At 72.4% G+C, this 453758-nt stretch carries 398 protein-coding genes, 4 tRNA genes, 1 other RNA gene, 4 pseudogenes and 1 riboswitch (2 of these 408 only partly in view); of the genes and pseudogenes, 195 read left to right on the top strand and 212 right to left on the bottom strand.

Going from position 1 to position 453758, the window contains the following annotated elements:
* On the top strand, positions 1-1064 hold the 3' portion of the coding sequence (locus DEJ46_RS28795; protein WP_150270979.1) for a cytochrome P450. 133 nt of this gene lie to the left of the window's left edge; the window shows 1064 of its 1197 coding nt (coding positions 134-1197); its start codon lies beyond the left edge, outside the window; its stop codon occupies positions 1062-1064.
* Positions 1065-1126: 62 nt separating this feature from the next.
* Here DEJ46_RS28795 and DEJ46_RS28790 read toward each other — a convergent pair whose 3' ends face one another.
* Complete coding sequence (locus DEJ46_RS28790; protein WP_024758496.1) at positions 1127-1402, bottom strand: hypothetical protein; 276 nt, start codon at positions 1400-1402, stop codon at positions 1127-1129.
* 149 nt (positions 1403-1551) lie between these two features.
* Here DEJ46_RS28790 and DEJ46_RS28785 point away from each other — a divergent pair, with 149 nt between their 5' ends.
* Positions 1552-1920, top strand: a complete 369-nt coding sequence (locus DEJ46_RS28785; protein ID WP_150270977.1) for an arsenate reductase family protein — start codon at positions 1552-1554, stop codon at positions 1918-1920.
* Between the two features lie 22 nt (positions 1921-1942).
* Entirely contained in the window at positions 1943-3403 is a 1461-nt protein-coding gene (locus tag DEJ46_RS28780; protein ID WP_150270975.1) for a PLP-dependent aminotransferase family protein, read from the top strand.
* Here DEJ46_RS28780 and DEJ46_RS28775 read toward each other — a convergent pair.
* Entirely contained in the window at positions 3379-4299 is a 921-nt protein-coding gene (locus tag DEJ46_RS28775; protein WP_150270973.1) for a Gfo/Idh/MocA family protein, read from the bottom strand. The two genes, DEJ46_RS28780 and DEJ46_RS28775, sit on opposite strands and share 25 nt — an antisense overlap.
* Before the next feature lie 200 nt (positions 4300-4499).
* Between DEJ46_RS28775 and DEJ46_RS28770 the strand changes: the two genes are divergently transcribed.
* The 5 genes from DEJ46_RS28770 to DEJ46_RS28755 all read left to right on the top strand — a co-directional run bounded on the left by DEJ46_RS28770 (position 4500) and on the right by DEJ46_RS28755 (position 9205).
* Positions 4500-5897, top strand: a complete 1398-nt coding sequence (locus DEJ46_RS28770; RefSeq protein ID WP_150270971.1) for a hypothetical protein — start codon at positions 4500-4502, stop codon at positions 5895-5897.
* Positions 5894-7063 carry an ARPP-2 domain-containing protein gene (locus tag DEJ46_RS28765; protein WP_150270969.1) on the top strand — a complete coding sequence of 390 codons (1170 nt, stop codon included), beginning with the start codon at positions 5894-5896 and terminating at the stop codon, positions 7061-7063. Before DEJ46_RS28770 ends, DEJ46_RS28765 begins: the two co-directional genes overlap by 4 nt.
* Positions 7064-7205: 142 nt before the next feature.
* A complete protein-coding gene (gene glnII, locus DEJ46_RS28760) occupies positions 7206-8237 on the top strand; it encodes a glutamine synthetase (RefSeq protein WP_150270967.1) in 1032 nt (343 codons plus the stop codon).
* Between the two features lie 164 nt (positions 8238-8401).
* The gene (locus tag DEJ46_RS40560) at positions 8402-8524 is read left to right on the top strand and encodes a hypothetical protein (RefSeq protein WP_263411762.1); all 123 of its coding nucleotides are present in this window, start codon (positions 8402-8404) and stop codon (positions 8522-8524) included.
* Between the two features lie 105 nt (positions 8525-8629).
* Entirely contained in the window at positions 8630-9205 is a 576-nt protein-coding gene (locus DEJ46_RS28755) for a winged helix-turn-helix domain-containing protein (RefSeq protein WP_150270965.1), read from the top strand.
* A gap of 6 nt (positions 9206-9211) precedes the next feature.
* Here the strand turns inward: DEJ46_RS28755 and DEJ46_RS28750 are convergent, their stop codons facing one another.
* Positions 9212-10741, bottom strand: coding sequence for a PepSY-associated TM helix domain-containing protein (locus DEJ46_RS28750; protein ID WP_150270963.1), 1530 nt, complete (start codon positions 10739-10741; stop codon positions 9212-9214).
* Positions 10742-10791: 50 nt separating this feature from the next.
* Complete coding sequence (locus DEJ46_RS28745; RefSeq protein ID WP_223835181.1) at positions 10792-11418, bottom strand: hypothetical protein; 627 nt, start codon at positions 11416-11418, stop codon at positions 10792-10794.
* A 246-nt stretch (positions 11419-11664) separates the two neighbouring features.
* Here DEJ46_RS28745 and DEJ46_RS28740 point away from each other — a divergent pair, with 246 nt between their 5' ends.
* From DEJ46_RS28740 to DEJ46_RS28720, 5 genes are all read left to right on the top strand, one after another.
* Positions 11665-12678 (top strand): NAD-dependent epimerase/dehydratase family protein, encoded by a 1014-nt coding sequence (locus DEJ46_RS28740; protein ID WP_190622946.1) that lies wholly within the window; start codon positions 11665-11667, stop codon positions 12676-12678.
* Positions 12679-12748: 70 nt separating this feature from the next.
* Positions 12749-13549, top strand: a complete 801-nt coding sequence (locus DEJ46_RS28735; RefSeq protein WP_150270959.1) for a tyrosine-protein phosphatase — start codon at positions 12749-12751, stop codon at positions 13547-13549.
* A gap of 62 nt (positions 13550-13611) precedes the next feature.
* Complete coding sequence (locus DEJ46_RS28730) at positions 13612-15981, top strand: hypothetical protein (protein ID WP_150270957.1); 2370 nt, start codon at positions 13612-13614, stop codon at positions 15979-15981.
* Positions 15982-16079: 98 nt separating this feature from the next.
* A complete protein-coding gene (locus DEJ46_RS28725; RefSeq protein WP_150270955.1) occupies positions 16080-16964 on the top strand; it encodes a metal-dependent hydrolase in 885 nt (294 codons plus the stop codon).
* On the top strand, positions 16964-18016 hold the full coding sequence (locus DEJ46_RS28720) for a PDR/VanB family oxidoreductase (protein WP_150270953.1): 1053 nt from the start codon (positions 16964-16966) through the stop codon (positions 18014-18016). Before DEJ46_RS28725 ends, DEJ46_RS28720 begins: the two co-directional genes overlap by 1 nt.
* 27 nt (positions 18017-18043) lie before the next feature.
* On the opposite strand, the gene DEJ46_RS28715 is transcribed toward DEJ46_RS28720, so the two are convergent.
* Positions 18044-18502 carry a hypothetical protein gene (locus DEJ46_RS28715; protein WP_150270951.1) on the bottom strand — a complete coding sequence of 153 codons (459 nt, stop codon included), beginning with the start codon at positions 18500-18502 and terminating at the stop codon, positions 18044-18046.
* A 37-nt stretch (positions 18503-18539) separates the two neighbouring features.
* Here DEJ46_RS28715 and DEJ46_RS28710 point away from each other — a divergent pair, with 37 nt between their 5' ends.
* A complete protein-coding gene (locus DEJ46_RS28710; protein WP_150270949.1) occupies positions 18540-19271 on the top strand; it encodes a TetR/AcrR family transcriptional regulator in 732 nt (243 codons plus the stop codon).
* On the opposite strand, the gene DEJ46_RS28705 is transcribed toward DEJ46_RS28710, so the two are convergent.
* On the bottom strand, positions 19256-19588 hold the full coding sequence (locus tag DEJ46_RS28705; RefSeq protein WP_150270948.1) for a 5-carboxymethyl-2-hydroxymuconate Delta-isomerase: 333 nt from the start codon (positions 19586-19588) through the stop codon (positions 19256-19258). The two genes, DEJ46_RS28710 and DEJ46_RS28705, sit on opposite strands and share 16 nt — an antisense overlap.
* Before the next feature lie 66 nt (positions 19589-19654).
* Between DEJ46_RS28705 and DEJ46_RS28700 the strand changes: the two genes are divergently transcribed.
* On the top strand, positions 19655-20167 hold the full coding sequence (locus DEJ46_RS28700; RefSeq protein ID WP_223835180.1) for a GNAT family N-acetyltransferase: 513 nt from the start codon (positions 19655-19657) through the stop codon (positions 20165-20167).
* Between the two features lie 62 nt (positions 20168-20229).
* On the opposite strand, the gene pulA is transcribed toward DEJ46_RS28700, so the two are convergent.
* The 7 genes from pulA to DEJ46_RS28665 all read right to left on the bottom strand — a co-directional run bounded on the left by pulA (position 20230) and on the right by DEJ46_RS28665 (position 33478).
* Positions 20230-25524, bottom strand: coding sequence for a pullulanase-type alpha-1,6-glucosidase (gene pulA, locus DEJ46_RS28695; RefSeq protein ID WP_150270944.1), 5295 nt, complete (start codon positions 25522-25524; stop codon positions 20230-20232).
* 93 nt (positions 25525-25617) lie between these two features.
* The gene (locus DEJ46_RS28690; protein WP_150270942.1) at positions 25618-27327 is read right to left on the bottom strand and encodes a carbohydrate-binding module family 20 domain-containing protein; all 1710 of its coding nucleotides are present in this window, start codon (positions 27325-27327) and stop codon (positions 25618-25620) included.
* Positions 27328-27461: 134 nt separating this feature from the next.
* A complete protein-coding gene (locus tag DEJ46_RS28685) occupies positions 27462-28541 on the bottom strand; it encodes a LacI family DNA-binding transcriptional regulator (protein ID WP_150270940.1) in 1080 nt (359 codons plus the stop codon).
* Entirely contained in the window at positions 28529-30196 is a 1668-nt protein-coding gene (locus DEJ46_RS28680; protein WP_150270938.1) for an alpha-amylase family glycosyl hydrolase, read from the bottom strand. The genes DEJ46_RS28685 and DEJ46_RS28680 overlap by 13 nt, the downstream gene beginning before the upstream one ends.
* Before the next feature lie 50 nt (positions 30197-30246).
* Positions 30247-31140, bottom strand: a complete 894-nt coding sequence (locus tag DEJ46_RS28675; RefSeq protein WP_150270936.1) for a sugar ABC transporter permease — start codon at positions 31138-31140, stop codon at positions 30247-30249.
* Positions 31137-32150 (bottom strand): carbohydrate ABC transporter permease, encoded by a 1014-nt coding sequence (locus DEJ46_RS28670; protein ID WP_150270934.1) that lies wholly within the window; start codon positions 32148-32150, stop codon positions 31137-31139. Before DEJ46_RS28670 ends, DEJ46_RS28675 begins: the two co-directional genes overlap by 4 nt.
* Before the next feature lie 50 nt (positions 32151-32200).
* A complete protein-coding gene (locus DEJ46_RS28665; protein WP_150270932.1) occupies positions 32201-33478 on the bottom strand; it encodes an extracellular solute-binding protein in 1278 nt (425 codons plus the stop codon).
* A 377-nt stretch (positions 33479-33855) separates the two neighbouring features.
* On the opposite strand from DEJ46_RS28665, the gene DEJ46_RS28660 reads away from it, so the two are divergent.
* Both DEJ46_RS28660 and DEJ46_RS28655 read left to right on the top strand, forming a co-directional pair.
* Positions 33856-34878 carry a LacI family DNA-binding transcriptional regulator gene (locus DEJ46_RS28660; protein WP_150270930.1) on the top strand — a complete coding sequence of 341 codons (1023 nt, stop codon included), beginning with the start codon at positions 33856-33858 and terminating at the stop codon, positions 34876-34878.
* A gap of 107 nt (positions 34879-34985) precedes the next feature.
* Positions 34986-35915, top strand: a complete 930-nt coding sequence (locus DEJ46_RS28655) for a phosphatase PAP2 family protein (RefSeq protein WP_150270928.1) — start codon at positions 34986-34988, stop codon at positions 35913-35915.
* A gap of 47 nt (positions 35916-35962) precedes the next feature.
* Here DEJ46_RS28655 and DEJ46_RS28650 read toward each other — a convergent pair whose 3' ends face one another.
* Complete coding sequence (locus tag DEJ46_RS28650; protein WP_150270926.1) at positions 35963-38950, bottom strand: bifunctional [glutamine synthetase] adenylyltransferase/[glutamine synthetase]-adenylyl-L-tyrosine phosphorylase; 2988 nt, start codon at positions 38948-38950, stop codon at positions 35963-35965.
* A gap of 277 nt (positions 38951-39227) precedes the next feature.
* Here DEJ46_RS28650 and DEJ46_RS28645 point away from each other — a divergent pair, with 277 nt between their 5' ends.
* The 3 genes from DEJ46_RS28645 to DEJ46_RS28635 all read left to right on the top strand — a co-directional run bounded on the left by DEJ46_RS28645 (position 39228) and on the right by DEJ46_RS28635 (position 42455).
* Positions 39228-41378 carry a PIG-L family deacetylase gene (locus DEJ46_RS28645; protein ID WP_150270924.1) on the top strand — a complete coding sequence of 717 codons (2151 nt, stop codon included), beginning with the start codon at positions 39228-39230 and terminating at the stop codon, positions 41376-41378.
* A gap of 70 nt (positions 41379-41448) precedes the next feature.
* Positions 41449-42003, top strand: a complete 555-nt coding sequence (locus DEJ46_RS28640; protein ID WP_150270922.1) for a pyridoxamine 5'-phosphate oxidase family protein — start codon at positions 41449-41451, stop codon at positions 42001-42003.
* A 20-nt stretch (positions 42004-42023) separates the two neighbouring features.
* Entirely contained in the window at positions 42024-42455 is a 432-nt protein-coding gene (locus DEJ46_RS28635) for a VOC family protein (protein ID WP_150270920.1), read from the top strand.
* Here DEJ46_RS28635 and DEJ46_RS28630 read toward each other — a convergent pair.
* The 3 genes from DEJ46_RS28630 to DEJ46_RS28620 form a co-directional block, all read right to left on the bottom strand.
* On the bottom strand, positions 42382-43044 hold the full coding sequence (locus DEJ46_RS28630) for a histone deacetylase (RefSeq protein WP_223835179.1): 663 nt from the start codon (positions 43042-43044) through the stop codon (positions 42382-42384). The two genes, DEJ46_RS28635 and DEJ46_RS28630, sit on opposite strands and share 74 nt — an antisense overlap.
* Positions 43045-43128: 84 nt before the next feature.
* The gene (locus DEJ46_RS28625; protein WP_150270916.1) at positions 43129-43617 is read right to left on the bottom strand and encodes a GNAT family N-acetyltransferase; all 489 of its coding nucleotides are present in this window, start codon (positions 43615-43617) and stop codon (positions 43129-43131) included.
* 101 nt (positions 43618-43718) lie between these two features.
* Positions 43719-45080, bottom strand: coding sequence for a glutamine synthetase family protein (locus tag DEJ46_RS28620; RefSeq protein WP_093876415.1), 1362 nt, complete (start codon positions 45078-45080; stop codon positions 43719-43721).
* A 278-nt stretch (positions 45081-45358) separates the two neighbouring features.
* Between DEJ46_RS28620 and DEJ46_RS28615 the strand changes: the two genes are divergently transcribed.
* The 4 genes from DEJ46_RS28615 to DEJ46_RS28600 all read left to right on the top strand — a co-directional run bounded on the left by DEJ46_RS28615 (position 45359) and on the right by DEJ46_RS28600 (position 47682).
* A complete protein-coding gene (locus DEJ46_RS28615; RefSeq protein ID WP_223835169.1) occupies positions 45359-45700 on the top strand; it encodes a hypothetical protein in 342 nt (113 codons plus the stop codon).
* 80 nt (positions 45701-45780) lie between these two features.
* A complete protein-coding gene (locus DEJ46_RS28610) occupies positions 45781-46428 on the top strand; it encodes a DUF3105 domain-containing protein (protein WP_190623278.1) in 648 nt (215 codons plus the stop codon).
* Positions 46429-46499: 71 nt separating this feature from the next.
* Positions 46500-47135 (top strand): DUF305 domain-containing protein, encoded by a 636-nt coding sequence (locus tag DEJ46_RS28605; RefSeq protein ID WP_150274859.1) that lies wholly within the window; start codon positions 46500-46502, stop codon positions 47133-47135.
* 127 nt (positions 47136-47262) lie between these two features.
* The gene (locus tag DEJ46_RS28600) at positions 47263-47682 is read left to right on the top strand and encodes a CBS domain-containing protein (protein WP_150270914.1); all 420 of its coding nucleotides are present in this window, start codon (positions 47263-47265) and stop codon (positions 47680-47682) included.
* 12 nt (positions 47683-47694) lie between these two features.
* On the opposite strand, the gene DEJ46_RS28595 is transcribed toward DEJ46_RS28600, so the two are convergent.
* Both DEJ46_RS28595 and DEJ46_RS28590 read right to left on the bottom strand, forming a co-directional pair.
* Complete coding sequence (locus DEJ46_RS28595; protein ID WP_150270913.1) at positions 47695-48597, bottom strand: alpha/beta fold hydrolase; 903 nt, start codon at positions 48595-48597, stop codon at positions 47695-47697.
* The gene (locus tag DEJ46_RS28590) at positions 48594-49268 is read right to left on the bottom strand and encodes a DUF998 domain-containing protein (protein ID WP_150270911.1); all 675 of its coding nucleotides are present in this window, start codon (positions 49266-49268) and stop codon (positions 48594-48596) included. Before DEJ46_RS28590 ends, DEJ46_RS28595 begins: the two co-directional genes overlap by 4 nt.
* 257 nt (positions 49269-49525) lie before the next feature.
* Between DEJ46_RS28590 and DEJ46_RS28585 the strand changes: the two genes are divergently transcribed.
* On the top strand, positions 49526-51286 hold the full coding sequence (locus DEJ46_RS28585; protein WP_190622945.1) for an NAD+ synthase: 1761 nt from the start codon (positions 49526-49528) through the stop codon (positions 51284-51286).
* Here DEJ46_RS28585 and DEJ46_RS28580 read toward each other — a convergent pair.
* From DEJ46_RS28580 to DEJ46_RS28570, 3 genes are all read right to left on the bottom strand, one after another.
* The gene (locus DEJ46_RS28580; protein ID WP_150270910.1) at positions 51252-52505 is read right to left on the bottom strand and encodes an MFS transporter; all 1254 of its coding nucleotides are present in this window, start codon (positions 52503-52505) and stop codon (positions 51252-51254) included. The genes DEJ46_RS28585 and DEJ46_RS28580 overlap by 35 nt on opposite strands.
* 99 nt (positions 52506-52604) lie before the next feature.
* On the bottom strand, positions 52605-53633 hold the full coding sequence (locus DEJ46_RS28575; protein ID WP_150270908.1) for an endonuclease/exonuclease/phosphatase family protein: 1029 nt from the start codon (positions 53631-53633) through the stop codon (positions 52605-52607).
* A 246-nt stretch (positions 53634-53879) separates the two neighbouring features.
* Complete coding sequence (locus DEJ46_RS28570) at positions 53880-54212, bottom strand: TetR-like C-terminal domain-containing protein (protein WP_150270906.1); 333 nt, start codon at positions 54210-54212, stop codon at positions 53880-53882.
* Between the two features lie 57 nt (positions 54213-54269).
* Between DEJ46_RS28570 and panB the strand changes: the two genes are divergently transcribed.
* The 3 genes from panB (at position 54270) to DEJ46_RS28555 (ending at position 57128) form a co-directional block, all read left to right on the top strand.
* Complete coding sequence (gene panB / locus DEJ46_RS28565; protein ID WP_150270904.1) at positions 54270-55133, top strand: 3-methyl-2-oxobutanoate hydroxymethyltransferase; 864 nt, start codon at positions 54270-54272, stop codon at positions 55131-55133.
* 148 nt (positions 55134-55281) lie between these two features.
* Positions 55282-56277, top strand: coding sequence for an ATP-binding cassette domain-containing protein (locus tag DEJ46_RS28560; protein ID WP_150270902.1), 996 nt, complete (start codon positions 55282-55284; stop codon positions 56275-56277).
* A complete protein-coding gene (locus DEJ46_RS28555) occupies positions 56274-57128 on the top strand; it encodes an ABC transporter permease (RefSeq protein ID WP_150270900.1) in 855 nt (284 codons plus the stop codon). The genes DEJ46_RS28560 and DEJ46_RS28555 overlap by 4 nt, the downstream gene beginning before the upstream one ends.
* A gap of 24 nt (positions 57129-57152) precedes the next feature.
* Here DEJ46_RS28555 and DEJ46_RS28550 read toward each other — a convergent pair whose 3' ends face one another.
* The gene (locus DEJ46_RS28550; protein WP_150270898.1) at positions 57153-60518 is read right to left on the bottom strand and encodes a BTAD domain-containing putative transcriptional regulator; all 3366 of its coding nucleotides are present in this window, start codon (positions 60516-60518) and stop codon (positions 57153-57155) included.
* 147 nt (positions 60519-60665) lie between these two features.
* Between DEJ46_RS28550 and DEJ46_RS28545 the strand changes: the two genes are divergently transcribed.
* Positions 60666-61460, top strand: a complete 795-nt coding sequence (locus DEJ46_RS28545; RefSeq protein ID WP_150270896.1) for a site-2 protease family protein — start codon at positions 60666-60668, stop codon at positions 61458-61460.
* A 19-nt stretch (positions 61461-61479) separates the two neighbouring features.
* Here DEJ46_RS28545 and DEJ46_RS28540 read toward each other — a convergent pair whose 3' ends face one another.
* Together DEJ46_RS28540 and npdG are read right to left on the bottom strand one after the other, a co-directional pair.
* Positions 61480-61719, bottom strand: a complete 240-nt coding sequence (locus DEJ46_RS28540; protein WP_190622943.1) for a hypothetical protein — start codon at positions 61717-61719, stop codon at positions 61480-61482.
* Positions 61720-61780: 61 nt separating this feature from the next.
* Positions 61781-62512 (bottom strand): NADPH-dependent F420 reductase, encoded by a 732-nt coding sequence (npdG, locus tag DEJ46_RS28535; protein WP_150270892.1) that lies wholly within the window; start codon positions 62510-62512, stop codon positions 61781-61783.
* A 106-nt stretch (positions 62513-62618) separates the two neighbouring features.
* On the opposite strand from npdG, the gene DEJ46_RS28530 reads away from it, so the two are divergent.
* Positions 62619-63221 carry a hypothetical protein gene (locus DEJ46_RS28530; protein WP_150270890.1) on the top strand — a complete coding sequence of 201 codons (603 nt, stop codon included), beginning with the start codon at positions 62619-62621 and terminating at the stop codon, positions 63219-63221.
* A 92-nt stretch (positions 63222-63313) separates the two neighbouring features.
* Positions 63314-64636: an MFS transporter gene (locus DEJ46_RS28520; protein WP_150270888.1), complete on the top strand. Its 1323-nt coding sequence runs from the start codon at positions 63314-63316 to the stop codon at positions 64634-64636.
* A gap of 106 nt (positions 64637-64742) precedes the next feature.
* On the opposite strand, the gene DEJ46_RS28515 is transcribed toward DEJ46_RS28520, so the two are convergent.
* Positions 64743-64976, bottom strand: coding sequence for a hypothetical protein (locus DEJ46_RS28515; RefSeq protein WP_150270886.1), 234 nt, complete (start codon positions 64974-64976; stop codon positions 64743-64745).
* A gap of 61 nt (positions 64977-65037) precedes the next feature.
* On the opposite strand from DEJ46_RS28515, the gene map reads away from it, so the two are divergent.
* Positions 65038-65895, top strand: a complete 858-nt coding sequence (map, locus tag DEJ46_RS28510; RefSeq protein WP_055643907.1) for a type I methionyl aminopeptidase — start codon at positions 65038-65040, stop codon at positions 65893-65895.
* A 114-nt stretch (positions 65896-66009) separates the two neighbouring features.
* Positions 66010-66660, top strand: coding sequence for a heme oxygenase (biliverdin-producing) (locus DEJ46_RS28505; RefSeq protein ID WP_150270884.1), 651 nt, complete (start codon positions 66010-66012; stop codon positions 66658-66660).
* A gap of 45 nt (positions 66661-66705) precedes the next feature.
* Here the strand turns inward: DEJ46_RS28505 and DEJ46_RS28500 are convergent, their stop codons facing one another.
* The 3 genes from DEJ46_RS28500 to DEJ46_RS28490 all read right to left on the bottom strand — a co-directional run bounded on the left by DEJ46_RS28500 (position 66706) and on the right by DEJ46_RS28490 (position 70705).
* Entirely contained in the window at positions 66706-67374 is a 669-nt protein-coding gene (locus DEJ46_RS28500; protein WP_150270882.1) for a PhzF family phenazine biosynthesis protein, read from the bottom strand.
* 96 nt (positions 67375-67470) lie between these two features.
* Positions 67471-69126, bottom strand: coding sequence for an HtaA domain-containing protein (locus tag DEJ46_RS28495; protein WP_150270881.1), 1656 nt, complete (start codon positions 69124-69126; stop codon positions 67471-67473).
* Positions 69127-69265: 139 nt separating this feature from the next.
* Positions 69266-70705, bottom strand: coding sequence for an HtaA domain-containing protein (locus DEJ46_RS28490; protein WP_150270879.1), 1440 nt, complete (start codon positions 70703-70705; stop codon positions 69266-69268).
* Positions 70706-70832: 127 nt separating this feature from the next.
* On the opposite strand from DEJ46_RS28490, the gene DEJ46_RS28485 reads away from it, so the two are divergent.
* From DEJ46_RS28485 to DEJ46_RS28455, 7 genes are all read left to right on the top strand, one after another.
* Positions 70833-71858, top strand: coding sequence for a hemin ABC transporter substrate-binding protein (locus DEJ46_RS28485; protein ID WP_223835167.1), 1026 nt, complete (start codon positions 70833-70835; stop codon positions 71856-71858).
* On the top strand, positions 71855-72946 hold the full coding sequence (locus tag DEJ46_RS28480) for a FecCD family ABC transporter permease (RefSeq protein ID WP_150270875.1): 1092 nt from the start codon (positions 71855-71857) through the stop codon (positions 72944-72946). Before DEJ46_RS28485 ends, DEJ46_RS28480 begins: the two co-directional genes overlap by 4 nt.
* Complete coding sequence (locus DEJ46_RS28475; RefSeq protein WP_223835165.1) at positions 72943-73818, top strand: heme ABC transporter ATP-binding protein; 876 nt, start codon at positions 72943-72945, stop codon at positions 73816-73818. The genes DEJ46_RS28480 and DEJ46_RS28475 overlap by 4 nt, the downstream gene beginning before the upstream one ends.
* A 115-nt stretch (positions 73819-73933) precedes the next feature.
* Positions 73934-75091, top strand: coding sequence for an iron uptake system protein EfeO (gene efeO, locus DEJ46_RS28470; protein ID WP_150270873.1), 1158 nt, complete (start codon positions 73934-73936; stop codon positions 75089-75091).
* A gap of 19 nt (positions 75092-75110) precedes the next feature.
* A complete protein-coding gene (efeB, locus tag DEJ46_RS28465; protein ID WP_150270871.1) occupies positions 75111-76376 on the top strand; it encodes an iron uptake transporter deferrochelatase/peroxidase subunit in 1266 nt (421 codons plus the stop codon).
* Positions 76377-76413: 37 nt separating this feature from the next.
* Positions 76414-77307, top strand: coding sequence for an iron uptake transporter permease EfeU (efeU, locus tag DEJ46_RS28460; RefSeq protein WP_150270869.1), 894 nt, complete (start codon positions 76414-76416; stop codon positions 77305-77307).
* Complete coding sequence (locus DEJ46_RS28455) at positions 77264-78301, top strand: hypothetical protein (RefSeq protein WP_150270867.1); 1038 nt, start codon at positions 77264-77266, stop codon at positions 78299-78301. The genes efeU and DEJ46_RS28455 overlap by 44 nt, the downstream gene beginning before the upstream one ends.
* 30 nt (positions 78302-78331) lie before the next feature.
* Here the strand turns inward: DEJ46_RS28455 and DEJ46_RS28450 are convergent, their stop codons facing one another.
* Positions 78332-79111 (bottom strand): bifunctional DNA primase/polymerase, encoded by a 780-nt coding sequence (locus DEJ46_RS28450; RefSeq protein WP_150270865.1) that lies wholly within the window; start codon positions 79109-79111, stop codon positions 78332-78334.
* A gap of 232 nt (positions 79112-79343) precedes the next feature.
* Here DEJ46_RS28450 and ddaH point away from each other — a divergent pair, with 232 nt between their 5' ends.
* Complete coding sequence (gene ddaH / locus DEJ46_RS28445) at positions 79344-80204, top strand: dimethylargininase (RefSeq protein WP_359686180.1); 861 nt, start codon at positions 79344-79346, stop codon at positions 80202-80204.
* On the opposite strand, the gene DEJ46_RS28440 is transcribed toward ddaH, so the two are convergent.
* Positions 80201-81190 carry a small ribosomal subunit Rsm22 family protein gene (locus tag DEJ46_RS28440; RefSeq protein WP_150270863.1) on the bottom strand — a complete coding sequence of 330 codons (990 nt, stop codon included), beginning with the start codon at positions 81188-81190 and terminating at the stop codon, positions 80201-80203. The two genes, ddaH and DEJ46_RS28440, sit on opposite strands and share 4 nt — an antisense overlap.
* 156 nt (positions 81191-81346) lie before the next feature.
* On the opposite strand from DEJ46_RS28440, the gene DEJ46_RS28435 reads away from it, so the two are divergent.
* On the top strand, positions 81347-82006 hold the full coding sequence (locus DEJ46_RS28435; RefSeq protein ID WP_150270861.1) for a hypothetical protein: 660 nt from the start codon (positions 81347-81349) through the stop codon (positions 82004-82006).
* A 19-nt stretch (positions 82007-82025) separates the two neighbouring features.
* Here the strand turns inward: DEJ46_RS28435 and DEJ46_RS28430 are convergent, their stop codons facing one another.
* Positions 82026-83321 (bottom strand): multidrug effflux MFS transporter, encoded by a 1296-nt coding sequence (locus DEJ46_RS28430; protein WP_150274851.1) that lies wholly within the window; start codon positions 83319-83321, stop codon positions 82026-82028.
* Positions 83322-83405: 84 nt separating this feature from the next.
* On the opposite strand from DEJ46_RS28430, the gene DEJ46_RS28425 reads away from it, so the two are divergent.
* Positions 83406-84407, top strand: coding sequence for a Gfo/Idh/MocA family protein (locus DEJ46_RS28425; protein WP_150270859.1), 1002 nt, complete (start codon positions 83406-83408; stop codon positions 84405-84407).
* Here the strand turns inward: DEJ46_RS28425 and DEJ46_RS28420 are convergent.
* The gene (locus DEJ46_RS28420) at positions 84394-86040 is read right to left on the bottom strand and encodes an alkaline phosphatase D family protein (RefSeq protein ID WP_150270857.1); all 1647 of its coding nucleotides are present in this window, start codon (positions 86038-86040) and stop codon (positions 84394-84396) included. The two genes, DEJ46_RS28425 and DEJ46_RS28420, sit on opposite strands and share 14 nt — an antisense overlap.
* Before the next feature lie 102 nt (positions 86041-86142).
* Between DEJ46_RS28420 and DEJ46_RS28415 the strand changes: the two genes are divergently transcribed.
* Entirely contained in the window at positions 86143-86919 is a 777-nt protein-coding gene (locus DEJ46_RS28415) for an SDR family oxidoreductase (RefSeq protein ID WP_150270855.1), read from the top strand.
* An 80-nt stretch (positions 86920-86999) separates the two neighbouring features.
* On the opposite strand, the gene DEJ46_RS28410 is transcribed toward DEJ46_RS28415, so the two are convergent.
* The gene (locus DEJ46_RS28410) at positions 87000-87323 is read right to left on the bottom strand and encodes a nuclear transport factor 2 family protein (protein WP_150270853.1); all 324 of its coding nucleotides are present in this window, start codon (positions 87321-87323) and stop codon (positions 87000-87002) included.
* 153 nt (positions 87324-87476) lie between these two features.
* Between DEJ46_RS28410 and DEJ46_RS28405 the strand changes: the two genes are divergently transcribed.
* On the top strand, positions 87477-87911 hold the full coding sequence (locus DEJ46_RS28405; protein ID WP_150270851.1) for a hypothetical protein: 435 nt from the start codon (positions 87477-87479) through the stop codon (positions 87909-87911).
* 71 nt (positions 87912-87982) lie between these two features.
* On the opposite strand, the gene DEJ46_RS28400 is transcribed toward DEJ46_RS28405, so the two are convergent.
* From DEJ46_RS28400 to DEJ46_RS28370, 6 genes are all read right to left on the bottom strand, one after another.
* Positions 87983-89329 carry a dihydrolipoamide acetyltransferase family protein gene (locus DEJ46_RS28400; RefSeq protein ID WP_150270850.1) on the bottom strand — a complete coding sequence of 449 codons (1347 nt, stop codon included), beginning with the start codon at positions 89327-89329 and terminating at the stop codon, positions 87983-87985.
* A 32-nt stretch (positions 89330-89361) separates the two neighbouring features.
* A complete protein-coding gene (locus DEJ46_RS28395; RefSeq protein ID WP_150270849.1) occupies positions 89362-90342 on the bottom strand; it encodes an alpha-ketoacid dehydrogenase subunit beta in 981 nt (326 codons plus the stop codon).
* A gap of 2 nt (positions 90343-90344) precedes the next feature.
* Positions 90345-91649: a pyruvate dehydrogenase (acetyl-transferring) E1 component subunit alpha gene (pdhA, locus tag DEJ46_RS28390; protein ID WP_223835508.1), complete on the bottom strand. Its 1305-nt coding sequence runs from the start codon at positions 91647-91649 to the stop codon at positions 90345-90347.
* A gap of 920 nt (positions 91650-92569) precedes the next feature.
* The gene (locus DEJ46_RS28380) at positions 92570-94072 is read right to left on the bottom strand and encodes an MFS transporter (protein WP_150270846.1); all 1503 of its coding nucleotides are present in this window, start codon (positions 94070-94072) and stop codon (positions 92570-92572) included.
* A 142-nt stretch (positions 94073-94214) separates the two neighbouring features.
* A complete protein-coding gene (locus tag DEJ46_RS28375; RefSeq protein WP_150270845.1) occupies positions 94215-94439 on the bottom strand; it encodes an acyl carrier protein in 225 nt (74 codons plus the stop codon).
* The gene (locus DEJ46_RS28370; RefSeq protein WP_223835161.1) at positions 94436-96340 is read right to left on the bottom strand and encodes an HAD-IIIC family phosphatase; all 1905 of its coding nucleotides are present in this window, start codon (positions 96338-96340) and stop codon (positions 94436-94438) included. Before DEJ46_RS28370 ends, DEJ46_RS28375 begins: the two co-directional genes overlap by 4 nt.
* A 305-nt stretch (positions 96341-96645) precedes the next feature.
* Between DEJ46_RS28370 and DEJ46_RS28365 the strand changes: the two genes are divergently transcribed.
* Together DEJ46_RS28365 and DEJ46_RS28360 are read left to right on the top strand one after the other, a co-directional pair.
* Entirely contained in the window at positions 96646-97449 is an 804-nt protein-coding gene (locus tag DEJ46_RS28365) for an AfsR/SARP family transcriptional regulator (protein ID WP_150270841.1), read from the top strand.
* A gap of 50 nt (positions 97450-97499) precedes the next feature.
* The gene (locus DEJ46_RS28360; RefSeq protein WP_150270839.1) at positions 97500-97853 is read left to right on the top strand and encodes a YrdB family protein; all 354 of its coding nucleotides are present in this window, start codon (positions 97500-97502) and stop codon (positions 97851-97853) included.
* A gap of 7 nt (positions 97854-97860) precedes the next feature.
* On the opposite strand, the gene DEJ46_RS28355 is transcribed toward DEJ46_RS28360, so the two are convergent.
* From DEJ46_RS28355 to DEJ46_RS28290, 14 genes are all read right to left on the bottom strand, one after another.
* Positions 97861-98898, bottom strand: a complete 1038-nt coding sequence (locus DEJ46_RS28355; protein ID WP_150270837.1) for a ketoacyl-ACP synthase III family protein — start codon at positions 98896-98898, stop codon at positions 97861-97863.
* Positions 98899-98953: 55 nt separating this feature from the next.
* Positions 98954-99742, bottom strand: a complete 789-nt coding sequence (locus tag DEJ46_RS28350) for a thioesterase II family protein (protein WP_150270835.1) — start codon at positions 99740-99742, stop codon at positions 98954-98956.
* The gene (locus tag DEJ46_RS28345; RefSeq protein WP_150270834.1) at positions 99739-102129 is read right to left on the bottom strand and encodes a type I polyketide synthase; all 2391 of its coding nucleotides are present in this window, start codon (positions 102127-102129) and stop codon (positions 99739-99741) included. The genes DEJ46_RS28350 and DEJ46_RS28345 overlap by 4 nt, the downstream gene beginning before the upstream one ends.
* 75 nt (positions 102130-102204) lie before the next feature.
* Positions 102205-111249 carry a type I polyketide synthase gene (locus tag DEJ46_RS28340; RefSeq protein ID WP_190622941.1) on the bottom strand — a complete coding sequence of 3015 codons (9045 nt, stop codon included), beginning with the start codon at positions 111247-111249 and terminating at the stop codon, positions 102205-102207.
* A 68-nt stretch (positions 111250-111317) separates the two neighbouring features.
* Positions 111318-117602, bottom strand: coding sequence for a type I polyketide synthase (locus DEJ46_RS28335; protein WP_190622939.1), 6285 nt, complete (start codon positions 117600-117602; stop codon positions 111318-111320).
* On the bottom strand, positions 117595-118932 hold the full coding sequence (locus DEJ46_RS28330; RefSeq protein WP_150270830.1) for an FAD-dependent monooxygenase: 1338 nt from the start codon (positions 118930-118932) through the stop codon (positions 117595-117597). Before DEJ46_RS28330 ends, DEJ46_RS28335 begins: the two co-directional genes overlap by 8 nt.
* Positions 118929-119684, bottom strand: a complete 756-nt coding sequence (locus tag DEJ46_RS28325; protein ID WP_150270828.1) for a 2-oxo acid dehydrogenase subunit E2 — start codon at positions 119682-119684, stop codon at positions 118929-118931. The genes DEJ46_RS28330 and DEJ46_RS28325 overlap by 4 nt, the downstream gene beginning before the upstream one ends.
* The gene (locus DEJ46_RS28320; RefSeq protein WP_150270827.1) at positions 119681-119974 is read right to left on the bottom strand and encodes an acyl carrier protein; all 294 of its coding nucleotides are present in this window, start codon (positions 119972-119974) and stop codon (positions 119681-119683) included. The genes DEJ46_RS28325 and DEJ46_RS28320 overlap by 4 nt, the downstream gene beginning before the upstream one ends.
* Positions 119964-121847 carry an HAD-IIIC family phosphatase gene (locus tag DEJ46_RS28315; protein ID WP_150270825.1) on the bottom strand — a complete coding sequence of 628 codons (1884 nt, stop codon included), beginning with the start codon at positions 121845-121847 and terminating at the stop codon, positions 119964-119966. Before DEJ46_RS28315 ends, DEJ46_RS28320 begins: the two co-directional genes overlap by 11 nt.
* Positions 121847-122899: a 3-oxoacyl-ACP synthase III family protein gene (locus DEJ46_RS28310; RefSeq protein ID WP_150270823.1), complete on the bottom strand. Its 1053-nt coding sequence runs from the start codon at positions 122897-122899 to the stop codon at positions 121847-121849. Before DEJ46_RS28310 ends, DEJ46_RS28315 begins: the two co-directional genes overlap by 1 nt.
* Entirely contained in the window at positions 122896-123162 is a 267-nt protein-coding gene (locus DEJ46_RS28305; protein WP_150270821.1) for an acyl carrier protein, read from the bottom strand. Before DEJ46_RS28305 ends, DEJ46_RS28310 begins: the two co-directional genes overlap by 4 nt.
* A gap of 195 nt (positions 123163-123357) precedes the next feature.
* A complete protein-coding gene (locus DEJ46_RS28300) occupies positions 123358-124236 on the bottom strand; it encodes a 4'-phosphopantetheinyl transferase family protein (protein ID WP_150270819.1) in 879 nt (292 codons plus the stop codon).
* Entirely contained in the window at positions 124233-126014 is a 1782-nt protein-coding gene (locus DEJ46_RS28295) for an acyl-CoA dehydrogenase (protein WP_150270817.1), read from the bottom strand. The genes DEJ46_RS28300 and DEJ46_RS28295 overlap by 4 nt, the downstream gene beginning before the upstream one ends.
* 127 nt (positions 126015-126141) lie before the next feature.
* Positions 126142-126867, bottom strand: a complete 726-nt coding sequence (locus DEJ46_RS28290; protein ID WP_150270815.1) for an alpha/beta fold hydrolase — start codon at positions 126865-126867, stop codon at positions 126142-126144.
* Between the two features lie 283 nt (positions 126868-127150).
* On the opposite strand from DEJ46_RS28290, the gene DEJ46_RS28285 reads away from it, so the two are divergent.
* Entirely contained in the window at positions 127151-127609 is a 459-nt protein-coding gene (locus tag DEJ46_RS28285) for a DUF6059 family protein (protein ID WP_150270813.1), read from the top strand.
* 14 nt (positions 127610-127623) lie between these two features.
* Here the strand turns inward: DEJ46_RS28285 and DEJ46_RS28280 are convergent, their stop codons facing one another.
* Positions 127624-128865, bottom strand: a complete 1242-nt coding sequence (locus tag DEJ46_RS28280; protein WP_190622937.1) for a histidine kinase — start codon at positions 128863-128865, stop codon at positions 127624-127626.
* A gap of 354 nt (positions 128866-129219) precedes the next feature.
* Here DEJ46_RS28280 and DEJ46_RS28275 point away from each other — a divergent pair, with 354 nt between their 5' ends.
* From DEJ46_RS28275 to DEJ46_RS28250, 6 genes are all read left to right on the top strand, one after another.
* Positions 129220-129537 (top strand): hypothetical protein, encoded by a 318-nt coding sequence (locus tag DEJ46_RS28275; RefSeq protein WP_150270809.1) that lies wholly within the window; start codon positions 129220-129222, stop codon positions 129535-129537.
* 37 nt (positions 129538-129574) lie between these two features.
* The gene (locus DEJ46_RS28270) at positions 129575-131824 is read left to right on the top strand and encodes a TOMM precursor leader peptide-binding protein (protein WP_150270808.1); all 2250 of its coding nucleotides are present in this window, start codon (positions 129575-129577) and stop codon (positions 131822-131824) included.
* A 217-nt stretch (positions 131825-132041) separates the two neighbouring features.
* Positions 132042-132647, top strand: coding sequence for a DNA-binding response regulator (locus tag DEJ46_RS28265; protein ID WP_150270806.1), 606 nt, complete (start codon positions 132042-132044; stop codon positions 132645-132647).
* Between the two features lie 165 nt (positions 132648-132812).
* Positions 132813-133589 (top strand): AfsR/SARP family transcriptional regulator, encoded by a 777-nt coding sequence (locus DEJ46_RS28260; RefSeq protein ID WP_150270804.1) that lies wholly within the window; start codon positions 132813-132815, stop codon positions 133587-133589.
* A gap of 104 nt (positions 133590-133693) precedes the next feature.
* On the top strand, positions 133694-134656 hold the full coding sequence (locus tag DEJ46_RS28255; RefSeq protein WP_150270802.1) for a nucleotide disphospho-sugar-binding domain-containing protein: 963 nt from the start codon (positions 133694-133696) through the stop codon (positions 134654-134656).
* Positions 134657-134825: 169 nt separating this feature from the next.
* Entirely contained in the window at positions 134826-135083 is a 258-nt protein-coding gene (locus DEJ46_RS28250; RefSeq protein WP_150270800.1) for an acyl-CoA carboxylase epsilon subunit, read from the top strand.
* Between the two features lie 125 nt (positions 135084-135208).
* On the opposite strand, the gene DEJ46_RS28245 is transcribed toward DEJ46_RS28250, so the two are convergent.
* From DEJ46_RS28245 to rnpB, 3 genes are all read right to left on the bottom strand, one after another.
* Positions 135209-136180, bottom strand: a complete 972-nt coding sequence (locus DEJ46_RS28245) for an aromatase/cyclase (protein WP_150270798.1) — start codon at positions 136178-136180, stop codon at positions 135209-135211.
* A 25-nt stretch (positions 136181-136205) separates the two neighbouring features.
* Complete coding sequence (locus DEJ46_RS28240; protein WP_150270797.1) at positions 136206-137354, bottom strand: acyltransferase domain-containing protein; 1149 nt, start codon at positions 137352-137354, stop codon at positions 136206-136208.
* Between the two features lie 171 nt (positions 137355-137525).
* An RNA gene (gene rnpB / locus DEJ46_RS28235) (RNase P RNA component class A) lies at positions 137526-137924 on the bottom strand.
* A 78-nt stretch (positions 137925-138002) separates the two neighbouring features.
* Here rnpB and DEJ46_RS28230 point away from each other — a divergent pair.
* Complete coding sequence (locus DEJ46_RS28230; protein ID WP_150270795.1) at positions 138003-138803, top strand: MerR family transcriptional regulator; 801 nt, start codon at positions 138003-138005, stop codon at positions 138801-138803.
* Positions 138800-139651, top strand: a complete 852-nt coding sequence (locus tag DEJ46_RS28225) for a hypothetical protein (protein ID WP_150270793.1) — start codon at positions 138800-138802, stop codon at positions 139649-139651. The genes DEJ46_RS28230 and DEJ46_RS28225 overlap by 4 nt, the downstream gene beginning before the upstream one ends.
* Here the strand turns inward: DEJ46_RS28225 and DEJ46_RS28220 are convergent.
* Positions 139596-141038 (bottom strand): RNB domain-containing ribonuclease, encoded by a 1443-nt coding sequence (locus DEJ46_RS28220; RefSeq protein ID WP_150270791.1) that lies wholly within the window; start codon positions 141036-141038, stop codon positions 139596-139598. The genes DEJ46_RS28225 and DEJ46_RS28220 overlap by 56 nt on opposite strands.
* Before the next feature lie 95 nt (positions 141039-141133).
* Here DEJ46_RS28220 and yaaA point away from each other — a divergent pair, with 95 nt between their 5' ends.
* Together yaaA and eda are read left to right on the top strand one after the other, a co-directional pair.
* Positions 141134-141901, top strand: coding sequence for a peroxide stress protein YaaA (yaaA, locus tag DEJ46_RS28215; protein WP_150270789.1), 768 nt, complete (start codon positions 141134-141136; stop codon positions 141899-141901).
* A gap of 61 nt (positions 141902-141962) precedes the next feature.
* Positions 141963-142595, top strand: a complete 633-nt coding sequence (gene eda, locus DEJ46_RS28210; RefSeq protein ID WP_150270788.1) for a bifunctional 4-hydroxy-2-oxoglutarate aldolase/2-dehydro-3-deoxy-phosphogluconate aldolase — start codon at positions 141963-141965, stop codon at positions 142593-142595.
* 14 nt (positions 142596-142609) lie between these two features.
* Here the strand turns inward: eda and DEJ46_RS28205 are convergent, their stop codons facing one another.
* The 4 genes from DEJ46_RS28205 to DEJ46_RS28190 all read right to left on the bottom strand — a co-directional run bounded on the left by DEJ46_RS28205 (position 142610) and on the right by DEJ46_RS28190 (position 146941).
* On the bottom strand, positions 142610-144166 hold the full coding sequence (locus DEJ46_RS28205; RefSeq protein ID WP_150270786.1) for a bifunctional RNase H/acid phosphatase: 1557 nt from the start codon (positions 144164-144166) through the stop codon (positions 142610-142612).
* Positions 144166-144909, bottom strand: coding sequence for a zinc ribbon domain-containing protein (locus DEJ46_RS28200; RefSeq protein WP_190623276.1), 744 nt, complete (start codon positions 144907-144909; stop codon positions 144166-144168). The genes DEJ46_RS28205 and DEJ46_RS28200 overlap by 1 nt, the downstream gene beginning before the upstream one ends.
* Positions 144906-145739, bottom strand: coding sequence for a Nif3-like dinuclear metal center hexameric protein (locus DEJ46_RS28195; RefSeq protein WP_150270785.1), 834 nt, complete (start codon positions 145737-145739; stop codon positions 144906-144908). The genes DEJ46_RS28200 and DEJ46_RS28195 overlap by 4 nt, the downstream gene beginning before the upstream one ends.
* Before the next feature lie 164 nt (positions 145740-145903).
* Positions 145904-146941: an ABC transporter substrate-binding protein gene (locus DEJ46_RS28190; protein ID WP_150270783.1), complete on the bottom strand. Its 1038-nt coding sequence runs from the start codon at positions 146939-146941 to the stop codon at positions 145904-145906.
* A gap of 230 nt (positions 146942-147171) precedes the next feature.
* On the opposite strand from DEJ46_RS28190, the gene DEJ46_RS28185 reads away from it, so the two are divergent.
* Positions 147172-148311: a hypothetical protein gene (locus DEJ46_RS28185; RefSeq protein WP_150270781.1), complete on the top strand. Its 1140-nt coding sequence runs from the start codon at positions 147172-147174 to the stop codon at positions 148309-148311.
* 354 nt (positions 148312-148665) lie between these two features.
* Here DEJ46_RS28185 and DEJ46_RS28180 read toward each other — a convergent pair whose 3' ends face one another.
* The 4 genes from DEJ46_RS28180 to DEJ46_RS28165 all read right to left on the bottom strand — a co-directional run bounded on the left by DEJ46_RS28180 (position 148666) and on the right by DEJ46_RS28165 (position 152765).
* The gene (locus DEJ46_RS28180; RefSeq protein ID WP_150270779.1) at positions 148666-149610 is read right to left on the bottom strand and encodes a 3-oxoacyl-ACP reductase; all 945 of its coding nucleotides are present in this window, start codon (positions 149608-149610) and stop codon (positions 148666-148668) included.
* Between the two features lie 15 nt (positions 149611-149625).
* The gene (locus tag DEJ46_RS28175; protein ID WP_150270777.1) at positions 149626-150702 is read right to left on the bottom strand and encodes a Zn-dependent alcohol dehydrogenase; all 1077 of its coding nucleotides are present in this window, start codon (positions 150700-150702) and stop codon (positions 149626-149628) included.
* Positions 150703-150734: 32 nt separating this feature from the next.
* Complete coding sequence (locus DEJ46_RS28170; protein ID WP_150270775.1) at positions 150735-151589, bottom strand: MaoC/PaaZ C-terminal domain-containing protein; 855 nt, start codon at positions 151587-151589, stop codon at positions 150735-150737.
* Between the two features lie 633 nt (positions 151590-152222).
* A complete protein-coding gene (locus DEJ46_RS28165; RefSeq protein ID WP_150270773.1) occupies positions 152223-152765 on the bottom strand; it encodes a hypothetical protein in 543 nt (180 codons plus the stop codon).
* Between the two features lie 423 nt (positions 152766-153188).
* Here DEJ46_RS28165 and DEJ46_RS28160 point away from each other — a divergent pair.
* Positions 153189-153818 (top strand): annotated as a pseudogene (locus DEJ46_RS28160) (response regulator); the annotation flags it as partial.
* A gap of 27 nt (positions 153819-153845) precedes the next feature.
* Here DEJ46_RS28160 and DEJ46_RS28150 read toward each other — a convergent pair.
* From DEJ46_RS28150 to DEJ46_RS28135, 4 genes are all read right to left on the bottom strand, one after another.
* Positions 153846-155177, bottom strand: coding sequence for a phospholipase D family protein (locus DEJ46_RS28150; RefSeq protein WP_150270770.1), 1332 nt, complete (start codon positions 155175-155177; stop codon positions 153846-153848).
* A gap of 10 nt (positions 155178-155187) precedes the next feature.
* Positions 155188-156669, bottom strand: coding sequence for an MFS transporter (locus DEJ46_RS28145; protein WP_190622935.1), 1482 nt, complete (start codon positions 156667-156669; stop codon positions 155188-155190).
* A 153-nt stretch (positions 156670-156822) separates the two neighbouring features.
* Positions 156823-158025, bottom strand: coding sequence for a lipid-transfer protein (locus tag DEJ46_RS28140; RefSeq protein WP_150270766.1), 1203 nt, complete (start codon positions 158023-158025; stop codon positions 156823-156825).
* A gap of 26 nt (positions 158026-158051) precedes the next feature.
* A complete protein-coding gene (locus DEJ46_RS28135; protein WP_150270765.1) occupies positions 158052-160256 on the bottom strand; it encodes an acyl-CoA dehydrogenase in 2205 nt (734 codons plus the stop codon).
* Between the two features lie 207 nt (positions 160257-160463).
* Here DEJ46_RS28135 and DEJ46_RS28130 point away from each other — a divergent pair, with 207 nt between their 5' ends.
* Positions 160464-161558, top strand: coding sequence for a teichoic acid biosynthesis protein C (locus DEJ46_RS28130; RefSeq protein ID WP_223835159.1), 1095 nt, complete (start codon positions 160464-160466; stop codon positions 161556-161558).
* Between the two features lie 8 nt (positions 161559-161566).
* Here the strand turns inward: DEJ46_RS28130 and DEJ46_RS28125 are convergent, their stop codons facing one another.
* Both DEJ46_RS28125 and DEJ46_RS28120 read right to left on the bottom strand, forming a co-directional pair.
* Positions 161567-162592 (bottom strand): GlxA family transcriptional regulator, encoded by a 1026-nt coding sequence (locus tag DEJ46_RS28125; protein ID WP_150270763.1) that lies wholly within the window; start codon positions 162590-162592, stop codon positions 161567-161569.
* A gap of 232 nt (positions 162593-162824) precedes the next feature.
* A complete protein-coding gene (locus tag DEJ46_RS28120) occupies positions 162825-163151 on the bottom strand; it encodes an FKBP-type peptidyl-prolyl cis-trans isomerase (protein ID WP_150270761.1) in 327 nt (108 codons plus the stop codon).
* Between the two features lie 126 nt (positions 163152-163277).
* On the opposite strand from DEJ46_RS28120, the gene DEJ46_RS28115 reads away from it, so the two are divergent.
* Positions 163278-163679 (top strand): cupin domain-containing protein, encoded by a 402-nt coding sequence (locus DEJ46_RS28115; RefSeq protein WP_150270759.1) that lies wholly within the window; start codon positions 163278-163280, stop codon positions 163677-163679.
* Between the two features lie 94 nt (positions 163680-163773).
* Entirely contained in the window at positions 163774-164178 is a 405-nt protein-coding gene (locus DEJ46_RS28110) for a DUF4259 domain-containing protein (RefSeq protein ID WP_150270757.1), read from the top strand.
* A 4-nt stretch (positions 164179-164182) separates the two neighbouring features.
* Here the strand turns inward: DEJ46_RS28110 and DEJ46_RS28105 are convergent, their stop codons facing one another.
* From DEJ46_RS28105 to DEJ46_RS28085, 5 genes are read right to left on the bottom strand one after another with little or no spacing between them, the layout of a single operon-like run.
* Positions 164183-165475, bottom strand: a complete 1293-nt coding sequence (locus DEJ46_RS28105; protein WP_150270755.1) for a hypothetical protein — start codon at positions 165473-165475, stop codon at positions 164183-164185.
* Positions 165475-165897, bottom strand: coding sequence for a hypothetical protein (locus DEJ46_RS28100; RefSeq protein WP_150270753.1), 423 nt, complete (start codon positions 165895-165897; stop codon positions 165475-165477). The genes DEJ46_RS28105 and DEJ46_RS28100 overlap by 1 nt, the downstream gene beginning before the upstream one ends.
* Positions 165884-166279 (bottom strand): hypothetical protein, encoded by a 396-nt coding sequence (locus DEJ46_RS28095; protein WP_150270751.1) that lies wholly within the window; start codon positions 166277-166279, stop codon positions 165884-165886. The genes DEJ46_RS28100 and DEJ46_RS28095 overlap by 14 nt, the downstream gene beginning before the upstream one ends.
* Position 166280: 1 nt before the next feature.
* A complete protein-coding gene (locus tag DEJ46_RS28090) occupies positions 166281-166550 on the bottom strand; it encodes a DUF397 domain-containing protein (RefSeq protein WP_150270750.1) in 270 nt (89 codons plus the stop codon).
* Complete coding sequence (locus tag DEJ46_RS28085) at positions 166519-167358, bottom strand: helix-turn-helix domain-containing protein (RefSeq protein ID WP_150270748.1); 840 nt, start codon at positions 167356-167358, stop codon at positions 166519-166521. The genes DEJ46_RS28090 and DEJ46_RS28085 overlap by 32 nt, the downstream gene beginning before the upstream one ends.
* An 84-nt stretch (positions 167359-167442) precedes the next feature.
* Here DEJ46_RS28085 and DEJ46_RS28080 point away from each other — a divergent pair, with 84 nt between their 5' ends.
* The 3 genes from DEJ46_RS28080 to DEJ46_RS28070 all read left to right on the top strand — a co-directional run bounded on the left by DEJ46_RS28080 (position 167443) and on the right by DEJ46_RS28070 (position 168891).
* Positions 167443-167850: an ATP-binding protein gene (locus tag DEJ46_RS28080; protein WP_223835157.1), complete on the top strand. Its 408-nt coding sequence runs from the start codon at positions 167443-167445 to the stop codon at positions 167848-167850.
* A 57-nt stretch (positions 167851-167907) separates the two neighbouring features.
* A complete protein-coding gene (locus DEJ46_RS28075) occupies positions 167908-168537 on the top strand; it encodes a class I SAM-dependent methyltransferase (protein WP_150270746.1) in 630 nt (209 codons plus the stop codon).
* A gap of 87 nt (positions 168538-168624) precedes the next feature.
* Positions 168625-168891, top strand: coding sequence for a hypothetical protein (locus DEJ46_RS28070; RefSeq protein WP_150270744.1), 267 nt, complete (start codon positions 168625-168627; stop codon positions 168889-168891).
* 83 nt (positions 168892-168974) lie between these two features.
* On the opposite strand, the gene DEJ46_RS28065 is transcribed toward DEJ46_RS28070, so the two are convergent.
* The gene (locus DEJ46_RS28065) at positions 168975-170303 is read right to left on the bottom strand and encodes a hypothetical protein (protein WP_223835155.1); all 1329 of its coding nucleotides are present in this window, start codon (positions 170301-170303) and stop codon (positions 168975-168977) included.
* A gap of 729 nt (positions 170304-171032) precedes the next feature.
* Between DEJ46_RS28065 and DEJ46_RS28060 the strand changes: the two genes are divergently transcribed.
* The 3 genes from DEJ46_RS28060 (at position 171033) to DEJ46_RS28050 (ending at position 174103) form a co-directional block, all read left to right on the top strand.
* Positions 171033-171983 carry an N-acetylmuramoyl-L-alanine amidase gene (locus DEJ46_RS28060; protein ID WP_150270742.1) on the top strand — a complete coding sequence of 317 codons (951 nt, stop codon included), beginning with the start codon at positions 171033-171035 and terminating at the stop codon, positions 171981-171983.
* Positions 171984-172095: 112 nt separating this feature from the next.
* Positions 172096-172968 carry a DUF5336 domain-containing protein gene (locus tag DEJ46_RS28055; protein WP_150270741.1) on the top strand — a complete coding sequence of 291 codons (873 nt, stop codon included), beginning with the start codon at positions 172096-172098 and terminating at the stop codon, positions 172966-172968.
* 124 nt (positions 172969-173092) lie between these two features.
* Positions 173093-174103 (top strand): LLM class F420-dependent oxidoreductase, encoded by a 1011-nt coding sequence (locus DEJ46_RS28050; RefSeq protein ID WP_150270739.1) that lies wholly within the window; start codon positions 173093-173095, stop codon positions 174101-174103.
* Positions 174104-174127: 24 nt separating this feature from the next.
* On the opposite strand, the gene DEJ46_RS28045 is transcribed toward DEJ46_RS28050, so the two are convergent.
* The 4 genes from DEJ46_RS28045 to DEJ46_RS28025 all read right to left on the bottom strand — a co-directional run bounded on the left by DEJ46_RS28045 (position 174128) and on the right by DEJ46_RS28025 (position 178161).
* Positions 174128-174703: a hypothetical protein gene (locus DEJ46_RS28045; protein ID WP_223835153.1), complete on the bottom strand. Its 576-nt coding sequence runs from the start codon at positions 174701-174703 to the stop codon at positions 174128-174130.
* Between the two features lie 101 nt (positions 174704-174804).
* Entirely contained in the window at positions 174805-175884 is a 1080-nt protein-coding gene (locus DEJ46_RS28040) for a prenyltransferase (RefSeq protein ID WP_150270737.1), read from the bottom strand.
* On the bottom strand, positions 175881-176624 hold the full coding sequence (locus tag DEJ46_RS28035; protein ID WP_150270735.1) for a class I SAM-dependent methyltransferase: 744 nt from the start codon (positions 176622-176624) through the stop codon (positions 175881-175883). The genes DEJ46_RS28040 and DEJ46_RS28035 overlap by 4 nt, the downstream gene beginning before the upstream one ends.
* 169 nt (positions 176625-176793) lie before the next feature.
* Positions 176794-178161: a glycosyltransferase family 4 protein gene (locus DEJ46_RS28025; RefSeq protein WP_150270731.1), complete on the bottom strand. Its 1368-nt coding sequence runs from the start codon at positions 178159-178161 to the stop codon at positions 176794-176796.
* 263 nt (positions 178162-178424) lie between these two features.
* On the opposite strand from DEJ46_RS28025, the gene DEJ46_RS28020 reads away from it, so the two are divergent.
* Entirely contained in the window at positions 178425-179057 is a 633-nt protein-coding gene (locus DEJ46_RS28020; RefSeq protein ID WP_150270729.1) for a TetR family transcriptional regulator, read from the top strand.
* A gap of 125 nt (positions 179058-179182) precedes the next feature.
* Here the strand turns inward: DEJ46_RS28020 and DEJ46_RS28015 are convergent, their stop codons facing one another.
* From DEJ46_RS28015 to DEJ46_RS28000, 4 genes are all read right to left on the bottom strand, one after another.
* On the bottom strand, positions 179183-179707 hold the full coding sequence (locus DEJ46_RS28015; RefSeq protein ID WP_150270727.1) for a hypothetical protein: 525 nt from the start codon (positions 179705-179707) through the stop codon (positions 179183-179185).
* A 99-nt stretch (positions 179708-179806) separates the two neighbouring features.
* Positions 179807-180397, bottom strand: a complete 591-nt coding sequence (locus tag DEJ46_RS28010) for a hypothetical protein (RefSeq protein WP_150270726.1) — start codon at positions 180395-180397, stop codon at positions 179807-179809.
* 58 nt (positions 180398-180455) lie between these two features.
* Positions 180456-180689, bottom strand: coding sequence for a ferredoxin (locus DEJ46_RS28005; protein WP_150270724.1), 234 nt, complete (start codon positions 180687-180689; stop codon positions 180456-180458).
* The gene (locus DEJ46_RS28000) at positions 180689-182149 is read right to left on the bottom strand and encodes an aldehyde dehydrogenase (RefSeq protein ID WP_150270723.1); all 1461 of its coding nucleotides are present in this window, start codon (positions 182147-182149) and stop codon (positions 180689-180691) included. Before DEJ46_RS28000 ends, DEJ46_RS28005 begins: the two co-directional genes overlap by 1 nt.
* A gap of 127 nt (positions 182150-182276) precedes the next feature.
* Here DEJ46_RS28000 and DEJ46_RS27995 point away from each other — a divergent pair, with 127 nt between their 5' ends.
* The 8 genes from DEJ46_RS27995 (at position 182277) to DEJ46_RS27960 (ending at position 191369) form a co-directional block, all read left to right on the top strand.
* Positions 182277-183314: an MBL fold metallo-hydrolase gene (locus tag DEJ46_RS27995; RefSeq protein ID WP_150270721.1), complete on the top strand. Its 1038-nt coding sequence runs from the start codon at positions 182277-182279 to the stop codon at positions 183312-183314.
* 124 nt (positions 183315-183438) lie between these two features.
* Positions 183439-183516, top strand: a riboswitch (cobalamin riboswitch).
* A 95-nt stretch (positions 183517-183611) separates the two neighbouring features.
* On the top strand, positions 183612-184865 hold the full coding sequence (locus tag DEJ46_RS27990; RefSeq protein WP_150270719.1) for a prenyltransferase/squalene oxidase repeat-containing protein: 1254 nt from the start codon (positions 183612-183614) through the stop codon (positions 184863-184865).
* Positions 184862-185608 carry an SCO2322 family protein gene (locus DEJ46_RS27985; protein WP_223835150.1) on the top strand — a complete coding sequence of 249 codons (747 nt, stop codon included), beginning with the start codon at positions 184862-184864 and terminating at the stop codon, positions 185606-185608. Before DEJ46_RS27990 ends, DEJ46_RS27985 begins: the two co-directional genes overlap by 4 nt.
* Positions 185609-185615: 7 nt before the next feature.
* Positions 185616-186728 (top strand): energy-coupling factor transporter transmembrane component T, encoded by a 1113-nt coding sequence (locus tag DEJ46_RS27980; RefSeq protein ID WP_150270717.1) that lies wholly within the window; start codon positions 185616-185618, stop codon positions 186726-186728.
* Between the two features lie 6 nt (positions 186729-186734).
* Positions 186735-188462: an ABC transporter ATP-binding protein gene (locus tag DEJ46_RS27975; RefSeq protein ID WP_150270715.1), complete on the top strand. Its 1728-nt coding sequence runs from the start codon at positions 186735-186737 to the stop codon at positions 188460-188462.
* A 98-nt stretch (positions 188463-188560) separates the two neighbouring features.
* Positions 188561-189379 carry an ECF transporter S component gene (locus tag DEJ46_RS27970; RefSeq protein ID WP_150274835.1) on the top strand — a complete coding sequence of 273 codons (819 nt, stop codon included), beginning with the start codon at positions 188561-188563 and terminating at the stop codon, positions 189377-189379.
* Positions 189380-189665: 286 nt separating this feature from the next.
* Positions 189666-190067 (top strand): transglycosylase SLT domain-containing protein, encoded by a 402-nt coding sequence (locus DEJ46_RS27965; protein WP_150270713.1) that lies wholly within the window; start codon positions 189666-189668, stop codon positions 190065-190067.
* A gap of 162 nt (positions 190068-190229) precedes the next feature.
* Positions 190230-191369 (top strand): NAD(P)H-dependent flavin oxidoreductase, encoded by a 1140-nt coding sequence (locus DEJ46_RS27960; protein ID WP_150270711.1) that lies wholly within the window; start codon positions 190230-190232, stop codon positions 191367-191369.
* Here DEJ46_RS27960 and DEJ46_RS27955 read toward each other — a convergent pair.
* Entirely contained in the window at positions 191353-192522 is a 1170-nt protein-coding gene (locus DEJ46_RS27955; RefSeq protein WP_150270709.1) for a steroid 3-ketoacyl-CoA thiolase, read from the bottom strand. The genes DEJ46_RS27960 and DEJ46_RS27955 overlap by 17 nt on opposite strands.
* A gap of 230 nt (positions 192523-192752) precedes the next feature.
* Here DEJ46_RS27955 and DEJ46_RS27950 point away from each other — a divergent pair, with 230 nt between their 5' ends.
* The 3 genes from DEJ46_RS27950 to DEJ46_RS27940 all read left to right on the top strand — a co-directional run bounded on the left by DEJ46_RS27950 (position 192753) and on the right by DEJ46_RS27940 (position 195929).
* On the top strand, positions 192753-194000 hold the full coding sequence (locus DEJ46_RS27950) for a cytochrome P450 (RefSeq protein ID WP_150270706.1): 1248 nt from the start codon (positions 192753-192755) through the stop codon (positions 193998-194000).
* A 133-nt stretch (positions 194001-194133) separates the two neighbouring features.
* On the top strand, positions 194134-195252 hold the full coding sequence (locus tag DEJ46_RS27945; RefSeq protein WP_150270704.1) for a DUF2330 domain-containing protein: 1119 nt from the start codon (positions 194134-194136) through the stop codon (positions 195250-195252).
* Complete coding sequence (locus DEJ46_RS27940) at positions 195249-195929, top strand: O-methyltransferase (RefSeq protein ID WP_150270703.1); 681 nt, start codon at positions 195249-195251, stop codon at positions 195927-195929. The genes DEJ46_RS27945 and DEJ46_RS27940 overlap by 4 nt, the downstream gene beginning before the upstream one ends.
* 15 nt (positions 195930-195944) lie before the next feature.
* Here DEJ46_RS27940 and DEJ46_RS27935 read toward each other — a convergent pair whose 3' ends face one another.
* Complete coding sequence (locus DEJ46_RS27935) at positions 195945-197138, bottom strand: serpin family protein (protein WP_150270701.1); 1194 nt, start codon at positions 197136-197138, stop codon at positions 195945-195947.
* Positions 197139-197274: 136 nt separating this feature from the next.
* Between DEJ46_RS27935 and DEJ46_RS27930 the strand changes: the two genes are divergently transcribed.
* Both DEJ46_RS27930 and DEJ46_RS27925 read left to right on the top strand, forming a co-directional pair.
* Entirely contained in the window at positions 197275-197616 is a 342-nt protein-coding gene (locus tag DEJ46_RS27930) for an antibiotic biosynthesis monooxygenase family protein (RefSeq protein WP_174867422.1), read from the top strand.
* A 29-nt stretch (positions 197617-197645) separates the two neighbouring features.
* Positions 197646-198131, top strand: a complete 486-nt coding sequence (locus DEJ46_RS27925; RefSeq protein ID WP_150270699.1) for a GNAT family N-acetyltransferase — start codon at positions 197646-197648, stop codon at positions 198129-198131.
* 39 nt (positions 198132-198170) lie between these two features.
* On the opposite strand, the gene DEJ46_RS27920 is transcribed toward DEJ46_RS27925, so the two are convergent.
* A complete protein-coding gene (locus tag DEJ46_RS27920) occupies positions 198171-198950 on the bottom strand; it encodes a hypothetical protein (RefSeq protein WP_190622933.1) in 780 nt (259 codons plus the stop codon).
* A gap of 278 nt (positions 198951-199228) precedes the next feature.
* On the opposite strand from DEJ46_RS27920, the gene DEJ46_RS27915 reads away from it, so the two are divergent.
* Positions 199229-200398, top strand: a complete 1170-nt coding sequence (locus tag DEJ46_RS27915; RefSeq protein ID WP_150270695.1) for a peptidoglycan-binding domain-containing protein — start codon at positions 199229-199231, stop codon at positions 200396-200398.
* A gap of 143 nt (positions 200399-200541) precedes the next feature.
* The gene (locus tag DEJ46_RS27910; protein WP_150270693.1) at positions 200542-201210 is read left to right on the top strand and encodes an HAD-IA family hydrolase; all 669 of its coding nucleotides are present in this window, start codon (positions 200542-200544) and stop codon (positions 201208-201210) included.
* 25 nt (positions 201211-201235) lie between these two features.
* Here the strand turns inward: DEJ46_RS27910 and DEJ46_RS27905 are convergent, their stop codons facing one another.
* On the bottom strand, positions 201236-202012 hold the full coding sequence (locus tag DEJ46_RS27905; RefSeq protein ID WP_150270692.1) for an ABC transporter permease: 777 nt from the start codon (positions 202010-202012) through the stop codon (positions 201236-201238).
* A gap of 220 nt (positions 202013-202232) precedes the next feature.
* On the opposite strand from DEJ46_RS27905, the gene DEJ46_RS27900 reads away from it, so the two are divergent.
* The 3 genes from DEJ46_RS27900 (at position 202233) to DEJ46_RS27890 (ending at position 204365) form a co-directional block, all read left to right on the top strand.
* Positions 202233-202883: an HNH endonuclease family protein gene (locus DEJ46_RS27900; RefSeq protein WP_150270690.1), complete on the top strand. Its 651-nt coding sequence runs from the start codon at positions 202233-202235 to the stop codon at positions 202881-202883.
* Between the two features lie 186 nt (positions 202884-203069).
* On the top strand, positions 203070-203582 hold the full coding sequence (locus tag DEJ46_RS27895) for a DoxX family protein (protein ID WP_150270688.1): 513 nt from the start codon (positions 203070-203072) through the stop codon (positions 203580-203582).
* Positions 203583-203735: 153 nt separating this feature from the next.
* Positions 203736-204365: a DedA family protein gene (locus tag DEJ46_RS27890; protein WP_411757788.1), complete on the top strand. Its 630-nt coding sequence runs from the start codon at positions 203736-203738 to the stop codon at positions 204363-204365.
* Here the strand turns inward: DEJ46_RS27890 and DEJ46_RS27885 are convergent.
* Positions 204325-204585 carry a DUF2277 domain-containing protein gene (locus tag DEJ46_RS27885; RefSeq protein ID WP_150270686.1) on the bottom strand — a complete coding sequence of 87 codons (261 nt, stop codon included), beginning with the start codon at positions 204583-204585 and terminating at the stop codon, positions 204325-204327. The genes DEJ46_RS27890 and DEJ46_RS27885 overlap by 41 nt on opposite strands.
* A gap of 38 nt (positions 204586-204623) precedes the next feature.
* Positions 204624-204848 carry a hypothetical protein gene (locus DEJ46_RS27880; RefSeq protein WP_150270684.1) on the bottom strand — a complete coding sequence of 75 codons (225 nt, stop codon included), beginning with the start codon at positions 204846-204848 and terminating at the stop codon, positions 204624-204626.
* A gap of 186 nt (positions 204849-205034) precedes the next feature.
* On the opposite strand from DEJ46_RS27880, the gene DEJ46_RS27875 reads away from it, so the two are divergent.
* On the top strand, positions 205035-205793 hold the full coding sequence (locus DEJ46_RS27875; protein WP_150270683.1) for a GntR family transcriptional regulator: 759 nt from the start codon (positions 205035-205037) through the stop codon (positions 205791-205793).
* On the opposite strand, the gene DEJ46_RS27870 is transcribed toward DEJ46_RS27875, so the two are convergent.
* Positions 205735-206544, bottom strand: coding sequence for an MBL fold metallo-hydrolase (locus tag DEJ46_RS27870; protein ID WP_150270681.1), 810 nt, complete (start codon positions 206542-206544; stop codon positions 205735-205737). The genes DEJ46_RS27875 and DEJ46_RS27870 overlap by 59 nt on opposite strands.
* Before the next feature lie 134 nt (positions 206545-206678).
* Here DEJ46_RS27870 and DEJ46_RS27865 point away from each other — a divergent pair, with 134 nt between their 5' ends.
* Positions 206679-207128 carry a lamin tail domain-containing protein gene (locus tag DEJ46_RS27865; RefSeq protein WP_150270679.1) on the top strand — a complete coding sequence of 150 codons (450 nt, stop codon included), beginning with the start codon at positions 206679-206681 and terminating at the stop codon, positions 207126-207128.
* Between the two features lie 58 nt (positions 207129-207186).
* Here DEJ46_RS27865 and DEJ46_RS27860 read toward each other — a convergent pair whose 3' ends face one another.
* The 4 genes from DEJ46_RS27860 to DEJ46_RS27845 form a co-directional block, all read right to left on the bottom strand.
* Complete coding sequence (locus tag DEJ46_RS27860) at positions 207187-207720, bottom strand: DUF4231 domain-containing protein (RefSeq protein WP_223835148.1); 534 nt, start codon at positions 207718-207720, stop codon at positions 207187-207189.
* Positions 207721-207752: 32 nt separating this feature from the next.
* Positions 207753-207932 carry a hypothetical protein gene (locus DEJ46_RS27855; protein ID WP_150270677.1) on the bottom strand — a complete coding sequence of 60 codons (180 nt, stop codon included), beginning with the start codon at positions 207930-207932 and terminating at the stop codon, positions 207753-207755.
* Positions 207933-208039: 107 nt separating this feature from the next.
* A complete protein-coding gene (locus DEJ46_RS27850; RefSeq protein ID WP_150270675.1) occupies positions 208040-208594 on the bottom strand; it encodes a flavoprotein in 555 nt (184 codons plus the stop codon).
* Positions 208595-208694: 100 nt separating this feature from the next.
* Positions 208695-208769: transfer RNA gene (locus DEJ46_RS27845), tRNA-Val, on the bottom strand.
* 167 nt (positions 208770-208936) lie between these two features.
* On the opposite strand from DEJ46_RS27845, the gene DEJ46_RS27840 reads away from it, so the two are divergent.
* The 3 genes from DEJ46_RS27840 to DEJ46_RS27830 all read left to right on the top strand — a co-directional run bounded on the left by DEJ46_RS27840 (position 208937) and on the right by DEJ46_RS27830 (position 211436).
* Positions 208937-209695, top strand: a complete 759-nt coding sequence (locus DEJ46_RS27840) for a DUF4097 family beta strand repeat-containing protein (RefSeq protein WP_150270673.1) — start codon at positions 208937-208939, stop codon at positions 209693-209695.
* A gap of 129 nt (positions 209696-209824) precedes the next feature.
* Positions 209825-211150, top strand: coding sequence for a hypothetical protein (locus DEJ46_RS27835; RefSeq protein WP_411757838.1), 1326 nt, complete (start codon positions 209825-209827; stop codon positions 211148-211150).
* A gap of 64 nt (positions 211151-211214) precedes the next feature.
* A complete protein-coding gene (locus tag DEJ46_RS27830; RefSeq protein ID WP_150270672.1) occupies positions 211215-211436 on the top strand; it encodes an FmdB family zinc ribbon protein in 222 nt (73 codons plus the stop codon).
* Between the two features lie 33 nt (positions 211437-211469).
* Here DEJ46_RS27830 and DEJ46_RS27825 read toward each other — a convergent pair whose 3' ends face one another.
* Genes DEJ46_RS27825 through DEJ46_RS27815 form a run of 3 tightly spaced genes read right to left on the bottom strand, consistent with a single transcriptional unit; the run spans position 211470 to position 216024 of the window.
* A complete protein-coding gene (locus DEJ46_RS27825) occupies positions 211470-212276 on the bottom strand; it encodes an HAD family hydrolase (RefSeq protein WP_150274827.1) in 807 nt (268 codons plus the stop codon).
* Positions 212277-212293: 17 nt separating this feature from the next.
* The gene (locus tag DEJ46_RS27820; RefSeq protein WP_223835146.1) at positions 212294-214810 is read right to left on the bottom strand and encodes a phosphoribosyltransferase; all 2517 of its coding nucleotides are present in this window, start codon (positions 214808-214810) and stop codon (positions 212294-212296) included.
* A 17-nt stretch (positions 214811-214827) separates the two neighbouring features.
* Entirely contained in the window at positions 214828-216024 is a 1197-nt protein-coding gene (locus tag DEJ46_RS27815; protein WP_150270670.1) for an HpcH/HpaI aldolase/citrate lyase family protein, read from the bottom strand.
* 186 nt (positions 216025-216210) lie between these two features.
* Here DEJ46_RS27815 and DEJ46_RS27810 point away from each other — a divergent pair, with 186 nt between their 5' ends.
* Positions 216211-217107, top strand: coding sequence for a TerD family protein (locus DEJ46_RS27810; protein WP_190622931.1), 897 nt, complete (start codon positions 216211-216213; stop codon positions 217105-217107).
* A 53-nt stretch (positions 217108-217160) separates the two neighbouring features.
* On the opposite strand, the gene DEJ46_RS27805 is transcribed toward DEJ46_RS27810, so the two are convergent.
* The 6 genes from DEJ46_RS27805 to DEJ46_RS27780 form a co-directional block, all read right to left on the bottom strand.
* Entirely contained in the window at positions 217161-217898 is a 738-nt protein-coding gene (locus DEJ46_RS27805) for a Tellurium resistance (protein ID WP_150270668.1), read from the bottom strand.
* Positions 217899-218004: 106 nt separating this feature from the next.
* Entirely contained in the window at positions 218005-219144 is a 1140-nt protein-coding gene (locus tag DEJ46_RS27800; RefSeq protein ID WP_150270666.1) for a DUF475 domain-containing protein, read from the bottom strand.
* 29 nt (positions 219145-219173) lie between these two features.
* Entirely contained in the window at positions 219174-219749 is a 576-nt protein-coding gene (locus DEJ46_RS27795) for a TerD family protein (RefSeq protein ID WP_150270664.1), read from the bottom strand.
* Positions 219750-219832: 83 nt separating this feature from the next.
* Positions 219833-220408, bottom strand: a complete 576-nt coding sequence (locus DEJ46_RS27790) for a TerD family protein (protein WP_024761283.1) — start codon at positions 220406-220408, stop codon at positions 219833-219835.
* Between the two features lie 148 nt (positions 220409-220556).
* Complete coding sequence (locus tag DEJ46_RS27785; RefSeq protein WP_150270662.1) at positions 220557-221015, bottom strand: peroxiredoxin; 459 nt, start codon at positions 221013-221015, stop codon at positions 220557-220559.
* A gap of 156 nt (positions 221016-221171) precedes the next feature.
* On the bottom strand, positions 221172-221594 hold the full coding sequence (locus DEJ46_RS27780; RefSeq protein ID WP_150270660.1) for a DUF3052 domain-containing protein: 423 nt from the start codon (positions 221592-221594) through the stop codon (positions 221172-221174).
* A gap of 437 nt (positions 221595-222031) precedes the next feature.
* On the opposite strand from DEJ46_RS27780, the gene aceE reads away from it, so the two are divergent.
* Both aceE and DEJ46_RS27770 read left to right on the top strand, forming a co-directional pair.
* Positions 222032-224764, top strand: coding sequence for a pyruvate dehydrogenase (acetyl-transferring), homodimeric type (aceE, locus tag DEJ46_RS27775; protein WP_150270658.1), 2733 nt, complete (start codon positions 222032-222034; stop codon positions 224762-224764).
* Between the two features lie 80 nt (positions 224765-224844).
* Positions 224845-225624, top strand: a complete 780-nt coding sequence (locus DEJ46_RS27770; RefSeq protein ID WP_150270656.1) for a potassium channel family protein — start codon at positions 224845-224847, stop codon at positions 225622-225624.
* On the opposite strand, the gene DEJ46_RS27765 is transcribed toward DEJ46_RS27770, so the two are convergent.
* Together DEJ46_RS27765 and DEJ46_RS27760 are read right to left on the bottom strand one after the other, a co-directional pair.
* On the bottom strand, positions 225605-225985 hold the full coding sequence (locus DEJ46_RS27765) for a peptidase inhibitor family I36 protein (RefSeq protein ID WP_150270654.1): 381 nt from the start codon (positions 225983-225985) through the stop codon (positions 225605-225607). The genes DEJ46_RS27770 and DEJ46_RS27765 overlap by 20 nt on opposite strands.
* A gap of 129 nt (positions 225986-226114) precedes the next feature.
* Positions 226115-227740, bottom strand: coding sequence for an MFS transporter (locus DEJ46_RS27760; protein WP_150270652.1), 1626 nt, complete (start codon positions 227738-227740; stop codon positions 226115-226117).
* Positions 227741-227865: 125 nt separating this feature from the next.
* On the opposite strand from DEJ46_RS27760, the gene DEJ46_RS27755 reads away from it, so the two are divergent.
* The 7 genes from DEJ46_RS27755 (at position 227866) to DEJ46_RS27725 (ending at position 235417) form a co-directional block, all read left to right on the top strand.
* The gene (locus DEJ46_RS27755; RefSeq protein WP_150270650.1) at positions 227866-228522 is read left to right on the top strand and encodes a TetR family transcriptional regulator; all 657 of its coding nucleotides are present in this window, start codon (positions 227866-227868) and stop codon (positions 228520-228522) included.
* A 75-nt stretch (positions 228523-228597) separates the two neighbouring features.
* On the top strand, positions 228598-229812 hold the full coding sequence (locus DEJ46_RS27750) for an alpha/beta hydrolase (protein WP_150270648.1): 1215 nt from the start codon (positions 228598-228600) through the stop codon (positions 229810-229812).
* Positions 229813-229886: 74 nt separating this feature from the next.
* Complete coding sequence (locus DEJ46_RS27745) at positions 229887-230822, top strand: DUF4429 domain-containing protein (protein ID WP_150270646.1); 936 nt, start codon at positions 229887-229889, stop codon at positions 230820-230822.
* 129 nt (positions 230823-230951) lie between these two features.
* The gene (locus tag DEJ46_RS27740; protein ID WP_150270644.1) at positions 230952-232298 is read left to right on the top strand and encodes a sensor histidine kinase; all 1347 of its coding nucleotides are present in this window, start codon (positions 230952-230954) and stop codon (positions 232296-232298) included.
* A gap of 43 nt (positions 232299-232341) precedes the next feature.
* A complete protein-coding gene (locus DEJ46_RS27735; protein WP_150270642.1) occupies positions 232342-233022 on the top strand; it encodes a response regulator in 681 nt (226 codons plus the stop codon).
* A gap of 191 nt (positions 233023-233213) precedes the next feature.
* The gene (locus tag DEJ46_RS27730; protein ID WP_150270640.1) at positions 233214-234203 is read left to right on the top strand and encodes an alpha/beta hydrolase; all 990 of its coding nucleotides are present in this window, start codon (positions 233214-233216) and stop codon (positions 234201-234203) included.
* Positions 234200-235417, top strand: coding sequence for an acyltransferase family protein (locus DEJ46_RS27725; RefSeq protein ID WP_150270638.1), 1218 nt, complete (start codon positions 234200-234202; stop codon positions 235415-235417). The genes DEJ46_RS27730 and DEJ46_RS27725 overlap by 4 nt, the downstream gene beginning before the upstream one ends.
* Positions 235418-235431: 14 nt before the next feature.
* Here the strand turns inward: DEJ46_RS27725 and DEJ46_RS27720 are convergent, their stop codons facing one another.
* Together DEJ46_RS27720 and DEJ46_RS27715 are read right to left on the bottom strand one after the other, a co-directional pair.
* Positions 235432-236448: an aldo/keto reductase gene (locus DEJ46_RS27720; protein ID WP_150270636.1), complete on the bottom strand. Its 1017-nt coding sequence runs from the start codon at positions 236446-236448 to the stop codon at positions 235432-235434.
* Positions 236445-236861: a MerR family transcriptional regulator gene (locus DEJ46_RS27715; RefSeq protein ID WP_150270634.1), complete on the bottom strand. Its 417-nt coding sequence runs from the start codon at positions 236859-236861 to the stop codon at positions 236445-236447. Before DEJ46_RS27715 ends, DEJ46_RS27720 begins: the two co-directional genes overlap by 4 nt.
* Before the next feature lie 66 nt (positions 236862-236927).
* On the opposite strand from DEJ46_RS27715, the gene DEJ46_RS27710 reads away from it, so the two are divergent.
* Complete coding sequence (locus tag DEJ46_RS27710; RefSeq protein ID WP_150274821.1) at positions 236928-237746, top strand: serine hydrolase domain-containing protein; 819 nt, start codon at positions 236928-236930, stop codon at positions 237744-237746.
* Positions 237747-237756: 10 nt separating this feature from the next.
* On the opposite strand, the gene DEJ46_RS27705 is transcribed toward DEJ46_RS27710, so the two are convergent.
* The 5 genes from DEJ46_RS27705 to DEJ46_RS27685 are packed head-to-tail and all read right to left on the bottom strand — an operon-like array spanning position 237757 to position 243502.
* Positions 237757-238431, bottom strand: coding sequence for a hypothetical protein (locus tag DEJ46_RS27705; protein WP_150270632.1), 675 nt, complete (start codon positions 238429-238431; stop codon positions 237757-237759).
* Positions 238428-239939 carry a sensor histidine kinase gene (locus DEJ46_RS27700; protein ID WP_150270631.1) on the bottom strand — a complete coding sequence of 504 codons (1512 nt, stop codon included), beginning with the start codon at positions 239937-239939 and terminating at the stop codon, positions 238428-238430. The genes DEJ46_RS27705 and DEJ46_RS27700 overlap by 4 nt, the downstream gene beginning before the upstream one ends.
* The gene (locus tag DEJ46_RS27695; RefSeq protein ID WP_055643751.1) at positions 239936-240619 is read right to left on the bottom strand and encodes a response regulator transcription factor; all 684 of its coding nucleotides are present in this window, start codon (positions 240617-240619) and stop codon (positions 239936-239938) included. The genes DEJ46_RS27700 and DEJ46_RS27695 overlap by 4 nt, the downstream gene beginning before the upstream one ends.
* 49 nt (positions 240620-240668) lie before the next feature.
* Positions 240669-242315: a murein biosynthesis integral membrane protein MurJ gene (gene murJ, locus DEJ46_RS27690; RefSeq protein ID WP_150270629.1), complete on the bottom strand. Its 1647-nt coding sequence runs from the start codon at positions 242313-242315 to the stop codon at positions 240669-240671.
* Positions 242312-243502, bottom strand: a complete 1191-nt coding sequence (locus tag DEJ46_RS27685) for a lipid II:glycine glycyltransferase FemX (protein ID WP_150270627.1) — start codon at positions 243500-243502, stop codon at positions 242312-242314. Before DEJ46_RS27685 ends, murJ begins: the two co-directional genes overlap by 4 nt.
* Positions 243503-243707: 205 nt before the next feature.
* Between DEJ46_RS27685 and DEJ46_RS27680 the strand changes: the two genes are divergently transcribed.
* The gene (locus tag DEJ46_RS27680) at positions 243708-244883 is read left to right on the top strand and encodes an Ig-like domain-containing protein (protein ID WP_150270625.1); all 1176 of its coding nucleotides are present in this window, start codon (positions 243708-243710) and stop codon (positions 244881-244883) included.
* Between the two features lie 13 nt (positions 244884-244896).
* Here DEJ46_RS27680 and DEJ46_RS27675 read toward each other — a convergent pair whose 3' ends face one another.
* On the bottom strand, positions 244897-245583 hold the full coding sequence (locus DEJ46_RS27675; RefSeq protein WP_150274819.1) for a pirin family protein: 687 nt from the start codon (positions 245581-245583) through the stop codon (positions 244897-244899).
* 117 nt (positions 245584-245700) lie between these two features.
* Here DEJ46_RS27675 and fasR point away from each other — a divergent pair, with 117 nt between their 5' ends.
* The 5 genes from fasR to fabF all read left to right on the top strand — a co-directional run bounded on the left by fasR (position 245701) and on the right by fabF (position 250588).
* Positions 245701-246882, top strand: a complete 1182-nt coding sequence (gene fasR / locus DEJ46_RS27670) for a fatty acid biosynthesis transcriptional regulator FasR (protein WP_150270623.1) — start codon at positions 245701-245703, stop codon at positions 246880-246882.
* 89 nt (positions 246883-246971) lie between these two features.
* Positions 246972-247889, top strand: a complete 918-nt coding sequence (locus DEJ46_RS27665) for an ACP S-malonyltransferase (protein WP_150270622.1) — start codon at positions 246972-246974, stop codon at positions 247887-247889.
* An 18-nt stretch (positions 247890-247907) separates the two neighbouring features.
* The gene (locus tag DEJ46_RS27660; protein ID WP_150270620.1) at positions 247908-248939 is read left to right on the top strand and encodes a ketoacyl-ACP synthase III; all 1032 of its coding nucleotides are present in this window, start codon (positions 247908-247910) and stop codon (positions 248937-248939) included.
* A gap of 58 nt (positions 248940-248997) precedes the next feature.
* Entirely contained in the window at positions 248998-249246 is a 249-nt protein-coding gene (locus DEJ46_RS27655; RefSeq protein ID WP_150270618.1) for an acyl carrier protein, read from the top strand.
* Positions 249247-249325: 79 nt separating this feature from the next.
* On the top strand, positions 249326-250588 hold the full coding sequence (fabF, locus tag DEJ46_RS27650; RefSeq protein ID WP_150270616.1) for a beta-ketoacyl-ACP synthase II: 1263 nt from the start codon (positions 249326-249328) through the stop codon (positions 250586-250588).
* 67 nt (positions 250589-250655) lie between these two features.
* Here fabF and DEJ46_RS27645 read toward each other — a convergent pair whose 3' ends face one another.
* Both DEJ46_RS27645 and DEJ46_RS27640 read right to left on the bottom strand, forming a co-directional pair.
* A complete protein-coding gene (locus tag DEJ46_RS27645) occupies positions 250656-252191 on the bottom strand; it encodes a PQQ-binding-like beta-propeller repeat protein (RefSeq protein ID WP_150270615.1) in 1536 nt (511 codons plus the stop codon).
* 65 nt (positions 252192-252256) lie between these two features.
* The gene (locus DEJ46_RS27640; protein ID WP_055643740.1) at positions 252257-252751 is read right to left on the bottom strand and encodes a DUF3145 domain-containing protein; all 495 of its coding nucleotides are present in this window, start codon (positions 252749-252751) and stop codon (positions 252257-252259) included.
* A 258-nt stretch (positions 252752-253009) separates the two neighbouring features.
* On the opposite strand from DEJ46_RS27640, the gene DEJ46_RS27635 reads away from it, so the two are divergent.
* Positions 253010-253933, top strand: a complete 924-nt coding sequence (locus DEJ46_RS27635; protein WP_150270613.1) for an SGNH/GDSL hydrolase family protein — start codon at positions 253010-253012, stop codon at positions 253931-253933.
* 85 nt (positions 253934-254018) lie between these two features.
* On the opposite strand, the gene DEJ46_RS27630 is transcribed toward DEJ46_RS27635, so the two are convergent.
* A complete protein-coding gene (locus DEJ46_RS27630) occupies positions 254019-256454 on the bottom strand; it encodes a glycoside hydrolase family 3 protein (protein ID WP_150270612.1) in 2436 nt (811 codons plus the stop codon).
* 159 nt (positions 256455-256613) lie between these two features.
* Here DEJ46_RS27630 and DEJ46_RS27625 point away from each other — a divergent pair, with 159 nt between their 5' ends.
* Both DEJ46_RS27625 and DEJ46_RS27620 read left to right on the top strand, forming a co-directional pair.
* Entirely contained in the window at positions 256614-257189 is a 576-nt protein-coding gene (locus DEJ46_RS27625; protein ID WP_150270611.1) for a TetR/AcrR family transcriptional regulator, read from the top strand.
* 247 nt (positions 257190-257436) lie between these two features.
* A complete protein-coding gene (locus DEJ46_RS27620) occupies positions 257437-258150 on the top strand; it encodes a carbon-nitrogen hydrolase family protein (RefSeq protein ID WP_150270609.1) in 714 nt (237 codons plus the stop codon).
* A 106-nt stretch (positions 258151-258256) separates the two neighbouring features.
* Here the strand turns inward: DEJ46_RS27620 and DEJ46_RS27615 are convergent, their stop codons facing one another.
* Complete coding sequence (locus DEJ46_RS27615; protein ID WP_263411761.1) at positions 258257-260443, bottom strand: M4 family metallopeptidase; 2187 nt, start codon at positions 260441-260443, stop codon at positions 258257-258259.
* Between the two features lie 146 nt (positions 260444-260589).
* Between DEJ46_RS27615 and DEJ46_RS27610 the strand changes: the two genes are divergently transcribed.
* Complete coding sequence (locus DEJ46_RS27610; RefSeq protein WP_150270607.1) at positions 260590-261552, top strand: LysR family transcriptional regulator; 963 nt, start codon at positions 260590-260592, stop codon at positions 261550-261552.
* A 28-nt stretch (positions 261553-261580) separates the two neighbouring features.
* On the opposite strand, the gene DEJ46_RS27605 is transcribed toward DEJ46_RS27610, so the two are convergent.
* The 4 genes from DEJ46_RS27605 to DEJ46_RS27590 form a co-directional block, all read right to left on the bottom strand.
* On the bottom strand, positions 261581-262396 hold the full coding sequence (locus DEJ46_RS27605; RefSeq protein ID WP_150270605.1) for a pectate lyase: 816 nt from the start codon (positions 262394-262396) through the stop codon (positions 261581-261583).
* Positions 262397-262408: 12 nt separating this feature from the next.
* A complete protein-coding gene (locus DEJ46_RS27600; RefSeq protein ID WP_150270603.1) occupies positions 262409-263248 on the bottom strand; it encodes an EI24 domain-containing protein in 840 nt (279 codons plus the stop codon).
* Positions 263249-263333: 85 nt separating this feature from the next.
* Positions 263334-263756: an organic hydroperoxide resistance protein gene (locus tag DEJ46_RS27595; protein ID WP_150270601.1), complete on the bottom strand. Its 423-nt coding sequence runs from the start codon at positions 263754-263756 to the stop codon at positions 263334-263336.
* 63 nt (positions 263757-263819) lie between these two features.
* The gene (locus DEJ46_RS27590) at positions 263820-264839 is read right to left on the bottom strand and encodes an NADP-dependent oxidoreductase (RefSeq protein ID WP_150270599.1); all 1020 of its coding nucleotides are present in this window, start codon (positions 264837-264839) and stop codon (positions 263820-263822) included.
* Positions 264840-264945: 106 nt separating this feature from the next.
* On the opposite strand from DEJ46_RS27590, the gene DEJ46_RS27585 reads away from it, so the two are divergent.
* Complete coding sequence (locus DEJ46_RS27585) at positions 264946-265380, top strand: MarR family winged helix-turn-helix transcriptional regulator (RefSeq protein WP_150270597.1); 435 nt, start codon at positions 264946-264948, stop codon at positions 265378-265380.
* 33 nt (positions 265381-265413) lie between these two features.
* Here DEJ46_RS27585 and DEJ46_RS39320 read toward each other — a convergent pair whose 3' ends face one another.
* The gene (locus DEJ46_RS39320) at positions 265414-266322 is read right to left on the bottom strand and encodes a hypothetical protein (protein ID WP_190622926.1); all 909 of its coding nucleotides are present in this window, start codon (positions 266320-266322) and stop codon (positions 265414-265416) included.
* 364 nt (positions 266323-266686) lie between these two features.
* Between DEJ46_RS39320 and DEJ46_RS27575 the strand changes: the two genes are divergently transcribed.
* The 4 genes from DEJ46_RS27575 to DEJ46_RS27560 all read left to right on the top strand — a co-directional run bounded on the left by DEJ46_RS27575 (position 266687) and on the right by DEJ46_RS27560 (position 272292).
* On the top strand, positions 266687-267748 hold the full coding sequence (locus DEJ46_RS27575; RefSeq protein ID WP_150270593.1) for a rod shape-determining protein: 1062 nt from the start codon (positions 266687-266689) through the stop codon (positions 267746-267748).
* 54 nt (positions 267749-267802) lie between these two features.
* A complete protein-coding gene (locus DEJ46_RS27570; RefSeq protein ID WP_223835144.1) occupies positions 267803-269449 on the top strand; it encodes a GAF domain-containing protein in 1647 nt (548 codons plus the stop codon).
* A gap of 148 nt (positions 269450-269597) precedes the next feature.
* On the top strand, positions 269598-270782 hold the full coding sequence (locus DEJ46_RS27565; protein WP_150274816.1) for a nitrate/nitrite transporter: 1185 nt from the start codon (positions 269598-269600) through the stop codon (positions 270780-270782).
* Between the two features lie 55 nt (positions 270783-270837).
* Positions 270838-272292, top strand: a complete 1455-nt coding sequence (locus DEJ46_RS27560) for an acyl-CoA synthetase (RefSeq protein WP_150270589.1) — start codon at positions 270838-270840, stop codon at positions 272290-272292.
* A 58-nt stretch (positions 272293-272350) separates the two neighbouring features.
* On the opposite strand, the pseudogene DEJ46_RS27555 reads toward DEJ46_RS27560, so the two are convergent.
* The 4 genes and pseudogenes from DEJ46_RS27555 to DEJ46_RS27540 all read right to left on the bottom strand — a co-directional run bounded on the left by DEJ46_RS27555 (position 272351) and on the right by DEJ46_RS27540 (position 281415).
* A pseudogene (locus DEJ46_RS27555) lies at positions 272351-276048 on the bottom strand (S8 family serine peptidase).
* A gap of 164 nt (positions 276049-276212) precedes the next feature.
* Positions 276213-277472, bottom strand: coding sequence for an MFS transporter (locus tag DEJ46_RS27550; protein WP_150270587.1), 1260 nt, complete (start codon positions 277470-277472; stop codon positions 276213-276215).
* Positions 277469-277915, bottom strand: a complete 447-nt coding sequence (locus DEJ46_RS27545) for a GNAT family N-acetyltransferase (protein ID WP_150270585.1) — start codon at positions 277913-277915, stop codon at positions 277469-277471. The genes DEJ46_RS27550 and DEJ46_RS27545 overlap by 4 nt, the downstream gene beginning before the upstream one ends.
* Positions 277916-277950: 35 nt before the next feature.
* Entirely contained in the window at positions 277951-281415 is a 3465-nt protein-coding gene (locus tag DEJ46_RS27540; RefSeq protein ID WP_150270583.1) for an AfsR/SARP family transcriptional regulator, read from the bottom strand.
* Between the two features lie 146 nt (positions 281416-281561).
* On the opposite strand from DEJ46_RS27540, the gene DEJ46_RS27535 reads away from it, so the two are divergent.
* From DEJ46_RS27535 to DEJ46_RS27510, 6 genes are all read left to right on the top strand, one after another.
* The gene (locus DEJ46_RS27535; RefSeq protein WP_150270581.1) at positions 281562-282335 is read left to right on the top strand and encodes an SDR family oxidoreductase; all 774 of its coding nucleotides are present in this window, start codon (positions 281562-281564) and stop codon (positions 282333-282335) included.
* Positions 282336-282409: 74 nt separating this feature from the next.
* Positions 282410-283015, top strand: coding sequence for an NAD(P)H oxidoreductase (locus DEJ46_RS27530; RefSeq protein ID WP_150270579.1), 606 nt, complete (start codon positions 282410-282412; stop codon positions 283013-283015).
* Positions 283012-284499, top strand: coding sequence for an MFS transporter (locus DEJ46_RS27525; RefSeq protein ID WP_150270577.1), 1488 nt, complete (start codon positions 283012-283014; stop codon positions 284497-284499). The genes DEJ46_RS27530 and DEJ46_RS27525 overlap by 4 nt, the downstream gene beginning before the upstream one ends.
* A gap of 195 nt (positions 284500-284694) precedes the next feature.
* Positions 284695-285981 (top strand): cytochrome P450, encoded by a 1287-nt coding sequence (locus tag DEJ46_RS27520; RefSeq protein WP_150270576.1) that lies wholly within the window; start codon positions 284695-284697, stop codon positions 285979-285981.
* Positions 285978-286478 carry an NUDIX domain-containing protein gene (locus DEJ46_RS27515; RefSeq protein ID WP_150270574.1) on the top strand — a complete coding sequence of 167 codons (501 nt, stop codon included), beginning with the start codon at positions 285978-285980 and terminating at the stop codon, positions 286476-286478. The genes DEJ46_RS27520 and DEJ46_RS27515 overlap by 4 nt, the downstream gene beginning before the upstream one ends.
* Before the next feature lie 113 nt (positions 286479-286591).
* Positions 286592-288268, top strand: coding sequence for a prenyltransferase/squalene oxidase repeat-containing protein (locus DEJ46_RS27510; RefSeq protein WP_150270572.1), 1677 nt, complete (start codon positions 286592-286594; stop codon positions 288266-288268).
* 45 nt (positions 288269-288313) lie between these two features.
* Here the strand turns inward: DEJ46_RS27510 and DEJ46_RS27505 are convergent, their stop codons facing one another.
* Positions 288314-288796 carry a MarR family winged helix-turn-helix transcriptional regulator gene (locus DEJ46_RS27505; protein ID WP_150270570.1) on the bottom strand — a complete coding sequence of 161 codons (483 nt, stop codon included), beginning with the start codon at positions 288794-288796 and terminating at the stop codon, positions 288314-288316.
* A gap of 143 nt (positions 288797-288939) precedes the next feature.
* On the opposite strand from DEJ46_RS27505, the gene DEJ46_RS27500 reads away from it, so the two are divergent.
* The 4 genes from DEJ46_RS27500 to fxsT all read left to right on the top strand — a co-directional run bounded on the left by DEJ46_RS27500 (position 288940) and on the right by fxsT (position 296738).
* A complete protein-coding gene (locus DEJ46_RS27500; protein ID WP_150270568.1) occupies positions 288940-289356 on the top strand; it encodes an organic hydroperoxide resistance protein in 417 nt (138 codons plus the stop codon).
* A gap of 154 nt (positions 289357-289510) precedes the next feature.
* Positions 289511-291031, top strand: coding sequence for an effector-associated domain 2-containing protein (locus tag DEJ46_RS27495; protein ID WP_150270566.1), 1521 nt, complete (start codon positions 289511-289513; stop codon positions 291029-291031).
* Positions 291028-292134, top strand: coding sequence for an AAA family ATPase (locus tag DEJ46_RS27490; RefSeq protein ID WP_150270564.1), 1107 nt, complete (start codon positions 291028-291030; stop codon positions 292132-292134). Before DEJ46_RS27495 ends, DEJ46_RS27490 begins: the two co-directional genes overlap by 4 nt.
* Entirely contained in the window at positions 292134-296738 is a 4605-nt protein-coding gene (gene fxsT, locus DEJ46_RS40555) for an FxSxx-COOH system tetratricopeptide repeat protein (protein WP_150270561.1), read from the top strand. The genes DEJ46_RS27490 and fxsT overlap by 1 nt, the downstream gene beginning before the upstream one ends.
* A gap of 102 nt (positions 296739-296840) precedes the next feature.
* On the opposite strand, the gene DEJ46_RS27480 is transcribed toward fxsT, so the two are convergent.
* Positions 296841-298163: a cation:proton antiporter gene (locus DEJ46_RS27480; protein ID WP_190622922.1), complete on the bottom strand. Its 1323-nt coding sequence runs from the start codon at positions 298161-298163 to the stop codon at positions 296841-296843.
* A 293-nt stretch (positions 298164-298456) separates the two neighbouring features.
* Here DEJ46_RS27480 and DEJ46_RS27475 point away from each other — a divergent pair, with 293 nt between their 5' ends.
* The 5 genes from DEJ46_RS27475 to DEJ46_RS27460 all read left to right on the top strand — a co-directional run bounded on the left by DEJ46_RS27475 (position 298457) and on the right by DEJ46_RS27460 (position 305242).
* On the top strand, positions 298457-299509 hold the full coding sequence (locus tag DEJ46_RS27475; protein WP_223835137.1) for a hypothetical protein: 1053 nt from the start codon (positions 298457-298459) through the stop codon (positions 299507-299509).
* Positions 299506-300642, top strand: a complete 1137-nt coding sequence (locus DEJ46_RS27470) for an effector-associated domain 2-containing protein (RefSeq protein WP_150270556.1) — start codon at positions 299506-299508, stop codon at positions 300640-300642. Before DEJ46_RS27475 ends, DEJ46_RS27470 begins: the two co-directional genes overlap by 4 nt.
* Positions 300643-300725: 83 nt before the next feature.
* Positions 300726-300908 carry a hypothetical protein gene (locus tag DEJ46_RS39315; RefSeq protein WP_167534161.1) on the top strand — a complete coding sequence of 61 codons (183 nt, stop codon included), beginning with the start codon at positions 300726-300728 and terminating at the stop codon, positions 300906-300908.
* Positions 300909-300928: 20 nt separating this feature from the next.
* On the top strand, positions 300929-302872 hold the full coding sequence (locus DEJ46_RS27465) for an HEXXH motif domain-containing protein (RefSeq protein ID WP_190622920.1): 1944 nt from the start codon (positions 300929-300931) through the stop codon (positions 302870-302872).
* A gap of 312 nt (positions 302873-303184) precedes the next feature.
* Positions 303185-305242 carry a phosphocholine-specific phospholipase C gene (locus DEJ46_RS27460; RefSeq protein ID WP_150270552.1) on the top strand — a complete coding sequence of 686 codons (2058 nt, stop codon included), beginning with the start codon at positions 303185-303187 and terminating at the stop codon, positions 305240-305242.
* Between the two features lie 55 nt (positions 305243-305297).
* Here the strand turns inward: DEJ46_RS27460 and DEJ46_RS27455 are convergent, their stop codons facing one another.
* Entirely contained in the window at positions 305298-306638 is a 1341-nt protein-coding gene (locus DEJ46_RS27455) for a hypothetical protein (protein ID WP_150270550.1), read from the bottom strand.
* A gap of 308 nt (positions 306639-306946) precedes the next feature.
* On the opposite strand from DEJ46_RS27455, the gene DEJ46_RS27450 reads away from it, so the two are divergent.
* The 5 genes from DEJ46_RS27450 (at position 306947) to DEJ46_RS27430 (ending at position 310608) form a co-directional block, all read left to right on the top strand.
* Positions 306947-307387 carry a hypothetical protein gene (locus DEJ46_RS27450; RefSeq protein ID WP_150270548.1) on the top strand — a complete coding sequence of 147 codons (441 nt, stop codon included), beginning with the start codon at positions 306947-306949 and terminating at the stop codon, positions 307385-307387.
* A 33-nt stretch (positions 307388-307420) separates the two neighbouring features.
* Positions 307421-307747, top strand: a complete 327-nt coding sequence (locus DEJ46_RS27445; RefSeq protein WP_150270547.1) for a carboxymuconolactone decarboxylase family protein — start codon at positions 307421-307423, stop codon at positions 307745-307747.
* A 191-nt stretch (positions 307748-307938) separates the two neighbouring features.
* Entirely contained in the window at positions 307939-309375 is a 1437-nt protein-coding gene (locus DEJ46_RS27440) for a DUF2252 domain-containing protein (protein WP_150270545.1), read from the top strand.
* A 117-nt stretch (positions 309376-309492) separates the two neighbouring features.
* Positions 309493-309909: an SHOCT domain-containing protein gene (locus DEJ46_RS27435; protein WP_150270543.1), complete on the top strand. Its 417-nt coding sequence runs from the start codon at positions 309493-309495 to the stop codon at positions 309907-309909.
* 18 nt (positions 309910-309927) lie between these two features.
* Positions 309928-310608, top strand: a complete 681-nt coding sequence (locus DEJ46_RS27430) for a GAP family protein (RefSeq protein ID WP_150270541.1) — start codon at positions 309928-309930, stop codon at positions 310606-310608.
* 10 nt (positions 310609-310618) lie between these two features.
* Here the strand turns inward: DEJ46_RS27430 and DEJ46_RS27425 are convergent, their stop codons facing one another.
* The 5 genes from DEJ46_RS27425 to DEJ46_RS27405 all read right to left on the bottom strand — a co-directional run bounded on the left by DEJ46_RS27425 (position 310619) and on the right by DEJ46_RS27405 (position 314490).
* Positions 310619-311347: a hypothetical protein gene (locus DEJ46_RS27425; protein ID WP_150270539.1), complete on the bottom strand. Its 729-nt coding sequence runs from the start codon at positions 311345-311347 to the stop codon at positions 310619-310621.
* A 41-nt stretch (positions 311348-311388) separates the two neighbouring features.
* Positions 311389-311934 (bottom strand): RNA polymerase sigma factor, encoded by a 546-nt coding sequence (locus tag DEJ46_RS27420; RefSeq protein WP_150270537.1) that lies wholly within the window; start codon positions 311932-311934, stop codon positions 311389-311391.
* Positions 311935-311981: 47 nt separating this feature from the next.
* Positions 311982-312443: a hypothetical protein gene (locus DEJ46_RS27415; RefSeq protein WP_190622919.1), complete on the bottom strand. Its 462-nt coding sequence runs from the start codon at positions 312441-312443 to the stop codon at positions 311982-311984.
* Positions 312444-312603: 160 nt separating this feature from the next.
* Positions 312604-313092, bottom strand: a complete 489-nt coding sequence (locus DEJ46_RS27410) for a hypothetical protein (protein WP_150270535.1) — start codon at positions 313090-313092, stop codon at positions 312604-312606.
* A gap of 528 nt (positions 313093-313620) precedes the next feature.
* The gene (locus DEJ46_RS27405) at positions 313621-314490 is read right to left on the bottom strand and encodes an alpha/beta fold hydrolase (protein WP_150270533.1); all 870 of its coding nucleotides are present in this window, start codon (positions 314488-314490) and stop codon (positions 313621-313623) included.
* A gap of 118 nt (positions 314491-314608) precedes the next feature.
* Here DEJ46_RS27405 and DEJ46_RS27400 point away from each other — a divergent pair, with 118 nt between their 5' ends.
* Positions 314609-315193 carry a TetR/AcrR family transcriptional regulator gene (locus DEJ46_RS27400; protein WP_150270531.1) on the top strand — a complete coding sequence of 195 codons (585 nt, stop codon included), beginning with the start codon at positions 314609-314611 and terminating at the stop codon, positions 315191-315193.
* Positions 315194-315325: 132 nt separating this feature from the next.
* On the opposite strand, the gene DEJ46_RS27395 is transcribed toward DEJ46_RS27400, so the two are convergent.
* Entirely contained in the window at positions 315326-315781 is a 456-nt protein-coding gene (locus DEJ46_RS27395; protein ID WP_150270529.1) for an Lrp/AsnC family transcriptional regulator, read from the bottom strand.
* Positions 315782-315904: 123 nt separating this feature from the next.
* On the opposite strand from DEJ46_RS27395, the gene DEJ46_RS27390 reads away from it, so the two are divergent.
* Complete coding sequence (locus tag DEJ46_RS27390; RefSeq protein ID WP_150270528.1) at positions 315905-316450, top strand: RBBP9/YdeN family alpha/beta hydrolase; 546 nt, start codon at positions 315905-315907, stop codon at positions 316448-316450.
* 135 nt (positions 316451-316585) lie between these two features.
* Here DEJ46_RS27390 and DEJ46_RS27385 read toward each other — a convergent pair whose 3' ends face one another.
* On the bottom strand, positions 316586-317182 hold the full coding sequence (locus DEJ46_RS27385; RefSeq protein WP_150270526.1) for a TetR/AcrR family transcriptional regulator: 597 nt from the start codon (positions 317180-317182) through the stop codon (positions 316586-316588).
* An 85-nt stretch (positions 317183-317267) separates the two neighbouring features.
* On the opposite strand from DEJ46_RS27385, the gene DEJ46_RS27380 reads away from it, so the two are divergent.
* Positions 317268-318101 carry an NAD(P)H-binding protein gene (locus tag DEJ46_RS27380; protein ID WP_150270524.1) on the top strand — a complete coding sequence of 278 codons (834 nt, stop codon included), beginning with the start codon at positions 317268-317270 and terminating at the stop codon, positions 318099-318101.
* A 332-nt stretch (positions 318102-318433) separates the two neighbouring features.
* Here DEJ46_RS27380 and DEJ46_RS40125 read toward each other — a convergent pair whose 3' ends face one another.
* The 4 genes from DEJ46_RS40125 to DEJ46_RS27360 form a co-directional block, all read right to left on the bottom strand.
* A complete protein-coding gene (locus DEJ46_RS40125) occupies positions 318434-318616 on the bottom strand; it encodes a hypothetical protein (protein WP_223835135.1) in 183 nt (60 codons plus the stop codon).
* A gap of 820 nt (positions 318617-319436) precedes the next feature.
* Positions 319437-319988 carry a Uma2 family endonuclease gene (locus tag DEJ46_RS27370; protein ID WP_150270520.1) on the bottom strand — a complete coding sequence of 184 codons (552 nt, stop codon included), beginning with the start codon at positions 319986-319988 and terminating at the stop codon, positions 319437-319439.
* Positions 319989-320465: 477 nt separating this feature from the next.
* Positions 320466-320696: a hypothetical protein gene (locus DEJ46_RS27365; protein WP_150270518.1), complete on the bottom strand. Its 231-nt coding sequence runs from the start codon at positions 320694-320696 to the stop codon at positions 320466-320468.
* A gap of 754 nt (positions 320697-321450) precedes the next feature.
* Positions 321451-322038, bottom strand: coding sequence for a hypothetical protein (locus DEJ46_RS27360; RefSeq protein ID WP_150270516.1), 588 nt, complete (start codon positions 322036-322038; stop codon positions 321451-321453).
* Positions 322039-322578: 540 nt separating this feature from the next.
* Between DEJ46_RS27360 and DEJ46_RS40120 the strand changes: the two genes are divergently transcribed.
* The 3 genes from DEJ46_RS40120 to DEJ46_RS27345 are packed head-to-tail and all read left to right on the top strand — an operon-like array spanning position 322579 to position 324867.
* Positions 322579-322848 (top strand): hypothetical protein, encoded by a 270-nt coding sequence (locus DEJ46_RS40120; protein ID WP_223835554.1) that lies wholly within the window; start codon positions 322579-322581, stop codon positions 322846-322848.
* Between the two features lie 31 nt (positions 322849-322879).
* A complete protein-coding gene (locus DEJ46_RS27350) occupies positions 322880-324346 on the top strand; it encodes a hypothetical protein (protein WP_150270514.1) in 1467 nt (488 codons plus the stop codon).
* Positions 324343-324867 (top strand): hypothetical protein, encoded by a 525-nt coding sequence (locus tag DEJ46_RS27345; RefSeq protein ID WP_150270512.1) that lies wholly within the window; start codon positions 324343-324345, stop codon positions 324865-324867. The genes DEJ46_RS27350 and DEJ46_RS27345 overlap by 4 nt, the downstream gene beginning before the upstream one ends.
* Positions 324868-325199: 332 nt before the next feature.
* Here the strand turns inward: DEJ46_RS27345 and DEJ46_RS27340 are convergent, their stop codons facing one another.
* A complete protein-coding gene (locus tag DEJ46_RS27340) occupies positions 325200-325460 on the bottom strand; it encodes a Uma2 family endonuclease (RefSeq protein WP_263411760.1) in 261 nt (86 codons plus the stop codon).
* Positions 325461-325471: 11 nt separating this feature from the next.
* Positions 325472-326137, bottom strand: coding sequence for a hypothetical protein (locus DEJ46_RS27335; RefSeq protein WP_190622917.1), 666 nt, complete (start codon positions 326135-326137; stop codon positions 325472-325474).
* A 526-nt stretch (positions 326138-326663) separates the two neighbouring features.
* Here DEJ46_RS27335 and DEJ46_RS27330 point away from each other — a divergent pair.
* Entirely contained in the window at positions 326664-328604 is a 1941-nt protein-coding gene (locus DEJ46_RS27330) for an FG-GAP-like repeat-containing protein (RefSeq protein WP_150270510.1), read from the top strand.
* A 57-nt stretch (positions 328605-328661) separates the two neighbouring features.
* On the opposite strand, the gene DEJ46_RS27325 is transcribed toward DEJ46_RS27330, so the two are convergent.
* From DEJ46_RS27325 to DEJ46_RS40550, 3 genes and pseudogenes are all read right to left on the bottom strand, one after another.
* On the bottom strand, positions 328662-329246 hold the full coding sequence (locus DEJ46_RS27325; protein ID WP_150270508.1) for a hypothetical protein: 585 nt from the start codon (positions 329244-329246) through the stop codon (positions 328662-328664).
* A gap of 383 nt (positions 329247-329629) precedes the next feature.
* Complete coding sequence (locus DEJ46_RS39310) at positions 329630-330295, bottom strand: terminase large subunit domain-containing protein (RefSeq protein ID WP_190623355.1); 666 nt, start codon at positions 330293-330295, stop codon at positions 329630-329632.
* 195 nt (positions 330296-330490) lie between these two features.
* Positions 330491-330643, bottom strand: a pseudogene (locus DEJ46_RS40550) (sodium-independent anion transporter); the annotation flags it as partial.
* Between DEJ46_RS40550 and DEJ46_RS40115 the strand changes: the two are divergent.
* The 5 genes from DEJ46_RS40115 (at position 330570) to DEJ46_RS27295 (ending at position 335464) form a co-directional block, all read left to right on the top strand.
* Positions 330570-330896 carry a hypothetical protein gene (locus DEJ46_RS40115; RefSeq protein ID WP_223835504.1) on the top strand — a complete coding sequence of 109 codons (327 nt, stop codon included), beginning with the start codon at positions 330570-330572 and terminating at the stop codon, positions 330894-330896. The pseudogene DEJ46_RS40550 and the gene DEJ46_RS40115 overlap by 74 nt on opposite strands.
* A 158-nt stretch (positions 330897-331054) precedes the next feature.
* Complete coding sequence (locus tag DEJ46_RS27310; protein ID WP_150270506.1) at positions 331055-331498, top strand: hypothetical protein; 444 nt, start codon at positions 331055-331057, stop codon at positions 331496-331498.
* Between the two features lie 12 nt (positions 331499-331510).
* Positions 331511-333766: a DUF6571 family protein gene (locus DEJ46_RS27305; protein WP_150270504.1), complete on the top strand. Its 2256-nt coding sequence runs from the start codon at positions 331511-331513 to the stop codon at positions 333764-333766.
* Position 333767: 1 nt separating this feature from the next.
* Positions 333768-334787 (top strand): hypothetical protein, encoded by a 1020-nt coding sequence (locus DEJ46_RS27300; protein ID WP_150270503.1) that lies wholly within the window; start codon positions 333768-333770, stop codon positions 334785-334787.
* An 11-nt stretch (positions 334788-334798) separates the two neighbouring features.
* Positions 334799-335464: a hypothetical protein gene (locus DEJ46_RS27295; RefSeq protein ID WP_150270502.1), complete on the top strand. Its 666-nt coding sequence runs from the start codon at positions 334799-334801 to the stop codon at positions 335462-335464.
* 13 nt (positions 335465-335477) lie between these two features.
* Here the strand turns inward: DEJ46_RS27295 and DEJ46_RS27290 are convergent, their stop codons facing one another.
* Entirely contained in the window at positions 335478-335657 is a 180-nt protein-coding gene (locus tag DEJ46_RS27290; RefSeq protein ID WP_150270501.1) for a hypothetical protein, read from the bottom strand.
* Here DEJ46_RS27290 and DEJ46_RS27285 point away from each other — a divergent pair.
* The 3 genes from DEJ46_RS27285 (at position 335649) to DEJ46_RS27275 (ending at position 336853) form a co-directional block, all read left to right on the top strand.
* The gene (locus DEJ46_RS27285) at positions 335649-336044 is read left to right on the top strand and encodes a hypothetical protein (RefSeq protein WP_150270500.1); all 396 of its coding nucleotides are present in this window, start codon (positions 335649-335651) and stop codon (positions 336042-336044) included. The two genes, DEJ46_RS27290 and DEJ46_RS27285, sit on opposite strands and share 9 nt — an antisense overlap.
* A gap of 31 nt (positions 336045-336075) precedes the next feature.
* The gene (locus tag DEJ46_RS27280) at positions 336076-336405 is read left to right on the top strand and encodes a trypsin-like serine protease (RefSeq protein ID WP_150270499.1); all 330 of its coding nucleotides are present in this window, start codon (positions 336076-336078) and stop codon (positions 336403-336405) included.
* Between the two features lie 166 nt (positions 336406-336571).
* Complete coding sequence (locus tag DEJ46_RS27275) at positions 336572-336853, top strand: hypothetical protein (protein WP_150270497.1); 282 nt, start codon at positions 336572-336574, stop codon at positions 336851-336853.
* 263 nt (positions 336854-337116) lie between these two features.
* On the opposite strand, the gene DEJ46_RS39305 is transcribed toward DEJ46_RS27275, so the two are convergent.
* The 4 genes from DEJ46_RS39305 to DEJ46_RS27260 all read right to left on the bottom strand — a co-directional run bounded on the left by DEJ46_RS39305 (position 337117) and on the right by DEJ46_RS27260 (position 344097).
* Positions 337117-337281, bottom strand: a complete 165-nt coding sequence (locus DEJ46_RS39305; RefSeq protein WP_190622915.1) for a hypothetical protein — start codon at positions 337279-337281, stop codon at positions 337117-337119.
* Between the two features lie 955 nt (positions 337282-338236).
* The gene (locus DEJ46_RS27270; protein ID WP_150270495.1) at positions 338237-340027 is read right to left on the bottom strand and encodes a hypothetical protein; all 1791 of its coding nucleotides are present in this window, start codon (positions 340025-340027) and stop codon (positions 338237-338239) included.
* A gap of 64 nt (positions 340028-340091) precedes the next feature.
* Positions 340092-340271, bottom strand: a complete 180-nt coding sequence (locus tag DEJ46_RS40110; protein ID WP_223835133.1) for a hypothetical protein — start codon at positions 340269-340271, stop codon at positions 340092-340094.
* A 298-nt stretch (positions 340272-340569) separates the two neighbouring features.
* Positions 340570-344097, bottom strand: coding sequence for a DNRLRE domain-containing protein (locus DEJ46_RS27260; RefSeq protein ID WP_150270493.1), 3528 nt, complete (start codon positions 344095-344097; stop codon positions 340570-340572).
* 665 nt (positions 344098-344762) lie between these two features.
* On the opposite strand from DEJ46_RS27260, the gene DEJ46_RS27255 reads away from it, so the two are divergent.
* On the top strand, positions 344763-351974 hold the full coding sequence (locus tag DEJ46_RS27255) for an RHS repeat-associated core domain-containing protein (RefSeq protein WP_150270492.1): 7212 nt from the start codon (positions 344763-344765) through the stop codon (positions 351972-351974).
* A gap of 673 nt (positions 351975-352647) precedes the next feature.
* On the opposite strand, the gene DEJ46_RS39300 is transcribed toward DEJ46_RS27255, so the two are convergent.
* From DEJ46_RS39300 to DEJ46_RS27205, 8 genes and pseudogenes are all read right to left on the bottom strand, one after another.
* Positions 352648-353487: a hypothetical protein gene (locus DEJ46_RS39300; protein WP_190622914.1), complete on the bottom strand. Its 840-nt coding sequence runs from the start codon at positions 353485-353487 to the stop codon at positions 352648-352650.
* Positions 353484-355109 (bottom strand): hypothetical protein, encoded by a 1626-nt coding sequence (locus tag DEJ46_RS27245; RefSeq protein ID WP_223835131.1) that lies wholly within the window; start codon positions 355107-355109, stop codon positions 353484-353486. The genes DEJ46_RS39300 and DEJ46_RS27245 overlap by 4 nt, the downstream gene beginning before the upstream one ends.
* A 777-nt stretch (positions 355110-355886) precedes the next feature.
* The gene (locus DEJ46_RS27240; RefSeq protein ID WP_190622912.1) at positions 355887-356228 is read right to left on the bottom strand and encodes a helix-turn-helix domain-containing protein; all 342 of its coding nucleotides are present in this window, start codon (positions 356226-356228) and stop codon (positions 355887-355889) included.
* A complete protein-coding gene (locus tag DEJ46_RS27235; RefSeq protein WP_223835129.1) occupies positions 356228-357352 on the bottom strand; it encodes a tyrosine-type recombinase/integrase in 1125 nt (374 codons plus the stop codon). The genes DEJ46_RS27240 and DEJ46_RS27235 overlap by 1 nt, the downstream gene beginning before the upstream one ends.
* Before the next feature lie 64 nt (positions 357353-357416).
* Positions 357417-357647 (bottom strand): annotated as a pseudogene (locus DEJ46_RS40950) (tyrosine-type recombinase/integrase); the annotation flags it as partial.
* A 957-nt stretch (positions 357648-358604) separates the two neighbouring features.
* Positions 358605-358681 (bottom strand) — tRNA-Ile (locus DEJ46_RS27215).
* Between the two features lie 165 nt (positions 358682-358846).
* Positions 358847-358919 (bottom strand) — tRNA-Asn (locus DEJ46_RS27210).
* Positions 358920-358924: 5 nt separating this feature from the next.
* Positions 358925-358997 (bottom strand) — tRNA-Asn (locus DEJ46_RS27205).
* A 135-nt stretch (positions 358998-359132) separates the two neighbouring features.
* Here DEJ46_RS27205 and DEJ46_RS27200 point away from each other — a divergent pair.
* The 5 genes from DEJ46_RS27200 (at position 359133) to DEJ46_RS27180 (ending at position 366083) form a co-directional block, all read left to right on the top strand.
* Positions 359133-359444: a YtxH domain-containing protein gene (locus DEJ46_RS27200; RefSeq protein WP_150270488.1), complete on the top strand. Its 312-nt coding sequence runs from the start codon at positions 359133-359135 to the stop codon at positions 359442-359444.
* Between the two features lie 37 nt (positions 359445-359481).
* Positions 359482-360948, top strand: a complete 1467-nt coding sequence (locus DEJ46_RS27195) for an FGGY family carbohydrate kinase (protein ID WP_150270486.1) — start codon at positions 359482-359484, stop codon at positions 360946-360948.
* A 103-nt stretch (positions 360949-361051) separates the two neighbouring features.
* Positions 361052-362785: an ABC transporter ATP-binding protein gene (locus DEJ46_RS27190; RefSeq protein ID WP_150270484.1), complete on the top strand. Its 1734-nt coding sequence runs from the start codon at positions 361052-361054 to the stop codon at positions 362783-362785.
* Positions 362785-364713, top strand: coding sequence for an ABC transporter ATP-binding protein (locus DEJ46_RS27185; RefSeq protein WP_150270482.1), 1929 nt, complete (start codon positions 362785-362787; stop codon positions 364711-364713). Before DEJ46_RS27190 ends, DEJ46_RS27185 begins: the two co-directional genes overlap by 1 nt.
* A 71-nt stretch (positions 364714-364784) precedes the next feature.
* The gene (locus DEJ46_RS27180; protein ID WP_223835119.1) at positions 364785-366083 is read left to right on the top strand and encodes a TerD family protein; all 1299 of its coding nucleotides are present in this window, start codon (positions 364785-364787) and stop codon (positions 366081-366083) included.
* A gap of 21 nt (positions 366084-366104) precedes the next feature.
* Here the strand turns inward: DEJ46_RS27180 and DEJ46_RS27175 are convergent, their stop codons facing one another.
* The 6 genes from DEJ46_RS27175 to DEJ46_RS27150 all read right to left on the bottom strand — a co-directional run bounded on the left by DEJ46_RS27175 (position 366105) and on the right by DEJ46_RS27150 (position 373471).
* The gene (locus tag DEJ46_RS27175) at positions 366105-367157 is read right to left on the bottom strand and encodes an RNA polymerase sigma factor (protein ID WP_411757787.1); all 1053 of its coding nucleotides are present in this window, start codon (positions 367155-367157) and stop codon (positions 366105-366107) included.
* Positions 367158-367231: 74 nt separating this feature from the next.
* Entirely contained in the window at positions 367232-369124 is a 1893-nt protein-coding gene (gene dnaG / locus DEJ46_RS27170) for a DNA primase (protein ID WP_150270480.1), read from the bottom strand.
* A 65-nt stretch (positions 369125-369189) separates the two neighbouring features.
* Entirely contained in the window at positions 369190-370452 is a 1263-nt protein-coding gene (locus DEJ46_RS27165; protein ID WP_150270478.1) for an NAD(P)/FAD-dependent oxidoreductase, read from the bottom strand.
* A gap of 132 nt (positions 370453-370584) precedes the next feature.
* On the bottom strand, positions 370585-371922 hold the full coding sequence (locus DEJ46_RS27160) for a deoxyguanosinetriphosphate triphosphohydrolase (RefSeq protein ID WP_223835110.1): 1338 nt from the start codon (positions 371920-371922) through the stop codon (positions 370585-370587).
* Between the two features lie 35 nt (positions 371923-371957).
* Entirely contained in the window at positions 371958-372911 is a 954-nt protein-coding gene (locus tag DEJ46_RS27155) for a sirohydrochlorin chelatase (protein ID WP_190622910.1), read from the bottom strand.
* An 89-nt stretch (positions 372912-373000) separates the two neighbouring features.
* A complete protein-coding gene (locus tag DEJ46_RS27150; protein WP_150270476.1) occupies positions 373001-373471 on the bottom strand; it encodes a GNAT family N-acetyltransferase in 471 nt (156 codons plus the stop codon).
* A gap of 77 nt (positions 373472-373548) precedes the next feature.
* Between DEJ46_RS27150 and DEJ46_RS27145 the strand changes: the two genes are divergently transcribed.
* The 3 genes from DEJ46_RS27145 to DEJ46_RS27135 all read left to right on the top strand — a co-directional run bounded on the left by DEJ46_RS27145 (position 373549) and on the right by DEJ46_RS27135 (position 377156).
* Positions 373549-374271 carry an aquaporin gene (locus DEJ46_RS27145; protein WP_150270474.1) on the top strand — a complete coding sequence of 241 codons (723 nt, stop codon included), beginning with the start codon at positions 373549-373551 and terminating at the stop codon, positions 374269-374271.
* 38 nt (positions 374272-374309) lie between these two features.
* Complete coding sequence (locus DEJ46_RS27140) at positions 374310-374999, top strand: vancomycin high temperature exclusion protein (RefSeq protein ID WP_150270472.1); 690 nt, start codon at positions 374310-374312, stop codon at positions 374997-374999.
* A gap of 72 nt (positions 375000-375071) precedes the next feature.
* Positions 375072-377156 (top strand): molybdopterin oxidoreductase family protein, encoded by a 2085-nt coding sequence (locus DEJ46_RS27135; RefSeq protein WP_150270470.1) that lies wholly within the window; start codon positions 375072-375074, stop codon positions 377154-377156.
* 75 nt (positions 377157-377231) lie between these two features.
* Here DEJ46_RS27135 and DEJ46_RS27125 read toward each other — a convergent pair whose 3' ends face one another.
* The 5 genes from DEJ46_RS27125 to DEJ46_RS27105 form a co-directional block, all read right to left on the bottom strand.
* Positions 377232-377687, bottom strand: a complete 456-nt coding sequence (locus DEJ46_RS27125) for a gamma-glutamylcyclotransferase family protein (RefSeq protein ID WP_150274804.1) — start codon at positions 377685-377687, stop codon at positions 377232-377234.
* Between the two features lie 17 nt (positions 377688-377704).
* Positions 377705-378031: a divalent-cation tolerance protein CutA gene (gene cutA / locus DEJ46_RS27120; protein WP_150270468.1), complete on the bottom strand. Its 327-nt coding sequence runs from the start codon at positions 378029-378031 to the stop codon at positions 377705-377707.
* Positions 378032-378051: 20 nt separating this feature from the next.
* On the bottom strand, positions 378052-379833 hold the full coding sequence (locus DEJ46_RS27115; RefSeq protein WP_223835503.1) for an ABC transporter ATP-binding protein: 1782 nt from the start codon (positions 379831-379833) through the stop codon (positions 378052-378054).
* Between the two features lie 157 nt (positions 379834-379990).
* Positions 379991-381724, bottom strand: coding sequence for an ABC transporter ATP-binding protein (locus DEJ46_RS27110; protein WP_150270464.1), 1734 nt, complete (start codon positions 381722-381724; stop codon positions 379991-379993).
* Between the two features lie 12 nt (positions 381725-381736).
* Positions 381737-382360, bottom strand: a complete 624-nt coding sequence (locus DEJ46_RS27105) for an NADPH-dependent FMN reductase (protein WP_150270462.1) — start codon at positions 382358-382360, stop codon at positions 381737-381739.
* A 92-nt stretch (positions 382361-382452) separates the two neighbouring features.
* Between DEJ46_RS27105 and DEJ46_RS27100 the strand changes: the two genes are divergently transcribed.
* From DEJ46_RS27100 to DEJ46_RS27090, 3 genes are all read left to right on the top strand, one after another.
* Positions 382453-383232 carry an aminotransferase class IV gene (locus DEJ46_RS27100; protein ID WP_150270460.1) on the top strand — a complete coding sequence of 260 codons (780 nt, stop codon included), beginning with the start codon at positions 382453-382455 and terminating at the stop codon, positions 383230-383232.
* A 460-nt stretch (positions 383233-383692) separates the two neighbouring features.
* The gene (locus tag DEJ46_RS27095) at positions 383693-384232 is read left to right on the top strand and encodes a hypothetical protein (protein ID WP_150274802.1); all 540 of its coding nucleotides are present in this window, start codon (positions 383693-383695) and stop codon (positions 384230-384232) included.
* A gap of 93 nt (positions 384233-384325) precedes the next feature.
* Positions 384326-384943: a class F sortase gene (locus DEJ46_RS27090; protein ID WP_150270458.1), complete on the top strand. Its 618-nt coding sequence runs from the start codon at positions 384326-384328 to the stop codon at positions 384941-384943.
* A 4-nt stretch (positions 384944-384947) separates the two neighbouring features.
* Here the strand turns inward: DEJ46_RS27090 and DEJ46_RS27085 are convergent, their stop codons facing one another.
* The 3 genes from DEJ46_RS27085 to DEJ46_RS27075 are packed head-to-tail and all read right to left on the bottom strand — an operon-like array spanning position 384948 to position 387394.
* Positions 384948-385733, bottom strand: a complete 786-nt coding sequence (locus DEJ46_RS27085) for a sulfite exporter TauE/SafE family protein (RefSeq protein WP_150270456.1) — start codon at positions 385731-385733, stop codon at positions 384948-384950.
* Positions 385734-385770: 37 nt separating this feature from the next.
* Positions 385771-385959, bottom strand: a complete 189-nt coding sequence (locus DEJ46_RS27080; protein WP_150270454.1) for a hypothetical protein — start codon at positions 385957-385959, stop codon at positions 385771-385773.
* Entirely contained in the window at positions 385952-387394 is a 1443-nt protein-coding gene (locus DEJ46_RS27075; protein WP_411757786.1) for a ferric reductase-like transmembrane domain-containing protein, read from the bottom strand. Before DEJ46_RS27075 ends, DEJ46_RS27080 begins: the two co-directional genes overlap by 8 nt.
* A gap of 197 nt (positions 387395-387591) precedes the next feature.
* Here DEJ46_RS27075 and DEJ46_RS27070 point away from each other — a divergent pair, with 197 nt between their 5' ends.
* The 6 genes from DEJ46_RS27070 to DEJ46_RS27045 all read left to right on the top strand — a co-directional run bounded on the left by DEJ46_RS27070 (position 387592) and on the right by DEJ46_RS27045 (position 394608).
* Complete coding sequence (locus DEJ46_RS27070) at positions 387592-388827, top strand: NAD(P)/FAD-dependent oxidoreductase (RefSeq protein WP_150270452.1); 1236 nt, start codon at positions 387592-387594, stop codon at positions 388825-388827.
* Entirely contained in the window at positions 388824-391337 is a 2514-nt protein-coding gene (gene nirB / locus DEJ46_RS27065) for a nitrite reductase large subunit NirB (protein ID WP_150270450.1), read from the top strand. Before DEJ46_RS27070 ends, nirB begins: the two co-directional genes overlap by 4 nt.
* Entirely contained in the window at positions 391334-391693 is a 360-nt protein-coding gene (nirD, locus tag DEJ46_RS27060; RefSeq protein ID WP_150270448.1) for a nitrite reductase small subunit NirD, read from the top strand. The genes nirB and nirD overlap by 4 nt, the downstream gene beginning before the upstream one ends.
* A 50-nt stretch (positions 391694-391743) precedes the next feature.
* Positions 391744-392328, top strand: coding sequence for a TetR/AcrR family transcriptional regulator (locus tag DEJ46_RS27055; protein ID WP_150270446.1), 585 nt, complete (start codon positions 391744-391746; stop codon positions 392326-392328).
* Between the two features lie 86 nt (positions 392329-392414).
* On the top strand, positions 392415-393800 hold the full coding sequence (locus tag DEJ46_RS27050) for an MFS transporter (RefSeq protein ID WP_150270444.1): 1386 nt from the start codon (positions 392415-392417) through the stop codon (positions 393798-393800).
* Positions 393801-393846: 46 nt separating this feature from the next.
* Positions 393847-394608 (top strand): SDR family NAD(P)-dependent oxidoreductase, encoded by a 762-nt coding sequence (locus DEJ46_RS27045; protein ID WP_150270442.1) that lies wholly within the window; start codon positions 393847-393849, stop codon positions 394606-394608.
* 48 nt (positions 394609-394656) lie between these two features.
* Here the strand turns inward: DEJ46_RS27045 and DEJ46_RS27040 are convergent, their stop codons facing one another.
* A complete protein-coding gene (locus DEJ46_RS27040; RefSeq protein ID WP_150270440.1) occupies positions 394657-395070 on the bottom strand; it encodes a VOC family protein in 414 nt (137 codons plus the stop codon).
* 122 nt (positions 395071-395192) lie between these two features.
* Entirely contained in the window at positions 395193-395648 is a 456-nt protein-coding gene (locus DEJ46_RS27035) for a group III truncated hemoglobin (RefSeq protein ID WP_150270438.1), read from the bottom strand.
* A 252-nt stretch (positions 395649-395900) separates the two neighbouring features.
* Here DEJ46_RS27035 and DEJ46_RS27030 point away from each other — a divergent pair, with 252 nt between their 5' ends.
* On the top strand, positions 395901-397061 hold the full coding sequence (locus DEJ46_RS27030; RefSeq protein WP_150270436.1) for an alkaline phosphatase PhoX: 1161 nt from the start codon (positions 395901-395903) through the stop codon (positions 397059-397061).
* Here the strand turns inward: DEJ46_RS27030 and DEJ46_RS27025 are convergent.
* From DEJ46_RS27025 to DEJ46_RS27010, 4 genes are all read right to left on the bottom strand, one after another.
* Entirely contained in the window at positions 397031-398065 is a 1035-nt protein-coding gene (locus DEJ46_RS27025) for an ArsR/SmtB family transcription factor (RefSeq protein WP_190622908.1), read from the bottom strand. The genes DEJ46_RS27030 and DEJ46_RS27025 overlap by 31 nt on opposite strands.
* A gap of 656 nt (positions 398066-398721) precedes the next feature.
* Complete coding sequence (ppdK, locus tag DEJ46_RS27020; RefSeq protein WP_150274797.1) at positions 398722-401433, bottom strand: pyruvate, phosphate dikinase; 2712 nt, start codon at positions 401431-401433, stop codon at positions 398722-398724.
* Between the two features lie 366 nt (positions 401434-401799).
* On the bottom strand, positions 401800-402936 hold the full coding sequence (gene dusB, locus DEJ46_RS27015; RefSeq protein WP_150270434.1) for a tRNA dihydrouridine synthase DusB: 1137 nt from the start codon (positions 402934-402936) through the stop codon (positions 401800-401802).
* A gap of 62 nt (positions 402937-402998) precedes the next feature.
* Positions 402999-403958: a helix-turn-helix domain-containing protein gene (locus DEJ46_RS27010; protein ID WP_150270432.1), complete on the bottom strand. Its 960-nt coding sequence runs from the start codon at positions 403956-403958 to the stop codon at positions 402999-403001.
* Positions 403959-404068: 110 nt separating this feature from the next.
* On the opposite strand from DEJ46_RS27010, the gene DEJ46_RS27005 reads away from it, so the two are divergent.
* Positions 404069-405526, top strand: a complete 1458-nt coding sequence (locus DEJ46_RS27005; RefSeq protein WP_150270430.1) for an MFS transporter — start codon at positions 404069-404071, stop codon at positions 405524-405526.
* Positions 405527-405576: 50 nt separating this feature from the next.
* Here DEJ46_RS27005 and DEJ46_RS27000 read toward each other — a convergent pair whose 3' ends face one another.
* Positions 405577-405768: a DUF6243 family protein gene (locus tag DEJ46_RS27000; protein WP_150270428.1), complete on the bottom strand. Its 192-nt coding sequence runs from the start codon at positions 405766-405768 to the stop codon at positions 405577-405579.
* A gap of 205 nt (positions 405769-405973) precedes the next feature.
* On the opposite strand from DEJ46_RS27000, the gene DEJ46_RS26995 reads away from it, so the two are divergent.
* Together DEJ46_RS26995 and DEJ46_RS26990 are read left to right on the top strand one after the other, a co-directional pair.
* Positions 405974-407017, top strand: coding sequence for an aldo/keto reductase (locus tag DEJ46_RS26995; protein WP_150270426.1), 1044 nt, complete (start codon positions 405974-405976; stop codon positions 407015-407017).
* Between the two features lie 16 nt (positions 407018-407033).
* Positions 407034-407624 carry a TetR family transcriptional regulator gene (locus tag DEJ46_RS26990; RefSeq protein ID WP_150270424.1) on the top strand — a complete coding sequence of 197 codons (591 nt, stop codon included), beginning with the start codon at positions 407034-407036 and terminating at the stop codon, positions 407622-407624.
* A 129-nt stretch (positions 407625-407753) separates the two neighbouring features.
* Here the strand turns inward: DEJ46_RS26990 and DEJ46_RS26985 are convergent, their stop codons facing one another.
* Positions 407754-409136 (bottom strand): glycine--tRNA ligase, encoded by a 1383-nt coding sequence (locus DEJ46_RS26985; RefSeq protein WP_150270422.1) that lies wholly within the window; start codon positions 409134-409136, stop codon positions 407754-407756.
* Positions 409137-409313: 177 nt separating this feature from the next.
* Here DEJ46_RS26985 and DEJ46_RS26980 point away from each other — a divergent pair, with 177 nt between their 5' ends.
* The 4 genes from DEJ46_RS26980 (at position 409314) to DEJ46_RS26965 (ending at position 412554) form a co-directional block, all read left to right on the top strand.
* On the top strand, positions 409314-410333 hold the full coding sequence (locus DEJ46_RS26980; RefSeq protein ID WP_150270420.1) for a metal ABC transporter solute-binding protein, Zn/Mn family: 1020 nt from the start codon (positions 409314-409316) through the stop codon (positions 410331-410333).
* 29 nt (positions 410334-410362) lie between these two features.
* Entirely contained in the window at positions 410363-411139 is a 777-nt protein-coding gene (locus DEJ46_RS26975) for a metal ABC transporter ATP-binding protein (RefSeq protein WP_150270418.1), read from the top strand.
* Between the two features lie 30 nt (positions 411140-411169).
* Positions 411170-412063 carry a metal ABC transporter permease gene (locus DEJ46_RS26970; RefSeq protein ID WP_150270416.1) on the top strand — a complete coding sequence of 298 codons (894 nt, stop codon included), beginning with the start codon at positions 411170-411172 and terminating at the stop codon, positions 412061-412063.
* A gap of 80 nt (positions 412064-412143) precedes the next feature.
* Positions 412144-412554, top strand: coding sequence for a Fur family transcriptional regulator (locus DEJ46_RS26965; protein WP_150270414.1), 411 nt, complete (start codon positions 412144-412146; stop codon positions 412552-412554).
* Positions 412555-412613: 59 nt separating this feature from the next.
* On the opposite strand, the gene DEJ46_RS26960 is transcribed toward DEJ46_RS26965, so the two are convergent.
* Genes DEJ46_RS26960 through DEJ46_RS26945 form a run of 4 tightly spaced genes read right to left on the bottom strand, consistent with a single transcriptional unit; the run spans position 412614 to position 415671 of the window.
* Positions 412614-413120 carry a YcxB family protein gene (locus DEJ46_RS26960; protein WP_150270412.1) on the bottom strand — a complete coding sequence of 169 codons (507 nt, stop codon included), beginning with the start codon at positions 413118-413120 and terminating at the stop codon, positions 412614-412616.
* Between the two features lie 20 nt (positions 413121-413140).
* Entirely contained in the window at positions 413141-413965 is an 825-nt protein-coding gene (locus DEJ46_RS26955; RefSeq protein ID WP_150270410.1) for an isoprenyl transferase, read from the bottom strand.
* 12 nt (positions 413966-413977) lie between these two features.
* Positions 413978-414727 (bottom strand): DNA repair protein RecO, encoded by a 750-nt coding sequence (gene recO, locus DEJ46_RS26950; RefSeq protein ID WP_055643554.1) that lies wholly within the window; start codon positions 414725-414727, stop codon positions 413978-413980.
* Positions 414724-415671: a LysR family transcriptional regulator gene (locus DEJ46_RS26945; protein ID WP_150270408.1), complete on the bottom strand. Its 948-nt coding sequence runs from the start codon at positions 415669-415671 to the stop codon at positions 414724-414726. The genes recO and DEJ46_RS26945 overlap by 4 nt, the downstream gene beginning before the upstream one ends.
* Positions 415672-415742: 71 nt before the next feature.
* Here DEJ46_RS26945 and DEJ46_RS26940 point away from each other — a divergent pair, with 71 nt between their 5' ends.
* A complete protein-coding gene (locus DEJ46_RS26940) occupies positions 415743-416363 on the top strand; it encodes a maleylpyruvate isomerase family mycothiol-dependent enzyme (protein WP_150270406.1) in 621 nt (206 codons plus the stop codon).
* A gap of 31 nt (positions 416364-416394) precedes the next feature.
* Here the strand turns inward: DEJ46_RS26940 and DEJ46_RS26935 are convergent, their stop codons facing one another.
* Together DEJ46_RS26935 and DEJ46_RS26930 are read right to left on the bottom strand one after the other, a co-directional pair.
* On the bottom strand, positions 416395-416610 hold the full coding sequence (locus DEJ46_RS26935) for a hypothetical protein (protein WP_055643552.1): 216 nt from the start codon (positions 416608-416610) through the stop codon (positions 416395-416397).
* The gene (locus DEJ46_RS26930; RefSeq protein WP_150270405.1) at positions 416607-416828 is read right to left on the bottom strand and encodes a hypothetical protein; all 222 of its coding nucleotides are present in this window, start codon (positions 416826-416828) and stop codon (positions 416607-416609) included. The genes DEJ46_RS26935 and DEJ46_RS26930 overlap by 4 nt, the downstream gene beginning before the upstream one ends.
* Before the next feature lie 132 nt (positions 416829-416960).
* Between DEJ46_RS26930 and DEJ46_RS26925 the strand changes: the two genes are divergently transcribed.
* The 8 genes from DEJ46_RS26925 (at position 416961) to DEJ46_RS26890 (ending at position 425376) form a co-directional block, all read left to right on the top strand.
* The gene (locus DEJ46_RS26925) at positions 416961-417794 is read left to right on the top strand and encodes a helix-turn-helix domain-containing protein (protein ID WP_150270403.1); all 834 of its coding nucleotides are present in this window, start codon (positions 416961-416963) and stop codon (positions 417792-417794) included.
* Positions 417776-417967: a DUF397 domain-containing protein gene (locus DEJ46_RS26920; protein WP_150270401.1), complete on the top strand. Its 192-nt coding sequence runs from the start codon at positions 417776-417778 to the stop codon at positions 417965-417967. Before DEJ46_RS26925 ends, DEJ46_RS26920 begins: the two co-directional genes overlap by 19 nt.
* Positions 417968-418084: 117 nt before the next feature.
* Positions 418085-418714 (top strand): RNA polymerase sigma factor, encoded by a 630-nt coding sequence (locus tag DEJ46_RS26915; protein WP_150270399.1) that lies wholly within the window; start codon positions 418085-418087, stop codon positions 418712-418714.
* Positions 418711-419712 (top strand): CU044_5270 family protein, encoded by a 1002-nt coding sequence (locus tag DEJ46_RS26910; RefSeq protein WP_190622907.1) that lies wholly within the window; start codon positions 418711-418713, stop codon positions 419710-419712. Before DEJ46_RS26915 ends, DEJ46_RS26910 begins: the two co-directional genes overlap by 4 nt.
* Before the next feature lie 57 nt (positions 419713-419769).
* On the top strand, positions 419770-420576 hold the full coding sequence (locus tag DEJ46_RS26905) for a hypothetical protein (protein WP_150270397.1): 807 nt from the start codon (positions 419770-419772) through the stop codon (positions 420574-420576).
* Positions 420577-420713: 137 nt separating this feature from the next.
* Entirely contained in the window at positions 420714-422084 is a 1371-nt protein-coding gene (locus DEJ46_RS26900) for an FAD-dependent oxidoreductase (RefSeq protein ID WP_150270395.1), read from the top strand.
* Between the two features lie 63 nt (positions 422085-422147).
* On the top strand, positions 422148-423908 hold the full coding sequence (locus DEJ46_RS26895; RefSeq protein WP_150270393.1) for a LuxR family transcriptional regulator: 1761 nt from the start codon (positions 422148-422150) through the stop codon (positions 423906-423908).
* Positions 423909-424002: 94 nt separating this feature from the next.
* The gene (locus tag DEJ46_RS26890) at positions 424003-425376 is read left to right on the top strand and encodes an FAD-binding oxidoreductase (RefSeq protein ID WP_150270391.1); all 1374 of its coding nucleotides are present in this window, start codon (positions 424003-424005) and stop codon (positions 425374-425376) included.
* A 12-nt stretch (positions 425377-425388) separates the two neighbouring features.
* Here the strand turns inward: DEJ46_RS26890 and DEJ46_RS26885 are convergent, their stop codons facing one another.
* The 3 genes from DEJ46_RS26885 to leuA all read right to left on the bottom strand — a co-directional run bounded on the left by DEJ46_RS26885 (position 425389) and on the right by leuA (position 429629).
* A complete protein-coding gene (locus tag DEJ46_RS26885) occupies positions 425389-426081 on the bottom strand; it encodes a TerB family tellurite resistance protein (protein ID WP_150270389.1) in 693 nt (230 codons plus the stop codon).
* Positions 426082-426212: 131 nt separating this feature from the next.
* Positions 426213-427610 carry a choice-of-anchor A family protein gene (locus tag DEJ46_RS26880; protein WP_150270387.1) on the bottom strand — a complete coding sequence of 466 codons (1398 nt, stop codon included), beginning with the start codon at positions 427608-427610 and terminating at the stop codon, positions 426213-426215.
* A 246-nt stretch (positions 427611-427856) separates the two neighbouring features.
* Entirely contained in the window at positions 427857-429629 is a 1773-nt protein-coding gene (leuA, locus tag DEJ46_RS26875; protein WP_150270385.1) for a 2-isopropylmalate synthase, read from the bottom strand.
* Positions 429630-429922: 293 nt separating this feature from the next.
* Between leuA and DEJ46_RS26870 the strand changes: the two genes are divergently transcribed.
* Complete coding sequence (locus DEJ46_RS26870) at positions 429923-430975, top strand: M4 family metallopeptidase (protein WP_150270384.1); 1053 nt, start codon at positions 429923-429925, stop codon at positions 430973-430975.
* 21 nt (positions 430976-430996) lie between these two features.
* Positions 430997-431248 (top strand): protealysin inhibitor emfourin, encoded by a 252-nt coding sequence (locus tag DEJ46_RS26865; RefSeq protein WP_150270382.1) that lies wholly within the window; start codon positions 430997-430999, stop codon positions 431246-431248.
* 3 nt (positions 431249-431251) lie between these two features.
* On the opposite strand, the gene DEJ46_RS26860 is transcribed toward DEJ46_RS26865, so the two are convergent.
* The 7 genes from DEJ46_RS26860 to DEJ46_RS26830 form a co-directional block, all read right to left on the bottom strand.
* Positions 431252-432598, bottom strand: a complete 1347-nt coding sequence (locus DEJ46_RS26860) for a TerD family protein (protein ID WP_150270380.1) — start codon at positions 432596-432598, stop codon at positions 431252-431254.
* A gap of 169 nt (positions 432599-432767) precedes the next feature.
* Complete coding sequence (era, locus tag DEJ46_RS26855) at positions 432768-433718, bottom strand: GTPase Era (RefSeq protein ID WP_150270378.1); 951 nt, start codon at positions 433716-433718, stop codon at positions 432768-432770.
* 51 nt (positions 433719-433769) lie between these two features.
* Positions 433770-434720 carry a WxL protein peptidoglycan domain-containing protein gene (locus tag DEJ46_RS26850; RefSeq protein ID WP_150270376.1) on the bottom strand — a complete coding sequence of 317 codons (951 nt, stop codon included), beginning with the start codon at positions 434718-434720 and terminating at the stop codon, positions 433770-433772.
* A gap of 65 nt (positions 434721-434785) precedes the next feature.
* Positions 434786-436120 carry a beta-xylosidase gene (locus DEJ46_RS26845; protein ID WP_150270374.1) on the bottom strand — a complete coding sequence of 445 codons (1335 nt, stop codon included), beginning with the start codon at positions 436118-436120 and terminating at the stop codon, positions 434786-434788.
* Positions 436121-436311: 191 nt separating this feature from the next.
* On the bottom strand, positions 436312-436791 hold the full coding sequence (locus DEJ46_RS26840) for a hypothetical protein (protein WP_150270372.1): 480 nt from the start codon (positions 436789-436791) through the stop codon (positions 436312-436314).
* A gap of 199 nt (positions 436792-436990) precedes the next feature.
* Positions 436991-437353, bottom strand: a complete 363-nt coding sequence (locus tag DEJ46_RS26835; protein ID WP_150270370.1) for a cytidine deaminase — start codon at positions 437351-437353, stop codon at positions 436991-436993.
* An 87-nt stretch (positions 437354-437440) separates the two neighbouring features.
* Positions 437441-438262 (bottom strand): helix-turn-helix transcriptional regulator, encoded by an 822-nt coding sequence (locus tag DEJ46_RS26830; RefSeq protein ID WP_150274793.1) that lies wholly within the window; start codon positions 438260-438262, stop codon positions 437441-437443.
* Positions 438263-438420: 158 nt separating this feature from the next.
* Here DEJ46_RS26830 and DEJ46_RS26825 point away from each other — a divergent pair, with 158 nt between their 5' ends.
* Positions 438421-439815, top strand: coding sequence for an MFS transporter (locus DEJ46_RS26825; protein ID WP_150270368.1), 1395 nt, complete (start codon positions 438421-438423; stop codon positions 439813-439815).
* Position 439816: 1 nt separating this feature from the next.
* Here the strand turns inward: DEJ46_RS26825 and DEJ46_RS26820 are convergent, their stop codons facing one another.
* The 5 genes from DEJ46_RS26820 to DEJ46_RS26800 all read right to left on the bottom strand — a co-directional run bounded on the left by DEJ46_RS26820 (position 439817) and on the right by DEJ46_RS26800 (position 444292).
* Complete coding sequence (locus tag DEJ46_RS26820) at positions 439817-440170, bottom strand: MmcQ/YjbR family DNA-binding protein (protein WP_150270365.1); 354 nt, start codon at positions 440168-440170, stop codon at positions 439817-439819.
* 5 nt (positions 440171-440175) lie between these two features.
* Positions 440176-441471, bottom strand: coding sequence for a hemolysin family protein (locus DEJ46_RS26815; protein ID WP_150270363.1), 1296 nt, complete (start codon positions 441469-441471; stop codon positions 440176-440178).
* A 4-nt stretch (positions 441472-441475) separates the two neighbouring features.
* Positions 441476-441973: an rRNA maturation RNase YbeY gene (gene ybeY / locus DEJ46_RS26810; RefSeq protein WP_024757712.1), complete on the bottom strand. Its 498-nt coding sequence runs from the start codon at positions 441971-441973 to the stop codon at positions 441476-441478.
* 12 nt (positions 441974-441985) lie between these two features.
* Positions 441986-443068: a PhoH family protein gene (locus DEJ46_RS26805; RefSeq protein ID WP_150270362.1), complete on the bottom strand. Its 1083-nt coding sequence runs from the start codon at positions 443066-443068 to the stop codon at positions 441986-441988.
* A 105-nt stretch (positions 443069-443173) separates the two neighbouring features.
* Complete coding sequence (locus DEJ46_RS26800) at positions 443174-444292, bottom strand: carbohydrate kinase family protein (protein ID WP_150270360.1); 1119 nt, start codon at positions 444290-444292, stop codon at positions 443174-443176.
* Between the two features lie 256 nt (positions 444293-444548).
* Between DEJ46_RS26800 and DEJ46_RS26795 the strand changes: the two genes are divergently transcribed.
* Together DEJ46_RS26795 and DEJ46_RS26790 are read left to right on the top strand one after the other, a co-directional pair.
* Complete coding sequence (locus DEJ46_RS26795) at positions 444549-445880, top strand: MFS transporter (protein ID WP_150270358.1); 1332 nt, start codon at positions 444549-444551, stop codon at positions 445878-445880.
* A 222-nt stretch (positions 445881-446102) separates the two neighbouring features.
* On the top strand, positions 446103-446849 hold the full coding sequence (locus DEJ46_RS26790; protein WP_150270356.1) for a class I SAM-dependent methyltransferase: 747 nt from the start codon (positions 446103-446105) through the stop codon (positions 446847-446849).
* 21 nt (positions 446850-446870) lie between these two features.
* Here the strand turns inward: DEJ46_RS26790 and DEJ46_RS26785 are convergent, their stop codons facing one another.
* From DEJ46_RS26785 to DEJ46_RS26765, 5 genes are all read right to left on the bottom strand, one after another.
* The gene (locus DEJ46_RS26785; RefSeq protein ID WP_150274791.1) at positions 446871-447866 is read right to left on the bottom strand and encodes an adenosine deaminase; all 996 of its coding nucleotides are present in this window, start codon (positions 447864-447866) and stop codon (positions 446871-446873) included.
* Positions 447867-447891: 25 nt separating this feature from the next.
* Positions 447892-448794 (bottom strand): ribonuclease Z, encoded by a 903-nt coding sequence (locus DEJ46_RS26780; protein ID WP_150270354.1) that lies wholly within the window; start codon positions 448792-448794, stop codon positions 447892-447894.
* A gap of 3 nt (positions 448795-448797) precedes the next feature.
* Positions 448798-449157, bottom strand: a complete 360-nt coding sequence (locus DEJ46_RS26775; RefSeq protein ID WP_150270352.1) for a histidine triad nucleotide-binding protein — start codon at positions 449155-449157, stop codon at positions 448798-448800.
* 80 nt (positions 449158-449237) lie between these two features.
* Positions 449238-450332: a tetratricopeptide repeat protein gene (locus DEJ46_RS26770; protein ID WP_150270350.1), complete on the bottom strand. Its 1095-nt coding sequence runs from the start codon at positions 450330-450332 to the stop codon at positions 449238-449240.
* Complete coding sequence (locus DEJ46_RS26765) at positions 450329-451672, bottom strand: ATP-binding protein (protein ID WP_150270348.1); 1344 nt, start codon at positions 451670-451672, stop codon at positions 450329-450331. Before DEJ46_RS26765 ends, DEJ46_RS26770 begins: the two co-directional genes overlap by 4 nt.
* 93 nt (positions 451673-451765) lie before the next feature.
* Between DEJ46_RS26765 and DEJ46_RS26760 the strand changes: the two genes are divergently transcribed.
* Entirely contained in the window at positions 451766-452230 is a 465-nt protein-coding gene (locus DEJ46_RS26760; protein WP_223835102.1) for a hypothetical protein, read from the top strand.
* Here DEJ46_RS26760 and DEJ46_RS26750 read toward each other — a convergent pair.
* Both DEJ46_RS26750 and DEJ46_RS26745 read right to left on the bottom strand, forming a co-directional pair.
* Positions 452227-452970 (bottom strand): 16S rRNA (uracil(1498)-N(3))-methyltransferase, encoded by a 744-nt coding sequence (locus DEJ46_RS26750; RefSeq protein WP_150270346.1) that lies wholly within the window; start codon positions 452968-452970, stop codon positions 452227-452229. The genes DEJ46_RS26760 and DEJ46_RS26750 overlap by 4 nt on opposite strands.
* Positions 452967-453758: the 3' portion of a nitronate monooxygenase gene (locus DEJ46_RS26745; protein ID WP_150270344.1), read on the bottom strand. The gene runs 291 nt beyond the window's last position; only the last 792 of its 1083 coding nucleotides appear in the window; the start codon falls outside the window, past its right edge; the stop codon is at positions 452967-452969. The genes DEJ46_RS26750 and DEJ46_RS26745 overlap by 4 nt, the downstream gene beginning before the upstream one ends.

The raw sequence follows: 453758 nt of genomic DNA, 5'->3' as shown, positions 1-453758 counted from the left end.
GGCTGGTCTCCTCGTACGAGCTGTGCCGGCAGGTCCTGGAGGACCCGAGGTTCAGCCTGAAGGACACCTCGGCGCCGGGAGCGCCGCGGCAGTACGCGCTGACGATCCCGCCGCACGTGGTGAACAACATGGGCAACATCACCGGCGCCGGCCTGCGCAAGGCCGTCATGAAGGCGATCAACCCGAAGGCCCCCGGCCTGGAGGAGTGGCTGCGGGCGCGGGCCGGGGCCCTGGTGGACGCGATGGTCGCCGAGGGGGCGCCCGGGGATCTGCGGAGCGCCTACGCCGATCCGTACTCGGCGGGGCTGCACTGCCGGATGCTCGGCATCCCGGAGGAGGACGGGCCGCGGCTGCTGCGCAGTCTGGACGTGGCCTTCATGAACGCACCGCACGAGATCGAGGCGGCCCGGCTCCACTGGGACCGGGACATCGCCTACATGACGGAGCGCCTCGACGATCCGGCGACGGGCGGGCTGATGGCGGAGCTCGCGGCGCTGCGCGAGGATCCCGAGTACGCGCATCTGACGGACGAGATGCTGGCGACGGTGGGCGTCACGCTGTTCGGAGCGGGGGTGATCTCCACCGCCGGGTTCCTGGCGATGGCGCTGGTGTCGGTCCTGACCCGGCCGGACGTGCGGGAGGCGCTGACCGCCGGCGGCCCGGGCGTGGTCGCCGGGGCGATGGACGAACTGCTGCGGGTGAATCTGTCGATCGGCGACGGGCTGCCGCGGCTGGCCCTGGAGGACGTGCGGCTCGGCGAGGTCGACGTGCGGGCCGGTGAACTGGTCCTGGTGCTGGTGGAGGCCGCGAACCACGATCCGGAGCGCTTCCCGGACCCGCTGGCCTTCCGGCCGGACCGGGAGAACGCCGCCGACCACCTCTCCTTCGGCGGCGGGCGGCACTACTGCCCGGCGACGGCCCTCGGCAAGCGGCACGCCGAGATCGCCCTGGAGACGCTCCTCGACCGGCTGCCGGAGCTGCGGCTCGCGGTGCCGGTCGAACAGCTGGTGTGGCGCACCAACTTCATGAAGCGGCTCCCCGAGCGGCTGCCGGCGGCCTGGTAGCGGTCGGGATCCGACGGCGGCGCTGCCCGGCCCGACCCGGGCCGGGCAGCGCCCCTCCGGTGTCAGCGGCCGTAGCGGATCAGGGCGCGGACCATGCGGCAGGTGGTGTCGGAGGGCGGGTGGATGCCGATGTCGGCGGCCGTCGTGCGTATCGTCGCGTTCGTGGCCTTCGACGGGACGTAGACGCCGGCGTCGAGGAGGGCGATCGCGAGACGCATGGCCTTCAGACGGCGGTTGTGCGTCACGTACCACTCGCGGGGGCGGCCCGCGGGAAGCGGCTTCCGCTGGAGCGGCTTCCAGGGTTCGAGGGACGGCGTCCGGATCACGGCCAGAGCCATGGGCTACCTCCTGGCGAACGGTGGGGTGCGGGCCCTCCCCGGGACCCTCACCATCACCCCCTATTTTAGAGGCCCCCACTGACAATCGCCCCTGGCCAGACAGGGTTTGGGGGGTGGTGGAGGGCCTGCTGGGGGGTACCGTGTGGGGCATGGAGATCTGGATCAATCCCGCCTGTTCCAAGTGCCGCAGCGCCCTCACCCTGCTCGACGCGGAGGGCGCCGACTACACCGTCCGGCGCTACCTGGAGGACGTGCCCTCGCCCGAGGAGATCCGGCAGGTGCTCGACCGGCTCGGGCTCGAACCGTGGGACATCACGCGGACGCAGGAGGCCGTCGCCAAGGAGCTCGGGGTGAAGGAGTGGCCCCGGGACGAGGCGAACCGGGACCGGTGGATCGAGGCGCTCGCCGGGCACCCCAAGCTGATCCAGCGGCCGATCATCACGGCGGAGGACGGCACGGCCGTCGTGGCCCGGTCGGAGGAGGCCGTGCGGGACGCCCTGTCCCGCCCCGCCGAGTGAAGAGAAGCCTGGAGGACGTGCGGTGAGCGGGACGGTGGACGCGGGGCCGGGCGGGCTCGGGGTCGATCTGCATCTGGAGCTCGGTGCGGGCGGCAGCCGGCGGGCCGTGCTCACCGAGGCCCTGCGCGAGGCCGTGCGCGGCGGACGCCTCGCACCCGGGACCCTGCTGCCGCCCTACCGGTCGCTCGCCGCCGACCTCGGGATCGCCCGGAACACCGTCGCCGACGCCTACGCCGAGCTGGTCGCCGAGGGCTGGCTGACCTCCCGCCAGGGCTCCGGGACCCGGGTGGCCGAGCGTGTCCTCGCCCCCGCCCCCGGACCGGCGCGGCCCGCGGCGCCGGCGGCGCTCCCGTACGACCTCGTCCAGGGCAAGCCCGACCCCGGCGCCTTCCCGCGCGCGGCCTGGCTGACGGCCGCCCGGCGGGCGCTGACCGCCGCGCCCCACGAGGCCTTCGGCGTCGGGGACCCGCGCGGCCGCATCGAGCTGCGCCGGGCCCTCGCCGCCTACCTCGCGCGGGTCCGGGGCGTACGGACCACACCGGACCGGATCGTGGTCTGCTCGGGCACCGCGCACGCCCTGCGGCTCCTCGCACGGGTGCCCCTGGCGACACACGCCCGCGAGAAGCCCGCCCGCCAGACGGCCGCCCGCAAGGCACCGCCCCGGCCCTGGGCCGTCGAGGCCTACGGACTCCCCTACCACCAGGGGCTGCTGGGCGAGGCGGGCATCCACACGCTGCCGCTGGCCGTCGACGAGGACGGGGCCCGCATCGCGGAGATCCCCCCGGAGGCGGGCACCGTCCTGCTCACCCCCGCCCATCAGTTCCCCACCGGCGGGCCGCTCCACCCCGAGCGCCGCGCCGGCGTCCTGGAGTGGGCGCGGCGCTCCGGCGGGCTCGTCGTGGAGGACGACTACGACGGCGAGTTCCGCTACGACCGGCGGCCGGTGGGCGCCGTCCAGAGCCTCGACCCCGACCGGACCGTCCTCCTCGGTTCCGTCAGCAAGAGCCTCTCCCCCGCGCTGCGGATCGGCTGGATGTGCCTGCCGGAAGCCCTCGTCGACGGGGTCGTCGAGGCGAAGGGCCTGCGCGAACCGCACACGTCGGCGACGGAGCAGCTCACGCTCGCGGAGTTCGTCGAATCCGGCGCGTACGACCGGCACGTCCGGCGGATGCGCCAGCAGCACCGCGTGCGGCGCGACCGGCTGGCCTCGGTGCTCGCGGAGCGCGTGCCGCGGGTGCGGGTGACCGGACTCGCCGCCGGGCTGCACGCCCTCGTGGAACTGCCCCCGGGCACGGAGCGGGCGGCCGTCACCGCCGCGGCCCGGCACGGGGTCGCCGTGGAGGGCCTCGCCGACTACCGGCACCCGGAGGCCCTGGGCCCGGCCCTCCCCGACGGGCTCGTCGTCGGCTACGCCACCCCGCCGGACCGGCTCTACCCGGCCGCCCTGGACGCGCTGTGTCAGGCCTTGTCCGCCGCGCTCTGAGCGGCGAGCCGCTCCGCCTCCGTGAGGATCTCGGTCAGCCGCAGGCCGAAGCGGGCGTCGCACGGGTGCGGCTCGCCGGTGCGGGCCGCCGTGAGCAGGGCGTCCACGGCCGAGCCGAAGGCCTCCACCGCTCCTCCCCAGCGGGGCAGTTCGGCCCGGCCCTCGGTGCCGTGCAGGGAGAGCGTCACCTCCGCCGCCTGCGGTGGGGCGCTCAGCGTCAGCGTGGCCGTGCTGCTCGCGCCCGAGCCGTGGCGCAGGACCAGGTGGTGGGTGTCCTCCGGGCCGGCCACGGCCGTGATCGCGGTGACGTCGCCGAGGACCGGCAGATAGACCGAGAGGACGTGCGGGCCGACGTCCCACAGCCCGCCCTTCTCCCGCCGCCACGGGGAGTCCGCGTACACGCTGGCGGAGCCCGGCCCGTAGAGCGAGCCCAGCCAGTGCGCCTCGCCCAGGAACCAGCCGCCCGCCGACCGCCGCTCCTCGATCCAGCGGGCCGTCTCCTCCGCGAAGCGCAGCGTGCAGAACACCACCGAGGCGACCCCGGCCTCCTCGACGGCCTCGGCCACCTCCCGCGCCCCCGCCACCGTCGTGGCGACCGGCTTGTCGAGCAGGACGTGGCAGCCGGCCCGCGCCGCCCGCACCGCCAAGGGGGCCTGGACGTCCGGCGGGAGCGCGAAGGCCACGGCGTCGCTGGCCGCGAAGAGGGCGTCCACGTCGTCGTACGCGCGCGTGCCGGACGCGGCGGCGAGCTCCTCCGCCGCCTCCGCGCGTCTGCCCCACACCCCGCTGAACTCGACGCCCGGATGCCCCGCGAGCGCGGGCGCGTGCGTACGGCCGGCCCAGGGGCCGGTGCCGAGAAGTCCGATACGGGGCTTCGCGCCCAGGTGCTTCACCATGGCCCCCAGTCTGCCGGGTGCCACCGACAGAGGGCGTGGCCAGGGCCCGAAACCAGGTGGCGGGCCTCCCCCCTTCCGGTGTTAGCGTCGACCCGCCGGCCGCGGGACTTCGGCACGACTTCCGGAACCTGCCTCTGAAGCAACGTCTTCGCTGTTCGTGCCCCCATTCCCCGGCCGGCGCCCAAGAGAAGGGGAGAGCCTTGTCCGAGCTCGTCGCCGCCGAGGACGTGCTCCTCTTCGTCAACGCCGCCGTGACCGCCACCGGCCAGCGCGAGTTCCGCTCGACCGCCGCCGCGCAGCACTTCTCGCTGCGGTTCGTCCACGAGTACGTACGGGTCAACTACCGCCCCGTGTACGCGGCCGCGCTCGCCCTCGACATCAACCACCACAACGCCGCCCTGATCGTCGAGCAGCTGCTGCGCACGCCCCACGAGGCGGGCGGGCCCGAGGAGAAGCGGGCCGAGGGCCGGCTGATCGCCGCACGGCTCGCGCTGCTGCCGCCGCAGCGCGTCTACCGGCTGTTCCGCGCGCTGCGCGCCGCCGGCGTCAACAACCGCCGCACGCGCGCGATCGTGCGCGCGTGGCTCGCCGCCCGGCCCGATCCGGCGCTGGACGCCGTGAAGTACCGGCCCGGGCTGAAGGCCGCCCTCCGGCACGTCCACGGCCGGCCCGCCGACGCCGAGACCGGCGACTTCCTCTTCGCGCCGGGCCGGCGCGTCCGGTACGGGAACGCCACCCTCGACGCGTACCGCCGCGCGCACCACGAGCAGGGCGCGCTGTACGAGCTGCCGTTCACGGTCGCCGAGGGCTTCGCCGCCCGGCACAAGGTGCCGCGCGAGGTGTTCCTGGAGCGGATCGCGCCCCGGATGACGCGGCTCGAACAGCTCAGGACGGAGCGGGCCGCAGATCTGACCGTCATGCCGCTCACCCGGCTCGCGCTGTACGTCCTCTCGCTGCCGTTCGGCGAGCGGGTGGAGCGGCGGGCCGAGCTGACGCACGCGCTGCGCGCCGCCGCCCGGCGCGCCGCGGGGTCGTACGCGGGGAGCTGGGGGCGGGTCGCCGCGGTGCTCGACGACAGCTTCTCCTCGTCCGGTTCGGCGGTGAAGCGGCGCCGTCCGCTGGCCGTCGCGCTGGGCTGCCACTTCCTCCTGGAGGCCCTCGCGGCGCCGGGGGCGTACACCGCGCTGTGGACCTCGGGCGACTCCGATCCGCTGCTCGTCCGGCCGCACGGGCCGACGCCGCTGGGCATGCGGATCCTGGACGCCCTGGAGACCGGCCCCGACCGGGTCGTGATCGTCTCGGACGGCTGGGACAACGCGCCGCCGGGGCTCGCGGGAGAGGTCCTGCGAGTGTGGCGCACACGGCTCGACGCCGAGCGCCGGACGAGTGTCGTGCACCTCAACCCCGTATACGACGCCGAGGGCTTCGACGTGCGCCGGCTGGCGCCGAGCGTGCCGACGGCGGGGATCCGGGACGCGGAGGATCTGGCGGCCCTGGTGGAGATCGCGCAGTTCGCGGAGGGGCGGACGGGATTCGCGGAGCTGGGGGCGTATCTGGACCGTCGCGTGGAGCTGTTCCTGACGGAGGCCGGGGGATGACGCGGATCGATCTGACCGGACTCGACGTCCGGCCGGCGCAGGTGTGGGGCGGGGTGCGGATCGTGCCGCTGGTGCGGGACGAGCCGATGGCCGGGCTGCGGCTGCGCCGGGAGCTGTACGAGGGCTCGGGCCTCGCCACCGTGGACCTCGGCGACCGGACGACCTACACGTCGTACGTCCCGCACGGCTTCGTCGCCGACTGGACGGGGGCGGAGGCGGGCGCGGAGAAGGGCGCCGAGTCCGCCGCCTACGGGACCCTGCTCGGCGGCGAGGGCGCGCCCCCGTGCGTGCCCGTGCGCCGCCTGCACCGGCTGGCCAAGCGGCGGCAGGGCGAGCGGCGGCTGCGTTTCCTGCCGCTCCACCTCGCCCTCGACGGCTACCTCGCGCTGCACTTCGGCGGCCCGTCCGTGGTCTGGGACGACTGGTCCCGCAAGGCCCTCGGGCAGGGCCTGTCGCCGCGCGCCGAAGCGGCGTACGCGGGCTGGGCGGTGCCCGGGCTCACCGAGGCGCTGCGGATCTTCGAGCTCCACCCGGGCCAGTGCGGGATGCTCCTGTACGTGGCCGACGCCCTGGCCGCGGCCTTCGTCGTCCCGCACCCGGACGACTACCGCGTGCTGCACCCGACGCTCGTCGAGGACCTGTACGGCGAGCTGGTCCACCACTACGCGTACTTCGGCGGACCGGTGCCGGAGTTCACGGCGCGGATCCGGGACGGCGTCGGCGGCATCCGTACCCTCGCGGACCTGCGGGCGGCGGCGCGGCAGAAGGAGCGTGCCTGGGCGGAGGCGCACGACGGGCTGATGGCGCGGGACCTCCTGGAGACCTCGTACGCCTTCGACCGGGTGTACCGGATGGGGGGCTTCGACCTGTACCGGTTCCTGCCGCCGTTCCTGCGGGACGGGCGGGAGCAGCACATCGGCGAGCTGATCACCGACCACAAGGGGCGGGCTGCCTATCTGAAGACCTTCCGGCTCTCCGACAAGCAGATCCGGAAGGGGCACCTGCTGCAGCGGCTCGCGGACCACGACTGGCACCTGGGGGAGACGGCGGAGGCCCTCGGTACCTCGTACGCGGAGATCGTGCGGCGGATCGAGGCGGCGGGGCTCGGCGGGCTGCTCGACACGCACGTCGTCGCACGGCGCCTGCGGGAAAAAGAGGAAGGCTGAGTAACACGGGGTTCACAAACGGGCAACCGACGGGAAATCCCGTGTTGCGAAGCTGCGACCGGACACCGAACAACACACCGCAGCTCTCGCAGCGCCGCGAGCCGCCGCGCACCCGCAGCAGCACGCCCAAAGGATGAGGCCCGTGACCTTCAAGGCTGAGTACATCTGGATCGACGGCACCGAGCCGACCGCGAAGCTTCGTTCCAAGACGAAGATCATCGTGAGCGGTGGCACCGCGCTCGACGAGCTGCCGATCTGGGGCTTCGACGGTTCCAGCACGAACCAGGCCAAGGGCCACGCCTCCGACCGCGTCCTCAAGCCGGTCTTCGTCTGCCCGGACCCGATCCGCGGCGGCGACGACATCCTGGTGCTGTGCGAGGTCCTCAACACGGACATGACGCCGCACGAGTCCAACACGCGTGCCGCGCTCGCCGAGGTCGCCGCCAAGTACGCCGCGCAGGAGCCGATCTTCGGCATCGAGCAGGAGTACACCTTCTTCGACGGCGAGCGTCCGCTCGGCTTCCCGGTCGGCGGCTTCCCGGCCCCGCAGGGCGGCTACTACTGCGGTGTCGGCGCCGACGAGATCTTCGGCCGTGACATCGTCGAGGCGCACCTGGAGAACTGCCTCACCGCCGGTCTGGGCATCTCCGGCATCAACGCCGAGGTCATGCCGGGCCAGTGGGAGTTCCAGGTCGGCCCGCTGGCGCCGCTGGAGGTCTCGGACCAGCTGTGGGTCGCCCGCTGGCTGCTCTACCGCACGGCCGAGGACTTCAAGGTCTCCGCGACGCTGGACCCGAAGCCGGTGAAGGGCGACTGGAACGGCGCGGGCGCGCACACCAACTTCTCCACCAAGGCGATGCGCGAGCGCTACGACGCCATCATCACCGCCGCCGAGTCCCTCGGCGAGGGCTCGAAGCCGCTCGACCACGTCAAGAACTACGGCGCCGGCATCGACGACCGCCTGACGGGTCTGCACGAGACCGCCCCGTGGGACAAGTACTCCTACGGCGTCTCGGACCGCGGCGCCTCGGTCCGCATCCCGTGGCAGGTCGAGCAGGACCAGAAGGGCTACATCGAGGACCGCCGCCCGAACGCGAACGTGGACCCGTACGTGGTGACCCGCCTGCTGGTGGACACCTGCTGCGAGGCCCTGGAGAAGGCCGGCCAGGTCTGATCCCAGCCCGTCCGATCCCCGTCCCGGATCGACGCGCGCGCACTTCGGAAGAGGCGCCCACCGTTTCGCACGGTGGGCGCCTCTTCCGTCATGTGGGACGGATGACACGGGGTTTGGCCGACGAAAGGCTCGTCGGAGGCATTCCCTTCTGGTTCAATAGGGATATGGCCACGAGGGAGAACGAGACCGCGACAGGTCGTGACGACCTGGAGCCGTTCTGGCCGTCCAGGCAGCACGACGACTTCGACCGGGTCTGTTGCCGCGCGAGGAACGCGTCGGCCCTCTAAAGCCCGGATCGGTACGGTCCGATCCCCGGCCTTCGGCCGACGCGCACGACGACTGACGCACGACGCCTGTCCGTTCGTTTCTCCGCGCGAAAGAGCTGACTTCCCATGGCCCACATCCAGACCGCTCCTCTCACCGCCACCGCCGTCCGTCCCGGCCGGCACCGGCTCCGGGCCGTCGACCCCAACGAGGTCGCCGGTCTCCCCCCGCTCTCGCCGCTCTCCCAGGTGGCGGACCTCCTGCCGCCCGGCGCCACCCTGCTGCCCGCGCCGCAGCACGCGCTGCCGACGCTGCCGGGGCGGCCGCCGATGGTCGGGTACCTCGTGCTCGTACCGGCCGACCAGCAGCCGCAGGTGCCCGTGGCCGCCCCCGTCCCCGCCCCGCCTGCCGCGCCGGAGGAGCAGGGTCCGGTGGCCATCGACGGGGTCCGGCGGATCGCCGTCGTGGACGGGGAGGAGCTCGACCTGACATATCTGGAGTTCGAGCTCCTCGCCCATCTCGTGGCGCACCCTCACCGGGTGCACACCCGCGACCAGTTGGTCACGACGGTGTGGGGGTACGGGCACGTCGGCGACGGTCGCACGGTCGACGTGCACGTGGCCCGGCTGCGCCGGAAGCTGGGCGCCGAGCACCGCCACGCGATCCGGACCGTGCGGCGGGTCGGCTACAAGTACACGCCCTGACCTCGGTCAGGTGGTCCGGGTGGACCTCGCCCGCAGCTTCGCCACCAGGGCGAGGGTGAGGTCCACCGCCAGGAACAGCAGCAGGCTGAGGCCGAGCAGCGGGACGAACCAGCCGACCAGCGCCGTGACCGCCGCGAGCGGCAGCAGCATCGTCACCGGGACCTTGCGCCAGGCCCCGCGCGCCACCGGGCGGCCCGGGCGGCGCTGCCACCACATGCGGTAGCCCCAGAGGATCAGCAGGATCAGGGAGAGCGCGAGGGCCGCGAGCGCCAGCTGGTTGAACAGGCCGAGGAACACGCCGGTGTGCGCGTCGATGCCGATGCGGGTCAGCTTGGCGAGGAGCGGGTAGTCGGCGAAGGCGAGGCGGTCGAGGACCGCGCCGTCCGCCGGGTTCACGGCCGCCGAGTCCAGCTGGAGCGGGAACTGCGTGTCGGTCTCCTTGACCACGTACCCCTTGCCGTCGGCGGGCAGGACGACCGAGATGCGCGGGCTGTCGATGCCGGCCGCGCGGGCCGCCTCGACCGCCTTGTCGACGCCGATGTCCGGGCCCTGCGGGGTGGTGCCGGTCTGATGGCCGGCGCCGTGGCCCTCGTGCTCGGAGCCGCCGGCGGCCGCGCCGCCGAGGGTCGCGGTCAGCGTGGGCGTCGCGCCGCCGAGGCCGTCCTGGACGGCGCCGATGTTCTCGCCCGCGTACCGCGACCAGGTCAGGCCCGTCGCGGAGAGCAGGACGAGGCCGGTCACGGCCCACAGGCCGACCGAGCCGTGCCAGGAGAGCGTGCGGCGGCGGGACTTCGGGCCGCCCTCGGGGACGAAGAGCGCGCGGCGGTTCTTCCTGCGGCGGCCGAGCCAGAGCAGCAGACCGCCGAGGGCTATCACCCACAGCCAGCTGGCGGCCAGCTCGCTGTAGTTGCGGCCGAGTTCACCGAGGTGCAGGTCGGCGTGGAGCCCGTCGATCCAGGTCCGCAGCGGCAGGGCGCCGGAGCTGCCGAAGCTGGGCAGCTGTCCCCGTACCTCCCCGGTGTACGGGTCGACGAAGACGGCGAGCGACGTGCCCTCGGGGACGTCGGGGTCGGCCATCAGGACCCGGGTGCTGGCGTCCGGTTCGGCGCCGGGCCAGACGGCGGTGACGGTGCCGTTCGGGTTGACCTTGCGGGCGATGTTCACCTGCTGCGAGAGCGGCAGGGCGGTGTCGCCGACGGGGACCTCCAGCTCGTGCGCGTAGATCACCTTCTCGGCCGGGAAGGAGAGCGCGTAGAGCAGGCCGCTGGCGGCGGCCACGAGGAGGAACGGGGCGACGAGGACGCCCGCGAAGAAGTGGAGACGCAGGACGAGGGGGCGCAGGGCGCTCCAGGTGCCGGTCCTGCGGGGGGTGTTCGCCGCGGAGCCGGTGGCCCGGGTGGCTTCGGCGCCTTCAGCGCCTTCAGCGCCTTCAGCGCCTTCAGCGGCTTCGGGGGCTTCGGGGGCTTCGGGGGCTTCGGGGGCTTCCGACGGTGGTGCCTCGGTGGTTTCCGGGCGCGCGGGATCGTCGATGGTCATGACTGTCCGTCCTTGGATTCGACGTGGACAACGGGAGGAGACCCCCGGTGTCAGACGTGTGCTCCGAGGGCCGTGGCGCGGGGTAGGGACAGCCGGGGCGGGCCGCGCCGGGAGACGGTGTGCGCGAGGACGACGGTGTGGGGACGGTGGGCGTTCCCGCGCGGCCTGCGGACCGGGCCGCGCGGGGCGTCGGGGACGCGGACGCGCGCGAACAGCAGGCGCAGCGGGGTGAACGCGTACGCCAGGGCGGCCTCGGCGAGCGTGAAGAACGCGGCTTCGCCGTGGGCGAGCCAGAGGCCGCAGAGGACGGCGGCGAGGAGGTGGACGGCGAGCATGCCGACGCCGGAGTCCATGACCGTGGGGCTCATGGGGCCCCCGGGGCTCATGGGCATGGACTCCACGGGGTTCATGGAAGCCATGGGGTTCATGGAACCCATGGACGGGTGTCCGCCGGTCATGGCGTGCGTGTGCGTCGCCGCCTTCGCGTCGCCCACGGCCTGGGCCGCCGGGTGCGCGCCCGTCATCGAGAAGAGCAGGTGCAGCGCGCCCTGGACGACGAGCATGGCGCCCGCGATCGTCGGGGTGCCCCGCCGCCGTCCGGCCGCGGCCCAGGCGGCGACGGCCGTCGCGGCGAGGGCGCCGAGCAGGGCGGGCGCGGGAAGCTGGTGCGCAGACATGGACGAATGCCCCACAGCGGCCAAAGTCACGCACACCACCGCGAAAACTGCGGCTCGCAGGGCGCGCAGCGGCGACCGGGCATCCGTCATCGCCCGCAATGGTGCCATCCCGCCATCCGGCCGAACAGACCGCCCTCCCACCCTCCGTCACACCCTTGCCCGCACCGTCGCGTTCCTCCCCCGGCGGAATCCTCCCGGAGCGGAATCCCCTGGCCTCGGCCGTCGCCTCCGGGGCACTCTTCGATCATGAAATTGCTGATTCTCGGTGGTACGGAATTCGTGGGTCGCGCGATCGTCGAGGCGGCTCTGGGCCGGGGCTGGGAGGTGACGGTCTTCCACCGGGGCCGCCACGCACCCCCGGCCGGCGTCCACTCCCTGCACGGCGACCGCACCGCCGGCCCGGAGGGGCTCGCCGCCCTCGCGACCGGTTCCTGGGACGCCGTCGTGGACACCTGGTCGGCCGCGCCCTCGGCGGTCCGGGACGCGGCGCGGCTGCTCGCGGACCGGGTCGGGCGGTTCGCGTACGTGTCGAGCCGCTCCGTCTACGCCTGGCCGCCGGCCGCCGGGCTGGCGGAGGACGGCCCGCTGGTGGAGGGCTCGCCCGACGCCGGGGACGTGCCCTACGCGGAGGCCAAGATGGGCGGCGAGCTCGCCGCGACGGCCGCCTTCGGGGCGGAGCGGACGCTGCACGTCCGTGCGGGCCTGATCATCGGCCCGTACGAGAACGTCGGCCGGCTCCCCTGGTGGCTGGGCCGGATCGCGCGGGGCGGGACGGTCCTGGCCCCGGGGCCGCGCACGCTCCCCGTCCAGTACGTCGACGCCCGCGACCTCGCCGAGTGGACGCTCGACGCGGTGGCGGCCGGGCTCTCGGGGCCGTACAACCTCGTCTCGCCGCCCGGGCACACGACCATGGGTGAGCTGCTCGACGCCTGCGTCCGGGCGACCGGGGCGGACGTCGAGCTGCGGTGGGCGGAGCCGGAGGCGATCGTCGAGGCCGGCATCGAGCCCTGGACCGAGCTGCCCGTGTGGCTGCCGCCGGGCGAGATGTTCGACGCGATGTACACGGCCGACGTCTCCCGGGCGGTCGCGGCCGGGCTGCGCTGCCGGCCGGCCGAAGAGACGGTCGCGGACACCTGGGCGTGGCTGGAATCGCTCGGCGGGGTCGCACCGCGGCGTCCGGACCGGCTGGCGAAGGGCCTCTCGTCCGAGAGGGAGGAGGAGTTCCTGGCGAAGTACACCTCCGGCGGCGAGGGCCGCTGACGAACTGCCGCATTCCGGGTGATCCACTACGGTCGACAGCAGAAGTGGACGAACCGGAGGAGTCGACGCCATGCCCGCCATCCCCGCCGTCTCCGTCGCCAATCTCCGCGATCTCGGGGGCCTGCCCCTCGGGGGCGGGCGCGCCGTCCGGTCGGGTCTCGCCTTCCGCTCGGCGCACCTCGACCGGCTCGATCCGGCCGAGCCGGAGGTGGCGGCGCTCGGCATCCGGACGGTCGTCGACCTGCGGACGGAGACCGAGCGCGGCGAGCGGCCGGACCACCTGCCGGCCGGCGCGCGGCTGCTCGTCGCGGACGTGCTCGCCGACCGGCTGGCCGTCAGCGGGCTGCCGCCGGCCGCGCGGCTGAAGATGCTGCTCTCCGACCCGGCGCTGGCCGAGGAGCACCTCGGCGGGGGCCGGGTGCGGGCGGCCTTCGCCCGCACCTACCGGACCTTCGTCTCCGGCGACGCCGCCCGCCTCGCGTACGGCGCCCTGCTGACCGAGCTGGGCACGCCGGGCGCCGGCCCCCTGCTCTTCCACTGCTCGGCGGGCAAGGACCGGACGGGGTGGGCGGCGACGGTCGTCCTGTCGCTGCTCGGGGCGGACGAGGAGACGGTGCTGGGCGAGTACCTGTCGGTCAATCCGGCGGTGCGGCAGGCGTTCGCGCCGATGATCGAGGGGTTCACCGCCCAGGGCGGGGACCCCGAGCTGGCGCTCGACCTGATCGGCGTGCTGCCGGAGTACCTGGAGGCGGGTCTCGACGAGGTGGCGGTCCGGCACGGTTCGATGGAGAAGTACGTACGGGAGGGGCTCGGCGTACCGGACGAGGTGACGGCTCTGATCCGCGAGCGGTTGACGGTCCATTCGGCCTGAGGCCCACGGGAGCGGGGCCTTGGCCGGGGTGACCATCGGAAGAATCGCTCGTTCTGCTGAACGTGAGCACCCAGGATCTCGACCCCTCGCCCGTGGGCCCCGTCGACGTCGAGCAGGCCGAGGCCGCGCTCGTCGAGCGCTATCCGCGCCTCGTGCGCATCGCCTATCTCGTGCTGCCGCCGACGCTCGGCCGCAACCGCCGGGTGCTGACCGCGCACGCGCTCGTGCAGCGTTCGCTGCCGCGCCGCCGGGTGCCGGGTCCCGGGGTCCCGGGGCCGCGGCACCCCGAGGACGCGGTGGATCCCGGCTACGCGTACGTACGGGGCGAGGTGCTGCGACAGGCCCTGGTCGCCGGACTCCCGCTGCGGCGGCGCGCGCTGCCGCGGCGGGCACAGTTCCCGCCACTGCTGCCGCAGGTGTGGGGACTGCGGGTCTTCCCCCGGGTGGGCGGCGCGGACGAACTGGCCCTGGACCAGCGCCTGTCCGCCCTCTCGGGCCCGGGCCGTGCGGCGTACGTGCTCCGCGGCCTGGAGCGCCAGGGCGACCCGGAGGTCCTGCGGGTCCTGGCCGCGGCGGGCGTCGTCGACCCGGCGGCGGCGCTCGCGGAGGCGGACGCGGTCGACGCGGCGGAGGACGACCCGCTCACGGAGGGCGCCGGGCTCATGGACGAGGCGCCCGCACCGGGCGCGGGCGGCCCGGCCGAAGGCAAGGGCGACGGCGACCCGGCCGAAGGCGAGCGCACCCGCCGCCCCGGCGACGGAGCCGGGCAGACCGACGCAGCCCGGCAGGCCGGCGGGGACGGGCGCGCCGCGCGGGTCGGCGAGCAGGGCGGGCCCGGCAGGACGGGGACCCCGGGCGGGGCGGGCGGGCCCGGGCGCCCGGCCGCGGCGGGCGGCCCAGGGCGCCTCGCCGGCGCCTGGAACGGCGAAGGCGATGCCAACGGCGGGGGCCGGGACAGCGGGCGGTCCGGAGGCCTCGGGAGGGGCATCGGAAGCGGCGAAGGGCCCGGCGGAGCCAGGGACGGTGGGCGGCCGCACGGGGTCGGCGAAGCCGGGCAGGGCCGGCGGGGCGGTGGGCGGATCAGTGGGGCCGCTCTGCTGGAGTCGCCCGAGTTCGACCCCTGTTCGTTGCAGGCCCGGCCGACCGATCTGCTGCGGCGGCGGCAGCACGGGCGGGCCGCGCTCGTCGCCGTCGCCGCGCTCGTCGTGTGCGGGACGCTGCTCGGGCTGCCCGGGGACGGCTGGGGCAGAAACGGTGCTGCCGCGCCCTCGTACGCCCGGAACCCGGCCGCCGAGGCCGCGCTCGATCCGGGTGCCGTCAGGCGGGTGCCGCCCACCGCCTGGGCGTGGTCGGTCCGTCAGGACTTCTCGGTCTGGCCCGCGCGCGGTGGTCTCACCGGGGACCGGGCGCTGCTGCGGCGGGCGCTCGCCGTGTGGGCGCGGCCGGGGCTCACCGTACGGTCGTCGGCGACGCCCGGGACACCCGTCGGGCCGCCGATGGGGCCGCCGCAGCTGCTGTTCGCGGGGCCGGTGGACGGCGCCCGGGTGGTGCTGTTCCACGACGGGCTGCGGGCCGTGCGGTACGCGGAGCCGGTGGCGGGCCCGGGCGGCGCCGCGCTGGACTTCGCGCGGACGGACGCGGCCGACGCCGTCGGTTCGACCGCCCTCGTCGTCTCCCGCGCCTCGGGCAACGTCCGCTTTCTGACGGCCCCCTGGGTACGGGAGACGGCCGTACGGGACCTGCTCGCGCCCGAGAAGGAGCCGTGGCCGCTGGCCCGGGACGCGCAGGGGGTGACCGAGCCCGTGCCGAGCCCCGCGCAGGCGGAGGAGTGCGCGCGCTGGAACGGCCTCCAGGTGCGGGACGGTTCGGGCACGCGGCTCCTCTCCGACCTGGGCGAGCTGGCGCCCGCCCGGCTCCTGTGGGGCCCGCCCGACGCGCCGGTGGACGTGACGGGGAAGGAGTCGCTGGAGGCGTGGGCGCGGACGGCCTGCCAGTTGCCGGCCGTGCGCGCCCACGGCGTGCGGTCCGTGAACGCCTGGCGGTTCGCGCGCCAGCCGCTGCCCGAGCGCGCCGGACACGGCACCTGGGTGTGCACGCGCGCGGAGACCTGGCGCGGCTCCGGCGGCCGGGTCCTCGCCCAGTTCCTCGTACCGTCGCCGAAGGTGCCGGCGGCGCTCGCCGCCCGGTCCGAGGGCTCGCCCGCGTGCGGCGTGCGGGATCCCCGGGTCCTCGCGGGCGTGCTGTGGCAGGCGCCGAGCGGCGGCTGGTACGTCCTGGCGGCGGGCAGTCCGGACTTCGCCTCCCTGGAGACCTCGGGCGGGGTGAAGGGCCGCGCGGACGGCCCGGTCCTGGCGGTGAAGGCGAAGGCGGGGGCGCGGGCGGATCTGGACGGCACCCTGCGGGACGGCAGGCGGGTAGCCTCGCTGCGGTGAGCGACCGGGGCGCGGGCTGACGCCCGGTGGCGCCCGTACCGGCAAAAAGGCGGTGCGCAGGCCTGTTCCAGCGCCTTACCCCTCAGTACATTGACATCATGTCTAATACGCAGCCTGCCCCGGTGGCGTCGGAGCACGTCGAACTCAAGGCCCGCAAGGTCTCCTTCGACTGGGAGGAGACCCCGCTCCACTGGGTCCCGGGCGACCCCTTCACCACGCACACGATCAACGTGCTGCACCTGCTGCTCCCGGCGGGCGAGCGGTGGTTCGTGCACGTCTACAAGCAGGCGCTGCCGTACATCACCGACGACCGGCTGCGCGAGGACGTCATCGGCTTCATCGGCCAGGAGGCCGTCCACTCCCAGGCCCACGACGACGTCCTCCCCCACCTGAAGAAGCTGGGCCTCGACCCCACCCCGTACACCGCGCAGGTCGACTGGTTCTTCGAGAAGCTCCTCGGGGACCGGACCCTGCCGCCGGGCCGGCCGCGCCGCTGGTGGCTGATGGAGCGGGTCGCGATGATCGCCGCCATCGAGCACTACACGGCCTTCCTCGGCGACTGGATCCTCAACGCCGACGAGCTCGACCGGGTCGGCGCCGACCCCACCATGCTCGACCTGCTGCGCTGGCACGGGGCGGAGGAGGTCGAGCACCGCTCGGTCGCCTTCGAGCTCTTCATGCACCTCGACGGCGGCTACCGGCGCCGCGCCCGCACCTGGGCGCTCGGCCTGGGCGCGCTCCTCTTCCTCTGGCAGCGGGGCGTCCGCTTCTTCATGGAGAACGACCCGAGCCTGCTCGACGGCAAGGCCTCCTTCGGCCAGTTCTACCGCAAGGGCCGGCAGGGCGTGCTGCCCTCCACCCCGGCCATGCTGCGCTCGATACCCCGCTACATGAGCCGCGCCTACCACCCCTCCCAGGAGGGCGACACCGCGCAGGCGCTGGCCTACCTCGCCTCCTCCCCCGGCGCCAACGGAGGCCGCTGATGCCCCGGTTCGCCACCGTCGCCCTCGTCGCCGGGGCCGCGCTGCTCGTCCGCCGCGCCGTCCGCAGCCGGATGTCCACGGCCCCGCTGTGGCCGATGCCCGCCCTCGACGTGCCCGTGTCCGGGTACGGCCGGGGCAGCACGGTCCCCCGCCGGGTCCTCGTGACCGGACGCGCCACACCCGCCGAGGGCGTCGTCGAACTGCGCCTGGAGGGCGCCGGGTTGCCCTCCTGGCAGCCGGGCGCCCATGTCGACCTCGTCCTGCCGTCCGGGCTCGTGCGGCAGTACTCGCTCTGCGGCGATCCGGCCGACCCGTCCTCGTACACCGTCGCGACGCGGCTGATCGAGGACGGGCGGGGCGGTTCGCGCGAGGTGCACGAGCAGCTCCACGAGGGCACGGAGATCGAGATCCGCGGCCCCCGCAACCGCTTCCCGCTGGTCGGCGCCCCCGCCTACGTCTTCGTCGCCGGCGGCATCGGCATCACCCCGCTCCTGCCGATGGTGCGCGCCGCCGAGGCGGCCGGGGCGGACTGGCGGCTCGTGTACTGCGGCCGCAGCCGGGCCACGATGCCGTACCTCGACGAGGTCGGGCGGCTCGGGGGCGACCGCGTCACGGTCGTCGCCGAGGACGAATCCGGCTTCCCCGCCCTGGACTTCCTCGCGCACGTGCCCGCCGAGACGGCGGTCTACTGCTGCGGGCCCGACGGCCTGATGGAGGCGGTCGGCGCGGCGATGCCCGACGGCCGGGCCCCGCGACTGGAGCGCTTCTCCGCCGCCGCGCCGGCCGGCGGCACCGCCTTCGAGGTCGAACTGCGCCGCTCGGGCCGTACGGTGACGGTGGCGGCCGACCGGACGGTGCTCGAAGCGGTCCGCGAGGAGGTGCCCGGCCTCATGTACTCCTGCCGGCAGGGCTTCTGCGGTACGTGCCGGCAGTCGGTCCTGGAGGGGGAGGTCGACCACCGGGACGAGCTGCTCACCGACGAGGAGCGGGACGGCTCGATGCTGATCTGCGTCTCGCGCTGCACGGGGAAGCGGCTCGTCCTGGACCTCTGACCCGCCCCGGCCCGGACCTGTGACCCGCTACGGCAGGATCAGCCAGTCGAAGGCGAGGGCGGCGAGCAGTCCGCTCACCAGGATCCAGGTCGCAAGCCGCGTACGGCCGTTGCGGGAGAGCTCGATGACGACGCCGCAGAGGATCATCGCGAGGCCGTACACCCCGACGACCAGGACGGACGTCCGGCTCGCGAGGCGGATCACCAGGACGACGGCGAGGGCGACGAGGAGGACGGAGGCGGCGGCGACGCGGAGTCTCCTCGCCTGCTTGGGGGTGAGGCCCCCCACCGCGGGGGCCTCATCGGCGTCTTCGGCGTCCTCGGGGTCTTCCGCTTCTTCGGCGGCCTCTTCAGCGGCCTCTTCAGCGGCCTCTGCGGCGTCGGCCTCGGCGGTCTCGACCGCGGTCTCGTCGTTCTCAGGAGCCTCAACGGCCTCGGGGGCCTCCGGGGCCTCGACTGCCTTGGTGTCCTGGTCGGAAGCGCTCATGGACCAGGAGCGTAACGGACCCCGTTAGGCTGTTCGTATGACGACCGGTGTACGCCGCAGGATGGGCGTCGAGGAGCGCAAGCAGCAGCTGATCGGGGTGGCCCTCGAACTGTTCAGCCACCGCTCTCCCGACGAGGTGTCCATCGACGAGATCGCCGCGGCCGCGGGGATCTCCCGACCGCTGGTCTACCACTACTTCCCCGGCAAGCAGAGCCTCTACGAGGCGGCGCTGCGGCGGGCGGCCGACGAGCTGGCGGCGAGGTTCGTGGAGCCGTCCAGGGGCCCGCTGGGGGCGCGCCTGCTGCGGGTGATGGGCCGGTTCTTCGACTTCGTGGACGAGCACGGACCCGGTTTCGCCGCGCTCATGCGGGGCGGCCCGGCGGTGGGTTCCTCCACGACGAACGCGATGATCGACGAGGTGCGCCAGGCCGCGTACGAGCAGATCCTCGCCCACCTGAAGGTCGAGAAGCCCTCGGCCCGGCTCGAACTGGTCGTCCGCTCCTGGGTGTCGCTCGCCGAGTCGACGGCCCTGCTCTGGCTGGACGGCCGCCGGGTCCCGCGCGCGGAGCTGGAGTTGCAGCTCGTGCACGACTTCGCGGCGCTGGCCGCGGTGTCGGCCGCCTACGACGAGGAGATGGCGGAGATCCTGGTCGGGCTCCTCGCCGACGAGCCGGCCGAAGGTCCCTTCGGGGACCTGGTGGCCCGGCTCGTCGCGCTCGTGCCCTCGGCCGGAGCGGCGCCCGCCGTGCCCGATCAGCGCTTGCGATAGGACGATTCGAGGTCGCGGATCTCGACGGAGAGCCGGACGTTCTCGGTCGCCTTGACGAACTGCGGCAGCAGATCGAGGACGGCCTTCGAGAGCCGCGCCTTGGTGTCGTCCGTGCGGCCGGAGAGCAGGGCGATCTCGACGTGCACGATTTCGTCCTCGGTGGCGCCGTCGCCGACGACGGTCTCCTCGACCTCGCGGAAGCGGGTCTTGCAGGCGTCCAGCTCGGTGTCCACGGTTTCGACGACCAGCGGGTGCAGGGCGAGCGCGAAGCCGCGCCGGTCGAGGGGCGCGGAGTAGTCCACGGTGATCTGCGGCATGAGGGTCACTCCCGGCCAGAGGGATACAACTGTCGAATGTCTGGCCACACCTTTACGGTGATCGCCATGACGACACAAGTGACCTTCCGGCAGGCGGACGACCGCGATCCGGACCTTCTGGTGAGGCTGTTCGACGGGGCGGCCGCCTGGATGGTGCGAAACGGGATCGACCAGTGGAAGCCGGGCGGGAAGGGCGCCGAGCACTTCCGGGCGCGCATCGCCGCGGGCGAGGTGTGGCTGGCGTCCCACGGGGACCGGGTCGTCGGCGCGTACGAGCTGTGGTGGGAGGACCGGGAGGTCTGGGGGCCGCAGCCGCCGGTGGCGGGGTACGTGCACCGGCTGATGACCGACCGGGAGGCGGCGCCCGCCGGCGCCGGGCGGATGCTGCTCGCGCACGCGGAGGAGCGGATCGCCGCCTCGGGCCGGACGCTGGCCCGGCTGGACTGCGAGACGCGCAATCCGCGCCTGGGGACGTACTACGAGGGCGCCGGGTACACGGCCCTCGCCCCGCTCCTGGAGAAGGTCGGTCCCGACGGCCGCCGGTACACGGTGACGCTGATGGAGAAGCCCGTGGCGTGACGCCCATGGCGAAGGCCCCGGCGTGACGGGGATGTCACGCCGGGGCCCGGTTCTGCCCGTGATCAGCTCGCGGTCCTGAAGACCGCCACCGTCCGGGCCGGGACCGTGAAGGTGCCCGAAGCCGCCTCGTACGAGGACGACTTCACGACGGCGTCCGAGCCGTTCGCCTGGACCGGGTGGAGGGCGTAGCCCTTGCCCGCCAGGTCGGCGACCTTCTGCGAGGTGCCCTGCGGGGTCGCGTTGAGGACGACGACGAGATCGTCGAGGCGCATGGTGATGACGCCGGGGGTCTCGTCACGGCCGGAGAGCGGGAAGGTCAGGGCGTCCTGCACCTGGCCCGTGGTGGCCAGCGAGAACACCGGCTCGGTCGTACGGATCTTCTGCAGGTCGCGGTAGGCGGCGGAGGCGCCGTCGATCTGCTCGCAGCCGACCGTCAGGGCCGGGTTGACGAGCAGCGGCTTCCCGTAGGACCACTTGGCCTTGTTGTCGGGGGCCGGGGGCAGGCCGCGGCCGAAGCCGTTGCCGTCGCGGCAGTCCCAGTGGATCGCGTTGAACCAGTCGCCGCTGTCGTAGGAGTTGCGGTCCAGGGACTTGGAGCGCAGCAGGTCCGAGCCGGCCTGGGACAGCGCCGGGCCCTGCGAGAGGGTCGCGGTCGCCATGGCGAGGACCTGCATGCGGGCACGGTCCGTGGCCGAGGTGCCCGCCGGGAGCTTGAAGGCCAGCGCGTCGTACAGGGCCTCGTTGTCGTGGGCGTCGGCGTAGGCGAGGGCGTCGCCCGGGACGGCGGCGTAGCCGGCGGGGGCTCCGTTGTAGTCGACCTGGCTGCCCTTGACCGTACGGCCCGAGGTGTCGGTGAAGGAGTAGTCGGCCAGGTTGCCGGACAGGCCGACCTTGATCAGGTCCTGGTAGTGGAGCAGGCGAGCCTTCTGTTCGGCCGGAGTGCCGTTGGCCGTCGAGGAGTTGGGGTCGGTGAAGAGTCCGGAGGCGAAGCCCTGGACGCCCGGGTCCTCGTCGAAGGGTCCGCCGCCGCGCACGGCGTCGCGGGCGCGGTCGGAGAAGGTCGCGATGCCCGTGCCGGCCATGTTCTTCTGGGTGGCCTGGACGAAGCGGGAGTCGTCGGCGATCTCGCCGAAGTTCCAGCCCTCGCCGTAGAGGACGATCGCCTTGCCGTCGACGCCGTCGCGCGCAACGGTGAGCTCGTCGAGGGCCTTCCGCACGGCGAGCATGTTGGCCTTGGGGTGGTGGCCCATGAGGTCGAAGCGGAAGCCGTCGACCTTGTAGTCCTTGGCCCAGGTGACGACCGAGTCGACGACGAGCTTGCCCATCATGGCGTTCTCGGGCGCGGTGTTGGCGCAGCAGGTGGAGGTGGCGACGGAGCCGTCGGCCTGGAGGCGCTGGTAGTAGCCGGGCACGATCTTGTCGAGGACGGACTTGTCGGACTGTCCGGCGGCGACGGTGTGGTTGTAGACGACGTCCATGACGGTGCGCAGGCCGTTGCCGTTGAGGGCCTGGACCATCTGCCGGAACTCGACCGTGCGGCGGGTGCCTTCGGGGTCGGTGGCGTAGGAGCCCTCGGGGACGGTGTAGTGCAGCGGGTCGTAGCCCCAGTTGTAGGCGTCCTTGGCCGCGGCGGCGGCGACGCAGGCCTGCTGCTCCTCGGAGTCGGGGGCGTAGACCTTGAGATCGCAGGCGGGTGCGGTCTGTCCGGACTTCTTCTCGGGAATGGTGCCGATGTCGAAGGCCGGGAGGAGGTGGACGTAGGAGGTGCCGGAGGCGGCGAGCGCCTTGAGGTGCTGCGAGCCCTTGCTGTTCCGGTCGGTGAAGGCCAGGTAGGTGCCCTTGTGGTCGGCCTTGGCCGTGGGGTCCGCGATCGAGAAGTCGCGGATGTGGAGCTCCTGGATCTGGGCGTCCCGCAGCGGCACGGCGGCCGGCTTCTTCAGGGACTTCCAGCCGCCGGGGGCGAGCTTCGGGTCCGTCAGGTCGACGGCGAGGCTGCGGGCGGAATCGGTGGTGAGGGCGGTGGAGTAGGGGTCGGTGACCTTGTTCTCCACGACCTTCTGGACGGTGGGGGCCCAGACCTTCACGACGTACCGGTACGGCTTGCCCGTCCAGGACTTCGGGCCGGTGACGGACCAGACGCCGGAGCTGTCGTCGCGCCGCATGGGCACGGTCCGGCCGTCGAGTTCGAGGGCGACGGACTGCGCGGTGGGGGCCCAGACGGAGAGGCCGACCTTGCCGCCGCGGAAGACGGGGCCGAGGGCGGCGCCGGTGGCCTTCGTCGCGTACAGGTCGTCGAGGACGCCGGCCGTCTGGACGCCGGTGGCGGCGAGCAGGGCGCCGTTGGCGGCGCGCTGGGTGGCGATGAGCTGGCCGCGCAGGGAGTCCCGGACGCGGTCGGCGTCGCGCGCGTCGAGGGTGAAGGCCGGGTAGTCCTTGAGGTGCGGGTGCTCCGCCTTCTGGGCGTCGGTGAGGGCCGTCGGGTTGAGCCGGAGCCACTGGCCCTCGCTGCTGAGGGCCCCGTCGGTGACGGTGATCCCGCCGTTCTTCGCGTACACCAGCTGCTGGCTCGTGGCGTCGGTGGTCTTCACCTTCCAGACGACGGTGTTCCGGTCGATCCACTGGGCCTCGGCCTTGCCGAGGTCGAGGTTCGGGGCGCCGCCGACGGTCGGGAGGAGGTACTTCTGCTGTCCGGAGAGCGCCCAGATCTCGTGGCCGTAGGTGGCGAGGTCGAGGGACTGGTCGGTGGGCAGGTCCTTCTCGTCGCCCTTGTGGAGGATGTACGAGAGGGAGGTCGCGCCCTCGGTGAGCGGCACCTCGTAGACGGCGCCGTACGCGTCGACGCGGACCGGCATGAGCGGCTTGGACCAGTCGGTGGGCTGGGCGGCGCCGGTCCAGGTGTGGAGGCCCCAGCCGTCGTAGTTGCCGTCGGGCCGCTGGTAGTGGATGACGGCCTTGGTCTTGTCCTGCGGGGCCGGTGCCGGGTTCGTGTCGGACTGGCCGTCCTGGCCCTGCGTGATCCAGACCTCGCCGGTGCGGCCGAGGGTGATGCTCCGCTGGGGGCCGTCGGCGGCGCCGTCCTTCTCGACGGTGTACGCGACGGTGGAGGCGCCTTCGGGGACCTTGACCCAGGCGAAGGCGCCGTGGGCGTCGCGGCCGGTGAACGCGGCCTCCTGGCCGGCGGCCTTCAGCTGCCAGCCGTCGTAGTTCCCGTCCTCGCGCTGGTAGTGGACGACGGCGTACGTGCGCTCGACGGCGACGGGCTTCTCCGGCGCGGGGACCTGGCCGGCCGTGGTGGCGGCGGTGGCGCTCGCGGTGCGGCCGGCGCTGTCGACGACGACGGCCTTGTAGCGCAGGGGCGTTCCGGCGGCGGCGGTCACGTGCTGGGTGACCTTGTAGGGGGCGTGGTCGGCGGTGCCGAGCGTCTGCCAGCGGCCGTTGCCGACCTGTGCGGCGAAGACGACGCGGTTGAGGCCGCCGCCGGTGACGTCGGCGGTGAGCTCGACGGTGCCGGTGGCGCCGGCGGCCGGGGCCTTCAGCGAGACGACGGGCTTCGCGGCCGGGGCCGGGAGCGGGGCGTCCGCCCGGAGGACGAGCGAGGAGAGCGCCGGGACGGTGACGGTGACCTTGCCGTCCTTCGCGGCGACGGCGCCCTGACCCCCGTACAGGGCACGGAAGGCGGCGGAGTCGACGGGGATCGTGACGGTCTTGTCGCTGGTGGCGCTGTTGGTGGCGACGAGGTACTCGGTCCGCGCCTTGGCGTCCGTACGGGAGAAGGCGTAGACGGAGCCCTCGGCGAGCCGCTCCTGCTGGACGCCGTCGCGGAGGGCCGGGTGGGCCTTGGTCAGGCGGGAGAGTTCGGCGACGGACGTGTAGACGGGGTGCTTCGTGTCGTACGCGTCGGTGGCGTGGGTGCGGTCCGTGCCGAGCTGGTCGTCGTCGAGGTAGTCGGCGGCCTGGGCGGCGAAGAGGGGCTGCCGGGCGTCCTTGTCGCCGCCGGCGCCGGTGAAGCCCTGTTCGTCGCCGGAGTAGATCACCGGGTTGCCGCGGGACAGGAACATCAGCTCGTTGGCGAGCCGGGCCCGGCGGAGGAGTTCGGCGTCGGAGGCGTTCGGGTTGTCCTGCTTGAGGAAGGTGCCGATGCGGCCCATGTCGTGGTTGCCGAGGAAGGTCACCTGCTCGTAGGCGTTGGCCTTGTCGGTGGTGTAGCGGTAGTCCTCGGCGAAGACCTTCGCGAGGCGGTCGGCGCCGGCACCCTGGGAGGCGAAGGCGCGGGCCGCGTCCTGGAAGGGGAAGTCGAGGGTGGCGTCGAGGCGGCCCCGGGTGACGTAGGGGCTGGTGACGGTGGTGTCGGCGGAGTAGACCTCGCCGAACATGAAGAAGTCCTCGCGGCCGCGCTTCTTGGCGTACGCGTCGAGGGCGGTCGCCCACTCGGTCCAGAAGTCAAGGTCGACGTGTTTGACGGTGTCGATGCGGAAGCCGTCGATCTTGAAGTCGCGGACCCACTTCTCGTAGATCTTCTTCATGCCTTCGACGACCTCGGGGCGCTCGGTCCACAGGTCGTCGAGTCCGACGAAGTCGCCGTACTCGGCGGACTCGCCGGCCCAGGTGGAGTCGCCGCGGTTGTGGTACATCGTGGGGTCGTTGAGCCAGGACGGGACCTTGGTGTTCGCCTGCTCGACGGGGGTGTACGGGAAGGAGCCGGTGTCGACCTTGCCGATCGCGTCCCGGTCGTCGAAGGGACGGCCTGAGGCGTCGAGGTACGGGTAGGCGCCCTTGGGGCGGTAGCCGTACTTCTTCTCGGCGTAGTCGACGGTGTCGGCGGTGTGGTTGGTGATGACGTCGAAGAAGACCTTCATGCCCTTGGCGTGGGCGGCGGCGATCAGCCTCTCCAGGTCCTCGTTGGTCCCGAAGTGCGGGTCGACCTGGGTGAAGTCGGTGATCCAGTAGCCGTGGTAGCCGGCGGAGGCGTCCTTCCCCTCCCCCTGCACGGGCCGGTTCTTGAAGATCGGGGCCATCCAGATGGCGGTGGTCCCGAGGCCCTTGATGTAGTCGAGCCGCTGGGTCAGGCCCTTGAGGTCGCCGCCCTGGTAGAAGCCCTTGTCGGCCGGGTCGAAGCCGGTCCGTGTACGGCTGCCGGTGAGGCCGCCGCGGTCGTTGGAGGTGTCGCCGTTGGCGAACCGGTCCGGCAGGACGAAGTAGAACTGCTCGCGGGTGAGGTCCTGACGGGCGGGCTGGGCCGCGAGCGTCCGGTCGGAGGGCGGGGCGGGGGGCCGGGGCGCGGCGGCCGCGGGGACGGCGGGCACGAGGGCCGCGCACAGGGCGGCGGCGAGCGCGACCGCCGTTCTCTTCGGTGTCACGGAGGTGCTCCCTGGAGGAGGGACGGGGGTACGGGTACGGGTGGGAGGGCCGCCCCGGGTGAGGGGGGCGGCCCTGTGGCAGGAGAGGAGGGCCTAGCTGCGGAACGTGTCGTTCAGGACGAGCTGGCCCGAGGCGGGGACGGTCGCGGTGCGGTTGGCGCCGGACTCCCAGGTGACGTTTCCGGCGGCGTCCTTGCGGATGTACTTGTACTCGAAGGAGGTTCCGGCGGGCAGGCCGACGGTCAGCTTCCAGACGGGGTACGTGGCCGGGTCGAGCTTGAGGGCGGAGGCCGGGGCCCAGTTGCCGAGCTCGGCGCGGTTGCCGGTGACGTAGATGTTCTGGCCGACCACGGTGGTGGCGGTGACATTGAAGGACGCGCCCGAGGTGGCGGGCGGGGTCGTCGGCGGCGTGGTGGGGGTGGAGCCGCAGCCGGTGGCGTTCACGTGCAGGGCCACCGCGGTGTTCGCCGCGAGGGTGGCCGTGAACTGGCCGGACGAGTTCACCGTCACGGGGGTGTTGGACTGGACGTCGCAGTAGGAGCCGGCGGGCAGCGAGGTCTGGAAGGTGCGGGTGAGCGCGGAGGTCTCGTGGTTGATGGCCACGTAGGCCTTGGAGCCGCGGCCGAACGCGATCGCGTTGTTGCCGTTGTCCCACCAGTTCGTGACGGCCTGTCCGCGGGCGGTGTTGCGGAAGGCCACCATGGAGGAGATCTCGCGCCAGGCGTGCTGGCACTTCCAGCCGTCGGTGTAGCAGGCGTTGACCTGGCCGTTGTTGGGCGGTCCGGCGTCCTTGTCGGTCCACTCGTAGCCGGAGTGGACGTCCGGGGAGCCGTAGGGCCAGGCGAGCATGAAGACGGAGGCGAGGGTGTAGTTCGCGCCGTCCTTGTAGGACAGGGTGTCGCCGCCGCGCTCGGTGTCGTGGTTGTCGACGAAGACGCCGGACTGGCCGGAGGGCATGTGGCCCCAGGCCTCGCCGAAGTTCTTCAGGTAGGAGAGCTTCTCGCCCTGGAGGACGCGCTTGAGGTCGCGGGCGTAGCGGAACTCCTGGACGTCTCCGCTGCCGAGGTACTCGCTCGGGGAGACGGCCTCGCCGGCGCCGTGGATGGCCTCCAGCTTCCAGAAGACGTTCGGGTTCGTCAGCCGGGACTTGATGTTCGCGAGGTCGGCGGCCGGCATGTGCTTGGCGGCGTCGATCCGGAAGCCGTCGACGCCCAGCGACGCCAGGTCGTTGAGGTAGCCGGCTATCTTCCCGCGGACGTGGTCCTCGCCCGTGTCGAGGTCCGGCAGCTGCACGAGCTCGCAGTTCTGGACGTTGGCGCGATCCTGGTAGTTGGAGATCGTGGCGCGGCAGTCGTCCATGTCGGAGCCGGAGTAGAGGCCCGGGTAGTCGTACTTGGAGAACGAGGTCCCGCCCGTTCCCGTGCCGGAGCCGTTCGCCATGTGGTTGATGACGGAGTCGGCCACGACCTTGACGCCGGCCGCGTGGCAGGTGTCGATCATGTTCTTGAAGGCGGTGCGGTCGCCGAGACGTCCGGCGATCTTGTAGCTGACCGGCTGGTACGAGGTCCACCACTGGCCGCCCTGGAGGTGCTCCTGGGGCGGCGAGACCTGGACGTATCCGTATCCGGCGGGGCCGAGGCGGTCGGTGCACTCCCGGGCCACCGAGGCGAAGTTCCACTCGAACATCACCGCGGTGACGTCCTTCTCGCCGGGCGGGACGGCCTGCGCCGGGGCGTTGCCCGTGACGGCCACAGCGGCTCCCGCCACAAGGGCGAGTGCAGCTGCCACGGTCTTTCTGGCCATGATTCCTCCTGCTGACTTCACTGTCGCAAGAAGTTGCTGAAAATGTCAGCAACTGTTTTCAGCCGTGACCGTACGAGTGCCCCGACGCCCGGTCAACCCTCCGGACGCCCCCGCGAACCCCACAACGCAAGTTGTTACGAAAGGACTTGCGACACCCTGCCGGGCGGCTGCGCGGTGGAACCGCGGACCACCAGCTCCGGCTGGAAGACGAACTCCGTGCGCTGCACGGGGTTTCCCTCGATCTCCTCCAGGAGCGCGCCGACCGCCGCCGTCGCCATCGCCTGCACCGGCTGGCGCACGGTGGACAGCGGCGGGCTCGTGAAGGCGATGAGCGGCGAGTCGTCGAAGCCGACGACGGAGACGTCCCCGGGCACGTCGAGGCCCCGGGCGCGGACCGCGCGGATCACGCCGAGCGCCATCAGGTCGGAGCCGCAGACGATGCCCGTGCAGCCCTCGCCGAGCAGGATGTCGGCCGCCGCGTGCCCGCCCTCGACGCCGAACAGCGTGGGCCTGATGAAGCGTTCGGCCTCGTCCCGCTCGATGCCCAGGAGCTCGTACAGCTCGGCGGTGAAGCCCTCGGCCTTGCGGCGCGAGGGCACGTAACGGGTGGGGCCGATCGCGAGCCCGATCCGCTCGTGGCCCAGCTCGACCAGGTGCCGCACGGCCATGCGGGCGGCGGCCCGGTCGTCCGGGGAGACGAAGTTGGCGTCGATGTGCTCGTTGTAGCCGTTGATGAGGACGTACGGCACGCCCCGGTCGCTCAGCCGGGCGTACCGCGCGGGGTCGGCGGAGGCGTCCGCGTGCAGCCCGGAGAGGAAGACGATGCCGGCCACCCCGCGCTCCACGAGCTGGTCGACGAGCTCGTCCTCGGTGGCGCCGCCGGGCATCTGCGTGCAGAGCACCGGGGTGTAGCCGTGGCCGGCGAGGACCTGCTCGACGACCTGCGCGAACGCCGGGAAGATCGGGTTGGTCAGCTCGGGCACGACGAGCCCGACGAGGCCCGCGCTGCGGCGTTTGAGCCGTACGGGACGCTCGTAGCCGAGCACGTCGAGCGCGGCGAGCACCTTGTGCCGGGTCGCTCCGGCCACCCCCGCCTTGCCGTTGAGGACCCGGCTGACGGTGGCCTCGCTGACGCCGGACTGGGCCGCGATGTCCGCGAGCCGCGGGCCGCCGTTTCCGGCGCCCCGCGGCAGGGGGATCGTCACACCGCCCACCAGACGGTGGTGTCGGCGGGAACTTCCGCTTCGTCGTCGACGATGCGGATCTCCTCGTTGGCAAGGAGGAACCGGCCGGGCAGCGGGACGGAGATGGCCCGGCCGGTGGTGTTGGCGGTGCAGACGAAGCCGTCGCGACGGAAGGAGAGCACACCCTCGGGTGCCTCCAGCCACTCGACGTCCTCGCCCGCACCGAGTTCGGGGCGCTCGCGGCGCACGGCGAGCGCGCTGCGGTAGAGCTCCAGGGTGGAGCCGGGGTCGCCGGTCTGCGCCTCGACGCTCAGCGCGCCCCAGGTCGCGGGCTGCGGCAGCCAGGAGCCGCCCTCGCCGAAGCCGTACGAGGAGCCCTCGACGGCCCACGGGATCGGCACCCGGCAGCCGTCGCGGAAGCCGTCCTGGCCGCTGGCCCGCCAGAAGGACGGGTCCTGGCGGACCTCGTCGGGCAGGTCGGTGACGTCCGGCAGGCCGAGCTCCTCGCCCTGGTAGACGTAGGCCGAGCCGGGCAGGGCCAGCATCAGCAGGGTCGCGGCCCGGGCCCGGCGCAGGCCGAGCTCGCGGTCGCCGGCCTCGCGGAGCTGGGTGCCGAGGCCCGCCGGGTTGGCGAAGCGGGTGGCGTGCCGGGTGACGTCGTGGTTGGAGAGCACCCAGGTGGTGGGCGCGCCGACCGGGCGCATCGCGTCGAGCGAGGCGTCGATGACCGAGCGGAGCTCCGTCGCGTCCCAGTGGGTGCCCAGGTACTGGAAGTTGAAGGCCTGGTGCATCTCGTCGGGGCGCACGTAGTTCGCGGTGCGGTCGACGGTCGGGGTCCAGGCCTCGGCGACGAGGATGCGCTCCCCGTCGTACTCGGCGAGGATCTGCCGCCAGGTGCGGTAGATCTCGTGGACGCCGTCCTGGTCGAAGAAGGGCATGACGTCGTTGCCCAGCAGCTTCAGCTGGTCGTGGGCACCGATGTCGGGCAGCCCGGAGGCCTTGACGAGACCGTGGGCGACGTCGACGCGGAAGCCGTCGACGCCCATGTCGAGCCAGAAGCGCAGGATGGAGCGGAACTCGTCGCGTACGGCCGGGTGTTCCCAGTTGAAGTCGGGCTGCTCCGGGGCGAAGAGGTGGAGGTACCACTCGCCGGGGGTGCCGTCCGGGTTCTCCGTACGGGTCCAGGCGGGGCCGCCGAAGATGGACTCCCAGTCGTTGGGGGGAAGTTCACCGCTCTCGCCCTTGCCGGGGCGGAAGTGGTAGCGCTCGCGCAGCGGCGATCCGGGGCCCTCGCGCAGCGCCCGCTGGAACCACTCGTGCTGGTCGGAGGAGTGGTTGGGGACGAGGTCGACGATGATCCGGAGGCCCAGGTCGTGGGCCTCGCGGATCAGGGCGTCGGCATCGAGGAGGGAGCCGAACATCGGGTCGATGGCCCGGTAGTCGGCGACGTCGTATCCGGCGTCGGCCTGCGGCGACGCGTAGAACGGGGAGAGCCAGACGGCGTCGACGCCGAGTTCCTTGAGGTAGGGCAGCCGGCTGCGGACACCCTCCAGGTCGCCCATGCCGTCGCCGTTGCCGTCGGCGAAGCTGCGCGGGTAGACCTGGTAGATCACCGCTTCTCTCCACCAGCCCGTGTGCGTGCCGGTGGTGGGGGCGTCGGCCGGGGTGGCGAGATGCTGGGTCATGTCTTCCCTGGGAGGTAAGGAGGTGTTTTCGGGCGGGGTACTCAGGGCCGTCAGCCCTTGACGGCACCGGCCGACATGCCGGTGACGAGGTGCCGCTGGGCGAAGAGGAACACCAGGGCGGCGGGGACGGCGATGAGCACGGAGGCCGCGGCCATCGGGCCCCACTGGGCGCCGTACTGGTTGACGAACTTCTGGAGTCCGCCGGCGAGCGTGAGGTTCTCGTCGCCGACCATGAACGCGGAGGCGTAGGCGACCTCGCCCCAGGCGGTGATGAAGGAGTAGAACGCGGTCACCGCGATGCCCGGCTTGGCGAGCGGCAGGATGAGCCGCCAGAAGGTGCCGAACGGGGTGAGCCCGTCGACGTAGCCGGACTCGTCGATCTCGCGCGGGATGGTGTCGAAGAAGCCCTTCATCATCCAGGCGCAGAACGGGACGGCGATGGTCAGGTACGTGATGACCAGGCCGGCCGGCTCGTTGAGCAGGCCCATCGACGACATGATGTTGTAGATCGGCACGATGAGGACCGCGACCGGGAACATCTGCGTGATGAGCAGGGTCCACATGAGTCCGCGCTTGCCGGGGAAGCGGAAGCGGCTGACGGCGTAGCCCGTGGTGGCGGAGATGAAGACGCCGACGACGGTGGTGAGGGAGGCGACGAGCAGCGAGTTGCCGAACCAGGTGAGGAACGGGGTGTCCCTCAGGAGGTTCGTGTAGTTCTCGAGCGTCGTCTCCTTGACGAAGTCCGTCGTGATCGCGAACTCGGCGGGCTTCAGGGACGTCAGGAGCACCCACAGCACCGGGAACACGGCGATCACGGAGGCCGTGATCAGCGTGAGGTGCAGGGCGACCGAGGCCAGCGGCGAGCGGCGGCCGCGGACCGGGGTGTTGGCCCGGTGGGCGGGGGTCGTGGTGCCGACCCGGCGGGTGGGGGTCGTGGTGGTCACCAGACTTCTCCCTGCTTGCGGAGGACTCGCCGGTAGACCGCGGCGAAGAGCATCAGGAGGACCAGGATCAGGACGCCCCAGGTGGACGACTGGGCGAAGTCCCGAGGGCTGACCTCGAAGGAGAACTTGTACGCCTGGGTGACGAGGATCTGGGTGGCCTCGCCGGGACCCCCCCGGGTGAGCAGGAAGATCACCGGGAACATGTTGAAGGTCCAGATGGTGGAGAGCAGGATCACCGTCGTCGACACCGAGCGGAGCCCGGGCATGGTGATGTGCCGGAAGCGCTGCCAGGCGTTGGCGCCGTCCATCTCGGCGGCCTCGTACATCTCGCTCGGGATGGACTGGAGCCCGCCGAGGAGGGCGACCATCATGAACGGGACGCCGAGCCAGACGTTGACGAGGATGACCGAGAACTTGGCCCAGGTCGGGTCGTTCAGCCACGGGACGGCGTCGATGCCGCCGCCCGCGAGGATCTTGTTGAGCAGGCCGTTGTCCTGGTTGTAGAGGAAGCGCCAGGCGAAGACGGAGACGAAGCCGGGCACCGCCCACGGCAGGATCAGCATCAGGCGGTAGGCGGAACGGCCGGCGATCTTGCGGTTGAGGATGTTGGCGAGGGCGAGACCGAGGGCGAAGGTCAGCGCGACGCAGGACACCGTCCACACCAGCGTCCAGCCCAGGGTGGCGAGGAACTGGCTGCCCGTCAGCGCCTCGGTGTAGTTGTCCAGGCCCACGAACTCGTAGGTGGCCGGGATCTCGTTGACACCGATCGACCGTGCGACGTTCCGCTCGTTGGCGTCCGTCAGCGACAGGTAGATGCCGCGGATCAGCGGGTAGCCGATGATCACGGCGATCACGACGATCACCGGGGCGACCATCGCCCAGGCGTACCAGTGGGTGGAGAGTGAGCGCTTCGCCGCGCCCCGCGGCTTACCAGTCCCGCGGCTCCGGCCGCGGGCGACACTGTCGCCCGCGGCCTTCGCCACCGACTGGCTGGGGGTGTCCACAGCCATCAGCCGGCCTGCCTTCCTTCCTCTTCCTGCGTCTTTCCTGCGTTTTCCTGCTACTTCCAGTCCTTCAGGAGCTTGCGGTAGGCGTCACCCGTCGCCTTGGCGCCCGCGTCCGGGGAGGTCTGGCCGGTGAGGACCTTGGTGTACTCGGTGACGAGCGGCGCGAAGAGGCTGCCGGTCTCCGGGATCCAGGGGCGCTCGACGGCCTTCTCGACGACCGGCTTGAAGAAGCCGATCATCTCGTTGGTCGCGACGTCCGGCTTGATGTAGACGGACTCACGGGTCGGGAGCAGGCTGAGCTCCTTGGCGACGGTGGCCTGGGTCTCGACCGAGGTCATGTACTCGGCGAAGGCGTAGGACGCGTCGAGGTTCTTGGAGCCCGCGTAGACGGCGAGGTTGTGACCGCCCTGCGGGGCACCCTGGCCGGCCGAACCGGCGGGGACCGGGGCGATGCCCAGGTTCGCCTTGTCCTTGAACTCCTTGCCGGCGTAGGTGTCGGCGACGGCCCACGGGCCGTTGATCATCATGGCGACCTTGCCGTCCTTGAAGGCCGTCTGCATGTTGTTCCAGCCGTCGGTGGCGTCGGTCTTGGCGGCGCCGGAGTCGACCAGGTCCTTGACGACCTTGAAGCCCTTCACGCCGGCCGCGTTGTCGACGGTGACCGTCTTCTTCTCGGCGTCGACGAGGTTGCCGCCCTCGCCGTACAGGAAGGAGAGGAACCAGTACGCGTCGTCGCCGCGGAGGTACAGGCCGGTCTTGCCGGTCTTCTCCTTGATCTTGGCGGCGACGGTCTTGAGCTCGCCGATCGTCTTGGGGACCTCGACGCCGGCGTCCTGGAAGATCTTCTTGTTGTAGAAGATGCCCATGGAGTCGATGACCTGCGGCACGCCGTAGGTCTTGCCCTTGTACTGGGTCGAGGCCGAGGCCTGGTCCAGGAAGTCGTCCGCGTTCTTGAGGGCCGGGGTGCCGTCCAGCGGGGCGAGGTAGCCGAGGTCCGCGAACTCGGGGGTCCAGGCGACCTCGGAGCGGATGACGTCGGGCGCGCCGGAGCCGGACTGGGCTGCGTTCTTGAACTTGTTCTGCGCCTCACCGAAGGGCACGTTCACATACTTGACGGTGACCTTGGGGTGCTTCTTCTTGAAGTCCTCGGCGACCTTCTTGAAGACCTTGTCCTCGGAGCCGACCGTGGACGTGTCCCACCAGGTCACGGTGCCGGAGAGCTCGCCCGAGCCCTTCGCGCCGCCGCCGTCCGAACCGCTGTCACTACCGCACGCCGCCAGGGTCACGCCCAGGGCCGCGACCAGCGCGGTGGCCGCTATGCCACGCCGCATGTGAACTCCTTCAGTGATCCCGGGGTGACGAGGGGATGGAACCTTCCTCATGCGACCGCTCCCTCGCGGCGCTCCGGGTTGGCAGGAACGTAACAGGGATGAAATCGAGCCGAAAGAGCTTGCGTGAAATTTCTGCAAGACCCGGGGATCGTTACATCCGCGTGTCCCTAAGGTGTCCGAAGGGCCTGTTGACAGGGGCCGGAGCAGGCCACTTCCGGACAGAACGACCACAGGAGTGCCCAGCGGCCCCACGCGGCCCCCCTTGCAAGTCATGCAAGACCTTGCGAAATCGAGCGGAATCTCATGGAAGCTCGCCCCATCCGCTCCTACGGGCGTTCGGTGGGCAATACGCGCTGTGACCGGTACAGTCCATCCTCATGACCGCGCGGCTTGCCGACATCGCAACCCAGGCGGGGGTCAGTGAAGCCACAGTCAGCCGCGTGCTCAACGGCAAGCCCGGTGTGGCCACCGCCACCCGCGAGTCCGTGCTTGCCGCGCTCGACGTGCTCGGCTACGAGCGGCCCGTACGCCTGCGTCAGCGCAGCGCCGGGCTCGTCGGCCTGATCACCCCCGAGCTGGACAACCCGATCTTCCCCGCGCTCGCGCAGGTCATCGGGCAGGCCCTGACCCGGCAGGGGTACACGCCGGTCCTCGCCACCCAGACCCCCGGCGGGTCCACCGAGGACGAGCTCACCGACATGCTGGTGGAGCGCGGTGTCGCCGGCATCATCTTCGTCTCCGGACTGCACGCCGACACCACCGCCGACATGACGCGCTACGACCAGCTGCGCGGCAAGGGCGTCCCGTACGTCCTCCTCAACGGCTTCTCCCCCAAGGTCCAGGCGCCCTTCGTGTCGCCCGACGACCGGGCGGCGATGCGGCTCGCGGTGACGCACCTCGCCGCGCTCGGCCACACCCGGATCGGGCTCGCCGTCGGTCCCAAGCGGTTCGTGCCGGTGCTGCGCAAGATCGAGGGCTTCCAGAAGGGCATGGAGGAGCGGCTCGGCCTCGCCCCCGAGGAGTCCGAGGCGCTGATCCAGCACTCCCTCTACACCCTGGAGGGCGGCCAGGCCGCGGCCGGTGCGCTGATCTCCCGCGGCTGCACGGCGGTCGTGTGTGCGAGCGACATGATGGCGCTCGGCGCGATCCGGGCGGCCCGGCAGCAGGGACTCGACGTGCCCAGGGACGTCTCCGTCGTCGGCTTCGACGACTCCCCCCTCATAGCCTTCACGGATCCGCCGCTGACCACCATCCGGCAGCCCGTGCAGGCGATGGGACAGGCCGCGGTCCGCGCGCTGCTCGAAGAGGTCGGGGGCACCCCGGCACCGCACTCCGAGTTCGTCTTCATGCCTGAACTGGTCGTTCGCGGTTCGACCGCCTCGGCGCCGTCCCCTTCCTGACGGACGCGCCCCGGGACCGGGGTCATTCCTGAGGGGGACCGGGTGCGACCGGAACCCGACCGGGGGATGATCGGTCGAGGGGGCTGGATCTGGCAAACTCTCTGCCTATGGGTGAAACGACCGTGAAGAGTTTGGACGACCGGACGACCCCGTCGTCACCCACCGTGGCCGACGGCAGGTTGGCGCGCCTGCGCGCCCGCGTGCCGCGGCGCCCCACGATCTGGTTCGAGATCCTGCTCATCGCGGTGAGTTACTGGACGTACTCGCTCATCCGCAACGCGGTGCCGGAGCAGAAGGCCCAGGCGCTGCAGAACGCCGACTGGATCCTGCGGGCCGAGGAGTCCCTCGGCCTCGCCTTCGAGCACGCCGTCAACCACGCCGTGAACTCGGTGACCTGGCTGATCGTCTCGATGAACTACTACTACGCGACGCTGCACTTCGTCGTGACCATCGGTGTGCTCGTGTGGCTGTACCGATGGCAGCCGGGCCGTTACGCGGCGTTCCGTACGGTGCTGTTCGCCACCACCGGTGTGGCTTTGGTCGGTTACTACCTGTACCCGCTCGCGCCGCCGCGGCTCATGCCCGGCCAGAACTTCATCGACACGGTCCTCGTCCACGAGACCTGGGGCTCGATGGCCTCGGGCAATCTGAAGCACGTGTCGAACCAGTACGCGGCGATGCCGTCGATGCACATCGGCTGGTCGCTCTGGTGCGGCGTGACGATCTTCCTCCTCGCCAAGGCGCCCTGGGCGAAGATCCTGGGCCTGCTCTACCCGACGGCCACGCTCGTCGTGATCGTCGCGACCGCCAACCACTTCTGGCTGGACGCGGTCGGCGGCGTGATCTGCCTGGGCTTCGGCTTCCTCGTCTCGTACTTCTGGTACGGCTCCAAGCCGCACCGGCTGCCCAAGCTGGTGGAACCGGCCGTGACCGTGGCCCGGGGCGGTCCGCGCCCCGCGTCGGAGGACGGGGAGCACGGGGACCGCGGGGCGGGCGAGGACACGGACGCGGAGCGTCCGGTCGGTTCCCGCAGATAACCTCACAGGCCGTTCGACTCCGTAGCCCTCTCGCACGTGCGGGAGGGCTACGCCCCGTAGAAGAGCTCCTCGACGATGGCCCGGGCGCGGCGCGTGATGCGGCGGTAGTCGTCGACCATCTCGCCGACGTGACCGGACTCGTACCCCAGGTTCCGGCCGACCGCCGCGAGCTCGCGCGGATCCGAGGGGAAGGTGTCGCCGGGGCGGCCGCGGACCAGCATCACCGCGTTGCGGACCCGGGTGGCGAGGACCCAGGCCTCGTCGAGGGTCTGCGCCTCGTCCGTCGGGATCAGGCCCACCGCGTGCGCGGCCCGGAGCGCCTCGCGGGTACGGGTCGTCCGCAGCCCCGGTTCCGCCCAGCCGTGCCGCATCTGGAGCAGCTGGACCGTCCACTCGACGTCGCTCAGACCGCCGCGCCCCAGCTTGGCGTGGAGCGTCGGGTCGGCGCCGCGCGGCAGCCGCTCGGACTCCATCCGGGCCTTGAGCCGGCGGATCTCGCGGACCGCGTCCTCGCCGAGGCCCTCGGCGGGGTAGCGCAGCGGGTCGACGAGCTCGATGAACCGGTCGGCCAGGTCCAGGTCGCCCGCCATGGGCTCGGCGCGCAGCAGGGCCTGGCTCTCCCAGACGAGCGACCAGCGGCGGTAGTAGGCCTCGTACGACTTCAGGGTGCGGACCAGGGGGCCGCTCTTGCCCTCGGGCCGCAGGTCCGCGTCAATGAGCAGAGGTGGGTCGGCCGTAGGGAGCTGGAGCAGCCTCCGCATCTCCGCGACCACCCGGTTCGCGGCCCGGGCCGCCTCCTGGTCGTCGACGCCCTCGCGCGGCTCGTGCACGAACAGCACGTCGGCGTCGGAGCCGTATCCGAGCTCGTGGCCGCCGAAGCGGCCCATGCCGATGACCGCGAAGCGGGTCGGCAGCTCGTCGCCCCACTCGGCGCGGACGGCGGCCCGCAGGGCGCCGGCGATCGTCGCCGCGTTGAGGTCGGTGACGGCCTCGCCCACCCGGTCGACGAGGGCGCCGGGGTCGGTCTCGCGGGGGTTGTCCTCGGTGCCGTACGAGCCGATGAGGTCGGCCGCGGCGGTACGGAACAGCTCCCTGCGACGGACCCCGCGGGCCGCCGCGACGGCCTGCTCGGCGTCGTCCGCGCGGCCCACCGCCGCCAGGACCTCCTGCTCCAGGTGGTCCCGGCCGCGCGGCTTCAGCCCCTCCGGGTCGCCGAGGATGGCGACCGCCTCGGGGGCGCGCAGCAGCAGGTCGGGGGCGAGGCGGCCGGCGGAGAGCACCCGGGCGAGGTTCTCGGCGGCGGCGCCCTCGTCCCGGAGGAGCCGGAGGTACCAGGGGGTCTTGCCGAGGGCGTCCGAGACCTTGCGGAAGCCGAGGAGGCCGGCGTCCGGGTCGGCCGAGTCGGCGAACCAGCCGAGCAGCACGGGCAGCAGCGTCCGCTGGATCGCGGCCTTGCGGCTCACCCCGGAGGCCAGCGCCTCCAGGTGGCGCAGGGCGGCGGCCGGGTCCTGGTAGCCGAGCGCTTCGAGGCGCTGTCCGGCCGCCTTCGGGCTGAGCCGGATCTCGCCGGGGGCGAGCTGGGCGACCGCGTCGAGCAGCGGCCGGTAGAAGAGCTTCTCGTGGAGGCGGCGGACGACGGACGCGTGCCGCTTCCACTCCTTGTTGAGCTCGGCGACCGGGTCGGTGCGCATGCCGAGGGAGCGGCCGAGGCGGCGCAGGTCGGCCTCGTCCTCGGGGACGAGGTGGGTGCGGCGCAGCCGGTACAACTGGATGCGGTGCTCCATGCCCCGCAGGAAGCGGTACGCCTCGTCGAGCTGGGCCGAGTCCGCCCGGCCGATGTAGCCGCCGGAAGCGAGCGCGGCGAGCGCGTCCAGGGTCTTGCCGCTGTGCAGCGTGGCGTCGCTGCGGCCGTGCACGAGCTGGAGGAGCTGGACGGCGAACTCGACGTCCCGCAGGCCGCCGGGGCCGAGCTTGAGCTCGCGCTCGACCTGGGCGGCGGGGATGTTGTCGACGACCCGGCGACGCATCTTCTGCACGTCGGGGACGAAGTTCTCGCGCTCGGCGGCCTGCCAGACGAGCGGGGAGACGGCGTCGATGTACTGGGCGCCGAGGTCCGGGTCGCCGGCGACCGCGCGCGCCTTCAGAAGGGCCTGGAACTCCCAGGTCTTCGCCCAGCGCTGGTAATAGGCGAGGTGGGAGGAGAGGGTGCGGACGAGGGGGCCGTTGCGGCCCTCGGGGCGGAGGTTGGCGTCGACCGGCCAGATGGTGCCCTCGACGGTGGTCTCGGAGCAGATCCGCATGAGGTGCGAGGCGAGCCGGGTCGCGGCCTGGATCGCCTTGCCCTCGTCGGCGCCCTCGGTGGGCTCCCCCACGAAGATCACGTCCACGTCGGAGACGTAGTTGAGCTCGTGACCGCCGCACTTGCCCATCGCGATGACGGCGAGCCGGCACTGGGCGGCGTCGGCGGGCGCGGCCGTACGCGCGATGGCGAGCGCGGCGCGCAGGGTCGCCGTCGCCAGGTCGGCGAGCTCGGCGGCCGCCTGGGCGACGTCGGTGGTGCCGCACACGTCCCGGGCCGCTATGGCGAGCAGGCAGCGGCGGTAGGCGACCCGCAGCGAGACGGCGTCGGTGGCCTCGGCCAGGCCCCGCTCGAACTCGGCGACGCCCGGGTGCAGGTCGGCCGCCTCGTACGTGACGAGGGACTCCCAGTCGCGGGGGTGCCGGGCCAGGTGGTCGGCGAGCGCCTCGGAGGCGCCGAGCACCCCGAGGAGCCGGTCCCGGAAGGGCTTGGCGGACAGCAGGGTGGCGGTGAGGGTCTGCCGCTCGGTCTCGGGCTGCGCCTCGACGAGCCGGACCAGGCCGCGGAGGGCGAGGTCGGGGTCGGCGGTGGCGCCGAGGGCGTCGAGGAGGACGGCGTCGCCGCGGAGGGCGGACAGCTCCGGGAGATCGAGGAGGCGTTCGGCTCCCGAGGGATCGGTGAATCCGTGTCGCAGCAGACGAGAGAATGTACTGCTCCTGCGCCCCGGCACCGTCATCCGACCGCTCCCTCCAAGCACGCCCAACCCGGGTGTCCGACGGTCGGGTCCGGGAGATCGAGCCTATCCGGATCGGGGGGCGCGGGCGCCCAGGCCTTCGGATCGAAGCGGATCACACGTGACATCTCGCACATTGGTCGCTATTCGGGCCCGATGAACCGTATTCCTTGAAAGTCCGTCTTGTTGTCCGTGCGCACCCGCACGCTTGCCCGTCCCTCGCCGGCCACCCTTCCGGCTGTCCTCTCCACCGCCCTCCTGTGAAAGCGCGCCGCCACCGATGCCCGTCCGTCTCCCCCGCCGTCCCGCCGTCCTCTCCCGCCGCGGGACCTCCCGCCGCAGGGTCGTCACGACGGCCGTGACGACCGTCCTGGTGGGCGGCACCTTCGCCGGTCTGCTGTCGGTGACGACGGCGCCGGACTCGTCGGCGGCCGCGTCGGTCCCGCTGCCCTCACGGGCACCGGCGGAGGCGCCGGTGAAGGTGCGTGGCGTCGAGGCGCCGGCCGCCGCCGACGGCGCGTCCGTGGTGCAGATCGTGGCGCACCCCGACGACGACCTGTTCTTCATGAACCCGGACACCTCACAGTCCATCCACTCCGGCAACCCCCTGACCTCCGTCTACCTGACCTCCGGCGAGTCGGACGGCGTCAACGCCCGTCCGCGCGACGCCGCCGGGGCGCAGCCCGACAAGGCGGGGTACGCGGAGGCCCGGCAGAACGGCATCCGCGCCGCGTACGCCGAGATGGCCACGGGCAGCCGCACCAGCCTCTGGGACCGGGTCGCGATACCCACGGCCGGCGGGGCGACCGCCGAGCTGGACATCCTGCGGGCGAAGCCGCACGTGAAGCTGGTGTGGCTGCAGATGCGCGAGGCCGGGGCGACCAACGGCGACCGCCCCGAGAGCCTCAACGGCCTGTGGCACGGCCGGATATCCGCGCTCGCCTCCCAGCGCGCCTCCGGCACCCCGGTCGCGGCGGACTTCACGTACACCAAGGAACAGGTCGTCGCGACGGTGACCGGGATCCTGGAGCGCTTCCGGCCCACCTTCGTACGGATGCAGGACCCGACCTCCGGCAAGGTCGCCGGTTCGGACCGCTACCAGGACCATCAGGACCACCTGTACGGGGCGCGGTTCGTCCAGGCCGCGCTCGCCCGGTACGCGGAGCTCCCCGGGCACCCGCACGTCGGCGTGCAGAACTACCTCGGCTACCCGACCAGCGTCCTGCCGCACACCCTCGACCCCGAGACGGCGGACGCGAAGCTGAAGACCCTCAAGACGTACGCGTGGATGGACGGCGTCAACGACTGCGGGACCCTCGCGGGCTGCGGCGACCTGAAGGTGGCCGCGCGGCCCGCCGGGCGGGGCTGGGCGCAGACCATCCGGTACGCCCGGGGCACCTCCACCTCCTGGGTGCAGCGCGACCGGGACGGCGGGCTGCACGCCTTCTCCGTCCTCGACGGACGCCTCGCGACCTGGCGGAAGGCGACGGGCTCGGCGGCGTGGCGGGGGCCGGTGCTGCTGCCCGGCGGCGGACTGGACAGCGGGGTCACCTCCGCGCTGCTGCCCGACGGCCGCCTGGCCGTCTTCGGGACCCGGACCACGATCGGCACCGGCCCGGCGGACTACCGGCGCGAGGTGGTGACGGCCGAGCAGACCGCGGCGGGCGGCGGCTTCGGCCCGTGGCGCTCGCTCGGCACGCCCGAGCGGGACGACGCCCAGGGCACCTCCGACATCAGCGCGCCCGCCGTGACCGTGGGACCCGACGGCCGGACGACCCTGGTCCTGCGGGACAGCGGTCACCTGCTCGCGGCGCGCGAGCGGGGCACGGACGGCCTGTGGGGTCCGTGGCGGACGCTCGGCGGCGCCGACGTGCACGGCGACCCCGTGGCGGCGACCGACGCGACGGGCCGCGGCTATGTCTTCGCGAGCACGCCGAACACCGTCCTGGCGTGGGCGGCGCAGCGCCCCGGCGGCCCGCTGGCGGGTCCGGTGCGCACGGGTCTGCCGCCGACGACGCTGGCGCTGAGCGCGAGCCCGGCGCCGGGCGGCGAGGGCGTACGGCTCTGGTTCCGCAAGCCGGCCTCCAACGACCTGCGGACCGCCGACTTCACGGGCGGGGGCCTGATGTCCCCGATGCGCGAGCTGGCGGGCGGCGTCGCGGGCTTCGGCCCGGTCAGCGGGTCGATGGGCGGGTCCACCGGCGGTTCGGTGGGCGGGTCCAGGGGCAGCGCCTCGGTGGACGGCGACGGCATGCTCGCGGTCCGCTCCCGGACGGGCGTCCTGGCGACGGCCCCGCTGGCCCGGGGCGGGACGCGGCCGACGTGGCGGCTGGAGCGGTTCCTGTTCTCCGGAGCGCCGGACGCGGGGACGGACGGGGTCGCGGCGATCGGTCTGGACGGCAAGCTGCACTGGACGCCCGCCGACCGATGAGTTCGGGCGGCCGGACCGGTCTCTTCTGTGTGGCACCTGCTGTGGGGCCACGGAGAAAGGACGGCCGGCCATGGACCCGCGCACCTCACCCGACCCGGGCACTTCACCCGACCCACAGACGACTCCCGACCCGCAGACGACACTCGACCTCCGCTACAGCGACCCGAAGGCGGCGGCGCTGCCCTGGTCCGACGCGGCGGCCCGGCTCGCGGCGGCCGAGGTCTTCTGGCTGACGACGGTCCGCCCGGAGGGCCGCCCGCACGTCACTCCGCTCATCGCCGTCTGGTCGGCGGGGGCGCTGCACTTCTGCACCGGCCCGGACGAGCGCAAGGCCCGCAATCTCGCGGAGAACGCCTCGGTGGTCCTCACCACCGGCTCCGGTGTCCTCGACGAGGGCCTCGACCTGGTGGTCGAGGGCGAGGCGGAGCGGGTGACGGACGAGGACCGGCTGCGGGTCCTCGCGGAGGCGTACGTGGAGAAGTACGGCCCTGATTGGCGGTTCGGCGTGCGGGACGGGGCGTTCGTGGGCGACGGTGGGACGGCCGTGGTGTTCGCGGTCGCGCCTCGTACGGTCTTCGGCTTCGCCAAGGGCGATCCGTTCGGCCAGACCCGCTGGCGCTTCTAGAGGAGTACGGAGGAGTACGCGTGAACTGGACCCTGGAAGTCGTCCCCGTCCCCGTGACGGACATGGACCGGGCCAAGGAGTTCTACGGCGACAGGTGCGGCTTCAAGATCGACCTGGACGACGAGGTGGCGCCGGGGATGCGGATCATCCAGGCGACGCCGCCGGGCTCCCGCTGTTCGATCGCCCTGCTGAGCGGCATGCCGGCGATGCCGGGCGCGAAGGAGATGGCCCCCGGCACCCTGCACGGTCTCCAGCTCTGCGTCACGGACATCGAGGCGGCGCGGAAGGAACTGGTCGGCCGGGGCGTCGACGTCTCGCCCGTGATGCACGTCGGCGCGACGGGCTGGGAGGACGGGAAGGGCGAGACCTGGAACTCGTTCATGAGCTTCGAGGACCCGGACGGCAACGGCTGGGTCGTCCAGGAGGCCCCGTCGGAGCTGTCGGAACGCTGAGGCCCGCCACGGCCGCCGGGGTCCAGTGCCCGGCGGCGCCGGGGCAGCCGGCGAGATAGGCGGCGACCTCGCCGGGCCGCCACGCCCCGGTGGCGTGGAGCCCGGCGGCGAGGAGCCGGAGGTAACCGGCGGAAGGCGCCCGGAGTTCGCCGAGGCCGTCCTTCGACGGTGCGGTGAAGGTGAGTACGGGCAGGCCGCCGCCCCGGTCGGTCCCGACGTCGTCGAGGAACCCGCAGCGGACGAGGGTCTCGTACCGTCCCGGCCCGAGCGTGCAGCGCCCGGTGGCGAGCACCTCCGTGAGGTCGAGGTCGGTGCCGGGCGGCCGGTACATCTCCTGCGCGGCGATGTCGGAGAACTGCCCTGCGGTCAGCAGGTGCGCGACGCCCCAGGCGGTGCCGTCCGCCGCCGGGTCGTAGTAGGCCCGGCCGCCGCCCCACACGGGCGACTCGGTCGCGAAGTACACCTGCCCCGGCAGCAGCAGGGCCACCGACGCCACGGGCCCGCGCGGATCCCGGCACCCGGGAAGCGTCCCCGCGCCGCCGGGCGGCCGGCCACCGGCGAGGTAGCAACCGAGTCGTGCGGCATGCATGTTGGAGCCGTAGGCGGCGTACCACACACGGAAAGAGCGACCCGACACACCGTCAGACGCTAGCGCGGCCAGGCGCCGTCGCCGCTAGAACCCCAGAAAGAAGTGGCGCAGCGTGTCGTCCTCCGCCACGCAGGGCATCCCGGCGGCCTCCATCACACGGTGGGAGTCGGGGTTGGTGATGTCGGCGTCCCCCTTCACCCCGGAGGCCCCGCCCTGCCGGGCCACCTCGATGAGCGCACGCAGGGCCTCGGAGGCGTACCCCTTCCCGCGCACCCCGGGCACGAGCCCGTACCCGACGGTCGCGACCCCCAGCTCGTCCGGCGGCCCGTGGAACCCGATCCCCCCGACGACGACCCCGTCGAGCCGTATCTCGTAGTGCCGGAACACCCCAGGATCGCCCCGCTCGGCGACCCCCCGCAGAAACCCGGTGAGGGCCCGGACGTCCCCGTCCCTGGGATACCCCTCGGCCCACAGATCCGCGTCCCCGGGCTCCTGGGCGACGACCCGCTCGGCGGCGCTCACACTCATCGGATGCAACACGAGCCGCTCGGTGGCGACAGAACTGATCTTCACCGAGGCAGTCTGATCCGCACCCCACCTGTGGGACAACGCATTTCCCCGGGCAGACGTCGGGCCGGCGGCTGACCGCCACCGGCCCGGATCGTCGTCTCCCCCTACAGCACGGGGAGGTTCTTGCGGAGTTCGAAGGCGGTGACCTCGCTCCGGTACTCCTCCCACTCCTGCTTCTTGTTGCGCAGGAAGAAGTCGAAGACGTGCTCGCCGAGGGTCTCCGCGACCAGTTCGCTCTTCTCCATCAGGGCGATCGCCTCACCCAGGTTCTGCGGGAGCGGTTCGATGCCCATCGCTCGGCGTTCCGAGTCGGAGAGGGCCCAGACGTCGTCGTCGGCGCCGGCCGGGAGTTCGTAGCCCTCTTCGATGCCCTTGAGGCCGGCGGCGAGGAGGACCGCGTACGTCAGGTAGGGGTTGGCGCCCGAGTCGATGGAGCGGACCTCCACGCGGGACGAGCCCGTCTTGCCCGGCTTGTACATGGGGACGCGGATGAGGGCCGAGCGGTTGTTGTGGCCCCAGCAGATGTACGAGGGGGCCTCGCCGCCCGAGCCGGCCGTGCGGGAGGAGCCGCCCCAGATGCGCTTGTACGAGTTGACCCACTGGTTGGTGACCGCGGAGATCTCGCCCGCGTGCTTCAGGAGGCCCGCGATGAAGGAGCGGCCCACCTTGGAGAGCTGGTATTCGGCGCCCGACTCGTAGAAGGCGTTCCGGTCGCCCTCGAAGAGGGACAGGTGGGTGTGCATGCCCGAGCCGGGATAGTCGGAGAACGGCTTCGGCATGAAGGTGGCCTGCACACCCTGTTCGAGCGCGACCTGCTTCATGACCAGGCGGAAGGTCATGATGTTGTCGGCGGTCGAGAGGGCGTCGGCGTAGCGGAGGTCGATCTCCTGCTGGCCCGGCGCGCCCTCGTGGTGGGAGAACTCCACCGAGATGCCCATCGATTCGAGCATCGTGATCGCCTGGCGGCGGAAGTCCATGCCGACGTTCTGCGGGGTGTGGTCGAAGTAGCCCGAGTTGTCGGCCGGGGTGGGACGGGTGCCGTCCAGCGGCTTGTCCTTCAGGAGGAAGAACTCGATCTCGGGGTGGGTGTAGAAGGTGAAGCCCAGGTCGGAGGTCTTCGCGAGGGCCCGCTTGAGGACGTAGCGCGGGTCGGCGAAGGACGGCGAGCCGTCGGGCATGAGGATGTCGCAGAACATCCGCGCCGTGCCCGGGGCCTCGGCGCGCCACGGCAGGATCTGGAACGTGCCCGGGTCCGGCTTGGCGATCATGTCCGATTCGTATACGCGGGCGAAGCCCTCGATCGCCGAGCCGTCGAAGCCGATGCCCTCGTCGAAGGCCTGCTCCAGTTCGGCGGGGGCCACCGCGACCGACTTCAGGAAGCCGAGCACGTCGGTGAACCACAGGCGCACGAAGCGGATGTCGCGCTCCTCGAGCGTACGGAGCACGAATTCCTGCTGCTTGTCCATTTCCACACCCATCCTTGCTGGTCAGGCCGCCTGCTCCCACCGCCTCCGATACATCGGGGGGCACCTGAGCATCCCACCACATGGTTTCGCGCACGTTGCACACCCATAGTGCCTGCTCGGGTGTGACGCAGGTAACGGGACGGAGGGGCAGGGGGGACGTTCGGGCATTCGGCCGCAGCCAGTGGTACCCCGTTCGGCCCACAGACGGTCCGCGCCCACTACGATCTCCGCCCATGGGGGCCCCGCGGCTCGTACGCCTGTTCCGACACGCGCGTCCCATGGCACTGGTGAGTGCCGTGGCGACGCTCCTCGCCGCGCTCTTCGTCTGTCTGGGGCCCGGCCCCGGGACCGATCCCCATCACCCGGCGGCCCCGCGGGCCGAGGGCCCGCGGGTGTCGGCGGCCGCGGCCGAGTACATCTGCCCGTACGACCGCGGCGGCTGCTCGCTCGTCCCCTCGCTCTCCCCCGCGGTGCTCAGCGCGCCTCCGCTCGATCCCCCGCTCCAGGCGGAGGGCCGGCTCCCGCGCCTCGACCCGCCCTCCGACAGTGGCCCGGCCCGCCGCTCCGGCATCCGGCCGCGCGCGCCGGACCTGCACGTCCTTCAAGTTCTCCGGACATAGCGGCGGCGGGCCTCCCGCCCGTCCCTCGCATGTCCCGCACCGAACTCAACCCCCCATCCCTGAAGAAGGACGACATCACCATGGCCGCCAACCGCTCCGCCAACGCCGACCGCCGCGCCCGAATAGAGGAGATGCGCCGCGCCGAGCAGGCCCGCGAGCGCCGCAACCGTCTGATCACCATCGGCGTCTCCGGCGTCGTCGTCCTGGGTCTCGTCGGCTTCGGCACCTTCGTGCTGATGAAGAAGTCCGACGAGCAGGACGCGAAGGAGGCCGCCGCCAAGGCGCCGATCAAGGCCGAGCAGAGCTGGGACGCGAAGAAGCTCGGTCGCAACCACGTCGAGACCGCCGTGAAGTACGACATGAAGCCGCCGGTCGGCGGTGACCACCACCCGGTCTGGATGAACTGCGACGGCGTGGTCTACGACAAGGCCATCAACGACGTGAACGCCGTGCACTCGCTGGAGCACGGCGCCGTCTGGGTGACGTACAGCAAGAAGGCCGACAAGGCCGACGTGGAGAAGCTGGCCGAGAAGGTCGGCAAGACCAAGTACACGCTGATGAGCCCCGTGGACGACCAGACCGGGGCGATCATGCTGTCCGCCTGGGGCAAGCAGGTGACCGTGGACAACGCCTCCGACCCGCGCATCGACGCCTTCTTCACGAAGTACGTCCAGGGTCCGCAGACCCCCGAGCCGGGCGCCGCCTGCACCGGCGGGGTCGGTCAGTGACCGGCGCGGGCGAGGAGTCGTCCGATCGCGAGGAGTCCTTCGATCGCGAGGAGGCGGAGTTCGCGGCCGGCGTGCGGCGCCGGGGCACGCGGACGCGGTGGGCGGCGGTCACCGCCGTCGCGCTCGCGCTGCTCTTCGCCGGGGGCGCCGTCACGGTCGCCTCGGCCGAGCGCGAGGAGGCGTCGCGTACCCCCGCCACCGACTCCGCGGACGCCGGCTTCGCCCGGGACATGGCCGTCCACCACCAACAGGCCGTCGAGATGTCGTTCATCGTCCGGGACCGCACCCAGGACGAGTCGGTCCGCCGTCTCGCGTACGACATCGCCAACACCCAGGCCAACCAGCGGGGCATGATGCTCGGCTGGCTGGACCTGTGGGGGCTGCCCAAGCTCCGGTCCGGCGTCGAGCCGATGGCCTGGATGGGCATGGGCGGTTCGGGTGACAGCGGTCCGTCGGACGGCGCGCTGATGCCCGGCATGGCGACCAACGCCCAGCTGGACGCCCTGCGCAAGGCCGACGGCCGGGAGGCGGAGATCCTGTACCTGAAGCTCATGACCGAGCACCACAAGGGCGGGGTCCACATGGCCGAGGGCTGCGTGAGCAGGTGCGTGCCCGGTGTCGAGCGCGATCTCGCGCAGGGCATGGTCGAGGCGCAGCAGTCCGAGATCCTGCTGATGGCGGACATGCTGCGGAAGCGCGGGGCCTGATCTCCCGGTCCCGCGAGGCCGTCCGGCCCCCGTGACCCGCTGCGGTCGCGGGGGCCGTGCCGCGCGCCGACAATGAGTGGGCTCGGGGACGTTCGTACGACGACGTTCGACGAAAGGTACGCAGCTCATGACCACGGCGAAGGACATCATGCACACCGGGGCCCGGTGGATCCCGGCACACGAGACGCTCGACCGCGCCGCGCAGATGATGCGCGACCTGAACGTGGGCGCGCTGCCCATCGCCGACGAGAACGAGCGGCTCTGCGGCATCCTCACGGACCGTGACATCGTCGTCGGCTGTGTGGCCATGGGCCACGATCCGTCGAAGATCACCTGCGGCGAGATGGCGAAGGGCACGCCGCGCTGGGTCGAGGCGGGCGCCGACGTGGGCGCGGTCCTGGAGGAGATGCAGAGCCACCAGATCCGCCGCCTCCCCGTCATCGAGGGCAAGAAGCTCGTCGGCATGATCAGCGAGGCCGACCTGGCCCAGCATCTGTCGGACGAGCAGATCAAGGCGTTCTGCACGAGCGTGTACGCCGCTTCCTGACCCGGGCGGGTCTCAGGACCGTGTCGTGCTCAGTACCGCCCGGGCCACCGCGTCCGGGCGGTCCAGCATGACCAGATGGCCCGACGGCACGACCGCCTCGTAGGTGGCGCCGAGCCGTCGGGCCAGCGCGCGCTGGCGGCGCTCCCAGCGGGCGGAGCCGTCGGGGGCGGCGAGGACGGTGACGGGCAGGCCGGGCGGGAGGGGGAAGCGGTCCCGGAGGTCGAGGAGTCCGGCGGCGACGGCGCCGTAGTGGGCGTTCTCCAGGAGGGCGCCGCGCAGGACGCGTGAGGTGCGGTAGACGCGGCGGACCAGGGCCCTGGACGCCGGGTCGCTCCGCACGGCCGCCCGGCGGACCGCCGGGCCGAGCGCGGCCGGGAGCCCGGCGGCGCAGAGCGCCCCGCCGAGGGCGCGGGAGACCGCGTCCGTACGGGCGGGCCGGGGGTGCTCCTCGACCGAGGAGTCGACGAGGACGAGCCCCGCGGTACGGGTGGGGTGGAGGCGCGCGAAGGCCTCCGCGTGGAATCCGGCGAGGGAGTGGCCGACGACGGTGACGGGGGCCGGGTGGCCGCGGTGGCCGTGATGACCCTGATCGCCCCGGTCTCCTTGGTGGCCCTGGTCGCCCCGGTCGTCGCCCTGGTAGCCCTGATGGCCCCCCTGGTGGCCGCCGTCGAGCGCGTCCAGGAGCGCCGCGATCCTGTCCGCCTCGCCGGCCGCCGTCGGCGGCGCGGCCGCGGGGGCGGAGAGGCCGTGGCCGGGGCGGTCGAAGCGGACGACCGTGCGGTACGGGGCGAGCAGCGGGACGACCGGGTCCCAGTCGAACCAACTGAGCCCGAGCCCGGCGCTCAGGACGCAGACGGGCCCGGAGCCCTCGACGGTCACGTGGTGGGCGACTCCCCCGATGCGTACGAAGGTCATCGCGGCCGCCCCCGGACGAGGGAGACGGCGAGCACGGCGAGCCAGACGGCCACCAGGAGGACCTGGAGCCGCTGGCCCGCGCCGAGCGCCCACGTCCCTCTGCCGGCCTCGAAGGCGGCGACGGCCGCCAGGGTCCAGGCCGTGGCGGCGAGCTCCAGGACGACGAGGGCCGGGCCCGTACGGGCGAGGGGGCGCCAGTGGCCGTACCGGCGGGCGGCCACCGTCAGCGCGACCATCGCGGCGATGGCGCCGGTCACGGCGAGACTCGAACTGACGGCGTGGGCCGTATGGGTGGCGGGCACCAGACCGGCGGTCTCGCGGGCCGCGCACTCCGGGTCGGCGGTGGGGGCGCAGCTGAGCGGGAGCCGCGAGTCGACGGCGGTGGCGGCGCCGAAGACGGCGAGGGCGATCCAGCCGCCGAGCGCCCAGCGCCCACGTCTCCCGCTCGCGGCGAGCCCGGCCAGTGCGCCCGCGAGGACGAGGAGGCCGGCGACCAGGTCGGTGGCGCGGAAGAGGCCTCCGAGGGGCTGGTCGGCGGCGGCGAGTTCGGAGACGTACGTCCGGACGGGGTCGAGACCGGTCCGGACGAGGACTTCGAGGACCCAGGCGGTGTAGGCGAGCGCGCCGAGGCCGAGGAGGGCCGCTGCCGCTTTCGTCACCTTTCCGGGCATGATCGTTCGAACGTCAAGATGTACCGGAAGGTTCCCTGTCGTCGGGACGGCCCCGGCCCGGTGTGCGGTACGTGAGGAGCGCGGCCGGAATGACGGCGCCGCCGAGGACGAGCGCGGCGACCAGGGGCGTCCCGGCTCTGCCGGGGCGTCAGCAGTCGTCATCGGCCCATGATCAGCGAGGCCCGCGCGAGGCGCATGCCGAACCTGCCGGGGCGTTTTCCGGGACATCGCGTCGGTGTGACGATTACACTGGCCGGGTGCCTCAACTACGCCTCGCCCTGAATCAGATCGACTCGACCGTCGGAGACATCGCCGGGAACTCCGAGGCGATCGTCCACTGGACCCGGCACGCCGCCGGACAGGGCGCGCATCTCGTCGCGTTCCCCGAGATGGCGCTGACCGGCTACCCCGTGGAGGACCTGGCCCTGCGGCCCTCCTTCGTCGAGGCGTCCCGGGACGCCCTGCGCGCCCTCGCCCGGCGGCTCGCGGACGAGGGCTTCGGCGAGCTGCCGGTCGTCGTCGGCTATCTCGACCGCTCCGAGCGGGCCGAGCCGAAGCTCGGCCGGCCCGCCGGGTCGCCGGAGAACGCCGCCGCCGTGCTGTACCGCGGCGAGGTGGCGCTGCGCTTCGCCAAGCACCACCTGCCCAACTACGGCGTCTTCGACGAGTACCGCTACTTCGTCCAGGGCGACACGCTGCCGGTCGTCCGGGTCCACGGTGTGGACGTGGCCCTCGCGATCTGCGAGGACCTCTGGCAGGAGGGCGGCCGCGTCCCGGCGGCGCGCTCCGCGCGGGCCGGGCTGCTCCTGTCGGTCAACGCCTCGCCGTACGAGCGGAACAAGGACGACACGCGGCTCGAACTGGTCCGCAGGCGGGCCCGCGAAGCCGGCTGCGTCACCGCGTACCTGGCGTCGACGGGCGGTCAGGACGAGCTGGTCTTCGACGGCGACTCGATCGTCGTGGACGCGGCGGGCGAAGTGGTCGCGCGTGCGCCGCAGTTCGTCGAGGGCAGTGTGATCCTCGACCTGGAGCTGCCGGCCGCCGAGCCGGACGCCCCTGAGGGCATCGTCGACGACGGGCTTCGCATCGACCGGGTGGTGCTCTCCGAGAAGCCGCTCCCGGCATACGAGGCGGAGCTCGCGGGCGGGTACGCGCACCGGCTCGACGACGACGAGGAGATCTACTCGGCCCTGGTGGTGGGGCTGCGCGCGTACGTCGCGAAGAACGGTTTCCGCTCGGTCCTGATCGGCCTCTCCGGCGGCATCGACTCGGCGCTCGTCGCCTCGATCGCCTGCGACGCGGTCGGCGCGGGGAACGTCTACGGCGTGTCGATGCCCTCCAAGTACTCTTCCGACCACTCGCGCGGCGACGCCGCCGAACTGGCCCGCCGCACCGGCCTCAACTACCGCACGGTGTCGATCGAGCCGATGTTCGACGCGTACATGGCCTCGCTGGGGCTCACCGGCCTCGCCGAGGAGAACCTGCAGTCCCGGCTGCGCGGCACGACGCTGATGGCCATCTCCAACCAGGAGGGGCACATCGTCCTCGCGCCGGGCAACAAGTCCGAGCTGGCGGTGGGCTACTCGACGCTGTACGGCGACTCCGTCGGCGCGTTCGGGCCCATCAAGGACGTCTACAAGTCGACCGTCTTCCGCCTCGCGCGCTGGCGCAACCGGGCCGCCGAGGAGCGGGGCATGACCCCGCCGATCCCGGAGAGCTCGATCACCAAGCCGCCCAGCGCCGAGCTGCGCCCGGGCCAGGTGGACACGGACTCGCTGCCGGACTACGACGTCCTCGACGGGATCCTCGCGCTGTACGTGGACGCGGACCGCGGCAAGGACGAGATCGTGGCGGCCGGCTTCGACGAGGAGGTCGTCGCGCGGACACTGCGGATGGTGGACGCGGCGGAGTACAAGCGGCGCCAGTACCCGCCGGGCACCAAGATCTCGGCGAAGGGCTTCGGCAAGGACCGGCGGCTGCCGATCACGAACCGCTGGCGGGAGACGCCGTCCCCCTGACCTCCGGAACCGCCGGGTCCGCCACGGTGGACTCCTGGGGGCTTCCCGCGACGACGCGGGAGGCCCCCTTCGCCGTACCGGCGCGGTCGAGCAGGCCCGCGACCGCCGCGATCGCCAGGCCGACGGCCGTGAGGCCCGCGCCGACGAGGGCCGGGGAGGTCCAGCCCCAGCCGGCGGCGACGGCGGCGCCACCCGCCCAGGCGCCGCCGGCATTGGCGAGGTTGAAGGCGGAGTGGTTGGAGGCGGAGGCGAGCGTCGGGGCGTCCTCGGCCTGCCGCATGACGAGCATCTGGAGCGGGGTGGTGGTCATGAAGCCGACCGCGCCGAGCACGACGACCGTGACGAGGGCCAGCCAGGGCACGTGGACGGTGAAGCGGAAGGCGACCAGGGCGAGGACGAGGGCGGCGAGCGAGCCGTAGAGGGTCGGGCGGAGCGCCCGGTCCGTCAGCGGGCCGGCGGCGAGCGCGCCGCCCGTCATGCCGAGGCCGAAGAGGGCGAGGACGACGGTGACGGCCGACTCGCCGAAGCCCATCACCTCGGTGGTCATCGAGGCGAGGTACGAGTAGACCGCGAAGACGCCCGCGAAGCCGAAGACGGCGGTGAGCAGGCCGAGCAGCACCTGCGGGCGTCCGAGGGCGCGCACCTCGCGGCCGAGGCCCTGCCGCTCGTCCAGGGGCACGTACGGGACGAGGCGGGCGAGCGCGGCCATGGCGAGCAGCCCGATCACGGTGACGACGAGGAAGGTGGCCCGCCAGCCGAGGTGCTGGCCGAGCAGGGTCGCGGCCGGTACGCCGAGGATGTTGGCGACGGTGAGGCCGAGGAACATCGTGGCCACCGCCCGCGCCTGCCGGTCCTCGCGCACGAGCCGGGCGGCGACGACCGCGCCGACGCCGAAGAAGGCCCCGTGCGGGAGGCCGGCGAGGACCCGGCCGGCGACGAGCCAGCCGAAGCCGGGGGCGAGCGCGGAGGCGAGGTTGCCGACGACGAACAGGGCCATCAGCAGGAGCAGCATCCGCTTGCGCGGGATCCGGGAGCCGAGGGTGGTGAGCAGCGGGGCGCCGACGACGACGCCGATCGCGTACGCCGAGACGAGGTACCCGGCGGTGGGGACCGAGGTGCCGAGGTCGTCGGCGACGTTGGGCAGGAGGCCCATCATCACGAACTCGGTCGTGCCGATGCCGAAGGCGGAGACGGCGAGCGCGAGCAGCGCCAGGGGCATGGGGAGAGCCTTTCCCGAAGATAGTTCTTCTTCGGAACAAAGACTCTCAGGTGGATTCTTCCCCATGGCTTCCGGGGGATGAAGGGAAGGTTTCGCGGGTCAGAGCTTCACGCGGGCCGCGATCGGAAGGTGGTCGCTCTTCGTCTCCGGCAGCGCCCAGGACGACATGGGCTCGACGCCCTTCACCATGATCTGGTCGATCCGGGCCATCGGGAACGAGGCCGGCCAGCTGAAGCCGAAGCCGTCGCCCGCCGCACCCTGGGTGGAGCGCAGCTGCGAGGTGACGGCATTGAGCGAGCGGTCGTTCATGGTGCCGTTGAGGTCGCCGAGGAGGACGATCCGCTCGTGCCGGTCGCGGGAGATGGCCTCGCCGAGCGCGTTGGCACTGTTGTCGCGCTGATTGGCGGTGAAGCCGGCGTTCAGCTTGACCCGGACGGACGGCAGGTGGGCGACGTACACCGCGACCTCGCCCTTGGGGGTCACGACGTCGGCGCGCATGGCGCGGGTCCAGCCCATCCCGATGTCCACGGGCTGCGCGGCGCGCAGGGGCAGCTTGCTCCAGAGGCCGACGGTGCCCTGGACGGAGTGGTACGGGTACGCCTCCGCGAGGCCGCGCTCGTAGGTCGGGACCATGTCGCCCTTGAGCTCCTCCAGGGCCAGCACGTCGGCGCCGGACGCGGCGAGCCCGCGGGCGGTGCCCTCGGGGTCCGGGTTGTCGGCGTTCACGTTGTGCGTGGCGACGGTGAGGTCGCCGCCGGCGGCGGACTTGTCGGCGACGAGGCCGCCGAAGAGGTTGAGCCAGACCACGGCCGGCAGGAGCAGGGCGATCAGGGCGGTGGCGGAGCGGCGCAGCAGGGCGAGGACGAGGAGCAGGGGGACGAAGAGGCCCAGCCACGGCAGGAACGTCTCGGTCAGGCTGCCGAGGTTGCCGATCGTGTTGGGGATCTCGGCGTGGAACACCATGAGCAGGGTCAGGGCCACCGCCGCGGCGGCGATCAGGATGCCCCGGCGCCAGATGCCGCGGTCGCGCCGCAGGTTGCCGAAGGCGGTCCGGAACCGGGATCCGGAACCGGGGCGCCCGTTCCCGCCGCCGCCGTACTCGGTCTCCGTCATGTCCACCCGCGCCATCGCACTGTCCTCACTGCTGCCTTGCCGTCTTGCGTGACCCGGTGCCGACACTAGGCGATCCCGGGTCCGTCGTACTCCCCCAGGGACGAGTGCGGATGCGTGGCGGGTTCCTGCAGGTGGCGCGGGGGGCGGGCCTGTGACAGAACGCGCACATTCGTGCGGATCAGGTGCGGGTCGGGGGCGGGTTCGGTGCGGGCCGGGGGCGGGTCGGGGACGGATCGGGTTCGGGCCGGGTGCGGGCCGGATTCAGGTGCGGGGGCGCAGGCCTTCGAGGACGGTGTCGACGATCCGCTCGGCGAGGCCGGGCTCCAGGGTGGCGCCGGGGCGGATGACCGTACGGATCAGCAGGGGGCCGGTGAAGAGGTCGCCGACGAGCTCGACGTCGAGGTCGTCGCGGATCTCGCCCCGCTCCATCCCGCGCCGTACCGCGTCCAGGCCGAGGCGGCGGCGCGGCTCGATCACCGTGTGGTGGTACGTGTCCCACGGATTCGGATGGAGCTGAGGTTGCGCGGGCCGTGCGCGGGTGTGAACAGCGACACTCCGGCCCACTTCCCCGGCCGCCCGGCGAAGTGCCACCATGGATGTGGTCCGGGGACGCCGTCAGGGCGCCTCGAGATGACGAAGGAGCCGTTCCCCATGACGCTTCAGGCTGCCCAGAAACCGCCCGCCGACAGCAGCAAGGCGCTGTACGGCGGCAAGGGCACGCGCCGCATCACCGTCCACGACATCGCCGCCGCCAAGGCCCGCGGCGAGAAGTGGCCCATGCTCACCGCCTACGACGCGATGACCGCCTCCGTCTTCGACGAGGGCGGTATCCCCGTGATCCTCGTCGGCGACTCGATGGGCAACTGTCACCTCGGCTACGAGACCACCGTGCCGGTCACGATGGACGAGATGACCTTCCTGTCCGCCGCCGTCGTCCGGGGCACGCAGCGCGCCCTCGTCGTCGGCGACCTCCCCTTCGGCTCGTACCAGGAAGGGCCCGTCCAGGCCCTGCGCAACGCCACCCGGCTGATCAAGGACGCCGGGGTCCACGCGGTCAAGCTGGAGGGCGGCGAGCGCTCTCTGGCCCAGACCGAGCTGCTGGTCCAGGCCGGCATCCCCGTCATGTCCCACCTCGGCCTCACGCCGCAGTCCGTCAACACCATGGGCTACCGGGTGCAGGGCCGTACCGACGAGGCCGCCCACCGGCTGCTCAGCGACGCCAAGGCGGCACAGGACGCGGGCGCCTTCGCGGTCGTCCTCGAACTCGTACCGGCCGAGCTGGCCGCCGAGGTCACCCGCTCGCTGCACATCCCGACCATCGGCATCGGCGCGGGCGCCGGCACCGACGCGCAGGTCCTCGTCTGGACCGACATGGCCGGTCTGACCGGCGGCAAGGTCCCGCGCTTCACCAAGCAGTACGCCAACCTCCGCGAGACGCTCGGCGACGCCGCGCGCGCCTTCGCGGAGGACGTCTCCGGCGGGGCGTTCCCCGCCGAGGAGCACACCTTCCACTAGTTCACGTTCACGTAGTTCACGGACTCCCCTTCACGGAGAGTCCCCCGGAGCCACTGCGGCACCTCCGACAGCCCGCCGACATCCCCCATCGGCGGGCTGTCGGTCGTCTGTCGGGGGATTGTCGGTGGCGGCTGGTGTAGTGGCTGCCATGACGCGATCACACACCAACGCCGTCGAGGTCCGGGGCCTCGTGAAGCACTTCGGCGCGACGAAGGCCCTCGACGGGGTCGACCTGGACGTCCGGGAGGGCACCGTCCTCGGGGTCCTCGGGCCGAACGGCGCCGGGAAGACCACCCTCGTCCGCTGCCTGTCCACCCTCCTCGTCCCCGACGCCGGTACCGCCACCGTCGCCGGCTACGACGTGGTGAAGCACCCCCGCCAGCTGCGCCGCACCATAGGCCTCACCGGCCAGTACGCCTCGGTCGACGAGAAGCTCTCCGGCTGGGAGAACCTCTACATGATCGGGCGGCTGCTCGACCTCTCCCGCGCCGACGCCCGCCGCCGGTCCGACGAGATGCTGGAGCGCTTCTCCCTCACCGACGCGGCCAAGCGCGCCGCGATGACCTATTCAGGCGGCATGCGCCGCCGGCTCGACCTCGCCGCCTCGATGATCGGACGGCCCTCCGTCCTCTACCTGGACGAGCCGACGACCGGCCTCGACCCGCGCACCCGCAACGAGGTGTGGGACGAGGTGCAGCGGATGGTCTCCGAGGGCGTCACCGTCCTCCTCACCACCCAGTACATGGAGGAGGCGGAGCAGCTCGCGAGCGAGCTGACCGTCGTCGACAAGGGCAAGGTCATCGCCAAGGGCGGGGTCGACGAGCTCAAGTCCAAGGTCGGCGGCCGGACCCTGAAGATCCGCCCGGTCGACCCGGACCAGCTGTCCGCCATGGCCGCCGCGCTCCGCGAGACCGGTCTCGACGGCGTCGCCGGCTCGACCGTCGTGCCCGACGAGGGCGCGCTCTACGTGCCGATCCTCACCGACCAGCAGCTGACCGCCGTCGTGGCGCTGCTCGGCGCGCGCGGCTTCGGCATCGCGCACATCGGGACCCATCTGCCCAGCCTGGACGAGGTGTTCCTGGCGATCACCGGCCAGAAGACCAGCGAGTCCGACGCGATCAGCGAGGAGGTCGCCGCCGCATGAGCACGACCACTGTCACCAAGTCCCCCGTCGACGCGCCGAGGACGGCGCCCGCGCGCCCGGCGCCGACCGCCGAGGGCCGCATCGGGTTCCGGGCCAACCTCCGCCACATCGGCGCGCTGGCCCGGCGGAACGCCCTCCAGATCAAGCAGGACCCGGAGTCGATGTTCGACGCCGTCCTGATGCCGATCATCTTCATCCTGCTGTTCGTGTACGTCTTCGGCGGCGCCATCGCGGGCAAGGGCAACAACGACGTCTACGTGAACTACGTGACGCCCGGCCTGATGGCGATGATGGGCATGAACATCGCCATGGCCGTCGGTGTGGGCATCAACGACGACTTCAAGAAGGGGGTCATGGACCGGTTCCGGACGATGCCGATCGCCCGGTCCTCCGTCCTGATCGCCAAGATCGTCGTCGAGGTCGGCCGGATGCTGATCGCCACCGCGATCCTGCTCGGCATGGGCTTCCTGCTCGGCCTGGAGATCCACACCTCCGTCTTCCACCTCCTCGCCGCCATCGGCCTGTCGATGGTCTTCGGAGCCTCGCTGATGTGGATCTTCATCCTGCTCGGCCTCAGCCTGAAGACGGCCCAGGCCGTCCAGGGCATGGCCATGCTCGTCCTGATGCCGCTCCAGTTCGGCTCCTCGATCTTCGCCCCGACGACCTCGATGCCGGGCTGGCTGGAGACCTTCACCGACTACAACCCGCTGTCGAACCTCGCCGACGCCGCCCGCAACCTGATCAACGGCGGTCCGGTCGCCCACTCGGTGTGGATGACCCTCGGCTGGGCGCTGGTGATCACGGTCGTCACGGCGCCGCTCGCGGTGACCAAGTTCCGCAAGAAGACCTGAGTCCGACACGGGGGCACACGGGGGTCAGGACTCGGCGCGCTCACTGATCGCGTCGGCGGCGCTGCCGAGCAGGGCGGCGGTCTCTTCCAGGGAGAGGCCGTCGCCTTCGGCGTACGCCGCGGCGAACGCGGCCTCGCCGAGGACGGACCGGGTCAGTTCCGTGGCCGCGGCCAGGTTCTCCCGCTCCAGCGGCGGCGGCAGGTGGCCGGGCGGGAGGAGGCTCTCCCTGGCCCCGAGGAGCGTCGCCGCGAGCCGTGCCGAGGGGCCGCCGAGACCGGCGAGCGCCCAGGCCGCGACGACCACGTGGACCGCCGGCATCTGCGGCGCGACCATCATCGACAGCGCGCCCAGGGAGCGCTCGTACGCCTCCGCGGCGAAGGCGAACGCGGAGCCGTACCGTCCGTCGAGGGCGTCCAGCCAGCCCAGACTGCCGAGCGTGAAGCCCTCGAAGATGGAAAGGGTCTCGGAGCCGAACTCCCCCCGCAGCGCGTGCAGATGCTCGCGGGCCTCGGCGGTGCGACCGCTCCGGCCGAGCACCAGCGCGAGGAAGATGCGTCCGCCGAGCAGGGACTCGTGGCCCCAGCCGTGGCCGCCGCCGCCCACGATCTCGCGCAGGATCGCCTCGCCCTCGTCGAGCCGCCCGGTCTCGACGAGCGTCCCGGCGTACCGGGCCCGCAGCAGCGCCATCTGCGACTGGGCGCCGATCCGTTCCGCGTAGCCGATGGCGGCGGCGAAGTCATCGGCCGCGCCCTCGAACTCGAGCTGCCGCTCGCGGGCCTCGGCCCGCGCGGAGAGCGCCTCCGCCGCGCCCCAGGCGTCGCCGAGGCGGGCGAAGATCCCCAGGCTCTCGTCGGCGTTGCCGATCGCCTCGTCGGCCCGGTCGGCCCGGTTGGCGAACATGTTGGCGCGCATCTGGAGCGCGTTGGCGAGCTCCCAGTCGTAACCGTGGCGGCGACAGGACGCCACGGTCGTGTCGAGGAGTTCGCGGAGCCGGCCCGCCTCTCCCATGATGAGGACCGCGAAGACGGCGAAGGAGCCGGGCAGCCGGCAGGTCTGCGGCAGACCGGGCTCGTAGACGGCGGTCATCTCGCGGAGCCTGTGCACACCCTCGTGGCTGGTCCAGCGCCCGGTCTCGTGGTCCATGTTGAGCAGCTCGACCAGCCGCACCCCGCGCCGGGCCTCCCAGCGCTGCTCCTCGGAGAGCGGCGGCGGCGCGGCCGTGCACGGCTCGTGCAGGGGGACGACGGGGGCGGCGGGCGGTGTGAACGGGTCGGGCCCGAGCTCGGCGGCCGCCCGGGCCCAGTGCAGGGCGTCGGTGCGCAGGTCGCGCATCTGCCAGTACCAGAGCAGGGAGTGGACGAGGACGAGCGCCTCGTCCTCGTCGCGGGCGGCGACGGCCCGGCGCAGGGCGGTGCGGAGATTGCCGTACTCGGTCCCGAACCGGGTGATGGCGGCGACCTGTCCGGCGCCGCGGAGCTCGGGGTCGGTACGGCGGGCGAGCTCGCGGTAGTACGTGAGGTGGCGCCGCTCGGTCGCGGCCCGCTCGCCGGCCTCGTCGAGCCGCTCCCCCGCGTACTCGGCCACCGTCTCCAGGAGGCGGTAGCGCATGCCGGCGTCGCCGGGGGCGGAGACGACGAGCGACTTGTCGACGAGGGAGCCGAGCACGTCGAGGACGGCGGGCGTCCCGGCCCCGGGGCCCGCACCGGGTCCGGTAGCGGCTCGGGCTCCGGCAGCGGCCCCGGCCCCGGCTGCGGGGCCGGGGTCCGCGCACACCGCCTCCGCCGCTTCCAGGTCGCTGCCGCCGGTGAACACCGACAGGCGGCGCAGGACGGCCCGTTCGGCGGCGTCGAGGAGGTCCCAGGACCAGTCGACGACCGCACGCAGGGTCTGCTGGCGGGGCAGTACGGTCCGGGCTCCCGAGGTCAGCAGCCGGAAGCGGTCGTCGAGGCGGTCGGCGATCTGGCCCGGGGTCAGCATCCGCAGCCGGGCCGCGGCCAGCTCGATCGCCAGCGGCAGCCCGTCCAGGCGGCGGACGATCTCGGCCGCGGCCTCCGGGTCCTCTGCCGTCCGGAACCCGGGGCGGGCCGCCGCGCCCCGCTCGTCGAGCAGCCGCAGCGCCGTCCCCTCCGGCAGCGGCCCCAGCGGACGCAGCACCTCCCCCGGCACGCCCAGGGGCTCCCGGCTCGTCGCCAGGACCCGCAGTCCGGGGCAGCGGGCGAGGAGGGTCTCGGCCAGCTCGGCGGCGGCCGCGACGAGGTGCTCGCAGTTGTCGAGGAGGAGCAGCATCCGCCGCCCGGCGCAGTGCTCGACGAGCCGGGCGAGCGGGTCGTTCCCGCCGCGCAGCTCCTCGGCGCCGGCGCCGCGCAGCACGGTCTCCCGGGCGCCGACGGCCGCGAGCACGGCCTCGGGGACGGCCTCCGGGTCGGTGACGGCGGCGAGCTCGGCCACCCACACGCCGTCGGGCCAGGCTCCGGCCCCGCGCTCGGCGGCCTCCTGCGAGAGCCGGGTCTTCCCGGCGCCGCCTGGCCCGAGCAGGGTGACGAGCCGGGCCGTCCGCAGGGACTCCTGGAGCGCGGCGATGTCCTCGTCCCGCCCGACGAAGCTGGTGAGCCGGGCCCGGAGGTTCCCGCGCACCGGCGGCCCGGGCTCCGGCTTCCGCTCGGGCGGAGCCGGGGCGAGCAGCTCGGCGTGGAGGGCGCGCAGGGCCGGGGAGGGGTCCGTGCCGAGGCGGTTGGCGAGGACGCGGCGGACCGACTCGTACGCGGCGAGCGCCTCGGCCGCGCGGCCGGTGTCCCGCAGGGCCCGGATGCGGAGGGCCTGGAGGGGTTCGTCCAGCGGGTGGGCGGCGCTGAGGGCGGTCAGTTCGGGGAGGGCCGCGGCGGCCTCGCCCAGGGCCAGGGCGGCGCCGAGCCGGGCCCGGCGGGCGTCGAGGCGGCGGGCCTCCCAGCGGGCGGCCTCCGCGTCCCGGTCCGGCAGGTCGGCGAGGGCGGGCCCGCGCCAGAGGCCGAGGGCCTCGTCGAGGAACGCGGCGGCCCGTACGGCGTCCCCGTCGGACAGGGCGGCCACTCCCCGGGCGGCGAGCCGTTCGAAGCGGTGGGTGTCGACGTCCTCGGGCCGGGCGTCGAGCCGGTAGCCGCCGTCGGCCGAGATCACGGCGGTACGGCCGAGGGCCCGGCGCAGCCGCCCGACGAGGGCCTGGAGCGCGGCGACGGCGTCGGCGGGCGGCTCGTCGCCGTGCCAGACCTCGTCGACGAGGTCCGCCACGGGCACGGTCCGCCCGGCCCGCAGGGCGAGGACGGTCAGCAGTGCGCGCACCCGCGGACCGCCGACGGTCACGTCGGTGCCGTCGGAGGTACGGGCGAGGGTCGGGCCGAGCAGGGAGTAACGCACCCGCCCATTCTCCGTGAGGAGCCGCCCGTCCCCGGTACCAGGGCGCGCGGGGCGGGAGCGGGGCACCCCGGCCTCCCGGCCCGGAACCCGGCGGTCACCCGGTACGTTTCCCGCACAGCAGCCCTCCGGCACTCGGGAGTCCCCTCGATGAGCACGGCCACCACCCGGCGTCACGAACGGCGGATCAGTCCCGTCTTCCTGGCGATCCTCGCCGTCATGGCCGTCACCGGCTGGGCGGTGTGGACGGACTTCGCCGCCTCGCCCGGTCTGGCGGTGTTCCTCTTCGTGACCTCGGCGTGGGTCGTGTCGCTCTGTCTCCACGAGTACGCGCACGCCCGCACCGCCCTGCACGGCGGGGACATCACGGTCGGGGCCAAGGGCTATCTGACCCTGAACCCGCTCGCGTACACGCACGCCTGGCTGAGCATCATCCTGCCGGTGCTGTTCGTGATCATGGGCGGGATCGGTCTGCCGGGCGGGGCGGTCTTCATCGAGCAGGGCCGGATCAAGGGGCGCTGGAAGCACAGTCTGATCTCGGCGGCGGGCCCCCTGGCGAACGTCCTGTTCGCGCTGGTCTGCACGGCGCCGTTCTGGCTGGACGCGCTGGACGGCGTGCCGGTGCCCTTCCGGTACGCGCTGGCGTTCCTGGCGTTCCTCCAGGTCACGGCCGCGCTCCTGAACCTCCTGCCGGTCCCGGGCCTCGACGGCTACGGGATCGTGGAGCCCTGGCTCTCGTACAAGCTGAAGCGGCAGATCGAGCCGTACGCGCCGTACGGCTTCTTCATCGTGATCGCGCTGCTGTTCGTGCCGGCGGTCAACGGCGCCTTCTTCGACGCGGTCGACGCGCTGATGCGGGCCCTCGGTGTGGCGGAGGAGAGCCGGTACTGCGGTTCGCAGCTCTACCGGTTCTGGCAGGAGACGCCGGAGTTCTGCCAGGTCTGATGCCGGGCACGGGCCGGGGTCAGACCTGGGCCGCGGCCTGCTTCTCCGCCTTCGCCCGGCGGAGGTAGTACCAGGCCATGTTGGAGGAGAGGCCCGCCAGGAGGACCCAGATCACGCCCAGGAAGCTGCCCTGGACGAAGGAGACGACGGCCGCGGCGACGGCCAGGGCGCAGACCACGAGGGCGTAGAGGGCGAGGCGGGGCATGGGGGACGGCTCCTGTCCGGGTACGGCTGCTGGTGCCCGTCCAGTGTCCCCCATGCCCGACGCCTCTCCCCCTAGGGCCTGTCCGACGGATCAGGGCCGGGGCCACGGCCCGGGCTCAGACGTCGGTGACCCGGAGTCCGGCGTGGGCCTTGTAGCGGCGGTTGACCGAGATCAGGTTCGCGACGAGCGCCTCGACCTGGTGGGCGTTGCGCAGGCGGCCCGCGAAGACCCCGCGCATCCCGGGGATGCGGCCCGCGAGGGCCTGGACGAGCTCGACGTCGGCGCGCTCCTCGCCGAGGACCATGACGTCCGTGTCGATCTCCTCGATGGACGCGTCCTGGAGGAGCACGGCCGAGAGGTGGTGGAAGGCGGCGGCCACCCGGGAGTCCGGGAGGAGCGCGGCGGCCTGCTCGGCGGCGGAGCCCTCCTCGGGCTTCAGGGCGTAGGCGCCCTTCTTGTCGAAGCCGAGCGGGTTGACGCAGTCCACGACGAGCTTGCCCGTGAGCTCCTCGCGCAGGGACTCCAGGGTCTTGGCGTGCCCGTCCCACGGCACGGCGACGATCACGATGTCGCTGCGGCGGGCGCACTCGGCGTTGTCGGCGCCCTCGACGCCGTGGCCGAGCTCCTCGGCGACGGCCTGGGCGCGGTCGGCGGCCCGGGAGCCGAGGATCACCTTCTGTCCGGCCTTGGCGAGCCGGTAGGCGAGGCCGCGGCCCTGCTCTCCGGTGCCGCCGAGGACGCCGACGACGAGCCCGGAGACGTCGGGGAGGTCCCACGGGTCCTTGGGGGCCGCCTTGGGCGTGGCGGTGGAGCCGGTGGAGTCGGGGGAGGCAGTCGAGGAAGTCATGGCCCCGACATTACCGACCGGTCGGGCCGCCGGGGCCCGTCCCGTACGGGTGGAACCGACCACAACCGGCCACGCGCGTCGCGGCGCTGGGGCAGGATGCCACCCCATGGATGCCGTACGGGTCGCGTTACTGCGGGAAGTGCTCGCCGGGACGGAGTGGCCGGGGGCGGCCCGCCGTTTCGCGGGGGCGCTCCGGTCCTCGGTCGTGCCGCACCGGGGCGGGCTGCTGCTCGTCGGCACGGAGGAGTACGAGCCCTGGCACCTGGCCGCGCACCTCGTCGACGAGGCGGCCTGGTCGGGGCTGCCCGAGCTGGCGCCCACGCTCGTGCGGCACCGGGTGCGGCCGGGCGATCCGGCGCACCTCGCGGTCGGGCTCGGCCGTCTCGAGGCGGCGGGGCGCGGGGCGACGCTGCTGATGGTGGCGCCGGAGCGGCCGGACGCGGGGCTGCTCCAGCGGGTCCACGACGCACGGCGGGCCGGGGTGACGGTGCTCTCGCTCGACTGCGGCGACACGGAGCTGCGGGGGCTCGCCCACGAGACACTGACGGTCGCGGAGGAGGCGGGGGTCGATCTGGACACGGTGCAGCACCTGGTGAGCGCGGCGGCCGGGGAGAACAGTCTGCCGTCACCGCGCGGGAGCCGCCGCTTCCGGGACCGGCTCTCGCACCTCGCCGACCGCCTGACGGCGCCGCCGCCGGCCCGCTGGTAGGAGCAGCGGGGGCCGTGCGGCCGGCTTGCACGGCCCGCCGGCCCGGGATATTCGGTTGCCCCAGGCGCCCGCCGGCCGGAACATGGCCCCTCGTGTCCTCCGCATCCCCCTCCTCCCCCTCCTCCAGGTTGTCGGCCCTCCTGCCCGATCTGGCGCCCTGGCGTACGTCCCGTGACTTCCGGCTCCTGTGGACCCAGGGGCTCGTGACCTACTTCGCCAGTGCGATGGCGATGATCGCCCTGCCGCTCCAGATCAAGGAGCTCACGAACTCGCCGCTCGCGGTCGGTGCGATGGGCGCGGTCGAGCTGGTGCCGCTGGTCGTCTTCGGGCTGTACGGCGGCGCGCTCGCCGACGCCGTGGACCGGCGGAAGGTGATCGTGGGGACGGAGGCGGGGCTCGGCGTGCTCGCCGTGCTCCTGCTGCTCAACGCGCTGCTGCCGGAGCCGATGCTGTGGCCGCTGTACGTGGTCGCGGCCGGTGTGTCCGCCCTCGCGGGGCTCCAGCGTCCCGCGCTCGACTCGCTGCTCGCCCGGATCGTGCCGCACGAGCAGCAGACCGCCGCCGCGGCCCTCAACTCGCTGCGCTGGCAGATCGGCTCGATCGCGGGCCCGTCGGTCGCGGGGCTCGTCGTCGCGTTCGCCGGTCACGCTCCGGCGTACGCGGTGACGATCGCCGGTTTCGCCGCCTCGGTGCTGATGTGCCGCCGCCTCTCCCCCGCGCCGCCCGCGCACGACGCGGAGAAGCCCTCGCTGCGGGGCATCGCGGAGGGCGCGCGGTACGCCTGGTCGCGGCCGGTGCTGCTCGGCACGTACGCGATCGACCTCGCGGCGATGTTCTTCGCCTTCCCGAACACGATCTTCCCGTTCCTCGCGGACGAGCTGGACGCCGACTGGTCGCTCGGCCTGATGTACGCGGCGGGCTCGGTCGGCTCGCTCGTGCTCGGGCTGACCAGCGGCTGGACGTCGAAGGTGCGGCGGCACGGGCTGCTCGTGGTCGGGGGCGCGGCCGGCTGGGGTCTCGCGATCGCGGCGGCCGGCTGGTTCGGGAACATCTGGCTGGTCCTGCTCTGCCTGGCCTTCGCGGGCGCCGGCGACATGCTGAGCGGCCTCGGCCGGTCCACGATCTGGAACCAGACGATCCCGGAGGAGCTGCGCGGGCGGCTCGCCGGCATCGAGGTGCTGTCCTACAGCGTCGGCCCCCAGCTGGGTCAGGTCCGGGCCGGCGTGATGGCCGGGTGGACCGGCACCAGGGCGGCCGTCTGGTCCGGCGGTGTGGCCTGTGTCGCCTCGGTGGGGCTGCTCTGCCTGGCTCTGCCGAAGCTGCTCACGTACGACTCAGAGACGGACGAGGACTCGCTGCGGCGCAAGGCCCAGCAGGAGGCCGTCGGCCGGGAGGAGACCGCCGGCCGGCGGTGAGGCCGCGCCGCCCCGGCGGCAAGGCCTTCCGCCGGGACGGGAGGCTCCGGGCAGGGCCCCAGGGGTCGGCCGGTACCGTCCGATACGGTCCCGGCCACCCCCGGGGTCACGCCTCGGGGTTCTCCTCCGGGCGCTTGCCCTCGTGCCAGCGCGGGTCCGTCTCCCACTCCAGGTTCCGCTCGCGGGCGGTCTCCATGGCGTGGGAGGCCTCCTCACGGCTGGCGTACGGGCCGAATCGGTTCTTCGCCGGACACTCCGGCCCCTCCTCGACCTTCTTGTGCTCCAGGCAGTAGTACCACTCGCCCGGTTTGCCCGCGGTGCGCTTCTTGAACAGGGCCATCGTCGTCGGCTCCTTCCTCCGAGACCATGCTGCCCCAGACGCGGTCGTTAGACTCGCTGACATGTCTGGCCAGTCGCTTCTCGTTCCGGGGGAGCTCTCCCCCCACCGCTCCGTCCCGGGCTCCATCCGCCGCCCCGAGTACGTCGGGAAGCCCGCCCCGGCCCCGTACAGCGGGCCCGAGGTGCAGGATTCCGACACCATCGAACGGATGCGGATCGCCGGCCGCATCGCCGCGCAGGCGATGGAGGAGGCCGCCAAGCACATCGCTCCGGGTGTCACCACCGACGAGCTCGACCGGGTCGCCCACGAGTACATGTGCGACCACGGCGCCTACCCCTCGACCCTCGGCTACCGCGGCTTCCCGAAGTCGCTGTGCGCCTCGATCAACGAGGTCATCTGCCACGGCATCCCGGACTCCACGGTGCTGCGGGACGGCGACATCGTGAACCTGGACGTCACGGCGTACATCAACGGCGTCCACGGCGACAACAACGCCACCTACCTCTGCGGCGACGTCGACGAGGAGTCGAGGCTGCTCGTCGAGCGGACCCGGGAGTCCCTGAACAGGGCCATCAAGGCCGTCCGGCCGGGCCGTCAGATCAACATCATCGGGCGGGTCATCGAGTCGTACGCCAAGCGCTTCGGCTACGGGGTCGTGCGCGACTTCACCGGGCACGGCATCAACTCGTCGTTCCACTCCGGCCTGATCGTCCCGCACTACGACTCCCCCCACCACACCACCGAGATCAAGACCGGCATGACCTTCACGATCGAGCCGATGCTGACGCTGGGCACCCACGACTACGACATGTGGGACGACGGCTGGACCGTGGTGACCAAGGACCGGAAGCGGACCGCGCAGTTCGAGCACACGCTCGTCGTGACCGAGAATGGGGCCGAAATCCTGACGTTGCCCTGACCCCTCGAACGGGTAGGTTTTTACCGACAGGACGTCGGGAACCAGTTGACTTAGGCAAGCCTAACTTGGCAGGATCGTCACTGGTTCCCGTCCCATCGGTCTCGGAGGCACGCCTTGGACACGCCCTTCTCCACGCTCATCCGTACCGCCTCGCACGAGCAGCACACGGAGGCGGAGACCTCGTCCTTCATGGGTGACCTCCTGGGCGGACGCCTGGGCGTCGACGCCTACGCCCGCTACACGGAGCAGCTGTGGTTCGTGTACCGCGCCCTGGAGGAGGGTGCGGAGGCGCTGCGCGAGGACCCGGTCGCCGGGCCGTTCATACAGGCCGAGCTGTTCCGCACGACCGCCCTCGAGCAGGACCTCGCCCACCTGCGGGGCGCCGACTGGCGCGCCGGGGTCTCCCCGCTGCCCGCCACCGTCGCGTACGCGGAGCGGGTCGCCGAGTGCGCCCGCGACTGGCCCGCCGGCTATGTGGCCCACCACTACACGCGCTACCTGGGCGACCTGTCGGGCGGCCAGATCATCCGCGACAAGGCGGAGCGGACCTGGGGCTTCGCACGCAAGGGCGACGGCGTCCGCTTCTACGTCTTCGACGAGATCGGCAACCCGGCCGCGTTCAAGCGGGCCTACCGGGAGCTGCTCGACAGCGTGAACGCCGACGACCTGGAGAAGCAGCGGATCGTCGACGAGTGCAAGCGCGCCTTCGCCTTCAACAGCGCGGTCTTCCACCAGCTGGGAGTCGAGTTCCCGCTGAGCGCGTGAGCGTGCGGGCCCCGCACCAGGGGCCCGTGCGTGCGGATCCCGCACTCAGAGCGTGAAGGTCCTCTCCAGGCGGACGCGTCCGCCCAACTCCACGATGCCGTCGGGGCCGGGGGCGGTGAGCAGCTGCGACCCCCGGCCCTGCGTGATGTTCAGGGCCCGGCCCAGCTCGGCCGTCAGGAGCAGCGCCGCCGCGCCCGTCGCCTCGTCCTCGTCGATGCCGTCGCCGCGCCCCGGGAAGCCCCGCGCCCTGACCCGGCCCGCGGCCTCCTCCTGCCAGGCCCAGGCGTAGATCCACTCACCGGGCTCGGGCACCTCCAGGGCGTCCACCTCGGCGGCGGAGCCGTACTGACGGAGGGTCCGCGGCGGCGCCCACTCGGCGCGCGCCTCGATCCAGGTGAACTCCCCGTCCCCGCGCACCCACACCTCGCCCGCAGGCGGGCAGATGACCTCCAGGTCGAGCAGCCAGGCGGCGCCGACGAGGGGGTATCCGGCGAACGGCAGCCGCGTGCCGGGGGTGTAGATGTCGACGATCCCGCGCTCCGGGTCGTCCACGAACACCGTCTCGCTGAAGCCGAGCTCCTTGGCGAGCGCCTGCCGGGAGGCCTCGTCGGGGTGGTGCCGGGGGTCCCGTACGACTCCGAGGGCGTTGCCCTGGCGGCCGTCGCCCGCACAGAAGACCCGGAGGACGTCGATGTCAGTGGCGGTCGTGTTCATGGCGGAATTCAACCACTCACGTACGGACGGTCAGGGCCGCACCCGGGAATCGGGTGCGGCCCTGCCTGTCGGGGGTGGTGGTAGAGGGGGTGCCGGTCAGGACTCCGTGGCGCGGCGGCGGACGGCGATGACCGCGACTGCGCCCGCGCCCGCGAGCAGACCGGAGGCGGCGAGGAGGAGGCCGGTCGGGGTGCCCGAGCCGGTGGCGGCGAGGGCGCCGGAGCCGCCGACGGAACCGGAGCCGCCGACGGTGCCCGCGACTCCGACGGTGCCCGCGCCTCCGACGGTTCCTGCTCCGCCCGTGGTGGAAGAGCCGCCGGCCGTGCCCGAGCCGCCGGTGCCGGCAGAGCCGCCGGAGGCCGAGGGCAGCGAGGCGCCCTCGTCGGCCGCGAGGGTCACGGTCACCGGGTCCATCTCGGTGCCCGCGGGGTAGCCGCCCTGGCCGCCCGGGGCGCTGAACGTGGCGGAGCCGGCCGCCGTCAGCTTCGCCGGCAGGCCGGCGAGGGTGACGAGCCCCTTGTTCACGGTCCAGTCGGCCTTGGACAGGTCCAGGTCGGCCAGGGCCACGTCGTTCCGCTCGCCCGCGGCGCTGGTGACGTCGGCGGTCAGGGTGCCGGTGGTGCCGGTCGCCCTGACCTTCAGGTCGGTGACGGTCCAGTCGATGCCGTGCGCGGCGCAGACGAAGGCGACCTTGCCGGAGAAGGCGGCCTCGGCCTTGCGGGCGTCGGCGTCCAGGTCGGCCTTGACGAAGCCGAAGTCGTAGGCGGAGCCCCGCTTCACGGCGCCGCCGGAGGCGGTGACGGAGCCGCCGCACATCTCGCCGACGTACCGCTGCCAGCTCTGCTTGACGCCCCAGGTGAGCCGGCCGTCGACGACGCCGGCGGCGGGGTCGGTCGGCGGCCGCGTCGTGGGGGTGGCGGTGGTGGTGGGGGCCGTCGCGGTCGGGGCCGGCGACGTCGGGGCCGTGGTGGTGGGTGCGGGAGACGTCGGCGCCGTCGTGGTCGGAGCGGTCGTCGGGGCCGTGGTCGTCGGCGTGACGGGCGGGGTGGTCGGCGTGGTGGGGGTCCCGGTGGTCGGCGTCGTCGGCGGCGGCGGGGTCGTGGGCCGGGCGCCCGCCTTCACGGTGAGCGTGGCCGCGTCGAGTGCGTCGCCCTCCTTGTAGAAGCCGGCGAACGCCGCGGCGCCGTCCTTCGTCAGCTTCGCCGGTATGTCCTTGAACACCATGGCGCCGCCCGCGCCCTGGGCCGGCCGGACGTTGCTCATGTCGAGCGCCGCGAAGGCGATGTCGTCGCGGGTGCTGACGGAGCCGTCCTTCTCCTTGGTGACGACGTCCGCGAGGATCTCGCCGGTCGGCGCGGCCGAGCCCTTCGTCGTGAGACGGACGTCCGAGATCCGGATGTCGAGGGCGCCCGAGTGGGCCTCGAAGCGGACGCCGCCCTTGAAGGAGTTGGCGGTGGCGTGCGTGCCCGTGTCGTACGTGCCGGTTCCGTCGACGAACGTGAACACGCCGTTGCCGGAGGCCTGCTTCGCACCGCCTTCGAGCGTGGTCTTGCCGTGCGCGAAGGGCTGCGCCAGGTACGTACGGAAGGACTGCTTGATGCCCCAGTCCAGGGTGCCGTCGCTCAGCGCCATCGGGGGCGCGGCGTCGGCCGCCGAGGCGGGCAGGGCCAGGGCGACGGCGCCCGTGCCGAGGGCGGCTGCCGTGGCGACGGCGGCGGCCAGGGTGACGGATCGGCGCAAGGGGGTGGCCATGTCGGGGGTTCTCCTAGGTGGTGCGCGGGGGCGGCGCAAGGGGGTGCGCGCGGGAGGGGCGTGGGGGCGGGGGCCATGCGTGAGAGGGGGCGGTACGTGAGAGGGGGCGGTACGCGGCGGGGTAAGCCCATGGGAGGGGTCAGTCCGTGGGGGTGCCGGTACGGCGACGGCGTACGGCGACGAAGACCGCGAGCGCGGCGGCGAGGAACACGCCCGCGCCGATCGCGACGTACGTGCCGGTGGAGGCCGTGGAGGCCGCGGCCGGCGAGGACGCGGACGAGGCGGACGGGGACGGGGCGGGCACCTTCGTCGGGGCGGAGGAGGACGTGACCCCGCTGCCGAGGTCCGGGAGCGCGGGCAGTTTCGCCGCGGCGTCGACGGTGACGGCGAGCGACACGGGGTCCATCGCGGTCCCCGCCCTGTACATCCCGCCGAAGACCTTGGCGCCGCCCTCGGTGAGGGTGGCGGCGGCCTCGGTGACGGCGGCGAGGCCGTCCTTCGGGGCGAAGTCCCGGGCGGTGAAGGTGACGAGGGGCACGGCCTTCGTGGTCGTCCCGGCGCTGGTGACGTCGGCGCTGAGCGTGCCCTTGCCGCCGGTCACCGTCGCGGTGACCCCGCTGAGGGTGAGGTCGAGGTGGGCGCCGGTGAAGCGGACGCTGCCCGCGAAGGCCGCGTCCAGGGTCTGCTTCCCCGCGTCGTACGTGCCCTTGCCGTCCGGGAAGCGGAAGAGCGCGCCGCCGTCCTGGGCACCGCCCGCGAGGGTCCACTTCCCCTGGGCGATGGCCCCGGTGACGTACTCGCGGAAGGTCCGGCGGACGCCCCAGTCGACCGCGGCGGTCCTGAGGGCGTTGGCGCTCGCAGGTTCGCTGGGGGAACTCGCCGTGGGCGACTGACTCGTGGGGGTTCCTGTCGTCGGCACAACCGTCGGCGCGGTGCTCGGCGCGGCCTGCTTCGGGGCCTGGACGTCGACCGTGAGGCTGACGGGGTCGAGCTGCGTACCGGCCGGGTAGTAGCCGGCGAAGGCCGCGGCGCCCTGCGCGGTGAGCGTGGCGGGCACCCCGCTGAGGGCGACGGGGCTGCCGCCGCCGCGCATGTCGATGCCGCCGAGGTTCAGGGTGGCCAGCGGCACCTGGGCCGTGACGCTCATGCGTCCGCTGCCCTTGGCCTTGCTCGCCATGTCGGCGTAGAGGGTGCCGCGGCCGCCCTGGACGACGATACGGGGGCGGCTGACGGTGAGGTCGAGTTCGTTCGTGCCGTCCGCCTTGCGGTGGCCCGTGAAGCGGACGCCGCCGGTGAAGACGGCTTCGAAGGCGCCGGTCCCGGGGTCGTACGAGCCCTGCGCGGAGTGGAAGCGGAACTGGCCGGTGCCGACCGTGGCGGCGCCGCCGGTGAGGCCCCAACTCCCCTGGGCGATGGGCCCGGTGACATACCTCTGGAAGGAGGACCTGATGCCCCAGTCGAGCCGGCCGCCCTGCACCGTGCGGCTCTCCGCGTGGGCGGGCGAGGCCGGGACGAGCGCGGCGAGCAGGGCCGCGAAGAGGCCCACGGCGAGCACGCGGGCGGGTCTGGACAGCAGCATGGGACCCCTTCCAGGGGGCGTCGCGGGCTAGCAAGTGAGGTAAGGCTAACCTAAGCTGAACCCCGCTTCGGCCGGAACCCCTCCGGCCCGTACGCGACAGACGGAACGAACGACAGGACGGTGTCCGGTGCGCAGAACTCGCCTCGCGGGAGCGCTGACAGCAGTGCTCGCCCTCGCCCTCGCGGCGACCGGCTGCGGTGACGGAGGCGGAAGCGGAACCGGCGGTGGCGCCGCCCCCGGCGGGTCTCCCGCCACCAAGGCCGCCACCGCCACCGACCGGGTCGAGCCGCTCGCCGCCCCGGCCGCGCCCCGACTGCCCGTCACCGTCCCCTCGGCGGACGGGCGCACGGTCACCGTCGCCTCGACCGAGCGGGTCGTCCCGCTCAGCGGCTCCCTCAGCGAGATCGTCTTCACCCTCGGCCTCGGCGGGAAGGTCGTCGCCCGCGACATCACCGCGACCTTCGAACAGGCCGCGGACCTCCCGGTGGTGACCCGCGCCCATGACGTCTCCGCCGAGAGCGTGCTCTCGCTGCGGCCCACCGTCGTCCTCGCCGAGTCCACCACCGGACCGGCCGAGGCCGTCGCCCAGATCCGGGACGCGGGCATCCCCCTCGTCGTCGTGAAGCCCGCCAAGGAGCTCGCGGACGTCGGCACCCGCATCGACGCGGTCGCCGCCGCCCTCGGCGTACGCGAGGCCGGGACCGCGCTCCAGGAGCGCACCCGGGAGCGGATCGACGCCGTACGGAAGGACCTCCCGGACCACGCGGAGAAGCCCCGGGTCGCCTTCCTCTACGTCCGCGGGTCCGCCGCCGTCTATCTGCTCGGCGGCGCCGAGTCCGGCGCGAGCTCCCTGCTCGAAGCGGCCGGAGCGGTCGACGCGGGCAAGGAGTCCGGCCTGACGAAGGACTTCACCCCGCTCACCAGCGAGGCCCTCGCGCAGGCCGCGCCCGACGCGATCCTCGTCATGCGCAAGGGACTCGACTCGGTCGGCGGGGTCGACGGCCTGATGGAGCTCCCGGGCGTCGCCCAGACCCCGGCGGGCGCGGCCAAGCGGGTCGTCAGCGTCGACGACGGCGTCCTCCTCAACTACGGCCCGCGCACCGACCAGGTCCTGAAGTCCCTGGTCCGCCAGTTGTACGGGGAGCCGAGGTGACGGCGCTCCCGGAGGCCCCCGCCACGCCGGAACCCCCGGCGACGCGGCCGCCCGGCCGACGGCGCGGCCGGTCCACCGTCCTCACCCTCTCGCTCCTCGCCGCCCTGCTCCTCCTCTCCCTCCTCTCCGCCGGGACCGGCGCGTACGAGATCCCGCTCGGTGACGTCCTCGCCTCCGGCCGGCACCGGATCGGGCTCGGCGGGCACGCACTCGACCGCACGGCCGAGAGCGTCCTGTGGAACATCCGGCTCCCCCGGGTCGTCCTCGCCGTCCTCGTCGGTGCCTCGCTCGGCTGCGCGGGCGCCCTCATGCAGGGCGTGTTCGGCAACCCCCTCGCGGAGCCGGGCGTCATCGGCATCTCGGCGGGCGCGGCCGTCGGCGCGGTCGGCGCCATCGCCCTCGGACTCACCTTCCTCGGGAACTGGACGGTGACCGTCTGCGCCTTCGTCGCCGGCCTGGCGACGGTGCTGCTCGTGTACGCGATGTCCCGCTCGGGCGGACGCACGGAGGTCGTGACCCTGATCCTCACCGGGATCGCGGTGAACGCCTTCGCGGGCGCGCTGATCGGCCTCTTCCTCTTCTTCGCCGACAACGCGCAGATCACCCAGATCACCTTCTGGCAGCTCGGGTCGCTCGCCCAGGCGACCTGGCCCAGGGTCCTCGCCGTGCTGCCCTGCGCGCTCCTCGGTCTGGCCGTCGCCCCCTTCCACTCCCGCAGGCTCGACCTGCTCGCGCTCGGCGAGCGGCCCGCCCGGCACCTGGGCGTGGACGTGGAGCGGCTGCGGGTCGCGCTGATCCTGGTGGTGGCGCTGCTCACCGCGGCGGCGGCGGCGGTCGCCGGGATCATCACCTTCGTCGGTCTGCTCGTCCCGCATCTGCTGCGGATGGCGAACGGCCCCGGGCACCGCTTCCTGGTGCCGGGCAGCGCGCTGGGCGGCGCGGTCGTCCTCGCGGCCGGCGATCTGGCGGCCCGCACGGTCGCGGTCCCGGCCGAACTCCCCCTGGGCGTCCTCACCGCCCTCCTCGGCAGCCCGTTCTTCTTCTGGCTGCTGCGCAGGACCCGTCGCAGGCAAGGTGGTTGGGCATGACATCCGTGGCATCCATGGCGGCCGTACGGCTCCGGGGGCTGCTTCCGCACCGGCGCGCCCGGTCGCTCCCCTCCCCCGCCGCGCGCGGCGAGCTCGTCGCCGAGGCGGTCGGGGTGCGGGTCGCGCTCGGCGGCCGGGTGGTGCTCGACGGCGTCGGGATCGGGGTGCGGGCCGGGGAGGTCCTGGCCCTGGTGGGGCCCAACGGCGCCGGGAAGTCGACGCTGCTGGCCGCCCTCGCCGCCGATCTCGCCCCGATCGCCGGAGAGGTACGGATCGGAGGTCGGGCCGCCCGCGGCTGGTCGGCCGCCGAACTCGCCCTGCGCCGGGCGGTGCTGCCGCAGGCCGCCGCGCTCACCTTCCCCTTTCCCGTCGCCGAGGTCGTCCGGATGGGCCGGGCTCCCTGGGCCGGTACCGAGCGGGAGGACGAGGACGAGACGGCCGTCGCGCTCGCGATGGCCGCGACCGAGGTCGAGGCCTTCGCCGGGCGGCCGTTCTCCGCGCTCTCGGGCGGCGAGCGGGCCCGGGTCGCGCTGGCCCGGGTCCTGGCCCAGCGGACCGGGCTCCTGCTGCTCGACGAGCCGACCGCCGCGCTCGACCTGCGCCACCAGGAACTGGTGCTCCGGGTCTGCCGGGAGCGCGCGGCGGCCGGGGACGCGGTGGTGGTCGTCCTGCACGACCTGGGGCTCGCCGCCGCCCACGCGGACCGGGTCGCGGTCCTGCACGGCGGCCGGATCGAGGCGGCCGGTCCGCCCTCCGAGGTGCTGGACGCGGAGGTCCTGAGCCGGGTCTACCGGCAGCCGGTGGAGGTCTTCCCGCACCCGCGGACCGGGGCCCCCCTCGTCGTACCGATCCGCGCCGACGCACAGCCCTGAACCCGACAAGTACCTCTCCTTGACCGGCTCTTGACCACGTCTTCAAGTAAGCCTCGACTAAGTTAGGTCCGCCTCACCCCCGGTCTCCCCCGTCCCCGCTTTCCTGGAGTTCCCCATGCGAGCCGTCCGCCTCTCCGTCGTCACCGCCGCCGCGACCGCGGCCGCCCTGACCGCCGTCACGGGCTGCGCCGAGAAGAGCGACGGCAAGGGAGCGGACGGCGCGGTCACCGTGATCGCCAAGGACGACTCCTGCGAGGTGTCGCAGAAGGAGTTCCCGGCCGGCCATGTGACGCTCGCCGTCGAGAACCGCGGCTCCAAGGTCACCGAGGTCTACGTCCTCCACCCCGACGACCGGATCGTCACCGAGCGCGAGAACATCGGCCCCGGCACCAAGGCCACCATCACCGCCGAGATCAAGGCCGGCGACTACACGATCGCCTGCAAGCCCGGCATGGTCGGCGACGGCATCCGTCAGCAGGTCAAGCTCATCGGCACCGGCGCCACGAGCACCGGGCGGTCCCCGGAGAGGGACGCCGCCGTCGCCGCGTACCGCCAGTACGTCCAGGCGCAGGCCGACGCGACCCTCCCCAAGGCGAAGGTCTTCACCGACGCCGTCCGCGCCGGGGACATCGAGGCCGCGAAGAAGGCCTACGCCGAGTCCCGCATCGGCTGGGAGCGCACCGAGCCCGTCGCCGAGTCCTTCGGTGACATCGACCCCAAGGTCGACGTCCGCGAGGACGGCCTGGAGGAGGGCCAGGACCCGGCGAAGGACTGGACCGGCTGGCACCGCCTGGAGAAGGCGCTCTGGAAGGACAAGAAGCTCGGCGCCGCGGAGAAGCAGCTCGCGGACACCCTGGACAAGGACCTCGCGGACTGGGTGAAGCGGGTCGGCAAGGCCGAGATCACCCCGACCTCGATGGCCAACGGCGCCAAGGAGCTCCTGGACGAGGTCGCCACCGGCAAGGTCACCGGCGAGGAGGAGCGGTACTCCCACACCGACCTCGTCGACTTCAAGGCGAACGTCGAGGGCGCGCAGAAGTCCTTCGACCTGCTCAGGCCGGTCGCCACGAAGAACGACCCGAAGCTGGTCGCCGAGCTGGACAGGCAGTTCGCCGCGCTGAACGCGCTGCTCGACAAGTACCGCACGGACAAGACGAGTTACGTCTTCACCTCGTACGAGAAGGTCGGCAAGGCCGAGCGCAAGGAGCTCTTGGACGGCGTCAACGCGCTGGCCGAGCCGCTCTCGAAGCTCGCCGCCGCCGTCGTCAAGTAGCGGGACGGAGGCAGAGGGCATGTCCGAGGAGACCCGGGAGCAGACGGCGGGGGCCCCGCCCTCCCGCCGTACGGTCATCGGCTGGGGCGGGGCCGGGCTCGCGCTCGGTGCCGCCGCGGCGGGCGGCGCCGTGGCGCTGGCCCGCCACGACGACGGCACCTCGCCCGTCGCCGGCACCGGCGGGGCCGTGCCCTTCCACGGCCCGCACCAGGCCGGCATCGCCACCGCCGTGCAGGACCGGCTGCACTTCGCCGCCTTCGACGTACGGACCGAGGACCGCGCTGAGCTGGTCCAGCTCCTCAAGGACTGGACGCGGGCCGCCGAGCGGATGACGGCCGGCGCCGAGGTCGGCGAGGGCGCGTACGGCGGGCTGCCGGAGGCGCCGCCGGACGACACCGGCGAGGCCCTCGGCCTCAGGCCCTCCCGGCTCACCCTCACGGTCGGCTTCGGCCCCTCGCTCTTCGACGGGCGTTTCGGACTGAAGGGCAAGCGGCCCGGTGCCTTGGTGGAGCTCCCCAGGTTCCCCGGCGACAACCTGGATCCGGCGCGCAGTGGCGGCGACCTGTGCGTGCAGGCCTGCGCGGACGACCCGCAGGTCGCCGTGCACGCCGTCCGGAACCTCGCGCGGATCGGCTTCGGCAAGGTCGCGGTGCGCTGGTCGCAGCTGGGCTTCGGCAAGACGTCCTCGACGACGCCGGACGCGCAGACTCCCCGCAACCTCTTCGGTTTCAAGGACGGCACCCGCAACATCGCGGGCACCGAGACCGAGCGGCTCGCGCAGCACGTGTGGGTCTCCGGCAGGGACGCCGAGGGCTCCGCGGCCTGGATGGACGGCGGTTCGTATCTCGTCGCCCGCCGCATCCGCATGAACGTCGAGACCTGGGACCGCACCCCGCTCGGCGAGCAGGAGGACATCTTCGGCCGCGACAAGCGTGAGGGCGCCCCGGTCGGCAAGGCCAAGGAGCACGACGAGCCCTTTCTGAAGGCGATGAAGCCGGACTCGCACGTCCGGCTCGCGCACCCGGACACCAACGGCGGGGCGACGATCCTGCGGCGCGGCTACTCCTTCACGGACGGCACGGACGGCCTCGGCCGGCTGGACGCGGGCCTGTTCTTCCTGGCGTACCAGAAGGACGTCCGGACCGGCTTCATCCCGGTGCAGACCTCGCTCGGCCGCGCCGACGCCCTCAACGAGTACATCCAGCACGTGGGTTCGGCGCTGTTCGCGATCCCGCCGGGCGTCCGGGACAAGGACGACTGGTGGGGCCGGGCGCTGTTCTCGTGACCTGCGTCATCGAGGATCATCGAGAAGGAGAACCGACGTGTTCGGCAACTATCTGATCGGCCTGCGCGAGGGCCTGGAGGCGAGCCTCGTCGTCTGCATCCTCGTCGCGTACCTGGTGAAGACCGGGCGCAGGGACGCGCTGAAGCCGGTCTGGATCGGCATCGGCGTGGCCGTGGCCGTGTCGCTCGCCTTCGGCGCGGGCCTGGAGTTCGGCTCGCAGGAGCTGACCTTCGAGGCGCAGGAGCTGCTCGGCGGCTCGCTGTCGATCGTCGCGGTGGTCCTGGTGACCTGGATGGTCTTCTGGATGCGGCGCACGGCCCGGCACCTCAGGGCCGGGCTGCACGGCAAGCTCGACGCCGCCCTGCAGATGGGCACGGGCGCACTCGTCGCGACCGCCTTCCTCGCGGTCGGCCGCGAGGGCCTGGAGACGGCGCTCTTCGTATGGGCGTCGGTACGGGCCGCCTCGGAGAGCGGCTCGGGCGGTTCGTACGAGCCGTTGACCGGGGTCGTCCTCGGCCTGCTCACGGCCGTCCTCCTCGGCCGGCTGTTCTACCGGGGCGCGCTGCGGATCAACCTGGCGAAGTTCTTCACCTGGACCGGCGGGATGCTGGTCGTCGTGGCGGCGGGCGTCCTCGCGTACGGCGTGCACGACCTCCAGGAGGCGCGCTTCCTCGACGGCCTCGCGGACAAGGCCTTCGACGTCTCGGCGACGATCCCGCCGGACAGCTGGTACGGCACCCTCCTCAAGGGCGTCTTCAACTTCCAGCCGGACCCGACGGTCCTTCAGGTCACGGTGTGGGCGCTGTATCTGGTCCCGGCGCTCGCGCTGTTCCTGGCCCCGATAGGGTCGGGTCCGTCCGTGCGGGTGGAGAAGCAGAAGGCGACCGATGAGCAGGCTGAGGCTGAGGCGAGCGCCGAGACGACCGGCTGAGCGTCTCGCGGCACGACCGGTGAGGGCGCTGGCGGCCACCGCGGCGGCGACCGTGCTGGCGCTGACCGCGAGCGGCTGCGTGACGGTCCACGGCGAGACCGCGCTGCTTCCGGCGGTGACGAAGGACGAGGCCGCGCAGGCCCTCGCCGACTTCACCGCCGCCTACAACCGGGCCGACAAGGCCCATGACCCCGCCCTGGACGCGACCCGGGTGACCGGTCCGCTCGGGGCCATCAACCAGGCGGGGCTGCGCTCGCGGGCGGTCACGAGCCCCGGCGGCAACCCGAACCACCAGCCCCTCGAACTGACCGACGCGCGGTTCGTCGTGCCCCGCAAGGCGGGCTGGCCGCGCTGGTTCGTCGCGGACACCGACTCGAACCGCGACGTCGACCAGGGCCGCACCGACCAGCGCTGGCTCCTCGCCTTCGTGCGCAACGGGCCCGACCAGCTGTGGGAGGTCGCCCACCTGGTGGTCCTCAGCCCGCAGGCGGTGCCCGAGTTCGCCGAGGAGGAGGGGTACGCGGTGCCGGTCGCCGCGGACAGCGACGCCCTCGCCGTCGCGCCCGAGGACCTCGGGGCGGAGTACGTGGCGTTTCTGCAGGACGGGAAGCCGGGGCCGTACGCGGCGGGGCCGCACACCTCGCTGTGGCGCGAGGAGCGGCAGAAGGGCGCGAAGCGGCCGGGGCTCGCCACGCAGTACATCGACCGCGTCGCGGACCAGGGGGACTTCGCCCCGCTGGGGCTGCGGACCAAGGACGGCGGCGGGTTCGTCTTCTTCGCGACCCGGTACTTCGAGCGGCAGACGGCGGCGAAGGGCTACCGGCCGAAAGTCGGCCCGGACGTCAAGGCGCTGCTGACCGGCACGGTGAAGAACACCGTCACCAAGGAGTGGGTGTCGGACCAGGTCGTCCTGGTGAAGCCGGCGGGTGCGGACCGGGACGGGGTCACGATCGCGGGCCGGCTCCAGGGCGTGGTCGGCGCGGTGGGCTCGTAACAGCTCGCGAGGCCTGGTCCCCCGCCCGCCTCAGCGGGTCAGCGGCCAGGCGATCTCGTGGGCCGTGTGCTCCCCGTCGCCCTCGGCCTCCCGCTCGGCCGCGTGCCGCGCGCAGGCGTCGGTGAGGGTCTCCAGGAGGTTCAGCGGGTCCGGCAGCGGGTGCTCGGGGCCGCGGACCCAGGCGACGACCGGGTGGGCGTCCTCGTCCCCGGGCAGCCGGGCCGGCGGTACGAGGACGTAGCTGCCGCGGCAGTGCCAGCGCAGCCCCGGATGCTCGTCCATGGTCTCCGGGTGGCAGTCGAGCTCACAGGGCCACCACTCGTCCTCGTCCTCGGGGGTGCCGCGGGTGGCGGTGAAGAAGAGCATGCGCCCGCCGACCGGGTCGACGTCGGCGGACTCGGCGACCGGTCCGACCTCGACGCCCTCGGCGAGCAGGCGCTCCAGTGCCGCGCGGCCGGCGGCCAGCGGGACGTCGAGGACGTCGTGGACCATTCCGGTGGCGGTGACGAAGTTGGCCTCGGGCTCGTTCCTCGCCCAGCGCTCGATCTGGGCGCGGTCGGTGGTCGACTGGGTCTGCCACGCGAAGGAGACGGGGTGCCGGGCGGGGGTGGGACAGCCGATCCGCTCACAGGAGCAGCTGTAGCCGACGGGATACGCGGCGGGGGCCAGGGGCAGCCCGGCGGCGGCGGTGGCCAGGAGCAGCTTCTCGCGGTCGTTCTCTTCGTCGGCCGCGGTGCGTTTCGGGCGCCTGCGCAGCCACTGTGCGAGTTTGCTCTCCGTGCCGCGGTAGCGGCCGATACCGTCGCCCATCTATCCCCTCACAGCTCATGCTCGCCCGTTCGGCTCTGCCCATGGTCCCACCATCCTGCGCCCCGGGTGACCGGAGTGTGAAAGCGGGGTGCGGAAACGGGGTGCGCGGCGCGCCGGAGGGGGCGGGGCGCGGGAACCACCCGAACGGTCCACAGCGCGGGGCGCGCCGAGGGCGGACCATGGGTCCACCGATCTTCGGTTCTTCCGTCCGCCCGTTCGTGAGGAGCCCCCTTTGCGCCCCACTCCGCGCACGTCCTCGCCCCGCCGTTACCTGATGTGCCCACCCGCGCACTTCTCGGTGACGTACTCGATCAATCCCTGGATGGACCCCACGAAACCGGTCGACCTGCCGCTGGCCCTCGCCCAGTGGGAGGACCTCCGCGACCGCTACCGCTCGCTCGGCCACACCGTGGAGCTGCTGACGCCCGACCCGGCGCTGCCGGACATGGTCTTCGCGGCGAACGGCGCCACGGTCGTCGGCGGCCGGGTGCTGGGCGCGAAGTTCGCCCATGCCGAGCGGTCCGACGAGGCCGCCGCGCACCTGTCCTGGTTCCGCAGGAACGGTTGGCCTGACGACGCGGTCCGGCTTCCGGAGCATGTGAACGAGGGCGAGGGCGACTTCGCCGTCACCGCCTCGTGGATCCTCGCGGGGCGCGGTTTCCGCTCCAGCCCGCTCGCCCACGGGGAGGCGCAGGAGTTCTTCGGCCGGCCGGTGATCGGCCTGGAGCTGGTGGACCCGCGCTACTACCACCTGGACACGGCGCTGTGCGTCCTCGACGACGCCCGGGACGAGGTCATGTACTACCCGGCCGCCTTCTCCCCGGGCAGCCGCGCGGTACTGGCCCGGCTCTTCCCGGACGCGCTGATCGCGACGGAGGAGGACGCGGCGGCGCTCGGGCTCAACGCGGTGAGCGACGGTCTGCACGTGCTGCTGCCGCAGGCGGCGGTGGGCCTCTTCGAGCCGCTGCGGCAGCGGGGCTTCGAGCCGCTCGGGATGGACCTGGGCGAGCTCCTGAAGGGCGGCGGCAGTGTGAAGTGCTGCACGCAGGAGCTCAGGCCCTGGATCCCGTCCGGTCGCCCCGACCGGGCCTAGGCGTCCTGCTCCGGCGGCCAGGAGTCGCCCCACTCGGCGTCGCGGGCCTGCTTGTACAGGGGCCCGTGGCGCTTGGTGACCGTCTCCCGCGCGAGCCCGTCGGGGCCGCACAGTTCCAGCTGGACCAGGCCCTTGCGGATCTGCGGCCTGCGGGTGACGCGGGAGACCGTGGGGGTCACCGGGAAGCGGGCGGCGGCGACGTAGCTGTACTTCTCGTCCTCGTACGGCAGGGAGCCGCCCTTCACCTGGCGGTGCAGCGAGGAGCGGCTCACGCGGGCCGAGAAGTGGCACCAGTCGGTGCCGGGCACGATGGGGCAGGTCCCGCTGTGCGGGCAGGGCGCGGCGACGGTGAAGCCGGCGTCGACGAGCAGGGTGCGGGCGGCGATGATCCGCTCGTAGCCGTCGGGGGTGCCGGGCTCGACGATCACGACCGCCTGCGCGGCGCGCGCCGCCTCGGTCACGAGCGCCGTGCGGTCGGCCTCGGTCAGCTCCTTGAGGACGTACGAGACGGTGACGAGGTCCGTGTCCGCGAGCCGCAGCGCGGTGCCGATCCGCTCTCGCCGCCACTCGGCGTCGAGGGCGCCCGCCGCCAGCTCGCGGCCGAGGGCGAGGGCGGGCTCGGCCCAGTCGAGGACGGTGGTCCTGGGTGGCGCCTCGTCCCAGGCCTCGGCGACGGCCCAGCTGGCGGCGCCGGTGCCGCCGCCGACGTCGGTGTGCGTGGCCGGCACCCAGTCGGGTGCGGCCTCCCGCAGGGCGTCGAGGACGCCCCGTACCGCCTCGAAGGTCGCCGGCATGCGGTACGCGGCGTACGCGGCGACGTCGGAGCGGTCGCGCAGCACGGGGGCGTCCGTCGGGGTGGTGCCCCGGTAGTTGGCGATCAGCCGCTCGACGGCGCGGGCCGCCTGGGTGGGCGGCAGCCCGTCGAGGAGCCCGGCGAGGGCGGCGCGCAGGGACTCGGCGGAGGGCGGGGAGGCGGGGGCGTTCACCGCGACATTCTACGTGGCGGGTCCTCGGCTCCCGGCCGCCCGAAGGTGCTGGTCACGACCGTCCGGGCGGGGCACCGGAGTTGGTTCGCACGACGCGGATGATGTTGAGTGCTCATGCCAAGTTTTGACGAGCATTCGGTCTATCGAGGAGTTCGTGTGAGGTCTGTCGTACGGGGGACTGCTGTGGCGGCGGCGCTGGTGCTGGCGCTGACGGGGTGCGAGGAGGACGTCCCGGCGGCCGGGAGCGAGAAGGCGCCGGGGGTTCCCGGGGAGGCGCGGCCGGGCGCGGAAGTCCCGAAGGCCGTCTGGCTGGACCCGACGGGGCTGATGCACGCGCTGCCGGTCGAGTCCGAGGTGAGCGACGTCTTCACCGGGGGTGAGCCCTTCGTGGGCCAGGGCTCCGAGGCCGTCGATCACTGTGCCGAGGAGACGGGGGTGGCGTGCACCGGTCTCGTCGGCATCTCGGGGAAGGACATGGAGGCCCGGGGCGACTCGGACGGGACGCGCGTGGAGTTCAGGCTCTTCTCGTTCGGGACGGAGGAGCAGGCGGGCGCCGCCATGAAGGGTCTGGCCGCGGAGAAGCGGAAGTCCTCCGCCGAGTACGGAGAGCCGGCGAAGCCGGTGACGGTGGTCACCGTCGCCGACGAGACCGACGCGTTCGCGGACGACAGCTCCGCCGACGTGGTCATGCGCATCGGCACCGTCGTCGCGCACATCAACGCGAACGAGACCGATCCCCGCAACTTGGAGCACGCCTCGAACGTCCAGGTCGAGCGGGTCAGGACCGTCGCCGCGGGCAAGAACCCGGGACACTGACCCGACCCGCGCCGTTCTGTCAGCCGCCCGTGGCCTTCCTGCCCGCCTGCCACGGGCGGCACAGGGCCAGGAAGCAGGTGAGGGACAGGGCGGCGCAGGCGAGCTGGACGACGGCCATCGGGACGGCCGTGTGCTCGCCCGCGATGCCGACGAGCGGGGAGGCCACGGCGCCGACGAGGAAGGAGGAGGTGCCGAGGAGCGCGGAGGCGGAGCCGGCGGCGTGCGGGGTGCGCATCAGCGCCTGGGCGTTGGTGCTCGGCAGGGCCAGGCCCATCGCGGACATGAGGACGAACAGTCCGGCGGCGACGGGCACGAGCCCGACCTCGCCGAAGACGCCGGTCGTCATGAGGACCAGGGCGACGGAGGCGAGCAGGATGGTGCCGATGCCCCAGCCGAGGACCTTGTCGAGGCTGACGCGGCCGACGAGGAGCTTGCCGTTGATCTGGCCGACGAGGACGAGGCCGATCGAGTTGACGCCGAAGAGCAGGCTGAAGGTCTGCGGTGAGGCCCCGTAGATCTCCTGGACGACGAACGGCGAGGCCGAGATGTAGGCGAAGAGGGCCGCGAAGGCGAGGCCGCCGGTCAGCATGTAGCCGGCGAAGACCCGGTCGGCGAGGAGCCCGCGCATGGTGCGCAGGGCGTGGCCGACGCCGCCTTCGTGGCGCCGCTCGGGGGGCAGGGTCTCGCCGAGGAAGCGCCAGACGACGAGGGTGAGCAGGATGCCGATCACGGCGAGGACGTGGAAGACGCCCCGCCAGTCGGTGATCCGCAGGATCTGGCCGCCGATGAGGGGCGCGACGATCGGGGCGACGCCGGAGATCAGCATCAGGGTGGAGAAGAAGCGGGCCATCTCGACGCCGTCGTAGAGGTCGCGGACGACGGCGCGGGCGATGACGATGCCGGCGGCGCCCGCGAGGCCCTGGAGCAGCCGGAAGCCGATGAGGAGTTCGGCGGTGGGCGCGAGGGCGCAGACGGCGGTGGCGAGGACGTACACGACCATGCCGGCGAGGAGCGGCCGGCGGCGGCCCCACTTGTCGCTCATGGGGCCGACGACGAGCTGGCCGAGGGCCATGCCGGCGAGGCAGGCGGTGAGCGTGAGCTGGACGGTGGCGGCCGGTGCGTGGAGGGCGTCGGTGACCTCCGGCAGCGCCGGGAGGTACATGTCCATGGAGAGCGGGGGCAGGGCGGTGAGTCCGCCCAGGACGAGGGTGACGAGCAGCCCCACGCGCCGGGCGGCGGTGACGGGACCCGCCGGGGCGACCGAGGCGCTCTCGGTTATGTTCCCTTGTGTTGTTTTCTGGCCGCTCTCCGGCATCGACTGCTCCATTTCGTTGAATCCTTGCCTATGCTCTCAGCTCGACCGGCATGGTCGAGACCTCTTCGGGACGGGTGGGGAAACATGAGCGGAACGGTGCGCTGGGGGATCCTGGCGACGGGCGGCATAGCGGAGCGGTTCACGACGGACCTGCTGACGCTCGACGGCGCCGAGGTCGTGGCCGTGGCGTCCCGCACGGAGGCGTCCGCGAAGGCCTTCGCGGACCGCTTCGGGATCCCGCGCGCGTACGGGGAATGGGCCGGACTCTTCGCCGACGAGGACGTCGACGTCGTGTACGTGGCGACGCCGCACCACGCGCACCGGGAGGCGGCCGGGCTCGCGCTGGAGGCGGGAAAGGCGGTGCTTTGCGAGAAGGCTCTCACGCTCAACGCCCGTGAGGCGGAGGAATTGGTCACCCTCTCCCGGGACCGCGGCCTCTTCCTGATGGAGGCCATGTGGATGTACTGCAACCCGCTCGTCCTGCGGCTCGCGGAGCTCGTGCGGGACGGGGCGGTCGGCGAGGTCAGGACCGTCCAGGCGGACTTCGGGCTCGCGGGCCCCTTCGCCGCCGACCACCGGCTGCGGGACCCGGCGGTGGGCGGCGGGGCGCTGCTCGACCTCGGGGTGTACCCGGTGTCGTTCGCGCAGCTGCTGCTCGGCGAGCCGGACTCGGTCCAGGCGCACGCGCTGATCTCGCCGGAGGGCGTCGACCTGAACACGGGGATGCTGCTGGGCTGGGACTCGGGCGCCTCGGCGCTGCTGTCCTGCTCGCTCGTCGCGGACACTCCGCTGACGGCAGCCGTGACGGGCACGCTCGGCCGGATCGAGGTGCCGCGCGGCTTCTTCTTCCCCGAACGGTTCACGCTGCACCGCGACGGCCGGGAGCCGGAGGAGTTCGTGGCGGGCGACGACCCGCACTCCTTCCGGCACGAGGCCGCCGAGGTGATGCGCTGCCTGCGGGCGGGTGCGACGGAGTCGCCGCTCGTGCCGCTGGAGGGTTCGCTCGCGGTCATGCGGACGCTCGACGCCGTACGGGAGCGCGTCGGCGTCCGCTATCCCTCCGAGGCGGCGCCTACGCGGGCGTGAGGCCCGGGTTGCCCGCCTCGGTGACGTAGGAGGCGGTGGTGGTGACGGGGGCGCCCGGGTTCGTGACGTACGGGACCGTACGGAAGTCGGCACGGGCGCTGTCCGTGGCGAGCGTGACCGTCACATAGCCGCGCCGCCCGTTGTAGAACCTCAGGTGCGGGTTGGCCTGGGTGAGCCGGTCGTGGTTGGCCGGCCGGTCGGCACCGTCCTTGCCGCTGCTGATCGAGGTGGCGACGATCTCGGTGCCGACGGTCCGGGACCCCGGGTCGCGGAAGTCGGCCTTGATGTCGAGGCCGTAACCGACGTGGACGTCCCCGGTGAGCACCATGAGGTTCTCGACGCCGGCGGCCTCCGCCCCCGCGAGGATCCGCTGCCGGGAGGCCGGGTAGCCGTCCCAGGAGTCCATGGAGAGCTTGAAGTCGGCGGTGGGGCGGTCGCGGCGCTCGGAGAACACCACCTGCTGCGGCAGGACGTTCCAGCGGGCGGCCCGGGAGCCGCGCCAGCCGTCGAGCAGCCAGCGCTCCTGCGCGGCGCCGGTCATCGTGCGGGCCGGGTCCTCGGACTCGGGCCCCGGGACCTGCCAGCCGTCCCCGTACGCCTGGTCCGAGCGGTACTGGCGGGTGTCGAGGATGTCGAACTGGGCGAGGCTCCCGAACCGCAGCCGCCGGTGGAGCGGCATGTCCGGGCCCTCCGGCTGCTGGGGGCGGCGCAGCGGCTGGTGCTCCCAGTAGGCGCGGTAGGCGGCGGCGCGGCGGAGCAGGAACTCCTCCGGCGGGACGCCGTTCTCGGGGGTGCCGCCCGCGTAGTTGTTCTCGGTCTCGTGGTCGTCCCAGGTGACGACGAAGGGGTGGGCGGCGTGCGCGGCGCGCAGGTCGGGGTCCGACTTGTAGAGGCCGTACCGCAGCCGGTAGTCCTCCAGCGTGACGGTCTCGCGGTTGAAGACGGCCGGGAGGGTGCGGTCGGTGTAGGCGCGGGCGCCGCCCGTGGCGTTGACGGCGTACTCGTACAGGTAGTCGCCGAGGTGGAAGACGACGTCGACGTCCTCCTGGGCGAGGTGGCGGTAGGCCGTGAAGTACCCGTCGTGGTACGCCTGGCAGGAGACGGCGGCCAGCTTGAGGCCGGAGTTCCGGGCGCCGGCGGACGGGGCGGTGCGGGTACGGCCGACGGGGCTCGTCCAGTCGCCGACGCGGAATCGGTAGAAGAAGACGTGGCCGGGGTCGAGGTGCTCGACCTCGACGTGGACGGCGTGCCGGAACTCCGGGTGCGCGGTGGCCCGGCCGCGCCGGACGGTCCGGGTGAAGCGCTCGTCGCGGGCGAGCTCCCAGTGGACGGAGACGCGGGAGGCGGGCAGGCCGCCGTCGGGCTCGAAGGGGCGGGGCGCGAGCCGGGTCCAGAGCAGGACGGAGCCGGGCAGCGGGTCGCCGGATGCCACCCCCAGGGTGAACGGGTCCTCCGTCACGCGCCGGCCGTCGAGCTCCGCGGCGGCCGCGGCGCCGGCGGCGGGCAGCTGGGTGGCGAAGGCGAGCGCGGCGGCCGCCCCGGTGACGGTGAGGAACCGGCGCCGGCCGAAGTGGCGTGCGGCGGCGCGGAGTTCCTCGGAATGACCTGGTGCGTGGCCGTGTACGTGGTCCATGTACCCCTCCCCGGACGGATGTTGCGCTTCCGCCATTCGAGGAGGACGGGACGACGACACGTTGTCGGGTACAGAACATCCACGTGTCGGACGGATGAGTTCATGGGGCACGCGTCTCGCGTACGCTGCGCGCCCATGAGCATCGCAGTGGTGACGGGAGCGGGATCGGGCATCGGCCGGAGTGTGGCCCTCGCCCTGGCGGCGGCCGGCTGGTCGGTGGCCCTGGCGGGGCGCCGGGCGGCCGCCCTGGAGGAGACGGCGGCGGCCTCGCCGGCCGGGGACTTCCTGGTCGTCCCCACGGACGTCACCTCGGCGGACGAGGTGGCGGCCCTCTTCGCGGCGGTACGCGAGCGCTACGGCCGCGTCGACCTGCTCTTCAACAACGCCGGTACGTTCGCGGGCGGCGGCGTCCCCGTCGAGGACCTGGATCCGGAGACCTGGCGCGCGGTCGTCGACGTCAACCTCACGGGCGCGTTCCTCTGCGCGCAGGCGGCCTTCCGGGCCATGAAGGAGCAGGAGCCGCAGGGCGGGCGCATCATCAACAACGGATCGATCTCGGCGCACGTGCCGCGCCCGCACTCGATCGCGTACACGGCGACGAAGCACGCCATGACGGGCCTGACGAAGTCGCTGTCGCTCGACGGGCGCCCGTACCGGATCGCCTGCGGTCAGCTCGACATCGGCAACGCGGCGACCGAGATGACGGCCCGCATGCAGAGCGGGATCCTCCAGGCCAACGGGCAGCTGGCGGCGGAGCCGGTGATGGACGCGGCGGACGTGGCGGCGACGGTCGTGCACATGGCGGCGCTGCCGCTGGAGGCGAACGTCCAGTTCGCGACGGTCATGGCGACGTCCATGCCGTACATCGGCCGGGGCTAGGGCCTGTCCGACGCATCAGGGTCGGACAGGCCCCAGGGGGCAGGACACCCCCTGGGCGCCCCGGCCGACGACCTCGGGGGTTACGCCTGGCCGGTCTCGAAGCGGGAGATCTTCCCGCCGTCGACGGTGAACAGCCACTTGGTGCGCATCGCGCCCCAGGTGTCGTTGCGGTAGTCGGCGACGAGACCGCGCCCGCCGTCCGACTCGGACTCGACGTCCATGTGCCCGCGCGAGCCGAAGACCTCCCGGTCGAGCCACTGGTGGACATCGCGGTCGGAACCGTCGTCGGACATGGTCACGTCGGGGGTCATGGCCTCGGTCAGGGCCGCCTGGTCGTTGGCGTTGAGGGCCGTGACGAAGGCGCGCACGGCGGGGTCGCTGAGCTGGTTCACGGGGAGCGTCATGCCCTAGCCGTACACCCGGCGGCCCGCGTGTCCCCGTGACCACGGCCGTACGCGCGCCTGGGATCGCTCGTACGCACCTGCGTGTTCACTGGCCCGCGCCAGGTCCGTGCGGGCAGGATCGGGACAACTGCCGCACTCAGCACAGGAGGCTCGATGTCGGACATCGTCAAGGTCGTCAGGCTGTACGCGAAGGGGGCTCCGGTCGGGGTCCTGGACGGACGGATGGTGGGGCTGCTCGCGCAGCCGGAGCAGTACGCGGAGTGGGCGGTGAGCCCCGAGGGCGACGGGTTCCGGCTCACCGTGAAGGGCACGGAGGAGACCGTCGTCGCGGAGGGCGGCGAGCGCGCCCCGGTCGCCGTCCGGCCCGACGACTCCCCCGCCTCCGTCTGGCGCCTCCAGCGGGTCACCGAGGAAGGCGTCAGGACGGTCGCCGGCCTCGACGACCTCTGGGACGGGGTCTACGTCATCGACCAGAACGGTCTCGCGCTCGGCCGGGACCTCTTCGAGGACCGCTCGCAGCTCCCCAAGCGGGTGTTCGTCCGGACGGACGACCGCGACCCGCAGTGGAGGATCGAGGTCCTCGCCTGAGACGGCTCGGGCGGGGCGAGGACCCCCGGCCTCACGGTCGGGCCCGGGTTCAGTCCCGGTTCAGGACCGGTTCAGGCCCAGGTGACGAGGCGCTTCGGCTGCTCCAGGACCGCGGCGATGTCCGCCAGGAACTTGGAGCCGAGCTCGCCGTCGACGAGCCGGTGGTCGAAGGAGAGGGCCAGCGTGGTGACCTGGCGGGGCTTCACCTTGCCCTTGTGGACCCACGGCTGGAGCTTGATCGCACCGATCGCGAGGATCGCGGACTCGCCGGGGTTCAGGATCGGCGTACCGGTGTCGACGCCGAAGACGCCGACGTTGGTGATGGTGAAAGTGCCGCCCTGCATCGCCGCCGGCGTGGTCCTGCCCTCGCGGGCGGTGGCGACGAGCTGGCTCAGGGACTTCGAGAGCTCGGGCAGGGTCTGTGCGTGCGCGTCCTTGATGTTCGGCACGATCAGACCGCGCGGGGTGGCCGCGGCGATGCCCAGGTTCACGTAGTGCTTGAGGACGATCTCCTGCGCCGCCTCGTCCCAGGCCGCGTTGATCTCCGGGTTCCGCTTCACCGCGACCAGCACGGCCTTGGCGATGAGGAGCAGCGGGTTGACCCGCAGGCCCGCCATGTCCTTGTCGGACTTCAGCTCCTCGACCAGCTTCATCGTGCGCGTGATGTCGAAGGTCACGAACTCGGTGACGTGCGGCGCGGTGAACGCCGAACCCACCATCGCCGCCGCCGTCGCCTTCCGCACACCCTTGATGGGGGTACGGGTCTCCCGGGCGTCCGGCACCACCGCGGCAGGAGCAGGGGCCGGCGTCGGGGCCGGTCGCTCCACGATCTCGCGGGTGCCGATGTCGACCACGGCGGCGGCGTGCACGTCGGCGCGCGTGATCGTGCCTCCCCCGCCGGAGGGGCGCACGGCCGTCAGGTCGACCCCGAGGTCCTTGGCCAGCTTGCGCACCGGCGGCTTGGCCAGCGGGCGCGGTCCTGCGGCGGGCCCGCGGCTGCCGGGGGCCGTGCCGCCGGCGGTCTTGCGGGGGCGGCGCTTCGCGGAGGACTCCACGACGCCGTAGCCGACGAGGACGGGCCGGCGTTCCGGCCGCGCCGGAGCGTCGGCGCCGACGGCTGCGGCGGCCGTGACGGCCGGTGCCGCTGCCACGGCCCGGTCCTGCGGGCCTGCCGCGCCCGCCGTGTCGACCGAGATGATCACGGCGCCGACGTCGACCGTCGCGCCCTCGGGAAAGCCGATCTCCCGGACGACCCCGTCGAAGGGGACGGGGAGTTCCACCGCCGCCTTCGCCGTCTCGATCTCGCACACGACCTGCCCGTCGACGACGGGGTCGCCGGGCTTGACGTACCAGGTGAGGATGTCGGCCTCGGTGAGCCCCTCCCCCACGTCGGGCATCCTGAATTCGCGAATCGCCATGATTCCTTATTTCCTAGTACGCCAACGAGCGATTAGTACGCCAACGAGCGGTCGACGGCGTCGAGCACCCTGTCGAGACCCGGCAGGTACTCCTCCTCCAGGCGCGCCGGCGGGTACGGCGCGTGGTAGCCGCCGACCCGCAGGACGGGGGCCTCCAGGTGGTAGAAGCAGCGCTCGGTGATCCGGGCGGCGATCTCCGCGCCCGAGCCGAAGAAGACGGGGGCCTCGTGGACGACGACCAGGCGGCCGGTCTTCTCGACCGAGGCCTGGACGGTGTCGAAGTCGATCGGGGAGACCGAGCGGAGGTCCACGACCTCGATCGATCTGCCCTCCTCCTCGGCCGCGACGGCGGCCTGGAGGCAGGTCTTCACCATCGGTCCGTAGGCGGCGAGGGTGAGGTCCGTGCCCTCGCGGGCGACCCGCGCCTCGTGGAGCTCGCCGGGGTCGAGATCCGTGTCGACGTCGCCCTTGTCCCAGTAGCGGCGCTTGGGCTCGAAGAAGATGACCGGGTCGTCGCTCCGGATGGCCTGCCGGAGCATCCAGTACGCGTCGGACGGGGTCGAGGGCGACACGATCTTCAGGCCCGCGACGTGCGCGAAGAGCGCCTCGGGGGACTCCGAGTGGTGCTCGACCGCACCGATGCCGCCGCCGTACGGGATGCGGATGACGACGGGCAGGCGCACCTTGCCCTGCGAGCGGGCGTGCATCTTCGCGAGCTGCGTGACGATCTGGTCGTACGCGGGGAAGACGAAGCCGTCGAACTGGATCTCCACGACCGGCCGGTAGCCGCGCAGGGCCAGGCCGATGGCGGTGCCGACGATGCCGGACTCGGCGAGCGGCGAGTCCATGACGCGGCTCTCGCCGAAGTCCTTCTGCAGGCCGTCGGTGACGCGGAAGACACCCCCGAGCTTGCCGATGTCCTCGCCCATGAGGAGGACCTTGGGGTCGGACTCCAGCGCGGCGCGGAGGGCCTCGTTGAGCGCCTTCGCCAGGGGAAGACTCTTCGTGACCATGACTAGTTGCTCCGTCCGGCGTCCACGAAGGACTCCTGGTAGGCGGCGAACCGGGCACGTTCCTCGTCGACGAGCGCGTGCCCGTCCGCGTACACGTTCTCGAACATCACCGACGGGTCGGGATCGGGCATGGTCCTGACGATCTCGCGGACGCGCCGGCCGAGCGTCTCCGCCTCCTCGTCGAGGGCGGCGAACCAGTCCTCGTCGGCGTGGCCCTCGCGCTCCAGGAGCCGGCGGAGCCGCAGGATCGGGTCCTTGGCCCGCCACTCCTCGACCTCGGCCTCGTCGCGGTACTTGGTCGGGTCGTCGGAGGTGGTGTGGGCGCCCATGCGGTACGTGTACGCCTCGACGAGCATCGGCCCGGAACCGGTCCGTACGTGGTCGAGGGCGGCGCGGGTGACGGCCAGGCACGCGAGGACGTCGTTGCCGTCGACGCGGACGCCCGGGAAGCCGAAGCCGGCGGCGCGCCGGTAGAGCGGGACGCGCATCTGGCGTTCGGTGGGCTCGGAGATGGCCCACTGGTTGTTCTGGCAGAAGAACACGATCGGGGCGTCGTAGACCGCGCCGAAGGTGAAGGCCTCCGCCACGTCGCCCTGGCTGGAGGCGCCGTCGCCGAAGTAGCCGATGACGGCGGTGTCGGCGCCGTCCTTGGCGACGCCCATCGCGTAGCCGGTGGCGTGCAGCGCCTGCGAACCGATGACGAGGGTGTAGAGGTGGAAGTTGTTCTCGGCCGGGTCCCAGCTGCCGTTGCTCGCGCCGCGGAAGAGCGAGAGGAGGTGGGCCGGGTCGAGGTTCCTGACCAGGGCCACGCCGTGCTCGCGGTAGCTGGGGAAGGCGTGGTCCTTGGGCCGCAGGGCGCGGGCGGAGCCGATCTGGGCGGCCTCCTGGCCGAGCAGCGAGGGCCAGAGGGCCAGTTCGCCCTGGCGTTGCAGGGTGACGGCCTCGGCGTCGAGGCGGCGGGCCAGCACCATGTCGCGGTGGAGGCCGCGCAGTTCCGCCGCGCTGGGGTCGACGGCGTACTCGGGATGGTGGACCCGGCGGCCCTCGGGAGTGAGCAGCTGGACGAGCTCGGTGGTCATTCGGGGTCTCCGGCTCTCGTTCGGTTCAGTCGGTGCCGCGGCATATGTGGGGCTCTTCCGCCGCGCCCTCGGGCTCGCCCGCGAGGAGGACGAACGGAGGCACCGTCGAGGGGGTGGGCGGCTGGACCGCGGGGGCGAGGGGCGCCGCGGGGAGGGCCGCCGTGCGGCCCAGGGCGTCGTCGTACACGAGGTTGAAGAGCTCGACGCAGGGCAGCGTCCGGGCCAGATGGGCCTGGAGGCCGGGGGCTTCGAGGGTGAGGCGGACGTCCGAGACGGCGATGCCCCGGTCGGTGGCGCGCAGGTCCACCCGGAAGACGCCGAAGCAGAGTCCGAGGTGGAGGACGGCCGCCGCCGCCTCGGCGGCGAGGGCCTGGGGGGTGTGGGGCAGCCCGGTGACGGGGGCCCAGCCGTCCTTGGTGGGCGCGGCGAGGAGGAAGACGTGGGGCCGGCCGGAGACGAAGGCGCCGACGGCGCTGAGCGCGGTGCCTTCGGGGGTCCGGTCGCGGTCCTGGTCGACGAGGAAGCCGCCGGCGGCGAGGGCCGCGAGCCGGGCGCCGGGGTCCTGGACGCGGCGGACGGCGTCCGGGTGGTTGCCGGGCAGGTGCAGTGCGGCAGCGAGGTCGGCGACGGCGAGCTGGACGTCCTCGCGCAGTCCGAGGACGAGGTCGAAGCGGTGGCCGGCGGCGTGCCTGTCGCGGGCCCAGGCGACGCAGGCGTCGGGGTGGACGCCGGCGAGGCCGGTCGCCTCGTCGGAGAGGGTCCGGGCCTCGGGGCCGCGGGCGGCGAGCAGCTCCGCGCGGTCGAGGACCCAGGTGCGTACCCCGCTCGACCAGGCCTCCAGGAGGGTGGAGTTGGCGGCTGCCTCGCTCGGGTGCCGGTGGGGCGCCGCCGCTCCGACGAGGAGGGCGACGGGTCCGCCGGACGTGGCGGGGACGGCGGGGGCGGTGGTGTCCGGGGCGGCGGTGGCGGCGGCCCGGGAGGTCGGGTGCTTGACTGCGGACCGTGCGACGGACCGGTGGCGTTGCTGCAGCATCTGTCTGCCTCTCTGCGCGGAGAGAGCGGGCTGGGGATCTCCTCGGCCCGGTGGGGACGGGGTACGGAGGAGGGTGGGGCCGCCGGGCGGGTGGGGGTCCGCCCGGCGGCACTGGTCAGGACTTCGGCGCGGCCTCGGTCGCCGGGCGGCCGGCGAATCCGAAGAGGCCGATGACCACGTTGGCGGCGACCCAGAGGAACATGACCAGGAAGCCCCGCTGGAGCGCCTCGGTGAAGGCCTGGGCGGTGCCGACACCCTGGGCGGTGAGCTCGGTGAGGCGGGAGCCGACGACGGTGGCGGTGATCGCGAGGGCGAGGGCGCCGCCGATCTCGGAGGAGGCGTTGAGGACGGCCGAGGTGGTGCCGGCGTCCGCGTCCGAGGCGTCCGCGGTGCCGACGACCGGGGCGGTCATCACGCACAGCACCAGGCCGACGCCGAGCAGGGCGGTGACGGGGAGCAGGAGCGCCCAGTAGCTGCTGGTGGTCTCGGCGCCGAGCATCAGGACCAGCATGACGGCGAGCAGGACCGTGCCGATGACGTACGGGACGCGGGGGCCGAACTTGGCGATGAGGACCGGTACGGCGCCGGAGACGACGAGCATGGCGAGGCAGGTCGGGATGTAGGCGAGGCCGACCTCCATCGGGCTGTAGCCGAGGCCGAGCTGCATGTACTGCGGGAGCATGAAGAAGGAGGGCAGCATCAGGCCGGCGGTGATCAGCTGGGCGATGGTGCCGGTGGCGACGGAGCGGCGGCGCAGCAGGCCGAGGGGCAGCAGCGGCGCCTTGGCCTTGCTCTCCACCCGTACGAACACGGTGAGCAGGACCGCGGCGGCGGCGAGCGCGGCGCCGGCGATCGGGTCGGTCCAGCCGTCCTCGCCTGCGGTGACGATGCCGAAGACCAGGGCGAGCAGGCCGAGGGTGCCGGTGGTGCCGCCGAGGACGTCGGCCGGCGGGCGGCTGCCGCTGCGGGCGATCTTCGGGACGTAGGCGTACGCGGCGGCGATCAGCAGCAGGCCGATGGGGAGGTTGATGAGGAAGGCCCAGCGCCAGTTGATGTCGGTGATCGCGCCGCCGAGCAGGGTGCCGAGGCTGGCGCCGACGCCCATGACGGTGCCCCAGATGCCGAGGGCCTTGGCGCGCTCGCCCGGCTCCGGGTAGGTCGTGACGAGGATGGAGAGGGCGGCCGGGGAGAGCACGGCGGCGCCGATGCCCTGGATGCCGCGGCCGGCCAGCAGCATGCCGCCGCTGTCGGCGGTGGCCGCGGCGAGGGAGCCGAGGGTGAACAGGCCGATGCCGGTCACGAGCATGGTGCGGCGGGGGAAGACGTCGGTGAGCCGGCCGCCGAGGAGCATCAGGCCGCCGAAGAGCAGGATGTAGATGTTCATCACCCACTGCAGACCCGAGGTGCTGAGACCGAGGTCGGCGCGGAGCTGGGGCAGCATCACGTTGGCGATGGTCGAGTCGAGCACACAGACGAGCTGGGCGACGGCGACGACGGCGAGGATCAGTCCTCGCTTGCCTGCGGCCGGGGCCTTCGGTGTGACGGGGGACGGCCGGACCGGCGCCTCGGGTGACGCGATCCGGGTGTCCCGAGCGGTTTCCCGGGCGTCGATACTCATGTTCTCTCCTGTTTCTTCTTGGTTCCTCGGCGGTCCGCGCGACGGTTCACGCGGTGGGTCACGCAGTGGGTCGCGCGGTCGGTCGCGCGGTGGATCGCGCGGTCGGGCGCGTAGTGGATCGCGCGGTCGGGCGCGTAGTGGGTCACGCGGCGCTGACGCGCTCGTATATGGCGGCGAGGCTGCGATCGGCGAGCAGCCTGCCGACGGGGACACGGGTGCCGGTCTCGCGCTCGACGGCGGAGACGAGCCGCAGCATGTGCATCGAGTCCCAGCTCACGACGTGGTCGAAGTCCGCGGAGAGGTCGTCGGCCCCGAGGGGCAGGTCGAGTTCGTCGCGCACCAGGTGGATGAAGTCCTCTTTGGTCATGACGCGGTGCCTTCCAGGGAGGAGTCGAGCAGGATGTGAGCGGGGACGGTGGGGAGGTCCGCCAGGTCGTGGTGGAAGCGGGGTCCGTCGTCCGTCGTCGACGTGGTGGCGAAGCCCATGGAGGGCCAGAAGTCCCGGACGTTCCTGTTCTTGGCGGTCGGCCGGTAGCTCGCGTGCACCGTGCGGGTGCCGGTGGCCCTGGCATGGGCGAGGAGGCTCGCGACGGTGGCCTGCTCGATGCCGCGGGCGAAGACCCGGCAGGAGAGCAGCATGTTCTCGACGTGGAGTTCGGTGCCGTCGGCGGTGCGGCGGGCGAAGACGGCTCCGACGACGCCGTTGTCGCCGAATCGGTCGCCCGAGCGGATCGTGAGGACGAGGTGGCCGGGGTCGCCGGCCCGCGCGGTCACGTCCTCGACGCCGAGGCGGACCGTGGTGAGGTTGAACTGGTTGGCGCGCAGGGAGAGTTGCGCGACGCGGTCGATGTCCCCTGCGGTGGCCTCGGCGAGCCGGACGCGGACGCCGAGGCCCTGGAGGTACTCCTCCAGGGAGCCGGAGTTCTCCTGGAGTTCGGCGCGCTCGCTCTCGGTGCGGTAGAGGGCGGCCCGGGCCCGGTCCTCGTCGGTGAGGCGGGCCGTGTCGAACCAGCCGTCGGCGAGCAGCTTCTCGATGTGCAGGGCGGGCTCTTCGTCGAGGCGGACGACGGCGACCTGCGGGAGGCTGTCGGCGACGAGGCCGCACTCGAAGGGCGAGTCGTCGGCGAAGACGAAGCTGTCGATGCCGAGGTTGAGCCTCTCGGCGATGTCCCGCAGATTGTCGTCCTTGGGCTGCCAGTTGGCGTTGACGCGGGCGAAGTCGCACTCGCGGAGCACCATGTCGGGGTGGTCCTTGAGGACCTGGACGACCGGTTCGTGGTCGTTCTTGCTGCTGATCGCGAGCAGGATGCCCTGGGATCCGATCTGCTGGACGGCCCGCTGGAAGGAGCCGAAGGCCTCGCCTCGGAAGGTGGTGGCGGCGGCGATGCCGTCCGGGCCGTCGTCGCCGAGGATCCCGTCCCAGAGGGTGTTGTCGGCGTCGACGACGAGGACCTTCTTCGTCCGGCCGCGCAGCATGCGGGAGAGGTGGGCGACCTCCCGGGCGTAGCCGGCGAGCAGGTCGTCGCCGAGGCTGGCCTTGGCGTAGGCGGCCATGCGGGGTTCGTCGAGCGGGACGCCGGCGGCGACGAGCGGGTCGAGGTCGACGACGTGGATCCGCGGGTTTCCGAGGGCGAGGCGCAGGAGTCCGCAGTTGAAGTCGCGCCAGGCGATGCCGGCACGGGCGCGGGACTCGTGGTCGATGAGCTGGTGGGTGACGCTTCGGGGCAGCGGCACGGTGTTGAGGACGAGCGCGGCCGTGGCGTTCCGGGTGAAGGCGGTGGCGAGGTGCTCGATCTGGGCGAGCTTGCGCTCGGCGGTCCGTACGAGGTCGTCGGCCTGCCAGGGCGTGCCCGTCTCGTCGGTGAGGGTCTGCGGGTCGAGGATCCACAGGGCGAGGTCGACGTCCGGGGCGTGCAGGGCGCTCGTGGGGTCGCACAGGTCGCGGAGGTAGGCGTCGAAGTCGCCGAGCCGGTTCTCGACGAGGACGCCGTGGCGGGCGAACTCGGCGGTCAGCGGGGCTCGTACGCCCCCGATCGTGGAGTGTCCGGTGAGGGCGACGACCGCGGTCTCGGTCTCGGGGCGGGCCGTGAGGACTGCCTGCCGGTCGAGTTGGACGAGGAGGTTGCCGGCCCGCCGGAAGTCGGATTCCGCCCCGCCGGACACCATGGCGGCGAGGAGGGGGGCGACGGACGGGTAGTTGTCGGCGAGCGTGCCGTCGGCGCGCAGCGCGCGCAGTGTCTCCAGCGGAGACTTCCTGGTTTCACGCACCGCCGGGCTGGATACCGTGGTCAATGTCGTCTCCTCACGCGTGCCGCCGGGCCTGTTCCCCCCACGGGTACGGACAGATCGTCGGCGGCGGCGCTTGAGCCGCACTCGCACTCGCGTCCAGCGCTCCGGCCCCGGATCCCGGCCGGGCCCTGCTCCTCCCCCGTCCGGGCCCGTGCATTTCTCATGGATCGGCACGTTCGGAGTTCATGGGAGGCCGGTGACCTGGGCACTGTCGCCCCGACAGGCGGGCGGAGCAGACTCGGTACCACCATGAGGGCTGGCGAGTAGTGGAGGGGTGAAGCTGCATGGACATCAAGGTCCTTGGGTCCTTCGAGGCATCGGAGAACGGGGTCGCGCTCCTGCCGACCGCGGGGAAGCCCCGCCAGATCCTCGCGCTGCTTGCCCTGCAGGCCGGCCAGATAGTGCCGGTGCCCACGCTCATGGAGGAGCTGTGGGACCTGGAGCCGCCGCGGAGCGCGCAGACCACGCTGCAGACGTACATCCTCCAGCTGCGCAAGCGGATCGAGGCGGCGCTGCCGCCGGACGGGCCGCGGCGCGCGAAGGACGTCCTCGCCACCCGGTACGGCGGCTACCTCCTGGACATCACGCCGGAGGAGGTCGACGTCCACGCCTTCGAGCGGCTCGCGGCCGCCGGGCGGCGCGCGCTCGACCTCGGTGACCGGGAGACGGGTTCCCGGCTGCTGCGGCAATCGCTCGCGGTGTGGCGCGGCCGGGCGCTGGTCGACGTGCACCACGGGCTGCGGCTCGGCGTGGAGGTCACCCGGCTCGAGGAGAGCCACCTGTGTGTCGTGGAGTCCCGGGTCGAGGCCGATCTGGCGCTGGGCCGGCACCACGCGCTGCTGAGCGAGCTGGCGGTGCTGACCGCGCGCCACCCGATGCACGAGAACCTCTGCGCCCTGTACATGACGGCGCTCTACCGGTCGGGTCAGCAGTGGCGGGCGCTGGAGGCGTTCACCGCGCTGCGCGGCTGCCTCGTGGAGGAGCTGGGGGTGGATCCCTCGCCGCGGCTCCAGGAGTTGCAGCGGGCGATCCTCAGCTCCGACCCGCGGCTGACCCGCCTCACGTCCCGTACCGATCTGACGGTCTGATCTGCCCACCCGCGCGGAACCCCCCGCCCCGCACGTTCTAGGAGTCCCTCATGCTCTCGTCCCTCAAGGCCTTCAACATGCTGGTCATGTTCCTGCTGGAGCTCTCGGTGTACGCCGCGTCCATCATGTGGGCGCTCAGCACGACGGACAAGCTGTGGCTGAAGACGCTCCTCGCGATCGGCGCGCCGGCCGCCCTGATCGCGGTGTGGGCGCTGTTCGGCTCGCCGAAGGCGACGTACCCGGTGTACGGCGGTGGCCGGGTGCTCCTGGAGGTGCTGTGGTTCGGAAGCGGCGCCGCCGCCCTGGCCGCCTCGGGGAGGCAGGGCTGGGCGGCGGCGTTCGCGGGGATCTTCCTGGTCAACGCGGGGCTGCGGTTCCTCTGGAATCAGTACCCGGGGGCGTGATACGGGGTCACCAGGCGGGCGTCCCGGTGAACTCCAGGACGGCGACGGTCCACATGAAGCCGACGCCGACGCCCATGGTGACGAGGAAGTCGCCGGGCTGCGGGTTCCTGGCCTCCGCCACGTGGTTCATGCCGATGATCTGGTCACCGGCGCCCATGTGTCCGTAGTCCAGGCCCCAGTCGTACGTGGTGGTCTCGGGCTTCACGCCGAGCAGCGAGTAGAACGAGAACTGGACGATCGTCTTCGCGATGTTCGCGTGGACGAAGAACCGGGCGTCGGACAGCGTGATGTCCGCGTCGTCGAGCGCCTCCTGGAGCACCTGGGAGGCGTTCTTCGTCATCTGCCGGATGGCGCGGTCGTAGGCGCCCTCCTCCTTGAGGAGGTAGTCGGCCTTGCGGGTGTGCAGGTCGACCGGCTTGCCGTCGAGGAACGGGCCGTCCGTCCAGCCCTGCGTGCCGCGGTAGATGGGCTCCAGGGAGGAGTCCGTGTAGGTCGCGGTGGACCTCAGGCGGGCGAAGCCGCCCTGGTTGGAGAGGACGAGGGCGCCGGCGCCGTCGCCGTAGGCCTGCTGGCTGTCGGAGCCCCAGCGGTCGAAGTACGGCAGCCGGAAGGCGTCGCCGGTGGTGACGAGCGCCGCGGCGGGCGAGGGGCGGCTCGCGAGGTGCGAGGCGGCGAGCTCCAGGCCGGCGAGGCCGCCGTTGGAGCCCTGCCGGATCTCGACGGCGATGCCGTTGCCGCCGACGGTCTCGTTCTGGACGTAGTTGACGGGGGTCCAGAAGTCCTGGCCCTGGTGGCCCATGCAGCCGTGCAGAACCATGTCGTACTGCTCGTGCGGTATCCCGGCCCGCTCCACCGCCTGGCGTCCGGCGTGCGCGGCCTGGACCGGTCCCGGCTCGTCGGCGCGGGCCACGCGGACGGCGCGGAAGCCGTTGGCCTCCGCCTCCTCCGCGTCGTAGCGGCCGGCGGCGATGGCCTCGGCGGCGGTCTCCACCTGCTCCGGAAGGTAGGCCCCGAGTCCGGCGACGTACAGGTTGTCCCAGCGCATCCGCGTGCTCCCTCAATTCTCGAACGTGTGTGGTGTGACTGCTGTGTTGCGGGGCCTAGGCGACCTGTGCGTCGTCCGCCGGGTCGAGGAAGGTCTCGATCTGGCCGATCACCTGGTCCGTGAGGGCCGGGAAGCCGGAGTCCAGGAAGTAGAAGTGGCCTCCGGGGAAGAACTTCTGGGAGAACCTCGCCCCCGTCTCGCGGCGCCACATGTGCATCGCGGAGGCGGGGGCCCAGGCGTCCTGGGTGCCGCCGAACACGGTCAGGGGCGTGCTCAGCGGCGTACGGCCCGGTGCGGGGCGGTAGTTGTCGACGGCCTTCAGGTCGGCGCGGACGGTCCGCAGGAACCGGTCGAGGAAGTCGGGGGCCTCGGTGACCCCTTCGGGCATGCCGCCCAGCTCCAGCATCACGTCGAGCAGCGCGGCGTCGTCGAGGGTGTGCAGGGGTACGGCCCCGACACCGGGGTGCCGGGGCGCGACGCGCCCCGACACCCCGGTCCACACCGGGTACCGGCCGAGGGCCTCCAGGGCCCTGGCGGTCTCCACGGCCACCACGGCCCCCATGCTGTGGCCGAAGAGGGCGAACGGCGCGTCGGCGTCCGCCCACGGCAGGACGTCGGCGACGACGGTCTCCACCACCTCCGCCATGTCGTCCAGTTGGGGGGCGGTCGCCCGCCGGCCGCGGCCGGGCAGGTCGAGCAGGAGCAGGTCCCAGTCGGCGGGCAGATGGCGGACGAAGGGGTAGTAGACGGCCGCCGATCCGCCCGCGTGGTGGAAGCCGATCAGCCGGACCGCCGGTTCGTCGACCGGTCTCGGCCGTAGGAACGGGCTTCTGCCGACGGTCACTTGTCCACCCCCATGGCGACGCAGACCTGGTCGCTGAGGTGGTCGAGGAGATCGGCGACCGGCATCTCCACCGGGCAGTCGAGGGTGGGCAGGTCCACCCCGTACTGCTGCTCGACGCTCTTGGTGAGGAGCATCGCGGTGAAGGAGTCGCCGCCGACGTCGCAGAACGGCACGTCGGGGTCGAGCCCGCAGTCCGCCTTGAGCACGGCGGCGAGCTCGGTGGTCAGATAGGCGCCGATCTCGGCCCGGTCGAGCGGAACGGTACGGGTGGGGGTGACCGCGACCGCCACGGGGTGCGACGGCTCGGGGGCCGTCTCCTCGATCCAGAACCGCTTGCGCTGGAAGGGGTAGGTCGGCGCGTCGGTGAAGACCGCGCCGGGCGCGCCGAGGCGGTCGAGCCGCAGGGGCGCGCCGCCCCGGTAGAGCGCGGCCAGCGCCTCGGTGAGGAGGCGGGGCGCGTCCTCGGGGGCGTCGCCCACGAGGGTCAGGACCTGTCCGCCGGCCGTGATCCGGGCGCCCGGGGCGGCCGTGTCGCCGCCGGCGAGGGTCGTCTTGATGCCGAGGAGCGTCAGGACGGCCCGCAGCCGGGCGGCGGGCGTGCCCTCCTTGCCGGTCGCCTCGCCGAGCCCGGGGAAGTGGCGGGCCAGTTCGGTGAGCGCGCCGTCCAGGGCGGCGGTGTCGGCGCCGGTCTCCAGGATGACGCGGTCGGCGGAGCGCACGCCGTCCGCCTGCCCCGAGGCGAGCGCGTCGGCGAGGGCGGCCGCGTCGGTGCCGACGACGGCCAGCCGGTGGCCGAAGTGGACGCGGCCGGCGCGCAGGGTGTGGCACAGGGAGGCGACACCGGCGGCGTCGAGTCCCGTCAGCGCCTCCTGCACCCGCCCGGACAGCTCGGCGAGCGCCCGGGGGTCCTTGGCGGACAGGGTGAGCAGCTCCGGGTGGTCCGCCGGTACGTCGGCGGGGGCGGCGGGCGCCGGGCGGTAGGAGGAGAGCACGGCGTGCGCGTTGGTCCCGGAGAGACCGAAGGCGCTGATGCCGGCGGTGCGCTCCTCGGGGGCGCCCGGCCAGGGCGCCGCCTCCCGGGGCACGGTGAGGGCGATCCGGTCCCAGGGGATGAGCGGGTTGAGCCGTCCGTCGCCGGGCTGGGCGCCCGCCGGGACGGTGCCGTCGCCGAGCATGAGGACCAGCTTCAGGACGCCGGCGATGCCGGCCGCGGCCTCCAGGTGCCCGATCCGCGCCTTGACGCTGCCGAGGGCGACGGGGGCCGGCCGCTCCCCCGCGCCGGTGCCGAGGACGGCGTCCAGGGCGCCGACCTCGATGGGGTCGCCGAGGGCGGTGCCGGTGCCGTGCGCCTCGATGTAGCCGACCGAGCCGGGGGCGACCCGGGCGTCGGCCAGGGCCGCGCGGATCACCTCCTGCTGGGCGGGGCCGCTCGGCACGGTGAAGCCGGAGGAGGCCCCGTCGTGGTTGACGGCGCTGCCCCGGACGACCGCGAGGACCGGGTGGCCCTGCGCGAGGGCGTCGTCGAGCCGCATCAGGGCGACCATGCCGACGCCCTCGCCACGGCCGTAGCCGTCGGCGTCGGCGAGGAAGCTCCGGGACCTGCCGCCGGGCGAGAGGGCCTCGCCCTGGCACAGGGAGACCATGAGGTCGGGGCCGAGGATCAGGTTGGCGCCGCCGGCGAGCGCGTAGTCGCACTCGCCGCCGCGCAGCGCCCGTACCGCCTGGTGGATCGCCACCAGGGAGGAGGAGCAGGCGGTGTCGACGCTGGTCGCCGGGCCGGAGAGGCCGAGCGCGTAGCTGATCCGGCCGGCGACGAAGCAGTGGCCGCCGCCGGTGCTGTGGTACGGGTCGATGCGGGTGTAGTCGCCGTCGTGGACGAACCTCCGGCCGTATTCGGAGGCCATGACGCCGACGAACACGCCCATCGGCAGCCGGTCCTGGCGGCGGGCGGCGATGCCGCCGCGCTCCAGTGCCTCCCAGGCCACTTCGAGCAGCATGCGCTGCTGCGGGTCCATGGTCTCGGCCTCGCGCTGCGAGATCCCGAAGAACGCCGCGTCGAAGGAGGCGATGTCGTCGAGGAACCCGGCGCGGTCCACGTAGGAGTGGCCTTCCTTGCCGCGCTCCGGGTGGTAGACGGACCGCAGGCCGGTGCGGTCCTCGGGGATCGGGCCGAGGGCCCGGGTGTCGGGGTCGGGGGCGTACAGGAACGTCCGGTACGCCTCGGGGGTGTCGATCCCGCCGGGCAGCCGCATCGCGGTGCCGACCACGGCCACGGGGGCGTGGGTGCGGGCCTCCAGCTCGGCCACGCGGTCCTTCAGACGGCGGGACAGCTTCAGTTGGTCCTGGATCACCTGCCGCAGTGCTGCGGTGTCGGGGCCGGTCGCCATCACTCTGCTCCTGCGTTCGCGTGCGTCGCCGTGTACGGGGTGGATGTCGGTATCGGTATCGCCTTCATCGCCTGCTCACCGCTCCTGGGAGAGGTCGTCGTGGACGGCAGCGAGCAGATCGTCGAGGGAGAGCTCGTCGAGCTCCTCGGACGACGGCCCGGCCTGCGGGGTGTCGGCGGTGCTGGGCACCAGGGCGGACACCGGCGTCGTCGCCGGTGCGGGGGTGGCGTCGAGGGCGGCCGGCGCGCCGGCGTCCTCGGCCAGGAGGAACTCGCTCATCGACAGGACGCTCGGGTGGTCGATGGCGACGGTGGCCGGGAGGTCCTTGCCCATGGCGTGGGCGAGGGCGGTGCGCAGGTCGATCGCCATGATGGAGTCGAGGCCGAGCTCGTTGAAGCCCTCGGCGTCGGCGGAGCCGTCGGCGGGGAGTCCGTCGTCGGAGCCGAGCATCCGTGCGACGAGCGAGCGGACGGCGGCGCGCAGTTCGTACTCGCGCTCCTCCTCGTCCGTGGCGCGCAGCCGGTCGGTGATCCAGCCGGCGGGTTCGGCGGGGCCGGTCTCGGCGCGCTCCGCGGCCGGGGCGGGGCCGGTGAGTTCGGCGACGAGGGCGGCGCGGGCGTGGCCCGCGTTCTGCTCGGCGTACCGGGCGGGGTCGAGGCCGACGACGACGAGGCGGGCCAGCGGGGCGTCGGTCGCGAAGGCGAGCGGGTTGGCCGCGTCCGCGTCGGACAGGGCGCGGATGCCGAGCCGTCCGGCGGCTCGTTCGACGGCCGCCGCGGCCGCCATGCCGCCCTTGGCCTCCGGGACCCAGGGGCCCCAGTTGACGCTGACGGCGGGGATGCCCCGGTCGCGGAGGTGCTCGGCGAGTCCGTCGAGGTAGCCGTTGGCGGCGGCGTAGTTGGCCTGGCCCGCGGCGCCGAGCACGGCCGACACCGAGGAGAAGAGCACCAGGGCCTGCGGGTCGTGGCCGGTGATCGCCTCGGCGAGGACGTCCGCGCCGCGTGCCTTGGCGTGGAAGACCTTCTCGTACGAGGCGTCGGTGAGGGAGCCGAAGGCAGCGTCGGCGTTGACGCCGGCCAGGTGGTAGACGGTGCCGAGCGGTCCGTCGGCCGTGGCCGCGGCGACGGCGGCGGCGCAGTCGGCGGGGTCGGTGACGTCGCCGCGGACGACGGTGACGCGGACGCCCGAGGCGCGCAGTCCGTCGATGACGCCCTGCTCGGTCTCGCCGGGGGCGGACCGGGCCATGAGGGTGATCCGGTCGCCGCCGCGGGCGGCGTGGGAGGTGGCGACGGCGAGGCCGAGGGCCCCGAGTCCGCCGGTGAGGAGGGCGCCGCCGGCGGGGCGGTCGCCGTCCGGTTCGGCCGGGACCTTGACGAGCCGGGCGGCCCGTACGCCGTCCTCGGTCAGGGCGAGGCGGGTCTCGGTGGGCAGTGCGCCCGCCAGCTTCGCGAGACGCCCGGCCGAGTGCGCGGCGTCGAGCCGGACCCGGGTGAGGCGGCGGTCGGCCTGCTCGGCCTCCAGGGCCGTGGCCATGCCGAAGAGGGCCTCGCGGAGCGGCGCCCGTCCGGCGGAGCCGTCGACGGCCAGGAGGTACGGCAGGGTCTGCGGGAGGGTGCGCAGGCCGGCGGCGAGGGTCTGGGCCGCGTGCAGGGCGTCGCCCGCGTCGCCGGTGCCGGGGGTGGCCCAGCGGGCGTCGAGGACGAGGTCGGCCTCGGGGTGGGCGGGCAGTTCGCCGGTGTGGACGTGGGCCCGGTGTCCGGCGCCGGTCAGCGCGGCGAGCAGTTCGGGGGCTCCGTCGTCGTCCGCGAGGACCAGGACGCCGAGCGTGCCGCCGGCCTCCGGGGTCTCGGGGAGCGGGGCCCAGTCCAGGGTGTGGACGAGGCCGTCGCCGCGGAGGCTGGCCTCCAGGACGGCGCGGGAGGCGTGCCGGATGCGGAACTGGTCGGCGGTGAAGACGCTGTGCTCGGCGCCGGTGACCGTGTCCCTGGCGTACAGGTGGAGGTCGGCGGTCTCGACGCGCAGCCGGTCGTTCGGGAGGGGTTCGGCGCGCAGGACGCGGACCCGGCCCCACAGCTCGCCGTTCTCGGTGAGCGGGCGGCCGTGGAAGGAGAGCTCCTTCGCGGCGAACGGGATGGCGAGCGAGGGGGCCTCGACGGCTCCGTCGTCGACGAGGAAGACGGCGATGCTCTGGAAGCAGGAGTCGATCAGGCCGGGGTAGAGCTCGTAGCCGGCCGGGTCGTCGGGCAGGGCGGGCATCGTGTAGCGGACGAGGGCCTCGTCGCCGCGGATCCACACCTCGTCGATCCACTGGAAGGACGGGCCGAGGGTGTAGCCGAGCTCCCGGAAGTAGTCGTAGAACTCGGTCCGGGTCAGGTGCCGGTCGCTGGACTCGATGAAGGCGGTACGGCTCTCGGCGGGCGGCCGGTGGGCGTCCGGGGTGGCGGAGTAGCGGCCGCCGATGTGCTTCTGCCAGACGCCGCGCTCGGGGTCGAGGAGGCTCTGTACGGAGAGTTCGGCGCCGGCTCCGTCGGCAGGCCGGTCGACGACGATCTGCGCCTCGTACTCCTCGCCGTCCTTGATGACCAGGGCCCGGGGGCAGATCAGGTCGCGGACGACGACGGGGCTGCCGTCGTTGCCGAGGGCGGAGAGGACGGTCGCGAGGTGGGACGCGGCCGGGGTGACGACCGTGCCGTAGAGGCGGTGGTCGGTGAGGTACGCGGGGAAGTCGGAGCTGCGCTCGAAGGAGAAGGCGCGGCCGGTGAGGCCGGGCGAGCGGAGTTCGGCGCCCCAGTGGCGGCCGGCGCCGGCGCGGAGGGCCGGGGAGGCGGCGGTGCCGGTGGCGCGGCTGCCCGCCGTGGTCCAGTACTCCGTGTCGGCGAAGGGGTAGCGGGGGGCGTCGGCCCGGTCGGTGCGTCGGCCGGTGATCTTCTCCCAGTCGAGGCGCTGGCCGCGCTCGTAGAGCGTCTTGGCGGCGCCGAGCAGGACGGCGCGGTCCTGGCCGCCGCGGCGCAGCGACGGGGTGGAGCCGCCGTCGGGGGTGAGTCCTGCGGCCCGGACGAGGTTGACGAGGGTGCGGTCGGGGCCGATCTCCAGGAGGACGTCGACGTCGAGGGTGCCGAGTGCGCGGGCGCCTTCGACGAACCGGACGGGCTTGCGGATGTGGTCGGCGAAGTAGGCCGGGGTGAAGGTGTCGGGCCCGGCCTCGGTGCCGGTGACGTTGGCGATGACGGGGAGCTTCGGGGCGCCGAACTCCAGGCCCGCGAGGGTCTGCCGGAACTCGTCGAGGACGGGGTCCATCAGCCGGGAGTGGAAGGCGTGCGAGACGGTCAGCGGCCTGCACCGAACGCCCTGGTTCCGCAGGCGTTCGGCGAGGGCGTCGAGCCGGTCGGAGGGGCCGGCGACGACGACGGACTGCGGTCCGTTGACGGCGGCGACGTCGACTCCGGCCTCGGCGGCCCAGGCGGCGACGGTCTCCGGGTCCTCCGGGACGGACAGCATCCCGCCGGGTTCGGTGGACTGCATGAGCCGGGCTCGGTGGGCGATCAGCGTCATGCCGTCGTCGAGGCTCATCACCCCGGCGTGGACGGCCGCGGCGATCTCGCCGACGCTGTGGCCCATGACGGCCACGGCCTTGACGCCCCAGGACTCCCAGAGGGCGGCCAGGGCCAGTTCCAGGGCGACGAGGGCGGGCTGGGTGATGCGGGTCTGGTTGACGACGGTCGGGTCGTCGCCGTAGAAGACCAGGTTGAGGAGCGAGTCGCCGAGGTGCGGGGCGAGGGCCTGGTCGCAGGCGTCGAAGACCGCGCTGAACACCGGCTCCGTCTCGTACAGTTCGCGTCCCATGCCGAAGTACTGGGCGCCCTGGCCGGAGAAGAGGAAGGCCACCCTGGGCGCCTTGGCCGGGCCGGAGGCCGGGGTCGCCGAGGCGAGTGCGGCGAGCAGCTGCTCGCGGTCGCGGCCGAACACGGCGCGGCGCACCGGGAGGTGGGCGCGGCCGGCGCCGGCGGTGGCGGTGAGCTGGGCGAGCGCCTCCTCGGGGGTCTCCTCCAGGGTCCGCCGCCACTGCTCGGTGAGCCGGTCGAGGCCGGCCGCGTCGGGGGCGGAGAGGGGCAGGAGGAGTCCGTCGGCGGAGTCGCGCGGCGGGACGGGCTGCGTCTCGACGGCGGGGGCCTCGCCGATGACGATGTGGGCGTTGGTGCCGGAGAAGCCGAATCCGGAGACGCCGGCCAGGCGCGGGACCTCGCTGCGGGCCCAGGTGGCGCGGGAGTCGACGACGCGGACGTTCATGTCGCGCCACGGCACGTGCGGGTTGGGGTTCTCGAAGTGCAGGTCGCCGGGGATGCGGCCGTTGCGCAGGGCGAGGACCGTCTTGAAGACGGAGGCCATGCCGGAGGCGGACTCGCAGTGGCCGATGTTGCTCTTGACGGAGCCGATGAGCAGCGGCTCGCCGGGGCGGCGGCCGGGGCCGAAGACGTCCCAGGCGGCTTCGAGTTCGATCGGGTCGCCGAGCGAGGTGCCGGTGCCGTGGGCCTCCAGGTAGCCGATCTCGGCGCCTTCGACGCCGGCGTCGGCGAGCGCGGCCCGGATGACCTGGCGCTGGGCGGTGCCGTTGGGGGCGGTGAAGCCGGAGGAGGCTCCGTCCTGGTTGACGGCGCTGCCGTGGATGACGGCGAGGACCTGCTCGCCGTCGCGCAGGGCGTCGGAGAGGCGGCGCAGGACGAGGACTCCGCAGCCCTCGGCGCGGACGAAGCCGTCGGCGGAGGCGTCGAAGGTCTTGCAGCGGCCGTCGGGGGCGAGCATGTGGGCGCGGCTGACGGCGACCGAGCAGGAGGGTGCGGCGATGACGTTGACGCCGCCGGTGAGGGCCCGGTCGGTCTCGCCGGAGCGCAGGGAGCGGACCGCGAGGTGCAGGGCGACGAGGGAGGACGAGCAGGCGGTGTCGACGGCGAGGGCGGGGCCCTGGGCGCCGAGGTAGTAGGAGAGGCGGCCGGCGGCGGCGTTCAGCGCGGTGCCGGTCGCGAAGTAGGCGTCGAGGGGTTCGAGGCCGCCGCTCTCCAGGACGCGGGCGTAGTCGGAGTTGGAGATGCCGACGAAGACTCCGGTCCGGCTGCCGGCGAGGGACTTCGGGTCGGTGCCCGCGTCCTCCAGGGCGTGCCAGGCGGCTTCGAGGAGGAGCCGCTGCTGCGGGTCGAGGCTCTCGGCCTCGCGGGCCGGGACGTCGAAGAACGCGGCGTCGAAGCGGCGGATGTCGCTGAGGAAGCCGCCCTGGTCGGTGGAGACGGAGCCGGGGCGGGCGCCGGCCGGGTCGTGGAGGGCGGCGGTGTCCCAGCGGTCGGCGGGGACGGGTCCGACGCCGTCGCGGCCCTCGTCGAGCAGGGACCAGAACTCCTCGACGGAGTCGGCGCCGGGGAAGCGGCCGGCCATGCCGACGATGGCGATGGGCTCCTGGTCGGTGGACGCGGGCTGTTCAGCGGCCGGCTGCGGCGTGACGGCCGGGGTCTGCACGGGGCGGACGGCGGCCGGGGCCTTGCGGGGCGCGGGGGCCGTGGTGCGGCCGGCGAGGCGGCCGGTCAGCTCGGCGGAGAGGCGCTCGACGGTCGGGTGGCCGAAGACGTCGCCGATGCCGACGTCGACGCCGAGCGTCTCGGTGAGCGCGGCGGCCGCGTCCACGGCCATGATCGAGTCGAGGCCGAGGTCGAGGAAGCCGGTGGTCTCGGGCAGGGCGGCCGGGTCGTCGTGGCCGAGGATCCCGGCGAGGACCTCGCGGGTGCGGCGGGTGACGAGGGTGGCGCGGCGGTGCTCGGGGGCCTCGGCGAGTTCCCGGGCGAAGGCGGCGGCCGGGGTCTCGGCCGGGGTCTCCGCGGGGGTGCCGGACGCGGTGTCCGGGGCCGTGTCCGCTTCGGTGAGGCCGTCGAAGAGGGGCCTGGAGCGTACGGAGTTCATGACCGTGCGGAAGCGCTCGGCGTCCAGGCGGCAGGCGACGGTGTGTGCGCCCGTGCCGTTTCCGGCGAGTCCGGCGAAGCCCTCGGCGGGGGCCACGGGGCTGACGCCCATGCGGGCGAGGAGCGCGCGGGCCTCGGGGCTCGCCATGCCGTCGAGGTTCCAGGGGCCGAAGGCGACGCTGGTCGCCGGGATGCCCTCGGTGGCGCAGAGCGCGGCGACGGCGTCGAGGCCTCCGTTGGCCGCGGCGTATGCGCCGTAGCCGTCGGTGCCCCAGACCGCCGAGACGGAGGAGAGGTGGACGAGGAAGTCGAGGGGCCAGTCGGCGGCGAGCAGGCGCAGCCAGGCGGCGCCGGTGAACTTGCCGGCGAGGGCGGTGGCGAAGGTGTCCGCGTCGGCCTCGGCGAGCGGCAGGCGGTCGATGCTGCCGGCGGCGTGCACGACTCCGCGGACGGGCGGCATGCCGTCCAGGACGGCGAGGGCCTCGGTGAGGCGGGCGGCGTCGCCGGTGTCGGCGGGGACGTAGGCGGCCGTGACGCCGGTCTCGGCGAGTTCGGCGAGCAGCTCGCGGGCGTCCGCGGGCAGTTCGTCCTGCGGCCGGCGGCCGAGGAGGACGAGGTGCCGGGCGCCGCGGGCGGCGAGGTCGCGGACGAGTCCGGTGCCGATGGCGCCGAGTCCGCCGGTGAGGAGGTACGTGGCGTCGGGGCGGACGGGCAGCGGGCGCAGCGGTGCGGCGGCGGGCCGCAGCCGTGCGGTGTGGGCGGCGCCGGCGCGGACGGCGATCAGGTCCTCGGCGGAGCCGTCGGCGAGCGCCGTGACGGCGGCCGTGGCGTCGGCGGCGGCCGGGGCGGCCGGCAGGTCGAGGATCCCGCCCCAGGTGTCGGGGAACTCCAGGGCGAGGACCGGCGCGAGGCCGTGCAGGACGCCGTGGTCGGTGGCGGCGATCGGGTCGGAGCCGGTCACCTGGCGGACGCCGGCGGTGACGAGGTGGACCCGGCCGGTGCCGGCGGGGACGGCGCGGACGGCGGTGGTCGCGGCGGCGCAGAGGGCCGCGGCGTGCGCGGTGGGCGCGTCGGCGTCGAGCGTGCCGGGCAGCGGGGCGGCGGCGAGCGCGAGCAGCAGGTCGGCGGAGACGCCGTCCAGGGCCCGGGTCCACTCCTCGGTGGTGGCGGGGAGCGTGTCGAGGGCGGCGACGGTGCGGCCGGCGGTGCGGGCGGCCTCGGCGAGGAGGGCGACGGCGGCGCTGTCGTCACCGGCCACGACGAGCGGGCGGTCGGGGGTCGCGGCCGGGGTGTACGGGATCCACTCGACGCCGAGCGCGGGCAGCGGCTCCGTGGCGTCGGCCGGGGCGGCGGTGCCCGCGGCCTCGGTGGCGGACGCGGTGTCGGCGGTGCGGAGCGTCGCCGGGGCGGCGGTCTCCGGCGCGTACCGGACCCGCTCCCAGGGGTAGGCGGGCAGGTCGGCGACGCTGCGCGGGAGCGCGGCGGCAGGGGCCGTGCCGTCGAGGCGTACGGCCTCGGAGTCGGTGCCGTCGGCGAGGGCGCGCAGGGCGCGGGCGGCGGCGGCCGGGTCCTCGGCGGTGATCACGGCGCGGACGGCGTGGCGGGCGCGGCCCTCGGTGACGGTGTACGCGAAAGCCGGGTAGGCCTCCTCGGTGAGGTCGGCGGCGCGGTCGGCGAGCCGGCCGCCCCAGGCGCGCAGGGAGTCCTCGCTGCGGGCGGTGATCTCGAAGCCGGTCACGGGCGCGGCGGGGGCGGGCCGGTCGGCGAGCTCCTCGGCGGTGAGCGGGCCGAGGACCACATGGGCGTTCGTGCCGCTCATGCCGAACGAGCTGATGCCGAGGCAGTCGCCCGCGCCGTCCTCACCGGTCCACGGGGTCTCGGCGCGCGGGAACTCGATGCCGGTGTCCGCGATGTCGATGCGGGGGTTGAGGGTGTCCAGGTGGACGACGGGCGGGACCGCGCGGCGCTTGACGGACGCGACGCCCCTGATGAGTCCGGCGATGCCTGAGGCGGCCTCCAGGTGGCCGATGCTCGTCTTGACGGAGCCGATGCGCAGCGGCGCGCCGCCGTCGCGGCGGCCGAGGGCCTCGACGATCGCCTCGACCTCGATCGGGTCGCCGAGCGCCGTGCCGGTGCCGTGGGCCTCCAGGGCGCCGATCGCGGCGGGCGTCAGGCCGGCGTCGTCGAGCGCGGCCTGGATGAGGGAGATCTGGGCGCGGACGTTGGGGGCGGTGAAGCCGGTGGAGCGGCCGTCCTGGTTGACGGCGCTGCCGCGGATCACGGCGTGCACCCGGTCGCCGTCGCGCAGGGCCTCGGAGAGGCGCTTGAGGACGACGACGCCGCAGCCCTCGCCGCGGGTGAAGCCGTTGGCGCGGGCGTCGAAGGTCTTGCAGAGACCGTCCGGGGAGAGGGAGTTGGTCTGCTGGATGAGGCGGGTGGAGCGCGGCGACAGGATGAGGTTGACGCCGGCGGCGATGGCGACGTCGCACTCGTCGCGGCGCAGCGCCTGCCCCGCCAGGTGGACGGCGGTGAGCGAGGACGAGCAGGCGGTGTCGACGGCGACGGCCGGGCCCATCAGGCCCATGGTGTAGGCGATCCGGCCGGCGGCGAAGCAGTGGCCGTTGCCGGTGAGCCAGTAGGCGTCCTCCTGGCCGGCGGGCTGCCAGTCGCGGTAGTCCTGGCCGGTGACGCCGACGTACAGGCCGGTCCGGAGGCCGGAGAGGTACTCCGGCGCGAAGGCCGCGTCCTCCAGGGCCTCCCAGGCCACTTCGAGGAGCAGGCGGTGCTGGGGGTCGAGGCTGCGGGCCTCGCGGGGGCTGATGCCGAAGAACCCGGCGTCGAACTCCAGCACCTCGTCGAGGTAGCCGCCCCGGCGCGGGAGGGTGTCCCACTCCGCGGCGAACGGGCCCTTGCGGTGCTCGGGCATCGGGGCGACCAGGTCGCGGCCCTCGGACAGGGCGTCCCAGTAGCCGTCGAGGTCGACGATGCCGCCGGGCAGGCGGAGTCCGACGCCGACGACGGCGAGCGGTCCGCTCTGCCCGGAACGGGCCTCTTCGAGCTCTCCGCGCAGCTTCTTGATGGTGTCCATCGCGCGGCTGAGCGGGGTGGCGCTGGTGGAGCTTCGCCCGGCACCGGTCTTCCGGTCTGCCGATTCCTCATGGGTCGGTTGCGTCGTCACAAGAAGGTCCCTCGCGGTCGGCATGTCGTACTGACTGGTTTTCAGGAGCCGGGCGAGCTCCACTCGTCCTACGGGTGGGCTTCGTCACTCCCGCCGAGGCGTCCGGTGAGCATCCCCGCGAGCGCCGCGGTGGTGCCGTAGGTCCACAGCAGCGTGGGCGACAGCTTCATCCCGAAGGCCATTTCGAGGCGGTTGCGCAGCTCCAGGCTCATCAGTGAGTCCAACCCAAGTGACTTGAAAGGAGCTTCACGGTCGATGGAGCCCGCCTCGAGCCGCAGTACACGGCCCGCGAGTTCGCGGATCTTGCCCTCGACGAGGACGGGTCGCTCCGTGTCGGAGGAGCCGCGCAGCCGGCCGAGGAACTCCTCGGCGCCGCCGCCGGCGGCGGCGCCGTCCTTGGCGAGCTCGGCGATGGCACGCCAGCTGGGCTGTGCGGCCGTCTCCGGGTACGCGTCGAACCAGTGCCGGGCGTCCAGGGGGACGTACGACACGACCTGCCCTGGGGCGTCCAGGAGGTGGAACAGCGCCTGCCAGCCCTCGGCGGCCGTGAAGCCGGTCATGCCGTGGTCGGCGAGGCGTTCGCCGCGGATCGCCTCGTCGGCGGCGAGGCCGATGTCGGCGAAGGGTCCCCATTGGACGGCGAGCGCGGGCCTGCCGCGGTGCCGTCGGGCCTGGGCGAGGGCGTCCATGTAGACGTTGCCCGCCGCGTAGCCCGCCTGTCCGGGGTTGCCGACGAGGCCGGCGACCGAGGAGAAGAGGACGAACAGGTCGAGGGGATCGTCCTCGGTGAGGGCGTCCAGGTGCCGGGCGCCGTCCACCTTGGGGGCGAGGACCTTGTCGAGCTGGGCGCCGGTGAGATTGGCGAGGACCGCGTCGTCGAGGACGCCGGCGGCGTGGAACATGCCTCTCAGGGGTGGTAGTTCGGCCCGTACGCGGTCGAGTACGGCGGCGAGTCCGTCCCGGTCGGCGACGTCCACCGGGAAGGTGGTGACGGTGGCGCCGCGCTCCCGCAGCTCCCCGATGCGTGCCAGGGCCGCGTCGCTCGGCGCCGAGCGGCCGAGGAGGACGAGGCTGCGGGCACCGTGGTCCACGAGGTGCTCGGCCAGGGAGAGGCCGAGCGCGCCGAGCCCGCCGCTGAGGAGGTAGCTCGCGTCCGGACGCAGCCGCCCCTCGGGGAACGGTTCCGGTACGACGGCGGTGACCCGGCCGGGCTCGGTGAGGACCAGCTTGCCGGTGTGCTCGCCGCGCGCCATGGTGCGGAGGACCTCGGCGGCCCGGTCGAAGGCGTACGGGGTGACGGGCAGCGGCGGCAGGGTGCCGTCAGTGACCTTCTGCCACACGGCGTCCAGGAGGCGCGCGAAGCGCTCCGGGCGGCGGGTGATGAGCCCCGCGACGTCGACGGCGGCGAAGCTGATGCCCTTGGCGAAGTCACGGAGGCTGATCGTGCGGGAGGCGTAGATGTCCCGCTTGCCGACCTCGACGAACCGGCCGTCCTCGGCGAGGGCGGCGAGACCGAGGTCGATGGCCGCTCCGGAGAGCGAGTTGAGGACGACGTCCACGCCCCGCCCGCCGGTGACCAGGGCGACGTCCTCGGCCCAGGACAGGTCCCGGGAGTCGAAGACGTGGTCGATGCCCAGGGCGCGCAGTCCGGCCCGCTTGGACTCGGTGCCCGCGGTGGCGATGACGGTGGCGCCGAGCGCCTTGGCGACGCCGACCGCGGCGAGGCCGAGGCCGCCGGCCGCCGAGTGGATCAGTACGGTCTCGCCGGGCTCCAGGCCGGCCTGCTCGGCGAGCGCGTACCAGGCGGTGGCCGTGACGAGGGGCAGTCCCGCCGCCTCGGCGTCGGTCAGGGCCGCGGGGACGGGCCTGACGTGCCCGGCGGGCACGGTGAGGTGGGAGGCGACGGCGCCGAAGCCGCAGGCGACGACCCGGTCGCCGACCGCGAGGCCGGTGACGCCGGGGCCGACGGCGGCGACCACGCCGGCGCACTCGCCGCCGATGAGGCCCGCACCGGCGGAGGTGTCGGGGTAGGTGCCCATCGCCTTCATCACGTCGATGAAGTTGAGGGCGGCGGCGGTGACCTCGACCTCGACCTGTCCGGCGGCGGGCGCCGTCCTGGCGTACGGGCGGAAGGCGAGGCCTTCCCAGAGTCCGGTGCCGTCGGGGCCGAGCCGGAACGGCTGGGCGGGACCGGCCCAGGGAGCGGTGATGCTCTCCTCGCTCTCCTCGCCGCGCACGACCCGGCCGACGTGGCGGTCGGCGCCGCGCAGGACGACCTGGTCCTCCGCGTCGGCGACGAGCAGCTGCCGGGCGCAGGTCCCGGCCCAGTCGCCGTCGGTGGTGCGGACGTCGAGGAGGGTGGCGGCGAGCTCGGGGTGCTCGCGGCGCAGGACGCGGCCGAAGCCCCAGTAGAGGGCCGCGCCCGGGTCGGGCGCCTGGTCGGCGGGGACGGTCTGGGCGCCGTCGGTGACGACGAAGGTCCGCGGGGGCACGGGCAGCGCGGTGACGGCCTTGACCGTCGCGGCGAGGGTGAGCAGTCCGGCGCGCTGGGCGTCCAGGCCCCGGTCGGCGCCGGGTGCGAGGAAGACGAGCCCGGCGGCGCGGTCGCTCTCGCGGAGCGCGGCGGCGAGGGTGTCGGCGTCGGCGCCGTCGGCCTTCAGGACGTCGATGCTGGCGCCGGCGGCGGTGAGCGCGGCGGCGAGCGCGGCGCCCTGACCCGAGGCGTCGCAGACCACCCAGTGCCCGGGGGCGCGGTCGGTGGCGGCGGGCGCCTCCTCGGCGGGCCGGAACGCGAAGCGGTGCAGGCGCGCCGGGTCGACGCCCTCGGCGGTGGCCGTCTCGATGGTCTGGAAGGCGAGTCCGGCCATCCGCAGCAGCGGTCGGGCGTCCTCGTCGTAGCAGACCAGGTCGAAGGTGTCGTCGTCGTTGCGGACGGCGTGCGCCAGGAGCACGGAGACGTGGGCGTCGCGCGGCAGGGCGTAGTCGACGCGCCGGACGGCCGTGGGGACCACGGTCGCGTCGCCGGGCAGCAGGGCCAGGGTGACCTGGAGCGCCGCGTCCCACAGGGCGGGGTGCAGCTCGCCCGGGCGGACCCCGGCGAGGCAGCGGTCCGGGAGCCGTACCTCGGCGAGCGCCTGGAGCTCGGCGACCCGCAGCGTGCGCAGGCCCTGGAAGGCGGGCCCGTAGTTGAGGCCCCGCTCGCCGCAGGACGCGTAGAAGTCCTCCGGCTCGACGTCCCGGGCGCCCGCCGGCGTACCGGGGAAGGCGGGCAGCTCGGGGTCGGTGTCGCCGCCGACGCGGGCGGTGGCGTGCCGGGTCCAGCCGTCGGCCCCGGAGGCGAGCGAGCTGAGGGTGAAGCCCGCCGACGCGGCCCCGTCCTCGCGCCAGACGGCGCCGAGCCGGACGGGCTCGTCGGTGAGGGTGAGGTCGCTGCGGAAGCGGACGGTGTGCAGGGCGCCGGGGTTCTCGCCGGTACGGGCCCGGGCGGCGGCGACGGCGAGCGCCAGCATGGCGGCGCCGGGCAGCACGACGGCGTCGTACACCTGGTGGTCGCGGAGCCACGGCAGGTCGTTCAGGGACAGCTCGGTGCGGCCCTCGTGGACGTCCTGCTCGGTGCTGGCCGGCGCGAACTCGAAGGCGAGCCCGCCGGGTCCGGCGGTGCGGCGCACGGCGTCCGGCAGCCAGAAGCGGGAGCGCTGCCAGGGGTAGGCGGGCACGGGGGCTCCGGCCCGGGCGGGCAGCCCGCCGAAGGGCGCGAGGCCCTGGACGTACGCGCGGGCGAGGGCCTGCGTGAAGTCGCCGAGGGAGCCCTCCTGGCGGCGGAGGCTGCCGAGGACGGCCACCGGCGCCTCCCGGGTGGCGGCGAGCTGCTCGACGGCCGGGGAGAGCACCGGGTGGGGGCTGATCTCGACGACGTGGGTGACGCCGGCGTCGAGGAGCTTGCCCAGGGCGTCCGCGAAGAGCACGGGCTGCCGGAGGTTGGCGGCCCAGTACGCGGGGTCGAGCGAGTCGCCGTCGAGCTCGCGGCCGACGACGGTGGACATGAGGGGGACGGCGCCGCGCCGGGGGCGGATCGGCGCGAGGACCTCGATCAGCTCGTCGGTGAGCTCGTCCATGTGGTGGCAGTGCGAGGCGTAGTCCACGTTGACCAGGCGGCAGAAGGTGCCGTCGGCCTCCAGGAGTTCGCGGAGCATGAGGACGGAGTCGGTGTCGCCGGAGAGCACGCAGGACGAGGGTCCGTTGTTGACGGCGAGCGAGACGGTGTCCTCGAAGCCGTCGAGCGCCTTGAGGGCGCCCTCGACGTCGAGGTCGACGGCGAGCATCCGGCCGCGGCCCGCGGTGCGCTTGGCGAGCGCGCTGCGCACGGCGATGATGCGCGCCCCGTCCTCGTACGAGAGGTGGCCGGCGATGGTGGCGGCGGTGACCTCGCCCTGGCTGTGGCCGATGACGACGTCGGGCTCGACGCCGGCGGCCCGCCACATCTCGGCGATGCCGATGGACATCGCCCAGAGGGTGGGCTGCACCTGGTCGTTGTGTTCGAGCCACTCGTCGCCGGCGGCGCCGGAGAGGACGGCCTCGAGGTCCCAGGAGATGTGCGGGCCCAGGGCCTCGGCGCACCGCCGTACGGTCTCGGCGAAGACCGGCGACCGCGCGTACAGGTCCTGGCCCATGCCGGCCCACTGGGAGCCCTGGCCGGGCAGCACGAAGGCGGTCTTGCCGCGCTCCTTGGCGCGTCCGGTGAAGGTGCCGGGCAGCTCGGCGTCGGGCGCGGCCTCGGTGAAGGCGCGGAGCCGGTCGAGGAGTTCGGCGGCGTTCTCGGCGACGACGGCCGTGCGGGCGGCGAAGTGGTCGCGCTCCCGGCCGAGGGTCGCGGCGAGGGCGACCGCGTCGGCCGTCGTGGCGTCCTCGGGCAGGGCGTCGAGCACGTCGGCGGCGCGCTGACGGAGGGCGGCGTCGTTGTGGCCGGTGAGGGGCAGCAGCAGCGGGCCGGCGGCCTCGTCGGCCGTCGGCTCCTGCGCCGGGGTTTCCCGCGCCGGGGGCGTGCGGAGGACGACGTGGGCGTTGGTGCCGCCCCAGCCGAAGGAGTTGACGCCCGCGTACCAGGTGCCGTCGGCGGGGATGTCGGCCGGCCGGGAGGCGACCTGGAGGTTGAGCTCGCCGAAGGGGATGTTCGGGTTGAGCTCCTCCGCGTGGAGGGTGCGGGGGATCGTGCGGTGCTTGAGCGCGAGGATCGTCTTGACGATGCCCGCGAGTCCGGCCGCCGCCTCCAGGTGGCCGATGTTCGACTTGGCCGAGCCGATGAGGAGGGGGCCGGCCTCGGCGCTGCGCGCGGTGCCGAGCGCGGTGCCGAGGGCCTCGGCCTCGATCGGGTCGCCGCGCAGGGTCCCGGTGCCGTGCGCCTCGACGTAGCGGAGGCGGTCGGGGTGGACGCCGGCGTCGGCGTAGACCCGGCGGAGCAGGCCGGTCTGGGCCTCGACGTTCGGGGAGACGAGGCTGTGGCCGCCGCCGTCGTTGTTGACGGCGCTGTTGACGATGACGCCGTGGATGCGGTCGCCGTCCGCGAGGGCCGTGTCGAGCCGCTTGAGGTAGAGGCTGATGGCGCCCTCGCCGCGGACGAAGCCGTTGGCCTGAGCGGAGAAGGCCCGGCAGTGGCCGTCCGGCGACAGGCCGCCGAAGTGGGTGAGGCCGATGGAGTTGTCGGGCGTCAGGATCAGGTTGACGCCGCCGACGAAGGCGCCTTCGAGTTCGCCGGAGCGCAGGGCGCCGACGGCGAGGTCCAGGGCGACGAGGCCGGAGGAGCAGCCCGTCTGGACGACGAGGCTGGGGCCGCTCAGGCCGAGGAAGTACGAGAGGCGGGCGGCGACGATGTCGAGGCCGTTGCCGACGGCGCTGTGCTGGGTCGTCTGGACCCCGCGCTCCTTGCGGGCGAGCTCGTAGTCGTGCCAGAGGGCGCCGACGTAGACGCCGGTGCGGGTGCCGCGGACCTTGGAGGCGGGGATGCCCGCGTCCTCCAGGGTCTGCCAGCCGACCTCCAGCATGAGGCGCTGCTGCGGGTCGATCTCCTCGGCCTCGCGGGGGGATATGCCGAAGAAGCCGGGGTCGAACTGGTCGACGTCGTCGACGAGTCCGGCGAAGCCGGGGATCTTCTTGACGGGGTCGAGCTGGACGGAGGTGTCCCAGCGCTCGGGCGGTACGGGGCGTACCGCCTCCTCCCCCGCCGTCAGGAGCTTCCAGTAGCGGTCCACGTCGGGGGCGCCGGGGAACTTGCCGGCCATGCCGACGATCGCGATGAGCCGCGAGGGGTCCTCCTGGCCCTCGCCGTGCCCGTCGTCGTTCTGTGGCAGGTCAGTCATGGCTCACCTCGTGCAGGATCGGGCTGACGGTCGCGGGGGCGGCGGCGGACGCGGGCGCGGGCGCCGGGGCGTTCCGGGCGGCGGCGAGGTCGACGGGGTCGATCTCGTGCCGGGCGTTGATGACCTTGTTGAAGAGCCGGTACTTGCCGGGCAGCGAGTTGAGCAGCCGGAAGCGGAGGCGGCGCAGCTTGATGCCGCGCGGGTCGCCGATGGCGAGGAGGCCCTCCTGCATCCGCTGGAAGCCCGTGACGTGGATCTTGTGGGCGCGGCGCTTGGCGACGAAGTCGGCGAGCTCGGCCTTGGTGACGACCCGGTCCTGGCCGCCCTTGGCGAGGGACGCGGCGATCACCGGGACGATCGTGATGGCGTCCTGCATCGCGAGGTTGACGCCCTGACCGAGGATGGGGGTCGCGGTGTGCGAGGCGTCGCCGATGAGCAGCAGGCCGTCGCGGGCCCACTCCTCCAGCTCGGCGGTGAAGATCTCCAGGAAGCCGGTGTCGTCCCAGGTGTGCAGGTGCTCGTCGACGAGCGGGGCGAGCTGCGGGGAGATCTCCATGATGCCGCGCTTGAACGCGTCGAAGCCGGCGGCCCGCAGGTCCCCGAGGCCGCGCTTGGGCAGGTTGTGCCCGATGCGCAGGGAGTCGGGGAAGGTCGGCAGGACCACCAGGTGGCGGTCGCCCTCGATGACGAGCTGGGCCTCGCTGCCCCACTCCGGCGGGCGCGGCACCAGGAAGGAGAGGAAGTCGCGGGCCATCGGCTGGACGTCGGCGACGAGTCCGGAGGCCTTGCGGACCTTGGAGAAGCGGCCGTCGGCGCCGATGACGATCCGGGACCGTACGGTGACCTTCTCGCCGCGCCGGGCGAGGACGGCGCCGCGGACGGTCCCGCCCTCCTCGACGAGGGTGGCGAAGGACCAGCCGGACAGGTAGGTGTGGCCGGGCAGCTCGGCGGTGTGCCGGTTGAAGATGCGGATCAGCCCGGGCTGCGGGATGTCGATGGGCAGCGGCAGGCCGGCGAACTTGGCGTAGTCGACGCGCAGGACGGGGCGCTGCTCGGCGATCGTCGTGACGGCGGTGGTCTCCAGGAAGCCGTGCTCGCGCAGCGAGGGCCCGAAGCCCAGCTGGTTGAGCGAGGCCACCGACGGCGCGGCGATCGTCTCGCCGCGGAAGCTGCGCTCCAGGCTGGTCTGCTTCTCCACGAGGACGGTACGGATGCCTCGGCGGGCCAGCAGGCAGGCGAGCAGGGAACCGGCCGGACCGCCTCCGACGATCAGGACGTCGGTCTCGTCGGGTATTCCGGCGGAGCTGCCCAGGTGGGCGGATTCGGTCATGCCAACTCCCAGTTGTCCAGGCGGTTCTTGATGCCCGCGAGGATTTCGGCGGCCATCGCGCCGTCGAGTACGCGGTGGTCGAAGACGAGCGAGAGGGTGAAGACGGGCGCGACGGCGACGGCGCCGTCGCGCACCACGGGGGCGTCGGCGATGTGGCCGACGCCCAGGCCGAGCGTTCCGGTGATGAGCGGCAGGATCGCGCCGACCTGCTCGTGGCCGATGGAGGTCACGGCGAAGGTGCCCTGGAGGGCGGCACGGCGCACCGGGTTGCGCATCATGGTCCGGTAGACGGCGCGGAAGGCCGGCAGCGGCAGCCGCTGGAGGCGCTTGATGTTCGCGAAGGGGCCCTGGTCGTCGACGTCCGCCGTCTTGTAGAGGTCGATGGCGGACTGGACGGCGGTCACGTCGAGGGCCTGGACGTCCCGCACGATGCCGGAGACGACGCACCGCTGGCCCTCGACGGTCTTGTCGAAGAGCACCTTGGCGTGCACCTCGGGCGAGGTGGTCAGCTTCGGGGAGCGGCCGCCGAGGATGACGGCGCGGGCGTCGGGGTAGTCGGCGAGGACGTCGGCGGTGGCCTTGACGACGTAGCTGACGTAGCTGACCGGTGTGGCGGCCCGGCGGCGGGCGGCCCGGAGGGCGGTGGCGTCGACCTCGGTCATCAGATAGACGTGCGAGGTGCGCCGGGCGTCCTCCAGGAAGACCAGCGTCTGCTTGCGGGCGGCGGGCAGCGGGGCGGTGACCGCGCTCATGTCCGGGCCCCGGCGGCCTCGGTGTCGGCGACGAGGGACGCCAGCTCGCCGAGGGTCTCGGCGGCGGTGAACCGGTCGTAGTCGAGCGAGGCGCCGAGCTCGCGCTCCAGGAAGACGAGGATCCGCAGCTGGTTGACCGAGTCCCAGCCCTCGATGGCTTCCAGGGGGGCGTCGAGGGCGAGGGTGTCCTCGTCGACGTCGAGCAGCTGCGCGACGGCCTCGACGACGAACGCCACGGCGGCGTCCCGGTCGTGCTCGGTGGGCTCGTTGGGGGTCGCCTCAAGGGGCATGGAACTTCCCTTCGCCGGTGCCGATCGCCACCCAGTCGGGCAGTTCGGCGAGTTGAGTGAGGTCGTGGCGGAAGTCGCCGTCCTGCCCGGTGAATCCGAGGGAGGGGTAGAAGTCCGCGAAGCGGCCGTTCTTGGCCGTGGGCACGTGCCGGCCGCGGACGCCGGATGCTCCGGCGTCGCGCGCGGCGCGCAGGACCAGGCCGACGACGGCCTGCTCGATGGAGCGGGAGAAGACCCGGCAGGAGAGGACGAAGTTCTCGATCGCCCAGTCCCCGTCGCCGTCCGGGCCGCCGGTCTCCCGCACGAGGGCCAGCGCGCCGACGAGTCCGTTGTCGCCGAAGGCGTCCGTGGCCCGTACGCCGAAGAAGGCGGCCTGTCCGGTCTCGACCCGCCGGGCGACCTCGTCGGCCCCGTAGCGGATGCCGGTCAGGTTGAACTGGTTGGTCTTGCCGAAGAGCTGGGTGATGCGGGCGCCGTTGAGCGTCCCGTACTCCTCGACGGTGATCTCGGAGGCCAGTTCCCGGAGGTAGTCCTCGACGCTGACGGCGGTCTGCCGCAGTTCGTCGCGCTGGGCGCGCGCCCGGTAGAGGGAGCCGCGGACGCGGTCCTCGTCGGTGAGGGCGAACTGGTTGAACAGGCCGGCGCGGGCGACGGCGGAGGCGTACCCCGCCGGGTCGTCCGGCAGGGCGACGACCGCGACCTCGGGGCGCTGGGCCTCCATGAGGCCGCGCTCGGCCGGGTTGTCGTCGACGAAGACCATCGAGTCGGTGCCGATGTTGAGTTCGGCGGCGATCGAGGCGGCGTTGCCGGGCTTCGGGTCCCAGTTGGCGCGGAAGGCGGAGAAGTCGTCCGGGCCGAGGACCATGTCGGGGTGGGTGGCCACGGCCTCGCGGGCGACGGCGTCGTCGTTCTTGGAGCAGACCGTGAGCAGGACGCCCTGCCGGGACAGGTCCTTGGCGAGCGCCTGGAGTTCGGCGTGGGCGGAGCCCGGGAAGGAGCCGCCGATCTTCAGCGCGGGGATCCCGTCGTCGCCGACGATGCCGCCCCACAGGGTGTGGTCGAGGTCGAGGACGAGGCACTTCCTGGCGCGGCCGAGGCGGGCCAGGACGACCCGGGTGACCTCGCGGGCGTACGCGTCGAGGAACTCCTGGCTCCAGGCGTGGCCCGCGATGTGCCGCATGCGGTCGGTGGCGGCGGCCGAGCCCGCGCGTGCGGCGAGGCCGTCGGTGGCGAGCACCACGACGTTCGGCCGGCCGGCGAGGTCGAGGATCCCGGCGTTCATGCGGTGCCAGGCCGCTTCGACGCGGGCCTTGGTGGCGTAGTCGACGTACCGGTCGCGGCGCAGCGCGGAGAGCGGCAGCGTGTTGAGTACGGCGACGCCGCCGGGCGCGCCCTCGAAGGCCGTCAGCCAGGCGTCGAGCTCGGTGGGGAGGGCGGCGCAGCGCGCCTCGACCTCGGCGGCGTCCAGCGGGTCGGCGACCTTCTCGAAGACGGCGGTGTCGTCGAGGAGGCAGGCGGTGACCGCGGGGGCGAGCTCCTTGAGGTTCGGGGCGCCGGAGAGGATCTCGAACCGCCACTGGTTGAAGCCGGTCGTGCCCGTCTCGGGCTGGACGCCCTCGGCGAGGAGCGCGGCGGTCAGCAGGTGGGGCAGCGGGTCGACGGTGGAGCTCGCGAGCAGCCCGAGGGCCACCGGCGTGTACCGGCCGGTGGCGGCGAGCGCGGTCCGGACGGCCCGGCCGCCGAGGAGCATCCCGGCGGCCTCGCGGTCGAGGGCGTCGTCGAGGGAGCGGAGCAGTCCGGGGACGCGCTCGGCGGAGTCGGCGATGCCCGCGCGCTTGAGGGCGCGGAGTTCGGTGAGGGCGTCGCCGGTCATCACCGGGCTCCGTTCTGGTGGCGCAGCGCGAGGCCCGAGGTGATCCACTTGGAGGACTCGACGTTGGCGACGAGGAGCCGTCCTTCGACACCGAGGCCGGAGCGGATGCGCCGCATGGCCCGGTTGAGCTGGATGAAGGGCACGGCGTTGCCGTTGTTGCCGGTGTCGGCGACGCAGTTGACGGCCTGCTCGGGGCGGACGCCGAGGCGCTTGCGGATGGAGTCCGTCATGACGCCGTTGAGCTGTGGGAGGAGGACGTGCTCGACCTCGTCGAGCTGCCAGCCGGTCTCGGCGCTGAGCTCCTTGAAGATGGACTCGGCGTGCTCGGGCACGTGGTGCTCGATGGCCTTGTAGTCCTCCTCGCCCCAGGACTCGCGGTACGGGCCGTCGGGGCCGTCCAGGAGCGGGGCGCCCTCGACGCCGAACCAGCGGGCGGTCTGCGCGGGCTTGCGGCCCATGCCGGTGGTCCGGAGGAAGAGGTGCTCGACGAGCAGTCCGGGGCCGTCCGGGTCGGCGTCCACGACCGCCGCGCCCGCACCGTCGCCGAAGAGGGCGAAGTTGATGAGCTCGGCCGGCGACATGGCCTCGATCTGCCCGCTGGAGGGGAAGAAGTTGAGGCAGGTGTCGGCGCCGATGACGAGGCCGCGGCGGAGCCCGGAGGCGAGGAGCGCGCGGGCGGTGTAGAGGCCCGTGAGGGCGCCGGCGCAGCCCGACATGAGCTGGAAGGTGGGGACGTCGTTGAGCCCGATGCGGTCGGCGACCAGGTTGACGGTGGCCGGCATCAGGTGGTCGGGCGACGCGGTGGTCAGGACGAGGAAGTCGAGCGAGGCGACGTCCACGTCGGCGTCCGCGAGGGCCGCGGTGGCCGCGGCGACGGCGAGGTCGCCGGTGCTCTTGGGTACGGAGGGTGGGGAGTCCGTCGCGCAGAAGTAGCGCGTCCGGTTCCCCGTCATCATGTCCAGCCACTTCTCGTGCAGGCCGAACCGCTCGGCCATGTCCCGATTGGTGACGGGTTCGCCCGGCAGCACTTCGCTGAATCCGGTGAGCCTCATGCGCTCGCTCCAGTCAATGTGGTGTTGACCAGGTCGAGCAGTGCGCGCGGCGTCTCCGCCGAGGCCACCCCGTCCCGGTCCAGTTCGACGCCGTACTCGCGTTGGATACGGCCGGTGGTCTGGAGCAGCGCCAGCGAGTCGTACCCCAGATCCTGGAAGACGACGTCGAGGCTGCCGGTGTCGAGGACTCCCGGCGAATCCCGGTCCTGGAACTGGAACTCGAGAAGAATCTCGCCCAGCTCCCGCAGGGTGAGTTGTGCCATCGTCAATTACCCCTTCACCACGGCAGATTCATCCGCTCCGGCGCGCGATCGGGGGCGGGGCAGCGAGCTTGTGGCCTACTGCCCCGTCCCGGGCGCCTGCGGTGTGAAACCTCCTCGGATCCCGAGGGGGCCCCACCGGCTCCTCTACCTTGGCGGGGGTGACTCGACGGCCCCTTGAGTGCAGGTAGATCCAGGTCAGGCGGGCCTGGACCGCTTGATGGCGGCCAGGATCTGGCGGTTCAGGGCGGTGCTGGCCCGGGTGTCGGGCCGGCCGGAGCGCCGGGTGTCCTGGAGGGCGACGGCGGCGACGTGGCCCCCGGGCACCGGGCACGTGGCGAACCGCCAGGTGTGGTCCTCGACGAGCGTCCCGTCGGCGCGTTCGAGCCGTGCGTGGCCCGTACGGCCGCCCTCGCCGTCCTCCATGCGGAAGCCGAACTCGGCGAAGGGGAAGCGCAGTCCCTGCCCCAGCGCCTTGCTGTAGGCCTCCTTCAGCGTCCACAGGCTGAGGAGCTGCCCGTTGCGCTCCGCCTCGGGGGCGCGGGCGATCCTCTTGCGTTCCGGTTCGGTGCACATCAGCCGCTCGACGTCCTGGCCGCTGAGCCGGCGGCCGGCCGGCTCGGTGTCGATGCCGACGACGCCGAGGGAGGTGATGCCGCAGAGGAGCAGGTCGGCGGTGTGGCTGAGGCTCACGTCGATCTGGTCGTAGCCCCGGAGGTGGACGCGGCCGTTGAGCCCGTACCGCAGCTCCAGGGCGTACGGTTCCGTGCCCAGGGCGACGGCGGCGGTGTGCCGGATGAGCATGCGGGTGGCGAGGAACCGTTCCCTCAGATGGACGCCCGCGAGTTTGCTGTACCGCTCCCAGTCCCGCCCGAGGAGCTCCTTGCGCTCCTCCTCGGGCGGCAGTTGGGCGCGCCACTCGTCGAGCGAGGCGTGCACCATGCCGAAGCCGGAGCTCTCCAGATCACGCAGCAGATGCGCCCAGGGCCCGGCCGGGCCGCCGACACGGCTCGGCTCCGGCGGGAAGACCCGGTCGGGCGCGGGCGGGAAGCCCCTGTCGGGCGCGGCTGTGCTCATCCCGCGAGTCCGGTGCGCAGCAGGTCGAGGCTCTGCGGGACGCGGACCCGCGCCAGGACCTCCTCGCAGGTGAGGGCCTCGATCTCGCGGGGCAGCGGTGGTACGGAACGGCCGATGCGGCGCAGCAGCCGGTGCAGGGCGAGGACGAGCCAGGTCGGTTCGTCGAGGAACTCGTCGGGGCCGACGCCGGCGTTGAGCCAGACGCCGACGCAGGCCGAGGCGGCGAGCAGCAGCGCGTACCGCTCGCTGAGGGGGAAGGTGCGCGTGTCGAACAGCAGCCCGTCCTCACCGCCGTCGCCGGTGAGCGCGGCGGCCTCCCGGCGGATCTCGGCGGCTTCCTCGCACAGCCCGGCCACGAGGCCGGTGAGCAGGTCGGCGTGCGGGAGGCCGGTGAGCGCGAGGGGCAGCCGCCCGGCGGCGTGCCCGAGGTAGTCGAGGAGCCGGTCGTCGCCGCCGAAGCCGGAGAGCTTCTCGCCGTCGAGCGGCGGCAGCGGCACCTCGAGCCGGAACAGGTCGGCGGGGGTGGTGGCGGCGTCCGGGTCGACGAACGCGAGGGCCGGCAGGTAGGGCGCGATGACCGACTGGCAGATCGCGCTGCTGACGTGCCCGAAGGTGATGGTGGAGAGGTCGCGCAGCTGCTTGCGGAAAACGGCGTCGTGCCCGCTCTCCGCGTGGAACGCGTCGCCCATCACCGCCGACAGGTCGTAGAGCGCCTCGCCGACGATCTTCGGGACGATGTACTTGGTGACCGCCGCGAGGACGTCGCACTGCTCGGGCAGCAGGTGCGTGGAGCGGGCGGCCGTCAGGGACAGGCAGTCCGCGATCAGCAGGTCCGCGAAGGTACCGGCGATCGCGGAGCGCGCCGAGGCGTCGCCCACCACGCCCTGGCTGCCGAAGTCGCGTTCCTGGGCGGCGCGCACGGCGGACCGCAGGGCCGTGTCGGCGAGGCCGATGGCCATCGACGGGAAGGCCGCGTGCACGGCCGGGTAGGCGCGCAGGCTGAGCGCCACTCCGTCGCCCCAGGTGCCGACGAGGGACTCGCCGGGCAGCGGGCAGTCGAGGAACTCGAGGCCGGCGGCCTGGACCCCGCGGACGCCGGTCGTACGGTGCCGGGGCAGCGCGCGCACCCGCGAGGGCGGCACCGAGGCCGGGTCGAACATGAGGATCGAGTAGTCGGTGGCGCCGTCGCCGGTGGAGACGAAGCCGACGATCAGCTCGGCGGTGTGGGCGTTGTTGATGGCGCCCTTGCTGCCGTTGAGCCGCAGCATCCCGTCCTCGGCCCAGGCGGCGGTGAACTCCTGGGCGTGGAACTCGCTCTCGTGCTCGAAGCGCTGGCAGGCCACGCCCACCATGCCGCCGCGCAGGACGACGTTGGCCATCCGGGAGCGCTGGCGGGCGTCCCCGTTGAGCCACACCATCTGCGCGCCGAGGAAGGGCGTGAAGCCGTGGCTGAAGGCGAGGGCCGGGTCGCGGCGGAAGAAGGGCCGCATGACGAGGCCGAGCAGGTCGACACCGGCCATCTTGCCGCCGAGCTCCGCCGGCACCATCTCGGCCGGCATGCCGAGGTTCTGGAACCGTCGGATGCCGATGACGGAGCTCTCCCCCGAGTCGTCGGCGGCGAGGACGGCGGCGAGGCCGACGGGGTTGTCTGGGCTCCAGGGGTCGCCGAGACCGTCTTCGATCTCGGCGAGGCGGGAGCGGGCACGCGTCAGCCGGTCGGGCTGCCACTGCGGATCGGCACCGAGTGCGGCGGCGATCAGTTCATCGGGTTCGTACATGGTCACCCCAGGGCGTCAGAGGGGGCATCGGCGGACAATCCCTCGCACCATGTCGAAAGACGCTGGAGACAGCCTTGACCGGGAGTCGACCCGTTGCGTGGCCCCTGGGGGTTCGGCGGACGGAATGTCAGCGCGCGGGCGGCCCACCCGCTCTCCGCACGCCGTCGACCAGCCAGCGGTGGACGGCCCCGCCGCGCGGCGACGTCCCGCCGGTCGCGCCGAAGGCGTGGAACACCGAGCGCTCCAGGGTCAGTTTCAGCAGGGCCAGGTCCTGGGGGGCGGTGAGCGGGTCGTCGGGGGCGTGACCGACCCACACCTGGCCCCGGATCTCGTACAGCTGCTCGGGGAGCAGCGCCATGCCCTTCAGGAGGTACGGGAGCTGCTCACCGCCCGCCGCCCCGGTGGCGGCCACCAGCGCGTCGACCGTCGCCGGGGGCAGGTCGAGGATCCGGCCCGGTTCCTCGAAGAGGCGGGAGACCGGGGCGCCGACGAGATGGACGGAGGCGATCCGGTGGTCGGTCGCGGCGGCGGCGAGCGCCTGGCGTCCGCCGAGGTCGAAGCCGATCACACGGGCGCGCCGGGTGTCGGCGGTGCGGGCGTGGCGGTCGATCAGCCGGGAGACGGAGGCCGCGGTGCACTCGGCGCACTGCACGGGCCGGGGCAGGCGCGCGGCGACCACCGCGTGGCCGTGGGCCACGAGCCGGCAGAGGAGCCGGGTGCACTCCGGGCCCCCGCCCAGAGCCCCGCCGACGACGAGCACCAGCGGCCTCCCGGGATCCGAACCGCCGCTCCACCAGACCGGGTCGGGACCGCTCGCGGGCACCGGCCCCCGGCGGATGTCGCGCACGGCCATCCCTCACTCCTCTCGGCGGCCACGGCCTGGCATCGGCCTGACAGCGGCCTGTGCGAGGTGTCCGGTCGGCACACGGCAGGACAACCCTGGGGGCATGCTGACATCGGCCGCTCGAATATCGTCGGAGCCCTCGGGCACTCCCTCTGAAGCGTGCCGCCCCGAGGCCGTTCCACCCGCGTTCGAGCCGGACGTGAGCGGCCGGGACGACGCTCCGGGCAGGGCGGCGGCCCGTGGGAACCCCCGACCCCGGCCGCCGCCCACCGACGGAGACGGAGGTCGAGCGGTGCACGGAGTGCTGAACCACGCCCTGCGGCACGTGATTCTGATGGCCCGGGGCTGCTACCGGGCCCTGGTGGCCTTCGGATCCCTCTGGCTGCCGCTGCCCGAGGACCAGCTGCGGCGGATCCTGTACGGGCAGACCGAGGAGCACGCTCCCGGGACCGAGGACCACAGCCCGGAAACCGGACCCGGGCCCGGCACGACGGCCACGGCCGTCGCCACCGCCCCGACCCCGCCCACGCCCGCCGGCCCGTACCGGGACTCGACCGGGAACCCGGCCGGGCACGGGGCCACCGGTCCCGCCGCGGCCAGGACCCCCGCGAGGAGGGCGACCGGGAGGACGGCCGGCTCGCTGAGCCGCACGCCGCCGGGCCCGCCGCCCGGACACCCGGAGCGGCTCTGCGTCGAGGTGCCGCTCAGCGAGCTGGAGAAGGGGCTGGCCCGGCAGTTGAAGGGCGTCTGACGCCCCCTCCCGGGTCAGGCGCTGCGCCGGGACTCCAGGGTGGGTCGCTCGGCCGCCGAGGGCTCGTCGGGACGGACCGCCCGGGGATCCTCCGTCAGGAGGGCTAAACCGTCCTTCACGGCGGCCGCGTCGGCCGGGACCGCGACCACGAGCCGGAAGGTGGTGCCCCCGGGGTCCACCCCGCTGCGCAGCCGGCCGCCCACGGCGGCGGCCCTGGCCGCCAGGTTGGTGAGCCCCGTCCCGGTGCTGTCGGAGGCGACGAGCCCCCGCTGCCCCACCCCGTCGTTGACGATCTCCAGCCGGCAGAACCCCTTGCGCTCGGGGTCCTCGCCCGCCGTGACGGAGCAGTTCCGGGGCTGGCTGTGCCGGAGGACGTTGGTGACGCCCTCCCGCAGCACGGTCGCCAGGATCGTGTTCGCGATCGACGAGAGCCCCGCGCACTCCACCTCGATCTCGGCCCTGATGCCGGCCGCCTTGAGCACCGACCCGGCGGACTCGGCCTCGACGAGGAGCGACATGTCCCGGTAGCCGCGGGCCACTTCGCGGACGTCGGCCAGGGCCTGCCGGGAGATGACGAGAACCTCGGTGACCTCCTCGCAGGCGCGCTGCGGGTTGCTGACGATCAGCCGCTGGATCAGCTCGTTCTTCAGCGTGATGGAGGAGAGGCTGTAGCCGAGCAGGTCGTGCAGGTCCCGGGCGAACCGGAGCCGCTCCCTGGCGACGGCCATGCGGGCGAGCTCGCCGCGCGAGTCGTGGATGGCGGTGGCCAGCATCGCGAGCCGGGCCATGGAGTACAGGACCAGGCCGGTGAGGGCGGTCGAGACGCCCATGTAGGCGATGTCGACGGGCCGCAGCTGTTCGGTCGTCGAGATGGCCATGACGCCGATGACGGTGAGTCCGTAGAGCACCCAGCCCAGGACCGGCGACAGCCGGAGAAGGAACGATCCGGCAAGGAAGCCCGCCATGCCTCCCCAGTGCCATCCGAAGAGGGCGAAGGGGACGAAGGTGACGAGCGCCTGGAGGATCAGGGACCAGGGATGGAGCCGCTGCCTGAGGAGCACGAGATGCGGTGCGAAGTGCACGTACTGGAGAGCGGCGAGCACCGGCGGAATGGCGAGGCAGGCGGCCAGCTCCGGCGTCCCCGGCGCGGCTTCGAGGACGTTGACCGCCTGCATCAGCAGATAGCCGAGGAAGACCACGACGACCAGGACATTGGCGATCCGGGGAGCGGGAGCGGCTGAACTGATGGCCGACAACTCCCTTTTACCACTGGCCCGTTCTGTGGCACATGGCCGCAGCGCGGTGAGTCTCAGGCGAGAGGTGCCCTGTGCTGTCATCGGATCCAGCCCCCCTGTCGGCCCCTCCCCCGGGGCCACCCATGGCCGGATCATAACCACACGGATCCGCTTCATGTCGCTGCGTGCCCGGATTATGGGCGTCCGGATGTCCGAATGACGGTCGGATCCGCCAACAGAAGCGAATTGTCACCGTGGTGAAAATCTCATGTCGGTGAGGGTGAAGCGATCACTTGTGGAGAAGTCGCGAAGTTTCGTCTACTCCTATCGAGCCTCACACGGCCCTCACCAACCGCTGACATCACGGGAGTTGCCATGAACCAGTCTGTCGCCACGGCCCTTGAGATCGGCTCGATCGAGCAGGAGCTGGCCTTCGCCGAGCTCATGCTCCACACCTTCGTGGACCCGGCCTTCGCCGCCCGCTACGCCAGCGACCCGGACGCCGTCCTGAAGGAGTCCGGCATCGACCTCGAGGAAGGTGCCACCGCCCCGGTCATCCCGGCCACCACCGGGCTCGGCGCCGTCACCGAGGAGTACGCCGCGATAGCCCCCGACGGCACCACCCTGCTCACCCTCTGCATCCGCGCCATGCCCGCCTCCGTCCTGGCTCCGCTGCCCTTCGCCGGTCACTGATTCCGTACGTCCGACACGTAAGGGGAGGGGCACACGCATGCGCATGGGGTTCAAGGAGCATCTGCGGGCCGAAGTCGTGCCCGGCGAAGCGACGTACGTCATCTCCGAACGAGGCATCACCGCCTTCGACGACGCGCGGGTCGCGGTCGTCGCTCCGCTCCTCGACGGCACCAGGGACTTCCGGTCCCTCGTCGCCGACGCCTCTCCCCACTGCTCGCCCCGGGACGTGGCCCTGGCGGTCGGCCGTCTCAACGAGGCCGACCTCCTGACCCGCGACCCGGTGCCCGCGAACCCCACGGCGGCGGCCGCCGCCGCCTACTGGGAACTGGCCGGCGCGCCGGGCCCGTTATCCCTCTCGACCGTCCGGGTCCGGGCGGTCGGCGGCGCCGACGCCCGGTCCGCCGAACAGGCCTGCACGGCGTCCGGCCTGCTCGTGGCGGACGGTACGGACGGCGCGGACGGAAGGCAGGGCGGGGACGGAAGGCAGGGCGGGGACGGCATCGGCGGCCGTGTCCCCGCCCAGCTCACCCTCGTCGTCTGCGACAACTACCTCGACCCCGGGCTCGCCGAGGTCGACGCGGAGCAGCGCGCGGCGGGCACGCCCTGGCTGCTCGCGAAACCGCACGGCACCACCCCCTGGATCGGCCCGCTGTTCCGGCCCGACGACGGCCCCTGCTGGCAGTGCCTGTCCCACCGGATCTCGGGCCACCGCGGCGCCGAGACCCATCTGAGCCGCGCGCTCGGCCGGCCGGTCGCGCATCCGCCGGCCGAGACGCCCGCGAGTCTCCTCCTCGGCAATCAGCTCGCCGTCGCCGAATGTGTCAAGTGGCTGGGCGGGCACCGCCATCCCGGGCAGGACGGCGTCCTCACCTTCGACACCATCAGCCTCACCACCCGGGTGCACCCGCTGCGGGCCCGCCCGCAGTGCCCGGGGTGCGGCGACCCCGGCCTGGTGACGCGCCGGGTCCTCTCCCCCGTCACCGTGGACTCCCGCCCCAAGGCCGATCTCACCGGCTCGGGCCACCGCTCCGCCACCGCCGAGCAGACCCTGCGGCGGTACGAGCACCTCATCAGCCCCGTCACCGGCGTCGTCAAGGCCGTGCAGCGCGACGCCCGCGGCCCCGCCGGCCTCAACTCCTTCCGCGCCGGGCACAACCACGCCCGGGGGCCGCGCGGCCTGACCGGTCCCGCCTCGCAGCTGCGCAGCGAGAGCGGCGGCAAGGGCATGACCGAGCTCGACGCCCGGGTCGGCGCCCTGTGCGAGTCCCTGGAGCGGCACTCCGGGATGTACGAGGGCGACGAGCCGACGGTCCGGGCCAGCTGGCGCGAGGTCGCGGACCGGGCCGTCCACCCCGCCGCCTGCCAGCTGTACGACCCCCGCCAGGGCATGGAGCCCTTCGACGAGGAGGCGCCCGTCGACTGGACCCCGGTCTGGTCGCTGACCCGCGGCGAACACCGGCTGCTGCCCACCGCGCTGCTCTACTTCGACGCCCCTCGCCAGCCCGGCCTCGGCCACGTCCGGGCCGACTCGAACGGCAACGCCGCCGGCAGCAGCCGGGAGGACGCGATCGTCCAGGGCTTCCTGGAGCTGGTCGAGCGGGACGCGGTCGCCCTCTGGTGGTACAACCGCACCCGGCACCCCGCCGTCGACCTCGACGCCTTCGACGAGCCCTGGATCGGCCGGATGCGGGCGCTGCACGCCTCGCTCGGCCGCGAGGTGTGGGTCCTCGACGTGACCGCCGACTTCGGCGTCCCGACCTTCGCCGCCGTCACCCGGCGCACCGACAAGCCCGCCGAGGACATCCTGTTCGGGTTCGGCGCGCACTTCGACCCGAAGGTCGCGCTGTGCCGCGCGCTCGCCGAGGCGAACCAGATGATGCCGGCCGTCGCCGAGGTCCGGGCCGACGGCACCGGCTACGGCTGCCAGGACGAGCGGCTGCTGAGCTGGTGGCGGACGGCCACCACCGCGGACCACCCCTACCTGCTGCCGGATCCCGGGGCCCCGTTGCACGGCCCCGCCGACTTCGCGTACGCACCCCGCGCCGACCTCCGCGACGACGTCGCCGCGATCGGGGCGGCGGTCCGCGAGCGCGGCATGGAGCTGCTCGTCCTGGACCAGACCCGGCCCGACGTCGGACTCCCGGTGGTCAAGGTGATCGTGCCCGGCATGCGCCACTTCTGGGACCGCTTCGCGCCCGGCCGGCTCTTCGATGTGCCCGTCGCCCTCGGCAGACTGGCCGCCCCGACCCCGTACGAGGCGCTGAACCCGGTCCCCCTGTTCCTCTGAGACGGACCGGCCGGCTACTCGCCGGTACGTCCTGAAGATCGTGTGAACCCTCGATGACGACGGAGGCGGCCGTGGAGCGGCCGATGAGCGGCCGCCTCCGTCCTTGCAGGAATCCGGCCGTCCCACCCCCGCGCGGCGATCAAAAATAGCCAGTACGCTCCATCCCCGTCGACAGAGTCGACCGAGTCAACGGAGTCCACGGGGGGTGGAACGAAGCTTGATCAGAATTCTGATCGCCGAGGACATGCGCATGCTGCGCCGTGCGCTGGTGGAACTGATTTCCCTGGAGCCCGACATCGAGGTCGTCGCCGAGCTGGAGACCGGCAGCGAGATCGTGGCACGCGTCGAGGAGTTGCAGCCGGACGTGGCGATCCTCGACATCGAACTGCCCGGTGTCGACGGCATCGCGGCGGCCGAGGCCCTGCACCGGCGGGGCGCCGCGGCCCGGGTGCTGATCCTCACCAGCCTGGGCAGGCCCGGAAATCTGCGCCGGGCCCTGGACGCGCAGGTGCGCGGCTTCCTCCTGAAGGACGCGGAGCCCGGCCGGCTCGCCGAGGCGATCCGCGCCATCGCCAAGGGCGAGCGCGTCTTCGACCCGCAGCTGATGCTCGCCGCGCTCGGCGCCGCCGAGTCCCCGCTGACCCCGCGCGAGGCGGATGTCCTGCGGCTCGCGGCCGACGGCGACGACGTCGACGAGATCGCCGCCGCGCTGTACCTCTCGTCCGGCACCGTCCGGAACTACCTCACCGCGGTCGTCTACAAGCTCGGCGCCCGCAACCGCGTGGACGCCATCCGCATCGCGCAGACCTCCGGCTGGCTGTGAGCCCCTCACCGGGTCCGTGAGCCGGGCCGGGACACGTCGTGGACAGGGACCGTGAATCCGTCACGGTCCGACCGTGAGCGGTTCATCCCCGGCCCGTTCCGATCTCACTGGTCCACCGTCACGGGGGCGTGCGACGGTGGAATCCACGACCAGGAGGAGGCATCGATGAAGATCGACATGCTGGGCCCGTTCTCCGCTGCCCTCGCCGGCGTACCGATCGCCCCGAGCGCGGGGAAGCCCCGCCGGATCCTGGCGCTGCTCGCCCTCCACGCCGGCCAGGCCGTGCCGGTCTCCGCCGTCGTCGACGAGGTGTGGGGGGCGGACGCCTCCCCCAAGGCGCACATGACGGTCCAGACGTACGTGCTCCAGCTCCGCACCCTCATCGGCCAGGCGCTCGGCGACCCGCGCGCCGGCCGGGACGTCCTCGTGACCCGGCACGGGAGCTACGCGCTCCTCGCCGGCGAGGGCGCGGTCGACGTCCACGCCTACGACCGGCTGTGCGCCCAGGGGCAGTCGGCCTTCGAGACCGGTGACGACGCGACCGCCGCCGCCCGGCTCCGGGAGGCCCTCGCCCTGTGGAAGGGACGCGCGCTCGACGGCGTCCAGGGCGGCCCCGCCCTCGGCCTGGAGGCGATGCGCCTGGAGCAGAGCCGCACCGACGTGCTGGAGCGGTGCCTGACCGCCGAGTTGCGGCTCGGCGCCGGGGAGCGGCTGCTGCCCGAGCTGTCCGCGCTGGTCGAGGAGCACCCGCACCACGAGGCGCTGCACGGACTCCTGATGACCGCGCTGGCCCGCTCGGGCCGGGTGTCGGGCGCTCTCAGCGTGTACGAGACGGTCACGGCCCGCCTCGACGAGCGCTTCGGACTGCTCCCCTCGCCCGACCTCCTGCGCCTCGGCCGGGAGTTGCGGGAGCTCGCCGGACAGGCCTCCCACCACGGCTGACGCAGCGACTCCACCGTCCCCCTAACGAGGCTGGACCGCCTGGGGGTCCCCTGTTCGGCACGAGCGTGCGCACCAAGCGCACTGCGCGGCCGGAAGGGGAACCCATGCGCGTCCTGTTCACCGCGCGGCAATCCGTTTCGCATCTGCTCGCGATGACGGCCGCCGCACAGGCCTGCGCGGCCGCCGGTCATGAGGTCCGCACCGCCGGGCCGCCCGGCACCCCGCTCTCCTCGGCGCTGCGCGGCACGTCCTCGCCCGGACCCGGCTGGCGCCCCGATCTGGTGGTGTCGGCGGAGGACGGCACGCAGGAGACCGGCGCCCGTGCGGCGTTCCCCGACGGGCGGGTCGTGCGGTGGACGCCGCTCGACCACCGGAGCGCCGACGGACCGGCGCCGGTCCGCATCGACCCCTGCCCGCCGGGGCTGCGCGGCGGGCCCGGGTCCGGCGCCGAGCCGGACGCCCTGTCCGTACGCCAGCCCACCTGCCACGCCGGACAGTTGCCGTACGAGCTGCGCGAGCCGCACCACCTGCTGCGGGTGTGTCTGCGTCCCGGCCCGGCCGGCTCACCGGAGAGCTGGACGCCCGAGCGGCTGCTCCTCGTCGCCCGCGCCGCGCTCGGCCTCGACGTCGAGGTGATCGTCCTCCTCCCCGCCGCCGAACGGGCCCGGGTCGTCGGCGCCCTGGGCTTCCTCGGCGGGCCCGGCTCCCCGCTCCGGTTCGCGGAACCGGAGCTGCTCGGCCCGGTCCTGTCGACCTGTGTGGCCGTCGCCCACGAGGGCGGCCCCGACGTGACCCTGGAGGCCGCGGCCCACGGCGTCACCCAACTGGTGCTCGCCGACAGCCGCCCGGCGGGCGACCGGCTGGACCGGATCGGCGCCGGACGCCGGCTCGTCGCCGCCGAGGAGCCCCGGGAGACCGGGAGTTCGCTGCGGCTGCGCCGCCATCTCGCCGACCTGCTCTACGGCGGACGGGCCCTGGCGACCGCCCAGCGGCTGCGCTCCGCGATCGCCGCCCTGCCCTCGCCGGAGGCCTTCGCCGGCGGCCTGGAGGACCTCGCCGCCCGCTGAGTGCCGGTGCCGGACGGGCCGTGGAGGCCGCCCGGCCCCGCCCCGTACACCCGCCGTCCTTCCCGACCGCGTGCACCTCGCGGGGCCGCCCGTCCCGCACACCGCCCTACCGCCCACCCATCGTGTATCCGCCCGAGGGGCCCGCCCCTCCCCGCAGGAGGCCACCGCCATGAGCGTCACGTCGACCCCGTTCCCGCTTCCGCCGCACCCCGCCGACTCCACCGCCACGCCGGTCCGTCCCCTGCGGATCCTGAGCGGCAATCCCACCCCTGAGGAGGTCGCCGCCGTGACCGCCGCCCTGCTGGCGACGCTGCACCGCGAGCCGCCGCGCGCGGCGAGCGCCAGGACCGACCGCACGGCGCGCTGGAGCAGGTCGCACAGCTCGCAGGCGGCGGGTTCCTGGCGCTCGGTGCCCCGGGGCCGCTGACCGCGCGGCCGGCCGTCCTCCCCCACACGCCGTACGCGCCGTACGGGATGCCCTCGCATCCCGTGCGGCGCGTACGGCGTGTACGGCCCGTACGAAGCCCCTGCCGCCCGGGCGTGACCATCGCGTCACGCCCGGGCGGCTTCGGCGTACGCCTTGGCGTACCGGAGCAGGGTGGAGCTGTTCGTGCCGAGGGCGTGGCGCACCAGGGACCGGGCGTCGGCGAACGTCGCGGCCTCGCCGAGGACCTGCCGGACGCCGGCCGGATCCAGGGTCACGGTGTGCCAGGAGGTGGCCGTGACCTCCTCCCCGTGCTGGACGACGGTCCAGCGCCCGGTGTGGCAGGCCATGACCGCCGGCACCTTGAGCTGCTTGTGGACGAGCAGTCCGCGCTCGGGGAAGCTCACGCGGACGGAACGGGAGTTGTGGAGGGAGCCGTCGGGCCCGCGGGTGTCCATGTCGAGGATCTGGACGCCCCCTTCCTCCTCGGTGAGGCGGGTGACGGCGACGTGCGGCAGCCGCTCGGGCCACCGGTCGGCCCGGTCGAGGAACGCGTACACGTCACGGGCGGAGCCCTGGATCCGCCCGCCGTCGCTGAAGGTGAAGGTCAGCTCGTCCCCCGCGCCGCCCGCGGCGGCGGCCTGCTCGGCGGTGGTGCGCAGGGCACCGAGCTCCGTCAGGCCGGTGGCCTCGACGGCCGCGGCCATCAGCTCGGCGGCCCGGGGGTCGTCGTCCACGACGGAGTAGTCGTGGAGCAGGACCACCCGGCAGCCGCCGGCCGGACCGGCCTCCACACGCCATTCGCCGCCCATCGCGGCCAGCGGCGCCGAAGGGGCGTCCTGACGGAAGGCGATCGTGCGCGCGGTCCGGTCCAGGGTCCGCCGGGAGTTCCAGGAGCGGACCTCGCGGTCGACGAAAACCCAGCTGCGCAGGGCCTGCTCCGTGCCGTCGTCCCGGGTCACCTCGGCGTACACGGTGGGCCCGAACACCTGGGGCCACCGGGTCACGTCCGCGACCAGGGCGAAGACCGCCTCGGGCGGGGCCGCGACGACGGTCTCGTGCCGGGTGACGTGGACGGTCGGGCCGTCGGTGGGGGTCAAGGGGTCTTCCTTCCGGGGACGAGGACTACGCGGCGCCCGCTCTCGCTGTCCATCTCTGGTCCTCTCGCTGCCGTACGGAAGGGGCGGTGGAGCCCTCGGGGCCCCGGGGACCTGCGGGGTTCGCGGGGTTCACAGGATTCGCGGGGGCGGGGGCACGATGCCCGAGCCGATGTCCGCGGTCCCGCAACTTCTGGGCCACGACCGCCAGTTGCCCGACGTCGAGGTGCGAACCCGCCCGTACCGGGGAGAGGGGCACGACGGCCGATCCGTTCCGCGTGACGGCGCGATGGCGGCGGGCGAGCAGGGAGAGTCCCTCCCCGGGGCCCGCCTCGACGAGGAGGAAGGGGCCGCCGCCGACGGGCCCCGCGCTGTCGAGGAGGTGGGTGAGCGCGGCATCGAAGAGGACGGTCCTGGCGGGCTGCATCGCCCAGAACTCCGGGTCGCTCAGCTGCGGTTCGGCGAGCGGGCGCGCGGTGTACCCGGAGACCACGACGGTCCGGGGCTCCTTGAAGTCGATCCGCTCGTACACGGGCCGGGTGCTCGCGCAGGCCGCCTCGACGGAGGGGCTGTGGAAGCCGGTGGTGGCCTTGGCCCGCATCCAGGTCACCGACCCGGCGGTCAGGGCGCCGGTGACGGCGGACAGCTGCGGCTCGGGTCCGGCGATCATCACCTGCAGGGGCGCGTTGACGGCGCCGACGACGACCTGCGAGGTGAGCCAGGGCGTGAGCATCGCCGGGCTGGCGGCCACCGAGGCCATCCCGCCGCGCGGGGCGGTGGCGAGCGCCCGTACGCGGGCGTCGAGCGCGGCCACCGCGTCGGGCAGCTTCATGATCCCGGCGAGGACGGCGGCCGCGTACTCGCCGGCGCTGTGCCCGACGAGCGCGGCGGGACGGACGCCCCAGGAGATCAGGAGGGCGCCGTAGGCGACGTCGAGGGCGAAGATCAGGGGCTGGGCGCGGGTGACGTCGTCGAGGTCGACGAGGGGCCGCTCGGCCAGCCAGTCGTCCCGCACCCGGCGCCCCTCGGCCCCGAGGAGCCCGAGGACCTCGTCGACGACCCGGGTGAAGACGGCTTCGGTGCCGTAGAGGCCGTGCGCCATGCCCGGGTACTGCGAGCCCTGCCCCGGCAGCATGAGGATGACGGGGGTGGGCGGCGGTGTGTCGATGGAGGCCATCGTGGGGATCCCTCTCCTTCTTCACAGCGTCGACTGCTGTGGGGAAGAAGGTCGCGCGGGGCGATAGCGCACCGCTGGAGGGATTCTGAAGCGGAGCCGCCGGTTCTGTCGGAAGCCCACGCGAAAGGGCCCCCGGCCAGTTCTGGCCGGGGGCCCTTCCCCGTCGGCCGACAGACGAGTCGGGCTGTACGCCGGGTTCTGTGCCCCGGGACCTCGCGGTCGTCGGGGCGACGGCCATCCATCTAGGACCGGCGTTGCCGCCGGCCTCCTGCGGTCTACCCGCGGACTCGGGCGAGCAGCCCTCGAACATCCGCGCAGGGACACCGGGGTGTCCCCTCTTGACCTTGCTCCGAGTGGGGTTTACCTAGCCGCCTGAGTCACCTCAGGCGCTGGTGGTCTCTTACACCACCGTTTCACCCTTACCGAGGACCGAGGTCCCCGGCGGTCTGTTTTCTGTGGCACTGTCCCGCGGGTCACCCCGGGTGGCCGTTAGCCACCACCCTGCTCTGTGGAGCCCGGACGTTCCTCGGGAAGATCCGAGGATCTCCACGCGGCCGCCCGCCCGGCTCGTCTGCCGTGCCGACCATGCTACCCGCCGCACCGGAGCTTGCTTGACCTTGCCGCCGCGTCAGGGTTTCTACTGGGGCCATGCGTATCGGCGAGATCGCCGCGCTCGTCGGGGTCACCCCGCGGGCCGTGCGGCACTACCACCAGTCCGGGCTGCTGCCCGAGCCCGCGCGGCGGGCCAACGGGTACCGGGAGTACGGGATCCGGGACGCCGTGCTGCTCGCGCGGATCCGGCGGCTGACCGAGCTGGGGCTCGGGCTCGACGAGGTGCGCGGTGTGCTCGCGGACGACGAGGGGCGGGGGCTCGTGGAGGTGCTGCAGGAGCTGGAGGAGGATCTCGCCCGGCAGGAGGCGGTCATCCGGGAGCGGCGGCAGCGGCTCCGCGCGCTGCTCGGCCGCGCGCGGGACGGGCTGCTGCCCGCCGAGGGGCCCGTCTCGGCGGAGCTCGGCGAGCTCCTGGCGGGGCTCGGCCCGGCGCCCGACTCGCCGATGGCGGCGAAGGACCGCGAGATCCTCGCCCTGCTCGACACCGTCGTCCCGGACGAGGACCGGGCCCGGCTGATCGGGCTGCTGCACGGGACGACGGAGTACGCGCACGAGGTGTACGCGCGGCTCGACGCCCTCGCCGGGGCGGAGCCGGACGACCCGCGGGTGGCCGAGGCCGCCGGGGTGCTCGCCGCCTGCCTGCCGGACGAGGTCGGCATGGAGCTGCCCGCCGAAGGGACGAGCGGGCTCGCGGACGCCTTCTTCGGCGACCTCGCCCCCGCCCAGTCCGCCGCCGTCCGCCTCGCGCTCCGCCTCGTCCGGGACCGGCAGCACCACGACCAGCAGCACCACCACGACCAGCACCAGCACCAGCAGCGACAGGGGGAGGACCGATGAGCGGCTCCGACGACCGGCTTCGTCCCGTCCTGCGCGTGCTGCGGCTCGTCGCGTACGCCGCGCTGCCCGTCGAGGTCGTCCTCGCCGTCTGCCTCGTCGCCGGGGTGCGGATACCCGGAGCCGTCCTCGCCGTCACCGAGGTGGTGACCGTGACCCTCCTGACGGTCACCGGGCTCGTCCTCCTCCGGCTGCGGCGGCGCGGTCTCTCCGCGCGCGAGGCCGTCGCCGAGCTCGTGCCCGAGGCCGTGCTGCGGCTCGTCGGGCACGAGCTGCGGCTGATGACGAGCCTGGTGCGGTGGGCCGCGCGGCGGCCGCACGGGGTCGCCGGCGCGGACGGCGTCTTCCCGCACGCCCGCGACCAGGCCGCGCTCTTCCACGGCTTCGCCTTCGTCTGCCTCGTCGAGACCGTCGGCGTGTCGTATCTGCTCGCCGACTGGCCCGTCGTCCACGCGATCGTCTTCGTCCTCGACGTCTGCACCGTGCTCTTCGTCCTCGGGCTGCACGCGGCCTCCGTGACCCGCCCGCACGTCCTGACCGGTGACGTCCTGCGCCTCCGGCAGGCGGCCCACGTCGACGTCCGCGTACCGCTCGGCCTGATCGCGTCCGTCCGGCGCGAGTCGCTCTTCTCGCACGAGAAGACCGACGGCGAGCTGAACCTCGCCGTCGGCTCGCAGACCTCCCTCACGATCGAGCTGACGGAGCCGGTCGACGCGCCCCGGCTGCTCGGCGCGCCCCGGCCGGTACGGATCGTCCGGGTCCACGCCGACGACCCCAAGGCCCTGGCCGACGCGCTCACGCGGGCGCGAACAGCACCTTCGCCGAGCCCGGGTCCGCCTCCGCGAGCCTGACCCGCAGCCACTCCCCCAGCGGCAGGCGGGAGGTGCCGCCGGCGATGCGGGCGACGACCGCCGGGTCCTCCAGGTGGACGGTGCCTACGGCCGGTTCACGTTCCTTCACGTCGATCACGTACGCGTCGAAGACCTCGCCGACCCGCTCCTTCAGGAGCGCCGCCTCGACGATGTCGACGCTCTCGCGCTCGACGGTGTTGGCGCGGCGGCTGCCCGCCGCCACCTCGTCGGGGAGCCCGGGGAGCGCGGCCCGCACCCACTCGGGCGGTTCGTTCCCCGCGACCGCCGCCACGCACAGCTCGCCCGCGTACCGGTCGACGAGCCGCCGCAGCGGTGCGGTGCAGTGCGTGTACTCGTCGGCGACGGCGGCGTGCACCGCCGGGGTGGGGATGTGGCCGTCGGTGAAGACGGTGTAGCCGGCGCCGCGCAGGAGGGTGGTGCACTCCTGGAGGAAGGCGGCGTGACGCGGGTTCACGGGGTCGGCGGAGCGGACGACGTCCGCGTACGAGACGTGGTGCGGCCAGTCGACGCCGAGGGCCCGCGCGGAGCGGCGCAGCCGGGCGACGGCGCCGTCGGGGGCCGTGGGCAGGGTGCGCAGGATGCCGGTGCCGGCGGCGGTCATGAGGTCGGCGGCGGCCATGCCGGTGAGCAGGGAGATCTGGGCGTTCCAGCCGTCGGCGGGGAGCGGTGCCCGGTAGGCGAGGGAGTAGGTGTGGTCGCTCTCGACGATCTCCTGCTCGGGGACGCTGAGGGAGATCCCGCCGCGCTCGGCTTCGAGGGCCTCGCGGAGCCGCCCGATCTCCCGGAGGAGCGCGAGGGGTTCCTCGGCCGTGCCGGAGTCGATCTGTCGCTGGACGCCCGCGTAGTCGAGCTTGGCGCGGCTGCGGACGAGGGCTCGGCGGACGTCGGTGGCGACCCTGCGCCCCTCGGAGTCGAGGTCGATGCGCCAGAGCAGCGCGGGGCGGGGCTCGCCGGGGAGGAGACTGGCGGCGCCCTCGGAGAGGACGGCGGGGTGGAGGGGGACCTTGCCGTCGGGGAAGTAGAGGGTGAGGACCCGCCGGTGTGCCTCGGCGTCGAGCGCGGAGCCCGGCGTGACGAAGGCCGCGACGTCGGCGATGGCGTAGTGGACGCGGTAGCCGCCGTCGGCCCGCCTGGCCAGGTGCATGGCCTGGTCGAGGTCGGTGGAGGTGGGCGGGTCGATCGTGAGGAACGGCAGGTCGGTGGCGTCGTACGCGGGGAGCCGGGGGTTCTTCGCGGCGGCCTCGGCCTCGGCGAGGACGGCGGGCGGGAAGGCGTCGGGGATCGCGAGCTCGGTACGGAGTGCGCGCAGGGCGGCCCGCAGCGGAGCCTCGGCTGCGCCGGTCACGTGGATGTGGCGGCGTGGCATGGACCGAGCGTATGGCGCGGGAGGGGGCCCGGCACCTCGTACGCTGGTCAGCCGGGGCCGCACCCCCACCCCCGTACGGACGAAGGAGAACCACCGTGCTCGTGCTGTTGCCGCCCTCCGAAGGCAAGGCCTCCTCGGGGCGCGGGGCGCCGCTCAAGCCGGAGGCGCTGTCCCTGCCGGGGCTCGCGGAGGCGCGGGCCGCGGTCCTGGACGAGCTGGTCGAGCTGTGCGCCGCCGACGAGGAGAAGGCGCGTGAGGTCCTCGGGCTGAGCGAGGGCCTGCGCGGCGAGGTCGCGAAGAACGTCGAGCTGCGGACGGCGGGCGCGCGCCCGGCGGGCGAGGTCTACACGGGGGTCCTGTACGACGCGCTGGGTCTGGCGACGCTGGACGCGGCGGCCCGGAAGCGCGCGGGGCGGTCCCTGCTCGTGTTCTCGGGGCTGTGGGGCGCGGTGAAGGTGACGGACCGGATTCCGTCGTACCGCTGCTCGATGGGGGTCAAGCTGCCGGGGCTCGGCGCGCTGGGCGCGCACTGGCGGGGTGCGATGGCGTCGGTGCTGCCGGAGGCGGCCGGGGACGGGCTCGTCCTGGACCTGCGCTCGTCGGCGTACGCGTCGGCGTGGAAGCCGAAGGGCGAGGTGGCGGCGCGGACGGCGACGGTGCGGGTGCTGCACGCGCCGACCCGGAAGGTGGTCAGCCACTTCAACAAGGCGACGAAGGGCCGGATCGTCCGGAGCCTCCTGGAGGCCGGCGCGGAACCGGGCTCGCCGGAGGAGCTGGCCGTGGCGCTGCGGGATCTGGGGTACGTGGTGGAGGAGGGTGGCAAGGCGGGGGCGCTGGACGTGCTGGTGGACGAGATCCACTGACCCGTTGCACCCTGCGCAACGCCCGTTGCGTCTTACGCTCGCCCTGGGCACGATGATGCCCATGACGAGCGTGCTCGACCTTGCCCCGGAAGCCCCTGTCGTCCCCGTGGTGGTGATCGGGGAGACCGCCGACGCCGTCCCCCTGGCCCGCGCCCTCGTCGCCGGCGGCCTCCCGCTGATCGAGGTCACCCTCCGCACCCCCGCCGCGCTCGACGCCGTCCGGGCCATCGCGGCCGAGGTGCCGGGGGCGGTCGTCGGCGCGGGCACGGTGGTCTCCGCCGCCGGCGTCGCGGACGCGGTCGACGCCGGGGCCCGGTTCCTGGTGAGCCCCGGCTGGACCGAGCGGCTCCTCGGCGCGATGCGGGAGTCCGGCGTGCCCTTCCTGCCGGGCGTCGCGACGGCCTCGGAGGTCGTGGCCCTGCTCGAACGCGGCGTGCGGGACATGAAGTTCTTCCCGGCGGAGGCGGCGGGCGGGGTCCCGTACCTGAAGTCCCTCGCGGGCCCGCTCCCGCAGGCCCGCTTCTGCCCGACGGGCGGCGTCTCCCTGGCCTCCGCGCCCGCCTACCTGGCCCTCCCGAACGTCGGCTGCGTCGGCGGTACGTGGATGCTGCCGCCCGAGGCTCTCGCGACCCGCGACTGGACCCGGATCGAGGCCCTCGCCCGCGGCGCGGCGGCGCTCCGGGCCCGCCCTTGAGCAGGTCGGCCCCTTCAGCGCAGGTGCGAGGTGTCGTTGAGGAGTCGTACGGACGCGTTGCCGTCGGCGTAGTACGCCACCGCCGAGATCGAGGCCGCGGACAGCTCCATCCGGAACAGCGACTCCGGCGGGGCGCCGAGTGCGAGCCTGACCAGGGTCTTGATCGGGGTGACGTGGGTGACGAGGAGGACGGTGCGGCCCGCGTGGGCGGCGGTGAGCCGGTCCCTGGTCGCGGCGACGCGCCGGGCGACGGCCGCGAAGCTCTCGCCCCCGCCGGTCGGCGCGGCCTTCGGGGAGGCCAGCCAGGCGTCCAGGTCGTCCGGGTACCGCTCGCGGACCTCACCGAAGGTCAGGCCCTCCCAGGCGCCGAAGTCGGTCTCGCGCAGCCCGCGCTCGACCTGGACGTCGAGCCCGAGGCGGGCGGCGACGGCTGCGGCGGTCTGGCGGCAGCGGGTGAGGGGCGAGCTGACGATCTCCTGGATCGTGCCGCGCGCGGCGAGCGCCGCGGCGACGGCCTCGGCCTGGCGCAGCCCGGCCGCCGACAGCTCGGGGTCGGTGCCGCCGCTGCCCGAGAACCGCTTCTCGGGCGTGAGCGCGGTCTCGCCGTGCCGCAGCAGGACGAACGTCGCCGGCGCCCCCATGTCGGGCCCGGTCCAGCCCTGCTGGGGCGCGGCGGAGGCGGGGGCGGCCTGCGCCGCGGCGGCGGGAGCGATGGTGCCGCCCTCGGACGGGACGGACGCGGCGGTGGGTGCCCCGGCAGGTCCGGGCGGGGCAGACGGCGCGTGGGCACGCGCGGCGCGGCCCGTCGGCGAGTTCGCGGCCGCCTCGGCCTCGAAGTCGCCGGTCGCCTCCGCGTGCGCCGACTCGTGCGACGCGGCCGAGGCGAGGGCGGCGCGCGCCTGGGCCGCGAGAGCCTCGTCGTGGGCGAACAGGCCGTCCTCGGCCTGCCCGGCGGAACCGGACGCCCCGGCCCCGGAGGTCCCTGCCCCTGCGGACGCCGGCGTCCCGCCCGCTCGCGGCGCCAGGGCCGCGCGGGCTCGCGCCGCGCCCGCGGCGGCGTCGCCGGGCGGGCCCGACGGCGGCAGGGCCGCGGCGTTGCGCGCGGCGACGGTGTCCAGCGCGGCCGTCGAGCCGGACGGCTCCCACTGGCGGCCCTGCTTGCCCGCGTCCATCGCCTCGTTGGCGAGCCGGTCCGCGTGCTTGTTCAGCTCGCGCGGGATCCACTCGTAGCGGACCCGGCCCGCCGGGAAGATCCGGCCCGCCTCGGCCGCCAGCGGCTTCATGTCCGGGTGCTTGATCTTCCAGCGGCCGGACATCTGCTCGACGACCAGCTTGGAGTCCATGCGGACGTGGACGGTGGCGTCCGGGAAGAGCGCCCGGGCCGCCGTGAGCCCCGCCACCAGGCCCTTGTACTCGGCGACGTTGTTCGTCGCCACGCCGATGTACTCGGCCGCCTCCGCGAGCGTCTCGCCCGTCACCGGGTCCAGGACGACGGCCCCGTAACCGGCGGGCCCCGGGTTGCCCCGGGAGCCGCCGTCCGCCTCGACGATCAGCTCGCGTGCCGTGGTCATTACAGGCCGGACTCCGAGGTGCGGACCAGGATCCGGCGGCAGTTCTCGCAGCGCACGACGGCGTCACGGGCCGCGGCGCGGACCTCGTTGAGCTCGGTGATGTTGAGCTCGATGTGGCAGCCCTCGCACTTGCGCTGGTAGAGCCGCGCCGCGCCGACCCCGCCCTGCTGCTCGCGCAGCTTCTCGTACAGCTTGAGCAGGTCGGCCGGGACGGAGCCCGCGACGAGCTCGCGCTCCTTGGTGACGGAGGCGGACTCGGCGTCCAGCTCGGCCTGGGCGGCGTCGCGCCGGGCGGTCGCGTCGTCGGTCTTGCCCTGGACGGCGGAGACCCGCTCGGTCAGCTCGGCGACGCGCTCCTGGGCGGACTCGCGGCGCTCCATGACCTCGAGGACGATCTCCTCGAGGTCGCCCTGACGCTTGGAGAGGGAGACGATCTCGCGCTGGAGGTTCTCCAGGTCCTTCGGGGAGGACACGGCGCCGGAGTCGAGCCGCTGCTGGTCGCGCTGGGCGCGCTGGCGGACCTGGTCGACGTCCTGCTCGGCCTTGGTCTGCTCGCGGCCGCAGTCGCTCTCCTCGGTCTGCGCGGCGACGAGCAGGTCGCGCAGCTGCGTGAGGTCCTTGGTCAGCGACTCGATCTCGGCGTGCTCGGGGAGCGACTTGCGCTTGTGGGCGAGCTGCTGGAGTCGTACGTCCAGGCCCTGGACGTCGAGGAGGCGGATCTGGTCGGCGGGCGCGGCGTTCAGTTGGGGGCTCCAGGGGAGGTGTGGTGGAAGGACCAGGGGTCGGTGACCGTCTTCGAGACGTGGACGCGGAGGTCCCAGCCGTGGCGGTCGGAAATCTCGTCGAGCTGGGCGGCGGCCTGCTCGCACCAGGGCCACTCGGTGGCCCAGTGGGCGGCGTCGACCAGACCCAGCGGCCCGGCCGACCGTGCCGCGTGCTGGGTGGCCTCGGAGACCGGGTGGTGGCGCAGGTCGGCGGTGAGGAAGGCGTCCACACCCGCGTCCCGTACGGCGTCGAAGAGGCCGTCGCCGGAGCCGCCGCTGACGGCGACGCGGCGCAGGATCATGTCGGGGTCGCCGGCGACCCGGATGCCCTGCGCGGTGGCGGGCAGCCGCTTCGCGGCGCGGGCCGCGAACTCGGCGAGGGTCTCGGGGTGGTCGAGCTCGCAGATCCGGCCCAGGTTGTTCTCGGGCACGAGGGGGCCGGTGACCCGGAGGTCGAGCGCGCCGGCGAGGGCGTCGGAGACGCCGGGGTCGGCGGTGTCGGCGTTGGTGTGCGCGACGTGGAGGGCGATGTCGTGCTTGATGAGGTCGTGCACGACGCGGCCCTTGAAGTGGCCGGCCGCGACCGTCGTCGTACCGCGCAGGTAGAGCGGGTGGTGGGTGACGAGCAGGTCGGCGCCGAGGGCGATCGCCTCGTCGGCGATCTCCTGGACGGGGTCGACGGCGAAGAGGACGCGGCCGACCTCGGCGTCGGGGTCGCCGCAGACGGTCCCGACGGCGTCCCACGACTCGGCTCGCTCTGGCGGCCAGAGAGCGTCGAGCGCGGCGATGACTTCAGACAGACGGGGCACGGAGGAAAGGCTACCTGGCCGCCTTGTGCGCCTAAACCGGCGCCGCTTTCGCGGAGGTGGCCGGGCGCCGTCGGGGTTGCTCAATGGGTGGCTGCCGCGGTCTCGGGCAGGAGGGCGGGAGCGCGCCTCGTGACCCGTGTCGCGGCACGAGGCGCTCCCGTCGGCTACTTCTTGACGAGGTAGCCGCGCAGGTCGTCGAGGACGCTGTTCGCCGCGGTCACGCCGAGGCCGAGGTACCAGGTCTCGTCCGGGACGTCCTTGGCCTGGCCGGACTTGACCGCCGTCAGGTTCTTCCAGAGCGGGTTGGTCTGGGCGGCGTCCTTCTTGGTGGCCTTGGCGTCGCCGTAGACGCCGGTGAAGATCCAGTCCGCGTCGGCGTCGTCGATCTTCTCCGGGCTGATCTCGGCGGCCAGCTCGTCGATCCGCTGGTTCTCGGGCCGCGGCAGGCCGGTGTCCTCGAGGATGGTGCCGATGAAGGACGCCTTGGCGTAGAGGCGGATCTTGCCGGGGAGGTAGCGGACCATCGAGACGGTCGGCTTGTCCGTACCGATGTCCGTGCCGAGCTGCTTCGCCTTCGCCTCGTAGGCGGAGAGCTTCGTCTTCGCCTCGGCGGTCCTGTCGAGCGCGGCGGCGTTGAGGAGGTAGTTCTCCTTCCAGGTGAAGCCCGGGCGGATGGAGAAGACGGTCGGCGCGATCTTCGACAGCTCGTCGTACTTGTCGGCGGCGCGGAGCTGGCTGCCGAGGATGAGGTCGGGCTGGAGGTTGGCGATGGCCTCCAGGTTGAGGTTGTTGATGGTGCCGACGGACTTCGGGGCGCCGGCGTCCTTCTTGAGGTAGCCGGGGATGCCGTCGTCACCCTCGGAGGGGGCGTAGCCGACGGGCTGGACACCGAGGGAGACGACGTTGTCGAGCTCGCCGACGTCGAGGACGACGACCCGCTTGGGGGCGGCCTTCAGCTCGGTCGTGCCGAGGGCGTGGGTGAGCGTGCGCGGGAACTGGCCGGGCTTCGCGTCCGTACCCATGGCCGCGGTCTTGGCGGCGGCGTCGCCGAAGTCCTTGCCGCCGGTGGCGACGTCCTTCTTCTTGGTCGCGTCCTGCTTCGCGGAGGTGTCGGACCCTCCGTCCCCTCCTCCGCAGGCCGCGAGGGAGAGCGCGGCGGCGAGGGCGACGGCGGCGGCGGTGCCGCGACGGCGGAAGGACATGAGAAGGCTCCTGTACGTGGCTCTGTACGGGGATACGGGCGCGTCCACACCGGAGCCACAGGCTCCGCTTAGGCTCGCCTTACCTTACTCATCACGGGTCACTCCAGCACAGGCACCCCCTCCCCGACGGCCGAACCGCCGGACGACCACCCTTATGTGTGAAGTGACCGGGCTCGTGTTGTTCGGCAGGAAGTGCGAAAACTAGCTTCGTGGCCGGAGGTGACGAGTCGATGACAGCGTGTGCCATCGAGACCGCGGCCGAGGACGACGACCGCGACAAGGACCCCACCGGTTCGGCCGGCTTCACGATCACGGCCAACGGCGCGTACGCGGCCAGGCTCGCGGGCGCCGGTGACGCCCTGTACGTGGAGCGGTGGACGCTCGACGGCCCCGAGCCGTACGCCGTCCCGCTCCCCCTCGGCCAGCCGGAGGAGCCGCACACCCAGTTGCTGCCCCTCGCGGACGGCCGGGTCCTCGTCGCCCGCCGCGTGGACGGGCGGCGGAACACGTTCTCGCTTCTCTACCCCACCGGGCCGGCCACCGGCGAGCTCCAGCTCGGCGCGGTCGAGGCACCCGGCTCCGAGCGGCTGGTCCTGCTGCCGCCCTCGCCGGACGGGATCTGCGCCTACGCGATGTGCGCCGGCCCCGACACGACGACGCTGTGGCTCGTCGCCGGCGGCGCCTTCGGCCCCGAGCAGGTCGCCGAGGTCAGGGGCCACTGCACGGGCGGGGTGTGGCTCGACCGTACGGGCCGGATGCTCGCGCTCGACCGGCGCCTGGACGACGGGCCGGTGAAGGCCGTCGCCGTCGACCTGGAGCGGGGCGGCGAGGTGACGCCGCTGCTCCAGATCACCGAGGAGAGCGACGACCGGCTGCTCCTCGCCGCCCCGGACAGCGGGCTGCTCCTCATCGGCTCCGACGCGCCGTCGCCGGGGCGCGAGCGGCTCGGCTGGGGCGTGCTCGGCAGCCTGCTGCCGGTGCGGTTCCCCGAGTGCCTGAGGCTCGACGACGCGGCGGTGACGCCGTTCGCGGTGCAGCCGGGTCAGGTCCTGATGCCGGAGAGCTGCTCGGTGGCGCTGCGGATCGACGCGGTGGGCGGGAGCTGGGTGGGGACCTGGGAGCCCTCGTCGCGCCGGCTGGTCCAGTCGGCCGCGCCCGCGGGCTGGCTGGCCGGCGCGGGACTGTGGACGGCTCAGGGCGTGCTGCGCCTGCCGTACGCGACGGCCGGGGCGCCGTGCGGCCTCGCGGACCTGGAGGCTCCGCCCGAGCCGGAGCCGGTACCGGTGGCGGTGGCCGTCGACGAGCCCCGGGTGTGCCGCCCGGTGCCCTTGCAGCAGGCCCCGCTGACGGACCGTCGACCCGCGGGCTGAACCGTTCCCTCCTTGTCGGTCCGCATCACTAAACTCTCTGGTTGCACAGCGACACCGAAAGACCGATTCATACGGGGTGAGTTCCAGCATGTCGGAAGCAAGCACGGAGGGTAAGGAGCCGAACGGCTCCGGAAGGCACCGTGGTGAGGCCTCGCCGGCGGAGGACTCGACGTCCTCGCCGCACGGCCGCCACCGTCGCGAACCCGACGGGCAGTGACCGAGCAGTCCAGCAAGCGGTCCAGTGAGCACGGCGATGGGCCCCGGGTCTCCCCGGGGCCCATCGCCGTTCCCCACCTTCCCCGTGCCGCTTCCCCCCTGCCCCTTCCCCCTGCCCCTCCCCCTGTCCCTCCCCTGTCAGCCCTTCTTCAGGCCCAGCACCTCCGCCGCGGCGAACGTCTCGCCCGCGGGCCGGGACGCGTAGTGCGGGGTCAGCACGGAGTCCAGCTCCTCGTACGTGAACGCCTCCTTGGCCGTGTCGAACTTGGCCGACACCTTCGGCCGGTCCACGACCGCCACCATCCCGCCGTGGACGACGAGCAGCTGGCCGTTGACCCCGGCCGCCGCCGGGGAGGCGAGGTAGCCGACGAGCGGCGCCACGTGCTCCGGGGACAGCGGGTCGAGGTCCCCCTCGGCCGCCGGCTCGGCGAAGCCGGCGAAGACGTCCTCCGTCATGCGGGTGCGCGCCCGGGGGCAGATGGCGTTCGCCGTCACGCCGTACCGGGCGAGCGCGAGCGCCGAGGAGGTCGTCAGGCCCACGATGCCGCCCTTGGCCGCCGCGTAGTTGGGCTGGCCGGCCGAGCCGGCGAGGAAGGCCTCGGAGGAGGTGTTGACGATCCGGCCGTAGACGCCGGTCTCCCCCGCCTTGGACCGTCCCCGCCAGTGCACCGCGGCGAAGTGGGTGGTGTTGAAGTGGCCCTTGAGGTGGACCCGTACGACCGAGTCCCACTCGTCCTCGCTCATCGAGAAGACCATCCGGTCGCGCAGGATGCCCGCGTTGTTGACCAGGATGTCCAGCTTCCCGAACTCGGCCACCGCCAGGTCGACCAGACCCCGCGCCGTCTCGAAGTCGGAGACGTCGCCGAGGTGGGCGACCGCCCGGCCGCCGGCCGCGCGGATCTCCGCGGCGACCTCCTCGGCGGGTGCGGCGGAGGCCTCTCCGGAGCCGTCGCGGCCGGCCTGCCCGTAGTCGTTGACGACGACGGCGGCGCCGAGCCGGGCCAGTTCGAGCGCCTCGGCACGGCCGAGCCCCCGTCCCGCGCCGGTGACGATCGCGCTCAGGCCCTCAAGAGGGAGTGACATCTCGCAGCAGTCCTCTCAGATCTCGATGCAGGTGCGGAGTGCCGCGCCCGTACGCATCTGCTCCAGTGCCTCGTTGATCCCCGCCAGCGGTACGCGGTGGGTGATGAGCGACTCCAGGTCGACACGGCCGGCCCGCCAGAGCGCGATGGTCCGCTCGTACGAGGTGAGCACGTCCCCGCCGCCGTACATGGAGGGCAGGATCCGCTTCTCGTCGAAGAACAGCTCGAACATGTTGAGCTGGAGGTGGTCGTCGAGCGCGCCCGCGCCGACGATGCAGAGGGTGCCGCCGCGCCGGGTCGTGTCGTAGGCGGTACGGGCGGTGGCGGACTTGCCGACGACCTCGAAGACGTAGTCGAAGCCCTCCCCCGCGGTGATCCGCTGCTTGGCGTCGGCGAGCGCGTCCGGCGCGATGGCCTCGGTGGCGCCGAAGCGCAGCGCGGCCTCGCGCCGGGACTCGACGGGGTCGACGGCGATGATCTGGGCGGCGCCCTGGAGCTTGGCGCCCTGGATCGCGGAGATGCCGACGCCGCCGCAACCGATGACGGCGACCGACGAACCGGCCTCCACCTTCGCGGTGTTGATGGCCGCACCGAGGCCCGTGGTCACGCCGCAGCCGATGAGGGCCGCGATGTCGAAGGGCACGTCGTCGGGGATGGGCACGGCGCAGCCCGCGTCGACGACGACCTCCTCGGTGAAGGTGCCGGTGCCGGCGAAGCCGAAGAGGTCCCCGCCCGGGCGCTTGAAGTTGGGCGTGCCGGCGTTCATGAAGCCTGCCAGGCAGAGCTGCGTCTGGCCGCGCTTGCAGGAGGGACAGGTGCCGCAGGCGGGCAGCCAGCAGAGCAGGACGCGCTGCCCCGGGGTGAGGTGGGTGACGCCGTCGCCGATGTCGAGGATCTCGCCCGCGCCCTCGTGGCCGGGGATGAAGGGGGCGGGCTGCGGGAGGACGCCGCTCATCGCGGAGATGTCGGAGTGGCAGAGGCCGGTGGCCCGGACGCGGATCCGTACCTTCCCGGGCCCAAAGCCCACCGCCTCGACGTCGTCGAGGACCTCGAGTTTGTCCTGGCCGATCTCGTGCAGTACGGCTGCGCGCATGGGTGCGGCTCCAATCGGTACGGATCTACGGATCAGGAGTGTTCGACGACGGTGTCGGCGAGTACGGGGGCGTCGTCGCGCTCCGCGGCGGTGACCGCCACCTGGACGCGGCCCTCGTCCGCCCACATCCGCAGGCGCAGGGTCTCGCCGGGGAAGACGATCCCGGCGAAACGCGTGCGGTACGAGCGGACCCGGGTGACGTCCCCGTCGAGCAGGGTGTCGACGACGGCCTTGAGGGTCATGCCGTACGAGCAGAGGCCGTGCAGGATCGGCCGGTCGAAGCCGGCGAGCTTGGCGAAGTCGGGGTCGGCGTGGAGCGGGTTCCAGTCCCCGGAGAGCCGGTAGAGCAGGGCCTGTTCCTCGCGGATCGGGCGCTCGACGGTGGCGTCGGGCTGCCGGTCCGGGAGCGCGAGGCGCTCGGAGGGCCCGCGGTCGCCGCCCCAGCCGCCCTCGCCGCGGACGAAGATCTGGGCGTCGCTGGTCCAGAGCGGGCCGTCGGCGTCGGAGGCCTCACTGCGCAGGACGAGGACGGCGGCCTTGCCTTTGTCGTACACGGCGGCGACGCGGGAGGTGGAGACGGCGCGGCCGCTGACGGGGACGGGCCGGTGGAGCGTGACCGACTGGCCGCCGTGCAGGACGGCGGCGAGGTCGATGTCGATGCCGGGGGCGGAGAGCCCCCCGACGACCCCCATGCCCGCGCCCGCGACGGTGGCGAAGCTGGGGAGGACGTGGAGCCTGGACTCCAGGGTGTAGCGGAGCTCGTCGGGGTCGGTCGCGGGCACGCCGGCACCGAGTCCCAGGTGGTAGAGCTGGACGTCCTTGTGGTCCCAGGAGATCTCGGCGCTGCGGGGTTCGGCGGCGACGGCCTTGGCGGGGTCGATCGGCATCGGGCTGCTGCTCCTCGTGGGCGAGAGTTCCTCGTGGGCGAGGTGGCGGGGAAAGACCTCGATGCGACCGTCCGCACCGTCGGTCGCACCGAGGCCGTGCGGGACCGTCCCGGACGCGGCCGTTCTAGAACGCGTTCTAGGTCGGTGGATCTCATGTATAGCCGAGGCGTGGAGAGTTGGGAACCCTCCCCGCGCCACCCAGCTGACGAGCCGTCAGCACAGTCCTCCCGGACCGCCTTCCAGGACATTCGGACGGGACGGGGTCAGCGGATGAGCCACCACAGGCCGACGTCCGCCAGGGGCCGAAGCAGGCCAGCAGGACGATTCCCCCGAGGAGTTCGGTCCACGAACTCTCACTGAACGTCTCGGGACGGCGGGTCCGTAGTACACGCTGATCGCGTCCGGAGGCGTGTACTCGTTGATGCGGGCGTGCGTCTCCCCCCGGACCGGTGCGCCGCCCGGCGGTGTCCGGTGTGCCGCCCGGCGGCGTGAAGAGCATCATCGGGTAGAAGTGCGCGCCGCCGTCCATGTCCTCGCACTCCCGCACCCCGACGACCTCGGTGTCGATACGTACGGCCCGGCGCATCAGCCCGATCCCGGTGCAGGTCCACAGCACCCCTGCCACCGTGGCGGTCAGGGGACGATTATCACGCCCTCGTCTTCCGGACTACCGACCTGCCCCTTGCACTCCTTCAGCTTCAGAACATCCACCTGATGACTGAGAGCGTTGATTGCGGCGGTCTCCTGCTCTCCGTATGCCTCATCCTGATATTCGTCGAGGTATATTGCCGACGAGAAGCTCGCGTACGCTTCACTGAAAGCGGCACCGGCTGAGTGAAGTTTATCGATCTCGCTTCGCTGTTCGTCTGGCTGCTCCAGTGCGCGCCAGCTCCCCACAAGGTGCCGCATGGACGCGGAGACCTCCTGTGCCGCGTCCGACGCAGCGTTTCGATCAGTTTGCACGGGATTGGTCTTCCGTATGAGCGAAAGAAAAGACTCGTCCGAAGCACGCATTTTCTGAAGAACGCCCGGAAACTCCTGCTCGCAGATCGCATCCGCCTTGGCTCGCCACTCGCTGAGACTCGGGGCCCCGCTCTCGCATCGCGTCAGGAAGAAGGCCAAGATGCCGATGACTGCCGAACAGATGCCTACCCACCAGCCGATGTGGGTCCGCATCCTACTTCCTCGTGATTCCGCCGCAGGCTCACCACCCATGAATGCCTCCTAGGCGCGGAGCACGGTTTTAGTGTCCCCCTACATGGATGCACACGCACGTCGGCAGAAGAATTCACGTTCCCCTTTCAACTGCCTGTCGAAACAAGTGGCGAGCTTGAGGTGATGCCACGCCCCGACGCCCCTGCCCCCGTGCTCGACACCCGGGCCTGCCCCGCCGGCGGTGGCGACCAGCGCGACGAGCCACCCTCGGACGCGCTGGACGATCAAGTGCAGCCCACCAGAGCAGAGTTCTGCCCGGGTTCCGGCGGCTCGGTGGCAGTGAACTGCCGACCAAGGAGATAGTCGGCAAGCCCACCGTCGTCCGATGGCCTTCTGGGGGCGCCCCAACAGGCCATCCGTCCTACGCTGTTCTTCGTGGACGAGATGCCGCAGGACCACCGCCCAGCAAGGTGTACAAGAGTCCTCCTCGCCGAGGACCAGGGGACGATGCGCGGGGCGCTGGCCCTGCTGCTCGGGATGGAGCCCGACATCGAGGTCGTCGCGCAGGTCGGGCGGGGCGACGAGATCGTGGACGCCGCGCTGCTCTCGCGGCCCGACGTGGCGGTCCTCGACATCGAGCTGCCCGGGCGCAGCGGGCTCGACGCCGCCGCCGCGCTGCGCGACGAGGTGCCGGACTGCCGGGTCCTGATCCTCACGACCTTCGGCCGCCCCGGCTGTCTGCGCCGGGCGATGGAGGCCGGTGCGGCGGGGTTCCTGGTGAAGGACGGGCCCGTGCAGGAGCTGGCCGAGGCGGTCCGGCAGGTCCTCCGGGGCGAGACGGTCGTCGACCCGGCCCTCGCGGCCGCCGACCTCGGCGCGGGGCCGAACCCGCTGACGGGCCGGTAGCGGGAGGCCCTCGCCGCCTCGGTGGACGGGGCGACGATCGCGGACGTCGCGGCGCGGCTCCACCTCTCCGAGTCCACCGTCCGCGACCGCCTGTCCTCGGTGATCGGCAAGACGTCCACCCGCAACCGCACGGAGGCGGTGCGGGCGGCACGTCGGCAGGGGTGGCTGCAGGGACGACGGGGCCCGCAGGCGCGCCTACAGGCCCTCGGTCTGCGCCGCCGTCCGCTGGGCCTCGAAGTTCTTGACGTACGCGTCGAAGACCGCCGCGTCCTCGTACTTGAGCAGCGTCTCGTCGTTGTAGCGGAGCGCCGTCGTCGTGTAGGTGTGGCTGCCCGTGAAGACGATCTTCTTGTTCACGCCCCCGTAGTACGTGCCCTCGATCAGCAGGTACTTGGTGTGGGAGTCGGAGCCGCCGCGCTTGTCGTTGTCGAGCTGGTGCAGGGTGATCCGGCCCTTGCCCGTCACCGGCCGGGTCAGCCAGTTGGCGACCTGCCCCATGGGCTTGTCGTCGGCGGTCCAGTTGTCGAGGGACCGGTAGACGATCTCGATGTCGCAGCCGGCGTTGGCGAGCTCCCACAGCTTCCGGGCGACCTCGGTGCGGGTGGTGTGGCCCTGGGCGATGCGGATCCTCGTACGGCCGTCGGTCGTGCCGAAGCCCGTGGAGTTGCCGCCGCAGGAGTCCGGGGTGCCGACCGGCGCCACCGTCCCGAGGATGTTGACGACCGTGTCCGTGCCGGACCTCGGGAAGAAGTAGACCTTCGCCTTGCCCGCCTGGGTGTCGTGCGCGTAGTCGGCGACCTGCGGCTTCTGCCCGGCGGCGGCTGCCGCCAGATCGGTGAAGTACTGCCCGTACGCGCCGGACAGGGCCGTGTTGCCGACGACCGTCAGCGCGTCGTTCCACCAGTCGTCGGTGTCCTGGCTCGTGAGGTTCCCGGAGGACTGCACCACCACGTCGTCGACCGCGACGTCACCCTTGCCCTTGGTACGGGAGAACAGGAAGAACTTGTTGTGGTTGACGTTGTCGTACGTGCCGTTCGGGTCCGCCTCCGTGGTGCCCGGGTCCAGGGCCAGGCAGGCCTCCTCCGGCTTGCAGGTCCGCACCCAGGAGTCGGGGCTGCCCGCCGGGTCCGCGAGCCGGGTCTTCAGGGTGTCGAGCCCCGTGGACCTGCTGTCGGCGTCGACGACGACCTGGACGGCGACGCCCCTCTTGTGGGCGTCGCCCAGCTTGTTCGCCAGGTAGACCGACTGGAAGAGGTAGAGGGAGATCCGGATCGACGATCCCGCCTCCGCGCCGTCGACGAGGTCCCCCAGGTGGAAGAGGATCCGTCCTCGCGCGGCGGCGTCGGTGCTGTTCGGCTCGTTGAACAGGGCGCCGGTGGTCACGGCCAGGACCGGCTCCGCCGAGGCCGACGGCGCGACCGTCAGACTCGCGCCGACGGCCAGGGCTGTCGCGGCCGTTCTGAAGGTTCCCGCGTTCTTGCGCTTGCTGTTGCTGTTGCTCTTGCTCTTCTTCTTGATCGATATCACCTGGGCATTGTCACCCGGTGCGCTTGGCCCCCTTCGGGAGCCAGACCAGCATCAGGACCGACGCCGCGACGAGTATCCCCGCCGAGACGCGGAAGGCCAGGGCGTAACCCGGGACCAGGTACGACGAGTCCGGGGTGCCGATCAGGGAGTAGTCGGAGAACGAGACGGGGGCCGACAGGGCACCCGCCGCCGCGACCGTGGAGAGGACCGAGAGGCCGAGGGCGCCGCCCATCGTGCGGGAGGTGTTGACCAGGCCGGAGACGAGGCCCGCGTCCCCCGGGCCCGCGTGGGAGGTGGCGAGCGTGGCCAGCGGGGTGGTGGCCAGGCCGAGGCCCACCATCATCACGACGCCGGGGCCGAGGATCGTCCCGAGGAAGGTGCCGTCGGCCGTCAGCGTCGACTGCCAGGCGAAGCCCGCCGCCCCGATGAGCGCGCCCGCCACGGCGACGTTGCGGGCGCCGAGAGCCGGCATGAGGCGCGGGGCCAGCTTGGAGCCCAGGATGACGCTGAGGGAGCTGGGAACGAGCGCGAGGCCGGCCTGGATCGGGGTGTAGCCGAGGACGTTCTGCGCGTACACCGTCATGAAATACCACATGCCGAAGGAGCTCGAACCGCACAGCAGGATCGCCACGTTGGCCGCCGACACGGCCCGGTTGCGGAAGATCTTCAGCGGCATCAGCGGGGCCGCCGTGCGCGCCTCGACGGCGACGAAGACGGCGAGGAGGACGAGGCCGCCGAGGAGCGTGAGCAGGGTGGCCGGGTCGGTCCAGCCCGCCTCCTCGGTCTGGACGATGCCGTACGCGAGGGTGGCGAGCCCGCCGGTGACGAGCACGGCGCCCGGCAGGTCGAGGTGGCGGCTGCCGGTGCCGGTGCGGCCCTCGCGGAGCCAGAGCGCCGCGGCGGCCAGGACGAGGATGCCGATGGGGACGTTGATGAGGAGGACCCACCGCCAGGACAGCAGGTCGACGAGGAGGCCGCCGACGAAGCCGCCCGCGGCGCCGCCCGCCGCACCGACCGCGGTCCAGGTGCCGATGGCCCGGGTCCTGGCGGGTCCGGCCTCGACGGCTCCGGTGACGAGCGTCAGGGTGGCGGGCGAGAGGAGGGCGGCGCCGAGGCCCTGCACGGCGCGGGCGCCGATCAGGTACTGGCCCTCCGGGGCGATGCCGCCGACGACGGACGCGGCGGTGAAGAGCCCGAGCCCTAGCAGGAATATCGCCTTCCGCCCGTAGAGGTCGGCGGCCCGGCCGCCGAGCAGCATGAATCCGGCGAAGGCGATCGAGTACGCGCTGATCACCCACTGGAGCCCGAGCTCGGAGAGGCCGAGGTCGGTCCGCATCGACGGCAGCGCGACGTTCACGACGGAGACGTCGAGGACGACGAGGAACTGGGCGGCGCAGGCGGTCAGGACGACCAGCCACGGGCGGGGCGTGCCGAGGGTGGGGGGCGGGGTGGTGTCGCTCGTGGCGGAGTCGGTCTGCGGCATGAATGTCATGGTCGCAGACCGACTCAGCCCCGTACATGGGCATTCCGCCCTACGACCGCCGAGGCCCGTCACGCCCTATGCCCTACGACCTCCGCGGCCCGTGACGCCCCATCCCCTTACGCCCACGACCACCGAGGCCCGTGACGCCCCATCCCCTAAGCCCTACGCCTTCCGCAACAGCGTCACCACCGCCGCCCCGCCCAGGCCGATGTTGTGCGCGAGCCCGACCCGCGCCCCCGTGACCTGCCGTGGCCCCGCCTCGCCCCGCAGCTGCCACACCAGCTCCGCCGCCTGCGCGAGGCCGGTCGCGCCCAGCGGGTGGCCCTTGGAGATGAGCCCGCCGGAGGGGTTCACGACCCAGCGGCCGCCGTACGTGGTGGCGCCGGACTCGACGAGCTTGCCGGAGGCGCCCTCCTCGCACATGCCGAGCGCCTCGTACGTGAGCAGTTCGTTGATCGAGAAGCAGTCGTGCAGCTCGATGACGTCGACGTCCTCGATGCCGAGCCCGGAGCGCTCGTACACCTGGCGGGCGGCGGCCCGGGACATCGGGCGGCCGACGGCGTCGATGCAGGAGCCGGAGGCGAAGGACTCCCCGGTGTCGGTGGTCATCGCCTGGGCGGCGATCTCCACCGCCCGCCCCCGCAGCCCGTGTTCCTCGACGAACCGCTCGGAGACGACGAGGGCTGCCGCCGCGCCGTCGGAGGTGGGCGAGCACTGGAGCTTGGTGAGCGGCCGGTGGACGGTCCTGGCGGCGAGGATCTCGTCGACCGTGTAGACGTCCTGGAACTGGGCGTTGGGGTTGTTCGCCGAGTGCTGGTGGTTCTTGGCGCCGACGGCCGCGAGCTGCACCTCGGTCGTCCCGTACCGCTCCATGTGCTCGCGGGCCGCGTTGCCGAAGATCTGCGCGGTGGGCGGGGACATCTCGAAGCCGTGGGCGGCGGCCATGATGCCGTAGTGCCGGGCGACCGGCGAGCTCTTGAAGTCCTCGGCACCCGCCGACCCGCCCCCGCCGAGCGAGCCCCGGGCCATCTTCTCGAAGCCGAGGGCGAGGACGCAGTCGGCGATGCCTCCCTCGACGAACTGCCGGGCGGTCATCAGGGCGGTGGAGCCGGTCGCGCAGTTGTTGTTGAGGTTGTAGACGGGGATGCCGGTGAGCCCCAGTTCGTACACGGCCCGCTGGCCGGCGGTGGAGGCCTGGAAGCAGTAGCCGACGGCCGCCTGTTCCACGGTCTCGTACGGGATGCCGGCGTCGGCGAGGGCGGCGGTGCCCGCCTCCTTCGCCATGTCCCAGTACTGCCAGTCCCGGGTCTCCGGCTTCTCGAACTTCGTCATCCCGACGCCGACGACATACGCCTTGGTGGTCATCGCGGGTCCCTCCCCGTCTCTCGGTCTCAGTCTCTCGGCAGGCCGAGCAGGCGCTCGGCGACGACATTGAGCTGTACTTGTGTGGTGCCGCCCGCGATGGTGAGGCAGCGGGACATGAGCATTCCGTGCAGCGCCCGCTCGCCGGGTCCCTCGCGCAAGGCGCCCTCGGGGCCGAGGAGTTCGAGGGTGAGTTCGGCGACCTTCTGCTGGTGGAGGGTCTGGACGAGCTTGCGGACGCTGGCGCCCGCGCCCGGTTCGAGGCCGGAGACCTGGAGCAGGGTGGTGCGCAGGCCGATGCAGGCGAGGGCGTGCGCCTCGGCGAGGAGGCCCCCGACGCGGGCGCGGACGGAGCTGTCGTGCTGCGCGGCCCGCTCGATGAGCGCTTCGAGGCCGGTGTCGAAGGCGACCTGGTCGGCCATGTGGACGCGTTCGTTGCCGAGGGTGTTGCGGGCGACCCGCCAGCCGTCGTTCACCTCGCCGACGACGGCGTCGGCGGGGAGGATCGCGTCGTCGAACCAGACCTCGTTGAAGAGGGAGTCCCCGGTGATCTCCTTGAGCGGCCGGATGTCGATGCCGGGGGTGTCGCGCATGTCGACGAGGAAGTAGGTCAGCCCCTTGTGCTTGGGGGCGGCGGGGTCGGTGCGGGCGAGCAGGATGCCGTGGTGGGCCCACTGGGCGGCGCTCGTCCACACCTTCTGTCCGGTGATCCGCCAGCCGCCGTCCTCGGTGCGCTCGGCGCGGGTGCGGAGCGAGGCGAGGTCGGAGCCGGCGCCCGGTTCGGAGAAGAGCTGGCACCAGAGCCGCTCGCCGCGCAGGGTGGGGCCGAGGTGCGTCTCCTGCTGCTCGGGGGTGCCGTAGGTGAGGAGCGAGGGGACGACCCACGCGCCGATCCCGAGCCCGGGGAGGGTGATCCCGGCCGCCTCCAGCTCCCGCTGCACGGCGAGCTGCCGGAGCGGGTCCGCGCCGAGTCCGTACGGCTCCGGGAGGTGCGGGGCCGCGTAGCCGGTGGGGGCGAGGGCGCGCCGGGCGGCGGCCGGTTCGAGCCCGGCGGCGGGGGCGACGGCCTCGCGGGCCGCTCTCCGGTACTCATCGGCCTCGGGCGGCAGGTCGAGGCGGAGGCCGCGCCGGACGCCGTCGGCGGCGTGCCGCAGGGCGGCGAGGCGGTGGTGGTCGCCGGTGCCGAGGAGCTGGCGGGCGACGACGGCGCGGCGGAGCAGGAGGTGGGCGTCGTGCTCCCAGGTGAAGCCGATGCCGCCGAGGATCTGGATGCAGTCCTTGGCGCAGGTGTAGGCGGCGTCGAGGGCGGTGGCGGCGGCGAGCGCGGCGGCGAGGGAGCGGGCCTCGTCCTCACCGCCACGGGCGGCGTCCTCACCGGCACGGGCGGCGTCCTCACCGGCACGGGCGGCGTCCCAGGTGAGGGCGCGGGCCTGTTCGAGCCGGACGAGCATGTCGGCGCAGAGGTGCTTGACGCCCTGGAACTGCCCGATGGGCCGCCCGAACTGCTCGCGGGTACGGGCGTGTTCGGCGGCGGTCTCGACGGCACGGGCGGCGGTCCCGCAGGCGTCGGCGGCGAGGAGGACGGCGGCGAGGTCCCGTACGAGGCCGGTGTCGAGGGCGAGTTCGCGCGCGACGGGGACGTGTGCGGCGCGGGCGGTGATCTCGCCGGTGGGCCGGGTCGGGTCGGCGCTCTCGTGTGGCCGCACGGACAGGGTGGCGGTGTCCACGGCGAGCCAGACGGAGCCATCGGCGGTGGCGGCCCGGAGGATCACGAGCCCGGCCTGGGCGCCGCCGAGGACGGGGGGCGGGGCGCCGTCGAGGAGCCAGCCGCTCGCGGTGCGGACGGCGGTGAGGCTGCCGGTGCCGCCGAGGGCGACGGCCGCGATCCGCTCCCCGCCGGCGACCGAGGCGGCCAACTCCCGCTGTCCGGCGCGGTGGAGGACCTCGGCGGCGAGGACGGAGGGGAGGTACGGCCCAGGCAGCAGCGCCCGGGCGGCCTCCTCCACGACGACGGCGAGGTCTCCGAGACCGCCGCCCCCGCCGCCGTGCTCCTCGGGGAGGTGGAGCCCGAGGAGCCCTTGCCCGACGGCGGCGTCCCAGTAGGCGGGCCGGCCGGCGGCCGCGTCGGGGACGTCCAGGTGTTTGCGGACCTCTTCGGGAGGTACGGCGCGGGTGAGCCAGCCGCGGACGGATCGGGCGAGCTCCCGCTGTTCGTGCGTGATGGCGATGCCCATGCGCCGCAGACTAGAACACGTTCCATTCTGACGGAAGGTCAGATGACGATCGGATCCGATCGGGTCGAGGTGGACCGGCAGGATCGCCCAGGGTCGCCGGGGCTTCGGCCGCCTGACAGGATGCTTCCGTTTCGCCTACCTTCGAAAATGGAAAGCAACATGAGCGATCTTCAGCTGAATCGGCGCACTTTCCTTTCCTTGAGCGGCGTGGCCGCACTCTCCGTCGCGGGCATCGGAGCGGGAGCCGGGCCCGCGAGCGCGGCGGACGGTCTGCCGGCGTCCCCGCTGATCAGGGTCGAGGGCAACACGGGCCCGGCCTACTTCCGCGAGGTGGCCCTGCACGAGGGCACCGTCATCCAGTCCATCGGGTTCGACAACGTCAACCGTAGGCTCTACTACGCCCAGGTCATCGGCGGCGGCCGTCAGCTGGCGGGGGAGTCGGCGCCCCTCTCCGGTGGCACCCGCGATCTGCACGGCGACCTCGCGATCACCGAGTGGACCCTCGGCGCCGACGCCGCGGACGGCGGTGGCACCGGCCGGATCACGGGCTACATGTATCTGCGCGGCTTCGGGCACGGCGTCGGATTCGGCGTCGAGCCGTCCGGCACCAGCACCTACCTGTGGACCGAGGTCGATGCCGTCCAGGACACCGCGAACGAGACGAGCCGGGGCCGGCGGCTGTGCCGTTTCAAGTTCACCTCCTCCAGCACGCCGCTGGACGCCACCAGCACCTCGCTCCAGAAGTTCACCCCCGTCCCGGGCAGCGTGAACAACACCGCGAGCATCGACCCGGTCAACAACCGGCTGGTGGTCCGGTACAGCCTGAACGGGATGCACTACCGGATCTACGACCTGGCCAAGGCCCGCGCGGGGGACTTCGGCACTCCGCTGGTGGAGATCGCCGAGCCCGCGATCTCGGTCGACCGCAACCGCTACGGCAAGCCGTCGTTCCAGGGATACGCGGTGGCCGGGCAGTACCTGTACATGCTGCACGGCAATTCCTACGGCTACACACAGGACCACGACGACGACCCGTCGACGCCCAAGATCGTCATATCTCCGCCGGGCGAAGGCAACACCCATCTGACCTCGGTCGACCTGAACACCGGGAGCATCGTCACGACGTTCCACTCCAAGGCCGGCTACACCCTGCCGTTCCGTGAGCCCGAGGGCCTGGCCATCCAGATCCCCCAGGCGTCCCGACCCGACGTGTTCCGCCTGTGCATGGGCTTCGCCTCGGGAGAGACACCGGGGCAGCGCACGGCGTCGGTCTACTACAAGGACTCCCTGATCCAGCTCTGACCGCGAGTTCAGGAGCCGGGGTCGGCCACGGGACCGGCCACGGAACCGGCCCCAGGGCCGAACCGGCGTCGGTACTCCGACGGGGCGAGGCCCGTCTCGCGGCGCATCAGGGCCCGCAGGTGCGCAGCCGTGCCGAGCCCGCTGCTCCGCGCGACCGCGTCGAGACGCGCCTCGCCCCGCTCGATGAGCCGGCAGGCCAGGGCGACCCGCTCCCCCGTGAGCCAGGCCAGCGGCGTCGTGCCCAACTGCGCCCGGAAACGGCGGTGCAGGGTCGCGTGGCTGACGGCGGCGCGGGAGGCCAGGACGGCGACCGTCAGGGGCTCGTCGAGGCGCTCCTGCGCCCAGGCCAGGACGGGAGCGAGGGACTCGTCGGGGATGTCGGGCACGGGCCGCTCGACGAACTGCCGCTGCCCGCCGTCCCGGTGCGCCGCGAAGACGAGCCGCCGGCTGACCGCGTTGGCGATCTCCGCGCCGTGGTCGCGGCGCACGATGTGCAGCCCGAGGTCGAGCGCGGCGGCGCTGCCGGCGGCGGTGAGGATGTCGCCGTCGTCGACGAAGAGGACGTCCTCTTCGAGGGCCACGGCGGGGAAGCGCTCCCGGAAGGAGTCCGCCCACTGCCAGTGCGCGGTGGCCCGCCGCCCGTCGAGCACCCCGGCCTCGGCGAGCGTGAAGGCACCGCTGCAGAACCCGACGAGCCGCGCACCGCGCGCGTGCGCCCGGCGCACGGCGTCGAGCACCGCCGGACGGCGGGGCACGTCGACGTCCGGGCGATTGGGGACGATCACGGTGTCCGCCGCCTCGGTCGCCTCCAGACCGGCGACGCCGGAGAGGGTGAAGAAGCCGTCCCTCATGAGGGTGTCGGGCTCGGGCGAGCAGAGACGGAAGTCGTAGAGCTCACGGCCGAGTTCGGGCCGGCGCAGACCGAAGACCTCGGTGGCGCAGCCGAGCTCGAAGGGGTTCGAGTTGGCGTCGACGATCACGACGACCCGGTGAAGGCGGTCGACGGAGGCTCCTTGCGAGGATGCGTGCGGCATGGGCGGTCCCTAGTATTCGCGCGGTCCGCGCTCCACCGGCGGAGGTGCCGGCACGCCCGGCGGGCACTCCACCGGCGGGGGGCGCCGGGACGCCCGGAGGGCACTCCACCGGCAGGGGGGCGCCGGCACGCCCGGAGGGCGCTCCACCGGCGGGCGTTCCCCCGGCCGGCACTCGCCGGGGGAACGAAGCCACGCCCGGGCGGCCGCCGGGCGGGTACGGGGCGGGCGGCCCCTAGTTGATCTTGATGAGCTCCACGTCGAAGACGAGCGTGGCCTTGGGCGGGATGGCACCCGGAACGCCCCGGTCGCCGTAGCCGTAGTCGGAGGTGATCGTGAGCGTGGCGCGCTCACCCAGCGACATCTGGGGGACGCCCTCGTCCCAGCCCTTGATGAGCCGGCCGACGCCGATCTGGCTGACGAACGGCTCGCCCCTGTCCCGGGAGGAGTCGAACTTGTCGCCGTTCTCCAGCGTGCCCGTGTAGTGCATCGTCACCACGTCTCCGGGCTTGGGGAAGTTCTCGCCGTCCCCTGCCTCGATGACTTCTCGCGTGACTCCCATGTGTTCCTCTTTTCTCGGGTGTGAGAGGTCGTAGCGATGGCGACGATACGTATCTGCGAGGATTCGTGCGACCTGTGCGATTCCTGGCACTCACGCGGCCCGCGCCCCGGCGGCGACGATCCTCCTATGAGCAACAGCAGCGACCCCGTCGCCCTCGACCAGGCCCTGGCCTCCTTCGACGCCCTGTGGAGCCCCCGCGTCGTCACGCACGTCAACGACTACGACGTCCGGGTGGCCAAGGTCGCGGGCGAGCACGTCTGGCACGCCCACGACACCACCGACGAGTTCTTCCTCGTCCTCGACGGCGAGCTGTACCTCTCGCTGCGCGAGCCGGCCGGGGAGCGCACGGTCCGGCTCCCCCGCGGCTCGGTCTTCACCGTCCCGCGCGGCACGGAACACAGGCCGTACGCCCCCGAGGGCGCCGCCATCCTCATGTTCGAGCCCACGGGCACGTCGACGGTCGGCGACCGCCACGACGACATTCCGGGACACGTCGACGCGACGACCGGCCACGCGCTCGGCACCTGACGGGGGCGGCCCGGCCCGCGCCCCGGGGCGTTGTCAGTGGGCCCTGCCACGATGCACCCGGACGCAGAACGCGAGCAGAGGACGGGAACACGCCATGGGCACCTGGGACATCGGCCCCTTCGACAACGACACCGCCGCCGACTTCTCGTACCGGGTGGACGAGGCCCCGGCGGAGAAGAAGGCGGACGTGCTGCGCGCGGCCTTCCAGGAGGTGACCGCGACCGGCGACGGGTTCCTGGACTCGTACTTCGCGGTGAAGGCCGTCGCTTCGGCCGCCCTGCTCGCCGCGCAGTGCCCCGGCGGCGACCCGGTCACCACCTCGTACGGCCCGAAGCAGCCCCTGCCCGAGCTCCCGACGGACCTCCGCCCGCTGGCCGTGGCCGCCCTCGACCGCGTACTCGGCCCGGAATCGGAGCTCCTGGAGCTCTGGGAGGAGTCGGACGGCGAGGAGTGGAAGGTGGGCATCCGCAAGCTGCGGGCGGTCCTCGCGGGGGCCTGACCCGTCAGTGCACGGGGCGGGGCTGATGGTCGTCGACGAAGTCCGGGCTCAGGCCGAGACGTTCGGCGAGCGCCACCCAGCGCGTGTACCGGGCGCCGGTGGCGGCGACCTCGTACGTCGAGAGGAGCTGGACGAGGAGACGGAAGCCCAGGTCCGGGTCCACGGCGGTGACCACGTCCGCAAGGAGCGGCGCCACTGCCCGCACTTCGGCGACATCGCTGCGCGTGAGCTCCCGGACCTCCCGCAGCACGGCCTCCGTCAGGTCCGTCCGCGCGGGGGACACATACGGTACGTAGCAGGGGTCGACCTCCACCAGGCGCTCCCCGCACATCCCGGCGACCCGCTCCAGCCAGTCCCGTACGTCGGCGTCGAACTCGCCCTCACCGGTGACCCACGCGCGCCGGGACACGGCCCGCCACAGCGCGGTGAGCGGGGAGTCGGGCAGTGGGGAGTCGAGAAGCCTCCGCGCGTCCTCCAGGAGCACGGCCGCGTACGAGCCGGGCACGTCCCCGTAGTCGTCCCCGATGACGCGCAGGACGTTCTCCCGCACGGATCCCAGGTGGGGCCAGTCCGTACCCCGGAAGACGGCCGCCAGGAACGGCACGCCGAAGCGGCCGGTGCCGAGGTCGCGCCGGCCGGGGTCGACGGGCGGCCGGCGCACGTCCAGCCCCTTGCCGACGACTTCCCACGGATAGGCCAGCCGGTCCCCGAGCGCCACCAGCCGGTCGTACGCCTCCTCGCCGAAGGTCACGGAGTACGCCTTCGCCACCTGGAGGAACAGCCGGAGGCCGAGGTCGGCGTCCGCCTCGCGCACCACCCGCAGCAGCGCCGGCACGACGTCCGGCACCGCCACCGCGCGGGCGAGCCCGGCCGCGGCCGACTCGATCTCCACCGCCACCGCCGCGCGCAGCTCCTCCTCCGGCACCGCCGGCCGCACCTCGTCCAGGCTCGTCACCTCGTACGGGCTCCGCGCCAGGACACACGGCGGGCACACCGCCGAGACCCGGCGCAACCATCCGCGGACGCCCGCGCCCGTCTCCTCGACGGGGTCGAAGCGGCGGCGTACGGCGGCCGTCCACACGGCGTGCAGCACGTCGTCCGGGAGCCCGGAGTCGAGGAGGAGCCTCACGTCCCGTCCCAGCTGGACGTCATCGGCCTCGGCCCGTGCCCTGGCGATCGCGAGCGTCACGCCCTCGTCGAGGCGGAGCCCCGTCCGGGCGACGAGCGCCGCGGCGTACCCGCCGAGCCCGAAGTCCGGCCCGTGGTCGAAGTAGTAGACCTCGCGTACGCGTGTCATCAGGGGCGCGGACCCTGCACGTACACCGCGCTTCCGTGCGCGTGCGGGTCCGGTATCCCGACCTGGAATCCGGCGGAGGCGAGGATCGCCGCCAGGGCGTCCTGCATGGCCTCGTGGACGTTCCGGTGGTGGAGCACGACCGGCGGCGGATCCGCGTAGTCGATGCCCTGCGCGAAGAGTTCGAGGGCGGCCGTCCGCAGCTCCGCGTCCGTCACCCAGTCCACGTACACCCCGCCGTCGAGAATCCGGTCCACGTGGACGTCCGCACCCGGCCTGTCCAGCGGGCCGGCGTCGAGATCGGCTCTGCGGGCGGGAAGTCCGGCCCGGGCCAGTTCGCGGCAGACCCTGTCGGCCAGCTCGTTCCACCCGGCGACGACGTCGGGCGGGGCGAGGGGAGGCAGGTCGAACTCAGGCCCCTTCATGCGCTGCCCGGTCCCGGCCGAACACCCGCCGCAGCACGCCCTTCGGCGGGGGCTCGGCGGCCGGGGTGTCGTGGGCGTACTCCAGCTCGGCGACGGAGATCCGGAGGTGCGTCGTGGTCGTCCGCGACTCCTTGCTCTCGTCGTTCCAGTAGGAGGCCCCCATCTCGACGAGCCAGTCGCTCTCCCCGACCCGGAACACCCGCCGGCCGTACGCCTCCGGCTCCTCGGTGACAGAGCCGGACGGCGTGCACGTACGGGCCAGCTCGCGGGCCGCCGCGACGGCACGGTCCCGGCCGCCGTCGACCGGTACGGAACGGGCGAGCTCCCAGTCTCCGTACACCCTCGCCTCGACCAGGACCCACCATCCCCCGCCGCCGCTCATGTCAGCGGAGCCGCCCCTCGGCGGCGGCGCCCACGAAGGCCGCGAAGGCGGCGGGGGTGGCGAGGAAGGCGGGGCCTTCGGGGTTCTTGGAGTCGCGGACGGCGATGTGGGCGGTGAGGTCGGCGACCTCGATGCATTCGCCGCCACTGGAGCCACTGAACGAGGACTTTCGCCAGGCGGCGGTGCCGAGGGGGGCGCACTCGATGCAGTCACCGCCATTGGGGCCGCTGTAGGACGACTTACGCCACCGCAGGTCCTGGCTGGTGCCCATACCGCTCCCTCATCACACGTTCGATCAGCTCCGCCGAGTCCTCCCGGGAGAGGGCCGAGGCTTGCAGCCGAGCGTAACCGACGGACCGCTCCCGGATCGCCTGAGAATTGGCGGTCATATGACCCGAGTCGTAGCTCTCGGTGTAGAGGATGTCCGGGTCGTCCTCGAATCGCAGAAGGTTGAACGAGCCCAGCAGCCCCGTGTGCAGACCCACCTCGAACGGAAGCACCTGGATCTGCACCCACGGATGGTCCAGGTAGCCCAACAGGTGGGCGAGTTGGTTCCGCATGACCTCGGCTCCGTCGATCTCCCGGCGCAGCACCGCCTCGTCCAGAACGACGCACAGCACTGGCGGATGCTCCCGCTCCAGGATGCGCTGGCGCTCCATCCGGGCCGCCACCATCTCGTCCGGCCGCCCGGGGTTGTCGACGCTCAGCACCGCCCGTGCGTAACCGGGCGTCTGCAGCAAGCCGTAGACGAGCTGCGACTGATACGTCGAGATGTACGTCGCCTTCGCTTCCATCTCCGCGTGCGCCTGGAACCACGTCGGCAACTGGCTCTTCAGAACCAGCCCCACCAGCCGTGTGAACACCCCGCCCGTCATCAGCGCCGCGTCCAGCCGTTCCGAGAACTGGCGGGTGGGCACCTTCTTCGCCGTCTCTATCTGACCGATGAGGGAGGCCGTGCAGTAGAGGATCGAACCCAACTGCGCCTGCCCGAGGTTCGCCTCCTCTCTCAGGCGGCGGAGTTCCGATCCGTAGTAGTCCAGCGGCGAGGCGCTGGGATCCAGGCTGCGGATGTTGACCACGACGAGGTCACCCCCAAGCTCACGCGACGAGGCGTTGTGTTCAGGCCGTAGCCGAGCGTAACGAAGCGCGCCCAGGCTGGGGGCATGAATCAGGCAACAGACCTCTATCCCCCGGCACTTGCCACCAGCTACCGGATGGGGTTCACCGTCGGTGAGCACTCCGCCGGTCACATGCGCCGCATCCTGCGCATCTACCTCACCCGCTGGGAGCTCGACCGGCTGTCCGATTCCGCCGCGCTCGCGCTCACCGAGCTCGTCGCCAACGTCGTGCGGCACGTGCCCGGCCGGCGGTGCTCCGTGCTGATCCTCCGCGAGCCGCACGGGCTGCGGGTGGAGGTCGCGGACTCCGTCCCCGGGACCGTGATCGCGAAGCTCGCCGGTCCGCTGGACGAGAGCGGGCGGGGACTGGCGCTCGTGGAGGCGGTGACGGACCGCTGGGGGGTCGACGGGACGGACGCAGGGAAGACGGTCTGGTTCGAGTGCGACGCGTAGGGCGTGCGTAGGGCACGATGGGCGCCCGTACCCGCGTACTCGCCAGTAGGAGACACCATGTCCGTGCCCGCGCCCGAGATCCTTGCCGCCTTCGAGGCCGCGAAGGGCTTCATGCCCGCCGGGGAGGGTCTCGCGCTGTACGAGGCGGCCGCGGAGGCCGCGAAGCTCGGGCTGCCGCTCCTGGAGGTCGGGACCTACTGCGGGCGGTCCACGATCCTGCTCGCGGACGTGGCCCGGCAGGCGGGGACGGTCGCGGTGACCGTGGACCACCACCGGGGCAGCGAGGAGCAGCAGCCGGGGTGGGAGTACCACGACCCGACCGTCGTCGACCCCGAGGTGGGGCTGATGGACACGCTGCCGACCTTCCGGCGGACGCTCCACAAGGCGGGGCTCGAAGAGCACGTGATCGCCGTGGTCGGCCGGTCGCCGCTGGTCGCGAAGGCGTGGGGCGGGCAGCTCGGGCTGGTCTTCATCGACGGCGGGCACACCGACGAGCACGCCACGAACGACTACGAGGGCTGGGCCCCCAAGGTCGCGCCCGGGGGCCTGCTCGTCATCCACGACGTCTTCCCGAACCCGGAGGACGGCGGCCAGGCCCCCTACCGGATCTACCTCCGCGCCCTGGAGTCGGGTGACTTCGACGAGGTCTCGGTCACCGACTCGCTGCGGGTCATGCGCCGCCGCTGACCTTCTCCGGGCCGGTATGCACCTGGACGACACGTCCCGCACGGCCGCAGGATGTCCCCGCACGCACACACGACGGGGGACTGTGTCATGAGCAAGCCACCGGTTCTGATCACGGGGCTCGGGATCCTTCTGCTTCTCATGACCCTCAACGGCCTGCGAACCCCCCACTGCGACGGGGAGGAGATGTCCCCGGGCGACGTGTGCACGACGGTTCGCGCCACCGTCGCCACCTCCCGCACGTACGAGGAGATGAAGGCGTTCGGCGTCGGCGAAGGTGTGGTCCTCGGCGTGGGTGCCACGGCCCTCGTCGGCGGGGCCGGCTGGCTGGTCGTCCTGCGGAGGCGTACGCGGTAGGCGGGACGGCCCGACGGCCGCCCCCCTCCTCGGGGAACGGCCGTCGGTACGCGGGTGCCGGTACGCCGGCTGGTAGGCGGGTGTCAGTAGCCGGACGTCACGTACAGGCAGTTCGTGTAGCTGTAGCCCGGTTCGATCTTGACCTTGCTGGTCTTGGTGTCGCTGTACGACGAACCGGTGCCCGCGCGCTTCTGGAGGAAGTGGTAGTCACCGGCGGGCAGCAGCAGGGTCGCCTTCGGGTACTTCGAGGCGGGGCCCTGGCAGGCCTTGACCTTCTTGCCCTGGGAGAAGATCGGGCCGGGGTACTTGGTGCAGGTCGCGCAGGTCTTGAGCGTGACCTTGCCCGTCATCGGGCCGGTGTAGAGCAGGTCCACCGCGCCCGGGCCGTCGTTGCTCACGACCAGGATCATGCGCGAGCCGCCGGGAACCTCCGACGGCGGCAGGCGCTTGCCGGCCGCCGGCTCCTCGTCGGCGATCTCGGCCGCGATGGCGATGGAGCGGGCGTGCGCGGCCTCCGGGCTGTCCGGGTACGCCTTCGCGTACTCGGTCATGGTCTTGGTCGCCTCCTCGTAGTTCTTGTCCTTGAACTGGTCGGTGCCGCAGGCGAAGTCGCCCCGCTGGACGCCCGCGACGGCCTCGCGCGTGACGCCGTCGAGGGAGGCGTCCGTCATGTCCCTGAGGGTCGCCCTGAGCGTGCGCAGCTCGGTCGTGGCCTCGCAGGGGTCGGGGACGCTGTCGAGCACGCTCGTGCGCTTCTTGACCGCCTCCCGGACTGCCGGCTCGACGCGGGTGGCGTGGCTCGACTTCGGGAAGGTGCCGAGGAGCTCGTTGAGGCTCTCGGCGGCGGTCGGCCTGGCGGTCGCCACGGCGAGCGCGGCCGTCCCGCACTCGTAGAGGGAGTGGGCGAGCGGCTCGTCGGTCTTGGCGGGCCGGGAGCCCAGGAGGCCCTTGTCGAAGGAGTCGGCGAGCCCGCGCAGGTGCTTGAGCGGGGTGATCGCCTCGCAGTACGTCTTCCTCTCGTACGGGCCGGAGACCGTCTCGTAGTACGCGTCGAGCCGCGCCGGGACGAGCTTGCCGGCCCGCGAGCCCGCGTGCTTCGTGCCGAGGTCCTCGTACGCGTCCAGCGCCTTCTTGAGGAGCGGCTCGGCCCTGTCGAAGGGCAGGCCGTCCGCCGACTTCACCTCGGCGTCCGCGACGGAGAGCCGGTCGAGCAGCGCCTGCTCGCGCGCCTCGTCGCGGGCCGCCCCGTAGGCGAGCGAACCGCCCGCGGGGACGGCGAGCAGCACGACGGCGAGCGGCAGGGCCAGGCGCCGGAAGGAGGCGCCGATGCTGAGGGTGGCGCGCAGTCCGCGCCGGGCCCCGTCGGCGGCGACGGCCAGCAGGAAGACTCCGTAGCCGACGAGGAGACCCATGGGCACGCCGTCGACGTCGGCGGGGAGCGCGAGGACGAGCAGGGCCGCGGTGGCGACCCAGCAGAGCGCGGCGCCGATCCAGTTGCGCAGGAAGACGTAGCCGAGGCCCAGGCAGGAGAGGTTGAGCAGGCCTATGAGGACGGCCTGTGCCGGGTTCGCCTCACCGCGCGGCCCCTGGCCGGAGCCGGAGGGCGGGCCGTACCCGGGCGGAGCGGCGGGCGGCGGCGGGAGCGTCCCCGCGCCGGCCCAGCCGGGCGCGGGCGCAGGCGCAGGCGCGGCCCCTGGTGGGCCGTATCCCTGCCCGGCACCGGCCCCCGCACCGGTCGGCGGGCCGAAGCCAGGCGTCGGGGCCGAGGCTCCGGGGGCTCCCGGGGCGGCGGCGCCCGCCGGTCCGGGCGCGGGTCCGCCGGGCGGCGGGGCCTCCCAGGGCGCCGGAGGGCCGAAGCCCCCGCTCGTACCACCGGCCTGCGGCGGTCTGTTTAACGATCCGTCTCCCGCTCCGTCTCCCGTTCCCGGAATGCGGTCGGACGGCTCGGGACGTGCGTCGTTCGGTTCTTCCCCCACCACGGTTCCCCCTCGTGGGTCCATGCGCGGTGACACCCCACCGTCGCTTCTTCCACCTACCCTTCACCGTCCACGCACACGCGTCCATGGTTCCGCGGAGCCGGTGACCAAGCTGCGACCTACCCGCTACCGGTGTTCGCCCCGCACAGGGCCTAAAGTCGCGGGGTGCCGTACGACCACCGGAAGACCGCCCCCCGTACCCTCGCCCTCGCGCTGGCCCTCGCGGGCTGCTGCGCCGCACTCGCCGGCTGCGGAGCCTCCCAGGCCTCCGAGGATTCCCCGGCGTCCGGGAAGGGCGGGACGCAGACCCCGCCACCCGCCGTCAACGCCACATCCGCCACACCCACCGCACCGACCACACCCGGTGCCTCCGACACGACCCCCACGACCGCTGCTCCCTCCTCCCCCTCCGGGTCGCAGGAGTCCCGCTCCCTCGCGGGGCGGACCGTCGTCGTCGACCCCGGGCACAACCCGGGGAACTTCCGGCACTCCCGGGAGATCAACGCGAAGGTGGACATCGGCACGGCCCGCAAGGAGTGCGACACCACCGGCACGTCCACGAACGGCACCGCCTCGGAGGCCGCCTACACGGAGGCCGCCTTCACCCTGGACGTCTCCCACCGGCTGCGGGACCTCCTCACCGCGCGCGGCGCGAAGGTGGTCCTCACCCACGACGCCGACCGCCCCTGGGGCCCCTGCATCGACGAGCGGGCGGCGATCGGCAACGCGGCCCGCGCCGACGCGGTCGTCTCGGTCCACGCGGACGGCTCGGCCGTCGGCAACCGCGGATTCCACGTGATCCTGCCCGCACGGGTGAGCTCGGGCGCGGCGGACACCGGTCCGATCGTCGGACCTTCCCGTGAGCTCGGGGAGGACATCTCCGACGGCTTCGGCCGCGCGACCGGCACCGCGCCCGCCAACTATCTCGGCGGAGGTACGGGGTTGGACGTCCGCAAGGACCTCGGCGGCCTGAATCTCTCAACCGTGCCCAAGGTCTTCGTCGAATGCGGCAATATGCGTGATCCGAAGGATGCCGCGCTGCTGACGTCGGCGGCATGGCGGCAGAAAGCCGCCCAGGGCATCGCGGACGGCATCGCCACCTACCTCAACGGGTAGAACCGGCGAGCGATAGATTCGCTCCGTAACATGGGGCCGCCCCCGTGCCACGACCTTGAGCGCCACCCCGACGCGACGACGACGCGACGACGACCCGACGAAGGACTCTTACGTGAATATCCGCTCCCTCACCCGAGGCGATGGCGTGCTGATCGGAGCAGCGGTGGTGCTGTTCATCGCCTCGTTCCTGGGCGTTTCCGGCTGCGACGGCCCCGACGCGTTCTGCGACCAGTACGACAGCCCGAACTCGTGGGAGATGTCCCCGCTCGGCTGGGGCGCCTTCTTCCTCGGCATCGCCGGCGCCGCGCTGGTCGTCGCCTCCCGCGCCCTGCCGCAGCAGCGCAGGGTGGCCGGTCTGGAGCTGGGTCAGGTCGGCGCGGGCTTCACCATCGCCTCCGCCTGGACCCTGCTCATGTGGATCTTCGAGGCGACCAACGCCGGTGCCGGTCTCATCCTCGGCCTGATCGCCTCGCTCGTGCTCGCCGGTGCCGCCGTCGCCGGTCCGCTGGTGCCCGCCCTCAAGGCCCCGCTCGTGGGCGCGCCGAGCCCGCAGACCCCGCAGCCGTACGGCATGCAGCCCGGCCAGCCGGGTCAGCCGGGCGTCCCCGGCGGCTACGGCTACCCGGGTGCGCAGCAGCAGTTCGGTGCCGGTGCCCCGCAGGACCCGTCGCAGGGTGCGGGCCAGCCGTTCGGCGCGCAGGCCGCCCCGCAGCCGCACGCCCCGCAGCAGCCGGAGCCGCAGGCGGCCGCCCCGGCCCCGCAGCCCCAGGCGGCGCAGCCGGCCGCGGACTTCGCGCCGTTCTGGTTCGCGGTCCCGGTCGCCCGCCCGCTGTACGCGGAGGACGGCTCGCAGGCGCCGATCGCCGAACTGGCCCCCGGTACCTGGTACCTGGCGGTCGAGCAGCGCGGCCCGGCCCTGGTGGCCCAGACGCAGGACGGCCGGCGTGGCGTCCTCCAGGACACCACGGGCATCCAGCGCGGCTGATCCCGCAAGGCTCAGCAGGTCTCACCCGACGGCCCCTCGTCCGGAATCCCTTCCGGGCGGGGGGCCGTTGGCGTACAGTCCCGTCCCGAGAAGTGAGCTGACGGATCGTCAGAAAGGTCTCGGCATGCGCCTCGGACTCGCCCTCGGCTACTGGGGCCGCGGCCCCTCCCCCGCCCATCTGGACCTCGCCCGCGAGGCCGAGCGGCTCGGCTACGACTCCGTGTGGACGGCGGAGGCCTGGGGCTCCGACGCCTTCACCGCGCTGACCTGGATCGCCGCGCACACCTCGCGCATCCGGCTCGGGACCGCCGTCGCGCAGATGGCCGCCCGCACCCCGACGGCGACCGCGATGCACGCGCTCACGCTCGACCACCTCTCCGGCGGGCGGATGACGCTCGGGCTCGGGCTCTCCGGGCCGCAGGTCGTCGAGGGCTGGTACGGCCGCCCCTTCCCCCGCTCCCCGCTGACCGCCACCCGCGAGTACGTGGACGTGATCCGCCAGGTCCTGCGCCGCGAGGGGCCCGTCACGCTCGACGGGCGCTTCCACGCACACCCGTACGCCGGCGAGGACGGCACCGGCCTCGGCAAGGCCCTCAAGCCGATCACCCACCCGCTCCGGGCGGACCTCCCGATCCTCCTGGGCGCCGAAGGCCCCAGGAACATCGCGCAGACCCTCACCATCGCCGACGGCTGGCTGCCCCTCTACTGGTCCCCGGACCGCTGGGCCGAGGTCTACGCGCTCCCCGGGACGCTCCCCGGGGGCTTCACCGTCGCCCCGATGGTCCGCGCGCAGCTCTGCGAGGACGTGACGGCCGGGCTGCTGCCCGTCAAGGCGATGCTCGGCTTCTACATCGGCGGCATGGGGCACGCCGCCCGAAACTTCCACGCCGACCTCATGGGGCGCATGGGGTACGGAAAGGAGGCCGCCCGCATCCAGGAGCTGTTCGCGACGGGGCGGCGCGAGGAGGCGGTGCTGGCCGTCCCGGACGCCTTCGCCGACGAGATCTCGCTCGTCGGCCCCCGGCAGCGCATCGCCGAACGCCTCGACGCATGGCGGCGGGGCCCGGTGACGGACCTGCTGGTCACCTCACCGGACCCCGCGACGCTCCGCGTACTGGCGGAACTGAACTCCTAGCGAGCTCCTGGGGAACTCGTACGCCTACCCGCCGAGTTGCGCCGTACTGGGCACCTGGTCGACCACCTCGGCACCGGCGCTCTTCCCCGCGTCCTTGACGCTGTTGATGACGGACTCGAAGGCACCGACGTCCGCGGCGCCCGCCTCGCCCTTCCGGAGCTTGGTCCCGAGGTCCTTGAGCGACTCGATGCCGGCGGAGAGCGGCGCGACCGCCTTGGAGAGCAGCGGGTCGCCCTTGGCGTTGTTCACGGCCGCCTTGAGCCGGTTGTAGGTGAACGCGCCCGCGAGACCCGCCTTCACGAGGGCGAAGGTCCGCCCGTCCGCGCCCTTCGCGAACTTGCCCGCGCGGTACGGCTTCACGATCCACTGGTACGCGGCACCCGCCGCAAGACCCGCGTTGGCCACGAACCGGGTCTTGGCCAGCTTCTGCTGCTCGAAGGTGGCGGAGGCCGTCGGGGTCGCGGCACTGCTCGCGCTCTGCGTGTCGTCGTCGTTGCAGGCGGCGGTCGTCAGGAGCAGGGTGCAGGACAGCACCAGGGCCACGACGCCCCGGGTGAAGGGGCGGGACACGGCTCTGGCTTCGGGCGCGGTTCGGGGCACGGCGGGACCTCCCTGGGGGTAGCGGCGTCGCCAGCCTCACCCCGGCCCGGAAGGTCCGCCACCCGGGCGACTCCGTACGGGTTCCGTCGTCCCGCCGCCCCTCAGCCCCCGCAGCAGTCCGGTTCGAGGCCGGAGGGGAGGCGTTCGCCGCCGAAGACGGCGACCGTCGCCTCTTCCCCGCCGAGCGCCGCCACCGCGAGCAGCAGCGAGCCCGCGGTCCAGGCGGTCTGCTCCTCCGGCCACACCGCCCGCTCGCCCTCGAAGACGTACCCCGTCCAGTACATGCCGTTCTCCGCGCGCAGGTGGCGGATGTCCTGGAGGATCGTGAGGGCCCGGTCCGACTCGCCCATCGCCCAGAGGGTGAGGGCGAGTTCGCAGGACTCGCCGCCGGTCACCCAGGGGTTCGGGACGACGCACCGCGCGCCGAGGCCGGGCACGACGAACTCGTCCCAGGCGGCCTCGATCCGGGCCGTGGCCTCGGGGCCGGTGATCGCGCCGCCGAGGACCGGGTAGTACCAGTCCATCGAGTAGCGGGACTTGTCGAGGAAGCGCTCGGGGTGCCGGCGGATCGCGTGGCCGAGCGCGCCGGTCGCCAGCTCCCAGTCGGGCTGCGGCTCCTCGCGGACCTCGGCGATGGCGAGGGCGCAGCGCAGCGCCTGGTGGATCGAGGACGAGCCGGTGAGGAGCGCGTCGTTCACGGCCTCGCCGGAGGGCTCGCGCTTCCAGCCGATCTGGCCGCCGGGCTGCTGGAGTCCGAGGACGAACTCGACGGCCGCGTAGACGGCGGGCCACATCCGGTCGAGGAAGGCGTCGTCGCCGGTGGACAGGTAGTGGTGCCAGACGCCGACCGCGATGTACGCGACGAAGTTGGACTCCCGGCTCCGGTCGGTGACGTCGTCCGGGTCCCCGTCGTGGTAGGCCGCGTACCAGGAGCCGTCGCCGTTCTGGTGGCGGGCGAGCCACTCGTAGGCGCGGGCCGCGGCGGCGTGCTCGCCGGCCGCGTCGAGGGCCATGGCCGCCTCGGTGTGGTCCCACGGGTCGAGGTGGTGGCCCCGGAACCACGGTATGGCGCCGTCCTCGCGCTGCACGCCCAGTATCCCTGCGACGGTCTCGGCGGCCTGCTCGGCGGTGAGCACCCCGGGCAGGACGAGGTGCTCCGCGATCCGCTCGGGGCTCGTCACTTGGCGTCGGCCTTCGGAAGGCTCGGAAGGTGGGGCTTGGTCGCGTACGCCACGAAGCTCTTGCCGACGACCGGGTTGAGCAGCTGCTCGGTGACCCGGGTCAGGGCGGGCTTCTTCATGATGTCCCAGACCAGGAGCTTGTGGTACGCGCGGACCGGCAGGGCCTTGTCGTTGTCGACGCCGAAGGCGCACTTCAGCCACCAGTACGGGGCGTGCAGGGCGTGGGCGTGGTGGGTGCCGTACGGCTTGAGGCCGGCCTGCCGGATCTTGGCGAGGAGCTCGTCGGCCTTGTAGATGCGGATGTGGCCGCCCTCGACCTCGTGGTACTCGTCGGAGAGCGCCCAGCAGATCTTCTCGGGGCCGTAGCGGGGGACGGTGATCGCGATCCGGCCGCCCGGCTTGAGGACGCGGACCATCTCGGCGAGCACGCCCTTGTCGTCCGGGATGTGCTCCATGACCTCGGAGATGATCACGACGTCGAAGGACTCGTCGGGGAAGGGCAGGTTGAGGGCGTCGCCCTCCATGGCCGTGGCGGTCGCCCCGGCGGGGGCCTCGCCGGCCTCCTTCATCGCCGCGAACCACTTGGCGACCTCGCGGATCTCCTCGCCGTTCTGGTCGAGGGCCACGACCTGGGCGCCGCGCCGGTAGCACTCGAAGGCGTGCCGGCCCGCACCGCAGCCCAGATCAAGCACGCGGTCGCCGGGGGCGAGCGGGAAGCGGGTGAAGTCGACGGTCAGCACGAAGTCCTGCTTTCGCGGTTGGAGGGTGGGGGCGGGCAGCCGCCGCCTGGTTGTGGGCGGGCGTTCCGCAGGGCGATGGGGGTCCCCCCTGCTCGAGCGAAGCCGAGAGCTTGGGGGAGGGTGGGCACAACCCACCCGCCGGGCCGCACCCGGCGACAACGGCGAGGTGTCACCGGCGGACCCCGGCTCCCTGACGGGCCACAGCCTCGCGGTACAGCTCGGCCGTCCCCTGAGCGGCGCGCGCCCACGTAAAGCGGTCCAGGACCCTGGCGCGGCCCGCCGCACCGAGCCGCGCCCTGAGCTCCGGGTCGCCGAGCATCCGCCCGAGCGCGGCGGCCAGCGCGCCCGGGTCGCCCGGCGGCACCGCCAGGCAGGTCTCGCCGTCGGCTCCCGCGACCTCGGGGATCGCGCCGCCGGTGGTGGCGACGAGCGGGGTGCCGGTGGCCATGCCCTCGGCGGCGGGCAGCGAGAAGCCCTCGTAGAGGGAGGGGACGCAGGCGACCTGGGCGGAGCGGTAGAGGTCGACGAGCTCGGCGTCGCTGATGCCCTTGACGAACTCGACGGCGCCGCCGAGCCCGTACCGCTCGATGGCCTGGGCGACGGGTCCGTCCTCGGCGCGCTTGCCGACGACGACGAGGTGGGCGTCGGGGTGCTCGGTGCGGAGCTTGGCGAGCGCCTCGATCAGGAAGACCAGGCCCTTGAGGGGGACGTCGGCGCTGGAGGTCGTGACGATCCGGCCGGGGACCTCGGCGACGGCCGGGTCCGGGGACCAGAGCGTGGTGTCGGCGCCGATGTGGACGACCCGGATGCGGTCCTCGCGTACGCCGAGGTGCTCGACGATCTCCTGGCGGGAGGTGCCGGAGACGGTGAGGACGGACTCCGAGCGGCGGGCGACGCGCTTCTGCATGCGGGTGAAGGCGTACCAGCGGCGGACGGAGGCGCGGCGCTTCCAGTCGGCGGCGGCGTCGAGTTCGAGCTGCCGGTCGACGGTGATCGGGTGGTGGATCGTGGTGACGAGCGGCGCGCCGAGGGCCCGGGGGCCGCCGAGGAGCCCGTATCCGAGGGTCTGGTTGTCGTGGACGACGTCGAAGTCGCCGCGGCGGGCGGCGAGCATGCGCCGGGCCCGCAGGGAGAAGGTGAGCGGCTCGGGGAAGCCGCCGGTCCACATGGTGGCGACTTCGAGGCCGTCGATCCAGTCCCGGTACTCCTCGCGCTTCGGCGTCCGGAAGGGGTCCGGCGAGCGGTAGAGGTCGAGGCTGGCGATCTCGGTGAGCGGCACGCCGTCGTCGAGCGTGGGGTACGGCTGGGAGCCGATGACCTCGACGGTGTGGCCGAGGCGGGAGAGCTCGCGGGAGAGGTGGCGGACGTAGACGCCCTGGCCGCCGCAGAAGGGGTTGCCCTTGTACGTGAGGAGAGCGATCCGCAACATGGGGGACCCCCCTGGTCGAGCGCAGCCGAGACCTTGGGGGACGTCACCGTCCGCGGTGACGCCCTGCCGGGGGCCGGCCGGGCTTGCCTCTATGGCTTCCGCGGTCATGCGGCGACCCCCTTCGAGCGTGTTTCGCCGGAGCGTAACCGCTCGCGCTAATCTAGAACAAGTTACAGACTTGATCGTTCTCGATCTCCTCGGACGATCTTCTTGATCGTTCAAGGAGGACAGAATCTACCGGCAGGTAGCTCCATGGTGAGAGCCGGAACAGGTGATTCGCGCCACGACGGCCGGACCGCCATACTGTCGCTCCCCATCGCCGCTTCCACCGCTGCCTCCACCGCCGCTCCCACCGCACGGAACGGGAATCCATGACCGCAGACAACAGGGCGGACCTCAGCCCATCGGCGCCGCCCCTCACGGAGCGCCAGGAGGCGCGGCGGCGCCGCATCCTGGACGCCAGCGCGCAGCTCGCGGCGCGGGGCGGCTTCGACGCCGTACAGATGCGGGAGGTCGCGGAGGCGGCCGGGGTGGCCCTCGGCACGCTGTACCGCTACTTCCCCTCCAAGATCCACCTGCTGGTCGCGACGATGCAGGACCAGCTCCAGCACATGCACACCACGCTGCGGAAGCGGCCGCCGGCGGGCACCGACCCGGCGGAGCGGGTCGCGGAGACCCTCATGCGGGCCTTCCGGGCGCTCCAGCGGGAACCGCAGCTCGCCGACGCGATGGTGCGGGCGCTGACCTTCGCGGACCGCGGGGTGAGCCCCGAGGTCGACACGGTCTCGCGGCTGACGACCGCGATCATCCTGGACGCGATGGGGACCGAGCGCCCGAGCCCGGAGCAGCTGTCGGCGGTGCGGGTGATCGAGCACACCTGGCACTCGGCGCTGATCACCTGGCTGTCGGGGCGCGCCTCGATCGCGCAGGTGAAGATCGACATCGAGACGGTCTGCCGGCTGATCGACCTCACGGCACCCGCGCCGGAGCCGGCGAAGCACTGACGGGTCCGGCCCGGGCAGGGTCCGGCGGGGCCCGCCCCGCCCCGCCAGGGCCCGCCGGCCCGCCGAGGAACACCGCCCGCGCCCCCGGCGGTTCACGCTCCGGGGGCACGAGCGGCATCGGGTCCTTACTGCTTGGCCTTCGCGTTCTCCTTCGCGATGGCCGCAGCGCACTCCGGGCCGCTGTCGACCGCGACGAACATGACCAGCTTCAGCGGGCCCTGCGAGTGGTTGCTGGCCTGGAGCTGCCAGCTGCTCTTCTTCAGGGACTTGATCACCGAGCCGCCCTGTCCGGAGCTGCGCTCCTCCGTCCAGCCGCCCTTGGTGAGGGTCGCCACGGTGTCCGTGTAGGACTTCGCCGGGTCCGCCGCCTTCTCGGCGTCGGCCGTCCAGCTGACCATGCAGTCCTTGACCTCGGCCGGCACCTGCTCGCCCGAGGCGTCCTGCGTGAAGCCGGCCCCCGTCGCCGCGTCGGTCAGCTCCTTGGTGACCGCGGCCCCGTCGAGCTTCGCGTCACTCGACCCGCCGGAGCCACCCGTGGTGGTCGAACCGGCCGAGGACGAACCGCCCTTGTCCGTACCGCCCTCGCTGCCACAGCCCGCGACCAGCAGCACCACACCTGCGGCCGCGGCCACCCACTTCGCCTTGCGCACGACACTCCCAAATACGCATGTACGACGGCCTCTTGCCCCCGTTTTCAAGGGCACAGTTTTGCACGCGGGAACGACAGCGCGTGACGAGCGGGGCGCATGTCACCCCTTGTCGTCCTCGAAAAGGAGCTTCATCTCCCGCTCGCTGAACCGCTTCATGCACACGTCCTCCGTCGCATGGAAGGAGACCATGTCCATCATCACGGTCTTCGAGGCGTGATGACGGGCCATCAGCGTCCAGCCGCGCTTCTCGAGCGTGACGGCGGCCGAGGTCCCACCCTTCTCGTCGAGCTTCTCCACCTGCCGGTTCCCGGTCTTCCAGCCCTCCTGGACGAGCGCGGCGAGCGTCCGGTCGAACTTGCCCCGCGCCCCGTCCACCGCGGGCCCGACGTACTGCCAGGCGGCGGTGCAGGCGGCGGCCCGCCGGACGAGCCGCTCCCGTTCCGTACCGGCCGAGGCGGTGGGGCTCGCCTCCCCCGGCTCCGGAAGGCCGGACTCCGGCAGCCCCGCCCCGGCCACGGCCGTACGGATCTCGGCCTGAGCGGCCTCCCGCCCGAAGCCCGCGGCGCGCGCGGAGCCGGCGGAGTCCGGGGAACCCGCCTTCTCCCCGACTCCGCCGGTCCCGCACCCGGTCCCGAGCAGCGCCAGCGCGCCCACCCCGGCCGCGACCGCCGCCCATCGTGTCCCGCGCATGTCGTCCCCACTCCCTCTGCTGATGTGCCGAGGGAGTGTCGCACGAGGCCCTGACCTGCTACTCCTCGGGTGGGAACACCGGCTCGCCGCCGTCCGCCAAGGTGATCAGGATGGCCTCCACGGGGCAGCCTTCCGCCGCCGCGAGGACGCGTTCACCGGCGTCCGTCTCCGGGTCCCGGGGATGGGACTGGCGGGCCGTGTCGAGACGGAAGGCGGCCGGGGCGTGGTTGACGCACATGCCGGAGCCGATGCAGACGCCGCGGTCGACCTCGACGTGCCAGCGGTCCCCCATCACGCGTCCCCGTATCCGGCCGGCAGGTGGATCATCTTGTGCTCCAGGTACTCGCCGAAGCCCTCCGGGCCGAACTCGCGGCCCAGGCCGGAGTTCTTGTAGCCGCCGAAGGGGCCGAGCATGTCGAGGCTGAAGGTGTTGACGTTGAAGGTGCCGGTGCGCACCCCGCGGGCGAAGTCGATGCCGCGCTCCACATCCCCGGTCCAGACGCTGCCGCTGAGCCCGAAGTCGGAGTCGTCGGCGATCCGCAGGGCCTCGGCCTCGTCCTCGTACGGCAGGAGGCAGATGACCGGGCCGAAGATCTCCTCGCGGGCGATCCGCATGGAGTTGTCGACGCCGCCGAAGAGGGTCGGTTCGACGTACCAGCCGCGGTCGAGCCCGGCCGGGCGTCCGCCGCCCGCGAGGACCTTGGCGCCCTCCGCCTGGCCGATGCCGATGTAGTCGAGCGAGCGCTGCTGCTGGCGCCGGGCGACGAGCGGGCCGACCTGGGTGGCCGGGTCGAGGGGGTCGCCGACGACGAGCGCGCCCGCCGCCGCCGCGAAGGCCTCGGCGATCTCCTCGTAGCGGGAGCGCGGGGCGAGGATCCGGGTCTGGGCGACGCACGCCTGGCCGTTGTTCATCCAGGCGGCCGGGACGATCCCGGCGAGGGCGGTGTCCAGGTCCGCGTCCGGCAGGATCACCGCGGCCGACTTCCCGCCGAGTTCGAGGGTGACCCGGGTGAGGTTGCGGGAGGCGACCTCCATGACCCGCTTGCCGGCCGCGACCGAGCCGGTGAAGGAGACCTTGTCGACGCCGGGGTGACCGACGAGGTACTCGCTGACCTCGCGGTCGGCGGGCAGGATGCTGAGCACGCCCTCGGGCAGCCCCGCCTCGGCCGCGATCTCGGCGAGGATGTACGAGTCGAGGGGCGCCTCCGGCGAGGGCTTGAGGACGACCGTGCAGCCGGCGAGCAGCGCGGGCCCCAGCTTCGCGGCGGCGGTGAACTGCGGCACGTTCCACGGGATGACGGCCGCGACCACGCCCACCGGTTCGCGCCGCACGAGCAGCGGGCCGAGCACTCCGCCGCGCCGCTCCTCGTAGGGGAAGTCCCGGGCGACGGTGATCGCCGCGTCCCAGACCATCATCGCGCCGAGCGCCTGGGCGAGGACGGACCAGGAGTACGGGGAGCCGTTCTGCGAGCTGATGGAGCGGGCGATCTCCTCGTAGCGGGCGGCGATCGCGTCCTTGATGCGGGTGACGACGGCGATCCGCTCCTCCAGCGCCATCCGCGGCCAGGGCCCCTCGTCGAAGGCCCGGCGGGCGGCGGCGACGGCCCGGTCGACATCGGCCTCGGAGGCGTGCGGGACGCGGCCGATGACCTCCTCGGTGTGCGGCGAGATCACCTCGATGACGGCGTCGCCCAGAGGATCGGTCAACTCCCCGCCGATGAACAGCTTTCCGTGCTCCACAAGCTCGGTCATGACCGCTGCCTCCCGAGGAGAAGAAGTTCCGTGACTTTCTGACGGTGCTTCAGAACTGATACCAGTTCTAGTTACCATGGGCAACGGTCGGGAAAGCTCCGCGAGTTATTTGGAGAGATGAGGGCACATGACCCAGGTGACCGAGCACGGCGGAGGCGTCTGGTCCCTGCGGGTGCCCATCCCGGACAATCCGCTCGGCCACACCCTGGTCCACGTCCTCGACACCGACCGCGGCCCCGTCCTCGTCGACACCGGCTGGGACGACCCGGCCTCCTGGAGCGAACTCACCTCCGGACTCGGCGCCTTGGGGCTTTCGGTCCAGGAGATCCACGGGGTCGTCATCACCCACCACCACCCCGACCACCACGGCCTCTCCGGCCGCGTCCGCGAGGAGTCCGGGGCCTGGATCGCCATGCACGCCGCCGACACGGCCGTCGTCCGCCGCACCCGCGAGGCCGAGCCGGGCACCTGGCTCGACTACATGACACAGAAGCTGACCGCCGTCGGCGCCCCCGAGGAGCACGTCGCCCCGCTGCGGGCCGCCCGCGCCGCAGGCCGCATGCGGACCCTTCCGGGGCTGCGCTCCGCCGTACCCGACCGGGAGATCGTCCCCGGCGAGCTCCTCGACCTCGCCGGCCGGCGGCTGCGCGCGATCTGGACTCCCGGCCACACCCCCGGCCACGTCTGCCTCCACCTGGAGGAGCGGCACCCGGCCGGGCTGCCGGGTCACGGCCGGCTCTTCTCCGGCGACCACCTGCTGCCCGGGATCTCCCCGCACATCGGCCTGTACGAGAACCCGGGCGAGGCCCACGAGACCGACCCCCTCGGCGACTACCTCGACTCGCTCGAACGCATCGGCCGCCTCGGCGTCGCCGAGGTCCTCCCCGCCCACCAGTACGCCTTCGCCGATGCCGCCGGCCGGGTCGACGAGCTCCTCACCCACCACGAGGAACGGCTCACCGGGCTCCTCGCCCTGCTCGCCGCCCCGCTCACCCCCTGGCAGCTCGCCGAGCGGATGGAGTGGAACCGCCCCTGGGCCGAGATCCCCCACGGCTCCCGGAACATCGCCGTCAGCGAGGCCGAGGCCCACGTCCGCCGCCTGGTGAAGCTGGGCCGCGCGGAGGCCGTGACGGGAACGGCCCCGGTCACGTACGTCGCGGTGTGAGGAGCCGTACGGGGCGGGGGGCGTGAGGCGCCGTGCGAGGCGAGGTGTGAGGCGCCTCGCACCCCCCGGGCGGCGGGCATACGGGCCGGTAGAGTGAGCGGGTCGTCATCATGCCCGCGTATGGGGGGAAGCCGGTGCGAATCCGGCACTGACCCCGCAACCGTGAGCCACCCCTCCACAGGGGCGGCGAGTCGGACTGCCCCGTCCGGGACGTGACCGCCGGCACCGTCGAGGAATACGGAGCCGGAGCCTGGTGCCCCTGTGGCGTGCCGGTGCCCGGCCGCAGGAGAGGGCCCCATGAACACCGTCCGCCGCAGCGCAGCCGCGCTCGCAGCCGCCGCAGTCGTCTTCGGCACCGGAGCGGCCCTGGCCCTGCCGGCCGCCGCCGCTCCCTCGCCGTCCGCTTCCGCGTCCGGGTCCTCCAGTGGTCTGTACGGCACGAAGGACCCGACGTACGACGGTGTGTGGCGCCAGTCGTACGCCTTCCTCGCCCAGCGCGGCGCCGGCTTCCAGCCCGCCGACCAGGCCGTGGACTGGCTGCTCGGCCAGCAGTGCGCCGACGGCTCCTTCAGCGCCTACCGCGCGGACACGGCGAAGCCCTGCGACGCGAAGACCATGCGCGACACCAACGCCACCGCCCTCGCGGTCCAGGGGCTCGGCTCCGTCCGCCGCGAGTCCGCCGACCCGGAGAAGGTCGACAAGGCCGTCAAGGCCGGCGACGACTGGCTGCGGTCCGTGCAGAACAAGGACGGCGGCTGGGGCTACACCCCCGGCGGCCCCAGCGACGCCAACTCCACCTCGCTCGTCATCGGCGCCCTCGCCGCGACCGGCATCAAGCCCGGCTCCTACACCTCCGTCGAGGGCCGCACCCCCTACGACGCGCTCCTCACCTTCGCGCTGCCCTGCTCCGACAAGGACGGCGCCGGAGCCTTCGCGTACCAGCCCGACAAGACCGGCAAGCTCCTCGCCAACGCGGACGCCACCGCCGCGGCCACCCTCGCCGGTCTCGGCAAGAGCGTCGTCTCCACCAAGGCCTCCCCGGAGCAGTCCCCGACCTGCCAGGACCTGCCGAAGCCGACCGCCGAGCGGGCCGCGCTCAACGGCGCCTCCTACCTGGCCAAGGCCCTCGCGAAGACCGGCCACCTCACCGCCCCGCCGATGCCCGGCGCCACCGACACGACGGAGAAGCCGGACATCGGCAACACCGCCGACGCGGTCCTGGCGCTCGCCGCGTCCGGTGCGACGAAGGAGGCGCAGCCCGCGCTGGAGTGGCTGGAGAAGAACTCCGCCGCCTGGGCGAAGGAGAGCGGCCCCGCCGCGTACGCGCAGCTGATCCTGACCGCCCGCGCGACGGAGGCCGACCCGCGCGAGTTCGGCTCGGCCGACCTGGTCGAGCAGCTGAACGCCCTGGGCCCGGCCCCCAAGAGCCCGGACACCTCCGACGCGTCCACGAGCGACGACGAGCGCGGCTTCGACGTCTGGTGGATCATCGGCATCGGCATGGTCGTCGGCGTCGGCATCGGCTTCCTCGTGAGCGGCCGCAAGAAGTGACGAGAAGCAGGATCCGCGGCGCCGCCCCCCGGAGCGGTACCGCCCGGAGCGCCGCCACCCTGAGCGGTGCCGCCGTGGCCGGGGCGGTGCTCGCGCTCACCGCCGTCGCGGCGGCGCCGGCGCAGGCCGCGGGCTACCGCTACTGGTCGTTCTGGGAGAGCGACGGCGGGAAGACCTGGACCTACGCCACGCAGGGACCGGCCACCGCCCGGCCCGCCGACGGCGACGCGATCGGCTTCCGCTTCGCGCTCAGCCAGGGCACGAGCGACACCTCCCGCCCCTCCGCGGCCCCCGACTTCTCGGGGATCTGCGCGGGCGTGGAGAAGAAGGACGGCAGCAAGCGCATCGCGGTCGTCGTCGACTTCGGCGGCCCGGAGGACGCCCCGGCCGGCGAGCGGCCGCCGGCGAAGCCGGTCACGAGCGGCTGCGCGCAGGTCCGTGAGGACGCGACGGGCGCGGAGGCGCTGGCCGCGGTGGCGAAGCCGCTGCGGTACGACGGCGCGGCGATGCTGTGCGGGATCGCCGGGTATCCGGCGCGGGGCTGCGGCGAGCAGGTCGCGGAGGGCGAGGAACACCCCACCGCGCCGTCCGCTTCCCCTTCGGCTTCCGCTTCCGCCGCCCCCACCACTCCCGCCTCCGGCGAGGAGGACGGCGGCGGCCCGTCCCTCGGCGTGCTCGCCGGCGGCGCGGCCGTGCTCGCGCTCGGTGGCGCCGCGGTCTGGAAGGCCCGCCGCCGCGGATGAGCCCCGCATGAGCCCCGCCCGTAGCCGCCGGCCGTTCACGGCCCCCGTGGCGAACCGGTCGAACGCCCTCCACGCCGGAGCCTGGTGGGTGTGGGCACTCGGCCTGGCCGTCGCCGCCTCGCGCACCACCAACCCGCTGCTGCTCGGCCTGCTGGTCGGGGTCGCCGGTTATGTCGTGGCGGCCCGCCGTACGGACGCGCCGTGGGCGCGCTCGTACGGGGCGTTCGTGAAGCTCGGGCTGTTCGTCGTCTTCCTGCGGGTCGTCTTCTCGCTGCTGCTCGGCTCCCCGATCCCGGGGACGCACGTCCTGTTCACACTGCCCGAGGTGCCGCTGCCCGAGTGGGCACAAGGGGTACGGATCGGGGGACGGGTCACGGCCGAGCAGCTGGTCTTCGCGCTCTACGACGGGGCGAAGCTGGCGACCCTGCTGATCTGCGTGGGCGCGGCGAACGCGCTGGCCAACCCGGCGCGGCTGCTGAAGTCGCTGCCGGGGGCCCTGTACGAGGCCGGGGTCGCCGTCGTCGTGGCGATGACCTTCGCGCCGAACATGGTCGCCGACGTGGTCCGGCTGCGGACCGCCCGCCGGCTCCGTGGCCGCCCCACGGGCGGGGTCCGGGCGGTGCTCCAGATCGGCCTGCCGGTGCTCGAAGGGGCCCTGGAGCGGTCGATCGCGGTGGCGGCCTCGATGGACGCGCGGGGTTACGGCCGGACGGCGCAGGTCCCCGCGTCCGTACGCCGTACGACGAACGTGCTGACGCTGGGCGGGCTGCTCGGCGTCTGCGCCGGTTCGTACGGCCTGCTCGCGGCGGAGGGCGCCGGCTACGGGCTGCCGCTGCTGGGCGCCGGACTCCTCGCGGCGATGGCGGGGCTCCGGCTCGGCGGGCTGCGGACCGTCCGGACCCGGTACCGGCCCGACCACTGGGGCGTACGGGCCTGGCTGGTCGCGGGCTCCGGGGTGGCGGTCGCGGTCCTGATGATCTGGGCCAACGCCTACGCACCGGAGGCGCTGCACCCCGGGGTCGTCCCGCTGGAGGCGCCGGAGCTGCCGCTGTGGCCGGCCGTCTCGATCCTGGTGGGCCTGGTCCCGGCGTTCGTGGCCCCCGTACCGAAGGAGAACTGAGAACTCGTGATCCGCTTCGAGAACGTCTCGGTGAGGTACGAGGAGGACGCCGAGCCCACCTTGCGGGGCCTGGACCTCACCGTCCCCGAAGGGGAGCTCGTGCTGCTCGTCGGCCCGTCCGGCGTCGGCAAGTCGACCCTGCTCGGCGCGGTCTCCGGCCTCGTCCCGCACTTCACGGGCGGCACGCTGACCGGCCGGGTGACCGTCGACGGCCGGGACACCCGCACGCATCCGCCGCGCGAGCTGGCGGACGTGGTGGGGACGGTCGGGCAGGACCCGTCGGCGCACTTCGTCACGGACACGGTCGAGGACGAGCTCGCGTACGGAATGGAGTCCCTGGGCCTCGCGCCCGCCGTCATGCGGCGCCGTGTCGAGGAGACGCTCGACCTCCTGGGCCTCGCCGAACTCCGCGACCGCCCGATCGCCACGCTCTCCGGCGGCCAGCGGCAGCGCGTCGCGATCGGCTCGGTCCTGACCCCGCACCCCAGGGTCCTCGTCCTCGACGAGCCGACGTCCGCGCTGGACCCGTCGGCGGCGGAGGACGTCCTCGCGGTGCTCCAGCGCCTGGTCCACGACCTGGGCACGACGGTCCTGCTGGCCGAGCACCGCCTGGAGCGGGTCGTGCAGTACGCGGACCAGGTCGTCCTTCTGCCGGAGGGCGTGATGGGCGCGCCGGCGGACATCATGGCGGTGTCGCCCGTCCACCCGCCGGTGGTCGCACTCGGCCGCCTGGCGGGCTGGGACCCACTGCCCCTGACGGTGCGGGACGCGCGGCGGAGGTCGGGCGAGCTGAAGTCGAGGCTGGAGGGGCGGGACCCTGCGGGGCTTCTTCCGTACCCCGCCCCTGAAAATGCAGGCCCGCCGGCGTCTGAGGCGCGGGGGTCCGGGGGCGGAGCCCCCGGTTTCGGGAAGGGGCGGGGTGGGGGAATCCTCCCGTTCCTACGCCGCCGCACCCCCACCGCCCCGGCCACCCCCTCCCCCACCACCCCCCTCGTCCTCGCCGAAGGCCTCGGCGTCCGGCGCGGCCGCATCGAGGCCCTCCGCCGCATCGGCCTCCAGGTCGCCGCAGGCGAAACCATCGCGCTCATGGGGCGGAACGGCGCCGGCAAGTCCACCCTTCTCTCCACCCTCGTCGGCATGATCGCCCCCACCTCCGGCACCGTCCACGTCGCCGGCCGCACCCCCCACACCACCACCCCCCGCGAGCTGATCCGCCAGGTCGGACTCGTCCCGCAGGAGCCCAGGGACCTGCTGTACGCGGACACCGTCGCCGCCGAGTGCGCGGCGGCCGACGCGGACGCGGGCGCACGGCCCGGGACCTGCCGGGAGCTGGTCTCCGAGCTGCTGCCGGGGGTCGCGGACGACACGCACCCCCGTGACCTCTCCGAGGGGCAGCGGCTCGCGCTCGCGCTGGCCGTGGTCCTGACCGGCCGCCCGCCCCTCCTCCTGCTCGACGAGCCGACGCGCGGTCTGGACTACGCGGCCAAGGCCCGCCTCGTCACGCATCTGCGCGCGCTCGCGGCGGACGGTCACGCGATCGTGCTGGCCACGCACGACGTGGAGCTGGCGGCGGAGCTGGCGCACCGGGTGGTGATCATCGCGGACGGCGAGGTGGTCGCGGACGGCCCGACCGCCGAGGTCGTCGTCTCCTCCCCCGCCTTCTCCCCGCAGGTCGCCAAGATCCTCGCGCCGCAGCCCTGGCTCACGGTCGAGCAGGTGGAGGCAGCGCTGTGAAGCACCCTGCGAAGCACACGGGGAAGGGCACGGGGAAGCACCCTGCGAAGCACCCGAGCGGCCGCCCCGTCCGGCTCGGCCCGCGCTCCGTCACCGCGCTGGTCCTCGTCTCCCTCATCGGGGTCGCCGCCTTCACCTGGCCGCTCTTCGCGGACGCCGACTCGGCCGTCACCTCGCACGCCGGGGACGCGCCCTGGCTGTTCGCCGCCCTCCTCCCCCTCCTGGTCGCGGTCGTGATCGCGACGATCGCGGACTGCGGGATGGACGCGAAGGCGGTGGCGATGCTGGGGGTGCTCGCCGCCGTGGGGGCCGCGCTCCGCCCGCTCGGGGCGGGTACGGCGGGCCTGGAGCCGATGTTCTTCCTGATGGTGCTGAGCGGCCGGGTCCTCGGGCCGGGCTTCGGCTTCGTCCTCGGCTCGGTGACGATGTTCGCGTCGGCCCTGCTCACCGGCGGGGTGGGCCCCTGGATGCCGTTCCAGATGCTCTCGATGGGCTGGTTCACGATGGGCGCCGGGCTCCTGCCCGCCCCGCAGAGGCTCCGGGGCCGGGGTGAGCTGCTGATGCTCTCCGCGTACGGCTTCGTGGCGGCGTTCGCGTACGGAACGGTCATGAACCTCCAGGGCTGGGTCCTGCTCCAGGGCCTGAGCAGCGGGATCTCCTTCGATCCGGGCGCCCCGCTCCCCGAGAACCTCGTCCGTTTCCTGGCCTATGTCGTCGCCACCTCCCTCGGCTGGGACCTCGGCCGCGCCGCCCTGACCGTCGTCCTCACGCTCACCATCGGATCCACGCTTCTGAAGGCACTGCGCCGTGCCACTCGCCGGGCGAACTTCGAGGCCCAGGTCACATTCGAAGGCCCGAAAAGGGGCGCTCCGGGTGAGGCGGCCCACAGGACCTACGTCACGTACGAGCCGAAATAGTAGTCGGACGGACCCACCCAAACCGCCCTACATCGCGACATGACCTGCGGAAACATCCCACCCCCACCCCCAGGGGCCTTCCGCCCGGGTCCGAACCTTCCTCGTACAGGGGGTCGTTGCGTCGATGCCCGGGCCCTGGTTTTGTTGAGGACGTCGCCAGGCAGCCGGTGCTCACCACAGCGCCTCGGTCGGCCGGTTCCCCCCAGTTCCCGGGACTCCCGGGCTCTGGTTCCGGCTTGCCCGAATCGCCCGGCGCGGCCCTTGTTCCCGAAGTTAGGTAGAAACGTTGATCCGCTCGCTCACCACTCGTGTCGCCGCCCGCAAGAAGACCTTCGCCGCCACCGCAGCCGTGCTGCTGGGTGCGTCGGGTGCGGTGCTCGGCACGACGGGCTCGGTTTCGGCCGCCAGCCCGCAGGAGCTCGCTCGTGACATCGTCCCCGCCTCGCAGTACGCGGCCTTCAGCAAGATCGTCTCGCACGAGTCCGGCTGGAACCCCTCCGCCACCAACTCGTCCAGCGGCGCCTACGGCCTGGTCCAGGCCCTGCCGGCCTCGAAGATGTCCTCGGCCGGTGCCGACTGGAAGACCAACCCGGCCACGCAGATCAAGTGGGGCCTGAACTACATGAACGAGCGCTACGGCTCCCCGAACGCCGCCTGGGCGTTCTGGCAGGCCAACGGCTGGTACTAAGAGTCCCTGCCGCCGCACCGCGCACCCGCAAGGCCCCGCCCTCCGCTCGGAGGGGCGGGGCCTGCGGCGTTTTCCGCGATGGAAATTTAGTAGACCGGTCGTCTAGTGTCTTGCGATGTCGGCGGAACAAGGATCCCGCCGCGACGACGCCGGAGGCTGCCCATGTCCGCAGTACCCACCCCGCACCTGCCCCAGCACCTGCCCCAGCCCCCCGCCGAGCGGCGCGCACTCGCTCCCGGCCGCTTCGGCGAGCTCGTCGGCACCGCGCTCCCCGTCGTCCAGGGCCCCTTCGGCGGCGGCCTGTCCTCCGTCGCGCTCGCGGCCGCCGTGTCCGAGGGCGGTGGCCTCGGCTCGTACGGGGCACACATCCACACCCCTGAGGAGATCACCGCGCTCGTGGCCCGGCTCCGCGCCGCCACCGGCCGGCCGTTCGCCGTGAACCTCTGGGTCCCGCAGGAGGGCGAGGAGCTCCCCACCCCCGCGCTCGCCGAACACATCGAGCGCCTGCGGCCGTACTACGAGGAGCTGGGTGTACGACCGCCCAGCGCCGGGGACGTACGGGCGTGGCCGGACTTCGACGAGCAGCTCGACGCCCTGCTCGCGGCGGCCCCGCCGGTGATCAGCCTGGTCATGGGCCTGCCGCCGCGCCGGCTCGTCACCGAGGCCCGGCGGCGCGGGATCGTCGTGGTGGGCACGGCGACGACCGTCGACGAGGCCGTGGCCCTGGAGCGGGCCGGGGCGGACGCGGTCGTCGCCTCCGGCAGCGACGCGGGCGGCCACCGGGGTGCCTTCCTCCGGCCGGTAAGGGAGTCCCTGGTCGGCACCTTCTCCCTCGTCCCGCAGGTGGCGGACGCGGTGGCCGTCCCCGTCCTCGCGGCGGGCGGGATCGCCGACGGGCGCGGGATCGCCGCCGCCCTCGCCCTCGGCGCGGACGCCGTCCAGATCGGCACGGGCTTCCTCGCCGCCCGCGAGTCGGGGGCGAGCGAGGCCCACCGGCGGACCCTCGGCACCCCGGAAGCCCGGACGACCGTGCTGACCAGGCTCTTCTCCGGTCGCACGGCCCGGGGCATCCCGAACCGCTTCGTCCGGGACATGGCGGCCCACGAGGACCACGTGCCGCCGTACCCCGTGCAGAACGCCCTGATGCAGCCCATCCGCCGGGCCGCCGCCGCGCAGGACCGGCCCGAGTACGTGAACCTGTGGGCCGGGCAGGCGGCGGCCCTGGCCCAGGAGTCGCCTTCGGCCGCCGCGTACCTCGCGGATCTCGTCGGGGAGACGGAAGCGGTCAGAGCCGCTGGATGATGGTGCCGGTGGCCAGCGCGCCGCCGGCGCACATGGTGATGAGCGCGAACTCCTTGTCGGTGCGCTCCAGTTCGTGCAGGGCCGTGGCGATGAGCCGGGCGCCCGTGGCTCCGACCGGGTGACCGAGGGCGATGGCGCCGCCGTTGACGTTGACCTTCTCCAGATCCTGGTCGAAGACCTGTGCCCAGCTCAGCACCACCGACGCGAAGGCCTCGTTGATCTCGACCAGGTCGATGTCCTTGAGGGACATGCCGGCCTTGCCGAGAACGGCCCGCGTCGCGTCGACCGGTCCGTCGAGGTGGAAGTGCGGGTCGGCGCCGACGAGGGCCTGGGCGACGATGCGGGCGCGCGGGCGGAGTTTGAGGGCGCGGGCCATGCGCTTCGAGGCCCACATGATGGCGGAGGCTCCGTCGGAGATCTGGGAGGAGTTCCCGGCGGTGTGGACGGCGGTCGGCATGACGGGCTTGAGCCGGGCCAGGCCTTCCATGCTGGTGTCGCGCAGGCCCTCGTCGCGGTCGACGAGCCGCCACATGCCCTGTCCCGCGGCCTGTTCGGCCTCCGTGGTGGGGACCTGGACGGCGAAGGTCTCGCGCTTGTAGCGCTCCTCGGCCCAGGCGACCGCGGCCCGCTCCTGGGAGAGGAGGCCGAGGGAGTCGACGCGCTCGCGGGTGAGGCCGCGGCGGCGGGCGATGCGCTCGGCGGCCTCGAACTGGTTGGGCAGGTCGACGTTCCACTCGTCGGGGAACGGCTTGCCGGGGCCGTGCTTGGAACCGGAACCGAGCGGGACGCGGGACATGGCCTCGACGCCGCAGCTGATGCCGACGTCGATGACGCCGGCCGCGACCATGTTGGCGACCATGTGGCTGGCCTGCTGCGAGGAGCCGCACTGGCAGTCGACGGTGGTGGCGGCCGTCTCGTAGGGGAGGCCCATGGTGAGCCAGGCGGTGCGCGCCGGGTTCATGGACTGCTCGCCGGCGTGGGTGACCGTACCGCCGACGATCTGCTCGACGCAGTCGGCGTGGATGCCGGTGCGGCCGAGGAGTTCACGGTAGGTCTCGCCCAGGAGGTAGGCGGGATGGAGGTTGGCGAGCGCGCCTCCGCGCTTGCCGATGGGGGTGCGTACGGCTTCGACGATGACGGGTTCCGCGGCCATGAGCTCGTCCTCTCCTCGACCGGTCGGGGTGTCCCGGCACCTCGTCCGGTCGGCGTCCCGGGGGAACTAGTACGCGTTCTAGTTCTGAGTGCAGTCTTATGACTGCTACCCCGGGTACGCAAGGGTCCGGGACGCAACAGTTCTCGCCCCGCCTCTTGCTACTTGGCGAAGTCGTTACTAACTTTCCCGGCAGTTTCTGATGGGCCATCAGATAATGGAGCGTGTTGCCGATGCCCTGCCCCCATCTCCCCGAAGGGTTCGACGCCACCGACCCCGACCTGCTCCGTACACGCATACCCTTCCCGGAGTTCGCCCAGCTGCGGCAGACCGCACCCGTGTGGTGGTGCCCCCAGCCGGCCGGCATCACGGGCTTCGAGGACGAGGGGTACTGGGCGGTCACGCGTCACGCGGACGTCAAGTACGTCTCGACGCACCCCGAGCTCTTCTCCTCGAACGCGAACACCGCCGTGATCCGCTTCAACGAGCACATCACGCGGGAGCAGATCGAGGTCCAGAAGATGATCATGCTCAACATGGACCCGCCCGAGCACACCCGGGTCCGCCAGATCGTCCAGCGCGGCTTCACCCCCCGGGCGATCCGGAACCTGGAGACCGCCCTGCGCGACCGCGCCCGCGCCATCGCCGAGGAGGCGCGGCAGAGCACCGGCCCCGACGGCACCTTCGACTTCGTCACCCGGGTCGCCGTCGAACTGCCCCTCCAGGCCATCGCCGAGCTCATCGGCGTACCCCAGGAGGACCGCTCCCGGATCTTCGACTGGTCGAACAAGATGATCGCGTACGACGATCCCGAGTACGCCATCACCGAGGAGATCGGCGCCGAGGCCGCCATGGAACTCATCGGCTACTCGATGAACATGGCAGCCGCCCGCAAGGAGTGTCCGGCCGCCGACATCGTCAGCCAGCTCGTCGCCGCCGAAGGCCAGGGCAACCTCTCCTCCGACGAGTTCGGCTTCTTCGTGCTGCTGCTCGCCGTCGCCGGCAACGAGACCACGCGCAACGCCATCAGCCACGGCATGCACGCCTTCCTCACCCACCCCGACCAGTGGGAGCTCTTCAAGCGGGAGCGGCCCGCCACCACGGCCGAGGAGATCGTGCGCTGGGCGACCCCGGTGGTCTCCTTCCAGCGGACCGCGACCCAGGACACCGAGATCGGCGGACAGAAGATCCGCGCGGGCGACCGCGTCGGCCTCTTCTACTCCTCCGCCAACAACGACCCCGAGGTCTTCACCGACCCCGAGCGCTTCGACATCACCCGCGACCCCAACCCGCACCTGGGCTTCGGCGGCGGCGGACCACACTTCTGCCTCGGCAAGGCACTCGCGATCAAGGAGATCGACCTGATCTTCAACGCGGTCGCGGACGTCCTGCCCGACCTCACGCTCGCGGGCGAACCCCGCCGGCTGCGGGCGGCCTGGCTGAACGGGGTGAAGGAACTCAGGGTCCGCACGTCGGCCTGATCCTGGGCGGCGGGGAGCGCCCGGGGTCCCAGGAGCGGGGCCGGCCGGGGATCCCAGGGGCGGAGAGCGGCCGGGGATCCCCGGAGCGGCGAGCGGCCGGAACCGGAAGGGCACCGGCCGCGTCCGACCCCACATGCGGGGGACACACAGAAGCAATCCGGCCACCAGAATCCTGACCACGCTCGTCGCGCTGCTCGCGCTCCAGATCGGCTCGCTCGTCGCGCCGGCGTACGCCTGCGGCTGCGGCGCGATGATCCCGGACAGCTCCGAGCGCATCGGCGTCGACCGGGAGGAGTCGGCCGTCCGCTGGGACGGCCGCACCGAGACCGTCGTCATGCGCTTCAACGTGCACGGGAACGCCAGGCAGGCCGCCTGGATCATGCCGGTACCGAGCCGCGCCGAGGTCACCCTCGGCGACCCGGCCCTCTTCGACACGCTCGAATCGCTCACCGCGCCCGAGGAGCGCGACCGGTACTACTTCTGGCCGCGGGAGGGCGACTGGCCCTTCGACCGCTCGTACGGCGACGGGGCGGCCGCCGCACCGCCCGGCGCGGCCCCCGGCGTCGGCGTCGTCGGCCGCGAACGGCTCGGCCCCTTCGACGTGGCCCGGCTGACCGCCACCGACCCCGACGCGCTCGGCGACTGGCTGCACGCCAACGGCTTCGAGCTGCCCGAACGGCTCCCCGGCGCGCTCCGGCCGTACGTGGACCGGAAGTGGGAGTACGTCGCCGTCCGCCTCGCCCCGCGGGAGAAGGGCGCCTCCCTCCAGGGCGAGCTGTCCCCGCTGCGGATCGACTTCGCCTCCTCCGAGCTCGTCTACCCCATGCGGCTGTCCCGGCTCGCGCGGACACCGCAGACGCTCGGCCTGTACGTCCTCGCCGACCACCGGATGGAGCCCCGCTCCCCCATCGGCGGCGACCGACCCGAGGTGACCTTCGCGGGCCGGATCGACGGCGACGAGAGCGCCGCCCTCTCCCGGCTCACCGGCGGCGCCCCGGTCCATCTGACCGCCCTGGAACAGGAGTTCCCCCACCCGGACCGCATCGACGACGACCACCACCTCCGCACGGTCGCCGACACCCCGTACCGCGAGATCGACTACAACGACCGCCTGCTGACGATCGGCAACGTCCCGGTATGGCTGGTGACGGTCGGCGGCGGCGCACTGCTCGCGACGGCGGCGACGCTCCTCGCCGTACGGGCGTCGAGGCGCCGCTCCCACCCCGCCCCGGGTGTACGTTCCACCGTATGACGAATCATCAGGAAAGCCCTGGATGGGGCGATGTGGACCACTACATCACCGAGCTGCTCGTCCCGGCGGACGAGGCGCTGAACGACGCGCTCGCCGCGTCCACGGCGGCCGGCCTGCCCGAGATCGCGGTCGCCCCGAACCAGGGCAAGCTGCTGCACCTGCTCGCCGTGACACTGGGCGCCCGGAACATCCTGGAGATCGGCACCCTCGGCGGCTACAGCACGATCTGGCTGGCCCGCGCCCTGCCCGCCGACGGCCGGCTGATCACCCTGGAGTACGACCCCGCCCACGCGGAAGTCGCCCGCGCCAACATCGCCCGCGCCGGCCTCGACAAGGTCGTCGAGGTCCGCACGGGCGCGGCCCTGGACACCCTGCCGCGCCTGGAGGAGGAGGGCGCGGGCCCCTTCGACCTGGTCTTCGCGGACGCGGACAAGGTCAACAACCCGCGATACGTGGAATGGGCACTGAAGCTGTCCCGCCCGGGCACGCTGATCATCGTCGACAACGTGGTGCGCGGCGGGAAGGTCGCCACCGCGCACCCGGACGACCCGGCGATCACGGGCACCCGCGAGATGTTCGAACTCGTGGCCCGCGAACCGCGCCTGGACGCGACCGCGTTCCAGACGGTCGGCTCGAAGGGCCACGACGGCCTGCTGCTGGCCCGCGTGGTCGGCTAGGAGTCGTCCGGCGGATCAGGGCAGGGACAGGCCCTGGGCCTCCGGCCCCGCCGGCGCGCTCCGCCGCCACCCCACGAACAGCGGCACCTCCGCCGTCCCGTCGAGGACGACGACCCCGAAGGGGCGGTCGAAGGCGATCCGCTCGACCACCGTGGGGCGGGGCACGGCCGCGCTGCGGGTCATCGTCACCTGGGTGACGGCCGCCGCCTCGACGCCCTCCTCGGCGACCTCGACCACCGCCTCCTGCACGACCTTGTCGATGTACATGTCGGCGGCGGAGATCCCGGAGAAGTCGGCCTCGGGCCCCAGCGCGAGGCGGACGCCGAGGGCGTCGAGATGGCGGTGGGCGAAGGTCCTGGTCCGGAGCGTGAAGCGCGGCAGCGCGAGATCGGCCGAGTCGGCCACGAGCGGCACACGCTCACCGGCCCCGGCCCAGGCGGCGGGCAGCACCTCGCCGGGCCCGTCGCCCTCCGCCCCCAGCACGAACCGCACCCGGGCACTCCGGCTCCCGTCACCGTTCGCTGCGCACGGCAGCTCGACGACCACCACCTCGCCCACGCGCCACACCCACCCGGCGGGAATCCGCTGCCGCATGGTCGGTACGGGCCTGGTGCCGCCGTCCCCGTCGGTGAAGGGCTCGTCCCGGGTGAGGTGCCCGGGGAAGGCGGTCAGCCAGGAGGCCTTCAGGGCGAGGGCGTTGACCAGGACGAGGTCCTCGGACCCTTCGAGAGCGAGCGGCAGCCGCGGGATCCGCCCGCCGGTGGTGGCCCGGACCCACGCGTCGAGCTCCTCCTGCGCGTCGGGCAGCTCCCCGAAGGACATGTCGTCCGTCGCGCCGAAGACCCAGTCGGGCAGCGCGTGGTACGCCGCTCCCGGCAGCACCCCGAACCCCACGTCGGGCAGCCCCCGCTTGAAGGATTCGAGCACCGGCATCGTGCTCCACACCCCGGTCGCCACCGCGACCCCGCCCGTCCCGCCGAGCCGGCGCCCGGCCTCGGTCACGGCCCGGGCCGCGGCCTCCCCCTCGACTCCGAGCAGCCCCGCCAGTTCCTCCCCGGTCCGCCCCCGGGCCCCGGAGGCCACGGCCGCGAGAGCCGTCCACAGCCCGACGGGCGACACGGCGAAGTCCCCGTCCCCGAGCCGTGGCAGCCATCGCGCCGCCAGCTCCCGTACCGCGTCCGCACCGGCCACCGACTCGAACCCGGCCATGTCCCGCCCCCTGTTCGTGCGTCTCGCACGTGTCGTGTCGTCACCATCATGACCGCGCCCGGGACCGTCCTCACGCCGTCCCGACAGGTCGGTGTAGGAGACTGCAGACACCTACGTACGTCTTGAGAGGTGTCGAGTGCCCAGCGTGGTGAAGATCAACGTCCTGACCGTTCCGGCCGAGCAGCGCGAGGTCCTGGAGCAGCGCTTCGCCTCCCGCGCCGGGGCCGTGGAGGGCTCCGACGGCTTCGAGTGGTTCGAGCTGCTGCGCCCGCTGGAGGGCACCGACCAGTACCTCGTCTACACCCGCTGGCGCAGCGAGGAGGACTTCCAGAACTGGATGAACGGCTCGATGAAGGCCGCGCACGGGGGCGGCGGCAGCGGTGCCGGCGGCGAGGGCGGCGAGCGGCCGAAGCCGGCCGCCACCGGGTCCACCCTCTGGTCGTTCGAGGTCGTCCAGCAGGCGTCCCCGAAGAACTGAGCTGCGTCCCGGGTCGTGCGCGCCGCACAATGGCGCGCATGACCTGGAACTTCTCCCCCGAGCCCGTCGACACCCCGGACGCCGCCGCCCTGCGCCGCGACTACTACGACGACGTCGCCAGCCGGTACTGGAAGCGGCCCGCGACCGTCGCGGAGATCGACGAGGGCCTCACGAACGACGGGGTCGAGCTGCTCACCCCGCCGACCGGGCAGTTCCTCGTCGCGCGGTACGAGGGCAAGGCGGCCGGCTGCGGCGGGGTCCTGGTGCTCGACGGCGAACGCGCCGAGCTGACCCGGGTCTTCCTGCGCCACGCCTTCCGCGGCCTGGGCGGGGCCGGGGCCCTGCTCGGCGAGCTGGAGGACGCGGCGCGCGGCCTCGGCGCCCGCCGGATGGTCCTCAACACCCGCCTGGACCTGGTCGAGGCTCGCGCCCTGTACACACGGCACGGGTACGTCGAGATCCCGGCGTACTGCTCGGGCCCGTACATGGACGTCTGGTACGGCAAGGAGCTCTGAACCCCGGCCTCCCGGACCGAGGGCTCTTCGAGCGGCGGTTCAGCGGCTCCAGACGACGACGTCGAAGATGCCGGTCGTGTCGGAGGCCAGCCCGCTCAGTTCCTTGACGGTGAGCCGGGCGAGCCGCCCGTCGTTCGTGCTCACGCAGAGGGCCAGGCCCGTCTTCAGGTTCACCTCCGTCGAGGTGCCCAGGGTGTCGACGACACCGGCGCAGTCCGCGTACGCGGGCACCTTCGACGCGTCCTTCCACACCAGCGACTTGACCCCGTTCCCGAGCTGCATCCTCGGGGACGTGCCGAACGTGTAGATGGAGACGTCGTTCTCCACGTTGATCCCGGAGTGGACGGGGGGCGTGGAGTCCAGGTCCTTGTTCTCCGCGTACGTGAGTGCCAGGGCGCCCTGCCACTCGACGGTGCCGGCCGGCTTCCCGGAGGGGGTCACGGGAGCCGGGGGCTCCGAGGACTCCGCGGCCTCCGAGGACTGGGTGGCCTCCGGGCTCTCCGACGAGTCCGAGGGAGCCTTGTCACCACCCTGGACCCCTTCCCCGGGGCTGGTGGTCCCGGTCGCCGGACCCTGCGCGGCGGGCGGAGCGGGGTTCGCGTTGCCGTTGTTGTTGCTGCTCACCAGGTACGCGCCGACGACGCCGATGACCGCCGCCACCAGCGTGGCCGCCGCACCGATCCAGGCCCCTCGGTTCGCGGTCGCGCGAGCCGGAGCGGGCGGTATCTGCGTACCGTACGCGCCGTTCGCCACATATCCGCCGTGTCCGCCCTGTCCGCCGTACGGGTTGTTCGCGTGACGTGGATCCTCGGTGTTCATCCTGCCCATCCCCCTGTGATGCGATCTTGGAGGGGACAGCCTACTGAGAGCCCCTGAGCAACCGTCATAGAGGGTTTGCGGCCGTCGAGTCGGGACTCACGCCCGATGATTGCGGGGCGGTTCGGGCGGGCACGGGCGCCCCTCCTGCGGCTCCCGGACGACACCTCCACCCCGATCCGAATGTCCCGATATGGCCCGCCGGAAGGTGACGCCGTTCACTCATCGAACAGGGGCGGGCTGCATAATCGCTCGCAGTTGTCTCGGGGAGGGGACCCATCATGATCGGACACACCTGTCCTGAATGCGGTGCACAAAGACCTGGCTGCGCCTGCACCCAGGCGCAGATAGCAGCGGCCGAGGACTTCGACCCGCTCCGGATCAGGCCGTACGTGACCCTGGACACGACGGAGCCCGAGGGGAACGCGGCGACCGGGGGGCCTGCGGGCGCCTCGGGACCCGCGAGCGCCTCGGGGCACTACGCGCCGGAGGATCCGCCGACGACCCAACTGACGGCGATCCGCCCGGACGGCCCGACGCCCCCGTACCCGGCCGCCCAGCCCGACCCGTACGCCGCCGACCCGTACGGCGACACCCGCTCCGTCCCGTACACCGACTCGCACCACGGCCCGTACGGTGACCCGCACGCCCCGGCGGAACTCGACACCGACCTCCACGCGGGTCCGGGAGACGGCGACCCCTCCGAGACGATGCCCCTGCTGCTGCACGGCATCGGCCGCATCGACCGCGCCGCCGGCCCGGCCGACGATCGCGCGCAGGCGCGCGGGCGCAGGCGCGGCATGGTCGTCGCGGCGGTGACCGCGGTCGCCGTCGTCGGCACCGCCGCCCTCGCCGCGGCCGTCCTCGGCGGTGGGGACGAGAGCGACGACCGGGCGACCGGCCTGGAGATCACCACCAGCGCTTCCCTGAACGTCGCCGTGTCGGAGGCCCCGTCCCCCTCCGCCTCCTCCGAGACCCCGGAGCCGAGCTCGTCGTCCCCGTCCGTACGCCCGACGGCCACGTCCGCCTCCCCGTCCGCCGCTTCCACCCCCTCCGCCTCCCGGACCGCCCCGCCCACCGGCGCCACGACCGGCGCGGCGGCCCCTCCGGCCGCCACCACCACGGCCGCCCCCACGACCGCGGCGCCGACGACCGCACCGGCGACGGCCGCACCGCCCACCACACAGGCACCCGAGGAGCCGGCCCAGCCGGAGGAGACCGAGGAGTCCGTGGCGACGCTGAGCTACGGCTCCAGCGGCCCCGAGGTGGAGGAGCTCCAGCAGCGCCTGACGCTCGCGGGGGCCTATCACGGCCCCATCGACGGGGAGTACGGACAGGGAGTCTGGCGCGCGGTGAAGAGCTACCAGTCCTGGATGTTCATCGAGGAGGACCCGAAGGGCGTGTACGGCCCCGCCACGCGCGAGGCGCTGGAGCGGAGCACCTGGCTCTGACGGGACGGGCGGCGCTGCGGGCGGGACCGGCTGGCCAAGACGGCCTCCGGTTTTGTATCGTAGAAAAACAAAGTGGCCCCGCCCGTACTCCCTGACCGGCGGGCGGGACCGCTTCGTTCTCCGCACCCCTCCCTGGAGACCCGATGGCCGCCACCACCCCGGCACAGCTCACCGCCCGCGCCCTCCTCCTCGACATGGACGGCACCCTCGTCAACTCGGACGCCGTCGTCGAGCGCTGCTGGCGCCGCTGGGCCGAGCGGCAGGACCTCGACGCGGACGCCGTCCTCAAGGTGGTCCACGGCCGCCAGGGGTACGCGACGATGGCCGTCCTGCTCCCGGACCGCCCGATGGCGGAGAACCACGCCGACAACCGGGTGATGCTCGCCGAGGAGACCGCCGACCTCGACGGCGTCGTGCCCGTCCCCGGCGCCCCCGCCTTCATGGCCGCGATCGCCGCGCTGCCCTTCGCCCTGGTGACCTCGGCCGACGAGGCCCTCGCCCAGGCGCGGATGGGTGCGGCCGGCCTGTCGATGCCCGCGACCCGGGTCACCGCGGAGTCCGTCGGCGCGAGCAAGCCGGACCCGGAGGGCTTCCTCAAGGGTGCGGCGGAGCTGGGGTTCGCCCCGGCGGACTGCGTCGTCTTCGAGGACTCCGAGGCCGGCATCCAGGCCGGCCGCGCGGCCGGCATGCGGATCGTGGGCGTCGGCCCGCGCGCGGCGGCCTTCGCCCCCGACATCCACGTCGAGGACCTCACCCGTCTGCGGGTCGAGGCGGCACCGGACGGCACGATCACCCTCACCGCCCCGGCGTAGGTTCCCCCTCCCCCGCCAGGCACGATCACCCCGACCGCCCCGGCACAGATTCCCCCTCCCTCGCCTCCCGGGTGATCCGGCCGCGCGCGACCAGCTCCAGGGTGGTCGCGGCGGCCACCGCCTGCACCGCGAGCAGCGCGATGAGCACGAAGAGCTGGACGGCGCCCGCGTGCAGCGGTGACGCGCCGCCGAGCAGCATGCCCACGAAGGCCCCCGGCAGCGTGACGAGACCCACCGTGCGCGTCTGGTCCATGCCGGGGAGCAGTGCGTCCGCCGCCGCCTTCCGCGCCACTTCGAGCCGCGCCTCGCGCGCGACGAGCCCGATCGCCAGGCCCGCCTCCACCTCGCCCCGCCGCGTCTCCAGCTCGTCGAGCGCGCGCCGCCCCGCGAGGACGGTGGCCGTGAGCGCGCCACCGACGAGGATGCCGGTCACGGGCACGAGGGCGATCCCCTTCACCGGTACGAGTCCGGTGACGACGAGCGCGAGGACCACCGGCGCGACGGCGGCCGCGATCGGCACGCCCGCCCACCACCAGCCGCGGCCCGGCGCGGGCACGACCCGCCGCCCCGCCGTCCGTACCGCCACCGCGTACATCAGGAGCAGGAAGCAGAGCAGCGGCGGTACGGAGCGGACGACCCACCCGATGACGAGCGAGACGGCGACCAGCTGGACGGCGGCGCGCGCCCCGGCGAACAGGGTGTCGCGGGCCCGGCCGAGGTGCGCGAGGGCGACGACACTTGCGGCGAAGGCGAGCAGGACGGCGAGTACCGCCCCAAAGGTGACGTTCACGTCCAGAAGCACACCGTCACAGTAGAGCCCTGCCGCAACGCGGCGGCACCAGGCGGAATCTGTTGCTCCATCAAGCCCGCCACACCCCTTGATGTGACGTGCCCATGTCGCCACCCTGTTACCTGGCGCACCCCGCAAGGAAACCTCGCGCCGCCACGATGACCGGGCCAGCGCCCGGCACCCCCACAGGGGACGGCACCAGCCACAGTCCCCCCATCTCAAGGGAGTTCACATGCCCGTCGGCATGATCTACGCGCGTCGACTCGCTGTACTGGCCACCACCGCCGCCCTCACCGTCACCGGCCTCCTCGCCACGGCACCGGCCGCCCAGGCCGCCATGCCGACCCCCGTGAGCGCGGCCACCGCCCGTACCTACCTGGCCGCGCTCACGGTCAAGGCGGAAGGTTCCTCCACCGGCTACAGCAGGGATCTCTTCCCGCACTGGATCACCCAGTCCGGGGCGTGCAACACCCGCGAGACCGTCCTCAAGCGCGACGGCGTGAACGTCGTCACCGACTCCAGCTGCGCCTCCGTCAGCGGCAGCTGGTACTCCGAGTACGACGGCGCCACCTGGACCGTCGCCTCCGACCTCGACATCGACCATGTCGTCGCCCTGTCCGAGGCCTGGCGCTCGGGCGCGAACGCCTGGACCACTTCGCAGCGCCAGGCCTTCGCGAACGACCTGACCCGGCCCCAGCTCATAGCCGTGACCGACAACGTCAACCAGGCCAAGGGCGACCTGGACCCGGCGGAGTGGCTGCCCTCCCGCACGTCCTACCGCTGTACGTACGCCCGGGCCTGGGTGCACGTGAAGCACCACTGGAACCTCAGCGTCGACTCCGCCGAGAAGAGCGCCCTGCAGTCCGTCCTCAACGGCTGCTGACCACTCACCTCCTGAACCACCGTCACCACGGCGGCCCCGGGGAGTGAGCCTCGCCACACACTCCCCGGTGGCTGAATGTTGAACTTGCAAGTACTGGTGAGGGGTGCCTAACCTTGCGGCCTCGTCGGTTTCCGTCCCCCCACCCCGTCCTCCCCACGGACAGGGCCAGGCCGAAGGGTCACCCCCATGAACGACAGCGCGAACAACAACAGGTCGAACGACCACGGCTCGACCGGCCTCACAGGCCGCCTGAACCATGCCCAGCCCTACGCGCTCGGCCTCTTCCGGATCGTGGTCGGCCTGCTCTTCGCCTGCCACGGCGCCGCCTCGCTCTTCGGCGTCCTCGGCGGCGCGATGGGCGGCGGCACCATCCCGGCCGGGACCTGGCCGGGCTGGTACGCGGCCGTGATCCAGCTCGTCTGCGGCGTCCTGGTCCTGGCGGGCCTCGGCACCCGGAGCGCCGCGTTCCTCGCTTCGGGCTCGATGGCGTACGCGTACTTCAAGGTCCACCAGCCGGAGGCCCTCTTCCCGCTCCAGAACGGCGGCGAGACCGCGGCCCTGTTCTGCTGGTCCCTCGCCCTGCTCGTCTTCACCGGCCCGGGCGCCCTGGCCCTGGACGGCCTCTTCGGCGCCCGCGGCGGCGCGGGGGCGAAGACCGGCCAGGAGCACGAGAAGCGGGGCGCGCCGATCGCGGCCTGAGCCCCGTACCGAAGGAAAGGGCCGGAAACCGGAGGACGGTTTCCGGCCTTTCCCGTACGGAACACGGGCCGCGCGCGAACACCCACCGCTCCCGGCACCCGCCCCGGCACCCGCCCGGCAGGACCTCCCCCACCCCCGCGTAGGCTCTGGCCCGTGAATCTGCTCGACAGCCTCGGCTCGCTGCGGTCGCTGACCGCCGGCCCGTGGATCTACCCGGTGGTGGCGGCGTCGATCCTGCTCGACGTCTTCCTGCCCGTGCTGCCGAGCGGCTTCCTGGTGATCACCGCCGCCACGGCCGCGGCGACGGCCACCGCGGCCTCCCCCGACGTGCCCTCGGTCCTCCCGCTGCTCCTCTGCGCGGCCTCCGCCTCGGTGCTCGGCGACTTCCTGGCGTACCGCCTGGCCCGCCGGGGCGGCGCCAGGCTGGACCGGGCGATCGCCCGCTCGCGGCGCCTCTCCCTGGCGCAGGAACGTCTCGGCACCGCGCTGGCCCGGGGCGGCGGGCTGCTCGTCGTCCTCGCGCGCTTCGCCCCGGCGGGCCGCTCCGTGGTCTCCCTGGGCGCGGGCGCGGCCAAGCGGAGGATCAAGGACTTCCTGCCGTGGTCGGCGCTCGCGGGCGTGACCTGGGCCTCCTACAGCGTGGGCCTCGGCTGGCTGGGCGGGCAGTGGCTGGGCGCGACCTGGTTCAGCGCGGGGGTGTCGACCCTCGCGCTCTTCCTGGCGGGCGGCCTCGCCGCGTACCTCATACGGCGTCCGGCTGCGGCTCCCGCGCCGGTCTCGTGACGGCGGGGTGCGCCCCGCGCACCTCCAGACCGGCGAGAAGCCTCGCGGTCGCGTCCGTGATCTCGTCCACGGCGCGGTCGAAGACCTCGCGGTTGTGGGCGGCGGGCGCGCGGAAGCCGGAGACCTTGCGGACGTACTGCAGGGCGGCGGCGCGGAAGTCCTCCTCCGTCGCCTCCTCGGGCAGCGCGGGCGGTCGGAGCGTCTTGATGCTGCGGCACATGCCTCCAGTGTGGCGCGCCCCACTGACAACCGCCGCGATCACGCCCCGAGCCCACGCCGACTACGCGCGTTGATCTCGGCGGCACGGGCCCGGAGCTCGCGCAGGGGCGTGGCGAGCTGTACGTCGGCGGGCTCGGCGTCCCACTCGGCGCCACCGTGGACGGCCCGGATCCGCAAGCGTCCCGAAGTGCTCTCCACATAGAAACCGACCCGCCCGGTGGCGGTGTCACGGACGAGGTCACCGACCTCCGGCAGTGGCTGCACGCATCCCCTCCGTCCCGAATCCTGAAGCTGGGGACCACCAGAGAAGCGGGGCCGCCCCGCCCTGTCAACGTATCTCTAGAGATGTCCCCCGTTGGATGGATCGACCCGGCGGGACGGCGCACACGTGTGCACCCCGGCCCGGGGGTGCGCCTAGGGTGTCCCGCAGATGAAGGGAGTGGTCCACCCGTGACTGACCAGGACAGTGCTCGTCGGCCCAAGTACCAGCGCATCGCCGACGAGTTGAGAAGCGCGATCCAGTCAGGCGCCTTCGCGCCGGGCGACCGGCTCCCCGGCGAGAACGACCTCATGTCGACCTACGAGGTGGCCCGGATGACGGCGCGCCAGGCCCTCTCCGTCCTGCGCAACGAAGGCCTCGCCGAGGCCCGCAAGGGCGCCGGGGTCTTCGTCCGGGTCTTCCGCCCGCTGCGCCGCCGGGGCATTCCGCGCCTCGCCGGCGACCGCTGGGGCAGCGGCCGCTCGGTCTGGTCGGCGGACGTGGAGGACCGGGACCTGGTCGTGGACCAGATCGAGGTGGCGGAGGCGGCGGCAGGGGCCAGGATCGCCGGGGCGCTGAACCTCGCGCCGGGCGCGCCCGTCTGCGTCCGCAGCCGTCGCTTCGTCCTGGACGCCAAGCCGGTGCTGCTCTCGGTCTCGTACCTCTCCGCGGAGCTGGTGCGCGGGACGCCGATCACGGAGCAGGACACGGGTCCGGGCGGCACCTACGCCCGGCTGACGGAGCTGGGGCACCGGCCGGTGCGCTTCCGCGAGGAGATCCGCTGCCGGATGCCGACGGCGGACGAGTCGGACCGGCTCGCCCTGGAGTTCGGCACTCCGGTGGTCCTGATCGGGCGGACGGCGTTCACGGGGCCCGGGGTGGCCGTGGAGCTCAACGAGATGACGCTGGACTCGTCGTCGTACGTCCTGGAGTACGACTTCGACGCGTGACCTCGAACCGCGCGCCGGGGTCGGCATGGGCGACGTGGCCGGGGAACTCGGCGGCGGCGAGCGCGACGGCCTCGTCGGGCCCGACCCCGGACCCCACATGGGTCACGACGAGCCGCCCGACACCGGCGGCGGCAGCACTCCGCCCGGCCTGCGCCGCGGAATGGTGCCCGGGCACCTCCCCGTCCGCCTCGCAGACGAACAGATCACAGCCCCGCGCGAGTTCGACGAGGGAGGGACAGGGCTCGCAGTCCCCGGAGTAGACGAACGAGCGCCCGTCCTCGCTCTCGACGCGCAGGGCGAAGGCGTCCGGGCCGGCGTGCTCGACGGCACGCGACCGGAGGGTGAGCCCGCCGACGGTGGCGACGTGCCCGTCGTACAGCTCCTCGACGGCGAAGGCCTTCTCGACGGGGCTGCGTTCGGGCCCGTTCGTCAGGAACCCGGCGAGCCGGTCGGCGATGCCGGCGGGCCCGAAGAGGGGCACGGGCACGGACACGTCGAGTCCGGCGTACAGCAGCGCGTAGCAGGCGGTCAGCAAGTCGGCGCTGTGGTCGGCGTGGAGGTGCGAGATCCAGACAGCGTCGATGTCGCCGAGCGCGACGTACCGCTGGAGTTCGGCGAGGGTGCCGGTCCCGGCGTCCACCCAGACGCGGACGCCGCCGCCCTCGACGAGATGCCCGGAGCAGGGGTTTCCCGGCCGGGGAAACGGAGTGGCGGACCCGAGAACGACGACCCGGAACACATCAGAACCCATGCCTCCACCCTAGGGGTCCGACCCCCACTCCCCCGCCCTGGCCGAACATGTGCGGAAGGAGTGAAGGAGGTGCGTATTCTGTGTGCTCGCCGGGCCCCATCGGCGGGCGCCCGGCAGAAAACTGAGGGACATTCATGCTTCGTGCACGCACGCTCGCGGCTGTGACCGCGGCCGCCGCTTCCGGCGTTCTGCTGCTGCCTTCGCCGGCCCAGGCCGCCGGCTCGGTTCACCTGTACAAGATCTACTACGACAGCCCGGGCTCGGACCGCGGGGCGAACTCGAGCCTCAACGCCGAGTACGTGCAGATACGCAACACGACCGGCGCCGCGGTGAACCTGCGGGGCTGGACGGTGCGGGACGCCGCCAACCACAAGTACACCTTCGGTTCGTTCACCCTCGGCAAGGGCAAGATCGTGACGGTCCGCACGGGCCGCGGCACGAACACGTCCACGAACGTCTACCAGAACCGTGGCTGGTACGTCTGGAACAACGACAAGGACACGGCGACGCTGCGCAAGCCGAACGGCACGTGGGTCGACAGCTGCTCGTACAACTCGACGCGGGTCGACTACAAGTGGTGCTGACCCCGCACCGCACCTGAACGAACCGAGGGCCCCGGCGATCCCGGGGCCTTCGGCCGCCTCAGGGACTCTCCGACTCCTGCCGGGCGGCCGGTACGCCGTGCTGCTGCACATCGGCGTTGACCTGCCCGCCGAGCGTCATCACGTTCAGGGTCGCGGAGTTCTCGCCGGCGATGGCCCTCTCGACCCGGGCGACGAGCGCGGAGAAGGCCTCGCGCTTCGCCAGTCCGTGGTACGGCCCCACCTTGGTCTCGAAGTAGACCCGCTCGTGCCCGAGAAGCTGCTCGGTCGACCGGTAGTTCTTCCACTGCTCCCGGTACCGGTACACGCTCTCCAGCGACACGGCGGCGACGACCACGACGCTCAGCACCGTGGCCGTGACCCGCGCGAACGCCAGGTCCACGTTCACGAACACCGGCACGAGCGCCCCGCCGACGACGGACACGGTCCGCATCCGCAGATGCATCGCCTTCATCCGGGTCGCCTTGACGTCGTACCACTCCTGGTACTGCGCGAGCCTGGTCTCGATGTACCGCTGCGGCGTCATCTCGCCGCCCTGCACCACGGATTCGGGCGCGTCCCCCACGTCAGCCATGCCCGGAGTACACCGGCCCGATCAGGCTCACGTCAACTTCGCACCTCGGCGAGGCTGTTCACCAGGTCCACAAGGAACGACACCCCGAAAACGGCAGCCAGCACGACCCCGATCACGCCGACCGAGACGATCAGCCCGATCACCATCAAGACCCGCGTACGCCGCACAGCCGCCGTATAGCCGCTGTCGTCGTCCCAGTCCGCCCCGCTCACAGCCCCACCTCCACGGCCACGGTACGTCCGGGCCCGACGACACACGAAAGCCCCCTCCGACTTCGTGCGGAAAGGGGGGCGACTTCGTCATGTCCGAAGGTCCGAGGTCAGACGCGCACTCCCAGATGACCCACCGCGTCCAGAGCCACCCGCCACGGGTACGCCGCCCGGTCGCCCTGGCCCGGCTGGCCCGGCTGGTTCGGGGCGAGGCCGCCCTCGCCGTGGAGCACCGTCACCCCGGCACCGCGAAGGGTCTCGATCGACCGGTCGAACTGCGGATGCCGGACGTAGGCCGCGTTCACGCACGGCACCGCCACGGTCGGGATGCCCTTGCCGATGCCTTCCGCGGCCACGCCGACGACGAACGTGGCCGTGAGCCCCAAGGCCCAAGCGTTCACGGTGTTGAAGGTGGCCGGCGCCACGAGGATCGCGTCCGCCGGCGGCCACGGATCGGGCTGCCCGGGCAGCCCGTACTCCCAGCGGACCGGATTCCCGGTGAGCACGGCAAGACCGTCGAGGGACTCGGCCAGCCATCGGGCAGCCGTCGGGCTGAGACCGAGGCAGACGTCCCAGCCATCGGCCTGCGCGTCCTCGATGACGCGGGCGACGTCGAAGAGGGGCGGGGCCGCCGAGGCGAACAGATACAGGGTCCGAGTGCTCATGGTCTCCGACCCTACGCAACCGCCATGGATGTACTGCCCCGTCGCCGTCAGGCGCACATGTCAAAGGCCCCCAGCCATGATCGGCTGGGGGCCTTTTCCCTGGTGGGCGCGGACGGTTTCGAACCGCCGACATCTGCTTTGTAAGAGCAGCGCTCTACCCCTGAGCTACGCACCCGTGGAAGAGACAACAGCGTACATGGCCGATGGGTGGGGGCCGAATCCGAAGTGTTCGGTGGGGGGGTAGCCCCACCCCGGGGACGGTGGGTCGCCGGATCGTGACGGGGGGTGGGGGGCTCGTACCGTCGACGGACCGACGTTTTCTCCTGGGGGATCGAGATCGCCATGAACGTACGCCACCCGCTCCTCGCCGCCGGCGGGGTCCTCGTCGCTCTGTTCGCGCTCAGTGGCTGTGGGACAGCCGATGCCGGAGAGGCGCCGGTCGAGAAGAAGACCTTCGCGTTCGACGGGGACACCCTCGTCGTCGACTCCGACAACTCCGAGCTCGTCCTCACGCCCGCCGACGTCGACGACGTGCTCGTCGAGCGGCAGGTCGACGGATGGGTGGTCATGGGGTCGGGGCCCGACACCAGCTGGAAGCTGGACGGCGGGCGGCTCACGCTGCGCGTGGAGTGCGACGCCGTCGCCTCGAACTGCGAGGCCGTGCACCGCGTCAAGGTCCCGCGCGGCGTCGCCGTCAGCGTCGAGAACAAGGACGGCGACATCACGGCCGAGGGGTTCGCCACGCCCCTGAAGCTGCGGTCCGACGACGGTGACGTCCGGGTCACCGGGAGCACCGGGGACGTCGATCTCGCCAGCAAGGACGGCGACCTGGCCGTCGAGGGCGACACCCGCGCGCCGAAGGTCCTCGCCCGCTCCGACGACGGCGACGTGCAGGTCGCCCTAGGAGCCGTACCCCGCCGCGTCGAGGTCGTCACCAAGGACGGCGACATCTCCGTCACCGTGCCCACGGCCGAGTACGACGCCACCGCCACCAGCGGCGACGGTGACGTCAGCCTCGACGTCCCGCGCCGGGACGGCGGCGAGCACTCCCTGAGCGTCCGCAGTGAGGACGGCGACATCTCCGTCCGAACGGCGAACTGACCGGCCCGTGTGTTCGTCCTTACCGGGTGGGAGAATGAACCGGACCGGTGACGGCGGACACAGCACGGGGAGAGGTACGTGGCGGCGAGCGACGGCAGGACACCCCCTGGGGGCAGCGCGCCGCCCAGGATTCCGTCCACGTTCCGGCTGGCCCTCGCGCTGCCGCTGCTCGCCGGAGCGCTGCTGCCGCAGGCCTTCGCCGGCGGCGGTACGCGTCGCTGGTTCGGCGGGCGCGGAGAAGGCCAGCGGGCCGAGGCCCAGGCCGCCAAGGACGCCGCCGCCGCTGCCTTCTACGAGCTCGACACCGCCCAGCGCGGGCTGCGGATCTCCATCGAGACGATCACCGCCGCCGACAGCTCCCCCGACGCCCGCCGCGCCGTCGAGGACTTCGAGGCCCTCGGGCGTCGGATCGACGAGGTCAGCCACGGCTACATCACCGCCGTCGACGCCCACGACCTCGACCGTGACGAGCTCGACGCGGCGACCGCGAACCGCGCCCGCACCGAGCTGAACCACGCCAAGGACGAGCTGAACCGGGTCAAGGGCGAGCTCGAACGGTTCGAGGAGGGGCTCGGGCCCCTGCTCGACCGCGCCGAGACCCAGCTCGCCCGGCTCGTCCCCGCCGTCGAGCGGGCCCGGCAGGCGCTGCGCGGCGCGAGCGACGCCCTCGACGCCGTACGGGAAGGGGGGCTGCGCGCCGACGACCTCGCGCTGCGGCTCGCGCAGCTCGGACCCGAACTGACCCGGCTCAACGAAGGCGCCGGACGGCACGGCGTCCCCGAGACCCTCCAGCGCGCCGACCGCGTCCTGCGGGACGCCGAGGCCGTCCGCACCGAGGCCGAGCGGTTGCCGCAGCGCGCCGCCGAGATCGACCGGCGCCTCGTCTCCCTCCGTACCCGCACCGAGGCCCTCACCACCCGCACCGAGGGCGTCGAGCCGGTCCTCTCGGAGCTGCGGCGGCGGTTCTCCGCGGCCTGCTGGCAGGACCTCCAGCACGTGCCCGAGCAGGCCGCCGGCACGCTCCGGCAGGCCGAGGACCGGCTCGCCGAGGCCGCCAGGGCCCGCGAGGAGCAGCGCTGGCCCGACGCGACCTCCCTGCTCTCCACCGTCCGCGCGCTCCTCGACTCGACCGACGAGGCCGTGTCGGCCGCCGGGGACCGGCTGCGCCGCCTGGAGGCCGTCGCGAAGGACCCGAAGGCGGAGACCGACCGCGCCCGGTTCGCGGTGCGGGACGCCCAGCGGCTCGCGATGGCGGGACGCAACACCCCCGACCCGCGGCACGCCCGCCCCCTCGACCAGGCCGTGGCCCGGCTCGACCGGGCGGTCGGCACCCTGGAGGGCCGTCACCCGGACTACTGGCACTTCCTGACCGAGCTGGAGGGCGTCCGTACCGACGCCGCCCGTGTCGTCGAGCAGATCCGGGAGGACCGGGGCACCGCAGCCGCCGGGCGGTGAGGCGGGGAGCAGCCCCTCCGTCTCCTCACTGCCCTCCTCGCCCCGCCCCCGTTAGCCTGTCCCCATGCCTCGTTACGAATTCCGCTGCCGCACCTGCGGCGACACCTTCGAGCTCAGCCGTCCCATGGCCGAGTCCTCCGACCCGGCCGCCTGCCCCGCCGGGCACGACGACACCGTGAAGCTGCTCTCGGCCGTGGCCGTCGGCGGCAGCAGCTCCGCCGCCCCCGCCCAGGGTGCGGGCGGTGGCGGCGGCGGTGGTTGTTGCGGTGGGGGCTGCTGCGGCTGAGCCGGCGCGCCCCGGGCTCCCCGAGCGGGTCGGCTACCTCGCCGCCGCCGCACGGAAGCGCCGGAGGATCTCCTCCCCCGCCGCGACCCCGCGTTCCGCGAGGACGTCGAGGTGGGGGGCGGTCCACTCGCTCTCGGCGAGTTCGCCGTGGCCCGGGCGCCATGCCCGGTCCGCGGCCATCAGCAGGTCGGCGTCGAGGAGCGAGTCCCCCGCCGCCAGGGTGAGCGTGGCGCCGATGCGCCGGGCGACCTCGCGGACGGCCGCGCTCTTGGTGAGCGGCTTCGGCACCGCGTACACCTTGCGGCCCTGGAGCGAGACGGTCCAGCCGCGCTCCCCCGCCCACTCGCCGAAGCGTCCCAGCCACTCCTCGGGGAGCCGCTCGCGCTCGACGACGAGGTAGGCGAAGAGGTCCTCGGCCACCCGGTGCTTGCGGACCCACGACAGGTCCGTGGTGGCGGTGAGGTAGGCGCGGATCTCGGAGAGCGGCGCGCACTCCTCGGCCAGCCGGTTCACCACCTTCGCGTGCCATTCGCGGTCGGTGACGCCGTCGACGAGGATGTGCCCGCCGTTCGCGCAGATCGCGTACTTCGGTGCTGCGCCCGGGAGTTGGATGCGCTGGTACTGCTTGCGCGTCCGTGTCGTGGTGGGCACGAAGACGGTCTCGTCGGCCAGCCGCTCAAGGAGTCCGGCCGCGTCCTCCGTCATGTAGGAGAGCGGCTTCGACTCGTGGACCTCGACGCAGAGGAGCCTGGGCGCCTGGGCGTCGGGCATGCCGAGGGCGAGGGCCGCGCTCGAGTAGATGAGGGTGCGGTCGAGGTCGCTGGCGACCAGGGTCGTGATCGTGGTCAGCGGTGTGCTCACTGGGAGACCACCGCCTTCCCGTCGGCGCCTGTCGCACCCCTGGTGTACTGAGGGTGGATCAGGCCGACGCAGCTGTACGGGAGTTCGTCGACGGTCTCGACGGGCACACCGCGCTGCTCGGCGAGCAGGCGGACGTGTGCCAGGTCGGCTTCGGCGCCCCGCTTGGCGAGGATCTTCCAGGGGACGCGGCGCAGCAGGACACGGGTGGTCTCGCCGACGCCGGGCTTGACCAGGTTCACGTCGTGGATGCCGTACTCCTCGCTGATCCGCTCGACGGCGGCCCAGCCCTCCCAGGTGGGGGTGCGGTCGGCGGCGAGGAGTTCCTTGACGTCCACGTCGACGGTCTCGGCGACCTCGTCGAAGCGGGCGGCGACGGCGTCGACGAAGGCGCCGGAGACATCGGAGCCGGCCAGTTCGCGGTAGAACTTCGCGCCGTGGAAGTCGTGCGGTCCGACGAGGTCGGAGCGGAGCACGGTGCGGGATATCAGGCCGGAGACCGTGGAGTTGAGGCAGGCGGAGGGGATGAGGAAGTCCTCGCGGGTGCCGTAGGTGCGGACGCAGGAACCGGGGTCGGCCAGGACCGCGATCTCCGGGTCGAAGCCCGATATCCCATCCGCGTTCTCGAACTCCTTTATCGCTTCGGCGAGTTCGCGGGTGATGGCGCCCTTGCCGGTCCAGCCGTCGACGAACACGACGTCGGCGGGGTCGTGGTGGGCGGCGAGCCAGCGCAGCGCGTTGGCGTCGATGCCGCGGCCGCGCACGATGGAGACGGCGTAGTGCGGGAGGTCGAGGCCGTGACGGGCCTTCGCCCAGCGGCGCATGAGGACGCCGACGGGGGTGCCGGCCCGGGCGAGCGAGACCAGGACGGGGCTGCGGCCGGGGCGCTCGGCGAGGACGGTCTCGGTGACGGTGCCGACCGCGCGGGCCATGCGGGCGGCGGAGCCCTCCAGGGCGGAGTGGAAGAGCTCCTGGTAGCGGGCGCTGGGCTGGTACTCGACGGGGAGCGATTCGGCGTAGTGCGCGCCGCCGCTCTGGATGGCTTCCTCGCGTTCCTCGGTGGGCGCCTCCAGCTCGACGCCCGAGAGGTCCTGGAGCAGCCAGCCGACCTCCTCGGGCGCGTACGAGGAGAAGGCGGGGCCGCGGAGGGGCTCGGGCAGCATGGAGCTCCTTTCGGGAGCTTCGGAGACCGTGGGCGTGGACGAGGTGACGGACGGCTCGTACGAGGGCACGGCCGGTGTGTACGCGGGGACGACCGCGAGGACGACGCGCGGGACGTGTGCGGCGAGCTGGGCGAGCAGGCCGTCCGGGGCGTGCAGTTCCGGGGTGTCGGCGGCGGAGTCGACGACGAGGACGACGGTGCCGAAGCCGGCGCCCGCCACGTTGTACGCGTAGCGCTCGCCGGGGCCGTCGGCCGGGTCGTCGTGGGCCGGGAAGACGAGCCGGGTGCGTATCGCGTAGCCGGGGTCGTCGACGGCGAGGACGGGCGAGCGGGTGGTGGTCGAGTAGCGGACGTCGTGGCCGGCGTCCTCCAGGGCGCCGGCGAGGCGCAGCGGCGCGTACATCAGCTCCTCGAAGCCGAGTACCAGGACGCTGCCGCCGGCCCCGGATCCGGGCCGCTCGCCGGCCCCAGGGCCGCCCGCGCCCTCCAGCGCCTCCGCGATCCTCGCCGCCAGGGCGGGCAGGACCTCCTCGAGGTGCTCCCGGTGCTCGGGCGTGAAGCCGTGCCGTCCGCCGTCGGGCAGGCCCTCGGGCCAGCCGAGCGTGACCCGTACGGGGGCCGGCCGGCCGGCGGGGGCCGCCGGAGCGACGTGCGCGCTCTCGTGCCGGGCCACCAGGGCGCGGCCCTTCTCCAGGACGCCCTCCGGGAGGCGTACGGTCCCGGCGGCGGCGGCGATCAGGTCGACGCGGGCGCCGATCTCCTCCGCGAAGGCCTCCAGGCGGCCGAGGTCGGCGGGGGAACGCATGTCGACGAGGGCCACGACGACGTACCGCTCGCGCGGGTAGCGGGCGTGCAGGTCCCGGATGGTGTTGAGGACGGTGTTGCCGGTGGAGAACTCGTCGTCGACGAGGACCAGCGGCCCGCCGCCGGCGAGGAGCGCGGGGTCCTCGGGCAGCAGGAGGTGCGAGGTCGCGTGCGAGTGGGACTCCTCGAAGCCGCCCGCACGGGCGACCCCGGCCACCGGCCGCCGGGTGGAGTGGAGGTACGGGGCCAGGCCGAGGCCGTCGGCGACGGCATGGCCCAGGGCGGTGGCGGTCTCCGCGTAGCCGAGGACGACCGAGCGCGCCGCCTCCTCGTCGCCGAGGAGCTCGCGGACGCGCACGCCGAGGCCGAGGCCGGAGCCGTACACGACGGAGGGCCGCTGCGGCACGTGCTTGCCGAGCACGCTGGAGACGAGCAGGTGCGCCCGTTTGGGGTTACGGCGCAGTGCGAGGCCCAACAGGGCCGGTAGCTCCTCGCCGCCGATCAGTTCGACGCCCAGTCGCTCCGCGACCCACGTTCCGGTCCACACCACGTCGTCGACGCCTTTCGTCAGCCGGCCAGTCCGGCGGTGAGCAGCTCCACGAAGCCGACGTCCTCCTTCGCGACGCCGAAGACCTCGGCGCGCAGCAGGATGCGTTCGGCCCACGCGCGATGCGGCTTCACTTCGTTCATTTTGTTCGTGTACGCGGAGCGCAGCACCCCGCCGCCGCCCTGTTCGGGCCGCAGGATGTCCTGGGCGTCGCTCCACTCCTCGTGGCTGACCACGGAGAGCGCATGCACCGGGACCACATGGGTGGGGTGGATGCAGGTCTTTCCGAGCAGGCCGTTCGCGCGGTCGAGCTCGATCTCGCGCAGCAGCCCGTCGAGGTCGTGCTCGATGAGGGCGGTGCGCAGGTCCTCGGCGCGGCCCTCCAGGAAGGGGCTGCGGCGAAGCTGCGGCTTGAACATGCGCTCGCCGGGACGGAAGTACTCCCAGACGGGCCCGGTGACGGTGAAGCCGGTGCCGTCGGAGCGGCCGAGGACGTTGACGACGTCGGCGATGACGTTGGCGACGATCTTGACGTCGTAGGCCGTCATGTCGGGCGAGCGGCGCAGGCCGTAGGCGGAGCAGAAATCGGTGACGCCGAGGCGCAGGGCGAGGACGCGGTCGCGGTACTTGTCGGTGATCGAGGCGATCCCGGCGAGGGTCTCGGCCCGGGTCTCCAGATGGAGGAGCTCGGGGGACTCCAGGACGGGCATGGCGAAGAGGCGCCTGCCGCTCGTCCGCTCGGCCTGGGTGAGCGCTTCGAGGAAGGCGTGGCCGCGCGCCTCGGTGAACTTGGGCAGTACGAATCCGGACAGCAGGCGGACCGTGTCGCCGAGCCGGGCGACGAGGTCGGTGATCTGGCGCGGATCGCGTACGCGAATGAAGAGCAGGGGCACACCGACGGTGGTCTCCGCGTCCGTCCGGGTGGCCTCCTCGGCCCCGGCGGCGAGGTCGGCGAACTGGCGGACGAGGTTGTTCTCGCCCTCCTGGACGTCGGCGTCGCTGATGGAGTCCTCCAGGCAGAGGACCATGGAGACCACTCCGCGCGCCGCCTGTTTACGGATGTCGTCCGCCAGCCGCGGCCGGGTGGCCGGGCTGTAGAGCGTGGCGCCGAGGGCCACGGCGAGCGTGCGTGCGGGCGAGTCGGCCGTGAACTCGGCCGGCTCGCTGTGGAACAACCCGGTCCGCGTTGCGGACGGGATGTGCCCGAAATGACGCATGTAAGTCCCCCGTCTGCCTTTCCTGGCCCTGACGACATGTGGCCGGTAATAGTACGTAGGTGCGGGTGTCCGTAGTTCCCTTCGTGCATGAAATTCAGGTAACTCGTCAGCATCCGTCATCTCGTCCCGGTATCGGTGGCGCCCCCGCGTTGTCCGCGGGTCGGACGGGAGGGCAGGATTACGGTCATGACGCACGCGATGCTGAAGGGCTCCAACGTCCCTCTCGACACCGCGGCCGTACGGGCCGTGCTCTGCTGGACCCCGGGCCCCGGGGTCCCCGACGTGGACGCCTCGGCCCTGCTCCTCGGCGCCGAGGGCCGCGTGCGGTCCGACGAGGACTTCGTCTTCTACAACCAGCCGCGCCACCCCTCGGGGTGTGTGCGGCGGCTGCCGAAGAAGCGGGTGGGCCAGGGGCTGACGGACACCGTGGAGGCCGATCTGGGCAGCCTGGAGGCTTCGGTCGACCGGGTGGTCGTCGCGGCCTCCTCCGACGGCGGCACCTTCCGGTCCGTCTCCGACCTGCGGATCCTGCTGTACGACGCGACCGCCGGGCCGGACCGTGAGCCGCTGGCGCTGTTCGACGTGACGGCGGAGACCGGCGAGGAGACGGCGGTCATCTGCGGCGAGCTGTACCGGCGCGGGGACGGCTGGAAGTTCCGCGCGGTGGGGCAGGGCTACCCGACGGGTCTCGTCGGCCTCGCCACGGACTTCGGCATCTCCGTCGACGAGGATGCCCAGGAAGCGGCCCAGGAGGCCGCCCAGGGGGCCGCTCAGGGGGCTCAGGACCTCCCCGAGGCCCAGGACGGCGCGACCGGCGCCCCCGCCCCTGATCTCCCCGTCGCCGGCTCCCCGGATCTCGACGCGACCGTGGTCCACGCCCCCGTGCCGCCGCAGCCGACGGCGCCGCCCATGCCGGACCGGGCGCCCTCCTACGGATACCCGCAGGGGGCCTCTCCGGGAGGACCGCCGGCGCACGCGCCGGCCCCCGCGTACGGCTACCCCCAGCCCGTCCACCGGACCGACCCGCACGCGGCTCCGGAGTTCCGGATGCCCCCCATGGGCCCCCAGTTCGTCAGGCCCTGAGGCCCGGGCAGGCACCAAGAGCCGGAAGGACCTTGAGGCCCGGGGACGCACGGTCACGCCTTGGTCTTGTAGCCGCGCCCCCACTGCAGTCCCCAGCCGTACAGACGGTCCAGCTCGGCCTGGAAGCCGTACACGAAGCGCACCTCGCGGCGGACGGTCAGGTCGCCCTTCGTGTTGTCCACGGAGAAGACCGCGCAGGAGCGGGCCTGCGGGGCCCGCTCGTCGAGGTCGATCTCGATCCGGGGGCCGTTGCTCGGGTAGAGCGTGATCTTGGCGTGGGTGCGGTCGAAGGCCGGCGTCTGGTCGTAGATGTAGACGAAGAAGAGCAGCCGCTTGATCTCGTCCTTGTGGTCCAGATTGATGAAGATCGTCTCTCCGGAGGAGCCCCCGAAGCGGTCGTCGCCGCTGAGCTTCACGTACGGGGCGCCGTTGAGGTCGCCGAAGAAGCCGCCGAGGGGCTGCACCACGCCCTTGCTGCCGTCGGTGAGCTCGTAGAGACAGCCGAGGTCCAGGTCGACGTTGACCATGCCCTGGGTGTGGGCCTGGACGACCTCGGGCTTGAAGAACTGCGCGGGGTTGCGCAGCAGCCGGCCGCTCTGCCGGGAGCGCCCTTCGAGGTCGGAGGTCCGCATCCGCCAGGAGAGGTTGACCCGGAGGTTGCCGGTGGCGGCGCCCTGCTTGGTGAGTGAGACCGACGGGCGCCGCTTCGTCAGGTCGATCGTGTTCGACGCGGCTCCGCCCATGTCGAACTGCGCCGCGCGCCCCGGAAACAGGTTGTCCCAGAAGGCCATGACGCCTTCACCCCCCACTGATCGCCCACTGATCACCGCACATGCCTGCGGGGCGGCCGGGTGCACCGACCGCCCCGCAGTGAAGCGTTCCTCGTTACCGGGGGTGTCACACCCCGGCGGACACCTCCGTCTTGCCGCCCGAGCCGCCCTCGGCCGCCGCGAGGGCCTTGTTGCGCCGGACGGAGGACCAGAAGGACCAGGCGATGAGGGCGACACCGATACCACCGGTGACGATCTCGGGGATCTGGAAGCGGATGCTGATCATGAGGATGACGGCCAGCGCGCCGATCGCGTAGTGCGCGCCGTGCTCCAGGTAGACGTAGTCGTCGAGGGTGCCCTGGCGGACCAGGTAGACCGTCAGCGAACGGACGTACATGGCGCCGACGCCGAGGCCGAGCGCCATCAGGACGATGTCGTTGGTGATGGCGAAGGCGCCGATGACACCGTCGAAGGAGAAGGAGGCGTCGAGGACCTCCAGGTACAGGAACATGAAGAAGGCGGCCTTGCCGGCCAGCTGGACGACGGTGACCTTCTTGCCGCTGCGCTTGGCCTCTTCCTCGGCCTCGTGCTCGCGCTCCTCTTCCTCCTCCAGCTTGTTCTCGAAGAAGCTGGAGAGACCGCCGACGATGAGGTAGGTGATCAGACCGAAGACGCCCGAGAGCAGGACGGTCGACGCCGCGTCGATGTGCGTGCCGCCGTGCTGGTGGGCCTGGGTCGCGAAGGTCATGGCGCTGATCGCCAGGACGATCAGGGCGATGCAGACCGAGAGCATGTCGACCTTGCCGAGCTTGGCCAGCGGGCGCTCCAGCCAGCCGAGCCACTTGATGTCACGGTCCTCGAAGATGAAGTCGAGGAAGATCATCAGCAGGAACATGCCGCCGAAGGCCGCGATCGACGGGTGGGCGTCGGTCACGAGCTGCTCGTAGCGCTCGGCGTCGTTGAGCGCGAGATCGACGGCCTCGATGGGGCCGATCTTGGCGCTGATCGCGACGATCACGACGGGGAAGACCAGTCGCATGCCGAAGACGGCGATCAGGATGCCGATGGTGAGGAAGATCTTCTGCCAGAAGGCATTCATCTTCTTCAGGATTCCGGCGTTGACCACCGCGTTGTCGAAGGACAGCGAGATCTCGAGGACGCAGAGGATCGCGACGATCCCGAAGGCCTCCCACCCCCCGTAGAGCACCGCTGCGACCAGACCGAGCGCAGTGATCGCGAACGACCAGCCGAAGGTTTTCAGAACCACTGTCTACCCCATCGTGAAATTACATGGCTTTACGAAACGTTGACCCCGAAGTCTAGAGCGATGCCCCGGAGCCCGGACGCGTACCCCTGACCGACCGCTCTGAACTTCCATTCGCCGTTGTAGCGGTAGAGCTCGCCGAAGATCATCGCGGTCTCGGAGGAGGCGTCCTCGGAGAGGTCGTAGCGCGCGAGCTCCTGGCCGTCCGACTGGTTCACGACCCGGATGAAGGCGTTGCTGACCTGACCGAAGCTCTGTGCGCGGTTGTCGGCGTCGTGGATCGAGACGGGGAAGACGATCTTGTCGCAGTGGGCCGGGACCTTGGTGAGGTCCACGATGAGGGACTCGTCGTCCCCGTCACCCTCGCCGGTGAGGTTGTCGCCGGTGTGTTCGACGGAGCCCTCGGGGCTGCGGAGCTGGTTGTAGAAGACGAAGTACTCGTCGCCCAGCACGCGTCCGGCCTGGCACAGCAGGGCGCTGGCGTCGAGGTCGAAGGGGGCTCCGGTGGTGGAGCGCGCGTCCCAGCCGAGCCCTACGAGGACCTTGGTGAGGTTGGGAGCGGCCTTGGAGAGGGAGACATTGCCTCCCTTGGCGAGTGTGACACCCATGTGATCGGTTCCTCCCCGGTGGTGATGAGGCACGTCCGGCGCCGCACGGAGTGTGCGGCGCCGGACGGTTCGAACGGTTCGGCTCAGACGTTGACGCCGAAGTCCGCCGCGATTCCGCGCAGACCTGAGGCATACCCCTGACCGACCGCGCGGAACTTCCACTCCGCGCCGTGGCGGTACAGCTCGCCGAAGACCATGGCGGTCTCGGTCGAGGCGTCCTCGGAGAGGTCGTAGCGGGCGATCTCGGCGCCGCCGGCCTGGTTCACGACGCGGATGAACGCGTTGCGCACCTGACCGAAGGACTGCTGGCGGTTCTCGGCGTCGTAGATCGACACCGGGAAGACGATCTTGCTCACGTCGGCAGGCACGGTCGCCAGGCTGACCTTGACCTGCTCGTCGTCGCCCTCGCCCTCGCCGGTGAGGTTGTCACCGGTGTGCTCGACCGAGCCGTCGGCGCTCTTCAGGTTGTTGAAGAAGACGAAGTCCTGGTCGTTGCGGACCTTGCCCTCCTCGCTCACCAGGATGGCGCTGGCGTCGAGGTCGAAGTCCGTACCGGTGGTGGTGCGGACGTCCCAGCCCAGACCGACGGTCACGGCGGTCAGGCCAGGGGCCTCCTTGGTCAGCGAGACGTTGCCGCCCTTGCTGAGGCTGACTCCCACGAGTCCCTCCATACGTTTTCAGGGGCAGCGCCCCAGTCGTGCGTTGGCATCGGATCAACGAGTGGATCCTAGTGACGGGTTCCCGGTCGAAACAGTCGATTCGCCCGGCGAATCCGAGGTGTCGGCCGCGGGACACCCCCTGGGCGGCTCAGACGGCGTCGAGCGCCTTGACGTAGTCGCCGATGTCCCGGGCGTCCGGCAGGGCGTTCACGACGGTCCAGCGGACGACGCCCTCCTTGTCGATGATGAAGGTGCCGCGCACGGCGCAGCCCTTCTCCTCGTCGAAGACGCCGTAGGCGCGGGAGGCCTCGCCGTGCTTCCAGAAGTCGGAGAGCAGCGGGAAGTCCAGGTCCTCCTGGTCGGCGAAGACGCGCAGGGTGTGGATCGAGTCGTTGGAGACGGCGAGGAGCTGGGTGTCGTCGTTGACGAACGTCGGGAGGTTGTCCCGCAGCTCGCGCAGTTCGCCGGTGCAGACACCGGTGAAGGCGAAGGGGTAGAAGAGCAGCACCACGGTCTTCTCGCCGCGGAAGTCCGAGAGCCTCACGGTGCGTCCGTGGTTGTCCTTCAGCTCGAATCCCGGGGCCTCGGTGCCGACCTCGATCGCCATCGCCCACGTATCCCTTCCGCCGGAGCCCGAATCCCCGGACCGGACCGGCCCGCGGAGCGAATCGGCCCTTTGGGCCGAATCGGTGAGGCCCAGCCTACGGCCTGTGCGCGAAAGCCCCCGCCGGCGTACCGGCGGGGGCGTCTCGCAACGTGGTGATCAGCGCTTGGGGGCCACCAGACGGGCGCCCGCCCAGTCCTTGGCGACGCTGATGCTCTTGGTCTGGGAGAGACCAGCAGTCTGCGCGGCATCGTTGATATCGCTCGGCTCGATGTAGCCGTCACGGCCGGTCTTCGGCGTCAGCAGCCAGATCACGCCGCCGTCCTCCAGAAGACCGATGGCGTCCACCAGTGCGTCGGTGAGATCGCCGTCCTCGTCGCGGAACCAGAGGACAACGGCGTCGGCGACGTCGTCGTAATCCTCGTCCACGAGCTCGGCGCCGATGATGGACTCGATGCCTTCACGGAGATCCTGGTCGACGTCGTCGTCGTAGCCGATCTCCTGGACCACCTGTCCGGGCTCGAACCCCAGCCTCGCTGCCGGGTTGGTCCGCTCCTCCGCGTGGTCCGCGGTCGCGCTCACGGCTTGCCTCCTGCTCATTCGGAAAATGCTGTGGGCCACGCGTATGCGCGCGGCGCTGGCCGTAGTCCACACGTGCCGGGGCTCATCGCGCAAGTACTGGGCCGCGGAGACCGCCGAAACGGTGACGTTTGGGGCCGTCTCGCCCCAACTTCCGGCACGCTCCGGCCGCACTCCGTGATCAGTCCCACATGATTCATCCCGGTTTACGGACTTCTGAGCTTTCAGTCTGCCGAACGCCCGGACGAAACGCATGCGCGAGTTGGGCGTAAGGTTGCGATTTGAACACATCCGAAGACGTGGAGGACACCGCGGACACCGCTGGGCCCCCCGTAGGGGTTACCCCTCGGTAAATGTGACGTCTGGCGCCGGCGGGGTACACGATGGACAGCCCGACCACTCCGTGGCCCCGTGGGCACCACCGACAGTGAAGGAAGAGCGTGGCTCCCGGATCCGATCGCAACCCGATCATCATTGGCGGCCTTCCCAGCCAGGTCCCGGATTTCGACCCGGAAGAGACCCAGGAATGGCTCGACTCCCTCGACGCGGCCGTCGACGAGCGGGGCCGTGAGCGGGCCCGCTACCTCATGCTCCGTCTGATCGAGCGGGCACGCGAGAAGCGCGTGGCCGTGCCCGAGATGCGCAGCACGGACTACGTCAACACCATCGCCACCAAGGACGAGCCCTTCTTCCCCGGCAACGAGGAGATCGAGCGCAAGGTCCTCAACGCGACGCGGTGGAACGCGGCCGTGATGGTCTCGCGCGCCCAGCGCCCGGGCATCGGCGTCGGCGGTCACATCGCCACCTTCGCCTCCTCGGCCTCCCTCTACGACGTCGGCTTCAACCACTTCTTCCGCGGCAAGGACGAGGGCGACGGCGGCGACCAGATCTTCTTCCAGGGGCACGCCTCCCCCGGCATCTACGCCCGCGCGTACCTCCTGGACCGGCTGAACGACACTCAGCTCGACGGATTCCGCCAGGAGAGGTCGAAGTTCCCGAACGGGCTCTCGTCGTACCCGCACCCGCGGCTGATGCCGGACTTCTGGGAGTTCCCGACCGTGTCGATGGGCCTCGGCCCGCTCGGCGCGATCTACCAGGCGCGGATGAACCGGTACATGGAGGCGCGCGGCATCGCCGACACCTCCAAGTCGCACGTCTGGGCGTTCCTCGGCGACGGCGAGATGGACGAGGTCGAGTCGCTCGGCCAGCTCTCCATCGCCGCCCGCGAGGGCCTGGACAACCTGACCTTCGTCGTCAACTGCAACCTCCAGCGGCTCGACGGCCCGGTCCGCGGCAACGGCAAGATCATCCAGGAGCTGGAGTCGATCTTCCGGGGCAACGGCTGGAACGTCATCAAGCTGATCTGGGACCGCTCCTGGGACCCGCTGCTCGCGCAGGACCGCGACGGCATCCTGGTGAACAAGCTGAACACCACCCCGGACGGCCAGTTCCAGACGTACGCGACGGAGACCGGCGGCTACATCCGCGACCACTTCTTCGGCGACGACCACCGGCTGCGGGCCATGGTCGAGGGCATGTCGGACCAGCAGGTCCTGCACCTGGGGCGCGGCGGCCACGACCACAAGAAGATCTACGCGGCCTACGCGGCGGCGAAGGCGCACGCCGGCCAGCCGACGGTGATCCTCGCGCAGACCGTCAAGGGCTGGACGCTGGGCCCGAACTTCGAGGGCCGCAACGCGACCCACCAGATGAAGAAGCTGACGGTCGACGACCTCAAGCGCTTCCGCGACCGGCTGCACATCCCGGTGACGGACCGGCAGTTGGAGGACGGCCTGCCGCCGTACTACCACCCCGGCCGGAACTCCGAGGAGATCCAGTACATGCACGACCGGCGCAGCGCGCTGGGCGGGTACGTGCCGACCCGTGTCGTGCGGGCGAAGCCGCTGGTCCTCCCCGACGACAAGACCTACGCGGCGGCCAAGAAGGGCTCGGGGCAGCAGTCGATCGCCACCACGATGGCCTTCGTCCGCATCCTGAAGGACCTCATGCGGGACAAGGAGATCGGCAAGCGCTTCGTGCTGATCGCGCCCGACGAGTACCGCACCTTCGGCATGGACGCCTTCTTCCCGAGCGCCAAGATCTACAACCCGCTGGGCCAGCAGTACGAGGCGGTGGACCGCGAACTCCTCCTCGCCTACAAGGAGTCGCCTACGGGTCAGATGCTGCACGACGGCATCTCCGAGGCCGGCTGCACGGCCTCGCTGATCGCCGCGGGCTCGGCGTACGCCACGCACGGCGAGCCGCTGATCCCGGTGTACGTCTTCTACTCGATGTTCGGTTTCCAGCGGACCGGCGACCAGTTCTGGCAGATGGCCGACCAGCTGGCGCGCGGCTTCGTGCTCGGCGCCACCGCCGGCCGCACGACGCTGACCGGCGAGGGCCTCCAGCACGCGGACGGCCACTCGCACCTGCTCGCCTCGACCAACCCGGCCTGTATCGCCTACGACCCGGCCTTCGGTTTCGAGATCGCGCACATCGTCAAGGACGGCCTGCGCCGGATGTACGGCCCGGCCGCCGAGGACGTCTTCTACTACCTGACCGTCTACAACGAGCCGATCCAGCACCCGGCCGAGCCGGCGGACGTGGACGTCGAGGGCATCCTCGCCGGCCTCCACCGCTTCAAGCCGGCCGAGGCCGGTGCGATCCCGGCGCAGATCATGGCCTCCGGTGTCGCCGTGCCGTGGGCGATCGAGGCGCAGCGGATCCTCGCCGATGAGTGGAACGTCCGCGCCGACGTCTGGTCCGCGACCTCGTGGACCGAGCTGCGCCGCGAGGCCGTGGCCGTCGAGGAGCGCAATCTGCTCCACCCCGACGAGGAGCAGCTCGTCCCGTACGTGACGCGCAAGCTCCAGGGCGCCGACGGCCCGTTCGTCGCGGTCTCGGACTGGATGCGCGCGGTCCCGGACCAGATCTCCCGCTGGGTGCCGGGGACGTACACCTCGCTGGGCGCGGACGGCTTCGGCTTCGCGGACACGCGGGGTGCGGCCCGCCGCTACTTCCACATCGACGCCCAGTCGATCGTGCTGTCGGTGCTGACCGAGCTGGCCCGCGCGGGCAAGGTCGACCGGTCGGCCCTGAAGCAGGCCGTCGACCGCTACCAGCTGCTCGACGTGGCGGCCGCCGATCCGGGCGCCGCGGGCGGCGACGCCTGAGTCCGTAGCGCATAGCGCCTGGTGAGGGGCGGTGGGGCCGATGGCCCCGCCGCCCTTCGGCGTTCTCTACGATGCCCCGCATGAAGGTTCGCTGGAAGAGCTGGGAAAAGCGCACGCAGACGCCGCTGCTGGCGCTCGCGGTGGCGTTCGGCGTCGCCTACGCCGTGCCGATCGTGGCTCCCGGCGCCGCCCCGTGGGTGCACCGGCTGTGCACCCAGGTCGAGTGGGTGGTGTGGGCGGCCTTCGCCCTCGACTACCTCGTCCGGCTCGGCCTCGCCCCGTCCCGCTGGGCCTTCGTCCGCTCCCACCCCCTCGATCTGCTCGCGGTCGTGCTGCCGATGGTGCAGCCGCTGCGGCTGCTGCGGGTCGTCTCCACGCTCCTCCTCGTGGGCCGGCGGGCCCGGATGGCCCCGCAGATCACGCTCACCACCTATGTGGCGGGTGCGGTGGTCGGACTGATGATGTTCGGCTCGCTGGCCGTCCTGCACGTCGAACGCGACGCCCCGGACGGCAACATCAAGACGCTCGGGGACGCGGTCTGGTGGTCCTTCACCACGATGACCACGGTCGGCTACGGCGACCACGCCCCGACCACGGGTCTCGGCCGGGTCCTCGCGGTCGGTCTGATGCTCTCGGGCATCGCCCTGCTGGGTGTCGTCACCGCCAACATCGCGGCCTGGTTCATCTCCCGCTTCGACCGGGACGACGCGGTGGAGCGCCGGCAGACCGAGCTCCTGGAGGCGCTGACCCTGGAGGTGCGGGAGCTCCGCGCGGAGGTCGCGCGGCTCTCGGTCCCGGTGCAGGTGCCCGCGCCGGACGAGACGCCGGACGTCCCCGCCCCTACCGCTCCCAGATCTTGAACGCTCTGACCTCGTAGGGCGTCTGCGGCACCCAGGTCCCGCGCCCCGGGTACGTCTCGAACTCCCCCGTCTCCGCGCACTCCGCCGACTGGTACGTGGTGACCGGCCGCCCCGTGCGGTTCGCGAGGGACTGGGCCGAGGTGCCGGGCGGCAGGGCGACACAGCTCTCGATGTCGGTCGTGGCCAGCTCGTGGCTCTGGGCGCGGCCCTTGAAGTCGGGCTTGGTCCAGAGGCAGAGCCGGCCGGGACCGCAGGCCCCGAGGGCCGTCCCGGACGGCGCCGCTGCCGCGGGCGGGGTGCCCTGGGCCGCCAGGAGAGCGGTCAGGACGGCCGCGACGGCGAGAACGGTCTTTGCGTACATGCTGGTGAACCCCCGATTCGTCACTCTCTGTAATCAGAGCATGATCGAGGTCACCCGCCAACGGAAGAGGGGCCGCCCCCGTTCACGCGAACGGGTGACGGCCCCCTACGGGAACCCTGACGCCGGACGTCAGATGTGACCGCCCATACCGCCCGCCTCCGCGTTCTCCCCGCGCTTGGTGAGCGTGGCGACGAGGGCCGCGACGACCGCGACGCCGCCGGCGACGGTGAAGGCCAGGCCCATGCCGTCCAGGAAGGTGTCGTGGATGACGCCGGAGATCTTGTCGAAGAGGTCGGGGGTCATCCCCGGCGCCTCGGCGAGCTCCGGCGGGGCCATGCCGAACTCGGCGGCCTGCTCGAGCTCCGGGTTGACCGGGGCCGGGATGCCGGCGTCCTTCCAGTTGCCCGCGAAGGAGTCCGCCACCTTGGAGGACATGACGGCGCCGAGCACCGCGGTGCCGAGCGCGCCGCCGACCTGCATCGCGGCCTGCTGCAGACCGCCGGCCACGCCGGACAGCTCCAGCGGGGCGTTGCCGACGATGACCTCGGTGGCGCCGACCATGACCGGGGCGAGGCCCAGGCCGAGCAGCGCGAACCACAGGGACATCGCGAAGGTGCCCGTACCGGCCGAGAGCGTGATCATGCCGAACATGGCGACGGCGGTGCAGACCATGCCGCCGACGAGCGGCACGCGCGGCCCGAACTTGGTGATGAGCGCGCCGGCCAGCGGCGAGGAGACGATCATCATCGCGGTCAGCGGCAGCAGGTGCAGACCGCTGTCGACCGGGCTGAGGCCCTTCACGCCCTGGAGGTAGAAGGTCACGAAGAACAGGCCGCCCATGAAGGCGAAGGCCATCAGGACCATCAGGACGACACCGGCCGAGAGCGGCACGGAGCGGAACATGCCCAGCGGGATCAGCGGCTCCTTGACCTTGGTCTCCCAGAAGGCGAAGAGCGCGAAGAGGACCAGCGCGCCGATCAGGCAGCCCCAGGTCTTGCCGCTGGACCAGCCCCAGGACTCGCCGGCCTTGATGAGGCTCCAGACGAGGGAGGCCATGGCGCCCGAGAGCAGCAGGATGCCGAGGACGTCGAAGGAGCGCGGCGCGTTCTCGGCGCGGTGGTCCTTGAGGATGACCAGGCCGAGGACGAGCGCGACGACGCCGACCGGCACGTTGATGAAGAAGACGGACTGCCAGCTGACGTGCTCGACCAGCAGGCCGCCGACGATCGGGCCGCCCGCCGTGGACGCGCCGATGACCATGCCCCAGATGCCGATGGCCATGTTCAGCTTCTCGGCGGGGAAGGTGGCGCGCAACAGGCCGAGCGCGGCCGGCATCAGCAGGGCGCCGAAGAGGCCCTGGAGGACACGGAAGGCGATCACGGCGCCGATCGAGTCGGACAGGCCGATCGCCCCGGAGGCCGCGGCGAAGCCCGCGATGCCGATGAGGAAGGTCTGGCGGTGGCCGAAGCGGTCGCCGAGCTTGCCGGCGGTGATCAGGGCGACGGCGAGCGCGAGCAGGTAGCCGTTGGTGATCCACTGCACCTGGGCGAGCGTGGCGCCGAGGTCGTTCTTGATCGCGGGGTTGGCGATGGCGACGATCGTGCCGTCGAGCGCGACCATCATCACGCCCACGGCTACGGCGAACAGGGTCAGCCACGGGTGCCCGCGCAGTCCCTTCGCCGGGCCCGGTGCGGGTTCCCGGGCGATGCCCCCCTGACCCTGCGGGGCCTTTTCCACGGTGGTCTGACTAGTCATGCGAACGAGGCTAGTGTCAGCCACTGACAATTGACAAAGCGATTCACACGCCGGTAACTGTCACGTAGCTCACAGGTACCCTGACTTCGCCCGACTCGGACGAAACGCCTGAAAAGAGATTCGAATTGACCGTCCCCGCCCCTGGCCTCCGCGAGCGGAAGAAGCAGCGCACGCGCGACGCGCTGATCCGGGTGGCCCTGGAGCTCTTCACCACCCAGGGGTACGAGCGGACGACCGTCGACGAGATCGTCGAGGCCGTCGAGGTCTCCCAGCGCACCTTCTTCCGCTACTTCGGCTCCAAGGAAGAGGTCGCCTTCGCCGTCCAGCACATGGTCGAGGAGCTGTTCGTGCGGGCCCTCGGCGAGCGGCCGGCCACCGAAGGCCCCTTCGACGCGCTGCGGCACGCCGTCCTCAGCTCCTGGGACCACGCGGGCGAGGCGATCGCCGACGTCGTCCCCGTCGAGCTGTACCTGCGGAACTTCCAGATGATCGAGTCGACGCCCGCGCTGCTCGCCTTCCATCTGCGCCGCTCGGCGGAGACGGAGGAGACGATCGCCCGGATCATCGCCGACCGGGAGGGCCTCGACGTGGACGGGGACCCGCGGCCGCGGATCGCGGTGGCGGCCTTCAGCGGCGTCATGCGGGTGACCGGCCAGATGTGGGTCCGGGGCACGGACCAGAGCCTGGAGGGCATCCGCGCCCTCACCGAGCGTTACCTCGACCACCTCGGCCCGGCGCTCGCCCCGCACTGGCGGACCGGGGCCGCCGACGACGCCCCGTAGGCGTTCCGTACCGCTCCGAAGTACCCTGCGACACCCTTTGGGCGACCCGCTCCGGCCCCCGTAGGGTGGCGCCCCGTGACCTCCGCCGACGCCTCGCCCACCCTCGCCGTGACGCGCACGCTCCTCGCGCTCGCCGTCGTGTTCGTGCTGCTCGCGACCACCGGGTGGACCACGATCCGGCACCGGCCCGAGCCCGGACCGTCCCGCGCGGCCTCGCTCGCCGCGTGGGCGCGCGACCGCGTCGGCCACCAGCCGCTGCCCGACCCGGCGGCCACCCCGGCCCGCGCGGTCGCCGCGTTCTTCGCCCGGCTCGGACCGGCCGGCGGCGCCCGGCTCGCCGAACGGCACCCCCTCGTCGTCGGCAATCTCAACGGCGCCCCCGTCGCCCTCCGCTACCGCGCCAACAGGATCACGCTCGCGGCGGCGCTCGACGCCGAGCGGAGCCGGCTCGACGGCACCCGGCTCTCCGCCGAAGGCCGGCACGAGGCACGCCGCAGGGCCGACCGCTTCGCCTCCCTGATGCGGCCCGGCCGCCAGGTCCTGGCCTTCGACCCGACGGGCAAGGGACGCGCGGCCGAGGTCCTCGGCGATCTGGAGCGGGCCCGGCGGGTCTCGGTGATCGTGCCCGGCGTCGACACGACCCTCCTCACCTTCCAGAAGACCCACGGCCGGTACGCGGCTCCCGCAGGCATGGCCCAGGCGCTGTTCGCCGCCGAGCGGCGGGCCGCCCCCGGCGCCCGGGTCGCCGTCATCGCCTGGGCCGACTACACCGCGCCCGCCGGGGTCGGCGTCGACGCGATGACCGGCCGGCTCGCCGCGAACGGAGCCGTACGGCTCACGGAGCTGACCGCGGCGCTGCCCGGCGACGCCCGGGTGGCGCTCTTCTGCCACAGCTACGGCTCCGTCGTCTGCGGGCTCGCCGCACCCGAGCTGCCCTCCCGGGTGACTGATCTCGCCGTCGCCGGCAGCCCCGGCATGCGGGTGGAGCGCGCCGCGGAGCTCGCCACCCCGGCCCGGGTGTGGGCGATGCGGGACCCGGACGACTGGATCGAGGACGTGCCGCACATGGAGGTGGGCGGGGTCGGGCACGGCGCGGACCCGGTGGAACCGGAATTCGGCGCGCGGCTGCTCTCGGCGGGCGGAGCGGCCGGCCACAGCGGCTATTTCGAGCCGGGGACGGAGAGCCTCGGCAACTTCGCCGCGATAGGGGTCGGTTCGTACCAGGACCTGATCTGCGCACGTGCCGACAGCGCTTGCCACCACGGAATATCCGGTGCGGAAGGGGCCTGACGCGCGTAGATCACGGAATTTCCCGACCTTTCACAGGGGCGACGCACAGGCATACGCCGCATACGATGAGGCGTATGGGTGATGTGCTGGCCGGAATTCATGCCACCTGGGAGTTCGAGAGCGATGCCCTCGTCATCCGCTTCGAACGGGGGAACCGCAACACGCCGAGGCTCTTCGGCGCGCTACGCGAACGACGAGTACCGCACGAGGCTTTGGCGTCCGTGACGCTCACGCCCGGCAAGCGGGGCACCGTCGTGCTGCACGCCGTGCCGCGGCCGGGCGCCGATCCGCTGATGGAGGCGGCCGCGGGCCAGCTCAAGGAGGCCTGCGACCCGTACCGTCTGGTGCTTCCGGCGGACCGGGAGACGCTCGCCGAGTACTACCGGGACGAGCTGCGGGCGCTGCTCCCGGCGGACGCGGGCTTCGCTGCGGAGGCGGACGCGGGCTTCCCCCAGATTGAGGGCGAGGACGCCGGTGACGCCGTGGCCGTGCGGCCCGCCGACGGCTTCCTGGTGGCCGCGCCCGCGGGGCCGCTGTCCTTCAAGACGTACGACGGGCGGGCGAGCTTCGACGGGACGTCGGAGGTCGCCTTCCGCTGGTCCTGGACGGGCGCGTCCTCGGAGAAGTGGAAGGCCGGCGACCAGACCTTCTCGGTACGGGAGCTCAGCGGCGTCGAGTGGCGCTCGCCGGAGATCCTCGACGGATACCTGCGACTGGTGCCCAGGGACGGCGGCGCCCGGCCCGCACAGCCCGACCGGGACCCGGCCTCGGTCGTCTTCGGCCTCGGCTACGGGCCCGTGCACGAGTCCCTCCCCTTCGCCGCGGCGGTCCTCGCGGCCATCCGCGGCAAGGACCGCGTGCCCGTCACGGCCGGCGTCCCGGCCACCGCGCGCCGCGACCCCGGGGCGGTAGCGGAAAGGATCCGGCACCTGGGCGACCTGCACCGGGCCGGGCTCGTGACGGACGAGGAGTTCTCGGCGAAGAAGGCGGAACTCCTCGCGGAGCTCTGAGCCTGAACCTGAACCTGAACCCGAGCCGGGAGGGGCACCGGACCCGCGTGTCATACCCCGGTATCGGGTCGCGGCCCCCACCCCGGTATGACGCCCGTGCCCACGGCCGCTGCCTACCCTGGGCGGGTCATGGCTACCGAACAGCGGCACGAGCCGCCCACCGCCCGCCTCAGCCGGTTCAGCGCACGGTCACGCGAGTTGTTCCAGGGCCTCGGGGCCGCGCTCACCACCCCGACCACCCCCGGCGCACCACTGCTCTCCGAGGCCTCCTCGCGGTGGGTGCGCCTGCTGCCGTACGTCGTCGCCGTCGCCTTCGTCTCCTCGCTCCTGCCCAGCACCATCACCGTCCTCGTCAACGACTACGGCGTCAACGGCGGCCTCGCCGGGGCCGTCGCCACCGCCCAGACCGTGCCGCTGCTGCTCGCCGTCTCCCGCCCCCTCCAGGCCTGGTGGGTGATCTTCCCCGCCGACGTGCTCGGGGCGCTCGCCCTCCTCGGCTCGGACGGCGCCCACGCCGACCTGTGGCCCTGGACCCCGCCGGTCGTCGTCGGCTACTGCGCGCTGATGGTCGCGCTCGGGCTGCGCGAGTCGCGCCGGGCCCTCTTCGGTGTCTGGCTGGCGACCGGCGCCGCCGGGTACGCGCTGGAGGCCTTCCGGCCCGACGGGACCACCAGCGTCCACACGCTGCTGCTCGTGCTGAGCGGCGTCCTGCTGCTGCTCACCTCGGCCGTACGTGCCCGGGGCGACGCACAGCGGCGGCTCGTCGAGCAGGAGATCATCAACGAGGCCGAGCGCTCCCGCCGGACGCTCCTGGAGGAGCGGGCGAGGATCGCGCGCGAGCTGCACGACGTCGTCGCCCACCACATGTCCGTGATCACCGTGCAGGCGGACTCGGCGCCGTACCGCATCCCTGACCTCCCGGACGCGGCCCGGGAGGAGTTCACCTCCATCGCGACGAGCGCGCGCGAGTCGCTGGCCGAGATGCGGCGGCTGCTCTCGGTGCTGCGCAGCGACGGCAGTGAGGGCGAGCGGGCCCCGCAGCCGGGGCTCGACCGGGTCCAGCAGCTGGTCGAGGCGACCGTGCGGGCCGGGGTGCCGGCCGAGCTGTCGCTCGCCGCCGGTCTGAAGGACGTGCCGCAGGCGGTGGACCTGTCCGCGTACCGGATCGTGCAGGAGGCCCTCGCCAACGTCGTGCGACACGCGCCGGGCGCCGCGACGCGTGTGTCGGTGCGGGCCTCGGACGACGGGTGGCTGACGGTCCTCGTCGTCAACGGGCCCGGCGAGGCGGCGGGTTCCGGGGTGGAGCGCGGTGCGGCCGGCACCGGGCACGGTCTCGTCGGGATGCGGGAGCGCGTACGGTTGACGGGCGGCTCGCTGGACACCGGGCCGCTGCCGGACGGCGGCTTCCGGGTGGCCGCACGGCTCCCGCTGACGGCGGACCCGGCGCCCGCCGCGGAACCGGAACCGGCGCCCTGACGGCCCGGCCCCCCGGCCCGCCCCCGACCCCCGAGGACCCCGAGTGACCATCCGCGTGATCATCGTCGACGACCAGGCCATGGTGCGGGCCGGTTTCGCCGCGCTGCTCGCCGCCCAGCCCGACATCGACGTGGTCGGCGAGGCGCCGGACGGGCGGCAGGGCGTGGACGTGGCCCGTTCGACGCACCCCGACGTCGTCCTGATGGACGTTCGGATGCCGGAGCTCGACGGGCTCGCGGCGGCCCGGGAGATCCTCCACCCGCCGGCCGGTGTCACGCACCGGCCGAAGGTGCTGATGCTGACCACCTTCGACGTCGACGACTACGTGTACGAGGCGCTGCGCGCGGGCGCGTCCGGCTTCCTCCTGAAGGACGCGCCGCCCGCCGACCTCATCGCGGCGGTACGGATCGTGGCGGCGGGCGAGGCGCTGCTCGCCCCGTCCGTGACCCGCCGTCTCATCGCCGACTTCGCCGCCTCCCGGCCCGCCCCGCGCCGGGACACCACCGCGCTGCGTCTCAACGGCCTCACCCCGCGCGAGACGGAGGTCCTGGAGCTGATCGCGCGGGGCCTGTCCAACCAGGAGATCGCCGACCGGCTGGTCCTCGCGGAGCAGACGGTGAAGACCCACATCGGGCGGGTCCTCGCCAAGCTGGACCTGCGCGACCGGGCCCAGGCCGTCGTCTTCGCGTACGAGTCGGGCCTGGTCACCCCCGGCGCGAACTGAGTCCTTCGGACACCCCCCGGGCACCCCCCGGGGGAAAACCCCACCCCTGCCTTGGGGTTGGCTGCTCCTCCACCCCCTACCCCGGTATCAACCCGTGATTGGCTCCCCGGTGTGACGTGCCGTCACCCGTCGTCTTCCTACCTTCCTCTCGCCGACGAAAGAGCGAGAAACCGGAGAGGGAGGGCGACCCCATGCGCCGCTTCGCGAGGACCCTGACGACCGTGGCCGTGGTGGCCACGGTGATCGCCGGGACGGCCGGCTGGGCGTCCGGGGACGCCCAGGAGGCCGTCACCGGAGCACCGGTCGGAACGGGGGCCTGGCGGGATGCGGGGCTGCCGGACCCCGAGCGGATGGACCCGGCCGCGACCGCACGGTTCTTCGCGGGACTCGCCCCCGTACGACAGAGGGAACTGGCCCGCACGCACCCCACGGTCGTCGGGAACCTCGACGGCGCCCCCCTGGCACTGCGGTACGAGGCCAACGAGCGTGCCACGCACGGCCGGTTCGCCGGGGCGCGGGTCCTGGCCCACGATCCGCGCGGCCGGGGTCAGATCGCCCTCGTGCACGGGGACCTGGCGCGGGCCGAGCGGGTCGCCGTGATCGTGCCCGGCTCCGACACCGACCTCGGCCACGTCACGCCGCTCGCGGACATGGCACGGGAGCTGCACCGGGCGACCGGCGGCCGTACGGCGGTCGTCGCCTGGGCCGGTTACACGACCCCTGTCGGCGTCGGCCTGGACGCCGCCACCGGCCGGCTCGCCGAGGCCGGGGCGGACCGCCTCACCCGCTTCGTGGACGGTCTCGCGGCCGTCCGGCCCGCCGGGGCCGCCGAGCCGTCCGTGTTCTGCCACAGCTACGGCTCCGTCGTCTGCGGCCTCGCCGCCCGCGACCTGAAGGCGAAGGACCTCGTGGTCTTCGGCTCCCCCGGGATGCGCGCCGCGAACGTCGCCGAACTCGGCACCTCCGCCCGCGTCTGGGCGGCGAAGGATCCCACCGACTGGATCGACCGGATCCCGAACGTCGAGCTCGCCGGGCTCGGGCACGGCGCCGATCCCACCGACCCGGCCTTCGGGGCCCGCCGGATCCCGGCCGAGGACGCCGCGGGCCACGGCGGCTACTTCGCGCCCGGCACCAGCTCCCTGCGCGCCTTCGCCTCGATCGCCGAGGGAGACGTCCGATGAGCGCCCTCGCCACGACGGCCCGGAAGACGGCCGCGAGGATCGAGTCCTCCACCCCGGCCCACCGCGACCGGGCGATCGACGGGCTCCGCGCCCTCGCCCTGCTCGCCGTGCCGACCGGGCACTGGCTGCTCGGCGGCTTCACCCTCTCCGCCGACGGCGCCCTCCACAACGCCAGCCCGCTCGGCACCTTCGCCGGTCTCGCCCCGGTCAGCTGGGTCCTGCAGATGCTGGGGATCTTCTTCCTCGTCGGCGGCTACGCCTCCGTCCTCTCCTACCGGCGCCGCAAGGGCTCGACCGGCGAGTGGCTGAAGGGCCGGCTGGCCCGGCTCGGCCGCCCGGTCCTCGGGGTCACCGCCGTGTGGGCGGCGCTGCTCCCGCTGCTCCACTTCGGGCTCGGAGTGCCGGTGGACAGCCTGCGGACGGCGTCCACACTCGTCGTCCAGCCGCTGTGGTTCGTCGGGGTCTACACGGTGGTCACCGCGCTCACCCCGTACTGCGTCCGGGTCGCCCGCCGCCTCGGTGTCTGGGCCGCCGCGCCGCTGCTCGGCTCGGTCGCCGTCGTCGACTTCCTCCGCTACGGGCCGTACGCCGACGCCGTGCCGTCCTGGCTGAGCCTGCTGAACATCCTGCCCGGCTGGCTCTTCGCCTATCAGCTCGGTGTCTCGTGGGGCGAGGGCCGGGTGACGCGCAAGCACGCCTGGGCGCTGCTGCTCGGCGGTGCCGCGCTCTTCGCGACCCTCCTGCTCGCCTTCGGGTACCCGGCGTCCATGGTCGGAATCCCCGGCGAGGCCCGCACCAACTCGCACCCGCCGTCGCTGCTCGTCCTCGCCCTCGCCGCCGCGCAGAGCGGTGCGGCGATCCTGCTCCGCGACCGGCTCGGCGGGCTCCTGAAGCGGCCCGCGCTGTGGGCGCCGGTCGTGGTGGTCAACCTGTCCGCGATGACGATCCTGTGCTGGCACCAGACGGCGATGCTCACGGCGGCGGTCCCCGGCTCGTACCTCGGGGAGATCCCCGGCCTGGTCGGCGCACCGGACTCGGTCGGCTGGATCCTGGCCCGGCTGGCGTGGATGCCGGTCTTCGCGGGGCTGCTCGTCCTCATCGGGCGGTTCGCACGGGGCTTCGAGTCCCCCTGGACGAAGACCGGCCCGGCGCGCCGCGTCCTGGCTGGACTCCTTGCGGCCGGATTCGGGGTCTTCGCCCTGGGGCTCGGGTGAGACGGCGAAGGCGCTCAGATCTCCCTGGCCGCGGACGTGAGGCTCATGTCCGGGTAGCGGTCGCCCGCCACCAGGCCCGCGATCGGCTCCAGTTCGGCCAGCTCGGCCGGGGTGAGGACGATCCGGGTGGCGGCCGCGTTCTCCTCCAGGCGGGAGCGCTTGCGGGTGCCGGGGATCGGGACGACCGTCAGGCCGTGCACGGCGGACCGCTGCTGCACCCAGGCGAGGGCGATCTGCGCCGCGGTGGCCCCGTGGGCGGCGGCGATCTTCCGGACCGGGTCGAGGAGGGCGGCGTTCCGCTCCGCGTTCTCGCCGGTGAACCGCGGCTGGTACCGGCGGAAGTCGCCGCCCGACAGGTCCTTGCCGGCGTCCGCGAAAGCCCCGGTCAGGAAGCCCCGGCCGAGCGGCGAGTACGGCACGAACGTCACGCCGAGCTCTGCGGCGGCGCCGACGGCGCTCCGCTCGACGTCCCGGGAGAAGAGCGACCACTCCGACTGGAGGGCGGCGATCGGGTGCACCGCGTGGGCCTCGCGCAGCTCGGGCCCGGTGACCTCGCTCAGCCCCAGGAAGCGGACCTTGCCCTCCTGGACGAGCTCGGCCATCGCGCCGACGGACTCGGCGAAGGGGATCTCCGGGTCGCGGCGGTGCATGTAGTAGAGGTCGATGGTCTCGACGCCGAGGCGGCGCAGACTCTCCTCCGCGGCCCGCTTGATGTACGCGGGGTCGTTGCGGACGGCCCGGTACGACGGGTCGTCGGCGCGCCGCTCGATGGCGAACTTGGTGGCGAGGGTGATCTCGTCGCGGTGGGCGGCGACGAAGGGCGCGAGGAACTCCTCGTTGGCGCCGTTGCCGTAGATGTCGGCCGTGTCGATCAGGGTGACGCCGGCCTCCAGGGCCGCGTCGAGGGTGTCGCGGGCGGCGGCCTCGTCGGTGTCGCCGTAGAACTCGCTGATGCCCATGGCGCCGAAGCCCTGGACGCCGGTCTCCGGCCCGTCCTGGCCGCCGAGACGTACGGTGTCGATCCTGGTCATGTGGGTGTGCCTCCGCATGCGGTCCCGTAGTGGCTGATCTTGATGTCGAGCACGGCGAGCGTGTCCTGGAGCTCGCCGATCCGGGCGAGGACGTCCCGCCGGGTGGTCTCCAGGAGCTCCCGCCGTTCATCGCGGGTGTGATCGCCCTCGCGGACGAGTTCGGCGTACCGGACCATGTCGGCGACCGGCATGCCGGTCAGCCGCAGCTTCCCGACGAAGCCCAGCCAGCCGAGGTCGCGGTCGCTGAACCGGCGCTGCCCGGTGTGCGAGCGGTCGACGTGCGGCATCAGGCCGATCCGCTCGTACCAGCGCAGGGTGTGCGCCGTGAGGCCGGTCAGGGCCGCGACCTCGCTGATGGTGTAGTGCGCACGGGTGCTGCTCGCACTCGTGGCCGTGCTCGCGATCACGCTCATGACCCCACGCTAAAACGTTGGAGTGCACTCCAAGCAAGTAGGCTCGGCCCCATGCAGAGCAGCAGCGTGCCGAGCCTGGCGTCGATCGAGAACTGGCCCGTCCCCACCGCGGCAGCCGCCGTCGTCCGTGCGGACGGCACCCTGGCCGGGTCCCACGGCCCGACGGGGCGGCGCTTCCCGCTCGCCTCGGTCACGAAGCCGCTCGCCGCGTACGCCGTCCTCGTCGCGTACGAGGAGGGGGCGATCGACCTCGACGAGCCGGCCGGGCCCGAGGGCGCGACGGTCCGCCACCTCCTCGCCCACACCTCGGGGCTCGCCTTCGACGAGAACCGGGTCATGGCGGCGCCCGGCGCCCGCCGGATCTACTCCAACACCGGTTTCGAGGCGCTCGGCGACCATGTCGCCAAGGCGACCGACATCCCCTTCGCGGACTATCTGCACCAGGCGGTCCTGGAGCCGCTCGGCATGGCCTCGACGACCCTGGAGGGCTCGCCCGCCAAGGACGGCGTGTCGACCGTCGACGACCTGGTGCGGTTCGCCGCCGAGGTGCAGGCGCCGCGGCTGCTCGACGCCCGGACCGTCCTCGACGCGATGACCGTCACGTACCCGGGCCTGACCGGCATCCTGCCCGGTTACGGGCACCAGCGGCCGAACGACTGGGGTCTCGGCTTCGAGATCCGCGACGGCAAGTCCCCGCACTGGACGGGCGCCACGTCCTCCCCGCGCACCTTCGGGCACTTCGGGCAGTCGGGGACCTTCCTGTGGATCGACCCGGACGCGCGCGCCGCGTGCGTGGCGCTGACCGACCGGCCCTTCGGGGCGTGGGCGGTCGAGGCCTGGCCGCCGTTCACGGACGCGGTCCTCGCGGAGCTGCGCGCCTCCTGACCCGGGCGCCTCAGTCGGTGTCGTCGTCGCAGGTGGTCGTGGGCAGGGTGCCGTCCGGGCCGGTGACGGCCACCTCCGCGAGGCCGAGGGGGTCCTGCGCGTAGGCGGCCGTGCACACGAGCTGGCGGACGGCGGCCTCCTGCAGGACGGTGACCCTGAACGGGGCCCGCACGCGCAGCAGCCGGCGGCCCTGGCCTCCGCCGTACTTCTCCTCCGTGACGTGCGGGCCGCCGGCGCCGTGCGGGAGGGCGGTGGTCAGGCCCGCGGCGGCCTCGTCCTCGTTCGGTCCGGCGAGGAGCGCGGCGAGCGTCCTGGCCGCGGCGACGCGCGTCTCGCCCGGGAGGGCCCTGTCGGCCGTGCGGGTCCCGTCGCCGTCCCCGGTGCCCATCGAGTAGTCCGGCCCGAAGGGGTTGTCCGCGCCGCCGAACCCGACGTCGCGGGCGACCGGCATGGAGCGGCCGTCCGGGCCGACGAAGTACAGCAGCATCCGGGACTCGGGGTTCGGCGCGACCAGGACGGTCGGGGCGGGGCCCGCCTCGACGACGTCGGTCCCCTGGATGCCGCACGCGGCCACCAGGGGCAGGAGCCCGGCCAGGGCCGCGGCGGCCGCACGGCGGCGGGACGCGGCGGCGGCCACGCGGCGGGGCAGGCGGCGGATCGCAGTGGCGGCCACGCGGCGGGTCACAGCGGCATCCGCACCGTGAAGAGGGCACCGCCCTCGGGGTGGTTGGCGGCCTCCACCGTGCCGCCGTGCAGCCGTACGTTCTCCAGGGTGATCGCGAGGCCGAGCCCGCTGCCCGCCGAGCGCGTCCGGGCCGGGTCCGCCTTGTAGAAGCGGTCGAAGACGTGCGGCAGGACGTCCGGGTGGATGCCCGGCCCCCGGTCGGCGACCTCCGTCACGAAGTGGTCCCCCTCCTCGTACACCCGGACGGTCACCGGCGCCCCGCCGTGGCGCAGGGCGTTGCCCACGAGGTTGGCGACGACGACGTCGAAGCGGCGCGGGTCGAGCCGGGCCCTGATGCCCGGGGCGAGGTCCTGGACGACGGACGCGGGGTCGGTCCAGTGCCGGTTCTGGAGCGTCTTGCGGACGCAGTCGGCGGCGTCGACCTCGTCCGTGTGGAGTTCGGCGGCGCGCGCGTCGAAGCGGGAGATCTCCATCAGGTCCTCCACGAGGACGGCGAGCCGGCCGGTCTCGGCGCTGACCAGCCGGACGGCGCGGGCGGTGTCGCTGTCGAGCGTCCCGGCGGCGGCGTCCTCGTCGAGGACCTCGGTGACGGCGAGCATGCCGGCGAGCGGGGTGCGCAGTTCGTGCGAGACGTCGGAGGCGAAGCGGCGGGCGCGGGCCTCGGCGCGGCGGAGCTCGGCGACGGACCGTTCGAGTTCGGCGGCGGATTCGTTGAACGTGCGGGCGAGGTCGGAGAGTTCGTCGCTGCCCTTGGCGTGGATCCGGGTGTCGAGCCGGCCGAGGCCCATGTTGTGGGCGGCGATCCCCAGTTCCCGTACGGGGCGCAGGACACCGCGCGAGGCGATGAGCGCGGGGATCAGGGCGACGGCGAGGGCGGGGAGGGCCCCGTCGCGGGCGGCGGTGACCATGGCCTCGACGTTGGCCTCCTCCTCGTCGAGCTCCATGACCGCGTAGAGGACGAGCCCGGTGGGCCGCGCCGCGTCCTCCGCCGAGAAGGCGTGGAAGAGGGCGGGGACGGCCATGGTCAGGTACGGGGTGCCGTTCTTGACGACCCGCTGGAAGCTGCCGTGCGGGGCTTCGGCGTTCGCGTGGGCCCGGGCCCGCAGTTCGGGGGTGATGACGGACGAGGTGGGGCGGTCGGTGGAGGAGACCCGGACGCTGCCGTACTCGGCGTAGACGCGCCAGGTGCGGGGCTTGCCCTGGCGGGCGATCCGGAGGACCTGGTCCCGCAGGGACTCGGCCGAGGGGGGCAGGGCGGTGTTGAGGCCCTGGACCTGCTCGCGGAAGGCGGAGACGGCGGTGTTCTGGGTCTGCTCCAGGATGGCGTTGCGGGCGGCCCGGTAGGTGAGCGCGGCGGTGGTGCCGCAGCCGACGGCGGCGACGAGCAGGAACGCCAGGACGAGCCGGGTGCGCAGGCCGAAGGGGCGCCGGCGGGGGCGCCGGGCCCTGCGTCGCCGGGTCTCCGCCTTCGTCTCCGCCGCCGCCCCCGGGGCCGTACAGGTCCTCACAGCGGTCCGAAGCGGTAGCCGAAGCCGCGCAGGGTCTGGATGTAGCGGGGTTCGCCGGGGGTGTCCTCGATCTTGTTGCGCAGGCGCCGGACACAGGCGTCGACCAGCCGGGCGTCGCCGTGGTAGCTGTGCTCCCAGACGTGTTCGAGGAGCTGCTGCCGGCTGAAGACCTGCTCGGGGGCGGCCGTGAGGTGGAGCAGCAGCTTCAGCTCGGAGGGGGCGAGGGCGAGCCGCTCGCCCGCCTTGGCGACGGTGAGTCCGGCCCGGTCGACGGCGAGCTGCCCGTGGAACTCGACGCCCGGGCGGCCCGCGCCGGGCTCCTCGATCCGCCGCAGAACGGCCCGTATCCGCGCTTCGATGACCTCGGTACGGGCGGGCTTGACGATGTAGTCGTCGGCGCCGGCCTCCAGGCCTATGACGACGTCGAAGTCGTCGCCGCGGGCGGTGAGCATGATGATCGGGAGCTGGCTGCTCTCCCGGACCCGGTGGCAGACCTGGACGCCGTTCATGCCGGGGAGCATCAGGTCGAGGAGGAGCAGGTCGGGCCGGAACTCCCCGAGGGCGGCCAGTCCGGCCTCCCCGGTGGCCGCGGTCCGCACCTCGTGCCCGCGGCGGCGCAGCCCGAGTTCGACGCCCTCGCGGACGGAGGGGTCGTCTTCTATGAGGAGCACGCGGGGCATCTGTGGAGTATCCCAGGGTCGTTCGGACCCCCCGGACGGGGGCGGTGGGTCACGCCCGGCGCCCGAGGGCACGGAGGCGGGTGGTGCCGGTGGCGAGGAGGGCCTGCACCTCGGCGAGGCGGAGGGGGCGGGCGAGCAGGGCGAAGACGCCGAGGACGGTGAGACCGCCGGCGAGTCCGGCGGCGACGGCGCCGGCGGCGCCGGTCAGGTCGGCGACGAGGAGGCCGTACCCGGCGGCGGGCACGGCGACGACGAGGAGACGCGCGAGCGCGGAGCCCGCGCCGTCGCCACCGTCGGCGGTGGCGCCCCGCAGCCTGCGTCCGAGGACGTACGCGGTGAGGGCCCAGCCCGCCCACAGGGCGAGCGAGTAGGCCGCGGCCATGCCCGCGACGGCCCAGTGCGCCGGGAGGTAGTGGTACGCGGCCAGGGAGAGCCCGGCGTTGAGACCGGCGATCACCAGGTTGAGGAAGAAGGGCGTACGGGTGTCGCGCAGGGCGTAGAACGCGCGGGTGCACACGTACTGGCCGGAGAGGGCGACGAGACCGGGCGCGAAGGCCATCAGGATCCAGGACATCGCGCGGATGTCGTCGCCGTCGGTCGCCCCGTAACGGAAGACCACCGTCATCAGCGGGACGGCGAGGGCGAGGAGGGCGCAGGCCGCCGGGACGACGGCCGCCGCGCTGGTCCGCTGCGCGTACGCGACGTCCCGGCGGACGCCCGCGAGGTCGCCGTCGGCGGCTGCGGCGCTCATCCGGGGCAGCAGCGCGGTCACGAGGGAGACGGTGACGATGCCGTGCGGGACGGCCCACAGCAGATAGGCGTTGTTGTACCCGGCGAGGCCCGAGCCACCGGTGGTGCCGGGGTCGGATCCCGAGGAGGTGGCGAGCCAGGTGGTCACCCAGTACGCGCCCTGGTTGGTGAGGACGAGCAGCACCAGCCAGCCGGCGGAACGGAGCGGCGAGGCGAGGCCGCTGCCGCGGAGGTCGAGGCGCGGGCGCCAGCGGAAGCCGGCGGCGCGCAGCGAGGGCAGCAGGGCGAGGGCCTGGAGGGCGATACCGGCCGTGGTGCCCCAGCCGAGGAGCGCGGTCTCGCCGGGGGTGAGCTCCCCTCCGTCGCTCACGACGAGGAAGAGGCCGAAGACGGCGACGACGACCACGTTGTTGAGGACGGGGGTCCACATCATGGCGCCGAACCGGCCCCGGGCGTTGAGGACCTGGCCGAGCAGGGTGAAGAGCCCGAGGAAGAGGATCTGCGGCAGGCACGCGCGCGCGAAGGCGACCGTCATCTCCCGCTGCTCGCCCACGTAGTCGGTGTACGTGTCGACGATCAGCGGCGCGGCGAACACGGCGGCGGCCGTGAGCGCGGTGAGGGCGAGCGCGCAGAGGGTGAGGAGCCGGTCGGTGTAGGCGACGCCGCCGTCCTCGTGCTCCTTCGCGGCCTTGACCAGTTCGGGCACGAAGACGGCGTTGAGGGCGCCGCCGAGGAGCAGCATGTAGACGATGGTGGGGACGGAGTTGCCCACCGCGTAGCCGTCGGCGACGAGGCCCGCGCCGAGTGCGGCGGCGACGACGGAGGCCCGGACGAAGCCGGTGGCGCGGGAGACGAGCGAGCCCGCCGCCATGAGGGCGCCGCTGCGGAGCGCGGAGGGGGCTGCCGCCTTCTTCGGTACGGCGGGTTCGGTGAGCGTCGCCGTCATCGGCGGGCCAGATACGCCTGGAAGGCGCGGAACAGCGCCCCGTTGGTCGTGCCGTGCATCGGAATCTCCCACTCCCCCAGCGTCTCGACGACCTGTCCGCCCGTGCCGAGCTTCCAGCGAAGGAGCCCGTGGGCGCGGTCGCCCGGATCGAGGGTGGAGGGTACCCCGCGGAGGTCGTAGACGGCGGCGCCGAGGGCGTGGGCGTCGAGCATCATGCGCCACTGGAGGGCGTTGGAGGGGCGGACCTCGCGGCGGTGGTCGGCGGAGGCGCCGGTCTGGTACCAGACGCGGGCGCCGACGGTGACCATGGTGTGGGCCGCGAGTATCTCGCCCTCGTGGCGGGCGAGGTAGAGCCGCATCCGGCCGGGCTGTTCGGCGTTGAGGACGGCGTACTGGCGCTCGTAGTAGGCGAGGGAGCGGCCGAGCCGGAAGCCGTCGCGCTCCTCGGTGATGCGGAGCAGCCGGTAGAACTCGGGCAGGTCGGCGGCGGAGCCGATGGTGATCTCGACGCCGGACTTGCCGGCCTTGCGGACGTTGCGCCGCCACTCCTGGTTGAGGCCGGACCAGAGGTCGTCGGTGGAGCGGCCGGCGAGCGGGACCTGGAAGACGTGGCGGGGCTGGGCGTCGGCACCGTTCTCGGAGTCGCCGCCGCACTTGCGCCAGCCGCGGGCCCGGAGGCGTTCGGCGACGACGGTGCCGAGCGGGTCGACCTCGTCGGCGAGGACGTCGGCGAGGCGGCGGCCGGGACCGGTGGCCGCCTTGGCGGTGGCGGCGCTCCAGCGGCGGTACGCGGGGCCGGGGCCCATGCGCACGGCGAAGACGCCGGAGGCGCGGAGGTGGGCGAGGAGCGGGGAGAGCCAGCCGTCCAGGTCGGGGTCGGACCAGTCGGCGACGGGCCCTTCGGGGAGGTAGGCGAAGTACTTGCGGGTGCCGGGGAACTGACGGAGCAGGACGAGGGCGACGCCGGTGAGCTCGCCGGACTCCGGCCCCCAGCCGAGCAGCTGGTGGCTCCAGCCGTCCTTGACCTGTGCCCAGGAGGGCAGTTGGAGGAAGCTGGGCCCGTCCGCGCCGGTGGCACGGGAGGCGAGGAACGCGCGGTACGTCTCAGGTGTCACGGGCCCGAGCCTGACCGGGCCCGCGGGGGCGCGGCGGTCGGTGGGTGCGGCCGTCACGAGCAGCGCTGACACAAGGGAGCCTCCTGGTTCCGCCCCTCGGTGGTGGGGCGCACAGCAGGCTCACAGCCGAATTCGACGGAAGTGCACGGTCATTGTGACCGGACGATGACCGTTCCGCCTCAGCCCTTGTCATACGGGCCTCCGGCGGCCCGCGCGGCGGCCGGTCGGCCTACAGTCCGGAACATCCCACCTTCTTCCCTCACCGCGGAGGTCTTCCGTGCTGCCGATACGCACGCCCCGTTCCGTTCTCGTGGCCGTCGCGCTGGGCGTCTCGCTCACCGCCTGTTCCGCCCAGGCGGCGAGCGGCCCGGGATCCTCGGGCACGAGCGCCCCCACGTCACCGGCGGCCCCGGCGAAGGTGACGGTCGTGGACCCGGCGGCCGGCCGGCCGGTCTCGGTGACCGCCTCGGGCGGAACGCTCACGGTGGTGAAGGTCGCCGACGCGGAGGGCGGGGTCCTCACCGGCCGTACGGGCGCGGGGGGTACGAGCTGGAGGTCGGACCGCAAGGCGGTGCCGGGCACCTCGTACACGGTGGAGGTGACGTCCCGTACCGCCGACGGCAAGGAGTCGACGACCAGGTCGTCCTTCGTGACGCCGGAGCCGAAGGCGGTCAACAAGCTGACGCTGGCGCCCGGCAAGAACACGACGGTGGGCGTCGGGCACCCGATGTCGGTCGTCTTCGACCTGCCGGTGACACGGAAGGCGGACGTGGAGCGGCAGCTGAAGGTCACCACCTCGAACGCCACCGAGGGCTCCTGGGGGTGGGTGAAGGACTATTCGGGCCGCGACCGGGCGGACTGGCGGCCCAAGGAGTACTGGAAGCCCGGCACGAAGGTCACCCTCGAAGCGGACCTGAACGGCACGGACTCGGGCGGCGGCTGGTTCGTCCGGGACTACCGCACCGGCTTCACCGTCGGCGCAGCGCAGGTCGTCAAGGTCGACCTGGACCGGCAGAAGCTGACCCTGGAGCGGGACGGGCGGGCGGTCCGCACGATCCCGGTCTCCGGCGGCACCCCGGGCGGCGACAAGCGGTCCTGGCGGGGCACGGCCGTCCTGATGGCGAAGGAGGGCACCATCAACATGAACTCGGAGACGGTGGGCCTCGGCGACGCCTACGACAAGATGGTCGACTACTCGATGCGGCTGACCTGGTCGGGCATGTACGCGCACGCGGCCCCGTGGAACGCGGCGTACTTCGGCAAGGCCAACAAGAGCTCCGGCTGCATCGGCATGAGCGACGAGAACGCCTCGTCGTTCTACGCCTCGGTGAACGTCGGCGACCCCTTCGAGATCACCGGCCGCGACACCAAGGGCACGGTCGCGGAGGGCAACGGCTACGGGGCGTGGAACCTGAGCTGGGCGCAGTGGAAGGCGAAGAGCGCGCTCGCCTGAAGGCTCGGGCCGGTCAGCCCAGGCCCTTGCGCCAGTCCCGCATCTCCCAGACCAGGACCTCCGCACCGGTCGTGGCGACGAGCGTGCCTCCCCCGGCACCGGTGAGCCGGGCGGCGTCACCGGGGCCCAGGTCGGTGCCGCCGGGGCCGAGGTCCTCGGCCTCGAGCCGAACCGCCCCGCGGACCACGTGGACGTACGCGAAGTCGGCGGCCGGTACCGGGGCGCGCTCGCCCGCCGCCGGCCGCAGGACGTGCAGCCGGGCGTCCGCCGCCGGCAGGTCGTACGGCCCGTCGAGCCCGCGCACCACCTCGTACGCGGGCTCCCCGCCCGGCACCAGCGGCGCGAGCCACATCTGCACGAAGACGAGGGGCACGTCGGCGTCGTTGCGCTCGACGTGCCGGACGCCCCCGGCGGAGCCGAGCCGCTGGAGGTCGCCGGGGCGGACGACGGTGGTGTGACCGGCCGTGTCGTGGTGGGTGAGCTCGCCCTCGACGACCCAGGTGACGATCTCGGTGTGGCTGTGCGGGTGCTCGTCGAAGCCCGCGCCGGGCGCGAGCCGCTCCTCGTTGCAGGCGAGGACCGCGCCGAAGCGGAGGTTGTCCGGGTCGTAGTACGGACCGAAGGAGAGGGCGTGCCGGGTCTCGATCCCGGCCGCCGGGTCGCCCCCGGGGTACCGCTCGGCTGCCCGCTGGATACGCATCACGGCCTCACGGTATCCGGCACGTGCCCCGGTCCCGATCCGGCGCGTGGCCCGGTCCCGCCGGCGAATCCGCCCCGCCCCCGCACGTCGGCGCCCTGATAAGGCAGTCTTGTCCCCGTGCCAGAACCCACGAACGCCGCTCACCCGCACTCCGCGACCCTGAAGCGCCTCGAACAGTCCTCCGGGAGGCTCGCCGCAGGCGCGATCGCCCGCATGGACGAGACGCTGCCGTGGTACCGGGCGATGCCGCCCGAGAACCGTTCCTGGATCGGCCTGGTCGCCCAGGCCGGTATCGCCGCGTTCACCGAGTGGTTCCGGCACCCCGAGACGCCGCAGGCGATCTCGACGGACGTCTTCGGCACCGCGCCCCGCGAGCTGACCCGGGCGATCACCCTGCGCCAGACCGTGGAGATGGTCCGCACCACGATCGAGGTCATGGAGTCGGCGATCGAGGAGGTCGCCGCCCCCGGTGACGAGTCCGTGCTCCGCGAGGCGCTCCTCGTCTACGCCCGGGAGATCGCCTTCGCCACCGCCCAGGTGTACGCGCAGGCCGCCGAGGCCCGGGGCGCCTGGGACGCGCGCCTGGAGTCGCTCGTGGTGAACGCGGTGCTCTCCGGCGAGGCCGACGAGGGCGCCGTCTCGCGGGCCGCCGCCCTCGGCTGGAACTCCCCGGACCACGTCTGCGTGATCCTCGGCACGGCCCCCGACGGGGACAGCGAGCTGACCGTGGAGGCGATCCGGCGGGCCGCCCGGCACGCCAAGCTCCAGGTCCTCACCGGCGTCCTCGGCGACCGGCTCGTCGTCATCGCGGGCGGCAACGACAATCCCCTCGCCGTGGCGAAGTCGCTGATCGGCCCGTACGCACAGGGTCCGGTCGTGGCCGGCCCCGTCGTCCCCGACCTGCTGGCCGCGACCCGCTCCGCGCAGGCCGCGGCGGCCGGCCTCAAGGCCTGCTCCGCCTGGCAGGACGCGCCCCGCCCGGTTCTCGCGGACGATCTCCTCCCGGAGCGCGCCATCGCCTCCGACCCTTCGGCGCGTGAGCAGCTGGTGGAGGAGATCTACAGACCGCTGGAGGAGGCGGGCTCGGCGCTCCTGGAGACGCTGAGCGTCTATCTGGAGCAGGCGAGCAGCCTCGAAGGCGCGGCGCGGATGCTGTTCGTGCACCCCAACACCGTGCGCTACCGGCTTCGACGTGTGACCGACGTCACCGGCTGGTCACCCTCCGATGTGCGCTCCGCGTTCACGTTGCGGATCGCGCTCATTCTCGGGCGCTTGGCCGACGGGGATACCCAGTCCTAGACTTTTGTCGAAGACCAACAATTCCCCCGACGGTTCTTCGTCCTTGTCCTCACGGGCGCCGGGAGCCGTCCCCAAGAGAGAGTGTGAGGGTGCTCGTACTCGTCGCTCCCGGCCAAGGCGCTCAGACGCCCGGCTTCCTGACTCCCTGGCTCGAACTTCCCGGTGCCGCCGACCGCATCGCGGCCTGGTCCGAGGCCATCGGGCTCGACCTCGTCCACTACGGCACGAAGGCGGACGCGGACGAGATCCGTGACACCGCCGTGGCCCAGCCGCTGCTCGTCGCCGCCGGCCTGCTCTCCGCCGCGGCCCTCGGCGACGTCGCGCCCGGCGCCGTCGCCGGTCACAGCGTCGGCGAGATCACGGCCGCCGCGTTCGCGGGTGTCCTCGACGACACCGCCGCGCTGCGGCTCGTCCGGACCCGTGGTCTCGCGATGGCCGAGGCCGCCGCGATCACCGCGACCGGCATGTCGGCGCTGCTCGGCGGCGACCCCGAGGTGACCGTCCCGCACCTGGAGAAGCTCGGACTGACCGCGGCCAACGTGAACGGCGCCGGCCAGATCGTGGCCGCCGGCACGCTGGAGCAGCTGGCCGCCCTGAGCGAGGACAAGCCGGAGGGCGTCCGCCGGGTCGTCCCGCTCAAGGTCGCCGGCGCGTTCCACACGCACCACATGGCGCCCGCGGTCGCGAAGCTGGAGGAGGCGGCCGCCGCGCTGTCCCCGGCGGACCCGGCCGTGACGTACGTCTCCAACAAGGACGGGCGGACCGTCGCCACCGGTGCCGAGGTCCTCTCGCGCCTGGTCGGCCAGGTCGCGAACCCGGTCCGCTGGGACCTGTGCATGGAGACCTTCCAGGAGCTCGGCGCGACCGCCCTGATCGAGGTGTGCCCCGGCGGCACCCTCACCGGCATCGCCAAGCGCGCCCTGCCGGGCGTGGCCACGGTCGCCCTCAAGACCCCCGACGACCTCGACGCGGCCCGTACGCTCATCGCCCAGCACGCGGCCGTCTGAGAAGGAGTGTCGAGAAGCATGTCGAAGATCAAGCCCAGCAAGGGCGCCCCGTACGCGCGGATCCTGGGTGTCGGCGGCTACCGCCCGACCCGGGTCGTGCCGAACGAGGTGATCCTCGAGACGATCGACTCGTCCGACGAGTGGATCCGCTCACGCTCCGGCATCTCCACCCGCCACTGGGCCTCTCCGGAGGAGACCGTCACCGCCATGTCGGTGGAGGCCTCCGGCAAGGCCATCGCCGACGCCGGGATCACCCCGGAGCAGATCGGTGCCGTGGTCGTCTCCACGGTCTCGCACTTCAAGCAGACCCCGGCCGTCGCCACCGAGATCGCCGACAAGATCGGCGCCGGGAAGCCGGCCGCGTTCGACATCTCCGCCGGCTGCGCGGGCTTCGGCTACGGCCTGACGCTCGCCAAGGGCATGATCGTCGAGGGTTCGGCGGAGTACGTCCTCGTCATCGGCGTCGAGCGGCTCAGCGACCTGACGGATCTGGAGGACCGCGCGACGGCCTTCCTGTTCGGCGACGGCGCCGGTGCCGTGGTCGTCGGCCCCTCGGACGAGCCGCACATCGGCCCGACCGTCTGGGGCTCCGAGGGCGACAAGTCCGAGACGATCAAGCAGACCGTGCCGTGGAACGAGTTCCACGTCGGCGACGTCTCGAAGCTGCCGCTCAACGAGGCCGGCGAGATCAAGTTCCCCGCCATCACGCAGGAGGGTCAGGCGGTCTTCCGCTGGGCCGTCTTCGAGATGGCGAAGGTCGCCCAGCAGGCGATGGACGCCGCCGGCATCACGGCGGACGACCTGGACGTCTTCATCCCGCACCAGGCGAACATGCGGATCATCGACTCGATGGTGAAGACCCTGAAGCTGCCGGAGCACGTCACGGTCGCCCGTGACGTGGAGACCACCGGCAACACCTCGGCCGCCTCGATCCCGCTCGCGATGGAGCGGCTCCTGGCGACCGGGAAGGCGAAGAGCGGCGACACCGCGCTCGTCATCGGCTTCGGGGCGGGTCTCGTCTACGCCGCGACGGTCGTTACCCTCCCCTAGGCACCCGGATCCTCCGGAAGCCCCCTTTACCGAAGTAACCGCAAGAAGGAGCGCCACTATGGCTCACACCCAGGAGCAGATCGTCGAGGGTCTCGCCGAGATCGTCAACGAGATCGCCGGCATCCCGGTCGAAGACGTCCAGCTGGACAAGTCCTTCACCGACGACCTGGACGTCGACTCCCTGTCCATGGTCGAGGTCGTCGTCGCCGCCGAAGAGCGCTTCGACGTCAAGATCCCGGACGAGGACGTCAAGAACCTCAAGACGGTCGGCGACGCTGCCGGCTACATCCTGAAGCACCAGGCCTGATTCGGCCCCTGCTGACTCGGTCCGCCACCCGGCGGTGGCGCCGTATTCCGACCATCACACACATGGAGAACGAATTCCTGTGAGCTCGACCAATCGCACCGTGGTCGTCACCGGTATCGGCGCAACCACACCGCTGGGTGGCGACTCCGCAACGACCTGGGAAGGTCTGCTTGCGGGACGCTCCGGCGTCAAGCCCCTGGAGGGCGAGCGCTTCGCGGAGCTGCCCGTCCAGATCGCCGCGGCCGCCGCCGTCGACCCCGGTGACGTCCTGCCCCGCCCGCTCGCCCGCAAGCTGGACCGCTCGGCGCAGTTCGCCGTGATCGCGGCCCGCGAGGCCTGGGCCGACGCGGGCTACACCGCCCCCGCCGGCGAGGACGAGAAGATCGTGCCCGAGCGGCTCGGTTCCGTCATCGCCTCCGGCATCGGCGGTGTCACCACGCTGCTCGACCAGTACGACGTGCTGAAGGAGAAGGGCGTACGCCGCGTCTCCCCGCACACCGTGCCCATGCTCATGCCGAACAGCCCCTCCGCCAACGTCGGTCTGGAGGTGAACGCCCGCGCGGGTGTCCACACCCCGGTCTCCGCGTGCGCGTCGGGTGCCGAGGCGATCGGCTACGCCGTCGAGATGATCCGCACCGGCCGGGCCGACGTGGTCATCGCCGGCGGTACCGAGGCCGCGATCCACCCGCTGCCGATCGCCGCCTTCGCCAACATGATGGCGATGTCCAAGAACAACGAGGAGCCGACGAAGGCCTCGCGTCCGTACGACACCGGCCGGGACGGCTTCGTCCTCGGCGAGGGCGCGGGCGTCGTGATCCTGGAGTCCGAGGAGCACGCGAAGGCGCGCGGCGCGCGCATCTACTGCGAGGTCCTCGGCCAGGGCCTGTCGGCCGACAGCCACCACATCGCGCAGCCCGAGCCGACCGGCCGGGGCATCGCCGCCGCGATGCAGAACCTGCTCGACTCGACGGACCTCAAGCCGTCCGAGGTCGTCCACCTCAACGCGCACGCCACGTCGACGCCGCAGGGTGACGTCGCCGAGATCAAGGCGCTGCGGAAGGTCCTGGGCGACGACCTCGACCACGTCGCGATCTCCGCGACGAAGTCGATGACCGGTCACCTCCTGGGCGGCGCCGGCGGCATCGAGACCGTCGCGACGGTCCTGGCGCTCCACAACCGCCTGGCCCCGCCGACGATCAACGTCGACGAGCTGGACCCCGAGGTCGACGCGGACATCGTCCGCGGCGAGCCCCGCGCGCTCCCCCAGGGCACGATCGCCGCGATCAACAACAGCTTCGGCTTCGGCGGCCACAACGTGGTCCTGGCGTTCCGCACGGTCTGACCCCGCCTGACGGCAGAGGCCCGCTCCCCACGACGGGGGCGGGCCTCCGGCGTGTTCCGGTCGGCCGTCAGCGCAGGGCGAAGGCCGCCGGTTCGGAGCCCATGTTGATCCGGTTGAGGACGACGTGGCCGCCGGGGACGGGGAGCAGTTCCGGCTCGATGGAGATCGCCGGGAGCTCGGCCGTGTCGGGCTTCAGGACCGTGGCCGGCTTGCCCGTGGCGGCGTCGAGGACGGTGACCGACGCGTCGGACCCGAGGAAGGCGACGCGGCCGTCGGGCTCGGCGGCGAGTGCCATCGTCTGGCCCTCGCTGTCGTGCGCCCAGGCCTTCCGGCCGTCCTTCAGCGAGTACGCGACAACTCGGTTCGGCACCATCGAGCTCTGTTCGGCGAAGGTGATCAGGAGGCCGTCGCGCACGAGGGGCCTGGCGGTGCGGCCGTCGCCGACGGCTCCGGGAGCGGAGAGGACGCCCTCCGGCCCGGAGAGCGCTACGGACGCGGTCGGGGCTCCTTTGTCGTCGAAGCCCAGGAAGGCGTGGGTGCCGCGGGCGTCCGCCTCGTCGACCGCGACGACCGCCGGGGTGACGGAGACCACCGACGCCGTGGCCGACGACTCGACGGGCAGCTCCCGGGTCCACCGCTGGGCGCCGGTACGGGTGTCGAGGGCGAGGAGCCGCGCGCCCTTGCCGCACTGCTCGACGAGGAGGGTACGGGCGGCGTCGGCGTCGAGCGCCAGGGGCAGGCACCCCTTGGGCGCCGGCCGCTGCCAGCGCTGCTCGCCGGACTCGGTGGAACGGGCCCGTACGGTTCCGTCCTCGGCGGTGACGGCGGTGCTGCCGCCGACGGCGATCGCGTCCTTGACGAGGCCCTTTCCGCCGATCTTCCGCTGCCACATGACCTTGCCGTCGGAGATCCGGACGGCGAGCAGGGTCGCGCAGGGCTTCTCGTGCCGGCCGTGCGCGACGAGCCCGATGCCCTCCTCGGTGTCCGGGGTGATCGCGCACAGGGCCTCGCGGGTGGGTGCGGGCACGCTCCACCGGACGGAGCCGTCAGCGCCGTCGTACGCGAAGAGTCCGTCGATCCGGCCCTGGGCGACGGTGGAGCCGAGGGCCCAGGAGCCGACGCCCCGGTCGTACTTCTGGCCGACGGCCGGGACCGTCCACGGAACGGCCGGGGCGGCGTCGAGGGAGGAGGGTGACGTGGGCGCGGACGCCGACGGGCCGCCCTTCGCGGTCCCGCCCCCGGCCCCTTCGTCCTCGTCCCCGGACGTGGCCGCCCAGACGCCGGCGGCGAGGACGGCGACGGCCCAGACGACGACGGCGGCGACGAACGAGGAACGGCCCGGGGCGGCCGGTCCGGTGTCGGGGTCGGGGTCGGTCTTGGCGAGGCTCGGGCCGCCGCTGTCCCGCGTCGCGGCCGTACGGACCGCTGCCGCGAGGACGGTGGTCCCCACGGCGGCGAGGACCAGGGCGCAGACGGCCGCCGCCCAGCCCGTCGGCCATTCACCGGCGACGACTCCCGCCCCGAGGAACACCGCCGCCGCGCCGAACGCCGCCCCCGACAGCGCCACGGTGCCCGTGGCGGGCCCTCTGCGTTCAGGTATCACTTCTCTCCCACCCGGCGCGCCCCCTGCGCGCCCGGGCGGAATCTACAACGCGCGGGTGAAGCCCCTCAGACGACTTGGTGGAGCCAGCGGACCGGCGCGCCCTCGCCCGCGTACCGGAAGGGCTCCAGTTCGTCGTCCCAGGGCTTTCCGAGGAGTCTGGCGACCTCGGCCTCCAGTTGTGTCTCGCCCTGGAGGGAGCGTGCCAGGGCGGCCCGCAGCCGGTCCTCGGGGATCAGGATGTCGCCGTGCATGCCGGTGACGGCGTGGAAGATGCCCAGGTCGGGGGTGGCGCTGTAGCGCTCGCCCTCGGCGGTGGGGCAGGGCTCCGCGGTCACCTCGAAGCGGAGCATCTGCCAGCCGCGCAGCGCGGAGGCGAGTTTGGAGGCGGTGCCGGTCTGCCCCTTCCAGGAGAACTCGGCTCTCCAGGTGCCGGGGGACGCCGGCTGGCGGATCCAGTCGAGCTGGACCCTCGCACCGAGGACACCCGCGACCGCCCATTCGACGTGCGGGCACAGCGCGCGCGGTGCGGAGTGTACGTACAGGACTCCACGTGTCGTCACCGGGACCTCCAGTGTGGGACGAGGTTCGCCTTCCCAGCGGCCTCAGTTAACAGCATCCGGAGTAAAACATCGCAAACCCTCAAAAAGGGGACAGCATGTGACGTGATGTAATTTACCGGAGCCCGTCGGCGAAGGCGCCTCTGGTTCGACGGGGGAAAAGCTACCGTGCCGCACCGTCATCGGTGTGACGTACGGTCGGTCCGAGGGCCCGGGAACACGAACCTTTCACCCACCAGGACGCCGAAGGAGGGGCCGGGGATGCGTGGTCGACGAAGAATCCGTACCGCCGTCGTCTCCGCTGCGGCGGCGCTGCTGTGCGCGGGGGCGGTCTCCGGCTGCACGACCGGAAGCCCGGGCGCGGCGGCTCCGGCCGAGAGCCGCGCCCCTGAGTCCGCCCGGACGCCCACCCGGACACCCACGCCGACTCCGACGCCGGACTCGCTGTGGGACGTCTCGCCCGGCTCCGTCGCCGCCGTCGGCGACTCCGTCACCCGCGCCTTCGACGCCTGCGCGGTCCTGGCGGACTGCCCCGAGGTGTCCTGGGCGACCGGGACGGACACGGCCGTCAACAGCCTGGCGCTCCGGCTGCTCGGCCCCGAGAGGGTGGCCACGCGCAGCTGGAACCTGGCGCGGACGGGGGCGCGGATGGCGGAGCTGCCCGAGCAGATGGCGGGCGCGGCGGCCGAGAAGCCGGAGCTCGTGACGGTGATGATGGGCGCCAACGACGCCTGCCGGCCGACGCCGGAACTCATGACCCCGGTCGCCGACTTCCGCTTCTCCTTCGAGACGGCGCTGGCCCGGCTGCGGATCGGCGCACCGAAGGCGCAGGTGTACGTGTCGAGCGTGCCGGACCTGAAGCACCTGTGGGCCACGGGGCGGGTCAGCCCGGCGGGGCTGAAGGTGTGGAAGCTGGGGATCTGCGGCTCGATGCTGGCGGAGGCGGAGGACCTTGGTCCGGCGGCGGAGCGGCGGCGGACGGCGGTGCGGGAGCGGGTCGTGGCGTACAACAAGGTCCTGGAGGAGGTCTGCGCCGAGGACGAGCGCTGCCGGTACGACGGCGGGGCGGTCTTCGGCTTCCGGTTCGACGGCGGGCAGTTGAGCCCGTGGGACTGGTTCCATCCGAGCCGGGACGGGCAGGCGCGGCTCGCGGAGCTCGCGTACCGGCGGATCACGAAGGAGTGAAGGGCCCCGGGACGGTTGTCAGGTTCCGTCCCGGGGCCCGGTTCGCGGGGATCCGTCGTGAGGATCCGCCGTGGGGGTCCGAAGGTCAGATCTCCAGGGTGGCGGTCAGGCGGGCGTCCACGAGGGAGTGGGCCGCCACGACCTCGTAGGCGCCGGGGACGAAGGCCCAGTCGTTCTTCTCCTCGTCCCAGATCTCGAAGGCGCGGCGGGGCAGCGCGATCTCGGTCTCGACGGTCTCGCCGGGCGCGGCCTCGACGCCCGCGAAGGCGGCGAGCCAGCGTGCCGGGCGCTCCACCGTGTCCGACACGGGCACCAGATAGATCTGGACGACCTCGCGGCCGGTGCGGTCGCCGGTGTTGGTGAGCCGGACGGTGACCGTCCCGGGGGCGGCGGTCAGGGAGTCGTACGACCAGGTCGTGTAGCCGAGGCCGTGGCCGAAGGCGTACGCGGGGGCGGCGCCGGCCTTGTCCCAGGCGCGGTAACCGATGAAGACGCCCTCGCTGTAGTCGAGTACGCCCTCGGTGGGCGTGACCTCGGTGACGGGGACGTCGGCGAGGGCGGCGGGCCAGGTGGTGGGGAGGCGGCCGCCCGGCTCCTCGGCGCCGGTGAGGACGTCGGCGAGGGCGTCGCCGCCCTCCTGGCCGGGGAACCAGCTGAGCAGGATCGCGGCCACGTCCTCGCGCCACGGCATCTCGACCGGGGAGCCGGCGTTGACGACGACGACGGTGTTCGGGTTGGCGGCGGCGACGGCCCGTACGAGATCGTCCTGGCGGCCGGGGAGGGCGAGGTCCTTGCGGTCGAAGCCCTCGGACTCGACGCGCTCGGTGGTGGCGACGACCACGACGGCGGTGTCGGCGGCGCGGGCCGCCTCGACGGCTTCGGTGATCAGTTCGTCGGGGTCACGGCGCGGACCGAGGTGGACGAAGGAGAACATGACGGCCGGCAACGGCGCCGCGAACTCCTTGTCGAGGGTGTGGAGGAGGGAGACCTCGACGGTCTCGCCCGCGGTGAGCGCGACCTTGGCGCGCTCGACCGGGGAGCCGAAGAAGGCCTCGAAGGGGTCGGTCTCGGGGCCCATCGCCTGGACGCCGTCGAAGACCGGGACACCGCCGATGGTGAGGGTGAAGGCGCCGAGGCCGCGGGTGCCGAAGGAGTGCTCGCCGGACTCGCGCGGGGTGAAGGTGCCGAGGACCTCGATGGAGGCGAGGGCCTCGTGGGTGACGCCGGCGGGCAGGTCGTCGCCGATCCACTGGACCTGGCCGTTGGGCAGGGAGCCCTCGCCGAGGACCCGGCCCTCGGCGTCGCGGCAGCGGGCGCGGAGGGTGAAGCCCTGGTCGGCGGGGGTGAGTTCCTCGCTGGGGTCGGCGCCGATCGTGAAGGTGAGCGCGCCGTCGGGGAGGGCGGCGGTGAGGCCGGCGAGCGGGGAGACGACGTGGTCGGGGAAGACCTGGGCGGAGCCGCCGCCGAGGACGCGGGCGTCGCGGGCGGCGGCGCCGGAGAGGGCGACCGTGCCGCTCTTGAGGGGCAGGGCTTCGTTCTCGTTGCGGACGAGGACGAAGCCGCGGCGGGCGATCTCGCGGGCGAGGGCGTCGCCGTCGATGGCGGCGGGGTGCTCGGTGACGACCGCCGGGGCGCCTTCGAGGGCGCCGACGCGGGCGGCGAGCCGCAGGACGTTGCGTACGGCCGCGTCGACGGCGGACTCCTCGACCTCGCCGGCGCGGACGGCGGCGGCCAGGGCCCCGCCGTAGACGGTCTGCGGGCCGGGCATGGCGACGTCGAGGCCGCCCTCGATGTCGCCGGTGGTGGAGCGGGCGGCCATCCAGTCGGAGACGTTGCAGCCGTCGAAGCCCCATTCGCCGCGCAGGACCTCGTTGACGAGGTGGTGGTGCTCGGTCATCGTCACGCCGTTGACCTGGTTGTAGGCGGTCATGATGCCCCAGGGGTGGGCGTTCTTGACGATGGCCTCGAAGGGGGCGAGGTAGAGCTCGCGGAGCGGGCGGGCGGCGACCTTGTTGTCGACGGTGAAGCGGTCGGTCTCGGCGTCGTTGGCGACGAAGTGCTTGACGGTGGTGCCGACGCCGCCGTCCTGGACGCCCTGGACGTAGCCGGTGCCGATCTCGCCGGTGAGGTACGGGTCCTCGCTGTACGCCTCGAAGTGGCGGCCGCCGAGGGGCGAGCGGTGCAGGTTGACGGTGGGCGCGAGGAGGACGTGGACGCCCTTGCGGCGGGCCTCCTGCGCGAGGAGCCGGCCGGCGCGGCGGGCGAGCCCGGGGTCCCACGCGGCGGCGAGCGCGGTCGGGGACGGCAGGGCGGCGGACGGGTCGTCGGCGGTCCAGCGGACGCCGCGGACGCCGATGGGTCCGTCGGACATGACCAGGGACTTCAGGCCGATCTCCGGCAGGGCGGGCAGGGACCACATGTCCTGGCCGCCGAGCAGCCGCGTCTTGGTGTCCAGGTCGAGCTTGCCGAGCGCCGCCTCGACGGCCGCGTTCCGCGCGGTCTCCGCGCTGTTCTCCGCCATGGCCGTACCTCCTCGTTGACGTACCGATGACCCCGATGCGCCCATCGTGCACCCATCTACCTGTAGATCGGTAGGTGACGTGACGATTCTGTTACCTGAGGAGGGGGGCGAAGGGGTACCTTCCTGTCGGGACGACCCTGCGAGAGGAGGCCACGGGCGATGGTGCGGGCCAGAAGCGAGGAGCGGCGGGCGGAGATCCTGCGCGCCGCCCTCGAAGTGATCGCCGAGCGCGGCTACCGGGGCGCGACCCTCGGCTCCGTCGCCGAGCGCGTCGGACTGACGCAGCAGGGGCTGCTGCACTACTTCCCGACGAAGGAGGCCCTGCTCATCGCGGTCCTGGAGGAGCGCGACCGCTGGGACACGAGCGGCGGCCGGGACCGTGAGGGCTGGCGGCTCGACCTGCTCGAATCGCTCGTCGAGTACAACGCGATGCGGCCCGGGATCGTGCAGACCTTCTCCGCGCTGCTCGGCGAGAGCATCACGGACGAGCACCCGGCGCGCGCCTTCTTCACCGAGCGCTACACGCAGGTGCGGGCCAACATGGCGCAGGTGCTGCGCCTGGAGTTCGGCGACCGGCTGCCGAGCGGGCTGAGCCCGGAGCGGGCGGCGCCGCTCCTGACGGCGGTGATGGACGGGCTCCAGTACCAGTGGCTCCTGGACCCCTCGGCGGTGGACATGCCGGCCGCCTTCCGGGACTTCCTGCACCTGCTGCACGGGGGCGCGGAGCGGCCGTAGAAGTACGGGGGGACGCGGGTGCGGGGCCGACGGGATTCGAACCCGCGGGGTCCGGTCGCCAGGTCCGGCGACCGGCCGCTCGCCCCGGGCGTCGGGGACCTCCTCCGCCCGGATTCGCAATGGACCGTGCTCTGCCACGGCCCCACACCCTGCGGCACCGCGCGCGGCACCGCTGCGCCGGAGTCTAGGAGTGTCCGCCGGACGGGCACGGCGAATTACGGCCGGCAGGGGGCGGGATGATGGGGGCATGATCGTCGCAGCCACTCAGTTCGCCCCGGTCGCCGGGGACGTCGAAGCCAATGTCCGTACGATCGCCGGGCTCGTCCGGGCCGCCGGGGCCGAGGGCGCCCGGGTGGTCGTCTTCGCCGAGCTCTGCCTCGGCGGGTACGAACCCTCGCTGATCCGGGACACGCCCGCTCTCGTCCTCACCGAGGACGACCCGCGTCTTGAACCGGTACGGGACGCCTGCCGGGAGGTCTCGGCGGCGGCCGTGGTCAACGGGCCCGTGCGGACGGCCGACGGGCGGACCGGGGTCACCACGCTGGTGATCGGGCCCGACGGCGGGCTCCTCGCCCGCTACGACAAGCGGAACCTGTACGGGATCGAGAAGGAGGTCTTCGCGCCGGGCACGGCCGACGGGCGGTTCACGCTCGACGGGATCCGGTTCGCGACGGCCACGTGCTACGACAACCGCTTCCCGGACCTGGCCGAACGGGCGGCCGCGGACAACTGCACGGTGTATCTGGCGAGTTCGGTGCTCACCGCCGACAACGACTCGTTCGAGACGGTCTATCCGGTACGGGCCCGGGACTTCGGTCTGTACGTGGTGCTCGCCAATGTCCTCGGGCCCAACGAGGACGGCGTGGGCGGCGGCGCCGCCGGGGTCTGGGGTCCGGACGGCGGGCGGATCGCCGACGCGGGCCCGGAGAAGCAGGGGTTCGTGCTCGCCGAGGTCGGCTGACGGGACACGGAGACGCGGAGAAGCCGGGCGGCCGTGGGACATACGGCCGCCCGGCTCGGGGAGGTCCGTCACGGGACCCCCGGCCCGTGACGGTGCCCCGTCCCCGCTACGGGGCGCTCAGGCCCAGCGTGTACGCGCCGGAGCCGCTGTACGCGTGGACCACATACCGGTAGTAGCCCGCGGTGCCGTTGTAGCTGGTGTTCTCGTCGGCGGTCGCCGTGCCGCCGACCGCCACGTCCGCCCAGCCCGACCCGTTCCACTTCTGCAGGTAGAGGTCGAAGTCGGTGCCGGCCGGGCCGCGCAGGCAGCTCACGTGGGTGCCGGAGGTCGCCGAGTAGTAGTACGAGCCGTCGGGCTGGGCCGCCGCCTGGCCGGACGTCAGGCTGCCCTGGTAGCTGTACTCGGTGTTGTCGCAGCCGGTGGGCGGGGTGGTGGTGCCGACCGACAGCTGGTAGGTGACGGTGTGGGTGGCGGAGCCCGTACCGGTGACGGTGATCGGGTAGGTGCCGTTGGCCGTGCCGGCCGCGACCTGCACGGTCATCGTGGAGGAGGAGCCGGAGGTCACCGAGGAGGGGCTGAAGGAGACGGTGACGCCGCTCGGGGCGCCGCTCGCGGAGAGCTGGACGGTCTGCGCGCTGCCGCCGGTGGTGCTGGTGTTCACCGTCGAGGTGACGGAGGCACCCGGCTGGACCGAGCCCGTGGCCGGGTTCAGGGCGAGCGAGAAGTCCGGGTTGGTGGTGCCGCCGCAGTCGGTCTCACCGGACTGGGCCGGGACGCCGATCGCGTTCCACGCCGCCTTCACCGCGTTGCACTCGACGCTGCCGTAGGTGTTCTTGGCGCTGGTCAGCGTCGCCTTGCGGGCGGCGAGGTGGTTCCAGGAGGAGGTCTTCATGAGCAGCGCGCCCATGAAGATCTTGCCGGCCTTCTGGATGCCGATGCCGGTCACGGAGGAGGGACCGCCGGAACATATGGGGCTGTTGGGCTTGCCGTTGCCCGGGTTGGAGCCCTCGGCGAGGAGGTAGAACCAGTGGTTCTGCGGGCCGGCCGCCGCGTGCACCTCGGTGCCGGAGGTCAGCTGCGGGTAGCAGTTGGGGTCGTTGTTGATGAGCGACGGGTTGTACATGTTGCGGATCGGCTGGTTGTTGCCGGTGAAGTTCAGCTTCTCGCCGACGGTGTAGTCGGGGGTGTCGTTCGGGTTGTTGGCGTAGTGCTCGGTGAGCGCGCCGAAGATGTCTCCGGTCGACTCGTTCATGCCGCCGTTCTCGTTGGACGAGCCGGCGCTGCCCGGGGTCCGGTCGAAGATCTCGTGGCCGTACTCGTGCGCCACGACGTCGATGCCGGTGAGCTGGTTGGTGCCGTTCTGGTTGCGGCCGTACGTGGTCTTCGTACCGTCGTAGTACGCGTTGACCTGGCTCAGTCCGGCGCGGGCCGGGACCATGCCGCCCTGGCCGTTGATGCCGTTGTAGCCGAGCCACTGCTTGAGCATGTCGGACTCGCGCTGGGCCGCGTACATGATGTCGACGCAGGCGGTGACCAGGTCGTTGGCGCCGTTGTTGCCCCAGGGCGAGGAGCCGGTGTAGGCGCTGCCGTTCTGGCCGCCGCACTTGAAGCCGCCGCGGCTGGTGTCGGTCATGGAGCTCGCGGCGGTGTCGATGGTGACGTTGCCGTTGTGGTAGCCGCGGCCGTCGGCGTGCCGGACCTTGTCGGTGGCCTGGGCGACGGAGCCGGTGCGCGCGTCGACGTAGGTGTCGAGGGCGCTCGGCACGTTCTGCGCGGTCTGGCCGACGACCCGGGTGTGCCAGGTCAGGACGGCCTTGCCGCCCTTGAGGAGCACGGTCAGCTCGGGGGCGCTCGCGCTCTCCACGGAGGCGAGCTGCTTCCGGGCGGTGGCGAGGGCGGCGGCGGCGGTCACCTTGGCCTTGGTGGAGACCTTGATGGCGGGGGCCTCGGCGCCGGTCACCTCGCGGACCTTGCCGGCGCTGTCGGAGACGACGACCGCGTCGCCGCCGACGACCGGGAGGCCGCGGTAGGTGCGCTCGTACGAGGCGTAGTACAGGCCGTTGGACCAGGGGGTGACGGAGGTGCGGACGAGTTCCTCGCCGGCACCGTGCCGCAGCTCGTCGAGACCGCTGTCGGCGGCCCGGTCGGCGGCGGCGAGCGCGAGGGACTTGCCGTGGCCCGGGGGTACGGGCTGCGCCTGCGGGGCCGCGGTGGCGGTGCCGGCGAGGGCGGTCGCGAGGCTCGCCGACAGTGCCAGGGCGGCCACGGCCGCCGTGATTCTGCTGGGGTGCAACGTCTGCTCCGATCGGGGTGGGATCGTGGTGGGGGAGACGGATCGTCGCGCCGAGTATGGGCGTGAACATGACCGGTTCGGGACATCTCATCCGGCATAAGACGCGGGTTATGGTGCGGCTGTCCCGTGCTGCGTACGCTGCTGAAATGCAGCTGGAGTTGAGGCATCTTGAGGCCGTCTGCCGGATAGCGGAAGCGGGCAGTCTGGGGCGTGCGGCCGGCCGGCTGGGGGTCTCTCAGCCGGCTCTCTCGGCACAGCTGCGCCGGATCGAGCGGGTCGCGGGCGGGGAGCTGTTCCTGCGCGGCCGGCACGGCGTGGAGCCCACTCCGCTGGGCGAGTTCGTCCTCTCGAAGGCGCGGCTCGTGCTCGGCGAGATGGACGCGCTCGCCGCCGGGGCTCGGGCCGTCGCCCCCGGCACCCCACTGCGGCTCGGCTGCATCCTGCTCGTCCTGGTCGACGGGCTGCTCGAGCAGCTGGAGCGGGTGATGGCCGGTCAGGACATCTCCGTCACCGTGGAGCACTCGGCGACCACCCTGACCCGGCAGCTCGGCGCCGGCCGGTACGACGCCGTCCTGTACGGGGAGGTCAACGAGCACGAGGTCGCCCTGCCCGAGGGCACCACGGCCAGGACCCTGGTGCCCAAGGAGCCGTTCTGCGTGCGCCTCTCGGCCGCGCACCCGCTGGCCGGGAAGGACCGGATCGCGCTGGCCGAGCTGGCCGGCGAGGACTGGATGACGCTGGTGGAGGACGACGACGGCGGGCCCGAGGCGCTGGTCGCCGCCTGCGCGAAGGCCGGGTTCACGCCCTCGCTGCGGCACCGGGTCGCCGACCGGAAGATGCACTACGACCTGATCGCCTCGGGCCGGGCCATCTCCATGAGCCAGCCGACGGCCCCGTACGCGGCGGGCACGGTCCTGCGCCCCCTGGAGGGCGACCCGGTCCTCGGCCGGATCCGGCTGGCCTGGAACAGGGCGGCGGTCCCCGCACGGCAGGCGGAGCTGCTGTACCGGGCGGCGGTCCACGCCTACCTGGCGAACGTCGGCAACAACGCCTTCTACCGGGAGTGGTGGGACGCTCGGCCGGAACTGCACCCGGTCCTCGACGCCTGAGGAGACGTCGGGGACCGGGTGCGTACGGCTAGTCGTACGAGAGGTCTCCGGCCGAGTAGCGGCAGGTGGTGCCGTCCGCGCCGGTGCCGATCTCCTTCGGCTCCTTGCCGGTGTTGTTGCCGGTGAAGCGGGTGCACGGCTTGATCTTCTTCTTGGTGTCGCCGTGGATGCGGATGCCGCGCAGGCTCGCGGTGTCGCCGTAGTTGGCGTTGACGCCGACGATCGACTTGCCGGGTGTGGTGATGTCGACGTCGTTGATCAGGATGGTGCGCGGGTACTGCTTCTTGCAGTTGCCGCAGGAGCGGACCAGTTTGCCGAAGTCGGCGGCCTGGAACTTGTTCACGACCAGCTTGCCGGCGCCGTTGAACTGGAAGATCTTGTCGGACGCGCCCTTCGCGCCGCCGCCGTGGACCGCGTACACCGCGGTCTTCGAGGTGCCCTTGAAGGTGGCGGCGTCCTCGCCGACGTTCTCCCACCAGACGTTCTGGAGGGTGCAGCTGCCGAGGCAGTGGACCCCGTCGGCGGCGGGGGTGCCGATGACCACGTTCTTGAGCGTCGCGCCGTCCTTGAGGACGAAGAGGGGCTGCTGGCTCTCGCTCTGCCCGTCGGAGCCGAGCTCCCCGGTGCCGGCGAAGCGCTTGAGCTTGCCGTCGTAGGTGCCCGACACCTCGATGGTCGTGGCGACCGGCGTGCTGCCCTTGGCCTGCGGCCAGGCGGGCAGCGTCGCCGCGCCCGCGGGGGCGAGGAGGGTGGTGGTGACGATCGCCGCGCCGGTGATGCCGAGGGCGCTCAGGCCGCCGACGACGACGCGGCGGCGGCCGGTCTTCCGCTTGTGTGACGTCATGGTGCTCTTTCCTCAGTGGGGGAGGTGGTGCACCCCCTGGTCGCCACCGAGGGACGGAAGGTTGCCGCGTTCTTGATCGTTTTTCTGGGAGGCGCCGTCCCGGTCGTCGCCGGCCGTCTCGCCGCGCAGGTCGCGGGCCATCAGGGTGGCTCCGGCGACGGCACCGGGCATGAGGAAGACGGCGACGAACGGCACCAGGAAGGCGAGGGTCAGCGGCACGCCGAAGCCGAGGGTCGCCATGCGGCGGCCGCGCAGCAGCGTGAGCCGCTCCTTGAGCTCGACGCCCCGGCGCTGGAGCGCGACGGCCGTGAGCTCCTCGGCGAGGAAGAAGCCGGAGACGCAGAAGCCGAGGACGGGGACGACGGTCTGGCCGATCACCGGAATGAAGCCGCAGGCGAAGAGCAGGATGCCGTAGAACACGACCCGCAGCAGGACCCGCAGGCTGTCGCGGGCCGAGATCCACAGCTCGCGCCAGAGCGGGAGCCCGGACTGAGGCACGTCCCCGCCCTGGCTCCGGTCGACCTCCTCCGAGAGGGACTCGTAGAAGGGCTGGCCGACGAGGAGGGTCACGGCGGTGAAGGTGATGACCGCGAGGAAGAGCCCGAAGGCGAAGACCAGGCCGGTGAGCGTGCCGCGGAAGAGCCCGAGCCAGGGCGAGCTCCAGTCGTCGGCGAACGGCGTCACCCAGGCCGCCAGGTCGTCGGCTCCGTAGCCGAGACCGATGAGCGCGCCCACATAGAGGACGAAGGTCACGATTCCGGGCAGCAGCCCGAACCCGAACCACCGTCCGTGCCGGCCGACCCACTTCTGGCCCTGTACCAGGTATCTGAAACCCACCCCGAGATCACGCATGGGAGTCACCCTACTGACGGACGTGGTGAGGGCCGCACCCCGGTCGGTCGGGGTGCGGCCCTCACTCAGTGTGCCGGTCCGGAGCTCAGACGGCGAGCTCGACCGTGATGTTGCCGCGGGTCGCCTTCGAGTACGGGCAGACCTGGTGGGCCTTCTCGATCAGGCTCTTGGCGGTCTCCGCGTCCACGTTCGGGATGGTCGCCGAGATCTTGACGATGATGCCGAAGCCGTCGTCGTTCTTGCCGATGCCCACCTCGGCGGTGACCGTCGAGCCGGACACGTCGGCGTTCTCGTTGCGGGCGACGACGCCCAGCGCGCCCTGGAAGCAGGCGCTGTAGCCGGCCGCGAAGAGCTGCTCGGGGTTCGTGCCCGCGCCCGAGCCGCCCATCACCTTGGGCGGGTTCACGACGACGTCGAGCTGACCGTCGTCGGTGGCGACCCGGCCGTCACGGCCGTTCTCGGCGGTGGCGACGGCGGTGTAGAGAACGTCGGAGTGCTGAATGGACATGCTGGTCATTCCTTCATCGGTTCGCCGCGACTCGCGCCCACGATCGCGGCGGCTGAGGGAAGACTAGCGGTTCACCGAGACGATCATCTTTCCGGTGTTGTCCCCGCGCAGCAGCCCGAGGAAGGCGTCCACGCCGTTCTCGATGCCCTCGACGAAGGTCTCGCGGTGCTTCAGCTCGCCGGAGCCGAGCCAGCCGCCGACCTCCTGGACGAACTGGTTCTGCAGGCCGTAGTGGTCGCCGACCAGGACGCCCTGGAGGCGGAGCCGCTTGCCGATGATCATCGCCATGTTGCGCGGGCCGGGGACCGGCTCCGTGTCGTTGTACTGGGCGATCATGCCGCAGATGGTGGCGCGGCCGTGCACGTTGAGCGAGGAGATCGCGGCTTCGAGGTGGTCCCCGCCCACGTTGTCGAAGTAGACGTCGATGCCGTCCGGGGCGGCCTCGCGGAGCTGGTCCTTGACCGGGCCGTTCTTGTAGTTGAAGGCCGCGTCGAAGCCGAGCTCCTCGACGAGGAACTTCACCTTCTCGTCGGAGCCGGCGGAGCCGATGACCCGGGAGGCGCCCTTGAGCCGCGCCATCTGGCCGACCTGGCTGCCGACGGCCCCGGCCGCGCCGGAGACGAAGACGGTGTCGCCCTCCTTGAAGGAGGCGACCTCGAAGAGGCCCGCGTAGGCCGTGAGGCCGGTCATGCCGAGCACGCCGAGGTAGGCGGAGAGAGGGGCGAGCGCCGGGTCGACCTTGGTCGCGTGCTGCGCCGGGACGTCCGCGTACTCGCGCCAGCCGAGGCCGTGCAGGACGTGGTCGCCGACGGCGAAGCCCTCCGCGTTGGACGCGACGACCTCGCCGACCGCGCCGCCGTCCATGGGGTGGTCCAGCGTGAACGGCGGGATGTACGACTTCACGTCGTTCATCCGGCCGCGCATGTACGGGTCGACGGAGAAGTGCAGGTTGCGCACGAGGATCCGGCCCTCGGCGGGATCGGCCACCGGGACCTCTCGCAGGGCGAAGTCCGCGGCGGTCGGCCAGCCGTGCGGACGGGCGACGAGGTGCCACTCACGGCTGGACGCGGGAAGAACGGACATGAGCACGGCCTCCAGGCAAAGATTCACAACGCAAATGTTTCACTGACTGAAACAACCATGCGCCTTGATATTTCATGTTGTCAAGTATCTGGGTAGGATGATGCCCATGGCCACCTCACGCACGGACCCCCTGACCCTCGAAGTCGTCGAGCTGATCGGCACGGTCGTGGCGCGCTACTACGAGGAGTACGAGCAGGCGGCCGCTCAGCACTCGCTGACCGGCGCGCAGGCCCGGGTTCTCGGGCTGCTCTCGCTCGATCCGCTGCCGATGCGCAGGATCGCCCAGAAGCTGAAGTGCGAGCCGTCCAACATCACGGGGATAGTGGACCGCCTGGAGGCCCGCGGGCTCGTCGAGCGCCGGCCCGACCCGGACGACCGGCGGGTCAAGCTGGCCGTCCCCACGGACGAGGGCCAGGACACGGCCCGGCGGCTGCGCGAGTCGCTGGACTTCGCCCGCGAGCCCCTCGGTGAGCTGACCGAGGTCGAGCGGACCCTCCTGCGGGACCTGCTGAGGCGGATGCTCGGCGAGGACGCGGTCTAGAGCGGGGCGCGCCGCCCCTGGCTCCGCACGCCCTCAGACGCACCACCAGAGGAAGCGGGTGCACGGGGTCTCGGTGGGCGTCGGAGTGGGGCTCGGCGAAGCCGTCGCCGTCGCCGTTCCCGACGGTGAGCCGCTCGGGGTGGGCCCGGTGCCTGTGGGCGTCGCCGTGGCCGTGCCCGAGGCGGTCGGCGTGCCGGGCTGCGGGACGTCGGGCGTGGCGGAGGACGGGGACGCCGGGCGGGTGGGCGTCGGCGATGCGGCCGGGTCGCCACCGGCACCCTCCCCCGAACCGGAACCGGAACCCGAACCGGAACCCGAACCCGTGCCCGAACCGGAACCCGAACCCGTGCCCGAACCGGAACCCGAACCCGTGCCCGAACCGGCGCCGGACCCCGCCTCCGTACCGGAGCCGGATCCCGTGCCTATCTGGTGTTCGCGGGTGGGCGCGTTCGTGCTCGGCGCGACCGTGACCGCCGACGGGCCGGAGCCGTCCTGCGGGCCGGCGCTCTCGCTGCTCTCCGTACTTCCGGGGCTCTCGGAAGGAACGGGCGGGATCGAGGTCTCGACGACCTCCTGCTCCTGCACGGCCGTGGCCGCGCCGCTCGCCTCCGGCTCCTGCAGGGCCAACTGCACCACTCCCAGCGTCCCGGCCGCGAGGACCAGTCCCACCGTCCCCAGCAGCACCGTGCGCCCCCGGCGCACCCGCGCCCGTCTGCTCCCGCGCGCGGCGGACCGGCCCCGCGCGGCGGTCCGGGCGGCGCGACGGCCGCCCGAGGCGGGTCGCGGCGGCTCGACGACGTCCAGTTCGTAGACGTACTCCGGCTCGGCGGGCGGAACGGGTGCGTGGGGGGTCTCGTACCGCAGTTCCTCGACGGGGGTCCCGCACCCGGCACAGGCGAGGGCCCCGTTGAGATGCCGCCGGCACGCGTGGCAGTAGTCCATGGGGCCCGCAGGCTATGCGGCGCGGTGCGGCGTCAGGTAGGCGCGGAAGTGAGGATCTTGTGAGGAAACCGCAGGTCGTCGGCGGTGCGTCGCGATTCTCCCGCTTCGGTCAGGATCGTCTCGGGCCGCACCGGCCCCCCTCCGGGTGCGCTCCCGGCACTCCCGGGGCACGGCCCCCGGCACGCTTCAAGCACCCTCCTCGGGCACTCCCCCGCCCTCCCCCGGCCCTCTTCCGGGACGCACGGGTGGCCCCGGGCGGCGCAGCCCAGCGCGCGCCGGACCCGGGGCGGTCGCACGATGCGAACAGGACCGCGCAACGCGAAACACCTCGCCCGTGCCAGCACCGCATTCCGGAGGATCCGCCGTGACCGTCAGCCTTGAGCAACTGCGCCGTTGCCATGTCGCCGTCGACCTGGGGGCCGCGCGCACCCGGGTCTTCGTCAAGGGCGCCGGACTCGTCGTCGACGAGCCCAGCGTCGCCGCCGTCAACACCCGTACAGGAGCGCTGATCGCCGTCGGCGCGCTGGCGGAGAAGATGACGGGCCGCACCCCCGACTACATCCGGGTCGCCCGGCCCGTCTCCGGCGGCACGGTCGTCGACATCGAGATGGCGCAGCGGATGCTCCGCCACCTCCTGGGCGAGAAGCTGCGCCGTCAGCTCCGCCGCAAGCCGCGGCTGCGCGCGGCGGCGTGCACGCCCCACGACAGCGACCCGCTCGCCCAGCGCGCCGCCGTGGAGACGCTCGTCGGTCTCGGGGCGCGCCGGGTCGAGCTCGTCGACACCCTGATCGCCGCCGCCGTGGGCTGCGGGCTCCCGGTCGAGCAGCCGACCGCCACCATGATCATGGTGTGCGGCGCGGCGACAACTCAGGTCGCGGTGCTCTCGCTCGGCGCGATCGTCACGGCGGAGCGGATCCCGATCGGCGGCGACGCCATCGACCACGCCGTCATCCAGCACCTGCGCCACCACCACGAGCTGATGCTGCCGAGCCAGTCGGTACGCCCGCTCCAGCTCGCCCTCAGCGGCAACGGCCTGACGCCGCACGGCCCGGCCTCCACGGAGATCCACGGCCGGGACGTCGCCACGGGCCTGGCCCGCTCGGTCACCGTCGACACCGCCGCCGTGCGGGAGGCGATCCACACCCCGCTGACGGCGGTCCTCGACGGCATCGGGAAGGTGCTGCGCGACTGCCCACCGGACCTGGTGGCCGACCTCGCGGACCGCGGGATCATGATGGTCGGCGGCAGCGCCCTGCTGCCGGGCCTCGACCAGATGCTGCGCGAGGCGACCGGCATGCCGGTGCACATCGCCGAACGGCCCGACGTGTGCGCGGTCCTGGGGCTCGGCGCGATGCTGGAGGGCAAGGTCCAGCCGATGGTCCTCGACCCGCTGTCGGTGCGCGACCCGCTCGCCGACGCCGACTGACCCCCATCACCACCCCATTCGTACGATTCGTACGACGATGAGACCATGATGATCATGGACGAGGCCGAAGACGTGGACCGGGGCGGGGACGGGGACGGCGTGGACGAGCACGGTGCCGTCCTGCCCCTGCTGCTCGAAGCGGTCCTCAGCGTCGGTACTGATCTCGAACTCCACGCCACCCTCCAGCACCTCGTGGACTCGGCGGCCGCACTGACGGGGGCCCGCTACGGGGCGCTCGGGGTCCTCGACCCCGAGCGCCGCCGGCTCACCGACCTCTTCACGTCCGGCATGACCGAGGAGGAGCGACAGCACGTCGGCGGGCTCCCCGACGGTCACACCGGCCTGCTCGGCGTCCTGTCCCAGGACCCGCAGCCGCTGCGGCTCGACGACCTGGCGTCCGATCCTCGCTCGTCCGGGGTCCCCGAGGGCCACCCGGAGATGCGCTCCTTCCTCGGTGTCCCGATCCGGGTCCACACGCAGGTCTTCGGCAATCTCTACCTCACCGAGAAGCGGACGGGCAGCTTCACCGAGCAGGACCTCTCGCTCCTCCGGATCCTCGCCTCCCAGGCCGGGATCGCCATCGGCAACGCCCGCCTGTACGAGACGACCCGGCAGCGGGAGCGCTGGATCGAGGGCGCGGCGGCCGTGACCACCGCCCTCCTCACCGGCGAGTCCGCCGAGAACGCCCTGATGACCGTCGCCGAACAGGCCCGGATCCTCGCCGACGCCTCGGCCGGTGTGGTCCTCCAGCCCACCCCTGAGGGCGGGATGGAGATCGTCGCCGCCTCGACCAACGACGACCCCGGCGATCTGGTGGGCACGACGATCGCGCCCGGCTCCCCCGTCCTCGTCCAGCTCCTCGGCGGGGAGCCGGTCTTCGTGGAGGACTCGGCGACGGATCCCCGGATGACCACCCATGTCCGGTCGCGCTTCGGCCCGTCGATGATGCTGCCCCTGCAGAGCGGCGGGAAGCTCATCGGCACGCTCGCTCTCCCCCGGCGGCACGGCGGCCCGCCGTACTCGGCGGTGGACCGCCTGCTGGCCTCGCAGTTCGCCTCGCAGGCGGCGCTCGCACTGGTCCTCGCGGACGCCCGGCAAGACCGGGAGCGGCTCGCGGTGTACGAGGACCGGGACCGGATCGCGCGGGACCTCCACGACCTGGTCGTCCAGCGGCTGTTCGCCACGGAGATGATGCTGGAGTCGACCCGGCGGCGCGCGGCCGGCCCCGAAAACCCCGGCTCCGCCGGTTCCCCCGTCCCCGCCGAGTCCGACTCGGACTCGGACTCGGACTCGGACTCGGACTCGGACTCGGACTCAGACGAGAGCGCGCTCCTCGGCCGGGCCGTGGACGAGCTGGACTCGACGATCCAGGAGGTCCGGACGACCATCTTCGCGCTCCAGCAGCCCCCGGCGGACGCCCCGGCCTCCTTCCGCGGCCGGGTCCTGCGCGAGACCGGCGGGGCGGCGGCCCTGCTCGGCTTCCAGCCGTCCGTGCACTTCTCGGGCGCGGTCGACACGCTCGTCGGGGACGAGGAGGCCGGGAAGCTCCTCGCCGCCCTGCGCGGGGCGCTCGCGGCGGCTCACCGGCGGTCCGGGATCACCGCGATCACCGTGGAGGTGACGGCCGGCGGCGGGGGCGGGGGCGTACGGCTCCGGGTCGAGGACGACGGGACCCCGCCGACCACCGTCGTCTGGCCGTAGGACCCGCTCCTCCGCCCCTGTCGCCGGGCCCCCGACGCACCCCCCGTACGGAGCAGTCCGGCGCGCCGCGGCCCCCGCCCGGATCTTGACTGGAGGCGTGGACACCGAGAGCAGACCCCCGACAGCGGCGGCCTACCGCAATCTGGCGATGGCCACCATCGGCTTCACGCTCACCTTCTGGGCGTGGGACCTGATCGCGCCGATCGCGAGCTGGTACGGCGACCGGCTCGAACTCAGCTCCTTCCAGCAGTCGCTGCTCGTCGCGGTGCCCGTCCTGGTCGGCTCGGTGGGCCGTATCCCGGCCGGCGCCCTGACCGACAAGTACGGCGCGAAGCTGATGTTCCCGGTCGTCTCGGCGCTGACGATCATCCCCGTGCTCCTCCTGATCGTCGCCAAGGACAGCTACGGCCTGATGCTGGTCGTCGCCTTCCTCCTCGGCCTCGGCGGCACGACGTTCGCCATCGGCATCCCGCTGGTCAACTCCTGGTTCCCGCCGTCCGAACGCGGTCTCGCGCTCGGGGTCTTCGGCATGGGCATGGGCGGCGTGGCGCTCTCCGGCTACTTCACGCCCCGGATCGCCAAGCACGGCGAGAACCTCCCCTTCATCGTGGTGGCGATCGCGCTCGCCGTGTACGCGGTGCTGGCCGCCCTCCTCATCACCGACCGCCCCGACCGGCCCGTGCCCACCGCCTCCCTCGCGAGCCGGCTCGGCTCGGCGGGGCGGCTGCGGGTGACGTGGGAGCTGTCGGCGCTGTACGCGATCGGCTTCGGCGGCATCGTCGCCTTCGGCGTCTACCTGCCGACGTACCTCAAGACGTGGTACGAGCTCGACCCGACGGACGCGGGCACCAAGGCCGCCGGTTTCGCCCTGGTCACCGTCATTTTCCGGCCGATCGGCGGCTGGCTCTCGGACCGGATCCACCCGGCGCTCGTGACGGCCACCGCGCTCGGCGTGGTCGCCGTCTTCGCCATCGTCCAGGCCTTCGACCCGCCGCTGAACCCGGGCGGCACGATCGCCCTGCTCGTCATGGCCGCCGGTCTCGGCACGGCGAGCGGTTCCGTCTTCGCCCTGGTCTCGCAGGTCACGCCGCAGGCCAAGGTCGGCAGTGTCACCGGCATCGTCGGCGCGATGGGCGGCCTCGGCGGCTTCGTGCCGCCGCTGGTGATGGGCGCGATCTACAGCGCCAAGGACTCGTACTCGATCGGCTTCATGCTCCTCTCCGACCTGGCGCTCGCGGGCTGTGTGTACGCGTACGGGCGGATGCGCGCGATCCGGCCGGGCGGGGAGGAGCCGGAGTCCGAGCCGACGAAGATCACAGTCCGTCAGCCCTGACGGACGGGCAGAATTCTCCGGGCAACCCTCGACCTCGACCCGAGGAGTACGACCGGTGAGTGCGCTCTTCCCCGCCCTGGCGGCCCCGTCCGACCGGCCCGCGCTGCGCTGCGGCCCGGACACGCTGACGTACGCCGGACTGGCCCGCGCCGCAGGCGCCCTCGCGGTACGGATCGGGGGTGCGGGCCGGGTCGCCGTCTGGGCCACGCCGACCGCGCACACGGCGGTCGCGGTGGTGGCCGCCCTGCTCGCGGGCGTGCCCGCCGTACCGCTCAACCCGCGCACGGGCGAGCGGGAGCTGGCGCACATCCTCGGCGACAGCGCGCCCGGCGCGGTGCTCGCCGCACCCGGGGACGAGCTGCCGGCCGGGCTCACCGCGCTCCCCCGGACCGATGTGGACCTCGCTCCGGCGGACGGCCCCGCGTCCCCGGTGACGGAACCGGACGACCCCGAGTCCACCGCCCTCATCGTCTACACCTCGGGCACCACCGGCCCCCCGAAGGGCGTCGTGCTCTCCCGGCGGGCCATCGCCGCCTCCCTCGACGCGCTGGCCGAGGCCTGGGCGTGGACGGCGGACGACGTGCTCGTCCACGCGCTGCCGCTGTTCCACGTCCACGGGCTGATACTCGGCGTCCTGGGCCCGCTGCGGCGCGGCGGCGAGGTCCGGCACCTGGGCGCGTTCTCGGTGGAGGGCGTCGCACGGGAGCTGGGCGCCGGGGGCGGCACGATGCTGTTCGGCGTCCCGACGATGTACCACCGGATCGCGGACGCGCTCGGCGAGGACGTCCGCCTCACGGAGGCGCTGGCGGGAGCACGGCTCCTCGTCTCGGGCTCGGCGGCGCTGCCGGTCCACGACCACGAGCGGATCACGGCGGCGACGGGCCGGGCGGTCGTCGAGCGGTACGGGATGACCGAGACGCTCATGAACACCGGCGTGCGGCCCGGCGGCGAGCCCCGGCCGGGCAGCGTCGGGACCCCGCTCGCGGGCGTCGGCCTGCGCCTGGTGGACGAGGACGGATCCGTCCTGAAGGAGCTCGACGGGGAGACGGTCGGCGAGGTGCAGGTCCGCGGCCCGAACCTCTTCTCCGGCTATCTGAACCGGCCGGACGCGACGGCCGCGGCCTTCGACGGCGACTGGTTCCGCACCGGCGACATGGCGGTCCGCGAGGCGGACGGCGCGGTGCGTCTGGTGGGACGCAAGGCGACCGACCTGATCAAGAGCGGCGGCTACAAGATCGGGGCGGGCGAGATAGAGAACGCGCTGCTCGACCACCCCGGCGTGCGGGAGGCGGCCGTGACGGGCGAGCCGGACCCGGACCTGGGCGAGCGGATCGTGGCCTGGGTCGTGCCGGCCGACGCCTCGGCGCCCCCGGCGGAGGCGGAGCTCGCGGCGCACGTGGCGGGCCTCCTCGCCCCGCACAAGCGGCCCCGGGTGGTGCGCTACCTCGACGCGCTCCCCCGCAACGACATGGGCAAGGTCCTGAAGAAGGCGCTCCCCGCCGCTCGTTGACGAAGGAAGAGGCCGGGCCCCCGGCTCACCGGGGCCCGGCCTCGTACCGGTTCGGCTGCTACTTCACGCCGAGCGCGCGGACGAGTTCCTGTGTGACCGTGCCGCCCTGGTCGTCGCTCGCGCCCGCCCGCAGGGAAACGGAGGCCGCCCCGGACGGGATGCGGAGCTCACCGCTCCAGGAGGCGCCGCGCCACGAGGGCTTGAGGGCGACCTTCGTCCAGGTCTTCCCCTCGTCGTAGGAGACGTCCAGGGTGCCGCCGGTGATCGTGCCGGTGCCGGAGGCACCGTCCACGTACTCGGCGAAGGTCCGCACGGGCAGCCTGCTTCCGGCCCGGACGTCGCCGTTGAGGTCGGTGTCCAGGTCGAAGCCGAGGTTGAGCATCGGCAGGTAGGTGATCCGGTCGTGCGGGGTCTCGGCCGAGCGGAAGGTCCACTCGCTGCGGCCCTTGGTGGCGAGCCGCCAGCGGGCCGGGTCGAGCGCGGTGTCGGTGACGACCTTGTACGTGGCCTCGTGCGCCGGGGCGTCCCAGGCGTAGGCGCCGGAGCTCTTCTTCCGGTCGACGCGGACGCCGTCGACGTACACCTCGGTGTACTGGCTCATCGTCGGGTCGCTCCACACGTTGCCGAAGCCGGTGTGGTCGGTGCCCGAGTCGCCCCAGCCGGGGGTGTTGAAGCGCAGGTCGTTGCCGGTGCGCTGCTGGCCCCAGCCGAGGCCGGTGCCGAGCCAGGGGTGCCAGACGGGGCCGAACCAGTCGAGGTCGACGCGGCTGCCGCCCCGGTAGGACGGGGTGCCGCCGCGCTCCTCCAGGGAGTCGCCGAGGTCGACGGACTCGTGCCAGCGCTGGCCGGTGCCGGTGGAGACGTACTCGGTGCGCTCGGCCGGGAAGGCGATCCACTCCTTGAAGCCGACGCCGATCGGGAAGGTGTCGGTGATCGAGTAGCGGAACTCGCCGCCCAGCTCCGCGCGCTTGGTCGGCGCGTGGAACGTGGAGCGGATCGTGGCCAGTTCGTCCTCGCCGGGCCGGAAGACGAGGTCCTTGCCGATGGCACGGGGGTGGCCCTCGGAGAGGTCGTACGTGTACGGGGTGAAGCGGGTGCCGGTCAGGTCGACGCGCTGGCCCCGGGCCGCGCCGGCGGCGAGCCGCTGCGCGTCGGCGGTGTTCACGGTGGAGACGGAGAGCGGCCGGTCCTCGTAGTCGGCGGTGCCGAACCACTTCATCAGCCGGCCCGGCCGGTCGTCGGTGACGAACAGGGCCTTGGCGCCCGCGTCCTGGGCGGTCTGGGCGAGCTGCGTCGGGTCGGCGCCGGCGGTGAGCCGGACGAGGACGGCCTTGCCGGTGGCGTCCTTGCCCGCGTACTCGGCGGGGGTGCCGGTGCCCGCGTCGACGAGGCCGAGACGGTGGCGTCCTTCGAGGAGGGTCGTGCCGCCCTGGGGGGTGGCGCCGGAGAGGCGGACGCCGTCGACGCTCGCCTCCACCATCGGCTTGCCGAGGCGCCAGACGGTCCGGTACTCGAAGGTGCCGTCGGTGACGGGCGCGGTCGGCGCGGCGAAGAGGGAGTCGTAGGTCATGGGGACCTGGACGATGTCCGTGTAGGAGGTCCCGTTGGCCTTCCGGTCGTACTCCATGAGGAGCTGCCGGGTCTCGGTCCGCTTCTCGACCTCGGCGCGGATCTCGCGCAGCTGCCGTCCGTCGAGGGTGATCTCGCGGTCGCGGTCGAGGACGACCTCCGGAGAGGCGAGGAAGCCGAGGCCGAGGGAGTCCGCGCCGTGCGAGCCGCGCACGTCGAGGAAGGTGTCGACGGTGTACGTGCCGGGCTTGAGGCGCAGTTCGACGGTACCGGAGTCGCCGACGGCCGCCGGGAAGGGGTCCTCGCCCGCGGTCAGCTTCTTCATGCCGAGGAAGGCTGCGGTCGGGGCGCCGTCGCGGCCTTGACGTGGACGGTGAGCGTGTAGCGCTCCTCTTCCTTGACCAGGCCGAGCGCGGTGTGCGCGACGGGCGCGCCGCCGGCGGTGGCGGTGATCCGGCCGGAGGACCGCCCGACGGGAGCCTTGGTGCCGTCGCCCGTGACGGTGGTGCTCGCGGAGCCGTGGGCGGGGACGGTGAGGGTGGTGTCGGCGAGGGCGGCGACCCCGGCCGGCATGCCCTCGACGGCGAGGTCAAGCCCGACGGGCGCGTCGGAGGAGTTGGTGTAGGTGACGGTCCGGGTGACCGGCTTGTTCTCCTCGTACGGCCAGGAGGCGAAGCCGAGGTCGGCGGAGCCGGTGGCGGTGATGTCCGCGGCGATCGCGGCGGCCACGTCGACCCGGCCGGCGCCGAGGGCGTACGCGGACGCGTCGAGCGTCTTCGACGAGGACATGAGGGCGTTCTTGAGCTGGGCGCCGGTCCAGTCGGGGTGCTTCTCGGCGAGCAGCGCGGCGACGCCGGCGATGTGCGGGGTCGCCATCGACGTACCGCTCATGGAGGTGTAGAGGCCGCTGCCGGTGGCGAGCTGGGAGCGGGCGGCGAGGATGCCGACGCCGGGGGCGGAGAGGTCGGGCTTGAGGGCCTGGTCGCCGTAGCGGGGGCCCTGGCTCGTGAAGTAGGCGGCCTCGTCGGCGGAGTCGACGGCGCCGACGGTGAGGGCGGAGTCGGCGGCGCCGGGCGAGCCGATGGAGCCGGGGGCCCCGGAGTTTCCGGCGGCGATGACGAAGAGGGCGCCGGTCTCGGCGGTGAGGGTGTTGACGGCCTGGGCCATCGGGTCGGTGCCGTCGCTCGGTTCGCGGGAGCCGAGGCTCATCGAGACGATCTTCGCGTCGATGTCCTTGGCCGCCCACTCCATGCCGGCGATGATCTGCGACTCGGTGCCGGAGCCCTCGTCGCTGAGGACCTTGCCGACGGCGAGGGTGGCGCCGGGGGCGACGCCCTTCTCCTTGCCGTCGCTCGCGGCGCCGGAGCCACCGACGGTGGAGGTGACGTGCGTGCCGTGGCCGTCGCGGTCGGCGACCTCCTGGCCCTCGATGAACGACTTGCTCTCGGCGACCCGGCCCACCAGGTCGGGGTGGCCGAGGTCGGCGCCGGTGTCGAGGACGGCGACCTTGACGCCCTTGCCGGTGAGGCCGGCCTCCCAGGCCTTCGGGCTGCCGATCTGGGCGTTGGAGTCGGCCATGGCGGCCTCGACCCGGCCGTCGAGCCAGACCTTGCCGGGGGCGGCGGCGCGGGAGGCCGCGCCCTTCGCCGTGAAGCCCTGCCAGAAGGCGCCGGGGTCGGTGGCGGTGACGGCCGCGCCGCCGATGCTGGGGAGGGCGCGGACGGTCTCGGCGCCGCGCGGGGCGGGGGCGGCGGCCCGGGCACCCTTGGCTCCGTACGTGACGATCAGTGGCAGTTCGCCGGTGACGCCCTGCTCGACGAGGCCCGTGACGTCGAAGAGGCGGGGGTCGAGCGCACCCGAGGCCAGGTAGGGGGCGGCCTCGTCGGGGACGACCGTGACGCGTCCGTCGACGACCTGGGTGCGTATCGCGCCGGTGGCGCCCTCGGCCCGGTCGACGGTGACGGTCTGCCGGGCGCCGCCGAGGTCGGTGAGGGTGACGCGGTCGCCCGTGACGAGGGTGACGGTGGCGCTGGTGCCCGTGCCCTTGGCCCCGGTGAAGGTCGCGGGTACGGAGGTGGTGGCGCCCGGCGCGGCGGCGGTCTGCCCGGCCGAGAGCATCACGAGGGAGATGCCGGCGGCGAGCAGGCCGGCCCTCCCTCTGCCGAAGGGGGTGATCCTCGACGTCATCGACGAAACTCCTCGCGGACCCGGGGTAGGGGTTTTTCCGGGTGCCGCGAGGAGTCTTGGCCTGTGGGGCGGGAGTTGACCCCGGTTACTCCTGGCGGTTATGTGCCGTGGCGGCCAACCGCCAGGTCAGGACGGCCGGTTCGGGTCGAAACCCGCACGGAGCCTCACGGAGTGGGGTCGAGTGCGTCGTACCGGCGGAAAGAGCGGCCGTAGAGCGCCAGGAGACCGACGGCGAGGACGCAGGCGATGCCGCCGCCCGTGATGGCGACGGCCGGGGAGGTCAGGTCGGCGACGGAGCCCGCGAGGAAGTCACCGAGCCGGGGCCCGCCGGCGACGACCACGATGAAGACGCCCTGGAGCCGGCCGCGCATCTCGTCGGGTGCGGCGACCTGCATCATCGTGTTCCGGAAGATCATCGACACGGTGTCCGAGTAGCCGGCGAGCGCGAGCAGGAGCAGCCCGAGCCAGAGGTTCCGGGTCAGTCCGAAGACGGCGATGGCGGTGCCCCAGCAGGCGACGGCGATCAGGATCGCCTGTCCGTGGTGGCGGATCCGCCCCTGCCAGCCGGAGAGGACGCCGCCGAGGAGCGCCCCGAACGCGGGCGCGGCGACGAGGAGTCCGGTGGTCTTCGCGTCCCCGCCGTACCAGAGGACGGCGACGGCCGGGAACAGGGCGCGGGGGTGGGCCAGGATCATCGCGCAGAAGTCGGAGAAGAACGTCATGCGCAGGTTGGGGCGGGTGGCGAGGAAGCGCAGCCCGTCGAGGACGGAGGCCCTCTTGCCCCCCGTCCGGTCCGGGAGCATGGACGGCAGCCGCCACATCGCGTAGAGGCTCGCGGAGAAGGCGAGGGCGTCGACGAGGTACGCGGCCTGGAAGCCGGCGAAGCCGACGATCAGGCCGCCGAGGCTGGGCCCGACGAGCATGCCGAAGGTCATCACCATCGAGTTGAGCGCGTTGGCGGCGCGCAGCTGCTCGGGCGGCAGGAGCCGGGGGATCATCGAGCTGCGGGCGGGCGAGTTGAGCGCGGCGCACACGGCCTGGAGGGCGACGATCCCGTAGAGGAACCAGACGCGGTGGAAACCGGCGAACGCGGCGCCCGCGAGGGTGATGGACAGGACGGCGGAGCCGAGGGCGCTGGCGAGGCCGAGCTTGCGGCGGTCGACGGTGTCGGCGACGGCGCCGCCGTACAGGCCGAAGACGACGAGAGGGACGAGGGAGAACAGCCCGACGAGCCCGACGGAGAAGGGCGAGCGGGTGATCTCGTACACCTGGAGGGAGACGGCGAGGGCGGTCATGCCCTGGCCGACCCAGGAGACGGTGCTCCCGAACCAGAGGCGGCGGTAGTCGGCGGAGGTCCGCAGCGGGGTGAGGTCCGCGAAGACCCTGCGGCGGGCCTTCTCCTGGGTTTCCTGGGCGGCGGTCACGCGATGTCGTACCGCAGCTCGGGGCGGGCCCAGTGGATCCGTCCGGCGGGCGGGAGGACGCCGGTGCGGACGGCGCCGGTACGCAGGTAGAACTCCTCGGCGGGCGGGTGCGCGACGACCCGTACGGCGCGCAGTCCGGCGGCCCTGGCCTGCCCGGTCATGTGCTCCATGAGCAGCCGTCCGATGCCGAGGCCCTGGGCGGAGTCGGCGACGAAGGCGAGGTCGAGCTCGGCCTCGTCGACGAGGAGGGCGTAGAACCCGAGCACCCGGCCGTTCCCGTCGACGGCGACGAAGACGAGGTGGTGCTCGATGTACGCCCCGCCGACCTGGTACCCGTCGACCATGGCGGCGTAGTCGCCCCGGTAGGCGGCGGAGGTCCGGACGAGCCGGGTGAGCCGCTTGGAGTCGTCGGCGCCGGCGCGCCGGATGGTGATGTCGGGCATGGAGCGAGTATAGGGACGTAGCCGGTGGTTACTCCTTACAGTTTGGTGAACGCGGTGGTGGGCCCGGCCTGGCTCCCTCCGCGGGCCGCCTCGCTCACGGCGGTGTCGTGGGTCAGTGCCGTGCCGTGGGCGAAAGCCGTGGCGAAGGCCTCCTCGCCGAGGGCGGCGCGGGCCGCCGCCTCCGTACGGTCGACGTCGGCGCGCTCCGCCGGGGGCAGCGGCGCGCCCGTCGAGGCGCGCAGCGCGGCCGCCGCGCCGAGCAGGAGCGCGGCGCCCCGGGCCCGGCCGGCCGGGGCGTGCGCGGAGGCCAGACCCTCCAGGGCGAGCGCGACGGCCCTCGGGTCGCCGGAGGTCAGCGCGGTGCCGTACCCCTCCTCCTGGAGCTTCAGGGCCTGCGTCAGGTCGCCGCGCGCGAGCGCCGAGAAGCCGAGCTCGGCCAGGATCAGGGCGTTGGCGGAGTCGAGGCCGACCGAGCGGTGCCAGTCGAGGACCTCCCGCATGTGGCGCTCGGCCTCCTCGTGGAGGCCCTCGCGCCGGGCGCCCAGGCCGAGCCCGAGGACGGCGTTGATCTCGCCCGCGCGGAAGCCGACCTCGGCGGCCCGGTCCCTGGCGGCCTCGTGATAGGTCCGGCACTCGGCGAGATCGCCCCGGAGGAGGGCCGTACGGCCGAGCCCGGCGAGCAGGTCGGGCACCTCGGTCGTCAGGCCGAAGCTCTCGGCCGCGGCCAGACCGGCCCTCTTGAGGCGGTCGGCGCGCTCGTACTCGCCGTGGATCTCGGCGGCGGTCGCGAGCGGGTAGACGGTCCACAGCCGGGAGCAGGCGTCGCCGAGCTCGGCGAACAGGGCATCCGAACGGGCCGCGTCGGCCTCCGCGCCCGCCACGTCGCCCCGGAGCAGGAGCTGCACGGAGCGGTCCGCGAGCGCGGCGGCCTCGCCCCAGCGGTCGCCACGGGCCCGGAATCCGTCGAGGGCGCCACCGGTCAGCTCACCGCCCTCGACCTGGCTGCCGGTGCCGCAGAGCGCATGAGCGAGGAACCAGCGGGCCCAGGGACGGCCGGCGGCGCTTTCGTAGGTGGGGCGGGCGGGCGAACCCGGCAGGCCGGGCGCGTCGGACGAGCCGGGCGCGTCGGAGGAGCCGGGCAGGCCGGTCACTTCGGTCTCCTCGATCTCCTCTGCCTCTTCGGTCGTCGCCGCGTCGTAGGCCGCCAGGGCGTCCTCGATCCGGCGGCGCCGGTCCGTCCCGTCGCCGCCCATGACCGCGAGCCCCGTGCGCCAGACGCCCACGCGGGCCCGCAGGGCGGCGAGTTCGGGTGCCTCGGCGGCGCCGCCGCCGGCCGGGTGCGCCCGCAGCGCCGCCGTCGCCGAGCGGAGCGCCTCGCCGAGCCGCCCGCGCATGATCCAGTACCAGGCGAGCGCGTCGACGAGCCGGAGCGCGGCCCCCGCGCGGCCGGTCTCGGTGAGCGCCCGGTCGAGGGCCGCCCGCAGGTTCGGGGTCTCGGCGTCGAGGTGGGCGAGGCGCCGGCGCTGGTCGGGGCCGCGCAGGGCGGTCCCGGCCGCCTCCGCGACGCGGAGGTAGTACGTGAGGTGGCGTTCCCGTACGGCCTCGGTCTCGCCCTCGTCCCGCAGCCGTTCGAGGCAGTACGCGGCCACGGACTCCAGCAGCCGGTAGCGCGGCCCGTCCGGTCCGTCGACGGCCACGACGAGCGAGCGGTCCACGAGCCGCACGAGCAGCCCGAGGACGTCGGCGACGGCCACGTCGTCCTCCCCCGCGCAGACCCACTCCGCCGCCGCCAGGGTGCAGCCCTCCGCGTGGACGGCGAGGCGGCGGAGGACCGTCCGTTCCGGCGCGCTCAGCAGGTCCCAGCTCCAGTCGATGACCGCCCGGAGCGTCTGTTGCCGGGCGGGGGCGCCGCGCAGGCCCGCGTCGAGCAGCCGGAAGCGGTCGTCGAGCCGTTCCAGGAGCCCGTGCACCCCGAGCGCGCGGACCCGGGTCGCGGCCAGCTCCAGGGCGAGCGGGATGCCGTCGAGGCGGCGGCAGATGCCTCGTACCGCCTCCCGGGCCGACGCGTCGAGCGCGATGCCCGGCGAGGAGGCGGACGCCCGGGCGGTGAACAGCGCGACCGCGCCGTCCGTGTCGAGCGGCTCCACCGCCCACAGCGTCTCGCCCGCGAGCGCCAGCGGCTCCTGGCTCGTCGTCAGGACGACGAGTCCCGGCGCGGCGCGCAGGAGGAGTTCGGCGAGGGAGGCGGCCTCGTCGACGACGTGCTCGCAGTTGTCCAGGACGAGCAGGGCGCGCCGTCCGCGCAGGACCTCGGCGAGCCGCTCCGCCGTGGTGGGCGGCCGCTCCCCGTCGGGCCGCAGCCCCCACACCCCGTCGTCGCGCAGTTCGAGCGCGGCGGCGACGACCTCGGCGAGCTCGCCGCCCGCACCGGCGAACTCGACGAGCCACGCGCCGTCCGGGAACGCCTCCTCCACCCGCCGTGCCGCCTCGACCGCCAGCCGGGTCTTCCCGACGCCGCCGGGGCCGGTCAGGGTGACGAGCCGCCGCTCGCGCAGCAGCCCGGTCACCTCCGCCACCGACTCGTCGCGGCCGACGATCCCGCTGAGCGGCACGGGGAGGTTGCCCCGCGCGGACGCACCGGCCGAGGAAGGCGAAGGCGCAGGCACAGGCACAGGCACAGGAACGGGCACAGGAACGGGAACAGGCCCCGGCACAGACACAGACACAGGCACCGGCGCCGCCTCCGGCGCCGACAGCTCCGCGTCCTGTCGCAGGATCGCCGTGTGGAGCGCGGCCAGTTCGGGGCTCGGGTCGAGTCCGAGCTCGTCGGCGAGGAGGGCGCGCAGCTCCTCGTACCCCGCGAGCGCCTCGCTCTGCCGGCCGGCGCGGTACAGCGCCCGCAGCTGCACGGCGCGCAGCCGTTCGCGCAGCGGATGACGGGCCACCAGCTCCGCCAACTCCCCTGCCAGTAGGTCGTGTTCACCGAGCAGCAGACGCGTTTCGGCGAGCGCCTCGCGCGCGGAGAGCCGCTCCTCCTCCAGCCGGTCGGCCGCCGCCCGGGCGAACGGCTCCGCCGCGAAGTCCGCGAACGCCGGCCCCCGCCACAGGCCGAGGGCCTCGCCGAGCAGCTCCGCCCGGCGGCGCGGCTCCGCCGTGGCCCGGGCGCGGGCGGTGAGCGCCGCGAACCGGTGGGCGTCCAGGGCCTCTTCGGGCACCGCGAGGAGGTAGCCGGGGGCCCGCGTGACGACGAGCTCCCGCCCGCCGGGCTCGGCCTCCTCCAGGGCGCGGCGGAGTTGGGAGACCTTGGCCTGGAGGGCCCGCAGCGGGCTGCCGGGCGGTTCGTCGCCCCACAGGTCGTCGACGAGCCGGTACGCCGCGACCGGCCGGTCCGCGTCGACGAGCAGGGCCGCGAGCAGGGCCCGCACCTTGAGCTCCGGCACCCGGACCGGCCGCCCGCCTTCGGTCCGTACGGACGTCTCCCCCAGCACCGCGAATCGCATGCGGTCACCGTAACCCGGCCCGAACCGGGCCCGAACAGAGCCCTGACCAGGCCCGAACAGGATCCGAGCCCGACCCGAACACCCGCCCGGCAGAGTCGTTCCCGTCAGCAGGAAACGACCGAACAGACACACACCGGGAGCCCACCATGAGCGCCAACACCACCCACACCCTCGCCGGCAAGACCGCCCTCGTCACCGGCGCGAGCCGGGGCATCGGCCGGGCGATCGCCCTCCGACTCGCCGCCGACGGCGCCCGCGTCGCCGTCCACTACGCCAACAACGAGACGGCGGCGAAGGAGACGGTCGCCGCGATCGAGGCGGCCGGCGGCAGCGCCTTCGCGATCCGCGCCGAACTGGGCGTCCCCGGCGACGCCGAGGCGCTCTGGAGCGCGTTCGACGCCGAGGCGGGCGAGGACGGCGGCCTCGACATCCTCGTCAACAACGCCGGGATCGCCGGCCCCGGCGTGATCCACGAGGTCGAGGAGGCCGACTACGACCGGGTCTTCGCGGTCAACGCCAAGGCGCCGTTATTCATCATCAAGCAGGGGCTCGGCCGGCTGCGCGACGGCGGCCGGATCGTGAACATCTCCTCCGGGGTCACCAAGGTCGCCTTCCCCGGCATGACCTCGTACGCCGCGTCCAAGGGCGCCGTCGAGGTGCTGACCCTGACCCTCGCCCAGACCCTCGGCTCCCGGGGCATCACGGTCAACGCGGTCTCCCCGGGCACGATCGAGACCGACATCCACCCGTGGATGGCCGACCCCGCGGCCAAGGCGCACGCCGCCGGCTTCTCCGTCTTCGGCCGGGTGGGCCAGCCGGGGGACGTGGCCGACGTCGTCGGCTTCCTCGCCTCCGACGCCGCCCGCTGGGTGACCGGCCAGAACATCGACGCGAGCGGCGGCTCCGGCCTCGGTCTCTGACCCTTCGAACACGCACCGCCCCACCCACGCCCGCCCCCACCCACGCCCGCCCCCACCCGAAGGACCCGCACACGATGAGCCCGCACACTCTCCTCGTCCACGCCCACCCCCGCTCCGACTCGCTCACCGCCCAGGTCGCCGACCTGGCCCACTCCCGCCTGAAGGACGAGGGAGGGACCGTCGACGTGCTCGACCTGTACGCCGAGGGCTTCGACCCCGTCCTCCGGCCGGCCGACGAACCGGACTGGGGGGACCGGGAGAAGAGGTACTCCCCCGAGGTCCACGCCCACATGGACCGCATCCTGGCCGCCGACGACATCGTGATCGTCTTCCCGGTGTGGTGGATGGCGCCGCCGGCCGTCCTCAAGGGCTGGATCGACCGGGTGTGGAACTACGGCTTCGCCTACGGTCGCAGCAAGCCCCGCCTGGCCGCCAAGCGGATGCTGTGGCTGGCCCTCATGGGCCAGTCCGCCCAGGAGATCGAGGCCCTCGGCCTGTCCACCGTCGTGGACACCCAACTGCGGCTCGGAGTCTCGGAGTACTGCGGGATCAAGGACGCGTCCGTCCGGATCGTGTACGGCACCGAGCTCTCCGGAGTCCCGAAGGACCGGCGCCCGGAGCGCGTCCGGACCCTGCTGGCCGAGGCGGACGCGGCGCTGGAAGGGGGACTCTCGCGATGACCGCGCCCCTGGACACCTCCCCGCCCCGGGCGGCGCCCGCGAAGGCCGGGGCCCTCCAGTGGCTCGGCCTCGCCGTCCTCCTTCTCCCCGTCACCCTGATGACGGCCGACCTCGGGGTGCTGTGGCTGGCCACTCCGTACCTCTCCGCCGATCTCCGGCCCAGCGGCGCCCAGTTGCTGTGGATCACCGACATCTACGGCTTCCTCACCGCGGCGACGCTCGTCATCATGGGCACGCTCGGGGACCGGCTCGGCCGGCGCAAGCTCCTGATGGCGGGCTCGGCGGGCTTCCTGCTCGCCTCGCTGCTCGCCGCGTACGCCCCGAACGCCGGGACGCTGATCGCGGCCCGCGCCCTCCTCGGGGTGGCCGGCGCGGCCGTCCTGCCGTCCACGCTCGCCCTGATCAGCCACATGTTCACGGACGCCCGGCAGCGGGCCACGGCCATCGCGATGTGGGTCACCGCCCTCTCCGTCGGCCTCGCGATCGGACCGGTCGTCGGCGGGGTGCTGCTCGCGGCCTGGTGGTGGGGGTCGGTCTTCCTGATGGGCCTGCCGATCATGCTGATCGCGCTGGTCACGGCCCCGCTGCTGCTGCCCGAGTACCGCGATCCGAAGCCGGGCCGGCTCGACGCGGCGAGCGTGGTCCTCTTCCTGCTCGCGGTCCTGCCGCTGGTGTACGGCGTGAAGTCGCTGGCCGCGCACGGCCCGACGGCGGAGGCGGCGGCCGCCTTCGCCCTCGGCGGAGCCTTCACCGTCCTGTTCGTCCGCCGCCAGAACCGGCTCACGACCCCGCTCCTGGACCTCGGGCTCTTCAGGCGCCGGGCCTTCACGGGCGCGCTGCTCGCCCTGCTCCTGGGGATGACCGCGCTGAACGGCGTCGAGTACCTCATCCCGCAGTACCTCCAGTCGGTCGCCGGGCTCTCCCCGCTCGGCGCGGGGCTGTGGCTGCTGCCGGGGGCCGCCGCCCTGATCGCCGGTTCGCAGCTGACGCCGTTCGTGGCCGCCCGTGTCCGCCCCGCGTACGTCCTGGCCGGCGGGCTCCTCGTCTCGCTCGTCGGGTACGCGGTGGTCGCCCTGGCCTCCGGCGTGACGGCGGCCGCCCTGGGCCTCGCCGTGATCATGTTCGGCGCGGCACCGATCAGCGTCCTCGGCACAGCCCTCGCGGTCGGCGCCGCCCCGCCGGAGAAGGCGGGCGCGGCGGCGGCCACCGGGCAGACGGCCTACGACCTGGGCCTGGCCCTGGGGATCGCGGTGACGGGCAGCGTGGCGGTGGCCGTCTACCGCACGGGCATCCCGGCGGACGCCCCGGCGGCGGCTCACGAGAGCCTGGGCGCGGCGCTCTCCCTGACCGACGAGGGCGTGATCGCCCAGGCCCGGGAGGCGTTCACCACGGCCCTGCACACGGCCTCGGGACTGAGCGCGGCCTTCGCCCTGGTGACGGCGGTCGTGGTCCTGGCCCTCCTGCGAGGCGCCCCCCGCACGTGAGTTGCCTCCCGAGCCGCCGGGCCCCGCCACCGCGCCCACCCGCCGCCACCTCACCCCACCACCACCTCACCCCACCACCGCAGACGCTCCACCATCCGCTCCTCGAAGGGCAGTTCACCCTTCGGGGAGTCCGTCGTTCCGGGCAGGGGGCCACGCGGGACCCGAAGATCACAAAGGGAGCTACGATACGTCACCATGCAATCGCAATCCGTGACGGACGGCCTGCTCCCCGACTTCCTGGACGACTCCGTCGTGGCGGCCTGGGCCGCCTCCGGCGCCCCGCTCGTCGACCTTCTCCGCCTGGCCCGCGTGCCGGGCCGGGTCACCGGCTTCCGCCGGGGCGGCCGGGCCGCGGTCCTGATCACGGAGCCGCGCCACGTGCACCAGGTCCTCGGCATCGGCGGCGACCGGTTCGTGAAGCGGTCGCACCGGGCGAGACCCCTCATCGGCGACGGGGTGATGACCGTCACCGGGGAGGTGTGGAAGTCCCAACGCCGCCTGCTCCAGGCGATGTTCACCGGCCGCGGCATCCAGCGCTGGGAGCGTCACATCGTCGCGGCGGCGGACCGCGTCATCGCCCGCTGGGCGGAGTCGGCCCGGCGCGGCGAGCCGAGGGACATCGCCGAGGACGCGCAGTTCTTCACCGTCGACACGATCTGGCGCTCACTGACGGACCACCCCCTGGACCAGGAGACGTACGTCGACCTGTCAGCCGTGCAGGACATCGTGGCGGCGCTCCCCGCCGACGTGGGCGGGTCGGCCGCGCTCCCTCCCGAAGTGGAGACCGCTCTCGCCGCCCTGGACGAGCGGACACACCGGGCCATCGCGGAAGCCCGCGGCCGGCGTGAAACCGCAACCACCGGCACCGGCACCGGGCCGAGCGTCCTCGACCGGCTCCTCGACGCGGCCGGGAGCGATCCCGCGTACACGGACCGGCTGATCCGCGACGAGCTGGTCACCCTGCTCGTCGCCGGTTACGAGAGCAGCGCCCGCACCCTGGCCTGGGCCTTCGTCCTCCTCGACCGGCACCCCGAGGCCATGGAGCGGGCGGCGGGCGACGCACGGGCCGTCGAGGCGGTGCTCGCCGAGACGCTGCGGCTCTACCCCACGGGCTGGCTGCTCCCCCGCCACGCCCCGGCCGACGAGACCCTGGACGGCCTGCGGATCCCCGCCGGTACGGACCTCCTCGTCTGCCCCTACCTCACCCACCGCGACCCGGAGGTGTGGCCCGACCCCGAGGCCTTCGCCCCGGAGCGCTTCCCCGCCCGGGCACCGCTGCCGCCGGGCGCGTACCTCCCCTTCGGCATCGGCCCGCGCGCCTGCCTCGGCACCCGCTTCGCGATGCGGGAGATGGAGGCGCTCCTCGGCGCGCTCCTGTCCCGCTTCACCGTCGAGACGACCGGACCGGTGGGCGAGCCGGTGTTCGGCATCAATCTGCGCCCGGCGGGCCCGCTGTACGCACGCGTCCGCGAGCGGAGGTGAGCGCGCGGCCCCACGAGCACGTCGACTACGTCGACCCCGGGGACCGGGTGATCGCCCAGGGCGGGCGGGCGACCGGGGCCCCGACCGGCCTGCTCCGCCGGTACGCGGCGACCGTCTGCACCGATCACGCGGGCCGGGTCCTGCTGTACCGGCGGACCGCCTCGGCGCCCGTCTACCCGGGCCACTACGACGTGCTGGTGGGCGGGGCGGTGCGGGCGGGCGAGGAGTACCGCGCGGCGGCGCTGCGGGAACTACGGGAGGAGCTGGGCTGGGCGGCCGCGCCCGGCCTGGCCGAGGCGTACCGGATCCGCGTCGACGATCCGCACGGCGCCTGCTTCCTGACCGTCCACCACTGGCGGGCCGACCGCGCGCCCCGGCCCGATCCGGCGGAGATCGCCTGGTGCGGCTTCGTCACGCCGCTGTCGATCCTGACCGGCGGGTACACCCCGCTGGTCCCGGCCGGCGAGGCGGCCGTCCGCCGCCTCTTCCCCCTCTGACCCCCCTCCTCCTGACACCCCTGCTCGCACGACAGACCGACTCGACCGACACCACCGACCCGACCGACTCGACCGACTCGACCGCCACGACTCCGCCGAAGGACCCCTCCACGATGCCGACGTCCTGCGCTCTGCCCCTGAGCGGTGCCTCCCTCGCCGTCCCGGGCCCCCTGGCCGGGCACCCCCTCCGCCCCGGCACCGACACCGACACCGAGCCCTCCGGCCTCGACCGGGCCCGTGCCCGGCTGGCCACCCGGCTGCTGGCGGCGGCCGGTCCGGACGGGCTGCTCCGCGCCCCGTGCGACAGCCGGATCCTGGAGTCCGCGCTGGCGCTGCGGCTGCTCACGGTGACGGGGGTCGACCCGGACGCCCAGGAGCGGCTGACCCGCTACCTGAAGATCGCGCTGGACGAGGGCGCGCCCGACCCGGTGCAGGAGGCCGCGGCGCGGGCGGCGCTCGGCGAGTACGTGGACGGGCGGGCCGCCCTGAACCGGCTGCTCGGCGGCTTCGACCACTTCACGGCCGCGCGCAAGCGGCTGATGTTCCGGACGGTCCTGGCGGAGCTCGGCGCCCACCCGTTCCCGGAGCTCTCCTCCTCCGGGGACCCCGGCGACACCGTGGCGCTCTTCGAGGGGCGGGGCCAACAGCGGTGGCTGGTCACGGAGATGGCCGCGCTGAAGACCCTGTACGCCTTCGGCACCGGCGTCCCGCATCTCGTCACCGAGGACGACTGGCGGGCACTCGCGCCCTGCGCACTCCCCGGCCCGCCTCCGTACGGCAATCATCTCGCCCGGCTCCTCGGCCTGTTGGCGCTCCGCCTGCGGCCCGGACACGCGGCGACCGTCCGTGCGCGGGCGCGGGAGCTGCGGACCTGGCTGCGCGGGGACGGCGGGCTGCCGTTCCTCTCGGGGATGGACGTCTTCGCGACGGCGACCGGCGGTCTCGCGCTCGCCGGGGCGGGCGCTCCCGCGCACACGCTGCGGGCCCTGGCCGCCGCCCTGATGGAGCGACAGAACCCGGACGGGGGCTGGGGGTTCGGCCGGAGTACGGGGCAGAGCGACGTCGACGACACCTCGTACTGCGTGGAGTTCCTGCGGGCCTCGGCCCCCGAGCGGTGCGGTGGCGCGGTGGCGGCGGCGGTGCGGTACCTCCTCGACCGGCAGGGCGGGGACGGCGGCTTCCCGACCTTCGAGCCGGGCAATGCGTCGGAGGTGGCGATAACGGCGGCCGCCGTGAACGCGCTCGCTCCCGAGCCCGGTCACCGGGCGGCGGTGGAGGCCGCGGTCCGGTTCGTCGTGGAGCGGCAGGAGGAGCAGGAGGCGGCCGGGTCGTTCGAGCGGAGCTGGAGCCTCAACGAGAGCAACGCCCTCTTCCGCGGGGTCCTCGCGTACGACTCCTTCCGTGCCGTCGCCCCGCCGGGGCACGCCCTGGCGGCCGGGGTCGCGCGGGCCCGGGCGCGGGCCGTCGCCCGGCTGGTCGCGACGCAGAACGCCGACGGCGGCTGGGGGCACCTGCCGGCCGACGCGAGCGACCCGATCAGCACCGCGTACGCGCTGATCGCCGTCTCACGGGGGCGCGACGGGCCGGCCGCGCCGTGCGCGCCGACGGCCCGGGGGGCGACGGAGCGGGCGGTGCGCCACCTGCTGGCGCGGCGGGGGCCGGACGGCGGCTTCGTCTCCCGTCCCGACCAGGCGGGCCCGCGCCCGCTCGCGTACCACGTGCCGCTCCTGGCGGACGTGTGCGTCCTCCTCGGGCTCAACCACGCGCGCGCGGCCGGCCTGCCCGGCTGACACCGTCGGCCCGCCCGCCGGGCCGACGCGACCGGCCGAAGGGGCTCAGGTGCAGGAGCCGAGGGCGTCCGGGTCGACGGCGTCGAGCCGGACGGCCAGGGCGTCGAGGCGTTCCCGCAGGTCGCGGATGTCCTCCAGCGGGAGGCCGGTCGCGGCGGCGATCCGGCGCGGGACGCCGAGCGCCTTCCCCTTCAGAGCGGTCCCTTCGCCGGTCGGCCGCACGGTGACGGACCGCTCGTCCTCGGGGCTGCGGCGCCGCTCGACGTATCCGGCGGCTTCGAGCCGCTTGAGCAGCGGGGACAGGGTCCCGGAGTCGAGCCGCAGCCGCTCCCCGATCCCCTTCACGGGCAGCTCGCCGTGCTCCCAGAGCACGAGCATGACGAGGTACTGGGGATAGGTGAGCCCGAGCTCCTTGAGCGCCTCGCGGTAGACGCCGTTGAAGGCGCGGGTCGCCGCGTGCAGCGAGAAGCAGATCTGGTGGTCGAGCCGGAGGAAATCCTCGTCCGGGACCGTGTCGAGCGTCTCCATGGCTCCAGGATACGCGAGGACACCTCACACACGATTCAGTTGTGCACAACTTAATCGTGCGCTATTAATAGAAGGGCGCCCCGGAAGAACACCGCCGGGGGCAACAGGGGGACACCGCCCCCGAGGAGAGGAACGGAAGAACCATGGACGCGATCTACACCGCAGTCGCCACCGCCAACGGCCGCGAGGGCCGCGCCGTCAGCTCCGACGGCCACATCGACCTCCCGCTCGCCCACCCCCAGGCCCTCGGCGGCAACGGCCTGGGCACCAACCCCGAGCAGCTCTTCGCCGCCGGGTACGCGGCCTGCTTCGCCAGCGCGATGGGCGTGGTCGCCCGCCAGGAGAAGATCGACGTCTCCGAGGCCTCGGTCACCGCCGAGGTCTCCATCGGCAAGGACCCGGCGGACGGCGGCTTCGGCCTCGCGGTCGTCATGCGCGCCGAGTTCCCCGACCACCTCCAGGGCGAGGCGGGCCTGGCCCTCCTGGAGAAGACCCACGCCTTCTGCCCGTACTCGAAGGCCACCCGCGGGAACATCGCGGTCGAGCTGGTCGTCGAGTAGTCCGGACGGTTTCGGGGGAGGGAACCTGAGGGAACCCGCGTACGGGGTGGCGACGCCTCAGGCCCGGGTCATACCCTGAGCGGGGGACCGCAGCGCCCGAACCGCCCATGTCCGATGGGGATTCGGGACCTTCGGAGCGGATACGGGGGGGCCATTGTTCAGCGAGAGCCATGTCGCTCATCCGCCGGCGCTCGAACACGCGCTGGTGGACCACATGTGCGCGGTGACGGGTCTCGACACCCCGGACGGACGCGACCTCCTGATCAGCATGCTGTCCGGCCCGTTACCCGAGCTGGGGAACGTGCGCCGGCACGGCCGGACACGGCTCGACACCCTGGAGATCGTCCGGGCCTGTCTCCGGGAGCCGCGCGGACTGCCCGAGCTCCTCGCCACCCTGGACGTGTACGCCCCCGGATCCGCCCCCGTCCTGCGGATCAAGGAGCTCGTCGCCGCCCCTTCGGTCCTGGCGGCCCTGCCCGAAGCGGAGTTACGGGACGTCCGCACGCTGCTGGCCCGGGTCGACCACCTCGACGCGCACGGCGAGCTGTACGCGGCCGCCGGTGACCTCCCCCTCCCCCACCGGCCCGTCGCCACCCTGGGGGAGGCGTTCGACTTCCTCAGCAGGGCCAACGCCCGCCCCGACGGACTGCTCCCCACCATGGTGCTGGTCGAGCAGGTGGCCGCCGCGCTCGACCGGTCGCCCGCCCACCGGCCCACCGCCGTCGGGCTGCGCGAATGGAACGAGGCCCAGGCAGCCAAGCTGGGCCTCGCGGCCCCGCTGGCCGCGATGCGCGCGGAGAGCGACCGGGGCCCGGCGGCACAACCGGCTCCCGCCTGTCTCGTTGTGCAGTTGTGCAAACACGGAATGAGCCCGGACCGGTATCTGCTGTCCCACTGGCGACAGATCCGTCCGGGGCCGTGGCGGCCGGAGCGCGGCGAGGACCGGGTCGTGACCCTGGCCGAGGTCGGGCCCACGGTGGAGCAGCTCGTGTACCGGGCGGAGAACGACTGGTCCGGGCGCCCCGGCAATCCGGTGCTGGAGTTCGTCCTCCCCTTCCACCTCCTGAACCATCCGATGGAATGGCTGCCGCTCGGCTCGCAGTCCTCCTTCGCGAGCGCCCTGTGCCTGAGCTATCCGGTCGTGCTGCGCAGCCTGGAGCGCATGAGGGCACCGCAGTTCCACCGGCGGTGGCACAACCGCTGGCAGCAGATGCAGGACAGCCACGACACCGTCTGCCACTGGGACACGGCGGGCCGGCGCGGCCACGACCCCGTCCAGTGGAACAGCAGGCTCACCGCCGACGAGCGGCTCGTCGCCGTCGCCCTCAACGACCCCCCGCTCCAGGGACCCGGCGGCAGCCGGGACTCGCTGGAGACCGCCCTGCGCTCGGGGGTGCCGATGGCCGTCTGGGACCGCCGCCCCGGGGCGCCCGCCGAGTTCCGCAAACGAGCGGCGAAGAAGCTCATGAAGGGTAAGCCGGCCGAGCTGCCCGCGCGCGTGCAGCAGCTGCGGAACGAGGCCGCCACCGCCGCCGCCGCACAGCGCGACACCCATGTGGGCCGTCATGTCGCGGTGCTGTTCGACGATCCGAACCGCATCGTCGACTGGTCCGGGTCGCCGGGGGCCGACACCGGGAACGTACGGGGCGGACACGACGACGAGGGGGAAACATGAGCGGTGTCCAACATCCGGTCGAGAGCGGTCGGAACGGCGGGCACGTCAGCAGCCGCAGCTGGTGGATCTACCGGGGGACCGGCCGGCCGCTGACCGACATCCGCCTGGGCGACATCCTGCCGGCGCCACCCGGCTGGCGGGACTTCGACGGCGGCCCGGTGCTGCCCCCCGTACCGGCCGAGAACGCCGAGAGCGACCGGCGCCTCGGCGTCGTGGGCCGCGCCACGCCCCGGCAGGACGCGCACGACATCGACATGATCAACACCGCGCTGCTGCTCCGCAGGCCGCTGCTCGTCACCGGGCGGCCGGGCATCGGCAAGTCCACCCTGGCCTACCTCGTCGCCCGCGAACTGGGCCTCGGCCGCGTGCTGCACTGGGGCATCACCTCCCGCAGCACGCTGCGCTCCGGTCTGTACGAGTACGACGCCATCGGGCGGGCCCAGGCCTCCCTGGGGCGCGGCCGGTCCGGCCTGCCGGTGCCGTCCCAGGCGACCGGCAGCGGCCCGGAGGACGGCGCGGGCGGGGCGAGGATCGGGGACTTCGTCCGGCTGGGTCCGCTGGGCACCGCCCTGCTGCCGTACGAACTCCCCCGCGTCCTGCTCATCGACGAGCTCGACAAGAGCGACATCGACCTGCCGAGCGACCTCCTGCACGTCCTGGAGAACGGCTCGTACGACGTCCCCGAGCTGGTCCGCGCCCGCCATCAGGAGGGCGAGGCCCGGGTGTTCACCGACGACCCGGACCAGACGGTGACCGTGACCGACGGCCGGGTGAAGTGCCGGGCCTTCCCGTTCATCGTGATCACCAGCAACGGCGAGCGGCAGTTCCCGCCGGCCTTCCTCCGCCGCTGCGTCCGGCTGGACGTCTCCCCGCCGCGCGAGGACCAGCTCGCCGCCATGATCGCCGCCCACTTCCGGGACCAGGGCGGCCGGCCCGACGCCATGATCCGGGCCTTCATGGAGCGCAGCCGGGAGAACGGCGGACTGGCCACGGACCAGCTGCTGAACGCGGTCTTCCTGCGGACGGCGGGCGTCCGGGAGGACGACGAGGCCTGGGGCGAGCTGCTGGACGCGCTCTGGCGCGAACTCTCGGGAGCACCCTGATGGACGACGACTCCCGGCCGGAACCGGAGGCCTTCGAGGTGGCGGAGGCGCTGTGGCTGCACGCGTACCAGACGCTCGCGGCCCGGCTCTCCCCGTCCACCGAACCGCCGCGCCCCCGGCCGACGGTGCCGCCCGGGCTCTCCGGGCCGCTCGACGGCCACGGGAGCCCCGAAGATCACGAGCCCGCCGACGACCCTGCGCCGCCGGCGGGCTCCGGGCTGCCCGAAAGCCCCGGACCGCCACCCGGTGGAGCGCCCGAGGGGACACCGGGCGGGACGGCCGGCGGGTCTCCCGGCGGGTCCGGCGCGGCTGCCGGTGGCGTTCCCGACGGCGCTCCCGGACGGGTCGCGAACGGCGGCGGTCCCGACCCCGCGCCCGGGCTGCCCGGTGTCCCCCGGCCGACGGTGGCACGCGGCGGCCCCGACCGGCTCCCGCCCGGGGGCGACGCGGTCTCCGCGTACCCCCTCGCGGGCGGCTTCCAGGACGTGTACGTCCGGGCCGGCCCCGCACCGGACCTGCGGGACGCGCCCGACATCGGGCGCTGGCTGCGGCCGCTGAGGCAGATGGTGCCCTCGGCGTCCGAGATCGAGCTGGACGAGGAGGTCACCGCCGAGCGCGCCGCCGAGGACGGGCTGTGGCTCCCCTACCTCCGGTCGGCGGACGAGCGCCGCTTCGACCTGGTCCTGGTGGTCGACGACCACGTGACCATGACGATCTGGGAGCAGACGGTCGCCGAGTTCACCGCCGTGGTGGAGCAGTCGGGCGCCTTCCGGGACGTCCGGGTCCGCCGCCTGGGCGTGCGCGAGACCGCCGCGGGCGAGGAAGTGGTGCTGCACGGCCCGTACGGGGAGCGCGGCCCGGCCGGCGACCCCGCCGAGCTCGTCGACAGGACCGGTCGCCGGATCATCCTCGTCCTGACCGACGCCCTGGCACCGCTGTGGCGGGGCGAGGCGGGCGCGAAGGCCCTGGAGCTGTGGGCGACGGCGGGGCCGACCGCGGTCGTGCACCTGCTGTCCCAGCGGGACTGGCACCGCACCGCCCTCACGCCCCGGCGGGTGCGGGTCCGCGGCCCGCGCGCGGGCGCCCGCAACACCGAACTGTCCGTGCACTTCCCCGAGGCGGAGCGCGATCCCTTCGACCCGCCGCCCTCGACCTGGCGGGTGGCGGTTCCGGTGCTCGAGCTGGACGCGGGCTGGCTGGGCCGCTGGGCCGCGCTCGTGGCCGGTACGGAACCCGGGTGGACCGACGCGTCCGTCCTGCTCCTCGGCGCGCCCGCCCGGGACGCCTGGGAGGACGAGGAGATCGAGCCCTGCGCGCCGTCGGTGCAGGAGCGCGTCCGCCGCTTCCGCAGCCACGCCACGCCCACCGCCTTCCGGCTGGCCACGCATCTGGCCGCCACCGTCCTGGAGCCGCGACTGGTGCGGGACGTCCGGCTCAAGCTGGTTCCGGAGGCCCAACCGGCCCATGTGGCCGAGCTGTTCCTCAGCGGTCTGGTCGAGGAGCTGCCGTCCGAGGAACCGCTCGGTGCCGCCTTCCCGACCCCGCTGGACTTCGTCGACGGGGCGCGCGAGGCCCTGCTGGCCAGCGCGATGCGGGGGGACACCGCGCGGGTGGCGCGCTCGATGTCCGATTTCTACGGCGACCGTTTCGAGGCGGCCCGGGGGCTGCGCGGCGCCCTGCTCGCCCCGGAGGACGTACCCGACCCACCACTTACGGAGGAAAGTCTTCCGTTTGTCCGGGTCGAGTTGGCCGTGCTCAGAGCCCTCTCCGGGCCGTATCTGGAGCGGGCTCAGCGGATCAGCGCGGCTCTGGAGGGCGGCCCGCCGGGAGCGTCGCTCGCGCCGAACGTTCCGCCATTGGTCCACGATATCCGTCATACACCTGAAAATTCCGACACGGGCGGCCTTGCCATGACCGACACCACTGCCAGTCAGCACCAGCGCGAAGACGGAGGGGCCTTGAACGGCACCCCGGTCCAGCCGATTCCCGGCCCGAGTCCCGACGGGCAGCCGGACAACGGGACGCCCCCTGCCCACGGCACGACCCCCGCCCACGGCACGCCGATCCCCGGCCCGGCCGCCCCGCAGCCCCAGCCGCAGACCCACCCGCGCCTGTCCGTCCCCGCCGTCTGGGGCAACGTCCCCCCGAACAACCCCAACTTCGTCGGCCGGGAGGACCTCCTGGCCCAGGTCCGCGAGCAGCTGCTGACCGGTGACACCTCGGCGGTGCTGCCCCACACGCTCCACGGCATGGGCGGTGTCGGGAAGTCGCAGATCGCCATCGAATACGTCTACCGGTACGCGTCCGACTACGACATCGTGTGGTGGATCCCCTCCGAGCAGCCCACGATGATCCTCACCGCACTCACCGAACTCGCCCAGCGAATGGGCCTGAACGCGGGCAGCGAGGCCAACCGGGCCGTCCCTGCCGTCCGCGAGGCCCTGCGCCGCGGCGATCCGTACAGCAGGTGGCTGCTCGTCTTCGACAACGCCGAGAACGTGGAGGCCGTGCGCCCCTACTTCCCGACGGGCGGCACGGGCAAGATCCTCATCACCTCCCGGAACCAGGAGTGGGACCGGGTGGCCCGGACGCTCTCCGTCGACGTCTTCTCCCGCGAGGAGAGCAAGTCGCTGCTCCGCCGGCGCGCCCGCGACCTGACCGACGAGGACGCCGACAAGCTCGCCGAGGCCCTGGGCGACCTGCCGCTCGCCATCGAGCAGGCGGCGGCCTGGCAGGCCGTGACCGGCATGGCCGTGCCCGAGTACCTGCGGCTGATCAACGAGAAGATCGCCGAGCTGATGCTCGAACTCGTCCCGTCGCCCGACTATCCCATGTCGGTGGCCGCCGCCTGGGACGTCTCGCTGCGCCAGCTCGAACAGCGCAACCCGGCGGCGCTCCAACTCCTCCAGGTCTGCTCCTTCTTCGCGCCCGAGCCCATCTCCCGCTCGCTGTTCAACAACTCGCGGAGCACCACGATCGCCCCCGAGCTGGACGACGCCCTGCGGCATCCGATCAAACTCGGCCGGGCCATCCGGGAGATCAACGTCTACGCCCTGGCCCGCATCGAGCACCGGCACGACACCATCCAGCTGCACCGACTGGTCCAGGCCGTGCTGGTCAACCGCATGTCCCCGCAGCAGCAGGCGGACATGCGGCACGGCGCCCATCTGCTCCTCGCCGACGCCAACCCCAACAGCCCCGCCTCGCGCGAACTGTGGCCGCGCTACCAGGCGCTGCTCCCGCACGTGGTGGTGTCCCGGGCCGTGGAGTGCGAGTCGCCGTGGGTGCGCGGTCTCGTCCGCGGCATGGTGGAGTTCCTCTACGTCTGGGGCGAGCACAAGGGCTCGGCGGCGATGGCCCGCGAGGCGCTGGAGATCTGGACCGAGAAGTTCGGCCCCGAGGACCAGCAGACGCTGGAGATGGCGAAGTGGCTGGCCTTCACCCTGCGCGTGCTCGGTGAGTACCAGGAAGCCGCCGCGATGATGCAGCGCACGGCGGACACGTACATCCGGACCGCGGGCGAGGACGACGAGGGCACCCTCGACGCCCTCATCCAGCTGTGCACCGGCCTGCGGCTGCGGGCCGAGATGGCGCGGGGCCTGGAGATCAACCGGTCGGTGTACGAGCGCTCCCTGCGGGCGTTCGGCGAGGACGACCCGGCCACCCTCCGCGCGGCCCACAGCCTGGGCGTCGGCCTGCGGCTGATGGGGCTGTACCGGGAGGCGCGCGTGTACGACACGGAGACGGCCCGGCTGCGCGCCCTCAACCTGGGCGAGAACCACTTCGACACCCTGAACACGCTGAGCGGTCTGTCGATCGACATCCGCGAGACCGGCGACTACCTGGAGGCCGTGGCCCACCAGGAGGACGTCTACGCCCGCTACATCGCCGCCTTCGGCGAGGACAACCCCACCACCCTCGGCTGCGGCCGTGTCCTCTCGGTGTGCCGCCGCCGCGCGGGGGACCACGAAGGGGCGCTGGAGCTCTCGGAGACGGTGTGGACGAAGTTCGTGAACCGCTACGGACCCGACCACCCGGACGCCGTCGCCTGCGGGGCCAACCTCGTCGTCGACCTGCGGCAGGACGGTCAGCTGCGGCGCTCGCGGGAGCTCGGCGAGGCGACCGTCGACCGCTACACGGCGAAGCTCGGGGCCGACCACCCCTACACCCTGTCGGCCCGCACCAACCTGGCCCTCACCCTGCGGCACCTCGGGGATCTCGACGCCGCCGGGGAGCACCTCGCGGTGGCCCTGCCCGGGATGCGCGAGTCGCTGGGCGACACGCACGTCCTCACGCTGACCACGGCCATCGGCGCGGCCAGCCAGTACGCGGCCGAGGGGCGCTTCACGGAGGCCCTGGAACTGGACGAGAAGACCCTGGAGATCCTGACGCGGGACCACGGCGAGGACCACCCGACCACGCTGGCCTGCGCCAACAACGTGGTCCTGGACCTGCGTGCGCTGAACCGCGACACCGACGCCACGGCCCTGCACACCGAGACCCTGACCCGCTTCCGGAGCCGGCTCGGCGAGGACCACCCTGCGGTCGCCGCCTCGGCGGGCGGCCGGCGGGCGGACGTCGACATCGCACCCGTGCCCTTCTAGGACGGCGTACGGGGTACGGGGTACCGGCTGAGCGCGACGGGCCGGCCGGGTCGCTGAGACCCGGCCGGCCCGTCGGCGTACGCGTACGCGTTCCGGAAGCCGCTACGGCAGGGGCGCCGCGTCCGCCGTGGGCACGGGCCCTGCCTCGGCCCCCTGGCCCGGGAGGGTCTCCGGGGGTGTGGCGGTGCTCGCCGGGCGTCCCTTGGCCGGCCGGCGCAGCAGTCTGATCAGCGGTCCGGCGGCCGCCGTGGTCAGGAGTGCCATCACGACCAGGAGGGCGTAGAGCCCGGGGCCGATCACCCCGGCCGCCAACCCGACGTTGAGCACGATGAGTTCGGTGAGCCCGCGGGTGTTGAGCAGGACGCCGATCAGCAGCGAGTCCCGCCAGGGGATGCGGACGCCACGGGCCGCGAGCGTGCCGGAGGCCACCTTGCTGACCACCGCGGCGGCGCATATCACCACCAGGAGCAGCAGGTCGGAGCCGTGCAGCCCGTCGAGCGCGACCGCCATCCCGGAGACCGCGAAGAACACCGGCAGCAGCAGGCCCCCGGCCTCCTGGAGCGGGCGCAGCAGGCTGCCGTCCGGGGTGCCGTCGGAGCGGCGGGGCATCACGACCCCGGCGAGCAGGGCGCCGAAGATGACGTGCAGCCCGAGCGCGTTGGTGGCCCAGGCCGAGGCCAGCGCGACGGAGACGGCGACCGGGATCTGGTGGGACACGCGGGTGCCGGCCCGGTCCTTCCACCAGGCCAGCAGGGGGCGTACGACGAAGAGCATCACCAGGACGTAGACGGCCAGCAGGGCGGCCTTGACGAGCCAGTCCCGCAGCGAGCCCTGCGCGCCGCCCACCAGCACCACGGCGAGGACGGGCCAGCTCAGCGCGTCGATGACACCGGCGGCGGCCATCGCGACCGTGCCGGGGACGGTCCCGGCAAGACCCTGGTCCTTGATGATGCTCGCGAGCACCGGGACCGCCGTGATGGACAGGGCCACGGCCATGTAGAGGGTGAAGGTGGCGTCGACCGGGCGCCCGCCGTTGACCGCCTCGAAGGCCTCGGGGAGCAGCAGGACGAGACCCGCGCCCATCGCCATGGGGACGACGAAGCCGCCCAGGGAGACGGTGGCCACCGCCCGCCGGCCGCGCAGGAGCCCGAGGTCCAGTTCGTATCCGACGGCGAACAGGAAGAGGACCAGGGCCACTTGGGCGAAGGAGGTCAGGATGGGCTGGATCTCCGCCGGGAAGAGCGTCTCGTACACCCGGCCGGGGAGCAGCCCCAGGAGGCTGGGGCCCAGCGCGATGCCCGCGAAGAGCTGGCCCACAACAGGTGGTTGGCCTAACCTGCGGGCCGCCGCGCCCAGGGCGGAGGAGGTCGCGATCACCACGGCGAGAGCTGCGACGACATGCGTGACGACGGAGTCCGAACTCACCGGCACACCCCTTCTGGCATATGCCGCCCACTGTGGCACAGTCCCTACGGAGTGTAGCCGCCGACGCGCCAAGTGGCCTATTGTGGAAGCCATTTGGCGTATGCCGCCACGAACGGGGGGTCAGCATGACGACGGTGCTGTTCGTACACGGCACGGGAGTGCGAGAGCCGGGATTCACCGGAACTCTGGAGCTGGTTCGGGAGGGATTGCGGCCCTTACGGCCCGAAGTCGCCGTTACTCCCTGTTATTGGGGCGAAAGCGCGGGATCGGCACTCCGTTCGAACGGCGCCTCCGTGCCGGGGTACGGCACCGGGCGGGGGCTGCCGGAGGCGGGCGCCCCGGGCGCGGAGGCCGACGGCCCAGACGAGGACGTCGAGTTCTGGGGACTCCTCTACCTCGATCCCCTGCTCGAACTGCGGCTGCTCACCACGGAGTCGGCCGCGCGCACGGAGCTGGCCCCGGGCGCCGTACCGCCGGGCGAGGCCCTCTCCTCGGCGGCCCAGTCCCTCACCGGGGACGCCCGGCTGCGCGAGCTGCTGGACTCCGCGGGGATCGGCGAGGACTTCCCCGCCGCTGTCGCCGCCGTCCTCACCTCGCCGGACGGCCGCCTGTTCCTGCGCTCCCCCGCCGCTCATGCCGAAGTCGACGCGCTGGCCAGGGCGTTCACGGCCGAGGCGGTACGCCGCCGGGCCGAGCGACCGGGTGCCGCGCCGGTCTTCGACGGCACCGCCCGCGACGAGGCCGTCGCCCGGATCGTCACCCTGCTCCCCGGCGACCCGCCCGACGGGGCCGGGACGCACCGCGGCCCCGTCACCCGGCGGGTCAAGCGGCTCGCCGGACGGCTGGCGCTCGGACTCGCCTCCGCCCAGGTGGTGAAGCGGCGGTCGGCGCTCACCGACGCGGCGCATCCGGCGGCCGGGGACGTCCTGCTCTACCTGTCCCGGGGCGGCGCGATCCGTGAGGTCGTCGCGGAGGCGGTCCGGGCCGCCGAACCGCCGGTCGTCCTGCTCGCGCACAGCCTCGGCGGCATCGCCTCGCTGGACCTGCTGGTGCTACGGGCGCTGCCGGAGGTCGAGCTGCTCGTCACCGTCGGCTCGCAGGCGCCGTTCCTCTACGAGCTGGGGGCGCTGCCGAGCCTGGAGCACGGCGCGCCGCTGCCCGGGCACGTACCGCCCTGGCTGAACGTGTACGACCGGCGGGACCTGCTCAGCTACGTCGGCGCGGGCGTCTTCCCCGACCGGGTCCGGGACGTGGCCCTCGACAGCCGCCAGCCCTTCCCTCTCTCCCACAGCGCCTACTGGAGCAATCCCGAGCTGTACCGCCTCCTCGCGGAGGAGCTGCCGTGACGGGAGCGCGTCCGGAGCGCACGTACGCCCTCGTCGTCGGCGCGGAGCGGTACGCGGCCGGGCCGTCCTGGGACCTGCCGGGGCCCGCCGCCGACGCCCGCCGCTTCACCGGCTGGCTGCGCGGGCGCGGCGTACCGGCGGCCCATGTCTTCCTGCTGCTCGATCCGCTGCCCGGCGCGGGCGGACCCGAGGTCGACGTCGCCGCGGGCACCGCGGGGCGGGAGGCCGTGCAGGAGGTGCTGACGCGCCGGCTTCCGGTGCTGGAGGGCGACCTCCTGTGGGTGTTCTGGGGCGGCCACGGTGTCACCGACCCGCAGGGGCACCGCAGGCTCTTCTACGCCGACGCCGGCCCGGACGACCGCCGGAACCTGGACCTGGACGCCTGGCTGACCGCCTTCACCACCGATCTCCTGCCGGGCTTCCGGCGCCAGATCTGGGTGGTGGACTCCTGCCAGACCTTCGTCGAGGACCTCGGCTTCGCCCGCTCCCTGCCCACCGAACTGCCGTCCGGGGGCGAGCGGTTGCCGGGCCGGGAGCAGTTCGTCCTGCTGGCCTCCCGCCCGGGGCAGCGGGCGGTCAACGACCCCGTACGGCAGACGGGGGCGTTCTCCCGGGCCGTACTGGCCGCCCTCGGCGCCTCGGACGGCGGCGTGTGGCCGCCCGACATGAACGCGGTCGCGGACACCGTCCTCGGGCAGTTCACGGGGCCGCCCACCGGCCCGTTCGCCGACGGGTCCGCCGGTGCCGGGCAGCGGCCCACCGCGCTCTGGCACCGGTCCTGGGCGGGCGACGAGCGCCGGCTGGAGTTCCCGACGACCCGGCGACTGGAGGAACCGGTGCCGGACGCGGGTCTCGCCGCACTCATCAACCTGCTCGCCGGCTGGCCCGGCATGGCGGACCGGGACCACCGGCAGCTCGTGCTCGGGATGCTGCCCCCCGACCTCGCCGGATCGATCCCCCGCATGGGTGCGCCGCGCCCCGACATCATCAGCATCGTGCGCACCTGCCGGCGCCACCCCGGAGGCCTGGCCGCCCTCGTCGAGGCGCTCGCCCTGCTCGAACCGGGCTCCCTGGAACAGCGCGAGCTGAAGGACTGGACCGACCGCTGGCTGACGCCCGGATCAGGCGGCTGACCGGCGGATCACGCTCTTCCCGAACCCCCCTGCCTGCGCCATCATGAAGTCAACGGGGTTCATGGCTGTGAGGGGGTTGTCGCATGCACGCGTCCGACGAATACATGGGATCCGAGTTGATCGATCTCAGCGAGATGCCGCTGTCCGCCCTCCGGTCGCAGAGTCCGAGCCTGCACGCCCGCTCGCTGGAGCGGCTGCTCCGTCAGGTCGAGTGTCCGCGGGTCAACTTCGCCGGAGGGGACGGACAGCCCGGGCGGGCCGACTGACGGTCCCCGGGAGGAGATCCGTGCAGACCGACGGACGTCACGAACCCGCCCGCAGCCCGCACCATCTCGTTCCCTCGGCGCACTTCGACGCCCTGGCCGCGGGCCGGGGCGACGCCGGTACGATCCGCTTCCTGCGGACCACGGAGTACAGCAGGCGCCTCCTGCTGCTGCGGGCCCTGCTCGACGGCGTCGCCGAGACGCCCGGCGCTCTCGGCCCGCTGCCGGACGTGGACAGCGTGTGGGACACGCTGTCGGCCGCGCAGGAGCGCTCCCCGGAGGTCTTCGGGGAGCTGCTGCTGCACCCGCAGGTCGGGGTCTGGCTGGGGCACGGGCTGCGGCGGCTGCGGCGGACAGCCTGGGGGGACGGGCCCCTGTGGACCGACCTCGGGCACGTCTTCACGGTGTGCGCGGTCGCCGCGCTGCGCACGGGACTTCCGCTGCGCACCACCGTGCCCCTGCGGGACGGCGGCGTCATGTTCCCCACCCTCGGGCTCGCCCGGCTGCCCGACCGTCCGCGCTGGGGGACGGCGGAGGTGGTGGTGGAGGCGGGACGCCTGCGGGTCGACCCGCACGGGGCGTGCGTGGGCCCGCCGGACCGGACCGGCACACCCGGCCCGCCCGGCCCGCCCGGCCCGCTCTTATGCACCGGCCCGCCCGGCGACGACGTACCGGGATGGCAGGGGCCGCACCGGCTGCACGCGCGCGTGGCGGGACGGCCGGTGGGGGTCTGGCTGGACGACATCGACCCCTACCGGGACCTGAGCGAACCGCTCCCCGCGCACCGTCTCTCCCCGGACGAGACCGCCCGCTGGCGGGAGCGGTTCGGCCTGGCGCTGGGCCTCCTGGAGGACAGCGACCCGGAGGCGGCCGTGGCGCTCGCGGAGGGCCTGCGCAGTGTGACGCCCGTGCGGTCGACGTCGGCCTGGACGGTGCTCAGCGCCTCCTCCGGGGACGCCTTCGGCGGTCTGCTGACCTCGCTGCCGCCGGATCCGGTCACCTTCGCCGTCACCCTGGTCCACGAGTTCCAGCACACCAAACTCGGCGCGCTGCTCCATCTGCTGACGCTGGAGCGGGACGACGGCGCCGAGCGGCACCACGCCCCCTGGCGGGACGACCCCCGCCCTCTGAGCGGGCTGCTCCAGGGCGCGTACGCCTTCCTGGGGATCACCGACTTCTGGTCCCGCCGCCTGGACCGGGCGCCCGCGGCCGAACGGGCCTCGGCCGAGTTCGAGTTCGCCCTCGGCCTGCGCCAGACGCGGGAGGCCGTCGAGACCCTCGGCGCCGACCCCGCGCTGACCGCCCACGGACGCCGGTTCGTGCGGGGCATGGCCGCGCGGCTGCCCGCGTGGACGGCCGACCGGCGGGTCCGGCCGGGCATCGACGTCATGGCCGCGTTCTCCGCCACGGACCACCGCACGGAGTGGCGGATACGGCACCTGGTGCCCGCCCCGGACGCCGTACGCGCTCTCGCGAGGGCCTTCGTCACCGGGGCCCCGGCCGATCTCCGCGGCGCCGGGTCCACCGTGGTCCCCGACCTCACGGCCCGCTGGTCCCACGCCCGCACCCGTCTGATCCGGCAGGTGCTGGGAACACCGGAACCCGGCACCCCGCCTTTCGGAACCTCCGGAACCTCCGCCGACCCGCCCGCGCCCTCCGCCTCCGCTTCCGCTTCCGCCTCCGCCGCCGAACGCGCCCTGGTCGCCGGCGACCCGGCCGCGGCCGACGCCTACGCCCGCCTCGTGGCCGAGGACCCCGAGGCCCCTGAGGCCTGGACCGGCCTCGTGCTGGCGCTCGCCCTCGCCGAGCCGGCCACCCGCCCGCTGCTCCGGCGCCCCGAACTCCCCCGGGCGGTCCACCGCGAGCTCCGCGTCATCGGCACGACGGCCGACCCGCGGCGGCTGGCCCGCTGGCTCGCGGCCGGCATCACCGGCCTGCCGGACGGGACCCGGCGGCCGCGGGCCTGACGACAAGGGGGGCCGGACGGCAAGGGGGGGCGGACGGCAAGGGGGGGCGGACGGCAAGGGGCCAGACGGGGGGGCCTGACCACAGGGGGGGCTGACGGCAGGGGGGCTGACGGCAAGGGATCCGCCGGCCAGGGACCTGCCAATCGGCTGCGGTCGGTGTGTGTTCGCCCACCGTACGGCGGGCAGCCATGAGGCGGCCTTCCGGACGTGGGTCGCGGGCGCTCTCCTTGGGGCGCCCGTACGCAGGCCCGGCCGGCCGCGCGCGCACCCGCACCCCCACCGACCGCACGCACTCCCGAGGAGAACTCCCCCATGACCGACATCGATCGCCGCCGGTTCCTCCAGCTGACCGGCGGTGCCGCCGCGTTCACCCTGCTCTCCGAGAGCATCGCCCGCGCCGCCGCGATCCCGGCGCAGGGCTCGACCGGCACGATCCAGGACGTCGAGCACATCGTCGTCCTGATGCAGGAGAACCGTTCCTTCGACCACTACTTCGGGGCCATGAAGGGCGTGCGCGGCTTCGGCGACCCGCGCCCCGTGACGCTGCCGAGCGGGAAGTCGGTCTGGAACCAGGCGGACGGCACGAAGGTCACCCTGCCCTTCCGGCCGGAGAGCGCCAAGCTCGGCATGGAGTTCCTCCAGGGTCTCAACCACGACTGGGCGGGCGGCCAGAAGGCCTTCAACAAGGGCAAGTACGACCAGTGGATACCGGCGAAGACCAAGGCCACGATGGCGTACCTCACCCGTGAGGACATCCCCTTCCACTACGCGCTGGCCGACGCGTTCACGATCTGCGACGCCTACCACTGTTCGTTCATCGGCTCCACCGACCCGAACCGCTACTACCTGTGGACCGGCCACACCGGCAACGACGGCACGGGCGGCGGCCCGGTCCTCAACAACGCCGAGGCGGGCTACGGCTGGAAGACGTACCCCGAGCGCCTGGAGGCGGCCGGGATCTCCTGGAAGGTCTACCAGGACACGGGTGACGGCCTGAACGCCGCCGGCTCGTGGGGCTGGATCAACGACGCGTACCGCGGCAACTACGGCGACAACTCGCTCCTCTACTTCAACACCTACCGGAACGCCCAGCCCGGCAACCCCCTGTACGACAAGGCCCGCACGGGGACGAGCGTCAAGAACGGCGACACCTACCTCGCCGACCTCCGCGCCGACGTCCAGGCCGGCCGACTGCCCAAGGTCTCCTGGATCGCGGCCCCCGAGGCCTTCTCGGAGCACTCCAACTGGCCGTCCAACTACGGGGCCTGGTACATCGCCCAGGTCCTGGACGCGCTGACCTCGAACCCGGACGTGTGGGCGCGTACGGCCCTGTTCATCACGTACGACGAGAACGACGGCTTCTTCGACCACGTCGTCCCGCCGTACGTCCCGGCCTCGGCGTCCCAGGGTCTGTCGACCACCCCGACGGCCCTGGACCACTTCCCCGGGAAGACGGGATACGTGGCCGGCCCCTACGGCCTCGGCCCGCGCGTCCCGATGATCGTCGTCTCGCCCTGGTCCACCGGCGGCTACACCTGCTCCGAGACCTTCGACCACACCTCGGTGATCCGGTTCATGGAGAGCCGCTTCGGGGTGCAGGAGCCCCAGATCTCCCCGTGGCGGCGAGCGGTCTGCGGCGACCTGACCTCGGCCTTCGACTTCACCCGGACGAACACCCAGCCTGCCCCGCTCCCGCCGACCGCCGGCTACTACCCGCCGGACCGGAACCGCCACCCCGACTTCCTGGCCACCGCCCCGGCCACGGGCACCATGCCCCGCCAGGAGCCGGGCGCCAAGCCCACCCGCCCGCTGAAGTACGCCCCGTACGTGGACGGCGCCGCCGACATCGCGGCCGGCACGTACCGCCTGTCCTTCGGCAGCGGCCCCTCGGCGGGCGCCCAGTTCTACGTGACCTCGGCCAACCGCACGGACGCCCCCTGGACGTACACGACGGAGGCCGGCAAGTCCCTCTCGGACACCTGGAACACCAAGTACTCCAAGGGCCTCACCGACCTCACGGTCCACGGCCCGAACGGCTTCCTCCGCCACTTCCGCTCCCCCGGCAAGACGGCCGTCCCCGAGGTCACCGCCCGCCACAACCCCACCACGGGCAACCTGGACCTCACCTTCACCAACGCGGGGACGGCCGAGGCCCGCCTCACCGTCACCCACGCCTACGCGGGCGGCCCCGCGACGGTCGTCGTCCCGCGCGGCGCCACGGTCACCCACACGGTCGACCTGACCTCCAGCCGCGCCTGGTACGACGTGACGATCACCTCGAACACGTCCGCCGACTACCTCCGGCGCCTCGCGGGGCACGTGGAGACGGGCGCCGCGGGCGTCACGGACCCGGGCATCCTGACCTACTGACCCGGACGCGACCCCGCCCGCCGGCCGGACCGGCGGGCGGGCGGGGTGGGCCGGCTCATCCCTTCGACGTCACCCCTTCGGCCTCGTCGGCCTTGTCGTGGCGCACGCGTCCGCTGGCCGCCAGCAGCGCGAGCACGGCGAGGACGACGAGAAGGATGAGCACCAGCAGCAGGACGGTGAGCACCGTCGGGTGGTTCCAGAGGGCGAAGACCAGCGCCAGGACGAGCAGCACCCCGATGGTCAGCCAGCGGCGGTACGTGTCCACCCAGGCGCCCGCCTTCCCGGCGCGCACTCCGTGGCCGTCGCCCCAGGCGGCGGCGGAGTCGGCCGCGCGCTCGGCCGCGCCCTGCACGGCACGCGGCAGGCGGCCGGAACCGGAGAGGTAGGCGCCGAGGGCCACCAGGATCCCGAGGACGATCGCTGTGCGCATGCTGACGCGCAGGAAGCGGAGGAGCGTGTCGAAGATCGCCGCGGCGGCGGCCGGCGACTGCACCTGCTCGGGAAGGTGGTCGAGGTAGTAGCGGCGGGCGATCACCAGGCCGATGGCGAACACCAGGCAGGCGGCGGCCGCCCCGAGGGCCGTGGTCACCAGGGCCCGCCGGCGGCGGCGGGCGAGCAGCACCCCGACGGCGCCGAGCACCACCGTGAGGACGGGCAGCCAGTTGCCGATGACGTCGAGCAGGTGGGCCAGGTCCCTGATCTTCTCCAGCTTGTCGGACTGGAAGAGCACCATCTGCTTGTCGACCTCGGGGATCTTCTCCGCCGGGGAGAGCCCGGCGTCCACGAGGTCCTTCTTCACCTCCTCGACGGCGGCTCCCACGTCGAGGGTGACCGTGCCGCCGCTGACCTCCACGGAGCCGCGGCCCTCACCGGTCAGCGCGTGCACCACCGCCGAGTGGGCGACCCGGTTGGCCCCGGTCCAGACGGCCTCGAACCGGTCGCTCTCGACGAAGCGGGTCGCCACCTTGGTGACGGCCTGGTCGACCGCCGAATCCAGCTGCGGTCCCAGCGATTTGATGGCGGTGCCGACCCGGGGCGGCAGCCCCTGGGACTCCAGCCAGGCCGCGATGTCGGACGTGACCTGCTCACCGTCGACCCTGGCGTCGGCGGCCTGGGCGATCCGGCTGACGGCCGCCGCCTCGATCGCCGGGTCCGACGCGAGCGGGGCGACCGTCGACACGTACCGATCGGAGTCGAGGACGATGTCGTGCACCCAGACGGTGATCAGGGACACCGGAACGAGAATGCAGGTGAGCGTGATCAGAACGGCCGAGACGGTGCTCGCCGCGATCCGTCCGGCACGTGAGCCCTTCCGGCCCGGCGGCGGCGCGTCGGGAGCGACGTCGGGCGGCTCGGGCGGGCGGGGAGGCTGCGGCGGCTCAGGCGGTGTGCTCATGACACTCCCGGACGGATGTGGAGACGTGACGAAAACTGCCTGCACCCCATTAGGTACGCACGGTGGACACCACCGCACTCCGGGTTGCTCCGCCGAGGGTGGGTGCCGCCCGCGGGCAGTGCGGGGGCCGACCGCGGGCAGGGGTGACGCCAAGGGACGCCAGGGGGCACGCCTCCGTCAGGCGGAGCGCCCCGGCGACCGTGATACTCGAAGGAACGGGACCTTGGCCCGGTAGTCCGGGAAGGCAGGCGCGGATCAGCGGCCCAAGGGATGCCCGGGACCGGATCGCAAGCTGCGAGGTGACGTCCATGAGCCAGCACACACCCCCGGGACAGAGAGGCGCGGGCCCCGCGCCGGGCAGGGAACACCGGTCCGGCGGCGGCCTCGCGGGCGGAGGCACCGTACTCGCCGCGGTACTGCTGTCCCTCGCCGGCGTCCTGGGCATCCTCCAGGGCATCACGGCCATCGCCAACGACGACGTGTACGCCCGCGTCGGCGATTACGTCTTCGAGTTCGACCTGACGGCCTGGGGCTGGATCCACCTGGTGCTCGGGGTCATCATCGTGCTGCTCGCGGTGGGCCTCTTCAAGGGCGCGGACTGGGCGCGGGCGGGAGGCATCACCCTGGCCGGCCTCAGTGCGGTCGCCAACTTCCTCTGGCTGCCGTACCAGCCGTGGTGGGCGCTCACGCTCCTGGCGATCGACGTCTTCATCATCTGGGCGCTGTGTGCCAGCTGGTCGCACGACTGACGGCGCCCGACAGCACACAGGAGGGCACACGACATGGCCACTGCTTCGGAAACCCCTGTCCTGGACACCCTCGCCGCCATGACGGTCGACTCGATCGAGCGCTGCGGCCTGGCTCCGGACATGCTCATGATCGCGCGGATCGCGGCCCTCGCCGCCTCGGACGCCCCGCCGATCTCCTACGCGGCCCACATCGAACTCGCCGTCGAGGTCGGCATGACCGCGGAACAGGTGCAGGACGTCCTGGTCGCCATCGCACCGATCGTGGGCACCGCCCGCGTCATGACCGCGGCGGGCAACATCTCCGCGGCGCTCGGCATCGCCATCGCCGTCGCGGACGCCGAGATCGAGTCCCCGGACTGAGCTGGGGCCCGAGAACGGGCCTCAACCCCAAGCCCCAAGCCCCAAGCACCAAGCACCAAGCACCAACCACCAGACCTCCCCCGACACCGATGCCCGGCGCGACCCCCACCGGAGCGGCCACGGACCTCCGGCCCTCGCGCCGGGCACTCCCACGGCACGGCCGGCACGAAGACCTGGCAGAAGGAGTACCGATGCCCCGGAACAGGAAGGCGACCACGGCGAAGCCAGCGGCGCGCCATGCCACGCCGAAGGAGCGCGCGGCGCTCGGCAGGAAGGCCCGGCGCCGCGCGCCGCGCTCGAGCCACGCCGAGTACGGGCCGTCCGCCGACAGACCCGACCCGCTGACGATCCTGGAGGCGCAGTCGTCGGCCCGGGTCCCCGAGCTCGTACCGATCCGCTACGGCCGGATGACGGAGTCCCCGTTCCGCTTCTACCGCGGCGCCGCGGCGATCATGGCCTCCGACCTGGCCGGCACTCCCCGCTCGGGCCTCACGGCCCAACTGTGCGGAGACGCGCACATGCTGAACTTCCGCCTCCTCGCCTCACCGGAGCGGCGGCTGATGTTCGACATCAACGACTTCGACGAGACGCTCCCCGGCCCCTGGGAGTGGGACGTCAAGCGGCTTTCGGCGAGCCTCGTCATCGCCGCCCGGGCGAACGGCTTCGACGACGCCGAGCGCGCCCGCATCGTCAGGCGCACGGTCCGCGCGTACCGCGAGGCGATGATCCGCCTCGCGGACATGCGCACCATCGACGTCTGGTACGCGAAGATCGACGCGGACCGCCTGGAGTCCCTGGCCACGGACCAACTCCACAAGCGCGGACGGAAGAAGCTGGCCCGCGCCATGGCGAAGGCCCGCACCCGCGACAGCCTGCAGGCCTTCGACAGGCTCACCGAGACGGTCGACGGCCGGCCCGTGATCGCGGCGGACCCCCCGCTGCTCGTCCCCGCGGGCGATCTGATGCCGGAATTCGAGCGCAACGCCCTCGAAGAACAGTTCCGCGACCTGGTGAGGCGGTACGGCGCCACGCTGCAGTCCGACCGGCGCACGCTCCTGTCGAGCTACCGGCTGGCGGACGTCGCCCGCAAGGTGGTGGGAGTCGGCAGCGTCGGCACCCGCTGCTGGATCTTCCTGCTGCTCGGCCGGGACGACGAGGACCCGCTCTTCCTCCAGGCCAAGGAGGCGGACACCTCGGTGCTCGCCCCGTTCGTCGGCGCGAGCGCGTACCGCAACCAGGGTGAGCGCGTGGTCTCCGGCCAGCGGCTGATGCAGGCCACCAGCGACATCTTCCTCGGCTGGGAGCGCGTGGACGGGATCGACGGCAGGCGCCGCGACTTCTACGTACGCCAGTTGCGCGACTGGAAGGGCATCGCGATGCCGGAGCGGATGCGGCCCAAGGACATGGAGGCCTTCGGCGACCTGTGCGGGGTCACGCTGGCACGCGCGCACGCCCGGTCCGGCGACCGGATCGCGATCGCCGCGTACCTGGGCAGCGGCGACTCCTTCGACCGCGCGCTCGCCACGTTCGCGGAGGCCTACGCCGACCAGAACGAACGCGACCACCAGGCCCTGCTCGACGCCGTACGCGTGGGCCGGCTGCCCGCGGAGGAGCTGCCGACACCCTGAGGCCGTCCGGAGTGCGGCGGGCCCCGCCACAGCGCACTCTGAAGGTAGTTCGTCCCACCGGATCAAGGCTTCCGAACCGGACAGCCGTGGTCCGCCACGACCGGCAGGAGATCGGCCATGAAGGATTCGATGGTGAACCTGGCAGTGGACTACCCGCTGCTCAACATGTTCTGGACCATGTTGATGATCTTCCTCTGGATCCTCTGGTTCATGCTGCTGTTCCGCATCATCGGCGACATCTTCCGCGACGACGAGCTGGGCGGCTGGGCCAAGGCCGGGTGGACCGCGTTCGTCATCCTGCTGCCGTTCCTGGGCGTGTTCGTCTACCTGATCGCCCGGGGGAAGAGCATGGGCGAACGCGAGCTGACCCGGGTCCGCCAGAACGAGGAGCAGTTCCGCTCCTACGTGCGCGAGACCGCCGGGACGGGCGGCGGCCACGCGGAGGAACTGGCCAGGCTCGCCGAACTGAAGGACCGCGGCGCGATCACGGAAGCCGAGTTCGCCCAGGCCAAGGCCAAGGTCCTCGCCGGCTGACGCGCGGGGCGCGGGTACATGGTCCTCGACCTGGTCGTCATCGGCCTGGCCATCACGCTCTACCCGCTGCCGGGGATGGCCTTCGTACTGGTCGTGTCCGCGCCCCGGGGGGTGTACAAGGGTCTGGCCTTCATCCTCGCCTGGCTCGCCTGCCTGGTGGCCGTGATCGCCATGGTCCTGCTGTTCACGGGCGGACAGCCGCCCGCGCCCCGCTCTCCGCCCTCGTTCGTGGGCCTCGTGGCCATGCTGGTCATCGGCCTGGGCCTGATCGGGTACGGCGAACACCGACGGCGCCGCCGCCGCGCGGCCGCCGCGGCCGGCTCCCCGCCCGGGTCCGCCGAGGACGACGCCGGGGAGTCGATGAAGTCCCGCATGAACCGGCCCTCGGCATGGTCGGCGGCCGGACTCGCCGTCCTCCTGCAGCCCTGGGGCATGGTGAGCGCCGCGGCCACCACCGTGGTGAAGGCCGACCTCTCCCACGCGTCCTCCTTCCTGGCCCTCCTCGGCTTCTGCCTCCTGGCCACCTCCACGCTGCTGGCGATGGAGCTCTACATGGTGTTCGCGCCCGAGAAGGCGCAGCGCGACCTGATACGCCTGCGCTCCTGGATGTCCCGCCACAAGGACCAGGCGATCGTCCTCGTCTGCCTCCTCCTGGGCCTGTGGCTGGTCGGCAGGAGCCTGTACGAACTCACGGGCTGAGCCGTCCGCCTCATCTCCCCTGGCGGACGACGGGCGCGGGGGGATGGTGGACCGAATGACCCGCTTCGGGCTTCGGGCGGGTGTCGAGGGGGCTCTTGGCGGGGGCTCCGTTCCCGCCGGCCGGGTGCGGCTCTGCTGACGCCAGGAGGGAGTCGCAGTAGGTCGCGACATCCTTGCCGTCGGCCGCGGCGATCAGACGCTCCCGGGCTGCCGCCGCCAATGCCACGGCCTTGCCCTTGTCTTCACCCTTGTCCTTGTCCAGGGACTTCTCGTACGTACGGCAGAAGGCCTCGCTCGACCGGGGCGACCGGGCCGGATCGCCGGAGACGCGGGGCGTGGCGGGGGCTCCTTCAAGGGCCGGTGAGCTCGGGGCCGGGGACGCGGACGCGGGGCTCGCGGGCTCCCGTGACGGCGCCGGAGCAGTCGTACTGCTGCGGGGTTCGGGTACGCGGACCTCGGGCTCGTCGAAGGAGTCGTGCGACGCCGCCGCGGCGAACGCCACGCCGCCCAGGGTCAGGCTCGCGGCGAGGGCCGCGAGCGCGGTTCTCAGCGGGCGGCCCGTGCCCCGTTCCGGTACGGGACGCCAGTCCTCGCGACGTCGGGTGCGCCGGGACCCGTGCAGGCCCGTGTCGCGGGCGGCGCGGAACGCGGCGACGGCCTCCTGGGCCGAGGCATCGTCCACGCCACTGGGGCGCAGGGCAGCGGCCAGTGCTGCCTCGACGTCGTCGTGTTCCCGCATGCCGCCTTCACCTCTCATCCCGCTCGTCCCCGTCAGCCCGGTCATCCCAGCATCTCCTTCGCGAGCCGCCGCAGCCCGCGGTGCGCGGCGGAGCGTACCGCTCCCACCCGCTTGCCCAGCACCCGCGCCGCCGCGGGTCCGTCCAGTCCGACGACCACCCGCAGCAGCACCGCCTCGGCCTGGTCCCGTGGGAGCCCGGCGACCAGGGCCAGGGCCTCGGCGGTGGACATCGCCTCCAGAGCCTCGCCCGCCGTCTCCCGTGGTGAGGGCAGGTCGAGGATCTCCTGCTCGAAGGGGGCCGTACGCGGCCGGGAGCGCAGACGGCGCAGATGGTCCAGCGCGCGGTGGCGGGCGATGGTCGCGGTCCAGCCGCGGAACCCCGCGCCGTCTCCGCGGAACCGCCCCAGGTCGCGGGCTATCTCGAGCCACGCGTCGGAGGCCACGTCCTCGGCGGAGTCGCCGACCAGTCCTCTCAGATATCCCAGGAGTCCGGGCTGCACGATCCGGTACGCGTCGGCGAACGCCTCGTCGTCACCGTTCTGCGCACGTTCCACCGCGTGCTGCAGAGTGGCGTCGTCCGCCCTCAAATGATCTTCCCTCGGTCTTGCTGCGCCCCGCTGTCCGGCGCATCACCCTACGCGGCGGTCAGTCGCCGGCCGTCGGCCCCCTGGGAGAGCGGCAGGGGCTTGGGAGGACGCGGGACCAGCAGGAAGAGCTCGTGGGCGGATTCGTCCGGTCCCAGCTCGAAGCGGTTGACCACCTTGCCGAGCGGGTTCCAGGCCTGTCCGTCGGGCGTCCGGACACCGACCGGCTGACGGAAGAGTTCGGAGGTCATGTCGTCGAAGTCGACCCAGCGGGCCCGCGCCTGCCGGACGATCACCTCGCCGACGTACGCGCCGAGCTCCTGGAGGACCGGCGCGACGGCGACCGGATCGTCGGCTCCCTGCCGCAGACCGTCCACCACGCGGTCGACGATGCGCAGGCTGGCCGCGGAGAAGTCGAGGGGAAGCCGTGACCTCACGGTCGTGCGGGAGGCGAACACGGAGGCGCACCGGCTCATGTCGGCGGCCCGCAGCGTGCGGCTGACTCGGTCCATCGGTCCCACCCCTCGTGTGTGGACCGGTGCGGCTGCCCCGGTCCCCTGGTTCCTCGGGAGGCCGCGGATGCGCCACGCCCTCCCAAGAACCCAGCGGAACCGGGCTCGGGATCATCACGGGTCAGCACTGTGATCAGCGCCACACCTTCGGGCAGACCCGCTATCGGCCGAAGTCGGGGTCGGCGGAAGTGCGCTTGTAGGCGCACGAGTAGGACACGCCGGGTTCCCCGACCACCGGGACACTCACGCTCATCCGCAGCTCCCCGTTCTCCACGTAGAACGCCAGAGAACGGTGGTCGTTCCGATTCTCGAAACGAAGCACCAGATACGGCGTCAGGCCGGGGTCCTTGTTGACCGCATGCCATTTCCCGTCGACCGTGAGGCGCGTCACCTTGTCGTCGTCCGGCCCGGGGCCGGCCCATTCGATCGGAAAATTCTTGACGGAGAAGCCGTAGTCGTCACGCAGCCGAACGACCGGAAGCGGCTTTCTGCATTTCGGCGCCCCGTCCCATCGGCCGACCAGTTCGGCATGATGCACGGCCTCCGGAAGGACAGGGGCCGGCCCGCTCGGCCCGCAGGCGGACGAGCCGAGCAGCGCCGAGGCGGCAGTCGCAAGGATCGCACCGATGCGAAGTACGTCGTTCTTCACGCCATCTTCCAGTCACTCCGGGCAGCGGGGCACGCCCCGACTCGACGGTCTCAGAACCTACTCCCCGGAGCGGGAGCGAAGAAGAGCTCCGGCACCAGGGCGGCGACCGAGAAGGGCCTGAACTGCGGATCAGCCACCACGTGATGGATGAACTCGGGTGTGGACGTGTCCACCTGACGCCGCTCCGGGCAGCCTCGCCCCCGCGTCACGATGGGCCACTCGTCCGCCGTCCGGCCATTGACCAGCCAGTAGCACTCGCCTTCGGTCCGACTGGATCCCCGCCGAATGAGCCCGGTCCGACCAGGCCGGTAGATCTGGTGCGGCGCGTGAAGCAAGTCCCCACCCTCGGCCGGGGCATCGGCATCGAGTCCTCGCAGCGGCTCGGGCAGACGTGCCGCAACGCACGAAGGTCCTGTGCCGTTGAGTGAGGTGTTCGACGTATCAACTCACGTGCACAGGAGCCTCGTTGATTCCCCGCGGCGCAGGGCGACCATCGGCTGATGGCCGATCTGCGCCGCAGGGGCGTGGTCAGCGGGCCAGGAAGGCGAGGATGCGCTGGTTGACTTCCTGTGGCTTCTCGGCGAGGAGGTGGTGGCCGGCGCCTTCGATCATCGCGCCGTCCGATCCCGGCGGCAGCATGGCGACGATGTCGGCGAGCGTCGCCTCGTCGACCACGGGGTCCTCGGTTCCGTGGAGGTACAGAGTGGGCTGGGAAGGCAGCTTGTTCAGCACGCCGGCCATCTCCCACTCCGGGGTGCCGAATGTCGCGGCCGGGAAGTTCTGCCGGTAGAGCTCCAGGCCGAGGTGGAGCCTCTCCGGCGTGTTGAGACCCTCCTTCATCGCCTTGCGGTCCTCGGTGGAGTCGTAGCCGGGGACGTTCCCCGTCCAGTGGTCCCAGAGCCAGTCGAGGTAGGCGAGGTCGTCGGCCGCGACGAGCTGGTCGGCTATGGCCATCTGGAAGAAGTAGAAGTGGACGTACCGCTCGATCCTGTCGGGATCCGCGCTGTTGCGGTCGTAGAACTCCAAGGGCGGGACGTCGTTGACGACGACCTTGGCCCACCGCTCGGGTGCGGCCGCGGCGGCGCCCCAGGTGGTGAAGCCGCCCCAGTCGTGCCCGATCAGGACGGCGTCGGAGCCGCCACCGAGCGCCTCGTGCAGGCCGTTGGCGTCGGCGATCAGGTCGGGAAGGCGCATGCTGCCGTCCGGCGGCACCTGGGACGGGGCGAACCCCCGCATGGTGGGGACCACGGCGCGATATCCCGCTTCGGCCAGCGCGGGCATGAGGTACCGGTACAGCCTGGGCGTGTCGAAGCCGTGCAGCATCAGGGCGAGCGGCCCTTCTCCCGCTTCGACGTAGGCCAGGTCCAGGCCGTTGACGATGATCCGCTTGTGTTCCATCTCCAGCTCCTCGTCTCCGAGAACTTCTAAAAAGAACGTTCTAACTAGTCGGAAGCTAGCACGGCGTTCGCGCGGTCCACAAGCTAGAACGAACGATCTATCCAGTAGGCTCTGCCGTATGGCGAACACACCACAGCCGGGCACACGGGAGCGCATCGTCCGCGCGGCATCCCTGCTGATGCAGCGGCAGGGGTACGAGGGGACCGGCATCAAGCAGGTCGCCCAGGAGGCCGAGGCCACGCTCGGCTCGGTCTACCACTTCTTCCCCGGCGGCAAGCAGGCTGTGGGCGTGGCCGCGGTCCAGCATGCCGACCAGGAGTTCGCCGACCTGCTGTCGGCGTCATTGTCCGGAGAGGCCGACCCGGCGAAGGCCATCGCCGCCTGCGCCCGCGCGCTCGCCCGCCACCTGCGCGACTCCGAATGGGTGGACGGCTGCCCGATCAGCGCGACCGCACTGGAAACCACCGGGCGGGTCCCTGCCATCGAGGAGGCCGTCGCCCAAGCCTTCCAGCACTGGCGGGACATGGTGGCAGACACGCTTCGCGAAGCCGGATTCCCGCAGGACGACGCGCACGACCTGGCCACCACTGTCATCAGCACTCTCGAAGGCGCCGAGCTCACCGCACAGGTCTTCAAGAGCGAGACACCGCTGACTGTCGCGGGCGAGCACCTGGCCCGGCTCATCGACTCCTACAAGGGGTGAGAGTCACCCACCGTGCAGAGCTTGTGAAGAAGCGGCCCCGAACGCATGCGGCAACCGGCCCTCGTCGCCGGCCTCACCACCAAGACCGGCCGGGCCATTGACCTCCATGCCCTGACCATCAGCTGTAGCCGGTCAGGGCGTTGTCGACGGTGCCATCGGCAACGACTTGGGTGGGTAGCTGCGCAGGACCAAGGACGTGGTGACCGGTCCATAGCGGGCGAGGGAGTCCACAACCTGCTCAAGGCGTTCGGCGTGAGAACAGTACACATCGAGCAGCAGGCAGTCCTCCCCGGTCACGCGGAGGGTCGAGACGACCTCGGGAGTCCGGGCGGCAACGGTGAGCGCTTGGGTCAGCTGCGCGTGGGTGGTGCGTAGCCGAACGACGGCGTGGATGTTCAGTCCGACTGCGGCTGGGGCGACGACGGCGCGGTAGCCGGTGATGATCCCGTTCTTCTCCAGTCGTTGGATGCGGGCGCCGGCTGCCGGCTGGGACAGCCCGACTCGGCGTCCGACCTCGGCTCCGGTGAGCCGGCCGTCGGCCTGGAGCAGGTCCAGGATGGCACGGTCGATCTCGTCGAGTGATTCCATCGTTGTCACCCCCACTTTCTTTGAGATCACTTGCTGAGCCCGACCATTGGCGATGATCCGTCGAGAATCGCCCCAGGGCGTCCCGGCGAGGCACGGGAGCCACGATTGGTAGGGCGGTAGACGATGGTCGCGTACGTCATCATTCCCGGGATCGACGGTTCGGATGACCGGCACTGGCAGAGCGTGTGGGAGAAGCGATGGGGGCCCTCAGCGGTCCGGATCGCGCCGGCCTCGTGGACCGGGCCGGACCTGCCGGACTGGTGTGCAGCGATCCAGACCGCCTACGAGGTCGCTTCCCGGCGTGACGACCAGGTGGCGTTGGTGGCTCACAGTCTTGGATGCTGGGCAGCCGCACACTGGCTGGAGCAGGCGCGCCCCGACACGGTGGTGGCGTTCCTGGTTGCGCCTCCCGATCCCCGAGGACCGGCGTTCCCGCGCGCGGCCGCTCCGACGTTCCTGAGCCTGTCCGCTCGCCCGTTGCCGTGCCCGAGCCTGATGGTGGCCAGTGACGACGACCCCTACTGCGACCGGAAGACGTCCGCCTCCTTCGCGCACGGGTGGCGGGCACAAGGCCACCTCATCGAAGGCCACGGCCACATCAATTCCGACAGCAACCTCGGTGACTGGCGGGCGGGTCTGGAACTCCTGCGCGGACTCGTCGACTGCTGAGGTGACTCATCCGGCACGGAGGCCCTCCGCTGCGATGCCGGTCCTCACCCTGCACGGAAAGCCCGTCGGGACACCTTGCCCGCGCAAGACGCTCGGCGCCCTCGCGGCCCCTCACCTCCTGGTACGGCACGAGACTCAGGCGGCCTCAAGGGAGTCGATCCAGGCGGTCAAGCGAGCGCCCTCACGGTCCATTACCCCCGGATCCCGCAGGGCGTTGGCCAGCAAGGACATGCCCTGATAGGCACCCACCAAGGTAAGGGCCAAGCCCTCGGGCTCCGGCTGGCCGAGCTCGCGGAACTGACCCTCCACCCAGGTCAGCAGGAGCCGGACGACCCTGCCCGCTTCGACGTCCAGGCCACCCTGGTCGCGTTTTCCCAGCTCCACAGCGAGAGTGCCGGTCGGGCAGCCGTAGCGGACGGCGAGGTCACGCTGACTCACCCAGCCTTCGATCAGGCCTTTGAGGCGCTCACGAGGATCGGTGAGCTGGCTCAGGTGGCCGATGAGCAGGTTCAGGTGTCGCTCGTGCTCGGACAGTGCCGCGGCGACGAGTTCGTCCTTGGTCTTGAAGTAGTAGTACACGTTGCCCACGGGCACCTCGGCCGCGCGCGCTATGTCGGCGATGGTGGTGCGCTCGGCGCCTTGCCGGTGGACGACGTCGGCCGCGGCCTCCACGAGTCGCTGCCGCTTCGCGCCGGCGACTCGGGCACGGACAGACTGCTGCGAGTGAGTCACCCGACTAACTATACGGCCCGGCGAGTGCTACGCTCCCCCAAGTCAGTTAGCCGACTGACTAAAAGTTCTGATTCGAGGACCCCTCATGATCGTTGTCACTGGCGCCACCGGAAATGTCGGCCGTACGCTCGTCCGCCTGCTGACCGAGCAGGGACACGAGGTGACCGCGGTTTCGCGCCGTATCACCCAGGCCGATGCCCCGCCCGGCGTGCGTGCCGTCACCGCCGACCTCGCCCGGCCGGTCGCCGGCCTACCCGCCACGGCTGATGCGGTCTTCCTGCTCGTCGGTGGAGACCTCATGATGACCGGCGACCCCACCACCGTTGTCGCTCCATTCACGAACTACGGCAAGATCGTCCTGCTGTCCTCACAGGGTGTGGTCACCCGCCCGGACTCCCTGTCTCACGGACAGGCCTTCGCCGCCTACGAACAGGCCGTCATGGACTCCGGCACCGACTGGACCATCCTGCGCCCGGGCGGCTTCGCCTCCAACGCCTACGCCTGGGCGCCTTCGGTCAAGGCGAGCCGGACAGTCGCCGCGCCTTTCGGGGATGTCGGCCTCCCTGCCATCGACCCCGACGACATCGCCGCCGTGGCCGCCGCCGTCCTGACCCGGCCCGGCCACGCCAAGGCCAGTTACGAACTCACCGGCCCCGCCTCGACCACCCCGCTCCAGCGCGCCGCTGCCATCACCAAGGCCATCGGCGAGCAGGTCACCTTCATCGACCAGACCCGAGAGGAGGCCCGCGCCCAGATGCTCACCTTCATGCCCGCCCCGGTCGCCGACACCACCCTCGACATCATCGGCACCCCCACCCCGCGCGAGCAGACCGTCAGCCCCGATGTCGAGAGGATCCTCGGCCGCCCCGCCACCACCTTCGCCGACTGGGCCAAGCGCAACGCCGCCGCCTTCGCGTGACCGACGGCGCGCACACGATCGGGACGTCCACGAGCACTGACGGAGTGCTCGCAGACGCGGCGCGGCGTCGTGCAGTCAATACCGCACGACGACTTGACCGGCTCCACGAGGAGGCGGGCACGATGACGGCCGGACAGCTCCTCCACGGGACGCACCGTGCCCTGCTGCATTACATGGATACGCCGTGCGGTACGGCTGGAGTGGAACGTCCCGGGAGCGGCTCCTCTGAGCCTGCCCCTTCGAAAGACCGGTCGGGCCCCTTGTTCCGAACAAGATCAAGGGGCCCACAGCTTGTACCGCATCCTCCCAGCGCGCACGCGGTCCGCGCACCGTCAGGAGCTTCGCGTGCTCGTCGGCCCGTCCTCGATGGACGGTCGGAGTTGCAGCAGGATCGCGGCCGCTTCCCCTCGAACGCTCTCGGCGGGGTCTGATGTCAGCTCCAGGCAGACCAGTTCCAGCTGTGCCACGTCTTCGTCGGACTGACGACAGATGTTGGCGATGACCCGCACGTTCACACCGAACCGGTACTGCTTGCGGGAGTGTCCGGTGTCCCGTGGATCTAGCGACTGGCACCAGCTGCCGAGCCGGCTGCATCCCGTACATCCTGCGGGAACACCGGCCCTCGTTCTCGCGTGAACCACCACACCGGCATCAGAGTGCCGGCCTCGGTGCGGAACGCCCCAGAGGACCCCGTAGGGCGACCTCGGCATTCAGGTGCTGGTAGCCGACGAAACTCTGCACGCGGCAGGGCATGACGCCCAGCGCCCGTGACCGCTCTTCCTGGCCGATGGAGTGCCGTGAGGGCACGCGGAAATTCGGTGCAGTGTGCGGCGTGTCACATCCAGGAGCCGTGGGATCGCCGTGGGATCATCGAGCGTCTTGATATCCACGCTCCACCCGAACCCCCAGGTCAAGAAGGTGCAGACCTAGCCGGACAGGCCGGGGACGCCCGTTTCGCAGCACCGACGCGAGGCGACCGCTGCACGCGGAAACACCCCTCCAGGGGCGTCTCCGCAGGCCAGAACGTTTTTCTTCGGTGGGGCGGGTGGGACTCGAACCCATTTCAGTGACGCGTCTCACCTGCGACGATGCCAAAAGGCCGGACATATCCATCCGGCTGCGTCCCCCTCGATCCCGCTCGCCCGCGGGGTGGTGCAGCGTTCGCTGCACCACCGCTTCCCCACTCCCACGCACCCCGAAGACCAGTCGAGCTCTGCCCACCCGTGGTCTCGCAGTCGCGGGACCAGCACTACGGACTGTCCACACACCGGCCGAGTACCCCTCAGGAAGCTGGTTACGGTACGTAGCCTTCCGGCAGTCCCAGGCACAGGCCCCTCAGTGCACGCCGGTCTCCGATTCAGGTCGGGGCAGCTCGTCCAGATCCAGGGTGAAGGTGCGGCCGTCGGCCAGATCGACGGGGAGCTTGCCAGTGCCGTACTTGTGCGTGTACGCCGCGATGTAGCCGCTGCCGGTGGGCTGGGTGTGGACGACGACCTCCGCCGCGTACGGGTCCACCACGAGGTAGACGGGGATGCCGTAGCGGCCGTACTTGGCGGTGCAGTCGTCGTAGTCCTTGCGCGCGGAGGAGACGGACACCACCTCCGCGATCAGCAGGACGTCCTCGAAGCTGTAGCGCTTGCCCTGCTTCTGCGCGTCCTCGCGGAGGATCGCGAGATCGGGGGCGGAGTTCTCGTCGGCGGGGAAGTCGATGTACACGTCGGAGGTCACCTTCGCATGGCGCCCCAGAGCGAGCGTGTCGATCTGCATCGAGCGGATCGTGCTGGAGTGCTCCAGGCTCTGCGGGGTCATGATCACCTTCCCGTCGGCACCGAAGAAGACCGTGTATCCCTCGGGGAACTCGGTGTGCATGATCGCCTCGACGCTCATCAGCGGCTCCTTCCCGTCGCCTCCCAGAATACGGTCGAAACACGCGTCAGCAGCGAGCATCACCGGCAATCTGGAGACACGTGGATTCGAGGGCCATGATCCGGGCAGGAGCGTCGCGGACCTCGCCCCGAACCCGAACCGTCGCTGTCCGCTCGAGGCTCCGTGGCCGTGGCCCTTGATGTCCCCCTCCGCCGACTGCCGCAACACCGCCGCCGTTCCGCCGCCCGCGCGAGGACAGCTCGCTCGACCTCCAGCTGGTCCAGCGCCTCCAGGAACGGGGCGCCGGCCGGGCTGGGGGCGGGTTGGCGCACGCACCTCGCCCCCCGGCCCCCACCCCCAGCGGCACAACCGCACCGCCGCCGGTCCTCAGCTCCCCGCTTTCCTCGTGCGGTTCCTCGCCGGTGACCATCCGGATCCCACCACGGTCGGACCTCGTCGTCGAGCATCCCATCCACGACGCGCCGCACTCCCGACAGTTCAAGCGCCACGGACCCACGCCACCAGCTGCCGCAGCACCGCCGCTGTCCCCTCGCCCGGCACGTTCTCCAAATCCATCCGCCCGAACGCCGCGCGCTCCACCTCCAGCGGGTCCATCGCCTCCAGGAACGCGGCGGCGACCGAGCCGGGGTCGGCAGGCGTGCCGACCTCAACCAGGGCCAAAAGGTCCAGCTCGGCAGGCCACGTCGCCGTGGGGCGCAGCTGCAACACGACACGTGAGAGCTCATCTGGAAGCCCGATGCCTGCCAGGTGGGCAGCAGGGCGTGTCAACGAGTCGGCTGAGTGATCCTGCTGCCGTGCTGGGGGGGGCGGTCACGGCCGCACGCGCAGAATGAGACCCATGAGCCAAGAACGCCCCACCACGGTGCAAGGGGACGAGCGGAACCGCGAAGTGCGTCGCCATGTCATCGAGGTCAGCGGGGGACGTCCCGGTCAGTGGACATTCGACGTGCTTGATCAGAACCGATGGTCCCGTCTCACAGAGGAGGAGCGGAAGGCGGAGCGTCACAGGGCCATCAAGCGACGGCAGAATCGCCGGCGCGCCCAGCGCATGCGGGAGAACGGCCCGCGGGAGAGATACACGCTGGTAGAGGTCGGGGACCGCGACGGGTGGCGCTGCGTGATCTGTCACAGCGCGGTGAACCGCGAGTTCAGACCGCCGCACCATTGTTCCCCGAGCGTCCATCACCTCCTCGAGATCGTGGCAGGCGGTAGTGACACTCTGAACAACGTCGCCCTTGCCCACCAGTTCTGCGACAGCGACTCCTAAAAATGGGGCCAGAAAACGCCGACTGTGGCCCGGCAACGGCTGGCGGACCGCCTGCTCTACGGCAAGCACGGGCCAGGGCGCCGTGAGCGCGTGCCTGACGCGGACGCTGTAGCCCTGGCCAACGAGATCACGGACGCTCCTGACTGCTGTTAGGCGGCTCCGCTGCCCACCGCCGAGGGCACGGCTCGCAGACTGTCACGCGCCTTCGGCGCCCGCCTTCTCCAGATTCGCCAACGCCTGCTCGGCCACCTTGCGTGCCTGAGCGTTGAGGTCCCGCTCGGTCACCACGTGAGCCGGCGAGTACCTCTCGACGAAGAGGAACTGACCGGCGCCGATGTCCACCGTGAGCGACGCCCGCCAGTCGTCGCCGTACATGACCTGCCGTGCCGCACCGCGTCCCTTCACCATGACCGGAACAGCTTTCGTGGGGCTGGGGTCCGTGCCGTCGGCGGTCCCCAGCAGGGCCTCCTCGTTCCTGAAGACGGAGACCACGTACCCGGCTGGGTTGTCCTCGTCCGGGGTCATGGAGAAGTAGCAGCTGACCTCACCCTTGCCTGACATCGGCTCCGCCTCCCACACACCGATGGCCTTCTGCTGGGCCTCCGTGAGTGTGGCTTCGCAGACGGAGCCCTCCTTCACTCCAGCGGTGTTGACGGGCGCCGCGGCCACGTGCTGCCCGGGACTCGGCTTCGCAGACGTGGCCGGCTGCTGGCCGGACGCGGCACACGCCGTCGCCAGAACGGCAAGCGGCACCACGGGCCACACGCGCAACTGCGGACGCACTGCTACTCCTTGTGGTTTCGGTAGGACTACACCGTGGTGCGGGGAAGGTGATCACCCTAACCAGTCACAAGTCGGCGCCGGGCAGGACCAACCGGATCCGGACCACGCGATCACCCGAAGTGGCCAGATCCGCTCTCCAGGTCGTCCGTACCGTGACCGCAGTCCGCACATGGCCGGATACTCCGGGCTCGGCTGATCGCTCCCCGCGCGAAGCGCTGCGAGCGAGGGGCGCCCGGGCCCTGGACTCCCACCCGCACCGCTTCGGAAGCGTGCGGTAGCTGGGGGGGTGATTCAGCCACCCCATCAACGTCGGCCAGATCAAACTCTCTGTGCGCGATTCTGTTCCGTAAGTTACTTGAGGGACTATCAGCGGGGGAGATTCATGGCTTGGGATGAATGGGAGCAGATCAAAGCGGGCACGGCCGCCCAGCAGCCAGCGTCGATGCGACTGAACCAGGTTGCCCCAGGAGCGGGAGGCGGAGGCGTCGGCAGGCCGGACATGGCTTCCAGCCCGGCGGCCAAGAAGGCGGCGGCGAGGACGTGGAGCCGGGGGTCACCCGGGACGGCAAGCACGCCGCCGAGAGCACGAACGCGGCGGTCAAGGAGTTCGGGCCGAAGGACGGCCACGGCTGGGACACGTCCAGCGCGCTGAAGAGGGCGCAGGAGACCTGGGAGAAGCAGGTCAGGATGTTGCTCGGCCGCCTGGCCTCGGAGAAGCAGGCTCTGAGCGCGACCGGAATCAGCTTCCAGAACAACGAACTCGACACCACCGCGCGCCTGGCTCGGCAGTCGCGGATCAACGGCATCTGACCGGCCGACTGGTTCCAGGAGAGGGGGAGACATGCCGACATACCACGAGGTCCTGACGACGGACCTGTCCGGACTCACCACCGCCGCGGGCAAGTGGGAGGAAATGGCCACCAGGTTCAAGACGCTGGAGGAGCGGTACGAGAAGGACGTCCACGGCATCTCGCTCGGCGAGTCCTGGATCGGCCTGAGCGCCCAGGCAGCCAACGACAGGTTCACCATCACCCTGAAGGAGCTACAGGGAGCGCAGAAGGAGGCGAAGGCCGTCGCCGGCGTCCTCCGTGACGCGCACACGCAGCTCACCGACCTGCGCAACCGGGTCAAGGCGATCCGTGACGACGCCGTCAAGGCGGGCATGCGCGTCTCCGACCAGGGCACCGTCGCCTTCGACACCGCACAGCTCACGCAGAGCGAACGTACGACGTTCGCTCACGACCCCGACTTCCAGCAGACCGCCCGTACCCAGGCGAACGAGTGGGCCGAAAAGCTCGTCCAAGCGGTCAAGGCGGTCACCGACGCCGACGACGGCATCCGCGTGGCCCTCGATGCCGCCGTCCTCGACTCCGACCCCATAGACGGCACCTTCAACGGCTTCAACCGGAACCCCCAGGACAGCCCCTATCCGTCCCTGGAGGAGGCCGGCAAGGCCGCCAACATGCCCAAGGACCGCAAGGACATCCCCGCCTGGTGGCAGAGCCTCGGCCCGGTCACCCGCGGCATCCTGCTGAAGGAGACGGGCGACGAACTCCGATCCGCCGGAATCATGGACCCGCGGTACCAGTGGCATTCCGCCGACCCCGGCTCCGGACGGTTCGACGCGGAAGAGCCCACCCCCGAGGACCTTTGGTTCCACGCCCGAGCCCTGGCAATCGCGACGGCCGGCGACGCCATCGGAGAGACCGGAGCCTCCCGCAACATGCTGCACTACCTGCGGGGCACAGGCGAAACACTCGACCTCGACGTGGACCGGATACTGGCCGACGACTCCGACTTCCGGTCAAAGATCGAGAACAAACATGTCGGTACGAACCAGGACGCCTGGCGGCAGCAGGCACTGAACGAGTTCCACGAGGCCGGAGGCGACAGGACCGTGGTCGTCCCGGTCGAGAGCAGGACCAGGCACACAAACCTGCAGAGCGACGAGTGGTTCCACGCGGTGGGAGCCCACGCGCAGAACGTCTCCGGGTTCGTCACCGTCACCCCGGACGCTCACGGCGGCGCACCCAAGGTCTCACTTGACTACCAGGTCAACGTCTGGGACCGCTACAACTGGGACCCCGGCAAGTCCACACCCTTCGCCGACGGCCTCATCAATATCTCGGACGGCGACATGGGCCGGCTGCACAAGGTGGGGTTCGCCCAGGAATTCGACATGCAGGGCAGCAGCTCCACCTACCACCACGATCTCAACAGCTCCACACCCCCGACCACCACTCCAGAGGACCAGGGACGCGAAGGCACCCGGGGCGACGTGTCCCGAGGCGAGGAGAAGAACCGATGAAGCTCCGCCGCACCGCGCGAGCCCTCCTGCTGGCCTCGGCCGCCACTCTCGCCGCAGGGCTGACACTAGGCGGCTGTACATCCGCTCCCTCGGGCCACGCCACGCGCACGGCTCCCTCCCCCAGCTGGAAGAAGGGAGCAGATGCCGAAGAGTCGGCGGCATTCATGAAGATCCAGGTCCCCCAGGGGGCAACGGAGGTAAAGGGGGCCGTACGGGTCCAGCCACAGGAGAACGTCTACCTGCTGTCCTTCGTCACGAGCGAGCAGGCCGCGGAGGCGATCACCAAGGACCTGCACCCCGACTACCCCTTGGCCGTGGAAAGCCCGTCCTCCTCGTCGCTGAGCGGAGACGGGTTCAAACACCTCGGGCTCACCCCACCGCAAGAGCTCAAGAGCGTGCGGACGACAAGTGCGTGTCCGCCCTGCGTCGGCGACTCAAGGCGGCGCCATATCCAGGGCATCGAGATCCACATCGGCGAGGTCACCGAGAATCGCGTGCGGGTCTACCTGGCGGCCTACTGACGCTTTCAGTGAGGCCACCGAAAAGCTACGCCCGCGTGCCCGAACGACAGACCCTGCGTATCGTCCCGGCCTACCCGCCCACCTGCGTCCGACTACGTCCCCCTTCGATCCCGCTCGATCGAGGACCGTGCAGCGTTCGCTGCACCGCGGTCGCCACGCTCCCCCGCGCCCGCGAATCTCGGGTCGACTCCACCCCCTGCGGCTCGCCATCACTCTGTGGGCCTGCTCAAGGCCCTACAGACCCCGCCAGGCACACTCAGCGGGCGGTCACGCTACGTAATCCATCCGCCGCCGAGACGGCGGCTCATTCCCGGCCGCCGGCGGCGAGCCCCTCAGCGCGCGCCGGTCTCCGGTTCGGGTCGGGGCAGTTCGTCCAGGTCGAGGGTGAAGGTGCGGCCGTCGGCCAGGTCGATGGGGAGTTTGCCGGTGCCGTACTTGTGCGTGTGCGCCGCGATGTAGCCGCTGCCGGTGGGCTGGGTGTGGACGACGACCTCCGCCGCGTACGGGTCCACCACGAGGTAGACGGGGATGCCGTAGCGGCCGTACTTGGCGGTGCAGTCGCCGTAGTCCTTGCGCGCGGAGGAGACGGACACCACCTCCGCGATCAGCAGGACGTCCTCGAAGCTGTAGCGCTTGCCCTGCTTCTGCGCGTCCTCGCGCAGGATTTGCCGTAGGTGTAGGTCGTGGTCTGCGGCTGGGTCTGTCCCGCGCCGGCGTACTGGGTGAGCTGGGTCGTGCGGCCCCTCGCGTCGGTCACCTTCGTGGTGGCCGTTCCGCCCTTCGGCGGCGTGACGGTGACCCGGTCACCGTCGTAGGCCGTGTTCGTCTCCCACTTGAAGTCGCCGAGGTAGTAGGAGGCCGTCTTGGTGACGCGGCCCAGGCCGTCGTAGGTGTTCTTGGTGACGTTGTTGACCTGGTTCTCCTCCTTCGCGGTGTAGAGGGTGGTGGAGGGAGCGACGTCGCCGTAGTAGGCGGCGAAGTTCTTCCAGGCCCAGCCGCGGGTGTCGTAGCGGGTCTCGGTCAGGACCGTGTGGGTGGTGCCGTAGGCCGGGGCCTGCGTCTGACGCTCGCGGAAGAGGCCGTCGTACAGCGTGTGTGTGACGCGGTACTCGCCGTTCTGCTTGAGCGTCTTTGTGGTGACGGCGTTGGCCTGCGTCTTGGAGATCTTGTACGCGTATTCGACCGACGGCTGAGTGGCGTGGTCGGCCTTGGGCCAACCGGGCTGCCAGACCGTCAGGACACGGCCGAGGCCGCAAGGCTGTGCAGTCACTGGTCTCGCGGTCTAGTCACTCACCTCCGCGTCCGGTGATCTGAAACTCGTTCGGTTCCCGTTCACCAGACGCAACGGACGGCCGGATCCCAGGACTGTACGGGGCATGAGCCTGGCCCGAACCGACTTCAGGCAGCCCTGTATACGAATCCGTACAACCTTGAACGGCTGTTACAAGTCTGGTGTGAGTGATGTGAACGTCCCCCACACCGCAGCACAGGAGGTCCCACCTTTGAAACATCTCAGCCCGGCCATTGCCCTCGTGGTCGCCTTGAGCACAGGTGCCTTGAGCACTCCGTCGTTCGCGGCCCCTACAGCCGAGTCGGGGCCCGGGATGACGGCAGACGCGGTCGCGCCGCTGGCCATACCCGCCGATTCCGTGCTGCTCAGCGCCGGGAAGACAGGCATGCTCAGCCGTACCGGGACCGGTGGCACGGCTGTGCACCGCTGGACGCGTCTGTCGGACGGTGTCACCACTGTGCTGCCGGCCGGGTCCCATTGGGGGAGCGCTGGCACCGATCTGGTCGTGTCCCAGAAGGGGGCCGTGTTCACGCTCACCGACATGAGCGGGACGGCGGGGCCGGTGATGATCGACACCTCGGCGTTCAACACCACCGCCTCCCGCTACACGCTGGACCGTGTCGTGGGCAGGTCGCTGCTGATGACGGCCACCGCGGGCGGCGCCGAGGAGCTCCACCTCGTCTCCCAGGGGGAGAACGGCCAGGCCAGGGACCGCAAGCTCGACCTGGCCAAGGGTTCGAGGCCGTACTTCAGCTACTCCTCCGGCCCGGACAGCCTCGCCGTCTCCTACGGGGAGCCCATACAGAACGGCTACTACCGGGCCCGTCTCAGCACGGTGGACGTTGCCACCGGGACGATCACCGCGTCCCACTACTTCCTCCCGGAGGCGAACCACACCGCGGTCGCCGTGACGCCGAACCACCTGACCTGGGTGCTCGGCCCGTACGGGGACAACCCGCAGCTGCAGGTGCTCTCCCGCGCCACGGACGCACCGGTGGCCACCACCCCGCTGCTGCCCCGGCAGACGCACGACCTGACGGTGCACCACGTGGGCGACTGGGTGACGCTGGTCAAGCCGGGCGGCGGCACCGCGTCCTCGCCCCACCCGTACACCCCGCTCACCGCGAGGTCAGTGAACGGCGCGTCGGACGTGCCGCTGCTGGACCACGCGGCCTCGGTGGCGAACAGCCCCGATGGGAGCCTGCTCGTCCTCGGCGGCACCCTCGCCCACGGCGAAGGCCTGTACCGGATCGCCCAGGACCCCGCCACCGGCAAGCCCATCGCCACCCTCCTGCGCGCCTTCGACCGGCCGACCGCGCTCGCCGTGGTGAAGGAGAACCTGCCGCCGACGGGCACGTTCGACTTCGACCGAGCGGGCGGAAAGCTGAACGCCGGCTGGACCCTCAGCCGCTTCAACGCCAGGACGACCCTGACACTGACGCACACGGCGTCCGGCCGGACCGTCAAGATCGCCCAGGAGCCGCGCGACAGTGTCACCGCCCACTCCCTCACCTGGGACGGGTTGTACAAGGATGGCCTTCCTGCGTTCAACGGTGCCTACACCTGGACGATGACGGCCACGCCCGCCAACGGCGTCGGCCTGCCAGTCGAGCGCAAGGGCTCCTTCACCCTCTCCCGCGCCCCGCGGCCGCACGACTTCGACGACAACGGCTCCCCCGACGTCCTCGCCCGCCACTGGGACGGCACTCTCTCGTCGTACGACATCCGGCAGATATGGAGCCTCGACGCGTACGAGTCGCCCTACGAGCTCCCGATCGGCGGCGGCTGGAACACGTACGACCGGATCCTCGCCGCCGGCGACCTGGGCGGGACCCGCGCCGGCGACACCGTCGCCCGTGACAAGAGCGGCGTCCTGTGGCTCTACCAGGGCAAGAGCGGCCACAAGACGCCCTTCGCCCCGCGCACCCGGATCGGCGGCGGCTGGGGCATCTACAACCAGCTGGCGGCCGGATCCGATGTCACCGGCGACGGCCGCCCCGACCTCCTGGCCACCGACAAGACCGGCGTGCTGTGGCTCTACCGCTCCACCGGCAACCCCCAGACCCCCTTCGCGACCCGCAAGAAGGTCGGTGGCGGCTGGGGCGTCTACAACCAGATCACCGCCACCGGCAACCTCGCCGGCGCGGGCGCTGGTGATCTCGTCGCCCGCGACAGGACCGGAGTCCTCTGGCTCTACCTTGGAAAGGGCGACGGCACCTTCGCCGCCCGGACACGAATCGGCGGCGGCTGGAACACATACGACGAGATCATCGGCATCGGCGACGTCGACGCGGACGGCCGCAACGACCTCCTCGCGTCGAACGGGTACATGACGGACGAGACCGTCCTGTACGTCTACCGGGGAACCGGCCAGTGGAAGACGCCCCTCGCCCCACGACAGTCCGACTCGGTCGAACAGCGAGCCTGGCTCGGCAACCTCTTCTGATCTGACAGACCCCTCCTGCCGGCCGCGCGCGCAAACGCCCGCGGCCGGCTCTCGTGGTCATCTTCGGACCTCCCTAGGCCATGCTGAACCGGCAGGTGCCTTGGGTAACCTCGGCACGTAACTCCCGAACGTCTTTGCCTCCCTACCGTGCGTTGTGCTGCAGGCGTCACCTGCGTCCGTCGAAGCGACCGTCGTTACGACTCGGAGGGTGTCGAGCTGTTCCGGATCGGCAAGCTCAGTGAGCCCGTGGACGGCGGCATCCATGCGGTCCGGGCCGTCCATGCCTTCGACCCAGGTGACCATCTGATCTTCCAGCTCGGTGTACCCGCCGACGTGGTGGGCGAGCTGCTGCTCGTACAGCTGGGCCACGGGCGCCGCGCGGAGCCGCTTGCCGACCTTCGCGGTGACCTCCAGGATCACGGGCATGAGCAGGCCCTCGGTGACGCCGCCCCTGCGTAGCTGCTCCCACGCCTGGGTGACCACCTGCTTGGCCATGTCGCCGCCGTAGTTCTTCTCCACCACGACGGCGTCGGCCTTGAGTTCGAGGGCCAGGCGGCAGGCGGTCAGGCCCCAGTCGTCGGCGCCCATTGAGCCGGACCGGTCGGCCAGCACGTAGAGCTGCCGGTCGAAGTCGCGGGCCACGCCGACGATGCCGGTCCCGTTCCCGACGGTGCCCTCTCCGCCGGCGGGGGTCGACCGCGACGATGACGCGCGCGATGTCGAAGCCGGATAACTGCACAGCGTTGATGCGGGCGTTGTCGATCCAGTCGCGCTGCCACACGCCTCCTGCGGGCGGGCGCGGCTTCTGCATGTACAAGGCGTCCCAGACGCGTTCGCCGACGCGCTTGCGGGTCTTGGCGTGGTAAGCGGCGCTGAACCGCTCGGGCCACAAGACCTCCCCCCGGTGCGCGGCCGAGGGGATCGTCCGGGCTGCCGGCGAGTGCGGGAGGCCGATGACGCGCCAGGCGTCGCGCTCGGTGGCGAGGATGCGCCCGGCGAGGTCTCTTCGTGCCAGCGGGTCTGGATCAGGCATATGGCACCGGTCGGGTCTGGATGATGGAGGTCCACCAGTCCCAGGCGCGTCTGCGCATGGTCGGGGAGTCGGCGTCCGCCATGTCCTTGACGGGGTCGTCGACGATGGCGATGTGCGCGCCTCGTCCGGTCAGGCCGCCGACGAGGCCGGCCGCGAGGAGTCCGCCTTCGCCGCCGACGATGTCGAAGCGGTTGACGGCCTGGCTGCCGGGCTTGAGCTGGAGGCCGAGGTCGTCGCCCCAGGTGAGGATGGCGTCTCGGATCCACCGGCCGTGGTCGTCGGCGAGGTCGGCGGAGTAGCTGGCGACCATCATGTGGTGGCCGGGGTTGCGCCGCAGGTACCACAGCGGGGCCCAGCGCGAGGCTCGTCGGCCTCCCTTGCCGTGCAGCGGGGGCATGGTGAGCATGACTCGGTCGCACCGGCCCTCGGCCATGCCGATGAACGCGCGGTCGATCAGGTCTAGGTGGCGGGCCTGCATCTCCTGTCCGCCAGGGAGCACGGCAGCGAGCGCGCCCGGGGAACGGTCCATGGCGAGCTGACGTTCCGCGCGTACGAGCTCGGCGCGCAGTTCAGGGGAGGCACGGACGATGGAACGGTGCCGTGCGGGCGGGAGCGTCTTGTGGCGGGCAACGATGCTCGCGGTGTCCCGGGCGGCCACTCGGCGTCCGGGTCGGTGAGCGCGATCCGCTTCTCCAGCCCGGCCGCCATGGTGGCCTCGACCTGGACCGGTCCGCCGTCCGGGCCGGACAGCTCCGTGCGGACGGGCATGTCGAGGCCGAGGAGCCGGGGCCCCGAGCGCGCCCAGGATGACCTGGAAGACGCCGGCCAGGATGACGGCGGCGATCAGGTAGCCGAGACCGTGCTCACGGTTCAGCGGCGCGATGACCAGGACGACGGCACCGGTCGCCGCGGAGATCATCGCCCGCCGGCCGCTGGCGACGGAGAGCACCACGGCCATGGTGAAGGAGGCGAACAGACCGGTCGCCGGATCCACCCCGGCGATGATCGAGAACGAGATCGCCCCGGGGACCAGAGCGAGCGCGACGACCAGACCGGCGAGAACCTCGGTGCGTCAGACCTTCGGGTCGGACAGCCCGGGTGCCGACGAGCGGGAGGCCCTGCTGGAGCGCGTGCGCGAGTACCAGCAGGCCGCCTCCGAGCAGGTGGAGAAGCTGCGTGTCCAGCTGTCCCGCGCGGAGGGCTTCTCCGCCACCCTGGGTGCACGCCTGGAACGTGAAGCCCCGGCAGCCCGGTCCTGACCGCGCCTTCGGCTGCACTTCCATGCAGCTGTTCATGTGCAGCTTGAACCGACAGGCGACGACGGGGGTCTCGATTCGCTTACGGGCGTTCCCGCCCCTGCGTTCGAGGGGCTATGGGTAGGGTGGCGGGCGGGGCAACAGTGGCGAAGGGGGAACTGGTGTCGTTCGACGAGGAATGGGCTCAGGTCCGGGAGGACTCGGCCATGCGTCAGGACTCCGCGACGAGGCTGAACTCCACGGCGGCTTCCCCGGGGGGCGGTTCGGGGCAGCCGAACCTCCGGACGAACGATCCGGGGAAGGCCGCCGCGGTGAAGGCCTTGGAGACGCGCCTGCAGCCTGAGACGCAGAAGGCGGGGATCGCGGCGGACGAGTCCACGAATGCGGCGGAGACGGCCTTCACGTCCTGGGCGACGAGCGCGGGTCTCAGGAGCGCGCATGAGCAATGGGCAATGCAGGTCAAGTCGCTCCAGGCCCGGCTGGACGCGGACAAGTCCGCGCTGCAGGGCACGCGCACGGGATTCACGGGATTCGAGACCAGGCTGCAGCATCAGTGGCTGCTCCAGCCGCCTGCCGGCGGCCCGCAGGGCCCGTACGCCAAGTAAGCGAGGGAATTGATGCTGACGTACCAGGATGTCGTCACGATTGATCTCACGCCGCTGACCACGGCCGCGGGCAAGTGGGACGAGATGGCGACGAGCTTCCACACCTTGGAGACCGACTACAAGAACTCGGTCCAGTCGGTCGCCGAGGACGGTGTCTGGCTGGGGCTGAGTGCGAACACCGCTTCGGGGCAGTTCGCCGCCACCGGTAAGCAGTACGCGGCCGCGCAGGTGGAGGCCAAGGCCATTGCCTCGCTGCTCCGGGACGCCCATACCCAGTTCGTGACGCTGGTCAAGGCCGTCAAGGACGTTGTCACCCAGGCCCAGGCGGACGAGATGATCGTCGACGGCCAGGGCAAGGCGACATGGGACTCCGCCAAGTACCAGTCTTCCAGGAACGATCCGGACTACCCGGCGTTCCAGCGCAAGCGCTACGACGCGGCGACGGAGTGGACGCGCCGAATCGATACAGCGGTGAAGGCGGTGGACGATGCCGACCAGGGGGCGAAGCTGGCTCTGACCCAGGCGGCCGGCGGGAACAAGGGCGTCATCCCGGGTCTGCCCAACCAGCAGTACGGCTTCAACGGCGCCGCGGTAGGTGACATCGAGCTCTACGAGGCCCAGAAGGCCCAGGACATCGCCACCCGAATCAACAGTGGCGAGAAGGTCTCCGCAGCCGACTACGCCGAGTTGAACCGCTCTTTCCGGGACAACGCCGGCAACAAGGCGTTCAGTCAGACTTTCCTCGCCGGTCTGGGTACGGACGGGACCATCAAGCTCTCCAACAAGCTGAACAGCAAGGAACACCAGGATCTGGAGCGGGGGCTTGCCAACACGGTGGCCGGAGCGACCCAGGTGCCGGGGAAGACCTCCGAGATGCCCCCGGGGTCCAAGAAGTTCAACGAGTGGCTCAACAGCCCGGACGGCAGGTTCTACAAGGAGTGGACCGAGAGCCTCGACAAGTCCGGTACCAAGAACTTCGGCTCCAACACCCAGCCGCTCCACGGCTACCAGTCGTTCGTCAGCATGATGCAGCACGCCGACGCCGATTACGACGACCAGTTCCTCTACCAGCTCGGTGACGACCTGATCGCAGCCGAGAAGGAGCACGAGGGCATCTTCACCAAGTGGGGCGGCGGCTGGGAGGAGAAGGGGATCGAGAGCGACCCGATCGACGGCCTCCTCGGCGTGATGAGCAAGAACCCGGAGGCGGCGACCGCGTTCTTCGACCCGCAGGGCAACGGGCCGGCCGGTGACCACGTCGGCAACGACCACCTGAAGTACCTCCTCGGCAGCGGTGACGACTCCCGCGAGTGGCCCAAGAACGTCATCACCGGGTACGGAGTCGCCACCTATGACGACTACACCAGCCGGATCGGTCTCGGCGCGGCGCTGGAAGCCGCCACCACCGGGCGGGAGCCGAACTCCGCCGGGGCCGCGTTCGACCAGCACTCCGAGGCCCAGGCACGGGTGATGCAGGAGACCATCACCGTCCTGGACAAGGACGACAAGGGCGACGCCATCGAGCAGAACCTGAAGGCACCCCTGGGGCGCGCTCTCGCCGACTACACCATGGATACCCACGCGATTCTCAGGGGCGACGGCCCCGGGGACAGCTCCGGGATCAAAGCGAACGGCGAGGACTCCAGCATCACCAACGACAAGCACAGTCTGCTCCGGGTCATGCGCGGCGTCTCCGACGCGGCGTACGGGACGACCCCCGGAGGCGAACCCGTCCTCGTCTACGACCTCCTGTACGAGAACCAGAAGCTGTACTCGGCCGAGTACCTTTCCACGGCACGGGGCGCCGAGGGGGACCAGCAGAACAACGTCGTCGGTGACTGGGACAACAAGGCTCGTAACGTCGGCGAGGTGTACGGGGCGATGACCGCGATCGGGTCCGACATGATCCTCGACGACCGCGACACCAAGATCGGCAACCTCAACGACGCGATGCGCTACACGTACCACGGTGTCGGTGGACTGTTCACCCAGATCCCGGTGGTGGGCGACCCGATCCAGCGCATGGTCGACGCGGCCACCTACGAGTACTCCAAGGACGTCTCCGCCGCGGCGGAGGACGTGGCCAGGTCCAAGGACAGCAGGGCGACCACCGCGGGCATCGGTGGCACGAACGCACTGATGGACGCCTGGGGCAGCACCCGCGGCGTCCAGGGAACCGAGGCGCACGAGCACGCCAAGGGTGAGGCGCAGCAGAGCTTCATCACCGGCCGCGAGGACGCCTACTCGGCCCTGCGAACGAGGAAGTGACATGGCAGACGGCAGCGGCCGGGCAGCTCTCGGGTGGAAGGTCGTCGCCCCGGTCCTGGCGATCGGTGTCCTGGCGGTGGGCATCCACCTATGGCTGAACACCAATCTCCTCGGACGCGACGAGGTCTGTGGTGGGCTGGTGTCCACCGACTCGGCCGCAGCCGTCATCCCGTCGTCCGGCCGTGTCTCCGACCGCGACGGTCTGGACGCGCGGCCGGGTGACCGACTCGCCTTCACCTGCACCGTCGAGAGCTCGTCGTTCCTGCCGGGCTCGGACACCGCGCACATGCGCATCTCGGGCAGCCGCGAGCGCGGAGACTTCGCCTTCACCGACGACGGCCGCTGGCCGAACCCCGCCACCGCGTCGTTCTTCACCGGCGGCGCCACCGGCGCGGTCGGCGAGGACCACGGCTGGGTCCTGCTTCCCGGCACCTGCACGACGCAGAACGGGCCTGCCATCGTCGAGGGCTACGCGCCCGAGGGCTCCGACCCCGTGAAGCTCGCCCGGCTTCTGACGGACGTGGCCAACAAGGCGGCCGAGCGGGCAGGTTGTCTCGACAAGGGACCCCTCGGGGCTCCCACCGCTCTCACGGCGTCCCCGGAGTCACGGCTGGTCGACGACGCGGCCGTGTGCGGTCTCCAGGGACTCACGTTCCCCGGACCGGACGGGCGGACCAGGGCTGAGGAGACCGTGCAGGAGAACACCCGACCCACCTGGGCCTGCGAGGTGGCCGGGTACGCCACCTACGCCGTGACGCAGGAGCCGCGGATCGTCGAGGGCATCCGTTCCTCGCCCGGATTCAAGGAGCAGCCTCGGGTGGCCGGCCGCCAGGTCTCGGGCTTCGACTCCTGGCACGTGGTCGCCGACTGCGCAGGTGTTCCGACGTACTTCTCGCTGGAGTTCGGCCAGAGCTACCAGGACGCCGTCGGCGCGCCCGGTACCCCGCGCAGGCAGGACCTGTTCGACGACTTCGTCGAAGCCGCCGGCAAGCGGCTCGGCTGTTTCACCCCGACCTCCTGAGGACACGACACGTGACACACGCACGACACCGACTGCTGATCGCGGCCACCCTGACGGCGGCGACCCTGGTGACCGGCTGCCAGAGCGACGCCGGAGGTGCCGGAGGTGGTGCGGCGCCGCTGAGTCTGAGCGGACTGACCAAGACCGCCGACGGGATGCCCGACGACGGGGCGAGCACCTGCCCGCTGCCCTATGACGTGGCCGAGGCGGCGAAGGCCGCGGGCCTGAACGGGGCGACCGGAGCCGGAGCTGTACGGGACGACGGCGATCCCGTCGCCACGGCTGAGGGCGGCAAGCGGGCCAGGCCCGGGGAGCCGTTGGCCGAGAACCCGGGTGTCCTGGTGAGCTGCACCTTCCACATCGGCGAGGACGACGTGCAGGTGCACACCGTCGCCACCCGCAAGCCCCAGGCGATCGCCCCGCTGGCACCGGTGGTCCAGATGCTGTCCGGATCGTCCGTCGACGAGCTGGTCGGCTACATGAAGAAGGCCGGCGACGCCGAGCCCGGAGACGCCGTCGTCACCGGCAGCGGCAACGTCGCCGCGATACGCCTGAAGCTCGAAGACGACGGCGACGCCTACCTCCTGGTCGGCCTCGGAGAGGCGGGGACCCGCTCCTCGGACCGCAGGCAGCAGGTCAGCGACCTCGCCGGAGCACTCGCGGGCCAGCTGCAGTAAGGCAGAGTCGGCATCACACCGCCTTCCGGCGTTCCTGCGCGTCGGTGCGGCCCTCAAGGAAGACCTGGTGGCTGGTGGCGTTCTGGGAGAGGGCGAAGCTCAGGACGAGGGCCTTCTGGCGCTCGACGCCGTACGCGATCATGCGGCGGTTCCACAGGCTGAGGTCGAACCGCGCACCGAGGTGGTGGAGCACAGCGTCACCACCCTGGAGTCCGTACGTGGCGAAGTACTTCAGCTGTCGGAGGCGGAGCTGCCCGGCGTGAGTGGACTGCGCATGGCGTTCGTGGACGCGGCGGAGAACCGTGTCGTCGTGGAGTCCGGGACGGCCGCCCCCGCACTCGTCGCGGCCTTGGGCGAGCGCTACGGCCCCGACACCATTGCCGTGAGCCTCACATCTGGTACCGAGGTGGCAGAACCCCTGGCGAACCGCCAGTGGGACACGTCGCCCTACTACGGCGGGGCGCGCATGTTGTCGTATCTGACCGCCAACGTCTCTGTACCACGTCAAGAGCGGCAGCGTCGCGACGCCCCGGATCTACAAGGGCGGCAAGACGTCCAACTCGTCGCGGCCTGTCCATGACTACTGGCGGCGCTGGGCACAGAGCGGCGACATGGTGTGCACGGGAGGCATGATGACCGGCGAGGTCTGTGGATGGAAGGTGGTCGCGACCCAAGCAACCAAGCGGTACACCGAGGGAACCACCGCCAGGAACGTGGTCATCGCCAGGAAGTCGTCCGGATCCTGCACCGTCAAGGGTGACTCCGGCGGCCCGGTGTACACCGTCGACGGCAGCGGACGGGCGTACGCCAAGGGCATCGTGTCCGGCGGTGGCGGCGGCGGAAGTGACAACAGCGGCGGGCTCTTCGACCAATGCGAGCTGATCTTCACTGACATCGGGCTGGCCAACAGCGCCCTCCCCGGCACCGTAGCGTGGTACTGACATGCGCCGAGTCCTTCTCGTACCACTGCTGGCGATGACCCTGACCGGATGTTCCTTCCTCGGTCAGGACACGCCGTGTACCAGGGCCGACGCAGACTCGGATGTCTCCGCCGTGCGGCAGCCCGCCGACTTCGGCGGCCGGGACGCGGTGAGGATCCGTCTGTGTGTGGATGGCACCTGCGAGCAGCGGACGTCGGGCAGTCCCGATGACCCGTTCGCGTCGCTGTCGGTCCGGCTCCCCGACGACATCGGATCGTCCACCGTGCAGGTGCGGCTCACCGTGACGTCCGTGCAGAGCGGTGCCACCGTCGTCGAAGACAGCACCCGGGCCAGACTGACGGAACAGCACCCCAACGGCACTTCCTGTCCGCCCACTGTCTGGACGGCGACGTTCCGCGCCCACCCAGACAAGGGCCTCACTTCACCCGAGGGCATGAAGCTCCAGTAGTGAACCGCTCTACGTAAGCGCCCGGCCCCCTGGCACCACCGGAGGGCCGGGCACTTCACACAGGTACACGAGGACAGTGGCCGGAGCATAGAGCCCGCGCAATCGCCGCCGATCCTCGGTTCCGTCCGGCCCGCGGGCTGTGTGGATCGACAGTGAGGCGGTCGCCATGCGCATGACGACCGGTTCGGACTGGTGCGAATCACTCACTCTCTTCGCTGACTGCACGCACCACCTCACCGAGGCGACCGGGCACCCCTGGACGGTCACGTCGGCTGGTCTCCGTGCTTGCCCGGCCGCGACGACGGAAGGCAGTTCGTCGACGGCATCTCGAACGGGCGGAAGCAGGCGTACACGTAGCGGATGCCCAGCTTCTCGGCCACCGAACGCACGCCCGCCGGCATCAGGCCGCTCGCCCCAGCACGTCGCATCTCTCGGCAGCCGAGGCGACCGTGTCAAAGGGCTCTGCGACCAGCTCGGCCGCGAACTCCGTCGCTAAGCCGGGTGACGGCGGAGTCCCGGTCATCAGCGGCCACACCGATCGGCTGAACGGCACGTGCTCCACGCCGACTGCGGCCAGCATCTGGGCGAGCTCCTCGTCCGGAGGCGCGCACACCCGCACTTCCGCGCCGAGTTTCCGCAGCTCTGTCGCGAGTGCGGCTGGCGGCATGATGCCGCCTCATGATCAGCACACGCATTTCTTCGTGATTCTCGTTTCTGTGGATTCTGGCCTCAGCCGGCGACAGCGCGGGAGAGTCCGGGCGTTGCCAGAAGCCCCTGCGGACAAGTTCGTGCGCGTGGCGGCTGCGGCAACCGAGCCGAGGGCAGTTCGCGGGTGAGGTGTCGACAAGGGCGCAGATTTTCGGCCCGGTGTGCGGCGTGTCACACACGGGAGCCGTGGGATCGCCGTGGGATCATCGACCCGACTCCACATCCACGCTCCACCCGAAACCGCAGGTCAAGAAGGTGCGATCCCTGCAAGGCAGGCCGGGTGCGCTCGCTTCACTGCACCAATGAGAGCCGACCGCTGCACGCGGAAACACCCCTCCAGGGGCGTTTCCGCAGGTCAGAACGTTCTTCTTTGGTGGGGCGGGTGGGACTCGAACCCATTTCGGTGACACGTCTCACCTGCGACGATGCCAAAGGGCCGGACATATCCGTCCGACTCCATCCGGCTGCGTCCCTCTTCGATCCGGCTCCATCGGGGGCCGTTAGGCGTTCGCCACACCGCTCCCTCCGGGCCGCGCACTCGTCCCGCACCCGCGGAGCTGAAGACGGCTCCGCCCGCCGGTGTCCCCGAAACCGCTGCCCAGACCGGCCCAGGTTCACCCGCTGCCCGTGGTTACGCCATGTAGTCGCGACGGTGAGGACTCTCCTGCGGACGAGTCACTCGTCCTGCACGTCGTCCTCCGCGTCGCCTGTCTCCTCGACGGGCGGGGCGAGGAACAGGCTGCAGATCCTGTCGAGGATCCAGGTTCCGCTGTTCAGCGTCATGCCGTCGATCGTCACCGGGTGCACGAGCATCGGGGTGGCGGCGAGGACGGCGAGGACGGCTTCCCGCACTCCGATGACCGGGGCAAGACGTTCGTGGAGCCGGAGGAGCTGCCCTGCTCCCCTCGCGAGGATCTTGCCCTCGTAGTGCCACTCCGGGGAGTCCTCCCGCTCCTCCGCGAGGACGCTGAGGCCGGCGGCGACGAGGTACGGATCCCAGGCGTCGGGCCGAGAATGCAGCCAGGCGACCGTGGCCGCCAGATCGTCACCCTCACCCGCCGGGGCGGCCTCCGCCGCTCTCGGAGCGACGACGGGTTCCGGCAGCGCTTCCCTGAGCTGCGGGAGACTCGTTTCGACCGGGTCGCTGTCGAGGAGGTTGTAGAACAGGGCGCGCGTCATGGCTGCCGGGCCTTGTCCTGTGATCGCGGTGAAGGGTTTGAGCTCCCAGCCGGGGTCGGCGGTCGCCCGCTGTGCGTCGGTCTCGAACCGGTTGACAGCGTGCGTGGTCATGTGGGCGCGAGGAGCCCGGGGGTTCTTCTGTGCGGCCTCCGCCGCCGCACGGGTGGCACGCCAGACCAGGTTGTAGATCTCGCCGAGCGGCCTGATCTCGGCCACCTTGTACGCGGCTTCAGAGAGCCGGGCGGCGTGGTTCTCGGGTACGGCGGGCAGGTTGAGGTCGTCCAGTCGGTTGGTGAAGTAGCGGAGCGCCTCCTCCGCGATGAGCTCCCGGGCAACGGCCAGCAGATCCTCCTGGCGGGCTTCGGTCATCTCGGACGGGGCCAGAGCGCCGGTGAGGTGAGCGTCAACCTCCTCGACGGCCTTGCCCGCGCTCGTACCGTGGGGTGCGTAGTAGTGGGCGGCCAGCGGGTAGAAGTTGCCGGGCAGATGGGGCGTGCCGATGGCGTCCAGATCACCCTCGGCCTCGTGCAGGGCCTCTTCGAAGGTCACCGGCTCCCAGACAAACGCGGTCACGGGGCTGGAGGGATGGATCCTCAGGAGGTCCGCCCGGATCAGCGTTCCCAGGAGCGAGCCGGTCTTGCCGTTGTCCGGATACAGCGGGTCCGGCCAGGACCCGACACCCGCGATGGGTGAAGTCGACGGGGCGTAGCGCAACAGGGCCAGCGCGCCGACCATCTCGCGCACCCCCGAGGCCGGCACCTCCCCGTTCGAGGGGAAGACGGCGGCGTACTCCTCGGCAACGACTTCCCGCTGGAGCTGCTTCCAGCGTGCGTGGGCGGAGTCGACGGCGTTCCGCTCTTCGGCTTTGGCTCTGGCGGCTTCGCGCTTGGCCTTCCGCGCAGGATCGATGATGAGACGCACCGCGGCCGTCAGCGACTCATTGCAGTCCACGCACACAGAGTCGTACCCCTCGCAAACCTGCTGGAAGGCTGCTCGGGAGGTGAGGCTGAGCGGGCCCCCGCACTGCGGGCACAGCCTTCCGGCCACCACGGCCCGGACACCGGCCGCGGCAACGGCGTAGATCTGGTGGCCCCAGCCGGCGGTGTCGATGTCCTTGACCTTCTCGCACCAGACGGGAGTGCCAAGCTCGGGCGCGAAACCGGCGAGCGCCCAATACCGCTCCCCGATCACCACCAGCTCCGCGTCGACTCCCTCAAGGGGGACGACCGCCGGAATCAGCTGGACAAGATCATCGACAGTCGGTCGCGGCCTGGACTCGTCATTCACACTCCGCACTTTAGTGACCACCGCTGACACACCGGCTTCTTCCCGGCCACCGGCAGCCGGCTCGTCAGCGCGCGCCGGTCTCCGGTTCAGGTCGGGGCAGTTCGTCCAGGTCGAGGGTGAAGGTGCGGCCGTCGGCCAGGCCGATGGGGAGCTTGCCGGTGCCGTACTTGTGCGTGTGCGCCGCGATGTAGCCGTTGCCGGTGTGCTGGGTGTGGACGACGACCTCCGCCGCGTACGGGTCCACGACCAGGTAGACGGGGAGCCGTAGCGGCCGTACTTGGCGGTGCAGTCGTCGTAGTCCCTGCGTGCCGAGGAGACGGACACCACCTCCGCGATCAGCAGGACGTCCTCGAAGCTGTAGCGCTTGCCAATACGGTCGAGCACACGCGTCGGCGGGGGTAGATAGGGCTCCTCGCTCCCTCCTGCTGCAGCATGTACAGCTGCGTCGCGCTGACGACGCTCACACTGGCCATGTGTTGCCCCGGCCCCGGACATGTGAGAGGGCGGCCGCACGGTGCGACCGCCCTCTCACATGTTCTCAATCAGCCGAACGCGCGGGTGCTCTTCCAGTTGACCCAGGTGGCAAGGGTCCGGCTGCCATGGGCTGTGCGCCCGCCGACGTAGAAGTACATCTTCCCGTCTGCGTCGACAGCCCAGATGTCGGGGATGTTGTCCTTGTTGACGTCAGGGGTGCCGATGATGTTCGGCATGTCCGCCTTGAGCCATCCGCCGGTGCCGTAGGTGATGTCTTCTCCGCCGAGTGCACTTGCGGCGGTGTCCAGGGAGTCGAGGTCGACGCCTCCGCCGGAGGGCTTGCCCTTGCGGAGCATGAGTCCTTGGTCGGCGACGGTTCCGCGGAAGAGGAGGTCGGGGACGTTGTCTCCGCTGAAGTCGTCAACGGTGACGATGTCGCGTTCGGTCCAGGCGCCGCTGTTGATCAGACGGGCTTCGGAGAAGGAGGCGCCGGTGTAGCCGATGAAGGCCCACAGTTCGTCGCCGGCGGTTGCCATGACGTCGGGAAGTTTGTCTCCGGTGATGTCGCCGGTGGCGAGGATCTGGGTGAGGGAGGACGGGGCGGGCGACCCGGCGGGCAGGAGGATTTCGCGGCGCTTGGTGACGTTGACCGCGCCGTATCCGTCGCCGGGGTACATCCACAGCTTGCCGCCGACGCGGACGATGAGGTCGTCCAGGCCGTCACCGCCGTAGAAGTCGCCGTTGTGGGTGATCAAGGCACCGTTGAAGTGGGCGGAGGGCGGGGCAATGAAGATGGCCAGTCCGTCGCCGCCGTTGGGGTCCTTGTTCGGGTTGAGCTGGTAGGCGCCGGACATGCCGTAGTCGAGCTTGCCGGTGCCCTTGACGGGATTGCTGTCCTTGAGGGCCTGGGACGGAGCCAGACGCAGGTTGTTGCCGCCGGAGATGGTGAACAGGTCGGGCAGACCGTCCCCGGTCACGTCGCCTGGGAGGTCGGCATTGTCGCGGGGGGTGACATAGAAGAAGTATTTGGTGGGCTCGGAGACATGGCCGGTCTGGTCCACGGTCCGCGCGTACAGCACGTTGGGTCCCGCGGCCGGCGGTTTGACACCTGAGACGGTGGTGATGGTGGAGGTGGAAGCGTTGGCCGGCCGAGAGACGTCAATGGGGTAGTCGTTGGCGTTGAATCCGTACTCGAAGCGGATAACGTCGGAGTCGAGGGCCTGGAACGTGAAGGTGCCTGCCGTGCCGAACTTGATCGTCGACCAGTTGGAGTCTTCCGGGTCGTTGCCGAAGGTGTTCTCGTTGCCGTCGGCGTTGGGGAAGTCGGTCGATCGGACACGCGGAGGCTTGGGGGCGATCTCGTCCCAGATGAAGCGGCACGGAACCGTCGGCCGGTACTCGGAGGTCGCACCGGCGGAGTCGACCGCGCGGACCGACCACGAGTAGGTCGTGTTGTTCACCAGCCCGTTGGTGGAGAAGGCGGACGTCGTACGAGTGGCGGCCGCGGTGCTGCTTCCGACGGAGACGGTGCCGGTGGACTTGAGCATGTCACCGGTCGTGTTCCATTTGCCGGTCGGCCACAGGGAGAAGTCCAGGTAGTCGAGGTTGCTGTCCTGGTCGGTGGACCGGGCGGTGAAGGTCAAGCTGGAGGCTCCGACCCTGACGTAAGGGGGGTTGGTGGTGCACTTGAAGTCGGGGCCGAGGTCGAGGTTGGTGGGAGCCGTGGGCGGTCGGTTGTAGGTCAGTTCCAGGTAGGGGGCGTTGTCGCCGTTGGCCTGGAACTTCTTCCACGAGTACTGCGACTTCTCGTCACGGGCTCTCATACCGAAGGTGATCATGCTCTTGCCCTGGTCGGCGGCCTTCTGCGCGGCGCCCAGAACGTTGAACGTCTCGTATTCGTCGCTGCAGCCGTCCTTGTAGCCGTGGGCGAAGCTGCGGGCCGGTGCGGCCATGTTCGCATCGGTCAGGGGCGGCGCGTTCTTCCAGTTCGTCTTCCCGTTGATGCGGCTTGTGACGTGGACGGACATCGAACGCGGGCTGCAGGACCAGGAGTACGTCTCCAGCATCCGCAGGGTGGCCTTCTGGATCTTGGCACCCTTGAGGTTTTTGTCGTACGCGATGTTGAAGAAGGACCGGGAGGTGCCCCAGGTGTCGGATTCGTAGCCGATGCGGGCTTCGTGCGTGCCGCTGGCGTTGAAGTCCGCGCCGTTGAAGAATGTGGCCTTGGGGTGCTTCTTGTAGGCGATGGTCCAGTCTTGGGTGTGCTTCTTGACGGTGGGGTCGATGAAGACGGGATAGACGGTGGACGGGTCGTTGAGGAAGTCCTGGCTGGGGGTAAGCATCCAGGTTTCGTCACCGAGTTCGGCCTCGACGATGTCGCCGTGGGACTCGGGCGAGGGGCCGTTGAGGAGCGGCAGGCTCAGCGTCGCGGCGTCACCGGTCTGCGAGGGGCCGGGCGTCGGCTCCCCCGGTGCCGGCGGCAGTGGCGCGTCGGTGAGGGTGGGAGCGGCTTCGTCCGTGGCGGTGGGCAGGACTTCGCCCTCGGGGTCGACGTTGTCGTCGGCGAGGGCGTCGGTGCTCGAGCTGGTGCTCGGCTCAGGTTCGCTCGTGGACGGATCCGAAGTCTCGGAGGGGTCCGGGGCGGCGGTGGTGGTGGCCGGCGTTTCGGGGGCTTCGGGTGCGGTCGGCTGCGAGGTGGCGCCGACTTCGCCGTTGGTGACGGCGGGCGAGCCGCTGCTGTCCCACATCAGCGGGGTGGGCGAGAGCGCGACCTCCTGCCCGTCGAAGTCCTCTGCCGTCACGATGCCGGAGGAGTCGTCGAGACTGAAGGTGAGCGTGGGAGAGGACAGGCCGTACGACAGCTGCGCGACGCGCGGGTCGGCCGCGGCCTGACGGTTTTTCACGACGAGGATCTGTGCGAAGCCGTCGTCCTCCGCCGTGAGCACCAGGTCCGCGCCCGGAAGGATCTCCGGGTACAGGGCGCGTGAGCCGCTGACGACCGGCGCGGGGACGGGCCCGGGCCAGCTGAGCTGGATCTCGTGGGTCTCGGGGATCTCTGCCGTGCCGCCGACTGTGAGGGTGATCAGCGGGCTGTTCTCCTCGCCTTCCGCCTTCAGGCCTTTGACGAGGGAAACCCGATGCACCTGTGCGCGCGACGCGCGAGCCGTGCCACCAGGACCGCCACCGGAGAACACGACCCTCGTGTTCGTGGCGGCCGGCGCCCAGCCGGCGCCGGTCCGCTTCAGCGTCGTGTCGATCTTCTTCCACTCTTCGCCGACCTTGGCCCAGATCGGAGAGGCGTAGAGCTTCTTCGTCATCAGCCCGTCGGGACGCGCCCACGTGGTCGAGCGTGCGGTCCGCAGCGCGGTGACCTCGACGGGCTTGCCGGTCTTGCGGGCCAGGGAGGCTGCTGATACTTCGTCGACCTTCTGTTTGGCCGACTTGCCCTTGCCGTCCTCGCTGTCGGCTGGAAGAGTCGCCCGGTCGTCCGAGCCCGCCTGGAAGCCCGCGTAGGTGATGCCGCCCGCCGCGAGAGCGGCCGCGACCACCACAGCGCTCACGCGCCGTGCCGCCGGCCGCTGCCATGTCTGTCTCATCGGGTGAGGACCCTTCTTCCCAGCATTCCGGGCTCTGACGGCGCCGGCTGAAACCACGAAACCGGCCATGTCGTCATTGAGGGGCAGGGCTCCGGGGTGGGATCACCACCGCGCACGCATGGCTGGGCGAGCCGATGATGGCCCATCAACCCCGCCACGTCACCCCACTGCTGAATCACCAGGAAGGCAGCCAACGCCATCCGCGGGCAGCAGCCACAGCTGCATGAACCTCGATCGCCGAGGCCTGGAGATCCGCCCCACAGGTAGAGACCACATGAAATCGGGACGAACGATCATCACAATCGGTCACTTTGAAGCAGGATGCACACATCACACCCACCTCTTCACCCTTCGCCCCTGACCTGCACATATACGCGATGAATCCCCGAGCGAACCCTTCTACCAACGTTTAGATTGTTACGCACCGTGACAATCCTCACGTCTCACACGGAACCTCTGGAATTCCTTCACGAACGACACGCAGAATCTGCGGGATCTGAAGTGCAATCACCTGTAGCGAACCTGTCGGCTCGCTCCAAGTGGTCCGGAGAGGCCTCGTCTTGTTTGCTCGTCACCGCCTAGCCCGCCGCCGGGTTCGACGCACCGTCATCCCCGCGCTCGGCGCAGCCCTGCTGGTGGGTCTGCTGCCTGCCCAGGCTCTGGCCATGCCGCCGGACCCCGGGAACGTCGAGGCCGGACGCGAGACGATCGAGGCGGAGCCTCTCGAGCTCGAAGAGATCGAACCGGACAAGCCGGTCGAAGGCGAGACGTTCGAGAAGGAACTCGAGACGCTCAAGACCGAGGTCCCCGCCGACCAGCAGCAGGCGCCCGCAGGCACGACGACGCCCCCGCCTGCGGAAACCGAGTCCTTCACCTTCGGCTCCGCCTCCGTCTCCCCCGCCTCGTATACGGCGGCCACGACGACTGAAGGCAGCAGCCTCACGCAGATCCCCAACCTCCCCATCGTCGCCGGCAAGGCAGAGGGCTACCCCGCTCCGACAGGCACGTGGCAGTTCAGCGTCGTCGACCGCAGCGCAGAGATCAGCCAAGGCGGCGAGGAGGCCCTCAAGGTCGGTTCCGTCGTCGCCGTCCAGGCCCCGGCGACCGGCTCCGTTCCTCTCACCGTGGGCATCAAGTACTCCACGTTCGAGAACCTCCACGGAGCCGACTGGTCCACACGCCTGCGCCTCGTCCAGTTCCCCGAGTGCTACCTCACTACGCCCCTCGAGCCGGCGTGCCAGGAGTACGAGGAACTGGAGACGGTCAACGACCCCGTCACCGACACCCTGACCGCGACGGTCGACACCGCCGCCGACGGCACCGTCACCCCCGCCGTCGCCACCGGATCCTCTCCCGTCTCCGGCTCCGGCGTCATGCAGGCCGCCTACACCGTCACGCCCGCCGCGGCATCCGGTGACAAGACCATCATCGGCACCGTCGACTCCGGCGTCGGTCCGGGCGGCTCCTTCAGGGCCACTCCCCTGGCCTCCAACGGCAAGTGGTCGGCCGGCGGTTCCTCCGGCGCGTTCACCTGGTCCTACCCGGTGGCGATACCGCCCGCCCCGGCCGGCCCCGCGCCGAACATCGCGCTCTCGTACAACTCGCAGGCCGTCGACGGCAAGACCGCCGTCTCCTCCGGTCAGGTGTCGTGGGTCGGCGAAGGCTGGGACTACAACCCCGGCTTCATCGAACGCCGCTACCGCACCTGCAAGGACGACACGCGGACACTCTTCTCCAAGACGCCCAACAACACCGCCAAGGCCGATAAAACAAGCGACCTGTGCTGGGTTTCCTACAACGCGGTCATGTCTCTCGGCGGCACCACCACCGAGCTCGTCCGTGACGCCGCGGTGGACGGCAAGCCCGAGACCGACACCGAGGTCTACCGTCCCCTGAAGGACGACGGCACCCGCATCGAGCGCATCGTCACCGCCGATACGAACGGTGACGACAACGGTGAGCACTGGAAGGTGACCACCACCGACGGAACCCGGTACCACTTCGGCCTCAACAAGGTGGGCGGCGGTCACGCCGAGACCAACTCCGTCTCCACCGTCCCCGTCTTCGGCAACCACCCCGACGAGCCCTGCTACGCCACCACCTTCGCGTCCTCCCGCTGCGGTGCCGGCAAGCAGCAGGCCTGGCGCTGGGGCCTGGACAAGGTCGAGGACGTCAACGGCAACGTCATGGTCGTCAACTGGAACCAGGAGACGAACTACTACGCCGTCCGAGGCCAGCGCAAGGACGGCGTCAAGCCCGAAGCGTACGAACGCGCCGCGTACCCGGTCAGCATCGAGTACGGCATGCGCGCGGCCGATCTGACCAAGCCGTCCGCGACCGTCGTCTTCGGCACCGCCCAACGCTGCCTGAAGACGACCGGCTGTGACGCGGCGAACTTCAAGCCCGGCAATCCCACCTCTTACCGACCCTGGTGGGACACTCCCGGCAGCCTCAACTGCGCTTCCGGCTCCAAGCTCTGCCCAGGCTTCCCGTCCTTCTGGACCCAGCTCCGTCTCAGGACCGTCACCACCAATGCCGCCCGCCCCGGCCAGACCGGGCTCGCCAAGGTCGACACGTACACCCTGAACCACTCCTTCCCCGAGGAGTTGTACGACACCGCCCCGGGCCTGTGGCTCAACTCGATCACCCGCAGGGGTTTCGCCCCGGGTGACACCGCCGGCACCCTCCAGTCGAAGGACGGCGTCAGCTTCGCCCCCTACACGGTGGGCAAGCGGTCCCCCGCATCGCTGCGCAAGTACCTCCTCGACAAGCAGCTTCCCAACCTCGTCGCCAGCGCACCAGGCGACAAGCGCCCCGACTTCACCCGGCCCCGCATCGGAACCGTCGCCACCGAAGCTGGCGCCGACATCGAGGTCGAGTACATCGGCGGCTGCCAGTACGAACCCGCCACCGACAAGGGCGAAGTCAACGGTCCCTGCTTCCCCGTCCGCTGGTCCCCTGACGGCGAGGACAAGTCACCCAAGAAGGCGTGGTTCAACAGGTACGTCGTCCACTCGGTCACCGAGACCGACAAGATCGCCAACATCTTCGGCAAGCCCGTCAAGACCACCTACGACTACTCGGGTCCGGCCTACTCCAAGAACGACGACGAGTTCCTCCGCCCCGCCCTGCGCACCTACAGCGACTGGCGCGGCTACCGCCGCGTCACGGTCACGAAGGGTGACAAGACCACACCGGCGAAGACGGCCCCGCTCTCCACACCGCCTTCCCAGTCACGGTCCACGACGCTCTACTTCCAGGGAACAGGGGGTGCGGTCAAGGACTCCGTCGACGGCACCGTTCTCCTCGCCGATGACGCCCCCCAGTACGCCGGCATGACCGCCGAAACCCTCACCTTCCTCAACTCCGACACCTCCAAGACCTACTTCGACAACGACCCGGCCACGAAGCCCGCGTTCAAGACCCGGACCCGGACCTTCCCCGACGCGTCCGTCGAGACCGCGTCGCGCGCCCGCCAGGCCGAGGACGGCACGGACCTGCCCGCTCTACGCGCCTACCGCACGGGCATCAAGAAGACCGACAGCATTCAGGCCGACGGGGCCAACTGGCGAGGCGTCCGCACCACCACCCTCGAGCGGGACGGCTACGGCCTGCCCACCGTCGGCGAGACCGCTGTCGTCACCCACAACGGCACCGGGGAAACCCTCTCCCAGCAGACGTGTACCAAGACGTCCTACGTCCACAACACCAACGCCTGGCTGATCGGCCTGCCCAACAAGGTCCGATCCACCGCCACTAGCTGTGCCAACTACACCGACCCCACCCCCTCCAATGACCTCAAGGGCTCGGTCAAGATCCGCTACGACCACCTCGCCCACGGCGCCACGCCCACCAAGGGCCTCGTGACCGAGCTGGACGAGGTCGACGGAACCGGCACCGACAACGACGCCGGCCACTTCATCACCACCAGCAGCACCGACTACGACGACCTCGGCCGCGTCACCAGCGTCGTCACGCCCTCGACCGGCCAGGCCAAGACCGCCTACACACCCTCCACGGGCGGCCCCGTCACCTCGGTCAAGACGACCAATGCCAAGGGCCACGCGTCCACCACGACCTTCGACCCTGGGCGCGCCCTGGCACTGACGGTCACCGACCCCAACGGTCGCGTCACCCGCAGCCAGTACGACGCCCTCGGCCGGCTCGTCAAGGGCTGGTCCCCCTCCCGATCCGCCGGAACCCAGACCCCGAACGTCGAGATCTCCTACCAGACAGCCGCCGTCGCCTCCAACGGCCTGACCAACCCCGCGGCCGTCACCGTCAAGACCCTCAAGGACGACGGCGGCTACGCCCGCCAGGTCACGCTCTACGACGGCCTGATGCGCCAGGTCCAGACCCAGTCTGAAGCACACGGCCCCGGCCGTATCGTCACCGACACCTCCTACAACGACCACGGCCTCGTCGCCGAACAGGCCAACGGCTACCTCGTCAAGGGCGAACCGACCACCGACCTGTTCAAGGTCAAGTCCGCCACCCTCGTCAAGTACCGCGTCAGGACCGTCTACGACGGCATGGAACGCCCCGTCCACCAGATCCCCTACCACGGGCAGACCCGCCAAGACCCGACCACGACCACCTACGGCGACACCTCCACCCTCGTCGACCCCGCGGGATCCAGCGTCCCCGCGACCACCACGGTCACCGACGCCCTGGGCCGCGTCACCGAGCTCAGGCATCACGTCGCCTCCGGCAAGTACCGCTCGACGAAGTACGGCTACGACAAGCGCGGCAACCGCGACACCGTCACCGACACCGCCGGCAACGCCTGGCGCTACCTCTACGACACTCGTGGCCGCGTGACCTCGGTCAGCGACCCGGACACCGGCATCACCCAGACGCAGTACGACAACGCCGACCGCCCCACCACCGTCACCGACGCACTCGGCCAGTCCATCCACACCACCTACGACACGCTCGGCCGTGTCACCGCCGTACGCGAGGGATCCGCCGGCTCCACGCCTGTCAAGGCGTTCACGTACGACTCCAACGACGTCGCGCAGCCGAACAAGGCCGGCTGGATCGGCCTCCTGGCCGAGTCCAAGCGCCACACCACCACGCCCGCCGGCGCCGACGCCGACTACATCACCAAGATCACCGGCTACGACACCGAGTACCGACCCACCGGCCGCCAGGTGATCATCCCGGTCAGTCCCATGACGACCGGCCTGTCCGGCACCTACACCTACGGCTACACCTACACCCTCACCGGCAAGCCCCTCTCCGTCACCCTGCCCGCCAAGGGCGGCCTGCCGGCCGAGAAGGTCATCACCCGCTACAACGAGGACGGCCTGCCCGAATCCACCTCCGGCAAGGCCTGGTACACCTCCGACGTCACCTACTCCCCCTACGGCGAAGTCCTCCGTTCCGTCTCCAGCGCACAGCCCTACCGCGTCTGGACGACCAACTTCGTCGACGAACACACCGGCCGCCTGATGCGCACCGTGACCGACCGCGAGAAGGCCGGCCCGCACCGCATCTCCGACACCGGATACGCCTACGACAAAGCCGGCGTGATCACCGCCAGCGCCCGCCAGGACGCGATCACGAACACCACGACGACCTGGGACAACCAGTGCTTCACCTACGACGTCATGGGTGAACTGGTCAACGCCTGGACCTCCAACATCAAGCCCACCGGAGCCGGCGTCGGCTGCAAGGCCGCCTCCGGAGCCACCTGGGGCTACGACAGCACCGGCGCGCCCTCCAGCGGCCCCGTCGTCGACGCCGTCTCCGAGGCGAGCACCACGCCAGGCAACCTTTCCCAGGCCGCTCCCTACGCCGGCACGGTCGCCACCAGCGGCGTCACCGGCCAGGCGGCCTACCGCCAGGCGTTCACCTACGACTGGCTCGGCAACCGCGCCACCATGACCGAGTTCGATCCCGAGGGCGTCGCGGCCGAAAACGTCAACTACACCTACAAGTACAGCGCCTCCCAACCCCACACCCTCACCTCCGTGACTTCCCCCACGGAGCTCGCCACCAGCTATTACACGTACAACGCCACAGGGACGACCGCGACCCGCAACCCCCCGGGAATGGCCGCCAACCAGGCCCTCGCATGGACCCCTGAGCAAAAGCTCGCGTCGAACACCGTAGGCACTAACAAGACCACCTACGTCTACGACGCCGAGGGCAACCGCATCCTCGAGAACAGTCCCACGGGCAGCACCCTCTACCTCGGCGAAACCGAACTCACCACAAACGGCACCGCCATCACGAGCGTCTCCCGCGCCTACAGCCAGGCCGGCACACCCACCGTCGTACGCACCGACGGAGCCAGCGGCGTCCACGTCCTGCTCACCGACCACCTCGGCACCGCTCACACCACCGTCGCAGCCACCGACAACCAGCCCGTAACCCGCCGAGCCTTCAAGCCCTACGGCGAAACCCGTGGCACCAAAGTCACCGACTGGCCCAACAAGCGCAGCTACCTCGGCGTCGGCATCGACGACAAGAGCACCCTCCTCACCCACATCGGCGCCCGCGAATACGACCAGAACACCGGTCGATTCATCTCCGCCGACCCCATCATCGACATCGCAGACCCGCTCCAAATGAACGGGTATGCGTACGCCAATAACAGTCCCATCTCGCACGCCGACCCCACCGGACTGTTCCTGGACGACTTCTTCGAAGGCGCCGCAGACGCCGTCAAGGGCGCAATTCATGGAACAATCGACTGGGCTTCGGAAACGGCTGAGGGATGGAACATCCTGACGGGTGACAGTGACGAGGCCGCCAAGATCAGGCACGACCGGGAGAACCCGGGTCCTGGCAACGGACACACGTTCCTGAAGAATCTATTCGGCAAGCCGGAGCCGAATTCATCCGCCTATCACACATCCTATTGGCTCACTCAGTTCATGATGCCAATTCTTCCCGGCGCCGGCATGGCAATTAGCGCTGCGGGCAAAGCGGCGACAAAGGCTCCTGCCGCCGGAAAGGCAATCAGTAAGGCAGCGTCATCGACTCTCAGCGAGGGAGTAGAGGCAAGCGCCAAGAAACTCCCCGATTGCCACTCATTCTTGCCTAAGACCGAAGTCCTCATGGCGGACGGTACACGCAAGAAGATAGAGGACATCGAAGTCGGCGACATTGTTGCCACAACCGAAGTCGAGACGGGCAAAGAGGCGGATAAAAAGGTCCTCGATACCATTTTGACCGAGGACGACAAGAACTTCACCAAGATCACCCTCGCAACAGGTAAGACTCGATCGAGCATCGTAGCTACCGACACGCACCCCTTCTGGGTCCCAACCCTTGAGGAGTGGGTCCCGGCAGGGAGCCTCAGCACTGGCCAATGGCTCCGCACAAACGCGGGCACGTTGGTCCAGATCGCAGCACTCGACCACTACACAAAGCGCCAGCGCACGCATGACCTCACCATCGAAGACATCCACGCGTACTATGTGTTCGCAGACGCCACGCCGGTCCTGGTTCACAACTGCAGTGGCGGAGTAGCACCCAATGGTCAGCCTTGTGCATGCAACGGTTCCACCGACCCATCCAACCTGGAACTCATACAGGCCATTGCAACGCGAGCTGAGGCTAAGGTTGGTGGAAGTGGTGCAGTCGCTGGCACCAAGAAGCACGCGTACGCCGATAAACTGCTGACCCGCTACCAGGGGATCTACGGCTCGCGTGGCCTGGTTACGGAGCAGAGCTATCTGAATGGGGCTGTCGTGCCGCATGGGACCGCAGGAAGTGCCCGGCCAGACGTCTATGATCCGGCAGAGGGAATCATTTACGACTATAAGTTCCTCTTGCATCCAGGCCGGGGAATCGGCCAGCGGCAGGCCAATCTGAACGCCCGCCACGTTCCGGGAGCGTGGCTCACAATCGAGGTGAATCCGTGACAAAGTCGGGTCCCGCTACGGCACGGCGCGTGACGTCGGACTGGGCCTCAGCGTTCCCTGAGTTTGCCCCCTGGCGTCCGATGCATCTGCTGCGGCGGATTGGGCCGGTCCTACAGGGCATTTGCCTTGACCGCTCGACCTCTGGAGACGGGTACACCCCGACCGCACACGTGCACGCGCTGACCCGGGAGTTCCCAGCGATCTCCCTAACCTTGAGCCACCGCCTGGAGCGCTCTTCGGGGCAGCCGGAAACTGTGCTCTTCTCTCGTCACGAAGATGAATTCCACGATGCGGTCAGAACCCTGAACGAGCAGTGCCGACTTTCCCTCAGCGAGCCGCCATCGCTAGACGAGATCGTGGGGGAGTATCACTCGGCCTGTTCGGATCGCCAAGAGAAGGGACTCCCTCCGGCTGTGCTGGAGATGGAGGACAGTATCCTCATTGCTGCGGCAGCCGGCAGAGGCGCCCTGGTTAGAGCTGGTATCGCACTCGCCGAGGATCTTGCTACCAGATGGCCAAAGGGTAGGCTTCCTCTCGACTGGGTCTCAGCGGAGGCATGGCTTGAGGGTCTAGCTGCCAAGGCAGGTGACCCCGCGGCTTTGGAATCCATCGTCAGCGGACAGGTGCGCAAGCATAAACTCAACAGGCTTTAAGTAACCATGGCTGGATCTAATTACAGATGATCTAGCTTTGCGATGTTGAACTTTCTCTGTAGAACGAAGATGCCCTTTCCTCGGCGTATTGAGGAGAGGGCATCTTCGGGTTTGACGACAACCGTGACGGCAACGTCGGCGGACGACGGATGCAGCAGGTGGGTCAAGGGGGTCGTCGTCGGTCGGGCCGAGCGCGCCGCCCAGGGTGTCGACGGCTTGGCGTTGCAGGCGGAGTCGGACGTGTAATGGTGGAGTCGGGTATTGGAACTGCCTGAATGCCTCAGCCGGTGTGGACCCAGATCGTGAAGTCGTCGGCGAGCCCCGGGCGGGTTGGCCGCCTCGGTCCGGCGAGCAATCCCCTCGTAGTACTCCAGCTCGTGGAGGATCACGGGAACTGGCTTACCGATGGCACTCTTGATGACGCCCTCCTTGTGGAGGTCGCGAGCGAGCTGGACGCATGCCTGGTTGAAGTTGGCCTCGATCAGCTCGGCGGTCGGCCCGACGGTTGTCATCCAGTCCTCGGGGTGCGTGGGCTCGTCGTACCAAAGTCCGAGTTCGCTGATCCATTGGTGGCGTGCTGCGGCTCCGTCGGGGTCCCGGGTGAGGTCGCCGATGATCGTGAGCTCGTTCTGTAGCCAGAAGGCGTAGTTCCAGCGGGCTTCCGCCTCGTCGGAGGCGTCCGCGATGGTGCTTCGGAACTGGGCTTCGGTGTTGTATCCGATGGTCAGGGTGGGCTGTCGCAGGTCGTCCCTCTCGTTGTCGATGAAGAACGAGATGACATAGATGTCCGCCGCCTCGGCAGCCGAGATCGAGGTGATTGCTTGCGTGGCGAGGGATCGGAGATGGTCCTGGAAGGTCACGGCGCGGGGGCCTTTCGAGAGCGGCGGCTGACTTCGGCGGCGTAGTTGGCCCAGTCGCCTGCGGAGAGGCGCTGCCAGGCGACGGCGACGTCAGTGTGGATGCCCAGGGTGCGGGCGAGGATCGCGGCGGGGATTTCGGTGGCGAGTTGGAACAGTGCGGTGCTGCGGGCCTGGTTGGGGCGGATCCCGAGGTTGTTGAGCCGCTGGGTGAGCTGCGTGGTGCTGATCGGGCGTCCGGGCTGGCCGCCGGGGAAGAGCCAGGGCGATGGCGCCAGTGCCCCGATAGTCGCGTGGCCCTTGCGGCTGGCAGCGACGGCGCGGGCGAGCGCGGCTACTGGGTCGGGTAGCCGGATGGGGGCCTGGCCGAGGTGGACGCGCACTCCTTGATCGTCGGCTTCGACGTCTGCGGTGGTCAGACGGCTGATCGCTGCCGGTCTTTGGGCATAGAGGAGGAGAAGCAGGCCGGCCAGCCGGTCTTCGGATTTGAGGGTCTTGTCGTGCAGGAGTCGGCGTGCGTTGTCCCATCGGTGCTGGTCGTCTAGGGGTTGGGTCGGGCCGCTCCAGCGGTGGGCGGGGGCGTGGACGCTGGTCAGCTTGTTGGTGCGGGCCCAGCGGATGAAGTGGCCGGCGGTCCAGCGATAGGTGGCGGAGTCGTCGGTGAGCCAGCGGTCGAGGTCGCCCTGTCCGCAGGTGACCAGGGTGAGGTTATGGGTGGCGAGCCAGCCCAGGAAGGCGACGGCCGCGTGGGTGTGCTGACGAATGGAGTTGAACTGCTGCGGAGTGGAGGGTCGGCCGTTATTCCTGCTACGTAGGCGTCTGACGAGGTGCCAGGTCGTATAGCGGTGGAGGAGGCTGCGCCGGTCAGGGTCTTGCTGGGATGCGAGGAGACCAGCGAGGAAGCGTTCGATGCGGACCATGTGCTCGTCGCGTTCGGGCAGGGCGCCGACGCTGACGAGTACTTGACGCAGATGTGCGAGGGGCTGGCTGTCGGGCAGTTCGTCGAGGGCCTGGTGGGTGAGCGGCCGGCGGCCGGCGGCGAGATCGGCGAGCACCGGGGCGATGGACGGCTTGTTCAGCCAGCGGTTGGCGGTGAGAGGGTATTCGGCGGTGGCGATGTCGTGCCGGAGGGCCTGGAGCCCGGGGTGGAGCGTCTCCGTCGAAGGCCCCAGCAGCTCGTTGAGGCGCTGGTTGATCAGGCAGCGGGCGCACTGGCCTGGGTGCGGATGGTCGGGATCGGTGCAGGTGGGGCAGGTGTGCCAGACCTCGGGGGCGGTGCAGTCGATGCAGAGGGGTTCGGCGAGGGTGCCGGAGACGACCGCCGCGATGCGGCCGCAGGCCGAGCAGGAGGCGGTGCGGTGTTGACAGGTAGGACACCACGGGCGACCGGTGGTGCGGGAAGTGCCGCAGGGCCTGTTCTCGCCGCATACGGAGCAGGTCGCGGTGCGGAGAGCGGGGCAGCTCGGGCAGATCGGGCCGTCTGGCGTGCGGGTATCCACCAGGCGTCGGCGGCCGCAGTTGATGCAGGGTTCGAGGTTCGCGGGGTCGGTGATCAGGCAGTTCGGGCACAGTGGCCGGCCCTGGTCGTCGCGGGTGGCGGGCTCCGCAGCGCGAGCAGTCCTCAAGGCGGCTGTGGGCGATGCAGGTGCGGCACACCCGCTGTCCGTTGAGTGGTTTGTCGATGCGGACGACTCTGTGGCAGCCGGGGCAGGCGGGTTGGACGACTCCGGCGACTCCCGCGGTGTGCAGGAGGTCGATCAGTCGCAGAATGGCGCGAAGGGGTGAGAGGTGCCCGTCCCCGGCGAGCAGGCCAGGGTCGGTTTCCAGGGCCCAGGCGAGTTTCTGCTGGTCGGAGGGGCGTGCTGCCGACCGGCGGACCGCATCGGCTATCACTTCGCGATCGGCGGCCGGGTCCAGAGCGGTGACCACCCTGTGGATGACGGTGATCGGATCCCGGCCGTCGACATCCGGACACATCTTGCAGCGCGGTCGCCCAGCGCGGTCCCGCTTCGCGATGCGGCGGGTGTTTCCGCAGGCAGCGCAGGGTTCGAGCTGCCGTCCGCACCTCCAGCAGTACCAGTCCTGCCCGCGGCGCTTGAGGGTTCGCATCGGACTGCCGCAGTCGGCGCAACACGGGGGCGAGATGTGCGAGGCGCCAGCCTCGCGGAGCGCGATGAGCAGGTCGCCGATGGCCCTGGGCGCCGGGGAGCGGCCGTCGGTCAGCACGCCGGGACGCTCGGCCAGGTGTGAGGCGAGGCGGCGGGCCTTCGCCCGGCCGCCCGCGAGGTTGGTGACCATGGTGCGGATCTGCTCGATTGCCAGCTGAGGTTCGATGGCCGCGACCAGGTCCACGATCGTTCCGATCGGGTCGGAGATGGCCCGGTCTGGGTGTCCCGGTGTGGTCACGGTCGCTCGGCACCACGGATGCGGGCCCGCTTGGGTCGGAGGTCACCGACACCGGCCTCGGCGCCAACTGCTTTCTTCGTCCCGCTGGTTGCTGCGGCGCCGACCGCGGCCACGGGTTCGATGAGGTCGTCCATGGTGCAGTCGAGGATGTCGAGCAGAGCCATGAGGATTCTCAGGCTGAGCCGTTCGGGGCGTTCGACGACGAGCCGGTAGACCTGACTGGAGGACAGGGTGATGCCGCGTTTGTCCAGCAGCGGGATGAGGTCGGTGGTGGAGAACAGCCCCCGGTCGGCCATGACCTTGCGCAGGTGCCAGTGATAGTCGAGCTTGGCGGCCATCAGCGGTCCTTGTCTGCGAAGGTGGTCGAGGCGAGCACGGGCGCGAGCGCCTTGTGGAGCATGGTTTTCATGAAGTCGTCGCTGACGTGGGTGTAGATGGCGGTGGAGCTGTCGTTCTCGTGACCGACCTGCTGCTGGATGAAGCGGCGGTCGACGCCGTCCTCGGTGAGGTGGGTGATGTAGGCGTGGCGGGCTGAGTGGACGACCAGCTCCTTCGGGAGCTTCAGCGCGTCGCGGTAGGCGACGAACCGGGCATTGATCTCGGCGGGCTTGATCCTTCCGCCTCGCTCGGTCACCCAGAGCGCGGGGTGGTCCTCACAGCCGAACCGCGGCCGGACGTTCTCGACGTAGTCGGCGACGGCCTCCACCGCCCAGTCCATCACTGACAGCACGCTCCGACGCCGGGGCGGCTGGCCCTTCTTTGCCTTGCCGTAGCGGACGTTGAGCGTGCCGTACCGGCCGAACTGCGGAGCCGAGGCGTTGCGGCCGAAGTCCACCAGATCAAGCTTGGCCGCCTCGGTGCGGCGCAGGCCCCACCCGCAGATGACCTTGAAGAGGGTGGCGTCCCGGTTGGCAGCGAGGGCTCCCTTGCGCTTCGCGCGCACCGCGCGGTCGACCTGGTCGTCGGCGTAGTCGAGGAACCGCTGGATCTCCTCCCGTGCGAACGGCCTCGCCTCCGGCCTGCCCTCGTAGTCATTGAGGTGGGCGATGGTGTTCCACTCATGGCAGATCGCCACCGGATGGGTGCCGAAGGCGTCCTCGCAGGCCACCGCCCAGCCGTAGCGGCCGTCGATCAGGAACTCGCTGAACAGCCGCAGACTGCTCTGGTAGCTGCGGATCGTGGATGGCGCCAAGTGCTTCTCGCTGGTCAGCCCGAGGGACCACTCGTCCACATGCCCCGGCGCCCAGGCCCACGGGTACTCGTTGGTGTGCTCCAGAAACCGGCGCACAAGCCGTTCCCTGGCGGTGACCGTGTCCTCGCGCAGCCCGCGGGCGGCCTGCTGGGCCCGCCAGCCCCGCAGCATCGCCTCGACCATCGCGTCCTGCGGACGCAGCTGGACCACCCCGGAGGCGAGTTCCAGATGAGCCGCCCCGGCCAGGTCGGCACGTCGCTGTTGCCCCACTCCAGCCCTCCCTTCCAGAGGGCAAATCCTGCATCAGATGGGATCTGATCACCAAACTCCCTGATCAAGCCACCAAGTTGTAGGAGGACCGAGCCCCCGTCGGATGCCGATCTGACCGCGCCACCTGCGGCTTCTCGCCCATCTGATGCAATTCCTGAGGGTTGGCGTAGACGCCAGCGGTGACGCCGATGCGGGCGTGGCCGAGGAGTTCCTTGACGGCTATGAGATCAACGCCTTGTTCCAGGAGCAGGGAGGCGGTTGAGTGGCGGAGGTCGTGGAAGCAGATGTGCCGGAGTTCCCTTGCGGAGTCCGGTGCGCCTGGTTCGTTCGTACAGCACGTGGAGCCGGTCGGCGTGGCCCACGTCGAGGAACCGGCTTGGCGCCGAGGCCGGGGATGCGGTGACGGCGGACGCCGGTGACGTAGCGGGTATGGGTGTGTTTCTCGCGGAGCCGGTGGACGGCGACGCTGGTTGCTCTTGGCGAGCTTGTCGGCCGCATTCTTGCGCGTGGCGCCATAGATGCGGACCTATTTGCGGGTGCCGTAGACGGTGAGGACGTAGCCGGCGGCTTCCCGTCGGCCGGTCTTGCGCTGGTAACTGGTGCCTTCGCCGTTGGCGCGGGCCTTCTTACGCTTAGGGGCTGCCATCAAGCGGCCTCTTCCAGGTGGCGCTGGACGTAGTCGTCCAGGGCTTGGGCGGGGATGCGGCGGGCACGGCCGACGGTGAGGGAGGCCAGGCGGCGGCTGCACAGGAGGTCGTAGAGGGCGGCGCCACCGATCTTGAGGCCGGATCATGGCCCCGGGGACGGTGAGGAGTCGTCGTCACGCACGAGCCGTCACCAACTTGGTCGCGCGCCGGGCCGCCGCCTATGAGTGCGGCGAGGCGTTCGAGGTCGAGGGTGAGGCCGGTGCCGTCGTAGGCCCGGCGGCCAGGGAGGAGGGCGGTCGGTGAGGGCGGAGGGGTGTGGCGTCGCCGCCATACGGCGCGTGCGACCCGGAGGGGGTCGAGTGTGATGGGGAGTAGACGCGGGAATCCGGCGTTGTGTGCGGCGTGTCACACGCGGGAGACGTGGGATCGCCGTGGGATCATCGTCGTGACCTCCAGAACCGGGTTCCGCCGAAAACCCAGGTCACAAGGTCAGGGGCCCGGTGAGGTCGGTCGAGGGCACTGGCTTCGCCTAACCAGCGCGAGGCGAACGCCTAACGCGGAAACACCCCCTCCAGGGCGTTTCCGCAGGTCAGAACGTTTTTCTATGGTGGGGCGGGTGGGACTCGAACCCACGGCCGACGGATTATGAGTCCGCTGCTCTAACCGGCTGAGCTACCGCCCCGTACGGTGAGGCGCGTACATGTGTGCGCGCCGTCTGCCGCAGCATAGCCGCTCATACGATCTCCTGCTCCGGAAGATCGGCTCTGCTGACCATGAAGACCTCGCACCGGCCCGCATGGTTCCCTGAGACGCGAAAAAGGACCCCGAAGGGTCCTCTTCCGTTCCGCTCCCCCGACTGGACTCGAACCAGTAACCCTCCGGTTAACAGCCGAATGCTCTGCCAATTGAGCTACAGGGGATCGCGCTCCCCCGACTGGACTCGAACCAGTAACCTGCCGGTTAACAGCCGGCTGCTCTGCCAATTGAGCTACAGGGGATTGCTGCGTTGCACCGAACGGACCCAGTCCGGCTGACCGGGAGGGCGCTCGCTCGCTGCGAGACATACATTAGCGCAAGCAGGGGGGTGCTCCGCCAATCGGTATCCCCAGGGCCTCCAGGGAAGGATCGCAGCCGTGCGGTACAAGCTGACGTTCGTCGTGGGCCTCGCCCTCGGTTACGTGATCGGCACACGGGCCGGACGCGAGCGCTACGAGCAGATGAAGAAGTCCGCGAGGGACTTCGCGCAGAACCCGGCCGTGCGCAACGCCGCCGAGTCCGCCGCCCAGACCGGGCGCCAGGTCGCGGGCAAGGCGATGCACGCCGTGGGCGACACGGTGGGCGACAGGCTGCCGTCGTCGGTGACCGACCGGGTCCACGCGCTGCGTGACCGCGGCCGGAGCAACGGACGCGTCGAGGACGACGACTGGGGCACCAGCAACACCTGATGCCACACCGCCCCCTTGTGCGGCAGAATCACGTCTCATGGGGATAGTCGCCGGACTCGACAGCTCTGCCGGATTCACACGCATCGTCGTCTGCGACGCGGACACGGGCGCCGTGCTGCGCCAGGGGTACGCCCCCCACCAGGGCGATCCGAAGGCTGCCGAGGTCGATCCGCAGACCTGGCTGCTCTCGCTCGGGGAGGCCGCCACCGGCGGGCTCCTGGAGGGTGTGCAGGCCATCGGCGTCTCCGCCCAGCAGCACGGGCTCGTGCCGCTGGACGCGCAGGGCGCCCTCGTGCGGCCCGCGCTCGTCGGGAACGACAAGCGGGCGCAGGTCGCCGCCGCCGATCTCGTCGAGTCGCTGGGCGGGCGCCAGGCGTGGGCCGAGGCCGTCGGCTGTGTGCCGAGCTCCGGGCAGCCGGTGGCCAAGCTGCGCTGGCTGGCCCGTACGGAGTCCGAGAACGCGCAGCGGGTCTCGATGGTCCTCCAGCCTCATGACTGGCTCGTCTGGCAGCTCCTCGGACGGCCCGCGCGGCGCACCACCGACCGCGGCGCCGCCTCCGGCACCGGTTACTGGTCGGCCCGCACCGGCGCCTACCGCCCCGATCTCGTCGAGCTCGCGCTCGGCCACCAGGCCGTGCTGCCCGAGGTCCTCGGCCCGGCCGAGGCCGCCGGCACCACCCCCGAGGGGCTCCTCATCTCCGCCGGTACGGGCGAGACGATGGCCGCCGCCCTCGGGCTCGGCCTCGGGCTCGGCGACGCGGTCGTCTCGCTCGGCGCCTCCGGGTCCGTGATGGCCGTGCACCACGAGGCCCTCGCCGACCCGAGCGGCATGATCACCTCCTTCGCCGACGCCGCCGGCATGCACCTGCCGGTCGTCTCCACCTCCAATGCCGTACGGGCGCTGCGCGGGACCGCCGAGATGCTGGGCCTGGACTCGCTCGACGAGCTCTCCGCGCTCGCGCTGAAGTCGACGCCCGGCGCCTCCGGGCTCGTCCTGCTGCCCTACCTGGAGGGCGAGCGGACCCCGAACCTGCCGCACTCCGCGGGCACGCTCAGCGGGCTGCGGCGCGAGTCGATGAAGCCCGAGCACCTCGCGCGGGCCGCGTTCGAGGGGATGCTCTGCGCGCTCACCGACGCCATGGACGTCCTGCGCGGGCGGGGCGTCGAGGTGCGGCGGGTCTTCCTGCTGGGCGCGGCGGCCGCGCTGCCGGCCGTGCAGGCGCTCGCGCCCGCGCTGTTCGGCGCGCAGGTCGTCGTCCCCCAGCCGGCCGACTACGCGGCGCTCGGTGCCGCCCGGCAGGCCGCCTGGGCCCTCGGGGTGGCCCGGGGCACCCTCTCGCCGTCCGCTCCCCCGGCCTGGCAGGGAGCCGCGGCGCAGGTCCTGGAGGCCGGCGTGGGGGTCCCCCCGACGGAGTCAGGGGGAGAGCTGGCGGTGGGGCAGGCCGTGCGGCAGCAGTACGTGGCCACCCGGGAGCAGATCCATCCCGGGGCGTTCGGTGCGTAGAGCAGGGGCCGAAACACTCTCTTCGTAAAGTCTTCGCCAGGGCTCGGGGCGCGCCCGTAAAACCGAGTCGTCCCGCACAGGGGGGCGGGCGATAGTAGGTCCCGTGCTCATAAGACTTCTCCGAACCCACCTCCGGCCCTACCGAAAACCCATCGCCCTGCTCGTCCTGCTCCAGTTCCTGCAGACCTGCGCGAGCCTCTACCTGCCGACCCTGAACGCCGACATCATCGACAACGGTGTCGTGAACGGGGACACCGGCTACATCCTGCGTTTCGGCGCGCTGATGGTCGGCGTCTCCGTCGTGCAGGTCGTGTGCAACATCGGCGCCGTCTACTACGGCGCGCGGACGGCTTCCGCGCTGGGCCGGGACGTCCGCGGCGCGATCTTCGACCGGGTGCAGTCCTTCTCCGCCCGGGAGCTCGGACACTTCGGCGCGCCCTCGCTGATCACCCGTACGACCAATGACGTGCAGCAGGTCCAGATGCTGGTCCTGATGGCGTTCACCCTGATGGTGTCGGCGCCGATCATGTGTGTCGGCGGCATCGTGATGGCCCTCGGCCAGGACGTGCCGCTGTCGGCCGTGCTGCTCGCGGTCGTGCCGGTCCTCGGTGTCTCCGTGACCCTGATCGTGCGGAGGATGCGGCCGCTCTTCCGGACGATGCAGGAGCGCCTCGACACCGTGAACCGGGTGCTGCGCGAGCAGATCACCGGCAACCGCGTCATCCGGGCCTTCGTGAAGGACGGGTACGAGGAGGAGCGCTTCCGCCGCGCCAACACCGATCTGACGGACGTGTCGATGGCGACCGGGCGGCTGATGGCGCTGATGTTCCCGGTCGTGATGACCGTCGTGAACGTCTCCAGCGTGGCCGTCGTCTGGTTCGGCGCGCACCGCATCGACAGCGGCGGGATGGAGATCGGCGCGCTGACCGCCTTCCTCGCCTATCTGATGCAGATCGTGATGGCCGTCATGATGGCCACCTTCATGTTCATGATGGTGCCGCGTGCCGAGGTGTGCGCCGAGCGCATCGAGGAGGTCCTCGCGACCGAGTCCAGCGTCGTACCGCCGGCCGAGCCGGTGACGGCCCTCGACCGGCGCGGGCACCTGGAGGTCAGGAGCGCGGACTTCCGGTACCCGGGCGCCGAGGAGTCGGTGCTGAAGGAGGTCGGGCTCGTCGCCCGGCCCGGGGAGACCACCGCGATCATCGGGTCCACCGGCAGCGGCAAGTCGACGCTGCTCGGGCTCGTGCCGCGGCTCTTCGATGCCACCGGCGGCGAGGTCCTCGTCGACGGTGTGGATGTGCGGAAGCTCGATCCCGCGCTGATGGCGAGGACCGTGAGCCTGGTGCCGCAGAAGCCGTACCTCTTCTCCGGGACGGTGGCGACGAACCTGCGGTACGGGAAGCCCGACGCGAGCGACGAGGAGCTCTGGCACGCCCTGGAGGTGGCCCAGGCCGCCGACTTCGTACGGAAGCTGGAGAACGGGCTGAACGCGCCGATCGCACAGGGCGGCACGAACGTCTCCGGCGGTCAGCGGCAGCGGCTCGCGATCGCGCGGACGCTGGTGCAGAAGCCGGAGATCTATCTCTTCGACGATTCGTTCTCGGCGCTCGACTACGAGACGGACGCCCTGCTGCGCGAGGCGCTCCGCCGGGAGACGGCGGACTCGACGGTGGTGATCGTCGCCCAGCGGGTGGCGACCATCCGGGACGCCGACCGGATCGTCGTCCTCGACGAGGGCCGGGTCGTCGGCACGGGCCGGCACGGGGAGCTGATGGCGCAGAACGAGACGTACCGGGAGATCGTGCTCTCCCAGCTGACCGAGGCGGAGGCAGCCTGATGGCCGGTCCTGGCGGACGCATGATGGCCGGTGGCGGCCCCGACCAGCGGTCGATGGACTTCAAGGGCTCGGGCAAGCGGCTGGTCAAGCAGCTGGCGCCCGAGCGCGCCACGCTCTGGGTGATGCTGCTCGCGATGGTGCTGTCGGTGGCGGCCTCCGTGGTCGGGCCGAAGATCCTCGGCAAGGCGACCGACCTCGTCTTCGCGGGTGTCGTCGGGCGGCAGACGGCCGAGGCCTCCTCGAAGGCGGACGCGATCGCGGGGCTCCGCGCGGCGGGCGACTCCGGCATGGCCGACATGCTGTCCGGGGTCGACTTCACCCCCGGGCAGGGCATCGACTTCGGCGAGGTCGGCGAGGTCCTGCTGTGGGTCCTCGCGATCTACGTGGCGGCGGGCCTGCTGATGCTGGTCTCCACCCGCCTGTCGATCAAGGTGATCAACCGGACGGTCTTCCGCATGCGGGAGGACGTCCAGACGAAGCTGGCGCGGCTGCCGCTGTCGTACTTCGACAAGGCGAAGCGCGGCGAGGTGCTGTCCCGGGCGACCAACGACATCGACAACATCTCGCAGACGCTCCAGCAGTCGATGGGCCAGCTGATCAACTCGCTGCTCACGATCGTCGGCGTCCTCGCGATGATGTTCTGGATCTCGCCGCTGCTCGCCCTGGTGGCCCTGGTGACGGTGCCGGTGTCGGTCTTCGTCGCGGCGAAGATCGGCAAGCGCTCGCAGCCGCACTTCGTACAGCAGTGGAAGTCCACGGGCACGCTCAACGCGCACGTCGAGGAGATGTACACCGGGCACAACCTGGTGAAGGTCTTCGGCCGGCAGGAGGAGTCCGCGAAGGACTTCCGCGAGCAGAACGAGGCGCTGTACGAGGCCGGCTTCAAGGCGCAGTTCAACAGCGGTGTGATGCAGCCGGTGATGTTCTTCGTCTCGAACATCAACTACGTCCTGGTGGCCGTCGTCGGCGGTCTGCGGGTGGCGAGCGGCACGCTCTCCATCGGTGACGTACAGGCCTTCATCCAGTACTCGCGCCAGTTCTCGATGCCGCTGACGCAGGTCGCGTCGATGGCGAACCTGGTGCAGTCGGGCGTGGCCTCGGCGGAGCGGATCTTCGAACTCCTCGACGCGGAGGAGCAGGAGCCGGACGCCCCGAGGAGCGAGCACCCGGCGGACCTCAAGGGCAAGGTCGCCCTGGAGGGCGTGTCCTTCCGCTACGAGGCGGACAAGCCGCTCATCGAGGACCTGTCGCTCACGGTGGAGCCGGGCCAGACGGTCGCGATCGTCGGCCCGACGGGCGCCGGCAAGACGACCCTGGTGAACCTGCTGATGCGGTTCTACGAGGTCACGGGCGGCCGGATCACGCTGGACGGGACGGACATCGCGAAGATGTCCCGCGAGGACCTGCGGAAGGGCATCGGCATGGTCCTCCAGGACACCTGGCTCTTCGGCGGCACCATCGCGGACAACATCGCCTACGGCACGACGCGGAAGGTGACCCGGGAGGAGATCGAGGAGGCGGCGCGGGCCGCGCACGCCGACCGCTTCGTCCGTACGCTCCCCGAGGGGTACGACACGGTCATCGACGACGACGGGGCCGGGGTCAGCGCGGGCGAGAAGCAGCTGATCACCATCGCCCGGGCGTTCCTGTCCGATCCGGTGATCCTGGTCCTCGACGAGGCCACCAGCTCGGTCGACACCCGCACCGAGGTGCTGATCCAGAAGGCGATGGCCCGACTGGCCCACGGGCGTACGTCGTTCGTGATCGCGCACCGGCTCTCCACGATCCGGGACGCGGACGTGATCCTGGTGATGGAGAGCGGCTCGATCGTCGAACAGGGCACGCACGAGGAGCTGTTGCTGTCCGGCGGGGCCTATGCCCGGCTGTACGCGGCGCAGTTCGCGCAGGCGGTGGCCGAGGTCGACTGACCCGGCCCTGACCGCGGTGTGACCCGTGCCGCATGATGTGCGGCACGGGTCACACAACCGAGAGTTCCTGGGTGCCTTCGGTCACCCTGTTGGTCGGCACCGGAAAGGCCGACATGGCGGCGCTGCTGCTCGGCGCGGACGGCCGGGTCCGCGGAGACGCGGACATGGTCTTCGAGGGGCAGCCCGTTCACCCGTCCGGCGCGGTACGGCACAAGGAGAAGTCGCTGGTCCTCGCGCTGCACGAGGTGGAGCCCGAGGTCGAGCGCATCGTGATCGCCGGTCCGGCGACGTCCGGCTCGCTGGCCGCCATGGCCCCGGACAGGGCAGTGGTCGTCGCCTGGCTGATCGCGCGTCCGGACGACGCGGAGGCCGTCGTGTACGGCGAGTTCTTCCGCGAGTCGGGCGGCTGGAAGTTCACCGGGATCGGCAAGGGGTACGCGTCCGGGCTCGCGGAGCTCGTCACGGCGTACGGGGTCGAGGTCGAGGCCGAGAAGGAAGCGGAGCAGCCGGTCGCGGCTCCTGCCAACGGGCCCGTCCCGCTGACCGGCGTGGCCAAGGCGCCGGGCCAGACGCCGAGTCGGTCACTGGCCCAGTCGCCGTGGCAGGCACTCGCGGCCCCAATCGCGCCCGCCCGAAAGGCCGGGGAAGCAGGCCGCACGCCCGCCCCGACGGCGTCGCCCGCCCCCACCACCGCGCCCGTCCCCACACCGTGGCCCGTCCCCGCACCGTCGCCCGTCCCCAGCGCGTACCCGCCCGTCGAGCGGCCGTACGAGCTCGTCGAGGGCTGGGAGTTCGGGCCGCTCTTCGAGCCCTTCACGGCCTCCGGCAAGGGCGGCGGGGTGGTCACCGCGGACGGCCGCGTCCCGCCCGGTCCCGTCCTGGTCGAGGCCGCGCACGAGGGCAAGGGCTATTTCGGCGTCTTTCCGCTGAACAAGTTCAACAAGGACGACGACCACGTCTTCAACACCACCCTCCCGCACTTCACGGGGAGTTCGGTCATCCGGGCCCCCGGGGACCGCTCTCTGCGGCTGCGCGTCGATGCGCGCAACCGCTGGGCCCTGCGCGTGAGCCCCATCGCCGCCGCCCGGCGTCTGACGGGCACGCTGCGCGGGTACGGCCCCGAGGCCCTGCTGTTCACGGGCGGCGCGGCCGACCTCCGGGTGCACTTCGAAGGCAAGGAGGACGGCAGCGGGTACGTCGGCATGTGGTGCCACGAGGTCGCCGGGCGCACGACTCTCCTGACCCACCCCGACCTGATCATGAATGCCACCGGTCCGCTGGTGCACACCGTCCCGATCCCGCCGGGGCCGCTGCTGCTGCTCTTCAGTGCGGACGGACCGTGGACGCTCACGGTGCGGGAGATCGACTAGGGCCTGTCCGGCGGACAGGCCCTAGTCCAGATAGCCGCGCAGCTGGTCCGCGTAGGCGTGGTCCCGCAGTTTGTTGAGGGTCTTGGACTCGATCTGGCGGATGCGTTCGCGCGTCACGCCGAAGATCCGTCCTATCTCCTCCAGGGTGCGGGGCCTGCCGTCGTCGAGGCCGTAGCGGAGCTGGACGACCTTCCGTTCTCGCTCGCCGAGGGTGGAGAGCACGTCCTCCAGGTGGCGGCGGAGCAGCAGGAAGGCGGCGGACTCGACGGGTGAGGCGGCGTCGCCGTCCTCGATGAGGTCGCCGAGCGCGACGTCCTCCTCCTCGCCGACGGGGGCGTGCAGGGAGACCGGTTCCTGGGCGAGGCGGAGGACCTCGCCGACCCGTTCGGGGGCCAGGTCGAGCTGGGCGGCGACCTCTTCGGCGGTGGGTTCGTAGCCCCGCTCCTGGAGCATGCGGCGCTGGACGCGGATGACCCGGTTGATGAGTTCGACGACGTGGACGGGGACGCGGATGGTCCGGGCCTGGTCGGCGAGGGCCCGGGACATGGCCTGGCGGATCCACCAGGTCGCGTACGTGGAGAACTTGTAGCCGCGCGCGTAGTCGAACTTCTCGACGGCCCGGATGAGGCCGAGGTTCCCCTCCTGGACGAGGTCGAGCATGGTGAGGCCGCGGCCGACGTACCGTTTGGCGACGGAGACGACGAGGCGGAGGTTGGCCTCGATGAGCTTGCGCTTGGCGATGCGGCCGAGGACCACGAGCCGGTCCAGGTCGCTCGCGAGGCGGCTGTCGAGGTCGGGGGTGGTGGCGAGTTTCTCCTCGGCGAAGAGTCCGGCCTCGACGCGCCGGGCCAGTTCGACCTCCTCCTCGGCGCTGAGGAGCGGGATGCGGCCGATCTCCCGGAGGTACTGGCGGAACAGGTCGGAGGAGGGTCCGTTGCCGCCGAGGTCGGTGCGGCGGCGCTGCGGCGGGACCTCCGGGGCCTCGGGGAGTCCGGCCGGCTCGTCCTGTTCGGTGGTCTGGATCTCGGTCTGCACGGCGGGCGACCTCCAGGAGGGGCGGAACGGCACCGTCATCCAGTGTGGGGTACGACACATCGCCGCCACGAGGGGCGTGCGGTGACTTTTTGAGTCCGGACCGTGACCGACGGTCAGAGTGCGTCGGCGCCGTTGTTCCGCAGGGACTGGCCGTACTGGGTGAGCACCCACAGTTCGTTCTGCACGGCCGCGAGCTGTTCCGGGTCGCCGTGGGCGCCGAGCCGGGCCAGGGTGCCCTGGACGTCGCGGATGCGGCGGTCGACGGCGCGGAGCCGGACCTGGACGAGCTGGGCGCCGGCGTAGACCTCGTCGATCGTCTTGGCGAAGATCGTCTCGACGGCGAGTTCGGTGACGAGGGCGCGGACGGTGTCGTTGGGGGCGGCCTCGCGGACGGTGTCGAGGTAGTCGGAGGGTGCGCCGGTGGCGCCGCCGGCGTCCTGGACGCACTGGCGGACGGCCGCGTAGGGCGGGGCGGTGAACTCGTCGATGCCGTACGCGTCGAAGGCCGGCGAGACCAGTTCGGGGCGCTGGAGGGCGAGCTTGAGGAGCTCGCGCTCGGTGCGGTGGGCGGGGCTGCGCAGGTTGAGCGCGGGCCCGGAGGGTGCGGCCGACGGGGCCGGGGTGTCGTAGCCGCGCTGCGCGGGCTGCTGCTGCGCGGGGCCCTTGCCGCCGCGGTCGCGGGCCCAGCGGGCGAGCTGGGCGACGCGCTTGACGACGAACTGGGTGTCGAGGATGCCGAGCATGCCGGCGAGCTGGACGGCGACCTCGTGCTGGGCGCCGATGTTCTTGATGCGGGCGACGACGGGGGCGGCCTCGTCGAGTGCGGCGGCGCGGCCGGCCGGGGTCTCCAGGTCGTACCGCTTCACGATCTGGCGGAGCGCGAACTCGAAGAGCGGGGTACGCGGCTCGGCGAGTTCGGCGACGGCCGCGTCGCCCTTGGCGAGCCGCAGCTCGCAGGGGTCCATGCCGTCGGGGGCGATGGCGATGTACGTCTCGGCGGCGAACTTCTGGTCGTCCTCGAAGGCGCGCAGGGCGGCCTTCTGGCCGGCGGCGTCGCCGTCGAAGGTGAAGATGACGCGGGCCGAGCCGTTGTCCATCAGGAGGCGGCGGAGGATCTTGATGTGGTCGCCGCCGAAGGCGGTGCCGCAGGTGGCGATGGCGGTGGTGACGCCGGCGAGGTGGCAGGCCATGACGTCGGTGTAGCCCTCGACGACGACGGCCCGGCTGACCTTGGCGATGTCCTTCTTGGCCAGGTCGATGCCGTAGAGCACCTGGGACTTCTTGTAGATCGGCGTCTCGGGCGTGTTGAGGTACTTGGGGCCGTTGTCGTCGTCGCGGAGCTTGCGCGCGCCGAAGCCGACGACGTCGCCGCCGACGTCCCTGATGGGCCACATGAGGCGGCCGCGGAAGCGGTCGATGGGGCCGCGGCGGCCGTCCTGGGAGAGGCCGGAGAGGATCAGTTCCTTGTCGGAGAAGCCCTTGCCGCGCAGGAAGCGGGTGAGGTGGTCCCAGCCGGCCGGCGAGTAGCCGACGCCGAAGTGGGCGGCGGCGGCCTGGTCGAAGCCGCGCTCGGCGAGGAACTTGCGGCCGATCTCGGCCTCGGGCGAGTCGAGTTGGTCGATGTAGAACTGGGTGGCGACCTTGTGCGCCTCGACCAGGCGGATGCGCTCCCCGCGCTGGTGGCCGGGGTTGTAGCCGCCTTCCTCGTACCGCAGGGTGATGCCCGCCTTCGCGGCGAGTCGCTCGACCGTCTCCGAGAAGGAGAGGTGGTCGATCTTCATCACGAAGGCGATGGTGTCGCCGCCCTCCTGGCAGCCGAAGCAGTGGAACAGTCCCTTGCTGGGGCTGACCTGGAAGGAGGGCGACTTCTCGTCGTGGAAGGGGCAGAGGCCTTTGAGGTTTCCGCCGCCCGCGTTGCGCAGCTGGAGGTACTCGGACACGACGGCGTCGATCGGGACCGCGTCCCGTACCGCCTTCACGTCGTCTTCGTTGATCCTGCCTGCCACGCATGAAGTGTACGGGGATCCGGGGGTCGCCCCCCGGGGGAATGTCGGCGTCGGGGGCGGGCGGGTTACCCGACCAGGCTCTCCAGGGGTACGGAGGGGTCGGCGAGGGCCTGGGGGTCCACGGCCGCCCGGGAACGGATGAGCTGCTGGATCGGCTCTGTGACGTCCCACACATTCACGTTCATGCCCGCGAGGACCCGGCCCTCCTTCAGCCAGAAGGCGATGAACTCGCGCTTGCCGGTGTCGCCGCGGACCACGACCTGGTCATAGGTGCCGGGGGGCGCCCAGCCGGAGTACTCCATGCCCAGGTCGTACTGGTCGGAGAAGAAGTAGGGCACCCGGTCGTAGGAGACGAGCTGCCCGAGCATGGCGCGGGCGGCGGCCGGGCCGCCGTTGAGGGCGTTGGCCCAGTGCTCGACGCGGAGCCGGGTGTGGAGCGACGGGTGGTGGGCGGCGGCCACGTCCCCCGCGGCGTAGATGTCGGGGTCGGAGGTGCGCAGCGACTCGTCGACGGCGATGCCGCCGCCATCGGCCCGGTCGACGAGGGCGAGCCCCGAGTTCTCGGCGAGGGCGGTACGGGGCGCGGCGCCGATCGCGGCGAGCACGGCGTGCGCGGGGTGCTCCTCACCGTCGTCGGTGCGGACGGCGAGGACCATGCCGTCCTGGCCGACGATCTCGGTGAGCTTCACACCGAAGTGGAAGCGGACGCCGTGGTCGCTGTGGAGGTCGGCGAAGAGCTGGCCGAGCTCGGGGCCGAGGACGCGGTGGAGCGGGGTGGGCTCGTACTCGACGACGGTGACCTCGGCGCCGTAGCCGCGGGCTGCGGCGGCGACCTCCAGGCCGATCCAGCCGGCGCCGGCGATCACCAGGTGGCCGTTGTCCCGGCCGAGGGAGGCGAGGACCTGGCGGAGCCGGTCGGCGTGGGCGAGCCGGCGCAGGTGGTGGACGCCGGCGAGTTCGGTGCCGGGGACGTCGAGGCGGCGCGGCTCGGCGCCGGTGGCGAGGAGCAGCTTGTCGTAGCGGATGACGGTGCCGTCGCCGAGGCGGACCGTGCGGGCCTCGCGGTCGACGGCGGTGACGGACTGGTTGAGGTGGAGCTCGATGTCGTGCGCCGCGTACCAGGCGGCCTCGTGGACGAAGACCGAGTCCCGCTCCTTGGCACCCGTGAGGTAGCCCTTGGAGAGGGGTGGGCGCTCGTAGGGGTGGTCGCGCTCGTCGCCGATGAGGATCACCCGGCCGTTGAACCCCTCGGAGCGCAGTGTCTCCGCCGCCTTGGCCCCTGCCAGTCCTCCGCCGACGATGACAAAGGTCTGATCTGCGTCGACCACGTCGATTCCTCCTCGTTGCGACCGGTTCCAACCTACGCCCCCCGGCGTTCGTCCGGCCGTACCGCCTCGGGGCGTGCATGCGAGCGTCCCGCACGGAGCCGGGTGACGGAAGAGGACCCGGCGAGACACTCCCTACGCGTGGTGGGGGCGGAGCCGGTGGTGGAGGGCCCGGGCGGAGGCGTCGGTGAGGTTGGCGATCTGGTCGACGATGACGCGCTTGCGGGCCCGGTCGTCGCGCGCGGCGTCGAAGGCGGCGCGGAACTGCGGTTCGAGGCCGTCGGGGGCGCGGGCGACGAGGGCCTCGGCGAGCTCGGCGACGACGACGCGCTGGTCGGCGCGGAGGACCTCCTGCTCGGCGCGCTGCATGACGTACCGGTCGGCGACGGCCTTGAGGACGGCGCATTCGTTGCGCGTGCCGCGGGGGACGACGAGCTCGACGCCGTAGCGGGTGAGGGGTCCTGATCCGAAGGCCTCGCGGGTGGCGCTCTCGGCGGCGAGGCAGAAGCGGCCGATGAGCTGGCTGGTGGCGTCCTTGAGGCGGGCCTGGGCGACGGCCGAGCCGTCGTAGCCGTGGGGCCACCACTCCTGGTCGACGAGCCGGTCGAGGGCTTCGGCGAGCTCCTGCGGGTCGGTGTCCTCGGGAACGTACCGCCCGATGGCGACGGTCCAGATGTCGGCGCGCTCGGGCTCGGCGAACAGCATGTTGGGGTCGATGTGTCCGGCGTGCAGGCCGTCCTCGAAGTCGTGGACCGAGTAGGCCACGTCGTCGGACCAGTCCATGACCTGGGCCTCGAAGCACTTGCGGTGGGTGGGGGCGCCCTCCCGGATCCATTCGAAGACGGGGAGGTCGTCCTCGTACACGCCGAACTTGGGCGAGCCGGGGTCGGTGGGGTGGCCGGCGCGCGGCCAGGGGTACTTGGTGGCGGCGTCGAGGGCGGCGCGGGTGAGGTTGAGGCCGACGCTGACGAGCTCCCCGTCGGCGTCCTTCACGAAGCGCTTGGGCTCGATGCGGGTGAGGAGGCGGAGCGACTGGGCGTTGCCCTCGAAGCCGCCGCAGTCCTTGGCGACGTCGTTGAGCGCCTGCTCGCCGTTGTGCCCGAAGGGCGGGTGGCCCATGTCGTGGGAGAGGCAGGCGGCCTCGACGAGGTCGGGGTCGCAGCCGAGGGCGGCGCCGAGCTCGCGGCCGACCTGGGCGCACTCCAGGGAGTGGGTGAGCCGGGTGCGGGGGCTGGCGTCCCAGGCGTGGCTGCGGGTGCCGGGGGTGACGACCTGGGTCTTGCCGGCGAGCCTGCGCAGTGCGGCGGAGTGCAGCACGCGGGCGCGGTCGCGCTGGAAGGCGGTGCGGCCGGGGCGTTTGTCGGGCTCGGCGGCCCAGCGCTCGGTCGCGGCGGAGTCGTAGCCGGGAGTGTCGGTGAGGTCGGTGATGCCCGTGCCGTCCTTGGTGTCTGCGCTGTCTGCGATGCCTTCCATGCCTCGACGGTAACCGGAGGGACCGACAGAAGTGCTCAGATGGCGGCGAGTTCCCGCACGGGGGTGGTGGTGCGGGCCGTGCGGGCCTGTTCGTAGCGGTGGAGGACCAGGCGGGCGAGGGCGGGGTGGGCGCCGAGCGGGGCGGCGGCGAGCCAGGGGGCGTGGGCGGCGGCGCGGGTCGCGAAGAGGCCGGGGGCGGTGAAGCAGGAGGCGACGGCCACGCGGTGGCGGCCCCGGGCGGCGAGGGCGCTGACGGCGTCGAGGACGGTGGGGGCGGCGGCGGAGGCGTAGGCGGGGACGACGGGGACCCCGCCGAGCCGCTCGCCGAGGAGGGCGGCGATCCGGCGGATCTCGGCGCCGGACCGGGGGTCGCGGGAGCCGGCGGAGGCGAGGACGACGCCGGTGGCGCGGGAGGCGCCGTCCCGGGCGGTCCAGCCGGCCTCGGTGAGCCGGCCGGCGAGGGCCTCGACGAGGAGGGGGTGCGCGCCGAGCGGCTCGGCGATCCGGGCCCGGAGGGCGGGTACGGCGGCGAGGGCGGCTGGCAGGTCGTGGGTGACGTGGTGGCCGGGGGCGAAGAGCAGGGGTACGAGGACGGCGTCCCGGCCTTCGGCGGCGAGGTCCGCGAGGGTGTCGTCGAGCAGCGGGGCGTTCAGTTCTATGTGGGCGAGGCGCACGTCGAGCCCGGGGCGGAGCTCGCGGACCCGTTCGAGGAGTCGGCCGAGGGTGGCCCGGGCGCGGGGGTCGCGGCTGCCGTGGCCGACGGCGACGAGGGTGGGTGCGGGGGCGGACATGGCCGGGGCGGCGGTGGCGAGCCTCGTGCGGCGCCGTCCGGCGAGGGTGGGGACGTTCATGGGCGGGCGTGCCTCCTCGTCGTGCTTCCGCTGCCGACGGCCGTCCGGATGCACCTGGGCGAGCCGCTCCGCGAGCTGCTCGGTGATCCTCCCGAGCAGCCCGGCGGCGCTGTCGAACGTGCTGTCCGGATCCGTCATGCACCGATCCTGAGGGCGCGAGGTTGCCTGCCCGTTGCGCGGGGGTCACGACTGTTTTCCGTGACCTCACGGGCGTGCTCGCGGCGCTGTCAGACCGCCGTCCTCGCCGGACTCCACACGTACCGGACGTCCGGCTCGCGTTCCTCGTTGCGCTGCCCGTCGGTGCGCTCGGCGGCGACGAAGCCGTGCCGTTCGTAGAAGCGGCACGCCGGGGCGTTGACCTGGAACGTCCACAGCGTCAGCCCGGCCGGACGGCTCTGCTTGGCCACCTCCACGAGCCGGTCGCCGATGCCCTGGCCGCGCCACGGCGGGTCGACGTAGAGCTGGTCCAGGTCTTCGTCGTCCAGGACCATCATGGCGACGACCGTGCCTTCGACCGTCGCCACCCATGTCTCGTGGTGCGGCACGACGATCTCCCGGAGCCAGTACCGGACCTCGTCGTCCGTGTGCGCGCGGCGCACGCTCGGGAGCGCGGCCGTGTACGAGCGCAGCCAGACGTCGGCCACCGCGGCGGCATCGGAGTCGGCCGCACGGCGGATGTCAACGTTCTCGATCTTCACGACTCGGAATCGTACGGACCCGCGCACCTACCCCTCCCCTCTTTTTTCATTCCGAATCACGGAATATCTTTTCCACTATGAGAATGTCCCCGCCCTCTCTCCCCCGCCGCACCGCCGCCGAGTTCATCGGCACCGCCTCGCTCGTCGCCGTCATCGTCGGCTCCGGCATCCGCGCCGACTCCCTCAGCCAGGACATCGGCGTCCGCCTGCTCGCCAACGCCGCCGCCTCCGCCCTCGGCCTCGGTCTGCTCATCGCCCTCATCGGCCCGCTCTCCGGGGCCCACTTCAACCCCGTCGTGACCCTCTCGGAGTGGTGGTCCCGTCGCCACGAGCGCGGCGGGCGCGAAGCCCTCGCCTACATCGGCGCCCAGCTCGCCGGGGCCGTCACCGGCGCCCTGCTCGCCGAGGCGATGTTCGGCCGGGCCCCCGGCGCCTGGGCCACCGAGCCCCGCGGGGCGCTCCACCTCCTCCTCGGCGAGGCCGTCGCCACCGCCGGGCTCGTCCTCGTCGTGCAAGGACTGCGCCACATCGGCCGCCCCGGGCTCGCCCCGGTCGCCGTCGCCGGATACATCGGGGCGGCGATCTGGTTCACCTCCTCCGGCTCCTTCGCCAACCCGGCCGCCACCCTCGGCCGCTCCTTCTCCGACTCCTTCACCGGGATCGCCCCCGGCTCGGTGCCCGCCTTCGCCGCCGCCCAGCTCCTCGGCATGGTCATCGGCCTGGTCCTCTCCGGTGTGCTGTACGGAACACTCCGGGCGTCCGGCGAACCGAACGGCGCCGAAGCGCGTCGGACGGGGTGACAGACCGCCACCGGTCCACACCCCCAGGAGGTTTCCGCATGACGGCACGGCTCACCCGGCTGATACCCCGCACCACCCGGGCGCGCCGCCGGACCGTCCAGGCCGTCATGCTGGGAGCGGTCCTCGCGCTCACCCCGATGACCTGGATGCACACCGCCGCCGCCGGGAAGCTCCGTACCACCGCCGACGTGCCCGCCCGGGACGTCGCCGTCGTGTTCGGCGCCGGGCTGTGGAAGGGGCGCCCCACCCCGTATCTCGCGCACCGGCTCGACACGGCCGCCGAGCTGTACCGCGAGGGCAGGGTCCGGGTCCTGCTCGTCACCGGCGACAACAGCAGGACCGCGTACGACGAGCCCAGCGCCATGCGCACCTACCTCACCGAGCGCGGGGTGCCCGACGGGCGGATCGTCAGCGACTACGCGGGCTTCGACACCTGGGACTCCTGCGTCCGGGCCAAGAAGGTCTTCGGCGTCGACCGGGCCGTCCTCGTCACCCAGGACTTCCACATCAAGCGGGCCGTCGCGCTGTGCGGGCGGGCGGGCGTCGACGCGTACGGCGTCGGGGTCGCCGAACCCCGCGACGGCACCTGGTACTACGGCACCACCCGGGAGCTCTTCGCGGCGGGCAAGGCCGCCCTCGACGCGGGCCTGCGCCCCGATCCGCAGTTCCTCGGGCCGGAGGAGACCGGCGTCACCGAGGCCCTCGCCTCACCTCGGCACCTGCCGTGAGCTGAGCGGAGAGCACCGCGCCCGTAATACGGGGCGCCGCCCCGCGTAACACGCCTGACCCACGCTGGCGGCATGTCCGACGCCACCGCCGTCCCGACCCACTGCCCCTACTGCGCCCTGCAGTGCGGCATGTCGCTCCGCCCCACCGGCGCCCCGGAGCTGCCCGCCGAGGTGGTCGAGCGGACCGACTTCCCCGTCAACCGGGGCGCCCTGTGCGGCAAGGGCCGCACCGCTCCCTCCGTACTCTCCTCCCGGGTCCGGCTCACCGAGCCCCTGGTCCGATGCCCTGACACGGGGGATCTGCGGCCCGCGACCTGGGAGGAGGCGCTCGCCGCCGTCGCCGACGGACTGCACAGGACCCGCGCCGACCACGGTGCCGATGCCGTGGGGGTCTTCGGCGGCGGCGGGCTCACCAACGAGAAGGCGTACACGCTGGGAAAGTTCGCCCGGCTCGTGCTCGGCACCTCGCAGATCGACTACAACGGCCGCTTCTGCATGTCGTCCGCCGCCGCCGCGCACCAGCGGGCCTTCGGCCTCGACCGGGGACTCCCCTTCCCCCTGGACGACATCCCGAGGACCGGGTGCGTGATCCTCGTCGGCTCCAACCTCGCCGAGACCATGCCGCCCGCCCTGCGCTACCTCACCGAGCTGCGGGAGAACGGCGGGAAGCTGATCGTCGTCGACCCGCGCCGCACCCGCACCGCCGAGCAGGCCGACCTCCACCTCGCGCCCCGCCCCGGGACCGACCTCGCGCTCGCCCTCGGCATGCTCCACCTCGTCGTCGCCGAAGGACGCGTGGACGAGGAGTTCGTGGCGGCTCGCACCGACGGCTGGGCGGCGGCCCGGGCCGGGGCCATGTCCCACTGGCCCGAGCAGGTCGAGCGGATCACCGGTGTGTCCGTACCCGAGCTCCGCGAGGCCGTCGCGATGTTCTGCGACGCCGGCAGCGGCATGGTGCTGACCGCGCGCGGCCCCGAGCAGCAGTCCAAGGGCACGGACACCGTCGGCGCCTGGATCAACCTCTGCCTCGCCACCGGCAGGGCGGGCCGGCCGCTGAGCGGCTACGGCTGCCTCACCGGCCAGGGCAACGGCCAGGGCGGCCGCGAGCACGGCCAGAAGGCCGACCAGCTGCCCGGCTACCGCAAGCTCGACGACCCGGCCGCCCGCGCGCACGTCGCCGGGGTGTGGGGCGTCGACCCCGATACGCTGCCGGGGCCGGGGCGCAGCGCGTACGAACTCCTCGACGCGCTCGGCGGCGACGTGAAGGCCCTGCTCCTCATGGGCTCCAACCCGGTCGTCTCCGCGCCGCACGCCGCGCACGTCGAGGGGCGGCTGCGCTCGCTCGACTTCCTCGCCGTCGCCGACGTCGTCCTCTCCGAGACCGCCGCGCTCGCCGACGTCGTCCTGCCCGTCACCCAGTGGGCAGAGGAGACCGGCACCATGACCAACCTGGAGGGCAGGGTGCTGTTGCGGCGCCGCGCCCTCACCCCGCCGGAGGGCGTACGCAGCGACCTGGAGGTGCTGCACGGGCTCGCCGGGCTGCTCGGCTGGGAGAAGGGCTTCCCGACGGATGCCGAGGAGGTCTTCGAGGAGCTGCGGCGGGCCTCCGCCGGCGGCCCCGCCGACTACGCGGGCATCGACTACCGGCGCATCGAGGAGGAGCAGGGCGTCTTCTGGCCCTGCCCCGACGAGGAGCACGCCGGTACGCCCCGGCTCTTCCTCGACCGGTTCGCGACGCCCGACGGGCGGGCCCGGTTCGTGCCGGTGGTGCACCGGGCGGCGGCGGAGGAGACCGACGCCGAGTACCCGGTCGTCCTCACCACGGGCCGGGTCGTGTCCCAGTACCAGTCGGGCGCGCAGACCCGGCGGGTCGCCGAGCTGAACGCGGCGGCGCCCGGCCCCTTCGTCGAGCTGCACCCGCGGCTCGCCGAGCGGCTCGGGGTGGCCGAGGGCGAGCGGCTCGCGGTGGTCTCGCGGCGGGGCCGCGCCGTCGCCCCGGCCCGGATCACGACGGCGATCCGGCCGGACACCGTCTTCATGCCGTTCCACTGGGCGGGCGAGGGCCGGGCGAACACGCTCGTGAACCCGGCGCTCGACCCGGTCTCCCGGATGCCCGAGTTCAAGGTGTGCGCGGTGCGTCTGGAGCGGGACGGCTAGGGGGCCTGTCCGGCGGATCAGGGCCGGATAGGGCGCGGGGTCTGGCACGGTGCATCGCAAGGCGCCGGAGCGCCCTCATGGCGGAGCTATGGGGGCGTTTCGGCAACGCGGCGAGGTGCCGTGCCAGACCCCGCGACCCCGGCCATGATCCGCCGGACAGGCCCTGAACCAGTCACCGGTGGGGATGAGCGGGCCGAGCGCCGTCCCGGGGGCCGCGAGGTAGGTCCAGGCCCGGACGGTCCCGCCGTCGCGGAGCCGGACCGCCTCGACGACGGCCCGCTCGTACCCGGCGTCGCCCTCCATCCGGTCCAGCGCCCCGAGCAGTTCGCCGTACGCGTCGGGCGCCGCCGTCACGAGGGTCCCCTCGACCGTGCCCTCCCCCGGCACCGCGTACGGGTAGCCGGGGCCGTCGTGGAGGAGGGCGCCCGGGAGCCGGGCCGCCTCCTCGGCGGCCGTCCGGCCGAGGAGGAGCCGGTCGTGGTTGTACGCGCCGGGGCGCAGTGTCCCGTACACGAAGAACGGCAGGGGTATGAGGCCGGCCGGTGCGGTCACGGGTGCGCCACCTCCCTGCCGAGCCACGCCAGGTAGGCGGAGGAGGCCCGGACGACGGGGGTGGCGATGATCTCCGGCGTCTCGTAGTCGTGGGCGGCGAGGATGTGGGCCTCCAGGTCCTCGTAGCGGGCCTCGGTGGTCTTGAACACCACCTGCCACTCCTCGGCGGTCTCGATGGCCCGCTGCCAGTGGTAGACGGAGGTGACGGGACCGGAGACCTGGGCGCAGGCGGCGAGCCGCGCCTCGACGGCGCCGCGCGCGAGCGTCTCGGCCTTCTCGGGGCTGTCGGTGGTCGTGAGGACGGTGAGGGCGAGAGTGGTCACGCCCTCACCGTACTGAGCCTTCACGCTCCGGCGAACTGGGCTTCGTACAGCCGGGCGTACGCGCCGCCGGCGGCGAGCAGTTCCTCGTGGGTGCCCTGCTCGGCGATGGACCCGCTGTCCATGACCAGGATCGTGTCCGCGTCCCGGATCGTGGAGAGCCGGTGGGCGACGACGAAGCTGGTGCGGCCCGCGCGGAGGGACGACATGGCCTGCTGGACGAGGAGCTCGGTGCGGGTGTCGACGGAGCTGGTGGCCTCGTCGAGGACGAGGATCACCGGCTCGGAGAGGAACGCCCTGGCGAGGGTGACCAGCTGCTTCTCGCCGGCGCTGAGGCCTCCCCCGTCCTCGTCGAGGACCGTGTCGTACCCGTCGGGGAGGGTCCGGACGAAGCGGTCGGCGTGCGCGGCCCTGGCGGCCTCCACGATCCGCTCCCGGGAGACCTCGCCGGGCAGGCCGTAGGCGATGTTGTCGGCGATGGTGCCGCCGAAGAGCCAGGTGTCCTGGAGGACCATGCCGATCCCGGCCCGCAGCTCCTCGCGGGACATCTTCGCGATGTCCGTGCCGTCCAGGGTGATCCGGCCGCCGGTGACCTCGTGGAACCGCATGAGGAGGTTGACGAGGGTCGTCTTGCCGGCGCCCGTCGGGCCGACGATCGCGACCGTCCTGCCCGGTTCGACCGTGAGCGACAGGTCCTCGACGAGCGGCTTGTCGGGCTCGTAGCGGAAGGCGACCTTCTCGAAGGAGACCCGGCCCCTGACCTGGGCGGGGCGCTCGGGCTCCGCCGGGTCCGCGGACTCCTCGTCGGCGTCGAGGAGGTCGAAGACCCGCTCGGCGGAGGCCACTCCGGACTGGAGGAGGTTGGCCATGGCGGCGACCTGGTTGATCGGGCCGTTGAACTCGTACGAGTACTGGATGAAGGCCTGCACGTCGCCGACGGTGAGGGTGCCGCTCGCCACCCGCAGGCCGCCGACGACCGCGAGGACGACGTAGTTGAGGTTGCCGACCAGGGTCAGCGCGGGCTGGATGAAGCCGGACACGAACTGGGCGCGGAAGCTCGCCCGGTACAGCTCCTCGCCGAGCTCGTCGAAGCGGTCCACGGCCTCGGCGCGGCGGCCGAAGGCGACGACCTCGGTGTGGCCGGTGATCATCTCCTCGACGTGGCTGCCGAGCCGCCCGGTGACCGCCCACTGCTTCACGAACTGCGGCTGGGCGCGCTTTCCGACGAAGGTGGCGACGGCGACCGAGACGGGCACGGAGGCCAGGGCGACGAGGGCGAGCAGCGGGGAGATCCAGAACATCATCGCGAGGACGCCGATGAGGGTGAGCAGGGCGCGGACCATCTGGCTGAAGGCCTGCTGGAGGGTCTGGGTGATGTTGTCGATGTCGTTCGTGGTGCGGGAGAGGACCTCGCCGCGCGGCTGCCGGTCGAAGTACGTGAGGGGCAGCCGCGCCAGCTTGTGCTGGGCCTGCTCGCGCAGGCGCCGGCCGGCCCGCTGGACGACGGTGGTGGCGATCCGCAGCTGGACCCAGGTGAAGAGGGACGAGCCGGCGACGACCACGACGGAGAGGGCGAGGAGCCGGCCGACGGCCGCGAAGTCGACCCCGGCCGGGCCGGTGGCGCCGGTGACGACGAGGTCGGTGGCGCGGCCGAGGAGCAGGGGGCTGAGGACGCCGAGGGTGACGGCGGTGGCGCCGACGGCGAGGACGGCGATCAGGCTGGCCCGGTCGGGGGCGAGGGTGCGCAGGAGGCGGAGGCCGGAGGCGCGGAAGGCCAGGGAGCGTTCGAGGGCGGGGGTGGACAGGCCGGGGCCGGGGGTGCGCTCCTTGGCCGGGGGGCCGCTGCGGGCGGGGGCGGTGGGGATCGGGGCGGTGCTCCGGTGGGCCGGGCGGTCGGAGACCGCGCCGTCGGGGCGGGGCGGTCGGGGCCGTCGTTCTCGTGCCGGGTCTCCGTGGCCGTACTCATGCGGCTTCCTCCTCGGTGAGCTGGGAGAGGACGATCTCCCGGTAGGTGGCGCTGTCCCGCATGAGGGACTCGTGGGTGCCGGTGCCGGCGGTCCGGCCCCGGTCGAGGACGACGATCCGGTCGGCGTGCCGGATGGTGGAGACCCGCTGGGCGACGATCACCACGGTCGCGTCGGCCGTCTCCCGGCGGAGCGCCTCGCGGAGCCGGGCGTCGGTGCGGGCGTCGAGGGCGGAGAAGGAGTCGTCGAAGAGGTAGAGGCGGGGGCGGGCGACGAGGACCCGGGCGATGGCGAGCCGCTGCCGCTGGCCGCCGGAGAAGTTGCCGCCGCCCTGGGTGACCGGGGCGTCCAGGCCGTCGTCGAGGGCCCGGACGAAGTCGGCGGCCTGGGCGGTCTCCAGGGCGTGCCAGAGCTCCTCGTCGGTCGCGTCGGGCTTTCCGTACCGCAGGTTCGAGGCCACCGTCCCCGAGAAGAGGTAGGGCTTCTGGGAGACGAGGCCGACGGTCCTGGCCATCAGGGCGGGGTCGAGCGCGCGGACGTCCACGCCGTCGACGAGGACCTCGCCGTCGGTGGCGTCGAAGAGCCGGGGCACGAGGCCGAGGAGCGTCGACTTGCCGCTGCCGGTGGAGCCGATGATCGCGGTGGTCTCCCCGGGGCGGGCGACGAGGTCGACGTCCTTGAGGACCGGCTCCTCGGCGCCCGGGTACCGGAAGTCGACGCCCGTGAGGTCGAGGCGTCCGGGTCCCCTGAGGACGCGGACGGGGTCGGCCGGCGGGGTGACGGAGAGCGGGGTGTCGAGGACCTCGCGGATGCGCTCGGCGCCGACCTCGGCGCGCGGCATGTGCATGAGGAGGAAGAGGACCATCATCACGGACATGGCGGTCTGGAGCAGGTAGCCGAGGAAGGCGACGAGCCCGCCGGGCTGGAGGGCGCCGCTGTCGATGCGGTGGGCGCCGACGTAGACGAGGAGGACGGCCGTCGCCTCCCAGACGATGAGCACCGTCGGGAACATGAGCGCCTGGAGCCGGCCGGCCCGGAGCCCGACGGCGAGGAGTTCGTCGTTGGCGGCGCCGAACCGTTCCCGCTCGTGGCGGTCGCGGACGAAGGCGCGGACCACGCGGACTCCGGTGATCTGTTCGCGCAGCACGCGGTTGACCCGGTCGACGCGCTCCTGCATGCCCCGGAAGAGGGGCCGCATCCGCAGGACGACGGTGCCGACGGCACCGGTCATGACGGGCACGAAGAGGAGCAGGACGAGGGCGAGCGGCACGTCCTGGCGCAGCGCCATGGCGAGTCCGCCGACGCACAGCAGGGGCGCGGAGACCAGCATCGTCAGGACGAGGACGGTGAACGTCTGGACCTGCTGGACGTCGTTGGTCGTACGGGTGATGAGGGAGGCGGTGCCGAAGCGGCCCCGCTCCTGGGCGGAGAAGTCCTGGACGCGGCGGAAGACCTCGGAGCGCAGGTCGCGGGCGACTCCCATGGCGATCCTGGCGCCGGTGTAGGTGGCGGCGGCGGCCGCCGCGGCCTGGAGGAGGGTGACGCCGAGCATCGTGGCGCCGCCGCCGAGGACACGATCGGTGTCCCCGCGGAGGACGCCCTCGTCGATGACTCCGGCGTTGAGGGCGGGCAGGGCGAGCGAGGCTAAGGACTGGACGAGCTGGAGCAGGACGAGGAGGACGAGGAGGGCCCGGTACGGCCTGAGGCGGGGAGCGAGGAGTCTCAGCAGCATGGTGACGGTCCCTCACGCGGCGTAGGGGCGGACGGACTTGGCTTCCTTGAGCGCGAGCGCCCACCAGGCGAGCTGGTCGAGGAGGACCTTGACCGCGCCCTCGGCGCCGGCGGGGTCCTTGTGCCGCCCCTCGTCGTCGAAGAGCCCCCAGGCGGAGTGGAAGGAGACGGAGTCGCGGACGGTGACGGCGTGCACCTCGGCGAAGATCTGGCGGAGCTGCTCGACGGCCCGCAGGCCGCCGGAGATGCCGCCGTAGGAGACAAAGCCGACGGGCTTGGCCTGCCATTCGGTGAAGTGCCAGTCGATGAGGTTCTTGAGGGCGGCGGGGAAGGAGTGGTTGTACTCGGGGGTGAGGACGACGAAGGCGTCGGCCTCGGCCAGCACCGGGGAGACCTTGGCGAGTTCGGCGCGGACGGCCGGGGAGGGGTTACGGGAGAGGGAGGTGGGGAGGTCGGTCTCGGCGAGGTCGACGACCGTCACGGCGAAGTCCTCGCGCTCGGCGAACCGGGTGCGGAGCCAGTCGGTGATGACGGGGGCGAAGCGGCCTTCGCGGTCGCTCGCGACGATCAGGGCGAGGCTCAGCGGGGCGGCCTGGGCAGAAGGAACGGCGGGCGAGGTGGAGTTCGTGAGGTCCATGCCGATGATCGTGCTACCTCAAGCTTGGTTGAGGTCAAGCGCCGATTCCGGGGACTTCCCGAAAGGCCTTTCCCGGCACGTACGGTGAAGGCATGACCACCGCGCACGTTCCCCCCACCCCGCCCGCCCACGTCGAGATCGACGGAGTCCCGGCGGGCGACCCCGGGCTCCTCACGACCCTCATGAGCGGCTTCGGCCACTTCACGGCGATGCAGGTGCGGGACGGGCGCGTGAAGGGACTCGGCCGCCACCTCGAACGGCTCGACCTCGCCACCCGCGAGCTCTTCGGGGAGGAGCTGCCCGGGGACCGGGTCCGCGCGCTGCTCACCGGTGCCGTGACGGCCGCCGGACTGCGGGACTCCTCGGCCCGGGTGTACGTGTACGACGGCGTCCGCGTCGCGGTCGTCGTTCGCGAGGCCGCCCCGGACGGGCCCGGTGCGCCGCAGCGCCTGAGGAGCGTCGACTACCTGCGCCCCGCCGCGCACCTCAAGCACCTGGGCGGCTTCGGCCAGAGCTACCACGGCGAGGCGGCCCGGCGGGACGGCTACGACGAGGCGCTGCTGACCTCCTCGACCGGCGAGATCGCCGAGGGTGCGGTCACCAACATCGCCTTCTGGGACGGCACTTCGGTCGTCTGGCCGTCGGCGCCCTGCCTGACGGGCATCACGATGGCCCTCCTCGAAGGCCCGCTCGGCTCGGTGCGGCGACGGGTGACGCTCGCGGACCTGGGCGCGTACCGCGCGGCCTTCGTGACGAACTCCCGCGGGATCGCGCCGGTTTCGGGGATCGACGCGGTCGACTTCGCCGTGGACGAGGAGCTGATGGAGCGGGTCCACGCGGCGTACGGGTCGGTGGAGTGGGAGGCGCTCTAGCCGCGGTCGGGGTTCGGTCCGGGCCCGGTCCGGGGACCGGTCCGGGGCTCGGTACGTGGCGGGCTCCGGGCTCGGTGCGTGGCGGGCTCCGGGCGCGGCCCGGGCACTGTGCATGGAGGCCCCTCCAGGAGATCACCCGAACGGCCGCCCCCGGGGAGGCCGGGCGGACCGCCAGGACGCCGCACGCCCGCCCGGAGGCACCCCAGGGGGTGCGACACGCCGGGTCACCCGTTCGGCACGGGTCGTCAGCTGACGCGACGAAACCCGCCCCGACCTGCGTAAACATCGGAAATCCAGCCGACACGCCGCACCGGACGGCGCAATCCTGATGCCCCATCAGCAGGCGGGGGGCGCGGGGCCGCTCTTATCTCGGTCATAGAAGGTCCGTCCTGGGAAGTCCCTCCCGGGAGGACCCCCCGGCATGACCGGCATGACCGCTCGCGCGCCTCCGGAGGACCCCATGCGCACCCTTGCCCGCCTGTTCACCGGTACCGCGCTGACGGTCGCCGCGATCGGGGCGTTCGCCGCCCCCGCGGCGTACGCCGGCAACGAGAACGACCGCGAGAACAACAACGACCACAGCTTCCAGTCGCTGGAGATCTATCCGTCCTCCGCCTCGCCGGGTACGACCGTGACGGTCAACACCCTGGCCTGCGGCAAGCACGGCCGCGGCATCGGCGACGCGAACTCGCTGGGCGCCGGTGACTTCAAGCTGGAGCCGAGCACGCACAAGGAGGTCGTGGTCGGCCAGTTCCGGGTGCCGGAGCACGTCAAGCCGGGCACCTACGGCATCAGTGTCGCCTGTGACAACGGCAAGACGGCCCGGGGAGACCTGACCGTCAAGCACCGGAATCCGAGCGGCCATGTCCAGACCGGCGTCGGCGGCAGCATCGGCCCCGACTCCACCCAGGTCACGGCGGGCGCGGCGGTGCTGGCCGCGGCTGCCGTGGGCGGTGTCTGGCTCCTGCGCCGCCGGGCGAGCGGCGCGCAGGGCCACTGAGACCCGCCCGCCCTGCTCCCGCCGCGCGCCCGCACGGGCCGGCGGGGGCAGGGCCACTCCACGATCCGACCGAGGGAATCCAAGGGAATCCAGGTGAGCAACAGGAGCAAGGGCTGGGGCATAGCCGTGGCCGCGTGCGTCGGGCTCTGGCTCGTCCAGAACGGCTCGCAGGACGTCACCCCGCCCGTACCGTCCGCCGCCCAGGCGTTCGCGGCCGGGCCGAGCGTGCACACCGACGCCGCCGCCGACCCGCTGCCGTCCTCGGCGCCCGTGCGGCTCCGGATCCCCGAGACCGACGTGGACACCCCGATGACGCGGCTCGGCCTGGCGGCGGACGGCTCGCTCGACGTGCCGCCCGCCGGGGACCGGAACCTCGCCGGCTGGTACGCGGACGGCATCACGCCCGGCGCCAAGGGCACGGCGATCGTCGCGGGCCACGTGGACAACGCCCAGGGGCCGGCCGTCTTCTACACGCTGGGCGCCCTGAAGAAGGGCCACCGGATCGAGGTGGACCGGCAGGACGGCCGTACCGCCGTCTTCACGGTCGACGCGGTCGAGGTGTACGCGAACGAGGACTTCCCCGACAAGAAGGTCTACGGGGAGACCGACCGCGCCGAGATCCGGGTCATCACCTGCGGCGGCGGCTTCTCGAAGAAGAACGGCTACCAGGGGAACGTGGTCGCCTTCGGCCACCTCATCGGGGTGCGCTGAGACCTCAGGCCCACTGGTCGAAGGCGAGCTTCGCGACCAGCGAGAAGACCACGAACAGCAGCACTCCGCGGACGAACTCGGCCCCCTTGCTCAGCGCCATCCGCGCCCCGACCAGGCCGCCCGCCAGGTTGAAGACGGCCATGACGGCCGCCAGCTGCCAGTACACGCTGCCCTGGTGGGCGAACATGGCGAGCGCGCCCGCGTTCGTGCAGACGTTGACGATCTTCGCGGTGGCGGAGGCGGTCACCAGGTCCAGGTGGAGCACGGCGGTCAGCGCGAGGACGAGGAAGGTGCCGGTGCCCGGCCCGAACAGGCCGTCGTAGAGGCCGATGCCGCCGCCGACGACCACGATCGCCGTCACGACCCGGGCCCGGGTCAGCGGCGCCCGGTCCTCCCCCTCGGCCTTGGCGCCGAAGGAGGGCCGCAGCATCACGAAGGCCGCCACGGCGAGCAGCACCACCATGATCACCGGGCGCAGGACGTCGCTGCTGATCCCGGCGGCGAAGAAGGCGCCCGCCATGGAGCCCGCGAGCGCCGCGAGCCCGATCCGTACCGCCGTCCAGACCTGGACGGGCGCCTTGCGGACATAGGTGACGGCGGCCCCGGTGGTGCCCACGATCGCGACGGCCTTGTTGGTGCCGAGGATGTGCGCGGCCGGGACATGGGGCAGTCCGAGCAGGAGAGCGGGGAGCAGGAGCAGTCCCCCGCCGCCCACCACGGCGTCGATCCAGCCCGCCACGAGCGCGGCGAGGCAGAGCAGGACGAGGGTGGTCAGCGTGATCTCGGGCATGCCCGAGAGCCTAGGGAGACGATCGTTGCCCCGTCCATCAATCCTGTGATCGTTGAGCAAGCTCTGAGCTGGCCGCCCCCGGTTCGCGGTCGGGCGCGGGCGGGGCGGCCGGGGCGACGGCGGCCGTGAGCAGGGTCGCGGCGAGCGCGCCGACGCCCAGGAGGGCGGCGGCGAGGCGACGGCGGGCGAGCTCCACCGGGGGGTGTGGCGCGCGGTGTCTAGCCATGGTCGAAGTCCTCGCTGTGGATACGGGAGGCGGGCACCCCGGCCCGGCCCAGGGAGTCGGTCGCGGCCCGGGCCATCGCGGGCGGGCCGCACAGGTACACGTCATGGGCGGCGAGATCCGGCACGAGCTCGCGCAGGGCGCGCGGCGCGAGGGGGTCGAAGGAGCCGTCCGAGGGGCCGAGGAGGTAGTGGAGGGCCGCCCGCCGTTCGCGGGCGATGGCCTCCAGCTCCTCGCGCAGGACCAGGCCGCCCGCGTCGGAGGCCCGGTAGAGGAGGGTGATGTCGCCGGGGCCGCCGGGCAGGGTCTCGAAGAGGGCACGCAGCGGGGTGATGCCCACGCCGCCCGCGAGAAGCAGGACCTTGCGGCGGGTGCGGCGGTGGGCGGTGAGCGCGCCGAAGGGGCCGGAGGCGAGGACCCGCGTGCCGGGGCGGAGGCGCCGGATCCGGCGGGTGTGGTCGCCGAGCGCCTTGACGGTGATCCGCAGGGTGTCGTCGCGGACGGGCGCGGAGAGGGAGAAGGGCAGGGCGGTCGCCCAGAGCCCGCGCCGGAGGAAGCGCCAGCGGAAGAACTGGCCGGGTTCGGCGCACAGCCGGGCCACTCCCCTGCCCTGGACGAGGACGAGGACGGAGACGACGCCGGGGCCCTCGTCGCGGACCTCGGCGACCCGCAGCTCGTGCCGGAGGGCGGCGCGGACGGGAACGACGATCCGGTACCAGACGAGGAGGACGCCGACGGTCGCGTGGGCCATCGACCAGAGCCACACCGTGAGGAGGCTCCCGGCGACGTCGGGGCCCGCGAGCTGGTGGACGAAGCCGAGCGCGGCGGCGAGGAGGCCGCTCAGGTGGACGGCCCGCCAGGTCTCGTGCCGGAGGCGGCGGCGGACGGCCCGGGCCGAGGTGACGCCGACGGCGGCGAGGAGGGCGGTGCCGGCGGTGGCGGCGGCGATGGCCCCGTAGGAGAGGAGGTCCCCGGTGGCGGTGACGAGGTCGGTACGGGTGTGCACGGCGTACCCGCAGAGGGCGAGGACGGCGTGGGCGGCGATGAGACCGAGGACGTACCGGCCGCCGAGGGAGTGCCAGCGGGCGAGCCGGTCGGCGCCGACACCGTGCTCGACGGCCGGGACGCGGGCCATGAGCAGGAGGAGCACGAGGACGCCGTACCCGGCGAGGAGCCCGGTGAGGTGGGCACCGGTCGCGAAGAAGGCGTCGAGGTGGGCGGAGGGCCGGGCCTGGAGCCCCCAGAGGAGCGCGACCGCTCCGGCGCCGGCGACGATCCCGGTCCGCAGCCGCTCGGGGGCGAGCCGGAGGGCGGGGACGGGCGCGGACGCGGGCGTGGGTGCGGGTGCCGGTGGAGCGGCAGGAGGGGTGGGGGCCGGCTGGCTGGGGAGCGGCACGTAGAGAGGGTGGTGGCTGGCCTCGGTGGTCACATCCGGCACCCTAGGTCCGCCCGTATACGGGAATCCGCGGCTCGGCCCCGTCCCCGGGATCCTTAAGGCGGGCTTGAGCCGAGGCTCACTGCGGGTTAATCCCGCCGGGGCCTCACAGCGCCCGGGACCGGGGGCGGAGATCAGCGTTCCGTACGGGAAACAGTCGGGATGCCGCCGGGTAACACCGGCCGCGCACGCTTCCCGGTATGAGTACACGGATCGTGGTGGTCGGGGGCGGAACGGCGGGCGCCCGGCTCGCCCAGCGCCTGCCCGTCACCCTCCTCGGCGAGGAGTCGCACGCCCCGTACAACCGGGTGCTGCTCGCCGACGTCCTCGCCGGGCGGTACGCCCCCGAGGTCGTCGCCCTGCCCGGGACCCGGGAGCCGGTGCGGCTCGGGGTGCGGGCGGTGCGGATCGACCGGGCGGCGCGGACGGTGGAGTGCGCGGACGGCTCCCTCGTCGGCTACGACCGGCTGGTCCTGGCGACGGGCTCCAACCCGGTGCTGCCGCCGCTGCGCGGACTGCGCGGGGCGCCGCTGCCGGCGGGCGTCCACCCCTTCCGTACGCTCGACGACTGCCTGGAGCTGCGCTCCGTCGTCCGGCCCGGGGTGCGGGCGGTGGTCATCGGCGGCGGCCTCCTCGGCGTCTCGGCGGCCCGGGCGCTCGCGGCGCTGGGCGCGGAGGTCGTCCTGACCCAGCAGGGCGAGCGCCTGATGGAGCGCCAGCTGGACGTCCAGGCATCGGCCCTGCTGCGCGAGCACGTCGAGTCCCTCGGCGTCGAGGTGCACACGGAGTGCCGGGTGAGCGGTCTGCGGCAGCGGGACGGGGCGGTGACGGCGGTCGAACTGGCCGACGGCTTCGTCCTCGACGCCCAGGTCGTGGTCCTGGCCTGCGGGGTCCGGCCCCGGGTCGCCCTCGCCCGCGAGGCGGGGCTCGACATCGCCACGGGCATCGTCGTCGACGACGAACTCCGCACCTCCGACCCGTACATCCACGCGATCGGCGACTGCGCGGAGCACGCCGGCCGGGTGTACGGCCTGGCCGGCCCGGCTCTGGAACAGGCCGACGTCCTGGCGGATCTGCTGTCGGCGGAGACGGCCACGACCGGCACTCCCGTCCCGGCGCTCCCCTCGGACCCCGGCCCCCGCTACACCGGCACCCGCGCCCTCACCCGTCTCACCCTCGGCGGCGCGCAGCCGCTCGATCTCGCCGCCTTCGGCGAGGCGACCGCCCGGCCGGGCGACGACGTCGTCCAGCTGACCGACGCGAGCCGAGGCGCCTACCGCAAGGTCGTCGTCCGCGGTGACCGGCTCGTCGGGGGCGTCCTCCTCGGCGATCTGGCCGCGGTCGGCGCGCTCGCCCGGGCCTGGGAGGGCGATGAAGCCCTCCCCGACGAGGCCCCCCTGCTGCACCTGCTCACCCACGACGGAGGCTCCTCATGACCACCCCCACCATCGTCCTGGTCGGCCACGGAATGGTCGGCCAGCGGTTCCTTGAGGCGCTCGCCGACCGTGGCGTCACCGAGCGGGCCCGCGTCGTGGTCCTCTGCGAGGAGCCGCGCCCGGCCTACGACCGCGTCCAGCTGACCTCGTACTTCTCCGGGAAGACCCCGGACGACCTGTCGATGGTCGAGGCGGGCTTCATGGAGAAGCACGGCATCGAGCTGTACGTGGGCGACCCGGCGGAGTCGGTGGACCGGGCGGCCCGCACGGTCACCGCCCGCTCCGGGCAGGTGTTCGCGTACGACACGCTCGTCCTCGCCACCGGCTCGTACCCCTTCGTCCCGCCGGTCCCCGGCAAGGACGCCCGCGGCTGCTTCGTCTACCGCACGATCGAGGACCTGCTCGCGATCGAGGAGTACGCGAAGACGGCGACGACCGGCGCGGTCGTCGGCGGCGGGCTGCTCGGCCTGGAGGCGGCGGGCGCGCTCAAGGGGCTCGGACTCGAGACGCACGTCGTGGAGTTCGCGCCGCGCCTGATGCCGGTGCAGGTCGACGAGGGCGGCGGCGCGGCCCTGCTCCGCACGATCGAGCGGATGGGCCTGAGCGTCCACACGGGGACGGGCACGCAGGAGGTCGTGACGACGGACGGCGCCGTGACCGGGATGAAGCTCTCGGACGGCTCCGAACTGGCCACGGACATGGTCGTGTTCTCGGCAGGCGTGCGGCCCAGGGACCAGCTGGCCCGGGACTGCGGTCTGGACGTCGGCGAGCGCGGCGGCATCGCGGTCGACGAGCGGTGCCGCACGTCCGACCCGGCGGTCTTCGCGATCGGCGAGTGCGCGCTCGCCTCCGACGGCCGGGTGTACGGCCTGGTGGCGCCGGGCTACGAGATGGCGCAGACGGTGGCGGCGACGATCGCCGACGAGGCCGGGGACGACGAGGGCTTCACCGGTGCCGACATGTCGACGAAGCTGAAGCTCCTCGGCGTGGACGTGGCCTCCTTCGGCGACGCGCACGGCGCGACCGAGGGCTGCCTCGACGTCGTCTACTCCGACTCCCGCTCGGGCGTCTACAAGAAGCTGGTGATCGACGGCGAGGGCCGGCTGCTCGGCGGCGTCCTGGTCGGCGATGCCGAGCAGTACGGGCTCCTCCGGCCGCTCACCGGTTCCGTACCGCCCGTCTCCGCCGAGCAGTTGGTGCTCCCTGCGGGTGCGGGCGCGCCGGTGGCGCTCGGCCCCTCGGCGCTGCCGGACGACGCGGTGATCTGCTCCTGCCACAACGTCACGAAGCACGCGATCGGCCAGTGCGAATCGCTCGCCGAGGTGAAGAAGTGCACCAAGGCCGGTACGGGCTGCGGCAGTTGCGTCAAGGTGATCGAGAAGCTCCTGCCGGCCCCCACCGACAAGGGCCTGTGCCGCGACTTCTCGTACACCCGCAGCGAGCTGTACGAGATCGCCCGCACGCTCCGGATCACCTCCTTCGCCGCGCTGCTCGACTCGCACGGCCGGGACGGGGCGAGGGGCGGGGAGGGCTGCGAGGTCTGCAAGCCGACCGTCGGCTCCATCCTGGCCTCCCTCAACAACGGCTACATCCTCGACGGCGAGCAGGCCTCCCTCCAGGACACCAACGACCACTTCCTCGCCAACCTGCAGCGCAACGGCTCGTACTCGGTCGTGCCGCGCATCCCCGGCGGCGAGATCACCCCGGACGGGCTGATCGTGATCGGCGAGGTGGCCAGGGACTTCGGGCTCTACACGAAGATCACCGGCGGCCAGCGGATCGACATGTTCGGCGCCCGGGTCGAGCAGCTGCCGGCGATCTGGACCCGGCTCGTCGACGCCGGCTTCGAGTCGGGGCACGCGTACGGCAAGTCGCTGCGCACCGTGAAGTCCTGCGTGGGACAGACCTGGTGCCGCTACGGCGTGCAGGACTCGGTGAAGATGGCGATCCAGCTGGAGCTGCGCTACCGGGGCCTGCGCTCCCCGCACAAGCTCAAGTCGGCGGTCTCGGGCTGCGCCCGTGAGTGCGCGGAGGCCCAGTCGAAGGACTTCGGGATCATCGCGACGGCGAGCGGCTGGAACCTGTACGTCGGCGGGAACGGCGGCGCGACCCCGCGCCACGCGGACCTGCTCGCGCAGGACCTCTCGGACGCCGAACTCGTCCGGCTGATCGACCGGTTCCTGATGTTCTACATCCGGACGGCGGACCGCCTGGAGCGGACGTCGACCTGGCTGGAGCGCCTGGAGGGCGGGCTCGACCACCTCAAGGACGTGGTGGTGCACGACTCGCTCGGGCTGTGCGAGGAGCTGGAGGCGCTGATGGCGGCCCACGTCGCGGACTACCAGGACGAGTGGGCGCAGACGCTGGACGACCCGGACCGGCTGCGGCGCTTCGTCTCCTTCGTGAACGCACCGGAGGCACCGGACCCGTCGGTCCGGTTCATGCCGGAGCGCGACCAGATCAAGCCGGATCTCACGTTCCTCACCCTGGAAGGGGTCACCTCCCGATGACGACGCTCACCACGAACGCGCTCACCACGACGACGCTCGAACTCTCCCCTTCCCCCGGCTCCTGGATGACGGTCTGCGAGGAGTCCCGGCTGACGCCGGGCCGGGGCGTGGCGGCGCTGCTGCCGGACGGCCGGCAGGCGGCGGTCTTCCGGGACCGGGCGGGACGGACGTACGCGATCGACAACCGCGACCCGTTCACCGGGGCGCAGGTGCTGTCCCGGGGGCTGGTCGGCTCGGTGGACGGGCGGCCGTTCGTGGCCTCGCCGCTCCTGAAGCAGCGCTTCGACCTGGAGACGGGCCGCTGCCTGGACGACGACGAGGTCTCGGTGGCGGTCTATCCGGTCCGCAGCATCTGACACGACCGGATAACTTGACCGGGCGTTCCAGATAGACGTACGTTCTGTTCGTGGCCAGGACCAAGGAATTCGATCCCGACGCCGCGCTCCAGGCCGCTCTCGACCTGTTCTGGGCGCGCGGCTACGAGGCGACGACGATGTCGGACCTCGTGGAGCACCTCGGCGTCGGCCGCGCCAGCATCTACGCGACCTTCGGGAACAAGCACGACCTGTACATGAAGGCGATGGACCGCTACCTGGAGACCCGCGACCCGGAGCTCGTCGAGGAGCTGTCCTCGCCGGGCCCTGCCCTGCCGGCGGTCCGGGCGCTCGTCCGCCGCTTCGCCGCGGAGGCGGCGACGGAGGGCGAGCGGCTGAACGGCTGCTTCGTCACCAACTCGGCGGCGGAGCTGGCCCCGCACGACACGGCCGTCGCACGCCGGGTGGAGCTCAGCTGGGAGCAGATCGAGACGCTCCTGTACGGGGCGCTCACCCGGGCCCGCGCCGGGGGCGAGCTCCCGGCGGACCGGGACCCGCGCGCCCTGGCCCGGATGCTGCTGGTCCTGCTCCAGGGGATCAGGGTGGTCGGCAAGGCCTCGACGGACCCGGGCAGGGTCCTGGACGCGGCGGAGCAGGCACTGGGACTGCTGGACTGAGGAGCGGGCGCCCGCAGGGGCGCCCTTTCTTCGGGGCTCATATTGGAATGTACGGTCAAGTACAGCACTACGCGGGGGGATGAGTCATGCACGCGACGAGGACAGCCGGTACGGCGGGGGCACCGGCCGGGGAGCCGGAGGGTGCGACCGGCCGAAGTCCCCGCACCCGCGGCGGGTTCCTCCTGCTCGGCGGCGTACAGATGACGCTCATCTTCACGCTCGCCGCCCTCGCCGTCCCCCTCCCCCGCATCGGCGCCGAGTTCCGGCTCGACCGCGCCGACCTGATCCTGCTGAGCGCCGCCTACGGCCTGACCTTCGCCGGGCTGCTCCTGCTCGGCGGCCGGCTCGCCGACCGCTTCGGCGGACGCCGGATCCTCACCGCCGGCCTCCTGGTCTTCGGTGCGGCCTCCGCCGTGGCACCCCTCGCCCCCGGGTACGAGGCACTGCTCGCCGCCCGCTTCGGGCAGGGCGTCGGCGCGGCGCTCGTCGCCCCGGCCGCGATGGCCGTGCTCCGGGCACTGTTCCCGGCACCGGCCACGTACGGCAGGGCGATGGCCACCTGGGGCGGGCTCTCCGTGCTCGGCGCGACCGCCGGGAACCTGCTCTCGGGCGTGATCGCGGCCGCCTCCTCCTGGCGCGGCACCTTCGCCGTACCGGTCGCCGTGGCCCTCGCCGCACTGCTCCTCGCGCCCCGGCTGCTGCCCGCGACCCCGCCCGGTACGGGACGGGCCCTGGACCTGCCCGGCGCGCTGCTCGCGACCGCCGGCATCACGCTCGCCAGCTTCGGGCTCGTCCTCACCGACGCCCACCCCTGGGGCTCCGCCCCGGTGCTCGTCCCGCTGCTCACCGGCCTCGCCCTCCTCGCCGCCTTCGCGGCCGTGGAGCGGCGGACGGCCGACCCGCTCCTGCCGCCGGACTTCCTGCGCGACGGCCGACGTCTCCTGGGGCTCGCGGCGATCGGTCTGACGGCCGCGGGGACGGCGACGGTCTTCGTCCTGCTGTCCCTCGCCCTCCAGGAAGGACGCGGCTGGTCGGCGCTCCTCACCTCCGCCGCCTTCGTGCCCTTCGCGGTCGCCCTGCTCGGCTCGGGCCGCCTCGCGAGCCCACTGATCGGGCGGTACGGCCCCGGCCGGGTGACCGGCGCCGGGCTCGCCACGGCCGCCGCCGGGCTCGGGCTGCTCGCCGCGACCGGCTTCGACAGCTCCGTCCCGTACGCGTACGGGCTGCTGCCCGGCCTCCTGCTGCTGCCGGCCGGTGGCGCCCTGTCCTTCGCGGGCGCCGCCGTCCTCGCCACCGACGGCGTCCCGGCGCACCGCGCGGGGCTCGCGGGCGGCGTCCTGAACACGGCGATGGAGCTCGGGCCGACCGTGCTCTTCGCCGCACTGCTCACCCTCGGCGGCGACGCGGTGTCGCTGGCGGCCGCCGCCGTCCTCTTCACCACCCTCGCGCTCACCACGATCCGCACCAAGTGACAGCATTGACAACCAAGTAGAAGCATTTACAAGGGAGTTCACTACCATGTCCGAACGCTTCACCGGCCGCACCGTCCTCGTCACCGGCGCCGGCTCCGGTCTCGGCCGGGTCATCGCGCTCGCCTTCGCCGCCGAGGGCGCGCAGGTCGTCGTCGCCGGCCGGACCGCCGGGCCGCTCGACGAGACGGTCGCCCTGATCGAGGCCGCCGGAGGCACCGCGGCCGCGGTGCCGGCCGACGTGTCCGGCGCCGAGTCCACGCGGGAGCTGGTCCGGCGCACGGTCGAGCTCTTCGGGGGTCTCGACGTCGCCGTCAACAACGCCGGGGTCTTCCGGGGCGGCCACAGCGCGGCCGACTTCCCCCTGGAGGACTGGCACACGCTGCTCGACATCAACGTGACGGGGGTGCTGCACGCCCTCCAGGCCGAGGTGGCGCACATGCGGGCGCACGGCGGCGGGGCGATCGTGAACATCTCGTCCAACCTGGGCCCGCACGTCCGGATCCCCGGGGTCTTCGGCTACCAGGTCTCGAAGGCGGCCGTCTCGGCCCTCACCCGGGCCGCGGCCCTGGACCACATCGCCGACGGGGTCCGGATCAACGCGGTCAGCCCGGGCGCCTCGGAGTCCTCGATGTCGCTGCTGCCCGGCGAGACCGAGGCCGAGCGGGAGGTCCGGATGAAGGAGCAGTCCCCGCTGGGCCGGATCTCGTCGGCCGCCGAGATCGCGGCGGCGGTCCTGTACCTCGCCTCGGACGCTGCGGGCTCCGCCGTCGGCACCGACCTGGTGATCGACGGCGGGGTCTCCGCCTGACGTACGGAGCGGCGCGGGGGCCGGAGCGACGCCGGGGCCGGTCGGGGCTCAGCCCTGGGCGGCCTTCGGGTCCATCCAGAAGACCTCCCAGTGGTGGCCGTCCGGGTCGGCGAAGGAGCGGCCGTACATGAAGCCCATGTCCATCGGCTCCTTCGCCGGGGAGCCGCCGGCGGCGAGGGCCGCGTCGGCCAGCTCGTCGGCCTTCGCCTTGCTCTCGGCGCTCAGCGTGATGAGCACCTCGGTGGCCTTCGTGGCGTCGGAGATCGTCTTGCCCGGGGCGGTGAAGCTCTTGAACTTCTCCTCGGTGAGCAGCATCGCGAAGATCGTGTCGCTGATGACGACACAGGCGGCGGTCTCGTCGCTGAACTGCGGGTTGATGGAGTAGCCGAGCTTCTCGTAGAAGGCCTTGCTGGTGTCGAGGTCCTTCACGGGCAGGTTCACGAAGATCATCTGCGGGGCCATGACGCGCTCTCTTCCGTCGGGCGGCCGGGGTGCTCGGTGCGTTCCGGCGCTGTCGAGAGGTAAGACGGGCGTCCCGCCCGGAACTCATCGCTCTCCCGGAAATTCTCCGAAGGTTTCTTCGGTCAGGCCACCGAGCGCAGCTCGAACGCCGCCAACGGGACGAATCCCCCGCCGCCCCCGCCGTCGGTCGCGGCGTCCGGCCCGGCCAGCCGCCGCAGCATCGCGACGGCGATCCGCTCGCCCTGCGCCTTGGCCCGCTCGGCCCGCGGGCCCTGGTGGAGGCCGTCGACGGCGGCCCGCCAGAGCTGCGTCCAGCGCCCGAAGTGGGCGGCGGTGAGCGGGCGCGCGGAGTGGAGGGCGGCGTGCGGCGCGAAGGCGTCCCGGCCGTAGTCGGCGGTACGGAAGAGGGCGCGCTCCCAGAAGTCGGTGATCCGCGGCAGGTGGACCTCCAGGTCCGTGCCGGCGATCTCGGTGAAGAAGGGCCCGATGAGCGGGTCCACGAAGGCGGCCGTGTAGAAACGGCGCAGGACGACGTCGAGGTCGTCGCGGTCGCCGATGTCCCGGGTGCTGGCGCTCATGCCTCCCAGTCTGCCCGCCCGGCCCCCGTTCCCCCAGTGCCGAACGTCCCGGCGCAGGTCTCTTTCGTGGGCGAGACCCTGCGCCGCCGCCGGCCCCCGGACAGCGGTGCGGCCCTTTGCCCGGTGCCCGCCGCTTCCCCTTCACCGCTTGTTGATGCACAGTCAACTCCGTACTCCTAAGTTCCGGAAGCGCGCGACCCCGCCGCCGACCGGCCTGGCGGGGCGGTTCATCACCCTTCTCGGGAGTGAGACGTGGAGCGACGCAGTTTCCTGCGTGGAGCGGTCATCGGCACGTCGGCGGCGGCCTTCGGCGGCACCCTGATGCGCGGGGCCGCCTATGCGGCCCCCGCCCAGCCGGGCGCGGGCCCGTACGGGGCGCTCGGCGCCGCGAACGCCAACGGCATCCAGCTGCCGGCCGGGTTCACCAGCCGGATCATCGCCCGGTCCGGCCAGACCGTGGCCGGCACCTCGTACACCTGGCACAACGCCCCCGACGGCGGCGCCTGCTTCGCCGACGGCACCGGCTGGATCTACGTCTCCAACTCGGAGATCTCCAGCACCGGCGGCGCGAGCGCGGTCAAGTTCAACTCCTCGGGCACCGTCACCTCGGCGTACCGCATCCTCTCCAACACCAACCGCAACTGCGCGGGCGGCAAGACCCCGTGGAACACCTGGCTCTCCTGTGAGGAGGTCGACACGGGGTACGTCTACGAGACCGACCCGTGGGGTGTGAACCCCTCCGTCCGCCGGGCCGCGATGGGCCGGTTCAACCACGAGGCCGCGGCCGCCGACCCCGTCCGCCGGGTGATCTATCTGACCGAGGACAAGTCCGACGGCTGTTTCTACCGCTTCGTGCCGTCCACCTGGGGCAACCTCTCCTCCGGCACCCTCCAGGTACTGGTGGCCGGCACCGCCACCTCCGGCTCGTTCAGCTGGCAGAACGTGCCCGACGTGGACGGCTCCCCCACCGCCACCCGCTACCAGGTCTCGGCCGCCAAGAAGTTCAGCGGCGGCGAGGGCTGCCACTACGCCAACGACACCGTCTGGTTCACCACCAAGGGCGACAACCGGCTGTGGCAGCTCAATCTGGCGAACAGCACCTACGAGCTGGCCTACGACGACTCGCTGGTCTCCGGCGGGGGCGCCCCGCTCACCGGCGTCGACAACGTCACCGGCGCCTCCTCCGGTGACCTCTTCGTCGCCGAGGACGGCGGCAACATGGAGATCTGCATCATCACGCCGGACGACGTCGTGGCGCCCTTCCTGCGGATCACCGGCCAGTCCTCCTCCGAGATCTGCGGCCCCGCCTTCTCCCCCGACGGCTCGCGCCTGTACTTCTCCAGCCAGCGGGGCACGAGCGGCAGCTCCTCGGGCGGTATCACCTACGAGGTGACCGGCCCGTTCCGCGCGTAGCTCCCCGTGTGACAGCGCAGCTCCACCGTCCGTTGGGCGCCGCCGAGCAGGGCGGCGCCCAACGGCGTCAGTGTGTGCAGGACCGCGTTCCCGTGGCGCAGGGTCGCGATGAGCCCGGCCTCCCGGAGCACGCCCGCGTGCTGGCTGGCGGAGGCGAGCGAGACCCCGGCGCGGCGCGCGAGCTCGCTGGTCGTGCCGCCGTCCCCGATGGCGTGCAGGACCGTCGAGCGGGTCTGGCCGACCAGCTTGGCCAGCGAGGAGCCGCCCGGCTCGCGGACGGTCGGCGCCTCGCCGTGGGTGACGGGGTAGACGAGGACCGGCGGCAGCGCGGGGTCGCGCAGCACCACCGGTGTCCCCCGGCAGAAGTACGACGGCTGGAGCAGCAGCCCCCGCCCGTCGAGGTGGACGTCCCGGTCGACCGGGTAGTCGGCCTCCAGGACGGGCGCGCGCCAGCGCAGCATCGGCGGCAGCGAGGCGAGGAGTTCGTCGGCGCCGCCGTCGAGCAGGGCCCGGCCGCGGCGCGCCCGGTCGGCCTCGACGCGGGCCCGGATGTGCGGCCAGTACGGCTCGATCGCGGCCCGGTGATAGCTGCGCAGAGCCCCCACGAGCCGGTCGAAGGGCTCCGCGCCGCCGTCGGCGAGGGCGCGCAGCGAGTGGGGCACGGTCCGGGCGCCGGAGCGGTCGGCGGCGAGCAGGGAGAGCTCGTCGCGGAGCCGGCCGGAGTCGGTCGCACGGATCGCCTGGAGGCCCTCGTCGAGGCCGTGGACGCCTTCGGCGGGCGTCAGGAAGTCGGGAAAATAGCCGCGGCTGGGAACGAGCGCGGCCAGCAGCCGGGTCTCACCACCGAGCCGTGTCCGGGCCGCCGTACGCCATTCCCGGTAGACGACCGATCCGCGCCGGTCCCTTAAGCGGTGAAAGCTGAGAATGGTTTCCCATAGAACATCCGGCCGGGCTGCCGTCCGCACCCCCGCCAAGTCGTTTCCGGTGAAATGAATCCGCAGCATGACGTCCCCACCTGTGCACTCGCAACCACCCCCGACGACGAGTATGCACAGCATCACAGCACGTTACCAGGGTGTTTCAGCCACAGTTGAAAAGCATCGCGGCAATCAGGGGGGAAACGAAAAGCTGTGCGGGTCGGGCAGGAAACCTTCAGGACCGAGGTGACGTGGCGAAGACCGTGGGGGGCTTTGCGCGTCCGGCGGCGGTCGGCGAGGTTGCGGCTCACCTGCCCGACATCGGTAAAGGGCGCGGCCCCTGGGTGGGGATCCGGGGGTCGCGCCCGCCCCGTTCTTTGCGTCGAGGAAACAGAAAAGTTCAATGGCCAATAATTCAATCGGCCGAAATTGAACAGGAACTCACATCTGATCGACGATCAAGCAAAATGAGCGGCCTCGACCGGGATGATATACGACGGGGCGGACACCTCCGCACAAAGGTGTCCGCCCCGTCTCTCTTTGGTGCCCGGGGCCGCCGCCCGCCGGTGAGGGTCGAAAGTGACCGACGGCGGCCCCGGTGGTTCCGCGATTCCGCTGCTGAACAGGGGTTCAGCAGGGACCGGTACCGCTGCTGAACAGGGGTTCAGCAAGGATCGGCACCGCTGCTGAACCGGCGTTCAGGAGGGCCCGACCGCCGCTCCTGAACACCGGTTCAGCAGGACTCAGCGGCTGTCGCTGCCCTTGGCCTCGGCCGCCGCGCGGCCGGCCTCCAGGCGCGCCACCGGGATCCGGAAGGGCGAGCAGGAGACGTAGTCGAGCCCGACCTCGTGGAAGAAGTGCACCGACTCCGGGTCGCCGCCGTGCTCACCGCAGACACCGAGCTTGATGTCGGGGCGGGTGGCCCGGCCGGCCTGGACGGCGCTGCGCACGAGCGCGCCGACACCGTCCTTGTCGATCGTCTCGAAGGGGCTGACGCCGAAGATCCCCTTCTCCAGGTACGCGGTGAAGAACGAGGCCTCCACGTCGTCGCGGGAGAAGCCCCAGACCGTCTGTGTCAGGTCGTTCGTGCCGAAGGAGAAGAACTCCGCGGCCTCGGCGATCTGGCCGGCCGTCACGGCGGCGCGCGGCAGCTCGATCATGGTGCCGAGCGCGAGCTTCAGCTCGACGCCGGTCTGCGCCTGGACCTCGGCGATGACCTGCTCGGCCTCCTCGCGGACGATCTCCAGCTCCTGGACGGTGCCGACGAGCGGGATCATGATCTCGACGCGCGGGTCGCCCTTGGCGTCGACGCGCTGGGCCGCGGCCTCGGCGATCGCCCGGACCTGCATGGTGAACAGGCCGGGGATGACCAGGCCGAGGCGCACACCGCGCAGACCCAGCATCGGGTTCTGCTCGTGCAGCCGGTGCACGGCCTGGAGCAGGCGCAGGTCGTTCTCGTGCGGCTCCTTGCGGGACTCGGCGAGGGCGACGCGCACCGACAGCTCGGTGATGTCGGGCAGGAACTCGTGCAGCGGCGGGTCGAGCAGCCGGACCGTGACGGGCAGCCCGTCCATGGCCTCGAAGAGCTCGATGAAGTCCTGCTTCTGCAGCGGCAGGAGCGCCTTCAGCGACTCCTCGCGCTCGGCGTCCGTGTCGGCGAGGATGAGGCGCTCGACGTACTGGCGGCGCTCGCCGAGGAACATGTGCTCGGTGCGGCACAGGCCGATGCCCTGGGCGCCGAAGCGGCGGGCGCGCAGCGCGTCCTCGGCGTTGTCGGCGTTGGCGCGGACGCGCAGCCGGCGGACACGGTCCGCGTAGGCCATGACGCGGTGCACGGCGGCGACGAGCTCGTCGGCGTCGTCGGCGCCGGCGTGCATGCGGCCCTCGAAGTACTCGACGACCGGGGACGGCACGACGGGTACCTCACCGAGGTACACCTTGCCGGTGGAGCCGTCGATGGAGACGACGTCGCCCTCCTCGACGACCTGGCCGTCGGCCGTGGTCATCCGGCGGCGCTTGGTGTCGACCTCGAGCTCCTCGGCGCCGCAGACACAGGTCTTGCCCATGCCGCGGGCGACGACGGCGGCGTGCGAGGTCTTGCCGCCGCGGGAGGTGAGGATGCCCTCGGCGGCGATCATGCCGTCCAGGTCGTCCGGGTTGGTCTCGCGGCGGATCAGGATGACCTTCTCGCCGGAGCGGGACCACTTGACCGCGGTGTACGAGTCGAAGACGGCCTTGCCGACGGCGGCGCCCGGGGAGGCGGCGATGCCGCGCCCGATCTGCTCGACCTTCGCGTTCTCGTCGAACTTCGGGAACATGAGCTGCGCGAGCTGGGCGCCGGTGACGCGCTGGAGCGCCTCGGCCTCGTCGATCAGGCCCTGGTCCACGAGCTGCGTGGCGATGCGGAAGGCGGCACCCGCGGTGCGCTTGCCGACACGGGTCTGGAGCATCCAGAGCTGGCCGCGCTCGATGGTGAACTCGATGTCGCAGAGATCCTTGTAGTGGGTCTCCAGGGTCTCCATGATGTGCATGAGCTGGTCGTACGACTTCTTGTCGATCGACTCGAGGTCGGCCAGCGGCACGGTGTTGCGGATACCGGCGACGACGTCCTCGCCCTGCGCGTTCTGCAGGTAGTCGCCGTAGACGCCGGCGTGGCCGGAGGCGGGGTCGCGGGTGAAGGCGACGCCGGTGCCGGAGTCCGGGCCGAGGTTGCCGAAGACCATCGAGCAGACGTTGACGGCGGTGCCGAGGTCGCCCGGGATGCGCTCCTGGCGGCGGTACAGCTTCGCGCGGTCGGTGTTCCAGGAGTTGAAGACGGCCTCGATGGCGAGGTCCATCTGCTCACGCGCGTCCTGGGGGAAGTCGCGGCCGGTCTGGGCCTTCACGATCTTCTTGAAGTGCTTGACGACCTTCTTGAGGTCGGCGGCGTCCAGGTCGGTGTCGCTGGCGACCTTCTTCGCGGCCTTGGCCTCGTCGAGGGCCTCCTCGAAGAGCTCGCCCTCGACGCCGAGGACGGTCTTGCCGAACATCTGGATGAGCCGGCGGTACGAGTCCCACGCGAAGCGCTCGTTGTCGGCCTGGCGGGCGAGGCCGGTCACGGACTCGTCGGAGAGGCCGATGTTGAGGACCGTGTCCATCATGCCCGGCATGGAGAACTTGGCTCCGGAGCGGACGGAGACGAGCAGCGGGTCGTCGGCCTGGCCGAGCTTCTTGCCCATCTGCTGCTCGAGCGCGTCGAGGTGGGCACTCACCTCGTCGCGCAGCGCGACGGGCTCCGAACCGCTCTCGAGGTAGACCTTGCACGCCTCGGTGGTGATCGTGAAGCCGGGGGGAACCGGCAGGCCGAGGTTGGTCATCTCGGCGAGGTTCGCGCCCTTGCCACCGAGCAGGTCCTTCAGGTCCCTGTTGCCCTCGGTGAAGTCGTAGACGAACTTCTGATCATTAATTTCCGACACGGGTCCCGACTCCTCGATGACTCGGTTGGCTGCCCTGACGGCGAGGAACATACCCAGATCGAAGGCGTCTGTGGAGGTACGCCTGCCGGTCACATGGTCTTAACCACCCGTCCGCCAGCACATCGAAAGTAACTGAGAGGTAGCTTCCGCTTTCAGGCCCCGAAGCTCACATGACTCATTATTGAGGTTTGACGCTCAGATGAGCGTACATCCGAGCACTTGCGTTCAAGTCTTGAACGCAAAAAGGGTGGCACCCAGTGCCACCCTTCAGGCTGTGCAGCCGTCCGTTACCTGCTCATGTGAGCGCCACCCCCCTCAGGGGTGGCGAGGATCACTCCTCCGGAAAGGCCGATTCCCGCACGGATCTCACCCGCCGGACGTGTCCAACTCGGCGTCCTCGCTCACACCCGAGCAGTCGTACGGGTCCTTCAACCAGCCGTCCGGCAGGACAACTCGGTTGTTTCCGGACGTACGACCCCGAGGGCCGTCCGCGCCCACCGGCCACGGCTGGTCCAGGTCGAGCTCGCTCAACTGAGCGCGCAGCTCGTCCAGCGAAGAGGTGACGGCCAGCTTCTTACGCATCTCGGAGCCGACCGAGAAGCCCTTCAAGTACCAGGCGACATGCTTGCGGAAGTCGATGACACCGCGTGCCTCGTCGCCGATCCACTCGCCGAGCAGCCGCGCGTGCCGCACCATCGCGTCCGCGACCACACGCAGACCCGGCTGGGCGTACTCCCCCGTGCCCTCGAAGCCCGCCACGAGGTCGCCGAAGAGCCACGGACGGCCCAGGCAGCCGCGCCCGACGACGACACCGTCGCAGCCCGTCTCCCGCATCATCCGCAGGGCGTCGTCGGCCGACCAGATGTCGCCGTTGCCCAGCACCGGGATCTCGGGCACGTGCTCCTTGAGGCGCGCGATCGCGTCCCAGTCCGCCGTACCGCCGTAGTGCTGGGCCGCCGTCCGCCCGTGCAGGGCGATCGCCGTGACACCCTCCTCGACCGCGATCCGGCCCGCGTCGAGGTAGGTGATGTGGTCGTCGTCGATGCCCTTGCGCATCTTCATCGTGACCGGCAGGTCGCCCGCGTTGCCCACGGCCTCGTTGAGGATCGCGCGCAGCAGCGGCCGCTTGTAGGGCAGGGCCGAGCCGCCGCCCTTCCGCGTCACCTTGGGGACCGGGCAGCCGAAGTTCAGGTCGATGTGGTCGGCGAGGTCCTCGTCGACGATCATCCGCACGGCCTTGCCGACCGTCACGGGGTCCACCCCGTACAGCTGGATCGAGCGCGGCTTCTCGGTCTCGTCGAACCGGATGAGCTGCATCGTCTTCTCGTTGCGCTCGACCAGGGCGCGCGTCGTGATCATCTCGCTCACGAACAGCCCCTTGCCGCCGCTGAACTCGCGGCAGAGGGTACGGAAGGGGGCGTTGGTGATGCCGGCCATCGGGGCGAGCACCACCGGCGGCTGCACGATGTGCGGCCCGATGGCGAGAGGGGAGAACGCGGTCATTGGGCCATTGTCGCGCACTGCGGCGGTCATTAGTTAGCCGTACTATCCGCACATGCCGGAGCTCACACGCGCGCGGCTCCCTCCCCCGCCACCGCCCCCTCGGTGACCAGCGCGAGGAGCCGCTCGACGCCCGCCCGGGTCGCCTCGTCCACGGGGACGTACGTCACGAGGCACGGACCGGCGGTCGGGCCGAGCCACAGGTTGGTGTGCTCGAAGCGGAGCACCCCGACCAGGGCGTTGTGGATGACCTTGGTGCGCCCGCCCGGGGCGACCACGTCGTGCCGGGCCCAGATCTCCCGGAACTCGTGCGAGGCCCCTTCGAGCCGCTGGACGAGCGCCTTCCAGGCGGGCTCCGCCAGGTGCTCGGCCATGGCGGCGCGGAGCTTCCCGGCGAGGATCGGGAGGAGGTCCGGCAGGTCGGTGGCGGCGGCCCGGAAGTCCGCGTCGGTGAAGGCCAGCCAGAGGGAGTTGCGGTCCTCGCGGGGCAGGGAGTCCAGGTCGCGGAAGAGCCGCCCGAAGGTGCGGTTGTAGGCGAGGAAGTCGAAGCGGCTGTTCTGGACGGCGGCGGGCAGCGGTTCCAGCTGGTCGAGCATCCGGCGCAGCGCGGGCGTGACGGCCGGGGAGCTCGTCCCGGGGTGCGGGTCGGACTGCCCGGCGAGGGCGAAGAGGTGGGTCCGCTCGGTCGGGTCGAGGAGCAGCGCGTCGGCGAGGGCGTCGAGGACCTGCGGGGAGACCTGGATGTCGCGGGCCTGTTCGAGCCAGGTGTACCAGGTGACGCCGACGGCGGAGAGGTGCGCGACCTCCTCGCGGCGCAGGCCGGGGGTCCGACGGCGGCGGCCCCGCGGGAGGCCGACCTGCTCGGGGGTGATCCGCTCGCGGCGGCTGCGCAGGAAGGCGGCGAGCTCGTGCCGCCGGGCCCCGGGGGAAGCCGCAGCCCCGGAGGGGGCCTCCGCCACGGAGGAAGCCACTGCCGCGGAGGGAGCCTCTGTCACGGAGGAAGCCGCCGCCACGGGCGTCGTCATGATCGTCACTCCTCCAGGGTGGCGGGCTTGCCGACCGGTTGCCAGGTAGTACTTGTACCAGGATAAGAAGACTCTGGTACCAGGCTGAGGGTGGGCGGATCGTCGAAGGCGTGACTTCGACCTCCGCCTCCACATCCACCTCCGCCCGAGCCGGCGCACCGACCCCCGCCCACGGCCCCGGTCCCGCGTCGCTCGGCCCGCTGGGCCTGTTCACCGTCCTCCTCGGCGCGGCGCTGCCGCTGATCGACTTCTTCATCGTCAACGTCGCCCTGCCGTCCATCGGCCGGGACCTGGCGGCCGGTCCCTCGCTCCTCGAACTGATCGTGGCCGGATACGGCCTGTCGTACGCCGTCCTCCTCGTCCTCGGCGGACGCCTCGGCGACCTCTTCGGACGCCGGCGCCTCTTCCTCGCCGGCATGACCGCCTTCGGCCTGACCTCGCTGGCCTGCGGGCTCGCCCCGGACGCGTGGACCCTCGTCGCGGCCCGGGTGGCACAGGGCGCGGCGGCGGCGCTGATGCTGCCGCAGGTGCTCGCGACCATCCACGCCTCGACGACGGGACCGCGCCGCGCGAAGGCGCTGAGCCTGTACGGGGCGACCGCCGGCCTGTCGATGGTGGCCGGTCAGATCCTGGGCGGCGTCCTCGTCGCCGCCGACCTCGCGGGCTCGGGCTGGCGGTCGGTCTTCCTGGTGAACGTTCCGGTGGCGGTCGTGGGCCTGCTGCTCGCCCTGCGGACCGTGCCGGAGACCCGCTCGGACCGGCCGGCCCAGGTCGACGTACGGGGCACCCTGCTCCTCGCGGTCGCGCTGCTCACCCTGCTCGCCCCGCTGACGGAGGGCCGTACGGCCGGCTGGCCGCTGTGGACCTGGGTCTCGCTCGCCGTGTTCCCCTTCGCGGCGGCCGCCTTCTGGCGGGTGGAGCGGCGGGCGGAGGCCCGGGGCAAGACCCCGCTGGTCCCGCCGAGCCTGCTCGGACTGGTCCCGTTGCGGCGCGGGCTGCTCCTGGTCCTGCCGCTGTCGGGGGGCTTCGGCGGCTTCATGTTCGTGATCGCGGTGGCGCTCCAGCAGGGCCTGGGCCTGGGGGCGGTGGCCTCGGGTCTCGCGCTCGTCCCGATGGCGGTGGCCTTCTTCGGCGCCTCGCTGGCGGGTCCCCGGCTCGTACGGCGCTGGGGCACCCGGGTGGTTCCTGCGGGCGCCCTGCTCCAGGCCCTCGGCCTGGGGCTGCTCGCCCTGACGGCCTGGCGCTCCTGGCCGGACCTCTCGGTGGGCAGCCTGCTTCCGGGCATGGCGCTCGCGGGACTCGGGCAGGGCCTCCAGCTTCCGGTGCTCTTCCGGGTGGTGCTCTCGGAGGTGCCGGCGGAGCGGGCGGGTGTGGGCAGCGGGGTCCTGGTGACGACCCAGCAGACGGCGCTGACCCTGGGCGTCGCCACCCTCGGCACGCTCTTCCTGAGCCTGTCCGCGGCCGGCCCGGACTCGGGGACGGCCCTCACGGTGACGCTGCTCCTCCAGCTCGCGATGGCGCTGGTGACGGCGGTACTCGCGCTGCGACTCCCGAAACTCCTGAGGTGAGCGGAAAGGGCCCGGGATGTCGGCACCCCGGGCCCTTTCCGTCGGCGACGCTACTCCTGGCCGCTCTCGGCGGCCCCGGCTCCCTGCGCGCGCTCGCGCATCTTCTTCAGGAGCTCCTGCTTCTGCTCGTCGGCCGTGCGGCGGACGGTGCCGCGGCCCCGTCCGGTGCCGTGCTGGTCGGCGCGGGACAGCTTCTTCCGCTGTCCGCCGACACCGAGGAGGTCGTTCCGGCTCTTGCCCATGGGGTTCTCCCAATCAGTGAGGTGTGCGGTGGTCGGACGGCCTGTGCGGCGCGCTCACTCGTAGATCTGGAAGAACAGAGACATGCCGCTGACGCTACCCCGGCACCAAGAGGGCGGCACCCCTTTTTCGCACCACCACCCACCGCCACCCACCATCCAAATGACAAATATTGAAATCTGTCATCGCTCATGCCATGGTTGTTCCATGACCAGCAACCAGAACCCCGCCCCCGTCCCCACCCGCCCGCTCGGCACCACCGGCCCCGCGGTCTCCGCCCTCGGTCTCGGCTGCATGGGCATGTCCGCGCTGTACGGGGAGAGCGACCGCGCCGAGTCGATCGCCACGATCCACGCCGCGCTGGACGCCGGGATGACCCTGCTCGACACGGGTGACTTCTACGGGATGGGGCACAACGAACTCCTGATCGCCGAAGCCCTGCGCAGTGCCCCCGCCGCCGCCCGCGAGCAGGCCCTGACCAGCGTGAAGTTCGGTGCCCTGCGCACGGTCGAGGGCGGCTTCACCGGGTACGACGGCCGCCCGGCCGCGGTGAAGAACTTCGCGGCGTACTCGCTCCAGCGCCTGGGCACGGACCACATCGACATCTACCGGATCGCCCGCGTCGACCCCGACGTGCCGATCGAGGAGACCGTCGGCGCCATCGCCGAACTGGTCGAGGCGGGCCACGTCCGGCACATCGGCCTCTCCGAGGTCGGCGCGGACACCCTGCGCAGGGCGGCGGCGGTGGCCCCGATCGCGGACCTCCAGATCGAGTACTCGCTGATCTCCCGCTCCATCGAGGAGAAGATCCTCCCGGCCGCGCGCGAGCTGGGCATCGGGATCACGGCGTACGGAGTGCTGTCGCGCGGCCTGATCAGCGGCCACTTCGCCCGGGACCGCGAGCTGGCCCCGGGCGACTTCCGGGGCATGAGCCCGCGCTTCCAGGGCGACAACCTCCACCGGAACCTCGACCTGGTGGACCGTCTGCGGTCCCTCGCCGAGGCGAAGGGCGTCACGGTCGCGCAGACCGCCATCGCCTGGGTCCTCGCCCAGGGCGAGCGCCAGGGCGCGGACATCGTCCCGCTGGTCGGCGCCCGGCGCCGGGACCGGCTCGCGGAGGCGCTCGGCGCCCTGGACGTCACCCTCGACGCCGCCGACCTCGCGGCGATCGAGGAGGCCGTCCCGGCGGGCGCCGCCTCCGGCGACCGCTACCCGGCCGCGCAGATGGCCCACCTGGACAGCGAGCACTGACAGGTACTGTCATTCCATGGCCGCCACCGAGACCCTGACCGCAGAGCGCATCCTCGAAGCCACCGAGGAGGTGCTCCGGCGCTACGGCCCCGCGAAAGCGACCGTCGTCGACGTGGCCCGGGTGCTCGGCGTCAGTCACGGCAGTGTCTACCGCCACTTCCGCACGAAGGCGGCCCTCCGTGAGGCGGTCACCGAGCGGTGGCTGGAGCGGACGATCGTCGCGCTGCGGCCGTACGTCGAGGGCGCGGAGCCCGCGGACGAGCGGCTGACCGGCTGGCTCACGGCCCTCTTCACGCTGAAGCGCCGCAAGGCGGGCGGCGACCCGGAGCTGATGGCGACGTTCCAGGTCCTGATCGGCGAGAACAGCGCGGTCGTCGACCGGCACGAGGACCACCTCGTCGAGCAGATCGCCCGCATCCTGGCGGACGGCCGCACCGAGGGCCTGTTCGCCGCCCCGGAGACGGACGCCAAAGCAACGGCCCGCGCGGTCTTCGACGCCACGGACCGCTTCCACAACCCTGCCCACGCCGCCGACTGGTCGGCCCCGGACGTCGAGGACGCCTTCACGGCGGTGGTCTCCCTGGTACAGCGGGCACTGCGGGCCTGACGGTCACGCACCCTGATTGTCACGCCCCCCTGACGGGCACGCCCCAAGACGGTCACGGCCCCGACGCGCACGGGAAAGCCCCCGGTTCCGAGGACGGAACCGGGGGCTTTCCCGTGTCTGCGATCAGATTCAGCAGCCGAGCAGGCGGCTGCCCAGGTAGCTCTGGATCTGGTCGAGGGAGACGCGCTCCTGCTTCATGGTGTCGCGCTCGCGCACGGTCACCGCGTTGTCGTCGAGGGTGTCGAAGTCGACGGTCACGCAGAACGGGGTGCCGATCTCGTCCTGGCGACGGTAGCGGCGGCCGATGGCGCCGGCGTCGTCGAACTCGATGTTCCAGTTCTGGCGCAGGTCCGCCGCGAGGCCCTTGGCCTTCGGCGAGAGCTGCGGGTTGCGGGACAGCGGCAGGACGGCGACCTTGACCGGGGCCAGGCGCGGGTCGAGCTTCAGCACGACGCGCTTCTCCATGACGCCCTTGGCGTTGGGGGCCTCGTCCTCGTTGTACGCGTCGAGGAGGAAGGCCAGCATCGCGCGGCCGACACCGGCGGCGGGCTCGATGACGTACGGCGTGTAGCGCTCGCCGGACTCCTGGTCCAGGTAGGTGAGGTTGGCGCCGGAGGCCTTGGAGTGGGCGTTCAGGTCGTAGTCGGTGCGGTTGGCGACGCCTTCCAGCTCGCCCCACTCGTTGCCGCCGAACTGGAAGCGGTACTCGATGTCGGCGGTGCGCTTCGAGTAGTGGGAGAGCTTCTCCTTCGGGTGCTCGTACCAGCGCATGTTCTCCTCACGGAGACCCAGACCCGTGTACCAGTTCCAGCGCTGCTCCATCCAGTACTCCTGCCACTGCTCGTCCTCGCCCGGCTTGACGAAGAACTCCATCTCCATCTGCTCGAACTCGCGCGTGCGGAAGATGAAGTTGCCCGGAGTGATCTCGTTCCGGAAGGACTTGCCCATCTGGCCGATGCCGAACGGCGGCTTCTTGCGCGAGGTCTGCTGGACCTGGCCGAAGTTGGTGAAGATGCCCTGGGCGGTCTCGGGACGCAGGTAGGCGACGGAGCCGGTGTCCTGGGTCGGGCCGAGGTGCGTGGAGAGCAGGCCGGAGAACTGCTTGGGCTCGGTGAAGGTGCCCTTGTTGCCGCAGTTGGGGCAGTTGAGGTCGGCGAAGCCGTTCTCGGGGAGGCGGCCGTGCTTCGCCTCGTACGCCTCCTCCAGGTGGTCCGCGCGGAAGCGCTTGTGGCAGGAGGTGCACTCGGTCAGCGGGTCGGTGAAGGTGGCGACGTGACCGGAGGCCTCCCAGACCTCGGTGGCCAGGATCACCGACGAGTCGATGCCGACGACGTCCTCGCGCGCGGTGACCATGTAACGCCACCACTGGCGCTTGAGGTTCTCCTTGAGCTCGACACCCAGCGGTCCGTAGTCCCAGGCGGCACGCTGGCCGCCGTAGATCTCACTGCACGGGTAGACGAAGCCACGGCGCTTGCTCAGGCTGACGATGGTGTCGATCTTGTCGGCGGCCACGGTGCTCTCTTCATTACGACGACGAAGTGCGAATGCCACAGGTTACCGGCGCCCGTACCCCCCGCATCAAATCGGTCCGGTGGCGGGGAGCGAGAGGTCCGGGCGCGGGGCCCGCGTGGGCCGGACCACACATACGACAATTGACAATCGTTTCCAGTTTTGTTGAAAATGAGTGTCATGAACGTACGTCGACTGATACCCGCCACCGCCGTCACCGGAGCCGTCGCGCTCGGACTCGTCACCCTGTCCGCCTGCGCCGGAACCTCCGACGCCGCCGACAAGGGGAGCAGCGGCAAGCTGGACGTGGTCGCGTCGTTCTACCCCATGCAGTATCTGGCCGAGCAGATAGGCGGCGGCCACGTCTCCGTCGACACGCTCACCAAGCCCGGCGTCGAGCCGCACGACCTGGAGCTCAAGCCGAAGCAGATCGGCGAGCTCGGCGAGGCCGACGTCATCCTCTACCTCAAGGGCATCCAGCCCGCCGTCGACGACGCCATAGCCCAGGCCGGCGTCAAGAACACCGTCGACGCCGCCACCCTCACGACGCTCGAAGCGCACGGCACCGAGGTCGGCCACGAGCACGAGGGCGAGTCCGCCGAGGAGCACGCCGCGCACGGCGAGGAGCACGGCGCCGAGGAAGCCGGCCACGAAGGCCACGACCACGGCACCGAGGCCGGCACCGACCCGCACATCTGGCTCGACCCCGTGAAGTACGCCGAGGTCGCCAAGGGTGTCGGAGCCGCCCTGGAGAAGGCCGACCCGGCCCACGCGGCGGACTACAAGAAGAACACCGACGCCCTGGTGAAGAAGCTCGGCGATCTGGACAACCAGTTCGAGACGGGCCTGAAGAACACCACCACCAGGACCTTCATCACCACCCACTCCGCCTTCGGCTACCTCGCCGAGCGGTACGGCCTGGAGCAGGAGGGCATCACCGGCATCGACCCCGAGTCCGAGCCGAGCCCCGCCCGCATCAAGGAACTCCAGGACATCGCGAAGAAGGACAAGGTCTCCACCGTCTTCTTCGAGACCCTCGCGAGCGACAAGACCGCGAAGACCCTCGCGGGCGACACCGGTCTCACGACCGACGTGCTCGACCCGCTGGAGGGAATCACGGACAAGTCCAAGGGCGATGACTACATCGAGGTCATGCAGTCCAACCTCGCCGCGCTGAAGAAGGCCCTCGGCGCGAAGTGACCACAGCAGCGCAGCAGGAGGCACGAGCCATGGCCCAGGAACTGGATCCGGAACCCGTCATCTCCGTCCGCGGAGCCACGGCGACCCTCGGCGCCCGGCCCGTCCTCCGGGGCGTCGACCTCACCGTCCGCCGCGGCGAGGTCGTCGCCCTGCTCGGTGCCAACGGCTCGGGCAAGTCCACCGCCGTCCGCTCCGTCATCGGCCAGGTGCCGCTGACCGGCGGCCGGATCGAGCTGTTCGGCACGGAGCAGAAGCGGTTCCGCGACTGGTCCCGCGTCGGCTACGTCCCGCAGCGCACCACCGCGGCCAGCGGCGTCCCCGCCACCATCCGCGAGGTCGTCGCCTCCGGCCGGCTCTCCCGCCGCCGGTTCGGCTGGCTGACGAAGGCCGACAAGGCCGCCGTCGAGTCGGCCATCGAGCTCGTCGGTCTCGCCGACCGCGCGAAGGACTCCGTCTCCGCGCTCTCCGGCGGCCAGCACCAGCGCGTGCTGATCGCCCGGGCGCTCGCCTCCGAGCCCGAGCTGCTGATCATGGACGAGCCGATGGCGGGTGTGGACCTCGCGAGCCAGGAGATCCTGGCGGCGACCCTGCGCGAGCAGGTCGCGGGCGGTACGTCCGTCCTCCTCGTCCTGCACGAGCTGGGCCCGCTGGAGCCGCTGATCGACCGGGCGGTCGTCCTCCGCGACGGCTGCGTCGTCCACGACGGCCCGCCGCCCGAGGCCGTCGGGCAGCACGCGCTGCCCGGCCACGACCACGTCCATCCGCACGCGGCCGGTGAGCCGCTCCGTACGGGTCTGCTGACCTGAGACAGCCGACCCTGGGAAGCTGACCTGATCATGGAAATGCTCGATCTCGCCTTTATGCAGCGCGCGCTCCTCGCGGCCGTGCTCGTCGGCATCACCGCGCCCGCCGTCGGCATCTACCTCGTCCAGCGCCGCCAGGCGCTGATGGGCGACGGCATCGGCCACGTCGCCATGACCGGCGTGGGCCTCGGCTTCCTGCTGAACTCCAGCCCGGTCTGGATGGCGACGCTGGTCGCCATCGCCGGCTCGGTCGCCATGGAGCTGATCCGGGCGTACGGGAAGACCCGCGGCGACCTCGCGCTCGCGCTGCTCTTCTACGGCGGCATGGCCGGCGGCGTCCTGCTGATCAACCTCTCGCCGACCGGCTCGAACGCCAACCTCAGTTCGTACCTCTTCGGCTCGCTCTCCACGGTCTCGTCCGAGGACATCACCGCGATCGCGATCCTCGCGGCCTTCGTGGTCCTGGTCACGGTCGGCCTGCGCCGCCAGCTCTTCGCCGTCAGCCAGGACGAGGAGTTCGCCCGGGTCACCGGCCTGCCGGTGCGCGCCCTGAACCTGCTCATCGCGGTCACGGCCGCGGTCACGGTCACGGTCGCGATGCGGGTCGTGGGCCTGCTGCTCGTCAGCGCGCTCATGGTGGTGCCCGTGGCGGCGGCCCAGCAGCTGTCGAAGTCGTTCCGCACGACCTTCGTCCTCGCCGTGGCGACCGGCATCACGGTCACGCTGGCGGGCACGGCCACCTCGTACTACCAGGACGTCCCGCCCGGCGCGACGATCGTCCTGTACGCGATCGGTGTCTTCGTCCTGCTGACGCTCCTGGCCGCCCCGCTCGCCAAGCGGCGGGCCCGGGCCGCCGAGGCGGGCGCGGAGAGCTGCGACGCACCGCAGCCGCCGCGCCCTCGGCCGAGCGACGACGTGAAGGTCTGAGCGGCGGTACGAGGTCCGACCGCGGGCACACGGGGGGCTGGCAGAATGGCGGGGGCAGACAAGCATTCAAGGAGGCCCCCGTGGTGACGGCAGGACCCCCCGTACGAGGCCGCTCGACCAAGCAGCGGGCCGCCGTGTCGGCGGCGCTGAACGAGGTGGACGAGTTCCGCAGCGCCCAGGAGCTGCACGACATGCTCAAGCACCGCGGCGACTCGGTCGGCCTCACCACCGTCTACCGGACGCTCCAGTCCCTCGCGGACGCGGGCGAGGTCGACGCGCTGCGCACGAGCGACGGCGAGACGGTCTACCGCCGCTGCTCGACCGGCGACCACCACCACCATCTGGTCTGCCGCCTCTGCGGCAAGGCCGTGGAGGTGGAGGGCCCGATGGTGGAGCAGTGGGCCGAGACGATCGCCTCGGAGCACGGCTTCGTGAACGTGGCGCACACGGTCGAGATCTTCGGCACGTGCGCGGACTGCGCCGCGAAGTGAGCTGACGTACGACGAAGGGCCCGCACCGACACGATTCGGTGCGGGCCCTTCGTCGTACGTCACACGCGGGCGGCGTTCCGGTCCAGGAGCGTACGGAGCCGGTCCACGTCGGCGGGGTCGGCGAAGGCCCGCTTGGGCAGCGCGCCCACGCCCGCGCCGCTCTTGTCCGCGGAGAGCAGGACGAACTGGGTCGGCGTCTCGGCGTACCGGGCCATCAGCTGCCAGCGGCCCACGACCTCGCTCTGGCCGGTCACCCAGCGGACCCCCGTCTCGTCGACGCTCGCCCGGTGCTCCCCCTGCCGCTCGATCATCGGGAACATCAGCCGGGCGACGAGCCGCGGCATCGCGGGCACGAGGACGGCTGCGACGAGGCCGAGCGACACCATCAGCGCCAGCGGCCCCGTCTCCGCCCCGCCGGGGCCGGTCAGCATCAGGCCGACCGTCAGGAACGCCAGCACGGCCGCGGCCGGCAGCACCCACCGCAGCCACCGGAACAGGCCGTACCGCAGCTGCACCCGCACCGCGTCGACGAGGTCCTCGCGCGTCGGCGTGTACACGAGCTCCATCCCGTCCCCCCCGCTCCCGCTCAGGCCTTTTCGAGGACGGCCAGGTCCGCCGGGTCGACGCCGCCGAAGCGGCGGTCGCGGGACGCGTACTCGACGCAGGCTCGCCACAGGTCGCGGCGGTCGAAGTCCGGCCACAGCACGTCCTGGAAGACCATCTCGGCGTACGCGCTCTGCCAGATCAGGTAGTTGGAGGTGCGCTGCTCGCCGCTGGGGCGCAGGAAGAGGTCCACGTCCGGCATGTCCGGGTAGTACAGGTACTTCTGGATGGTCTTCTCGGTGATCTTCGCCGGATCGAGCCTGCCGGCCTTCACGTCCTCCGCCAGCGCCTGCGCCGCGTCCGTGAGCTCCGCGCGACCGCCGTAGTTCATGCAGAAGTAGAGCGTGAGCTTGGTGTTGTCCTTGGTCTGCTCCTGCGCGACCTGGAGCTCCTTGGCCACCGACTTCCACAGCTTGGGCATGCGGCCGACCCAGCGCACCCGGATCCCGAGCTCGTCGAGCTGGTCGCGGGTCTTGCGGATGAAGTCGCGGTTGAAGTTCATGAGGAAGCGCACCTCCTCGGGCGAGCGCTTCCAGTTCTCGGTGGAGAAGGCGTAGAGCGAGATCGATCCGACGCCCATCTCGATCGCGCCCTGGAGGACGTCGAGCACCTGCTCGGCGCCGACCTTGTGGCCCTCGGTGCGGGGCAGGCCGCGCTCCTTGGCCCAGCGGCCGTTGCCGTCCATGACGATCGCGACGTGCTCCGGGACCAACTCGGGCTGGAGCTTCGGCGGGCGGGCACCGGAGGGGTGCGGCTCGGGGGTGCTGTACTCCCGGCGCTGGCGACCGAGCAGTCGTGCGATGGCCATGGGTGGTCTCTCCTAGCTCTTTTCTACATACCGCAGGGAGCGCAGGCCGCGCTCCAGGTGCCAGTGCAGATAGGCGGACACGAGTCCGCTGCCCTCCCTGACGTGACGCGGCTCGCACGCGTCCGCCGTCGCCCAGTCGCCGGTGAGCAGCGCGCTGAGCAGGCCGATGGCCTCCGCAGAGGGTACGACGCTTCCGGGCACCCGGCAGTCGCCGCATATGACCCCGCCCGCCCCGACCGAAAAGAACCGGTTCGGGCCGTGGAGTCCGCATTTCGCGCAGTCGTCGAAGCTCGGCGCGTAGCCGTTCACGGCGAGCGAGCGGAGGAGGAAGGCGTCGAGGATGAGGTGGGGTGCGTGCTCGCCCCTGGCGAGGGTCCGCAGGCCTCCGACCAGCAGCAGGTACTGCTGGACGGCGGGTTCGCCCTCGTGGTCGGTGAACCGTTCCGCCGTCTCCAGCATGGCCGTGCCGGCGGTGTACCGGGCGTAGTCGGTGACGATCCCGCCGCCGTACGCGGCGATCGTCTCGCTCTGCGTGCAGAGCGGCAGCCCGCGTCCGACCAGCTCACTCCCCCGGGCGAAGAACTGCACGTCCACGTGCGAGAACGGTTCGAGCCGCGCCCCGAACTTCGACTTGGTCCGCCGCACCCCGCGCGCCACGGCGCGTACGCGCCCGTGACCGCGCGTGAGGATCGTGATGATGCGGTCCGCTTCACCCAGCTTCTGGGTGCGCAGCACGATGCCGTCGTCGCGGAACAGACTCATGCGCCCATTCTCGCGTACGACGGGGGCGCTCCGACCGCGGGGAACGCTTTCCGCATCCGGGCGAGGAGGGCCGCGGCCGCCGGTGCCGCGGGGCCGTCCGCCGGCCAGACGAGGGCGACCCGGCCGCGAAGGTCCGGTTCGGCGAGGGGAAGGGTACGGAGCCCCAGCTCGGCCGCCGCCCCGGGCGGGAGCTCCGGGAGGACGGCGACCCCGAGGCCGCGGGCGGCGAGCCGCGCGAGGAGCAGCGGGGCGGCGGCCTCGAAGGCGACGTGCGGCCGGAAGCCCGCCCGGGCGCAGCCACGCTCCAGCACACCGCGCAGGCCGGTGCCGCGCGGCAGGCTGATCAGGGGACGGCCGTCGAGCGCGGTGAGCGGGAGTGCGGTCCGGCCGCCCTCGGCGGTGGCGAGCAGCGGGTCGTCCGGAGCCGCCGCGACGATCAGGGGTACGTCGACGAGGACCTGGAGGTCGACACCCTGCGGGGGCTCGTCGTCGGCGAGGCCGATCACGGCGAGGTCGAGTTCGCCCCGGCGCAGAGCGGTGAGCATCCGCTCCGAGGTGTCCTCGGTGAGGGAGATCTCGACCTGCGGGTGGTCGTCGTGGAAGTCGGCCAGGACGGCGGCCACGTCGAACTCCTCGACGGCGGCGCCGGACACGAGCCCGATCGCGACCTGCCCCCGGACGAGCCCGGAGAACTCGTCCACGGTCCGCCGCAGCCCCTCGACGGCCGCGAGCGCCGCCCGCGCGAAGGGGAGGACCGCTTCACCGACGGCGGTCGTGGTCACGGTCCGGCCGGAGCGGTCGAGGAGCGCCTGCCCGAGCTCCCGTTCCAGCTGCCGGATCTGCGCGCTCACGCCCGGCTGCGCGAGATGGAGGCGGGCGGCGGCGCGGGTGAAGTTGGCCTCCTCGACGACGGCGAGGAAGTACTGCAGCTGGCGAAGCTCCATAACCGGTGATTCTAGTGAGGAGAAGAACCCGCTCTTGGACTTCTGGCAGGCCCTTCGCCACGCTGGTGGCCATGGAGACCACGGCGGCGGAGATGCGGGCGCGGATACGGACGGAGATCGCGGCGGAGCGGCGCGAACTCGCGTACGTCCTGGACGGACTGACCGACGAGCAGTGGGACGCGCCGACACTGTGCGGAGGTTGGCGCGTACGGGAGGTCGCCGGCCACATGAGCATGGGCTTCCGGTACTCCTTCGGCAGGACGGCCCTGGAACTCGCCCGCGCCGGCGGCAACCTGCACCGGATGACCGACCGCCTCGCACGCCGCGACGCCGCCGCCCTCACCCCGAGCGAACTCGCGGCAGCCCTGCGGGACAACGCCGACCATCCCTGGAAGCCGCCGGTGGGCGGCCTGGCGGCTGCCCTGGGCCACGACGTGATCCACGGCCTGGACATCACGGTCCCGCTCGGCCTCGGACGCCGGATCCCCGAGGAGCGCCTGCGGATCCTGCTGGGGACGGTCACTCCTCGGACGCTGCGCTTCTTCGGGGCGGACCTCGACGGCGCGGTCCTTCGGGCCACGGACCTGGACTGGTCCTACGGGACCGGCTCCCGGGGCTCCCGAGTGGTGAGCCGCCCCGCGCAGGAACTCCTGCTGCTCGCGTACGGACGCACGCCCCACCGGCCGGAGTGACGGGCACCGCCCGGCCGGTGGCGCGGAGTCTTCAGGGCACCTCCCCACGGCTCCGCGCGTTCACGTGGGCCGTGGCGGCGCTCAGCCGCTCGGACGAGGTCGCCTCGCGCACACCCTCGGGCTCCACGTCCCACTCGCGCCCGCCGCCGAGCGGGCGGATCTGGACGTAGGGCCCCTCGTGCCCCATGACTCTCCCGACCCGTCCGGTACGGATCTCCACGACGTACGACCCGATGGGAAGCGTCATGTCCTGTTCTCCTCCCCCGGCAGTAGGGCGGCGGCGATGAGCCGCGCCGTTTCCGCCGTGCAGCATCCCAATTCCACGAGCGGCCTCGGGGGGTCGGCGGCGAGGGTGACGACGTCGAGCCCGAGCGAGGGGAGAGTGATACCCGCCCTCGCGAGCGCCGCGCGCAATTCCGTCACTGCCTCTTGAGTGGCTTCGATGGCCCCCGTGGTCGTCTTCATGATGTCTTCCTTCACCAACGTATGCCTTTCTGAATCCATTTCCCGCTTCGCCTCACCAGGGTGGGGCCGGATCCGTAGAATCGGCAGATGCGCAGGTCGTACAACTGCGGCGTAGGGTTGGGGAGTTAATCCATGGCCAAGGGCAAGCAGGACGAGACGTGGGAGTTCTTCGGGGAGCTCCTCAAGGAGCGCCGCGAGGCTTCGGGTCTCTCACAGGGCGAGCTGGGCGGACGCGTGTTCGTGTCCGGCGGATACATCGGACTGTTCGAGCAGGGAATTCGAAAGCCGCAGCTGGATGTGGCGCAGAGAATCGACGAGGTCCTGCAAACCGGCGGTATTTTCGAACGCACGGTACGCAAACTCATCAACAAGTCGCCGTACGCCTCTTATTTCCACGAGGTGGCGGAGCTGGAGTCGGTGGCGACGAGGATCTGCGAGTTCGCGCCGACGGTGGTGCCGGGCCTGATGCAGACGGCGGAGTACGCGCGGGCGGTGACGGTGGCGACGCACCCGTTCGCCACGGAGGAGTTCATCGAGGAGAAGGTCACCGCGCGAACCGACAGGGCGGCGGTCCTCAGGGGCCCTACAAGGCCGGAGTATTGGGCCGTCCTGCACGAGAACGCGGTGCTCACCCCCGTGGGCGGCCCAGCCGTGATGGCCGCGACGCTCGACCACATCGCCACGCTGGCCCGGGAGCGGCGAGCACTGGTGACCGTCCTGCCTCGCTCGGTCGGCGCACACGCCCACATGACCGGCTCGCTCAAGCTCATGGAGTTCGACGACCAGCCGCCAACGGCCTATGCGGAGACGGGGTTTTCGGGAACCCTCCTCGACGATCCGGCAGTGGTGAAGCAGGCACAGCGCGCCTACGATCTGCTCAGGGTCGCCACGCTGTCGCCGGAGGCCTCCCTGTCCCTGATCGAGTCGGCGGCGGAGGACCATAGACGATGCGCCAGTACGACCTGACCCACGCCCACTGGTTCAAGAGCTCCTACAGCAACGGCGACGGCGGCGACTGCGTCGAGGTCTCGTACGACTTCACCGGCGTCGTCCCCGTCCGCGACAGCAAGAACCCCACCGGCCCCGTCCTCCTCGTCCCGGCCGCCGCCTGGTCTGCCTTCGTCACCGGCATCGGCTGACCGGTCGTCACGCGCCTGAAGGGCTGACGCCGTCTCTGCCCGGCAGCGTCCCGGATCCGGCGCGGAGAGTCGGGAACCGGCCTGCCCGTGCGGACACATACGGGTGTGGAGTCCCCCATGAATGAGCGGGTCCGGTCCTGCGACCGGGCCGCGTTCGCCGAGATCTTCGACCAGCACGCGCGCGCGGTCTACGCCCATGCCGTCCGGACGACGGGCGACTGGGCCCTCGCCGAGGACGTCGTGTCGCTGACGTTCCTGGAGGCCTGGCGCTTGCGCGACAAGCTGCGCGAGGAAGTCAGGAGCGTGCGGGCGTGGCTGCTGGGCATCGCGACCAACGTGCTGCGGAACACCGCCCGGGCGGCCCGTCGGCACCGGGCAGCGGTGTCCCGCCTGCCGCCCCCGGAAGCCCTGCCCGACTTCGCGGACGAGGTGGTCGGGCAGCTGGCCGACACGCAGCGGCTGGTCGCGGCGGCCAGGGCGCTGCATCGCCTGAAGCGGAGCGAGCGCGAGGTCTTCGCCCTGATCGTCTGGTCCGGCCTCGGATACGCGGCGACGGCCGAGGCTCTGGGGATTCCCGTGGGCACCGTGCGCTCCCGGCTCTCCCGGGCGAGGGAGAAGCTGCGCAGGCTCGTCGGCGAGGAGCTGGCGGCCGATGTGCGGGCCGTGGAACCGCGTACCGGCAGCGGACACCTACCTGACAGCCGGGCGGCCGCAGCCCGCGCGTCCCACGGAAGGAGCACGCGATGAATCCGGAACAGCGGGAACGGTACGAGCGGAAGCTTGCACATCAGGTCCTGCCGCCGGCTTCCTTTCCGGAGCCGGATCCCGGGCGGCTGAGCGCCCGCCGCCGGCACTTCCTGGACGAGGTCGACCTGCGGACGCGGGCCGCGGCTCCCCGCCGTGCGCCGCGCCCGAGGCGGCGCGCGGTTCTCGTCCTGGGTACGGCGGTGGCCGCCGGTGCGACCGTCGCCGTCCTCGGCCTCGGATCCGGGAACACCCTCGCTCCGCAGGGCCGGCCGCCGGCGTCGGCAGCGTCCGTACAGCTGCTGGAGCGTGCGGCCCTGGCCGCCGCGGTGAAGCCCCAGGCGCCGCCGCGCGCCGAGCAGTTCGTGTACGTCAGGACGGTCGGGCACACGTCGGTCCTGTCCGAGGGCAGGGTCGGCCGGATGGAGCTCTCGCGCGAGGACCAGGGCATGGAGCAGTGGACGTCGGTGGACGGCAGCAAGCGCACCCTGCAGCGCAAGCGCGGCGAGGACGACCTGCTGCTCGACGCCCCGGGGAGGGGCAGTCTGCACTCGCCCACGTACGCCTTCCTCGCCGCCCTGCCGACGGACCCCGAGGCCCTGCTGAAGCTGATCCGCGAGGACGCCGAGATGAACCACGGAGCCGGATCGGACTCCACGACCGGTCCGGACCAGGAGGCCTTCGTCATGATCGGCGATCTGCTGCGCAACACGGTGACGCCTCCTGCGACCGCCGCCGCGCTCTACCGCACCGCCGCCCTCATTCCCGGGGTCGTCGTCGTCACCGACGCCGTGGACGCCGCCGGGCGCCGCGGAGTGGCGGTCGCCAGGGTGCACGACGGCGAACGCACGGAGTGGATCTTCGACCGGAGCACGGCGCGTCTCGTCGGTGAGCGCACGGTCCTGCTGAAGGACAGCGCCTGGGGCGAGGCCGGCACCGTCGTGACCTCCGTCGCGCTCATCAGCAGCGGCGTCGTCGACCGGGCCGGGCAACCCCTGTAGAACCCGGTGCCGTTCACGGTACTTTCACGCGCGTCGGCACGCCCCTACGATCACGCCATGTCGATCATCGCGTCCATACCCATCCTCAAGGGCCACGGCGGCGCCACCCTGAGCGCCGTCCCCAGGGGGCTGCTCCTGGAGCGGCCCCGCGAGGAGCTCACGATCCCCGGCGAGGCCGTCGCCCGGGTGCGGGCCGAGGGAGGGTCCGTCGCCGTGGAGCTGCGGGCTCCCGCCGGGACCACGCCCGTGGTGCACCGGATCGACGGCGTGAGCGGGGCCGCCGCCACCGCCTTCGCCGACGGTGTGAACTCGCTGACCCTTGAGCCGGACGAGGAGGTCGACGGCGCCACGCTGGTCGTCCTGAGGACCCTGAAGACCCGCTGGCAGCGGAAGCACCTGCGCCGGTCCCTGTGGTTCATGCTCGGGTGCCTCGGGGCGGTCGTCGTCCTGTCCGTGATCGCCGGGGTCGCGGGAGACGCGGGCTACGCCGTCGGCGCCGTCATGATCGGGCTGTTCACGACCGTGACCCTCGGGGGAGCCGTCCACGAGATGACGGACTGGATCCACCGGCGGCGCGTGCGCAAGCACGGCGTCAGGGAATTCGCCCGGCCGTCCAACGAGCCGGGGACCTATCTCTACGTCGACACCACCGGGATGACCCGCACCGTGACCCACCTCAGCCACGGACCGTACGTCGAGGTCGCCTACGACCCGAAGGACCCGGCGGACGTCTGCACGCTGAAGCCGGGGTTCATGCAGCGCCTCAGCATCGCGGCGGGGATGTTCCTCCTCGTGTGCGCGCTGCTCGGCGCGGCGACGCTGGCCTTCATGATGGCCGACGCCCTCGCCGAGAGCGGGGTCTAGGACGGCTTTGAGAAGTCATAAGTGAGCCTTATGAGTCCATAGACCGGGCCCGGGTACCACTTTGCGCGTGTTGTTATTTAGGGTGACCTAAGTGTCGGCGGCTTCGCCGCCATTTCGCTTGCGAAGGGAATCCCGTCATGCCCCGCCCCCTCCGGGTCGCGATCGTCGGCGCCGGCCCCGCCGGAATCTACGCCGCCGATGCGCTGCTGAAGTCCGAGGCCGCCGCCGCACCGGGCGTGTCCATCGATCTCTTCGAGCGGATGCCGGCCCCCTTCGGCCTCATCCGCTACGGCGTCGCCCCCGACCACCCGCGGATCAAGGGCATCGTCAACGCCCTCCACCAGGTCCTCGACAAGCCGCAGGTCCGCCTCTTCGGCAACGTCGAGTACGGCACCGACCTCCACCTCGACGACCTGCGGTCGTTCTACGACGCGGTGATCTTCTCGACCGGTGCCATGGCCGACCGCGAGCTCCGCATACCCGGCGTCGAGCTCGACGGTTCGTACGGCGCCGCCGACTTCGCCTCCTGGTACGACGGCCACCCGGATGTCCCGCGCACCTGGCCCCTGGAGGCCGAGAAGGTCGCCGTCCTCGGCGTCGGCAACGTGGCGCTCGACATCGCCCGCATCCTCGCCAAGACGGCGGACGAGCTCCTCCCGACCGAGATCCCGGCGAACGTCTACGACGGCCTCAAGGTCAACAAGGCCGTCGAGATCCACGTCTTCGGCCGTCGTGGCCCGGCCCAGGCCAAGTTCAGCCCCATGGAGCTGCGCGAGCTGGACCACTCCCCCACGATCGAGGTCATCGTCAACCCCGAGGACATCGACTACGACGACGGCTCGATCGCCGAGCGGCGCAAGAACAAGCAGACCGACATGGTCGCGAAGACCCTGGAGAACTGGGCGATCCGCGACGCCGGCGACCGCCCGCACAAGCTCTTCCTGCACTTCTTCGAGTCGCCCGTCGAGATCCTCGGCGAGGACGGCAAGGTCGTCGGCCTCCGCACCGAGCGCACCGAGCTCGACGGCACCGGCAACGTCAAGGGCACCGGCGCCACCACCGACTGGGACGTCTCGGCCGTCTACCGCGCCGTCGGCTACCTCTCGGACGAGCTGCCCAAGCTCCCCTGGGACACCACGACCGGCACCGTCCCGGACGAGGGCGGCCGGGTCATCGAGGAGACCGGTGAGCACCTGGCCTCCACGTACTGCACCGGCTGGATCCGCCGCGGCCCGGTCGGCCTCATCGGCCACACCAAGGGCGACGCGAACGAGACCGTCGCGAACCTCCTGGACGACTTCGCGAACGGCCGTCTGCTGACGCCCGAGACCCCGGAGACGGACGCGGTCGTGTCCTTCCTGGAGGGCAAGGGCATCACGTACACGACGTGGGAGGGCTGGTACGCCCTGGACGCCGCCGAGAAGGCGCTCGGCGAGCCGCAGGGCCGCGAGCGCGTGAAGATCGTCGAGCGCGAGGACATGCTGCGCGCGAGCGGCGCCATCCAGTAGTCACCCCCTGGGCCCTCGCCCCTTCCCGGTCCTACCCTGAAAGGACCGGGAAGGGGCGAGGCCATGTCCGCACCCACACTGCACACCGCCGGTACTGCCCGGACGGCCGACGCCGTCGAGCGCGCCCGGGACGCGGCCGGGCGGGAGTCCTGGGCCGAGGCGTACGCGCTGCTGCACGCCCACGACCTGCACCCCTCCCGTGCGCTGACCGCCGACGACCTGTCCGTGCTCGCCGACGCCGCCTGGTGGTCGGGGCACATCGACGAGTCCGTCACCGCCCGCCTCCGCGCCCACGCCGCATTCCTCGCCGCCGGTGACCACCGGGGCGCCGGGCTCGCCGCCTGGTGGCTGTACTTCGAGTACCGCAGCCTCGGTCGGCCCGCCGCGGCGGCCGGCTGGCTCCACCGGGCCCGGCACCACCTGGAGGACCAGCCGCCCTGCCCGGAGCAGTGCTTCCTGGCCTGGACGGACGCCGAGGAGGCCGAGCAGCACGGCGACCGGGCCGCCGCCCTCGCCGCGGCCCGCCGGATGACCCGCCTCGCCGTCCGCTCCGCCAGCCCCGACCTCGTCGCCCTCAGCCGCCAGGCCGAGTCCGCCGTCCTCCTCGCCGACGGCCGCAGGACCGAGGCGCTCGCCCTGCTCGACGACGCGATGTGCGCGGTCACCGCCGGCGAGCTGAGCAGCGTCTTCACGGGCTGGCTGTACTGCCTGGCCCTCACCCAGTGCATGGAGGCCGCGGACTTCGGCCGGGCCGTGGAGTGGACGAACGCGGCGATGGAGTGGTGCACGCCCCCGTGGACGGGCCGCCCGGCGGAGACCGCGCACGAGAACGAGTCCACGACCGTGCCCGCGCCGGCGGCCATGGCCGTCCCCTCCGGCGAGAACCCCTTCCGGGGCGTCTGCCGGGCCCACCGCGTCGAGGTCCTCGACCTCCTCGGGACCTGGGCGCTCGCCGAGGAGGAGGCGCGGCAGGCATGCCGGGAGGTGCCGGTGGACTGCCTGGAGTCGGCCGCCGCCGCGTTCTACGCCGCCGGGGACGTCCAGCGGCGGCAGGGCCGTCTCGACGAGGCCGCCGTGTCGTACGCGCACGCCCATGAGCTGGGCCGGATCCCGCAGCCGGGGCTCGCGCTGCTGCGCCTCGCGCAGGGCAGGGCGGACGCCGCCGTCGCGGGCGTGGACCTCGCGCTCGCCTGCCAGAGCGACCCCCGCCACGACCTCCTGGGCCGGGCCCGGCTGCTCGCCGCCCGTACGGAGGTGGCGCTCGCCGTCCGGGACGTGCCGGGCGCGTCCCGGGCCGCGCGGGAACTGGACGCGCTGGCGGCCGGGGACGTACCGCTGCTGCGGGCGACGGCCGACACGGCGCTGGGCGCGGTCGCCCTGGCCGAGGCCCGGACCGGCCCCGCGCTGCGGCTGCTGCGGCAGGCGCTCGCCGGCTGGCTGGAGCTCCGCGTCCCGTACGAGGCCGCGCAGGTGCGGATGCTGCTCGCGGCGGCCGACCGGACGGTGGGCGACGAGGAGGCGGCCCGGCTGGAGCTGGCGGCCGCGCGGACGGTCTTCGAGCGGCTCGGGGCCGTGCCGGACGCCCGGCGCGCGGCGGCGCTGCTCTCCGGCGGGAAGCGGCGGCGGCTGCCGGGCGGGCTCACGGCCCGCGAGGCGGAGGTCCTGCGGCTGGTCGCCGGGGGCGGCACGAACAAGGACATCGCGCAGGCGCTCGTGATCAGCGAGCACACCGTCTCCCGGCACCTGAACAACATCTTCGCCAAGCTGGGCGTGGGCTCCCGGGCAGCCGCGACGGCCTACGCGTACGCCCACGACGTGGTCTGACCGGCTCTGGTGCGAACGGCCCATGTCCGCCCACCGCCCCACATGGGCGGTTCGGGCGATGCCCCGCGCCGCTCCCCCGGGCTACACCGGAACCATGACCACCACAGCCAACTCCCTGGACACGCTCCGCGGTGCCGTGCGCGGCACCGTCGTGACCCGCGGCGACCCTTCGTACGACGAGTCCCGCCGGGTCTACAACGCCCTGCACGACCGCCGCCCGGCCGTCGTCGTCCACGCCGTGGACGCCGGAGACGTCATCGCGGCGGTGCTGTACGCCCGGGAGCACTCCCTCCCGCTCGCCGTGCGCGGCGGCTCCCACTCGGTCGCCGGGTTCGGCACCGTGGACGACGGCCTCGTCGTCGACCTGTCCCGCATGCGGGGTGTACGGGTCGATCCGGAGGCCCGTACGGCCCGGGCCGAGGGCGGCGCCACCTGGGGCGACTTCAATCACGCCACCCACGCCTTCGGGCTCGCCACCACCGGCGGGGTCGTCTCGACGACCGGCATCGGCGGGCTCACGCTCGGCGGCGGCATGGGGCACCTGGCCCGCCGCTGCGGGCTGAGCTGCGACAACCTGATCGCGGCGGACGTCGTGACCGCCGAGGGCAGGCTCGTCTCCTGTGACGCCGAGCGGCATCCGGACCTCTTCTGGGCGCTGCGCGGCGGCGGCGGGAACTTCGGGGTCGCCGTCTCGCTCGCGTACCGGCTGCACCCGGTCTCGGACGTCTTCGCCGGCCTGACCTGCTACCCGCTCGGCCCGGACGTGGTCCGCGGCTGGCAGCGGATGATCGAGGACGCGCCGGTCGAGCTCAACACGATCCTGGTGATCGCGCTCGGCCCCGAGGAACCGTTCCTGCCCGAGCGCTGGCACGGCCGCCCGATCTGCGCCGCGTTCACCTGCTTCAGCGGCCCGGCGGCGGACGACGAGAAGGTCCTCGCCCGTCTCGACGGTCTCGGCCCGGTCGTCGGCCGGTTCATGGAGCGGATGCCGTACCCGGTGATCAACACCCTCTTCGACGAGCAGCTGCCGCCGGGGCTCTTCCACTACTGGAAGGGCAACTTCAGCCGTGATCTCCCGGACGGCGCGATCGACGCGCACATGGAGTACGGCGGGACGATGCCGTCGATGGAGTCGGACACCGCGATCTTCCCGATCGACGGGGCCTGCCACGCGGTGGGGCCGGAGGAGACCGCGTTCGCCTACCGCGACGCCGCCTTCTCGCACTCCATCGGCGCGACCTGGTCGACCGGCACGGCGGACGCGGAGGCGAACATCGCCTGGACCCGCGCCTACGACAAGGCGCTGCGCCCGCACACCGAGGAGGGTGGGTACGTGAACTTCATGGACACCGACGACCAGGACCGGGTCCGGGCCAACTACCGGCAGAACTTCGACCGGCTGCGTGCGGTCAAGCGCCAGTACGACCCCGACAACGTGTTCCGGCTCAACCAGAACATCGTTCCCTAGGGTTCCAGGGCCCTAGGGGACGGTCCGGGCCGAGGCGAGGAGGCGGACGGTGTCGTCGGGCGCGAGCGCGAGCGCGTTCCCGACGGTCCCGAGGACCTCCATCTCGGTCGGGCTGTAGACGCCGTCGGCGAGGGCGATCCGGGCCGCCTGGAGCAGGATCGACTCCCGCCCGGCCGGCGCCAGGTGCGGGGTGAGCGGCTCCAGGGCCTCGTGGAGCTCGATCGCGAGGAGACTGCCCTCGGGGTTCACCTCGGGCATGAAGCGCCCGGTGTCGGCCTCCAGGGCCTCGACGAGGTCGACGAGCTGGACGGCCGTGCACTCGGCGAAGCCGGCGGACCGGACCGCGCTCACGGCCCGGTCGAGGACCGCGCGGGAATCCGTACCGCCGGCCGCGAGGACGGCCAGGGCGACGGTGTGCACGCCGTCCCGGAGCATCGCCGAGAAGCGGCTCGTCGTCGGGCGGTCGAGGACCTCCGTACCGAAGTGCGTGTGACAGGCCGCGCACTCGACGACGGGGCCCGTACAGCCCCTGGGCAGGACCGGGACGCCCAGGACGGCGAACCTGCGGCGGCCGGTGCGCCGCCGGTAGTTCCGGTCGCCGCCGCACTCCTCGCAGAAGAACTCGCCGTCTCCGACCGTGTTCCAGGAGGTGCGGATTCCGCAGACGCCCACTTTCCCACCACGTGAATTCCGGGCAGACCGCACACGCACCTCCTCAACGGCCCGGCTGCACTGCCGGCGTTGGCGTGATGTTAGCCACATCCTTGATGTGGCGTCAGCACCCCGTCAGCAGATCGCCGTGGAGATGGCCGAGACACGACACCGTCCGCGCGGCCTCAGGAGGCGCGGCGACGACGCTTTGCGAAGGCCAGGAAGCCTCCGCCGACGAGGACGGCGGCCGCTGCGGCACCGATCGTGCCGGGTCCGATGGCCGAACCGGTCGTCGCGAGATCACCCTCCGGGGTGGCGGACGGTGCGGGGGTCGAGGCCGGGGCGGTGGCCGCGTCGCCCGGGGTGCCCGGGGTGGCGGCGGTGTCCGGGGCCTCGGGGGTGCCGGCGGGCGTCGACGGGGAGGCGGAGGTCTCCGGGGACTCCGAGGCGCCCGGGGTCGCGGGGGTCGTGGGCGTCCCGCCGCCCTCGCTCGGGGTCGGCTCGGGGGTCGCGGGCGGGGTGGGGACGGGCGTCTCCGTCGGGGTGGGCGGCTCGGGGGTGACGACGGGGCCGGGCGTGGGCCCCTTCGGGAGGCAGCCCGTGAAGTTCATCTGGTGGGTCTCGGCACCGGGGACGGTGACGAGCTCCTCGGCGACGACGGAGCCGTTGACGTGACCGGGGCCGATGTTCGCGCCGCCCATCTCGACCTTGGCGTTCGGCGCGAGGATCGTGCCCGGCCAGGAGGTGTAGTTCTTCTTCACGCTCTCGGCCTGCGGGAAGTTCCACAGCAGCCTGGAGCGGATCTGCCGGTGCTCCTCGCTCGCGAGGTGGTAGTCGTCGATGACCGGAGCCGTTCCGTCCGCGCCCTGGTAGTAGACGCCGTAGGTGGCGTTCCTGCTCATGTCGTACGAGGCACCGAGGACGTTCACGAGGGTGGAGGAGCCGGCCGGGACCTTGAGCGTGATCGCCCGGGCCTTCTCCAGGTCGGCGGCGTCCACCGCGAAGACGTTGAGCTCGGTGTCCGTACCGGTGAGGAACAGGCCCTGGGCGTCCTTGTCGCCGGCGACCGTGCCGTTGGGCGCGGCCCCCGCCCAGCCGGTGGAGAGCGCCCGCAGGTCCGCGAACTCCTTGGCGAAGTCGACCGGGGAGGCCGGGGTGGCGCCCTCCGCGACCTTGTCGCCGTCGACGCCGAAGCCCTGGCCCGGGGTGGAGCGGTCGACGACCTTGCCGGCGATGCCGGTGCCGTTGTCGAGGACGACCTGGTTCGCGTACAGGGTGCCGCCCACGACGAGGCTGTGACCACCGGGCAGCTTCGCGAGGTCGGCGCCGGTGAGCTTGTGGCCGATGGAGAAGCCCGAGGGCTGCTTCGGGTCGCCGAAGGTGGCGTCGCCGCCGACCGCGACCGCGCCCTCGGAGTCGGAGTGGCGGACGGAGTCCTTCTCGACGAACTCGGCGTAGAGGCCGGCCGTGCCGAGCGGGTTCGTCGCGCACGACGTGGCGGGGGTGGCGGAGGCGGCGGGGGCCCAGGCGAGGGCGGTGCCGGTCACCGCGAGGACAGCGGCCACGGCAGCGGTCGTGCGCATGCGAAACTCCAGGTCAGGGAGGTGCGAAGGGGGCGCGTGGGGGGAGTGTCCGAGGGGACGAGGTGACCTTCCGCCATTCCCCGATGTGCCGTCAACTCACCCGATATGACGCCGATTCCGGCATGACGGGATGATCTTCCTTAAGCGAACCTGAAACCGTGACGCAGCTCACAAACAGAGCTGCCCCGCACCCTCCGGGAGGAAGGGTGCGGGGCAGCGGTCGTCGGGACGCCGGGGCGTCGCGCGTCAGCGGGCGGAGCGGTTGACCGCCGAGATGACGGCCTTCAGCGAGGCGCGGGTCGTGTTGGCGTCGATGCCGATGCCCCACAGGACCTTGCCGTCGATGGCGCACTCGATGTACGAGGCGGCCTGCGCGGAGGCGCCCTCGCTCATCGTGTGCTCCTGGTAGTCCAGCAGACGGGCGTCCACGCCGATCGCCTGCAGCGCGGCGAAGAAGGCCGAGATCGGGCCGTTGCCGGAGCCGGTCAGCACGGTGTCGACGCCGTCGACGACCGCCTCGACGGTCAGCGTGTCCGTGCCGTCGGTGTCGGAGGTCGACTGGCCGGACCGCAGCTGGATGCGCCCCCAACGAGCCGCAGTGTTGTCCGGGTTGGGCAGGTACTCGTCCTGGAAGACGGACCAGATCGCGGCCGGCGTGACCTCGCCGCCCTCGCTGTCGGTCTTCTGCTGGATGATCTTCGAGAACTCGATCTGCATCCGGCGGGGCAGGTCCAGCTTGTGGTCGTTCTTCAGGACGTACGCGATGCCGCCCTTGCCGGACTGCGAGTTGACCCGGATGACGGCCTCGTAGGAGCGGCCGACGTCCTTCGGGTCGATCGGCAGGTAGGGCACGGCCCACTCGATGTCGTCGACGGTGACGCCCTTGGCGGCCGCGTCGGCCTCCATCGCGTCGAAGCCCTTCTTGATGGCGTCCTGGTGGGAGCCGGAGAAGGCGGTGTAGACCAGGTCGCCCGCGTAGGGGTGGCGCGGGTGGACCTCCATCTGGTTGCAGTACTCGCTCGTGCGGCGGATCTCGTCGATCTGCGAGAAGTCGATCTGCGGGTCGACGCCCTGGCTGAACAGGTTCATGCCCAGGGTCACCAGGTCGACGTTGCCGGTGCGCTCGCCCTGCCCGAACAGGCAGCCCTCGATGCGGTCGGCGCCGGCCATGATCGCCAGCTCGGCGGCCGCCACGGCCGTACCGCGGTCGTTGTGCGGGTGGACCGACACGCAGATGTGCTCGCGGCGGGTCAGGTTCCGGGACATCCACTCGAAGCGGTCCGCGTGCGTGGACGGCGTCGAACGCTCCACGGTGGCGGGCAGGTTCAGGATGATCTCGCGGCCCGGGCCGGGCTGCCAGACGTCACAGACCGCCTCGCAGACCTCCAGGGCGAAGTCCAGCTCGGTGTCGGTGAAGATCTCGGGGCTGTACTGGTAGCCGAAGATCGTCTCCGGACCCAGCAGCTTCTCCGCGTACTCCATCACCAGCCGCGTGCCGTCCACGGCGATCTGCTTGATCTGCTCCTTCGAGCCGCGGAAGACGACCCGGCGGAAGGTGGGCGCGGTGGCGTTGTACAGGTGGACGGTGGCGCGCTTGGCGCCGACCAGGGACTCCACGGTCCGCTCGATCAGGTCCTCGCGGGCCTGGGTCAGTACGGAGATGGTGACGTCGTCCGGGATCGCGCCCTCTTCGATGATGGAGCGCACGAAGGCGAAGTCGGTCTCGCCGGAGGACGGGAAGCCGACCTCGATCTCCTTGTAGCCCATGCGGACCAGCAGATCGAACATCTCGCGCTTGCGGGCCGGGGACATCGGGTCGATCAGGGCCTGGTTGCCGTCGCGCAGGTCGGTCGACAGCCAGCGGGGCGCCTTGGTGATGCGCTGCTCGGGCCAGGTGCGGTCGGGGATCTGCACGGCTTCGTAGCGGCCGTACTTGTGGATCGGCATCCCGGAGGGCTTCTGCAGCTGCGTCGCGTTGGTGATCGGCGTGGGGCGGCTGACGAACGGGGACTGGGTCATTGCGTTTGGCTCCTCGGGTCCAGCAAGAAGGACGGCCGACTGTCGAACGCAACACCAGGTCCCGCGGGGAGGGGGTCGGCCTACGACTACAGGCCCTCGCCGCGGCAGCTAAGGAGAAGCAGCCCGAAACGCATGATGTGCCGCAGCTTAGCCCAGGGACGTCGGAGGCGGACGTCCTGTTTCAGTATGCGGGACGGGTCGCACGTCAAGGCCGATCAGTGACGTATCACTCCATTTCGCCAATCCTCGTCTCAGGTCGTGACAGTGGCATCACGCAGTGCCACATTTCAGGGATGACTCCCCAGACGCCCGTCTTCTGCTCGATCGTCCCGCCGCACCTCCTGGAGCACCTGGCGCGCTCATCGAACCCGGCCGTCGCCGCCGCCGCGCGCCGCACCCTCATCGCGGACGCCTCGGCCCGTACGAGCCGGGTGCTGCCGCTGCCCGGCAGCGCCCCGACCCTCGCCCCGGCCGACGTCGGCCGGCCGCACCGCACCGTGTACGACTGCGAGCGCGGCACCGAGCTGCCGGGCACGCGGGTGCGCGCCGAGGGCGAGGAGGCGACCGGCGACGCCACCGTCAACCGCGCGTACGCGGGCCTCGGCGCCACCTTCGACCTCTTCCTGAACGCCTTCGGGCGGGACTCGATCGACGGCTCGGGGCTGCCGCTGCTGGCCTCCGTCCACTACGACGAGAACTACGGCAACGCCTTCTGGAACGGCGAACAGATGGTGTTCGGCGACGGCGACGACGAGATCTTCCTCGACTTCACGCTGCCGGTGGACGTCATCGGCCACGAGCTGGCCCACGGCTTCACCCAGCACACGGCGAACCTGGAGTACTTCAGCCAGTCCGGCGCGCTCAACGAGTCCGTCTCGGACGTCTTCGGCTCGCTCGTGAAGCAGTACGCCCTCGGGCAGGGCGCCGACCGGGCCGACTGGCTCATCGGCGAGGGGCTCTTCCACCCGAACGTGGAGGGCACGGCCCTGCGCTCGATGAAGGCCCCGGGCACCGCGTACGACGACGACGTCCTCGGCAAGGACCCACAGCCCGGTCACATGGACGACTACGTCCGCACGAGCCGGGACAACGGCGGGGTGCACATCAACTCGGGCATCCCGAACCACGCCTTCTACCTGTTCGCGACCGAGCTCGGTGGGAACGCCTGGGAGCGGCCCGGGCAGGTCTGGTACGACGTGATGACCGGCGGCACGCTCACCCCCGAGACCCGGTTCTCCGAGTTCGCGGCGGCCACGGTGGCGGCGGCCAAGGCCCGGTACGGGGACGGGGAGGAGATCCAGGCCGTCCTGAAGGCCTGGGCGGCGGTGGGGGTGCCCACCGACTGACCGGCTGGTAGACAAGGGCCCATGCGGATTCGAGTGCGGCGCACGGGCGGTTTCGCGGGCATCGAGCGGTCGGCGGAGGTGGAGGTCTCGGACCCCGAGTGGGAGTCCCTGGCCGCCACCGTCCTCGCCGACGGCGACGGCGGCACGCGGGGCGTGCCGGACGGCTTCTCGTACGAGATCACCGTCGACGGCCGCACGGTCCGCTGCTGCGACCCCCACCTCACGGACGCGCAGAGGACCCTCGTCTCGAGGGTCCTCAAGGAGGGCGCGTAGGTCCTAGCGGGAGGTGCGGCGCCAGAACCTGTTCTCCTTCGGGGGCCGGACCTTCAGGGTCCAGTCCCCGTCGGCGCTGACGAGCTGCACGAGCAGGGGCCCCGCGGGCAGGGGACGCGTCTCCCGGGGGAGCCTGTTCGCCTCGTTGGCGAGCAGGTGATCGCGGCCGTCCGGCTCGTAGCCGTGAATGTTGAACCACTCGAAGCTCAACCTCGTGTGGAGCCGGGAGGTGAGCAGGCCGGCCGGGCCCGTGTACAGCAGTGCGTCGGAGCCCCGTCCCTCGGCGGTGCCGTCGAGGACCTCCAAGGTGCTCACCGGGCGGACGGCGACCGTCCACGGCTCGTGGCAACTCACGCGCAGGCGTAGCGGGGCCTTGCCGTCGTACCGCAGGACCCGACGGGCCCCCTGGTTCTCCATCAGCGTGTTCGCGAGAAGGGCGTCGCTGTCGCCCTTCTCGTCGATGCTGTGCACGGCGAAATAGCCGTCGCCCTTCCGGGTCGACTCGACGACGACGTAACCGGCCGGGATCGGCACGTCGACGGTGATGTCGGCCTTGCCCTCGCCGCTGCGGACGAACTCCGGGAAGTCCTCTCCGAAGAGCTCGGCGTCCGACCGCGGGCCGGTCCGCGGGGGGCGCTGTACGGGGACCTGCGGCGGTGTCCGTACGGGGGCGGCCTCGGCCTCCGCCTCGGCCTGCCGGACCTTGGCGAGGAGCTCCTCGGGGATGGCCTCCGGAGCGGCGTCGCCGGAGACGGGCTCGTCGGCCGGGACGGGCTCGTCGTCGTGCACGGGCTCGTCATGCGGGGCGGGATCCGGGTCCCTGCCCACGATGCCGAAGTCCTGGGCGAGGCCGACGAGCCCGGAGGCGTACCCCTGGCCGACCGCGCGGAACTTCCACGCCCCGTCGCGCCGGTAGAACTCGCCGAGGAGGAACGCCGTCTCGGTGCTCGCGTCGTCGACCTCGTACAGCGCGAGCTGCTCGCCGGTGGCGGCGCTGACCGTCCGGATGTGGAGGCCCGGCACCTGGCCGAACGTCCCGTGCTCGCTGGACGCGGTGATCACGATGCGCTGGACGGCGGGCTCGACGCGCTCGGTGTCGATCTCCAGCCAGTCGGCGACCCGCCGCTCCTCGTCCCGCACCTGCCCGACCAGACGCACCGCGCCGGACGCGTGCGCCGGCTGGTTGTAGAAGACCAGGTCGCCGTCGTCCCTGACCCTGCCCGAGGCGTCGAGCAGCAGTGCCGAGGCGTCGACCTCCGGTACTCCGTCACCGGCGTCCCGCCGGACGACCGCGATCCGCCACGCCTGCCCGGGGACCGGCAGGTTTCCCCCCTTGACGATCTCTGTCACGGCGCCATGCTGGCACGCGGCCCGGGGGATGTCGACGGGCTGGAAACCCGGCTTCCGCAGCTGCTTCGGGACACTCTTCCGATGCCGCACCCGCACCGCTCGGCCCCTGGGGGCCTCACGGGCTTCGCACGGCTGCGCCGGCCTCCGACCGGACGGTGGAAGGGTTGCTCTAGAAGCCCAGCTTGCGCAGCTGCTTGGGGTCGCGCTGCCAGTCCTTCGCGACCTTCACGTGCAGGTCGAGGAAGACCGGCGTGCCGAGGAGGGCCTCGATGTGCTTGCGGGACTTCATGCCGACCTCCTTGAGGCGGCTGCCCTTCGGGCCGATGATGATGCCCTTCTGGCTGGGGCGCTCGATGTACACGTTGGCGTGGATGTCGAGCAGCGGCCGGTCCGCCGGGCGGTTCTCGCGCGGGATCATCTCCTCGACGACCACCGCGATCGAGTGCGGCAGCTCGTCCCGGACGCCTTCGAGCGCGGCCTCGCGGATCAGCTCCGCGACCATGACCTGCTCCGGCTCGTCCGTGAGGTCGCCCTCCGGGTAGAGCGGCGGGGACTCGGGCAGCAGCGGGACGAGCAGGTCGGCGACGAGCTGGACCTGCTTGTCGCCGACGGCCGAGACCGGGACGATCTGCTGCCACTCGAAGCCCAGCTCCTTGCCGAGCTGGTCGACGGCGATGAGCTGCTCGGCGAGCGTCTTGGAGTCGACCAGGTCGGTCTTGGTGATGATCGCGACCTTCGGGGTCTTCTTGATCGCGGCGAGTTCCTTGACGATGAACTTGTCGCCGGGGCCGAGCTTCTGGTCGGCCGGCAGGCAGAAGCCGATCACGTCGACCTCGGCCCAGGTGGTGCGCACGACGTCGTTGAGCCGCTCGCCGAGGAGGGTGCGCGGCTTGTGGAGGCCGGGGGTGTCGACCAGGATCAGCTGCGCGTCCGGGCGGTGCACGATGCCGCGGACGGTGTGCCGGGTGGTCTGCGGCCGGTTCGAGGTGATGGCCACCTTCTGGCCGACCAGAGCGTTCGTGAGGGTGGACTTGCCCGCGTTGGGGCGGCCGACGAAGCAGGCGAAGCCGGCCCGGTGGACGGCTTCGGTTTCAGGGTTGCGAGCGCTCATGGGGGCCATTGTCCCCGATGAGCGCCCGCCTCACGTACTCAGGACGTCCCGGGGCCCGCTTCAGGCCTCGCTCGGGGCCCGGCGGCGGCGTATCCGGAGGCCGAGGAAGCCGGTCACGGTCGCGGCGAGGAGGATCCCGCCGGCGAGCCAGGGCAGGGCCGTGAAGGACACGGTGCCGGTCTCCTTCACGTTCTTCGCGCTGGCGGTGAGCGTCACGTCGCCCCAGTCGAACTGCGGGGAGCCGTTCCACCGCTCGGTGAGCCGGATCTTCTGGCGGGGCAGCAGCTCGGAGGGCACCTTCGCCAGGTCGCGGTCGAGGAGGGTGCGGCCGAAGAGCCCCTCCGCCTTGAGGACGACCTTGGGGTTGAGGGTGACGTTGCCCCGGTTGTGGAGGGTGTACGAGACGAGGGCGCTGCTCGCGCCGGTGCCGGGGACGAGCGGCCGGTCCTGGTCGAGGGTGACGTCCTCCACGGCGAGGGCGGGGACGGTCGGTCCGTTGACCCGGAGGTAGACGCGGGCGCCGACCGCGCGCTGGACACCGACGGCGACGGAGCCCTTCCCGCTCGGGCTGATCCGCTCGTCGAGGGCGACGAGGGCGCCGGGGTGGTCGCCGGGGTCGGCGTCGGCGGGGACGGTCAGCGTGTACGGGACGGTGACGGCGGAGCGCGGCGGGACGGTGACCCGGGTCTGCCGGGGCTTGATCCAGGCCCCGGCGCCGGTCTGCTTCTCCGCCTGTGTGCGGATGGCGAAGCCGCCGTCCCGGTCGGTGTTGTAGGCGTCGGCGCCGTACAGCCGGAAGGTGAGCGGGGCGGCCGTCTTGTTGGTGACGGTGACGCGCTCGGTGAGCGAGGTGCCGGGGTCGACGGAGAGGTAGAAGTACGGGCGGCCGCCGAGCTTCGCGGCGGCCGGGTAGACGGCCCACTCGCCGTTCTCGGCGGCGGCGGCCTGGGGCGCGGCGCCGAGGAGCACGAGGAGCGCGGTCAGGAGGATGACGTACGGCTTGCTGCGCACAGTGCGGAGAACCCCCGGGTGCGGAGCGGGCCGGCCGGGGGTCGCCCGGCCGGCCCGCCGGGTGGTCAGGACAGGGTCAGCGTCAGCACGCCCGCGTACGAGCCGGGCGCGGTGTACGCCGGGACGTCGAGGGAGAGCTTGGCGTCGACGGTGAACTCGCCGCCCGTGAGGGTGCCGTTCGGCGTGGAGGCGAGGGTCGCGCCGCCGCTGCCGACGGGACCGGCGGAGCCGGCCGCGCAGGTGCTGGGGCTGCCGGCCTTGGCGGCGCAGGCAGGGGTCCAGCTGAGGTTCCCGGCGCCGATGGCTCCGCCGGGGCCGGTGAAGTCGGTGACCTTGCCGGTGAGGGACCAGCCCGCGGGGCCGCCGCGGAAGTCCTTGACCGTCACCGTCTTGAGATCGCCGGTGGCCGCGCCGCCCTGCCCGAAGTCGACCGAGGTCAGCTCGACGGCGTCCCCGGCCTGGCTCATGGAGAGCTCGCCCGCCGTGACGGCCGCGGTGATCGTCTGGCTGTTCGGCGGGGCCGGTACGACGACCTTGTACGCGACGGGTCCGGCGCCCTTCTCCGGGTCCCAGGCCGCGCCCTCGTACGCCACGACACCGGTGGTCGCCGGGTCGTTGACCTTCAGGCGCGCGGCGAAGCCGCCCTCGCTGTCGGTCGTGACGGTCATCTTGTCCGCGGTCTCCGCGCCGCCGGCCCGGCCGACGACGGTGACCTCGGCGAGCGGGGTGAACTTGGCGCCGGTGACGGTCACCCGGACCCCTGGGTCACCGGAGGCGCTGTCGAGCTGGAGCGTCCGGGTGTTGGGGCTGGTCACGGGGCTCGCGACGACCGTCTCGGAGACCGGGGCGGGCGGGTTGAGCACCGTACAGGGGGTGTCCAGCTCCATGAGGTAGCTGGTGTGGATGTTGTAGTCGCCCGGCGAGAGGGTGATCGATCCGGCCTCGGTGACCGTGAAGGTGCCGGTCATGGAGAAGGCCGGGAAGGAGCCCTTGCCCGGGATGGGCGGGTTCTTCTTGGGTCCGGTGACGCTGACCGCGCCGGTCTGGGCGCCGCCGAGGACGACCTTGCCGCTCGGCGTCATGATGTCGGCCGGGAGGGCGAGGTCGACGGGGTTCGACGCGGCGGGCTTGGTGATCGTGTAGGTCACCGTGACCGTGTCGCCGACCTTGGGCGCGGCCTTGTCGACCGTGATCTCGGCGGTCGTGGTGCCCGTGATGGGCGGGATGCCGGCGATCGGCGGCGGGACGCATCGGGTCTGGAACTCCACCGGGGTGGAGTTCGTGGTCGCGTGGGCCGGAGCGGCGATGGCGCCGCCTGCGGCGACCGCGAGGGCGGTGGCGCCGAGGACGGCGGTCCAACGCCGTCTTCGGGTCGCCGCCCTGGATCGGGTGAGTGCCATGTGTGGGCCCCCTCCTGAGGGATGAGAGGGCGCCATTGACGGCTGCGGGCCGAGAGAAGTCAATGGAATCGAAAACCATCGACTGATGACCCATCAGATTCTGTCAAGATCAGCCCAATCCCGGCATTTGCCCAGGTCACGCCAGAGACCGGTGCCGCCGTCGGCGACACCGGTCAGGGGTGGGGCAGGGCTCAGCTGAAGACGAACGGGCCCGGGGTCTGCGAGGTCACGGCGTCACAGTTCACCGTGACCCCGAAGATCACCATCTTGAGGGCGACACCCGCGAAGTACGAGTTGAGACTGTCGCCCGAGGCCACGGTCCCGCTCAGGGGACCGATGGTGACGGGCTGCCCGGCGCCGACCGCCGGGTTCTTCTTCCCGGTGAAGACCCGGGTGCCGCCGCCCGCCTTGGCCAGCGTCAGCGTGGCGTTGATCTGGTCGGCGCCGACCGAGATCGGCGTCGTGACGGCCGTGCTGATCGTCATGGTCGCGGCCGTGCCGCTCTGGGTCGCGGTGATGTTGGCGGTTCCGCCGCCCCAGCTGCCGCAGTCGTACTGTGCCGAGGCGGACCCCGGCGAGACGGCTCCGGCCGTCGGGGCGAAGGCGAGCCCGGCGGCGGCGAGCGCTCCGGTGAGTACGGCGACCGTCCCTAAGGTGCTTCTGTTTCTCATGGCGAGTTCGAACCCCTTCCGATGACGAACGCAGGGGTGCGGACGCTGCGTGAACGGCGAACATCTGACGGCCCGTCGGGCGGACCGATGCTCATTGAGACGCAGACCGCCGGGGAAGGCAAGAGAAGTTGCGGTGATCCTTCACAAACGCGCAAGGGCCCGGCGTCCCGCCGGGCCCCCGATGTCCTGATTCCGTTCCTCAGCCCGCGGTGACGGCCTCGCGCAGCTTCCCGTCGGGGCCGGCGAGCAGCACCGGCGTCTCCGGGCCGCCGAGGTCGCGTACGGCCGCGCGGTCCTCCGCCGAGGTGGTCTCGGCGCTCGACACGACGGCCGCCGCCTCCAGCGACTCGGCGCCGCTGGCCACCGCCATCGCCACCGCGGTCTGCAGCGCGCTCAGCTTGAGCGACTCCAGCTCCACGGTCCCCGCCACGTACGTCCGCCCGGTCTCGTCCCGTACGGCCGCCCCCTCGGGCACGCCGTTGCGCGCGCGGGCGCTGCGCGCCAAGGTGATGATCTTGAGGTCCTCGGCGCCGAGGTCGCCGTGCTCGCTGCTGAGTGTCATGGCCCGAGCATAGGTCGGAGGCCGCGGACACCCGGTCGCCGTCTCACCCCACGGCCCGACGGGTCTCAGCCCGCGACCCGATCCGTCTCAGCCCGCGACCGGGTACATCGCCCCGCGGCGGCCCTCCGGGGAGACCAGCCACTCCAGCTTCGCGGCCGTGTCGGCCTCCGGGAGCGGGGTGTGCATGACGATGACCAGGTCCGGCCGGGCCGGGACCCTGAGCTGCGTGGCCTCCACGACCAGCGTGCCGACCAGCGGGTGCTCCATCTCCTTGCGGTTCTGGCCGCCCGGCAGGATGTCCCGCCGCTCCCACAGCTCGGCGAACTCCGGGCTCAGCTCCTTGAGCTCCTCGACGACCGCCCGGAACCCCTCGTCGTCGGGGCACTCCGAGCAGGCGGACCGGAACTGGGCGACGACCCGGGGCGCGAGCTCCTCCCAGTGGACCGACCGCGAGCGGTACAGCGGGTCGGTGAAGAAGGTGACGAGGCAGTTCTGCGAGGCCTCCGGCCGCATCCCGAGGACGATCGCCGCCGCGTCGTTGTAGAGCACCGTGTTCCAGTACACGTCCATGATGTGCGCGGGGAACGGCATCCACGTGTCGATCAGCCGCCGCAGCCCCTGGCACATGTCCCGGTCCTCCGGGGCGGCCTCCAGGGCCGGCGGGTTGAGCGCCGCGAGGACGTACAGATGGCGCCGCTCGGCCGGGCTCAGCCGCAGCACGCGGGCCACCGAGTCCAGCACCTGCGGCGAGACCGTGATGTCGCGGCCCTGCTCCAGCCACTGGTACCAGGACACCCCGACGCCCGCGAGGACCGCGACCTCCTCGCGGCGCAGGCCCGGCGTGCGGCGGCGCGCCCCGCCGTCCGGGAGCCCCGCCTCGGCCGGGCTCACCCGGGCCCGGCGGCTCATCAGGAACTCGCGCAGTTCGCCGAGGCGGTGCTGCTTCGCGGTCTTGCTCTCGAGAGCGGTGGCCACTTCCGCTTCCTCCCCCTGGATGCCTGGTGGTACGACCAACAGGATAAGTACCCGCTCCCCACCCTTGTTCCCGTGGCACGAGAGTCGTCGGCATGGCAACGACGACCACTTCACCCTCCCCGCCCGCCACTCCCCCGGCCGCCCTCACCGGCCGCAACCGGCTCATCCTCTTCGTCCTGTGCGCCGCCCAGTTCATGGTGGCGCTCGACTTCTCCGTCCTGAACGTGGCCCTGCCCGCCCTCGGCGCCGACCTCGGCCTCGGGCAGTCCGCCCTCCAGTGGGCCGTCACCGCCTTCGCCCTGCCCTCCGGCGGTTTCCTGCTCCTCTTCGGGCGGGTCGGCGACCTCTACGGGCGCAAGAAGCTCTTCCTGGCCGGGCTCGCGCTCTTCGGCGCGGCCTCGCTGCTCGCCACCTTCGCCTGGAACCCGGCCTCCTTCCTCACCGGGCGCGCCCTCCAGGGCATCGGCGCCGCCGCGATCGTGCCGACCGGCATGTCGCTCCTGACGACGACCTTCCCCGAGGGCCCCCTGCGGGACAAGGCGCTCGGCATCTCCGGCACCCTGCTGTCGCTGGGCTTCACCGTGGGCATGGTGCTCGGCGGGGTCATGACGGACACCCTCGGCTGGCGCTCCACGATGGGCCTGCTCGCGCTCTTCACCGTGGTCGTGCTGCCGCTGGCGCCGGGCCTGCTGCCCGAGTCCCGCACCCCCGAGAAGCCCCGGCTCGACGTGCCCGGCGCGGTGACGGTCACCGGCGGCCTGCTGGCGCTGATCTACGCCCTGTCGACGGCCGCCGAGCACGGCTTCGGCCGTACGGACGTCCAGGTCACGCTGGTGGCGGGGCTGCTGCTGCTCGCGGTCTTCGTCCGGGTCGAGTCCCGGCACGCGGCCCCGCTGGTCTCGCTGCCGATGCTGCGGCGGCGCACGGTCGCCTTCGGCAACCTGGGCGGTCTGATCACCTTCTCGATGATGTCGACCGTCGTCTTCGTCCTGACGCTGTACCTCCAGGAGACGCTGGACCTGTCGTCCTTCGCCACCGGTCTCGTCTTCGGCGTGCAGGGCGTGTTCTCGGTCGTCGCCGGGATGCTCGCGCCGAAGGTGATCGGCCGGCTCGGCGCCCGTCGCGTCCTGGTCGGATCGCTCGCCGGGCAGGGCGTGCTGACGGCCGCGCTGTTCGGCCTGGGCGAGGAGTCCGGTGTGGTCCTGGCGACCGTCGCGGTCTCGCTGGCCTCCATGTGCCACCTCGGCGCGATCATCTCGTACGGACTGATCGTCACCTCCGGCGTCCCCGACGAGGAGCAGGGCCTGGCGACCGGCCTGGTGACGACCACCCAGCAGGTCGGGATCACGATCGGGATCCCGCTGCTCGGGGTGCTCGCGACCACGGGCGGTGACCTGTACGGGGGTGTCCGCACGGTCCTCGCCCTGGACGCGGCGATCGTGCTCGGCACGGCGGCGCTCGTCGCCCTGGGCCTGCGCCGCAGGTGACTCAGGGCCGGTCGAGGCGGAGCCGTACCGCCTTCGGCAGACCGGCGACGACGAGGTCGTACGAGTCCTCGACGAGCTCCCGGACCATGCGGTCCGGGAGCTCTCCGACGGTCACCGTGTTCCAGTGCCGCTTGTTCATGTGATAGCCGGGGGCGACTGCCGGGTGCTCCTCGCGGAGGCGTACGGCCTCGTCCGGATCGCACTTGAGGTTGACCCTGAGCGGCTCGGCGTCGAGCGCCGACAGCGCGAACAGCTTCCCGGCGACCTTGAAGACGGAGGTCTCCGGGCCGAAGGGGAACTCCTCCGTCGCGTCGTTGAAGTCCAGGCAGAACGCGCGCAGCTGCTCGGGGGTCATACGGGCTACTCCTCGGCTTCCTGTGGTTCCAGGGGTTCCACGAGCACGGTGACGATCTTGTTCCGGCGGCCGGCCGGGGACTCCGCCGTGAGCCGGAGCGAGCGGCCGTCCGGCAGCTCCACGACCGCCTTCGCGCCCGCGATCGGGACGCGGCCGAGGGCCTTGGCGAGCAGCCCGCCGACGGTCTCCACGTCCTCGTCGTCGTACTCGTCGGGGCCCAGGCCGTACAGCTCGCCGAGGTCGCCGATGTCGAGGCGGGCGGTGACGCGGTGGCGGCCCTCGCCCAGCTCCTGGACGGGCGGCAGCTCCCGGTCGTACTCGTCGGTGATCTCGCCGACGATCTCCTCCAGGATGTCCTCGATGGTGACGATGCCGGCCGTGCCGCCGTACTCGTCGATGACGACGGCGACGTGGTTGCGCTCCTGCTGCATCTCGCGCAGCAGGTCGCCGGCGTTCTTGGTGTCGGGGACGAAGGCGGCGGCCCGCATCGCGGTCGACACGAGGTCGGCCTCGGACTCGCGGTTGATGTGCGTCTTCCGGACGAGGTCCTTCAGGTACACGATGCCGACGATGTCGTCCTCGTTCTCGCCGGTGACCGGGATCCGGGAGAAACCGGAGCGCAGCGCGAGGGTGAGGGCCTGACGGATCGTCTTGTACCGCTCGATGCAGATGAGGTCGGTGCGCGGCACCATGACCTCCCGCACGAGCGTGTCGCCCAGCTCGAAGACGGAGTGCACCATGCGGCGCTCCTCGTCCTCGATCAGGGACTCCTGCTCGGCGAGGTCGACCATGGCCCGCAGCTCGGCCTCGGAGGCGAAGGGGCCCTTGCGGAAGCCCTTGCCCGGGGTCAGTGCGTTGCCGATGAGGATCAGGAGCTGCGGGATCGGCCCCATGATCCGGGCCAGCGGCAGCAGGACGTACGCGGCGGCCGTCGCCGTGTTCAGCGGGTGCTGGCGGCCGATCGTGCGCGGCGAGACGCCGACGGCGACGTACGAGACGAGGACCATCACGACGATCGCGACGAGCAGCGCCTCCCAGGTCTCCGGGAAGGCTTCGAGGCAGGCGTACGTGACGAGGACGCCGGCCGCCATCTCGCAGGCGACGCGGACGAGCAGCGCCACGTTGAGATAGCGGGTCGGGTCGGCGGTGACCTGGGAGAGCTTCTCCGCCCCGCGCCGCCCGGACCGGACGGCCTCGGCGGCGCGGAAGCTGGAGACGCGGGCGAGACCGGCCTCGGCGCAGGCGGCGAGCCAGGCGACGACGACCAGCGCGACGGCGCCGAGGATCAGCGAGACGTCCATCGGGTCAGGAGACGGTCGGAGCCGGGGACGGGCCGGTGAGGCCCTTCTCCGCGCGCCAGCCGTCGACGATCGCCGCCTGGAGGCCGAACATCTCGGCCTTCTCCTCGGGCTCCTCGTGGTCGTACCCGAGGAGGTGGAGCACGCCGTGGACGGTGAGGAGCTGGAGCTCCTCGTCCATGGAGTGCTCCGTCGGCGCGTCCTTGCCCTGCTGGGTGGCGACCTCGGGGCAGAGCACGATGTCGCCCAGGAGCCCCTGCGGGGGCTCCTGGTCGTCCTTGGCCGGCGGACGCAGCTCGTCCATCGGGAAGGACATGACGTCCGTGGGTCCGGGCAGGTCCATCCACTGGATGTGGAGCTGCTCCATCGCCTCCGCGTCCACGACGATCACCGAGAGCTCGGAGAGCGGGTGGATGCGCATGCGCGCGAGCGCGTAGCGGGCGATGTCGAGGATCGCCTGCTCGTCGACCTCGGTACCGGACTCGTTGTTGACGTCGATCGACATGTGTTCTGCGTTCTACTTCCCGTTACGGCCGCGCCGATGCTCGCCGCGGCTGTCGTCGCGGCTCTCGTTGCGGAGGTCGTACTGCTCGTACGCGTCGACGATACGGCCGACGAGCTTGTGCCGGACGACATCCTGCGACGTGAGCGTCGAGAAGTGGACGTCCTGGACACCGTCCAGGATGTCGCGGACCTGGCGAAGACCGCTCTTCGTGCCGTTCGGCAGGTCGACCTGGGTGACGTCACCGGTGATGACGATCTTCGAGTCGAAGCCGAGGCGGGTGAGGAACATCTTCATCTGCTCGGGGTTCGTGTTCTGCGCCTCGTCGAGGATGATGAACGCGTCGTTGAGCGTCCGGCCTCGCATGTAGGCCAGCGGCGCGACCTCGATCGTCCCGCTCGCCATGAGCTTGGGGATCGAGTCGGGGTCGAGCATGTCGTGCAGCGCGTCGTAGAGCGGCCGCAGGTAGGGGTCGATCTTCTCGTAGAGCGTGCCGGGCAGGAAGCCGAGCCGCTCGCCCGCCTCGACGGCGGGCCGGGTCAGGATGATCCGGGTGACCTGCTTGGACTGCAGGGCCTGGACCGCCTTCGCCATGGCGAGGTAGGTCTTGCCCGTGCCGGCGGGGCCGATGCCGAAGACGATCGTGTGCTTGTCGATCGCGTCGACGTACCGCTTCTGGTTGAGCGTCTTGGGGCGGATCGTGCGGCCCCGGCTGGAGAGGATGTTCTGCGTGAGCACCTCTGCGGGGGTCTCGCCGCCGCCGTCCGCCGATCCGTCGTCGCTCGCCCTGAGCATGGCGATCGAGCGTTCCACTGCGTCCTCCGTCATCGGCTGACCGGTGCGGAGCACCAGCATCATCTCGTCGAACAGGCGCTGTATCAGGGCGACTTCCGCCGCGTCTCCGACCGCGCTGACCTGATTGCCCCGGACATGGATGTCGGCCCGCGGGAAGGACTTCTCGATGACGCGGAGCAGCGCGTCACCGGAGCCCAGCAGGCTCACCATCGGATGCTTGGCGGGGACGGCGAAGTGGGCGCGGGCCTGGTCGGGCTTCCCGTCGAGGGACGCTCCGTCGTGGGCTGTGGGTGTCTGAGTCATGGGCCGGCACTGTGGCCTGCGCATACCTCCCGTTGCAGGGTTCTCGCTGCTCGACAACCTCTCGGGTACCAAGCCTACGACTTGACGGCGACGCGCCGAAGGGATTTACGAGGCGGCCGCACGGAAGCCGATCGTGGGCACCGCCCGGCGCAGCGGCCAGGGGCGTGCGGGTGCCGGGAGGAGCCGTTCCAGGAAGGCGTACCGGCCGCGCAGCGCCTCCGGGTCCTGCCGGGCGTGACCCTGGACGTGCTGCCACCAGGCGGCGATCTCGCCCCAGGTGGGCGCGGAGAGCGAGCCGCCGAACTCCTGGACGGAGAGGGCGGCGGTGAGGCCCGCGAAGGCGAGCCGGTCGGCGAGGGGCCAGTCGGCGAGGGTGCCGGTGACGAAGCCGGCGACGAAGACGTCCCCGGCGCCGGTCGGGTCGAGGGCGGAGACCTGGATGGCGGGGACCTCGGCGGTCTCGCCGGTGGCGCCGTCGACGGCGTAGGCGCCCTCGGCGCCGAGGGTGACCACGGCGTAGCGGACCTTGTCGGCGAGGGCGCGGGCGGCGGCCCGGGGGCAGTCGGTGCGGGTGTACCGCATGGCCTCGGCGGCGTTGGGCAGGAAGGCCTCGCAGTGCTCCAGGTCGGTGAGGCCCGCCAGGTCCCAGTGGCCGGTGTCGTCCCAGCCGACGTCGGCGAAGACCTTGGCGCCGCCGCGCGCGGCCTGCTCGACCCAGTCCTCGCTGCGGCCGGGGACCAGGGAGGCGACGGCGGCGCGGGCGTGCGGCGGGTAGGCGGGCAGGGCGCCGTCGAGCGGCGGGGCCTCGTGGCCGTGGGAGACCATGGTCCGCTCGCCCTCGTAGGCCATGGAGACGGTCACCGGGGAGTGCCAGCCCGGGACGGTGCGGGAGAGCGTCAGGTCGATCCCCTCGCCCTGCTCCAGGGCGTCCCAGCAGTACTCGCCGTAGTGGTCGTCGCCGAAGGCGGCGGCGAGGGAGGTGCGCAGGCCGAGGCGGGCGAGGGCGGTGGCCATGTTGGCGACGCCGCCGGGGCTGGAGCCCATGCCGCGAGCCCAGGACTCGGTGCCGCGGACGGGGGCGCTGTCGAGGCCGGTGAAGATGATGTCGAGGAAGACGGTGCCCGTCAGGAAGACGTCGCAGTCGGGGTCGGTGGGCTCGCGCAGGCACACCAACGGGTCGACCCCTGCTTGGTGTTGCGGCTGGTCTCCCCTTGCTGTGGTCACGGCGGCTCCCCGAACGTGGTGCGGATCAAATCAGTGTGCCCGATGAGGGTCGGGTGACGGGTGGGACGCACAAGGAAGGCCACCCTCATACCCGTAAACCCGCACGCCAAACCGATAGTGACCCGGCTCACACACTTTACTCCCGGATACCACCTTCTCGGGCAACTCACCTGCTTGATACACATGGTTCCGCGACCCCGTGCCCCGTGCACCACCGGGCGCTCCACCCCTCCCCTTTTCGTTCCCGGGAACGCCCATGTCGTCGCGGCCTCGCGGCTCGGGGGCCCTCGTCGCCCTCGTCGCTCTCTTCACCGCCGGATACCTCGCCCCGTACCTGCTGCCGACCGTCGTCGGCCGCCTCGCCTCGGGTCTCGGCATCGGCCCCTCCCAGGCGGGCCTGGTCGGCTCCGTCCTGCTGCTCGGCTCCTCCACCGCCGGATTCGCGCTCGCCGCGCGCGGGGAGCGGATCGGCCCCCGCACGGCGGCCCGCGCGGGTCTTCTCGCCATGGCGATCGGGTACGGCTCCGCCGCCGCGACCCACGCCGTACCGCTGGTGGTCGCGGGCGCGGTCCTCGGCGGCCTCGGCTCGGGCACGGCCACGGCGGTCGCGGCGGCCGGGATCGCCGGACAGCGCGACCCGCACCGGGCCTCGTCGCTGGGCCTGCTCACGGTCTCGGCGACCGCGGGCGCCCTCTACCTCACGCTGCCGCACCTGAGCGCGGGGCACGCTCCCCCGCTGCTCGCCATCGCCTGCGCGGCGGCCCTGGTGTGGCCGCTGACGGGCCGGCTGCCGGGCGCCGCGCGCGCGGTACGGGAGGCCGCGACGGCCGCAGGCCCGCTGCCCTACCGCCGGGCCGGGGCCGTGCTCGCCGGGGGCATCCTGTGCTGGTCCCTCGCGCAGAACGCGCTCTGGGGCGTGAGCGGCCGGATCGGGCTCACCCAGGCCGGCCTCTCCGAGGTCACCGTCGGCGCGGTCTTCGCGGCGGCGCTCGGCGCCGGGCTCGCCGGGGTCACGGCGGCGGGCGCGCTCGGCTCGCGCCTCGGCCGGGCGGTGCCGATCGGCGCGGGCACCGCCGTCATCGCGGGCTGCGTGCTGCTGAGCTCGGCCGCCGGGAGCCTGGCCTCCTTCGCGACCGGCGAGATCCTGTGGAACGCCGTCTACCCGGTCGTCCTCTCGTACCTCCTGGGCCTGGCCGCCTCCCTCGACCCGCGCGGCCGCTGGGCCGTCCTGGTCGGCTCGGCGTCCTCCCTGGGCGTGGCCTGCGGTCCGGTCGTCGGCAGCGTGCTCTCGGAGAGCGCCGGGTACACGGGCATGGGCGTGGTCCTCTGCGCCCTGCTCCTCCTCGTCGCGGTCCCCATGACGGCGGTGGCCCGCCACGCCTCCGGCCGCCCTCTCGTGCCGGGCTCCGTCCGGCGCCGCGGCGGCGCCCCGGCCGCCGTCCTCGCGGGCACCGCCTCGGCGTCCTCCGCGCTCGTCCCGCAGATGGGCGCCCCGGAACAGCCCGTGACCGAGTTCCCCGTCCGCCCGGCCCGTCTCCGCGCGGCGAGATCGGCCTTCCGCCTGGCCCGTCCGTCGGACCGCGGGTAGCGACGATTCCGCCCCTGCCACCTGCGGCGTTCCTCCCCCGGTGGATCTGCTTGTTGGGTGATACGAGAGTCACCCGACCGCCTTCTTCGTGTGATCCGCTCATACGACAGCCGGACGACGCGGGCGCAGACTCACTGCCACGACCGCTGCCCGGTGCCCCTCCTCCTCCGGAGGGCTGCTCGGCGTGGCCGCCTACAGGCGAACCGTAGAGGGGGGAAACACATGAACGTGCAGGATCAGTACGACGAGATCGGCGAGGCCTTCGAGGGCTTCAAGTCCCTGCCGCTGATGCGTTACGGGGAGGTGCCCAGCTTCCTGGGCATGGTCGGGGACGTGACCGGCAAGTCGGTCCTCGACCTGGCGTGCGGCACCGGTTTCTACAGCAGGGAGTTCAAGCGGCGCGGCGCGACCGACGTCTTCGGCGTCGACATCTCCGTCGAGATGATCGCCGCCGCGCAGGAGATCGACCGGCGTGACCCGCTGGGCGTGGTCTACGAGGTCGGCGACGTGGCCGAGCTGCGGCAGCTCGACCGGCGCTACGACATCGCGCTGGGCGTGCAGTGTCTCAACTACGCCGGGGACATCGCGGAGACGGAGCGGATGTGCGCCGCCATCCACCGGAACCTGGTGCCGGGCGGGGAGTTCTTCCTGCTCGTCCAGACGCCCGACTACCGGTACGACGGTCCGCCCCTGGACAAGTACGGGTTCCGCATCGAGGCGACCGGCGAGGAGATCGAGACGGGCACCCGAGGGCGGCTCACCGCCCTCCTCGACCCGCAGCCGATCACCATCATCACCACGTGTCCACGCCGCGAGGTCTACGAGCGGTCCCTCGAGGCGGCCGGGTTCAGTGCGCTGGAATGGGTCCCGCTGTCGGTGTCCGAGGCCGGCGTCCGCGCGTACGGCGAGGAGTTCTGGGCGGACATGCGCTCCAACCCGCCGCTGGAAATGCTGCGCTGCCGCGCCTGACGCCGCTGCGCCCCTACGCCCCTAGGCCCCGAAGTCGTAGGCCTCGACCTCCGCGAGGTACCGGGCCCTGCGGGGCTCGTCGTCCTCCAGGAAGGAGGCCTCGAAGGAGTTGCGGGCGAGGGCGCGGAGCTGCTCCGGCTCCAGGGCCAGGGCGGCCTCCACCGCGTCGAAGTTGTCGCCCGCGTAGCCGCCGAAGTAGGCCGGGTCGTCGGAGTTCACCGTCACCAGCAGGCCCGCCTCCATCATCGCGCGGAGCGGGTGGTCGGCGAGGGTGCCGATGACGCGGAGCCGGACGTTCGACAGGGGGCAGAGCGTCAGCGGCACCCGCTCGCGGGCCAGCCGGCCGACCAGCTCCGGGTCCTCCATGCAGCGCAGACCGTGGTCGATCCGCTCCACACCGAGGACGTCGAGGGCCTCCCGGACGTACGCCGCGGGGCCCTCCTCGCCGGCGTGGGCGACGCGGCGCAGCCCGAGCCGGGCGGCCTCCTCGTACACCTCGCGGAACTTCGCGGGCGGGTGGCCGACCTCCGCCGAGTCCAGGCCGACGCCGGTGATCCGGTGCAGGTACGGCTTCGCGGCCTCCAGGGTGGCCAGGGCCGACTCGGCGGACTCGTCGCGCAGGAAGCACAGGATGAGCCGGGTCGAGATCCCGTACCGCTCCTCCGACCGGTCGAGGGCGGTCCCGAGGCCGTCGATCACGGTGCCGACCGGGACGCCGCGGGCGGTGTGCGCCTGCGGGTCGAAGAAGATCTCGGCGTGCCGGACGCCCTGGGCCGCGGCCCGCTCCAGATAGGCCTCGGCGAGCTCGGTGAAGTCCTCGGCGGTGCGCAGGACGGCCATCAGGCCGTAGTAGAGGTCCAGGAAGGACTGGAGGTCGCTGAACTCGTACGCCTCGCGCAGCGCGGTGGTGTCCGCGTACGGCAGGGTCACGCCGTTGCGCTCGGCGAGCGCGAAGGCCAGCTCGGGTTCGAGGGTGCCTTCGATGTGGAGGTGGAGCTCGGCCTTGGGGAGGCCCACGGGGAGGTGCATGGGTGGTGCTGCTCTATCTCTTCGGTACGGGGACCCTCATGAGGTCCTGGGCAATACTCAGTTCGCCGTCGAACCCGGCCGCACGCGCCTGCCGCTCGAACTCGGCCGGGTCGCTGTAGCGCTGGGAGAAGTGGGTCAGGACGAGGTGCCGTACGCCCGCGTCCCGCGCGACGGCCGCGGCCTGTCCGGCCGTCAGATGGCCGTGGTCCGTGGCCAGCCGGACGTCCTCGTCGAGGAAGGTCGACTCGATGACGAGCAGGTCGGCGCCCTCGGCGAGCGCGTGCACCCCGTCGCAGAGGCGGGTGTCCATGACGAAGGCGAAGCGCTGCCCGCGCCGCACCTCGCTGACCTCGGCGAGGGAGACGCCGTTCAGGCTGCCCTCCCGCTGGATCCGGCCCACGTCGGGGCCCTTGATGCCGTGCGCGGCGAGCTTCTCGGGCAGGATCCGGCGCCCGTCGGGCTCGGTGACCCGGTAGCCGTACGACTCGACGGGGTGCGAGAGCCTGCGCGCGTCGAGGGTATAGGCCTCGGTGACCGCGAGCGGCCCGTCGGCGGCGACCGGCGACTCGGTCAGCTTCACCGTCTCGCGGTAGGCCGTGGCGTACCGCAGCCGCTCGAAGAAGTGCTGCCCGCTCGCCGGGTAGTGGGCGGTGACCGGGTGCGGCACCTGGTCGAGGTTGATCCGCTGGATCACCCCGGCCAGGCCGAGCGAGTGGTCGCCGTGGAAGTGCGTGACGCAGATCCGGTCGAGGTCGTGCGCGGCGACCCCGGCCCGCAGCATCTGGCGCTGGGTGCCCTCGCCCGGGTCGAAGAGGATGCCCTGGCCGTCCCAGCGCAGCAGGTAGCCGTTGTGGTTGCGGTGCCGGGTCGGGACCTGGCTCGCGGTCCCGAGGACGACCAGTTCGCGTACGGACACGGCTTAGCCGGGAGGCCAGTTGAGGCCGCGGCCGCCCAGCACGTGCGCGTGGGCGTGGAAGACGGTCTGGCCCGCGCCGGCGCCGGTGTTGAAGACGATCCGGAAGCCGTGGCCGTCGACCTTCTCCTGCGCGGCGACCTCTCCGGCCTCACGCAGTATGTCGGCGGCGACGGTCGGCGCGGCGGCGGCCAGGGACGCGGCGTCCGGGTAGTGGAGGCGCGGGATGACCAGGACGTGCGTCGGCGCCTGCGGGTTGATGTCGCGGAAGGCGACGGTCGTCTCGGTCTCGCGCACGATCGTCGCCGGCACCTCCCCTGCCACGATCTTGCAGAACAGGCAGTCGCTCTGCGGCTCTCCGGCCATGGCCCGGGCCTCCTCGCCTCTGTTGTGGATCCGTACGACGGGAATGCTATCGGCCGCGACCGACACGGCCGTGTCCCCCGTCAGTCCTTCGGCGCGCGGCGGTTCAGGGCCGAGCGGCTCACCCAGTACGTGATGATCACACCCCAGAAGAGGGGTGTGCCCAAGCCGCTCACCACCCCCGAGTCGAAGGACCACAGCGCGAGCTCGGCGAGCGAGTAGAGCCCGAGGAGTCCGACGGCCCCGGCCATGAACAGCACGGGCCGGCAGTTGCGCGCCACGAGCAGCAGGGGACGGCGCAGCCGCGGCGGCACCCGGCGGCCCATCCACACCGCCCACCCGGCCCAGGCCCCGACGAGCACGGCCCCGCCGAGCAGGAGCGGGACGGCCGCGTCGGCCCAGCCCGCGCCGACGGGGATCCAGGCGATGGCGACGGCGGAGGCGATGAAGCCGAGGAGGGCCACCCAGCGGGCCCCGGCCGCGGTGTTCCAGGCCATGGCCTCCAGGTTGTAGCGGGCCTTGCGGTCGTCGAGGTCGAGCGCGGCGGAGGCCACGAAGCCCTCGGCGGCCTGCGTCCAGGCCCCGCGCCGGAACCAGCGGCGGCGCAGCCGCAGCAGCGAGAGGTTGTTGTGGGCCTCGCTGCTCTGCGGGTTGAGCCGCAGAGCCGTCTCGTACGCCCGCTGCGCGGTGGCGTGGTCGCCCCGGCGCTGGGCGGTCAGGCCCACCAGGAAGTGCGCCGCGTCCTCCTCGGGGCCGAGGGCGACGGCCGCCCGCGCCGCCTCGTAGGCCTCGACCGCGCGGCCCCGGGAGCGGGCGTGCTCGGCGTGCTCGGCGAGGGCCGTGCCGAGCGCGTAGTGGCTGCCCCAGTACTGCGGGGCGAGCTCGACGGCGCGCCGGCCGCTCGCCTCGGCCTCCGGGAACCGCTTCAGGGCCAGCAGGATCTGGACGCGCATCAGCCAGCCCATGAGCAGCTCGGGCCGGGCGCGCAGCGCCTCCTCCACGGCGGCCAGGGCGGCCGGGGCGTCGCCGGCCCGGTGGTGGCAGCGGGCGAGCAGGACGAGGGCGTCGGCATCCTCCGGATCGGTCGCCAGATGCTGGGCGACGAGCGCCCCGGCCTGCTCGTACCGGCCGGTGTCGTACAGCGCCTCGGCGCGCAGGAGCGCGGTCGGAGTGGTCACAGCTTGCGCTTCCGCTTCAGGTAGGCGAGGAGGTCGTCGTACAGTCCGCCCTCGTTGGCGAACATGGCGACGTTCCGCGCGACGGCGAACCACGGCTCCGTGGACGGCTTGATCTGCTTGGCCGCGCCGAGGAGGTCCTTGGTGGTGATCAGGCGTACGGAGCCGGTGCGGGCGGAGTCGAGGAGCGCGGCCTCGGCGGCGGACTCGCAGAGGTGGGCGAGGTCGGCGCCGGAGAAGTCCTCGGTGACGTTGACGAGCTTGCCGAGGTCGACGGCCTCGATGGGGCGCTCGCGCAGGTGGTAGCGGAGGATCGCCTCCCGGGCGGCGGCGTCGGGCGGCAGCACGAGGAGCGTGCGGTCGAGACGGCCGGGGCGGCGCAGCGCGATGTCCACGTCCCAGGGCACGTTGGTGGCGGCGAGCACGAAGACGCCTTCGTTGCCGGCGCCGCTCGCGATGCCGTCGAGCTCGGTGAGGAGCTGGTTGACGACATTGCGCAGGCCGCTGTGGTGCGTACGGGAACGCTTGGCGCCGAGGGCGTCCAGCTCGTCGAGGAAGACGACGCAGGGGGCCTGGCGGCGGGCCGTCTCGAAGATGTCGTGGATGTTCTTCTCGGAGGCCCCGATCCACATGTCGAGGACGTCGGAGAGCGAGACGGTGAGGAAGTTCGCGCCGAGCTCGCCCGCGACGGCCCGGGCGATGAAGGTCTTGCCGCAGCCGGGCGGCCCGTACAGGAGCAGGCCGCCGCGCAGCGACTTGCCGTACAGCCTGCGCAGTTCGGGATTGCGCATGGGGGCGAGGAAGGCGGCCTCCAGGCGCTCCTTGACCTCCTCCATGCCGCCGACGTCGGCGAGGCGTACGGCACCGGGGGCGTCCACGTCCCAGGCGGCGGCGTCCCCGGCGGCACCCTCGCCGCCCTCGGCCTGCGGATCCTCGAGGAAGCGGGGGCCGACGAGGTCCTGGACCTGCTGCTCGGCGGCGTCCCAGTCGAAGGCGAGGGCGGGGTCGGCCGGGGCGGGGGTCTCGGGCCTTTCGGCCACAGGCTTCTCGGCCACGGGCTTCTCGACCACAGGCTTCTCGGCCACGGGCGGCTGCACCGGCGCGGGGCCCGGCTCCGGCGCCGGAGCCGACACCGGGGGCACGCCCATGGCCCGCATCATCAGCGCGCGGGCGGCCGCGTCCCCGGGCGCGTGCTGGAGGGCGACGGCCGCCTCCGCGACGGCCTCCTCGTTGCGTCCCTCGGAAAGGAGCAGCTCGGCGAAGTGGAGGCGCAGGGGCACGTCACCGGGCGCGGCGGCAACGGCGGTGCGCAGACTGCGGATCAGAGGGGACTCGTCGGCCATGCGGCCACCCTATGAAGGACCCGGGGGCGGCCGTCCACCGGGTTCCGGCAAAAATCGCCGCCCGCCGGCATCACCGTCCGTACACTCCGCCGGATGAGACGGGACGGCGCGGTACGCGAACTGACGGTGGACGGCACGGTGTGGCTCTGGAACGTCCGCCACCGCCACCCCGACTGCCGGACGGTCCTCACCCTGCGCCGCGCGGAGACCCGGCACGCCCAGCTCCGCCTGGTCTTCCGGGACGGCCCGGGCCGCATCGTGGCCGGCTACCCCTTCGGCCTGGGCGACGTGGCCTCGGCCGGCGGCGAGATCCTGAACCTCAACAAGCCGGGCGTCGTACGCCGCTTCCTGGAGGAGGCCGGGACCCGCGGCCTCCTCCCCACGGCCCACGGAGTCCGAGAGGAGGACGCCTGGCCGCTCTACGACACTCTGACGGAGCCGGACGAGGCTGAGGGGTGTCCTGCCGGGGTGTCCCTGCCGGGGGTGTCCCTGCCAGGGGTGTCCCTGCCAGGGGTGTCCCTGCCGGGGGTGTCCCTGCCGGGGGTGTCCTGCCCCTAGCTCCAGCGGCCGGTGCGCGCCAGGACGAGGGCCGTCGCCGCCGTCCCTGCCGTGGAGGTGCGCAGGATGCTTCGGCCCAGCCGGTACGGCTTCGCCCCGGCCGCCTCGAAGGCCGCGAGCTCGTCCGGGGAGACACCGCCCTCGGGGCCGACGACCAGCACGATCGAGCCCTTCGCGGGCAGTTCGGCGGTGGCCAGGGCGTCGCTCCCGTGCTCGCGGTCCTCGTGCAGGACACCGGCGAAGTCGGCGGCGGCGAGGAGGGCGGCGACCTGCTTGGTCGTCATCGGGTCGGCGACCTCGGGGAAGCGGGTGCGGCGCGACTGCTTGCCCGCCTCGCGGGCGGTGGAGCGCCACTTGGCGAGCGCCTTGAGGCCCCGGTCGCCCTTCCACTGGGTGATGCAGCGGGAGGCGGCCCAGGGCACGATCGCGTCGACACCGGTCTCCGTCATGGTCTCGACGGCGAGTTCGCCCCGGTCGCCCTTGGGCAGCGCCTGGACGACGGTGACGTGCGGCTGCTCCTCGGGGTCCTCGTGCACGGTGGAGAGCTCCACCGTCAGCCGGTCCTTGCCCTCCGCGGCGGACACCACGCAGTCGGCCCAGCGGCCCCGGCCGTCGGTCAGCACGACGTCCTCCCCCGGGTTCAGCCGCTTCACGGAGACGGCGTGCCGGCCCTCGGGCCCGTCCAGGACGAAGAGGCGGGTGTCGGGGATCGTGTCGACGACGAAGACGGGTGCGGTCATGAGGCGCTCCTGTGAGCCAGGTCGGAGAGTGCGGTGTCGAGTTCGGCGGCCAGGACCTCGACGAGCTGCCCGGCGGGGAGTTCGCGGGCGAGACGGTGGCCCTGCCCGGCCCACAGGGCCATGCCCTGGGCGTCGCCGGAGGTGGCGGCGGCCTTGCGGAGCGGGGCGGTGAGGTGGTGGACCTCGGGGTAGGCGGCGGGGGCGTACGGCCCGTGTTCGCGCATGAAGCGGTTGACGAGTCCACGCGCCGGACGCCCGGAGAAGGCCCGGGTGAAGGCGGTCCGGGTGAAGAGCGGATCGGTCAGGGCCCGCTTGTGCAGCGGGTGCGCGCCGGACTCCGGGCAGGAGAGGAAGGCGGTGCCGAGCTGGGCGGCGTCGGCCCCGGCGGCGAGGGCGGCGGCGATCTGCGCGCCCCGCATGATCCCGCCGGTGGCGACGATCGGCAGCGCGACGCTCTCGCGGACCTGGGTGACGAGGGCGAGGAGTCCGGTCCCCGGGGTGCCGTCGTCGGCCGGGTCGTCGCGGTACGTGCTCTGGTGGCCGCCGGCCTCGGCGCCCTGGACGCAGACGGCGTCGGCACCGGCCCGCTCGGCGGCGACGGCGTCCTCGGCGGAGGTGACGGTGACGAGCGTGAACGTTCCGGCACGGGCGAAGGCGGCGAGCGTCTCGGGGGCGGGGCAGCCGAAGGTGAAGGAGACGACACGGACCGGGTCCTCCAGGAGGATCGCCAGCTTGGCGTCGTAGCCGTCGTCACGGCCGTCGTCGGCCTCGCCGAGGGAGGTGTCGTA

This window comes from Streptomyces venezuelae, assembly GCF_008642375.1.
Classification (GTDB): Bacteria; Actinomycetota; Actinomycetes; order Streptomycetales; family Streptomycetaceae; genus Streptomyces; species Streptomyces venezuelae_G.
This window is presented reverse-complemented; position numbering and strand designations above follow the sequence as displayed.

Bases quoted from the DNA above. Each gene is read 5' to 3' on its own strand.
- DEJ46_RS28110 (WP_150270757.1), top strand. From the start codon at position 163,774: ATGGGCACCTGGGACATCGGCCCCTTCGACAACGACACCGCCGCCGAC.
- DEJ46_RS26915 (WP_150270399.1), top strand. From the start codon at position 418,085: ATGAATGAGCGGGTCCGGTCCTGCGACCGGGCCGCGTTCGCCGAGATC.
- DEJ46_RS28790 (WP_024758496.1), bottom strand. From the start codon at position 1,402: ATGGCTCTGGCCGTGATCCGGACGCCGTCCCTCGAACCCTGGAAGCCG.
- DEJ46_RS27595 (WP_150270601.1), bottom strand. From the start codon at position 263,756: ATGTCCATTCAGCACTCCGACGTTCTCTACACCGCCGTCGCCACCGCC.
- DEJ46_RS28335 (WP_190622939.1), bottom strand. From the start codon at position 117,602: ATGACTGACCTGCCACAGAACGACGACGGGCACGGCGAGGGCCAGGAG.
- DEJ46_RS27195 (WP_150270486.1), top strand. From the start codon at position 359,482: ATGGGGATAGTCGCCGGACTCGACAGCTCTGCCGGATTCACACGCATC.
- DEJ46_RS26940 (WP_150270406.1), top strand. From the start codon at position 415,743: ATGGAGACCACGGCGGCGGAGATGCGGGCGCGGATACGGACGGAGATC.
- DEJ46_RS27830 (WP_150270672.1), top strand. From the start codon at position 211,215: ATGCCTCGTTACGAATTCCGCTGCCGCACCTGCGGCGACACCTTCGAG.
- DEJ46_RS27400 (WP_150270531.1), top strand. From the start codon at position 314,609: ATGGCGAACACACCACAGCCGGGCACACGGGAGCGCATCGTCCGCGCG.
- DEJ46_RS28655 (WP_150270928.1), top strand. From the start codon at position 34,986: ATGGGTGAAACGACCGTGAAGAGTTTGGACGACCGGACGACCCCGTCG.
- DEJ46_RS28145 (WP_190622935.1), bottom strand. From the start codon at position 156,669: ATGACATTCATGCCGCAGACCGACTCCGCCACGAGCGACACCACCCCG.
- DEJ46_RS27155 (WP_190622910.1), bottom strand. From the start codon at position 372,911: ATGACGGATCCGGACAGCACGTTCGACAGCGCCGCCGGGCTGCTCGGG.
- DEJ46_RS26990 (WP_150270424.1), top strand. From the start codon at position 407,034: ATGGCCGCCACCGAGACCCTGACCGCAGAGCGCATCCTCGAAGCCACC.
- DEJ46_RS27305 (WP_150270504.1), top strand. From the start codon at position 331,511: ATGCTGACGTACCAGGATGTCGTCACGATTGATCTCACGCCGCTGACC.
- DEJ46_RS27850 (WP_150270675.1), bottom strand. From the start codon at position 208,594: ATGAGCACTCGGACCCTGTATCTGTTCGCCTCGGCGGCCCCGCCCCTC.
- DEJ46_RS27050 (WP_150270444.1), top strand. From the start codon at position 392,415: ATGCACGCGACGAGGACAGCCGGTACGGCGGGGGCACCGGCCGGGGAG.
- DEJ46_RS28230 (WP_150270795.1), top strand. From the start codon at position 138,003: ATGCGTATCGGCGAGATCGCCGCGCTCGTCGGGGTCACCCCGCGGGCC.
- DEJ46_RS27840 (WP_150270673.1), top strand. From the start codon at position 208,937: ATGAACGTACGCCACCCGCTCCTCGCCGCCGGCGGGGTCCTCGTCGCT.
- DEJ46_RS28010 (WP_150270726.1), bottom strand. From the start codon at position 180,397: ATGCGCGGGACACGATGGGCGGCGGTCGCGGCCGGGGTGGGCGCGCTG.
- map (WP_055643907.1), top strand. From the start codon at position 65,038: ATGTCTGGCCAGTCGCTTCTCGTTCCGGGGGAGCTCTCCCCCCACCGC.
- DEJ46_RS27240 (WP_190622912.1), bottom strand. From the start codon at position 356,228: ATGGCCGCCAAGCTCGACTATCACTGGCACCTGCGCAAGGTCATGGCC.
- DEJ46_RS28580 (WP_150270910.1), bottom strand. From the start codon at position 52,505: ATGCCCCTGGCGCTGCTCGCGCTCGCCGTCTCCGCCTTCGGCATCGGC.
- DEJ46_RS27990 (WP_150270719.1), top strand. From the start codon at position 183,612: ATGAACACCGTCCGCCGCAGCGCAGCCGCGCTCGCAGCCGCCGCAGTC.
- DEJ46_RS27925 (WP_150270699.1), top strand. From the start codon at position 197,646: ATGGCGCGCATGACCTGGAACTTCTCCCCCGAGCCCGTCGACACCCCG.
- efeB (WP_150270871.1), top strand. From the start codon at position 75,111: ATGTCCGAGGAGACCCGGGAGCAGACGGCGGGGGCCCCGCCCTCCCGC.
- DEJ46_RS26760 (WP_223835102.1), top strand. From the start codon at position 451,766: ATGAGACGGGACGGCGCGGTACGCGAACTGACGGTGGACGGCACGGTG.
- DEJ46_RS27590 (WP_150270599.1), bottom strand. From the start codon at position 264,839: ATGTCCGTTCTTCCCGCGTCCAGCCGTGAGTGGCACCTCGTCGCCCGT.
- DEJ46_RS28000 (WP_150270723.1), bottom strand. From the start codon at position 182,149: ATGACCGAGCTTGTGGAGCACGGAAAGCTGTTCATCGGCGGGGAGTTG.
- DEJ46_RS28640 (WP_150270922.1), top strand. From the start codon at position 41,449: ATGGACCCGCGCACCTCACCCGACCCGGGCACTTCACCCGACCCACAG.
- DEJ46_RS27570 (WP_223835144.1), top strand. From the start codon at position 267,803: ATGGACGAGGCCGAAGACGTGGACCGGGGCGGGGACGGGGACGGCGTG.
- DEJ46_RS28080 (WP_223835157.1), top strand. From the start codon at position 167,443: ATGAATCAGGCAACAGACCTCTATCCCCCGGCACTTGCCACCAGCTAC.
- DEJ46_RS28220 (WP_150270791.1), bottom strand. From the start codon at position 141,038: ATGCCACGCCGCCACATCCACGTGACCGGCGCAGCCGAGGCTCCGCTG.
- DEJ46_RS27540 (WP_150270583.1), bottom strand. From the start codon at position 281,415: ATGCGATTCGCGGTGCTGGGGGAGACGTCCGTACGGACCGAAGGCGGG.
- DEJ46_RS26830 (WP_150274793.1), bottom strand. From the start codon at position 438,262: ATGAGCCGCCGGGCCCGGGTGAGCCCGGCCGAGGCGGGGCTCCCGGAC.
- DEJ46_RS27620 (WP_150270609.1), top strand. From the start codon at position 257,437: ATGATCGTCGCAGCCACTCAGTTCGCCCCGGTCGCCGGGGACGTCGAA.
- DEJ46_RS27745 (WP_150270646.1), top strand. From the start codon at position 229,887: ATGGGTGATGTGCTGGCCGGAATTCATGCCACCTGGGAGTTCGAGAGC.
- DEJ46_RS27715 (WP_150270634.1), bottom strand. From the start codon at position 236,861: ATGAGCGTGATCGCGAGCACGGCCACGAGTGCGAGCAGCACCCGTGCG.
- DEJ46_RS27035 (WP_150270438.1), bottom strand. From the start codon at position 395,648: ATGAGCGCCAGCACCCGGGACATCGGCGACCGCGACGACCTCGACGTC.
- DEJ46_RS28710 (WP_150270949.1), top strand. From the start codon at position 18,540: ATGACGACCGGTGTACGCCGCAGGATGGGCGTCGAGGAGCGCAAGCAG.
- DEJ46_RS27045 (WP_150270442.1), top strand. From the start codon at position 393,847: ATGTCCGAACGCTTCACCGGCCGCACCGTCCTCGTCACCGGCGCCGGC.
- DEJ46_RS27105 (WP_150270462.1), bottom strand. From the start codon at position 382,360: ATGGACCTCACGAACTCCACCTCGCCCGCCGTTCCTTCTGCCCAGGCC.
- DEJ46_RS28050 (WP_150270739.1), top strand. From the start codon at position 173,093: ATGCGCCTCGGACTCGCCCTCGGCTACTGGGGCCGCGGCCCCTCCCCC.
- DEJ46_RS28670 (WP_150270934.1), bottom strand. From the start codon at position 32,150: ATGGCTGTGGACACCCCCAGCCAGTCGGTGGCGAAGGCCGCGGGCGAC.
- DEJ46_RS27950 (WP_150270706.1), top strand. From the start codon at position 192,753: ATGCCCTGCCCCCATCTCCCCGAAGGGTTCGACGCCACCGACCCCGAC.
- DEJ46_RS28375 (WP_150270845.1), bottom strand. From the start codon at position 94,439: ATGACCAAAGAGGACTTCATCCACCTGGTGCGCGACGAACTCGACCTG.
- efeO (WP_150270873.1), top strand. From the start codon at position 73,934: ATGCGAGCCGTCCGCCTCTCCGTCGTCACCGCCGCCGCGACCGCGGCC.
- DEJ46_RS28100 (WP_150270753.1), bottom strand. From the start codon at position 165,897: ATGAAGGGGCCTGAGTTCGACCTGCCTCCCCTCGCCCCGCCCGACGTC.
- DEJ46_RS27695 (WP_055643751.1), bottom strand. From the start codon at position 240,619: ATGCCCCGCGTGCTCCTCATAGAAGACGACCCCTCCGTCCGCGAGGGC.
- DEJ46_RS27455 (WP_150270550.1), bottom strand. From the start codon at position 306,638: ATGAGCACACCGCCTGAGCCGCCGCAGCCTCCCCGCCCGCCCGAGCCG.
- DEJ46_RS28490 (WP_150270879.1), bottom strand. From the start codon at position 70,705: ATGCTGCTGTCCAGACCCGCCCGCGTGCTCGCCGTGGGCCTCTTCGCG.
- DEJ46_RS28645 (WP_150270924.1), top strand. From the start codon at position 39,228: ATGCCCGTCCGTCTCCCCCGCCGTCCCGCCGTCCTCTCCCGCCGCGGG.
- DEJ46_RS28420 (WP_150270857.1), bottom strand. From the start codon at position 86,040: ATGGACCACGTACACGGCCACGCACCAGGTCATTCCGAGGAACTCCGC.
- DEJ46_RS27460 (WP_150270552.1), top strand. From the start codon at position 303,185: ATGACCGACATCGATCGCCGCCGGTTCCTCCAGCTGACCGGCGGTGCC.
- DEJ46_RS28500 (WP_150270882.1), bottom strand. From the start codon at position 67,374: ATGAACACGACCGCCACTGACATCGACGTCCTCCGGGTCTTCTGTGCG.
- DEJ46_RS26765 (WP_150270348.1), bottom strand. From the start codon at position 451,672: ATGGCCGACGAGTCCCCTCTGATCCGCAGTCTGCGCACCGCCGTTGCC.
- DEJ46_RS39305 (WP_190622915.1), bottom strand. From the start codon at position 337,281: ATGCGACGTGCTGGGGCGAGCGGCCTGATGCCGGCGGGCGTGCGTTCG.
- DEJ46_RS28135 (WP_150270765.1), bottom strand. From the start codon at position 160,256: ATGGGCATCGCCATCACGCACGAACAGCGGGAGCTCGCCCGATCCGTC.
- DEJ46_RS26970 (WP_150270416.1), top strand. From the start codon at position 411,170: ATGGAAATGCTCGATCTCGCCTTTATGCAGCGCGCGCTCCTCGCGGCC.
- DEJ46_RS28705 (WP_150270948.1), bottom strand. From the start codon at position 19,588: ATGCCGCAGATCACCGTGGACTACTCCGCGCCCCTCGACCGGCGCGGC.
- DEJ46_RS26835 (WP_150270370.1), bottom strand. From the start codon at position 437,353: ATGACACTCAGCAGCGAGCACGGCGACCTCGGCGCCGAGGACCTCAAG.
- DEJ46_RS28775 (WP_150270973.1), bottom strand. From the start codon at position 4,299: ATGGTGAAGCACCTGGGCGCGAAGCCCCGTATCGGACTTCTCGGCACC.
- DEJ46_RS27885 (WP_150270686.1), bottom strand. From the start codon at position 204,585: ATGTGCCGCAGCATCAAGACGCTCCGACCGCCCGCGCTGCCCGAGGAG.
- DEJ46_RS28495 (WP_150270881.1), bottom strand. From the start codon at position 69,126: ATGGCCACCCCCTTGCGCCGATCCGTCACCCTGGCCGCCGCCGTCGCC.
- DEJ46_RS28575 (WP_150270908.1), bottom strand. From the start codon at position 53,633: ATGGCGCGGGTGGACATGACGGAGACCGAGTACGGCGGCGGCGGGAAC.
- DEJ46_RS28255 (WP_150270802.1), top strand. From the start codon at position 133,694: ATGCGCGTCCTGTTCACCGCGCGGCAATCCGTTTCGCATCTGCTCGCG.
- DEJ46_RS28755 (WP_150270965.1), top strand. From the start codon at position 8,630: ATGGCCCACATCCAGACCGCTCCTCTCACCGCCACCGCCGTCCGTCCC.
- DEJ46_RS28140 (WP_150270766.1), bottom strand. From the start codon at position 158,025: ATGACCACCAAGGCGTATGTCGTCGGCGTCGGGATGACGAAGTTCGAG.
- DEJ46_RS28620 (WP_093876415.1), bottom strand. From the start codon at position 45,080: ATGGACAAGCAGCAGGAATTCGTGCTCCGTACGCTCGAGGAGCGCGAC.
- DEJ46_RS28325 (WP_150270828.1), bottom strand. From the start codon at position 119,684: ATGAGCGCGGTCACCGCCCCGCTGCCCGCCGCCCGCAAGCAGACGCTG.
- DEJ46_RS28650 (WP_150270926.1), bottom strand. From the start codon at position 38,950: ATGACGGTGCCGGGGCGCAGGAGCAGTACATTCTCTCGTCTGCTGCGA.
- DEJ46_RS28740 (WP_190622946.1), top strand. From the start codon at position 11,665: ATGAAATTGCTGATTCTCGGTGGTACGGAATTCGTGGGTCGCGCGATC.
- DEJ46_RS28430 (WP_150274851.1), bottom strand. From the start codon at position 83,321: ATGCCGGAGAGCGGCCAGAAAACAACACAAGGGAACATAACCGAGAGC.
- DEJ46_RS27040 (WP_150270440.1), bottom strand. From the start codon at position 395,070: ATGGCCCCGCAGATGATCTTCGTGAACCTGCCCGTGAAGGACCTCGAC.
- DEJ46_RS27895 (WP_150270688.1), top strand. From the start codon at position 203,070: ATGAACGACAGCGCGAACAACAACAGGTCGAACGACCACGGCTCGACC.
- DEJ46_RS28745 (WP_223835181.1), bottom strand. From the start codon at position 11,418: ATGTCTGCGCACCAGCTTCCCGCGCCCGCCCTGCTCGGCGCCCTCGCC.
- DEJ46_RS27720 (WP_150270636.1), bottom strand. From the start codon at position 236,448: ATGACCAGGATCGACACCGTACGTCTCGGCGGCCAGGACGGGCCGGAG.
- DEJ46_RS28735 (WP_150270959.1), top strand. From the start codon at position 12,749: ATGCCCGCCATCCCCGCCGTCTCCGTCGCCAATCTCCGCGATCTCGGG.
- DEJ46_RS26895 (WP_150270393.1), top strand. From the start codon at position 422,148: ATGTCCGCACCCACACTGCACACCGCCGGTACTGCCCGGACGGCCGAC.
- DEJ46_RS27445 (WP_150270547.1), top strand. From the start codon at position 307,421: ATGGCCACTGCTTCGGAAACCCCTGTCCTGGACACCCTCGCCGCCATG.
- DEJ46_RS27350 (WP_150270514.1), top strand. From the start codon at position 322,880: ATGCCGACATACCACGAGGTCCTGACGACGGACCTGTCCGGACTCACC.
- DEJ46_RS27100 (WP_150270460.1), top strand. From the start codon at position 382,453: ATGACCACCGCGCACGTTCCCCCCACCCCGCCCGCCCACGTCGAGATC.
- DEJ46_RS27380 (WP_150270524.1), top strand. From the start codon at position 317,268: ATGATCGTTGTCACTGGCGCCACCGGAAATGTCGGCCGTACGCTCGTC.
- DEJ46_RS27085 (WP_150270456.1), bottom strand. From the start codon at position 385,733: ATGCCCGAGATCACGCTGACCACCCTCGTCCTGCTCTGCCTCGCCGCG.
- DEJ46_RS28715 (WP_150270951.1), bottom strand. From the start codon at position 18,502: ATGAGCGCTTCCGACCAGGACACCAAGGCAGTCGAGGCCCCGGAGGCC.
- DEJ46_RS28120 (WP_150270761.1), bottom strand. From the start codon at position 163,151: ATGGGAGTCACGCGAGAAGTCATCGAGGCAGGGGACGGCGAGAACTTC.
- dusB (WP_150270434.1), bottom strand. From the start codon at position 402,936: ATGACCGCGTTCTCCCCTCTCGCCATCGGGCCGCACATCGTGCAGCCG.
- DEJ46_RS28175 (WP_150270777.1), bottom strand. From the start codon at position 150,702: ATGCGCGCAGCCGTACTGCACGAGATCGGCCAGGACAAACTCGAGGTC.
- DEJ46_RS28095 (WP_150270751.1), bottom strand. From the start codon at position 166,279: ATGAGCGGCGGCGGGGGATGGTGGGTCCTGGTCGAGGCGAGGGTGTAC.
- DEJ46_RS28090 (WP_150270750.1), bottom strand. From the start codon at position 166,550: ATGGGCACCAGCCAGGACCTGCGGTGGCGTAAGTCGTCCTACAGCGGC.
- DEJ46_RS27430 (WP_150270541.1), top strand. From the start codon at position 309,928: ATGGTCCTCGACCTGGTCGTCATCGGCCTGGCCATCACGCTCTACCCG.
- DEJ46_RS27145 (WP_150270474.1), top strand. From the start codon at position 373,549: ATGAGAATGTCCCCGCCCTCTCTCCCCCGCCGCACCGCCGCCGAGTTC.
- DEJ46_RS28315 (WP_150270825.1), bottom strand. From the start codon at position 121,847: ATGACCGGCGACGCCCTCACCGAACTCCGCGCCCTCAAGCGCGCGGGC.
- DEJ46_RS27525 (WP_150270577.1), top strand. From the start codon at position 283,012: ATGACCGCGCCCCTGGACACCTCCCCGCCCCGGGCGGCGCCCGCGAAG.
- DEJ46_RS27415 (WP_190622919.1), bottom strand. From the start codon at position 312,443: ATGGACCGAGTCAGCCGCACGCTGCGGGCCGCCGACATGAGCCGGTGC.
- DEJ46_RS27660 (WP_150270620.1), top strand. From the start codon at position 247,908: ATGTCGAAGATCAAGCCCAGCAAGGGCGCCCCGTACGCGCGGATCCTG.
- DEJ46_RS27110 (WP_150270464.1), bottom strand. From the start codon at position 381,724: ATGCTGCTGAGACTCCTCGCTCCCCGCCTCAGGCCGTACCGGGCCCTC.
- DEJ46_RS27605 (WP_150270605.1), bottom strand. From the start codon at position 262,396: ATGACGTCACACAAGCGGAAGACCGGCCGCCGCCGCGTCGTCGTCGGC.
- DEJ46_RS28615 (WP_223835169.1), top strand. From the start codon at position 45,359: ATGGCACTGGTGAGTGCCGTGGCGACGCTCCTCGCCGCGCTCTTCGTC.
- DEJ46_RS26945 (WP_150270408.1), bottom strand. From the start codon at position 415,671: ATGGAGCTTCGCCAGCTGCAGTACTTCCTCGCCGTCGTCGAGGAGGCC.
- DEJ46_RS28455 (WP_150270867.1), top strand. From the start codon at position 77,264: ATGAGCAGGCTGAGGCTGAGGCGAGCGCCGAGACGACCGGCTGAGCGT.
- DEJ46_RS27940 (WP_150270703.1), top strand. From the start codon at position 195,249: ATGACGAATCATCAGGAAAGCCCTGGATGGGGCGATGTGGACCACTAC.
- DEJ46_RS27545 (WP_150270585.1), bottom strand. From the start codon at position 277,915: ATGCCCGACATCACCATCCGGCGCGCCGGCGCCGACGACTCCAAGCGG.
- DEJ46_RS26905 (WP_150270397.1), top strand. From the start codon at position 419,770: ATGTCGATCATCGCGTCCATACCCATCCTCAAGGGCCACGGCGGCGCC.
- DEJ46_RS28260 (WP_150270804.1), top strand. From the start codon at position 132,813: ATGAAGATCGACATGCTGGGCCCGTTCTCCGCTGCCCTCGCCGGCGTA.
- DEJ46_RS27440 (WP_150270545.1), top strand. From the start codon at position 307,939: ATGCCCCGGAACAGGAAGGCGACCACGGCGAAGCCAGCGGCGCGCCAT.
- DEJ46_RS26815 (WP_150270363.1), bottom strand. From the start codon at position 441,471: ATGGACGTCTCGCTGATCCTCGGCGCCGTCGCGCTGGTCGTCGTCGCC.
- DEJ46_RS27960 (WP_150270711.1), top strand. From the start codon at position 190,230: ATGTCCGCAGTACCCACCCCGCACCTGCCCCAGCACCTGCCCCAGCCC.
- DEJ46_RS27425 (WP_150270539.1), bottom strand. From the start codon at position 311,347: ATGCGGGAACACGACGACGTCGAGGCAGCACTGGCCGCTGCCCTGCGC.
- DEJ46_RS27080 (WP_150270454.1), bottom strand. From the start codon at position 385,959: ATGGCTAGACACCGCGCGCCACACCCCCCGGTGGAGCTCGCCCGCCGT.
- DEJ46_RS27530 (WP_150270579.1), top strand. From the start codon at position 282,410: ATGAGCCCGCACACTCTCCTCGTCCACGCCCACCCCCGCTCCGACTCG.
- DEJ46_RS27785 (WP_150270662.1), bottom strand. From the start codon at position 221,015: ATGGCGATCGAGGTCGGCACCGAGGCCCCGGGATTCGAGCTGAAGGAC.
- DEJ46_RS26900 (WP_150270395.1), top strand. From the start codon at position 420,714: ATGCCCCGCCCCCTCCGGGTCGCGATCGTCGGCGCCGGCCCCGCCGGA.
- DEJ46_RS28665 (WP_150270932.1), bottom strand. From the start codon at position 33,478: ATGCGGCGTGGCATAGCGGCCACCGCGCTGGTCGCGGCCCTGGGCGTG.
- DEJ46_RS27810 (WP_190622931.1), top strand. From the start codon at position 216,211: ATGACGCACGCGATGCTGAAGGGCTCCAACGTCCCTCTCGACACCGCG.
- DEJ46_RS28310 (WP_150270823.1), bottom strand. From the start codon at position 122,899: ATGAGGCTCACCGGATTCAGCGAAGTGCTGCCGGGCGAACCCGTCACC.
- DEJ46_RS27585 (WP_150270597.1), top strand. From the start codon at position 264,946: ATGGCCACCTCACGCACGGACCCCCTGACCCTCGAAGTCGTCGAGCTG.
- DEJ46_RS28025 (WP_150270731.1), bottom strand. From the start codon at position 178,161: ATGACCGCGGAAGCCATAGAGGCAAGCCCGGCCGGCCCCCGGCAGGGC.
- DEJ46_RS27765 (WP_150270654.1), bottom strand. From the start codon at position 225,985: ATGTACGCAAAGACCGTTCTCGCCGTCGCGGCCGTCCTGACCGCTCTC.
- DEJ46_RS26960 (WP_150270412.1), bottom strand. From the start codon at position 413,120: ATGGAGCTCGTGTACACGCCGACGCGCGAGGACCTCGTCGACGCGGTG.
- DEJ46_RS28545 (WP_150270896.1), top strand. From the start codon at position 60,666: ATGAGCACGGCCACCACCCGGCGTCACGAACGGCGGATCAGTCCCGTC.
- DEJ46_RS27095 (WP_150274802.1), top strand. From the start codon at position 383,693: ATGCGCACCCTTGCCCGCCTGTTCACCGGTACCGCGCTGACGGTCGCC.
- DEJ46_RS26955 (WP_150270410.1), bottom strand. From the start codon at position 413,965: ATGGCCATCGCACGACTGCTCGGTCGCCAGCGCCGGGAGTACAGCACC.
- DEJ46_RS28590 (WP_150270911.1), bottom strand. From the start codon at position 49,268: ATGCCCGGAAAGGTGACGAAAGCGGCAGCGGCCCTCCTCGGCCTCGGC.
- DEJ46_RS28400 (WP_150270850.1), bottom strand. From the start codon at position 89,329: ATGGCGATTCGCGAATTCAGGATGCCCGACGTGGGGGAGGGGCTCACC.
- DEJ46_RS28115 (WP_150270759.1), top strand. From the start codon at position 163,278: ATGAGCAACAGCAGCGACCCCGTCGCCCTCGACCAGGCCCTGGCCTCC.
- DEJ46_RS28345 (WP_150270834.1), bottom strand. From the start codon at position 102,129: ATGGCGACCGGCCCCGACACCGCAGCACTGCGGCAGGTGATCCAGGAC.
- npdG (WP_150270892.1), bottom strand. From the start codon at position 62,512: ATGACTTCCTCGACTGCCTCCCCCGACTCCACCGGCTCCACCGCCACG.
- DEJ46_RS28725 (WP_150270955.1), top strand. From the start codon at position 16,080: ATGTCTAATACGCAGCCTGCCCCGGTGGCGTCGGAGCACGTCGAACTC.
- DEJ46_RS27490 (WP_150270564.1), top strand. From the start codon at position 291,028: ATGAGCGGTGTCCAACATCCGGTCGAGAGCGGTCGGAACGGCGGGCAC.
- DEJ46_RS28205 (WP_150270786.1), bottom strand. From the start codon at position 144,166: ATGACCACGGCACGCGAGCTGATCGTCGAGGCGGACGGCGGCTCCCGG.
- DEJ46_RS27910 (WP_150270693.1), top strand. From the start codon at position 200,542: ATGGCCGCCACCACCCCGGCACAGCTCACCGCCCGCGCCCTCCTCCTC.
- DEJ46_RS28365 (WP_150270841.1), top strand. From the start codon at position 96,646: ATGGACATCAAGGTCCTTGGGTCCTTCGAGGCATCGGAGAACGGGGTC.
- DEJ46_RS26980 (WP_150270420.1), top strand. From the start codon at position 409,314: ATGAACGTACGTCGACTGATACCCGCCACCGCCGTCACCGGAGCCGTC.
- DEJ46_RS27520 (WP_150270576.1), top strand. From the start codon at position 284,695: ATGCAATCGCAATCCGTGACGGACGGCCTGCTCCCCGACTTCCTGGAC.
- DEJ46_RS26925 (WP_150270403.1), top strand. From the start codon at position 416,961: ATGGCCAAGGGCAAGCAGGACGAGACGTGGGAGTTCTTCGGGGAGCTC.
- DEJ46_RS27070 (WP_150270452.1), top strand. From the start codon at position 387,592: ATGAGTACACGGATCGTGGTGGTCGGGGGCGGAACGGCGGGCGCCCGG.
- DEJ46_RS27135 (WP_150270470.1), top strand. From the start codon at position 375,072: ATGTCCGACGCCACCGCCGTCCCGACCCACTGCCCCTACTGCGCCCTG.
- DEJ46_RS28690 (WP_150270942.1), bottom strand. From the start codon at position 27,327: ATGGCCAGAAAGACCGTGGCAGCTGCACTCGCCCTTGTGGCGGGAGCC.
- DEJ46_RS28250 (WP_150270800.1), top strand. From the start codon at position 134,826: ATGAGCGTCACGTCGACCCCGTTCCCGCTTCCGCCGCACCCCGCCGAC.
- DEJ46_RS28630 (WP_223835179.1), bottom strand. From the start codon at position 43,044: ATGCATGCCGCACGACTCGGTTGCTACCTCGCCGGTGGCCGGCCGCCC.
- DEJ46_RS28180 (WP_150270779.1), bottom strand. From the start codon at position 149,610: ATGTCACTCCCTCTTGAGGGCCTGAGCGCGATCGTCACCGGCGCGGGA.
- DEJ46_RS28065 (WP_223835155.1), bottom strand. From the start codon at position 170,303: ATGGGTCTCCTCGTCGGCTACGGAGTCTTCCTGCTGGCCGTCGCCGCC.
- DEJ46_RS27160 (WP_223835110.1), bottom strand. From the start codon at position 371,922: ATGGAAGGCATCGCAGACAGCGCAGACACCAAGGACGGCACGGGCATC.
- DEJ46_RS27370 (WP_150270520.1), bottom strand. From the start codon at position 319,988: ATGAGCGTCGAGGCGATCATGCACACCGAGTTCCCCGAGGGATACACG.
- DEJ46_RS27140 (WP_150270472.1), top strand. From the start codon at position 374,310: ATGACGGCACGGCTCACCCGGCTGATACCCCGCACCACCCGGGCGCGC.
- DEJ46_RS40560 (WP_263411762.1), top strand. From the start codon at position 8,402: ATGGCCACGAGGGAGAACGAGACCGCGACAGGTCGTGACGACCTGGAG.
- DEJ46_RS27760 (WP_150270652.1), bottom strand. From the start codon at position 227,740: ATGACTAGTCAGACCACCGTGGAAAAGGCCCCGCAGGGTCAGGGGGGC.
- DEJ46_RS27865 (WP_150270679.1), top strand. From the start codon at position 206,679: ATGCTTCGTGCACGCACGCTCGCGGCTGTGACCGCGGCCGCCGCTTCC.
- DEJ46_RS28560 (WP_150270902.1), top strand. From the start codon at position 55,282: ATGACGCGATCACACACCAACGCCGTCGAGGTCCGGGGCCTCGTGAAG.
- DEJ46_RS27730 (WP_150270640.1), top strand. From the start codon at position 233,214: ATGCGCCGCTTCGCGAGGACCCTGACGACCGTGGCCGTGGTGGCCACG.
- DEJ46_RS27405 (WP_150270533.1), bottom strand. From the start codon at position 314,490: ATGGAACACAAGCGGATCATCGTCAACGGCCTGGACCTGGCCTACGTC.
- DEJ46_RS27935 (WP_150270701.1), bottom strand. From the start codon at position 197,138: ATGGCCGGGTTCGAGTCGGTGGCCGGTGCGGACGCGGTACGGGAGCTG.
- DEJ46_RS28405 (WP_150270851.1), top strand. From the start codon at position 87,477: ATGTCGGACATCGTCAAGGTCGTCAGGCTGTACGCGAAGGGGGCTCCG.
- DEJ46_RS27345 (WP_150270512.1), top strand. From the start codon at position 324,343: ATGAAGCTCCGCCGCACCGCGCGAGCCCTCCTGCTGGCCTCGGCCGCC.
- DEJ46_RS27860 (WP_223835148.1), bottom strand. From the start codon at position 207,720: ATGGCTGACGTGGGGGACGCGCCCGAATCCGTGGTGCAGGGCGGCGAG.
- DEJ46_RS28410 (WP_150270853.1), bottom strand. From the start codon at position 87,323: ATGACGCTCCCCGTGAACCAGCTCAGCGACCCCGCCGTGCGCGCCTTC.
- DEJ46_RS28415 (WP_150270855.1), top strand. From the start codon at position 86,143: ATGGGGCACGCGTCTCGCGTACGCTGCGCGCCCATGAGCATCGCAGTG.
- DEJ46_RS27510 (WP_150270572.1), top strand. From the start codon at position 286,592: ATGCCGACGTCCTGCGCTCTGCCCCTGAGCGGTGCCTCCCTCGCCGTC.
- DEJ46_RS27795 (WP_150270664.1), bottom strand. From the start codon at position 219,749: ATGGGTGTCACACTCGCCAAGGGAGGCAATGTCTCCCTCTCCAAGGCC.
- DEJ46_RS26840 (WP_150270372.1), bottom strand. From the start codon at position 436,791: ATGAGAAACAGAAGCACCTTAGGGACGGTCGCCGTACTCACCGGAGCG.
- DEJ46_RS27955 (WP_150270709.1), bottom strand. From the start codon at position 192,522: ATGGCCGCGGAACCCGTCATCGTCGAAGCCGTACGCACCCCCATCGGC.
- leuA (WP_150270385.1), bottom strand. From the start codon at position 429,629: ATGACCCAGTCCCCGTTCGTCAGCCGCCCCACGCCGATCACCAACGCG.
- DEJ46_RS27535 (WP_150270581.1), top strand. From the start codon at position 281,562: ATGAGCGCCAACACCACCCACACCCTCGCCGGCAAGACCGCCCTCGTC.
- DEJ46_RS28295 (WP_150270817.1), bottom strand. From the start codon at position 126,014: ATGTACGAACCCGATGAACTGATCGCCGCCGCACTCGGTGCCGATCCG.
- DEJ46_RS26910 (WP_190622907.1), top strand. From the start codon at position 418,711: ATGAATCCGGAACAGCGGGAACGGTACGAGCGGAAGCTTGCACATCAG.
- DEJ46_RS27175 (WP_411757787.1), bottom strand. From the start codon at position 367,157: ATGACGGTGCCGTTCCGCCCCTCCTGGAGGTCGCCCGCCGTGCAGACC.
- DEJ46_RS27635 (WP_150270613.1), top strand. From the start codon at position 253,010: ATGCGTGGTCGACGAAGAATCCGTACCGCCGTCGTCTCCGCTGCGGCG.
- DEJ46_RS27980 (WP_150270717.1), top strand. From the start codon at position 185,616: ATGAGCCCCGCCCGTAGCCGCCGGCCGTTCACGGCCCCCGTGGCGAAC.
- DEJ46_RS27740 (WP_150270644.1), top strand. From the start codon at position 230,952: ATGGCTACCGAACAGCGGCACGAGCCGCCCACCGCCCGCCTCAGCCGG.
- DEJ46_RS26750 (WP_150270346.1), bottom strand. From the start codon at position 452,970: ATGACCGCACCCGTCTTCGTCGTCGACACGATCCCCGACACCCGCCTC.
- DEJ46_RS39315 (WP_167534161.1), top strand. From the start codon at position 300,726: ATGCACGCGTCCGACGAATACATGGGATCCGAGTTGATCGATCTCAGC.
- DEJ46_RS27500 (WP_150270568.1), top strand. From the start codon at position 288,940: ATGGACGCGATCTACACCGCAGTCGCCACCGCCAACGGCCGCGAGGGC.
- DEJ46_RS26825 (WP_150270368.1), top strand. From the start codon at position 438,421: ATGGCAACGACGACCACTTCACCCTCCCCGCCCGCCACTCCCCCGGCC.
- DEJ46_RS27000 (WP_150270428.1), bottom strand. From the start codon at position 405,768: ATGGGCAAGAGCCGGAACGACCTCCTCGGTGTCGGCGGACAGCGGAAG.
- DEJ46_RS28075 (WP_150270746.1), top strand. From the start codon at position 167,908: ATGTCCGTGCCCGCGCCCGAGATCCTTGCCGCCTTCGAGGCCGCGAAG.
- DEJ46_RS28020 (WP_150270729.1), top strand. From the start codon at position 178,425: ATGACCGCAGACAACAGGGCGGACCTCAGCCCATCGGCGCCGCCCCTC.
- DEJ46_RS28450 (WP_150270865.1), bottom strand. From the start codon at position 79,111: ATGGGCGACGGTATCGGCCGCTACCGCGGCACGGAGAGCAAACTCGCA.
- DEJ46_RS26865 (WP_150270382.1), top strand. From the start codon at position 430,997: ATGCGGATTCGAGTGCGGCGCACGGGCGGTTTCGCGGGCATCGAGCGG.
- DEJ46_RS28595 (WP_150270913.1), bottom strand. From the start codon at position 48,597: ATGACCTTCGTACGCATCGGGGGAGTCGCCCACCACGTGACCGTCGAG.
- DEJ46_RS28530 (WP_150270890.1), top strand. From the start codon at position 62,619: ATGGATGCCGTACGGGTCGCGTTACTGCGGGAAGTGCTCGCCGGGACG.
- DEJ46_RS28680 (WP_150270938.1), bottom strand. From the start codon at position 30,196: ATGACCCAGCATCTCGCCACCCCGGCCGACGCCCCCACCACCGGCACG.
- DEJ46_RS27395 (WP_150270529.1), bottom strand. From the start codon at position 315,781: ATGGAATCACTCGACGAGATCGACCGTGCCATCCTGGACCTGCTCCAG.
- DEJ46_RS28170 (WP_150270775.1), bottom strand. From the start codon at position 151,589: ATGCCGATCGACCCCGCCAAGGCCGTCGCCGCCGAACCCCGCAGCGCC.
- DEJ46_RS27920 (WP_190622933.1), bottom strand. From the start codon at position 198,950: ATGAACACCGAGGATCCACGTCACGCGAACAACCCGTACGGCGGACAG.
- DEJ46_RS26795 (WP_150270358.1), top strand. From the start codon at position 444,549: ATGTCGTCGCGGCCTCGCGGCTCGGGGGCCCTCGTCGCCCTCGTCGCT.
- DEJ46_RS26930 (WP_150270405.1), bottom strand. From the start codon at position 416,828: ATGAAGACGACCACGGGGGCCATCGAAGCCACTCAAGAGGCAGTGACG.
- DEJ46_RS27390 (WP_150270528.1), top strand. From the start codon at position 315,905: ATGGTCGCGTACGTCATCATTCCCGGGATCGACGGTTCGGATGACCGG.
- DEJ46_RS28270 (WP_150270808.1), top strand. From the start codon at position 129,575: ATGCGCATGGGGTTCAAGGAGCATCTGCGGGCCGAAGTCGTGCCCGGC.
- DEJ46_RS27675 (WP_150274819.1), bottom strand. From the start codon at position 245,583: ATGCGTATCCAGCGGGCAGCCGAGCGGTACCCCGGGGGCGACCCGGCG.
- DEJ46_RS28700 (WP_223835180.1), top strand. From the start codon at position 19,655: ATGACGACACAAGTGACCTTCCGGCAGGCGGACGACCGCGATCCGGAC.
- DEJ46_RS28355 (WP_150270837.1), bottom strand. From the start codon at position 98,898: ATGCGCTGGGACAACCTGTACGTCGCCGGACTCGGGGCCTACCTTCCG.
- DEJ46_RS28765 (WP_150270969.1), top strand. From the start codon at position 5,894: ATGACGCGGATCGATCTGACCGGACTCGACGTCCGGCCGGCGCAGGTG.
- panB (WP_150270904.1), top strand. From the start codon at position 54,270: ATGACGCTTCAGGCTGCCCAGAAACCGCCCGCCGACAGCAGCAAGGCG.
- DEJ46_RS26805 (WP_150270362.1), bottom strand. From the start codon at position 443,068: ATGACTCAGACACCCACAGCCCACGACGGAGCGTCCCTCGACGGGAAG.
- DEJ46_RS26870 (WP_150270384.1), top strand. From the start codon at position 429,923: ATGACTCCCCAGACGCCCGTCTTCTGCTCGATCGTCCCGCCGCACCTC.
- DEJ46_RS27300 (WP_150270503.1), top strand. From the start codon at position 333,768: ATGGCAGACGGCAGCGGCCGGGCAGCTCTCGGGTGGAAGGTCGTCGCC.
- DEJ46_RS28570 (WP_150270906.1), bottom strand. From the start codon at position 54,212: ATGGTGGCACTTCGCCGGGCGGCCGGGGAAGTGGGCCGGAGTGTCGCT.
- DEJ46_RS26845 (WP_150270374.1), bottom strand. From the start codon at position 436,120: ATGGCACTCACCCGATCCAGGGCGGCGACCCGAAGACGGCGTTGGACC.
- DEJ46_RS27610 (WP_150270607.1), top strand. From the start codon at position 260,590: ATGCAGCTGGAGTTGAGGCATCTTGAGGCCGTCTGCCGGATAGCGGAA.
- DEJ46_RS27630 (WP_150270612.1), bottom strand. From the start codon at position 256,454: ATGGCGGAGAACAGCGCGGAGACCGCGCGGAACGCGGCCGTCGAGGCG.
- DEJ46_RS28785 (WP_150270977.1), top strand. From the start codon at position 1,552: ATGGAGATCTGGATCAATCCCGCCTGTTCCAAGTGCCGCAGCGCCCTC.
- DEJ46_RS28305 (WP_150270821.1), bottom strand. From the start codon at position 123,162: ATGGCACAACTCACCCTGCGGGAGCTGGGCGAGATTCTTCTCGAGTTC.
- DEJ46_RS27600 (WP_150270603.1), bottom strand. From the start codon at position 263,248: ATGCGTGATCTCGGGGTGGGTTTCAGATACCTGGTACAGGGCCAGAAG.
- DEJ46_RS28425 (WP_150270859.1), top strand. From the start codon at position 83,406: ATGAGCGGAACGGTGCGCTGGGGGATCCTGGCGACGGGCGGCATAGCG.
- DEJ46_RS27815 (WP_150270670.1), bottom strand. From the start codon at position 216,024: ATGCGTCATTTCGGGCACATCCCGTCCGCAACGCGGACCGGGTTGTTC.
- DEJ46_RS28600 (WP_150270914.1), top strand. From the start codon at position 47,263: ATGACCACGGCGAAGGACATCATGCACACCGGGGCCCGGTGGATCCCG.
- DEJ46_RS26790 (WP_150270356.1), top strand. From the start codon at position 446,103: ATGAACGTGCAGGATCAGTACGACGAGATCGGCGAGGCCTTCGAGGGC.
- DEJ46_RS28070 (WP_150270744.1), top strand. From the start codon at position 168,625: ATGAGCAAGCCACCGGTTCTGATCACGGGGCTCGGGATCCTTCTGCTT.
- DEJ46_RS28190 (WP_150270783.1), bottom strand. From the start codon at position 146,941: ATGTCCTTCCGCCGTCGCGGCACCGCCGCCGCCGTCGCCCTCGCCGCC.
- DEJ46_RS26920 (WP_150270401.1), top strand. From the start codon at position 417,776: ATGCGCCAGTACGACCTGACCCACGCCCACTGGTTCAAGAGCTCCTAC.
- ybeY (WP_024757712.1), bottom strand. From the start codon at position 441,973: ATGTCGATCGACGTCAACAACGAGTCCGGTACCGAGGTCGACGAGCAG.
- DEJ46_RS27915 (WP_150270695.1), top strand. From the start codon at position 199,229: ATGATCGGACACACCTGTCCTGAATGCGGTGCACAAAGACCTGGCTGC.
- fxsT (WP_150270561.1), top strand. From the start codon at position 292,134: ATGGACGACGACTCCCGGCCGGAACCGGAGGCCTTCGAGGTGGCGGAG.
- DEJ46_RS27945 (WP_150270704.1), top strand. From the start codon at position 194,134: ATGCGGGGGACACACAGAAGCAATCCGGCCACCAGAATCCTGACCACG.
- DEJ46_RS27870 (WP_150270681.1), bottom strand. From the start codon at position 206,544: ATGGGTTCTGATGTGTTCCGGGTCGTCGTTCTCGGGTCCGCCACTCCG.
- DEJ46_RS28185 (WP_150270781.1), top strand. From the start codon at position 147,172: ATGACAGCGTGTGCCATCGAGACCGCGGCCGAGGACGACGACCGCGAC.
- DEJ46_RS26820 (WP_150270365.1), bottom strand. From the start codon at position 440,170: ATGACCCCCGAGCAGCTGCGCGCGTTCTGCCTGGACTTCAACGACGCG.
- DEJ46_RS28330 (WP_150270830.1), bottom strand. From the start codon at position 118,932: ATGACCGAATCCGCCCACCTGGGCAGCTCCGCCGGAATACCCGACGAG.
- DEJ46_RS26880 (WP_150270387.1), bottom strand. From the start codon at position 427,610: ATGCGCACGACCGCTGCCGTGGCCGCTGTCCTCGCGGTGACCGGCACC.
- DEJ46_RS39320 (WP_190622926.1), bottom strand. From the start codon at position 266,322: ATGGACTACTGCCACGCGTGCCGGCGGCATCTCAACGGGGCCCTCGCC.
- nirB (WP_150270450.1), top strand. From the start codon at position 388,824: ATGACCACCCCCACCATCGTCCTGGTCGGCCACGGAATGGTCGGCCAG.
- DEJ46_RS27725 (WP_150270638.1), top strand. From the start codon at position 234,200: ATGAGCGCCCTCGCCACGACGGCCCGGAAGACGGCCGCGAGGATCGAG.
- DEJ46_RS28240 (WP_150270797.1), bottom strand. From the start codon at position 137,354: ATGGCCTCCATCGACACACCGCCGCCCACCCCCGTCATCCTCATGCTG.
- DEJ46_RS27565 (WP_150274816.1), top strand. From the start codon at position 269,598: ATGGCCACCATCGGCTTCACGCTCACCTTCTGGGCGTGGGACCTGATC.
- DEJ46_RS28660 (WP_150270930.1), top strand. From the start codon at position 33,856: ATGACCGCGCGGCTTGCCGACATCGCAACCCAGGCGGGGGTCAGTGAA.
- DEJ46_RS27280 (WP_150270499.1), top strand. From the start codon at position 336,076: ATGGTGTGCACGGGAGGCATGATGACCGGCGAGGTCTGTGGATGGAAG.
- DEJ46_RS27625 (WP_150270611.1), top strand. From the start codon at position 256,614: ATGGTGCGGGCCAGAAGCGAGGAGCGGCGGGCGGAGATCCTGCGCGCC.
- murJ (WP_150270629.1), bottom strand. From the start codon at position 242,315: ATGACGGCGACGCTCACCGAACCCGCCGTACCGAAGAAGGCGGCAGCC.
- DEJ46_RS28610 (WP_190623278.1), top strand. From the start codon at position 45,781: ATGGCCGCCAACCGCTCCGCCAACGCCGACCGCCGCGCCCGAATAGAG.
- recO (WP_055643554.1), bottom strand. From the start codon at position 414,727: ATGAGTCTGTTCCGCGACGACGGCATCGTGCTGCGCACCCAGAAGCTG.
- DEJ46_RS27450 (WP_150270548.1), top strand. From the start codon at position 306,947: ATGAGCCAGCACACACCCCCGGGACAGAGAGGCGCGGGCCCCGCGCCG.
- DEJ46_RS27655 (WP_150270618.1), top strand. From the start codon at position 248,998: ATGGCTCACACCCAGGAGCAGATCGTCGAGGGTCTCGCCGAGATCGTC.
- DEJ46_RS26935 (WP_055643552.1), bottom strand. From the start codon at position 416,610: ATGACGCTTCCCATCGGGTCGTACGTCGTGGAGATCCGTACCGGACGG.
- DEJ46_RS28395 (WP_150270849.1), bottom strand. From the start codon at position 90,342: ATGGTCACGAAGAGTCTTCCCCTGGCGAAGGCGCTCAACGAGGCCCTC.
- DEJ46_RS28540 (WP_190622943.1), bottom strand. From the start codon at position 61,719: ATGGGGGACACTGGACGGGCACCAGCAGCCGTACCCGGACAGGAGCCG.
- DEJ46_RS28320 (WP_150270827.1), bottom strand. From the start codon at position 119,974: ATGCCCCTTGAGGCGACCCCCAACGAGCCCACCGAGCACGACCGGGAC.
- DEJ46_RS28005 (WP_150270724.1), bottom strand. From the start codon at position 180,689: ATGGGGGACCGCTGGCACGTCGAGGTCGACCGCGGCGTCTGCATCGGC.
- DEJ46_RS27900 (WP_150270690.1), top strand. From the start codon at position 202,233: ATGCCCGTCGGCATGATCTACGCGCGTCGACTCGCTGTACTGGCCACC.
- DEJ46_RS26890 (WP_150270391.1), top strand. From the start codon at position 424,003: ATGACCACCACAGCCAACTCCCTGGACACGCTCCGCGGTGCCGTGCGC.
- DEJ46_RS27995 (WP_150270721.1), top strand. From the start codon at position 182,277: ATGACCCAGGTGACCGAGCACGGCGGAGGCGTCTGGTCCCTGCGGGTG.
- DEJ46_RS28165 (WP_150270773.1), bottom strand. From the start codon at position 152,765: ATGCGGACCCACATCGGCTGGTGGGTAGGCATCTGTTCGGCAGTCATC.
- DEJ46_RS28380 (WP_150270846.1), bottom strand. From the start codon at position 94,072: ATGAGTATCGACGCCCGGGAAACCGCTCGGGACACCCGGATCGCGTCA.
- DEJ46_RS28475 (WP_223835165.1), top strand. From the start codon at position 72,943: ATGACATCCGTGGCATCCATGGCGGCCGTACGGCTCCGGGGGCTGCTT.
- DEJ46_RS27025 (WP_190622908.1), bottom strand. From the start codon at position 398,065: ATGCTGCGGATTCATTTCACCGGAAACGACTTGGCGGGGGTGCGGACG.
- DEJ46_RS27185 (WP_150270482.1), top strand. From the start codon at position 362,785: ATGGCCGGTCCTGGCGGACGCATGATGGCCGGTGGCGGCCCCGACCAG.
- DEJ46_RS28555 (WP_150270900.1), top strand. From the start codon at position 56,274: ATGAGCACGACCACTGTCACCAAGTCCCCCGTCGACGCGCCGAGGACG.
- DEJ46_RS28225 (WP_150270793.1), top strand. From the start codon at position 138,800: ATGAGCGGCTCCGACGACCGGCTTCGTCCCGTCCTGCGCGTGCTGCGG.
- DEJ46_RS27010 (WP_150270432.1), bottom strand. From the start codon at position 403,958: ATGACGACGCCCGTGGCGGCGGCTTCCTCCGTGACAGAGGCTCCCTCC.
- era (WP_150270378.1), bottom strand. From the start codon at position 433,718: ATGGCCCCCATGAGCGCTCGCAACCCTGAAACCGAAGCCGTCCACCGG.
- DEJ46_RS26975 (WP_150270418.1), top strand. From the start codon at position 410,363: ATGGCCCAGGAACTGGATCCGGAACCCGTCATCTCCGTCCGCGGAGCC.
- DEJ46_RS28275 (WP_150270809.1), top strand. From the start codon at position 129,220: ATGAACCAGTCTGTCGCCACGGCCCTTGAGATCGGCTCGATCGAGCAG.
- DEJ46_RS27255 (WP_150270492.1), top strand. From the start codon at position 344,763: ATGCCGCCGGACCCCGGGAACGTCGAGGCCGGACGCGAGACGATCGAG.
- DEJ46_RS28750 (WP_150270963.1), bottom strand. From the start codon at position 10,741: ATGACCATCGACGATCCCGCGCGCCCGGAAACCACCGAGGCACCACCG.
- DEJ46_RS28360 (WP_150270839.1), top strand. From the start codon at position 97,500: ATGCTCTCGTCCCTCAAGGCCTTCAACATGCTGGTCATGTTCCTGCTG.
- DEJ46_RS27435 (WP_150270543.1), top strand. From the start codon at position 309,493: ATGAAGGATTCGATGGTGAACCTGGCAGTGGACTACCCGCTGCTCAAC.
- DEJ46_RS28105 (WP_150270755.1), bottom strand. From the start codon at position 165,475: ATGACACGCGTACGCGAGGTCTACTACTTCGACCACGGGCCGGACTTC.
- nirD (WP_150270448.1), top strand. From the start codon at position 391,334: ATGACGACGCTCACCACGAACGCGCTCACCACGACGACGCTCGAACTC.
- DEJ46_RS28300 (WP_150270819.1), bottom strand. From the start codon at position 124,236: ATGAGCACAGCCGCGCCCGACAGGGGCTTCCCGCCCGCGCCCGACCGG.
- eda (WP_150270788.1), top strand. From the start codon at position 141,963: ATGACGAGCGTGCTCGACCTTGCCCCGGAAGCCCCTGTCGTCCCCGTG.
- DEJ46_RS26775 (WP_150270352.1), bottom strand. From the start codon at position 449,157: ATGGCCGGAGAGCCGCAGAGCGACTGCCTGTTCTGCAAGATCGTGGCA.
- DEJ46_RS27260 (WP_150270493.1), bottom strand. From the start codon at position 344,097: ATGAGACAGACATGGCAGCGGCCGGCGGCACGGCGCGTGAGCGCTGTG.
- DEJ46_RS27505 (WP_150270570.1), bottom strand. From the start codon at position 288,796: ATGGAGACGCTCGACACGGTCCCGGACGAGGATTTCCTCCGGCTCGAC.
- DEJ46_RS28125 (WP_150270763.1), bottom strand. From the start codon at position 162,592: ATGCCGCACGCATCCTCGCAAGGAGCCTCCGTCGACCGCCTTCACCGG.
- DEJ46_RS27770 (WP_150270656.1), top strand. From the start codon at position 224,845: ATGAAGGTTCGCTGGAAGAGCTGGGAAAAGCGCACGCAGACGCCGCTG.
- DEJ46_RS28720 (WP_150270953.1), top strand. From the start codon at position 16,964: ATGCCCCGGTTCGCCACCGTCGCCCTCGTCGCCGGGGCCGCGCTGCTC.
- DEJ46_RS28290 (WP_150270815.1), bottom strand. From the start codon at position 126,867: ATGGCCGTGCGCGACATCCGCCGGGGGCCGGTGCCCGCGAGCGGTCCC.
- DEJ46_RS28515 (WP_150270886.1), bottom strand. From the start codon at position 64,976: ATGGCCCTGTTCAAGAAGCGCACCGCGGGCAAACCGGGCGAGTGGTAC.
- DEJ46_RS26995 (WP_150270426.1), top strand. From the start codon at position 405,974: ATGACCAGCAACCAGAACCCCGCCCCCGTCCCCACCCGCCCGCTCGGC.
- DEJ46_RS27805 (WP_150270668.1), bottom strand. From the start codon at position 217,898: ATGGCCTTCTGGGACAACCTGTTTCCGGGGCGCGCGGCGCAGTTCGAC.